This window comes from Methylobacterium sp. AC690 (assembly GCF_979256535.1).
The window spans coordinates 109,832-486,533 of record NZ_CEEDOX010000001.1 but is presented as its reverse complement, the minus strand read 5'-3'; the positions used below and the strand labels follow the sequence as shown (position 1 = coordinate 486,533).

Genomic DNA, 376,702 nt, shown 5'->3' with positions numbered 1-376,702 from the left:
CCCATGCCCGCCGCCACCCGCGCCCACGCCCTCCGCCCCGACGCCACCCGCCGCGCCTGGACCCTGCTCACCGCTCTGGCGCTGCTGACCTTCGGCATCCTGCACGCCCGCGCGGACGAGCGGGTGATCCGGATCGGCTACCAGAAATACGGCACCCTGGTCCTCCTCAAGGGCAAGGGCCTGCTGGAGCAGCGCCTGAAGCCCCTGGGCTACCGCGTCGCCTGGGCCGAGTTCCCCTCGGGGCCGCCCCTGATGGAGGCGCTGAACGCCGGGGCGGTCGATCTCGGCTCGGCCGGCGAGGCCCCCCCGATCTTCGCCCAGGCCGCCAACCCGGACCTGCTCTATGTCGGCCACGAGCCGGCCGCGCCGAAGGGCGAGGCGATCCTGGTGGCCGAGGACGGCCCGATCCGCACGGTCGCGGACCTGCGCGGCAGGAAGATCGCCCTGAACAAGGGCTCGAACGTCCACTACTTCCTGGTCCGGGCCCTGGAGCAGGCGGGCGTGCCCTACGCGGCGGTGACGCCGACCTTCCTGGCGCCGGCCGACGGCGCCGCCGCCTTCGCGCGGGGCGCCGTGGACGCCTGGGCGATCTGGGACCCCTACCTCGCCTCGGGCGAGCGCAGCACCGGCGGCCGCATCCTCGTCGACGGCACCGACCTCGTGCCCAACCGCCAGTTCTACCTCTCGACCCGCGCCTTCGCCGCCGCCAACGGCCCCGCCCTCGACGCGACGCTGGCGGCGATCGGCGCGATCGACGCCTGGGCCAAGGACAACACCGACGCGGTGGCAGCCGAACTCGCCCCCTCCGTCGGCATCCCGGCACAGATCCTCACGGTGGCCCTGCGCCGCCTCACCTACGGGGTCACGCCCCTGAACGCCGAGACCACCGCCGACCAGCAGCGAGTCGCCGACACCTTCCACCGCCTCGGCCTGCTGCCGAAGCCCGTGGACGTGGCCGCGGCGGTGCGCAAGCCCGGCAGCTGAGGCCGAGTCAGCCCGGCAAGGGTCAGCCCGGCAAGGGTCAGCCCGGCAAGGGTCAGCCCAACAAGGGTCAGCCCGGCAGCACCGGCGCCTTGACCCCCGGCAGGCGGTCGAGATCCGCCGCGCTGAGATGGGTGTGCGCGGCCACCAGGGCGTGCGGGGTGAGGGCGAGCCACTGGCGCAGGGAGATGTCGGCGTAGGTCGGGCTGCGGAACATCTCCAGGAAGCTCAGGGGCGTCGTGCCGGTGTTCTCGATGTAGTGGCCCATGGCGAAGGGCACGTAGCCGACGTCGCCGGCCTGGTAGTCGAAGGTGCGGGCCTTCGATTCCGAGCCGAACACCGTCATGCGGCCCTGGCCCGCGATGTAGAACTGCCACTCGTCGCCGTTCGGGTGCCAGTGCAGCTCGCGGATGGCCCCGGGCTGCAGCTCCACCAGGGCGGCCGCGATGGTCTTCGAGGCCTTGAACACCGAGGAATCGGTGATGCGCACGGTGCCGCCCGGCAGGCTCAGGGGGGCCTGGGCCAGCATCCGGTGGCTGAAGGGCTCCGGCACCGGGCCGGCGCCGCCCATCCGGTCCGCGTCCAGGGGGCCGGGCGTCGGCCCCGGGAAGATGTAGAGCTCCTTCTCCGGCACGCCCGCGAAGGCGCTCTCCGGCAGGCCGAAGTTCTTGGCCAGGATCTCCTTGGGCGTATGCGCCAGCCAGTCGGTGAGCAGGAAGGTGGAATCCTCCGAGAATCCGCCGTCGTCGAAGACCAGCAGGAACTCGCAGCCGTCGACGCCGTCGGCGGACAGGCCCTGGATCGCGTGCGGGATGCCCGAGGGGAAGTACCAGAGGTCGCCCTCGCCGACATCGTCCGCGAAGGTCCGCCCCTGCGCATCCACCGCGGTGATCCGGGCCCGGCCCTTCAGCATGTAGGCCCACTCGGCCTCCTTGTGCCAATGCATCTCGCGCACCACCCCGGCGCCGAGCCGCATGTTCACCCCCGCCATCGCCTTCGACACCGGGAGTTCGCGGATCGTCGTCTGCCGGGCCCAGCCGCCCTCCTCGAGGCGCATGTGGCTGTCGGCGAAGGACCATTTCAGGTTCGGCATCGTGCCGTGGTCGGTCCGGGGCGGGCGCAGGGTGAAGGGGTCCTCCGCCTCCCGGGCCGGGTTGCGGGGCCCCAGGATCGAAGCGCCGTCCTTGCCCCGGATCGGGCTCTGCGCCGCGGGCGCCGCGGGCTGGCCCTGCGCGCCCGCCACGGTGAGGAGGGATCCCCCGGCGGCCGTGGCGGCCAGGAGGCTTCGGCGGGACAGGTCGGTCATGAGCGGCGGGTCTCGGGCATTCAGGTCTCGGGTGGCATCCGGGGGCGCCGCTGGGCGCCCCCTTGCCTCCGGTCAATCGGCCCCCGGCGACGGCCGTTCCGTGCCTCACGCCCTCGTGCGCGCGCCGCTCAGGCCGCCGCGGCCCTAACAGCGGGCGCCGGTCGCTCGCCCTGCGCCCGAAGCCGCTCCAGGAAGGCGGCGGCGAGGCGCCCGCGCGTCGCCGGATCCTCGCTGCCCTGGCGCAGGAGCACGCGGTTGTCCTTGCGCACGATGTGGGCATGGACCGGAACCTGCAGCGGCGGCGCGCTCGGCCGCAGGTCGGCGGCCAGCCCCTGCGGTCCGCCGCTGAGGCGGTGGATGCCCAGCCCCAGGCAGCCGACCCGGAGCCGGGCCAGGGCGATCAGGTCCTCGAACGGGGCGGGCGGCGGGCCGAAGCGGTCCACCACCTCGCTGCGCAGGGCCTCCACCTCCTCCGGGTTCGTGAGGCGCAGGAGACGGGTGTAGAGGCTGAGCCGCACCTCGGGCTCGGGCACGTAGTCGGCCGGCACGGCACCCGAGAGGCCGAGGCGGATCTCCGGGTTCCAGTCCTCGGCCGGCTCGCCCTTGGCCGCGCGCAGGGCCAGGTGCAGCAGGTGCTGGTAGAGCCCGAGCCCGATGAGCTTGACGTGGCCGGCCTGGTTCTCGCCGACGAGATCGCCGGCCCCGCGCAGGTCGAGGTCCCGGGCGCTGATCGCGAAGCCCGCGCCGAGGCGGTCGAGGGCTTCCAGCGTCCGCAGGCGCTTCTCGGTGGCGGGCGTCAGCGGCCGGTCGGGGCGGCTGAGGAGGTAGACCACGCCGCGGCGCTGGCCGCGCCCGACCCGGCCGCGCAGCTGGTGCAGCTGCGACAGGCCGAAGCGCTCCGCATCCCAGACCAGCATGGTGTTGGCGCGCGGCACGTCGAGCCCGCTCTCGATGATGCTGGTGGCCAGCAGCACGTCGCCCTCGCCGTCGGCGAAGCGCACCATCACGTCGTCCATCTCGGCGGCGTTGAGCTCGCCATGGGCCACCCGGGTCTGCAGGTCCGGCACCAGCTTGGCGAGGCGCGCGGCCATCGGGGCGATGTCCTCGATGCGCGGGCAGACGACGAAGCTCTGGCCGCCGCGCCGGTGCTCGCGCAGCAGGGCGTCGCGCATCGCCTCGTCCTCGAAGGGCGCGATCACGGTGCGGATGGGCTGGCGCACGGACGGCGGCGTGGCGATGACGCTGAGGCTCTGGAGCCCCACCAGCGCGCTCTGCAGGGTACGGGGGATCGGGGTCGCCGTGAGCGTGAGCACGTGGCCGTCGCCCGCCGCCTCCCGCAGCCCCTGCTTGATCCGGGCGCCGAAGCGCTGCTCCTCGTCGATGACCATCAGGCCGAGATCGGCGAAGCCCACGCCCTTGGCCGCGAGGCAGTGCGTGCCGACCACCAGGCGGATCGTGCCGTCGGCCAGCCCCGCCTTCACCCGCTTGGCCTCGGCGGCCGAGACCAGGCGGGACAGGTGGGCGACCGCGATGCCGAAGCGGGCGAAGCGCCGGGTGAAGGTCTGCACGTGCTGGCGCGCCAGCACCGTGGTCGGGGCGACGATCGCCACCTGCTTGCCGGCGAACACCGCGGCGGCCGCGGCGCGCAGGGCCACCTCGGTCTTGCCGAAGCCGACATCGCCGCAGACGAGGCGGTCCATCGGCCGGCCCGAGGCGAGGTCGGCGGCCACGCCGCTCACCGCCGCCGCCTGGTCGGCGGTCAGGGCGAAGCCGAAGCCGGCGGCGAAGCGCTCCATCTCCCGGTCCGGCGGCACCAGCACCGGCGCCCGGATTTCCCGGCGCTTCTCGGCATCGGCCAGCATCACCCGGGCGGCCCGGGCCATGCAGGCCTCCGCCTCCAGGCGACGGCGTCCCCAAGATCCTTTGGCCCAGCTTCCGCCCTCCAGCTTGTCGAGGGTCACGGCCTCGGCCTCGGAGCCGTAGCGCCAGATCCGGTCGGCCTGCGAGACCGGCACCATCAGGATGCCGTCGCCGGCAAAGCGCAGGCGCAGGGCGTCCTCGCTTCCGCCGTCGCCGGTGCTCACCGCCTCCAGGCCCTCGAACACGCAGAGCCCGTTGTCGCGGTCGACGGCGACGTCGCCGATGCGCAGCTCGACCTCGCCGATGGGCAGGATGGCGCTCGGGCCCCCGGCCGCGACCGTAGCAGCGCGGGCGCCGAACAGGTCGGCGGCGGCCACCACCGCCATCCCCGCGCCGGGCACCCGGAAGCCCGCCTCGATCGGGGCCTCCAGGCTGAGGAGCGCGCCGGGCTTGGCCGCGACGGCCTCGGCCCAGTCCCGCACCGTCCGGGCCTTGCGGCCCAGCGCCCGCTCGGCGATGCGCACCAGCCGCGCCAGGGGCTCGGCCGGCCCCGTGAGGAGGATGCGGTCGCCCGCCTTCAGGCGCTCGCGCAGGGTCTCGGCCAAGGCCGTGTTCGGCCGGGCCTTGCGCACGAAGGCCGGCATGGTGAGATCCTCGGCCTCCTCAGCCTCCTGAGCCTCGGCGACCCGGCGTGCCGCGAGCTGGGCCGCCCAGTCCTCGGGGCCGAGGTAGAGGCCGCTATCATCGGCCCCGCCGCGCCGGGACCGGGCCGCGGCCTCGCGGCCCTCGGCGATCTGCTCGAAGAAGGCCTGCGCCCGCTCCTCAGCCCCGTCCTCGACCACGAGGCGCGCCTCGGGCACCTGGTCGAGGACGGTGACGAGGGACGGGTAGAACCGGGCGAGGCCGTGTTCCTGGCCGGTGAAGGGCGCGAGCCGGCTCTCCGAGCCCTCGGGCAGGACGATCTCGGTGGCGGGGTCGATCACGAGCAGGTCGGCATCGGCCAGCGAGCGCTGCGAGACCGGATCGTAGGAGCGGATCGCGGTGACCCGGCCCGCCTCGTACTCGATGCGGCAGGGGCGGTCGGCGGCGGCCGGAAAGACGTCCACGGTCCGGCCCCAGACCGCGACCTCGCCGGGCTCGTCGACCCGGTCATCCAGGATGTAGCCGAGGCGCTGCAGGAAGGCCGAGACGGCGCACGGATCGAGGGCATCGCCGACCCGGACCTCCAGGCGCGCCTGCGCCCAGGTCTCGGCCGGGGGCACGCGCTGGATCAGGGCGGGGGCGGTGGTGAGGACGATGTCGGGCAGGGCGGCCGTGTCGGTGAGCCAGCGCAGCACGCCGGTGCGCGCGCCCATCACCCCGCGCGAGGGCGACGCCCGGTCGTAGGGCAGGCAGTCCCATTCCGGGTAGATCGCGACGCTGCGCTCGGGCGACAGCGCCCGCAGGATCTTCGCGATGACGTCGAGCCGGTGGCTCTCGCGGGCCATGTGGACCAGGGGCTTGCCCGTCCGGGTCAGGTCCAGGAGGGCGACGGCCAGGGCGCCGGTGGGCACCAGCGGAGCCACGATCTCGGGGCCGGCCGGGGCGGCCTGGGCGGCTGCCGGGCGGTCCGTTCCGGGTTCCTTGCCGGCGGCTTTGCCCGGTGTTCTGTTGGTTTCCGGGCTCGAGTCCGGGCCGGATGCCTCCCGGGACACCGGCTCGGCGGCCGTCCCCGCAGCCTTGCGGGAGGCGGATTTCGGGGCCGCCTTGGCGCGGGGCGCCTTGGTCGCTGCCCTGCTCGGTACCTGGCTCGATTCCCGGCCCGGTTCCTGGGAAGTCACGGTCGAAGCGGGAGACGACGCGGTCCTGCGTTTTGCCATCTGGGGTGTGCGCTGCCCGGCTCGAGGAGAGGTCTCGGGAAACGCGTCCGGGGGGCCTCGGGCTCCGTGCTTTCGCCCGCCGTCCCCAGTTTGTCGCAGGCCTGTGGATTACATCTCCGGGTCGGGGGCCGCCTCCAGGCGGCCCTGCGCGATGGCCGCCTGGAAGGCGGCGAAGTCGGCCTCGTTCTGGTCGCCATAGGCGAAGGCCCAGTCGGCCAGGGCCTCGCGCAGGTCGCAGTGCCGGTCCCGTCCGCAATAGCCCGCGATGGCGGCGGCATCCCCCGTGCGGGCATGCGCCCGCGCCAGCAGGGCGCCGTAGGCCCAGGAGAAGTAGATCAGCGGCTGGCCGGTGAGGCCGGCCACGGGGATGTCGCCCTTCATGTTCTTCATCTGGCGCACGTAGAACGGCCGGCCCTCGATCGTGGTCCAGCCCAGCAGCGGGTCGCCCACGGCCTGGAGCAGGCGCTGGCCGTAGATCACCCGCTCGCCCTCGTGGTCGCCATAGGCGTCCGGCATGCCCGCGAGGTAGGGGGCATGGGCCGGCGTCACCGCCTCCTTGACCTGGAGGAAGAGGACGTCCTGGTCGGAATTGCCGCACAGGAGGGCGACGTAGGCCCGGGTGCCGACGCTGCCGACCCCGACGACCCGGTGGGCCACGTCGACCACGTGGTAGCGGCTCAGCATGAACCGGCGTTCCCGCGGCAGGGTCTCGGCATAGTGCTCCAGCCCGCCGATCACCGCCTCGCGCGTCTCCGCATCGACGCCCGTGAGGATCGGGGGCTCCTCCTTGAAGCGCCAGCCGCCGTCGGTGCGGCGCTCGCCGACCCGGGCGAGCAGGCTCTTGTTGTGCTTCTTGCGCGCCTTCTCCACCGCCTTGGTGATCACCGCCTCGGAATGGGCGTCGATGGTGAGGCCGGCGAAGTCGAGCTGGTCGGCCCGGGCCGCCTGGTGCCAGACGTCGAGGGGCCCCTGCGGCGCCAGCTCGGTCATGGTGTGCTGGTAGCCCGCCACCGCCGCGAGGGCGGCCTCGCGGCGCTCGGCCTTGGCGACCCCGTCGGTGCGCGCCGCCACCTCGATGCTGGCCACGAGGCGCTTCAGGTCCCATTCCCAGGGGCCGATCGTGACCTCGTCGAAGTCGTTGAGATCGAGCACGATGTCGCGCTGGGGCGTGCCGAACAGGCCGAAATTGGCCAGGTGCGCGTCGCCGTTCATCACCACCGTGATGCCGCTGCGCGGGGTGTGGGCGAGGTCCCAGGCCATGACGTGGGCGGCCCCGCGCAGGAACGCGAAGGGCGAGCTCGCCATGCGGGCGACCCGCAGGGGAATCAGGTGCTCCTGGCGTCCGCGATGGGCGGCCTCGATCAGGGCGACGGGGTCGGGCCGGTGGTCCGGCGGGGTCCAGGGCGCGTGGGCGGCGTGGGGCACGACCTCGCGCAGGGCCTTGCCGGCGTGCCGGCGCTTGTCCCACGGCTCGCCGGCCTCGCGCAGGTTGATGCGGGGGATGTCGGCCAGGGGAGCCAGCAGGATGTCCTCGGCCTCCTGCTGGATCGCCTCCTGCTGCAGGCCCTCTTGCTGCAAGCCCTCCCGCTGGAGACCGGTCGCGCTCGACCCGTCAGCGCGGAGGCTGACATCCTGGGGGCATTCCATACACAGTCCTCACACGCGACTTCGTGAAGGACAAATCTTGACCGTTTGCGATCGTTCCCGGGGCAACACGTCTCAGGACCGGGATTCATCCCGGGGCGGAGGCACGGCCGGGACGACCGCCGGGACGATGGGATGCAGGTGAGCGTTGCGCCGGCCTGCGTTCGGCCCGGTCGTCCGCCCGGATCGGGAGGATGAGGATCGACGACGCGCCGTCACGGCGCGGACGTGCAGGCTGGAGGCCGGGGTCCGGATTTGAACCGGACGTACGAATCCTTGCGGGGATCCTGGCTCGACACTCACCCACCTGGCCGAGATCGAAGAAGCATGGATTTCGCGGCGCGACAAGTCGAATGTGCTTTAAGGAGAGCGGCGTTGTTAGCGAAATCTTAAGAGCATCCCGGTCTTCGCCGGTTGCTTCATCTTGCCTGTCCGCCCGCCATGGGCGCGATGCTTGCCTGGACGGCCGGCGCCCCTGCGAGCCCGCGCCGATTGACCCGCAGCGGCAAACCGCGTTCTTGAGCGCGGCGATTCAGGAGTGCTTGAACGATGTCCGTAACGTCCGTCCCGACGACGCCCTATGACGACCAGAAGCCGGGCACGTCCGGCCTGCGCAAGAAGGTGCCGGTCTTCCAGCAGGCGCACTACGTCGAGAACTTCGTCCAGGCAATCATCGACTGCATTCCCGACCGGGCGGGCGCGACCCTGGTGCTCGGCGGCGACGGGCGCTTCCTGAACCGCCAGGTGGTGCAGACCACCCTGAAGATCGCGGCCGCCAACGGCTTTGCCCGCGTGCTGGTGGGCCAGGGCGGCCTGCTCTCGACCCCGGCCGCGTCCTGCGTCATCCGCAAGCACGGCGCCATCGGCGGCATCATCCTGTCGGCGAGCCACAACCCGGGCGGCCCCGACGGCGATTTCGGCATCAAGTTCAACACCGCCAACGGCGGCCCGGCCCCCGAGACCGTCACGGCGGCGATCCACGCCCGCACCCAGGCGCTGACCGAATACCGGATCGTCGAGGGACCCGACCTCGACCTCGACACGGTCGGCGAGACCCGGCTCGGCGACATGACCGTCGCGGTGATCGACCCCGTCGCCGACTACCTCGCGCTGATGCGCGAGCTCATCGACTTCGACGCGATCACGCGCCTGTTCGCCGGCGGCTTCCGCATGCGCTTCGACGCCATGAGCGCGGTCACGGGCCCCTACGCCCACGCCATCCTGGAGGGCGTGTTCGGGGCCGAGCCCGGCACCGTCCTCAACGGCACGCCGCGGGAGGATTTCGGCGGCCACCATCCGGACCCGAACCCCGTCCACGCCCACGACCTCTACGCGCTGATGCTGAGCCCCGCGGCGCCGAACCTCGGCGCGGCCTCGGACGGCGACGGCGACCGCAACATGATCGTGGCCCCGGGCCTGTTCGTGACGCCGAGCGACAGCCTGGCGATCCTGGCCGCCCATGCCCACCTCGCCCCCGGCTACGCGCGAGGCCTGGCGGGCGTCGCCCGCTCCATGCCGACGAGCCGGGCCCTCGACCGGGTCGCGGCGTCGCTGGGCATCCCCGCCTATGAGACCCCCACCGGCTGGAAGTTCTTCGGCAACCTGCTCGATGCCGGCCTGATCACCCTCTGCGGCGAGGAGAGCGCCGGCACCGGCTCGAACCACGTCCGCGAGAAGGACGGGCTCTGGGCCGTGCTGATCTGGCTCAACATCCTGGCGGTGACGGGCAAGCCGGCCCAGGACGTGGTGCGGGGCCACTGGGCCCGGTTCGGGCGCGACTACTACACCCGGCACGATTACGAGGAGATCGATTCCGAGGCCGCCAAGCGCCTGATGGAGGGCCTGCGGGCCAAGCTCGCCACCCTGCCGGGCACGACGTTCGGCACCCTCACGGTCGCGGCGGCGGACGACTTCCGCTACGTCGATCCCGTCGACGGCTCCGTCACCGCGCAGCAGGGCGTGCGCGTCACCTTCGCGGAGGATGCCCGGGTGGTCTACCGCCTCTCCGGCACCGGCACGGCCGGGGCGACCCTGCGGGTCTACATCGAGCGCTACGAATCCGCCCCCGAGCGGCTCGAATTGCCGGTGGCGGAGGTGCTGGCCCCGGTGGTGGCGGTGGCCAACGAGCTCGCCGACATCGCCGCGCTCACCGGCCGCTCCGAGCCGAGCGTCATCACCTGAGGCCCAGGGTCTCCCATCGGGGCCCGTGATCCGGCGTCGCGGGCCGGAACAGGTCCGGGCGCCGGTCCCTTGTCCCCGCATCGATTCGAACGGTGCGAGGAGACGGGCTGACATGACGCTGCAAGGCAAACGCGCGCTGATCACGGGCGCGGATTCGGGCATCGGGCAGGCGACGGCCGAGCTGTTCGCCCGCCAGGGCGCCGACGTGGCGATCACCTACAACACCGACGCGGACGGTGCCCGCGAGACCGCGCGCCGGGTCGAGGCGGCGGGCCGCCGCTGCCTCGTGATCCAGAACGACGTCGGCGACCCGGCCTCGGTGGAGGCGACCTTCGCGCAGGTGGCCCAGGAGCTCGGCGTCCTCGACATCCTGGTGAACAATGCCGGCCAGGCCATGAGCGGCATGCCGGTGGCCGAGATGGACGACGGCAAGCTGGAGCAGATCCTGCGCGTCAACCTGATGGCCCCGGTCTTCTGCGCCCGGGCCTTCATCAAGGTTCGCCGGGCCCAGGGTGGGCGCGGCAAGATCGTCATCGTCTCCTCGGTGGCCCAGCACCTGCCCACCCCGGAGAGCGCCCCCTACGGCATGTCCAAGGCGGGCGTCGGCTCCCTCTGCCGCAGCCTGGCGCGGGAGCTGGCCGAGGACCGGATCAACGTCAACAACGTGGCACCCGGCCTGATCGAGACGCCGATGACCCGCGACCGCTTCGAGAACCCGGACAAGCTCGCCCAGTCCCTGGAGCGCATCCCGTGGCACCGGGCCGGCCAGCCGGACGAGATCGCCAAGGCGATCCTCTACCTCGCCTCGGACGATGCCGACTACGTCACCGGCCACACCCTGGTGGTCGATGGCGGCCTGACCATGCAGTGGGGCGGCGCCTGAGGCGCCCGGCGCGGCGGCCGGGCGCAGGCCACGCGGCGCGTCAGGCGGCCGCGATCGCGGCCGCACGGTCGCGATAGGTCCGGAGGGGGCGGCCCAGGAGCGCGGTGAGGCGCGCGACGTCGCCGGACTCCGGGACCATGCCGTCGGTGAGGAAGCGCTCGGCCATCAGGCGCATGTCGTAGGCCATCCAGCCCGGTATGAACGCCTGCAGGGTCCGCTCGAACCCGACGGTGTCGTCGCCGCCATAGGCGACCGGGCGGCCCAGCACCTCCGACCAGATCCTGGCCACCGCCTCGCCCGTCAGGGTCTCGGGGCCGACGACGTTGATCCGCTCGCACGGAATCGGACCCTCGGCCTGCGCGCGGCGCAGTAGCGCCAGGGCGGCCACCTCGGCGAGGTCGCGCTCGTCGACCATGGCGAGCCCCTTCGCGCCGATCGGCATCGGGTAGATGCCGTGCTGGAGGACGACGTCCTTGATCGTGTGCTCGTTGCTCATGAAGTAGGCGGGCCGCAGGATGGTGGCCTCGAAGCCCATCGCCTCGATCATCCGCTCGACCCCGAACTTGCCCGCGAAGTGCGGGACGTTCACGTAGACGTCGCTGTGGATCACCGACAGGTAGACCACCCGCCGGATCCCGGCCTCCCGGGCGACGTTGAGCGCGATCAGCGCCTGGGTAACTTCGTCCGCCGCCACCGCGTTGAGCAGGAACAGGGTGGAGGCGCCCGCGAAGGCGCGGCGCAGGGACTCCACGTCGAGCAGGTCGCCCGGGACGACGGCGACGCCGGCCGGGAGGGCGGCCTTGGCCGGGTCGCGCACCAGGGCGCGCATGTCGGCGCCCCGTCGAACGAGCTGGTCGACGACCGCGCGACCGATGGTGCCGGTGGCGCCTGTGACGAGGATGGTGCCTGTGGTGAGGATGGTGCCTGTCGTGCGGTTGGGCATGGGGATTCTCCGGGGTTGCCGTGGTGACCGTCCCAGAGATGTGTGATCCACACAGACGCCGAAAGTCGCTCAATCTAGACGGTCCGTCTCGCAGGTGGAACACTGGGTCGGGGAACACGGGGCGGGGGAACACAGGTGGCGGACCGCATGGATCTCCTCGCCCTCGCCGACTTCAATCTCGTCGCCCGCCACGGCGGGTTCGGGCGCGCCGCCCGGGCGGCCGGGCGGCCGGACGTCCGAAGGCGACCCTGTCGCGCCGGGTCTCGGAGCTGGAGGCCGCCCTCGACCTGCGCCTGTTCGAGCGCGGCGGCCGCACGCTGACGCTCACCGAGGAAGGGCGCGCCCTCCACGCGCGGACGGGGGTGTTGCTGGCCGAACTCGACGAGACCGCGGCGGCCATCGCCTCGGGCAGCGCGACGCCGCGCGGCCGCCTGCGGATCAGTGCGCCGCTCCTGTTCTCGCAGGTCGCCATGGGGAAGCTGGCGGCCGCGTTCGCGATGACCCACCCGGAGGTCCGGCTCGAAGTCACCACGGAGGACCGGGCCGTCGACATGGTCGAGGAGGGCTACGACCTCGCCATTCGGGTCGATCCGGAGGCCGATGCGAGCCTGGTCGGGCGCATCGTCCTGCGCGATCACCTGGTCGTCGTGGCGAGCCCGAACCTCGCCCGGCCGACCGGCGACCGGCCCGTGCCGGCCGTGGTGCGCGGCTCGGGCGGCGGCGATGCCTGGTCCGTGCGCACCCCCGGCGGACCGTCGCCCCTCGCCTTCGAGCCCGTGCTGCGCCTGTCGTCGCTCATCATGGTGCGCGATGCGATCCGGTCCGGCATCGGCGCGGGCCGGCTGCCGATCTCGCTGGTCAGCCGAGACTTGGCCGCCGGCACCCTGGTGCGGTGGGGCGACATCGACGGCCCCGACATCGCGCTCTGGGCGCTCTATCCCTCGCGCCGGCTGCTCAGCGCGCGGGTCGCGGCCTTCCTCGATCACCTGAAGCGGGCCTTTCCCCACGGCACGCCGGAGGAGCTGGCCGCCTATGTGGGGCCTGAGTCAGAGGTGTGAGGTCGGGGGCGTGAGGTCGCGGCGCGGCTGCCGCCGTGCCCGTCCGTGTATCGCCCGGCGACCGACCGGCCGCGCAGGGCCCGCCGCTGCGGACCCGGCTAGCGCGGGTTCTGCCAGGTGGTCGCGGCGGGCGCGGTGAGGACCGGGGTCAGGCTGCCGGTGGCGGCCGGGGCAGCGGGGCGGACCGGCGCGGCGCGCTCCTCGGCCACCCGCAGCTTGCGCGGGGCGACCGCGGCCCGCCGGGCGGCGCGCACCCGGCGACGGCGCGGGCGGGGGCTCTCGGAGGTGGCGCCGATATAGCCGCCGACGATGCCGCCCACGACCGCACCCACCGGTCCGCCGACCAGGGCGCCCGCCACCGCGCCGGTGCCCACGCCCACCGTGGTCTTGCTCGCGGCCATCGCGGCCTGCGGCGCCGCGAGGGCGCCGATGAGCAGCAGTGCGGAGGTCAATGCCTTCATGGTCCCCGTAACCCCTTGAATCCGGCTGCGGTCCCTGGCGGGGCACCGTGACCAAATCGGGGCCGCACCGTGCTGGGGCGCGGTTTCGGCCCCTCGACGCCGACGCCCGGCCGGGCCTGTGCTTTCCGCACATCAGTCGTCGCGGCCGGCGCCCGCGGTCCCGGTCGGGAGAAGGACGAGAAGATCGGAGAACGCCGGGCGCGCGCCGAGATCGGGCCCCGTGCAGGCCCGCTCCAGGTCGCGCCAGGGGCCGGATTCGAGGCCCGCAAGGGTGAGGAGTTCGCCCAGGAGCAGTCCCCAGGCCCGGACTTCGATCCGGCGCAGGGCCGCGCCGGCGGGGCCCTCGGGCAGGGTCGAGGCGGCGCCGAAATCGCTGACCACGGCGGCGCCGTCCGTGCCGTCCCACAGGATGTTGTGGCCGTAGAGGTCGCCGTGCAGGATCCGGCGGGCGTGGAGATGGGCGCAGGCCTCCGCCGCGCCCCGGGCGATGCGCAGGGCCACCGCCGGCGTCAGGGCGAGGCCGGGCGCGTAGACGTCGCGGCTGCAGCTCTCCAGGCTCGGGGGCCCGGCGAGCACCCGCCACGCCGCCGGCAGCAGCGGCATCAGCAGCCCCTCCGCCCCCGCCGGGTGATCGACGATGCGCCCCAGGGCGCCGGTGAGGTGCGGGTGCGCGCCGGCCGCGAGGCAGGCCGCCATCTCGCGCTCGGGCAGGCCGTCGCTGGTCATGGTGCCCTTGAACAGCTTCAGCGCGACGGCCTCGGCCGGGGCTCCGTCGCGGCGCCAGAGCGCCCGGTAGACGCGGCCCGAGGCGCCCTCGCCGAGGAGGTCGCCGGGTTCGAGCGCGTGCCAGGGCACGCCCGGCACGTCGCGGCACCCGGGCGCGTCGTCGACGGGATTGCCCGCGAACGAGGTCCAGGCCAGGGCCGGCAGGGCGGTCAGCCAGGGCGGCAGCGCCTCCAGGCGGTTGGCGGCCAGCCGCACCAGTTCGAGGTTCGGCGCTCCCGCCAGGCTCTCGGGCAGCGCCGCCAGGGCATTGCCCGAGAGCATGAGCTTCTGCAGCCGCGGGCGCTGCCCGAGGGCGTCCGGCAGGGTGGCGATCCGGTTGTCCGTGAGGGTGAGCCAGCGCAGGGCGGGGGGCAGGGCTTCGCCCGGCACCTCCACCAGCCCGGTGCCGCGAAAGCCGACCTGGCTCAGGGCCGGGCATTCCCCCAGGACCGGCGGCAGGCGGGTGAAGCGGCTGCCCGAGCAGAACAGCACGCGCAGGTGCCGCAGGCGGCCGAACTCCGCCGGCAGCGCCGCGAGGTGGCTGCCGCTGAGATCCAGCAGCTCGAGGGTGTCGGCGAGCCCGAAGATCTCGGGCGGGAATTCGGCGAGGCCGGGGGGGAAGCGCAGGGCCCGGGCCCCGGCGCAGTCGCCCCGGCGCAGGGCCGTCAGCAGGTCCTGGGTCATGTCGGGGATGCGGGGAGGGGGAGCCGGATCATGCCCCCGGTTCTAGCGCGGGCGCGGGGCCGGGCGCACGGCTTTTCGCGCGCAGGGCCGCGGCCCGGCCGGCACCGGCGCGCGGATGGGCGGCGTCGAAGGCCTCCATCAGGCGGGCGGCGTCGATCTTGGTGTAGAGCTGCGTCGTGGCGAGCGAGGCGTGGCCGAGCAGCTCCTGGATCGCCCGCAGCTCGCCCTGGCGCGCCAGGAGGTGGGTGGCGAAGGAGTGGCGCAGGGCGTGCGGCGTCGCGCTCGGGGGCAGGCCGAGCCCGCCGCGCATCGCCGCCACGGCGTACTGGATGACCCGCGGCGAGAGCGGGCCGCCCTTGGCGCCGACGAAGAGCGGGCCGTCCGGCGCCAGGGCGTAGGGGCAGGCCGCGACATAGGCCGCCACCGCCGCGGCGACCACCGGCAGCACCGGCACCATCCGCATCTTGCCGCCCTTGCCCAGCACCGTGACGGCGTCGACCCCCGGCACCGGTGCGTCCCGGGCGGTCAGCCCGAGGGCTTCCGAGATGCGCAGGCCCGAGCCGTAGAGCAGGGCCAGCACGGCCGCGTCGCGGGCCAGGATCCAGGGCTCGCGGGTCTCGCCGGCCCGCAGCTCCGGCCCGGTCATCGCCCGGGCGGCGTCGATGGGGATCGGGCGCGGCAGGCGCCGCTCCACCTTGGGCGAGCGCACGGCGCCCAGAGCCGCCACGGTGCCGTGGCCCTGGCGCTCGAGGTGGCGGGCGAAGGAGCGCAGGCCCGCCAGCGCCCGCATCAGCGAGCGTCCGCCGACCCCGTCCGCCCGGCGCGCGGCCATGAAGGCGCGCACGTCCCGGGGCTTGAGGGCGACGAGCTGGGCGATGCCGGGGCGGCCGTGCCGCCCGGCGCGATGGGCCAGGAACTGGCGCAGGTCCCTTGCATAGGCCTCGACGGTGTTGGGCGAGAGGCGGCGCTCGCGGGCGAGCTCGTCCTGCCAGGCCCGGGCCTCGGCGAGCAGGCCCGCATCCCCCGGAAACGCCAGGGCGTCGGCGGGCGGGGAGGACGGGTCGGGTGCGGAGGAGGCCATCCCGCCACTGAAGCCCGAGAGGCGTTGACGCTCCGTTGCCGAAGGGCCGCGCGGGCGGGGCGATACGGACCGCCCGGGAGACCGGGCGGGCGATCGCACGGCGCTACGCCGCTCCCCGCAAGGCCTCCGGTGCCGGCTCCGCGATCGCCCCGGATCGCAGGACGGTGGCCAGCAGACTGCCCATCTCGGCGAGGGGGCGAGGCTTGCTGAAAAGGTAGCCCTGCAGCTCGTCGCAGCCCTCGACGCGCAGCATCTCCCTCTGCTCGTTCGTCTCGACACCCTCCGCGAGGACTTTGATGTTGAGCGCTCGACCCAGACCGATGACCGCGCGGATGATCTCGATACTGCCTTCGTCCTTCGCCATGCCCTGGACGAAGGAGCGATCGATCTTGATCTTGTCGAAGGGAAACAGGCGAAGGTAGCTCAGGGACGAGTACCCCGTCCCGAAGTCGTCCATCGAGATCCGGATGCCACGGGCGCGCATCGTGTGCAGGGTGTCGAGCGTGGCCTCACCGTCCTGCATCAGCACGGACTCGGTGATTTCGAGCTCCAGCCGCTGGGCGGCGAGACCGGAGGCATCGAGGGCGCTCCAGACATGGTCGAGAAGGGTGCTTCGGGTGAACTGGACCGGCGAGAGATTCACCGCGACCCTGAGCTCCGGCGCCCAGCCCATGGCATCCGTACACGCCTGCTTCAGCACCCAGGCGCCGATCTCGTGGATGAGGCCGATTTCCTCGGCGATCGGGATGAAGGCGGCCGGTGGCACCATCCCCCGCACGGGATGTTTCCAGCGCAGGAGCGCCTCGAAGCCCACCAGGCCGCCCGCACCCGCCTCGAGGAGGGGCTGATAGAAGACCTCGAATTGCTGCTTGGCGAGCCCCGCGCGAAGATCGCGCTCCAAGGCCAGGCGCGCGAGGCGCTCGCCATCCATCTCCGGGCTGAACAGCTCCCAGGTTCCACGCTGGCGGACTTTGGCGCGGTAGAGCGCGATGTCGGCGTTGTGCAGCAGCGTCTCCGCGCTTTCTTCGGCATCGGTCGTCAGCGCGATGCCGATGCTGGCGCCCACGTGAACGGTCCGGCCCTCCAGCTCGAAGGGGTGCTGCAGGGTGGCGATCAGCTGCTCCGCGAGGGCCGCGGCGTGTTCCGGTCGTTCGCCGCCGCAGGCGACGACGGCAAACTCGTCGCCGCTGAGCCGCGCCGCGAAGATCGACGCGCCGGCGGCGGCCGAGAGCCTTTTTCCGACGCCCTTGAGCAGCGCGTCGCCGCAGGCATGACCGAAGCTGTCGTTCACGGCTTTGAAGCCGTCCAGATCGAGGTACAGCAGCGCGACGGCGCCGGGCCGATGGCTCCGCTCCAGGACCTGTCGGAGATGCTTGCCGAACATCAGCCGGTTCGGAAGTCCGGTGAGCAGATCGCGCTCGGCCAGGAACAAGGCGTGCCGGCGCTCGTCGTCGAGTTCGCGGGTCCGCTCGGTGACGCGCTGCTCCAGGTTCGCGTTCAGCTGCGCCAGGGAGCGGTTCAGCTCATGAAGCGCCAGGCTCTTGCTCTCCAGCAAGGTCTCCGCCTGCTCCCGGGCACTCGTCTGACGCGCGAGGCGTCGTTCCAGGCGTCGGACTTGGTCGAGCAGGACCGCCGTCGGCGCGTCGGTGGCGAGGGACATGTCAGGAGTCCAGGAGGGTGATCGTGATGCGCGTGTAGGCGCCGCGGGCGTTGGTTGCGGGCTCGCACACCATGTGGACCGGCTGCCGGACGTGAGCGGCCGCGCCCTTGATCACGCCGACGGCGAGCGCCGACAGCGGCTTGCAGCTGTAATAGCCCAGGGTGAGCTGACGTTCGGTCCGCTGCTCCGACAGGAAAGAGGGAAGCTCAGCGTCTGGATAGAGCTTCCGCACCTCCGTTTCGTGGAAGTCGTCGATGCCCTCGAGGATGTCGAACAGCCCGCGCTGCTGCGTGAAGAAGTGCGGAGCGTAGTTGACCCAGCGCTCGAAGCAGTGGGTGCCAAAGGCGTCGAGGGTGTCTGGCAGCGATTTGCCCGTGGCGCGCGTCAGCGCCACCAGCAGCGCTACCGCCTCCTGGAAGGGATAGCTTCCGATGCTGGTATAGCCGCCATCATGCGGCAGCTGGGCGGCCTCGATGATGTCGTCCACCATGTTGGCGCCATGCAGGGCCTCGACATGGCGGAACAACTCCGTGAAGACCAAGCCCTTCATATGCCTAACCCGTTTTGACGTTCTCGTTTCCGCTGTGCATAGACGCGAGACTCTTAACGTCGTGTATTGACGGTATTCGTCGCGGCCCTTGGCAATTTCGGCGCCGGCGAAAGCGTCGTTAATAAATTGAGATCGGGTTCAGTCGGGTGACGACGCGGCGCGTATCCCGGGTCAATGCTGCATATCCACCGGCATGCGCCGCCGCGACGTCCCGGAACCCCGTGTCTCGGCGCAGCGCCAAGCCCCGCCAAGCCCCGCCGACCCTCGTCGAGGCCTCAGCGCCAGCGGCACGCCCCGGACGGAAACGAACGGGCCGAAAGCCCCCCTTCCCCGACGGACAGGCCCGGGCCCGGCTCCTCTCCGAAGCGACGCCCCGCAGCGCCTCCGGGCCGCACGGAGGCTGGCGGCGCTGGGTCCGGAGCGCGCGCCGCTCCCGGGCCTTCATCCCCGCCCCATCCGCGCCGCCAGAAATTCCCAGATCCGCGCCTCGGCCCGGCGGGATTCCGGCAAGCCGAGGAGGGGGTAGACGTGCATCAGGCCGGGCTCCTCGTGATAGGCGAGGGGGACCTCCTCCGCCCGGGCGAGGGCGGCGAGGCGGCGGGCATCGGCCACCAGGATGTCGTGGGTGCCGCAGACGAGTGCGATCGGCGGCAGGCCCCGCAGGGTGCCGAAGAGGGGGCTGACCCGCTCGTCCGTGGGGTCCCAGGCACCCGCGTACCAGCGCCCGAGGGTCCGCACGCCCGGGCGCATCAGCATCACGTCCCGGGGTTCGATCCGGGCCTGGGACGGGTCCGAGGTGGTGACGTCGAGCCAGGGCGCGATCAGCACGAGGCCGGCGGGGCCGGGGAGACCGGCGGGGCCGGCCTCACGGACCTGCATCGCCAGGGACAGGGCGAGGCCGCCTCCGGCGGAATCGCCCATCAGGACGATCGGCGCCTCGGGGTCGGCCTCGGCGCAGGCCCGGTAGACCGCCATCACGAAGGCGCTCGCCTGCGCGCAGGCATGCTCCGGCGTCAGCGGGTAGAGCGGCACCGTGACGGTGAGGCCCGTGGCCGAGACCAGCCGGGCGATGAAGCGCCAGTGGATGCGGGTGATCGGGCTCGTATAGGCGCCCCCGTGCAGGTAGATCACCCGGCCCGCGCGGGCTCCCGGGCTGGGGCCCCCCGTGCGCGGCGCCCGTGCCCCCGTGCGCGGCGCCGGTGCCCCCGTGCGCGGCGCGAGGGTGTAGACCTCGAAGCCGTCGCGGGTCTCCCAGGTCACCGCCAGGGTCCGGCGCATGGCCGGCGTCGGCCGGGCCGGGCGCGGGCGCCGGGCCACCGCCGCCTCGGGGTCGCGGTCCGCCTCGGCGAGGTCGCGCCGTCGCCCGGTGAGGCGGATCGCCAGGGCCAGCAGGCGCGCGGCGAGGCTGGTCACAGCCGGGCCGCGATGGTGTCGCCCACCCGCAGGGCGTTGGCGATGATCGTCAGGGTCGGGTTCACGGCCCCGATCGAGGGGAAGAAGCTCGCATCGGTGACGTAGAGGTTGTCGAGGCCGTGGGCCCGGCAGTCGAGGTCGAGCACGGAGGTGGCCGGGTCCGCGCCGAAGCGCAGCGTCCCGGCCTGGTGCGCGGTGCCGCCGATGGGCGTGTCCTTGCCGAGGTAGAGCGAGCGGTCGAACAGGTGCGGGTGCACGTCGAGCTTGCCGCAGAGGTCGCGCAGCTTCGCCTTGAGGCGGAGATGCCCCTCCATGTTGCTCTCGGTGAGGTCGAGGCGGACCCGTCCGCCTTCGTAGAAGATCCGGTTCTCCGGCCGGGGCAGGTCTTCCGAGGTCAGCCAGAAGTCGAGGGAATGCTTCGCGATCCAGTCGAAGGGCTTCTCGGGAAACCATTGCAGGAAGCCCGGCAGGCCCTCGCCGTGGATCTGCGTGCCGTCGGACTTGCCGACCATCTGGATGTGGCCCAGCGGGAAGTCCCAGTCGTCCGAGCCGAAGTAGAAGTCGTTCAGCCCGAGGGTCTTCTGGAACTTCGTCGGGTTCGGGGTGCGCGAGACCGCCAGCACGGTGGCGTTGTTGTGGCGCATGTAGTTGCGCCCGACCTGGCCGGAGGCGTTGGCGAGCCCCTGCGGGTGCGCGTCGTTGGCCGAGCGCAGCATCAGCAGCGCCGAGGAGAGGGCGCCGCAGGCGACCACCACGACGTCGCCCGTCACCGTGCGGCGCTGCCCCGCGCGCACGAGCTCGACCCCGGTGATCGCACGTCCGCTCGGGCTGGTGAGGAGGCGCTCCACGTAGGCGCCGGTCCAGAGGGTCAGGTTCGGGTACTGGGCGAGCGCCGGGTCGACGCAGATGATCTGCGCATCGGCCTTGCCGTTGGTCAGGCAGGGATAGCCGTCGAAGGCGTCGCAGCGGATGCAGGCCGAGTGCGGCAGGGCCTGGCCGTCGCGCTCGTCGAGCAGCACGCCCACCGGCAGGTGGAAGGGCCGGTGGCCCTCGCGCTTCAGCCCGTCGAAGAGTTCCTGGATGCGCGGCTCGTGGGAGACCGGCGGGTAGGCGTAGGGCTTGGCCGCCGGGGGCTCGGTGGGGTCCTCGCCGCGCAGGCCGTGCACGTGGAAGAGCTCCTCCGCGGCCTGGTAGTAGGGCGCGAAGGTATCGTACTTCACCGGCCATTCGGGCGCGTCGCCGTCGGGGTGGTGCACCACGTCGAAGTCTTGGATTCGCAGGCGCAGCAGCACCGAGCCGTAGACCTTGCTGTTGCCGCCCACGTAGTAGTGCAGGCCGGGGTGGAAGCTGCGCCCGTCGGCGCCGTACCAGGTCTCGGGCGCCTGGTAGCGCGCATCCACGAACACGGCCTGGCTGTCCCAGTTCTCGCGCTCGCGCGGCAGGTAGCCGCCGCGCTCCAGCAGCAGCACGCGCTTGCCGGTCTGGGCGAGGCGCCAGGCCATGGTGCCGCCGCCGGGGCCCGAGCCCACGATGACCACGTCGTAATGCTCGTCGCTCATGGGTGTCCTTCGCTCATGGGGAGGCCTTCCGCTCATGGGGTCCTTCGCGGGGCTGAGCCTCGGGCGGATCGGGCCATCGATGCCAGCGCCGTGCCGGCCCGCCGGCGGGGTCGCGCCGACGTGAGGCATCCGACGCTTCGAACGTTTGAACCGGGGCGCGGGTGCCGCGTTCAACCGCCGATGGCATCACGTTCGCTTGGGGACGCCGGCGCTCGGAGCCGGCGTCCGCCCCGGGGCGTCGTCGCCGTCGCCGGGGCCGTCCCGGCATCGCCCGGGGTCCACGCGCGCCCCCGTCACAGGTCTGGACCGCTGCTTGCTCACCCTCAGCCTCGTCGTCGCCTTCGCGGTCCGGCTCCTCCTGGTGCTGCTGTTCCTGCCCTTCAGCGCCCTGGACAAGGTCCTGAACTTCCGGGGCGCGGTGGGCCAGGCCCGCGAGCGGGTTTCCAGCACCGGCCTCGCCCGCGCGCTCATCCTCGCCGGGCTCTTCGTCGAGGTGGTGATGTCGGCGGGCATCCTCACCGGCATCGCCGACCGGGCGGCGGCCTTCGTGCTCGCCGGCTATTGCGGCGTCACCGCCCTCCTGTGGAAGCAGTTCTGGCGCCCGGGCGATTTCTGGGCCGGCAGCGACAGCAAGGGCCGGGGCCTGTTCTGGGATTTCCTGAAGAACTTCGCCCTGGCCGGCGGGTTTCTGCTCATCACCTTCGGCACCGGGGCGGACACCGTGCGGCTCTTCCTCGCCGATCCGCTGGCCTCGTCGCAGCCCTACCGCACCACCCCCGTCTCCGAGCCCGCCCGGGCGATTCCCTGAGAGATCCTGGAGGAAGTCCATGAGCGACGCGACCGCCCCCGAGAAGCCCCGCGTGCCGTACTGGCACCTCTGGACCGACGCGGAGGGCGTCAGCCACCAGACCCGCTGCGCGCTGACCGATTTCGACATGAAGTCGATGCAGCCGCCCGCCGACCCGCAATGGCAGGGCAGCAAGACCCATGACGGCGCCACCGTGATGGTCACGGTGCAGCCGGTGGGCTGGACCGGCGCCTGGCACGAGAACCCGAAGCCGCAATGGATCATCCCGCTCTCCGGCCGCTGGTTCGTGGAATCCATGGACGGCACCCGGGTCGAGATGGGACCCGGCGAGATCTCCTTCGGGGAGGACCAGAACACCAAGGCCGTCGACGGGCGCCAGGGGCATCTCTCCGGCACCGTCGGGCCTGAGCCCGCCGTGCTGATGGTGGTGCAGTTCGATCGCCCCCCGACCGTCGCCACCCCGTGCCGGTTCCGGTAGCCCCGTGGCGTCCAGGCTCCAAAACCCGGGCTTCGAGGTCGTCGATCCGCGCTTTGCGGGGTACATGCTCGGCAATGCCGAACTCGAGGAGCTCGCCACGGGCTTCCGCTGGATCGAGGGGCCGGTCTGGTTCGGGGATGGCGACTGCCTGCTGTTCCAGGACCTGCCCCGCAACCGCACCATGCGCTGGAGCGAGGCCGAGGGCCTGTCGGTCTACCGGTCGCCCTCGCACTTCGCCAACGGCCAAACCCGCGACCGCCAGGGCCGCCTGATCGCCTGCTCGCACCGGAACCGCTGCTTGACCCGGACCGAGTACGACGGCGCCGTCACCACCCTGGTCACCCACCATGCCGGGCGCCGCCTCAACGCCCCCAACGACGTGGTGGTGGCCTCCGACGGCGGGATCTGGTTCACCGACCCGGTCTACGGCATCGCCAACGACTACGAGGGCGGCCGCCAGACCTCCGAGCAGCCGCCGGCACTCTACCGCCTGGATCCGGGCTCGGGCGAGGTCCGCGCCATGGCCACCGATTTCGACGGCCCGAACGGGCTCGCCTTCTCCCCCGACGAGCGCCGGCTCTACGTGGCCGAGACCGGCGACCAGAGCCGGCCGAACCCGCGCCAGGTCATCCGCGTCTTCGACGTCGGGCCGGACTTCGCCCTCTCGGGCGGCAGGGACTTCCACACCATCTCGCCGGGCTACTGCGACGGGATGCGGGTCGACGAGGACGGCAACGTCTGGAGCAGCGCCGCCGACGGCGTCCACTGCATCGACCCGGCCGGCCACCTCTTGGGCAAGATCTTCGTGCCCCACCGGGTCTCGAACCTCACCTTCGGCGGCCGGATGAAGAACCGCCTGTTCATCGGCGGCTCGCACACCCTCTACGCGATCTTCCTCAACCGGCGCGGCGCGCAGACGCCGTGAGCGCCGATCCGCTCCGCCTCAGCCGCATCCGCCTGGTCAGTGCCGATCCCGAGGCCCTGGCGGTGTTCTTCACCACGGCACTCGGGTTTTCCCGCGTGACCTCGACACGACCTCTGGTCGACCAGCGAACCACTTCGGGTGAAACGCGCGTGTCCCTCCGGCTCGGCGCGCAGGCCGTCGACCTCGTGGGATTCGCCCGGGCGGGCCGGCCCTATCCCGACGCTGTGCCGGGCTGGAGCCCCCTGTTCCAGCACATCGCCCTCGTGGTCTCGGACATGGCCGCCGCCTATGCACGCCTCGTCGCCTGCCCGGGCTGGCGCCCGATCTCCACGGCCGGGCCGGAGCGCCTGCCCGCGGCCTCGGGCGGGGTGACCGCCTTCAAGTTCCGCGACCCCGAAGGGCATCCCCTTGAATTCCTTGCGTTTCCTCCCGGTGGTATACCCGAGGCCTGGCGCCGGGCGGGGCCGGATCCCTGCCTCGGCATCGACCACTCGGCGCTGTCGGTGGCGGAGACCGCGGCCAGCCTCGCCTTCTACGCCGGTCTCGGCTTCTCGGTGGCGTCGCGCTCCACCAATGTCGGCCCGGCGCAGGCCCGCCTCGATGGCGTGCCCGACCCGCACGTCACCGTGACGGGCCTGAGCCCGCCGGGAGCCCCGACGCCGCACGTCGAACTCCTTGCTTATGCAGGCGAATTTCCCCGGGGCGGGTACGTCTGCGGTGACCACGACATCGCCGCCACCGTGCTGGTCTTCGCCGGCGCCGAGGGCGCGCCCCGCCGGCTCCGCGACCCCGACGGCCATCGGCTCTGGCTGACCTGAGACCCGCGCCCGGAACAGCCCGCCCCGCGGGTCCGGTTGGCGAACCCGACGCCGTCGCGCGCGCTAGCTGGACCGCTGTCCCGCCTGCGTGGTGATCCAAGCCAGCGCGGCCGTCAGATCGAGGAAAGGCGCAGGCCTCGGATAACCAAGGTTGCCGAAACCCACCTCGAGGAACCAGTGTCCGGCCTCCGCGCCGTGGTCTGCCGAGAGTTGGATCAGGATCGCCACGAGGAGGCCCTCGGCCATGACCAGCTGGCCTTCCTCATCGCTGCTCTCTGTCCGGATCCGGACGGGCTGGAGGCTCAGAGTCATGGGCCGGGTGGCCTCTTCTGATGCAAGTAGGCGGGATCGAATTCCGCACGGTTCGTGAGCGCATCCCAGTCGTGGATGACGAGGCGCTGCCCCTGGAGGGTCAGCAGCCCCTGACCGCGCAACTCCTGCAGCACACGGTTGACGTGAACGTTCGAGACGCCGATCGCGTCGGCGATGTCACCCTGGGTGAGGGGCATCTCGCAGCCGAAGTCCCGCGCCAGTCCCATGGCGTGCAGCTTCAGGTAGATCTCGCAGAACAGGTGGGTGATCCGGCCGAGCGTCGAGCGCCGTCCGATATTGGTCATCCACTCCCGGAAGATCGCCGCATCCACGAGGGTATCCCGCCAAAGGGCGGCCGTGATGCCGGGATGATTGCGGGTGAGGTCGAGCATCGCCTCGTGCGGGATGAAGGCCAGGGTGCAGGCCGTCAGGGTGCTGAGGCTATGGTCCATCACCGGCAGGTGCAGGCTCTGCAGATCGGGGATGTCGCCCGGGATGTGAACCGACAGGATCTGGCGCTTGCCCTCGTCGAGGAGCTTGTAGCGGAAGGCCCACCCTTCGAGCAGGAGGCAGCACTGCTTGGGATGGTCGCCGTCGCGCACGATGTCCTGATGAGCGCTCAATTGACGGCGCGTGACCGGCAGGCGTTCGATCGCCTGACGCTCGACGTCCGAGACGGTAATGATCGTCTCCAGTTTTCGAATGAGCAGGCTAAGATCGGTGCCGGCGGCAAGGCTCATTGCGAAAGTGCCTTTCTCGGGCAGGTTTGGCGTGGGCAGAAATGACGCATCGGAACTCCGTGAATCGGCCGGTCCGCGTAATCCTTACCTCTTAACATGGAAGCAGGACGGGGAGGTGCGCGCCTTGGCTGAGTCTGCCCGCCTGGATCGACCCCCGCGTCCTGCGAGGAGGTCAGTTCCCCAATGGGCCTGCATTAACAATGCGGAAACGTACGCATTAACAAATGGCAGTGACAGAGCCGCCTCTACGGGGCAGTCTAGAATTATCACGCGGATGTGAATTGGTTTTTGGCCAATGGAAGTGATCCCCGATCTTATCGGAGAACGGGGCCGGAGCATGGAAAACCTCCGACAGGACTTGGTACGCAACCATCTCCTGGCGGCAATGAAGCCCGGTGATTTCGCTCGCCTCCAGCCCGATCTCGTCCGGGTTCGGACGCACCTGGATCAGACTCTCATCGTCCCGAACGAACCGGTGCTGCGGGCGTATTTTCCCGAAACTGGCTATGCCTCGGTCGTTGCTGGCACGGATCGGAGCCGGATCGAAGTCGGCGTCATCGGACCCGAGGGGCTGATCGGCGCTACGCCGGTCCTGCTGGGAAGCGACCGCACCCCACACCGAACCTTCGTCCAGGTCCCGGGGGAAATGCTGACGATCGACACCGCCCGTCTCGGGGCCGCAGTGGAGGCGTCGTTCTCGCTCCGCACGTGCCTGCTCCGCTTCGTTCAGACCCATCTTATCCAGATCGGCCAAACCGCCTATGGGCATGCGACGCTGCCCCTTCAAATCCGGCTGGCCCGTTGGATTCTCATGTCGCATGACCGGGTGGGCGGGGATGAGATGCCCGTCACTCACGCGTTTCTGGCCCAGACCCTGGGATCCCAACGTTCCGGCGCGACCCTCAGTGTGCAGGCGCTCGAGGCACGGCGACTGATCACGGCCCGGCGCGGTCGGATCACGGTTCGGGATCGCAAGGCACTCGAGGCGCTCGCCGCCAGCAGCTACGGACTGCCCGAGGACGAATATCATCGGCTCATTCCGCAGGGGCCAGACCCAGAGCGCGGCGCAGGAATCTGACCCACTGTGTCCCCTCGGATGTGCGTGGCCCTTCCGGGTCCCAAAGGTGGGGTTTGGGGGCGGCTGTGGAGGCTCGAGCCGTCCCGCCCCTATCGGAGCGCTGAACTTCCGAAGAAGCTCTTCGATCGGAAGATGTAGAATCTGTTTCCTCACTCACCGGAATCATCCATGATTGCATCGCGCCGGGTAATGTCCACGGGATGAATCCTGAAATTCCGAGCTAACCCAGGCGCCTTCAGTCGCATATTCAGCATCTCGGTCTGATGGGCAGGATTCAAGAGCTTCTAAGTTCCTATGGGAGGACCGGACTCTTCCCGAAATTCAGCTGTTACTGATGGCGAAGTCCAATGCAAATTCTTTGAATTCTGTCAATCCGACGTTTAATGATGATGAATATTATCATAGTATCGATAAAATATAGAAAAATTGCCATATAGTCTGTCGATGGTGAGTTCGAGCAATCTCGGGCTAGGACACGACCCGCATGCGGTTTGTCGTGAGAAATCCCTGTGGACTTGGTCGACCACGCCACCGTACAACTATTCCAAAGACGGAGCCGCCGCCGCGGACATCTGGCGGAGCACGACTCACGACTGGGCAACACGGCAGGAAACGCATGATCCGTTTGAATGTGAACGGCGCCATCCGAGAGGTCGAGGCTGAGCCCGATACGCCGCTCCTATGGGTCATCCGCGAGCAGGCCGGCCTCACCGGCACCAAGTACGGCTGCGGCATTGCGCAGTGCGGCGCCTGCACGGTGCATATCGACGGCACGGCGGTGCGCTCCTGTTCGATGCCGGTCTCCAGCGTCACGCCTGACCAGAAAATCATGACGATCGAGGGCCTGTCCAAGGATCGCTCGCACCCAGTGCAGAAGGCATGGGCCGAACTCGACGTGCCGCAATGCGGCTTCTGTCAGTCCGGAATGATCATGGCGTCGGCGGCGCTGCTGGCGCAGAACCCGCACCCGAGCGAGGCGCAGATCCGATCCGAGATCACAAACATCTGCCGCTGCGGCACCTACAACCGCGTCTTGGCCGGCATCAAGCTCGCCGCCGATGGCGGCCAGGCCGGTTAAGGAGAGAGCCATGAACGCCCTCGCGAACAAGCCTTCTCGACGTGCCTTCGTGGCCGGCGCGGTTGCCGCCGCCGGAGGCCTCAGCCTCGGATTCCATGTGCCCTTCCCCGGGGCCACCGCGCAGGGGGCTCCGCCGACTCTGGCGCCCGAGGTCAATGCCTGGGTGGTGATCAAGCCGGACGAGACCGTGGTGATCCGCATCGCTCGATCCGAGATGGGCCAGGGCACTCTCACGGGCCTCGCCCAGCTCGTCGCCGAGGAACTCGGCTGCGACTGGAGCAAGGTCGTCACCGAGTATCCTACGCCGGGCCAGAACGTCGCCCGCGGCCGGGTCTGGGGTGATTTCGGCACTGGTGGCAGCCGCGGCATTCGCGAGTCCCAGGACTACGTCCGCAAAGGGGGAGCCGCCGCCCGCATCATGCTGGTCGAAGCGGCGGCCCAGGGTTGGGGCGTCGCTCCCTCGGAGTGCCGGGTCGAGAAGGGCGTGATCAGCCATGCCGGCTCCGGCCGCACCACCACCTTCGGTGCGGTGGCGATGGCGGCGGCCAAGGTGACGCCCCCCAAGGACATCATCCTCAAGGATCCTCAGGACTGGACCATCGCCGGTAAGCCAGTGAAGCGCCTGGATACCGTCGAGAAGACCGACGGCAGCCAAGTCTACGGCATCGACCTCAACATGCCCGGCCTGCTGAACGCGGCGATCCGCGACTGCCCCGTCTTCGGCGGTACCGTGAAGAGTTTCGACGCCAAGGCCGTCGAAGGCATGCCCGGGGTCAAGAAGGTCGTCGCGGTGGGCGATTCTGGCGTGGCAGTCATCGCCGACACGTTCTGGCGTGCCAAGACCGCTGTGGAGGCCCTGCCGATCATCTGGGATGAGGGGCCGAACGGGCTGGTTTCCAGCGAGACCATCGCGGCAACCCTGCGCGAGGGCCTCGAGGCCGAGGACGCCTATGTGGGCAACAAGGGCGGCGACGTCGCGGCCGCCCTGAAGGGCGCGGCCCGGGTCGTGGAGGCGACCTACGGCGTGCCGTTCCAGAACCACGCCACCATGGAGCCGATGAACGCTACGGTGCGCTGGACTCCGGAGCGCTGCGAGGCCTGGGCACCGACCCAGAACGGAGAGGCGGCGCTCGCCGCCGTGGCCGAGGCCGCCGGCCTCTCGGCGAAACAGTGCGACGTCTACAAGCTCCTGCTCGGCGGCGGCTTCGGCCGGCGTGGTGCGACCCACGACTGGCTGCGTCAGGCCGTCCTCATCGCAAAGGAGATGCCCGGGACGCCGATCAAGCTGATCTGGACCCGCGAGGAGGACATGACCCACGGGCGCTACCACCCGATCACCCAGTGTCGGATGCGCGCCGGGCTGGACGAAGCCGGCAATGTCACCGGGCTGCACATGCGCATCTCGGGGCAGTCGATCCTGGTCTCGGTGGCGCCAAACCGGATGGTGGACGGCAAGGATCCGGTGGTGTTCCAGGGGCTCAACGCCGGGGGCGCGGAGGCTGCGATCGGCTACGCGATCCCGAACATCCTGGTCGACCACGCCATGCGCAACCCGCACATCCCGCCGGGCTTCTGGCGCGGCGTGAACATGAACCCGAATGCCATCTATCTCGAATGCTTCATGGACGAGCTTGCTCACGCGGCCGGACAGGATCCCTTGGCCTTCCGGCTGAAGCTGATGGAGAAGCACCCGAAGCATCGGGCGGTGCTGCAGGCGGTGGCGGACAAGGCCGGCTGGGGCTCGAAGCCTCCCGCTGGCGTCCACCGGGGCCTCGCCCAGATGATGGGGTTCGGCTCCTACGTGGCAGCGGTGGCCGAGGTCTCCGTCGACGACGACGGGACGGTCAAGGTCCACCGCATCGTCGCGGCCACCGATCCGGGCCATGCCCTCAATCCGCAGCAGATCGACGCCCAGATCGCGGGCTCTTTCGTCTATGGCCTGTCCGCAGCCCTTTACCAGGAATGCACCGTCAAGGATGGTCGCATCGAGCAGACGAATTTCGACACCTACCCGGTGATGCGGCTCCAGGAAATGCCGGTGGTCGAGACGATCGTGATGCCGTCGGGCGGCTTCTGGGGCGGGGTCGGCGAGCCCACCATCGCGGTGGCAGCCCCCGCTGTGTTGAATGCCATCTATGCGGCCACCGGCAAGCGCGTGCGCCAGATGCCGGTGAAGAACACGGACCTGCGCCGGGCGTGATGCGCTTGGCTGTGGTCTCGGCCTGGTTGCTTGCTGGACCGGTCGGGCTTGCCCTGGCGACGGAGCGCCCGCCGCCGGGGGCGTCCTCCTGCGCCGGGTGTCACGTTGAGGGGGCCGCGATGGGGGCGCTCGACGGTCGTCCGGCGGCCGAGATCGCGGCGGCGTTGGCCGAGTATCGTTCGGGTGTGCGCCCCGCGAGCGTGATGAGTCGCATCGCCAAGGGGTTCTCCGAGGAGGAATCCCGGGCGATCGCCGCCTACCTGTCGCAGCAGCGTCCGCCCGGTCCCGAGCCGAGCCAGGAGCGACCATGAGCCCGACCCGCCGCGCGCTCCTCGCCACTGGGGCAGCCTTCGCTTGGGCGCGGCCGGCCCTGGCTCGGGCCGCAGCGAAGGTCGTGGTGATCGGCGGCGGCTTCGGTGGCGCCACCGCCGCGCGCGCGCTCCACTCGGGCGGCCTCGATGTGACCCTGGTCGAGGTGAATTCGATCTACGTCTCCTGTCCGTTCAGCAACGAAGTCATCGCGGGGCTCCAGCCAATGGCGGCCCAGCGGTTCGGCTACGAGGGCCTCGCCCGTGCCGGCATCCGCCTCGTACACGCCGCTGCCATCGGCATCGACGCGGATGCCCGACGGGTGACGCTCTCAGACGGGACTGCTCTCGCCTATGACCGTCTCGTGCTCTCGCCGGGGATCGATCTGCGCTTCGACGCCATTCCTGGCTACGACGCGGCGGCGGCCGAGCGCATGCCCCATGCCTGGAAGGCGGGCGAGCAGACGCTGCTCCTCGCCAGGCAACTCGCCGCGATGCCCGAGGGCGGTACCGTGGTGCTGGCGGTGCCGGGCAATCCCTATCGCTGCCCGCCCGGCCCGTACGAGCGGGCGAGCCTGATCGCCCATGTGCTCAAGACCACCAAGCCCCGCGCGAAGCTGATCCTCCTCGACGCCAAGGACACGTTCTCGAAACAGCGCCTGTTCCAGTCGGCCTGGAAGGCACTCTACCCGACGCAACTCGAATACGTCCCTCTGGCAGAGGGCGGACAGGTCAGTGCCGTCGACCCGGGCGCCATGATCGTCCGTACCGACTTCTCGGACTACAAGGCGGACGTGGCGTGCATCATCCCGCCCCAGCGGGCGGGGCGGATCGCCGCCGTCGCTGGCGTCGCCGATCGCAGCGGCTGGTGCCCGATCGATCCCGTGACCTTCGAATCCCGGCTGGTGCCCGGCATCCATGTCATCGGCGACGCGGCCATCGCCGGGGCGATGCCGAAATCCGCGTTCTCGGCCAACGCCCAGGCCAAGGTCTGCGCCGATGCGGTGATCGACCTCCTGGCCGGGCGCGCGCCCGGGACGCCGAAGCTGATCAACACCTGCTACAGCCTGGTGGCGCCCGGCTACGGCATTTCGATCGCGGGCGTCTACCACCCGGCGGGTGGCGTCCTCGCCGACGTGGAGGGCGCCGGCGGCATCAGCCCCGTCGACGCGCCGATGGCCCTGCGCGAGCAGGAAGCCCTCTACGCTGCCGACTGGTACCGCACGATCACCCGGCAGGTCTTCGGGTGAGGCGGGTGCCCGGATGGGTCTGGATCGGCTGCACGATCCTGGCCGCTCGGGCGGAGGCAGGGGCGGGGGCAGAACCGGGTGCGGAGCCCCTGCGGCCCGTCGCCGTCGTCGACCGCGAAATCCCCGCGAGCCTGACCGGAGTGCCCGGCGATCCCGTGCGGGGCCGGGCCCTCGTGGTCGACCGCGCCAAGGGGCTCTGCCTGCTCTGCCACGCAGGTCCATTTCCCGAAGAACGCTTCCCCGGCAATCTCGGTCCCGACCTCGCGGGCGTCGGTGATCGGCTCCCGCCCGGTGCCCTGCGCCTGCGCCTCGTGGACGGTCGGGTCTTGAACCCGGACACCATCATGCCTTCCTATTACAGCCTTGCAGGCACCAGGCGGGTCGGCGCGGCCTGGCGCGACCGGCCGGTGCTGGCGCCTCAAGAGATCGAGGACGTCGTCGCCTTCCTGGCGACGCTACGCGAAACCCCTTCGGAGAGGCCGGCGCCGTGAGCCCGCAGACCCCCCACCGCCCGAGCCGACGCGGCCTCCTCGCCCTCGGGCCCGGCCTCGCCGCGAGCGTGGCCCTGCGCCCGGTGGCGGCCGGGGCCGCGATCCGCACCGAGAGCACGGCCGAGGCCATCCGGCGCTTCGCGGGCGAGGCCGAGATCCACCCGGGGCGCGTCCGCCTCGACCTGCCGCCGCTGGTCGAGAACGGCAATGCGGTGACGATCACGGTGACGGTGGACAGCCCGATGACGCCGGAGGATCACGTCCGCCGCATCGCGGTGTTCAACGACAAGAATCCGCAGCCGAACGTCATCACCGTATACCTAGGGTCGTGTCGAGGTCGCGCCACGATCGCGACCCGGATCCGCCTCGCCGACACGCAACGCATCACCGCCATCGCGGAGACCAGCGACGGCCGCTACTGGTCGACCACGGCCGACGCCATCGTCACCCTCGCCGCCTGCCTGGAGGGCTGAGCCGCCATGGCCCGCACCCTGATCAACGTGCCCAAGGCCGCCCAGGCCGGCGAGGTCGTCACGATCAAGACCCTGATCTCGCACCCGATGGAGACCGGCTTCCGGCCGGGGGCCGACGGGCGCATCCGCCCCCGGGACATCATCACGGAGTTCACCTGCCTGTACGACGGCGAGACGGTGTTCCGGGCCGAGCTGTTTCCGGCGACGGCCGCCAACCCCTACCTGACCTTCACCCTGCGGGCGACGCAGACGGGCACGCTCACCTTCACCTGGCGCGGCGACAACGGTTTTTCGCAGACCGAGACCGCGACCCTGACGGTGACGTGAGGCGGCTCGCGCTCCTGATGCTCGCAGCCCTGGCGGCGGGGCCGGTGCGGGCGGAGGGGATCCCCGCGGCCGAGCGGCGCTCGGGCTTCGACACCATGAGCCCCGACATCCAGGCGATGCAGCGCGACGGGATGGCCAACCCGGCCCTGCTCTGGCTCGCGGACGGCGCCGAGCTCTGGGGCCGGGCGCCGGCTCCGGGCCGACCCGCCTGCGCCGGCTGCCACGGCGAGGCCGAGACCACGATGCGGGGCGTCGCCGCCCGCTATCCGGCCTGGGATGCCGAGACCGCGGCCCCCATCGATCTCGCGGGCCGGATCCAGGCCTGCCGGCGCCGCCACCAGGGCGCGGAGCCCTATGCCGACGAGAGCCGCGAGCTCCTCGGCCTCGCCACCTACGTCGCCGCCCAGTCCGCGGGCTTGCCGATCACGGTCCCGGACGATCCCCGCCTCGGCCCTGCCCGGGCGGCCGGCAAGGCGCTGTTCACGCAGCGCATGGGCCAGCTCGGCCTGTCCTGCGCCGCCTGCCACGACGACAACCACGGGCGCCGCCTCGGCGCGGCCCTGATCCCGCAGGGCCACCCCACCGGCTATCCGCTCTACCGCCTCGAATGGCAGGGGGTCGGCTCGGTGCAGCGGCGCCTGCGCAACTGCATGACGGGGATGCGGGCCGAGCCCTTCGCCTACGGCGCACCGGAGTTCGTTGCCCTGGAGCGCTACCTCATGGACCGGGCCGCGCCCCTGCCGGTGGAGACCCCGGCGGTACGCCCGTGAAGGTCAGCGGAGCTGGGCCAGCACGAGCCCGCCGGCCGCGGTGAGGAGGACGACGATCCAGGGGGGCGCCCGCCCCGCGGTGAGCAGCACGAAGGCCAGGACTGCGAGGGCGAAGTCGCGGGCATCGCCCACCGCGCTGACCCAGACGGGATCGTAGAGGGCGGCTCCCAGGATGCCGACCACGGCGGCGTTGGTGCCGCGCATCGCCGCCTGGGCGCGGGGGCGGGCGCGCAGGCCGTCCCAGTAGGGCAGGGCGCCGTAGACCAGGAGCAGGCCTGGCAGGAAGATCGCCACCAGGGCGATGGCCGCCCCGGGCAGGCCGTTCGGCAGCGGGCCGACCGCCGCGCCGAGATAGGCGGCCACGGTGAAGAGCGGCCCCGGCACGGCCTGGGCGGCGCCGTAGCCGGCGAGGAACCGGGCCGGATCGATCCAGCCGGGGCCGACCACCTCCGCCTGCAGCAGCGGCAGCACCACGTGGCCGCCGCCGAACACCAGGGCACCCGCGCGGTAGAAGGCATCGAACAGGGCGAGCCCCTGGCCCGCCGGACCCGCGCCGCCGCTCGGTGCGGGCAGGGCCGGTGCCAGGAAGGTCGGCCCCACGAGCAGCCCCGCGAACAGGATCAGCGCCACCGCGCCGGCCCGGCGCGAGACCGGCACCGCGAGGCGGCCGCCGGTGGCGGCGGGCGCATCCCGGCACAGGAGCAGCCCGGCCGCGGCCCCGAAGGCGATCGCCAGCACCTGTCCGACGGCGCCGGGCAGGAAGACGACCCCCATCAGCGCCGCGACGGCGATCCCGGCGCGGGGCCGGTCGGGGGTGAGCGCGCGGGCCATGCCCCAGACGGCCTGGGCCACCACCGCCACGGCCACGAGCTTGAGGCCGTGCAGCACGGCCTCCGCCCAGGGGCCCGTCAGGGCGCCGGCCCCGAGGGCGAAGGCGAGGAGGACCAGCGCGGAGGGCAGCGTGAAGGCCGTCCAGGCGGCGAGCCCGCCGAGGAGTCCGCCGGCGCGCAGCAGCCCGAGGGAGAAGCCGACCTGGCTGGAAGCCGGTCCCGGCAGGAACTGGCACAGGGCGACGAGGTCGGCGTAGCCCGCCTCGTCGATCCAGCGCCGGCGATGCACCAGCTCGTCCCGGAAGTAGCCGAGATGCGCGATCGGACCGCCGAAGGAGGTCAGGCCGAGCTTGAGGAACACCCCGAACACCTCGGCGGTCCGGCCGGCGGTCGGGCCGGGCCGGATGGCCGATGTCGGGGACTGAGCCTGTGGATTCACCCGTCGCTCCTGGTTGGCGGTCCGTCGAGCGGACGCCGTGCTGCGAGCCCTACATGCACCGGATCGGAGGCCGGAGGCCATCGCGGACACGGCTTGCGTGCCGCGGGTCGGCGAGGGCTTGGGCGCAGCGTCTCGGCCGGGATGCGCCGCCGGTGCGCCGATGCGGGCCCGACGTCCCCGGCGGAGGGTCGGAACGCCGGAGCGGAGCCGCGGTTGACGCGGCGCGGGACGTCGCGGGCGCGCCAGCGAAACCGGCGCGCCCCGGTCGGACACCCCACCCGGTGTGTGATGAAGACGGATCGAGGCCGAGCCCGTTCCCGGCAGAACGAAGAAGGGCCTCGGATGACAGCGCCAGGACAGAACTGGATCGAGACGCTCCGGGCGTTCGACGCCCGCATTCTCGCCGCGGAGGCGGCGGTCAGGGAGCAGGCCACGCGCGTCATGGAGGCCCTCGAAGAGCGCCACGACATCGCGGCGGCGAAGGCGCGCTTCACGGTTCTCCGGGAGGCCCTCAGCCAGCTCCGGCGGGAGCGGGATGCCTGGCGCGACGCGCTGGCGCCCCAGGACTGAGCGGCGCTTCGCTCTCGAGACCCGCGCGATTCCAAGACCTGCGCGCTTTCAAGACCTGCGCGCTTTCAAGACCTGCGCGATGCCATGGGGCCCTCGATGCCATGGCCCGCCTCGCTCCGGACGCCCGGGACGCGGCGTGCGGCGCAGTCTCAGGACGATCGTGGACGGATCGGCCGCCGGCGGGCCGGTGCTCCCTTCGGATGAGAGCGAAGACGCACGAAAGCAGAATTTCGAAAAACGGATTCATACATTGTGAATTGCTGGCCCGTATGCCGGTAGCGCGTAAGCTTTCAAAAGCGGACCGTATGCAAAGCCTAGGCTATAGAGTTCGTATCACAGAAAATTGTCCCGATGCGGTTCGATCAGAAAATCTCTCAAAAGATGGTTTTGAATCGTACAGGGCAAGTCCACCAGCCTGAGACGACAAGGAAAGCCCTCGGCCTTCGGACCTCCCGTCCCTTCAGGCTGGTCGATCGATTCCGCTCGGACAGTCGCGGCGCGACGGCGGTCGAATTCGGGCTGGTCGCAATGCCGTTTTTCACGATGCTTGCGGCGATCATACAGATATCGTTCCAGGTCTGGGCAGCGCAGAACCTCGACTATGCCGTTCAGAAGGCAAGCCGATCCATTCTGACCGGATCGTTTCAGGTGGCCAATAGCGGGCAGCGGGACCCGGCCATTCTCCTGGGACGTCTGCGGGACAATCTCTGCAACTCCGGCGCGCTGATGCCGGCCTTCGACTGCCAGTCGATCAAGCTCGACGTCACGCTCAGCGCCTCCTACGGCAACGGCAGCGTCCCGAGCCCGTTCGACTCGAGCGCGGGCGGCTGGTCCCGCACGGCCGGGACGCAGTTCAACTGTCCGCAGCCGGGCTCCATCGTCATCGTTTCCGCGGCGGCCAAGTTTCCGGTGTTCTTCTCCTTCCTGAAGCTGAGCGCGAATACCTTCGCCGATGGATCCCAGCTGATGCAGTCGACGGCCGTGTTCCGGACGGAGCCCTACCAGACGACGTCAACCACCGGCTGCAACACCTGAGATGGGTTCGCCAGGCTCCTTCGCGTCACCCGCCCGGGTCGTCCAAGCCATCCGGATCCGTGTCCGTTCGTTCGGGCGCGCGACCGGCGGCGTCTCGGCGGTGGAGTTCGCGCTGATCTTCCCGATCATGCTCCTGCTGCTGGTCGGCATCATCGAATTGTCGAATGGGGTCGACAACTGGCGCAAGGTGACCCTCCTGTCGCGCGCCGTCGCGGATCTCACGTCGCAGGGTGACAAGCAGAACCCGATGACGGATGCGGCGATGGCCGACATCCTGAGGTCGGCGAAGCTCATTCTCCGCCCCTTCGACACCACGAACGTCAAGATCGTGGTGAGCGCGCTGGGGGTCGACCTGAAGGGCTTCTCCCTGAGGCCCGTCGTCTGTTCGAGCGCCGCCACGGACAACGCCCAGGCGCGCGCCACCGGGCCCGCCTCCGACCTGAGCGTTCCGCAGGGATTCCAGGTCACCGGCACCCGCTACATCCTCGCGGAGGTGACGATGCCCTACGCGCCGATGCTGGGCAGCGCCCTGGTGAACCAGCTCGGCGGGACCAACGGTCGGATCACCCTGACCGTCAACACGCCCTGGCCGACCCGCGGCGGCCAGCCCTACGGGGCGAACCCCTACAGCGAGGTGCTCCTGCCCAAGGGAGCGCCATGCCCCGCCCCGGTGACCTGAATGCGACGGGCTGAGGAGATGATCGTGCGTCGTCCTGGATGGATCCAACGCTTCCTCGTCGATCGTCGCGGGAACGTCGCGGTGATCTTCGCGCTCGCGAGCCTGCCCCTGCTCGCCTTCGCGGGGGCCGCCCTCGATTACGGGACCGCCACGCGGATGCAGGCCAAGCTCCAGGCGGCCACCGATGCGACGGCCCTGAGCCTGTGCCAGACCCCGAGCACGACGACCACGGCGCAGATGCAGACCCAGGCGCAGGTCATGATGGCCGGCTACATGGGAGCCGCCGGCTTGACGGTCGACCCCATCAGCGTGACGACGAACCCGCGCAAGATCGTCCTGGCGACCCATATGAGCTCGCCGGCCCTGTTCGGCCAGCTCACCAAGACGCTGGACCTGAACCCCATCGCCTCCGCGCAATGCGCGACGCCGCTTCCGAAGACGTTCGAGATCGCCCTCGTGCTGGACACCACCGGCTCGATGAGTTCGAGCGGCGGCAGCATGACGAAGATGCAGGCCGCCCAGCAGGCGGCGAACAACTTCATCGACTACGTCCACAACAACCCCGCCTTCACGTCGGATACGCGGATCTCGATCGTTCCCTTCGCGGCGTCCGTCGCGGTCAACCCGGTCACGTACCGGAATGCGACCTGGATCGATAAGCTCGGCAAATCCTCCTACCACTGGACCAACGTGAGCGGCGCCACGGCGGCCGGGTTCACCAGTCGGTTCGGGATCTTCGATTCCCTCAAGACCGTCTCGTCCAGCTGGGGCTGGGGCGGCTGCCTGGAAACCCTGCCCTACCCGCTGAACGTCCAGGACGGGCAACCGGGGGCGAGCGCCGATTCCCTCTACGTCCCGATGTTCGCCCCCGATGAGCCGGGCCAGGGGACGACGTCCTACACGACGTATGCGGGGAACTACACGTTCAACAGCTACCTGAACGACGCGACGGGATCGAATTCCTGCAAAGCGGACAGCAGCCTGAGCTTCGCCGCGACCGAGTCGCGGGCGTGCAAGTACGTCAATCCCCAGGGGGCGGCGCCCACCGACAGCTCCTACCTCGCGTTGCCGAACGGCCCCAATTTCGGCTGCACCAGTCAGCCCCTGCAGCGGCTGACCAACGATGTCACGATCCTCAAGTCCCTGGTCTCGAGCCTGAAGCCGCAGGGCGCGACCAACATCCTCGAAGGCCTGATGTGGGGATGGCGCACGGTGTCGCCCAACAGCGTCTTCGGCGATGGCGGCTCCTACGCCTCGGCGAGCGTCAACAAGATCATCATCCTGATGACGGACGGGGCGAACAGCTGGAGCGACAACCCGTACGCGAACTACAACCAGACGTTCTTCTTCTCGATGGGGTATTTCAAGAACGCGGACGGCTCGACGCCGAACGGGCGCCTGCCGCCCAGCTATCAGAATCTCACGAGCACGACCCAGGCGCGCAACGCCCTGGACGCCCTGACCCAGACGGCCTGCACCAATGCCAAGACGGCCGGCATCCAGCTCTACACGATCGGCTTCAGCACCTCGGGGGATCCGATCGACAGCCAGGGCCTGAGCCTGCTGAACGGCTGCGCGAGTTCGCAGAGCCAGGCCTTCATCGCCAACACCTCGGACGCCCTGATCGCGGCCTTCGACCAGATCGGGAAGAGCATCGGAACGCTGCGCCTGACCCAGTGAGGGCAGGCCGCCCGGGCCTCACGGACGGGGAGCCTTCGTCCCAGCTCTGTACTCTCACAGGCCCGCGCCGTTCGTGCCCCGGCGGCTCAGCAGGTCCTTGCGGAACTTGGCGTCGAGGCGCTGCATGAAGTGCTCGGCGCAGCACATGTGGTCGTGCATCTCGCGCCGGACGGCCTCGGCATCCTCGGCGCGGTAGGCGGCCACGAGGGCGCGGTGGCTGGCGAGGTTGTGGGCGCCGAAGGCCTCGTGCTCGGTGAGGCTGTCGCTGCGGAACTCCACGAGGTCGCGCAGCAGGCTGTTGAGGAACCGGCACATGAAGGCGAGGAGCGGGTTGTCGCTGGCGTCGCACAGGATGTCGTGGAAATCGACCTCGACCACCCGGCCGACCCCGCGCTGGTCGCCGGCATTGGCGGCCTCGCAGGCGGCCATGTTCTCCTCCAGGCGGCGGAACTCCGCCGCGCCGAGGCGGCCGACCACGCTGACGCCGAGCGTCACCTCCAGGCTGCGGCGCAGGGCGTAGACCTGGGCGAAATCGAGCTCCTGGAAGTGCAGGAAGCGGCGCAGCTGCTGGGCGGCGGCGTCCACCGAGATGGGCCGGATCTCGGGGCCGCCGTTGGGGCCGGACTGCATCGTCACCAGACCCTGGACCTCCAGGGCCTTCAGGGCCTCGCGGATCGTGCCCTTGGCGCAGCCGTAATGCTGCATCAGGGCGCGCTCGTTCGGCAGGCGGTCGCCGGGGGCCAGGCGTTCGCGGGCGATCCGGTTGCAGAGATCCTCCGCGATCTGGTCCGACAGCTTGATCCGCCGCAGGGGCGCGGGCGGGCCGTCCGCCTCGGGCGTGGTCATCGCGGGATCCGGCTCATCGCGGGACCCGGCTCATCGGGGCGGCCAGGCCGCGTCGGCGTCGAGGGGGAAGATCGGACGGGCGAGCTTGGCGAACGGGAACAGCCCGTAATCGGAGCTGGTGACGCCCCGGCTCGCGCATTCCACCACCGCCCGGGCGATGGGCTCGAAGACCGGCCGGCAATACATCCGCGACTTCAGGATCAGCACCCGGGCCGCGGCCGGGTCGAGGCCCGAGCCCGTGAACACGCCGAGGTCCCAGGGCTCGTGCGGCTCCTCCGTGACGAGGATGCGGGCCGCACCCGTGTCGAGCACGGCCGCCCGGCCCATGTGGCAGCTCTGGCCCGTATAGGTCGGTCCGGTGATGACGTATTGCCCGTCGCCCAGGGCCGCCACCGTCCCGCTGAGGGGGAGGGGGGCCTGGCGCGGGAAGCCCGGCAGGGGCACGCGGTTGCCGAGGCCGCATGCCACCGGTGCGCCGACGCCCGCGGCGTGCAGGGCCGCCACGGCCTCCGGATCGCAGATCGGGCCGGCGAGGATGCCGTCCATCCCGGCCGCCAGGGCGGCGGCGAGGACGTCCATCACGTCGCAGGTGCCGCCCGACATGCAGTTGTCGCCGTGGTCGAGGAGGAGCACCGGGCCCTCCCCGGGGCCGGCCAGCGCCGCCTGCGCCGCCGCGATGGAGTCCGCCAGCGGCGCCTCCGCGTAGACGAAGTCCTCCCGGGCGTTCCAGAGCCCGGCCGCGAGGTCGCGGGCCGCCGCGTCGGCGGCACCTTGCGTTTCCGCCGTGACCGTGACGGAGACGCCGGCCTCGGACAGGTCGGCCAGGGAGAAGCCGCCGAAGATCGTGGCGGCGAGGACGCCGGGACGGGCCTCCGCCGCCCGGGCGGCGGCGACGGCCGCCTGCATCGGGCCGGGCACGCGGGTGTCCATGCGCAGGGTGTGGGCGAGCATCGGCGGATGCACCCAGGCCCGGCACGGGGCCAGGCCCCCGTCGAGCATCCGCCCGACGATGTCGGCGACGCGGGCGCCCGTCTCGGCCATGTCCACGTGCGGATAGGTCTTGAAGCCGGCGATCGCGTCGCAGTTGTCCACCATGCGGCCGGTGATGTTGCCGTGGAGGTCGAGGGCGACGCCGAGCGGCACGCCGGGCGCCAGGGCGCGGATCCGGGCCAGGAGCTCGCCCTCGCCGTCGTCGTGGCTCTCCGTCACCATCGCCCCGTGCAGGTCGAGCAGGATGGCGTCGCAGCCGGGGCGGACCGCGTCGAGGATCGCCGCGGCGAGCGCCGCGAAGGCCGCGTCCGCCACCGGCCCGCTCGGGTTGGCATGGGCCGAGACCGGCACCACGACGGTGGCGCCCCGCGCCTCCCCGAAGCGGATGAAGGCGCCCAGCGCCGTGGTGCTGTCGCGCCCCGCCGCCAGGGCGGCGTCGCCCCAGAGCGGGTTGAACGCCGCCAGCGGCGTCGCCAGCGGCGAGAAGGTGTTGGTCTCGTGGTTCACCCGGGCGGTGACGATACGCATCAGGGTCGCGCCTTGCTGGACATCGGGAATCAGGCCACGGGGGCGTGACGGGCGTCGTAGTCGAGCACCGCGTCGAGCAGGATCTGCGCGCCGGCGGCACACTCGGACGGAGCGGTGGATTCGGCCGGGTTGTGGCTGAGGCCGCCGGCGCTCGGCACGAACACCATGGTGGTGGGCACCAGCCCGGCGACGTGAGCGGCGTCGTGGCCGGCGCCCGAGACCATGTCGCGGGTGGCGTGGCCGCCCTTCTCCGCCGCGCGCCGGACGCAGGCGATGCAGTCGGGGTCGAAGGCGACGGGGGCCGTCCGGGCGATGACCTGCAGGCGGGTCTCGAGGCCGACCGCGTCGGCGATGCGGGCCACGGCCGCCTCCAGGGCCGCCTCCATGGCGTCGAGCACCGCGTCCTGCGGGTGGCGCAGGTCCACGGTGAGGAAGACGTGGCCCGGAATGACGTTGTTGGAGTTCGGCGTCACCGTGAGGTGGCCGACGGTGCCCACCGCGTCGGGGGCGTGCGCCTGGGCGACGGCGTCCACCGCCTCCACCAGACGGGCGGCGCCCAGGAGGGCGTTGCGCCGCATCGGCATCGGGGTCGAGCCCGTATGGGCGGACCGGCCCTCCAGGGTGACCTCGTACCAGCGCATGCCCTGCACGCCCTGCACCACGCCGATGGTGGCCCCCTGCGCCTCCAGGATCGGGCCCTGCTCGATGTGCAGCTCGAACATCGCGCCGAACGGCACGGAGCCCGCGGGCGCGGCGCCACGGTAGCCGATGGCATCGAGGGCCGCGCCGAAGCGGGTGCCGGCGCTGTCCTGGCGGGCCTCGGCCCAGTCGCCGGCATAGATGCCCGCATAGACGCCGGAGCCCAGCATGGCGGGGGCGAAGCGCGCGCCCTCCTCGTTGGTCCAGTTCACCAGCAGCAGCGGCGCCTCGGTGACGTAGCCGGCCCCGTCCAGGGTGCGCAGCACCTCGAGCCCGGCCAGCACGCCCAGCACCCCGTCGAACTTGCCGCCGGTGGGCTGGGTGTCGAGGTGGCTGCCCAGGGCGATGGGCTTCAGGTCGGGGTTCCGGCCGGGGCGCAGGGCGAACATGTTGCCCACCGCGTCCACCGTCAGGGTGCAGCCCAGGGCCTCGACCTGGGTCCGCAGCCAGTCGCGCACCCGGCGGTCCTCGTCGCTCAGGGTCAGGCGGGCGATGCCGCCGTCGGGGGTGGCGCCGATGGCGGCGGTCTCCGTCAGGGTGTCCCAGAGACGCTCGGCGTTGATGGTGAGGTTCGACATGGGTGTCCCGGAGTCCCTTCTGCTCACGCCGCCTTCACGCCGAGGAAGCGGTCGCGCGCCGCCTCGTCGGCCACGAAGTCGGCATTGCCGGCCGCGTAGGCGACGCGGCCGAGTTCGAGGATGTAGTGGCGGTCGGCCAGGCTCGTGCAGACCGCCAGGTTCTGCTCCACCAGCAGGATCGGGACCCCGGCGTCGCGGATGGCCCGGATCTGGGCGACGATCTCCTCGACGATGACGGGGGCGAGGCCCTCCACCGGCTCGTCGAGCATGAGGAGCTTCGGCCCGGAGAGGAGGGCGCGGGCGATCGAGAGCATCTGCTGCTCGCCGCCCGAGAGCTGCGCGCCCCCGTTGCGGCGGCGCTCCTCCAGGCGCGGGAACATCGCGTAGATGTCCCGCAGGCCCCAGGGCGAACCCTTGCGCACGGCGATGGCCAGGTTCTCCGCGACGCTGAGCAGGCTGAAGATGCCCCGGTCCTCCGGCACGAGGGTGAGGCCGGCCCGGGCGATGCGGTGGGCGGGCCAGCCCGCCACGTCGGTGCCGTGGAAGTGCACCCGGCCGCCGCGGGGGGGCAGGAGGCCGCTGATCGCCTTGAGCGTCGAGGTCTTGCCGGCGCCGTTGCGCCCGAGGAGGCAGACGATCTCGCCGTCGCGCACCTCCAGGCTGACGCCCTGGAGGATGTGGCTCTTGCCGTAGAAGCCCTGGACCCCGTCCAGGCTGAGGGCGACGGGGCCGCTCACGAGACGTGCGCCCGGGCCGGCGTGAGGTCGCCCGTGATCATGTTGCCGAGATAGGCCCGCCGCACCTCCGGGTCGTCGCGGACCCGGGCCGGCGGACCCTCCACCAGCACGCGGCCGGCGCGCATCACCGTCACGGTGTCGGAGATGTTCATGACGATGCCCATGTTGTGCTCGATGAACAGGACGGTGTGGTCGCGGCCGAGATCGCGGATCAGCGCCGTCATGGCGGCGATGTCGTCGATGCCCATGCCGGAGGTCGGCTCGTCGAGGAGGATGACCTTCGGCGCCGCCGCCATCGCCATCCCGACCTCCAGGCGCCGCTGCTGGCCGTGCGAGAGCGCGCCGGCGGCGCGCAGGGCCACCCGGGTGAGGTCGAGGCGCTCCAGCATCGTCTCGGCCATGGCCAGCGCCGGCCGGTTGGCCTCGGCCCGGCGCCAGGGGGCGAGGGCCTGCCAGGGCGTCTTGCCCTGCGCGGCCAGCCGCAGGTTTTCGCGGACGCTGAGCGTCGGGAAGAGGCTGGTGACCTGAAACGAGCGGGCGAGGCCGAGGCGCACGCGCTCGTGGTCGGCCGTGCGGGTGATGTCCCGGCCCGCCAGGGCGATGCGCCCGGCCGAGGGCGCGATCCGGCCGGTCAGCGCGTGGAACAGGGTCGTCTTGCCGGCGCCGTTCGGGCCGATGATCGAGTGGACGCTGTTCTCGGCGATGCGCAGGGTCACGTCCTGGAGGGCGACGAAGCTGCCGTAGCGGACGCCCAGGGCGTCGGTGGCGAGGATCGGCGCGCTCATCGGGCGACCTCCGGTGCCCGGCCGGCGTCGGACGCGGGGAGAGCCTCCGCCACGGGAGCGACCGCGGGATCGGTCACCACGGGCCGGTCCGGCGCCGGGTCGTCGGGGGGCGGCGCCCGCGTCAAGAGGGCGACGGCGTGCTCGATCAGGCCCCAGAGGCCGCGCTGCAGGAACAGCGTGATGACGATGAGGAGGAGCCCCAGGAGAAGGAGCCAGCGCGGCCAGATCGCCGAGAGGGCATCGGCGGCGAGCAGGTAGGCGCCGGCCCCGAGGAGCGAGGCGAACAGGTTCGCGCTGCCGCCGACGATCGTCATGATCAGCAGGGTCTCGCTGGTGTGGTAGTCGATGTTCGAGAGGGGCGCGACGCCGATCAGCATGGCGTGGAGCGCGCCCGCGAAGGCCGTCACCGCCCCGGAAATCGCGAAGGCCGCGACCTTGAAGGCCCGAACCGGATAGCCGATCGCCCCGGCCCGGCCCTCGTTGTCGCGGATGGCGAGCAGGGTGCGCCCGAAGGTCGAGAGCGCGACCCGCTGCAGGGCGGCGAAGAGCCCGAGGAAGAGCACGGCCACGAAGGCGTAGTAGGTCCAGGGATCGGACAGGACCGTGCCGGCGAGGCGCGGGCGCGGGATGTCGAGCAGGCCGTTGTCGCCGCCCGTGAGGCCGCTGAAGGTGTAGGCCAGGAAGTAGAACATCTGCGAGAAGGCCAGGGTCAGCATCACGAAGTAGACGCCCTGGCGCCGGATCGAGACCCAGCCCACGGCGGCCGCCACCAGCGCCCCCAGGGCCAGCGACAGCAGCAGCATGACGGGGGCGGGCAGGCCGGCCCGGACGAGGCCGAGCCCGGCGACGTAGCTGCCGAGGCCGAAGAAGATGCCCTGGCCGAAGGAGAGCAGGCCGGTATAGCCCAGCAGCAGATTGCAGGCGGCGACCGCCAGCCCGTAGATCAGGATCTCGCTGGCCAGCGTGCCGGAGCGCATCACCAGGGGCAGGATCAGCACGGCGGCCAGCGCGAGGCCGAACTGCACCAGGGGCCTGTCGAGCAGGGGAATCATCGCGAGCGCCTCCTCAGGCCCGGCCGAACAGGCCGCGCGGCATCGCCATGATGATGCCGGCCATGCCGAGATAGATGACGAGGCGCGCCCCCTCGGGCCACAGGGTGGCCATCAGGCTCTGGGCGATGCCGACGAGGATGCCGGCGGCGAGCGCCCCGGCGTAGCTGCCCATTCCGCCGATCACCACCACCACGAAGGCGATGCCCAGGGCCTCGACGCCCATGAAGGGCTCGACGCCGCGGATGGGGGCGGCCAGCGCCCCGGCCAGGCCCGCCAGCCCGGCGCCGAGGGCGAAGACGGCGGTGTTGATGCGCAGGGTATCGTAGCCGAGGAGCGCCATGTTGGCGGGCGATTCCGACCCGGCCCGCACGATGGCGCCGAGCCGCGTCCGGTCGAGGAGCCACCACAGGCCGGCCGCCAGGATCGCCGTGAAGCCGATCACGAAGAGCCGGTACTCCGGGTAGACGAAATCCCCGAGGATCATCACGCCGCTCAGCGCCTCCGGCGGAGCGACATTCCCGCCGATGGGCCCCCAGATGATGATGACGAGCTCCTGCACCACCAGGGCGAGGCCGACGGTGACGAGGATGTGGAAGGTGTGGGGCAGCTTGTAGACCCGGCGCAGGAGCAGCCGCTCGGTCAGGGCGGCCAGCCCCGCGACGACGAGGGCGGCCAGCGGCATCGCCACCCAGAAGCTCAGGCCCCGCTCGACGCCCTCGTAGGCGAGGTAGGCCCCCAGCAGGTAGAACGCCCCGTGGGCGAAGTTCACGAACTGCAGCAGCCCGAAGATGATGCTCAGGCCCACCGCCAGCAGGAAGTAGAGCATCCCGAGTCCGAGGCCGTTCAGGATCTGGAACAGGTAGGTCACGGGGTCTCCAGGATCAGGTCAAACCTCGGATCACGTCAAACCTTGGATCACGTGAAACCTTGGCTGGCGGGCCATGCCGATCCGAGCGCGACCCGTGATTCCGGGGCCGCGACGCGGAACCCGGACTCCGGAAAGACAGGGGGCGCCTTGCTCGGCTCTGGATCCCGGGCTCGCCCGCGGCGCCCCAAAACGACGCAGCGCTCGAGCGACGACCGATCCCGCGTGGAACCTCGGCGCCGCTTCGCCCTCACGCCAACCTTCGTCACGCCATCTTCGTCACGTCATCTTGCAGCCGGCGGCCTCGGGCGAGAGGAACGACTTGCCGGACTGGATCACCTCGGCGAAATCGTCCTTGTCCTTCATGGCGGACTTCGCCTTGCCCTTGAGCAGGTAGTAATCCTTGATGACCTGGTGGTCGGCGGCGCGGATCTCCTCCTCGCCGGTCAGGCCGGAATAGCGCATCCCTTCGAGCGCCTTGATCACGGCGGGGCCGTCCGTACTGCCGGCCTTGGCGGCGGCGTCGAGGAGCAGCTTGGTAATCTGGTACGAGCCGGCGAAGGAGTAGTTCGGCGTCATCTTGGCGGTCTCGCGGACCTTGGTCACCAGCGCCTTGTTCAGGGGCGAGTCGATGCCGTGCCAGTACTGCGCGCCGAAGTAGACGCCCTCGCAGAGGTCGGCGCCCAGGGCCTCGAACTGCTCCAGGCCCGAGGCCCAGGCGAGCACGATGGTCATGCGCTTCTTGAGGCCGAAGCTCACCGCCTGGCGCAGCGCATCCGAGGATTGCGAGCCGAAGTTGAGGAGCAGCAGCACGTCGGGCTTGGCCGCGATCGCGTTGGTCAGGTAGCCGCTGAACTCCTTCTCGGCCAGCGAGTGGTAGCTGTTGCCGACATGCTCGACGCCCTTCTCCTGGAAGACCGCCTTGGCGGCACTGAGGAGGCCCTCGCCGAACACGTATTGCGGGGTGATCGTGTACCAGCGCTTGGCGTTGGGCATCTGCGCGATGAGGGGACGGACCGTCTGCGCGATGGCGCCGAAGGTCGGCACCGTCCAGCGGAAGGTGCCGCGGTTGCAGTCCGAGCCGGTGATCTCGTCCGCCCCCGCCGTGGTGATGAAGACGCCGTCGGATTTCGCCGCTTCCTTGCCCATCACCAGGGCCTCGGAGGAGAGGATGCCGCCGGCGAAGAGCCGCGTGCCCTGCGCCATCGCCTCCTGCACCTTGCGGGCGGCCGGTGCCGGCTTGCCCTCGGTGTCGATGTCCGCGACCGTGACGGTGCGGCCGAGGATCTTGCCGGCCTCCTGCGCCGCGAAGGCGGCGCCGAGCGACGCATACTTGCCGTTGGCCGCGAAGGCGCCGGAGATCGGCAGCGGGGCGCCGATGACGAGGGGCCCGTCCGCCGCACGGGCACCGCGCAGGATGCCGGACAGCGGGAGACCGGAGGCCCCCAGGGCGGCCGCCGTCAGCGAGGTCTTCAGAAATGCACGACGATCACGCATGGCACCGCTCCTCGCGCTCGCACCGGGCGAACTATCCAAACTATACGCATAGAATATGCGCGTGTTCGTTCCGTCAAGCGCTCGTCGATGTTGCACTGCACTTGCGCAATTGCCGGCCGTAAGCCGCGAATTCAGGCAGCCGATGCCCGTTATCGCTGCAGGATCGGCAGGGCATTGGCGCGCTTCACTTGGCCGAGGGCGAAGCTCGATTCGATCGAGGCGACGCCGTCGAGGCGGGTGAGCTTGTCCTTGAGGAAGCGCTCGTAGGCTTCGAGGTCCTCGACCACGATCCGGAGCAGGTAGTCCCGCTGCCCCGTCATCAGGTAGCAGTCGACCACCTCGGGCCAGCGGGTGACGGCCACGGCGAAGCGGTCGAGTTCCTCCTCCCGCTGGCGCTCGAGCTTCACCGAGGCGAAGACGCTGACCGGCAGGCCGACCGCGACCTGGTCGACGACGGCGACGTAGCCCTTGATCACCCCCGCCGCCTCCAGCAGGCGCACCCGCCGGGCGCAGGGCGAAGCGGAGAGGCCGACCCGGTCGCCGATCTGCTGCACCGTCAGGCGGGCATCCTCCTGCAGCGCGGCGAGGATCCGGCGATCGATGACGTCGAGAACAGGTTTTGGCACGAAATGATCTCGCGAGGCATCCGACAGCGCATCTGAGCCAAGGACTTGCCGCACCACAAGGTCGTTTGGCCAGTTTTGCTGGTCCGGCGCGGCTAGGATCATGTCATGAGCGATCCGCGACTGCCCTACCTCGCCGCCCTGGCCCGGAAGAGCCTCTGGCTCTCGACCTGGACCATCCACAACGCCAACCACCTGCGCCCGTCGGCCGACGGGCTGAAGGTGGGCGGGCACCAGGCCTCGTCGGCCTCCCTCTGCGCGATCATGACGGCGCTCTACGGCGCGGTGCTGCGCCCCGAGGACCGGGTCGCGGTGAAGCCCCATGCGAGCCCGATCTTCCACGCGCTGCAATACCTGTTCGGTCACCAGACCCGCGAGAAGCTGGCGGCCTTCCGCGCCTTCGGCGGCGCCCAGTCCTATCCCTCGCGGACCAAGGACACCGACGACGTCGATTTCTCCACGGGCTCGGTCGGGCTCGGCGTGGCGCAGACGCTGTTCGCGTCGCTGACCCAGGACTACGTGCGGGCGAAGGGCTGGGGCGGCGACCGGCCCGAGGGCAAGATGGTGGCGCTCATCGGCGACGCCGAGATGGACGAGGGCAACATCTTCGAGGCCCTGCTGGAGGGCTGGAAGCACGGCCTGCGCAACACCTGGTGGATCGTCGACTACAACCGCCAGAGCCTCGACGCGGTGGTGCGCGAGGGGCTGTGGGCGAAGTTCGAGGCGATGTTCCGCAACTTCGGCTGGGACGTGGTCGTGCTGCGGCACGGCACGCTCCAGCGCGCCGCCTTCGCGGAACCGGGCGGGGCGCGCCTCAAGGCCTGGATCGAGGCCTGCCCGAACCAGACCTACTCGGCGCTGGCCTTCCAGGGCGGCGCGGCCTGGCGCCGGCGCCTGACGGAGGAACTCGGCGACCAGGGCGACGTCTCCGCCCTGATCGACCGGCGCTCCGATGCGGAGCTCGCCGCCCTGATGGGCAATCTCGGCGGCCACGACCTGCCGATGCTGCTGGAGGCCTTCGAGGCGGCCCGCGCCCACGACCGCCCGGTCTGCTTCATCGCCTACACGATCAAGGGCCACGGCCTGCCGCTCGCCGGCCACAAGGACAACCATGCGGGCCTGCTGACGCCGACCCAGGTCGAGGCCTTCCGGGCCGAGATGGCGATCCGGCCGGGTCACGAGTGGGAGCCCTTCGAGGGGCTCGAGGTCGCCCCCGACGCGATGCGCCGCTTCCTCGCCGCAGTGCCCTTCGTGCAGCGCGGGCGCCGCCGCTACACGGCGCCGGCGATCCCGGTCCCCGAGCGCTTCACGGCCCCGACCCAGGCCACGCTCTCGACGCAGGCCGGGTTCGGGCTGCTGATGCACGAGATCGCCAAGTCCGATTCGGCCTTCGCCGATCGCATCGTCACCACCTCGCCCGACGTCACCGTCTCCACCAACCTCGGCGCCTGGGTGAACCGGCGCGGCCTCTTCGCCAAGGAGGCGATGGCCGACGTCTTCCGCAAGGAGCGGATTCCCTCGACCTTCAACTGGACCTTCGCGCCCTCCGGCCAGCACCTCGAGCTCGGCATCGCCGAGTCGAACCTCTTCACCGCGCTCGCGGCCCTCGGCCTGTCGCATGCGATCTTCGGCGAGCGCCTGCTGCCGGTGGGCACGCTCTACGATCCCTTCATCGAGCGCGGCCTCGATGCCCTGAACTACGCCTGCTACCAGGATGCGCGCTTCCTCCTGGTGGCGACGCCGGCGGGCGTCACCCTGGCGCCGGAGGGCGGGGCGCACCAGTCGATCAAGACGCCGCTGATCGGCCTGGGCCAGGACGGGCTCGCCGCCTTCGAGCCGGCCTTCGTCGACGAGCTCGCGGTGCTGCTGCGCTTCGCCTTCGCGCACCTGCAGGGCAGCGGCCCGTCCGAACCGGACCCGGTGACCTGCCTGGCCGATGCGGCGGGCGGCTCGGCCTATTTCCGGCTCTCGACCCGCAGCCTGGAGCAGCCGGTGCGGGCGATCGGCCCGGCGCTGGCCGCCGACATGGTCGCGGGCGCCTACTGGCTGCGCCGGCCCGGTCCGAACGCCGAGGTGGTGGTCGCCTACCAGGGGGCCGTCGCCCCCGAGGCGATCGCCGCCATCGGGCTGATGGCCGAGGACCGGCGCGACGTCGGCCTCCTCGCGGTCACCTCGGCGGATCGGCTGCAGGCCGGCTGGACCGCGGCGCAGGGCCTGCGCGAGCAGGGCCGTCCGGAGGCGTCGAGCCATGTCGAGCGCCTGCTCGCCGACGTGCCCGCCCAGTGCGGCCTCGTCACCGTCCTCGACGGCCATCCGGCCACCCTCGGCTGGCTCGGATCGGTGCACGGGCATCGCACCCGCGCGCTGGGTGTCGCGCAGTTCGGTCAGACCGGCACGATCGCCGACCTCTACCGTCACTTCGGCATCGACGCGCGCGGCATCGCCACGGCGGCCCAGGCGATCGCCCCCGGCCGGGGGATCCGCCACCTGCGCCTTGCCTGACTCAGCGCGGCCGCGAGACCGATCCGCGGGACCGCGTCCCGGGATGTGTCGCCCACGGAGCCCGGATCGCCGATCCGACCCGCAGGGGAGGCCGGATCAGACCCGCAGGGGAGGCCGGATCAGACCCCGATCGCGCCGTTGTGCAGGGCGCGCAGCTCGACGTAGCTCATGGTCTCGCTGCTCCAGCTCGGCCCGTCGCAATCGTGCAGCCGCTTGGGGAGCGGCTTGTGCTTGTCGCCCTGGTAGAACCCCATCACGACGGTCTGGCCGTCGGTATCGTCGCGCTCGATCCGGTAGGCCGGCTGAACGCCCGATCCGAGACGGCTGATCCGAACCCGCAGGCTCGGATTGCGGGCCTGGTCGGGGACCATGTTGCGGTAGACGCCCCTCAGGTATTCGAGGCGGTCGGCGTTCCGGCCCGCGAGATCCGCGATGGAGACGTTCTCGGCGAGCATGGCGGTGGAAGTCATAGGAGTCGGCTTTCGGTTGGAGGCAGGGGCGCTTGGCAGCGCCGGTCAGGCGACGGCCGGGGCTTCCTCGGTCGTCACCACGAATCGGGTCAGGGTGTTGGGCCCGAAAGTCAGCGTGAGCGGCACGTCGGCCGCATCCCGGCCGTAGGCGATCAGGATGCGGCCGATCCGCGACGCGTTGTTGCGCGGATCGAAGGTGTGCCAGCGGCCATCGAGGAAAACCTCCATCCAGGCCGCGAAGTCGCCCGGCGCGTGCGGGAGCGGCAGGCCGATGTCGCTGACGTAGCCGTTGCAGTAGCGCGTCGGAATGTTGAGGCAGCGGCAGAAGGCGATGGCGAGGTGCGCGTAGTCGCGACAGACGCCGCGCTGCTCCTCGAACACCTCGAAGGCGGTCCGGGTGGCGCGGGCATGCTCGTAGCCGAAGGTGATCCGGTCGTGGACGTAGTCGCAGATCGCCTGGACGCGGCTCCAGCCGGGCGGCAGGTGGCCGAACAGGTCCCAGGCGATCTGCGAGAGGCGGTCGGTCTCGCAGTAGCGGCTGCCCAGGAGGAACAGGAGGCTGTCGGTCGGGAGCGTTGCGATGGGCGTCTCCGCCGCCGTCGGGTGCGGATGGTCCCCGCGGCCCGCGTCGCGCACGATCGTCTCGGTCTTCAGCGTGAACGTGCCGGCCGGGGCCGTCATCCGCTGGCACCAGTTGCCGAAGCTGTCGCGATAGCCCTCCAGCGGCACCGCGGGGTGCGTGACGAGGTGGTCCGGGCGCTCCAGGTCCGAGACCCGCGAGGCATGGACGTTGAGGGTCGCGATGACCGGGGTGGGCTGGGGGAAGGTGTAGGTCATCTCGCAGCCGACGAGGATGCGCATGGGGCTCTCCGGAATTGTCGTCGCGCGCGGGATGGGGCCGCCGGGCCGAGAGGGGATGTTTTCGAGGGCCGGGGGCGGGGGCCGCCTCAGTGCAGGGTCGGCGGCGGCTCCAGGAACGCGCGCATGCCGCCGCCCGCCTCGACGGCCTCCGTGAACGCGTCGAGGGCGTCCTCGTCGCAGGCGAAGGTGGTGTCCCAGAGGGTCGACCATCCCGCCGGATCGATGACCTCCAGGATCCAGGGATCCTGGGAGCCGGCGAATCGGTAGACGTTCACCGTGACCGTGATGCCGTCCTGGGTCGCCTGTCCGGTCAGGTCCGAGAATTCCATCATCGGTTTCTCGTAGGGCATGCGGTGTCTTTCTCGATGGACGAAGTCACCGCAGGAACCCGGACGGGTCCCCATCACATGAGCCGAATGACAGGTCTTAGCAGAGTTCGGGCCGTCGCGGTTCGAAAATCGCGATCCACCGCAACGACGTGTCGTCCCTCCGATCTTGCGCGCTTGGATTCTGTACTTGTCGAGGCGGGACGGAGCGACCCTTTCGATCCCCGGAAAGTCTGATCCGCCCGCAGGGCTGCATCGGGAAACCGATGCGTCTCCGAGCGCGGGGCGGCGTGGTCCGGGTCTCGGGTTCCCGGCCCGCAAGGCAAGGTTCCGAGGCGCCGACCCGAGACACGGGGCCCGCCCCGGTCCGGGCCGAAAGCGATCCGGGTTTGGCCAAGCCTTCTCCGGTCTCGGCCAGCGATTAGCCGGTCTTGGCCAGCAGAAAGAGTGCGGTGCCGATGGCCAGCAGGGTGCGGGAGACCCAGGAGAAGGCGAGGGCGCCCACGCCGTCCTCCAGGGATCGCAGATGGGCGACCTGGGCGAACAGCGCGGCCCAATAGGCGGCCCAGAGACCCAGGACGGCGATCACCCGGAGCGGCCCGGTGGGCTAGATGTCCACCCGGCGCTCGTGCCGCCACAGCGCGATGGCGTGCCGGCGCGCCTCGTAGGCCCGCCGCATGGGTGTGTCGGCGGCACCTTGCGCCTCGGGGCGGTAGCCGAAGCGGAGAACGCCGTCCGAGCCGTAGAGACGCGTCATCTCGGAGCGCCACACCTGATCCGTGCGGGTGAGAACCGCCTCGGTCTCGGCCAATCGGTTCATGGGCATCGGAGCTCGCTGATGTGACGGGATCTTCACCATAACGCGCGCCGACGCCAGAGGCTCCGGAACGCGTTCGGGGCTTTCGCGCGCCATCCCGCTCCCTGGCTGGCCGTCGAACGCCCCGCCGGCCGCCTGGCGCCGTGCTCCGGGACCCGGTGTCAGGATTCGCCTTCGGAAAGGGGGCGCGCGCCGTGGATGAAGGCCCTGCCACGGACCATGTCGGCCCCGTGCCGACGACGGCCGGGACCTCTCCGGACCCTTCCGCCCGGAGCGGCACCGGCGCGGCCCGAGACCACCCGGAACCGAGCCGGGCGTAGCCATTGTCAGGTATCCGACCTGGCCCCTGGAGGTAATCCCCTTGGCGGAATTACTTTATCCGATCCACAGAGTATGGTTCGTGACATCAGGGTTTCGTTAACAGTCTGACAGTTGTCGCCGTCGTCACGATTGCTGCGGGATGACGTCATCAAATCCTTGAGCCGCTCTGTCCGGAGCGTAAAAGCCTGAGGGATTTACCCTCTCGGCGCCAGACCGACCTTCTACTCTTGCGAGGGGACTCTTTGTCATGCCTACGGTTGATGGCAACCTGAACGATTGGACATCGTCGGCTCGGCTTAATCCCGCAGGCACGACAACGGCCGGATACGGTTTGTATGGCGACCTGTCGGGCGGTGTCCTGACCTTCGCCCTCCAGGCGCCGACGGGGACGTCGATCGGGACGTACACGACGCTCTGGCTGAACACGGACAAGAACGCCACCACCGGCTACAGCATCTGGGGCCTTTACGGCGGCTACGACTACAACATCAATATCGCCGCCGACGGCAAGCCGTACCTCTATCGCGGGGGCGACGGGCAGACGCTCGTCTCGGCGACGCCGCTGACCTTCGCCTACAATGCCGATCACACGGTCCTGGAGGTCAGCGTCTCGGCGGCGCAGATCGGAACCCCGAAGAGCCTCAACGTCCTGGCCGACGTCAACAACAGCGTCTTCCTGCCGGGCGATTACGGGGCCGGCCCCTACACGGTCTCGGATGCGAGCACGCTGCCGGCCCGGACCTATACGGGGCACAAGGTCGGCATCGTCTACTCGGAATCGACGGCGGCGAACTACTTCAGCCCGATGGCGTATTCGCAGCTCTACATGGCGGCGCAGAACCAAGCCGCCGCCGCGGGCGTGCCCTACGACCTCCTGTCGGAATCGGATCTCACCGATCTGGCGAAGCTGTCGAACTACGACACGCTGATCTTTCCCTCGTTCCGCAACGTCGCCGCCGCGAAGGCCGCCGCGATCACCGACACCCTGACGAGCCTCGAGAAGAACTACCACGTCGGCATCATCACCGCCGGCGACTTCATGACGAACGACGAGAAGAACGCTCCGCTCCCCGGCGATTCCTACGCGCGCATGAAGGCGCTCCTGGATGTCAGCCGCGTCGACGGGGTCAACGGCGCGAATGTCGAGGTCAAGGCGGCGGCCACGACCAATCCGGTCATGGCGGGGTACGCGGCCGGCGAGTCGATCCACCAGTACACGAACATCAGCACCTCGTACTTCACCAGTACGGACGGGCTCGGAACGACGCTCGCCAATCAGATCGTCAACGGGCAGTCCAACATCGCCGTGATGGCGACGCAGACCGGGGGCAAGAACGTCCACTTCGCCACGGACGGCATGCTGGCCGACAACAACATGCTGGGCCACGCCCTGGATTGGACCATGGCGCCGGCGACGGGGCCGGATGTCAGCCTCCACATGAGCCGGAACAAGGCGATCGTGGCCGCCCGCGTGGACATGGATCAGGCCATGTACACCGACGACGTCCGACCGGCCTCCGGAGCGGGCATCTACGACAAGCTCCTGCCGATCCTGACGCAGTGGAAGCAGGCCTACAACTTCGTCGGTTCCTACTACATCGACGTCGGCAACAATCCGGCCGCGGGCGAGACTACGGACTGGACCTACTCGAAGACGTATTACAACCCGATGCTGGCGATGGGGAACGAGATCGGCTCGCATTCCCTCACCCATCCCGAGGATACCAACGTCCTCACCGCGGCCCAATTCCAGACCGAGTTCCAGCAATCCCGCGCGATCATCGAGCAGCAGCTCGGACTGACCAATATCGGCGCCGCCGTTCCCGGGGCGGGAGAAAATCTCGCGACCGCGCGGCAGATCGCGCAGTACTATCCCTACATCTCCGGCGGCGCCTCCCTGATCGGGGCCGGGTATCCCGGGGCGATCGGCTATCTCAGCCCGACGGCCACCGATCTGAAATCGGTCTACATCGCGCCCAATACCTCCTTCGACTTCACCCTCGTGGGCTATCAGCACCTCACCGCCGCGCAGGCCTCCGCGGCATGGGCCAAGGAGTGGGCGACGCTGACGGCGCATTCCGACCTGCCGGTCGTGGTCTGGCCCTGGCACGATTACGGTCCGACGGATTGGCTGACCGATACGACGGATGCCGGCTACACCCAGCAGATGTTCACGGACTTCATCGCACGGGCTGCGCAGGCGGGCTCGGAGTTCGTGACCCTGAACGATCTGGCGCAGCGCACCGCGACCCTGGAGAAGTCCGACGTCAGCTACAGCTTCGATGCGGCGTCGAACGTCCTCACCGCGTCGGCGACCACCGCGGCCGGCGATCTCGGCAAGTTCGCCCTCGACGTCGGCGCCGGCCACACGATCAAGAACGTCGCCGGCTGGTACGCCTACGACAGCAACAGCGTCTTCGTGCCGAAGGCCGGCGGGACCTTCAAGATCGCCCTCGACGGGACCCCGGACGACGTCACCCACCTGACCGCCCTCGCGGACCGGTCCGACCTCCTCAGCGTGACCGGCGACGGCAGCAACCTCAGCTACGCGGTCGTCGGTGAGGGCCACGACCTCATCCAGCTGAAATCCCATGCCGGGCAGATGGTGCAGGTCACCGGGGCGGATGGCGCGAGCCTCTCCGGCAACAGCCTGGACCTGACCCTGAACGGGTTGGGCCAGCACACCGTCTCCGTCGTCCTGGCGTCGGCGCCGGTCGGAACGACGGTGAGCGACTGGATCTTCGGAACGGACGGCGCGGATACGATCAATGGCGGGGGCGGAGCGGACACGCTGCAGGGCCTCAGCGGCAACGACACCTACATCGTCGACAACACCGGCGACAGGATCTTCGAGGCCGTGAATGCCGGGATCGACACCGTTCAAAGCGCGGTGACCTACACGCTGGCGGCCAATCTCGAGAAACTCGTCCTGACGGGGACGAATGCCGTCAACGGAACGGGCAATGCCCTGGCGAACGTCCTCACCGGCAACGGCGCGGCGAACACGCTCGCCGGCGGCGACGGCGCCGATCTCCTGGAGGGCAAGGCCGGCAACGATATCCTGACGGGCGGGCTCGGCGCCGACGCCTTCCTCTTCAACAAGGCCGGGCAGGGCATCGACCTCGTGCGCGACTTCTCGCGGGCGCAGGGCGACAAGCTCCAGGTGCACGCCTCCGACTACGGCCTCGCGGTCGGCACGCTCGCGAGCGACTGGTTCGAGACGAGCGCCAGCGGTCTCGCCACCAAGGCGCACGCGGAGTTTGTCTTCAACTCGGGGTCGCACACGCTGAGCTGGGACGCGGACGGCATCGGCAGTGCCGCCGCCATCCAGGTCGCCACCTTCTCCAACAACCCGCTGCTCCAGTACCAGGATTTCGCGATCGTGGTTTGATCGGGCGCGGCCGCCCCGGAGGCTTCGCGAACGGGCTTCGCTCGGCACCGCGGGCGATGCCGCGCGCGGGGGGCGCCGCCGCCGGAGAGCCGCCGCGCCGTTCAACGACCGAAACGGCCGGCCCCGCTCGACACGGTCAGGCCAGGAAGAGCTCGGTCCGGTCGGAGGGGATCGCGCGCCCCGAAGCACCGGGCGGCCCGTCGATCGATGCGCCGGCGCCCGAGGCCCGGTGTTCGATGACCTCACCCGATCGCCACGTGATCGCGTTCCGTCGTTCGATCAAGCCCAGCAGGGCGGCGGCGGTCTGCCGAACGCGAACCTGAGTCTGCGTGATCTCGTTGTCGAGCGTGGCATTCAGCGCCTCGAAGACCAGCTCTTCCTTGAAGGCGTATTCTTCGAGGATCTCCTCGATCTCCTGCCGGACGGGATCCAGAAACTCGACACCGAACCCATCGGCCTCCTGCCGGGCGATCCTGCAGGCGCGCGGCAGATTGCTCCCGCCGATCGTCAGATCGAAATGCGCCGGGACAGCCCGGCCCGTGTTGGGCTTCAGGAAAGCACCGAGCGATGAGATGTCCGTGATGGCGCAACCGATCGCGCTGCTGACTTTTGGAACGAAGATCCGTCCGTCGAGCGAGCAGGACTGCCGATAAACTCTTCGTCTGTCTAGCATCATACAAACCCACTGCCGAATTCGTTGGCACTCTCTCGATTTAAATTCGATAGGTTTCCAAAATTCTAACCGAAAAATATTTCGCTTCCTGTTATCGCCGCGCTAAATCTAACAATCCGTATCAATGTAAATCCAATTGTTGCGCATAGATTGCAGTTCTGGATCCGAATAATTCAGCAATCAGGCGTGATACTGTGGGTTCGGATGATCTTGATAGGGGAGGTGAGCGCCTTCGGCTCGGTCGCATCAATCTCCGCATCATCCAAACCTGCCACATGCGTCGCGAACTCGGATCATTCGGCTGGACAGGTACGAACCGGAGACCGCGTTACGCAGTCACGACGGGTATCGACGACCCACGGAGAAGCCGCGATCGGCCAGACGGATTGCGGCGGCGAAATCCGGCCGCCGGCCAATCGCGGCTCTCCCGGTGTTGCGCTTTTGTTCTAGGCCGCGACGAGCCGGGCGGCCATACTCCGCCCATGTCGATGACCCTGCGCTCCGCCCTCCTGCTGATCAGCCTCGTGCCGCAGGCGGCGACGGCGCAGGTGACGGGCCGGCCCGAGGACGGGCTCGCCGCCCTCGAGCAGGCCTGGCACGCCTGCGTGCGGGATGCGTTCGCCCAGCAGCCGCGGATGCAGAGCCGCGCCGCTTCCCAGCGCAACGCCCTCGATACCTGCCAGGCCCAGGAGGATGCCTTCGTGGCCGCGACGATGACGGCGGTGGAGGCCCGGTCGCGCGAGGCGCGCGCGGGCGAGCCGGCCCGGCGGCCCGCGCTGACCGAGCGGGCGCGCGCCTGGGCCGCCTCCATCGCCAGCGACGTCCTCGATCCGGTCTCGTCCTGGTTCAGCGCCCTGCGCCGGTGAGCGGACGGCCCATCCGGGCCGCCCGAAAGGCCAGGAGAATCCCGGGCACGCCCACGAGGCCGTACAGCACCATCAGGGCCCGGCCGAGATGCTCGGCGCCGAAGACGGTGTCGGCCAGGAGCCCCAGGAGGGGCGGCCCGGTGCCCGAGGCCGTCAGGGTCACGGCGGCGACGAAGAGGGCGCTGACCCGCCCGCGCAGGCTGACCGGCGTCAGGAACTGCACCCCCGCCACCGCGGGCGGCGCGGTGAATCCGATCACGGCCGTGAGGAGGGTGAAGGCGGCGAGCGAGAGGGTCCGGTCGGAGGCCACCGCCATCACGATCGCGGGCGGCAGGGCCGCCATCAGGCCGAAGCCGAGCAGGCGCGAGGCGGCGGCGCGCCGGCGCGCCCGCGCCACGCGGTCCAGCAACAGGCCCGCGGACAGATGGCCGAGCGGACCGCCGATCAGCAGCAGCCCGCCCAGAACCATGCCGCTCTCCGCGGGGCTCATGCCGTGGTTTCGCACGTAGAGGGTCGGCCCCCAGGCGGCCAGGGTCCGACCCATCAGGACGGCGCAGGCCGCGGCCGCGAAATGGGGCAGGTAGATCCGCCGCCGGCGCAGGATCCACGTCCAGGCGGGCTTCAGCCCCGCCCGGGCGGCGGGCGGGGCCCGTGGCAGCCGGACCGCGACCGCGCCGAGGATCAGCGCGAGGTTGGGCAGGCAGGCGAGGAGGAACAGGGCACGCCAGGGCGGCAGCGGGCCGAGGCCGGGACACGCCAGGCCGCCCCGCAGGACGAGCCAGGCCAGGATCGTGCCGCCGGCGAGCAGGGCGAAGCTCTGTCCGAGGCTGCCGCCCGCCGTGAACAGCGACACGTTCCGGGCCATGCGGCCCTGCACGGAGCCGTGGGCGATGAGCGAGAGCGAGGCCGGCACGAGTCCGGCCTGCCCCAGTCCGAGGGCGAGCCGGCTGAGGAACAGCACCGTGAAGGAGCCGGCCAGACCGAACCCGAGGGTCGCCAGGGTCCAGAGGCCGATGCTGGCCAGCAGGATCTGCCGGTGATGCCCCCGATCCGCGAGGCTGCCGAAGAGCGGCATGGTCAGCGCGTACAGGATGACGAAGGCCGAGCCGTGGAGCAGGCCGAGCTGGGCGTCGCTGAGGCCGAGCGCCTGCTTGACCGGAGTCGTCACGAGGGTGATCAGGAAGCGGTCGCTGGCCGCCGAGAGCTGCGCGAGGATGAGCAGGGCCAGGGGGCCGAACCCCAGGACCGTGCGGGCCGGAGCCGTGCGCGGGAGCCTTCCGGAGGTCTCGCTCATACGGTCCGCGACGCGCGAGGGGGCCGCCGCACGCCGGACGCGCGGGGCATCAGTAGAGTTCGCTGTGCCAGGCCGCCAGGGGCCAGGACCGATCGCCCCGGGCATGCACGTCGCTGCGCAGCTGCTGGATGGAGGTCCGGAACTGCCCGGGCGGGCGGCCGAAAGCCGTGCGGAAGGCCCGGTTGAAATGCTGCTCGCTGGCAAAGCCGTAGGCGTAGGCGAGGGTGGCGATCGAGCGCGTTTCGCCCTGGCGCCGGAGGGCGTCGCGCGCCCGTTCCAGGCGGCGCTGCTGCACGAAGCGGGCGACCCCGCCGTCCCGCAGGAAGGCCCGGTAGAGGAGGCTCCGCGAAATCCCGAGTTCCGCCGCGATGGTCTCGGCGCTGAGGGCGCGGTTCGCGAGGTGCCGCTCCACGTGGGCCTCGGCCTCGCGGCGGCGGCGGCCGGTGTCGTCGGGCCCATCGTGGACCGCGGCCCAGACGATGGCTTCGGTGGGGGCGGCATGGCCGCGAAGCGCGGCGGCCAGGACATGCCGAGCACGGCGCTCGACCGCGAGACCACCGCGCTGTCGAGGGTCTCCGAGCGACGGGTCAGGGACACGATGAAATCGGCCACGAGGCCGCCCACGCACTCCGGAAGGATCGCGCCGTGGAATGTGCGCAGGTCGGGGACCAGGGGCTCGATCAGCTCGCGCGCCACCGGCGTCGAGATCTGCCGCACGCGGTGCGCCCGGCTCAGGTGCGGCAGGGTGTTGTCGCAGACCAGGATCTCCCCCGGTCGGACGCGGCGCTCGTGCCCGGGCGGGCCGGCCAGCAGCTCGCCCTCGAGGAGCAGGTGAAGCGTGATATGGTCGAACCCGTCCTGTCGCACCCGCTGCGGGGATCGGCTGTGCTGAAGCCCGTTCAGACGGCGTTTGAACAGGATCATCCGATCCAGCCGGTAGGCCTGCACCTGGGCGTAGAAGTCCGGTCCGATCCGTGCGACATCGGCGCCGCCGGCATAGAGGTCACGATACGCCTCGAACGCGAACTCCGGGCCGACCTCCTGGGTGGAAAAGGCGAACGACGGAAGCGACACGTCTGGCTGAACCCACCCGATCGATCAGAGGGCCCATCGGACAAATCCCAATCGACCAGTTCCAACACCCCGGGATAGGGTGTTCCGAACGCGTGAGACAACTCACGGTTTCGTGACCGACGCAAGCGGTAAGTATGAGGCCGCGACATCCGAATTCAGCGCGGTGCCGACCCGGCACCAGAGGCGTGTTGGCTTTGGCGCCTCAGACCCCTCGACAATAAAGCGTTCCGACTCTGTTTTGATGCGGGCGGATCAAGACAGGCCGTCGTCGATGGCCGTGGACGCAGCCCCGGCGCACAACACACACGCCATCGGACGCGCCTGGATCGGCGACCGGGCCTATACCTTCCCCGGGGCGGTCGCCCGCGCACGGCAACGCCTCGGTAACCGTTACGCCCTAAATCTCACGCACCCCGCCGCTCACCAAACTCCGCGATCCGCACGATGACCAGAGACCAGCTTGCCGCCGAGTTGCTTCGTATTTCCAAGCTGCAACTCAGCGATATTACCCGTGCCGTCAAGAATGGAGAGAAATCGATTGCCTTGAACGAGGTCATTGATCTTGGCCGACGCCTGAACCGCCTCGCGGATGCGGTCGCGGGACGTCCGGCCCCGGTCGCCACGCCCGCGGCCACCGACGACAGCCTCGTCCAGGCGTGAGCGCCGCTTCTGAGTGGCGGACCGAGCGGAACGTCGCCGCCCGCGCGCGCCTCGACCGTGCCCTGCCCGGCATCTTCCCGGCCCCCGTCCTGCGGCACGCCCTGTCGCGCCCGCTGATTCCGCCGACGCCGCGCCTCGCGGTGGAGAGCTACTGGCGCGCCCATCTCCTGCGTGCCGACCGGCTGGCGCGGGCCCTCGCGACGCGCTCGGGCCATCCCGAGGGCTGGACCTGGCGTCTCGGCACCGAGAAGGGATCCGGCCTCGCCGCCAGCTTCCGGATGCCGCCCTCGCCCTTCCGGGAGCCGGCCCATGCGCGCGGCAAGGGCCATTGCTGCATCTGCGGGCAGCCGGTCTACCGCTTCGGCTGGCATCGGGATCTCTGGGGTGCGGGCGTCCCGAACAAGAACGCGCGCTGGCACGCGGCCTGTGTCGCCGCCTGGAAGCTCTGGGTGGCGCCCAGCGACCAGGTGAAGGTTCTGAAAGCGCATCAGCGCCACCGCTGTGCGGCCTCGGGCAAGCGGTTGTTCAAGACCGCCGAGGTCGACCATCGCGTGCCCCTCTACCGCGTCTGGCGGGAACATCGGGACGATCCCTGGCCGACGCTGCTGGGCTTCTGGGGCTCTCCGAACCTCCAGGTCGTCAACCGCGTGGTCCACGTGGAGAAATGTGGCCGCGAGGCCGGCGAGCGGGCGCTGAGCCGGCAGGTCGCGCTCCTGCGCACCGCTTTCCCGGAGGATCGCGCGGAGGAGGCCGCCTGGGAGCCCCTGCCGGTCGACGGGACGGGCTGACGGGCCGGGCGGCCCGCGCGCTCAGAGGATTCCCTCGATCAGGCCGAGTTCCTGCGCCTCGCCCGCCTCGATGTACCAGTTCTCGGGCGCCCGCTGCAGCACCGTGTCCAGGGTCACCTGCGAGCCCCGGATGAGGTTCGCGAAGCCTTCGTTCTGGATCTCGATCGAGCACTCGATCTCGTGCAGCGCCGCCTTCACGCTGGCGATGCAGGTCGTGAGCGGTCCGTTCAGCACCACGTGCTTGTCGAGCTTGCGCTCGTGGATCATCAGCCGCGTGCCCCGGGTGAGATAACGGTTCGACCGGGCGAAGAAGCTCATGAAGGTGGTCCCGGCCGAGTAGATCGCGGCCTTGCCGAGGAAGACGAACCGGCGATCCGTCTGGAGGCCGGTCTTGAAGCGGATGTCCTCGCCCATCATCCGGGCGACCTCGGGATCGCCGCCGAGCGTCGTCAGCTCGACCACCACGAGGTTCCGGTCGCCGACCGCGTCGAGCTGGCGGCGAAAATCCCGATACATGTCCTGGTCGACCGTCCCCGACAGGAGGATGGCGGGGGCGTCGAAGGCAGCGGGGGACAAGGGGCTGGTATCCATGGGGGTCCTCCTGTGGCCGGGACTCGGCCGTCGCAGCGAGAACGCAAGTTCCCGGCCCGGGATCGGTTGCGCCTGCCGTGGACTGAATGGGGGGCGCCTGCGCGGCGCGTGCGGGCGGGGCTCCGGCGCTTCGATCCCCGCCGGGGCATGCCGTGCCGCCCAAGCGGAACCGTCCGATGAGGCTCGCGGATGTGGCGTCGGACTGTGACTGTCGCCCGCCCGGGGAGGCGAGGGCGGGCGCGAGCGATCAGAGCCTCGCAGTCAAAGCGGACGAGTGCCTGCCGACGCGTCTCCGGTTCGGTCGAACCGGGGACGGAGCGGGAGAATCCGGGGACTGCCGCGCCTCATCTGGTCGAAGCGTCCGGACGAGGTTCCTCGGATCCGGGTTGCCCGGAACGAACTTCGTCGGGCGCCCCCCAGGACCGCTGCCTCGGCACCGGTCGACCGGACGTGCGGTCTCAGTACGGAGTGCCGTAATAGGGCTGCCGGCTCGGGCGGTAGCGCTCGCGCACCGCCCGATCGTAGCGGCCCTCGTAGGCGCCCAGATACGGATCGAGGGCGGGATCGCGGTAGTTGCCGTTGTTCACGCCGGCCGAGCGGTCGTTGCCGCTCAGGGCGGCGTAGGGCGACAGGCCATCGCCGCCGCCGCCGCTGCCGCCCCGTGCCAGCGCATGGCCGCCGAGACCCAGGACGAGGGTGCCCGAGACGAGGGCGCCCAGAACGAGGGTGGCGGAGAGCGCGGTGCGTCGGATGGATGTCGATGTCATCGGAGCATTCGCCATGGAGACCTCCTGTCTCGAGGAGAACGGACGCGCGGCACGGAAGTTCGGGATGGGGCCGCCCGTCCGGAGGATCAGCGCTCGGCCCTCAGGCCTTTGAGGAAGCGGCGTGCGACCTCGCGCACGGCTTCGTCGTCCCGGGTGTCGTCGTCGGCCTTGTCCCAGAGGTGGTCGACGCTGGCCTCCAGGCTCTTGAGCAGGCCCGGGTGCTCCTGGGCCAGGAACCGGATCGTTCCGAACAGGAGATGCTCGGTCGCGAGTTCGCGGTGGCGCGCGTCCGCGATCTGGGACTCGGCGGTGGAGGGGTCGGTTGCGTCATGGGTCATGCCGACACAACGAACGGCCCCGCCGACGGTTCAGGCGCTCGGACGGTGTTCGCAAGGTTTCTCGTCGACGTGGCAGGTTCTTTTTCGACTTGGCAGGTTTCTTGTCGACTTGGAACACGCGCGTCCGGTTCAGGGATGATCCCGGGTCGAAGATCTCGGCTTCAGGGTCTCGGACCAAAGATTGCGCACGCCGGATCACGGCCCGGTCATGCACGCCGATGCTTCCGTTTCGCCGCGGGTTCGGCGAGAACCGGGCGGCGCATGGGGGATCGGCCGATTCGACATCCCTCGACCCTGGATCCTCAGCAGACGCACCGGATGGCACCGATCTCTTCTTCCCGCGCGCACGGGTCAGGCCGCCGCCGCATCGACACGGACCTCGCCGCCGGAACCGGTCTCGCGTTCGTGGCCGGCTTCGTCGACGCGGCCGCCTTCATCGCCCTGACCGGCCTGTTCACCGCCCACGTCACCGGCAACTTCGTGCTGCTGGGAGCCGAACTCGTCTCGACCTCGACCGGCGTCGTGGCCAAGCTCCTGGCCCTGCCGGCCTTCGTGGGAGCGGTCGCGGCCACCCGGCTGCTCGCCCTGGCCCTGGAGCGCCGCGGGCTGGCACCCCTGCGCTGGCTGCTGGCCCTCGAGATCGCCCTGCTGGCCACCTTCTGCGTCGCCGGCCTCGCCCTGTCCCCCCTCGGCTCTCCCGACGGCGTCGCGGCGGTGACGGTCGGGATGCTGGGCGTCGCGGCGATGGGGGTCCAGAACGCCATCGGGCGCCTCGGCCTCGCGCATCTCGCCGCCACGACGGTGATGACGGTCAACGTCACCCAGGCGGTGATCGATCTCGTCGACTGGGCGCGGGGCGCGGTGCCGCCGGACGGGGCGGCGCGGGACCGGATGCGCCGGATGCTGCCCGCGGTGCTGGCCTTCGCCGTCGGTGCCCTCGCGGGGGCCTTCGGCATCGCCGCACTCTCGTTCGGATGCCTCGTCATCCCGATCGCGGTGCTCACGGTGCTCGCGTTCCTCCGCGGGGATTGAGGCGCGTCGCGGAACCGGCCCTCAGGGGCCGCAGGTGAGCAGCCCGTAGGCGGTCAGGCGCTGCCAGGTCATGCCCTCGACCGTCGCCATCGGTCTCACGTAGGGGTCTGCGAGCGGAAAGACGCGCGCCCCGTCCGGTGGCGCCTGGCCCTCCCGCAGGGGCACCACGATCCAGGCGGGCCCGTCCGGAGCCGCGCAGAGCGTCGCGACCGCACCGGCGGGCAGGTCGTCGGCCCGCGGGGGGACCGGGGGGGCAAACGGCCTGCGCTGGGCCTCGGTGGCGAGGCCGAGGGCGATCAGCCGGTCGATCCGCTCGGACCACAGCATCGCCAGGGGGCGCGAGAAGACGATGCTGGCCCCCTGCAGGTTGGTGATCCAGCTCGGCCGACCCAGCGCCAGCCAGGTCTCGGCCCGCCCGTCCAGCCAGAGCACCGCGCCCGGACGGCGTGCGATGGCCTCGACGAGGCCGGGCAGCAGGGTGCGGTCCTCGATCCGCCGGAACGCGCGCGAGCGCTCGTCCCACAGACCCAGGAGCGCGAGGATCAGCGCCACGGCCAGGACCGGCCTGGCGATCCGGGACCGCTCGGCGGCGAGCCACGCGAGGCCGGCCCCGAAGGCGAGCGACGGCACGATCGGGAAGCTGCGGATCAGGCTGAGGCCCAGATGGGCGCCCTCGGGCCGGTTCGCGGCGAGCCAGCCGAGGGCGAGCGCCTCGAGGACGAGGCGGCCGGCGACGAGGAGGCCGACCAGGCCCAGCGTCGCGCGCATCAGGCCGCGCGACGGCGCCAGCCGATCCCGGCGGAGCGCCGCGTGGACGCCGACGGCGAGGAGGCCGGCGGCCGCCGCGATGCGGAGGTCCGTGGCGAACACCCAGGCGAGCCCCAGGAGGGCGAGGGTGATCCGGTCGCCCGGCGTCCCGCGCGGGAGGAGGGTGGCGCACAGGCCCAGGGCGGCGGCCCCGAGGACGGAGGTCACCCAGAGGAAGCGCCAGGGCTGGACCTGGATCACCAGGAGCGACGACCATTGCTCCTCGAACACCGCGGTGGCCGCCACCCCGCCGACGCCCGCCAGGAGCCCGGCCAGGAGGAGCCTGCGCGCCGGGATCGGAACGCGGGTCGCGGCGACGAGGATCGTGGCGGCCTGGACGAGGGGCGGGCCCCAGGCCTGGCTCGGCCAGAGCGTGGGGAAGAGGTCGGCGCAGCGCTGGCGCAGGATCTCGAGGAAGGCGGGATCGACGGGCTGCAGCAGGCGCGCGAACAGCGGCACGCCGAGGTGGGCGGCCCCCAGGATCGCGAGGAGGCCGGGAAGCAGGACCAGCAGCCAGCGCCGGTTCTCCGCCACCAGGGCGAGGACGAGCACCGCCAGGCCGGCCAGGCCCATGATCGGGTGGACGAGGCTTCCCACGACCATGAAGGCCAGGGCCCATGCGCGGCGGCCGGACAGGCTCGCCGCGAGGCCGGCGAGGACCGCCGCCTCCGCGAGGGTCCGGGGCGTCGCCAGCGCCTCGCCGATGCGGAAGATGCCCGGATAACCGTAAGAGGCGGGCAGGACCGCCATCGCCGCGAGGACGACCCAGCGCCGCCGGCCGGCGCCCAGGGCCGCCGCGAGGGCCGCCGCGGCGCAGAACCAGGCGATCAGCCCGACGAGGCTGACGGCCAGGGCGGCCGGTCCGGGGCCGAGCGTCCCCACCAGCGCCCGCAGAACGACGGGGAACAGGCTGAAGCGCGACTGCCCGTCATGGGTGAACATGAGGTCGCGTCCGACCCCGTCCGGATCGAGGTCCGCCAGGGCCCGCCCCACGTAGATGCGGGCATCGCCGTCGATCCCCTCGTAGGGATGCAGCAGGAGGGTGAGACCCGCCATCCCGAGCACCGGCCAGGCCGCGCGGCGCAGGACCGACGCCCAGCGCGGAACCGCGCCGGTCACGGCGACGGATTCCGGGACGGCCACCGGGCCGTCGGAGGTCCCGGCCGTCGCGCGCATCGTCAGGCCGCCCGGCGCGGCACCATGCGCTCGCTCGTCAGGGCGTCCTGTGCGCCCGAGACGCCCGCCTCGGTGTATTCCGCATCCTCGTTCACGCACCACGGATCGTAGCGGCGCTCTCCGGCGAGGATGTTCTCCACCGTGAGCATCGCGGTCATCATCGCGTGGTCCTGGTTGTTGTACTTGTGCATGCCGTTGCGCCCGACGAGGTGCAGGCTCGGATAGGCGTGTTCGAGGTCCCGCCGGATGGTGGCGACGTGTGCCTTGTAGTCCTCGTCGTAGACCGGATAGGCCTTGGGCTGGCGCACGACGCAGGCGTCGACCACGTCCTCGGAGCGGATCAGCCCGATCTGTCCGATCTCGCGCTTGGCGAGGGCGATCAGGTCGGCATCGGACTGCGCCCAGAGTCCGTCGCCCTCGAAGCAGAAATACTCCAGGCCGAGGCAGGTATGCGCCGCGTCGGGCACCATCTCGGGCGACCACGAGCGGAAGTTCTGCACGCGCCCGACCTGCACGGAGGGATCGTGGATGTAGATCCAGTTGTCGGGGAAATTCCGGTCCGAGCGCGCGATCAGCGCCACGGTGAGGAAGTCGCGGTACTGCAGGGCGCGGGCCTGGAAGGTGCTGATCGGCGCCGGCGACAGCGATCCGACGAGCTCGCGCAGCGGCGCGGAGGAGATGACGTTGCGCGCCGTGAAGGTCTCGCGCGTGCCGTCGGCGGCCTTGGCCGTCACGGTCCAGAGGCCGGTCCGGGCCTCGTAATGCAGGCCGTCCACGCCCCGGTCGAGGCGCAGCGTTCCGCCCTGGGCCACCACCTTCGCGGCGGCCGCCTCCCACATCATGCCCGGCCCCTTGCGGGGATAGCGGAAGGACTCGATCAGCGTCTTGATCACGGGCTCGCCGGCGCGCGGCGCCTTGCGCAGGCCGAGGGAGCGAACCAGCGCGTCGCGGATCGCGGCCCCGAGATCGAGCCCGTTGATGCGCTGGGCCGCCCAGTCCGCCGAGATGGCGTCGCAGGACATGCCCCAGACCTTCTCCGTGTAGGTCTTGAAGAAGATCGAGAACAGGCGCTCGCCGAAGCGGTTGCGGACCCAGTCGTGGAAGCTCTTGGGCTCCGCGATGGGACGGGCGCGCGCGTAGAGGTAGGAGGCGACGCAGGCCGTACTCTCGAGGATGCCGAGGTTGCGCAGGGCCTCGAAGGCCTTGAGCGGATAGGCGTAGTACTTGCCCTTGTAGAAGATCCGCGACAGGCGCGGCCGCTCGATGAAATCGTCCGGCAGGAGCTCGTCCCAGAGCTCGACCACGGCCTTCGACTTCGAGAAGAAGCGGTGGCCGCCGATGTCGAACAGGTAGCCGTTATGCGCGACCGTGCGGCTGATGCCGCCGACCTGGGCCGGATCCTTCTCCAGGACCGTCACCGAGCGCCCGGCCTTCGACAGCAGATACGCGGCGGTCAGGCCGGCGGGTCCCGCCCCGATCACGAGCGTTTCCGAGTGGTGGCTCATCGGGCAGGACCGTCAAGTTAACCGAAGGACGAAACACCCCCGAGGTAGCGCGGGAGTGGTTAAGGAAGCCCTGTCCGCGCCGGTGGCCGAGGCGTCCCGCCCGCCGGCCCAGGGCCCTCGGGATCCGACGCGCCGTCGCCGTCCCGCAGCGTGCGGCGGCCCTCCCGCCCGTCGACCCGGCGCCCCATATGCGGTGGGTCCTCCCGCCGCTCGGAACCGCCTTGCTCAAGATCGCCGCCCTCGCCTTCGTCCTCCTCTACCTCGCGCCCATCGCGATCTCCGCCGCCCTCTACGCCAGCCAGACCCGCGGGGACTGGCGCTCCGCCGACCGGTCCAGCACCGGCCTCCTGCCGCCGGCCGCGACCCACCCGGGGGCGATCGTCCGGATCTTCTCGGCCCGGACGGTGAGCTGGCGCGGCATCATCGCCACCCATAGCTGGATCGTGGTCAAGGATGCGGGGGCGTCCGCCTACCAGCGCTTCGACTACACGGCCTGGGGCCAGCCCATCTGGATCGACCGCTTCGTGCCCGACGGGCGCTGGTTCGGGAGCGTGCCCGACACCATCGTGGCGGCCGACGGTGCGGCCGCGGAAGCCATGATCCCGCGTATCCGGGAGACGATCCGAACCTACCGCTACGCGCAGCCAGGGGATTACACGGTGTGGCCGGGCCCGAACTCGAACACCTTCGTGGCCGCCGTGATGAGCGCGGTGCCGGAGATGGCGGCGAGCCTGCCGGCCACCGCGATCGGCAAGGACTTTCCCTACGATGGCCGCTGGATCGGCCTGACCCCATCGCGAACCGGCCTGCGGCTTAACCTCGGCGGCTATGTCGGGTTGACGGTGGGTTGGGTCGAAGGCCTCGAGGTGAACCTGCTCGGTGCCGTGGCGGGCCTCGATCTGCGGCGTCCGGCTCTCAAGCTCCCCGCCCTCGGGCGCGTGGGGTGGTGACGGGCTCGGCCCCCACCGTCCTGCATCGAACCATCCGCCCGATCGACCGTTTCCTGGCAGCAGGAGGTGCGCTCATGACCGTCGTGGCTTCGAACAAGATCTGGCTGGAGGGCAGTACCGCGCGGACCGATGGGCTACCGGTCTCCGCCAATCCCTATCCGGCCGGATCGCAGGAGAGCGCAGACTGGCTGGAGGGCTACACCACCGTCGAGGCCGAGCAACTCGTCGCCAGTCCGGATGCCGGGGAGAACCTGTAGGCCGGGCTGGGACGGGTGATCCGCGCTAGTGCATGCGGCTCGCCTTGACCGTTCCGGTCGTCACCGGCTCCGCCAGGGCGGCGGCGAAGGGGTTCAGCCCCCGCTGGTCGACCACGCTGGCCGAGTACAACGATAGCGCCGCCAACAAACCAATCCCCAGCGTGGCCTTCAGAACCGTCCAGAGGCGGCCGGTAGCGGAGTGCATGGTTTCATCCCTGACGTGGCGTTCAGGCTGCTTCGGCCGGGTTCGTGGCACCATGATGGCCGTCTACGGGAAAGCGCCGTCCCTAGGGGGAGATGATGGCCGAGGGCGCGGTCGGTTTCGGGTGTCGCGGATGGCCGTGGTGGCCATGGGACACCGTCCCGATCAGTCCCAGTACGGCGACGGCGGCGAGGATGCGAGGCATCCCGATCAACGTGCGTCGCCGGAACCGGATCCATGGCGGCGCCGCTGGTCGCTCCGGGCTCGGTCGCTCTCGCGAACGACGTTCGCGCCTGGGCAGGCGTGCACCGACGGCGATCCGGTCCCGTCCCTGCGCCATGCGGCCGGTTCGAGCCATACGGGGCAAGGACGGGCCGAGTTCAAGACCCGGGAACGGGCCGAACCCTGCGACTCCTTGCTTGGCATCGGCAAGGAACGCCCGTGGCTGCGAGGCATTCTCTGCTCACATCCAGACAGCCGTGGCATACCAACGGGTTCCCCGAATGCGCAACCATATCACGCCGGACCATTGTGCCCTGCCGGGGCCGTCGATCGAGGCGGGTCCGGGCTCCAGTGCCGCCCTCGGCACCCAGCGGCTCGAGCGACTTCACGACGAGCGGGGCGGGGATGTGACCGGCCCACCGCCCAGGCCGCCCGGTGCCGGCGTTTCGCCGACCTCGGACTTCGAAGGCTTCGGCTCGTTCTCCTGAGCCACCCCACCCCAGACCGCGTTCCCGACGTGATCGCTCTCCCCTGACAGGATTTTTACGATGACCACCCTGACCCATCTCGATGCCACCCCGCTGCAGACCACGAACGATGTCCGCAAGGCCGACGCCAATCGGACCGGGCTGGACAGCACGTCGATGAACCGCGAACACCGTGTCGGAAACACCGTCGACCAGGTGGATCAGGTCAGCAGCGTGACCCTGCTCGGCTTTGCGGTGGCCGGTTCGATCGTGATGCTCGCCGCCCATTGGCTGGTGGGCTGAACCTCCGGGGCGACCGGAGGTCGCCGATCGCTTGTAGCCCCATGGTGAGTACCGATGACATGGACGGACCGATGACCCGCACCTTTCTCACCCGCGCCGCCCTGGCGCTCGCCCTGTCGGCCTCGCCCCTGGCGGGCGCCGCCCGAGCGGAGTCGCTCGCACCCACCGGTGGCGCGGGAAACACCGGGGTGACCACCCCGTCCATGGCGCCGGGCGCCGCGCCGCGGGCCAGCGACGCCGGGGGGCGCCCCGCGCCGAACGTCGTGGGCAATCCGAGCCCGAATTCTATTCCCGGAAGCAGCCCGGGCCTGAACATCGGCGGCACGCCGACCAGCGGACCGCCCGGGACCGGTGGCGCAGCGGGCGGTCCGTCGATCGGCAATCAGTAGCGGGGCAAGCCGCCGGTCCGGGGGCGATGCCCCTGACGCCAACCCCCGGCTGCCGGCGATCGGAGAGGTCGTGAGGAAGGCACCGGGGCAGCCGGTCTACTGGGAGAGCCACCATCCGGCCTGCGGCGTTCGCACAACCGCCGGATGAATCCGGCTCCGCCGTTCGTCTACCTCAGGCCTCCCGAGATCCGGGGGCCGCAGCCTTGACACCCGCGCGGTTCACGCCGTGGCGGGTGTTTTTTGCGACACCGCCACGAATCGTCCCGTGCAACGGGTTTTGGCCGGATCGACCGACCGGACAGGGCGTCCGCGCGGCGCAGGAGTGGCGGGCTGTGCTTCGACAAACGCGACAACGCCGATCGCGATCCAGCGACCGGTCTTATCGGCAGGATTTGCGATGCCCAGCACAGGGCTGTCTTCCGACGGCTCTTCGGGTCTCGTCTCGAAGGGCCGATGTAAACGTGAGAAGATCTTCATGGGCGACCGCGAAGGTCTTTTCTGCGGAGGCCGATCCGAACGGCCAGTCGCCCGAAGGCGCGTCCGCACTGGTCATGCCGCCGGCGCGATGCACGTCCTCTCCTGTGCCGACAGCCGCTGACGCGAGGCGTCGAAGGCCTTCCGCGGCCTTGCGAAAACTCCGAGGCGTTTTTCGCGCTCTGTTGCCGGATTGTTGCTGCGAATCGCCTGCTCTTCGTGTCGTGTTCCTGCGTTGAGGTCGACGCCCGATCAACCGTTGGGCCTCATCGCGCCCGCCCGGCTCCGGCCGCGGCGGGTTTTCCTTTGCGGGTTTTCCTCGCCAGGTTTTCCTGGGCGGGTCTCGATGGGAACGACGGAGCGGGCGGACTGTTGCCCTGGTGACCTCGCAACCAGGACCTCCCATGATCAGAACTGCCGCCCTCGCTCTCGGCGCCTCCCTCTTCAGCTTGTCCGCCCTGGCCCAGCCCGCCACGGCCCCCGGGGCCGCCCCCGGTCAACCGCGCGGCGCCGTGGTTCAGGGCCAGCCGAACACCACCGGCAACGACTCCAGCGTGTCCGTCTCACGGGGTGCGACCGGGGCCGAGACGGCGACCACGGACTCGGCCGCGGGCGGAAATGCCGGCAAGCCCGAGCAGGCCGTTCCCAACAGCAGTGCCGGTGGCCGCTGACACCGGACGGTCTTCAGCGGGAGCCGTCTTCCGCAAGACATGATCTTGGCAAGATCTGCTCTTGGCAGATCTGCTCTTGACAGGTCTGCTCCTGGCAAGACTAGAACGAGCGACCCGCTCGGCTCACGCCGCGGCGGGTTCTTCTTGTCCGCGGGCAAGGCTTTGACGCCAAGCTCCCCCATCGTCGTTGGCCAAGCTCACCCATCGTCGATGGCGATGTCGAACGCCATGCCGCGACTGGGACCCTGGTCGGCGTAGTCGACGAGGACGTAGCCGCGCTCGCGCAGGGCGGCGTCGAGAGCGTCCCGGTGCTTTCGGAACGTCTGACCGATCGCCAGCGGCGTCAGGCGCGGATTGCCCTGACGAAGCTGGTCGACGCCGATGCTCAAGGGCGCGCCCTCGCGATCGGCGATGCGGATGAGGGCGGATGCCAGATCCGCGGCCTTGGTCTCGGCTGCCGATTTCGCCTTGAATGCCATGATGGGATCCTCGTCTCGTCTCGTCCGCGATGGGGCTGGCCCGAGCGGGTCCCGCCGCGTCCCAGCCTCTCCATCACCCGAGTCATCGATCGGGGGCCTGCGCCCTTCGGACCCTCTGGCATGGGAGGCGGTCCACGCCGAGCACCCGTATCGGCACCGGGCCGCATCCCGGCTCAGATCGTGTTCCGCATTCGTTCTAGCAGATGCGCGGTCGGGATGCACGGGCGAACCGGTCTTCCTGGCAGGTTCGGCGCACCGGACAGAGCCGCCTCCGCGGCGGCGGCAGAGCCGAACGAGGATCAGGGAGCGCGAAGATCCTCGGCCCCCTACAACCAGGCTATAGTATCCGGATCACAAGGACGTGTTTCGCGCCAACGAACTTAACGCATGATAAGATCTGGCTCCGATCAGGGTCACGTCAAGCAGAGGTAACGCGGCGTTCACTGAAGCTCTTGACGAAGACCTAAGGCCTTCTGGGCTTAATGCGATGCATGATGCTTACCCTCGTCGCGCTTCTGGAAAGCCAGGCTATCCTCTCCGTCCTGGCCGCAGCGACGATCTGCACCCTGAGCGCTTGGCTGACGCTTCACCTGCTCCGGAACGCCGAAGCCGCGCCGGCGATCCGGCGCGGGCGATGGCTGGCGGGCACGGCCCTCGCGGCCGGTCTCGGAGTCTGGACCACGCATTTCCTCGGCATGCTCGGATACCGGACCGACGTCATCCTGGGTTTCCACTCCGGTACCACCATCGCGTCCGCCCTGATCGCGGTGGCGGCGGTGGGCGTGCCCTTCGCGCTCTCGGCCCTGCCGAAGGGCCGTCTGGCCCGGGGCCTCCTGGGTGCGGTGGCGGGGCTGGGCATCGGCGCGATGCACATCACCGGTATGTCCGCCCTCGAAGGCTGCACACAGAGCCAGTCGGGCACGGCCAACGCCTTGGCGTACCTGCTGGGGGCGGTGGTGATGGCGGGGGTTCGCCTCCTGCCGGGGCGACGGCCCTTCGCTGCGATCGCCTGCGCGCTCATCGTCCTGGCGGTGTGCGGAACACACTTCACCTCCCTGGCCGGGACGGTGCTGGAGGGGCAGTCCACCGCGGCGCTCGGCCCGAACATCCAGGTCGCGCTGAGCATCCTGACCGCTGCCGGCGCGGCGATCCTGATCACCGGTGCCTTCATCGCCCTGGCGGCGACCCGCCGCTTCGAGGCCCAGGAACAGGCCCACCTGAACGTCCTGGCGACGGCGCTCCAGAACATGTCCAACGGCCTCCTGAAGATCTCGTCCGCGGGAACCATCGAGCTCTACAACCAGCGCCTTCTCGCCATGCTCGGCCTCGCTCCGGACGCCGTCCGGGTCGGGATGCCTCTCGCGGACTTTCTCCAGGCCACGGGGAATGCCAACGGATGGGATGCCGAGCGCATCGCCCGTGTGGTGGGCAACCACTGGCTCTGGATGGGCAGCGACGGGGAGACCCGGGTCGAGCACCTCTTCGACGACGGCCGGATCCTGTCGATCGCCTGCCAGCCCGTCGCCGACGGGGCCGTCCTGACCTACGACGACGTGACCCGGGACCGGCGCGCCCAGGCGGAGATCTCGCAACTGGCCTATCACGACCCCCTCACGGGTCTGTGCAACCGGCGCGCGCTCAACGAACGGATGCGCGCCGCGTATCAGGCCGAGGCCCGATCCACCCTGCTCCTGCTCGATCTCGACCGGTTCAAATTCGTCAACGACACCTTCGGCCACGCGATCGGGGACCAGTTGCTCGTCGCGGTGGCGGGCCGGCTGCGCGCGCTGATCGGCGAGGCGGACTTCATCGCCCGGCACGGCGGCGACGAGCTCGCGATCCTCACGCCAGGCGATGCGACCACGGCCAAGGCCCTGGCGGACCGGATCGTGGCGGAGATCGAGAGGCCCTACACCCTCGCGAGCATGACCGTGGTCGTCGGCTGCAGCATCGGCGTGTGCAGCGTCGACGACAGCACCAGCCCCAGCGACCTGATGCAGCGGGCCGACATCGCCCTGTACGAAGCCAAGCGCCGGGGCCGCGGGCTGGCGGTCGGCTACCAGCCCGGGATGATCGAGGCGATCGCCGCCCGCGGGCATCTCGAGAACGACCTGCGCGGCGCGCTCGCCCTGCGGCAGTTCTACCTCGTCTATCAGCCGATCCTGTCGCTCATGAGCGACCGGATCGTCTCCTGCGAAGCCTTGATCCGCTGGAACCATCCGCACCGCGGACTGGTCTCGCCGGATGAGTTCATCCCCCTCGCGGAGGAGAACGGGCTGATCGTCTCGATCGGGCAATGGGTGCTGGACCAGGCCTGCCGGGAGGCCGCGACCTGGCCGGACGAGCGGCATCTGGCCGTCAACGTGTCCGCGGTCCAGCTCCGTTCGCCCCTCCTGCTGGCGCACGTCTCCGAGGCCCTGGCCCGGAGCGGCCTGCCCGCGAGCCGGCTCGAGCTCGAACTGACGGAAACGGCGCTCGTCGAGGACGGGCCGCAGATCGCCCATACCCTGGGCGCCCTGCGCCGGCTCGGCATCAAGATCGCGATGGACGATTTCGGGACGGGCTACTCCTCCCTCGCCCACCTGCGCGACCTTCCCCTCGACCGGATCAAGATCGATCGCAGCTTCGTCGCCGCGGCCCTGAACGACCGCCAATCCCTGGCGGTGATCAAGGCGGTGACGCAGATGGGCCGGGACATGAACATCCCGACCCTGGCGGAGGGCGTGGAGAGCCGCGAGCAACTCGATCTCCTCCGGGCGATCGGCTGCGACGCGGTCCAGGGCTACCTGATCGGCCGGCCCGCCCATCCCCAGGCGCTCGCCTACCCGGAGAGCGGCATCCGGGCGGCGTAGGCGCCGGACCGCCCGGCAGCCCGCCTCGGCCGGCCGCCGGTGAAGGCGGTGCAACCGCCCGGGGGCTGAACCTCCGGGCGTCCGGTGGTGTGAATGTTAACCCAATCTGGGTGATCGATCGGGTGGCGGCGCGCGGTCGGGACCTGTCCGGATCATCACGCGTTCGGGGGCGTCTTCCGCCCGTTCAGGTAGAGCGATGCAGAACGATTCACGGCTGTTCAGCCTGCCCCGCTGGCGCGTGACACGGTGGCTGACCGATGCGGGCCACGACGTCCCCGACGAGATCCGCAAGGCCCTCGTGGCGAGCCTGTTCGGGACGCTGCCGATCTTCGCCGGGGGTGTCCTGAACACCCTCGCGGTCTCGGCGCTCGTGGCGTGGCGGATGCCGCAGAAGCCGTTCCTGCTCTGGTGTGTGCTGGAGTGCGGCATCTGCCTCACCCGCCTCCTGGTGCTCGTCATCGCGCAGCGGGCCGCCGCCGCGCGCCGCAGGACCCCGACCGACCTCTACATCCTGCTCGGCCTCGCCTGGGCCGCGAGCGTCGGCTACGGCACCTTCATCAGCCTGACCAGCGGCGACTGGGTCGTGGCGACTCTGGCCTGCCTCTCCGCGGCGGCCATGGTCGGGGGCATCTCGTTCCGCAACTTCGGTGCGCCGCGGCTGGCGGGGGCGATGATCGTCCTGACGCTCGGCTCCTGCTGCCTCGCCGCGCCCTTCACCGGGGAGCCGCTCCTCCTCATCACATTCCTGCAGATCCCGTTCTACCTCGCCAGCATGAGCGCGGCCGGGTTTCGCCTGAACCGGATGCTGGTGGCCACCATGCAGGCCGAGCGCGACCATGCGTTCCGGGCCCGGCACGACAGCCTGACCGGCCTTCTGAACCGCGCCGGACTGGCGGACGCGATCGCGGCGCGGCGCGATGATCTCGCAGCCCTGCTGTATCTCGACCTCGATGGCTTCAAGGCCATCAACGACACGCATGGCCACGCCGCGGGGGATCAGCTGCTCCAGGCCGTCGCGGAGCGCCTGCGGACCAGCGCGCGGCCGCAGGATGTGGTCGCGCGCATCGGCGGCGACGAGTTCGTCGTCCTCACCGATGTCCTGGCGCCCGCGGCGCTGATCGCGTTCAGCGACCGGATCGTGGCGCAGATCTCCGTTCCCTTCGCCCTGGATCCCGCCCGGACGGTGCAGGTCGGGGTCAGTATCGGGATCGCGCTGGCGCCCGAGCATGGCACCGACCTGGCGGGCCTGCTCTCCGCAGCCGACGCGGCGCTCTATGCCGCCAAGGCCCTGGGCAAGAGCCGCAGCGCCCTCGCACCCCTGCGCGCGGCGGCCTGACCCGACGTCCAAGCAAGCGGTCGGGTCGATCCGACTGCAGGGCCGGGCGACAATCCCTCAGGGCCGCGTGGCAAAGACCCAGTGACAAGCACCGGGTGAGCCCGGCGCCGGAGCGGGCGGGGCGCATCCGTGTCGGTGACCGCGCCCGGCGCGGCGTCGCTGGGCCGGCCGCGGATCGGTTTCCGCCGAGCTTGCGTTACCGTCCATCGCGACGGACCGGGCGGCACTGGCCTGGTTCCCCGATGGCGGCACCTGGGAAAGAGAACGAACCATGGGAACGATCGCGGCAACGCTGGCGACCATCGCGGCGTCCACCTATTCCGACACCCTCGCCGGACTTCCCGCGGGCTTCTCGCCCCTCACGGCCCCAGGGCTCACGAACGGCGCTTACGCCAACCAGAACGCGTACGGGGCGGCGGTGACTGGCACGTTCGGCAATCAAGCCGTCGTCGTCCTGAGCTTCCGGGGGAGCGACGACCGGCAGGATTGGATCAACAACCTGCGCGATATCAACGCCGACTATACCAAGTTCTCCCCGCTGATATCCGCCGTCGACAGCTATGCGTCGCAGCACGACGCCACGGTGATGGTCACGGGACACAGTCTCGGCGGCGCCTTGACCCAGGTCTTCATGGCCAATCATCCGGACACCGGAGACGTGGTCTATCAGGCCGCGACCTTCGGCTCTCCCGGCGCCCTGATCGCATCCGCCGCGGATGACCGCATCGTGAACTACGAGATCGCCGACGACCCGGTGCCTTATCTGGGGATGTACCGGGCCGAGATCGGGCAGACGGCCAGCGCCGACCCGATCTATGCCGGCACCGTGTCCGTGGGACTGTCCACCGCGATCGGGGACGGGGTCACGCCCCAGGACGTGGCGGCCTCCATCCCGAGCCTGACCGCCGACTACGTCAATCGCGGCACCACGGACTACCTCCCGGGGATCAACGGGACCCAGACCACCCTGACATCGTCGCAGTTCCTCGATGCGGGCAAATTCCTGAACACCTTCGTGACCTACGGCGCCGAGCACGACGTCTCCGTGTATGTCGCCCGCAGCGGCACCGCATCCGTGCCGGATCCGGTGATCCGGAGCGCCGCGGCCACGACCGACCAGCCCGATCCGGTGTATCGCTTCTACGACACCAAGACCGGCGATCATTTCTACACCACCAGCGCGGCGGAGAAGGCACAGATCCAGGCCACGCTCCCGGGCTTCACCTTCGAGGGTACGCCGTGGTCCGTCCCGGACGAGAGCGCCGCCACCCACGACGTCTTCCGCTTCTACGATACGAAGACGGGGACCCACTTCTTCACCGACAGCGTGAACGAGCGCGACACCATCCGGGCGAGTCTCCCGAACTACACCTACGAGGGCGTCGCGTTCGAGGCCTACAACGATGCGAACGGCGCGGGGCACATCACCCTGGAGCGCTTCTACAACACGCAGACCGGCCTGCATCACTTTGCGGGCAATGCCGAGGAAGCCGCCGGCATCGTTCAGGGGGCTGCGGGCCCGGGCTGGGTCGACGAGGGCAAGGCTTTCACCGTGCACGTCCCGACGGACGGCCTGCTGCACGCCTGAGCCATCGTCCGTTCCGGCATCCTCGGTCCCGACCGACGCGATGCCGGCGCTCTGGCAGGCCGCAGGGGCGGCGTGACGGTCATCGGGAAGCCCCGGCCTACCTTCATCCGGCGGCTCACGTACGAAGGCCGTGGATCTCGATCGCCTGACGATCGCGGGGCGAGCGGGTGGCTTTGCGCCGCTCGGCTCTGCTGATCTGATGACGACCGCTGGCGCAAGCGCTTGGCGGCCCGATGACGGGGGCGGCCGGAGGCCGTCGGCGTATGTCTGCCCGTGTTCGATCACGACAGGGGCGTGCGCGAGTGTGGAGAATACCACGCCGTTGCGAAACGCGTTTCGCCGCGTCCCGTCGCGGCACCCGCAGGCGCCTTTTGCCGAGGACGACCCGGCGCGGTGGAGCGGGTCTCCGAGCCGACCGCCGCGATCGCGGCGCCGACGGATCCGGTGATCGACGCGGGCCGACAGCCTGTCCGGGACAGGGCTCGACGGGTCCGGGGCGGGGCACGACGCCACGCCGAGCCTAGCCCGGATGGGCGAGCGCAAGAGGATCAGCCCGCCGCCGAATCGGAACGCCGCGGCGGTCGGGTCGGCCATGAGCGTGTCGATCACGCCGACCCTGTCCGCCTCGAGGATGGCGTCCCGACTTCGACGTTCGCCGGTCGTTCGGGTCTCATCCGGAACACTTGCGCGCCGCCGATCGAAGAAGCCCGGGACATTCTCGGGCTCCGGCTGCGCCATCATCCGCTCGACTCACTTGCGTAATCGGACCGCTCGCATGCGGTGTGGGCGCGTGTTGCAATATCCAGTAAGGATAATTCATGTTCCGCGCGGAAGGGGATTGATAATTCTACTGCCTTCGGTAGCTTCGATTTGATCAGAGACTCAAATTCAATCGGCGCCGGCCGGCGAACCATCCCATCCGAGCTTCAGAACATGAACGAGAACGTCAGCGGTCCCAACAGTCCGGCCGTAACTTCCCCCGCGATCGAAGATCTATTTGTCGCAAAAATTATCGTCTGCTTCGAGTCCTTGGCGGGCTTTTTTGCTCTGATGACGTCTTCAGGCGAGTGGAAGGACGTGACGTCTTATTCCCCGAAGCTGTTGATCGACGGCACGACATCTGATGCGGGTGAAGCGCTGATGCGCCGTCGGGATGGGGCGGCTTGGCAGTACAGGCGCCAAACCGAGGACGAGGCTCTGGAGATCATGAGCCGCGATGCTTGGTAGCGGATCGCTCTCAGCTCACGTCAGCGCCCGCATCTGCACTTCCAAGACCGGCGCCATGGCCGTTCTCCGATGATCGCCTTTGGCCATCTGCCTGATGCGTCGCGGACGGAGTCCAGGCTCTCGCTCGCGGATCCGATCGCGGACGCGCGCGCTTCGGGGAGGCTGGCCCGGGCGCCGGCAATCGTTGCGGGCCGGCAATCGATGCGGGCCAGGCGTGGCAGGCAAGCGAGGGGGAGGGCGGCGATGGCTCGAACGGCACTTCTCAGCGCGCCCGTGGACACCTTCGCACGGCGCTTTCGTAAGCCGAGTTGAAACGGGACTTGAGCGTTTCAACCCGGCTCAGAAAAAGTGGTGCCGGTTGCGGGACTTGAACTCGCGACCTACCGCTTACAAGGCGGTTGCTCTACCAGCTGAGCTAAACCGGCGTGCCGTCTTGCGCTACCAGTGCCGTTGGCCCCGCGCAAGCCCGCGTGGCGTTCCGGTGCCGGATCGTCGGGCGTCAGGCGGCGCGATCGTCGAGGCGGCGGGTATCGGCGAAGATGCGGCCGTCCGGGAAGCGGTAGCGGATGGTCTCCGTGAGGCGTCCCTGAGCGCGGACATCGATGGCGGCCGGGCAGGTGAGCTGGTCCTGCACCGCCATGGCTTCGACCGCCGTCATCGGGACGTCGCGATCCCCGCCGAGCTGGCGCCACCACTGGACCGCCTTCTCGCGCGGGTAACCGACCTGCCCGAGGCCGACCACGATCCGGTGCTGCCGGCCGTCGCGGAGATGGAACGTGACCGCGAGGTCTTCCGCGGAACCGGAGCCGGCGCGGCTGGCGAAGGTCCAGCCGGCGACGGCCTGCCAGGCCGATTCGGCGCGGACGGGCATCGGCCGGGAAAGGATCGGATGGGCGTCGTCGGCGGAGGCCTCGTGGCTCGGGTCGCCCATGTCCGCCTCGGGCTCGACCCAGCAGGCCTCGCAGGTGCTGGCATTGAGGGCAATCAGCGCGCCGCAGCCCGGGCAGGGCTTCGCCCGGATCTCGCCCTCGCGGCCACGAATCGCGGCGGCGCTGCGCGCGGTGACGATGTCGACCGGGCCGTGCATGCGGACGAGGCCGGCATAGTCGAGGATCAGGGCATCCGCCTTGTCCGGGGCCCGGCGCAGGGCGCGACCGACCTGCTGCACGTAGAGCCCGGTGCTCTGGGTCGGCCGCAGCAGGGCGACGAGGTCGACCTCCGGCACGTTGAAGCCGGTGGCGAGGACGCCGACGGAGGTCAGGCAGCGGATCCGGCCCTCGCGGAACGCCCGGACGATGCGGTCCCGTGCCCGCTTGGGCGTCTCGCCCGAGAGGGTCTCGCAGGTGTGGCCCTCGGCCCGGATCGCGTCGCGCACCGCCGTGGCGTGGGCGACGCCGGCGCAGAAGACGAGCCAGGCCCGGCGGTCCTGCCCGTAGCCGACCATCTCCTCCACCGCCGCGCGGGTGATCCAGTCCTGGTTGACGGCCGCCTCCAGGGCGCTCGGGATGTAGTCGCCCCCGCGCCGCGGCACGCCCGTGACGTCGAGGGTCGTGGCGGTGGCCTTGGAGATGAGCGGCGCGAGGTAGCCCTGATGGATCAGGTCGCCGACATTGGCCTCGTAGACGATGGCTTCGAAGAGCCGGCCCGGGCCCTCGTCCAGGCGTCCGCTGTCGAGGCGGTAGGGCGTGGCGGTCAGGCCGACCACGCGCAGGTCCGGACGCTCGGCGCGCAGGGCGGCCAGGAAGCGGCCGTAGCGGGTCTCGGCCTCGCGGGGGATGAGATGGGCTTCGTCCACGACCACGAGGTCGAAGGCGTCGAGGTCGCGGGTCCGGTTCCAGATCGACTGGATCCCGCAGAACAGCACCTGCGCGCCGGCATCGCGTCGGCCGAGGCCGGCGGAGTAGATGCCCGCCGGTGCCGCCGGCCAGAGCGCCAGGAGTTCGCGGTGGTTCTGCGCGATGAGTTCGCGGCTGTGGGTGACGACGACGATGCGATGGCGGGGCGCGCGATCGAGGATCTCCCGCACCAGGGCGGCGATCACCAGCGACTTGCCGGCACCGGTGGGCAGAACGATGAGGCCGGGGCCTTCCTGCCGAGCCCAGGACGCGTAGAGGGCGTCGAGGCTGGCGCGCTGATAGGGGCGAAGATCCATCGGCGGCGCTTCTAGCGCCTGTCGCCTCCGGCGTCCGTGGCCAATCTGCCGCGCGCCCGGGCCGTCGCGGCTCCGAGGCCCCCATGGCGCGCCCGGGCCACCATGGTCCCCCACGGCCACGCCCGCCGAGGGGTGTCGTTCGGGTGGGGGGACCGTCCGGGTCCGGACCGGGGACGATTCGACGGTCGGATCGAACCGTGTCGGCGCCGTCGCCCGTCACGCGGGGCAAGTCCGGCGAAGAGGCTCCGCCGGACTCGCCCCTGGGATCGCAGGCCGGACTCAGGCGGCCGCGAGGGCCGCCGCCATCTTCTGCGCGAAGGCGACGGGATCCCGCGGCGTGTCGCCGTCCTGGACCCGGGCGAGATCGAGGAGCGTCCCGGCCGCCTCGGCGATCGCTTCCTGCGCCTCGACCTTGGCGCTGAGCGCGCGGATCAGGGGATGGCGCGGATTGATCTCCAGGACCGGCATGCCGCCACCGCCCCGGCCAGCCCGGCGCAGGAGCCGCTGCATCTGCAGGTCCGGGCCGTGGCCCGAGGCGGAGAGCACCACGGCGCTCTCGACCAGGCGGTCGGTGGCACGCACGTCGGAGACGTCGGGGCCGAGGGCCTCCTTGAGGGCCGCGACCAGGGCCTCGACGGGGGCCGGGGCCTCTTCGCCCTCGGGCGTTTCGCCCACGAACTTCGAGAGGTCGACGGCGCCCTGGGTGACCGAGCGCAGGGGCTTGTCGTCGAAGCGGGCCATGGCCTCGGGCCAGAAGGCGTCGACGTGGTCGGAGAGCAGCAGCACCTCGATGCCGCGGGCGCGGAAGCCCTCGAGCTGGGGCGAGCGCTTCAGGGCGTCGGCATCGTCGGCGACGAGGTAGTAGATCGCCTCCTGCCCGTCCTTCATCCGCGAGACGTACTCGGGCAGGGAGGTCCAGCCCTCGACGGCGGAGGAGTGGAAGCGCAGGAGCGGCGCGATCTCGGCGCGGCGCTCGTGATCCTCGTAGATGCCTTCCTTGAGGACGGGGCCGAAATTCTCCCAGAACGGGCGGTAGCCCTCGGCGTCCTTGGCCCGGGTGGTGAGCTCGGAGAGCACGCGGCCGGTGACGGCGCGGCGGATCTTGGTGAGCACCGGCGTCGCCTGCAGCATCTCGCGGGAGACGTTGAGGGGCAGGTCCTCGGTGTCGACCACGCCCTGGACGAAGCGCAGCCAGGAGGGGAGGAGCTCCGCCTCGTCGGTGATGAACATGCGCCGGACGTGCAGGCGCACCTTGCTGGCGCGCTCGCCCTCCACCGCCTGGAACGGCTTCATGCCGGGCACGAACAGCAGGGCGGAGAATTCCAGCGCGCCTTCCGCGCGCCAGTGCAGCGTCGCCCAGGGCTCGTCGAAGTTCATGCCGACGTGGCGGTAGAACGCGGTGTACTGCTCCGGCGTGACCTCGGATTTGGCCTTGCGCCACAGGGCCGTGCCCTGGTTGGCGTTCTCCTCCTGGCCGTCCTCGCCGCGGATCGCGATCGGCACGGTGATGTGGTCGGCCCATTTGCGCACGACGTGGTCGAGCCGGTAGCTCTCCAGGTACTCGTCGGCATCCGCCTTGAGGTGCAGGACGATGTCGGTGCCGGGCTCCGCACGGGTGGCGGGCTCGAGGGTGTAGCTGCCCTGACCCTCGGAGGCCCAGGTCCAGGCCTCCTCGGAGCCGGCCCGGCGCGAGGTCACGGTGACCCGGTCGGCGACCATGAAGGCGGAGTAGAAGCCGACGCCGAACTGGCCGATCAGGCTCGGCTTGTCCTCGGGCTTGATGTCGGCGGCATTCTTGGCGTCGCCGAGGGCCTGGCTGAAGGCGCGGGTGCCCGAGCGGGCGATGGTGCCGAGGTTCTGGGCCAGCTCCGACTTCGTCATGCCGAGGCCGGCATCGCTGATGGTCAGGGTGCGGGCCGCCTTGTCCGGGACGAGGCGGACCTTGGCATCGGCGGGCAGCGCGGAGGCCTGATCGGTCAGCGCCTCGAAGCGGCGCCGGTCCATGGCGTCGGCGGCGTTGGCCACCAGCTCGCGCAGGAAGATCTCGCGGTCGGAATAGAGGGCATGGACCACGAGGTCCAACAGACGCCCGACCTCGGCACCGAATTCGTGCCGTTCCACGGTGTCGCTCAAGGGAACGCCTCCTGATGTCGAAGAAAGAATGAAGCGTGGGCGATATGCCGTCGCGTTCCGGCGAATTCAATGGCGGCCAAGGTTCGGAAGCGACGGGGCGGGCCGGGCATTCGGGGCGGAGGGGAAGAGGCATGCGCGGCGCGCAAGCCCGATTTCCCGCTGCCGGCGCGCAACCTTCGCGGGTCTCGGGCGTAGCCGTGCCTTCACGACACGAGACGTCCACCCCCAACGATCGCCGGGAGGCCCGAGATGGAACCGATGAAGCCCATGGAACCCATGAAGCCCATGGAGCCGATGAAGGGATCCGATCCCTGGTGGCCACAGGAGCTGGGGCAGCCGTCCACCAGCGGCGGCCAGAACGACATGCGCTACGCGTTCTTCCCCGACAAGCACCGCCTGCTGATCGAGCGGGACGGCAAGCGGACGACCTATGACAGCGGCGATCACCGGATCAGCGGCGTCTCGCAGTCGAACGGACGCGCGCCGACCTTCTCGAGTCAGAACGGCGACGTCGCCGTGGACGACCTCAAGGTCGTCGACTGATCCGGGCTCGCCGCCGGGGCGCGGCCGACGGGCGCGGGACCCGGCGGCCGCGCCGCGCGGGACGCCGGCTTCAGGCCACCGCCCGGGCGGTCTCGCTGTTCCCGCGCGACCAGCGCTCGATCGCCCTGGGGACTTCGGAGGCCGGGCTCGGCTTGGCGAAGAAGTAGCCCTGGCCCTCGTCGCAGCCCTCGCTGCGCAGGCGATCGAACTGCGCCTCCGTCTCGATTCCCTCGGCGGTGGTGCGCATGCCGAGGCTGAGGCCGAGGCCGATCACGGCCCGGACGATGAGCCCGGAATCCGTCTTGTTGGTGATGTCGCGGACGAAGGACTGGTCGATCTTGATCTTGTCGAAGGGGAAGCTGCGCAGGTAGCTCAGGGACGAGTAGCCGGTGCCGAAATCGTCCATGGCGATCCGCACGCCCAGGCGGCGCAGGGCATAGAGCGTCGCCAGGGTCGCGAGGTTGTCCTTGAGGAGCACCGATTCGGTGATCTCGAGTTCGAGCCGTCCCGGCGGCAGGCGGCTCTGCGTCAGGGCTTGGCGGACGGCCTCGACGATGACTTCGTCGCGGAACTGCACCGCCGAGACGTTCACCGCGACCTTCAGGCCGTCGGGCCAGCGCATCGCCTCGGTGCAGGCGGTGGTGAGGCACCAGGCGCCGAGCGGCACGATGAGACCGATCTCCTCGGCGACCGCGATGAATTCGCCCGGCGGAACGAGGCCGCGCACGGGGTGGCGCCAGCGTACCAGGGCCTCGAAGCCGCCGATGCGCCGGGCGCGGAAGTCGTAGATCGGCTGGTAGTGCAGCTCGAATTCCTGGCGCGCCAGGGCTTCGCGCAGGTCGAGTTCGAGGGCGCGACGGGCCTGGAGGCTGACATCCATCTCCGCCTCGAAGAAGCGCCAGGTTCCGCGCCCGTCCGCCTTGGCGCGGTAGAGCGCGACGTCGGCATTCTTGAGGAGCTTGTCGCAGGTGGTGCCGTCGCCGGGCGCGAAGCAGATGCCGATGCTGACGCCGACGCTCGCGCGGTGGCCGTCGAGGTCGTAGGGCGCGCTGACCACCTCGACGATCCGCCGGGCCAGCACGGCGGCTTCCTGGGGCTGCTCGGCCTGTGACAGGATGATCGCGAACTCGTCGCCGCCGAGGCGGGCGACGGTGTCGACCTCGCGGACGCAGGCACGCAGGCGGTCCGCGACCGCGCGCAGCAAGGCGTCGCCGACGGGGTGGCCGAGGGTGTCGTTGACTTCCTTGAAGCGGTCGAGGTCGAGGCAGAGCACCGCGAACGGGCTGCCGCGTCCGAGATGGGCGACCGCTTCCTCGATCCGCTCGCCGAACATCGCCCGGTTCGGCAGGCCCGTGAGCACGTCGTGCCGGGCCATGAAGGCGATGCGGGCATCCGCTTCGCGGCGCTCGGTGACGTCCTCGTAGGTCGCCACGAGGCCGCCGCCCCGCACCGCCTTGTGCGAGACCGCGACCACGCGCCCGTCGCCGAGGTGGAGGAAGTCGGAATCGACCGCGCCGCCGCTGGCGGTCTCGGCCTGGGCCAGCGCGAAGGCATCGGGCTCGGGCTGCGGGTAGTCGCCGCGCGCGGCGCTGAGCCCCGCGACGTCGCGATAGGACAGGCCGAGGGGAAGCTGCCCGGGCGCGAGGCCGAAGATCTCGCAGTAGCGCCGGTTCACGACGGTGAGGCAGCCGTCGGCGTCGAAGAGGCAGAGGCCCTGGGACATGTTGTCGAGGGCGGTGTCGAGGCGCAGGTTGGTGGCCTGCAGGATGGATTCCTGCTCCTTCAGCAGCGTGATGTCGCTGCAGACCGCGATGAAGCCGCCCGTGCGCGTGGCGCTCCGGCTGACCCGAAGCCAGCGGCCGTCGCCGAGGCGCAGCTCGCTGCGCTCGTCGGTCGTGGCGAGGAGCGCCTGGGCCAGGCTGCCCGGACCGGTCTCGCCCGCCGCGAGGGCGGCGATCGTGGCGCCCGCGGGCCGGGCGCCGGCGGCGAATCCGAGGTAGTCTTCGGCCTGGCTGTTGGTGAGGCTGATCCGCCCGGCCTCGTCCACGACCACGATTCCCTCCCGGGAGGTCTCCAGGGCATCGGCGAGGCGGTCCTCGGCGGAGATCCGCTGCGCGACCTCCTTCTCCATCGCGTGGCGGATGTTGTCGCGCATGGTGCCCATGGCCGACAGAAGCGTGCCGACCTCATCGGCCCCGCCGGCCGGCATCGTGCCGCTGAGGTCGCCGCCCGCGATGCGGGTGGCGGCCTGCGAGGCATCGGCGAGCGGCCCCATGATGCGGCGGGCCAGGCAGAAGGCGACGGTGCCGGAGAGCAGCACGGCGATCAGGGTGCCGAGGAGGTTGAGCCGGGTCTCGCGGGCCACGATGGCGCGGGCCTGCTGGCGATAGATGAAGCCGTCGCCGGCCGTATAGTTGATGAACAGATCGAAGTTTTCCTCCGCCACCGCCGCGTGCCGGTCGAGCTCCGCATAGGCGGCCTCGCTCCGGCCGAAATCGGTGATCCTGGCACGGGCCTCCGTCCACGCGGAGACCGCGCGCTCGGCCGCCTGCGCCGCGCGGGTCGCCCGCTCCGACTGGGCGCGCTCCACGGCGATCTCGAGATCCTCGGCGAGGAGGCGCTGCAGGCTGGCGAGGCGCTCGTCGAGGCTGGTGCGGGCCGACGGATCGGTGACCATCCAGCGCCGCGCCTCGGCCGTGCGCATGCCGGCGAAGTCGGTGGCGGCGGCCCGGGCATAATTGATGGACATCAGCGACCGGTCGAAGGTCTGGCTGACGAGTTCGTCGGCGCGGCGGATGCTCGACGCCGCGGAAAGCCCGAGCGCCCCCGTGATGGCGCTCATCACGAGGAACGCGATCACGATCCGCCCCCGGATCGTGCCGAGCATCGCGGCGACGGCGTCCATCAGGCGCCGGCCGGGACGCGCCCGCGATGTCATCGGGTCTTCGGGCGATGTCATTCAGCCTTGTCCCGTCCCACCACCGCAGCAGGATGGCCGAAAGACGTTAAGGCTATCTTGAGATCGGGCCGGCAGGTTATCCGCTTAACCGGACTTTCACCGAGGCATGTTATGGTTGCGCAGGTTGAGAGTCTCCTAAGCATCGAGACTGTTCGTCGTGATTCGGCAGCAGCTCGTTTCGATCCTGATCGTCGTTGGACACACGGAATACGGATGCGGCCCTCGACAATTGCTTGCGTGGCCTTCGGGCTCGTCGGTGCCGTGAGCGGTGGGCTCGCCTGGGCCACCGGCGGGGCGCCCAGCCTGCACGTGTCCCAGAAGGGGCGCGCCTTTCAGCCCAACGCCCTCACGGTTCCGCGCGGCGCCAGCGTGGAGATCGTCAACGACGATGGCGATCTGCTTCACCACGTCTACATCGACGCGCCGAACTTCACCTTCGATTCCGGAGACCTGAAGCCCGGAAGCCGGACCCAGGTCGTCTTCGACGTGCCCGGGACCTACGCCGTCCTGTGCGGAATCCATCCGAAGATGAAGCTCACCGTCCGGGTCGACGGCCGCTGACATCCGGCGTGATCGACCGTCTTCCGATTCGTGGGCCGCACGGGCTCGCGTCGGGGCCGCCTGCTGCGCGTCCCGTCGTCCCCGCGCGGCGCGCCGGCGACCCTCAGAGCAGGGTCGACCCCTGCAGCACGGCGTGGGCGCCGTAGTAGAGGCCGATGAAGGCCGCCAGGGCCGCCCCGTAGCCCACGGGCGTGAGGGCGAGGTTGCGGAGGCGATAGGGCGATGCGGCGTTGTCGGCCGCGAGGGCCACCATCGCGACGATGATCGGCGCGTGGCCGATGGCGTCGACCTTGCCGAACTCGAAGACCGCCGAGATGAAGGTGGCGGCCAGCAGGATCGCGGCGACCCGGCGGACCAGCGGCGTGCAGACCAGTGCGAACGCCAGGGCGAATTCCACCGCGCCGGCCGCCTTCATGAAGTACTCGCCCGTGAAGCCGAGCGTCATCGCCGGATGCTCGATGAAGAGCGGGAACGACCATTGCGGATAGGCCCATTTCTCGACGGAGGCCCACATCAGCGTGATGGCGGCGGTATAGCGCACGATGTCGAGGGGGCGGAGGCCGCCGGGCAGGGAGCGGCCGAGGCCGGTCAGCGCGCAATAGGCCGCGACCCCGAGGAAGACCGGGTAATCCGCGAGGTGGAAGGCGCCGTACTGGACCAGGGCGGTCGTGAACAGGACGACGATGCCGAGGGCCGAGAGCGGCATGGTTCGCCGCCACAGGAAGCCGGCCGCGATGGCGAGCTGGAACCACGGGAGCGCGGTGCTGGTCGTCTTCAGCTCGGGCGTCAGGATGATGCCGCCGAGCGTCCAGAGCGCGACGAAGAATCCGCCCAGAACCGCACGGAACAGGAGTTCGGTGTTCTCGCGTGCCCAGGCCGTGGTCCGGTCGAGGGATCGGATGAGTGCTGCCCCCAGCACCGTTCCCTCGAGAAGACCACCCACCATCAGGGCCAACACGGAGAGGCCGACCAGCTTCTCGAAATCCGAGCACAGGACCTCGCCGAGGTCGCGGGGCGCGCCGACGAGGTCGTAGGCGCAGAACCATTTCACATGCGCCAGCGCGGAACTGGAGCCCGCGACCGTGAGGACAGCCGTCATCACCATGACTGCGGCGCGGGGCAGCCAACGTCTTCCGGGGAGCATGGAGGGAAGCCCTGTTCACGACACCGGCGCGGGGGCTTGCCGGCGCGATGAAAACTACGCGCCTTCGCTGGTTTGCGGAAGGAACTTGTTAACAGTCCTTTCCAAATGGTTAACCTGTTGCTTGCGGGCATCGGCCGTGATCCCGATCTGACCGGTCGAATGCACGACGGCCGTGTAACCGTTCGGTAACGATGCCGTCGGAAAGCCTGCGCACGGACATGGTCCGCTCATCCGCTCGGGGCTAAGCCGGGGAACGCCCCGCTTCGACCCGAAGAGCCCGATGATCGCGACCCTGAGCCTGTCGAGCCTGATGGTGGGGACCGGTCTGTCCTACGCGGCGACGCGCGCGCCGAGCCGGGCGGACGCCCTCGAACGCTGGTCCGGGCGCCTTCTCCTCGGCGGGCTCGGCCTCCTCGGGGCCGGTCTGCCGCTCTTCCGCTGACGCGCGTATCCACCCCGGGAGCGTCCCTGGCGAAGGCCGATCCTTCAGTTGAGACGGGGCGGACCCTTGAGGCTGGCCGTACCGTCGGCGCTCAGGGTCTTCAGGAACGCGATCAGGTCGCGCTTCTCGGCGTCGGTCAGCCCCAGCGGCTTGATCGCGGGCGAGCGGCTCGGCCGGGCGATCCCGCCGCGATCGTAGAGGTCGATCACCTCGCGCAGGGAGGCCAGCGAGCCGTCATGCATGTAGGGTCCGCGCTCCGCGACGTCCCGCAGGGTCGGAGTCTTGAACGCGTAGCGCAGCTGCACCGAATCCGGGAAGAATGCGGCCCGTCCCACATCCGCCCCGGTGCCGACGCCGATGTCGTGGAAGGATCCGTCCGTGAACGTCCAGCCCGAATGGCAGCCGGCGCACTGCGCCTTGCCGTTGAAGAGCGCGAACCCGGCCTTCGCATTCGGGCCGATGGCGCGAGCGTCGCCCGCGACCCAGCGATCGAACGGCGCCTCGCCGGAGACGATGGAGCGCTCGAAGGTCGCCAGCGCCAGCTCGACGGTCCGCCGACTGATCGCCTCCTCCGGGCCGCCCGCCGCGGAGCGTTCGGGGAACGCCGCGACGAAGGCGCGGACGTAGCCGGGATCGGCTCTCAGCCGTGCGAGCAAGGTCGCCTCGGGCAGGTTCATCGCGCTGGCGCTGGTGATCGGCGTGAAGGCGACGTTCTCGAGGTCGTGGAATTTGCCGTCCCAGCCGAGGATCGGGTTCTGGGCCACGTCGAGCAGGGTCGGCGTGCGCACCTTCATCGTCGCGCCGGTCTCGCCGATGCCGCGGGGGCGGCCGTCGCTCCACGACTGGGTCGGAAGGTGGCAGCTGGCGCAGCTCATGGTGCGCTCGCCCGAGAGGAGCGTATCGAAGAACAGGCGCTGGCCGAGGGCGGCCTTGGCCGGGCTGTAGGGATTTTCGGGCGGGTGGACCACCTCGTCGACGCGCCGATAGGCCTCGCGCAGCGCCGACAGCTCGGCCTGCAGCGTGCTGACATCCGCCTGTTCCGGCTCGCCGGCACCCGAGGTGCGTAATCCGAGCCCCGATGCCGCGAGGGCAATCAGGGCAACGCCGGCAAGCGCGGCGCTCACCCGTCTGCGCATCGCGATCTCCTGATCCGCTCAGCGCTAGTGCGGATCCGTTAACGAAGTCTCACGCGAGGCCGCCCCGGCCCATATGCCGCAGGCGCGAACCGGGACTGATTGGCGCGAACGTTGCTTAGGCCGCTCCAGCCAGCAATGGCTGCGAATCCCGTCAGGTGTCCTGGGATGTCGCATCGCTTCAGGACGAGAGGCTCGGAATGACGAAATACAAACTCGAGTATATTTGGCTCGACGGCTACACTCCGGTGCCGAACCTTCGCGGTAAGACCCAGATCAAGGAATTCGAAGCGTTCCCGACCCTTGAGCAGCTTCCGCTTTGGGGCTTCGATGGCAGCTCGACGATGCAGGCCGAAGGCGGCAGCTCCGATTGCATGTTGAAGCCCGTGCGCCACTTCCCCGATTCCACGCGCAAGAACGGCGTGCTGGTGATGTGCGAAGTCATGATGCCGGATGGCGTCACCCCGCACGCCTCCAACAAGCGCGCCACCATCCTGGACGACGATGGCGCCTGGTTCGGCTTCGAGCAGGAGTACTTCTTCTACAAGGACGGCCGTCCCCTCGGCTTCCCCGCCTCCGGCTACCCCGCTCCGCAGGGGCCGTATTACTGCGGTGTCGGCTACAAGGAAGTCGGCAGCATCGCGCGCAAGATCGTCGAGCAGCATCTCGATCTCTGCCTCGATGCCGGCATCAACCACGAGGGCATCAACGCCGAGGTGGCCAAGGGCCAGTGGGAGTTCCAGATCTTCGGCAAGGGCTCCAAGAAGGCCGCCGACGAGATGTGGGTCGCCCGCTACCTGCTGCAGCGCCTGTGCGAGACCTACGAGATCGACGTCGAGTACCATTGCAAGCCGCTCGGCGCGACGGACTGGAACGGCTCGGGCATGCACGCCAACTTCTCGACCGAGCACATGCGCACGGTCGGCGGCAAGGCGTATTTCGAAGCCCTGATGGCGGCCTTCAAGGAGAACCTCGACGACCACATCGCCGTCTACGGCCCCGACAACCACATGCGTCTGACGGGCAAGCACGAGACGGCGGCGATCGACCAGTTCAGCTACGGCGTCGCCGATCGCGGCGCCTCGATCCGCGTGCCGCACAGCTTCGTCAACAATGCGTACAAGGGCTACCTGGAAGATCGCCGTCCCAACAGCCAGGGGGACCCCTACCAGATCGCCTCGCAGATCCTGAAGACCATCTCCTCGGTTCCGACCGAGACCAGCCAGCAGGCGGCCGCCTAAGTTCTAGGCAGTTTTCCGGCTCATTTGCCGAGAGACTAGGCAGGGCCCGCCGCGTTCCGCGCGGCGGGCCCTTCTTTTTGCCTGTTCGGATGGCAGGGCGATCCAGGCCGCGAGGCCCGCGGCCATCAGGCCCCGAAAATCGACCAGCCCAGCCGCTTGGTCAGCATCTCCAGGGCGATCCGTCCGAGATGGGAATTGCCCGAGGCGTCGAGGCCGGGCGACCACACGGCGATCGAGGCCTTGCCCGGCGCGATCGCCAGGATGCCGCCACCGACGCCGCTCTTGCCCGGAAGTCCCACCCGATAGGCGAATTCCCCCGAGCCGTCATAGTGCCCGCAGGTCAGCATCACCGCGTTGATGCGGCGCGCCCGCTCGGGTGACACCACGGACAACCCCGTCAGGGGGTTGCGCCCCGAATGCGCGAGGAAGCGGCCCGCCTGGGCGAGCTGTCGGCAGGACATGCTGATAGCGCAGTGATGGAAGTAGACGCCCAGGGTGAAATCGACCGGATTGTCGAGCACCCCGAAGGATTTCATGTAGTGGGCGAGGGCCATGTTGCGGAAACCCGTCCGCAACTCGGAAGCGGCCACCGCCTCGTCGATGGCGATGCTGGAATCCTGTGCCAGGAACTGCATGAAGCGCAGGATCTCGCCGATGGCCTCACGCGGCTGGTGTCCGGATAGGATCAGGTCCGTGACCGCGATCGCTCCGGCATTGATGAATGGATTGCGCGGGATGCCGCGCTCGCGCTCCAGCTGGACGATGGAGTTGAAGGGGCTGCCCGAGGGTTCGCGCCCGACGCGCCGCCAGAGCCGGTCGCCGGCCATGCCGAGGGCCAGGGTCAGGGTGAAGACCTTGGAGATGCTCTGGATCGAGAAGGGTTCGTCGCTGTCGCCGCCGGCCGCGATCCGCCCCTCGGCATCGATCACCACCAGGCCGAAGGCCCTGGCATCGGCGCCGGCGAGTTCGGGGATGTAGGTCGCCACCTCGCCCCGGTCCGGCCGCGCCCGCATCTCGTCGGCGATCTCGCGAACGACACGGTCGAGATCGGGCACGTCGAGGCTCATGGGCGCTTCCGGCTGGCTGGAACGAGGGTTCGGCGACGCGCGCAAACCCCGGGCCATGCCGGTATCAGGCCTCGGTCGGAAGGGCACGGCGGGGCTGGGTCCCGAGGCTCGACGCTGCCGCTGTATTGTTCAGCTTGGCGACAGGATTGTGCGACTATAGAACCATAACGGCGAAGCTTCGCTGATGTATCGCATTTGTTTCTGACTGTTTCTATTTAATGCTCTTGGTCTTTCGCCTGCATTCGGCAGCTTAAGATCAGATGAATGCTTTTTTCAGAGGTCGTTAAATCGCGCAGCCGTAGCACGGCCGCCGAAATGACGGCGCTCCGGACTCACCGGCCGCGGCCGTCGAGCGATGAGCAGCAATGAGCATTGATTCGAGCGACCCGCATCGCAGCACAGATCCCGGCGATCTCTCCCTCGCCACGCCGTCAGGGGCGTCCCGCGGGGCCGCGGAGACATCGGAAACGATGACGGCTGCGCGCGCCGAGGCAGGCGCATCCGCGGTCGCACGCACGCGCGCTTCGGACGTCGCGCCGGCCCCGTCGTTCCGGGCCCGCGAAAGCGAGGTCCGCATGACGGTGGAGGCCCGCCGGCGCATCGGACGAAACCTGCGCCTCCTCTATGCCGAGGTGCTGGATCAGCCGCTCCCCGACCGCTTCGACGCCCTCCTCGCCGATCTGGCCGCCCGCAGCACCACGCGAGGATCCTCATGACCAACGCGATGTCCCTTCCGGTCGGCACGCCGCAGGGCGCCGATGACGAGATGCGCGAACTCCTGCTCGGTGCGATTCCGGCCCTGCGGGCCTTCGCGTTCTCGCTGACCTACGATCTCGACCGCAGCGACGACCTCGTCCAGGACACCCTGGTGCGGGCCTGGACCAAGGCCGACAGTTTCACCCGGGGCACCAACCTGACGGCCTGGCTGTTCACCATCCTGCGCAACCTGTTCTATTCCGAGCAGCGCAAGCGCAAGCGCGAGGTGGAGGATGCCGACGGGGCGCTGGCCGGGCGCCTGACGAGCCTGCCCGAGCAGGAGATCCGGGTGGAGATGCGCGAGTTCCAGGAGGCCCTGAACGACTTGCCGTTCAGCCAACGCGAGGCCCTGGTGCTCGTGGGGGCGCAGAACTTCACCTACGAGGAGGCGGCGGAGATCTGCGGCGTCGCCGTGGGCACCATGAAGAGCCGTGTCAGCCGCGCACGCGGACGGCTCATCGAGAGCCTCGGGATGAACGGCACCGACGAGATCGGCGCCGATGCGTTCACGCGGGCGGCCCTGGGGCCGCCGCCCGGTTGAGCGGCATCGCCGCTCGGGGGCATCAGCGTGAGCCGGACGCCTCGGGCGCCCGGCTCGGGTTCAAATCAGGGCCGCCCGCACCGCGCGGGCGATCTCGGCGGGCGGGGTATCGTTCCGGTCGCCCAGCAGGCGCCGGCCCGAGGCGATCACCTGCAGGGCTTCGCGGCTGCTGCCGTCGCGCAGGGCCACTGCTTCGAGGTCACGCAGATACTCGATCACGCCCTCTCGGGCCTTGCTGTCGCGGGTCAGCACCGGCTCGACCCGCGACGTGACGTCGTTCGCCACCGAGGCCCAGAATGCGGCCGGTCCGGCGGAATTCTCGTGCATCGTCTCGCTTCCCTGACGTGTGTGGTCGCGCAGGGGTCGACGACCCATCGCCGAGCGGGGCGATCCGCCCCGACACGCACCGGCACCGGTCCGGCCCCGCACTGGGTTAGCAAGAGCGAAGCGGAGCCTTAAATAACGTGGATCAAGACGGCGTCAAAAAGACCATTGGCTGATGATTTTGTAATTTCGAAGTTTTTCACCTGCGATCTATAAGTTGTAATGCAGTCTTCGCCTGATCTCGGTCTCGGGAACACCGGGCGCGGCTGGCGGGTTCTCGGGTCATGCTCGGATGGTCCCGTAGCGGCCGGTGGCGATCGCGAGGTGCACCCCTCGGATCCCGATCGTCCGGCGGAACGCGGCCGGGCTGGGGCCGCCCCCGGAGGCAGACCCCTTCGATTTCGCACGAAACGCCAAGGGAGGCATCCATGGGCCTGTTCACCCGCGATATCAAAACCCTCGACGACCTCTTCGTCCACACGCTCCAGGATATCTATTACGCGGAGAACCAGATCACGAAGGCGCTACCCAAGATGATCGCCAAGGCGACGCATCCGGAACTGAAGCAGGGCTTCGAGACCCACCTGCGTCAGACCGAGAACCAGATCCTGCGCCTGGAGAAGGTTTTCCAGATGCACGGCCACAGCCCCAAGGCGGTGACCTGTCCGGCGATCAACGGCATCATCGAGGAGGCGAACGAGGTGGCCGGCGAGATCGCCGACAAGGATGTGCTGGACGCGGCCCTCGTGGCCTCGGCCCAGGCGGTGGAGCACTACGAGATCACCCGCTACGGCACGCTGATCGCCTGGGCCAAGCGCCTCGGACGGGACGATTGTGCCGGCGTGCTCCAGCAGAACCTCGACGAGGAGAAGGCCACCGACCACCTGCTCACCGCCATGGCGGAGCGTCAGATCAACCAGCGCGCCGCCTGAGTCCGACTGCGCGGCGCACGGAAAGCCTTGCGCTGATCGGAGCCGTTGCTTTTTGGGTCGCGTCCCGCGCACCCTGATGCGGCCCGGTCGTCCGTCCGCGGCGGATCGAGACTCCCCGACGAGAGGCCCATGGCCCGCAAGCGTGCGCGACCGACCAACGAGATTCTGCTGGAGGCGGCGGTCCGCCTCGGCCTGCCGCCCCGGAGCGTCGAGGTGGAGGCCCTGCGCCTTCATCTCGGCCTGCCGGATTACGGCGGTCTCGTCGAGGATTCGGTGGTCGCCAAGGCCCTGCACGAACTGAAGGCGCGGCGCGCCTTCGCGGAGGGCGGAGTCGCGGCTGTCAGGAAGGCGATTCCTAGCCTGCGCGCCGCGGTGATGCGGGACGGCAGCATCGCCTGGACCATCCGGACCGTGATCCCTGTCCTCGATGGCGGGCGCCTCGACCTGCGGATCGACGCGAAGCCCGAGACGGGCGTCGCCGGCATCCTGTCCGGCATGGCCCATCGCAACGATCCGACCTGGCGCCTCGAGGATCTCCGGGCTGCCGTTGCCGAGGCGGGGCTGCAGACGGCCAAGTCCCTGCGGCGCGCCGTGGAGCGCCTGCGTGATCAGGTCGCCGAGGACCTGCGCGCGGTGGGCGCCGATGCCGCCACCTATATCGACCATCTCGACCGTTCGCTGCGCTCGCGCGCCTTCCTCCTCTCGCCCAACCTGAACCAGTCGCTCACCGACACCCTGAAGGGGGTCCGCGCCCGCGCCCGCACCGTGGCGCGGGAGGATTCCCGCCTGCGCCGCCTGCGCGACCAGGTCGGCTTCGGTGCCTACATCGAGAAGTTCACCGCGGCCCGGCGCCTCGGCCGGCGCCTCATCTTCCACATGGGCCCGACCAATTCCGGCAAGACCTACGCGGCCCTGGAGATGCTGCGGGCGGCCGAGACCGGCACCTACCTCGCACCCCTGCGTCTCCTTGCGCTGGAGAACTACGAGGCCCTGGCCGAGCGCGGCCTGCGCGCCGGCATGGTGACGGGCGAGGAGACGCTGGGCGACCTCAACCCGACCCACACCGCCCGCACCATCGAGACCGCCGACCTCACGCGGCCCGTCGACGTCGCGGTGATCGACGAGATCCAGATGATCGCCGATCCCGATCGGGGCTGGGCCTGGACCAACGCCCTGTTCGGCGTCGCCGCCCGCACCGTGGTGGTCTGCGGCTCGGACGATGCGCTGGCCGCGGTGCGCCGCGCCGCGGAGGCGGCCAACGAGTCCCTCGAAGTGATCACCTTCGTGCGCAAGACGCCGCTGGTGCTGCAGGATACGCCCGTTCCCATCGAGAAGGTGATGCCGGGCGATGCGGTGGTGGCCTTCTCGCGCCGGGCCGTCCATGAGAACCGCGAGATCCTGGTGGCGGCCGGTCACCGGGTGGCCACGATCTACGGGGCGCTCTCGCCGGAGGTGCGGCGCGCGGAGGCCGCGCGCTTCCGGGCCGGCGAGGCCGACGTCCTCGTCACCACCGACGCCATCGGCATGGGCCTCAACCTCGGCCCGCTGAAGCGGATCGTCTTCTCGGCGGTGCGCAAGTGGGACGGGGTCGGCGAGCGGGCGCTGACCAATTCGGAGATCCGCCAGATCGCAGGCCGCGCGGGCCGGTTCGGGCACCAGGACGAGGGCTACGTCGCCGCCGTCGACGAGACCGGGTTGGAGCCGATCCGGGCGGCGTTGGCCGGTGCGCCCACGGCGCCGGCCGCCGACACGCGCTTCTACGTGCGCCCCGACCTCATCGCGATCAATTCCGTGGCGGAGGAGATGCGGACCGACAGCCTGCGCGAGGTGCTGGCGCATTTCGCCCGCGCCACCTTCTACGCCGGCTCGCCGTTCCAACCCTCGGCCCTGGAGGAAATCCTGGAGATTGCCCGCGTGGTCGACAAGGCGCGGCTGCCCATCGCCGAGAAGTTCGCGTTCTCGGTCTGCCCGGTGGACCGGCGCGACCCGGTCTCCCTCAGCATGCTGGAGCGCTGGACCCAGGCCCGGGCGGCAGGCACGACGGTTCCGGCCCTGCGGGCGAACCTCGCGGGCGAACTGGATTATCAGGAACGGACGGTGAAGCTCGCCAGCGCCTATCTCTGGCTGTCGCGGCGCTTTCCCGAGACCTTCGACGATGCCGAGGCCATGCGCACGATGCGGGCCCGGGCCAACGGCGAGATCGAGCGTCATCTCCGAGAGACGGCGACCCGCAAGGTCGAGCGCCGGACGCGCCGGGCGGGTGCGCGGGGCTGAGCCCGGTCGCCTTCAGGCGATGAAGGCCGGTCGGCCAGGGGAGGGGACACCCCCTCCCCGACGCCGATCCGGGATGGTGCGTTCAGACCTCTGGGATCAGGCCGACTTGAGGTGCGCGGCCAAGTGCTTGTTCATCTCGAACATGGTGCACTTATCCTTGCCGAAGACCTTCTTCAGCTTGTCGTCGGCCAGGATCTCGCGCTTGTTCTCGGGATTCTGGAGGTTGTGCTTCTTGATGTATTCCCAGACCTTGCTGACCACCTCGCCGCGCGGCAGGGCGGCGTCGCCGACGACGGCGGCGAGCTCGGAGGAGGGCTTCAGCGGCTGCTGCAGGGCGTTCGGCTTGGCGCCATCACCCTTCGGCGCGGCGACCTTCTTGCCCTTGGCGGCAGGCTTCTCGGCGTCCTTTGGGGCAGCCTTGGGGGCGGCCTTCTCGGCGGTCTTGGTGGTGCTCTTTGCCATGGGGTGTTCCTCCGGATGTCGACGGTGAGCGCCGGTACGCCCACGGCCGGTGGCCTCGCAGCGCATAGCTGCAACAACTAAGCGGTGCCGCGAGCGTTCCAAGGGAAAACCGCCCTCGGCGCGCCCGTCATCCACAGGCGCGGCGGCTCAGATCCGGTCGAGGCCGCTCCCTGCCGAGGTGAGATCGCCGCGACTGGGATGAGAACTTCAGCGGCGTCGCCCTGTACTTCGGCCTGAAGTCGAAGCGAGCCCTGGTCACGGCGGTCGGGGGCTATCCGCGGAAAGTCATGGCTCTGCAGTGCTTTAAGGGAATTCCGGCGGCGCCGGGCCGGTGCGCCCTCCGGCACGGACCCCCATCGCGGACACGGCTCGGGCGACGTGCGAGGACGCGATGCCGGCCTGAGCCGGGCCGACTGCCCAGGGGCGCCGGCCCGGGCGCAAGAATTTCCCGCCACGATCAAGAATTTCCCGCCACAATGAAGATTTCACCGGTCGAACGGGAGCGCACGACGGAAACTTCGGTGTCGGGACCCGTTGCGGGGCCACTTCGGCCGATTTCGGGACGGGGCGGCGGCCGGGGGATCACCGAACCTTAAGGGCGATCGACGAAACCGGGAGCATGATCCTCCTGGCCTTCACGCTCTCGCTCGGCGCCGCCGTCGCGCTCATCATCGGCCTCGGCACGCTGGTCTCCATCGAGGCCCAGACGGGTCCCGACGGCCGCGCGGATGCCGGTCTGATCTGACGGACGCCCCCGAACCGCCCGCGTCCTCGAACGTTGCGCCAGGGTTCCGTCCCGGTCGCGATCGCCCCTTCATGTTCGACAGCTCCGTCGCCTCGTCCCTCGACAGCACGGCCCACATCATCCAGATCGCCCTGACGCCCGTCTTCCTGCTGTCGGGCATCGCGACGCTCCTCAACGTCTTCGGCACGCGCCTCGCTCGGGTGGCCGATCAGGCGGAGCGCATCTCGCAAGCGATCGACGGCGCCTCGGGTCTCGAGCAGGTCCGCCTCGCGCGACGCATGAACGCCCTGCGCCGGCGCTCCCTCGCCCTCGATGCCGCCGTGATCCTCGGAGCTCTGGGCGGAGTTGCCACCTGCGGAGCCGTTCTGACGCTGTTCGTCGGAGCCCTCCGGGACGCCACCGTCGCGGACATCCTGTTCGTGCTGTTCGGCCTCGCCATCCTCTGCACCTTGAGCGCCCTGATGGTCTTCGGGTTCGAGATGCTGCTGGCGAGCCGCGGGATGCGCCAGCGGGTGGCCGTGCGCCAGATCGAGGTGGCCGAGGAGACCGGCGTGCCGGTGGACGAGCGGGCCTGAGTCCGGAACCCCCGCGCGGGTGGCGGCTTGTCCGGTCGAGTGCCGCATCCGGCGCCCTCGCCCCGAGACGCCACTCTGCAAGAGGAATGCGCATGCCGACGGACCTCCCGAACGAGCGCAGCATCCGCCCGACCGGCTCGATGGAACTCGATCCCTCGGCCGAGGGTGTCGCGATCGACGAGACCCGGCGCCTGATCGCCTCGAACAAGGTCGAGGGCACCGCCGCCTACAGCCGCGCGGGAGAGCATATCGGGACCGTCTACAACTTCATGGTCGACAAGGTCTCCGGCCAGGTCGCCTACGCCGTCATCTCGTTCGGCGGCTTCCTCGGGCTCGGCGAGAGCTACCATCCCGTGCCCTGGCGGGCGCTGACCTACAGCGTCGATCTCGGCGGCTACATCGTGGACATCGACCAGGACACCCTCGCGGGCGCGCCAAGCCACGGCCCCGGCGAGGATCCCTTCACCGACCCGGCCTTCGGCGAGCGCGTCGATGGTCATTACGGCGGCTCCAAGGTGCCCACGGCCTGAACGGGCCCGCCGCCCGCAGGCTCGCGCCGGACCGGTCAGCCCTCCGGCGACGCCAGGATCCGGTCGAAGTCGAGGAGCGCCGTCTCGATCACGATCTGCGTGCGGCTGATGACGTCGAGCTTGCGCAGGATCTCGGAGACATGCGCCTTCACGGTGGAATCCCCGACCTGGAGTTCGTGCGCGATCTGCTTGTTGAGCTTGCCCTGGCGGATCATCGCCAGCACCCGCACCTGCTGCGGCGTGAGGCTCGCGACCCGCTCGGCGATCGGCGCCTTGCGGGCGGATGACGCGGGCAGCGTCGCGTTCGGCAGATTCGCCGGGACCGAGAGGCCACCGGCCAGGACGTCGGCGATGGCCCGCGTCAGCGTCGCCTTGTCGACCGCCTTGGGCACGAAGCCGGCGGCGCCGTGATCCAGCGCCTCCCGGATGATGCGCGGATCCTCGAGGCCGGAGACGACGAGGATCGGGACCCGCGGCGCCTGCGCCCGGATCGCCAGCAGGCCTTCAAAGCCCGTCACGCCCTGCATCGACAGGTCCAAGAGAATGATTTCGATGGCGGGGTGCGCTGCCAGCACGGCGCAGGCGCTGGCGATGCCGTCGGCCTCGTGCCGCGTCGCATCCGGGTAGGCGAGGCCCACGGCGCTGGCGAGGGCGTCGCGGAAGAGCGGGTGATCGTCGACGATGAGGAGGTGCATGCCCGTTCCACCCGGTGCGTGCGCCCCTGTTCCGGAGCTGTTCGGTGCCGCATTGCGCGGGAACCGGCCGCCCGACATACTCGTGTCACCGCGGAGAACCGGGCGTCAAGTCCGGCACGCGTCGCGCAAGCGGGGGGATGGAACGTGGCAGAGGGGACGCAGGTGCGCACGCATCTGTGCGGCATCACGACGGCGTGGACGGACGCCGCCGCGGCCGACGGGGCCGTCGCCGAGATCGGCGCCGCCATCGGCCCGCATCCCGTCGCCCAGATCGTGGTGTTCTTCTCGGCCGACTACGACGTCGAGACCCTGAATCGCGCGCTCTGCGCGCGCTTTCCGGGGGCGGGCATCGCGGGCTGCACCATGTCGGGCGGCATCTCGCCGGCCGGCGGCCTCGATCGCGGCCTCGTCGCCATCGCCTTCCCGAAGGCGGGCTTTCGCATCGTCTCCACGCTCCTGGACGCCATCGATCACCTCGACGTGGAGCGGACCGCCTCCAGCGTGCGGGCCCTGCGCCGAAGCCTCGACGGCGCCGGCGCGGATCCGGCCTCCGGCGGCTGCTTCGCCCTCTCGCTGATCGACGGGCTCACCAACGCCGAGGAGACTGTGGTCTCGGCCATCGCCTGGGCCCTGGACGGCATCCCCCTCGTGGGTGGCTCGGCGGGCGACGACCTCACCTTCCGCGAGACGGTGCTGCTCCATGACGGCCGCATCCATCGGCGCGCCGCCGTGCTGCTCCTCGTGGAGTCCGATTTCCCGATCCAGATCTTCAAGAGCGACAATTTCGAGCCGACCGGGACCAAGTTCGTGGTCACCGCCTCCGACGACGAGCAGCGTACCGTCCACGAGCTCAATGCCGAGCCGGCGGCGCGCGAATACGCCATGGCGGTGGGGCTCGATCCCGAGCGCTTGTCGCCGATGAGCTTTGCCGCCTATCCGCTCGCCGTGAAGGTCGGGGGCGAGTATTTCTGCCGATCGATCCGGCGCATGAACGCGGACGGCTCGCTCAGCTTCTTCTGCGCCCTCGACGAGGGCGTGGTGCTCACCCTGGCGCGTCCGCGCGACATCGTGGCGGCCACGGCGGCCGAACTCGCCCGCCTCGACGCGGCGCTGGGCGGCATCGATCTCGTCATCGGCTTCGAGTGCGTGCTGCGCCGCCTCGATGCCGAGAGCCGGCAGGTGCGGCACGGTATCGTCGACCTCTACCGGCGCTACGCCATCGTCGGCTTCGACACCTACGGCGAGCAGTACCGGTCGATGCACCTCAACCAGACCTTCACGGGCATCGCCATCGGGCGTGGCGCGCCGGGCGCGGTCGAGCCATGATCCGGCTGCCGCCCGAGACCGCGTGCCCCGCCCCGGGGGAGGACGCGAACCTGCGGCGCATCGCCAAGCTCGAGCGCATCAACGCGGCCCTGATGGCCCATGTCGAGCGCAGCATGGACCAGCAGGGCGGGGCCTACTCCCTGTTCCAGACCGCCACCATGCTGGAGGGGCGCGTCCGCACCCGCACCGAGGAACTGACCGGGCTGATGCACCGCCTGGAGCGCTCCAACGCGGCCCTGGTGGCGGCCAAGGAGGAGGCCGAGAACGCCAACCGCTCGAAGACCCGCTTCCTCGCCGCCGCGAGTCACGACCTGCTGCAGCCGCTGAACGCGGCCCGGCTCTCGGCCTCGGCCCTGGCCGACCTCGGCCTCGGTCCGGAGGCCGCGGCGATCTCGGGGCAGATCGAGCGCGGGCTCCAGATCATCGAGGACCTGATCAAGACCCTCCTCGACATCTCGAAGCTCGATGCCGGCGTGGTGCGCCCGGCGATCAAGCCGGTGGCCCTCGGCGAGCTTCTCGCCGGCATCGCCGCGAGCTTCCGGCCCTTCGCCGAGCGCAAGGGACTGCGCCTCACCGTGCGCGGGCCCCACCTCGCGGTGGCGAGCGATCCGATGCTGCTCCAGCGTATCCTGCAGAATCTCGTCTCGAACGCCATCCGCTACACCCGACGGGGCGGCGTGCTGGTGGCGATCCGCCGCCGCGGGGAGGCCTGCCGCATCGAGGTGCTCGACACCGGCTGCGGCATCGCACCGGCGGAGCAGAGCCTCGTCTTCGAGGAATTCTTCCGGGGCGGCGTCGAGGGGGAGGGGGGCGAGCCGGGCCTCGGCCTCGGCCTCTCGATCGTGCGCCGCATGGCCCAGGCCCTCGATCATCCCCTCGATCTCGCTTCCCGGGTCGGGCACGGCACCCGCATGGCCCTGACCGTCCCCGTGAGCCTGACGCCGCCGGAGCGCGCGGTTCCGGTCAGCCCCGTGACGACCCGGCTCACCGGCGCGCGGGTGCTCGTGGTGGAGAACGATCCGCCCACCGCCGATGCCCTGGAACGCCTCCTGCGCAGCTGGGACGCCGAGGTCCGCGTCCATCGCGACCTGGCCGGGGTGGAGGCGTCGCTGGCGGCGGGGATGCGCCGGCCGGACCTGCTCATCCTCGACTACCATCTCGACAACGGTGCCTGCGGCCTCGACGTGGCGACCCATCTCCAGGCCCGCACCGGATCCCGCTTGCCGGTGATCGTCACCACCGCCAACCACTCCCCCGAGATCGAGGCGCAGGTCGCCGGGCACGGGGCGCAACTCGTGCATAAGCCGGTGCGCCCGGCCGCGTTGCGGGCGCTGCTGACCTACCTGCTGGCGTAAGGGGGCCCACGAAGGAGGCGCACCCCAAGAGTATTTTGAATAATCTTGGCCGTATCGGAGGCATCGTTCCGTCTTGGTGCGGTTGGGCTGCAGGAACGTGAAATCTTTTGCAGCCTCGCTTTCAGTTCAGTTTGATGCTCGATTGAAAAATTTGCATTGCACCAAGATCAAATTGCGCTGCAACGACAGTTGAAGCGCCCTTGCGAAGCTTCCTAGGGATCTTTACGCTCGCGCGCCAGAATAAGACTTCCCCGTGCGCGTCCTGCTGCAGGTCCTGACCTGTCGCCCGTCGCCGGCCTGGGGTGTGGAGGACGGCCCGGTTCATGAAGAAAAACAAGGTCATCACGGCTGGCGAGGCGATCGCGCTGATCCGGCACAACGACGTGGTCACCACGACGGGGTTCGTCCAGAGCTGCATCCCTGAGGCGCTGCATGCCGCCCTGGAGAAGCGCTTCGTCGACACCGGCGCGCCCCGCGACCTCACCCTGATCATGACGGCGGGGGCGGGCGACAGCAAAGGCCTCGGGACCGGGCGCCTGCACCACGAGGGCCTGCTGAAGCGCGTCATCGCCGCCAATTTCGGCCGCATGCCGAAGGTCGCCAAGGCCGCGCAGGCGAACAAGATCCTCGGCTACAACCTGCCCCAGGGCGTAATCTCGCAGCTCTACCGGGCCTGCGCCGCCGGCCAGCCGGGACTGTTCTCCAAGGTGGGCCTGCACACCTACGTCGATCCGCGCCACGGCGGCGCCCGGGTCAACACCGTGACCCAGGACGAGATCGTCAAGCTGGTCGAGGTCGATGGCGAGGAGTGGCTGTTCTACACGGCCACCAAGATCGACGTCGCCTTCATCCGCGGCACCTCGGCCGACCCGTCGGGCAACATCTCCTTCGAGAAGGAGGCGCTGACCCTGGACTGCCTCGCCCAGGCCATGGCCGCGCGCAACAACGGCGGCATCGTCATCGCCCAGGTCGAGCGCATCGTCGATGACGGCTTCCTGCTGCCCAAGGACGTCCGCGTCCCCGGCATCCTGGTGGATTGCGTCGTCCTGGCCGAGCCCGAGATGCACCGCATGAACTACGGCGTGCAGCACGATGCGGCGCTGGCCGGCCAGATCCGCGTGCCCGTGAGCGGCATGAAGAAGATGCCCCTCGACGCCCGCAAGGTCATCGCCCGGCGCGCGGCCTTCGAGCTGCCGCCCAACGGCGTCGTCAATCTCGGCGTCGGCGCCCCCGAGGGCATCTCGGCGGTGGCCAACGAGGAGAAGGTCACCCCCTACATCACCCTGACCACCGAGGCCGGTGCGGTGGGCGGCGTCCTCGCCTCCGGGTCGAGCTTCGGCGCGGCGACGAACGCCGACTGCGTCATCGATCAGAACCAGATGTTCGACTTCTACGATGGCGGCGGCCTCGACATGACCTGCCTCGGCCTCGCCGAGTGCGACCAGCACGGCAACGTCAACACCAGCATGTTCGGTGGCCGCCTCAACGGCTGCGGCGGCTTTATCAACATCAGCCAGAACGCCCGCTCCGTGGTCTTCGCCGGCACCTTCACGGTGGGCGGGCTGGAGACCGTGATCGAGGACGGCAAGCTCCGCATCGTCACGGAAGGCCGCTCGCAGAAATTCCTGCCGCAGGTGGAGCAGATCACCTTCAGCGGGCACTATGCGCAGATGCGTGCCCAGCCGGTGATCTACGTCACCGAGCGTTGCGTCTTCCAGCTCACCGACGAGGGGCTGGAACTCATCGAGGTCGCGCCCGGCATCGAGATCGAGCGGGACATCCTGCCCCATATGGGTTTCCGGCCGATCATCAAGCAGCCGATGCCGATGGATGCCCGCCTGTTCCGCGACGAGCCGATGGAACTGCTGGCCGACCTGCTGAACCTCAACCTCGCCGAGCGGGTGAGCTACGACACCGAGCGCAACATCCTGTTCGTGAACCTGGAGGGCTGGCACGCCCGTGCCAAGAGCGACCTCGATGATCTGCGCATGGTGCTGGTGGGCGCCTGCAAGAAGGCCGGCCAGCGGGTCAACACGGTCGTCAACCATGACGGGTTCCGCATCAACGAGAACCTGTACGACGACTATGCGCACATGATCCAATACCTGCAGGCGAACTACTATCTCACCACCACCCGCTACGCGACCAGCGCCTTCCTGCGCCTCAAGATGGAGGAGGCCCTCAACCGCCGCGGCCTCGCCCCCCACGTCTTCGAGCGCAAGGAGGACGCCCACGCCTTCCTCGAAGGCGCCGGCAAGGTCCGCCGCGCCTCCACGGCGATCGCCTCGGCGGCCTGAGGCCGAGCGCATTGTCGCCCCGGATCCCGGTGCCGCGTGAGAATGAGGCGCGCTCATGGTCCTTGCGTCGGCGTCTGCGCGCCGGCACAACCGTTCCGTGCCGCCCCCTCGTCCCAGTCTGCCGGCCCTCGGGGCCTTCCTGGCGATCGCGAAGCATCGCAGCTTCCGGCGTGCGGGCCTGGAACTCGGCGTCAGCGCCTCGGCCCTGAGCCATGCCCTCAAGGGCCTGGAGACGCAGCTCGGCGTCCGGCTTCTCAACCGGACCAACCGGAGCGTCACCCTCACCGCCGCTGGCGAGGAGTTCTTCGCGTCGCTCGACGGGCCTTTCCTGGCGATCGGGCAGGCCGTCGAGGCGCTGAACCGCCATCGCGGCGCGCCGGCCGGGCATGTGCGCCTCAACGTTCCGGAGCATGCGAGCGAACTCCTTCTCGCACCGGTCCTTCCCGTCTTCCTCGCCCGCTACCCGGACATCGCGATCGATGTGCGCGTGTCGAACAGCCTGCTCGACGTGGTCGACGCGGGCGCCGATGCCGGGATCCGCTACGGCGACACGGTCCCGGAGGACATGGTCGCCCAGCGCCTCTCCGCCGACATCCGCTGGGTCGTGGTGGGCGCGCCCGTTTACCTGGACCGCTTCGGGGTCCCGGCGCATCCCCACGACCTTCTCGCCCATCGCGGCCTGCGCGTCCGGCTCGGCGACGACCGGATCTACCATTGGGAGTTCGAGCGGCAGGGCGAGGCCATCGCCGTCGATGTGCCGGGGGCGCTGACGCTCGACCAGACCGGCCTCGCGGTCGCCCTCGCCCGGGCCGGAGCGGGCCTCGCCTACCTGCCCGAGCCCTGCGTGACGCCGCTGGTCCGGGAGGGCGCGCTCCGGTGTGTCCTCGGCGACTGGTCCCCGGCCGGCGCCGCCTTCCACCTCTATTATCCGGGACGCCGCCAGCTGCCGACCGGCCTGCGCCTGCTCACGGCCCTCATCCGCGAGATGCGCCCCCTCGGCTTCTAGGCCCCGTCGCGTCCGCCCGCCACGATGAGCGGTGTTCATCGCTCTGGTGAGGCGCTGCCGGCTCACGCCTCCGGGTCTCGCCGCCTACATCGAGGCGGACGCTCCGGGTCGCGGGGCCGATGGCGACACCGTCATCGGACCGTCACCCATCCGGGGCGCCGCGCTCTCCGAACTCGCGAGGTCCCGCCATGTCCCGTCCCGATCGATTCACCGGCCGTGTCGCCCTCGTCACCGGAGCCGCCAGCGGCATCGGGCAGGCCACGGCCGTCGCCTTCGCCCGGGAAGGCGCCCGGGTCGCCATCCTCGATCGGGCCGCGGACGCGCTGCAGCCGACCGCGGAGGCGGTTCGGGAGGCCGGCGGCGAGGGACTGGTCCTCGCCTGCGACATCGCGCGGCCCGAGCAGGTGGAGGCGGCGATCGCCGAGACGGTGGCGACCTTCGGCCGGCTCGACATCGCCTTCAACAATGCCGGCGTCGAGAACGTCGCGGCACCGGTGGCGGAGATCGCCCTGGCGGACTGGGACCGCATCCTCGACATCAACCTGCGCGGCACCTTCGTCTGCATGAAGCACGAGATCGCGCAGATGCTGCGCCAGGGCGGTGGCGTGATCGTGAACACCGCGTCGGGTGCCGGCATCCGGGGCGTCGCGGGGGGCGCCAGCTACGCGGCCTCGAAGCACGCTGTCATCGGCCTCACCAAGTCGGCCGCCCTCGACTACGCCAGCGCCAACATCCGGGTGAACGCCGTCCTGCCGGGCAACATCGCGACGCCGATGATGGACCGCTTCACCGGGGGCGACATCCAGAAGGCGATCGACCTGGAGCCGGTCGGCCGCCTGGGCCGGCCCGAGGAGATCGCCGAGGCGGTCCTCTGGATGAGCGCCGACCTCGGCGCCTTCGTCACCGGCGCCGCGGTCTCGGTCGATGGCGGCTGGTCGCTCTGATCCGCCCGTCCGCCACGCGGGCCGTGCCCGGCTGAGATGGCGGCGGTTGCGGGACGCGCCGCGGCCTGAGAAGACGGTGGAATGATCGTCCGTTCGCGCCCGAGCCTCCTCGACATCCTGTTCACCCTGCGCGGCTCGATCCTGCCGCAGGTCGCCCTCAAGGTCGTGGGCATCACCCTCGTGGCGGTGGTCGTGGTGGCGGTGGAGCGGCGCTGGCCCGAGGCGTTCCCGATCACGGCCGGCGTCGGGCCCTTCACCCTGATCGGCATCGCCCTGTCGATCTTCCTGAGCTTCCGCAACAGCGCCTGCTACGACCGCTGGTGGGAAGGCCGCCGCGCCTGGGGCAGCCTCGTGGTCGAGACCCGGGGGGTCGCGCGGCTCGTGACCGCCCTCCTGCCGGGGGAGTCCGTCGAGCCCCTGCGGGCCCGCACCCTGCGACGGCTCTCGGCCTTCGCCCACGCCCTGCATGCGCAGCTTCGCGGCGGCGATCCGCACACGGCGGCCGCGCCCTGGCTTCCGGAGGCGGAGGTCGCGCCGCTGGTCCGGCATCCGACCGCGGCGGATGCGGTGCTGGTCGGGCTCACCGCCGATCTCGCCAACGCCTATCGCCGGGGCGTCCTCACCGACGTGCTGTTGGCCGCCCTGGAGCACAAGATCGCCGCCCTGGCCCAGGTCCAGGTGGTCTGCGAGCGCATCCAGAACACGCCGCTGCCCTTCGCCTACACCCTGCTCCTCTACCGTACCGCATGGATCTACTGCCTCCTGCTGCCCTTCGGCCTCGCGGCCTCCCTCGGCTGGGCGACGCCGGTGGCGACGGCCCTGGTCGCCTACACCTTCTTCGGTCTCGATGCCCTGGGCGACGAGCTCGAGGAGCCCTTCGGTCTCGCGCCGAACGACCTGCCCCTCGACGCGCTGCTGCACACCGTCGACGGCATCGTCCTCGACGCCCTCGGCGAGACCGCGCCGCCGCCCCTGGTGCCGAAGCGCTACCTGCTGACCTGAGGGCGCCGTGCCGTGCGACCGACGGTGCCGGCCCGGTGCCTCGGCCGAGGTCTGGGACGGGTGGATCTCTGCCGGTCGGCGTCGGTGTGTCTCAACCGGTCTCGAAGAAGCGGTTCGACGGGCCCGGGAGGCCGAGACGGGCGCGTCGGGTCGAGCCCGCCGACGCGCGGCGGAACGGGCCCCGCCGCTGAAGCTCCGGCACCGAGGACAACCGTGACACGCGCCCGCAGCGTGGCGGGGTCGACAGCGGACACGTCCCGCAGCGTCCGCCATCGACCCGCGGCGCTCAGTATTCCCAGAAGATCCGCTGCAGCTCCTTGGCGTCCTGCGTCTTCGTCAGGGCGACGGCGGCGAGGATCTTGGCCTTCTGGGGGTTGAGATCGTGGGCGACCACCCAATCGTACTTGTCGTCGGGCTGCTCGGCGTTGCGCAGGACGAAGCCGTCGCCGACGCGGGAGGAGCGGATGATCTGCACGCCCTTGGACCGGATGTCCTTCAGCGTGTCGACGAGGTAGCCCGCCACCGAGCCGTTGCCGGTGCCCGCGTGGATGATCGCCTTGGCGCCGCCCGCCACCGCGCCGGTGTAGGCCTCGGGGTGCATGTTGCCCGAGCCGTACACGATGGCGACCTCGGGCAGGCTGTCGATGCCGTCGATGTTGAACTCGGAGGTGGTGCCGTGACGCTTCACCGGCGCGCGGAACCAGTAGGTCTTGCCCTCCACGACCATGCCGAGCGGTCCCCACTGGCTGAAGAAGGCCGAGGGCTTGATGTTGACCCGTTTGGTGGTGTCGCGCCCGGCCTGAATCTCGTCGTTCATGGTCAGGAGCACGCCCTTCGCACGCGCATCCTTGGCGCCCGCCACGGTGACGGCGTCGAGGAGGTTGAGGGCGCCGTCCGCCGAGATCGCGGTCGAGGGACGCATCGAGGCCACCATCACGATGGGCTTGTCGGTCTTCACCACGAGGTCGAGGAAGAAGGCCGTCTCCTCCACGGTGTCGGTGCCGTGGGTGATGACCACGCCGTCGACGTCGTCGCGCTTGACCAGGGCCGAGACCTTCTTGGCGAGCTCGATGAGCTGGGCGTTGGTGAAGCTCTCCGAGGCGATCTGGAAGGCCTGCTCGCCGCGCACCTCCGCCACCCCGGCGATGGCCGGTACGGCGGCGATGAGCTTGTCCACCGGCACCTTGGCGGCCTGGTAGGTGGCGCTGTTGGCCGCATCTGCGCCGGCTCCCGCGATGGTGCCGCCCGTGGCGACGATGACGACGCGGGGCTTGCCCGAGGCGGCGGGGGCGGGGGCCGTCTCGCCGGGCTTGGCCGGGATCGGCCCCTCCAGCGCGATCGCGGGGAGGGCAGTTCCGACCATCAGGGCCATCAGGGCGATCGGCAGGGTACGGCGCATGGGGATTCTCGGGTCGTTTCGGGAGCGGCATTGTGGCGCCCCGCACGGGCGAGGCCCAGCCGAAAAACGCGCCCGTGACGGATCAATCCCGAGGCATCGGGAAAACTGTCAGGGGGAGGTCGGATCGCGCGCGCCGCCGGGCTGCCTTCGGGGGCATCCCGTCGGGATCAACCCGCGGGGGCCTTGCGCACCCGCCCGTCCAGGGCGAGGAGGCTGAGCGCTGCTGCGGAGATCGAGCGGAACGAACCGATCATGACCATCGATCACATCGATCTGTCCCGGGTCGACCTCAACCTCCTGGTCGCCCTCGACGCGCTCCTGGCCGAGCGCAGCGTCACCCGGGCCGCCGCCCGCATCGGCATCGGCCAGTCGGCGATGAGCAGCAGCCTGGCGCGCCTGCGCACCTTGTTCTCCGACGAGCTCCTGACGCGCGCGCCCGAGGGCATGCGTCCGACGCCCCGCGCCCTGGCGCTGGCCGAGCCGGTGCGGACCCTGCTGCGGCAGGTCCAGGCGCTGGTGCGCCGCGACGCCGAGTTCGATCCGCGTACGGTGACCCGCACCTTCACCATCGGCCTGCCCGACAGCGCGGAGGTGCTGATCGGCCCCCGCCTCCTCGCCCACTTGCGGAGGGAGGCGCCGGGCATCAGCCTGCTGCTGCGCTCCATCGACCGCATCCGCATCCTGCAGGAGCTCGATGCGGACCGGGTCGACCTCGGCATCGGCTTCTTCTCGGAAGGGCAGACCCACCACAAGCAGCGCCTGCTCTACCGCGACAGCTATCTCTGCATGTTCAATGCCGAGCTCGTCGGCCTGGCGCCGCCGATCTCGCTCGACGACTACCTCCGCTTTCCCCACGTGCTCACCAGCCTCAAGGAGACCGCTCACGGGGTGGTCGACGATGCCCTGGCGCGGCTCGGGCGCCGGCGCACGCTCGCGGTGACGACGCCGCGCTTCCTCGCCGTACCCTTCCTGGTGCGCAGTGCACCCGTGCTGACCACGATGCATGCCCGGCTCGCGACCTTCTTCGCGGGTGCGCTGGGCCTCACCGTGAGTCCGGCCCCGGTCGCCCTGGAGGATGTCGCGATCTCGATGCTCTGGCACGCCTCCTACGACGACGATCCCGCCCATCGCTGGCTGCGCCGGACCCTCCTCGCCCTGGTGGACGAGCCCACCGGAACGATCTGACCCTCGGAGGCGGGAGCCAGCCACGGAAGCGGCACAATCCTGCGTAATTTCCGCGGCGCGTGAGGATTCGCACGGATGTGATTCGCTGGGAGGCGGGGTTCGTTACCGTTCATCAACCGTTCGGTGATTCCCTCCCACAGTGACGCTTCTGGATTTGCACAGGCTCTTCGGGATCAAAGGAACGGAGCTATGAAGAACTCGCTGGTCGCGGCCCTCGTGGCCACCACGGTCGCCGTCGCGGCGATCCCGAGCGCCCAGGCGCGCGATGGCATCAGCCCGGGCGGCGCGGCCGCTCTCGGCGTGCTCGGCGGCCTCGCCGTCGGCGGCGCCATCGCCTCGTCGCAGAACGACGGCGGCTACTACCCCGGCCGCCCGGTCTACCGGGCCCCGCGCCCGGTCTACGTCGAGGAAGAGGTCTGCCACATGGAACGCCGCGGCTACGTCGACGCCTACGGCTACGAGCACATCCGCCGCGTCCGCGTCTGCGAATAAGGCAGACCGCGGGGCGGGCGGCCGCCCCGGCGCGGCCCCGCCACGATCCGGTTCGATGACAACCCAGACGGCCCCGCCCCCACGGCGGGGCCGTTCTCGTTCCGGCTGAGCCCTTGGCTGAGCCCTTGGCTGCGCCCCTGCGCCGGAACCGCTCGCCAGCGTTGTCGGCGTCGCCGATCCGTGGGCAGCATCGCGCCAGCGACCCGGCGCCAAGAATGTAATTGTATTAGTTCTAAAATGTTGCCTTGCGATCACGTCGCGTAGTTGATTGGTTTTATCCCCTGACCTGCATGTTGACCGTCTGAAATTTTTGTTTCAATTGGCCACAATACATTTGGTCATAGGTCAAACCGTGCCGCTTTTCTTTGTGATTCCATCAGCACAACCGAAGCGCGTTGGATTCAACTTAAGGATGGCCCTGGCCAGTTCGGCGGCTGCTCTGGTTGCAAGTGCGGTTACTCCGGCGACTGCGCAGCAATCCAGCCCGCCGAGCGCGTCGAGCGTGACCCTCGATACCCTGGAGGTTGTCGGCGACCGTCGCGGGGGGACGGCGATCGCCGCGGCGGAGGATCCGCGCGGACCCGTCGCCGGCTATGTCGCGACCCGTTCCGTCTCCAGCACCAAGACCGACACCGCGATCATCCGGACGCCTCAGGCGATCTCCGTGGTGGGACGTCAGCAGATCGACGACCAGAAGCCGGCCTCGCTCGCCGAGGCGACGCGCTATGCGCCGGGTGTCCGCGGCGAGACCTTCGGCGCCGACCCGCGCAACGACTGGTTCCTGATCCGCGGCTTCACGGCCCAGGAATCCGGCTACTTCCTCGACGGCCTGCAACTGTTCACCTCGGCCTTCGCCACCTGGAAGCTGGAGCCCTTCGGCCTCGAGCGGCTCGAGATCCTGCGCGGGCCGAATTCCGGCCTCTACGGCGGCGCCAGCCCCGGCGGCATCATCAACGCCGTGAGCAAGCGACCCCCGATCGTGCCGATCCGCTACGTGGAGACCGGAGTCGACAATTACGGCAATGCCTATGCGGGCTTCGACATCGGCGGTCCGGTGGACGCGCCGGGCACCGAGGGCAAGCTGTTCTACCGCCTCATCGGCCTCGGCCGGGCCGGCGGCACGCAGGTCGACTACGTCAACAACGACCGGTTCTTCTTCGCGCCCTCGATCACCTGGAAGCCCGACGCCGACACTTCGCTCACCGTCCTCGCCCAGGTGCAGCGCGACCGCGCCGGCACCCAGAACTTCCTGCCCTACGAGGGCACGGTGACGCCGGCGCCCTTCGGCTTCATCAAGACGAGCCGCTTCACCGGCGATCCGGCGACCGACCGACTGACCCGGTCCCAGGACATGATCGGCTACGAGTTCGAGCACCGCTTCGACAACGACATCAAGTTCCGCCAGAACGCGCGCCACGGCACCGTCACCGTCAATCTCTTCAACCGGTACGGCGGCGGCTACGCCACGACGCCGGCGGCGGGCGACCTCAGCCGGTTCGACTTCTTCACCCGCGGCGCCGCGGTGCAGAGCGACATCGACAACCAGCTGGTCATCCCGTTCCGCACGGGAGATTTCGGGCACACGGTGCTCGCCGGCTTCGAGTATCGCCGCTACCAGATCGACGATTACCAATCCTTCGGCTTCGGCCCGTCGCTGAACCTGATTCGGCCGATCTACCCCAACACACCACTCAACCTGGGCGCGCCCTACCAGAACGCACTGATCACCCAGAACCAGTTCGCGGCCTACCTGCAGGACGAGATCACCTTCGGGAACTTCTCCCTGGTGCTCAGCGGCCGGCACGATTGGGTGGCCACCGACAACGACAACCGCATCGGCGCCAGCACCAGCCGCGACACCAGCGCCTTCAGCGGCCGCGTCGCCCTGATCTACAACGACGAATCCGGGCTTGCCCCCTACGTCTCCTATGCGCAGGGCTTCAACCCGACCGTCGGCCTCAACGGCGTGACCGGCCAGCTCCTGCTGCCCGAGCGGAGCGAGCAGACCGAGGTCGGCCTGAAGTACAAGCCCCCGGGCTTCGACGGCTACTTCGCCGCCGCCCTGTTCGACCTGACCCGCTCGAACGTCGTGACCACCAATCCGCTCAACGTCCAGCAGGTGGTGCAGACCGGCGCGGTGAACTCGCGCGGCGCCGAGATCGAGATGGTGGCCAATCTCGCCCCCGGCCTGCGGGCCATCGCTTCCTACACGGCCTACGACCTCTCGGTGACCCGCGACCTCAACAGCGCGCTCCTGGGCCGGACGCCGACCAACACCCCCGAGCAGTACGGCTCGCTGTTCATGGACTACACCTTCCAGAGCGGCGTCCTGCGCGGCTTCGGTTTCGGCGGTGGCGTACGCGGCGTCGGACGCTCCTTCGCGGACCAAGCCAACGAATTCCGCGTGCCGGGCTACGTCGTCGGCGACCTCGTCGCCCACTACGATTGGGAAGGCTGGCGCTTCGCCCTCAACGTCTCGAACGTCTCGGACGAGCGGATCGTCAACAGCTGCAGCACCGTCACGGCCTGCTACTACGGCGAGCGCCGCCGGGTGCTCGGCAGCATCGGCTACCGCTGGTAGCCGGGAGGGCCGGTCCCCGCGGGATCAACCCGCGGCGACCGGCTCACAGCGGCTGATACGTGTGCTCCTCGGCCGGGAAGGTGCCGGAGCGGACCTCGTCCGCGTAGTCCTTGACGGCGGCCTCGATCTGGCCCCGCAGGGTGCCGAAGCGCTTCACGAATTTCGGTACGCGGTCGCTGAGGCCCAGCATGTCCTCGAGAACGAGGATCTGCCCGTCGCAGGCCATGGTGGCGCCGATGCCGATCGTGGGCGTGGTGATGTCGGGGGAGGTGGCGATGGCCCGGGCCACCGGCTCGACGATGCCTTCCATCACGATGGCGAAGGCGCCCGCGTCGTTGATGGCGCGGGCATCGGCCATCAGGCGGCGCTCGCCGTCGGCCTCGCGACCCTGCACCTTGAAGCCCCCCATGGTGTTCACCGACTGGGGGGTCAGGCCGATATGGCCCATCACCGGGACCCCGCGCTCCACCAGGAAGGCCACGGTCTCGGCGAAGCGTGCCCCGCCCTCCATCTTGATCGCCCCTGCGCCCGTCTCCTTGAGCACGCGGGCGGCGTTGAGAAAGGCCTGCTGCGGACTCGCCTCGTAGGAGCCGAACGGCATGTCCACGACCACGAGGGCCCGCGAAGTCCCGCGGATCACCGCCTGCGCCTGGACGATCATCATCTCCAGGGTGACGGGCAGGGTCGATTCCATGCCGTGCATCAGCATGCCGAGGGAATCGCCCACGAGGATGAAGTCGCAGTACGGGTCGAGGATGCCGGCGGTGTGGGCATGGTAGGCGGTCAGCGCGATGATCTTGCGCCCCTCGGCCTTGCGCTTGGCCAGGTCGATCGCGCGGATGCGGCGGGACTGAACGGCTTGCGACATGGGACTCCACCCGGCTGGTGCGGATCGCCGGAACGCGGCGGACCGTCTGCTGGTGGGGTCTCTATACACGGCCTCGCCCGCGCGCGCGCGGGCCGAAGTAACGGTCTCCCGGCATTGTCGCCGGGCATCCGATACGCTTCTTCTGTAAGTGGTATACCAGATATCACGTCGCCGGACACAGGTCATTCCGGCGAAGGTCCGTGCGTCCCAAGTCTTGCCCGGGGGCGTCGATAGCAGCGATGGCGTCGCTGCTCCGTGCTCTCTCCGGGCGTTTCCTCCCTAGACTTGCGGGCGCCTGTGGGTGCCTTTATTCCGCCACAACGGAACCGCTGTCAACTGCGCAGGCGCTGGTATGTCGGCGGAGGCGTGCAGATAATTTAAGCGTTGCCGGAGAACTCGAAAACATCGTGCCCGATCAAGGGGTTCGTTTTGCGCTGCCACCATCCGGCAGATCTTCCGCGCGACAGGCTTTCAGCCGTGGCCGGCCCGTCTGGCCCGGAGGCTCGCGCCCGGGTCCTTGATCTAGCGCTGGGCCTCACCCCCGGCCGGGGCATTCCAGGCGGCATCCTGTGGGACGACCGTGGTCGGATGGCGCTCCTGCCACCCCTCGATGCCCTCGGGGAACCAGTGCACGCGGGTATAGCCCTGGAGCACCAGCCGCTTGGCCGCATTCCAGCTGCCCCAGCACTCCGGATGGCAGAAGGCGACGATGGCCCGGCCCTTGTCGCCGTCGGTCAGCGCCGCGACGCGCCGCAGGAACAGGGCTTCGCGCGCCGGATCGAGGGGCGCGGCGCCGGCACTGGCCATCCAGACCGCACCGGGAATCGAGCGATGGGCGGGCAGCCAGGGCCGGTCGTCCGGGAAACCCGCCGGGCGCCGGTCGGCCAGGGACACGTCGAGCAGGACCGGCTTGTCGCGGGCGATCAGGGCATCGAGGGCGTCGATGTCGATGACCGTGGCGCCCGACAAGGTGGCGGGGGTGTAGCCCCGTTGCGGCCCGGTCCAGATCCCGTCCGGCTCCGGCACGTTCAAAGGAGAATCCGCCGGGCTGGCTGCCGCCAGGACGAGCATGGCGGTTCCCGCGACCGCGAGCCGGACGAGCCGCTGCATCATGGCGGACCCGCTCAGTTCGTGGCGCTCGGCGCCGCGAAGCTGTGCTCCCAGCGGCCGTTCTGATTGTCCGTGGCCACGACCTTGATCGGCCCCCGGCCCTCCGGCTGCAGGCCGAAATTGATCACCGGGTTCGAGGCGATGGAGATGTCGCCGTCGAGGGTCAGGATGGTCTGGTCGCCGCGGGTGATCGCGACTTTGTTGATGTAGCGAGCCGGCGTGTAGTCGCGGGTGATCTGGTTCATCTGCAGGCCGCTGAAGTTCGGGTGACGGATCATCAGCGTCGCCTCCACGGGGCGCCCGGGCTGGGCCTCCGCGAATTTCAGCTTCATGTCGCCCATCCCCTTCATCGCCTCCTCGTCGCTCATCCCCATGGGCGCCGAGCATCCGCCGGAGGCCTTCACGAACTTCGTCGTCTCGAAGAGCTGTCCGTCCTTGGTCTCCACCACCGCGTGGATGTTGGTGTAGTTGTTCACCCGCACCCGGAGCTTGATCTCGCCGGCATCCGCTCCCGGGCCGAAGGCGATGTGGGCGGCGTAGGGCGAGGGGTTGTCGTCGATGACGAGGTGGACCCCGGCGATCCGGTCCTTCTCAGGCATCGTCAGGGTGATGGGCACCAGGGCGGCGTCCATCGCCCGCACCGGGGCGTCGACCTTCACGAGGCTGTCGGTGGCTGCGATCTGACGATCCCCGAAGATCGACTTCTGGATCTCCTTCCAGCGCGCGAGGCGCTCGGCCTCGTCGTCGCTCGCGCCGGCGGCGTGAGCCATGATCGGGCGCAGCACCGAGCCGGCGGTGGCCAGGGGCAGGGCGAGGGTCAGTGCCGCGAGGACGGAGCGGACGAGGACGGGTTTGGCTGAGCGCGTCACGGCGTTTCTCCTGGTCAACGATCGATGTCGGATCTGTGCAGCATCATGTGGCGTGGGCGATGCTCGGCTCAAGTTGCCGGCTCACTCCCACTCCAGTTCCTTGAAGGCCTGGGTGACGTTGCGGCCGTTATAGGTGTCGAACAGGACCCACCGGTCGCGCTCGGACTGACCGACCGTCTGCACCGCCTTCTCGATCGGCACATCCGCCGCGATGGCCTTCCGGGTCTCGTCCCGGAGGGTCGTGAGGTAGCGGGTGAGGTCGTCGAGGGCAGGCGCGAGATCGACCAGTCTCGGGCCGTGCCCCGGAACGGCCTGGGTCGCGCCCATCGCGCGCAGGCGGTCCGCCTCCTTGAGCCAGCCCACGAGGCTGCCGTCGAGGGAGGGGATGCGGGTCACGAACAGGAGGTCTGCGGGAAACAGGACGCCGCTCGCCGAATCGCGCATGGAGAGGTCGCAGGTCGTATGCGCGGCGCCGTGGGCGGTGAAGCGCAGGATGCGCCCGCCGAGATCCACCTCGGCACCGTCCGCCACCTCCAGGGTGGGATAGACCACGCTGCCGGCCCGGTCGGCACCCAGGATCTCCGCGAGGCGCCCGCGATAATAGTCGCCCCGGGCATCCAGGGCGGCGCGCAGGGCATGGTGCCCCACATAGACCGGCTTGTCCTCGGCGAAGGCCGCCGCCCCGAAGCAATGGTCGGGGTGGACGTGGGTCAGCACCACGTGGCTGATCGGCTTGTCCGTACGCTTGCGGATCTCCGCGCGCAGCCAGGCTCCGTCGGCGAGGCTGCCACCGGATTCGGTGACGAGCACGGACCGGTCGCCGACGATGAAGCCGATATTGGCGATGGCATCGTGGTTCTCGGGAGTCGCCTCCGCGTCTGGACCGCGCCGGATGAAGATGCCGGGACTGACTTCCTGCAGGTCGAAGCCCTCGGCCGACCGTCCGAGGGTCGGCAGGCAGCACAGGCACAGGCCGCCGAACAGGGCGCCGCGCCGCGTGGTGCTCCAGCGTGAGCGGCCGGCATTGGCCCGCATGATCGTCCTCCGTTTTGTTGTTCTACCAATTAGTCGGTAGATTTCCCCCGACGTCAACGGCATAACGCGGAAGGCCGGGTGCCAGGCGATCACGGACCCGCGTGCGGGCACCGACGGATGCGGGCGGCCGCCCAGAAGGAGACCATGGGACGATGAGGGATACCCGCGCCGCGCTGTTGCTGCAGGCCGAGACCCTGGTGCGACGCCGGGGCTATGCCGGCTTCAGCTATGCCGACCTGGCCGAGACGGTCGGGATCCGGAAGGCGAGCATCCATCACCACTTCGCCACCAAGTCCGATCTCGCCCATGCCCTGGTGGCCGCCTACGACGCCCGCTACGACGCCGCCCTGGCCGGGATTCGCGCCGACGAGCCGGACGCGATCGGTCGAATCGCCGCCTACGGCGCGCTCTACCTCGGCGGCGTCGAGGCGGGCCTCGGCTGTCTCTGCGCCGTCCTGGCCATCGAGGGGGAGGCCCTGCCGGCCTCCCTGCGCGCCGACATCGTCGGCTTCTTCGAGAAACACATCGCCTGGCTCGAGGGCGTGCTCGCCGAGGGGATCGCAGCCGGCTGTGTCCGCGCGTCCGCCGAGCCTGGACCCACGGCCCGCATGGTGATCGCCGCCCTCGAAGGGGCGCTGCTCATGGAGCGCCTGCTGGCAGGGCCGGCGGGCTTTCGCGGCACGCTCACGGCGCTCTGCGATGGGCTGCGGGCCGCGGGGTCCGTTCCGACCGGGGTTTCATCCCACCGAATTGATACAATATAACAGGCCGCAGCGACGCCTCCCGCGCCATCGACGAAGAGCCTCCATGTCCGACAGCCCGAACACCGCCTCCACGAAGATCCCCGTCACCGTGCTCACCGGCTACCTGGGCGCGGGCAAGACCACGCTCCTCAACCGCATCCTCACCGAGAACCACGGCAAGCGCTACGCCGTGATCGTCAACGAGTTCGGCGAGATCGGTATCGACAACGACCTCATCATCGGCGCCGACGAGGAGGTGTTCGAGATGAACAACGGCTGCGTCTGCTGCACCGTGCGCGGCGACCTCATCCGCATCATGGACGGCCTGGTGAAGCGGCGCGGCAAGTTCGATGCGATCATCGTCGAGACCACCGGCCTCGCGGATCCCGCCCCCGTCGCCCAGACCTTCTTCATCGACGAGGATGTCGGTGCGGCCGCGCGCCTCGACGCGGTGGTGACGGTGGCCGACGCCAAGTGGCTCTCGGACCGGCTGAAGGACGCCCCGGAGGCCAAGAACCAGATCGCCTTCGCGGACGTGATCCTGCTGAACAAGGCCGATTTGGTGGAGGAGGCCGACCTCGCCCGGGTCGAGGGTCAGATCCGGGCGATCAACCCCTACGCCAAGGTCCACCGCACCGAGCGCTGCGCGGTGCCCCTCGAGGCGGTGCTGGAACGCAACGCCTTCGACCTCGGCCGCATCCTCGACATCGAGCCCGACTTCCTGGAGGAGGGGCACCACCATCACCACGACGACGACATGCAGTCGGTTTCGGCGAAGATCGACGGCCCGGTCGATCCCGAGAAGTTCATGCCCTGGATCTCGACCCTGACCCAGGTTCAGGGGCCGGACATCCTGCGCTGCAAGGGCATCGTCGCCTTCCCGAACGAGCCGCAGCGCTTCGTCTTCCAGGGCGTCCACCAGATCCTCGACGGCGACCTTCAGGGGCCGTGGAAGGACGACGAGCCGCGTGTCTCCCGCGTGGTCTTCATCGGCCGCAAGCTCGATCCGGAGGCGATCCGCGCCGGCTTCGAGGATTGCAAGGCCGCCTGACAGCCAGCCGGCTGGCCCGGCACAGGCGCGACAAGGGCTCAGGCGTCCGCCCGGGCCGTTACGCGGCCTTCACGCCGGCCAGGAATTGCGACACCTCCTGGCCGAGGTTTTCGGAGTGGCGCGACAGCGCCCTGGCGGCACTCAGGACCTGGCTGGCGGCGGCCCCCGTCGATCCTGCGCCGGCGCGGACCTGCGCGATGTTGCTGGTCACCTCCTGGGTGCCCTGCGCGGCTTCCTGGACGTTCCGGGCGATTTCCCGGGTGGCGGCGCCCTGCTGTTCCATCGCGGCGGCGATGCCGTTCGCATAGGTGGACATGTCGGCGATGGTCCGGCCGATGCGAGTGATGTCGGACACCACCTCGCCGGTGGCCCCCTGGATCTCGCCGATCTTGGCGCAGATCTCCTCGGTGGCCCGCTCGGTCTGCCCGGCCAGTTCCTTCACTTCGGTCGCCACCACGGCAAAGCCCCGGCCGGCCTCACCGGCCCGGGCCGCCTCGATGGTGGCGTTGAGCGCCAGCAGGTTGGTCTGGCCGGCGATGTTGGTGATCATGGCGACGACGTCGGTGATGCTGGTCGCAACCTCCGTCAGCCGCTGCACGGTCGCCTCGGTGCGGTGCGTGTCGTCCACCGCTTGATTGGCCAGGCTGGAGGATTGGCTGACCTGAGTCACGATCTCCTGGATCGAGGCCGACATCTCCTCGCTGGCGGCCGCGACCGTGTGCACGTTGGCGGAGGTTTCTTCCGCCGCGCTCGCCACCGTCGTTGCCTGCCGGATCGACTGATCCGCCGTGGACGCCATCGATTGGGCGGTGGCTTCCATCTCGGTGGCCGCCCCCGCCAGTCCGTGCGTCAGGTTGGAGACGTTGGCCTCGAAGCGCTTCGTCAGCCCGTCGAGCACTTCGGCCCGGCGGACCTTCGCCTGGTTCTCGACGTCCTGCTCGGCCGCCAATCGACGGCCGTCGATCGCGTTGCGCTTGAACACTTCCAGGGAGCGCGCCAGCAGGCCGATCTCATCCTTGCGGTCGGTGCCGTCGACGGTGACCGTCAGGTCGCCGCTCGCGAGACGGCCCATCGCAGCGCCCATGGCGTTCACCGGACGGGCGATCGCGAAGATCACGATCAGGCCGGCACTGCCCAGGGCGGCCAGCAGCCCGACGGCGGCCGAGGACAACAGCATGGTCGTGGTGCTCCTGACGATCTCGTCGGCGTGAGCGGCGCTCGCCTTCAACTCAGACTTGACCAGGTTAATCCGCTGAGTGGCCTGATCGCGCAGCTTGACCCGCAACGGTGCCGCCTCGGCCTGCGCGATCGTGTTTCCGGCCACCGGATCGTTGTTCAGAGCGGCCTCGGAGGAGCGGTTCAGAACGGCGAAGTAGACCTCCAGCCCACGCCGAAGGTCGGCGTTCGCCGCAACGCGATCGGGCGTATCGGCGAGGGCGGCAAGTTTGGCCTGCGCCTCGTAGGTCGCCTCGATGGCGGCGGCTTGCCGGGCCCTGAAGTCCTTGCTCCTCGGCCCGGTCGAATGGATGAGGATGTTGCGGTTCTGGAGGGCGGCTTCGGTCATGGCGATCTGCAGGTTGAGCGCATGGCCCTGACGTGCCGTCTGCACCTGGACGATCTCCCGCGTCTGATCCGCAAGCTGGGACAGGGCGTGGCGGGCGTAGATCACCAGACCGAGGGCGACCAGGGTCGTCATGACCAGCGGGATGATGATCTTCACCAGAAGACTGAAATTCTTGAGCGTCTTCATCGAAAGTTCCGCCTTGCAGATCGGGGATTGAATTTACGTTCTCCGGAATAGCCTTTTTCGATGAAATAGATGTTAAATTTAGGCCTTCTACTCGGTCAAACGAAGCGTCGATCTGCATATAATATCGGCAGCACAGCTCCATTGGACGTTATGGACCAGTTGATACGGTATAATATTGACTCTATTCGATGAGTATTTATACTGCTCGGTTACGAGATAGAAGAAGAGAAAGAGAGATCTTCCGCGTGCTGCCGCCTGCAGGATCCAGGGAATCGATCGGCGTTCCTCGCTCGGCAAGGGGGCCATTGCTGCAGAAGGTTTTTGCGAATGCGCTTGAGCCCTCGTGAAACCTCTTCGAAACGCGCCCTCTTCGAACGGCCTGATCCTCGGGGCAGGCGAGACTTCGACGCCGGATCGCAACACTTGGTTTACCATTCCGGCACAGGATCGAATCCGTGCCGGCGTGATGCTGCCGGCCGCGATCGGCTGCCCTGTCCGGGCGCCGTGAGGCTCCGGAGAGCGCTGATTCCATGATGTCCCGCGCCGAACGCACGCCCCTGACGGACTGGTGGTGGACCGTCGACCGCGGCCTGCTCGCCGGGCTCGGGGCGCTCATGGTGGCGGGCCTCGTCTTCCTCATGGGCGGCGGGCCGCCCGTGGCCGAGAAGATCGGCCTGCCGACCTTCCACTTCCTCAACCGGCAGGCCCTCTACCTCGCCCCCACGATCCTCATCATCGTCGGCGTCTCGTTCCTGTCCCTGCGCCACATCCGGCGCGTCGCGCTCTTCACCTGGATGATGGGCGTCGCGCTCTGCATCCTGGCGAGCAAGTTCGGCCCGGAGATCAAGGGGGCCCATCGCTGGATCCAGTTCGGCGCCATCGGCATCCAGCCCTCGGAATTCGTGAAGCCCGCCTTCGTGGTGGTGGCGGCCTGGGCCTTCTCGGAAGGCGCCCAGCGGCGCGACATGCCCGGCGGCCTGCTGGCGATCCTGCTCCTGCCGGTCACCATCGTGCCCCTCGTGCTGCAGCCCGATTTCGGCCAGACCATGCTCATCACCATCGTCTGGTGCGCCCTGTTCTTCGTGGCCGGCCTGCACTGGTTCTGGGTGGCGGGTCTCGGCGTCGGCGGCCTGATCGGCGTCGCCACGGCCTACCGCTTCCTGCACCACGTCCGCGAGCGCATCGACCGCTTCCTCGACAGCGATTCCGGCGACAACTTCCAGGGCTACTGGGCCCGGCAATCGTTCAACTCCGGCGGCTGGTTCGGCACCGGCCCGGGGGAGGGCGTCGCCAAGCGCCACCTGCCCGATGCGCACACCGACTTCATCTTCTCGGTGACGGGCGAGGAGTTCGGTACCATCGTGTGTCTCGGCCTCGTCCTGCTGTTCGCCTACATCGTCATGCGGGGCCTGAAGCTGGCGCGCCGCACGGACGACACCTTCTCGCGCCTGGCCATCACGGGCCTGACCACCCTGTTCGGTCTCCAGGCCTGCATCAACATGGCGGTGAACGTCCGGCTGATGCCCGCCAAGGGCATGACGCTGCCCTTCGTCTCCTACGGCGGCTCGTCGTTGATCTCGCTGGCTCTCGGCATGGGCTTCCTCGTGGCCTTGACCCGCAAGCGCCCGCGGACCACCACCCTGAGCCAGAAGCCGCCGGGCACCGCCCCGGCGACGATCGCCGGAGTGATGCGTTGACCGTTGCGACTGCCACGATCCTGCTCTGTGCCGGTGGCACGGGCGGGCACCTGTTCCCCGCCGAGAGCCTGGCGCACGCCCTGCGCGCCCGGGGCGTGCGGGTCGTGCTGGCCACCGATGCCCGCGTGGATTCCATCGCCGCCGGCTTCCCGGCCTCCGAGATCGTCACCATCGCGGCGGCAACGCCCTCCGGCCGCTCCCTGATCAAGCGCGGCGCCGCGCTCCTCACCCTCGGACGGGGCTTCGGCGTCGCCGCCCGGCAGATCAAGCGCATCAACCCGGCCGCCATCGTGGGCTTCGGCGGCTACCCGACGGTGCCGCCGATGCTGGCCGGCCAGATCCTGCGCGTGCCCACCGTCCTGCACGAGCAGAACGCCGTGATGGGACGGGCCAATGCCTTCCTGGCGCGCGGCGCGCGGGCCATCGCCACCGGCTTCCGGGAGGTCCGGGGCGTCCCGGCCAAGGCCCTGGCCCCCCGGACCCACACCGGCAATCCGTTGCGGCCGGCGGTGCTCGAGGCCGCGAAGCTCGCCTATCCGCCCGTCGGCGCCGGCGCCCCCCTCCACCTCCTCGTCTTCGGCGGCAGCCAGGGCGCCCGGGTGATGGGCGAGGTGGTGCCCAGCGCCATCGCCAACCTGCCCGCCGACCTGCGCGCCCGGCTCCATCTCGTGCAGCAGGTCCGGGCCGAGGACCTGACGCAGGTCCAGAATCTCTATCTCGGCCTGGGCCTGGCCGGCTTCGAGGCCGCACCCTTCTTCAAGGACCTGCCCGCCCGCATGGCGGCGGCGCATCTCGTCATCGGCCGCTCGGGCGCCTCGACGGTCTCGGAACTCGCCGCCATCGGCCGGCCCGCCATCCTGGTGCCGCTGCCCGGCGCCCTCGACCAGGACCAGGCGGCCAACGCCGCGACGCTCGCCGCCATCGGCGCCGCGCAGGCGATCCCGCAATCCGCCTTCACGCCGGACCGGCTGACGGCGGAGCTCGTCGACCTCTTCACCAATCCCGAGAAATTGACCGCGGCGGCCTCAGCCGCCAAAAGCGCTGGAATTCACGACGCCGCCGAGCGGCTCGCCGACATCGTCATCGCGACGGCGGCGCGTCCCTGAGCCCTTCCGCCTGGTAGATCCCGTCGGCGCCGATCCGTCCGCGTCCGACGCCCCTGAGACTGGTCCTTCCCATGAAGCTGCCCGACAAGCTCGGTCCCATCCACTTCATCGGCATCGGCGGCATCGGCATGTCCGGCATCGCCGAGGTGATGCACAACCTCGGCTATACCGTGCAGGGGTCGGATGCCAACGACAACGCCAACGTCCGGCGCCTGGCCGAAAAGGGCATGCGCACCTTCATCGGTCACGAGGCCGGCAACGTCGAGGAGGCGGCCCTCGTGGTGGTCTCCACCGCGATCCGCCGCGACAATCCGGAGCTGGTCGCCGCCCGCGAGCGCCGCCTGCCGGTGGTGCGCCGGGCCGAGATGCTGGCCGAGCTGATGCGCTTCAAGTCCTGCGTCGCCATCGCGGGCACCCACGGCAAGACCACGACGACCTCCCTCGTCGCCACCCTGCTGGATGCCGGCAACCTCGACCCCACCGTGATCAACGGCGGCATCATCAACGCCTACGGCACCAATGCCCGCATGGGCGAGGGCGAGTGGATGGTGGTGGAGGCCGACGAATCCGACGGCACCTTCCTGAAGCTGCCGGCGGACGTCGCCATCGTCACCAACATCGACCCCGAGCATCTCGATCATTTCGGTTCGTTCGACGCGGTGAAGGACGCCTTCCGGCGCTTCATCGACAACATCCCGTTCTACGGCTTCGCCGTGATGTGCATCGACCATCCGATCGTGCAGGACCTCGTCGGACACATCGAGGACCGCCGCATCATCACCTACGGCGAGAATCCGCAGGCCGATGTCCGCCTCATCGACGTGGACCTGCGTGGCGGCCAGAGCCGCTTCCGCGTGATGATCCGCGATCGCCGCCCGGGCTTCCGCATGGAGATGGAGGACCTCGTCCTGCCGATGCCGGGCAAGCACAACGCCCTGAATGCCACCGCGGCGCTCGCCGTCGCGCACGAGCTCGGCGTCGAGCCGGAGGCGATCCGCAAGGCGCTCGCCGGCTTCGGCGGCGTCAAGCGCCGCTTCACCCGGACCGGCACCTGGAACGGCGCCCTGATCTTCGACGATTACGGACACCATCCGGTGGAGATCAAGGCGGTGCTGAAGGCGGCCCGTGCCTCCACCGAGGGCAACGTCATCGCCATCGTGCAGCCGCACCGCTACACGCGCCTCGCCTCGCTGTTCGACGATTTCTGCACCTGCTTCAACGATGCCGACACGGTCATCGTCGCCCCCGTCTACGCGGCGGGCGAGGCACCGATCGAGGGCATGGACCGCGACGGGCTCGTCTCGGGCCTGAAATCGCGGGGCCATCGCGACGCGATCGCGCTACAGCGCTCCGAGGACCTCGCCGGCATCGTGGCCGGCCGCGCCAAGCCCGGCGACTACGTCGTGTGCCTCGGCGCCGGCAACATCACGCAATGGGCCTACGCCCTCCCGGGCGAACTCGCGGCCCTGGACGGCGTGACGGCGTGAGCCGCCGATGCGTGCCGCTTCGAGGGCGCGCACGCGCTTCCGCCGGATCTTGCAGGGCAACGAAACGGGGTCCGGGCCTCGCCACCGTTCGCACCTGAGGGACCGGCGCTCCGCCGGCTTCCCGTTCGTCCAGCCGCAGCCGGTCGGCGATTCCATCGCCGACATCGTCTGTCGCGCGCTGCGGTTCATCGTCGGCGCGGACGGCAGCCAGCAGGCCGGGAACAGGCGCGATCACGTCAGGGATGCCTGGCTGGCCGCGGGCGGCGATCGCGGCCTGCGTTTTTGGAACATCGACATCATGCAACAGACCGAGTGCGTCAGCGCGACGATCCTCGCTGCCCTCCCAGCCTCTCCCCGTCTGCGGGGCAAGGCCCTCTCCTCGCAGGCGACGAGAGGGGAGGGGCGCTCATGACCGCATTCCCGGACATCACCCCCGACATCCGTGCGAAGGCGCCGGCCCTGCGCGGGCGGCTCATCGCCAACCAGCCGCTCTCGGACCTGACCTGGTTCCGGGTCGGCGGCCCGGCGCAGGTGCTGTTCACCCCGGCCGACGCGGAAGACCTCGGTCTTCTGCTCTCGGTCCTCCATCCGGACATGCCCGTGACGGTGATCGGCCTCGGCTCGAACCTCATCGTGCGCGACGGTGGCGTACCCGGCGTCGTGGTGCGCCTCGGCGGCCGGGCCTTCGGCACGGTGGAGATCGACGGCGAGACCCTGCGGGTCGGGACCGCGGTGCCGGACATGCGCCTTGCCAAGGCGGCAGCCGAGGCCGGCCTCGACGGGCTCGCGTTCTTTCGCGGCATTCCCGGTTCGGTCGGCGGCGCGCTGCGCATGAATGCCGGCGCCCATGGCGGCGAGACCACCGACGTGCTGGTGGAGGCCCACGGCGTCGACCGCCGGGGCGAGGCGCGTCGCTTCACCCATGCGGAGATGGGCTTCACCTATCGGCACAGCGGAGCCCCCGACGACGTGATCTTCACGCATGCGGTGTTCCGCGGGCGGCCCGGCGAGCGGGCGGCCATCGAGGCCGAGATGGAGCGGGTGACGGCGGCGCGCGAGGCGGCCCAGCCGATCCGCGAGCGCACCGGCGGCTCGACCTTCAAGAACCCGCCCGGAGCCAAGGCCTGGCAACTCGTCGACGCGGCCGGCTGCCGTGGCCTGACGGTCGGCGGCGCGCAGGTCTCCGAGATGCACTGCAATTTCCTGATCAACCGCGACAATGCCACGGCGGCCGACATCGAGGGGCTCGGCGAAGAGGTCCGCCGACGTGTGCGCGAGACCTCGGGCGTTGAACTCCACTGGGAGATCAAGCGCATCGGAATGTCGACACCTGCGGGGTAAGGCGGTAAGACGTAAGGCTGCTGACGGGAGAGGCCGGTGACTGGGCGGGACGTTCTGACGGCCTACTCGAAGGTCTCCGTGAAGAGCCAGACCGTGCTACCCGCCGAAGTTCGGGCGCGCCTCGGCGTCGGCCCGGGTGATCGTCTTCGCTACGTGATCACGCCGGACGGTATCCGCATCGAAAAGGCGCGGCCCGAGGGGGAGGATCCCTTCGTGACCTTCACGGAATGGGCCGGTGCCGCCGACGAAGAAGCCTATGGCAATCTCTAGGGACCCCGACGGACGCATGGTGTCCGCGGGCGCCGTGGTGGTTGTCCCGTTTCCCTATTCCGACCGTCTCGCCGAGAAGCGTCGCCCGGCCGTCGTGGTCTCGGGACAGGCGGTCGCCGAGGCGGGATTCGTCTGGATCGCCATGATCACCAGTGCGAACAACCCCGCCATGGGGGGCGATCAGGCGATCGACGATCTTGTTGCTGCCGGGCTTGATGCGCCGTCCGTCGTCAGGCCCCTCAAGCTGGCCTGCATCGAACCCGCTCTCATCCTCAGGCGGATCGGGACACTGCCGCCGCTGGCGGCCGGCGCGGTTTTCGAGGCGGTCCGCGACAGGATCGGGCCCGGAAGGCCGGCGTGACGACGCAATCCCTGTTCGTGCAAACCCCAGGAGTCCCCATGTCCAAGCACGTCGCCGTCCTGATGGGCGGGTGGTCCTCCGAGCGGCCGGTCTCGCTGAATTCGGGCCATGCCTGCGCCGATGCCCTGGAGGGCCAGGGTTTCCGCGTCACGCGGGTCGACGTCCAGCCGGACATCGCGACGGTGCTCACCGAGCTGCGGCCCGACGTGGCCTTCAACGCGCTGCACGGTCCGGCGGGTGAGGACGGCACCATCCAGGGGCTGCTGGAGCTGCTCCGCATCCCCTACACGCATTCCGGCGTGCTCGCCTCGGCGCTGGCGATGCATAAGGAACGTGCCAAAGTGATCATGCGGGCGGCCGGCGTCAGCGTCCCGGAGGGCCGCGTCGTTAACCGTCATGAGGCCGCAAAGTCACACGTGCTGACGCCGCCCTACGTGCTCAAGCCGGTGGCCGAGGGCTCCTCCATGGGGGTCATCATCGTGCGGGACGGACGCTCCCATCCGCCCCAGGAAGTGGGCCGGGAGGATTGGGGCTATGGCGATGAAATCCTTGCGGAAACCTACGTCGCCGGACGCGAGCTGACCTGCGCCGTGATGGGCGACAGGGCCCTCGGGGTGATCGAGATCAAGCCGGCTTCGGGGGAGTGGTACGACTTCGACGCGAAGTACGCCGAGGGGGGGTCGATCCACGTCCTCCCGGCAGAAATTAAACCAAATCTTTACCAGCGTGTCCAAGAGTTGTCGTTAACGGCGCATCAAGCACTCGGGTGCCGGGGCATCAGCCGTGCGGACCTTCGCTACGACGACACACCGGGGGGAACCGGTGCCCTCGTCGTGTTGGAGGTCAACACGCAACCCGGCATGACGAAGACGAGCTTGGTCCCGGAGATGGCAGCCCATGCGGGCTATAGTTTCGGTGAGCTCGTCCAATGGATGGTGGGGGACGCAACGTTGGGCCGGTAGGGGCCGAAGGCCCGTTCGGCGGCCAGGCTCCGCTCGGGCCCGCCGCCGGCACGGTCGCCTCCGTTCGTGCGTCGCTGGCCGCTCGCCTGCGCCGCATCACGCCTCCCGGTCGCCGCTCGCGCCTCGCCAACCCGATCGAGCGGCGCATCCCGCGCCACCTCGGCACGGCGGGCTTCTCCCTCTCCTTCGCGGCCCTCGCCCTCGCCGGCTTCGTCGGCAGCGGTGCCTATGATCGCTTCGTGGCCGAGCACGGCCGCCCCCTCGACATCGCGGCGCGGCTCGCCGGCTTCGGCGTCGAGCGCGTCACCATCTCGGGGATCGCCCGCCTCTACGAGCGCGAGGTCTTGCAGGCCGCCGGCATCGACGGGCACTCCTCGGTGGTCTTCCTCGATGTGGCGGAGGCCCGCGAGCGCCTCTTGGCGGTCCCGCTGATCGCCAGCGCCTCCGTGCGCAAGGTCTACCCGAACGAGATCGTCATCACCCAGGTCGAGCGCGAGCCCGCCGCCCTGTGGCAGCGCAACGGCGAGATTGCCGTGATCGCCGCCGACGGCACGGTGATCGACCAGATGCGCGACGACCGCTACGCCGCGCTTCCCCTCGTGGTCGGCGACGACGCCAACCTCAAGCTCAAGGACTACCTCGCCCTGATCGAGGCGGCCGGCTCCCTGGCCGAGCGGGTCAAGGCCGGAACCTACGTCTCCGGCCGTCGCTGGACCCTCAAGCTCGACGGCGTCGACATCCGCCTGCCCGAGACGGGCGCCACCGAGGCCCTGGCCCGGTTGGTCAAGCTCGAGCGCGACAACCGCATTCTCGAGAAGGACATCATCGCGGTGGACCTGCGCATGCCCGACCGGGTGGTGGTGCGGCTCACCGAGGAAGCGGCCGCGGCCCGCGCCGAATCCCAGAAGAAGTCCAAGCCCAAGGGGACCAGCACATGAGCCGCACGATCCGTCCGGCGCATCCCGCGTCCCGTCCCCGTTTCACCGCCTCCGCCCGGTAGCCCGATGCACGACCCGCACGGCCTCACCCCACGCCTGAAGCCCCTCTCCGCCCGGCGCAGCACCACCCTCTCGGTGCTCGACATCGGAACGAGCAAGGTCGTCTGCCTCATCGCCGAGCTCCAGCCGGCCGAGGCCCTCACCACCCTGCGCGGGCGCACCCACTTCGCTCGCGTCATCGGCATCGGCCACCAGCGTTCGCAGGGTCTCAAGGGCGGCGTCATCGTCGACCTCGAGGCGGCCGAGAGCGCGATCCGCCAGGCGGTCCACGCCGCCGAGCGGATGGCGAAGGTCGAGGTGCAGTCGGTCATCGTCAACATGTCCGGCGGCCGGATCGGATCGCAGCACTTCGAGGCCCGCGTCGGCACCCGCACCGGCACCGTCACGGGTTCCGACGTGGAGCGCGTGCTGGAAACCGCCTCGGCCCACGGCGTCAGTCCCGGCCGTGCCGTGCTCCATGCCCTGCCCACCGGCTACGCCATCGACGGCCAGGGCACGGTCATCGATCCCTCGGGCATGATGGGCGACGCCCTCGGGGTCGACCTCCACGTCGTCACCGGCGAGGCGGCCGCCGCCCGCAACCTCATGCTCGCCGTCGAGCACTGCCACCTCGGCGTCGAGGCGGTGATCGCCACGCCCTACGCCGCCGGCCTCTCGGCCCTGGTGGACGACGAAGCCGAGATGGGCGTCGCCGTGGTCGACATGGGCGGCGGCACCACCAGCGTCGGCGTCTTCTCCGGCGGCCACCTCGTCCACGTGGACGCGGTCGCGGTCGGCGGGCACCACGTCACCATGGATATCGCGCGCGGCCTCTCCACCCGGGTCGCCGCGGCCGAGCGCCTCAAGACCCTCTACGGCTCGGCCATCGCCACCGCCTCCGACGAGCGCGACATGATCGCGGTCCACGGGGTGGGCGAGGACGAGGGCGATGCCCCCAACCACGTGCCGCGCTCGCAGCTCGTGCGGATCATCCGCCCGCGCGTCGAGGAGGTGGTGGAACTGGTGCGCGACCGTCTGCGCGCCGCCGGCTTCTCGGCCCAGGCCGGGCGCCGGGTGGTGCTGACGGGGGGCGCGAGCCAGCTCGTCGGCCTGCCGGAGGTCGCCCGCCGGGTGATGGAGGGCCAGGTCCGCATCGGCCGGCCCCTCGGCATCCGCGGCCTGCCGGAGGCCGCCAAGGGACCCGCCTTCTCCGCGGCGGTGGGCCTCCTGGTCTACCCGCAGGTGGCGCATGCGGAGCATTTCGAGCCGCGGGGCCACGGGGCCTTCGCCGGTACGGGAACGGACGGCTACCTCTCGCGCGTCGGACGCTGGATCCGCGAGAGCTTCTGAGACGACCGCCGGCACGCCCGAAACCCCGCGGGGTGGGCGTGCATGGCCAGACCCAAATCGGCGCCCTGACTTCAAGGCGGGCGTCAAACGAAACGTGAAAGGCACGAGAGGCTCGACACCATGGCCATCAGTCTGCAGGCGCCGGATATCCGGGAACTCAAGCCCCGCATCACCGTCTTCGGTGTCGGCGGAGCCGGCGGCAACGCCGTCAACAACATGATCGAATCCGGCCTGCTGGGCTGCGAATTCGTGGTCGCCAACACCGACGCCCAGGCGCTGACCTCCTCGAAGGCCGAGCGCGTGATCCAGATGGGCCTCGGCGTGACGCAGGGCCTCGGCGCCGGCTCGCACCCCGAGGTCGGCTCTGCCGCCGCCGACGAGGTCATCGACGAGATCCGTGACCAGCTCTCCGGCGCCCACATGTGCTTCATCACCGCCGGCATGGGCGGCGGCACCGGCACCGGCGCGGCGCCCGTCATCGCCCGCGCCGCCCGCGACATGGGGATCCTCACCGTCGGTGTGGTCACGAAGCCGTTCCAGTTCGAGGGCGTGCGCCGGATGCGCACGGCCGAGGCCGGCATCCAGGAGCTCCAGGCCGCCGTCGACACCCTGATCGTGATCCCGAACCAGAACCTGTTCCGGGTCGCCAACGAGAAGACCACCTTCGCCGACGCCTTCGCGATGGCCGACCAGGTGCTCTACTCGGGCGTCGCCTGCATCACCGACCTGATGGTCAAGGAAGGCCTGATCAACCTCGACTTCGCCGACGTCCGCGCGATCATGCGCGGCATGGGCAAGGCCATGATGGGGACCGGCGAGGCCTCGGGCGAGAACCGCGCCAACCGCGCCGCGGAAGCCGCCATCGCCAACCCGCTCCTCGACGACGTCTCGATGAAGGGCGCCCGCGGCCTGCTGATCTCGATCACCGGCGGCAACGACCTCACCCTCTACGAGCTCGACGAGGCTGCCACCCGCATCCGCGAGGAGGTCGACTCGGACGCCAACATCATCCTGGGCGCCACCTTCGACGAGAGCCTCGACGGCATCATCCGGGTTTCCGTGGTCGCCACCGGCATCGAGCCGGCGCTGATCGCCGCCAACTCCCAGAACAACCCCGACATCGTCCAGACCGAGCAGCGCATCGCCGAGGTCGCCGAGCGTCTCCGTGCGGAAGCGAGGGCGCGGGCCGCACAGCCCGCGTCGACCTTTCGCCCCCTCGGACAGGACGGAGCCGTAGCGACCCCGGCCGCGCAGCCCGCTGCTCCGGCATCGCTGCAGGCCGCCCCGATCCAGGCCGCTCCGGTCCAGGCTCCGGTGCAGCAGATCCTGCGCGCGCCCGAGCCGGTGGCCCTCGCCCCCGAGCCCATGCGGGTCGAGCTGCCCCAGTCCCCGGTGATGCGCGACGAGGTGATGCTGACGCAGACCCAGCCGCGCGCCGCCATGTCCTACGAGCCCGCGCCGATGCCGGCTCCCGAGCCCGCGCCCCAGCATGCCGCCGGCCCCTTCGTGCCGCCCCGGCCGGCCGTGGCCGTGGCCCGCGCCCCCCGCATGCCGCAGATCCAGGACCTGCCGCTTCCCGCCCAGGCCCAGCTCCGGGCCCGCGAGGAGCAGCCGGCCGAGCCGGCCGGCGATTCCAAGCGCATGACGCTGCTGCGCCGTCTCGCGACGGTGGGCTTCGGCGGACGCCGTGAGGACGTCGAGGCTGCGTCGCCTGCGCCGATGCGGGCGCCCGCCGCACCGATCCCGCAGGCCGCCGCGCCCGCGGACTACGCCAAGCGCGCTCCCGTGCAGGCTCCCCCGGCCTACCGTCCGGCCCAGGGCAACCTCGATCCCCAGGGTCGCGTCGCCCCCCAGGCCCGCATGATGGACGACGACCAGCTCGAGATCCCGGCCTTCCTGCGCCGCCAGGCGAACTGAACCCGGGGTCCGGCGGACCCTCAACGCCCAGGCTGAGATATTTCAGCCACAGGCCCGGAGCCTCGCGGCTCCGGGCTATGCCTATTGTTAAACCGTTGTTCCAAAACGAGATTCAGATTCGCTGGTGGAAACCGCGGCTGTAACACAGCGTAAGAATCCGTGATTTGGCCTGCCTTTGAGGCGCGGCTATACGAATTTTGGAACGACAAGGCGCGGTGGTTTCGACCATCAGACGCCGGCAGGGGCTTCAAGCAGCGGACGGATCGCAAGGGGCGCAGGGCCCATCCCGACGGGATGGGCGCGCCCGATCACGGCCGAGGGCTATGGAATGCGAACGAACCAACAGACGACACTCAAAGCCCCCGCCACCCTGAGCGGCATCGGCGTCCACTCCGGGAACCCGGTCGCGATCACGCTGCATCCGGCGCCCGCCAATCACGGCATCGCCTTCCTCCGCACCGGAATGCCCACCGGCAACGACCGGCTCATCAAGGCCCATCACGCCTGCGTCTCCGCCACCGAGCTCTGCACCGTCATCGGTGACGTCGAGAGCGGCGCGGTCGCCACCATCGAGCACCTGATGTCGGCGCTCTACGGTCTCGGGATCGACAACGTCCTCGTCGAGATCGACGGCCCCGAGATGCCCATCCTCGACGGCAGCGCGCTCCCCTACGTACAGGCCATCGACGCGGTCGGCACCGCGAGCTGCGGCGCCGCCAAGCGCTGGATCAAGGTCCTTCGCTCCGTCCGCATCGAGGTCGGCCGGGCCTTCGCCGAACTCCGCCCCATCGACCGGGGCTTCCGCCTCGACGTCGAGATCGATTTCGAAAACCCGGTGATCGGCCGCAGCCGCAAGGCGATGGACCTCACCCCCTCCGCCTACCGCCGCGAGATCGCCGGAGCCCGCACGTTCGGCATGATGCGGGACGTGGAGCGCTACTGGAAGGCGGGCTTCGCCCTGGGCGCCTCCCTCGAGAACACCGTCGCGGTCGGCGAGACCGCCGTCGTGAACCCCGAAGGCCTGCGCTACGCCGACGAGTTCGTCCGGCACAAGTTTCTCGACGCCGTGGGCGACCTTGCCCTCGCGGGTCTCCCGATCCAGGGCGGCTACCGCTCCTACTGCGGCGGACACCGCATGAATGTCGGCGTCCTCACCGCCCTGTTCTCCGATCGCGCCAACTACGCCATCGTCGAGGGGCCCAGCGCTCGCCGCGAGACCAGCCTGACCGAGTTCGGCGCCAGCCTCGGCATCGCCGCCTTCGTGGGCGATCTGTAGCGCCACCGACACACAGCCTTCGTTTCTGTCCAGGGCGTGGCCCGCCCGCCGCTTTCGCGCCCAAATCGCGCTCCACGGTGAATCGAGCGTGAAACGGGACGTCCGTCCGGTGTGCAGCGCACCCGGATCGTGGCATGAGGCCGTCAGCCACGCGACCGACCTTTGTGATGGCTTGACGACGCGAGTCCGGGAACGGACCCGTCTGTTGGGGGAACACCGGAATGCGCCTTACTCATCCCAACCGCGGTGCGATGGCGGCCGTGCTGGTGTCCGTCATCGGCTTCGGCCTCGGCGGATGCGACGCCCTCGACTCGATCAATCCGTTCGCCGAGAAGTACAAGCCGGAAGTCGTTCCGGATGTTCCCGCTGACAAGCTCTACAGCGAGGGCTTGGCGCGCATGGAGGACAAGGACTACGAGGGCGCCTCGAAGAAGTTCGGCGAGCTCGACAAGGCCTACAGCTATTCCGACTGGTCGCGCAAAGCGCTGCTGATGACGGCCTACGCGAATTACGAGGGTGCGAAGTACGACGACGCGATCAACGCCTCGAAGCGCTACCTGCAGCGCCATCCGGCGAGCAAGGATGCGGCCTACGCCCAGTACCTGATGGCGATGTCGCACTATAAGCAGATCCCGGACGTGACCCGCGACCAGGACCGCTCCGAGAAGGCGCTCGCCGGTCTGCAGGAGCTTGTCCAGAAGTATCCGACCTCCGAATACGCGGCCGACGCCAAGGCCAAGATCCAGATCACCCGCGACCAGCTCGCCGGTAAGGAGATGGAGGTCGGGCGCTTCTACCTCGAGCGCCGGAACTTCCCGGCCGCAATCAACCGGTTCCGTGACGTGGTCAGCAAGTACCAGACGACCCGTCACGCCGAGGAGGCCCTGGAGCGCCTGACCGAGGCCTACATGGCTCTCGGCCTGACCCAGGAAGCCCAGACCTCCGCCGCCGTGCTCGGCCACAACTTCCCCGACAGCCCCTGGTACAAGGATGCGCACGCGCTCCTGCAGAACGGGGGCCTCGAGCCGCGCGAGGAGAAGACCTCGTGGCTCAGCAAGGTCTATCGCGGCGTCATCGGACGCACCGCCGAGGCCCAGTAGGCCCCGGGCCCGCCCCCGCGTCGAGGGCCGCTTTGCCGCTCCCCCAGGGGGGCGGCATCTTTTTGCGTGAAGCCGGCGGCACTTCGCCGTAAACACGGCGCCAGCATCCACAACGGGACCCCAGACGCGGCATGCTGAGCCAGCTCGCGATCCGCGACATCGTTCTCATCGATAAGCTCGTCCTGACCTTTCGCGAGGGCCTCAGCGTCCTCACCGGCGAGACGGGCGCGGGCAAGTCGATCCTGCTCGATGCCTTTGCTCTGGCGCTCGGCGGCCGCGGCGACGGCCGGCTCGTGCGCCATGGGGAAGGGCAGGGCGCCGTCACGGCCGTCTTCGACGTGCCCCTCGATCATCCGGCCCGGGCGCTCGCCGCCGAGGCGGAGATCGACACTGAGGGCGATCTCATCCTCCGTCGCGTGCAGATGGCGGACGGACGCACGCGCGCCTTCGTCAACGACCAGGCCGTGGGCGTCCAGGTCCTGCGTGCCATCGGCGCGGCGCTTGTGGAGATCCATGGGCAGCACGACGACCGGGCGCTGGCCGATCCCACTACCCACCGCGCCATCCTGGACGCCTTCGGGGGCCTGCAGGGCCCGCTGGCCCAGGTCGCCGAGGCCGCCAAGCGCGTGAAGGGCGCCCGCTCCGCCTTGTCCGAGCACCGGGCCCGGGTGGAGGCCGCCGCCAAGGAATCCGACTTCCTGCGCCATGCCGTGGCGGAGCTCGAAACCCTCGCGCCGGAACCGGGCGAGGAGACCACCCTGGCCGAGCGCCGCACGGTGATGCAGCAGAGCGAGAAGGTCGCGCGCGAGCTGAACGAGGCGATCGAGGCCTCGGGCGGCCCCATCGTGTCCCACCTCTCCTCCGCCCTGCGCAAACTGGAGCGCCGGGCGGCGCAGCTGCCGGCCCTGGTCGAACCCTGCGTCGCCGCCCTCGACACGGCCCTGACCGCTCTCGACGAGGCCCACAGCATCCTCGACGTGGCCCTGCGCGAGGCGGAGTTCGATCCGCGCGAGCTGGAGCGGGTGGAGGAGCGACTGTTCGCTCTGCGGGCCGCCGCGCGGAAATACCAGGTGCCGGTCGACGATCTTGCCGCCCTGCGCGTACGCTACGCCGCGGACGTCGCTGCGATCGACGCCGGCGAGGAAGCCCTCGGCGGTCTGGAGGCAACGCTGGCTGCGGCGGAGGCCGCCTACGCGAAGGCCGCCGCCAAGCTCACCGACGGGCGCAAGCGAGCGGCCAAGGCCCTCGACGCGGCGGTGAAGGCCGAGCTGCCGCCACTCAAGCTGGAGCGCGCCCGCTTCATCACCGAGATCGCCACCGATCCGGACTCCCGCGATCCGTCCGGCTACGACCGCGTGGAGTTCTGGGCCCAGACCAATCCGGGTACGCGCCCGGGGCCGATGATGAAGGTGGCCTCGGGCGGCGAGCTCTCGCGCTTCATGCTGGCCCTGAAGGTGGTGCTCGCCGACAAGGGCTCCGCGCCGACCCTGATCTTCGACGAGATCGACACCGGCGTCGGCGGGGCGGTGGCCGATGCCATCGGCGCCAGGCTCGGGCGCCTGGCCACGCAGGTCCAGGTGGTGGCCGTGACCCACGCGCCCCAGGTGGCGGCGCGGGCGGAAACGCATTTCCTGATCGCCAAGGACCCCGTGAAGGGCAGCGACCGGGTCGCCACGCGGGTCGCCTCCCTGGAAGCACCGGCGCGCCGGGAGGAAATCGCCCGGATGCTGGCCGGTGCCACGGTGACCGACGAGGCCCGGGCCGCGGCGGCACGCCTGCTTCAGGCGGCCGACGCCTGAGCGTTGTGGGACGGCTCGGGCTTTAACGCTTTCTTAACCATGTTGGACGACACTCGTTAAACGGCGAGTGCGCTCCATTTCGGCGCCGGCGTTGGATCGCTCGAACGAGGGACTGAGACGTTGGACCAGAGAGTTTGCGACGGCGAGATGCGGGAGGACGCGACGCATGCGTGTCAGCCCAACCTGCCCGACGACACGCGGTACCGTCTCGGAACCGCGCTGCGTTCGATCTACGAAGAGACCTGCGACACCCTGCCGATCCCGGACAGCCAGATCGATCTCCTGCTGCGCCTGCGGCACAAGGAGCGGGATCTGCGGCGGCTCGACTAGGACCCGCTACCAGCGCCGCGCATTCGGCTGTCGCTTGTACTCGGCGGCGCGGATCTGGGTCATGACCCGGTCGAGGCTGAGAAGCAGCGCCTTCTCGTCGTCGGCGGCCTGGTCCACGGCCTCCTGGCCGGGGCCGAACTGCCGGCGCAACTGCACCAGCGACAATTGACGTTCCAGATCCTCGCGCTGCGCATGCAGGTCGAGGAACGCGGCCTCGTCGCCGTCGATCGTGGTCGTTCGCTCCGTCACGGCTCGTCACCTTTTCTCGCCGGTCCGAAACCGGCGACGGTGATCAACGCGCGAAGTCTCCAAACCGTGCCGCGCCCGTGCGCGGCGGATCAGCGAAAGCCGCCGACGCGTCGGTCCCGCTTGCGCTCGGCCGCCGGCTGGTAGGCAATCTGCGCGTGGGCGGTGCAGTAGGGCAGGCCCGTGATCGACCGGTCGCCGCAATAGTGGAAGTCGGGCGAAGTCGGATCGCCGATGGGCCAGCGGCACATCGATTCCCGGAGGTCCATGATCGTCACGCGGCGCGAGAGCGTCAGAGCGACCGGGGCCACCACGACCGGTGCGGCTGCGGGAGCCTCGAAGGCAACCGCGGCGTCGTCGAGGTCAGGGGCCACGATCGCGGGCGCCACGACCTCGAGTTCCGGCTCGCGCACGACCTTGCGCGGCGACACGCCGGGCGTCTCGGCCGACTTGACGCGGCCCGAGAGGCCGAGCCGATGGACCTTGCCGATGACTGCGTTGCGCGTCACGCCGCCGAGCTGCGTCGCGATCTGGCTGGCGCTCAGGCCATCCTCCCACAGCCGGCGCAGGAGATCGACCCGCTCGTCCGACCAACCCGGGACCGTTTCCGCCATAGCCCCCTCCGAAATCGCCCGCTTCCGTCCGTTCGACTCACGTGACGCCCCTGCACCGGGCCTGCGGCGCCGAGATCAAGACCGTCATCGGGTGAAGGACAGCGGCCCCCCGGCCGTCGATGTGCGAACCGTACAGGACGCCGAGACGCCGAGGCAAGTGCGGCCGGGATGATGCCGCGGCACCCCTGTCACCTGTCCACCGGCAAAGGCCGGGCGGCCCCGTGCCCAACGATCTCGCCCGTGCGGCCCGGATGGGCTAGAGCGGCGGCTCCGTGCCCTCCCGTCCGCCCCCTGATCCTGCGAGTGTCCATGACCGCCCTGCCGCCCATCGCCGTCTTCGATCTCGACGGGACCCTGGCCGAGACCGCCGGCGACCTGATCGGCACCCTGAACGTGATCCTGCGTCGCGAGGGCCTCCAGGCCCTGCCCCTCGAGCAGGCCCGCGACATGATCGGCGCGGGGGCCAAGGCGCTGATCCAGCGCGGCTTCACGACGGCCGGCGAACCGTTGTCGACCGAACGGCTGGAGGCGCTGTTCTCTGACTTCATCGCCCATTACGGCGACCATCTCTGCGAGCAGTCGCACCTGTTCCCCGGCGTCGTCGAGGCCCTGGACGCCCTGCGGGGCCGCGGCTTCCTCCTCGCCGTCTGCACCAACAAGTACGAGGGCCAGGCCGTGCGTCTGCTCGAACTCCTGGGCGTGGCCGACCGCTTCGCGACGATCTGCGGCCGCGAGACCTTCCCGTACTTCAAGCCGGATCCGCGCCACATCACCCTGACCATCGAGCGCGCCGGTGGCGACCCGACCCGCGCCGTGATGGTGGGGGATTCCCGCGCCGACATCGATGCCGCCAAGGCCGCCGGCATTCCAGTCGTGGCGGTGCCCTTCGGCTACACCGACCTGCCCGTGACCGCGCTCGGACCGGACCGGGTCATCGCCCATTTTGACGAGCTTGGCGCTGCCGTGGCGGCGCTCGTCCCGAACGCGTGAAGCGGGCGACGGGACTGGGCCACGAAAAAAGGGTCGCCCCACGGGGCGACCCTTTCTCACTTCGATCGAGGACGACCGCTCAGTTGATACGGTCGGCGAGGTTGGCCGAGTGGGCGTGCTCGCCGGCGATGTAGGGCAGCGCCTGGTTGGCGAACTCACGACCCTGCACGCTGTCGCCGTTGCGGGCGTAGGAGGCGTAGAGGCCGAGAGTGCGGGCGTCCGAGTTGGCCTGCTGGTCGACGTAGGTGCGATCGAAATCACGGCCCGCGCGAGCGGACTTCAGGCGATCGAGCCGGCCCTGGCCCTCGGCCCCGATGGCTACACGGCGGCCCGGCTCTGCGGGGCTGTTGTCCACGAGGCCGACACCGCCGAGGACGCCACCGACGACGCGCTGGGCGATGGTGGCCGAGATCGTCACCGGGGCGAGGACGACGCCGACCGGGTTGTCGAGGCGGGTCTCGAAGGGCTGAGTGTCGGAAATCACGGTGCCGCCGGCGGTCAGCGAGGTGCCCTCGGGCAGCAGAGCCTGGGTGGTGGCCTTACGCTCGACCAGGACGTTGTGGGCGTACTGACGGACGCGCGGGTTGCGCGAGCGCTCCAGGGCGATGCGGCTCGACTCGATGCTGACGGCGTCCGAGCGAAGGGCGGCGGCGCGGAAGTCGGAGGTGTCGGTCACGGTCGGCTGGTTGCCGTCGAACTGCGGGGCGACGCGGAAGGACAGCGGCTCCTGGGCCAGGGCCGGGGTGGCCAGGGCAGCGACCGACAGGCCGAGGGCGGCGAGGAGGGACTTGGTCATGGCGAGTTCTCTTTCCAGGACGCCTGAACGGCGCCGTTCTTGATGATCGTTTGCGGTGCGGCAACACGTGGCCCGACCGGGCGTTCCACCCTGCGTCGCATTGGAGCATTGCGTTCGGGGGGGTGTTATTCGGCGCCTTCGACTCCAGAGCGGGTCGGTTCCCGGGAGGGAATTCCGGCGTCAGGATCGGATGTCGGATCAGCAAGCGCGCGGGTCCCTGCGCGAAGTGCGGCCTCTCCTCGACAGCCTGACCCGCTTGCCCGCGCACGCCCGAAGTCGGACGCCGTGGCTCCTCCCTCGGGGCCGGTGAGGGTGGCGCGGTACAACGCGTCGCCCTCCGCAATCGTGAGCGGCAACCCGGCCGCACGGCTTCGCCACCGGTGCGGGGAGTCGACCGTTGCACCGCTGTTCCGGCGGGACGGGTGGGCCGGCCCGGCGCGCGAGGCGCCTCTCAGTGCGCCTCTTCCCAGTTCAGGGCGGCGCGGGCCTCGACCACCAGCGGGACCTTCAAGGTCAGTGCGGGGGCGGGGGCGTCGACCATGATGCGGGTGATCACCGGCAGGGCCTTCTCGACCTCGTCCTCGGGTGCCTCGAACACGAGTTCGTCGTGCACCTGCAGGAGCATGCGCACGTTCAGGCGCTCGGCCCGCAGCGCTTCCTCCATGCGGATCATCGCCCGGCGGATGATGTCGGCGGCCGAGCCTTGGATCGGTGCGTTGATGGCCTGACGCTCGACGGAGGCGCGCTCGTTGGGATTGTTCGAGCGGATCTGCGGATAATGGCAGACCCGGCCGAACAGGGTGGTGACGTAGCCGAGATCCCGGCAGCGCCGCTTGGTGTCGTCGATATAGGCGCGGATGCCGGGAAAGCGCTCGAAATACTGCTTGATGAAGGCGCCCGCCTCCTCGCGGCCGATGCCGAGGCGGTCGGCGAGGCCGAAAGCCGAGATGCCGTAGATGATGCCGAAGTTGATGGTCTTGGCCCGCCGGCGCAGGTCCGGCGTCATCTCGGCGAGCGGCACGCCGAACATCGCGCTGGCGGTGGCCGCGTGGATGTCGATGCCGTCCGCGAAAGCCTGGCGCAGCTGCGGGATGTCGGCGATGTGGGCGAGAAGGCGCAGTTCGATCTGGCTGTAATCGGCCGAGATCAGGCGGTTGCCCTCCGCCGCCACGAAGGCCCGGCGGATGCGGCGGCCTTCCTCGGTGCGGATCGGGATGTTCTGCAGGTTCGGCTCGGAGGAGGAGAGCCGGCCGGTGGTGGTGGCGGCCAGCGAGAACGAGGTGTGGACCCGGTCGGTCTCCCGGTCCGCATGCTGCTGCAGCGAATCCGTGTAGGTGGATTTCAGCTTGGCGAGCTGGCGCCATTCGAGGATCTTCTTCGGCAGCGGATGCCCGGCCTGGGCGAGCTCCTCCAGCAGGGTCGCGGGCGTCGCCCACTGGCCCGAGGGCGTCTTCTTGGCGCCGGGCAGGCCCATCTTGCCGAACAGGATGTCGCCGATCTGCTTCGGCGAGGAGACCTGGAATTTCTCGCCCGCATCCTCCTGGATCTCCTCTTCCAGACGCACCAGGATCTGCGAGAAGTCGCCGGACAGCCGGCTGAGCATGTTGCGGTCGACGCGGATGCCCTCCGCCTCCATCCGGGCGATCACCGGCACCAGCGGACGCTCCAGGGTCTCGTAGACGGCGACGCGCTTCTCGGCCACGAGCCGAGGCTTCATCATCCGCCACAGGCGCAGGGTGACGTCGGCATCCTCGGCCGCGTAGGCGGTGGCCTTGTCCAGCGCGACCCGGTCGAAGGTGACCTTGGCCCGGCCCGTGCCGGCCACGTCCGAGAAGGTGATGGGCTGGTGCCCGAGATGGCGGCGCGCGAGCTCGTCCATGCCGTGCCCGCCCTTGCCGGCGTCGAGCACGTAGGAGATCAGCATGGTGTCGTCGAAGGGCGCCACCCGGATGCCGTAGCGCGACAGGACGGCAAAATCGTATTTCAGGTTCTGGCCGACCTTCAGGACGCCCGGGTTCTCGAGAAGCGGCTTCAGCCGCGCGATCGCCGCCTTGAGAGGGATCTGGCCGGGCAGCAGGCCATCGCCGAACAGGTCGTCGCCCCCGCTATGCGCGAGGGGGATGTAGGCCGCCCGGCCCGGCGCCACGCAGAGGGAGACGCCCACGAGATTGGCGTGGTTGGAATCCAGCGAATCCGTCTCGGTGTCGACGGCGATGACACCGGCCTCCTCGGCCTCGGCGATCCAGGCGTCGAGCTGCTCGACGGACCCGATCGTCTCGTAGGCGGCCGTGTCGAAGGGCTTCACCGACTCCGCCGCCCGCGCCGCCACGAGGCCGGCGGGCGTCGGCTCGGAGGGGCCGCGGGGCTTGGGCGCGACATCGGGCAGGCCGAGGTCGGCGAAGGGATCGACCTCGCCGCTCGGGGCGCCGGACGCGGTCTCGGGATCGACGGGCACCGGGTCGCCGTGGGCGTCCGGGAAGAACGGGGCGTCGGGCGCGGGTTCGCGGTTCGGCAGCAATGCCGGGTCGGGCTGCACCGCCTCCGGGTCGACGTGGAGCATCTGGGCGATGCGCCGGGTCAGGGTGTTGAACTCCATCGCCTTGAGGAAGCCGACGAGTTTCTGCGGATCGGGCTTGGGCAGGCGCAGGTCGTCCAGCGGCACCGGGAGGGGCACGTTCTCCTCAAGCGCCACCAGCCTTCGCGAGAGGCGGGCCTGGTCGATGCTGGCGAGCAGGGTCTCGCGGCGCTTGGGCTGCTTGATCTCGGCGGCGCGCTCCAGAAGCGCGTCGAGGCTGCCGTATTCCTTGATTAGGGCCGCGGCGGTCTTCAGGCCGATGCCGGGCACGCCCGGCACGTTGTCCGAGGTGTCGCCGATCAGCGCCAGGGCGTCTCCGATCTGCTCAGGCTGCAGGCCCTCCCACTTGGCGATGATCGCTTCGCGGTCGAGGTTGCGCTCGGGCCGGTAGCCGGGCTTGCCCTTGGCGCCGGACTCGAAGTCGTAGAACCGCACCAGGGGGCCGACGAGCTGCATCAGGTCCTTGTCGGACGAGACGATGATGACGCCGGCCCCGCGCGCCTCGGCCTGGCGCGAATAGGTGGCGATGAGGTCGTCGGCCTCGTAGCGGATCAACTCGATCGGCTGCAGGCCGAAGGCCCGCACGGCGTCGCGCATCAGCGGCATCTGCCGCTTGAGGTCGTCCGGCGCGTCCGGACGGTGGCCCTTGTAGTCGGGGAAGAGCTCCTTGCGGAACGAGCCCTCCGACTTGTCGAACACGATGGCGAGGTGCGTCGGCATCACCCCGGCCGCACCCTCCTGCACGAACTGGGCGATCTTGGTGCAGAACAGCCGCACCGCGCCGGTCGGCAGGCCATCCGACGGCCGCGTGTTGTACTTCTGGTCCTGGTTGATCGACTGGAAATACGCGCGAAAGATGAACGACGACCCGTCGACCAGGATGATCTGATCGCCGGGGCCGACGGGAGCGGAAGCGGGAGACGTCATCGGGCGCGGGATCTCGTGAAGGGGATCGGGACGGCCGCGCTCAGGGAGCCGGCGGTCGGCTCAGTTCAGCATGGCAGACCGCGATGATCGAAGTCAGAGGGTCGTGGACGGTCTTCCAAACGATGTCCAGCGCCACCCGCTGATCGGCGTGACGGTCGAAATTTGCGGCATCCGCGATGTCGCGCCAGGGAATCTCGGGATGGCGCGCCTGCCTGTCGGGCCCGAGTTGCCGGCTCGCTTCCGGGATGATCTCGAGGCCGCGCATGACGGCACCATCGGTGCGCTGGTCAGCCTCGAAGGTCGCGGAGGTCATGCCGGCGACGATTTGCAGGGCCGCCTCAGCGGTGACGATGATGTCTTCGCAGGCATCGGGCTCGCGTTCAGACGGCAGGAACGGCATCACGCTCGATCCGTGTCCTGATCCGCTCCTTCAAGCTCTGCCGATCGGCCACGTCGACCGCCACCGGGAACAGATCCCCGATGACGTGGCAGGGACCGACGGAGCCGTCGACGTCGCGCTTCAGGTCCTTGCCCAGGTCGATCACGGTATCGACGTCACGTCGGGCCTGCACTTCCCCGAGCGCCGTCGAGTCGAACCGCGTGGCACGCCGGATGCTACGCTGCTGCAAGGCGCGCTCATGCGTTCGCAGGATCTCGATGGCGGCGTCGCGTTCCATGGAGGGAGCCTACCGCAACGCGGGCGGTGGCCGGAAGACCCCTCACGTCGCAGCCCCCACCGTATCGGCCATCCGGGCGTCGCGGGTTCCGAGCGGCTGCTCCGGGCCGCGCGTGGTGTCGGCCTCGGTCTGATGCTCCATCTCGGCGTTGACCTCGGCACCGATGAGCACGATCGTGGTGGAGATCCAGATCCAGGTCATGAAGCCGATCACGGCGCCCAGCGAGCCGTAAGTCTCGTTGTACTTGCCGAAATTGGAGACGTACCAGGAGAAGCCCAGCGAGGTGACGAGCCAGGCCACGGCGGCCAGGGCGCTGCCCCAGGTCACCCAGCGCCAGCGCGGGGCGTCGCGGCTCGGGCCGTAGCGGTAGAGCAGGGCAAGGCCGCCGAGCACGGCGGCGAGAAGCACCGGCCAGCGCAGCAGGGCGATGTACCAGGCCTCCGAACTCAGCCCGACGATGTTGATCGCCGCCGGAACCACCACGATCCCGACCAGTGCCAGGATGATGAACAGCAGCGCGCCGGCGGTGAACGCCAGCGAGCGCAGGTTGAGCCAGATGAAGCTCCGCGTCTCGCGCTCCTCGTAGACGATGTTCAAGGCGGAAAAGACCGCCTTCATGCCGCCGTTCGCGCTCCACAGCGACAGGACGATGCCGGTGAAGAAGGTCAGGCCGAGGGTGGTGTCCCCCTTGGCGGCGATGCGCTTGACCTGCTCGCCGATGATGTCGAGGGCCCCGGAGGGGATGACGCCCTGCAAGCTCTGCAGGTGCTCGTTGATGGTGGCCACGTCCGCCACGAGCCCGTAGCACGAGACCAGGGCGGCGATGGCGGGGAAGATCGCCAGGAGCACGTAGAAGGTCACGCCGGCGGCGACCGAGACGATGTTGTTCTCCGAGACGTCGTGGAACACCCGCATCCCGATATCCTTCCAGCCCTTCGCCGGGATCTCGGAGGGCGTGCGCGCCCCGCGGCCGCGCTCGGGCTCGGCGCTGGCCACCCGACGGGCGTCGGTGCCGGCATGCGAGGGGGAGGGCCGGCGGGTCGGATCCTTCGGCATCGCCCGGGCTGGTGCCGTCCCGCCGGTCCTACGCGGAAGGGCGACGAAGCCGAGAAGCGCGGTGGCGAGGGCGACGGTCCAGAGGGTCGAGTTTCGGGTTTCGACTGCATTGGGCGCAGTCGAATGCTCGTTCGGTGAGGTCATCGATCGTCCGTTCCGCCGAAGGGATCGTCATTGCAAGGTGATGCTGGCGTTGCTCGACGCAACAAACGTTGCTTCGACAACGGGATGCGACGGCCAAGAGTTTCCTTGCGGCTCACGGAAAAGCGAGCAGGGGCGATGCGGCGGCCCGTCCGGATTTATTCCGCGAAACACCGGTCCGAGGGCCGACATTGTGCGTCGGGGCACGTGAAGGGACGCGGCGCGCGGAATTTCGGGCGCAGCCTGCACGTGGGGGCCGTTCGCGGCTTGCTCTCGCGGGCGCCACGCGGCACGGCCCCAGGAGCCCCAGACCTCGACCCGGAGACGTCCGCCCCGTGCCGCACGCGACAGAGCTGATCGCCATCATCGCCCTCGGCCTCGTCCTGGCCTTCGTGTGCGGAATGCTGGCGCAGCGCCTGCGCCTGCCGCCCCTCGTGGGCTACCTCCTCGCGGGCGTCCTCGTGGGCCCCTATACGCCGGGCTTCGTGGGCAACAGCCAGCTCGCCGGGCAGCTCGCCGAGATCGGCGTGATCCTGCTGATGTTCGGCGTCGGCCTGCACTTCTCGATCAAGGACCTGATGGCGGTGCGTGCCATCGCGCTGCCGGGCGCCATCGTGCAGATCCTGGCGGCCACCGCCATGGGCGGCGCCCTGGCGCTGGCCTGGGGCTGGGGCCTCGGCGCGGGTCTCGTCTTCGGCCTCGCCCTGTCGGTGGCGAGTACGGTGGTGCTGCTGCGGGCGCTGGAGGAGCGCCGGCTGCTCGACAGCGACAAGGGCCGCATCGCGGTGGGCTGGCTCATCGTCGAGGACCTGGCGATGGTGCTGGCCCTCGTGCTGCTTCCGGCGCTGGCCCCTTCCCTCGGGGGCGACGGAGCGGGCGCCGCGCACCATGCCGGGGACGGCAACCTCTGGCTGACCCTGGGACTGACGCTGGCCAAGGTCGCGGTCTTCGCCGCCGTGATGCTGGTCGGCGGCCGGCGCTTCGTGCCCTGGCTCCTCGACCAGGCGGCCCGCACGGGCTCGCGCGAACTCTTCACCCTGGCGGTGCTGGCCCTGGCGCTCGGCATCGCCTTCGGCTCCGCGGAGCTCTTCGGCGTCTCGTTCGCCCTGGGGGCGTTCTTCGCCGGCATGGTGCTCGCCGAATCCGACCTCAGCCATCAGGCCGCGGCCGATTCCCTGCCGCTGCAGGACGCCTTCGCGGTGCTGTTCTTCGTCTCGGTCGGCATGCTGTTCGACCCCGGCATCCTGGTCCGCGAGCCCCTCTCGGTGCTGGCGGTGCTCGGCGTCATCCTCATCGGCAAGTCCCTGGCGGCGGTGGCGATCGTGCTGGCCTTCCGGCATCCCCTCGGCACCGCCCTCACCATCGCGGCGAGTCTGGCCCAGATCGGCGAGTTCTCGTTCATCCTCGTCAGCCTCGGCCTGTCCCTGAAGCTCCTGCCGGAGGAGGGGCGCGACCTCATCCTCGGGGGCGCCATCCTGTCCATCACCCTGAACCCGCTGTTCTTCGCGCTCACCGACTGGATCGGACGCAAGGTCGCCGAGCGCCCGACCCTCGCCGCCCGCTTCGAGCGCAAGGGCGCCGCAGCCCTGGCGGTCACCGGCGAGAGCCCGCCGCATCGGGGCCACGCGATCATCATCGGCTATGGTCGGGTCGGCAGCACCATCGGCAAGGCGCTGAAGGCCTGGGACCTGCCCTACATCGTCCTCGACCGCGACCGCCGCCGGGTGCTGGAGCTGCGGCAGGAGGGCATCGAGGCGGTCTTCGGCGACGCCACGGCCCCGGGCATCCTGCAGGCCGCCGACATCGCCCAGGCCCGCTTGATCGTGGTCGCGACACCGGAGGCCCACACGACGCGGCGCATCGTCGAGCTCGCCCGCGAGATCCATCCGGGCATCGACACCCTGGTGCGCACCCACAACGACGGCGAGCGCCGCCACTTCGAGGAGCAGGGCGTCGGCCTCGTGCTGATGGCCGAGCGCGAACTGGCCTTCGGCATGACCCTCTATGCCCTGCGCAGCCTCGGCCTCAAGGAGGGCGAGGCCCGGATCTTCGTCGACAGCACCCGGGTCGAGAGCCGCTCGGCGCCCATCGAGACCGCTGTCGACCAGGTCACGCCGGAGCTGCGTCCCCACAAGGAGGAGGGGACATAGCCCTCAGGCCGCCAGCGACTGTCCGAGCGCGTGGACCCGGCGCAGGTCGGCGACGAAAGCCGCGTAGGCTTCCGCCTTCGCCTCGTCCGGCAGGCGCAGCAGGTAGGACGGGTGCACGGTGATGAAGCCCGCATAGGGTTTCTCGAACTGCGCCGGCCCCCGGGCCCGGGTGATCGGGATGGCCTTGCCCGTCAGGGCCAGGACGGCGGTGGCGCCGAGCGCCACCACGAGCTTCGGCGCGACGAAATCGAGCTCCCGGTCGAGCCACCAACGGTAGTGGCTGACCTCGCCGGCGGTGGGTTTCTGGTGGATGCGGCGCTTGCCCCGCTCCTCGAACTTGAAGTGCTTGACCGCATTGGTGAGGTAGGCCTCGCCCCGGTCGATTCCGGCCTCGGCCATCGCCCGCGAGAGCAGTTGCCCGGCGGGGCCGATGAAGGGGCGCCCCTGGCGGTCCTCCTGGTCACCCGGCTGCTCGCCCACGAAGGCGATGGCGGCGCCCACCGGCCCCTCGCCGAGGACCGCCTGGGTCGCGCCGGGGACCAGCGGCTCCGAGCGCCGGATGATGGCGTTGAGCGCCTCCAGCGAATCCGGGGCCTGATCCGCCATGGCCGCGACGGCCCGGGCGGGATTGCGCTTGACCGGCATCTGCGGCTCCCTCTCGATCATGGCGCCGGTCCGCGCCGCCGCCTGCCGGACGAGGCCCGGAATGGCGGCGGTTTCGGGCATGTTGCGCCAGTACTTCTTCGGCATCTCCGCCCGCATCGCGGCGAGGTTCGTCCGAGCGGGGTTGAACGTGCTCTCGTAGTAATCGCGCCAGCCCGACTCGAAGCCATCCTGGGCCGGTGCGTCCTCGCGTCGCCCCGGCGGCCCGAACGCCAGGGTCTCGCGGTCCCAGCGGGCGGAGCCCTCCGGCGTCAGGATCGTCCAGTCGAGCCCGCGGAAGCGGTCGACGAAGAACGGGGCGGCCGCCCCGAGGATGTGGTGGTCCGGCTCGAACCAGGCGACGAAGCGCTCGGGCCCATCTCCCGCGACGCGGCGGAAACGCAGGAAGGCGTGCATCTTGTGCAGGTCGCGGGCGATGGCCTTGCGCATCCGCTCCAGGCGGTGGACCAGCGGGTCGCTCGAGATCTCCAGCAAGCGGCGCTCGCCCTGCAGGATGCGCCAGATCAGGTCGTAGAGCAGGGCGTAGCGCTCGGGATCGCGGTGGGGCACCACCCGGGCGACCATCTCACCCACCCCCCGCGGCAGGCTCAAGGGAGCCTCGCCGGAGGGTGCAGGGGCCGGCGCCCCGAACAGCCCGGACGCCTCGCCGATGGACCACAGCACCCGCTCCGGGGGGATGCCCCGGCCGGCGAGACGACGGGCCGCAGCCCGGAAGCCGTCGAGGTCCGCGCCGGGCGAGAGGGCGACGGCTTCGAGCGCGCCGCGCCCGAACCCTTCCCCCTCCGCCGGGGAGGGCGGGGCGGATCGGTGCGCGCCCGCCATCCTAGAACAGGCTCAGTTGCTTGGGCGGATCGGCGAGGCGCGCCCGCAGGTCGAGGCGGTCGGTGAGGCCGCCCGCCGGGTGGTAATCGGCGGCGATGAGGAAGGGCCGGGCCCGCTTCAGGGCCGAGGTTAGCCGCGCGACGTCGTCGAGACGCAGGCGGGTGTGCCGGCGGGCCCGGATGATCTTGTCCACCGCCCGGGCGCCGAGGCCCGGCACCCGCAGCAGCATCTCGCGGTCGGCGGCGTTCACGTCGACCGGGAAGCGCGCCCGATGCTTCAGGGCCCAGGCCAGCTTCGGGTCGATGTCGAGGGAGAGCATCCCGTCCTCGGTGGCGTCGGCCACGTCGTCGGGCGTGAACGCGTAGTACCGCAGGAGCCAGTCGCCCTGGTACAGGCGGTGCTCGCGCTGGAGCGGCGGCGCTGTCAGCGGCAGGATGGTCGAGCCGTCGGGAATGGGGCTGAAGGCCGAGTAGTAGACCCGCTTGAGGTTGTACGAGCCGTACAGGAGCGCGCTCTTCCGGATCAGCGCCTCGTCCGTGGTGGCGTCGGCCCCGACGATGACCTGTGTCGACTGGCCGGCCGGGGAGAACCGGCGCTTCTCGGCCTTGGCCTCGGCGATGCGCTCGCCGATCTGCGCGATGGCGTGCTGGATGACCGCGCCGTCCTTCTCGGGAGCCAGGCGCTCCAGGCTCGCCTCGGTGGGCAACTCGACGTTGATCGACAGTCGGTCGGCGTAGAGGCCCGCCTCCTCGATCAGCCAGGGGCTCGCTTCCGGGATCGACTTCAGGTGGATGTAGCCCCGAAAGCCGTGGTCGCGTCGGAGCGACTTGGCCACCCGGGTCAGCAACTCCATGGTGTGGTCCGGCGACTTGATGATGCCGGAAGAGAGGAACAGCCCCTCGATGTAGTTGCGCTTGTAGAATTCCACCGTCAGGGTGACGACCTCCTCGACGGAGAACTTTGCGCGCTGCACGTTGGAGGAACGCCGGTTCACGCAGTAGGCGCAGTCGAAGAGGCAGTAGTTCGTCAGCAGGATCTTCAGCAGCGAGATGCAGCGCCCGTCCGGCGTATAGGCATGGCAGATGCCGGCGCCGGTGGTCGAGCCCAGCTCGCCCTTGCCGGCCGTGCGCTTGGGCGCCCCGGAGGACGAGCACGAGGCGTCGTACTTGGCGGCATCGGCGAGGATGCGCAGCTTCTTCGCGAGCGTTTCGTCCATCGAAGAGAGATGCGCCTCGTTCGTGGTTCGTTCAAGTTTTCGCGGGGGAATTCGCGCTTTCTCCGCCGCCGCGATGTCGCAGCGCGCTTCGTGGAACTCAAGCGTGGACGCGGGTTCCGCCGTTAAGCTTCGTGGTCGGAGATTTCGGCATCGAGATCCGCCTCGATCACTTGTCGGCCGAGGCCGTACGGGAAGCCGGCACGCGCCATGGCGGCGAGGTCCCGGTCGCGGTGGGCCTCGCGGGTCCCGGGACGGCGCCAGGGTCCGAGGCGCCGCCGCTTGGCATAGGCCCGGGCCGCTTCCGCCTCGAGATCGACATCCGCGTCCGCCGTCTCCCGCTCCGCCTCCATCGCGCTGGCCACCTGCTCGCGCGACACGCCCTTGGCGGCGAGCTTGGCGGACAAGGCCCGGGCGGAAGCGCCGCGCCGGCGCAGGGCCGCCAAGCGCCCGGCGGTGAAGCGGGCGTCGTCGACGAGGCCGGCGCTGACGGCCCGGGCCACCGTGGCCTCGATCGCCTCCGCGAAGGCGCCCGCCTCCTCGCCGCGCAGGCGGCAGCGCTTGTCCACCCGCCGCTTCAGCGTCTGCCGCAGCATTGCCACGGAGGCGCTGTAGCGTTCGAGGTAATGCAGGGCCGCCCGCTCGAGATAGGCGGGGGTGACGGGCGGGGGCGGTTTGACCTCGGCCCGGCCATCCGGTGCGGCTCCGGTGGGGCGGCGGGACGCAACGTTTCGCGGTGTCATCGGTTCTTCACGATCCGGACGGGTTTCGGGTGTCGGTCTCGCAGATATGGTGATCACGCTGGACAAAGGCTCGTTCCTGCCATGCCGGCATTTCTCGTGAGACGCGAGTGGCTTCTCGTCCTCCTGGCGCTCGGCTTCGCCGTGGTGGCGGGGATGCTGGTCTACCTGTCGCGCCCCACCACCCTGACCGTGGCGGTCGGCCCCCGGGACGGCGCCGAGGCGACCCTGCTGCAGACCTACGCCCAGGCCCTGGCCCGTGGCCGCGAGGATGTCCGCCTCAAGCTGAACTTCTACGATGACGTGCGCGACAGCGCCGAGGCGCTCCAGAACAACAAGGCCGACCTCGCCGTGGTCCGGCCGGACGTACTCCTGCCCGAGAACGGCCTCACCCTGGCGATCCTGCACGACGAGGCGCTGCTGATCGCCGCCCCCGAGGCGGCCGGCATCGAGAATTTCCCCGACCTCGCGCGCAAGCGCCTCGGCGTGGTCGAGCGGCACGCCGCCGACATGCCGTTCGTGACGAACCTCCTCGCCTTCTACGACTTCTCGGCCCAGCCGGCCTCCGAGCCGGTTCCCGAGGGGGGCCTCGGCCCGACCCGGGTCGCCCTCGTGCCGCTCACGCCCCAGGAAGTCACCAGCGCCATCGCGGAGGGGCGCGTCGACGCGGTGGCGGTCATCGCCGCCCCGGCCTCGAAGGCGGCGATCTCGACGGTGCGCGCCGTCGAGGCGGCCTCGGCCGAGAAGAAGATCAACTTCGTATCCGTCCCGGACGGCGGGGCGATCATCCAGCGGATGCCCGAGCTGCAATCCGTGACGATCCCGGCCGGTACCTTCGGCGGCCGTCCCAAGCGCCCGGACGAGGACGTGAAGACGGTGGGCGCCTCCTACCGGCTGATGGCCCGCGGCGGCGTCAGCCGTTTCACGGTCGCCTCGGTGACCCAGCACCTGTTCGAGTGGCGCTCCAAGCTGGCGCCCCTGGCACCCATCGCCAACCTGATGAAGGCGCCGGACTTCGATTCCACCGTCGCGGCCACGAGCGCGCGCCTGCCGAACCATCCCGGCGCGGTGGATTACTTCGAGCGCGAACAGCAGACGGTGTTTGAGCGCTACGAGGACTACATCTACCTGCTGGCGTTCTTCGGCGGCACCGTCGGATCGGGCGTCGCCTGGATCGCCCAGCGCCTCGCCCGCAAGCGCCGCGAGCGCATCGACATCGTCCTTGACCGGCTCCTCGACATCCTGCGCGAGGTGCGCGCCGCCACCTGCAAGGCCGACCTCGACGGCCTCGTGCGCGAGACCGACGACCTCGTGGCCGACGTCGTCCAGCATGCCCGCGAGCGCAACATCGACAACCGCACCGTGAGCGCCCTGATCCTGGCCATCGATGCCGTCCACGCGGCGATCAACGACGAGCGGCGCAATCTCGGCGCAGGCGGTATCGAGAGCGGGCGCGCGGTGGACCATGCCCGCACGGCCCGTCTGCTCTCGCTCCACGCGCCGGCGGCAGAGTAGCCGGCGGGACGCGATCGCGCCTTGCCGGCAGCCCGGGGGGCGGGATCACCCGGCCGTGTCGAGTTCCGGTCCGCGGGTGACGTCGAGTCCGCTCGGTGCGCCCTGCGGCGGGCCGACCGTGACGGGCCGGCCGGTGCGCGCCGCCTCGTAGATCGCCTCCATCAGAACCTGGTCCTGCAGGCCCTCCTCGCCGGGGGTGCGCGGGCGCCGATCCTCCTGGATGCAGCGGGCCATGTGGTCGATCTCCAGGGCGAACTGGTTCTTCTGCGTCAGGCTGCGGGTGTCCTGCGATTCCGCCTGCCCGTCCGGCCGCGCGATGACGAGGCGCTGTCCGCGATACGCGAAGGCGTTCTGCAGATCGATGGCGGCTCGGTCGGTGTGAACCTGGAGCCGGCGCGACTCGTGCACTCCGTAGCTCGTCATGCACTGCGCGATGACCTGCGAGGGAAAGCGCAGGGTGAAGGAGACCGATTCCTCGACCTCGGCGAATTTCGGATCCCCCTCGGGCGCGTGGATCTGCGCCTCGACGGAGACCGGCTCCTCGCCGGTGAGGGCGCGCACGCCGTTCAGGCAATAGAGCCCGATATCCGGCAGGGCGCCGCCGCCGGCCAGAGCCTTCTTCAGGCGCCATTGCTGGGGCAGACCGGTGGTCTGGCCGTTGAAGGCCTGGATCAATCGGGTCCGGCCGACTTCGCCGGACCGGGCGAGGCGCACCACCTCGCGGTTGTAGGGCTCGTACTGGCAGCGATAGGCGATCATCAGCTTGACCTTGGCCGCCGCGCAGGCCGCGATCATGTCCCGGGCCTCGGCCGAGGAGGCCGCCATCGGCTTTTCGCAGAGCACGTGCTTGCCGGCCTTGGCCGCGGCCAGCACGTCGCCGCGATGCACGGCGTTCGGCGTCACCACGTAGACTGCCTGGATCGCGGGGTTCTGCGCCAGGCGATCCCACTCGTCGTAGCCGTAGACCGCTTCCGGTGCGATCCCGTACTGCTCGGCCACGAGCTTCGCCTTGGCGGGGGTGCCCGACATCAGTGCGACAACGCGCGAGCGCTTCGTCTCGCCGAAGGCCGGCAGGATCTCCTCCAGGCTGAGGCGTCCGAGGCCCACGATGGCGAAGCCCACGCGCTTGCCCGGCGGCATCGGTGCGGGCGGCGGCGGGGGCGCCCGGTCTCCGGGGCCGCGCCAGTTCGGGAACATCACCTTGCCGCCCTGCACCGCGCCGGTATCGGCCGGGACCGAGGGTCCCGGCGGGCCCGATTGCGCGCTGGCGCCCGTCGCCCCGAGGGCGAGACCGGTCAGCGTCGCACTGCCCGCGCGGAGGACGTTGCGGCGGGAGAGGGGGATTTCATCCGTCATGAAGCTCGCTGTCGGTTCCGGCGGGACAGGGGCCGCGGCGGGGGAACCGGCGGCCTACTCCCTCGGGAACGTCACGGCGAGAAACGCGGTTCCGGCGATCCGCAGGCCTGCGCCACCGGAGCGCTGCCGCTCTCAGGCCTCGTCGCCCCGCGCGGCCAGGCGGGCCTGCAGGGACGCGATCTCGGCGCGCGCGGCCCGAAGGTCGCGCATCAGGCCGATGGGGATCGGCACCGCGGCGGGCGGGTCCGGGACGAACTGGACGCCGACGCAATCGTCGCCGCGCCAGATCAGGCGCACCGGCCGCGTCTGCCGGGTCTTGCGAATGTGGAGGTCGAAGATCTCCGGCAGGGGCACGCCGTCGCTGAGCGCGAGGCGCAGGCCGTCCGGACCGCAGTCGCGGACCAGGCAGGCCGTGTCGGAGGCATGCGGGGCGATGCGGATATCGGCGCCGAGGAGGCTCCGCAGTCGGTTTCCGTGTCGACGCTCGCCGGTGATCGGACCCATGTGACCCTCTCCAGAAGTGGCATCCGGGATAACGGGATTGTGAGGTCTTCGTGCCGGTAAACACAAGCGCCGGGGTGGTTTATCATCCGGTAGGGTTAAGGCGTGCGCTCGGGCTCCCCGTGCTGGGTCGGGGCCTCGACCTCGCCGCGCTGTTGCAGAACCAGGGCGACGAACCAGCAGAGGGCCGCCCAGGCCGCCCCGACGCACCAGCCGGCGACCACGTCGCTCGGCCAGTGCACCCCGAGATAGATCCGGCTGAGGCCCACCAGCAGCGTCATCGACACCCCGACGATCAGCACCAGGATCTTTACCCCACGCTGCCGGTCCACCCGGGCGATCAGACTCGCCAGGGTCAGGTAGGCGATGGCCGACATCATCGCGTGGCCGCTGGGAAAGCTCGTGGTGAACACCTCCATCCCGTGGGGCACGAGGTCCGGACGGGGGCGGTGGTAGAACAGCTTGAGCACCGTCGAGGCGATCTCGCCGCCGCCGATCGCCGCGATCACGAAGACGGCGATGCGCCGGCGCCCGGTCATCGCCAGGTAGGCGCAGGCCGCTGCCGTCACGAACACGATGGTGAAGACGCTGCCGAGCCCGGTGATGTCGCGCATGGTCTCTTCGAGCCAGCGCGGCCCGATCGGGTCGGAGAGATCGGCCGGATTGCGCAGGGCAAGGAGGACCTTGCGGTCGAGGGCGGCGGTCGAGCCCTCGCCGACCTCGTTGGCCAGGGCGAAGAAGCCGTAGCCGAGCAGGCTCACCGCCAGCAGTGCCAGGACCGGGCCGACCTCGTTCAGGCGCAGGGCCAGGCGCAGGGCGTTCGCCCGGGTGAGGAGCGGATTGTTGCGGTAGCCGGAGGGCAAGGCTTTCATGCGGGCGTCTTCGCGAACTCGTCGATGAGGGGCTGGAGTCTCCCGGCATAGCGGATCGGCGGCCTGACCTCCATCCGGGCGGATGCGGCGCTATCCGAACGTGAAGGTGCCGCGACGCTCCCAGGGACCGCCGAGGTAGCGCCAGAGCAGAAGGCCCGGCGCGGTGAAGTGGAACGGCTTGAACTCCGCCTCCAGTTCCGCGTGCAGCGCCCGGGCGGTGCCGGGATCGACCTTGTTCTGGACCGTGACGTGCGGGCGCCAGCCCTGCCGATCCTGCGCGGTCAGACCCTCGCTCAAGCTCTCGAACTGATCGGCGAGCCGCGCCCGGAAGGCCGACAGGGCGTCCGAGGCCAGCACGTAGGCGACGCCGCGCCCGGTGAAGCGCAGGCCGGTCACCGACACCTCGGGCGGCGCCTGGGTTCGGGTCATCGCCGCCAGAGTCTCGACGATGCCTGGCTCGCTCGGACCTGGCAGGTGGTGGAACAGGGTCGCGTGGGCGGGGATGTGGTTGAGCGCCTGCGGGAAGTGCCGGCGGCGCAGGCCGTCGAACCGCGCGAAGGTGTCGGGATCCATCCCCAGGGAGAGAATCAGCGGGTCGGGCGTGGGCGTGTGGTCTGTCATGGTCCGATCCGGCGTGAGGCAGGGAGATGGCGCGGGCAGGGGTCGCGTCCAGGGGCAGGGGCCGCGTCCAGGGGAATGGTCACGGGGCGGCCCGAGGCCGCCACCGCCGCGCGGCCTGTTCAGGGCGGTCCGGGCCGGCTAGAGAGCCCGGATGCGGCGCAAACACCGGGAAATCGTCCATGTGGGGCGCGAGGGCTGGCTCTTCCTGATCGGAGGCACGAACGGTGTCCTCGAGCAGTATCGCGCCACCCTGTCCCGGTGGTGGCGCCTGCGCGGCTGGGTCAAGCTCATCGAGGCGCGGGCTGCCCGGGCCCGGGCGCTGGGCATCCGCTACGTGCACGTGGTCGTGCCCGAGAAGCTGTCGGTCTACGACGACCGGACCCAGGATCTGCGCTTCGATCCACGCCAGGCGCCCACCCGCCTGCTGGCCCGGCGCCTGATCAACAATCCCCACTACGTCGACCTCCTGGCGCCGATGCGAGCGGCGCGGGACGGCGCGGTGCCCCTCTACTACCGCACCGACACGCACTGGAACTACGAGGGCTGCCGGCTGGCCTACGGGGTGCTGATGCGGGCCTGCGGCGCCGTGCCCCCGGCCGATCTCGACGCCCGCGAGCGCTACGAGACCACCCGGGTGCGCGATCTGGGCGAGAAGATCCCGGAGCAGCCGATCGAGACCGCGAGCCATGCGGTGCTCGACCGGGACGCCCACCGGACCTACGCGAGCCCGCTCGTGGCCGCCTACGAGGCCGCCGGTCGCGCCCCGGACCTCCACGTCGGCGCCCATGTCTGCTTCCGGAACGACCGGCCGGACGTCGATCCGCGCACCCTGGTGCTGTTCGGCGATTCCTACGCGCATTTCGCGCCGATCATGCTCACCGGCATCCTGGCCGAGAGCTTTCGCGAGGTGCACTTCGTCTGGTCGTCGAGCATCGACTGGGGCTACGTGGCACGGGTGCGGCCCGATCTCCTGGTGTTCGAGATGGCCGAGCGCTTCGTCACCCGCCTGCCCGACGACACCTTCGACATCGCGACCTACCAGAAAGGCGAGCACCTCGCGGCCGCCACGCCCGCCGTCGCGCCGCCCCCAGCCGCGGCCTCCGCGTCGGAGGGGCTGTCCGCCGAGGCCTGAGCGCCCATCTTTCCGCGAACACGCAAGCGCGGGAAGGACGGATCATGGGGCTGCTCGTCGACGGCGTCTGGCAGGATACCTGGTACGACACCAAGGAGACCGGCGGCCGCTTCAAGCGCACCGACGCCAAGTTCCGGAACTGGATCACCGCCGACGGATCCCCCGGTCCCAGCGGGGAGGGCGGGTTCCCGGCGGAGGCGGGGCGCTACCACCTCTACGTCTCCCTCGCCTGCCCCTGGGCCCACCGCACCCTGATCGTGCGGGCGTTGAAGGGTCTGGAGGCGGCGATCTCGGTCTCGGTGGTCGACCCGCATATGGGCCGGGAGGGCTGGGTCTTCGGCGACTCGCCCGGCGCCACGCCCGACACCGTCATCGGCGCCACCCGCCTCTACGAGGTCTACCTGAGGAACGATCCCGGCTTCACCGGCCGCGTCACCGTGCCGGTGCTGTGGGACAAGCAGCGTGCCGCCATCGTGTCGAACGAATCGGCCGAGATCATCCGGATGCTGAACGGCGCCTTCGCGGGCACCGGGCCGGACCTCTACCCGGCCGACCTCGCGGAGGCGATCGACGCGGTCAACGCCCGGGTCTACGACGCCGTGAACAACGGGGTCTACAAGGCGGGCTTCGCCACCGAACACTCCGCCTACGCGGAGGCCTTCACCGCGCTGTTTGCCGAACTCGACGCCCTGGAGGCCCGCCTCGATACGGCGCGCTACCTCTGCGGCGACCGGCTGACCGAGGCGGATATCCGCCTGTTCACCACCCTGGTGCGGTTCGACGCGGTCTATGTCGGGCACTTCAAGTGCAACCGGCAGCGCATCGCCGATTATCCCAACCTGTCGAACTACCTGCGCGATCTCTACGCCCTGCCGGGGGTCGCCGGCACGGTGAACCTCACCCATATCAAGCGGCACTATTACGAGAGCCATCCGACCATCAATCCGACCCGGATCGTGCCCCTCGGACCGGCCCTCCACTTCGACGCCCCGAACGACCGCGCCGCCCGCTTTCCCACCTGAGCCCGGAGCCCTGCGCGCCCGCAGCCCCTCGACGAACCGACCCGCAGCCTTACATCGGACCCATGATGCGCCTCTCGACCACCTGCCTCGTCCTTCTCGCTGCGCCGCTGCTCACGGCCGCACCCGCGTTCGCCCAGGCGGCCGTCAAGCTCGAGGGCCGCTGCGAGAAGCTCGTGATCGCCGGACAGGACGTCTCGGCCACCTGCAAGAACACCCTCATGAACACGGTCTCGCGCAACCGCACGAGCTTCGACTTCGCTGCCGAAGGGCGGTCCCTGAGCTTCAGCGGCAACGGCGCCCAGCAGGAGCGGACGGAGGAGACCGATCCGCTCCAGCCGATCAACCTCGTGATCCCGAGCGAGACGACCAAGGACGGCGTGGTCCAGGGGCCCCTGGTCGCCGTCGGCTCCTGCACCTTCAGCACCCCGGAGCCGGGCAAGACCGCGATCACCTGCGAGGCGAACGCTGCCAAGGGCACCTACCAGGGCATCTTCGTGACCGATGCCAAGGCACCGGAGGCGGGCAAGACCGGCGGGAGCGCCCCCCGCTAGGCGGGCGGGTCTTCATCCGGAGGGATATCTTGCCGAGGGTGGATTGTGCCGAGGGCGGATCGTGGCGAGACGGGATCCGGGGACATTGCGTGTGGACGTCCGCTCTGGTCCGAGCGCGCGGAGTTCCCATCTCTTGACGCAGGGCGGACCGGGCGGACAGACCCGGACCCTCTGACGGATCCAAACGAAGGCCTCGAGGACGTTATGCTGAACGATGCGCCGGTGCCGGGCGGCCCCACCCCTACCAAGGATGTGACCACGGCGAGCTTCCGCCAGGATGTCATCGCCGAGTCGATGCAGCAGCCCGTGCTCGTCGACTTCTGGGCCCCGTGGTGCGGCCCGTGCAAGCAACTCGCCCCCGTGCTGGAGAAGGTGGTCGCGGGCTCCGCTGGCGCGGTGAAGCTCGTCAAGATGAACATCGACGAGCATCCCTCCATCGCGGGCCAGCTCGGCATCCAGTCGATCCCCGCCGTGATCGCCTTCGACAAGGGGCAGCCGGTGGACGGGTTCATGGGCGCTGTGCCCGAGGCCCAGATCAAGGACTTCATCGCACGCCTCGCCGGCCCCGCCGGCCCGACGCCGATCGAGGAGGCCATGTCGGAGGCCGAGGCCCTCCTCGGGGTCGGCGACGTGGCGCAGGCCGCGCAGCTCTACGCCGCCGTGCTCGCCGAAGAGCCCGAGAACGTCGACGCGATCGCGGCCCTGGCCAAGATCCAGCTCGACCTCGGCGATCTCGAGAACGCCAAGCAGCTCGTCGCGATGGCGCCGCCCGAGAAGGCGTTCCATGCGGGCCTCGCCAGCGTACGCGCGGCGATCGAGCTCGCCGAGCAGGCGGCGGCCCTGGGAGACCTCGGCACCTTCCAGGCCCGCATCGAGGCCGACCCGAGCGATTTCCAGGCTCGCTTCGACCTCGCGCTCGGCCTCAACGGCCGCAACATGCGCGACGAGGCCGTGGACCAGCTGATCGAGATCGAGCGGCGGGACCGGACCTGGAACGAGGGCGCGGCGCGCAAGCAGCTCCTCACCTTCTTCGAGGCCTGGGGCCTTATGGACAAGGCCTCGATCCGCGGGCGGCGACGCCTGTCGACGCTGGTCTTCGCGTGAGGCCGCGAACGAACCGCAGGGGAACACGATGAGCACGCATGCGGGCTACAAGGGACCGGCCGACTGCCCCGGAGTGATTCCGGTCTTCCCGCTGCCCGGTGCGCTGCTGTTGCCGCGCGGACAGATGCCGCTGAACATCTTCGAGCCGCGCTACCTCGCCATGATCGACGATGCCCTGCGCACGGACCGGATCATCGGCATGATCCAGCCCGACGTGGAAGCGGGGTCGTCGCCGATGACGCCGAAGCTCTTCCGCGTCGGATGCGCCGGGCGGATCACCCAGTTCGCCGAGACCGGTGACGGGCGCTACCTCATCTCGCTCACTGGCATCGCCCGGTTCCGGGTGGAGAGCGAACTCGCCACCACCACCCGCTACCGCCGCTGCCAGGTCTCCTACGACGACTTCGCCTCGGATTTCGAGGCGCGCGCGGGCGAGGAGGCGGTGGACCGCGAGGGCGTGCTCAAGGCCCTGCGCGACTTCGTCGAGGTCAACGACCTGAAGGTCGATTGGGCCGGCATCGAAGAGGCGCCCAACGAAGCGCTGGTCAACGCCCTCTGCATGATGAGTCCCTTCGGCGCCCGCGAGAAGCAGGCCATGCTGGAGGCGCCGGACCTCAAGACGCGGGCAGAGGTCTTGATTGCGGTGACCGAAATGGAGTTGGTGCGCGGGTCGGGCTCCGAGCCCACGCTGCAGTAGTTTTCTCCCGCGAAGGATACGCCCCAGATGGCCGATGACACCCCGAGCCCCGTCGAGGCCACCCGCGTCGACCCCAAGCTCCTCGAGCTCCTCGTCTGCCCGCTGACGAAGAACACCCTCGAGTACGATGCCGGCCGCCAGGAGCTGGTGAGCCGGTCCGCCCGACTCGCCTACCCGATCCGCGACGGCATCCCGATCATGCTGCCCGAAGAGGCGCGCGCGCTCACCGACTGATCGGCCCCGCCGGCATGACCGACCGCCCGACCGTCGCCATCGTCGCCACCGGCGGCACCATCGCGATGACGCACGATCCCGTCACGGGGGCCCCGGTCCCCGCCCTGACGGGGGCCGACCTCGCCGCCGCGGTGCCGCGGCTGTCGGACCTCGCGCGGATCGAGGTCGTGGAATTCGCCAACCTGCCGAGCGCCTATATGGGCCCCGACCTCTGGCCCGGCCTCAGCCGCACGGTCGCGGACCTGCTGGCGCGCTCGGACATTGCGGGCGCCATCGTCCTGCACGGCACCGACACCCTCGATCAGACCGCCTATTTCCTCGACCTGACGCTGGCGAGCGACAAGCCTGTGGTGATGGTGGGCGCCCAGCGCAACGCCTCCGAGGCGGATGCCGACGGTGCGCGCAACCTCCTGAACGCGGTCCGGCAGATCCTGGCCCAGGGCGCGCGCGAAGATCTGCGGGGGCTGGGCGTGACGGTGACGCTCAACCATAACATCAACGCCGCCCGCGAGGTGCGGAAGTCCCACACCAACAACGTCGAGACCTTCAAGTCCGGCGAGGCCGGCTTCCTCGGCCAGGTGGACGAGGACCGGGTCGTGTTCGCCCGCAAGTCCCTGCGGCGCCAGACCCTGCCGCTCCCCGCGCGGCTCGCCCGGGTCGAGCTCGTGGCGATGGCGGCCGGCACCGACGGGCGCCAGCTCCGTCACGCGGTGGCGGACGGGGCCGAGGGCGTGGTGATCGCCGCCTACGGCTTCGGCAACGTCAATGAGGCCCTCTACGACGCGGTGGTCGAGGCGATCGCGGCCGGCGTCACCATCGTGGTGGCGAGCCAGGTCCCGCATGGCCGGGCGCTGCCCGTCTACGGCTTCAAGGGCGGCGGCAGCACGCTGCGGGCGGCCGGGGCGGTCTTCGCCGACGACCTCTCGCCGGACAAGGCCCGGGTCCTGGCGCTGCTCGCCTTGCCGATCACGCGGGACCGCCAAGCATTGCAGGCGTATTACGACCGGTAACGCCAAGCTCCGGCATGGTCGTTCCCCATGGTCAGGGCCTGTTCAGACACGCTCGGCAATAAGTCTCATCAGTCGATTGCGGCGCTTGTCACAATCCTGCCGCTTCGGTGGGTATGCTCAGCGCACTCTCACCTGATCGTCTGCTTGAAAAGTCGGTGCGCCATCCTCTGGCCGCGGCGTGGGCGGACGCGATTTTATCGAAGGATGATGCATGTCCAAACTTGCGGTGGTTCTGGCGCTCGGAGCCGGCCTGTCCTCGCCCGCGATGATCCCGGCCGCCGCCCGTGACGGCGGAAACTTTAACGGGACTTGGTCGGTGGAACTCGTGACCGAGAGCGGCATGGTCTGCGACAGCCGCTACACCTACGGGGTCTCGGTGCAGGAGGGGCAGGTGCGCCTCACCTCCGCGGCGGCCGGCGCCACCCTGAACGGCCGCGTCGGGCCGGATGGCACGGTCGGCCTCAACGTCTCGAACGGCACGGCCTCGGGTGCGGTCTCGGGTCGCCTCCAGGCCCAGAGCGGCGGCGGCACCTGGAAGGTGTCCTCGCTGTGCTCGGGCCGCTGGACGGCCCGGCGTCACACCACCCGGACCGCCCAGGCGGACTAGCTTTCACAGGGCTGCACGGCCCCCGGGCTCGGAAACCCCAGGGGTACGCAACCACGCTACCACGTCTCACCCCTCCCCGCAGGGGGAGAGGGACGGGCCGGCCGGATACGTGTTCCGGCCGCCGGTTCAGGGCCTCAGGCGGCCGCGAGCCACTGGCGCGCTTCCTCGATATGGGCCCGGTCGAAGGTCTTGATCTGGGCCGGCGAGACCTTGCCGAAGGTGTCGGCGATCATCCGCAGCCAAGAGGCGTCGGTCACCAGGGCGACGTGGCTGACGCCCTTCATCATGGCGAGGCCGAAGCGCGGGTCCTTGAAGAACGCGGCCGGCTCCATGCCCTTGAAGTCGCGTACGTCTTCCAGGAGCTTGATCTTGCCGCCCTTGTCGAGGTCGGCCTGCATGGCGGAGATCACGGTGTTCATGTCGGCATCGGTGATCTGGCCGTCGACCACGATCTCGGCGACGCTCGAATCCGGCTTCTTGGTGTAGGTCAGCACGTGTGGCACTCCTCAGGGGGTCGAACGCTACCCAAGCGAACGTCGAGCCAGCGTTATAGGAAACTCTGCGGGTCCACGTCGATGGCGACCTTCACGTTGCCGCGAACCTTCGGGCCGCGCGCCAGCCACGCGCGCAGGTAGGTCTGCAGGTCGACGGTGCGCTCGGTCTTCACCAGCAGCCGGAAGCGGTAGCGACCGCGGATCAGCGCGAGCGGCGCCTCGGCCGGGCCGAGCACCATCACGCCCTCCGGCGGCTCGGCGGCCCGGGCCAGCGCCTGCCCGTGGGCCTCGGCCACCTCGCGTTCGTTCGCCGAGACGATGAGGGCGGCCAGACGCCCGAACGGCGGCAGGCCGGCGGCCTCGCGGGCGCCGATCTCCTCCTCGTAGAAGCGCTCGGAATCCCCCGAGAGCAGGGCCGCGATCACCGGGTGCTCCGGCTGGTAGGTCTGCAGCAGGGCGCGGCCCGGCTTCTCGCCGCGGCCGGCACGGCCGGTGACCTGCTGCAGCAGCTGGAAGGTGCGCTCGGCCGCCCGCGGGTCGCCGGACGTCAGGCCGATATCGGCGTCCAGGACGCCCACCAGGGTGAGGTGCGGGAAGTTGTGCCCCTTGGCCACGAGCTGCGTGCCGATGACGATGTCGCAGCCGCCCTCCGCCACGGTCTGGAGTTCGGCCCGCAGCCGCTCGGCCCCGCCGGGGAAGTCGCTCGACAGGACGATGACGCGCTTCTCCGGGAAGAGCTCGGCCACCTCCTCGGCGATGCGCTCCACCCCGGGGCCGCAGGGGGTGAGGTTGTCGAAGGTGCCGCATTCCGAGCAGGAATCCGGGCGCCGCTCGGCATAGCCGCACTGGTGGCAGACCAGCGCCCGGCGGAAGCGGTGCTCCACCAGCCAGGTCGAGCAGTTGCGGCACTGGTAGCGGTGGCCGCAGGCCCGGCACAGGGTCAGGGGCGCGTAGCCCCGCCGGTTGAGGAAGAGCAGGGCCTGGTCGCCCGAATCCACGGTCTCCCGCACGGCTGCGACCAGGGCCGGGGCGATGAAGCGCCCGCGCTCGGGCTTGTCGGCGCGCATGTCGATGGCGGCGATGTCGGGCAGGCGCCGGCCGCCGAAGCGCTCGGGCAGGGCGATGCGGCGGTAGCGGCCGCGCTCGGCATTGACCCGGGTCTCGATGGAGGGCGTCGCGGAGGCCAGCACCACCGGGCAGTTCTCGATCCGCCCGCGCACCACCGCCATGTCGCGGGCGTGGTAGTGCACCCCGTCCTCCTGCTTATAGGCGGCCTCGTGCTCCTCATCGACGACGATGAGGCCGAGATCGGCGAACGGCAGGAACAGGGCCGAGCGCGCGCCCACCACCACGGCGATCGCGCCGGCCGTGACCCCGGCCCGGATGCGCTCGCGGCGCTTGCCGCCCACCCCCGAGTGCCAGGCCGCCGGGCGGGCGCCGAAGCGGTCGGCGAAGCGATCGAGGAACTGCGCCGTGAGCGCGATTTCCGGCATCAGGATCAGGGCCTGGTGGCCGCGGCGGACGCAATCGGCCACCGCCTCGAAATACACCTCCGTCTTGCCCGAGCCGGTGACGCCCTCCAGCAACACGGTGGGGGCCTTCGCCTCGGCGCCCGGCGGCGCCACCTTGCCGTCCGCGCCGGCGGGCGTCGGCAGGGGATCGCCGATGGCGTCCGTGGCCGGTGGCGCGTCGGGCGCGGGGTTCATCAGGGCGACGAGTTCCCGCACTGCCGCCTCCTGCGCCTCCGAGAGGGGCACGCGGGCGTGGTCCGGGTCCGGCGGTACGGCGACGGGCTCGGGGGCCAGGGCCATCGCCTCGAGGGCACCGTCGTCGATGAGGCCGTCGACGACGCTCAGGGAAACGCCGGCCTCCTTGGCCAGCGCGCTCTTGCCCCGCATCGCCCCGTCGGCCGCCACCGCCAGCACTTTGGTGCGCGCCGCGGTCGGCCGGGAGGGGGCCTTGCCGGAGGCCCGGACACCGACCCGCACCGTCTCGGTCAGGGCTGCCTCGTCGGGCAGCCGCAGGGCCATGGCCAGCGCCGAGCCCTTCGGCGCCAGGGTGTAGCGGGCGAGCCAGTCGACGAGTTCGCGCAGCGCATCCGGCAGGGCCGGCACGTCGATCCGGCCGGTGACCGGGCGCAGGTTCGAGCCGCCGGGGCTCTGGCGCACGCCCCAGACCACCCCCACGGTCTCGCGCGGCCCGAGGGGGATCTGCACGACCTCGCCGACCGCGAGGTCGAGCCCGGCCGGCACGGCGTAGCTGTAGGCGCTGTCCAGCGCCAGCGGGATCAGGATCTCGGCGACGCAGGGCATCGGGCGGGGCTTTGACGGAACATAACCGGAATATAAGCATGCCGGAGGCAATCCGCGACCGCCGCGCAGTCGATCGTCGCCCGGAGGCGCTCCAGCATGGACCGACCCGAACCCCAGGCCTCCGGCATGGCCGGCGATCCGGCCCCCGAGGGCGTCCTGCTCCTGCACGGCCTCGCCCGGCGGGCCGCCTCCCTGGCCCGGATGGAGCATGCCCTCCGGGCCGGCGGGTTCGCGACGCTCAACCTCGATGATCCCTCCCGCAAGGCGGGACTCGGCGAACTGGCGGGCATCATCGGACCGCCCGCCGCCGCCTTCGCCGCCCGGACGCGGACCCTCCACGTGGTCACCCACTCGATGGGCGGGCTCCTCGCCCGGGCCTGGCTCAACGGAGGCCGGCCGGCCAATCTCGGACGGGTGGTGATGTTGGGGCCGCCGAACGGGGGCAGCGAGGTCGCCGACCGGCTCCACGCCCTGCGCGCCTACCGGCGCATCTTCGGCCCGGCCGGCGCCCAGTTGACCACCCGGCCGGACGAAAGCCTGCGCGGCCTCCTCGGCCCCGTCGACTATCCCCTCGGGATCATCGCGGGCGACCGCACGCTCTATCCCCTGGAATCCTGGCTGATGCTGCCGGGACCCGATGACGGCCGGGTCACCGTCGCACGCACGCGGGTCGCCGGGATGGCCGACCACATCACCTTGCACACCAGCCACGGCCTGATGATGCGCAACCCCGCCGTCATCGGCGAGACCCTGCGCTTCCTGCGCACCGGAGGGTTTTCGCCGTCCGCCCGCGGTGACACAAGGCGCGCATGAGCCTCGACGCGCCCCAGCCCGATTCCGTGCCGCCGCGCCTCGACCTGCGCGGGATCGGGCTGCGCTTCGGCGCGGTGCGGGCGCTCGCCGACGTCACGCTCCAGGTCCGGCCCGGCGAGATCCTGGCCCTGCTCGGCGATTCCGGCTGTGGCAAGAGCACGCTCCTGCGGGCCATCGCCGGGCTGGAGCAGCCGGAGACCGGCACGATCCGGCTCGATGGCGCCCTGGTGAGCGCGGACGGCCGCGGCGTCGCCCCCGAGGCGCGCGGCGTCGGGCTGATGTTCCAGGACTACGCGCTGTTCCCCCATCTCACGGTGGCCGAGAACGTCCGCTTCGGTCTCCATGCGAAATCCGCCGCCGAAGCCCGAACCCTGGCGCAGGCCCGGCTGGAGCAGGTCGGCCTCGCTGACCGGGCCGAGAGCTATCCCGGCACCCTCTCGGGCGGCGAGAGCCAGCGCGTCGCCCTGGCCCGTGCCCTGGCCCCGGGGCCGCGCGTCCTCCTCCTCGACGAGCCGTTCTCGAACCTCGACCGCCGCACCCGCGACCGGGTCCGCGACGACACCCTCGCGGTCCTGCGCGCCAGCGGCGCCACCGCGCTCCTCGTCACCCACGACCCCGAGGAGGCCTTGGGCTTCGCCGACCGCATCGCCCTGATGCGGCGGGGACGCATCGTGCAGGTCGGCACCGGGCCGGACCTGTATGACCGCCCCGCGACGCGCTTTGCCGCCCGCTTCTTCGGCGACCTCGTCGAGATCGGCGGGACCTGCCGCGGCGGCAGCGTGACGACGCCGTTCGGCCCGGTCCCCGCACCGGGCCACGCCGAGGGCGCCGCCGTCACCCTGTGCCTGCGCCCCGAGGTCATCCGCCTCGGGGCGCCGGAAGCGTCCCTCCGGGCCGTCGTGCGTGAGCGCCGCTTCCTCGGAGCGAGCGCCCTCCTGACCCTGTTGGCGGAGGGGTTGCCCGAGCCCCTGCGCCTGCCCGTACCGGCGGACGACCCGCACGGACCGGGGGATTCGGTCGGTTTGAGCCTGGACCGGGATCGCGGCTTTATTTTTGCCGACGAGACGGATTAAAACACAGGACCGGGTCGAACCTGAGTTCGGCTCAGGGCAATAGTTTCGAATTGTTTTAAGTCCAAAACATCGTGCTTGTCTTTTTCGCGCCGATGCTTCTGAACACCCGCCACGTTTCGACGGAAGGGTTTCGACTATGGCGGGTGGGATCAAGGCAATCGGATTCGCGGGCTTCGCGCTGGCGGCCCTGATCGGCACGGCGTCAGCGGCTGAGGTCAACCTCTACACCACCCGCGAGCCCGGCCTGATCCGGCCCCTGCTCGACGCCTTCACGGCCAAGAGCGGCGTCACCGTCAACACGGTGTTCGTCGAGAAGGGGCTCGCCGAGCGCGTGGCGGCCGAGGGCGCCCGCGCCAAGGCCGACGTGCTGATGACCGTGGATGTCGGCAACCTCATCGACCTCGTCGACCGCGACCTCGCCCAGCCGGTGCGCTCGGGCGTGCTGGAGGCGGCGGTGCCCGCCACCCTGCGCGACGCCGAGGGGCGCTGGTTCGCCCTCTCCATGCGGGCCCGGGTGCTCTACGCCGACAAGGACCTCGCCGACCTCAAGGCCATCACCTACGAGGGGCTGGCCGACCCGACCTGGAAGGGCGGTCTCTGCCTGCGCTCGGGCCAGCATCCCTACAACACGGCCCTCGTCGCCCATTATCTCGTCAAGCACGGCCCGGAAAAGACCGAGGCCTGGCTGCGGGCGCTGAAGGCCAACCTCGCCCGCAAGCCCGCCGGCGGCGACCGGGACGTCGCCCGCGACATCCTGGCCGAGACCTGCAAGATCGGCCTCGGCAATTCCTACTATGTCGGCCTGATGCGCTCCGGCCGCGGCGGCCCCGAGCAGCAGAAGTGGGGCGAGGGCATCAAGGTGGTGATGCCGACCTTCGCGGGCGGCGGCACCCACGTGAACATCTCCGGCGCGGTGGTGGCCAGGAACGCCCCCAACCGCGACGCGGCGGTCAAGCTCCTCGAGTACCTCGTCTCCGACGAGGCCCAGGCACTCTACGCCAAGGCCGATTACGAGTACCCGGTGAAGGCCGGCGCGCCGATCGACCCGCTCCTCACCGCCCTCGGGCCCCTGACCCTCGATTCCGTGCCGCTCGTCGAGATTGCCCGCAACCGCAAGGCGGCGAGCCTGCTCCTCGACACCGTCGGCTTCGACAACTGAGGGGAAGGCTCTCTTCTCCGCAGCCCGTGCGCCACCGCCTGGCCTCCTTGCAGAGGTCAGGATGGCGTCGGGGGTTCGCCGGGAGATCCGCCGCACTCCCATCGAGCCGGACGAAGCCCGAGGCCACAGGATCCGCATGACCGGGGCCGTCCCCGCCCTCCCGCTCACCGGCCGACCCCGCGGTCTCGCCTGGGGCGCCGCCGCCCTGGTGCTCTGCGCCGTGGTGCTGAGCCCGGTCTTCGCCCTCGTGATCGCGGCGGGCGAAGGGACCGGAGCGGGGGCGGGCGGGACCGCCTTCTGGCCGCACCTCGTCGCCCACGTGCTGCCCCAGGCCCTGCGCGACACCGTCCTGCTGCTCGCCGGGGTCGGCGTCCTGGTGGTGGTGCTCGGGGTGGGCTCCGCCTGGCTCGTGGCCGCCTACGACTTTCCCGGCCGGCGCCTGCTGGAGGCCGGGCTGCTCCTGCCGATGGCGGTGCCGACCTACATCGTCGCCTTCGCGTATCTCGACCTGATGCACCCGATCGGCCCGGTACAGACGACCCTGCGTGGCCTCCTCGGCTATGCCCGCCCGCGCGATTTCGTGCTGCCGGAGATCCGCTCGCTGCCCGGCTGCATCCTGCTCCTCGGCTTCGTGCTCTATCCCTACGTCTACCTGCCGACCCGGGCGCTGTTCCTGATGCAGGCCGCCAACCTGATCGAGGCGGCGCGGATGCTCGGGCGCCGGCCCTCCGCCGCCTTCCTGCGGGTCGCCCTGCCGATGGCGCGCCCGGCCATCGCCCTGGGCGCGAGCCTCGCCCTGATGGAAGCCCTGAACGACATCGGCGCGGCGGAATTCCTCGGGGTGCGCACCCTCACGGTCCAGGTCTACGCCACCTGGGTGAACCGCTCGGATCTCGCCGGCGCGGCCCAGATCGCCCTCGTCATGCTGGTGGCGGTCGTCGCCCTGGTGGCCCTGGAGCGCTGGGCCCGGGCCGGGCGCGGGTTCTCGAGCGGCGCTCAGCGCCCGCGCCACCTCGCCCGGCAGCGGCTGCGGGGCCTGCGTGCCGCGGCTGCCCTGGCCCTCGGCCTCGTGCCCGTAGCCGTCGGCTTCGCGATTCCCGCGACCTACCTCGTGCAAGCCGCCCTGCGTCGGGTCTGGCGCAGCGACCTGCCGGAGACGATCCTGCCGGAGATCGGCCATACCCTGCTGTATGCCGGCGCCGCGACCGTGATCGCCGCCGCCCTCGGCTTCGTGGTGGCAGCGGGGCCGCGCCTCATCGCCCGCCGCTGGGGCGAGGCGCTGATCCGGGTGGCGAGCCTCGGCTACGCGCTCCCCGGCGCGATCCTGGCCATCGGCCTCCTCGGCCCCCTGGCCTGGGCCGACGCCACCCTGTCGGCGGGGACGATGCAGCTCTTCGGGGTCGCCCCGGCCCTGATCGGCCTCGGCACCGGCGGCGCGCTCGTCACCGCCTACCTCGTGCGTTTCCTGGCGGTCAGCATCGGCACCTGCGAGGCCGGGCTCGGCCGGGTGCCCCGCAGCCTTCCGGATGTCGGGCGAATGCTGGGGCGGGGACCGGGCGCGATCCTGTGGCGGATCCAACTGCCCCTGGCCTGGCCGGCGGTGCTCAGCGGCGCGCTGCTGGTCTTCGTGGACTGCGTCAAGGAACTGCCCGCGACCCTGCTGCTGCGTCCCCTCAACGTCGAGACCCTGGCGACCCACCTCTACGGCGAGGCCGCGCGCGGCACCTACGAGGACGGGACGGTGGCGGCCCTCCTCATCGTCGCCGTCGGGCTCGTGCCGGTGGTGATCCTGCTCCGGCTCGGAACCCCGCGCAGCGAAGCCGGCGCAGAACCTGCCGATCAGCGCTTGACGGGGCCGCGCCCCTCGCCCTAGAAGGCCCTCGGTCCGGGTGCGTAGCTCAGCGGGAGAGCATTCGCTTCACACGCGAAGGGTCACAGGTTCGATCCCTGTCGCGCCCACCATTTCCCTCGAAGCCTCCCCGCCGCTTCGACGACCTTCCTCGAGACAGCACGACGAGCACGAGGCCGCCGACCATCGGGAGGCCGCCGACGATGCGCCCGAGTCCCGCCCTGTGCCGGGCGAAGCCGAGCCATCCCTGATGGTCGCGCAGCGTCGAGGTCACGATGGCCCCGGCAGGTCGAGTGCCGGGTTGGCGCCCGTCACGGCGCAAGCTGCGACTGTCGTGGCGCGACAGGCCCGGATCGGCCCTGGTCCGGGGACGACAACCGGGGCGGGGAACGACGCTTTCAGCGCCCGCGACGTTCCTGCGCAGGCACGCGGTCCGGGTCTGCTCGGGCCTCTCAGGCGATCGCGGCGGCCTCGGCCTTCGGAGCCCCCACCGGGCGGCGGGGCGCGACCAGCAGGACGAGGGCGCCGGCCGCCATGCAGACGATCGATCCGGCCAGCACGCCGACCTTGGTCTCGGCCTCGAGTTCGGGGCTGCCGGCAAAGGCCAGGAGGCCGATGAACAGGCTCATGGTGAAGCCGATGCCGCAGAGCAGCGAGACGCCGTAGACCTGCATCCAGCCGGCCCCTGCCGGCCGTTGGGCGAGCCCGAGCTTCACCGCCGCCAGGACGAAGCCGAACACGCCGAGTTGCTTGCCGACGACCAGACCGAGGGCGACCCCGAGGGTCACGGGGTCGAGCAGCATCGTGGGCGTGAAGCCCGCCAGCGACACGCCCGCATTGGCGAAACCGAAGATCGGCAGGATCAGGTAGGCCGACCAGGGATGGAGCGCGTGTTCCAGCCGGTGCAGGGGCGAGGTCGGATCGTCCGGCCGGCCGATGCTGAGCCGCAGGGGAATCGTCAGCGCCAGGAGTACGCCCGCCACCGTGGCGTGCACCCCGGATTTCAGGACGAAGACCCACAGCACCGCGCCGAGGACGAGGTAGGGGGCGAGGCGGCTGATGCCGGCACGGTTCAGGCCGTAGAGCACCGCCAGGGTCGCGGCCGCTCCGCCCAGCATCGGCAGGGACAGGTCCGCGGTGTAGAACAACGCGATGATGAGCACGGCGCCGAGGTCGTCGATGATCGCCAGGGCGGTGAGGAACACCTTGAGGGAGACCGGCACCCGGGAGCCCAGCAGGGCCAGGATGCCGAGGGCGAAGGCAATGTCGGTGGCGGCGGGAATCGCCCAGCCACGGACGGTCTCCGGCGAGTGCCGGTTCACCGCCACGTAGACCAGGGCCGGCGCCGCCATGCCGCCGAGGGCCGCGAGGCCGGGCAGGATCCGGTCCGGCCAGGTCCGCAGGCGCCCATCCAGCATCTCGCGCTTGATCTCGAGACCGACGAGCAGGAAGAACAGCGCCATCAGGGCGTCGTTGATCCAGTGCAGTACGCTCAAGCCCCCAACCTTGGTCTGCAGAACCGCGAAGTAGCGCTCCGCCAGGGGAGAATTCGCCACCACGAGGGCGAGCACCGCGCTCGCCATCAGGACGAGGCCGCCGCCGGCCTCGGAGGTGAGCATCGACCGGAAGGCCGAGAGCGGCCGGCGGAGCGGGGCAGGGGCTTGCATGGGCCTTCCCTTACAAGACCTGCGCGGGGACACAACTTTTGGGTGGGAACCCAGCGCGGGGCGTGTCACGCCTCCCCAGCGGGGACGCATCGGCGCCCCGGTCCCCATGCGTCGGGGTTTCATGCCGCGCGGACACGCCGGATTCCCGAAGAGTTGCTCGTGCCACGTTCCTCCGCGCCAGGCGTCCCGGGCCACGTCTCCGGGGAACGGGTATCGACGTGTCGATCCCCGGCGCTTGTCCTGGTCCCGGTGCCCGAAGACAGGTCCGCTCGGAACGCGCGTCGCTGGTCCGCAATCCTTCGGGATGTGGAACCCTGCCAAGTCGCGCCACGGCGTTTACCACGGGGCGCGAAGAACCTTGTCGAACCGGGTGTCACCTGCAATCCCTGCAGGGCCCTCGATGGTCGGGGCGCAACACCGACTGTCGCCATGCGCCGCCTGCACAGCATCGACTCGATCCGTGGTCTGGCCGCCCTGGCGGTCATCTACGCCCATACGGTCGAGTTCGGCCTGAAGACGCAGCTCGGTCCGTTTCCCCTCGAGCGCGCCGTCCTGTCGGGGCTGACCGAGTACGTCGATGTCGGGAAGATCGCCGTGACGTTGTTCTTCGCGGTGTCGGGCTTCGTGGTGCCCTTCTCGCTGTTCAAGGCGGGAGACCGGCCGATCCTGGCCTTCGCCGTGTCGCGGCTCTTCCGCCTGTATCCCGCCTACTGGCTCTCGATCCCCTGCGGGCTGCTGGTCCTGTTCGTCTGGGCGGGCCGTGACATTCCCGCCGTCCTCGTGCCCGCCAACATCACGATGCTGCAGCAGTTCCTCGGCGTGGAGAACATCATCGCCCTGTACTGGACCCTGCAGATCGAGCTGATCTTCTACGGCCTCTGCGTCGGGCTCTTCGTCCTCGGGCGTCTCGACGATGCCGTCGGCGTGGTGCTGTCGGCCCTGGCCCTGATCGCGGCCGCCCTCGGCCTCGCCGCCCTGCGCTTCGGTCTCGAGCGGAAATTCCCGGTGGCCGTTCCCCTGTCCCTGGCGGTGATGTTCTGGGGACTGTGCCTGCGCTACCACGTCCTCGAGCGCCGGCCGGGCTGGGGCGTCGCGCTCACCGTCGTCACCGGGGCGCTCGTCTGTGCGATCCCGCTGGTGTCCGTGCTCGCCTATGGGCGCGACATGGGCTTTCACGAGAACTGGCTGAAATACCTCGTCACCTATTGGGCCGCGATGGCGCTGTTCGCCCTGCTGTCCCAGCGGCTGCGCATCGAGGGGCGGCTGTTCACCTACCTGGGCGCCATCAGTTACTCGATCTACCTGTTCGGGCCGGTGGTCCAGGGGGTGCTCGAGCACGCGCTGGCCGGGTACGCGTCGGTCGTTCCGATCCACCTGTTCGCGGCCGCCACGGCGCTCGCGACCGTCGCGGTCGCGGCGCTAGTCTATCGCTGGATCGAGGCGCCGGCCATCGCGCTGGGCCGCCACGTCATCCGTCGCCACCTCCTGCCGGTCTCCGGCGCGGGGCGGGACGCGCACGCCCCGGCCGCCCCGATGGTCGGCCGCTCCGAGATCTGAGCCGGCCGCCGGGGCGACGCGGCAAGGCCCTCGGCCCTGTCCGCTAGGGGGCCGATCCCTCAGCCTCCGGGGAAACGTTCGCATCGGGGAACCATGCCCTTCGTGATGGCGTCCGGCCGGTCCGACGCCTCATCTCAGGCATGCGAATAAGACAGGTCGTAGATATCCGCGACCTCCGCGTTCCACGCGACCTGGGCAGGGCCCGTTCGCCGGACGATGCATCCGCTGAGGAGGTAAGTCGGCCCGAGGCTCATCTGCTGGAAGTTCGAATCGTTGATGTAGTCCGGTACGATGGAGGCAGGATAGCGATACTGTGCATCCACGACCTCGAACCCGGTATGGGCGTTGAAGATGCCCCGCCAACTCTCCTTCGAGAATCGGAAGAAGTCCCAGGGCTCCTCGTGCAGGGGCCACGCGGCGTGCGAGATGACGAGCCCCAGGGCACCCTGACGAAGCACCTTGTTCATCTCCAACGCCACTTTCCACGGCATGAGGAGATGTTCGAACACCGCCATCGAGAACGCGAAATCGAAGGTTCGATCGACGCGCCGACTGAGATGATGCGCATCGCAGACGGCGTCGACATTCGGCCCGTCCGTGATGTCGATTCCGAGGTGCTCGATGTCGGCCGGGAACCAGGAACGATAGCTGACGCCGCTGCGCGCTCGACTGCCGATTTCCAGCATGCTTCCCCGACGCTCGGCAACTTCCCCGCGGAAGCGATCAACCATCACTTGGAAAAGCCTGTCCCCAGGATTGGAGAACCCTCCCGATGGGTCTTTCAAGATGAAGCCTTCGCTGAACCGCAGCGTGAACTTCGACCGGTCGACGTGCAGGTGGGGAACGATCGCAACGAGGACGAAGCCCCAATTGACTGCGTCGGGTCCGAATACCGTTGTAAGGTCTGGCCGCGGGACGGTCTGATGCTCTGTCCTCAGTCGCTCGCCGTCGTAATACAGTTCCGGTTCAAAGCTATTGGCCCAGCCCTCGGCATAGAGGCATCGTCCGACGACCGCGAATTTGTCCAGGTAGCCGTGATAGTCCATGGTGCTTCAGTCCACTTGGCAGAATCACGATACCGCCACGGCGGCTTGATCCCGGGCGACCATGAACCCGTCCGCGAGCTTGTACAACCAGTGCCTGGTAATCGATCATCGTGCGATCCCAAAGGTTGCGTGAGCGATGGTGCCTTGGCTCGAAAACCGGGTCCCCTCATGCGTCCGGTCGAGGACGTGCGGAGCATCAGGGGCCCGTCACCGTCGATCGATGCTGTTTTGCCCGATCGGCGTGGGCCGCAGAGAGAGGCTTCCGGATCTTGTCCGTCCGCTCCGGTCCTGTCATGGACCCCGCGACCGCATGACGGGCGGTCTCCCGTCCATCCCGCCGCCGTCAGGACCGAATCGCCATGCCGCACGTGACCGTGAAGATGTACCCGGGCAAGACCGACGCGCAGAAGGCGGAGATGGCCGAGGCCATCGCGGCGGCCCTGATGGCCAGTGCCGGCACCGCCGAGCGGGCGATCTCAGTGTCGATCGAGGACGTGGCCCAGGCGGACTGGGAGGCGCAGGTCTACCGGCCCGAGATCGTCGGCCGGCCCGAGACCCTGTTCAAGAAGCCGGGCTATACCCTGCCCTGAGCCCCGGTCCTCAGCCCTTCAATCCCTGGAAGGGGCGCAGCAGCCAGGCGAGGCGGCCGGCATCGTCGTCCTGGACGTCCCGCGCAGGCCGGTCGTCCGACGGCTCGGGCGCCTTCGGTGCACTGGCATCCTGCATGATCTGATCGAGGGGGGAGGGCAACTCGGCGCCGTACTCGTTCAGGAGCAGGGCCGCGTCGAGCAGGAAGCGGATCTGGTCGTCCGGGACGGGACGGCCCTGGATCTGGGCGTCGAGCACGGTCCGCGCGAAGAGGGCGGCCAGCCGTGACAGCTCGGGCAGCCGGTCGGTGGGCGCCGCGGCCCGGATCGATGACGCTGAAGCGGCACTCACCCGCAATCTCCCTGTCTGGATCGCGCGACCTCGGCGCGCCTCGCGTATGTCGGACCCTGTATACCGCGCGTTTCTCACCAGTTCGTTGAGTTCCGACGGCGGCATTGCCGCGGGTTCCAGCGACGACGCTCCGAGCGCGGACCGGTGCCGAGGCCGAGACCCAGTTGAAACGGGGGCGGGCCGTGTCAGGTCTCGCCGATCATCTCGCGCAAAGTTGCACCGAGACTGGCCGGCACGTTCGGCTTGAGCACGAATGCCGCGCCCTCCGGCAGCGGGCCGGAGCTGGGATCCGAATGGCCCGACATCAGGATCACCGCGAGGCCGGGTCTCCGCGCGCGGGCGCGCTGCGCCAGTTCCCAGCCGTCGATCCCGCCGGGCACGTGCGCGTCGGTGACGAGTCCGGCCGCGTCCGGGGTCGCCTCCAGCAGGCGGAGGGCCTCGTCGGTCGTCTCAGTCGCCCTGACGGCAAAGCCCGCCGCGTCGAGGAGCCCCGCGATGACCCGGCGCTGGTCCTGCTCCTCCTCCACCAGGATGATGATGGCGCGATGATCGCCGGTGTGCATCGTCGAGTCTCCAGGCCGCGGGTCCTGGCTCAACGCCGGGGGCGCGGGCCTTGTTCAGGGCCGTGCAGCGCCCGGCCGGGCCCGCGATCGGAGACGCGTTCTAGCCGCCGCCGGGATCGGTCTCGCCGTCCGGCTGGGCACCGCCCTTCGGCCCCTGGCCGGGCTTGCCGTCGGTCTTCTCATTGGGATCCATCACCGCGTCGGGCGCCGTGTTGGCTGGCTTGTCCTTGGGCGGATCCTTGTCGTCGGAGCCTGTCATCGCGTCATTCCTTGGGATTGGCCTTGGAGCTGGCCTCGGGGTTGGCTTGGGGCGAACGGGGCCGGTCGGACTGTCCGTCGGAGGAGCCGCCGGCCGGGGTGGGATTGCGTCCCTTCGGCGCGCCGTCCCAGGCGGCGTTGCGGGCCGTATCCGTCTCGCCGCCGGGACCTTGCCGGGTGATCGCGGCCTGATCGGCCGACTGACCCCCGCCGGCGACGGCCGGGTCGCCCGGCTTGCCGACATCGGAATCGGGCTTGCGCGTGCCCACGATGGGAATGTGATCGTTCGGCATGTCTACTCCCCCGCATCCTGGCCGTTGGGCGCGGTGGCGCGGTCGAGGGCTTCGAGGGTCGCACTCGAAGCTTCCGACTTCCGCGCGGCCGCGCCGATCGCCTCCAGGCTCGCGGGCTGCGTTTCCCCGCCCTGCACCGCCTGTCCGGATCCGGAGGCCGCGCCCTGCGCGGGCGTCCCGCCGTTGCTGTCGGCGTCGCTGTCCTTCGGCGCACTGGCGGCGCGCGGCTCGTCGGTCATGATGTCCTCCTGATGTTGGAGGCTCAACCCGGCGCCGGCCCCGAGGTTGCTTCGCTCCAGGTGGCCCGCGCCTCGCGAAGGCGAGCCCGATCGGTGGCGAGGGGCAGCGCCGCCTCGGCGCGCAGGAGCGCCAAGTCGGCCTGAGCGTCGGCGGCCGCCCGGACGGCCGGACTTCCGAGATCCGCGAGGGCGGCGAGGGCCTTCTGCAGCCGCAGGCCGATCGTCACGTCCGACGCGCCGTCGCGGGCAATGGGATCGAAGGCATCCGCCAGAAGGTCGTCGGCGCTGAGGCCGGGCACGCGCAGGTGCGGATAGATCCGCGCCTCGGGCGCAGCGGCGCAGCGCGCGTCCCAGAGGCCGAGCACGCGGACCAGGGTGCCGATGACGTCGACGGCGGTTCCGGGATCGTTCACCGCCGGAGACAGCGCGCGCTGGGCCACCTCGGCGAGGACGATGAGGCCGAAGCGCGGATCGTCGTCGAAGCTGCGCCGGTCGCCGACGACGAAGGCCGCGGCGATCCGGTCCCGCAGGGCGGCGTCGACGGTTCCGTCGACCTCCGCCAGGAGTCGCTTGGGGTGGACGAACGTGCCCGGCAGGGCCGCAAGGTGGAGGGTGAGGCCGTGCGCCTCGGCCAGGGCGTCGAGGCGGGCGGCATCGACGTGCTGGACGTAGCCCGTTTCCGCGGCGGCGATCCGGGCCGCGCCGGGCGGCGCCGGCTGCCAGGGCAGGCCGCCGAGATAGGGGGCCTCGGTGCGCCGCCGCACGGCCTCGCCGGCCGCCGCCGCGATGGCGTCGATGGTCTCGCCGACCCGGCCGAGATGCGACAGAGTGTCGATCCAGCGAACCAGCGTCGCCACCACGCTGACGAGAACCAGCAGGGTCAGCCCGAACAGGATCACCCGTCCCTGGCTGCCGTAGAAATGGGTCTTGAGGGCGATCAGGCCGACGACGCTGTAGACGAAGGCGCCGATGAAGCTGGCGACGGCCGTCTGCGCACGGGTGTCGCGCATCAGCAGGGTCACGGCGCGGGGCGTCACGGTGTTGGTGGCCCCGCCATAGGCCTGCACGATGGTGGAGAGCGAGAACGTCGCCACCGGCAGCATGCTGGTCGCCAGGACGGAGAGGATCTGGTCGACGGCGTCGGCCCCGATCGAGGCGCCGAGGTCCGCCGGCACCATCGGGGCCAGGACGGCCGAAACCAGGGCGGCCGCGACGCCGCCGACGCTGAAGGCGCCGACGCGGATGACGGGGCGCCGCCCCCAGCGGCGGAGGGCGTAGAGGGCGGTGGACATGATGGCGGCTCTCGGGCCGAGCCTCGCGGGTCAAGGCTCGCGAGCCGGATACGCGACGTTCGGGCGATCCGGGAGCGAGGCCCGGACCGCCCGCGCGGGTCTCAGAGGCCGTCGAAGAGGGCCGAGGAGATGTAGCGCTCGGCGAAGGAGCAGGCGACGGTGACGATGCGCTTGCCGCGGAAATCGGGGCGTGCGGCGAGCTTCAGGGCCGCGGCCACGTTGCCGCCGGTGGAGATGCCGCCCGGAATGCCCTCGAGGCGCGAGAGCTGACGCGAGGTGTCGAAGGCCTCCTGGTTCGAGACCGTGATGACCTCGTCGATGATCGCCTTGTCGAGGTTGTCGGGGATGAAGCCGGCACCGATGCCCTGGATCTTGTGGGGGCCGGGCTGGCCGCCGGAGATGACCGGCGAATCGGTCGGCTCCACGGCGACGATCTTCAGGCCGGGCAGGCGCGGCTTCAGCACCGAGCCGACACCCGTGATGGTGCCGCCCGTGCCGACGCCGGCCACGAAGGCGTCGAGGTGGCCCTGGGTGTCGTTCCAGATCTCCTCGGCCGTCGTCCTGCGGTGGATCTCGGGGTTGGCGGGGTTCGAGAACTGCTGGGGCATGATCGCGCCCGGGATCTCGTTGAGGAGTTCCTCGGCCTTGGCGATCGCGCCCTTCATGCCCTGCGGGCCGGGGGTCAGGGCGAGCTCGGCGCCGAGGAAGGCCAGCATCTTGCGGCGCTCCAGGGACATGGTCTCGGGCATCACCAGGATGAGGCGGTAGCCGCGCGCGGCCGCCACGAAGGCGAGGGCGATGCCGGTGTTGCCGGAGGTCGGCTCCACCAGCGTGCCGCCGGGCTTCAGCTTGCCGGAGGCCTCGAGGGCGTCGATCATGTTGACGCCGATGCGGTCCTTCACGCTCGCGATCGGGTTGAAGAACTCGAGCTTGAGCAGGATCTCGGCGTCGACGCCGTGTTCCTTGGTGATCCGGTTGAGACGGACCAGGGGCGTGTTGCCGATGGTCTCGGTGATCGAGCCGAAGATGTGGCCGTGGCCCGGCGTGCGGGTCGAGGCGGGGCTCTGGGACTCGGCCATAGGTCTCTCCTGAACAGCGTGAGGATTGCGTCCCGGAGGCCGGCGCAACGGCGCGCCGAAGTTTGCCTGGAACGAACTCAGGGCCGGGAGATATCGTGTCGTTTCTGTCGAGGCAATCGACAAAGACCCGAGGTCAAAGACAATCCTTCTCCGTCGGCAACGAAGCTGCCGACTTGGAGTAGTCTTCACCTGCGGCGGTGCGGAAATGGAGAAGTTATTTCTTCCGCCGACGGTCCAGCGGCCTCTGCCGGGATCAGTGCGTCAACAGGGCGGCGCAGAGCATCACCATGGTGGCGACGACCGGGCTGGCGGTGGCGATCATCGCGGCGCCCGCATGGAGCCCCTGGGGCCACGTGTAGCGGGTCTCCTCGCGCAGGCCGGGCCGGAGGCCGTTGCTGCCGGTGGTCCATTCCACCCTGGTACCCATCGCGTTCTCCCCACCCGCCGAACCACTCGGCGGCCGGGATCAGGAGGCACGGTGCGGCTTGAAGGGCGGGTAAATCCGCGGTCGCGACCGCGGATCGTCGTCAATGGAAGCTTAAAACCGACGGAGGGGTCACCGTGGCAAGGCTCAGAGCGCGCGGTCGAAGCGCAGCTCGCCCTTCTGGCTCTTGATCACCAGCTGGGACCCGACCAGGTCCCACTGCCCGGCGGTGCGCAGGGCGATGAAGAAGTCCTGCTCGCTGGCGCCGAGGCCCTTGTCGCAGGGCTTCTTCGTCAGGGCGAGCGGGCCGACCGCGAGGTGCTGCTCCTTGAGCGGGAAGGCGGTGGCCGCGAAGGTGTTGCAGCCGCCGTAGCCGCGGGCCCGGTACTGCTTGTCGATGGTGAAGCTCGGCCGGTCGTTGCCGCCGAAGGGCTTGCCGTTCAGGCTCACCGCCGTCCAGGTGGCGTCGAGGGGAAAGATCTTTTCCTGGGGCTTGGCCGCCGGAACGTACTGTTTCTTCTCGGGCTTCTCGCGGCCCTCGCGGCCGAAGCCCGTGACGTTGTTCCCCATCTGGGCGGTCGCCGCCGTGGTCATGGCTCCCGTCACGGTCCCGGCCGCGATGGCGCCGGCCACCATGGCGATTCGGATCGCTCTCATCGTCTGGCCCCCTTTCAAGCGCGCTTCGCGTCGCGTCGAACGTTGCAACCCCGCCGGCCCGTCTCGGCGCTCGGCGCGGGTGATGCGCACGGAACCGCTCGGAACAGGACGGGCCCTGCGGCCAATCGGATAAGATTCCAGCACAAATATGGTCAAGACCGCCCGCACGGGATTCGACGGGATGCCGCCGCGATCCCCCGCTAACCGTCTCCGGACCGGTTTCCATTGAACGAACCGCCCGTGGTCCCGTTGTCCGGCAGAACGTAGAGCAGGGAGTTGATGCGGTGACGGGATCGGACGAAGGAACCCCAAGCGGCCTGCAGCCCGAGGCCTCGGGCCCGAACACCATCACCCCGGCGCAGTCGCGGGCGGCCCGCGCCCTCCTGAACTGGTCGGAGGCCGATCTCGCGGGCCGGCTCGGGCTCGGGGCGGATTTCGTGCGCGACTTCGAATCGGGCGGCCGGGAGCAGCCGTCCGGACAGATCGAGGCCCTGCGCAGCGCGCTGATGACCCACGGCGTGGTGTTCAGCCGGGACGGTGGGTCGGACGGGGTCCGCCTGAGCGGGCAGGGGCGCGACGAGGGCACGCGGCTGGGCGCCCTCAACACCGAGAACGACCGCTAGGCCTGAGCCCGCTGCGGTCGCCGGGCCGGAGACTAGGCACCCTTGGCGAGCGCCTTCAGGTCCCGGGCCGGATCGGCGGCGGCCTCCGGCGTCAGCGGCAGCCCGAGGCTCAGGATGCGCCGGGCCGCCATGTGGTCGGCCGGCCGGTCCACCGTCTCGACGCCGCTCAGGCGGCCGTCGCGGAAGCGGAACACGGACAGGCCGCCCGCGGTGGGACGGACGACGCTGGCATCGTCGGGCCGGGTCAGGCCGGCGATCTGCAGCTTGTGCGGGCCCTGGTCGCTCCAGAACCAGGGCACGGCCGCGTAGGCGGTCGGGCGCCCGGTGAGCCGGGCGGCGAGGCACCGGCCCTGATCCACGGCGTTCTGCACCGATTCGATGCGTAGCGCCTGCCCGTCCGCGAAGCGGCTCGGCACGCGGGCGCAGTCGCCCAGGGCCGAGATCGCCGGATCGGAGGTCGCCAGGAAGGGGTCGGCGTGGATGCCGTCGCCGACGGCGAGGCCCGCCGCCTCGGCGAGGTCCTGGTTCGGAACGACGCCGATGCCGACGAGGACGAGATCGGCGTCGATCGCCGATCCGTCGGCGAGCCGGACCCGCGCCACGCGGCCCGCCTCGCCCTCCAGCGCCTGCACCCCGGCCCCGAACGCGAAGCGGACACCGGCGCCTCGGTGCGCCTGCGTGAAGAAGGCGGCGGTCTCGGCCGAGACCGCCCGCGCCATGGGCCGGTCCGCGGCCTCGATCACCGTCACGGGGAGGCCGGACCCGGCGCAGATGCCGGCAAATTCCAGCCCGATGAAGCCGGCGCCCACGATGGCGATGGCGCGCGCCGCCCCGCGGGCCGCCTTCAGCGCGTCGGCGTCGGCCAGCGAGCGCAGCTGGTACACCCCTGCGAGGTCGTGGCCCGGCACCGGCAGCGTCCGGTTGCGCGCGCCGGTGGCCAGGACGAGATGGTCGTAGGCGAGGCTGCCGCCGTCGCTGAGGCGCACCTGCCGGGCCGCCCGGTCGATCGCCGTGGCGGCGACGCCGGATCGCCGCGCGATGCGATGTTCGTCGAAGTAGGAAGCGGGCCGCAGGCAGAGGCCGACCGCATCGGTCTTGCCGGCGAGGTAGGCCTTCGACAGGGGCGGCCGCTGATAGGGCAGGCCCTCGTCGCCCAGGAGCGTGACGGGATCGGCGAAGCCCGCCTCGCGCAGGGAGGCCGCGACCTGGAAGCCGGCCTGGCCGGCGCCGACGATGACGACACCGGCCGCGCTCATGCCTCGAACTCCGCGGTGACGGGGGAGGGGTTCGGCGACAGCCGGAGCTGGGGCAGCCAGCGCCCGCCATCCTTGGCGATGTAGTCCCAGAACGCCGCGGCCGCCGGCCCCAGCACCTTGTCGGCCCGGCGCACCGCGTACCAGTCGCGCCGGATCGGCAGGCCCTGGACGTCGAGGACCGCGAGGCGCCCGCTCTCGAGCTCGGCCGCCACCGTGTGGGCGGAGATCAGGGCGATGCCGAGCCCGGCCATCACCGCCTGCTTGATGGTCTCGTTCGAGCCGGAATCGATGCCGAGCCGCGCGCGCTTGATCATCACTCCCGCCATGAATTCCTCGAACACCGTGCGCGTGCCCGAGCCCTCCTCGCGGACCAGGAAGGATTCCTGGGCGAGCTCGGCCCGGGTCAGGCCGGTGCGGCCCACGAGGGGGTGATGCGGGCCGGCGATGATCACGATGGGGTGCGGACCGAAGATTTCGGCCTCGATGGCGAAATCGCGGGGCGGACGTCCCATGATGGCGAAATCGATCTCGTAGTTGCGCAGCGCCTCGACCATGTTGCCCCGGTTTCCCACCGTGAGGTTGATCTCCACCGCCGGGTGCAGCCCGACGAACCCGGCGATCACGCCCGGGGCGAAGTACTTGGCCGTGGAGACCACGCCCATCGCCACGCGACCGCTGCTGCCGCCCTTCAGGGTTTCCAGGCGGTCGGCACAGGTCTCCAGCACCGTGTTGATGCTGTTGATCGCCCAGAGCATTTCGCGGCCCGCATCCGTGGGTTTCAACCCGGTGGGCGTCCGGTCGAACAGCATGAGGCCCGCCTCCTCCTCCAATTGGCGGATCCGGGCGTAGAGCGCGGCCGAGGTGACGTTGAGCTCCTGCGCGGCGCGCGTCATGGTGCCGAGGCGGGCGACGGCGGCGACCGCCTGGAGCTGCTTGAGAGAGAGGTTGCGCATCAGGCTTTTCTAGTTTTTTTGGAATCGCTCGCAAGTTTTTTCAGAATTCTTTCGGTGATACCATGGGGACCTGCGCGGCATGGATGCGCCGGGGGCACTGGTGCCCGCGGGGGCACTCGTGCCAAGGGCAGGAAGCGATGGCGCGCCGATCCTGCACGGCGCCCCGACCCGAGCCGTCGAGGTCGGGCAGGGCGAACCGTCGGGACGGCAAGGCAGCCGGGGCGGCCGGCGGCCGAGACAACCGAGCCGGCCGGGCAACCAAGTTGGCCGGGCAACCGAGTCGGCCGGATTCCCGGCCAGGAATGGAAGAAGGACGGACATTCATGTCGACGGTGTCTCTGGAGTTCGGGTCCACCCTCGCGGACTGCCTCGCGAAGACGGTCGCGGCCGATGGGCGGCTCGCCGACGCGGCGGCCGTGATCGCGGCCTGCGCCGAGGCGGCGGTCGATGTCAGCGAGGTGATCGGCCGGGGCATGCTCGGCGGTGCCGACCTCGCCGCCACCGGCGACCACAACAGCGACGGCGACGTCCAGAAGGCCCTCGACGTTCTCGCGCACGAGCGCTTCACGGAAGCCCTGCGCGGCGCGCCCGTGGCGGTGGTGGCCTCCGAGGAGGCCGAGGGCATGATGCAGCTCAATCCGGGCGCGCCCCTGGCCGTGGCGATCGATCCCCTCGACGGCTCGTCGAACATCGGCGTGAACATGGCGGTGGGCTCGATCTTCGGCATCCGTCCCGTCGTGGCCGGCGCGGCGGACTCGATCGCCTCCTTCACCAGCCCGGGCTCCGAGCAGATCGCCGCCGGCTTCGTCACCTACGGACCCGCCACCTCCCTGGTGGTCACCCTCGGCCACGGCACCCAGATCTACACCCTGGACCGGGCCGAGCGGACCTTCCGCCTCACGCATCCGCGCATCGAGGTGGTGGCCACGGCCAAGGAATACGCGATCAACGCCTCGAATGCCCGGAACTGGGACGGCCCGGTGAAGGCCTATATCGAGGATTGCCTGCGCGGCTCGGAGGGGCCCCTCGACAAGGACTTCAACATGCGCTGGCTCGGCTCGCTGGTGGCGGACGCCCAGCGCGTGCTCCTGCGCGGCGGCGTGTTCCTCTATCCCGGCGACAACCGGAAGGGCTACGCGCAGGGTCGCCTGCGCCTGCTCTACGAGGCCGCGCCCATCGCCATGCTGATGGAGCAGGCGGGGGCCGGGGCCATCGACGGCGAGCGTCGGATCCTCGACATCGGCGCCACCGGCATCCACGAGCGCGTACCGCTGATCTTCGGCTCGCTCGACGAGGTCGCCTGCGTGGCCAAGTACTACGATGGCCGCAACGCCGCCGCCGGCCGCTCGCCCCTGTTCGGGCAGCGCGGCCTGATGCGCAGCTAGCGCGCCCGCACGGGACAGCACGCACACAGATGTCGGCGCGTCACCCCATCATCTCGGTCACCGGCTCCTCGGGGGCCGGGACCACCTCGGTCCGCAACACCTTCGAGCAGATCTTCCGCCGCGAGGATGTCAGCGCGGTCTACATCGAGGGCGATGCGTTTCACGCCTACGATCGCGACACCATGCGTCGCATGATGGTCGAGGAGCCGAATCTCAGCCACTTCGCGCCGCGTGCCAATCTCCTGCCGGAGCTGGAGGAGGTCTTCCGCACCTACGGCGAGTCCGGGGGCGGGCGCACCCGGCACTACGCCCACGATGCGGCGGACGCGGCGCTCTACGGCACCGAGCCGGGCACCTTCACGCCCTGGGAGGCGTTCCCGCCGGGATCCGACCTGCTGTTCTACGAGGGCCTGCACGGCTGCGTCGTCGACGACAACGTCGACATGGCCCGCTACGCCGACCTGAAGATCGGCGTGGTGCCGGTGATCAACCTCGAGTGGATCCAGAAGCTGCACCGGGACCGCTCGTTCCGGGGCTACTCCACCGAGGCCGTGACCGACGTGATCCTGCGGCGGATGCCCGACTACGTGCAGACCATCTGCCCGCAATTCACCTGGACCGACATCAACTTCCAGCGCGTGCCGACGGTGGACACCTCGAATCCCTTCATCGCCCGCTGGATCCCGACGGCTGACGAATCGATGGTGGTGATCCGGTTCAAGGACCCCAAGGGCATCGACTTCTCCTACCTGATCTCGATGATCCAGGGCTCCTTCATGAGCCGCGCCAATTCCATCGTCATCCCGGGGGGCAAGCTCGACCTTGCCATGCAGCTCATCCTGACCCCGATCATCATGCAGCTCGTCGAGCGCAAGCGCCGCATGGCCTGAGCGCGGCCACGAGGCTCCAGAGGAACTCCCTATGAACGGCCCGATCATCTCGCCCTCGATCCTCTCGGCGGATTTCGCCAAGCTCGGCGAGGAGGTGCGCGCGGTGTCCGAGGCCGGGGCCGACTGGATCCACCTCGACGTGATGGACGGACACTTCGTGCCGAACCTCACCTTCGGCCCGGCGGTGATCAAGGCCCTGCGGCCGCACTCGACCAAGCCCTTCGACGTGCACCTGATGATCGCCCCGGCCGACCCCTACCTCGCGGCCTTCGCGGAGGCCGGCGCCGATGCGATCTCGGTCCATGTCGAGGCCGGCCCGCACATCCACCGCTCGCTCCAGGCGATCCGCGACCTCGGCAAGCGCGCCGGCATCGCCCTCAATCCGGGGACGCCGGCCTCGGCGATCGAGCCGCTCCTCGACCTCGTCGACCTCGTCCTGGTGATGACGGTCAATCCGGGCTTCGGCGGCCAGAGCTTCATCCCCTCGACCCTGGAAACCATCCGGCGGATCCGGGCGATGACCGCCGGCCGCGACATCGACATCGAGGTCGACGGCGGCATCGGCCCCGAGACCGTGGCGCTGGCCGCCCGCGCGGGCGCCAACGCCTTCGTGGCCGGCAATGCCGTGTTCAAGGGCGGGCCGTCCGGCTACGGGGACCGGATCGCGGCGATCCGCGCGGGTGCCGCGGAGGTCGGAGGCGGTCCCCTCTCATGCTGAGGGCGCTGATCTTCGACGTCGACGGGACGCTCGCCGAGACGGAGGACCTCCACCGGCAGGCCTTCAACGGCGCCTTCGCGGATCTCGGCCTGCCCTGGTCCTGGTCTCCGGCGCGCTACGCCGATCTGCTGACGGTGATGGGCGGCAAGGAACGCCTGCGCCACTACGTCGAGACCGAGCACGCCGACGCGGTCGAGACCCTGCGCCCGCGCATGGGCGAGATCCACGACCGCAAGACCCGCCGCTACGGCGACCTCGTGGAGGGCGGCAGCCTCGGCCTGCGCCCCGGGGTGGGCCGCCTGATCGCGGAGGCGCGGGCGGCCGGGCTCAAGCTCGCGGTGGCCAGCACGACGAGCCGACCCAACGTCGACACCCTGCTGCGGATCAACTTCCCCGCGGGCGACATCCCGTTCGACGTCATCGCCTGCGGCGACGAGGCGCCGCGCAAGAAGCCGGCCCCGGACGTCTTCGAGCTCGCGCTCGCGCGCCTCGACGTCCCAGCCGCGGAGGCCGTCGCCTTCGAGGATTCCGCCGCCGGCATCCGTTCGGCCCTGGATGCCGGGTTGCCGGTGATCGCCACGCGCAGCCGCTACACCGAGAGCCACCGCCTCGACGGGGCGTTCTCGGCCGTCTCCGATCTCGGCGAGCCCGGCGCCCCCCATCGGCACCTGTCCGGATATGCCTGGCCGGACGGCGTCGTCACGGTCGGCGCCCTGCGCGACTGGCACGCGCAGGTCACCGGCTGAGGGTCACCGGCTGAGGGTCGGCGTCAGGGCCTCGGACGCCGCGGCCCGCCGCGTCCGCGCGGGGCGCCCTCGGCGCGGGTCGGACGCGGTGCGCCCTCGGCGCGGGTCGGGAACAGCATCGCCCCGGCGACGATCCCGAGCGCACCCGTCAGCGCGAGCCTGAGCCATCGCGGCGACCCCGCGTCGGTGCGGGGCCGGGTCCGGAGATCCCTGCCGCTGCTTTCGGGCCGTGCCCGATCGATCGCCTGCTGTGTCATCGCCCCAGGATAGTCCCTGTCCGCCGGATAGCCATGGGGGATCGCGCCCGAGGCCGCGCACGCTGCGGCGCAGCGTTGTCAGGGGCGCGGCCCGCGGCCTATAAGCCGGCCAACCCCGTTCCGTCCGGCATCGCGGACCCGCCGCCCCGGCACAGGCTCCTGGCATATGGCTTCAGCCCATGGCCCAGGTAGATGGCCTCGGCAGGTGGCCCCCGCGATCCGGTCTCGTTCCTACCAGTCTAGGGTCACGTCATGGCCGGCCATTCCCAGTTCAAGAACATCATGCACCGGAAGGGCCGCGTCGACGCGGTCCGGTCGAAGCTGTTCGGCAAGCTCGCCCGCGAGATCACGGTCGCGGCCAAGCTCGGGCTGCCGGACCCGGCGATGAATGCCCGTCTGCGCGCCGCCATCATCGCCGCCCGCGCCGAGAACGTCCCCAAGGACAACATCGAGCGCGCGATCAAGAAGGCGCAGGGGGCCGATGCGGAGAGCTACGACGAGATCCGCTACGAGGGCTACGGCCCCGGGGGCGCCGCCCTGATCGTCGAGGCGCAGACCGACAACCGCAACCGCACGGCCAGCGACGTGCGCTCGGCCTTCACGAAGTCCGGCGGCAGCCTGGCGGAGACGGGCGCCGTCTCCTTCATGTTCGACCATGTCGGCGTGGTGGAGTTCGAGGCCAAGGTCGCGGATGCCGACACCATGCTGGAGGCCGCCATCGAGGCCGGTGCCGACGACGTGCGCTCGGACGAGTCCGGCCACGAGATCACCTGCGCGCAGGAGGCCTACGGCGAGGTCTCGAAGGCCCTGGAAGCCCGCTTCGGCGAGCCGCGCCGCACGGCCCTGGTCTGGAAGGCGCAGAACACCATCGAGGTCGACGACGAGACCGGCGAGAAGCTGATCCGCCTCGTGGAGGTGATCGAGGACCAGGACGACGTCCAGAACGTCTTCGTCAACTTCGCCCTGTCGGACGCCCTGATGGAGAAGCTCCAGGGCTGAGCGAAGGCCTCCGCCTCAGGCGGCCTTCACGGTCTCGAGGAAGCGGTTCACCTCGCTGCCGAGCTGGTCGGCCTCCTGCGCCAGCGCGGAGGCCGAGACCAGCACCTGGGCGGCCGCGGCGCCCGTCGCCTCGGCCGACTGGGCGACGCCCCCGATGGTGCCGGTGATCGCCCCCGTGCCGGTCGCCGCCTCGGCCACGTTGCGGATGATCTCCCGGGTCGCGGATCCCTGCTGGTCCACCGCCGCCGCGATGGCGTCCGCGGTCTGGCTCATGGTGCGGATCTGCGCGGCGATCGCCTCGATGGCCGTCACCGCCTCGCCGGTCGTGCCCTGGATCGCGTTGATCTGCTGGGTGATCTCGTCCGTGGCCCGGGCGGTCTGGTTGGCGAGTTCCTTGACCTCCGCCGCGACCACGGCGAAGCCCCGGCCCGCCTCGCCGGCGCGCGCCGCCTCGATCGTCGCGTTGAGGGCCAGCAGGTTGGTCTGGCCGGCGATGCCGGAGATCATGCCGACGACGTCCCCGATCCGGGCCGCGCCCGTGCTGAGGGCATGAACCAGGCGGCCGGTGGCGTCGGCCTGCCCCACCGCGCCCTGGGCCATCCGGGCCGAATCCGCGACCTGCCGGCCGATCTCCGCGACGGAGGCGCCGAGTTCCTCGGCGGCACCGGCGACGCGACCGACATTCTGCGCGGCCATCTCGGCGGCGCCGACCACGGATCCGGCGCGTCCCGCCGTACCCTCTGCGGTTCCGGTCATGGCCTGGGCCGTGCCCTGCATCGCCGCTGCCGCCCGCGTGACCCGGCCCAGGATGTCGCTCACCGTCGTCTCGAAGTAGTGGGCGGTCTGCTGCATGGCGGCCTTGCGCTGCGCATCGGCGCCCGCCCGCGCCAGCGCGCTCTCCGATTCCAGGACCCGCATGCGGTCCATCTGCGCCTGCATCGCTCCCTCGGAGGCCGCCTGCGCCGCGACGGTCGTCGCGATGGTGCGGGCGACCCAGGCCAGCACGCCGGTTTCGAGGAGCAGGATGACCGCGTGCAGCATCACGCGGGCGAGGTCCGAACTCTTGGCGCCGCCGGGGAAGATCAGGGCCGGCATCACGAGGTTCAGGGTAAGGTGGTGGCCGGCGATGGCGGCGGCGCAGGCCACCAGGATGGTCCAGTCGCACCAGGCGACGATCACCGCCATGCAGGCGAAGAAGTACATGTGCAGGTCGACCTGCCACGGATGTCCGGCCAGGGCCGAGAGCAGGATCGCCGCCATGCCGATCAGGGACAGGCTGCTCACCAGCCGGGTTGCCAGGCCGATGGCGGAGCGCCGCCACATCAGCGTGCTGAGGCCCGCCAGGGCGCCGGCGACCGACAACGGCACCAGGGTCGGATTGCCGGCGAGCCAGGCCGCGAGCGCGACGATCGGCAGGTGCAGCCAGAGGATGCCGATGAGGAAGCGGCCAAAATGCTGCCGAAGGGTGTCGAGGTTGGTCATCGGCGGGGCGGATCCGGAGGGGAGCGTCGGGGTCGTCGGGTCTGGTTGGAGCGATCAGGTCGGTGCGGTGGGCATGCAGCCCGTCGCGAACCGGGCGTCGAGCCGCGCGACGAGGTCGGCGGATCCGGCCCGCACCACCAGGACGTGGGTCCCGCCGCCCGGGCGCAGGATGGTGCCGCCCGCGCGGGCGACGATGGCGGCGACGTCCTGGCCGGGGGAACCGATCACCGCCACGGTCCCGGAGGTGGTCAGCGCCACCAGCCCGGCCGGCAGGACCAGGGTCGCGCGGATCGCCAGGGCCCCGAGGAGCCGGTTCGGGCGATGGGCCGGGGAGTCGTTCACGAGGAAACCCGTCCGCCTGGAAGGTGTCCTGTGTTAATACAAGGCCATAGTCTAAGAAGCAGTTACAGAGCCGTATTGGAGCATGGTCAGCCCGGGGCTGATCTGACTTTCGCGGCCTCCGGGATGGGTCCGCAGGGCGCGCCGGTGCGCTCCGGCGCGCCACCGATCGCGTCACCGCGCGGGCGCGGATTGGCATAACGTTCCGTTCACGGTATGTCCCTAACGCTCGCACGGCGCGATGTTCGCGCCCGGAGCCGCGCCAGCCATGACCCTGTCCGCATGACCGTTCCCGTTCGCATCCTCGGCATCGATCCGGGCCTGCGGCGCACCGGCTGGGGCGTCGTCACCGCCACGGGGACCAAGCTTGCCTACGTCGATTGCGGCGTCGTCACCTCGGACGGGGACCTGCCCCTCGCCCTGCGCCTGCGCGAGCTCTACGAGGGCATCACCCGCATCGTCGGGGCCTTCCAGCCGGACGAGGTGTCGGTGGAGGAGACCTTCGTCAACAAGGACGCGCAGGCGACGCTGAAGCTTGGCCATGCCCGCGCGGTGGCGCTGCTGGTCCCGGCGCTGGCCGGCATGCCGGTGTTCGAGTACTCCGCCAACCTGATCAAGAAGACGGTCTCGGGCTCGGGACACGCCGACAAGGTCCAGATCCAGGCCATGGTGAAGTTCCTGCTGCCGAAGGCCGAGTTCAAGGTGGCCGACGCCGCCGATGCGCTCGCCATCGCCATCACCCACAACAGCCATCGGGGCGCCCACGCCCTCAAGCGCCAGCACGTCCCGGTGGCCGGGACGAGCAGCCTGGCGGCGGCCCGCATCGCGGCGGCCCTGGCCCGCAACTGAGCGCGGCCGCGCCCTGGACTCTGCCCGGGCGCTTGTGCAGTGCCTCTGGGCGCAACGCGCGCTGGGCGGAGATCGAACGGCATGGCCGACCACGGAACGATGCGGCCGGCGCTGCCGGTCGGCGAGACGCTGCGGGACGGCGTGACGTCCGCGCTCCCGGCGATCCGCGCCCTCGGCTCGGCCACCACCGTGGCGTTCCTCATCGTCCTGGCCAAGGAGGCGGCCCACACGCTGATGGGCGACCCGACCCGGCCCGCGCGCTTCCAGGACGACCTCTTCCTCGTCGACGGCCTCTGCACGATCCTGCTCGCCCCCTACTGGATGGCGATGTTCCGGCTCATCCTGGGCGCCGACGGCTCCGTGCGCGCCGTCGTCGAGGGCCGGGCGGGCCCGTTCCAGGACTTCCTCGCCCTCGAACTGTTCTGGCTCCTGGTCAGCGGGGTGCTGGACCGAAGCCTCTCGCCGGAGAGGCTCGGTCCGGTCGCGCTGATCGTCGGCCTGCTCGCCTGGATCGCCCTCCTGCTCCTGCAGATCCGGACCAGCATGCTCGCGCCGGCCCTGGCGGTCGGCGCCCCCGACGCGACCCTGCGCGGCACGCTCGCGATGACCCGCGGATCGACCGCCCGGATCGGCGTGATCCTGGTGGCCACGATCCTGCCCCTGGGTCTCGTGGACCGGATGCTGCACGCGCCCGAGCGCGCCGGCGTCGACCTGCCCCCCGTCGTCCTGGCCGTCCGGATCCTCGCCTCCAGCCTCATCGACATGGCCCTGCTCGTCCTGGTGACGGCCCTCCTGGCGGGGATCTACCGACGCCTGCGGCCGTCGGCGCGCGGCCTCACTCCACGGCCTTGAACTCGCCCTCGAGCCGCAGCGACACCTCGTCGCCGAGGAGCGGCAGGAAGGCGTTGATGCCGAAATCCGAGCGCTTGATCACCGCCCGTCCGTCGAATCCGACCGTGTAGGCCTTGTTCACCGGGTTGATCCCGGCCTGGTTGAAGGTGGCGTCGAAGGCGACCGGCCTCGTCACCCCCTTGAGGGTCAGGTCGCCGTTGACCCGCGCGGTGGTGGGGCTCGTCGGCTCGATGCCGGTCGCCGTGAACGTGGCCTTGGGGAACTTCGCGGTGTCGAAGAAGTCCGGCGCCTTGAGGTGCTGGTTGAGCCGGTCGTCGAGGCCGTTGACGCTGTCGGTGCCGATGGTGACCGTGAGGGTCGATTTCGCCGGCTCCTTCGGGTCGAGCACCGCCTGCGCGGTCACGTCGGTGATCTGACCGTAATAGGTCGAGAAGCCGAGGTGGCTCACCGACCAGGTGATCTTGCCATGGGCGGAATCGAGCACGTAGGCGCCCGGACGGACCTGGGTCGGATCGCTGGACGGCGCGGCCGGCGTCACCGCGGCCGGCGTCTCGGCCGCCCGGGTCGCGCCGGCGGTGAACAGGAGCCCGAAGGCGAGGAGCAGCGCGGTCTGGCGCATCGAGGCGGTCATCCGTGTGTGGCGGGCAGGGCGCCTTTGATTTCACGAACGCCGCGCCGCCTCAAGGCAGGCCGGCCGCCGTCGCGCGGGAGCACAGGGTTCCGGACCCCAAGGCGTTCCGGACCCCATGGCGTTTGAGACCCCATGGCGTTCCGGACCACATGACGGTCCGGACCGCATGGCGCTCGGGCGTTCCGGCCTGTAGGCAATCCGCCGGCGGATGGGCATCCGGCGGCGCGAGGGATGGGCGAGGCGATGATCGGCAAGCTGAAGGGCGTGGTGGATTCCTATGGCGAGGATTTCGTGATCCTCGACGTGCAGGGCGTCGGCTACGTGGTCCACTGCTCGGCCCGGACGCTCCAGCGCCTGCCCGGCATCGGCGAGGCTACGGACCTCGCCATCGAGACCCATGTCCGGGAGGACATGATCCGGCTCTACGGCTTCCGCTCGGATGCCGAGCGCGAGTGGTTCCGCCTGCTCCAGACCGTGCAGGGTGTCGGCAGCAAGGTCGCCCTCGGACTGCTCTCGGTGCTCGAACCCTCGGCCCTCGCCTCGGCCATCGCCATGGGGGACAAGGGCGCGGTGGCGCGGGCTCCCGGCGTCGGTCCGCGCCTCGCCGCCCGCCTCGTGGCGGAGCTGAAGGACAAGGCACCGGCCTTCGCGCCCATCGATCCCGCGGTGATCGCCCTGTCCGGTGCGGTGGAAGCCCGCACGGCGCCGCAGCCGGTCGCCGACGCCATCTCGGCCCTCGTCAATCTCGGCTACGCGCCGGTCCAGGCCTCCGCGGCGATCGCCGAGGCCCTCAAGAACGCGGGCGAGGGGGCCGAGGCCAAGACCCTGATCCGGCTCGGATTGCGCGAGCTCGCCCGCTGAGGGCGCCGGGATCGTTGGGGCGCGACGGAATTGTGCCCTTGACGATCGCCGTTTCGGTTGCCAGTTTGGGCGCAGGCAGCTAACCTGCTGAAAGTAAAGCAGTTTTCAATTATTCTAATCTACGCGCCAATCCGATGCGGGGGCTCAGCTTCTGCGCTCTGGCGTCAGCACCGCCTCAGATTCGACGAAGTGGCCGGGTGAAAACCTCACCCGGTGGCCTCACCCGACACGCGAGCCACGCACGAGTTACGGTCCCGCATGATCGTCTGTTCCTGCAACGTCCTGTCCGATCGCGCCGTGCGCGCCTGCCTGCATCGCGGCCCGGATTGTCCGCGCACGCCGGCCCAGGTCCAGGCCTGCCTCGGGTGCAGCCCGAAATGCGGGCGCTGCGCCCGGACCATCCGCAACATCCTACAAAACGCCCTCGATGAGGCCGGGCATGCATGCACGGCGACTTGCGCGAGCTCCTGTAGTTTGGTCAAGGTCCAGCCTGCGGAGGAGGGGATCGCCGCCTGAGCGCCCATTCCGGGTGCTGAAGCTCCCCTCCGGCGACACGTGCCTCAAGGGAGATTGGGCGGATGAAGGGTGATGCGAAGGTCGTCGAGTACCTCAATCGGGGACTGCGCAGCGAGCTCACGGCGGTCAGCCAGTACTGGCTCCATTTCCGCATGCTCAACGACTGGGGTTACATCGATCTCGCCAAGTTCTGGCGCAAGGAATCCATCGAGGAGATGAACCACGCGGATCGGTTCGTCGACCGGATCCTGTTCCTCGACGGCTTCCCCAACCTGCAGGAACTCGATCCGCTGCGGATCGGTCAGAACGTCCAGGAAATCATCGAGTGCGATCTCGCCGCCGAGAACGAGGCGCGGGCCCTCTATCTCGAGGCGGCCAAGTACTGTGATTCGATCAACGACCGGGTGTCCAAGCGCCTGTTCGAGGATCTGGCCGAGGACGAGGAGGGCCATATCGACTTCCTCGAGACGCAGCTGGAGCTGATCGGCCAGATCGGCCTGCCGCTCTATGCCCAGAAGCATATCGGCGGCCTGGAGCCGATCGCTCCGGAAGCCGAGTAAGAGCCGGACCGCGCCGGGCTCGCGAGCCCGGCGCTCAGTCTGCCACCGCGCCGGGCTTGCGAGCCTGGCGCTCAGTCTGGCAGGACTCGCTGATAGATCTCGCGCAGGGACAGGGTGACGCCGATCGCCGGCAGATCGAGCGTGCCGTCGAGACCCTCGATCACCTGGAAGCCCCGCCAGACGCCGTCCACCCGATCGTAGACTTCCAGATGCGGTCGGTCCCGGGCGACCAGCACGTAATGCTGAAGTGCGGGCAGCCGCTGATAGACCTGCCACTTTTCGAAGCGGTCGCGGGCCTCCGTGCCCGGGGAAAGGACCTCGAACAGCACACGGGGGTTGTCGACCGAGGTCGCCCCCGGCGCGATGTCGCCGCAGACCACGATCACGTCGGGCAGCATGGCCGCCTCCAGGGCGCGGCTCTTCATGAAGAAGGTTTCCGTGAAGACCTGGCAGCTGCCGCCCGCCGCGTCGAACTGGTTTCCCAGGCGCCGCGCGATGTTCTGGACGATCCGCGCATGCTCCCAGCGCGCGCCGACCATCATCCGGACCACGCGCCCGCCGATCAGTTCCCAGCGCTCGTTCCGGGGCTTGTCCGCGAGAAGTTCCTCGAAGTCGTCGAGGGCCATCCATTCGAATTCCTGCGACGCACCGTCCACGACGAATCCCCCGCCTCGCGGCGGCCCTTGGCCGCGCGGAGAATGTAGCGCGAACGGCGCCTTTATGCGACATCCAGCCAGAGAACAGATGATGGACACAGGGCGCCGCCGCCCCCACCGAGAGTCCGTGTGAGCAAACCTGCGAGACCCACCGCGAAGGCGTCGGCGCCCAAATCGCCGACCCTCCAGCCGCTTCCCGAATCGCTCCTCACGCCCGAGCGGCGCGAGGACGACCTGGAGCAGTCGATCCGGCCCCTGAGCCTGTCCGAATTCATCGGGCAGCGGGCCGCGCGCGCCAACATGAGCATCTTCATCGAGTCGGCCAAGAAGACCGGTTCGGCCCTGGACCACGTGCTGTTCGTCGGGCCGCCGGGCCTCGGCAAGACGACGCTGGCGCAGATCGTGGCCCGCGAACTCGGGGTGAACTTCCGCTCCACCTCCGGCCCGGTCATCGCCAAGGCGGGCGACCTCGCCGCCCAGCTGACCAACCTGGAAGAGCGCGACGTGCTCTTCATCGACGAGATCCACCGCCTCAATCCGGCGGTGGAGGAGATCCTCTATCCGGCGATGGAGGATTACCAGCTCGACCTCATCATCGGCGAGGGGCCGGCCGCCCGCTCGGTGAAGATCGAGCTGCCCAAGTTCACCCTGGTCGGGGCCACCACCCGCGCCGGCCTGCTGACCACGCCCCTGCGCGACCGGTTCGGCATCCCGATCCGACTGGAGTTCTACGACGTCGACGAGCTCGAGCTCATCGTTAGCCGGGGCGCCCGGGTACTCGGCCTGGGCATGTCGCCGGAGGGCGCCAACGAGATCGCCAAGCGCGCCCGGGGGACGCCCCGCATCGCCGGGCGTCTGCTGCGCCGGGTGCGCGACTTCGCCATCGTGGCCGATGCGCCGACGGTCACCCGCGCCATCGCCGACCGGGCGCTGCAACTCCTCGACGTCGATCCGGCCGGCCTCGACGTGATGGACCGCAAGTACCTGACGATGATCGCGAGCTCCTTCAACGGCGGGCCGGTCGGGATCGAGACCATCGCGGCCGCGCTGTCGGAGCCCCGCGACGCGATCGAGGACATCATCGAGCCGTTCCTGATCCAGAAGGGCTTCGTCCAGCGCACGCCGCGCGGGCGCATGCTCACGCCCCACGCCTTCCGCCACATGGGCTTTCCCGAGCCCCGGCGCGAACCGAGCGGGCAGTTCGGCCTGTTCAACGCCGACGACCCCGACGCCTGAGCGGCGCGCGGCCGGGGATCAGGCCGCGTCGCGATGCTGCGTCCGGTCGGAACGCGGGTCCGTGCGATCCGGCAGGGCGAAGGTCCGGCGGGTCAGGATGTCCGTGAGGTCGGGCGCCGGCAGGGCACGGCTGAAGAGGAAGCCCTGCAACTCGTCGCAGCCCTCCGCCTCGAGGATGGCGGCCTGCTCGGCCGTCTCGACGCCCTCGGCGACGACGCCCATGTTGCAGGCCTTGCCGAGGCCCACCAGGGCCCGGACGATGGCGATGCTTCCCCCGTCCTGCCCGAGGGTGCGGACGAAGGATTGGTCGATCTTGAGCTTGTCGAAGGGAAAGCGGCGCAGGTAGCTGACGCTCGAGTAGCCCGTGCCGAAATCGTCCATGGCGATCCGGAGGCCGAGGGCCTGCAGCCGATGCAGGATCCGGAAGGTGTCGGCATGGTCGCGCAGCAGGACCGATTCGGTGATTTCCAGTTCCAGCCGGCTCGCCATGAGGCCGGCGCCGATCAGCGCCCGCGTCACGTCCTCGACGAGGTCGCCGCGGACGAACTGCACGGAGGAGAGGTTGACGGCGATCTTGAGCGTGTCCGGCCAGGTCGCCGCTTCGCGGCAGGCCTGGGCGAGGACCCAGGCGCCGATCGACCGGATCAGGCCCATCTCCTCGGCCAGCGGAATGAAGGTCGCCGGACCGATCAGGCCCTCCCGGGGGTGACGCCAGCGCAGCAGCGCCTCGAAGCCGTTGAGGGTCCGGGTCCCGGCCGCGACGAGGGGTTGGTAGTGCAGCTCGAACTGCCCGCCCGCCAGGGCGCGCCGCAGCTCGGTCCCGAGCTGATGCCGGCGCTGGAGGTCCACATCCATGTCGGTCTCGAAGAAGCGCCAGGTGCCCCGGCCCGCCGCCTTGGCCTGGTACAGGGCCACGTCGGCCCGGCGCAGGACGGCGTCGCTCTCGGTGTCCGTCGGCTCCACCAGGGCGATGCCGATGCTGGTGCCGATGACGATCTCCTGGTCCTGGACCGCGAAGGGCGTCTGGAGCATCGCGACGAGGCGCGCGGCGAGATCGGCGGCGTCCCCGGGCGCGACGATCCCGGACTGGACGATGGCGAATTCGTCGCCGCCCAGGCGCGCGACGAATTCGGACGCCCGCAGGCACTCCCGCAGGCGCTGCCCCGTCAGGCACAGGAGGGCGTCGCCGGCCGGGTGACCCAGCGTGTCGTTGACGCCCTTGAAGCCGTCGAGGTCGAGATAGAGCACCGCCGTCCGCCCGGCGCCGCCGCGGCCGGCGAGCACGCCCGCCATGTGCTCGCGCAGGAAGGCCCGGTTGGGCAATCCGGTCAGCGCATCGTGGCGCGCCATCCGGACGATCTGCGCCTCGCTCTGGCGGCGCTCGGTGACGTCCTCGTGCGTGCATTGCCAGCCGCCCCGGATCGGAACGTGCTTGATGGCGATGGCCCGCCCGTCGGCGAGATCCCAGGTGAAGGAGGCCGGCGACCGCGAGGCCTCCTCCGGGGCGGGCCAGGGCGGAGCCCGGTCGCCGTTGCTCGCCGTGAGATAGGACCGGATCGCCGCCAGCGTCGTGCCGGGCTGGCGCAGGTCCGGCGGAACGCCGTGCAGCGCGACGTAGCGCGCGTTCATCACGATCAGCCGGTTGTCCTGGTCGAACAGGCAGAGGCCCTGGGCCATGGTGTCGAGGGCGACCCCGAAGCGGGCATATTGCGTGCGGAGCGCGTGCTCGCTGCGGGCCCTCTCCTCGGCGCGCAGGAGCCGTTCCTGGCCGCTGGCCTGGCGCCAGCCGAGCACAAAGAGCCCGACGAGCCCGAGGTCGAGGAGCCCGGCGGCCGCGCCCAGCACCGTGGCCTGGCGGCGCCAGGGCGCCAGGGCCTCGGCGGTGGTTCGGCTGACGCTCAGGATCGCCGGATAGTTCGAGAGGGTCCGGGTCGCGACGAACCGGTCCTGCCGGTCGATCGGACTGACGGTCCGGGTGACGCCGCCGGCCTTGTTCTGCAGGGCGATCAGGGCGGCGCCGGTCGTGGCATAGCCGCGCCCGATCGTATCCTCCCGGTGGGGATGACGCACCAGCAGCACGCCGTCGGTGCGGAACAGCGAGATGACGTAGTCCGGCTGCGGTGCGATCTGGCCGTAGAGGCCGGCGAAGTACTGCAGTTCCACCGCGCCGAGCACGAGCCCGAGGAAGCTCCCGTCCGGGGCGGAGATCTTGCGGGCGATGTAGAGGGTCCAGCTTCCGTTGCCGCGGTTCTGCACCGGCTCGCTGATGAAGCGCTGCAGCAGCGGGTCCGAGGCCAGGGCCTTGAAGTAGTCCCGGTCGGCGATGTTCACGTCCGGGATGGGCCAGAACCGGGTGAAGTTGCGCAGGGTCCCGGTGTGATCGACCACCGTGACGGCGTTGACCTGGGGCAGGGCCGCCGTGCGGGCCCTGAGGGAGTCGTGCATGGCCCGCGAGGAGACCTGGACCGCGAAGGCCGCGGGCGTGGTGACCTCGGCGGCCCGGATCTCGTCGATGAGGGAGTCCTGCACGAGCTCGATCGCCTGCAGGGCCCGGTCGGCCTGGTCCGCCAGGACGGTGGTGAGGCTGACGAGGTTCTGCTCGGTATCGGCGACGGCCCGGCCGTGCAGGTCCGCGATGAACAGCGCCGCACCCGCGGCGATCGCCAGGCCGAGAACACCACCCGCGGTCGCAAGCAAGATGAAGGAGCCGGCGTAAAGGTTTCTCGCCACGGCCATCAGGTGAGCCGATCGTCTCCGAACGCTGGCCGTAAGCATGATCCTATCCTTGTACCGCCACGGCGGCACAGACATCGACCCTGAGCGTCTCGACGTTGCTTTCCAGGAGCGCCAAGGGCTCGGCGCACGAGCGCCTTATGGGTGATCAACGTGGGAACGCCTTAATTTTTCGTCCGAGCTTTCGGGCGGAATGTTCGCACTGTCGGCGCGGAAACCTGCGCCGGCGACCCGCACCGGTGGGCACCGACGCGCCGCGTCCCGTGACCCCGCGTTGCTCGCCCCCCGGAATCTGCTAGAGCGGCCAACCGCTCAGGGGTGATGGCCACCCCGGCGCGAGGGCCTTCGCGCGGCCAGGGGGCGGCGTGGCGCCCCAGGCCCGGGCCGCGGGGGTCGTCATCACAAATCCGGGAGACGCGACGTTGACCCAGCCCGAACCCGGCGTTCACGCCCTCGCGGTGCGCGTCTATTACGAGGACACCGACTTCTCGGGCTTCGTCTATCACGCGAGCTACCTGCGCTTCATGGAGCGGGGACGCACCGAGCTCCTGCGCGGTCTCGCGGGCGACCAGTCCGACCTGCACCGGGACGCGGCCGGCCTGCACTTCGTCGTGCGCCGCATGGTGATCGACTATGCCAAGCCGGCGCGGATGGACGACCTTCTCGACGTCCGGACCTGGACGGCCACGATGAAGGGCGCCTCGATGCACCTCGCGCAGGAGGTTCGGCGGGGCGGCGAGGTGCTGGTGAAGGCCGAGGTCGTCGTCGCCTGCGTCCGCGACGGCCGCGCGATCCGCCTTCCCGACAGCCTGCGGCGGGTGCTCGCGCCGGAGCGCGGCGACCGCGAACCGGGCTCCGGGACGTGACCTGCGAAGGTCGGTCTGCGGGTTTCGATCCGGTTTCGACGGAGAACTTCCTCGAAGCACAGTCAATCGGTTCGTGTGCCGTCGCCGAGCCCAAGTCGTGCAGGGGCGGCCGCGCCGCCGAGGCGTGGTGCAGAACGCGATTCGTCGGACGCATCCGGGGCTGCGCCCGCGCGGGCCGCAAGGGAATGTTAACCCTGCCGGGTGCTTAACTGCCGTCAGGCCGGGCGGGTGCGATGCACAAGGCCGGCCCATACTTTCGACAGATTCGCGGGCCATTGAGCCTTGAAATCGCTCAAGGTTCCGGTTGAAGCGCGCAGGACGGACCGCCGGTTCCGTGACGGCTCCGCGCGGGGTTTTTCGAGGATCATGTCATGAACCCAGCCGATGCCATGCAGGCGATGCCGGCCCCCGACATGACGCTGCTCGGCCTGTTCCTGCAGGCGCATTTCGTCGTCAAGATCGTGATGCTCGGGCTGATCGGCGCCTCGATCTGGTGCTGGTCGATCATCGTCGACAAGACCCTGCTGTTCCGCCGCACCAAGGCCGAGATGGACGCCTTCGAGGAGGCGTTCTGGTCCGGCCGCTCCCTGGAGGAGCTGTATCGCTCGTTCAACGACCGGCAGCCGGTGGGGCAGGGCGCCCTGTTCGTGGCCGCGATGCGCGAGTGGAAGCGCTCCTTCGAGGGCTCCGGCCGCCAGATCCAGAGCCTGTCCCAGCGCATCGACAAGGTGCTGGACGTGACGATCCAGCGCGAGGTCGAGCGCCTCGAGTCGCGCCTGCTCTTCCTCGCCTCCATCGGGTCGGCCGGTCCCTATATCGGTCTGTTCGGCACGGTCTGGGGCATCATGACCGCCTTCACGTCGATCGCGGCTTCCAAGAACACCTCGCTGGCCGTGGTGGCGCCGGGCATCGCCGAGGCGCTGTTCGCCACCGCCATCGGCCTCTTCGCCGCCATCCCGGCGGTGCTCGCCTACAACAAGCTGCAGGCCACGGTGGCCAAGAACCAGTCGCGGCTCGAGGGCTTCGCCGACGAGTTCTCCGCCATTCTGTCCCGGCAGATCGACGAGCGCCTCTCGCTCGTCGCCTGACCCCACCCCCACACCCGAGGAACGATCATGGGCATGGCCCACGGAGCAGCGCAGGGTGGCGGCGGACGGCGTCGGCGGGGACGCCGGCACGCGGCCATCAACGAGATCAACATGACGCCGTTCATCGACGTCGTGCTCGTGCTTCTGATCGTCTTCATGGTCGCGGCGCCGATGATGACGGTGGGCGTGCCGCTCGACCTGCCGCAATCGAAGGCGAGCCCGCTCAACTCCGACACCAAGCCCGTGACCCTGTCGATCCGGCAGTCGGGCCAGGTCTTCCTCGGTGAGAGCGAACTTTCCGACGACACCATCGTCCCGAAGCTCACCGAGACGGCCAAGTCCGGGTTCGAGGAGCGCGTCTTCGTGCGCGGCGACAAGCGGGTCGATTACGGCCGCGTCGCCCAGGTGATGGCGATCGTGACCGCCGGCGGCTTCAAGAAGGTCGCCCTGGTCACCGAGCCGGACCAGAAGTAGCGGGCCCGGCGGTGCGGATTCCCTTCAAGCGCAGTGAACCGGGCGTCTGGGTCTCGGCGGTGACGCATGTCGGCCTGCTGACGGTCGCCCTGCTGTCGGTGGCCGCCCCCGCCCTGCCGGATGCGCAGGAGGGCGTGCCCGTCGAGGTGATGACCGAACAGCAATATTCGGAGCTGACGAAGGGCGAGCGCAACGCCGATGCGCCCCAGCCCAACGCCAAGCCGCGCGCCGACCGCGTCGCCGAGAAGTTCGAGGAGCGCGAGCCCGAGAACGCCAAGGTCGATGCCCCGGCGCCCCCGAAGCGCCCTGCCGACATGAAGGTGGCGAGCGCCGAGGAGATGCCCCTGCGCTCCAGCGAGCCCGACCCGCAGGAAGCCAAGGCCGAAGCGGCCAAGGAAGCCGCCAAGGAAGCGGCCAAGGACGCCGCGAAGGCGGCCAAGGCCGAGGCTGCCAAGGCGGCCGCCGCCGCCGAGGCCAAAGCCGCTGCCGCCGCGGAAGCCAAGGCCGCCGCCGCGGCCGAGGCCAAGGCGGCCGCGGCGGAAGCCAAGGCTGTGGCCGCCGCCAAGGCGAAGGCCGAGGCGGTCAAGCGCGAGCAGCTCGCCGAGTTGATCGAGAAGCAGGAAGCGGAGGCTGAGGCCAAGGCCGAGGCGGCCGCCAAGGCCGAAGCTGCGAAGGCCGAAGCTGCGAAGGCCGCCGCCAAGGCGAGAGCCGAGGCCAAGGCCAAGGCCGACGCGCAAGCCAAGGCCGAGAAGGACGCGGAGGCCAAGGCCGAGAAAGAGGCGGAAGCCAAGGCGAAGGCCGTGGCGGAGGCGAAGGCCAAGGCGGACGCGGAGCGCCAGAAGGAGCTCGCCGAGGCGAAGGCCGAGGCAGAGGCCGAAGCGAAGGCCGAAGCGGCGGCGAAAGCCAAGGCCGATGCCGCCGCCAAGGCGAAGGCCAAGGCGATGGCCGATGCCAAGGCGAAGGCCGACGGGGAGGCCAAGGCCAAGAAGCAGGCCGAGCTCGCCGACAAGTTCAGCGCCGGCGACATACGCTCCCTGCTCGCCTCGAAGGCGCCGTCGCAATCCACCGGCGCCACCGGGCGCGAGGTGCAGCGCACCGCCTCCCTGGGCGCGGCCTCCGGCACTGCCCAGCGCCTGTCGCCGTCCCTGCGCGATGCCCTGGTGGGCATGCTGCAGCAGCAGATCGAGCGCTGCTACGTGGCACCGCCCGGCGCCACCCAGGGCGTGGTGCTGCCGATGCTGGACATCCGGCTGAACCCGGACGGCACGCTCACCTCCGAGCCCCGCATCATGCGCGGCGGGGCGAACGCCGTGGATCGCTCCATCGCCGAGGCGGCGCAGCGCGCGGTGCGCCGCTGTGCGCCCTACAAGATTCCGACCCAGTACGCGCCCTACTACAACGACTGGAAAGCCATCAACGCGGAGTTCGAGTTCTCGCGGGTGTGAGGCGGCAGCCCCGTCCGGGCCGCGCCTGCACGCGCCGCGCACCCGCGCGGTCGGTGACGGCGTTCTGGACGGCGGTCTTGGACGAAGCCTTGGGCGACGTCTTGGACGACGTCCGCGTCGGCGTCCCGGCTTCCCCGCGCGGCGGGGCCGACCGTTCACCTGCACCGTCCGGACCCATCCCCGATCCTCGCATGCCCACGACCACGGAATCGATCATGCATCGCAGTCTTCTCGAGAGCCCGGTGTCCAAGGGCCTGACGTCGCTCCTCGCGCTCCTGGCCCTGGTCCTGTTCGGCCTGACCCCGGCGGCGGCCCAGCTCAACCTGCGCATCGGCGGAGGCTCGTTCCAGCCGATGCCGATCGCGGTCACGGATTTCACCGGCGACCCGAGCCTGGGGCTCCTCGTCTCCAGCGTGGTGACGAACAACCTGCGGCGCTCGGGCTACTTCACCCCGGTGGAGAAGGCGAAATTCCCCGAGGCGCCGGCCTTCGATGCGGTGCCCGGCTTCGAGAAGTGGCGGGCGGCCGGAGTCCAGGCCCTGATCACGGGCCGCGTCGCCCGCGACGCCGCCGGCAAGCTCAAGGTCGAGTTCCGCCTCTGGGACGTCACCTCGGGCCAGCAGATGACGGGCCAGCAATACGGCACCGATCCGGCCAATGCCCGCCGCACCGGCCACCTGATCTCGGACGCGGTCTACACCAAGATCACCGGCCTCGGGCCGTGGTTCGACAGCCGCATCGCCTTCGTGGACGAGTCGGGTTCGAAGGAGCATCGGCGCAAGCGCCTGATGGTGATGGACCAGGACGGCGCCAACGTGCGGGCGCTGACGAACGGCGAGAACGCGGTGGTCGCCCCCCGCTACTCCCCGGCGACCCAGGACATCGCCTTCATGACCCAGACCACCGGCCAGCAGCCGCGCATCCAGGTCATCAACCTGGAGACCGGCAGCCGGCAGGCGCTCGGCAAGGCCGACTCGATGAGCACCAGCCCGCGCTTCTCGCCCGACGGCCGCCGCCTGGTGATGAGCGTGCAGCAGGGCGGCAACGCCGACATCGTGGTCATGGATCTGGCCTCGAAGGCCCAGACGCCGATCACCAACGGCAACGCCATCGACACCTCGCCGACCTTCTCGCCGGACGGCAGCCAGATCGTGTTCGAGTCTGACCGCGGCGGCTCGCAGCAGATCTACGTCATGAGCGCCTCGGGCGGCACGCCCACCCGCCTCTCCTTCGGCGAGGGCTCGGCCTCCCAGCCGGCCTGGTCGCCGCGCGGCGACCTCATCGCCTTCACCCGCCAGCGCAAGGGCGGCTTCGCCATCTGCGTGATGAAGCCGGACGGCTCGGGCGAGCGCGTGCTCACGGAAGGCTTCCACAACGAGGGCCCGACCTTCGCGCCGAACGGCCAGTACGTGCTGTTCTTCCGCGATCCGGGCGGCCAGGGCGGCGGCAAGCTCTACATGGTCGACATCACCGGCAAGGTGGAACAGCCGGTCCCGACCCCGTCCTACGCGTCGGACCCGACCTGGTCGCCGCTGCTGTCGGGGAAGTAGGGCACGCCGCGCGCGGCGGCCGGATCAGCCGCGCTCGGAGCCGACGGTCCGGCGCATGAAGCCCAAGGCCGAGCTCAGCGACGCGCCGGCGGCGCCGGTCACGGCCTGGACCGCGCCGACGGCCGCCTGGGCCGCCTCGCTCGCCGTCGTCGCCAGGGACGCATCCGCGTGTCCCGGCCCATCGACCGACGGGGCCACCTGCTGCGCGGCCCGCGCGAACCCCCGTCGCAGCACCTCCCGATCGTTGCCGATCAGCGCCGGAAGCCGCCGGTCGGCCAGGGCGATCAGCAGGCCTCCGTCCTCAAACGTGATTTCCAGCAGCGTCTGAGGCTGGGATTCGTCGGCCGACACCGCGGTCAGGGCGGTCGCGGCGAGCAGCGCCGTGCCGCTCAGGTCGATGTTCGAGGCGAGGGCGAGGCTTCCCTTGAGGCCGTCGAGAACCTGCCCGCCCCAGTTCCGGGCGCCCGCGATCGCGCCGTGCGCCTCGACGGTGCGAAGGCTCTCGACGGAGCGCTCGACCCCGTCCGGGCCGGTCAGGACACCCGCCTCGTAGGTGCCTCTGCCCTTCCCGCAAGTTCCGGCAACCACCTTGATGTCGGCCATCGCACCCTCCCGCAGGATTTCTACCCCTGCGTGTGGGCCGCTGTCATGTCGAAAAGCTCTGCCGTGCCGGCGCGACGGATCGGCGGAGGGATCATCCCACCCCTCACTCCGCCGGCACGAGCCGGTCCCGGGCCCGCAGGGCCGGGAACACCCGGCCCCACAGGGCCGCGACCAGGAGGGTGGCGAGGCCGCCCGCCGCCACGGCCGGGACGGCGCCGATCAGGGCCGCCAGGGTGCCGGATTCGAACTCGCCGAGTTCGTTCGAGGCGCCGATGAAGACCGAGTTCACCGCCGAGACCCGGCCCCGCATGGCGTCGGGTGTCTCGCCCTGGACGAAGGTTTGGCGCACGAACACGCTGATCATGTCGGCCGCCCCCGTCACGAACAGGCAGGCCATGGAGAGGGGCAGGGAGGTCGAGAGGCCGAAGCCCACCGTGGCGAGGCCGAAGATCGCCACGGCCTGGAGCATGCGCAGCCCGGCTTGGCGCTGCAGCGGCCGGTAGGCGAGGGCGATTGCCGTGAGCACGGCGCCGGCCGCCGGCATGCTGCGCAGGACGCCGAGGCCGAGGGGGCCGACATGCAGCACCTCGGCGGCGAAGATCGGCAGGAGGGCGGTGGCGCCGCCGAGGAGTACCGCCACGAGGTCGAGGCTGATGGCGCCGAGCACCACCGGATGGGTGCGGATGTAGGTCAGGCCGGCCGAGAGGGTCTCCCAGGTTACGGGCGGGCGCTCGGCGAGGGCGGCGGGCCGGAACCGGATCGCCAGGATGAGGGCGCTGGCCAGGGCGAAGCTCGCGGCCGCGGCGCCGAACACCACCGCCGGCCCGAGGGCGTAGAGGAAGCCGCCGGTGGCCGGGCCGAGGATCGAGGCGCTCTGCCAGAGCGAGGCGTTCCAGGCGATGGCCGAGCCGAACAGGGGGCGGGGCACCAGGGTCGGCAGCAGGGCCTGGAGCGCCGGGTTGGCGAAGGCGCGACAGGTGCCGATCACGACGACGAGCCCGTAGATCGGCCACAGGGTCGTGGTGCCGAGCCAGGCGGCCAGGAGCAGGCCGAGATCCGCCAGCGCCAGGGTCGCGTAGGCCAGGGCCGCCACCAGGCGCCGGTCGTAGGTGTCGGCGACGTGGCCCGTCACCAGGGCCGACAGCATGGCAGGCAGGAAGCTCGCCAGGCCCACGAGACCGAGGGCCAGGGCCGAGCGGGTGATGTCGTAGACGAACCACCCCACCGCCACCGCCTGCATCTGGAAGGCGAGGCCGGTGAGGAAGCGGGCCGCTCCGAAGAGGCGGAAATCGCCGTTGCGGAAGACGGTCCAGCGCGGCGCGGCATCGGTGCTCATCCGGCCGTGCTGGGGCAGGGCGGTTTCTGCGTCAAGCGCCAGGATTAGGCGGCGGACTCAACCGTGCCGCCGCAGGCCGCGACCGTCCGGACCGGGACCGGCCTGCCGGCGGCGAAGTCTTTCAGGGCCGCCCGTCCGTCAGGGCGGCACTTCGGTCCGCGGCCGCGAGGGGCACCGCCTGCAGCGCCTCCAGCACCAGGCCGGGCGTGAGGATCTGCGGCAGCACTGCGGGCTCGCCCGCACCGGCATAGAGCAGGTAGAGCGGGACGCCGCTGCGGCCGTGGCGCTCCAGCAGGCGGGTGATCTCGGGGTTCTGGTTGGTCCAGTCGCCCTTGAGATAGGTGATGCCCCGCGCCTTCAGGCCGGCCTGGACCGCCTCGGCGCGCAGGGCCACGCGCTCGTTGACCTGGCAGGTGATGCACCAGGCCGCCGTCAGGTTGACGAAGACCGGCTTGCCCTGGGCCAGGAGCCCGTCGAGGCGCGCCTGGGTGAAAGCGCCCGCAGCGGCCTGCGCGGTCTCGGGCCCGGCCCGGTCCCGGTCGAGGCCGACGGTGAGGATCGCGAGGGCGGCGAGCGCCGCCACGGCGGTGCCGCGCGCGATCCAGCTGCCGGCCGGGCCGGCCCCGTGCCCGCGCTCCCAGGCCCAGGCGGCGAGGCCCACCAGGACGAGGCCGACCAGGGCGGCCAGGAGCCCGGCCGAGCCGACCTGCTGCGACAGCACCCAGACCAGCCAGGCGACGGTGGCGTAGATCGGGAAGGCCAGCGCCCCCTTCAGGGTGTCCATCCAGGCTCCGGGGCGGGGCAGCCGCCGCAGGGCCGCGGGCCAGAGCGTGAGGACGAGGAAGGGCAGGGCGAGGCCGAGGCCGAGGCTCGCGAAGACCGCGAGGCTCACGGCGGCCTCCTGCGTCAGTGCGAAGCCCACCGCCGAGCCCATGAAGGGGGCGGTGCAGGGGGTCGCCACCACCGTGGCGAGGACGCCGGTGAAGAACGAGCCTTCCAGGCCGGCCCGCCGGGTCAGGCCGTCCCCGAGGCCCGCGATGCCGGCGCCGAGATGCACGACGCCGGACAGGCTGAGCCCCATGGCGAACAGCAGATAGGCGAGGCCCGCCACCACCAGGGGCGATTGCAGCTGGAAGCCCCAGCCGATGCCGGCGCCCGCCCCCTTCAGGGCGACGAGCAGGCCTGCCAGCGCCAGGAACGACGCCAGCACGCCCGCCGTATAGGCCAGCCCGTGCAGCCGGACCCGGCCGGCCGGCTCGCCGGAATGCGACACCAGGCTCAGGACCTTGATCGACAGGACCGGGAAGACGCAGGGCATCAGGTTGAGGAGGAGGCCGCCCAGGAAGGCGAGGCCGGCCGCGCTCCAGAGGGTCAGGCTCTCGTCCGGCGCCGGCACCGGGGTGGCAGCGCCCGACGCGTTCGTGGCCGCGGCCGTCGCCGTCGCATCGACAGTCGCGCTCGGGGCCTCCCCGATGGCGTAGGCGCGGTGCACCGGCCCGTCCGGCGTCGCCTCCTCGAAGGTGAGCACCCCCGGCAGGGTCGTGGGAGCCGCCACGGTGCTGTCGCCGCGGGCCAGGTCGATGTGCAGCCCGTCCGCGTCGCTGCGCGCCTCCTGGGGCGCGGCGTTCTCGATGGCGATCTCCGCATAGGGGAAGTAGGCGACGGAGGACGCCGCCAGCCTGGGGGGCGCGGCGAGGTGCACCTGCAGGCGCCCGTTCTCGGCGCCGTAGCGCACCGGCCAGGGCGCGGGCGCGGGCAGGGCCGCACGGGCGGCCTCGAACAGCATCATCGAACCGGGCGCGACGCCCGTGCTGGTGCCGCCCGGCGCCACCGGCAGGGTCAGGCGCAGCTCGGCCGAGCCCGGCACGCATTCGCGCTCGCAGACGAGATAGGTCAGCCTGGCCTGGAGCGTCACCGGCTTGCCGGGCGCCAGCGTGGCCGGCGGGGTGAGCTCGGCGAGGAGGACGGCCTCGTCCTCGTAGCCGAAGTTCATGAGGTGGGCGACCGGGATGCGGCTCGGGCTCGGCCACTGGATCGGCCCCGCCGAGAACCCGGCCGGCAGCGTCCAGGCGACCTCCGGAGCCAGGCCGGAATCGCCGGGATTGCGCCAGTAGACGTGCCAGTGCGGCCGCATCACCATGCGGATGCCCACCGTGAAGGGCACGCCGGGCCGGATCGCCGAGGGCTCCCCGACGAGGCTCGCCTTCACCAGGTCGGCCGGCACCTTGAAGCCCTGCGCGGACGCGGCGGGCAGAGCGAGGCCGAACAGCGCGAGCGCCAGGGCGAGAAGCCGGATCATAGAGTCCTGTTCGGAGAGGGAAGCGTGCAGGTTACGTCCGTTCGCCACGGGCGCAAAATCCCGAAGCCGCGAGAACCCTTGTTCCCGCCTTTTCGCTCCGCCGGAAGGCGTGGGATGGTCGCAAGCGCCGTCCGGCGCCGCGGCCGAGCCGAGTCAGGCCGCCGCCGCCATCGGGCGGGTCGCCGCTTCCAGCCAGGCCCGCGTCGCCGCGTCGAGGTCCGGCCCCAGCGCCTCCCGCACCCGGGCGTGATAGGCGTCGATCCAGGCCGTCTCCTCCGGGCTCAGGAGGTCCGGGCGGATCAGGCGGCGGTCGAAGGGGGCGAGCGTCAGGGTCTCGAAGCCGAGCATCGGGCGCTCCCCGCCGGGCACGTCGCGGGCTTCGACCAGGACGAGGTTCTCCAGGCGGATGCCGTAGGCGCCGGGCTTGTAGTAGCCGGGCTCGTTCGAGAGGATCATGCCCGGCTCGAGGGCGACCGTCCCGGTCTTGGCGATGCGCTGCGGCCCCTCGTGCACCGACAGGAAGGCCCCGACGCCGTGGCCGGTGCCGTGGTCGAAGTCGAGGCCGGCCTCCCAGAGCGGCAGGCGCGCGAAGGCATCGATCTGCGCGCCCGTCGTGCCCTTGGGAAACACCGCCCGGGCGATGCCGATATGACCCCGGAGCACGCGGGTGAAGTGTGCGCGCATCGCCTCGGACGGCGTGCCGATCGCCACCGTGCGGGTGATGTCGGTGGTGCCGTCCCGGTATTGCGCCCCGGAATCCACCAGGAACAGCTCCCCGGGTTGAATGCGCCGGTCGGTCTCGTGGCTGACCCGGTAGTGGACGATGGCGCCGTTCGGGCCGCTGCCCGAGATCGTCGGGAACGAGACGTCGCGGAGCAGTCCGCCCGCGGCGCGGAAATCCTCCAGGGCCTCCACCGCGGCGATCTCCGTCAGCGTCTCGCCCTGCGCATCGAGCCAAGCCAGGAACCGGGTCACCGCAAGGCCATCGCGCAGATGGGCCGCGCGGGTGCCGGCGATCTCCGCCGGGTTCTTCACCGCCTTCATGGCCGTGATCGGGTCGGGGCCGAGATCGGCGACGCCGCCGGCCGCCTCGACCCGCTGCTTGAGGGCGTCGGCGGCGGTGGCGGCATCGAGGCGGATGCGCGCGGCGTTCGCCGCCTGCGCCGCCAGGGCGTCCGCGAAGGCGGCGCGCGGGTGGAGGTCGGCCAGGGGCGCGAGGGCGGCGCGCAACTCCGGGCTCACGCGCGGCGAGGTTAGGTAGAGGGCGGCCCGGCCCGTGCGCGGCACCAGGGCGTAGCCCAGCGCCAGGGGGGTGTGGGCCACGTCGCCGCCGCGCAAGTTGAAGGCCCAGGCGAGGTTGTGCGGATCGGAGATCACCAGGGCGGCATCGTCCGCCTCGGCCAGGGCCGTCCGGATCCGGGCGAGCTTGTCCTCGGCGGACGCGCCGGCCAGTTCCGGCGGATGGGCGACGACGGCGCCCGCCGGCGGCCCCGGCCGGTCGGTCCAGACCGCGTCGACGGGGTTCTGGTCCACCGCCTGCAGGCGCGCGCCGGCCTTGGCCACGGCGCGCTCCAGGCGTGCCACGCTGTCGGGGGTGTGCAGCCAGGGATCGTAGGCCAGCACCTGGCCTGCCTTGATGTGGGCGCCGATCCAGGCCGCGACGCTGGTCTCGGCCAGGGGCACCGGGGTGATGTGGGTGGTGTCGACCTGGGCCGGCGCCTGCAGGGTGTAGCGCCCGTCGACCACGAGGGCCGCCGCCTCGGACAGGATCACGGCGGTGCCGGCCGAGCCGGTGAAGCCCGTGAGCCAGGCCAGGCGCTCGGCCTGGGGCGGCACGTACTCGGACTGGTGCTCGTCGGCGCGGGGCACCACGAAACCGTCGAGCCCGGCGCTTCGCAGGGCCTCGCGCAGGGCCTGGATACGGGCGGCCCCGTGGCGGTGGCTCGGATCGTCGAAGGTCTGGAAGCGGAGGCGCGTCATGGCGCCCAGGGTTACGCCGGGCTCAGAAGGGCCGCAACCGCGCCCGGCGCGGGCGCGCCGCCGCGCCGCCGCGCGTCAGCACCAGCGTCGCCCAGCCCTCGATCAGCCCGTGCCGGGCGAGGTGGAAGCCGCGGTGCCGATAGGTCGAGAGGACGCCCGGCACGTCGCGCTCGATCAGGCCGGAGAGGATCAGCACGCCGTGGTCGGCCACGACCGCCGTCAGGGAGGGCGCCAGCCCCTTCAGCGGACGCGCCAGGATGTTGGCGAAGACCACGTCGAAGCGGCGCGGCCGGTCGGCGAGGGGGTGGCGCACGCCCGGGCCCTGGAAGAGCCGGAGGACCGGCCCGAGGCCGTTGAGGCGGGCATTGCCGATGGCGGTGGTCACCGCCTCCGGGTCGAGGTCGCCGGCGATCACCGGCGTGTGCAGGGCCTTGGCCGCCGCGAAGGCGAGGATGCCGGTGCCGGTGCCGACGTCGAGCACGTGGGCCGGGCGCCCGCGCTTGAGGATGTCGGCGAAGGCCCGGAGGCAGCCCAGGGTCGTGCCGTGATGGCCGGTGCCGAAGGCGAGCGCCGCCTCGATCTCGATGGCGAGGTCGTTGACCCGGACCGTGTCGCGGTCGTGGCTGCCATGGACGAGGAAGCGGCCGGCCCGAACGGGCTTCAGGCCCTCCAGGGAGGCGCGCACCCAATCCTTCTGATCGATGGTCTCGAAGCTGGCGACGTCCGCCTGCGCCCCGACCACGGGGCGGATCAGGTCGCGAATCATCGCCTCGTCCGGCGCGTCGGCGAAGTAGGCCTCGAGCCGCCAGGTCCGGCCGTCCTCGGCCTCGAAGGCGGCGACCGCCGTCTGCGTCGGGTCGAACATCTCACCGAGGAGATCGGTCATCGCACGCGCCGACCCCTCGTCGGTGAGGAGGCGCAGCACGTGGGTCGGACGGTGGGGAGGCAGGCCTTCGAGCATGAGCGGGGCTCTACCACCCGCGACGTCCCGCCGCCACCTCGCGCGCAAGCTTGGCCGGAACGGAACCGCCGGATCCGCGTTTGTTGTGGCTTCTCCAGGCTCGCGTTGATGTCGGAGCGTGCGTTGTGCGTATGAAAATCAGAAGAGCCGGCGGGCGAACGCCGGTCGTTCTCGCCGAAAAGTCCAAGGCCCGCCGTCGCCTCGTGCGCGAGCGCGGGGGGTTCACCGATGCGGAGACCCTGACGGGACCGCTGCCCGGACCGATGCTGGTCCTCCTGAGCCGCCTGCACCGCTCGGAGCGCTCGCCCGCCGAGGACGAGGAGCGGGGCGCCTGACGCGCCAAGCCCGGGTCCCCGCCCCGGATTCATGCTATGGCGCCTTGGCTATTGCGGGTTGGCTATGGCGGCTTGGCTATGACGGCTTGGCTATGACGGCTTGGCTATGACGGCTTGCGCCCCGACGGCCTCCCCGGGGTCGTGCCGGCCGAAGACGAAGGGCTGATCGATGATGCAGACGCGGCGGACGTGGCTCGGGGCGGCGCTGGGCCTGGCGATCTGGGCCTGCGCGACGCCTGTCCGGGCCGAAACGCCCGTGGTGGTCTTTGCCGCCGCCAGTCTGAAGAACGCCCTCGACGAGGCCGCCGCCGCCTGGACGCGGGAAACGGGCAAGACCACCCGGATCTCCTACGCGGCTTCCAGCGCGCTGGCCAAGCAGATCGAGGCCGGGGCTCCGGCCGACCTGTTCCTCTCGGCCGATCTCGCCTGGATGGACGACGTGGCCGGCAAGGACGGGCTCAAGCCGGGCACCCGGTCGAACCTCCTGCGCAACGCCCTCGTGCTGATCGCCCCCAAGGATTCCCCGGTGGCCCTGGAGCTCACGCCGGGCCCCGGCCTCGCCGCCAGCTTCGCCCGGGCGCTGGGCGACGGCCGCCTCGCCATGGGCAACGTCGCGGCGGTGCCGGCCGGCAAGTACGGCAGGGCGGCGCTGGAGAGCCTCGGCGCCTGGGAGGGCGTGAAGGGCCGGGTCGCCCAGGCCGAGAACGTGCGGGCGGCCCTCCTCCTCGTGGCCCGCGGCGAGGCGCCGCTCGGCATCGTCTACGCCACCGACGCGGTCTCCGACCCCAGCGTCCGGGTGGTCGCCACCTTCCCGGCCGCGAGCCACCCGCCGGTGATCTATCCCGTCGCCCTGACGAAGGAGTCGACCAACCCGGATGCGGCCGCGTTCCTCGCCCACCTCCGCAGCCCCGCCGCCCGGGTGTTCTTCGAGCGCCAGGGCTTCTCGGTGATCGGCGCCGAGAACCGGACCTGATCGTCCGGCCTTGAGTCCCGCGATCCTGGACCGGCTCGGCCTGTCGCCGGAGGAATGGTCCGCCATCACCCTGAGCCTGCGCGTGGCCGGCGTCGCCACCCTGGCGAGCCTCGGCCCCGGCCTGGCCGTCGCCTGGCTCCTGGCGCGCCGGCGGTTTCCGGGGCGGGCGCTCCTCGACGGGCTGGTCCATCTGCCGCTGATCCTGCCGCCGGTGGTGACCGGCTACCTCCTGCTCCTGGCCTTCGGTCGGCGCGGGACCTTCGGGGCCCTCCTGGCCGATCTCGGCATCGTCCTCTCGTTCCGCTGGACCGGGGCGGCGCTCGCCTGCGCGGTGATGGGCTTTCCCCTGATGGTGCGGGCGATGCGCCTGTCCCTGGAGGCGGTCGATGCCCGCGTCGAGCAGGCCGCCGCCACCCTCGGTGCCGGACCCCTCGCGGTCTTCCTCACCGTGACGCTGCCCCTCGCGCTGCCGGGGGTCCTCGCCGGCGCGGTGCTGGCCTTTGCCAAGGCGATGGGCGAGTTCGGTGCCACCATCACGTTCGTGTCGAACATCCCCGGCGAGACCCAGACCCTGCCCTCGGCGATTTACACCCTGACCCAGGTACCCGGCGGCGAGGCGGGGGCCCTGCGCCTGACCCTGGTCTCCGTGGCGATCTCGATGGCGGCCCTGCTGATCTCCGAAGTCCTGGCCCGCCGGGTCGGCCGCCGGATCGGGGCGGGGTGAGCCGATGACGCTCGCGGTCGAACTCGCCCTGGCGCGCGGCGCCTTCCACCTCGACGTGGCCTTCACCGCCCCGCCGGGCCTCACCGCCCTGTTCGGCCGCTCGGGCTCGGGCAAGAGCACGGTGATCGCCTGCCTCGCCGGCCTGGCCCGGCCCGACCGGGGCCGGATCACCCTCGACGGCGAGACCCTGCTCGACACGCATCGCGGCCGCGCGGTGCCCGCCCATCGCCGCCGCATCGGCACCGTCTTCCAGGAGGCGCGGCTGATGCCCCACCTCTCGGTCCGGCAGAACCTCGCCTATGGGCGCTGGTTCGCCCGCGGACGCCGGGACACCGCCGGCCTGGAGCCGGAGGCGGTCATCGCGCTCCTGGGCATCGGGCACCTCCTCGACCGGCGACCGGCCGGACTCTCCGGCGGCGAGGGACAGCGCGTGTCGATCGGCCGGGCGCTGCTGTCGCGGCCCCGCCTCCTGCTCTTGGACGAGCCGCTCGCCGCCCTCGATGCCGAGCGCAAGTCCGAGATCCTGCCGCTGATCGAGCGCCTGCGTGACGTGTCCGCGATCCCCCTGGTATACGTCAGCCACGCGGTGTCCGAGGTGGCGCGCCTCGCCGACACCATCGTGGTGCTCGAAGGCGGCCGCGTCGCCGCCGCCGGACCCGCCGAGGGCATCCTGCGCCGGGGCGATCTCGGCGCCTTCCACGCGGCCGAGGCCGGCGCCCTCCTCGACATGGTGGTGGAGGCCGACGCCCCGAATTCCGGACTGACGCTCCTCTCGGGGCGGGCCGGGCGCCTCCTCGTCCCGCGCCTTGCGCAGGCCGTCGGCACCGGCCTCCGCGTCCACGTGCCCGCCCGCGACGTCCTGCTCTCCCTCGACGAGCCCATCGGCCTGAGCGCCCGAAATCGCTTGAGCGGGCAAGTACTTGCCCTGCATCCCCAGGCGGACGGCACGGTGCTGGTGGAGGTGGATTGCGGGGGCGCCGTGCTCTCGGCCCGCCTGACCCGCGCCTCCGTGCACGAACTCGGCCTCGGACCCGGCCGCGCCGTCTTCGCCATCGTCAAGAGCGTCGCCTTCGATCCCCACGGGATGGGACGGGCCGCCGGCGCCGTCGAGATCTGAGAACTCGTTAAAATTCGATGCGCCGTCTTGGCATCGGCTTGAGCATGCGACCCAAGAAAGGCCCTGCAGAACCAATTCCTTAAGATCCCATTCACGCCGCCGGTCTTGTCTGGAGGGACAGCGCATAAGCCGCAAGCAGGAGCGTGCCATGTCGATTACAAGCCTCGGCGCCGTGCTGCCGGCCCGCCTCACCGGCGCCACGCCGGCGCCCATTGCCCCGGTCCAGCCCGTGCAGGCGCCGGCTCCCCTGGCGCCAGCGGTGCGGGTCGACATCCGCAGCCAGGACCAGGGTACGGATCCCCAGGCCGGTCGGACCCGGACACCAGCGCCCGACGAGGACGCGAAGGCGGCGCCGATTGCGATGGAGCCGCGTATCCGCATCGACCAGGACACCAAGGCGGTGGTCTACCAGGAGGTGGATCCGAATTCCGGCGACATCGTCGTGCAACTGCCGGACCCGGTCGTGCTCAAGGCCCGCGCCTATGCCGAGGCCGCCGAGGCCCGCGCCAAGCCCACTGCCCGCCCCCTCGACCGTACCGCCTGAAGCCTCACGCTCATCGAAACGAAGAAAAGGCCGGGGCGCTGAGCCCCGGCCTTCTTTTTTTGCCGTCCGGTAGAATCAAGAAACCGCCGGCCCGAGGGCCGGCGGCGGGCTCGCCCTTAGCGGAGGAGCTGCAGGATGCCCTGCTGCGCCGTGTTGGCGAGCGAGAGGGCCGAGATGCCGATCGACTGACGGGTCGACAGGGCCTGCGAGTTGGCGGCTTCCTCATTGAGGTCCGCGTTCGTCAGGTTGGCCGCACCGGTGTCGAGGATGTTGATCAGGTTCTTCGAGAAGTCCTGACGGTTCTGCACGATCGACAGGTTCGATCCGAAGGTCGAGGACTGGGCGCGAAGCTGGCTGGTGGCGGTCGTGATCGCCGTCAGCGTCTTGTTGATCTCGTCATCGGTCTGGAAGCCGCCGGTAACAGCCGTGAGGCCGAGACCGTCGGAGTCGAGCTTGGCGCCCGAGATGCTCAGGCTGGACGTACCCGTCTCGTTAAAGGTCACCTTCAGAGAGTTCTCGCTCGGGTCATCACCGCTCCGGTAGAGCAGGTTGATGCCGTTGTAGCTGGAGTCCTTGGCCTGCTGAGTGATCTGGTTCAAGATCTCGTTGAACTGCTTGGACAAGGTGGTGCGGGTCGAGTTGGTCGAACCGGAGCTGTCCTTGCCGGTCGAGGTGATCGGCGTCGCGGTGTTGGTCGCCGTGCCGTTCACCGTGGAGGTCTGCGTTCCGAGGCCGATATTGATATTGTTGGCGACCGTCGTGCCCTGAGCTGCCGTTACGGTGATCTTCTGTGTCGATCCGGCATTAGTGGAGCTCAGAACCAACTTGTTGTTGGCATCGAAGCTCGCAGAGACGTTGCCAGCCAAACCGGTATCAGCAGCGATCTGCGTGTTGATCGCCGCAGCGATGCTGTCTCTGCTAGCGAAAGCAGCTGTACCGCCGGCCGCCACGATCTTGGCTGCATCGACCGTGATCGTCTTCGCCTGGCCGGAACCGAGCTGGATCGAGAACGAACCGTTCTTGGTACCGGAAAGATCGATGCCGCCGGCGGTTGCGGGCGGTCCACCCGTCGCATCGGCAATCGCAACCGATCCGTTGATGACAGCCTTAGCCGAACCGTCCGTGGCATCGGAGCCCGTGGAAGACAGACCGGTGGCGGCTGTGCCGGTGCCGGCCGTGAAGGTACCGGAGCTGGCACCCGTTGTCGTGCCGAAACCAGCCGTGACTTGCGTGCTGCCCGAGGGCGGAGCCGCGACGCTCACGGTCACAACGCCGGTCGGACCCACGTCTTGAGCGCGGAACTCGATGGTGCCGGCGTTGTTGAAGGCCGAGACCGTCGAACCGCCGGCCTTGAGCTGCACATTATAGGCGTCGACGACGTCATCCGCGCTCGGGGCGGCACCGACAGCAGTACCGTCCGCCTTGAGGGTGGTCGAATTGACCGCGAGCGAAGTCGTGACGTTGCCGTCACCGACACTGAGGAACGAACCCGCAGTTGCACTGAAAGTCGGCGTGCCGAAGGCCGCGCTAGCCGCGACTTTCGCGTTAGTCGTGGAGCTCGCCTTTCCGAACCCGATGTCGAGAGTGGAGCTCGTCGCACCGCTCACGGAAAGCTGCTGGGTCGCGCCGGAGCTGGTCGTAGCAAAGTTGATACGGCCGTCGCCGCCAACCGAAGCGGAGACCTTGCCCTTCAATGCAGAGCTGTTGGAGATCTGGCTGTTAATCGCTGTTACCAGCTGGCCAGCTGAGACTTTGGTCAGGTCCGAGCTGTTGTTGGCGAGGGTCGAAGAATCGAGCCGGATCGTGGTCTTGGTCTTGCCGCCATCGAGCGAGATGTCCAGCGAGCCATCCTTGGCAACGCTGGAGAAGTCCTGTGTGCCGTCGGCGGTGCCGGCGAGACCCTGGAAGCTCTTGCTGCCGCTCACGGTGGCGGCGGTGGCAGCCAGACCGCTGGTGACGGCGCTCTTGTCAGCCAGGGCTTGGTTGGCGGTGGACTTGGCCGAGTCGACCAGCTTCTGGATCGAGGTGATGCCCTGGTTGGCGGCCTGGATGGTCTGGACGCCGTTGGAAATGCCGTTGAGGAGCGAGCCGAGATCACCCGAGCGGCCGGTCAGCGACTGCGAGGTGAAGAAGCTCGTCGGGTCGTCGAGGGCCGAGTTGACCTTCTTGCCGGTGGAGAGGCGGTTTTGAGTCTGCGTGAGAAGGTCGGCCGTACCCTGCAGTGAGAGCAGGTTCTGACGTGTGGCGGCGGTAAGAGTGATGCCTGAGGACATGGTGTTCGATCCATTCTGATCGGTGCGCCTCCGTTTTTGGAGGCCAGTGCACATGACCACCCATGCATTGCGATCGACTTAATAGGCACGTCGAACGAAAACTTACGGAGATCGGTCAATTGCAGCAGTTCTAGAAAAACCTCTTTCCGATCAGTATGTTGGCGATTCGAAGCGGGACCGTTGTTGAGGTCTTGTTAACCAAGATCGGGGAATGTGCTGGTGAGTCCAGAACGAGTGTCGTCATGCCCCTGAAGATCGAACTCAAGCCGTTCGAGCGCCTGCTGATCGGTGGCACGGCGATCCGCAACGGGTCCCGCCGCTCTAGCTTCGTCATCGAGACCGTGACGAAGTTCCTGCGCGAGAGTGACATCATCCTGGAGAGCGAGGCCGATACCGCCTGCAAGCGCCTCTATGTAACGCTGACGGTGATGTACCTCGCCGAAGTTACGCCGGAGGCGGAAGACCTGTTCATCACCCAGGCCAACGCGCTCATCGCGGCAGCGCCGAGCATGGCGCCCTACCTGCGCGACATCCACGACTTCATCGCGGAGCGTGAGCTCTACCGCGCGCTGAAGCGCTGCAAGGAGTTGATCCAGTACGAGCAATCGCTGGCGGAGCGGCTGGCGCCCCCCGCCGCATCCGAAGGGTGATGCGTCCGGAGGGTGAGGAATCAAGAGAGCCCGCCGCTGGGAAGCGACGGGCTCTCTTGATTTCGGCCCTGCTGTTTCGCGCCTTACATGCGCAGGCCGGCGGCAATGTTCTGATTGATGCTGATGAGGGCGGAGAGCTTCTCGGCGCTCGGCTCGATCAGCGTATCGATCATCCGCTTGAAGACGAAGGTCGAGAGCTCGGCGATGTTATTCTTGATCTCGATCGGCAGCGGGCTCTCGGGCGCGGTGGCGGCCCCGGCGATGATGGTCCAGACTTTCTGATTGAAGTTCAGGGCCTCGTTCAGAGCGGGCGCTTGATTGGTCCAGTCGGTCTGGATCGCCTGGAGGCGGGTCGCAGCCTTGATCAAGACGGCAGCTTCTGCTTCGCGCGGCGACAGCGCAGTTTGTGCAACTCGGGCATAGGCGCTGGCCCCGTACGACATCGCTCGATCCTCCCTCAAGGTACGCCAGCCCGATTCGGGGCGCGAGCCGACCTTAGACACCCGATTGTTAAGGGACCGTAATATCACTCTGTGCCGTAATCATGCCCGGATATGCGACGACGGAGAGCGCGCGCCCGCGCGGATCACGCGTAGGGTGTTGGATTCCGCCACCATGATGAATTTCATTCTGGGCACTGTCGCGGGCGGACTGTTGGTCGGGCTCGTCACGATTTCCGCCGTGCGCCAGCCCGTCGTGCAGGCCAAGCTCGGACTCTTTCCCGTGTCCAACGCGCTGTTGATGCCAGCCGCGAAGACGCCGGAGGCGCCTCGCTCAGATCCGCCATGCCGTCAGGCCGCGTCGGTGGGACAACCGGACATGCTGTTCTCGAAGCGTCGATTCTGGTTCGTCGCTCCTTGAGCGAACGATCCGTGCGGCTCAGAGGCTGCTGATCAGGAACATCACCATCGTGGTCGCCACGGTGGTGCTGACGAACCCGCAAAGGGCAGCCGCGAAGGACGGACCAGTGGAGAAGCTGCGATCCATGGTCTTCAGGTCGAGAGCGGCGGTGGTGTTCATGATGGCTGACCTTAGCGGCGAATCATCGGCCGCGTGTGAGTTGACTGTGAAACGAAGTGTGTCGGGCGGGCGTGCGGGCCCGCACTCGATCAATCGCAACGATTGACGCGCTTGGCTGCTCGAAGCTCCCGCGACTCACTGCGCAGATCGATGGCCACGACGCCGGCACCGCAATCCTCGAAGGCGTCGCGCGCATCGGCATAACGATCGCCAATTTCATCCAGTGTGTCGCAGGCGCGGTCGTGATTGCCGATCCGAGCCTCCTGACGGAACTGGTAGCGGAGCGCATTGGCCTCATCGACCTTGCGCTGCGCATCGAGACAGACGGGTGCGGCAAGCGCCGGCGCGGCGAGAGCCAGCATGAGACCAGCGATGAAAGGCAGTCTGAGGGATTGACGCATAGGAACACCTAAGGTGGGGACACCTGGACGTACGGCCGGTGAACAGAATTCATCGAGCGTTTGAAAGCGTCCGCAAGATCAGTTCTGGCTTCTCCAATATTGCATCAGAGCAGCGACACTCATCTCGCGTTCAGGCTCCAGAAACGGCAAACCTGTCGCTAAGGTTCCACGCTTACCCACGGCGTCGTTCGCCGGCGCCGGGAAACCAGGATGTCGACCAGGGAGATCGGGGCAGGGCCCTGCGCATCGACACCGACATCATACTGCCGAGGAATCGGTTTCAACTTGTTGTGCGAGTGACCGTGCAAGTTGACGGCACCGCGGCCAATCCCGTTCCAAGTGCGGAACGCGTAATGACACAGCACCAGGCGCCGTGCATCGACGGTTATCTCTGCATAATGGGTGATCGAAGCCCATCCGTGCGCTTGCAGCGTTCCGGCCCCGTCATTGTTGCCGATGATGAGGTGCTTGGTGCCTGACAGGCTCCCCAGAATTTCGGCAATGCGTTCGGCGGAGGGACCGAGGGCGAAATCACCGAGGTGCCAGACGTTGTCCTCGGGCCTGACGACGGCATTCCAGGCGGCGATGAGCGCGGCGTCGTGCGTCGCGAGATCAGGGTAGGGGCGCTTGTCGATCCGCAGGATGCGCGGATCGCCGAAATGCGTGTCGCTGGTGAACCACACGGCCACGGCCGTCTCTCCCTGCCGCGATCAGCGCCCAGGGCTGAAGCGCAGCGGCACGGTAACGGCCAGGCTGCTCAGGCTGATCCCGGCGGGTGCTGCCGGGAGTGAGCCACGAACGGTCGCCAAGGCGGCGCTATCGATGGTGCCGATACCGCTGCTGCTGGCGAGCCCCGAACTCAGTACCTGACCTGAGCGGGACACTGTGAACCGGACGACGGCCACGCCGCCGCTGGTCCCGGCGGCCGCATTCGCATTCATCCGCCCCCGAATCGCCGAACTCAGCATACCTTGCCACGCCCTCAGCGCGTTCGGATCATTCCCGCCGGCGGCTGAGCCTGCACTGCTCTGCCGCGACGCGGAAGCTGAGTTCTGCTGGGCGCGTCCATCGCTTGCCGCAGCCGCGGCCCGGCGCGCGGCTTCCTTGGCAGCCTTCGCCTTGGCTTCCTTGGCAGCTTCGCGACGGGCTTCAGCGATGGCCTCGCGGCGCTCCTCCTGCTCGGCTTTCAGTCGTGCTTCGCGATCCGCCTTACGCTTCGCCTCACGCTTGGCTTCGAGGATCTTGGCCATGTCCGGCTTCGGCTTCTCCACCTCCACGGGCTTCGGAACCTCCGCGATCGTGGGTGGGGGTGGCGCAAGGGCGGGGGCGTCCTCCCCCGTGGAGGTGATGACCTGATCCTCGGGCGGCGGCTCGACGACGGCTTCGGTCGGAGGAGTGACCGGTGCCTCTGGCGGCTCGGCCATGGTCGTGGCTTCGGGTGCGACCGGTGTCGCGTCCGGGGGCGGCGGGACGGTGGCTTCGGGCGGTGCCACCTCGGTCGTCTCGAGAGGCTTCGTGACCGGGACCGCCTCGGGCGTTTCCACCGGGTTCGCTTCAGGCGGAGCGGGGGCCTGGGCTGCCTGCTCGGCTGGGGCCTGGGTGTTCGCCTCCGTCATCTGCGGGGCGAGATCGACGGTTACGATATTCTCGCCGGGAGGCGCAGTGGGCGTCGTGCCGAACAGTACCATACCGACGAGCGCTGCGACGTGCAGCGCTAGCGCCACAAGGAACGCTGCGGTGAGCCCAGACGGGCCGCGCTGCTCCGGTTCGGCCGTGGTCGCGAAGGCGCTGTTGGGATGCAGGGCGTTCATGAATTACTGCGACGTTCCGCTGACAGGGGCCGGGGCGGCGGTCGGCGATGCGGGCAGCGCACCGCCGGGCGACTGGGCGATCAACGAGACTTTCGTGAAGCCGGCTTGGCCGACGAGGCCCATCACCTCCATGATCTTGCCGTAGGGCACGTCGCGGTCGCCGCGCACCAGCATCACCTGGGTCGGGTCCTGGGCCGCCAATGCGCGCAGGCGCGGCAGGATCGAATCTGGCGTGAGTTCTTCCTTGGCCAGATAAGGCCTTCCGTCCTTGTCGATAGAAATCTCGAGCGGCTTCTTGGCCTGGGCGACCTTCTGGGCGGTGGTCTTGGGCAACTGCACGGGCACGCCCGTGGTCATGAGGGGAGCGGCGACCATGAAGATGATCAGCAGCACGAGCATGACGTCGACCATTGGGGTGACGTTGATCTCGGACATCGGCGCTGCGTCGAGACCATCGTCGTCATCGCCGCCGCCGGCGCGGATCGAACCCATTGCCATCGTGAAGCGGCCCTCCGGGGCCAGGGCGAAGGGCGGTTAACCCGGTCCGCCGCACAGGTTGCTGTCAAGGATTGGCGCTCGCACGACGCAGGAGCGTATCTCGGTCAGGTGGCAGTGATCACTCGGCAGCGGCACGGCCATGCACGGCCCGGTCTCGGGCGAGGCGATTGCCGAGAATGCCGATGCTGGAGATGAAGCTGGACTGGATCCGACTGACATCGTTGATGAGCTTGTTGTACGCCATCACGGCCGGGATCGCGACGATGAGACCGATGGCCGTGGCGAACAGGGCTTCGGCAATGCCTGGAGCGACGACCGCCAGCGAAGTGTCTTGGCTCTTCGCGATGGACGAGAAGGAATTCATGATTCCCCAGACCGTCCCGAACAGCCCGATAAAGGGCGCCGTCGAGCCGGCGGTAGCCAGGAGCGGCAAGCCGGTTTGCAGGCGCTTGATCCGGCTGGTCAGGGCTGCGCGCATTGCGCGTTCGATGCGGTCGCGCCGCTCTGCCCGGGTCTCGCTGGAATCTTGATCTCGCCAAGCCTCCGCTGCTGCTCCCATGATCTGAGCGTCCATGCCGCCGCCGGATGATTCAAGCGCTCCGCCGGACCGCACGAGTACGTCGAACGCCTTGGCTTGGCGCTTGGCGGCGGCAATCCGGATGATCTTCTCGAATACGACGGTCCAGCACGCGATCGAGGCGATCACGAGAAGGATCATCACGCCCTTCACGATCGGATCCGCCTGCAGGAACAGTCCGATGAAGGAAAAGTCGTGCGTGACTTCGGCCTGCGCTGCAGTCGGGTCCATGATGGTTTCTCTCAATGCGTGCGGTGTGCGGGCTTCGCTATTGGATCGCGAATGCGCTGATCAGCGCACGAAGGTCGCGGAGGTCTTACTGTCCGTCTCAATGCGATCGAGACAGGTCTCACGACTGGCCCCGCCGCCCTCGCAGGCCAGGACGTCGTTGAGGAGAAGGCGGCCGATCTTCGCGCAGGCGATCCCCGGGAAGTCGAAGAGGCGGACCATCGTCTTGCGGTCCTGCACTGGCCCGAGTTCCACGGACAGGCGCTTCTGGGCGATGCCCTCGGTATCGAAGGCGAACAGGTCAACCTTGAGGGATTTCAGCGCTGGGCCGCGGCTGTTGTCCACGAGAAGATAGGTGCGGCAGGCATCGCCCGCCAGCTCCAGGCGATTGAGTTCCAGCCTGATCGGCGCAGCCTTACCGTCCTGCGCGGTACCCGGTGCTACCAAGCTCGAGAGCACCGCCAGGGACGCGAGGCCGGAAACGACACACTTCGCCACGATGGTCTTATTACTCCTCCAGGACCAGTCTTTGCTCACGCCGCACACTCCCGCTCAAGTACCGTCGCTCGGTGCGACGCGACCGGATACTCATGCGATTCCCATCTCGACACGATGTCTCGACGGTCCTGCTTGGTCCGGGTTCGATTCAGTGAACGCCCAGAGGCGCGAGCTACAAGCCGCGATCTAGGACACCATCCTACGCGTGGTGGGCATATCCGAGGACCCAACCTCAGATCAAGCGCAGGGCAGAATATCAGAGGAATTCCAAACTGTTACTCGAAACGCAGGTGCGGCTCGGCTTTCAATCGGCCAAGCCTTCCCGCAGCCAGTTACCTAAAACGCCTGGGTCGTCAGGGGTTAACAGGCATTCAGCGGGTCATGGGGCAATGTGTCGGGGCGGCCGCGCCCTTGATGCGTTCCGAACGCGCCTCCATATCGCGATGACCGGCGAGCAATCACCGGAAGGGGTGCTGCAAAAGTGGGCCCCGATCACCGAAGTGCCTCGTGAGACGTTGTTTCGGGCTTCGCTGGAAGGATATGCGTTCGTGACGACTCGGCCCTCACCGTTCGGACACCCATTTCTGCTCGGATTTGATGAAATCGAACAGGCTCTCGACCGGGTGTCGAAGGCCGCCAACGATGGGTATCCGCCCTATAACATCGAACGCTTGGCCCGGACCGAGCATCAACCGGAGCGCCTTCGCATCACCCTGGCTGTCGCAGGTTTTACCCGCGATCAGCTCGATGTGATGTTAGAAGAGAGCCAACTGGTCGTGCGTGGCCGGCAGGTAGACGACAAGACTCGGCAGTTCCTGCATCGCGGTATCGCTGCGCGTCAGTTCCAGCGTGCATTCCTGCTTGCGGACGGCATGGAAGTAATGGGCGCCGATCTCTCGAACGGTCTGTTGTCGATCGATCTCACGCGGCCGGAGCCCGACAGGATCGTCCGCAAGATCGCCATCGCGTCCCGAGACGAGGACTAAAGTAGGGGCTTCGGCTCACATCGACCGCCGGGTCCTTTTCCGGTGTACCGCTCTGCCAAGAAGGAGGGCAGTCCATGACCGAGTTCAATACCAACCCGATCACCCAGGCCGATCTCGACCCGGCCGAGTTCAACGTGGCCGATCTCGCCGCGCTCGGCGAAGGACATATCGCCTATGTGCGCGCGATTCGCTCTGACGAGGTGAAGCGCATTTTTCCGCAGGCGCCAGACCTGACGCCGGGCCTCGACCTGTTCGCGCTCCTTTCGGCCAGTGGTGCACCCATCCTGCTCGCCGACTCTCGGGATGCCGTGGTGGCCAATGCAGCCGCCAATGACCTCTACACGGTCAGTCTGCACTGATCGGGAATTCGGCGACCGTCGTCAGAAGCCGTTGCAAATCCTGTGGCCGTGACAGGCGATGGTCGCCGTCGGCGATGAGGGTGAGGAGAGTGCCGGTTTTCGGCAGCCTCTCCACCACGCGCAGGGCGTGCGTATAGGGGACGTCTGAGTCGTCCATGCCTTGCAGGATATGAACCGGGCAGCCCGGATCAAAGTTTGCTCCAAGAAGGCAATGACGTTGACCATCTTGGATGAGCGCGTGAGTGATGGGTACTGGTATCGGATCATAGGCGCTCGGCCGGAACCAGGCGCCGTCCCGTTCGATCTGCGATCGGATCTCCGGCGGGAAGCGATCCCAAAGGAGACTTTGGGTGAAATCCAAGGCCGGGGCGATGAGGACGAGGCCTGATGGGGCTTTGTGATCCTTGAAGGTCCGCGCAAGAGCCACCAGGCACGCAATCCAGCCGCCCATTGAGGAGCCCACCAAGATTGGGTTCTCTGGCGCGTAGGTTTCGACGACTGCCTGTGCGTCCGCAAGCCAAGTCGAAATCGTAGCTTCGGCAAAAACGCCTGTCGATTCGCCGTGGCCTGTGTAGTCGAAGCGAACTAACGGGCGCCCCTGCCGCTCAGCCCAGGCATCAAGCGTCATCGCCTTCGTGGCGCCCATATCCGAGCGGAAGCCTCCAAGCCAGACCAGTGCTGGGCCTTCGCCTGCCCTCCGCCGCACCGCGATCCGCCGTGCTGCCGATCCACTTCCGACTTCGAGGAATTCTGGCGCCTCATCCTGTGCAGACGTCATTCGTTAACCCTCGCCCTGGGATGCATCGAACTGAACGCATCGCCTTCGCATTTCATTTACCGGACCGTAAAGCGCGGCGTTCAAGCTCATGGCCATGATCGACACGCAAGACGGCCTCTGTTTGCCTAGGGAACCCGACTCGAGCCTCTATCTTGGGCCGTGGTCCATTCCCGCTTGCCCGTCATGAACAGCGACGTGCGTGGCAGTTTCCCGAGCGAGCGTGCGCCGCTTGCCGGGGCGACCATCCTGCAGATTATTCCCGAACTCGATGCCGGTGGCGCAGAGCGGACCACTGTCGATGTCGCCGCCGCCTTGGCTGCGGCCGGCGCCCGGGCGCTGGTTGCTACAGAGGGAGGGCGCCTGATCGGCGAACTGCAGGCCAAGGGCGGGATATGGCTCCCGTTTCCGGCGGCTTCAAAGAATCCGCTCGTCATGGCCGTGAACGTGGGACGCCTCGCGCGCCTGTGCCGGCGTGAGGGTGTTCAGATCGTCCACGCACGCTCGCGGGCTCCAGCCTGGGTCGCCCTGGGGGCCGCGCGCCGCGTGAAGCTGCCGTTCGTGACAACGTATCACGGCAGCTATTCGGGTCGCACGGGCGTGAAGGTTCTTTACAACTCCGTGATGGCTCGCGGTGACATCGTCATCGCCAATTCTCACTACACCGCCGATTTGATTCACACCTTGCACCTGGACCAGGCGGGTGACCGAGTCCGGGTGATTCATCGCGGCACCGATCTGACTCAGTTCACTCCCGCGGCCGTGCTCCCATCGCGGGTCGAGGCCCTTCGTCGTGCCTGGGGCGTTGCTCCGCATGAGCGTGTGGTGCTGCTGGCCGCACGCCTCACGGGCTGGAAGGGACAGCGTGTTCTGATCGAGGCGGCTTCTTTGATGCGCGATCGTGGGGTCACGGACATCGCAATCGTGCTCGCTGGTGATCCGCAGGGGCGCATTGCCTATGAGCGCGAACTTGACGCTCTGATCGCGGCGCGCGGTCTGCAGGCGATCGTGCATCGAGTCGGACACTGCGCCGATATGCCAGCGGCTTTCCGGGCTGCCTCCGTCGTGGCGGTACCCTCCGTGGAACCCGAGGCTTTCGGCCGGTCCGCCGTGGAGGCGCAAGCCTTAGGGACTCCGGTGGTCGTGTCGGATCTCGGCGCCGTACCGGAAACGGTCTTGGCGCCGCCCGAGGTTCCGCCGTCCCAACGAACTGGTTGGCGGGTACCGCCTGGTGACGCTGTAGCCCTGGCCGATGCCCTCACGGAAGCTCTTTCGCTTGGCGCGAGCGCCCGGGATGCAATGACTCGTCGTGGCCGGGCGCACGTAGAGGCTCATTTCTCACTGGAAGGTATGGTTGGCGACACGCTCGCGGTCTACGCAGACCTCATAGCCCGGCAACTCGCTAGCGGCGAAGGGGTGACCTAGTTTCCGCCGATGAACCAAACTGCGGCGACCGTGTTGACTTGCACGAGAGTTCAGCCAAGGTATCGCACCGAATTTCGCGAGCGATGGGTGGCCAGGATCGACCCCAAACGGGGATTGAATTCGTGGGCTGCCGTTCCGTCGTTTCACTAGGAGATTAAAGCCATTCGTAGACCTATGAGAGCTATGCCGGCCCCGCAGAAGGACGGGCCGCGCGCCAACCGGGACATCCGTGGCGTCCGCGAAGTGCAGCTCATCGACGACACCGGACAGAACCGTGGCGTCGTCGCCTTCTTCGACGCCATCGCCATGGCCGAGGAAGCAGGTCTCGACCTTGTCGAGATCGCGCCGAACTCCGTTCCTCCCGTCTGTAAACTTCTTGATTATGGCCGCTTCCGCTTCAACGAGCAGAAGAAGCAGAATGAAGCGCGCAAGAAGCAGAAGACGGTGGAGGTCAAGGAGATCAAGCTCCGCCCCGGCATCGATAAGCACGACTACGACACCAAGATGAAGGCTGTGATCCGGTTCTTCGAGGAAGGCGATAAGGTCAAGGTGACCCTGCGCTTTCGTGGTCGTGAGATGGCGCACCAGGATATTGGCCTGCGTCTGCTCGAGCGCGTGAAGAACGAAACTCAAGAGATTGCCAAGGTCGAGAGCGAGCCGATGCTTGAAGGTCGGCAGATGATTATGATCTTGGCGCCGCGCTGATTCGCTTTCTCGATCGCGCTCGGTTTTGAAAAATACCGCCTCCTTAAGAGGCGGTATTTTTCGTGGCGGAGACAGCGTTTGGCAGGGATGCTTAGTAGACGAGGATCCAAGGAACGCCTCTCGGAAGAGAGGTGGACGAATGTCTTGAAGGAACACAAACTGTGGGGGACGCCCGTAACGGAGCGTCACCCCGTTCTTGGTCCTACTTCAGCAGGGAGATCTGCGCGTCGCCCGTTCGTCTCAGGACATTAACCGTGACGTCCTCCCCGTAGCGCTGGAGTCGAAGGTCTACCCTTGAGGTGCCAATCTTCAGATTGAAGATTGAGACACCATCGAGGAAGGGCGGCAGTGTCGGATTGCGGAACCGAACGCGATTGCGATCGTGGTCGATCTCAAGCCCGAGGCAGGCTGCCAAGAAGGCGAAGGGCGCCGCTGCGGCCCAGGCTTGCGGTGAGCAGGCCACGGGATACGAGACGGGACCGCGCTGATGACGCCGCATGAAACCGCAGAACAGCTCGGGCAAGCGCTTCTGATCCTGGTAGAGGGCTGTGTCGAACATACCCTCGAAGATCCGCGAGGCTTCCGGCTTCAAGTCATAACGCGCTAGTCCGAGGGCGATAAGGGCATTGTCGTGAGGCCAGATCGAACCGTTGTGGTACGACATCGGATTGTAGCGCGCTTCGCCGCGCGCGATCGTGCGCACGCCCCAACCGTTGAAACCGTCCTTTGACAGGAGGTTTGCGGCGACGCTCGCTGCTCGCTCCGGCCGTGCGATGCCGGTGAAGAGCGCGTGGCCGGCGTTGGACGAGCGCACGGCGCATTGTCGCTTTTCGCCGTCCAGGGCAAGGGCGTAGGTCCCGATCGCCTCGCACCAGAATGCCTTGTCAAAATTCTCCCGTAGGACGTGTGCCTCCTCGCCGAGACGCTGTGCGAGGTCATCGTGGCCCAGCAGCGAGGCGAGTTTGGCAGCCCCGTTTTTGGCAGCATAAACGTACCCCTGGACCTCGCAGAGGGCGATCGGCCCCTTCGCAAGATTGCCATCGGTGTGGAAGATGGAGTCGTGGCTGTCCTTCCAGCCCTGGTTCTCGAGGCCTTTGTCGGTGTCGCGGGCATATTCCACGAACCCATCACCGTCCCGGTCCCCATACTCGTCCATCCAGGTCAGGGCGAGCTCAAGGGCGGGCCAGATCGCCGAGATGGTCTCTAGGTCGCCTGTGACGGCGTAGTACTCCCAGGCCAGCATCACGAAGAGTGGCGTGCCGTCGATGGTGCCGTAGTAGTGGCGGAACGGTACCTCGCCGAGCATGGCCATCTCACCACGCCGGGTCTCGTGCAGGACTTTGCCGGGCTGCGCATCGGCGGCCGGGTCGACAGCCTTGGCTTGAGTGGAGGCGAGGTAGCGCAGGACGCCCTTGCCGAAGTTCGGATCGATCCAGAGCGCCATCATCGCGGTGATGATACCGTCGCGCCCGAAGACCGTGGAGTACCAGGGGATACCGGCGAAGGGATAGATTCCCTCCGGTGTCCGGCTCGCCAGCATGTAGAGGTCGGCAGTGGCGCGGCAGGCCGCTTCGTTGAATTGATCGTTCGATGAGATAATCGTGGTGATGCCGGCTGTAAGCTGGCGCAGATCGCGCCGGGAGTCACGATAAGCTCGGGCGAAGATGACACCCTCGGCCAGCCCCTTCGGGTGGCGCGGAGCGGCGGAGCTGCCTGCGGCGCGCGACAAGCCGGCTGCCGCATCCTCACCGACCCGCTCGGCTGCGGGAGCGCTCGTGAAGGCGCGGTGCGATTCAAAGACCGCTCTCAGAAACAGCGAGGCGCGTCCGCCCGGAGGCAGGGAGACAATGAACTCGGCTCGACCCGGCTCGATATGCTCCGGCTTCGGCCCGAAATGCAGGCTCGTAGTGCGCACGACCTCATCGAGGCCGGCATAGCGGAATTGAACCTCGGCTTCGCTCGCCACCTGGACGCTGCGCTTGCCGCGCACCGGGCGGTCCATACCACGCACCTCGAAGAGATCGCGGAAATCTGCGTCGAAGGTGACGGCGACCTTCAGGTGCCAATGCCGGGAATCGTAGTTGCGCAGGCCGATCCGGTCGTAGCAGGCGCCCTTGAACAGGAACTTGGTGCGCTCAATCGCGATCAACTCGCGGGGAATCGTGGTTTCGTCGTGGGCGTCGATGCGGATATCGGGCGTCGTCATGTCGACGCTGAGGGCACCGTTGTCGTCCTGCATCACGGAGGACAGCAGCAGGGGACGCTGATCCTCAATGGTGACATGCAGACGCGAGAGGTAGCGCGTATCCTGAAAGTAGAGTCCCTCGGGACCGGGCAGGACGCCGATGTCACCGTAGCTGTCGAGGACCGCGAAAGCCTCGCCGTACTTCAAAGAGCGCAGCGGACGCTCGACCAGGGAAGTCTGGGCCTCGATATGGTATTGCGGCAGGACCTCGTCGGCATCCTGGAAGCCCCGGGGAATCCGTGTCTCAGTTGCGGGCTCGGAGGTCGCCTTCAGTGTATCCGCTGCCATGCCTGAGCGTCTCCGAATTGGGGTCGAATCAAAAGGGCCACCGGTCGCATGATGCGGCGCGGCGGCCCTCAGTGGCAGAGGTAGTGCGGCAATCTTGCGGCGCCAGCCTATCCGGCGACGGGCAAATTCGATGCCGGGCCTAGCCCCGCTCGGGCATGATTAAGCGGGCATAGCAGCAACAGAGATCTGGGGCAGAGCGGAGCCGTTCATTTCGCCATAATGCGACGAGAAGGCGCCGGCGTGCGGCAGCTTGATCACCGGGTTCGCGCCGGCGAGCAGCCGTTCGTAGGCCGACACGTACTTGCGCACCATACACTCAGCGGTGAAGTTGCCTTCGAAGTGCTTGCGCACACCGGTACGACTCATTGATTTCACCGTGTGGACCGCTGCCACCGCGTCATCCATCGAGTCGCACAGAACGCCCGAGATGCCGTCGGCAATGACCTCTGGTACGGAACCATTGCGGAAAGCGATCACCGGTGTGCCGGCCGACATTGCCTCGATCATTACGAGGCCGAAGGGCTCTGGCCAATCGATCGGGAAAGCGAGAGCGAGAGCGTTTCCGAGGAAATCCTTCTTCTGTTCCTCGTTGATCTCCCCGATGAACTCGACGAGGGGATGGTGGATCATGGGCTCGATGACTTCATCCCAGTAATCCTGGTCAGCCTTGTCGACCTTCGCGGCAATCTTCAACGGAACGCCGGAGCGGATCGCCATCTCGATCGCACGGTCAGGGCGCTTCTCCGGGGAGATACGGCCGAGGAAGGCGAGGTATCCACCCTTCGCCTCTGGATAAAACGGGCAGTTCTGAGCCGGCAGTCCGTGGTGGATGGTCGAAAGCCAGTTGACGTTCTCGGGCATGGGATCCCGCTGATTGTCCGAGATCGACACCAGGGGCATGCCCGTAAACGTACGGTAGACTGGCATGAAGTCTGGCACGTCGAGGCGCCCGTGCATCGTTGTGAGGCACTTGTGATTGAGATCCTCGAACATCGGGTACTGCAGCAGGTCGATATGAAAGTGCAGAATATCGAACTCGTGCGCTCGCTTGTGCACGTGATGCAGCATGGCGAGGTGGCTCGCGGTATGATCACGATAACCGAGAAGGCGGAGACCTTCCGGCGTGCAGGCTGCCAGCTTGGCCGAAGTCTCCGAATCGCCGCTGGCGAACAGGGTCACCTCGTGGCCCTGACGGACCAACTCCTCGGTGATCCACGACACCACGCGCTCGGTACCACCATAGAACTTCGGGGGTACGGCCTCCGACAGCGGAGCAATCTGAGCAATGCGCACGAAGCGTCTCCTATGAGGTCGAATGTTGCGCAGACCTAACGCGATCCGGCCTGAGTGGGACATGAACGAAACGGACGGCCAAGGTTATGGTTCCCGCTGTGTGACCATCGCCAGCGCCGTCTGACAGGAGGTCGAGGATGTCCCCGATATCCCCGTGCTGCCGGCCATCCGACATGCCGCACAAGCCGATGACAGGGCCTGCAAGAACGCGGCCGTAAACCTCCCTGCGCGCATCCGTCGTGTTGTGAGGAACGGGAGAAGAACTACCTCAGGCTCATGGCCGATTTTGTGCGACGCACGATGCCCTTGTTTCACCCCAGGGGGTCGTCTAAGCCTCGCGCCTGCGCAGTCTGGCATTGGAGCAGTTCCACGTGGCCGGCGGCGCCGAAGGCGTCGCAATCGTCTGCGAACACGAGAGGTCCCGCATGTCCGGCCTGATGGCAGACTATCTGCCCCTCATCGTTTTTATCGGGGTCTCGGTGTTCATTGCCGCGGCCTTGCTGGTTGCGCCTTTCCTGGTCGCTTACAACAGCCCCGACCCCGAAAAGCTGTCAGCCTACGAGTGCGGCTTCAATGCCTTTGACGATGCGCGCATGAAGTTCGATGTGCGCTTCTACCTCGTCGCGATCCTGTTCATCATCTTCGATCTTGAAGTCGCGTTCCTGTTCCCGTGGGCAATCTCCTTCGGCGAACTCGGATGGTTCGGCATGTGGTCGATGATGGCTTTCCTTGGCGTTCTGACCGTCGGCTTCGTCTACGAGTGGCGCAAGGGCGCCCTTGAATGGGACTAGTCCTCCCGAATCGCGTCGCCCCAGATGTCCTTCCGTCCGAAGCCTGATCCCGAGAAACCGATGGCCTTCAGCCCCGACCTCTCCCGCGCCCCGGCGATCGCACCGGCCCCAAAAGGGATCATCGATCCCAACACGGGCCTTCCGATTGGGGCCAATGATCCGACTTTCCTGTCGATCAATGACGAACTTGCGGATCGCGGCTTCCTCGTCACGTCGACGGATGACCTCATCAACTGGGCCCGCACCGGATCACTGATGTGGATGACCTTCGGCCTCGCGTGCTGCGCCGTCGAGATGATGCAGATGTCGATGCCGCGGTATGATTGCGAGCGCTTTGGATTCGCGCCGCGTGGCAGCCCGCGGCAGTCCGATGTGATGATCGTCGCCGGCACGCTGACCAACAAGATGGCCCCGGCTTTGCGCAAGGTCTACGACCAGATGCCGGAGCCTCGCTACGTCATTTCGATGGGGTCCTGCGCCAACGGTGGCGGGTACTATCACTACTCCTACTCGGTGGTCCGCGGCTGCGACCGGGTGGTGCCGGTGGACATTTACGTTCCGGGCTGCCCGCCCACCGCCGAGGCGCTGCTGTACGGCGTACTCCTGCTCCAGAAGAAGATCCGCCGCACCGGTACGATCGAGCGCTGAAAAAGGACGCCCGGCATGACCAATGGCATCAGCATCCTCGCCCACACCGCGCCGGAATCCGGCGTCGACGCCTTGCGGCAGATCAGCGACCATGTCGCCGGAGCGCTCGGGCCCGCGGTCGTCTCTCGCACCATCGCGTTCGGCGAGCTGACCCTCGTGGTGCAGGCCAGCGACATTGTCTATGTGCTGACCTATCTGCGCGATGACCCCACCTGCGCTTTTCGCTGCTTCATCGACATCTGCGGAGCCGATTATCCGTCCCGTGAGAAGCGCTTCGACGTGGTCTACCACCTGCTGTCGCTGCGCCATAACTCCCGCATCCGCGTGAAGGTGCAGACCGACGATCAGACACCGGTGCCCTCCGTCATCGAGGTCTTTCCAGCTGCGAACTGGTTCGAGCGCGAGACCTACGACCTCTACGGGATCCTGTTTTCAGGCCATCCGGACCTGCGACGGCTCCTCACCGATTATGGCTTCGAGGGACACCCCCTGCGGAAGGACTTTCCGCTCACCGGCTTCGTTGAGGTTCGCTACGATCAGGACGAGGCCCGCGTGGTCTACGAGCCGGTGAAGCTCACCCAGGAATTCCGCAACTTCGACTTTCTCTCGCCGTGGGAGGGCACCGAATACGTGCTTCCGGGCGATGAGAAGACGTCGGCTTGAGCGGCGGAGCAGGGCCATGACCGAGCACAACATCCGCAACTTCGCGATCAATTTTGGACCTCAGCACCCGGCGGCGCACGGTGTGCTGCGCCTCGTGCTGGAACTCGACGGCGAGATCGTCGAGCGCGTCGATCCGCATATTGGTCTCCTGCATCGCGGCACCGAGAAACTCATCGAGCATAAGACCTATCTACAGGCAACGCCCTACTTCGACCGCCTCGACTACGTCTCGCCGATGAATCAGGAGCACGCTTTCTGCCTCGGCATCGAGAAGCTTCTCGGGCTTGAAGTTCCGAGGCGGGCGCAACTCATCCGCACGCTGTTCTGCGAGATCGGTCGCATTCTCTCCCACCTCCTCAACGTCACCACGCAGGCCATGGATGTCGGCGCTCTGACACCGCCGCTCTGGGGCTTCGAAGAGCGTGAGAAACTCATGATTTTCTACGAGCGCGCATCGGGCGCTCGCCTACACGCCAACTACTTCCGACCCGGTGGCGTCCACCAGGATCTGCCACCGGCGCTGATCGACGACATCGAAGCCTTCATCGACCCGTTCCTGCAGGTGGTCGATGACCTCGATAACCTCGTGATGGGCAATCGCATCTTCAAGCAACGCAACGTCGACATCGGCATCGTCACCGTGGACGAGGCAATGGCCTGGGGATTCTCTGGCGTGATGGTTCGCGGCTCCGGCATCCCTTGGGACCTGCGTAAGTCGCAGCCCTACGAAGCCTACGAAGAGATGAATTTCGACATCCCGGTGGGAAAGAACGGCGACACCTACGATCGCCAGGTCATCCGCATGGAAGAGATGCGCGAATCGGCCAAGATCATGAAGCAGTGCTGCCTCAAGCTGCGGGAGCCGGCCGGACAAGGCCCGATCTCGGCCACTGACGGCAAGATCGCGCCTCCGCCGCGGCGCGAGATGAAGCGCTCGATGGAAGCGTTGATCCACCACTTCAAGCTCTACACCGAAGGTTTCCATGTGCCGGCCGGCGAAGTTTACGCCGCCGTCGAGGCGCCGAAGGGCGAGTTCGGTGTCTATCTCGTCGCCGACGGCACCAACAAGCCCTACCGCTGTAAGATCCGCGCTCCGGGTTTCGCCCACCTTCAGGCGATGGACTGGATGTGCCGCGGCCACATGCTGGCGGACGTCTCGTGCGTGCTCGGTACGCTGGACATCGTGTTCGGCGAAGTGGACCGGTGAGGATCAAGGTTCGAAACTGATGGCCAACCGCAGACTCGCCCCCGCCGCCGAGCAGCCCACGTCCTTCGCGTTCTCGTCCGAGAACGCCGAATGGGCGAAGGGTCAGATCGAGAAGTATCCTGAGGGCCGCCAGGCCTCGGCGGTGATCCCACTGCTGTGGAAGGCGCAGGAGCAGAACGGCGGCTGGCTGCCGCAGAAGGCGATCGAGGCAGTGGCCGACGAGCTTGGCATGCCGCATATCCGCGTGCTGGAGGTCGCAACGTTCTACACGATGTTCGCTCTAGAGCCGGTGGGCAAGTTCTGGATCCAGCTCTGTGGGACTGTGCCGTGCGATTCCTGCGGCGCGCGCGAGCTGAAGGACTACCTGCACCACCGCCTCGGCGCGCCGGGCCACGTCAGCGCCGACGGCAACTTCTCCTGGCTCGAGGTCGAGTGCTTGGGCGCCTGCTGCAACGCGCCGATGGCCCAGATCAACCAGGACTATTACGAGGACCTGACGCCGGACCTCCTCGGCAAGCTCATGGACGACCTCGCGGCCGGACGGCCCGTCAAGATCGGCTCGCAGGTCGGACGGACCTCCTCGGAGCCCCTCGGCGGGGCCGAGACCCTCAGCGACGCGACGCTGTTCGACGGCTCGCGGGTCGGCGCCTGGCGCAAGCGGTTCGAGGAGAAGCAGGCTGAAGAGGGCAGCGAGCAGGGCCGGGCCGAGGCGGCCTCGTCCGAGCGGCGCGCAGCCGCCGAGCCGAAGCCGGCCCGTCCCGATGCCGGCCGGGCCGTGGAGACGCCGGCGACCGATGCGCCCGCCCAGCGGACCGCCGCCGGCGAGCCGCCACTGAAGGCCAGCGACAAGGCGGAGGCTGCCGGCGGGGCCGACGCGACGGCGCAGCCGACGGCACCGACCGCGCCCGCGCCGGAGACGATCGCGAAGGTCGAGGCGGCCGGCGCCGAGGCTGGCACGCAATCCGACCTGCCGCGCACCGCGCCGCCGCCGCAGCCGGCCGCCTCCGGGGCGGAGGCCGTCCCGGCTCCGTCCGACGCGAAGGCTCCGGCCGCGAAGAAGCCGTCGGCCCCCAAGTCTCCCGCCCCCGAGTCTCCCGCCCCCAAGAAGGGGAACTGACATGCTCGCCGATCAGGATCGCATCTTCACGAACCTCTACGGCCTGCACTCCCCGGGGCTGGAAGCCGCGAGGCAGCGCGGTGCCTGGGACGGCACCAAGTTTCTCTTGGAAATGGGCCGCGACTGGATCATCGACGAGATGAAGCAGTCTGGCCTGCGCGGCCGTGGCGGCGCTGGCTTTCCCACCGGACTCAAGTGGTCGTTTATGCCCAAGAAGTCCGACGGGCGCCCCCACTACCTCGTCGTCAACGCTGATGAGTCAGAGCCGGGCACCTGCAAGGACCGGGAGATCATGCGGCACGATCCGCACCTCCTGATCGAAGGTTGCATGCTGGCATCCTTCGCGATGGCGGCGCATGCCTGCTACATCTACATTCGCGGTGAGTACGTCGCGGAGAAGCACGCCCTTCAGCGGGCGGTGGACGAAGCCTACGAGGCCCGCCTCGTCGGCAAGGACAATGTCCATGGCTACCCCTTCGATATCTACGTCCACCACGGGGCGGGCGCGTATATCTGCGGCGAGGAGACTGCGCTGCTGGAGAGCCTCGAAGGCAAGAAGGGCATGCCGCGCCTGAAGCCTCCGTTCCCTGCCAATATGGGCCTCTACGGTTGCCCAACGACCGTCAACAACGTCGAATCAATTGCGGTGGCTGGTACCATCCTGCGCCGCGGCGGCGCTTGGTTTGCCGGCCTTGGCGGCAAGAACAACACCGGTACCAAGCTGTTCTGTGTCTCGGGCCACGTCAACAAGCCCTGCAACGTCGAGGAGGAGCTCGGGATCACCTTCCGCGAACTCATCGACAAACATTGCGGCGGCATGCGCGGTGGCTGGGACAACCTGCTCTGCTCCATCCCAGGCGGTTCCTCGGTTCCTCTGGTGCCGGCCGAGCAGATCATCGATGCCAAGATGGACTTCGACACCCTGAAGAACCTCGGCTCCGGCCTCGGCACGGCGGCGGTGATCGTGCTCGACAAGTCCACCGATATCGTCTCGGCGATCGCCCGCATCGCCTACTTCTACAAGCACGAGTCCTGCGGCCAGTGCACCCCGTGTCGCGAGGGTACGGGCTGGATGTGGCGCGTGATGCTGCGCATGGCGGAAGGCCGGGCCCAACGCCGCGAGATCGACATGCTTCTCGACGTCACGAAGCAGATCGAGGGCCACACCATCTGCGCGCTCGGCGACGCGGCGGCCTGGCCGATCCAGGGCCTGATCCGGCACTTCCGTCCCGAAATCGAGAAGCGCATCGACCGCTACAGCGCCAATCCGCATTCCGATCCGGTGCCGATGGCGGCGGAGTGATCCGCCCCTCGCGCCGCCCTTAAGTTTCGAGACCGAGACCCACGCATGACCAAGATCGTCGTCGACGGCACCGAGGTCGATGTTCCGGCTGAGTACACGCTGCTCCAGGCCTGCGAGGCTGCAGGCGCGGAAATCCCGCGCTTCTGCTTCCACGAGCGGCTGTCCATCGCGGGCAATTGCCGGATGTGCCTCGTGGAACTCAAGGGTGCGCCGAAGCCGGTGGCCTCCTGTGCCTATGCGGTGAAGGACTGCCGACCCGGACCCAACGGCGAGCCGCCAGAGGTGCTGACACGCTCGGGCCAGACGAAGAAGGCCCGCGAGGGGGTGATGGAGTTCCTCCTCATCAATCACCCGCTCGATTGCCCCATCTGCGACCAGGGCGGCCATTGCGACCTGCAGGACCAGGCGATGGCCTATGGCGTCGACTCCACGCGCTACGGGGAGAACAAGCGCGCCGTCGAGGAGAAGTATATCGGCCCGCTGGTGCGGACCGCTATGAACCGCTGCATCCATTGCACCCGCTGCGTCCGCTTCCTGGCGGAGGTCGCCGGCGTGCCGGATCTCGGCGCCATCGGGCGCGGCGAGGACATGGAGATCACGAGCTACCTCGAATCCGCCATGGGCTCGGAGCTTCAGGGCAACGTCGCCGACCTCTGCCCCGTGGGCGCCCTCGTCCACAAGCCGCAGAGCTACGAGGTGCGGCCCTGGGAGCTGTCGAAGACCGAATCCGTCGACGTGATGGACGCCGTCGGTTGCGCCATCCGGGTCGATGCCCGCGGTCGCGAGGTCATGCAGATCGAGCCGCGCGTGCACGAGGGCATCAACGAGGAGTGGATCTCCGACAAGACCCGCCACGCGGTGGACGGCCTGCGCACCCAGCGCCTCGACCGGCCCTACCTGCGGGAGAACGGTCGCCTGCGCCCTGCCTCCTGGGGTGAAGCGTTCGCCGCCATCGCCGCGCGGGTGAAGGGGGCCGATCCGACGCGCATCGGCGCGGTGGTGGGCGATCTCGCGGGTGTCGAAGAGATCTATGCGCTCAAGGCCTTGATGACCTCCCTCGGGGTGACCAGCCTCGACTGCCGCCAGGCCGGCGAGGCGATCGACCCGGCCTGGGGCCGGGCCGCCTACACGCTCGGGACCGGCATTGCCGGGATTGAGGAGGCGGACGCGATCCTCCTCATCGGCACCAATCCACGCCTCGAGGCGTCCCTCCTCAACGTGCGCATTCGCAAGCGCTGGCGCATGCGTCCCCTGGCGGTCGGCCTCATCGGCGAGCCGGTCGACCTCACCTATCCGCACACCTATCTGGGCGCCGGACCGGAGACCCTGGCCGACCTCGCCTCCGGCCAGCACAGCTTCGCCGAGGCGCTGAAGGCGGCGAGCCGGCCCCTCATCATCGTCGGCACCGGCGCGCTCGCGCGGCCCGACGGCGCCGCGATCCTCGCCGCCGCGGCGACGCTCGCGCGGGATCTCGGCGCGGTCACCCCGGATTGGAGCGGCTTCGGCGTGCTCCAGACCGCGGCGGCACGGGTCGGCGCCCTGGATCTCGGCTTCGTGCCGGGGGCGGGCGGGCTCGACTTCGCCGGGATCGCGAACGGCGCAAATCTCGACGTGGTATACAACCTCGGTGCCGACGAGGTCGCGGTGGGACCGGGTGCGTTCGTGATCTACCAGGGCACCCACGGCGACCAGGGCGCCACGCGGGCCGACGTCGTCCTGCCGGGGGCCGCCTATACCGAGAAGAGCGCGACCTACGTCAACCTCGAGGGCCGGGTCCAGACCACGAATCGGGCCGGCTTCCCGCCGGGGGATGCCCGCGAGGATTGGGCGATCCTGCGCGCCCTGTCCGACGTCCTGGGCAAGCGCCTGCCGTTCGATTCGCTGGCGGCCCTGCGCCGGTCGCTCTACGCCGAGCATCCGCACTTCGCGGCCCTCGACGCCATCGCCCCGGGCGATGCGGTGGCCACGGTGGAGACGCTGTCGGGTCTCGGCGGCGAGCCGACCCGAACGGCCTTCGTCTCGGCGGTGCCGGACTTCTACCTCAGCAACGCGATCGCCCGCGCCTCGCGCGTGCTCGCCGAGTGTTCGAGCCTCGCCCGGGTGCGCGGCCTCGAAGCGGCCGAATAAGGATCTCCTGCGATGACCTTCTGGGAAGTCCTCGGCACCGTCCTGCTGCTGGCGTTCAAGAGCTTCGTGCTCCTGGCGCTGCTGCTGGTCTTCATCGCCTACGCGCTGCTGGCCGATCGCAAGATCTGGGCGGCGGTGCAGCTCCGGCGCGGCCCCAACGTGGTCGGGCCCTGGGGCCTGTTCCAGTCCTTCGCCGATCTTCTGAAGTTCGTCCTGAAGGAGCCGGTGATTCCGGCCGGCGCGAACAAGGCGCTGTTCCTGCTGGCCCCCCTGGTCTTCGCCACCCTGGCCCTGGCCGCCTGGGCGGTGATTCCCCTGGCCGAGGGCTGGGCCATCGCCGACCTCAACGTCGGCATCACCTACATCTTCGCGATCTCGTCGCTGGGCGTGTACGGCGTCCTGATGGGCGGCTGGGCCTCGAACTCGAAATACGCCTTCCTGGGCGCCCTGCGCTCGGCCGCACAGATGATCTCCTACGAAGTCTCCCTCGGCTTCGTCATCATCTGCGTCCTGCTCTGCGCCGGCTCCCTGAACCTGTCGCGCATCGTCATGGCGCAGGACACCGCGCTCGGCATCCTGGGCTGGTACTGGCTCTGGCTGTTCCCGATGTTCGTGGTGTTCTTCGTCTCGGCGCTGGCCGAGACGAACCGCCCGCCCTTCGACCTGCCGGAGGCCGAGTCCGAGCTCGTGGCCGGCTACATGGTCGAGTATTCCTCGACCCCGTACCTGCTCTTCATGCTGGGCGAGTACGTGGCCATCATGACCATGTGCGCCCTCGGGACGGTGCTGTTCCTCGGCGGCTGGCTCTCGCCGATCCCGTTCGCGCCTTTCACCTGGGTGCCGGGCCTGATCTGGTTCGCCCTCAAGGCGAGCTTCCTCTTCTTCATGATCGCCATGGTGAAGGCCATGGTGCCGCGCTACCGCTATGACCAGCTCATGCGCCTCGGCTGGAAGGTGTTCCTGCCGCTCTCGCTCGTCTCGGTCATCGTCGTCGCCTTTGTCCTCAAGCTCACCGGCCTCGCGCCGGGCGCCTGACAACCCCTCACGGAGATCCGGGCCATGAAGCTCGATCAGGTCGCTAAGGGTCTGCTGCTCAAGGAGTTCGCGTCCGGGTTCGTCCTGGCGATGAAGTACTTCTTCAAGCCGAAGGCCACGATCAACTACCCCTTCGAGATGGGCCATCGCGGCCCGCGCTTCCGGGGCGAGCACGCCCTGCGCCGCTATCCCAACGGCGAGGAACGCTGCATCGCCTGCAAGCTGTGCGAGGCGATCTGCCCCGCCCAGGCCATCACCATCGAGGCGGGCCCGCGCCGCAACGACGGCACCCGCCGCACGACCCGCTACGACCTCGACATGGTCAAGTGCATCTATTGCGGCATGTGCCAGGAGGCCTGCCCGGTGGACGCGATCGTGGAAGGGCCGAACTTCGAGTTCTCGGTCGAGACCCGCGAGGAGCTGCTCTACGACAAGGAGAAGCTGCTCCTGAACGGCGACCGCTGGGAGCGCGAGATCGCCCGCAACCTCGCGGTGGACGCGCCCTACCGCTGAGCACGACCGGGCACCGGACGCGCGTTTGCCCATCCGCAGACAGCGCGTCCGAGCGCCGGACGCGCCCCGGCGCAGCCGCGGGATGAGACAGAGGGGCGATTCCGTGCCCACGGAGTCGACCGGAACCCGCCGAGGCGGTTGTGCACCGCAGGGGCGGGTTCTATAGACGGGCGGCCGGTGGGCCGTGGCACAATTTCGGCAGAAGGGGCCGTCCTCGGGACGGCTGATCTCTAGAATCGCATGAGTGCAGCCGCTGCCTTCTTCTACCTGTTCGCAGGTGTGACCATCGCCTCGGGCTTCATGGTGATCGCCTCGCGCAATCCCGTGGCCTCCGTGCTCTTCCTCATCCTGGCCTTCGTGAACGCCGCCGGCCTGTTCGTGATGATGGGCGCCGAGTTCCTCGCGATGATCCTCGTGGTCGTCTATGTCGGCGCGGTGGCGGTGCTGTTCCTGTTCGTCGTGATGATGCTCGACGTGGATTTCGCGCAGCTGCGCCAGGGCTTCCAGCAATACCTGCCCATCGGCGCGCTGATCGGCGCGGTCTTCCTGATCGAGCTGCTGCTCGTGGTCGGCTCCTGGACCATCGATCCGGGCCTCGTGCAGGCGCCCCTCGGTCCCGTCGCCAGCGCCGAGGCCGTCACCAACACCCAGGCCCTCGGCCGGGTGCTGTACACGGACTACGTCTTCTTCTTCCAGCTCGCCGGCCTGATCCTGCTGGTGGCGATGATCGGCGCCATCGTGCTGACCCTGCGCGACCGTCCGGGCGTCAAGCGCCAGAACATCTCCGTGCAGAACGCGCGCACCCAGACCCTGGCGGTGGAAACCCGCAAGGTGCCGTCGCGCCAGGGCGTGGAAGTCTGATGGCCGGCGGACCTCGAACGGCAGAGACCGGGAGCCACATCCGATGATCGGCCTGAGCCATTACCTGACGGTCGCCGCGATCCTGTTCACGCTGGGCGTGCTCGGCATCTTCGTGAACCGCAAGAACGTCATCGTCATCCTGATGTCCGTCGAGCTGATCCTGCTCGCGGTGAACATCAACCTCGTCGCCTTCTCCACCCACCTCAACGACATCACCGGTCAGGTCTTCGCCCTGTTCGTGCTGACGGTCGCGGCGGCGGAGGCGGCCATCGGCCTCGCCATCCTCGTCGTGTTCTTCCGAAACCGCGGTTCGATCGCGGTCGAGGACGTCAACATGATGAAGGGCTGAGCGGAACCGAGGCGACACTCGATTTGACGCCCGGCAGCGCGGTGACCGCGCCGCCGGGGCGGTGACACGAACCCCACAGGGCGCCGCTCGGGCTCCTCGCGCATCGCGCGGGGACCGGGCGCACCCAGGAGGCCGGACAAGCCAGCGATGTATCACGCGATCGTCTTCCTCCCGCTCGTCGGCGCGCTGCTCGCCGGCCTGTTCGGCCGCCAGCTCGGCGCGAAGCTCAGCGAGGGCATCACCACCGGCCTCCTCGCCTTCTCGGCGCTGCTGTCCTGGGGCGCCTTCCTCGAGGTTCCGGGCACCGAGCACGCCACCCGCGTGCAGGTCGCGACCTGGTTCACCGCCGGCGACCTGGTGGTCGACTGGGCCTTCCGCATCGACACCCTGACGGTGATCATGCTGGTGGTCGTGACCTCGGTCTCGACCCTCGTGCACCTCTACTCCATCGGCTACATGGAGGAGGATCCGCACCGGCCGCGCTTCTTCGCCTACCTGTCGCTCTTCACCTTCGCCATGCTGATGCTGGTGACGGCCGACAACCTCGTGCAGATGTTCTTCGGCTGGGAGGGCGTCGGCCTCGCCTCCTACCTGCTGATCGGGTTCTGGTACGAGAAGCCCTCGGCCAACGCCGCGGCCATGAAGGCCTTCATCGTCAACCGCGTCGGCGATTTCGGCTTCTCGCTGGGCATCTTCCTCGTCTTCGTGCTCACCGGCTCGATCGCCTTCGACGGCATCTTCGCCCGTGCGCCCGAGATCAAGGACGCCACCTTCCACTTCCTCGGCTACGACTGGAGCGCCCTGACGCTCGCCTGCCTGCTGCTGTTCATGGGCGCCATGGGCAAGTCGGCCCAGTTCCTGCTGCACACCTGGTTGCCGGACGCGATGGAGGGGCCGACCCCCGTCTCGGCGTTGATCCACGCCGCCACCATGGTGACGGCCGGCGTGTTCATGGTGGCGCGCCTGTCGCCGCTGTTCGAGCTCGCCCCCAACGCCCTCATCGTGGTCACGGTCATCGGCGGCATCACGGCGTTCTTCGCGGCCACGATCGGCCTCGTCCAGAACGACATCAAGCGCGTGATCGCCTACTCGACCTGCTCGCAGCTCGGCTACATGTTCGTGGCCCTCGGCGTCGGCGCCTACTCGGCCGCCGTCTTCCACCTCTTCACCCACGCCTTCTTCAAGGCGCTGCTGTTCCTCGGGGCCGGCTCGGTCATCCACGCGATGCACCACGAGCAGGACATGCGGAACATGGGGAATCTCCGCCGCTACATCCCCTTCACCTCGGCGATGATGACCATCGGCACCCTGGCGCTGATCGGCTTCCCCTTCACCGCCGGCTACTACTCCAAGGACGCGATCATCGAGGCGGCCTACGCCTCGACCCGGCCCGGGCACACGCTCGCCTTCCTGTGCACCGTCGTCGCCGCGCTGATGACCTCGTTCTACTCCTGGCGCCTGTTCTTCATGACCTTCGAGGGACCGGCCCGCTGGGCCGGCCACGGGGCGCACCACGACGACGACCACGCGGTGGCGCAGGCCGCTCATGCGCCGACTTCGGCCGCGACTCCGGCCCATGCGGCGACATCGGTCCATGCGGCCACCTCCGCGGAGGCCGACGGCGCGCCGGGCCATCACGAGGGCGTCGCCCACGACGACAAGGGCCACGACCTGGAGCCGGCCTCGCACAGCGCCATCGAGCACCACGACCATGCGCAGACCCCGCATGAGAGCCCGCTGGTGATGACGATCCCCCTCGCGCTCCTGGCCTTCGGCGCGCTCTTCGCTGGGCTGATCTTCAAGAACCGCTTCATCGGCGAGGGCATGGACGCGTTCTGGGGCCATGCCCTGGGCCACGGTCCCGACAACCACATCATGCACGACATCCACGCGGTGCCGGCCCTGGTCTCCTACGCGCCCTTCATCATGATGCTGATCGGCTTCGTGCTGGCCTACTGGATGTATATCCGCCGGCCCGAGCTGCCGGGCCAGCTCGCCGCCCAGCAGCCGAGCCTGTACCGGTTCCTGCTCAACAAGTGGTACTTCGACGAGCTCTACGACCGGATCTTCGTCCGTCCCGCCAAGGACTTCGGCAAGTTCCTCTGGAAGGAGGCCGACGGCCGCGTCATCGACGGCATGGGCCCCGACGGGATCGCCACGCGCGTGCTGGACGTGACCCGCGGCGTGGTCCGCTTCCAGACCGGCTACGTCTACCACTACGCCTTCGTCATGCTCGTCGGCGTCGCCGCCCTCATCAGCTGGTACATGCTGACCGGCTTGCCCAAGGTCGCCCATTGATGGCCGCTGTCACGTATCGGAGCGCCCGCTAATGTTCGGCCTCGGAATCCTCTCCGGCCTCCTGATCGTGCCGCTCTGCGGCGCGGCCTTCATCCTCACCCTCGGCGAGGAGACGGAGGCCTCGAAGCGCAACGCCCGCTGGGCCGCGCTCATCACCACGCTGGCCACCTTCCTGCTCTCGCTGGTGGCCTGGGGCCGCTACGACGCGACCACGGCGAATTTCCAGCTGGTCGAGACCCATGCCTGGCTGAGCGAGGCCACCCGCTTCAAGCTCGGCGTCGACGGCTTCTCGATGCCGCTGATCCTGCTGACCACCTTCCTGATGCCGTTCTGCATCGGCGCCTCGTGGCTCTCGGTGAACACCCGGGTGAAGGAGTATTTCGTCGCCTTCCTCGTCCTCGAGACGACGATGATCGGCGTGTTCTGCGCCCTCGACCTGGTGCTGTTCTACCTGTTCTTCGAGGCCGGCCTGATCCCGATGTTCCTCATCATCGGCATCTGGGGCGGCAAGCGGCGCATCTACGCCAGCTTCAAGTTCTTCCTCTACACCCTGCTCGGCTCGGTGCTGATGCTGCTCGCCATCATGGCGATGTACTGGCACGCCGGCACCACCGACATCCCGACCCTGCTGCACACCCGCTTCCCGGTGGAACTCCAGACCTGGCTCTGGCTGGCCTTCTTCGCCTCCTTCGCAGTGAAGATGCCGATGTGGCCGGTCCATACCTGGCTGCCGGACGCGCACGTGGAGGCGCCCACCGCCGGCTCGGTGATCCTGGCGGGCATCCTCCTGAAGATGGGCGGCTACGGCTTCATCCGGATCTCGCTGCCGATGTTCCCGGATGCGAGCCACGCCTTCGCCCCGATGGTGTTCGCGCTCTCGGTGATCGCGATCATCTTCACCTCGCTGATCGCGCTGATGCAGACCGACATCAAGAAGCTCATCGCCTATTCCTCGGTGGCGCATATGGGCTTCGTGACGCTGGGCCTCTTCACCATGAACGAGCAGGGCATCCAGGGCGCCCTGTTCCTGATGATCTCGCACGGCATCGTCTCCGGCGCGCTCTTCGTCTGCGTCGGCGTGGTCTACGACCGGATGCACACCCGCGAGATCGCCGCCTATGGCGGCCTCGTGAAGCGGATGCCGCTCTACGCGGCGGCCATGATGGTCTTCACCATGGCCAATGTCGGCCTGCCCGGCACCTCCGGCTTCGTCGGCGAGTTCCTGGCCATGATGGGGGCCTTCCGGGCCAACCCGACGGTGGCGTTCTTCTCGGTCTTCGGCATCATCCTGTCGGCCGGCTACGCCCTCTGGCTCTACGCCCGGGTGATCTACGGCAAGCTCGAGAAGCCCAACCTGCAGGGCATCCTCGACCTGGACCTGCGCGAGAAGATGATCATCGCGCCGCTCGTCGCCCTGACGATCTACTACGGCGTCCACCCGGCCCCCGTGCTCGACACCTTCGCGCCCTCGACGGAAGCGTTGATGCAGAGCATGCGGACCGCGCTCTCGAACACGCAGACCGCCGCGGCCACCCTGCCGCCCGCGTCGCGCTGAAGGCTTTGACCCGATGAACGCCGCTCAGATCGTCCTGCCCGCGCTCGGGCCCGCCCTGCCGGAGCTGATCCTCAGCATCGGCGTGCTGGTGCTGATCCTCTACGGTGCGTTCCGGGGCGAACGCTCCGCCGAGGGCGTCAATGTCGGGGCGCTCATCCTGCTGGTGGTCGCGCTGTTCGCGGTCATGTCCCAGTCGGGCGCCAAGATCACGACCCTGAACGGCTCCTTCATCGTCGACAACTTCTCGAAGGTGATGAAGGCCCTGATCCTGCTGGGCTCGGCGGCCACGATCCTGCTCTCGCGCGACTACTTCCAGCGCGAGCGCATCGACCGGTTCGAGTTTCCGATCCTGCTGATCCTCTGCACCATCGGCATGATGGTGATGGCCTCGGCCAACGACCTGATCTCGCTCTATCTCGGCCTGGAGCTGCAATCGCTCGCCGCCTACGTCATCGCGGCCTTCCATCGCGACAACCTGAAGTCGACGGAAGCCGGGCTGAAGTACTTCGTCCTCGGCGCGCTCTCCTCGGGCATGCTCCTGTACGGCGCCTCCCTGGTCTACGGCTTCACCGGCACGGTCTCGTTCCCCGGCATCGTCGCGGCCCTGGACGGCACCGCCGGCTTCGGCATCGTGCTCGGCATCGTCTTCGTCTCGGCCGGCGTCGCCTTCAAGCTCGCGGCCGTGCCGTTCCACATGTGGACGCCCGACGTCTACGAGGGCTCGCCGACGCCCGTCACCGCCTTCTTCGCCTCGGCGCCCAAAATGGCCGCCATGGCGATGACCGTGCGGCTGTTCATCGGCGCCTTCCCGGACGTGACCGCGGTCTGGCAGCAGATCATCGTCTTCGTGGCGATCGCCTCGATGGCGCTCGGCTCCTTCGCCGCCATCGGCCAGCGCTCGCTGAAGCGCCTGATGGCCTATTCCTCCATCGGCAATGTCGGCTACGCGCTGGTGGGCCTCGCCGCCGGCTCGCAGGAGGGCGTCAGCGGCGTCGTCGTCTACATGATGATCTACCTGGCGATGACCCTGGGGGCCTTCGCGGTTCTGCTGTCGCTGCGGCGCGGCGGCCAGATGTTCGAGACCGTCGACGACCTCGCGGGCCTGTCGCGTACCCATCCGGTCATGGCCTTCTGCCTCGCCGCGATGATGTTCTCGCTGGCCGGCATCCCGCCGCTGGCCGGCTTCTTCGCGAAGTACTACGTCTTCCTCGCCGCCATCAAATCCGGCCTCGTGGCCCTGGCGATCATCGGCGTGGTCACCAGCGTGGTCGGCGCGTTCTACTACCTGCGCCTCGTCAAGGTGATGTACTTCGACGAGCCGGTGGCCGCCTACGAGCCGATGCCGCCGGGCGCCCGCATCGTGCTCGGCCTCGCCAGCGTGGTCGTGGTCCTGCTCGGGATCGTGCCGGGTCCCATCGTCGGGGCCGCGAGCGCCGCCGCCAAGTCGCTGTTCTAGGTCCTTGAGCGGATACGCCCTCGGTGCCCTGGCGCGGGGGGAGGGGCACCGCCTCCACGTCCACGACCGCCTCGGCTCCACCAACACCGAGGCGCTGGACCGGTTTCGCGCGGGCGAGGCGGGGCCGCTCTGGGTGGTGGCCCACCGGCAGGAGGCCGGACGGGGCCGGCGCGGCAACGCCTGGGTCTCCGAGCCCGGGAACCTGACCGCGAGCCTGCTCTGGCCGGTGGACGACGTCGACCCCCATCAGGTCCCGACCCTCGGCTTCGTCGCCGGCACCGCCCTGGCCTCCGCCCTCGCGGCGGCCGGCATCACCGGGTGCCGCCTGAAATGGCCGAACGACGTCCTGGCCAACGGCGCCAAGCTGGCGGGGCTGCTGCTGGAGGCGGAGAGCCGGCCCGGCGGGCGCCGCGCGGTGGTGATGGGCTTCGGTGTCAATGTCGCTGCGACGCCGCAGGGCTTGCCTTATCGCGCGACGTGCCTCAGGCAGATGCAGTACGACACGCGCGCCGAGGATCTGTTCGTCCACCTGACGGACGGACTCGTCGACGCCGCGCGACGTTGGGAGTGTGGCCGCGGATTCTCGAGGATCCGCGAGCGCTGGATCGCTGACGCGGCCGGGATCGGCGCGCCGGTTTCGGTGCGCACGGGCGACACCCTCGTACACGGAATTTTCGAGACGATCGACGAGGCGGGGCGGCTCGTGGTCCGATCGGAGGATGGGACGCGACGGACCGTGACGGCGGGCGAGGTGCATCTGGGAACGGCCGCGACGGCGGCTTGAGGTTTGGACGGACAATGACGACAGGGCAAGACGAACTCGTCTTCGTGCCGCTCGGCGGCGTGGGCGAGATCGGCATGAACGCGGCGCTCTACGGCTTCGGCCCCCCGAAGCGGCGCAAATGGATCATGGTCGATTGCGGCATGGGCTTCGCCGGCGAGGAGGGATTCCCCGGCATCGACCTGATGTTCCCGGATCTCAGCTTCATCGAGGAGCGCAAGGACGACCTCCTGGGCATCTTCATCACCCACGCGCACGAGGACCATATCGGCGCGATCGGTGAGCTCTGGCCCAAGCTCAAGGCGCCCGTCTACGCGACGCGCTTCGCCAAGAACCTGCTGGAGGCCCGCCGCCTGAGCGAGCCGGGCGCGCCCAAGGTCATCCTGAAGGAGATCCAGGCCGGCCGCCGGGTCCAGATCGGCCCCTTCGAGATCGAGTACGTGCCCGTCTCGCACTCGATCCCCGAGTCGAACGCGGTGGCCATCCGGACGCCGCACGGCCTGCTGCTGCACACCGGCGACTGGAAGCTCGACCCGACCCCGATCCTCGGCGACGTGACCTCGGAGGCCGCCTTCCGGGCCCTCGGCGACGAGGGCATCCTGGCGATGATCAGCGATTCCACCAACGTCGTGCGCGAGGGGCGCTCCCCCAGCGAGGCCGAGGTCGCCGCCACCCTGCGCGAGCTCATCGCCGACGCCCCCCACCGGGTCGCGGTGACGACCTTCGCCTCCAACGTCGCCCGCATGCGCGCGGTGGCGGAAGCGGCCCAGGCCTGCGGCCGCGAGGTGATCGCGGTCGGTCGGGCCATGGACCGGGTCATCGGGGTCGCCCGTGAATGCGGCTTCCTCGACGGCCTGCCGGACTTCCGCTCGTCGGACAGCTACGGCTACCTGCCCCGCGACAAGGTCGTGGCCCTGCTCACGGGCTCGCAGGGCGAGGAGCGCGCCGCGCTCGCCCGCGTCTCGCGCGACGACCATCCCGACATCACCCTGGCGGCGGGCGACCGCGTCATCTTCTCGTCGCGGGCCATTCCCGGCAACGAGCGGGCGGTGGGCGCGATCATCAACGACCTCGTCAATGCGGGCATCGAGGTGGTCACCGACCGCACCAAGCTCGTCCATGTCTCGGGCCATCCCCGGCGCGACGAGATGGCGGAGATGTATGCCTGGACCCGGCCGCAGACGGCGATCCCCGTCCACGGCGAGGCTCTGCATCTCGACGAGCACGCGCGCTTCGCCCGGGCCCAGGGCGTGCCGAACATCGTCAAGGCCCGCAACGGCAGCGTCGTGCGCCTGGCGCCCGGCACGCCGGAGATCGTCGACCACGTCAAGGCCGGGCGCCTGTTCAAGGACGGCAACGTCCTGATCGACGCCAAGGACCGGGCCATCCCCGAGCGCCGCAAGCTCTCGCAGGCCGGTCTGGTCTCGGTGGCCATCGCCATCGACGAGCAGGGCGAGATCCTGGGCGAGCCCGCGATCGACATCATCGGCCTGCCCAATCGCGGCCGGAACGGCCAGGCGATGCTCGACGTCGTGGTGGAGTGCGTGTCGCGCACGCTCTCGGGCCTGTCGAAGCAGAAGCGCCGGGATGCCGAGGGCGTCGAGAAGGCCGTCGACCGCGCGATCCGCTCCGCGGTGAACGAGGTCTGGGGCAAGAAGCCCGCCTGCCACGTGCAGGTGGTCGAGGTCTGATGCGCGAACCCTCCCCCTCCGCGGGGGAGGGGCGTCGCCGATGGGGCGTGTTGCGCGGGACGCCCGCGCAACCCATCGTCATCCCGGGGCCGCCCGAGGCGACCCGCGATGACACCGCGGTGCCATCGCGAATCGCCCCGCTCGACGGGGAGGGGTGGCGGCACCGTTTCGGAGGGAAGGGGAGCAAACCATGATCGGACGCCTGAACCATATCGCCATCGCGGTCCGCGATCTCGACGCCGCCTGCGCCATCTACCGGGACACCCTCGGGGCCACCGTGACGGAGCCGCTGCCGCAGCCCGAGCACGGCGTGACCGTGGTGTTCGTCAACCTGCCCAACAGCAAGGTCGAGCTGATGTCGCCCCTGGGCGAGGGCTCGCCCATCGCGAGCTTCGTCGAACGCAACCCCCAGGGCGGCGTCCATCACGTCTGCTACGAGGTCGACGACATCATCGCCGCCCGCGACACGCTCAAGGCCCAGGGCGCCCGCGTCCTTGGCACCGGCGAGCCGAAGATCGGGGCCCACGGCAAGCCCGTTCTCTTCCTCCATCCGAAGGACTTCCTCGGCACCCTCGTCGAGCTGGAGCAGGTCTGAGCCGGATGAACGGCATCCTGCAGACCCTGGCGGCCTCCACCCTGCGCACCCTGGCGGTGATGGGCGTGGTGCTGGTCGCGGTGGTCCTCCTCGCGGTGGGCCTGTTCAAGCTCACCGTGTTCGGCGCCCTGGCCCTCTACTTCGTGGTCTGGTGGACCCTGCTCTTCGTCATCCTGCCCCTGCGCAACCAGGTCGAGACCGACCCGGAGCGGATCGTGCCCGGCCAGGACCCGGGGGCGCCCGCCGCTCCGCGCCTGCGCGAGAAGGCGATCCTCACCTCCGTCCTGGCGAGCGTCGTCTTCCTGGCGGCGATCCAGGTCTTCGAGCTGGCCGGCCTGTAAGGACGCCGGGGACGTCCGGTCGAACCGGATGGGATCCCGCCCGCGGACGACGCTCACGCGGCCGTCACGGTCCAGACTGGTCGCGTCGCTGCCCCCGCAAAGAACGGACATAGCGTACGCGGGACATGAGCCGCGGCCGCAGAGACAGCACCGCGTCGTTCCGGGGCGCCGCAGGCGAGCCCGGAATCCAGAGCCGACGACGGTGCAAAGTCTTGCGCACCCTGGGTTTCGGGAGCCCGGGTTCCGCGGCGCGGCCCCGGGACGACGGCGCCTCGACGCGGGATGGCGCGGGAGCGGCCACAGCCTCGCGCAAGCCTTCAGGCATAAAAGCAAGCCTTCAGGCATAAAAAAAGCAAGGCCTAAGCCTTGCTTTTGTAAAGATGGTCGTTTGCTCAGCCTCGATTGTCTCACGCATTGCTGACGGCGTGGCGGCTGAAATTCCTCCCAAGACTCGGACCGTGTGGCGCCACTGCTTGGCGGCGCGATCATCACGGAGGCGCTTATAGGAACAACAATTCTCATTGTCACCTGTCTCGTGAGACATTCCTGCGCTTTTCTACCGGAATGGCGGGCAAGGCATGCCCGGCGACCGGTAACGCTTGCCCAACGGCCGGCCAAGCTTGCCCGACGGCCCGCGAGGCTTGCGGTTTGGCGGACCGGCCTTGACGGGAAGGGACCTCGGCCGCGGGGGCGAAACGCCACGCTGCGGACCAGTGTCACCCCTCCGCGCTTGTGTTTTCCCAATGCAATGTGTTGTGTGCCGGGGCGTGCCGCCGACCCGCTGGCACGCTGTTTCCAGGGCCTTTCATGCGTCTCTCCCGCTACTTCCTGCCGACCTTGCGCGAGACGCCCAAGGAGGCCGAGATCGTCTCTCACCGCCTCATGCTGCGCGCCGGGCTCGTGCGCCAGGAGGCCGCCGGCATCTATGCGTGGCTGCCGCTGGGCCTGCGCGTCCTGAACAAGGTCTGCGCGGTGATCCGCGAGGAGCAGGACCGGGCGGGGGCCATCGAGATCCTGATGCCGACGATCCAGTCGGCCGAGCTCTGGCGGGAATCCGGCCGCTACGAGGCCTACGGCAAGGAGATGCTCCGCATCTCGGACCGTCACGACCGCGAGATGCTGTTCGGCCCCACCGCCGAGGAGGTCGTCACCGAGATCTTCCGCGGCAGCGTGCGCTCCTACAAGGACCTGCCGAAGAACCTCTACCAGATCTCCTGGAAGTTCCGCGACGAGGTCCGGCCGCGCTTCGGCACCATGCGCTCGCGCGAGTTCCTGATGAAGGACGCCTATTCCTTCGACATCGACCAGGCCGCCGCCCGCCACGCCTACAACCGGATGTTCGTGGCCTACCTGCGCACCTTCGCGGGCCTCGGCCTGAAGGCGATCCCGATGCGGGCCGATACGGGTCCGATCGGCGGCGACCTCAGCCACGAGTTCATCATCCTGGCCCAGACCGGCGAGAGCGAGGTCTACTGCGACAGCCAGTACCTCGACTTCGAGGTCCCGCCGATCACCACCGATTTCGAGGACGTCGCGGCGCTGCAGGGCACCGTCGACCGCTGGACCTCGCTCTACGCCGCCACCTCCGAGATGCACGAGCCGGCGGCCTTCGCCGAGGTGCCGGGCGACAAGCAGATGGCCGCGCGCGGCATCGAGGTCGGGCACATCTTCTACTTCGGCACCAAGTATTCAGAACCGATGGGCGCCAAGGTCACCGGCCCCGACGGCGTCGAGCGCCCGGTCCATATGGGCTCCTACGGCATCGGACCGAGCCGCCTCGTGGCGGCGATCATCGAGGCGAGCCACGACGAGGCCGGCATCATCTGGCCGGACGCGGTGGCGCCCTTCGACGTGGCGCTGATCAACCTCAAGACCGGCGATGCCGCCACCGACGCCGCCTGCGGCGAGATCCAGGCCACCCTGGAGGCGGCCGGCCTCAGCGTGCTCTACGACGACCGCGACGAGCGCCCGGGCGCCAAGTTCGCCACGGCCGATCTCATCGGCCTGCCCTGGCAGGTCATCGTCGGCCCCCGCGGCCTCGCCGAGGGCAAGGTCGAGCTGAAGCGCCGGGCCGGCGGCGAGCGCGAGAGCATCGCCCCGATCGATCTGCTCGCCCGCCTGAAGCGGCTCTGAGGCATCCCATGGCGGCGACCCTGACGGACAGGCTTGCGGGCCTACGCGCCCGGTTCCGGCGCGGGAGCACGCCACCCTTCGCCGGGTTCGAGTGGATCATCGCCGGGCGCTACCTGCGGGCCCGGCGCCGGGGCGGCGGCGTCTCCGTGGTGGCGTTCTTCTCGCTCCTCGGCATCGCCCTCGGCGTCGCCACGCTGATCATCGTGCTGTCGGTGATGAACGGCTTCCGGACCGAGCTGCTGTCGAAGATCGTGGGCATCAACGGCCACGTCTTCGTGGCGCCGATCGACAAGCTCTTCACCGACTATGCCGACCTGTCCGAGCGCCTGTCGAAGGTCGCCGGGGTCCGGGCGGCGATTCCCCTGGTGGAGGGGCAGGCCTTCGCCTCGTCGCCCTATGGCGGCGCCGGCAGCGGCGTGCTGGTCCGCGGCATCCGGGGCGAGGACCTCGACAAGATCGGCGCCATCGCGAGCAACATCAAGGGCGGCAGCCTGGAGGGCTTCGACGACGGCTCGGGCGTCGCCATCGGCCGGCGCCTGGCCGAATCCCTCGGCGTCCAGGCCGGCGACCAGATCAACCTGCTGACCCCCAAGGGGGCCTCGACGCCGTTCGGCACGGCGCCGCGCACCAAGGGCTACACCATCAAGGCGATCTTCGAGATCGGCATGACCGAGTTCGACTCGACCTTCGTGTTCATGCCGCTCACCGAGTCCCAGGCCTTCTTCAACCGGGACGCCGATGTCAGCCTGATCGAGATCTACCTCGACAATGCCGAGGCGGTGGGCGCGATGCGGCCCGACCTCGAGATGGCGGCCGAGCGCCCGGTGCTCCTCACCGACTGGCGCCAGCGCAACCGAACCTTCTTCGGGGCGCTGGAGGTGGAGCGGAACGTCATGTTCCTGATCCTCAGCCTGATCGTCGTGGTGGCGACCCTGAACATCATCTCGGGGCTGATCCTGCTGGTGCGCGACAAGTCGAGCGACATCGCCATCCTGCGCACCATGGGGGCGACCCCCGGCACCATCATGCGGGTGTTCCTCATCAACGGGGCGCTGATCGGCGTGGTCGGGACCCTGAGCGGCCTGGGGCTGGGCATCCTGATCACGATGAACATCAAGGGGATCCAGCGGGTGCTGTTCCCCTCCGCCTGGGACCCCACGGTGCGCTTCCTGGCCGAGATCCCGGCCGAGATGAACGCCAACGAGATCACCGTGGTGGTCGTCACCTCCATCGCCCTGTCGCTGATCGCGACGCTGTATCCCTCGTGGCGCGCCGCCCGGCTCGATCCGGTGCAGGCCCTGCGCTACGGCTGAGGCCCGAACATCCATGACCACGAAAGCCGAGGCGCCCGGCGCGCAGCCGGTCCCGGCCCTGTTCTTCGCCAAGGTGGAGCGGCGCTACACCCAAGGGGCCGGCGACGGGGCCGGCGCCCTCGAAATCCTGCGCCAGGCGGATTTCGCGATCTGGCCGGGCGAGCTCGTCGCCCTGGTGGCCCCCTCGGGGGCCGGCAAGAGCACCCTGCTGCACCTCGCCGGCCTGCTGGAGCGCCCCGACGGCGGCGAGATCTATATCGGCGGCAGTCCGACGGCCGCGATGGGGGATGCCGAGCGCACCCGCCTGCGGCGCGAGGAGATGGGCTTCGTCTACCAGTTCCACCACCTCCTGCCGGAATTCTCGGCCCTGGAGAACGTGGTGATGCCGCAGCTCATCCGCGGGCTGTCCCAGCGCGAGGCCCGCGAACGGGCGAGCGAGCTGCTGAGCTTCCTCGGCCTGAAGGAGCGCCTCCTGCACCGGCCGGCCGAGCTCTCGGGCGGCGAGCAGCAGCGCGTCGCCATTGCGCGCGCGGTGGCCAACGGCCCGCGCCTGCTGCTCGCCGACGAGCCCACCGGCAACCTCGATCCGCACACCGCCGCCCACGTCTTCGGCATCCTGGTCTCGCTGGTCCGCGCCTCCGGCCTCGCCGCCCTGGTGGCCACCCACAACATGGATCTCGCCGCCCGCATGGACCGGCGCGTGACGATCCGGGACGGGCTGATCGAGCAGCTGCCCTGAGGGCGGGTGGGGGGGCTCCGCGCGGGCCATCCCTGCACTGGAGGGGCCGACGCCTCGCTTGAGCCCTCCCGGCCGATCCGCGACCCCGGGCCGGGGCGATGGAATTTACGCGACGTTAACGACGATCCGCCAGCGCGGAGACTTTCGCTTTACATAGAACAAAACAAGAACAAAACTCGGGGCGTCAACGAAAGGCGAGGCCCATGTTCAAGCGGATGATCCTGACGGGTGCGGTCGAGTTCATGGCCTTCGGGCTCCTGGCGATGTCCTTCGCCGCCTGGGCTGTCGCATTGGCGCCCTTGCGATAGCGTTGCGGCGGAGTCACAGGGGGCGCGCGGTCCACAGGGAAACGCGTCCGGGCGCCGGTTTCTCATGGATTGGAAACCACGACTCGGGCTGTTGGTCTCATGGCGCGCATCCTCCAGAATCCCCTGCTCAAAGACCCGGCTTACGTCCACCTTCACGTTCACTCGTCGTTCTCCCTGCTGGAAGGGGCCCTGAAGGTCGGCGACATCGTGAAGGCCGCCCTGGCCGACCGGCAGCCGGCCCTCGCGCTCACCGACACCAACAACCTGTTCGGGGCGCTGGAATTCTCCGAGAAGGCCGCCGGCGCCGGCATCCAGCCGATCGCCGGCCTCCAGCTCACCGTGGCCTTCGAGGCGCCCGATCCGATGGCGCGCGTCGGGCAGGGCCAGGCCGGCTGCGCCAACATCGTCGTGCTGGCGCAGGACGAGACCGGCTACGGCAACCTGCTGCGGCTGGCCAGCCGCGCCTATTTCGACGTCGCCCTGGGCGATGCCCCCCGCGTCAGCGTCGAGGCCCTGGCCGAGTCGAGCGCCGGCCTGATCGCCCTGACGGGCGGCTCCACCGGCCCCCTCGACAGCGCCCTGCGGCAGGGCCGGGCCGAGCTCGCCGCCGGTCGCCTGGCGCAGCTGCGCGGGGCCTTCGGCGAGGACAGGCTCTACGTCGAGATCCTGCGCCACGGCCTCGCCGACGAGCGCATGGTCGAGCGGGAATTGCTGCGCCTGGCGGACACGAACGGCCTCTCGGTGGTGGCCGCCAACGAGCCGTTCTTCGCCCGCGAGAGCGACTACGACGCCCACGACGCGCTCCTGGCGATCGCGGATGGCCGCCTCGTCTCGGACGACCGCCGCCGCAAGCTGACCCCCCGGCACGGCTTCAAGACCCGCGCCGAGATGGCCGCGCTCTTCACCGACCTGCCGGACGCCCTGAGCGCCACCGTCGAGATCGCCATGCGCTGCGCCTATCGCGTGCGCACCCGCAAGCCGATCCTGCCGAATTTCGGCGTCGTTGCCGCCCGCGACGCCACCGCCCCCGCGGCCACCCCCGACGTGGCGGCCGCGCCGCCCCTCGACGAGCCGGCGGAGCTGCGCCGGCAGGCGGAGGCCGGCCTCGAACTGCGCCTCGCCCAGCACGGCACCGCGCCCGGGATGTCCGAGCAGGTCTACCGCGACCGCCTCGCCTTCGAGCTCGACGTCATCGTGGGCATGAAGTTTCCCGGCTACTTCCTGATCGTGTCGGACTTCATCAAGTGGGCCAAGGACCACGACATCCCGGTGGGTCCGGGCCGCGGCTCCGGCGCCGGCTCCCTGGTGGCCTGGTCGCTCCTCATCACCGATCTCGACCCGCTCCGCTTCGGCCTGCTGTTCGAGCGCTTCCTGAATCCCGAGCGCGTCTCGATGCCGGATTTCGACATCGACTTCTGCGTCGAGGGCCGCGAGCGCGTGATCCAGTACGTGCAGCAGCGCTACGGCGAGCGTCAGGTGGCGCAGATCATCACCTTCGGCACGCTGCTCGCCCGCGGCGTGCTGCGCGACGTCGGCCGCGTGCTGGAGATGCCCTACGGGCAGGTCGACAAGCTGACCAAGCTCGTGCCGCAGAACCCGGCCAACCCCGTCACCCTGGTCCAGGCCATCGAGGGCGAGCCGAAGCTCCAGCAGGCGATCGAGGAGGAGCCGATCGTCGCCCGCCTCATGGAGATCTCGAAGAAGCTCGAGGGCCTGCACCGGCACGCCTCGACCCACGCCGCCGGCGTCGTCATCGGCGACCGTCCCCTCGAACAGCTGGTGCCGCTCTACCGCGATCCGAAGACCGGGATGCGGGTGACCCAGTTCAACATGAAGTGGGTCGAGGCCGCGGGCCTGGTGAAGTTCGACTTCCTCGGCCTGAAGACACTGACGCTGCTGCGCTGCTGCACGGATCTCTTGAAGAAGCGTGGCATCGAGGTCGACCTCGCGCAGATTCCACTCGACGACAAGAGAACTTACGAACCCCTCAGCCGGGGTGAAACCGTGGCGGTCTTCCAGGTGGAGTCCGCCGGCATGCGCAAGACCTTGTGCGAGATGCAGGCCGACCGGTTCGAGGACATCATCGCCCTGCTGGCGCTCTATCGCCCCGGCCCGATGGGTGAGATCCCGGTCTACTGCGCCCGTAAGCTCGGGCGCGACGCCGGTAACGAGGCCAACTGGTACCTGCACCAGAAGCTGGAGCCGATCCTGAAGGAGACCTTCGGGATCATCCTCTACCAGGAGCAGGTGATGGAGGTCGCCAAGGTTCTCGCGGGCTACACGTTGGGCGAGGCCGACATGCTCCGCCGGGCCATGGGTAAGAAGATCAAGGCGGAGATGGACGCCCAGCGCGAGCGTTTCGTGAAGGGTTGCACCGACGGGGGGCTGACGGCGGCCAAGTCCAACGAGATCTTCGACTTGCTCGCCAAGTTTGCGGATTACGGGTTCAATAAGTCTCACGCAGCGGCTTACGCGCTGATCACCTTCCAGACGGCTTATCTGAAGGCTTACCACCCTGCCGAGTTTCTGGCGGCTGCCATGACACTCGACCTCGACAATACGGATAAGATTTCCGAATTCCGCCAGGACGCGCAGCGTCTGCAGATCACTGTCGAGCCCCCGTCCGTGAACACCTCCGGCGTCGTCTTCGACGTTCAGGAAGGCCGTATTCTCTATGCCCTCGCGGCGATCAAGGGTGTCGGCCGGTCGGCCGTGGAATCCATCGTCGCCGCACGGGGCGACAAGCCGTTCAAGGATCTCGCCTGCTTTGCTCGGCGCCTCAATCCCCGTCACGTCAACAAGCGGGCCCTGGAGAACTTGATCGCCGCCGGTGCCTTCGACTGCATCGAGCCGGACCGCGCTCGTGCGCGCGCCGCCATCGAGCCGATGATCCGGATGGCGCAAGGGGCGGCCGAGGCCGAGAGCACCGGCATCGTCGACATGTTCGGCGGGGTCACCGCCGCCGACGTCACCCTGCGGATCCCGCCCTACGATCCGTGGCCGATGGCCGACAAGCTCAGGAAGGAATGCGACGCGATCGGCTTCTTCCTGTCGGGCCATCCCCTGGACGAGTACGGCGACCTCCTCGGCAAGCTCCGGGTCCAGACCTGGGCCGAGTTCTGCCGGGCGGTCCGGGCCGGCACCACCAGCGTGGGCCGCGTGGCGGCCTCGGTCCTCGATCGTTCCGAGCGCCGGACCAAGACCGGCAACAAGCTCGGCATCGTCATCCTCTCGGACCAGACCGGGCATTTCGAGGCGATCATCTTCTCCGAAGGTCTCGGCCAGTACCGCGAGATCCTCGAGCCGGGCCGGCCGCTGGTGCTCCAGCTCCAGGCCAACCTCGAGGGCGAGGACGTGCGCGCCCGCATCATGACCGCCGAGCCCCTCGACGTGGCGGTGGCCCGCCACCAGAAGGGCATGCGCGTCTATCTGCAGGACGAGCGCCCGATCCAGAGCGTGCAGCAGCGCCTGCAGGTGCGCGGGGAGGGCGAGGTCTCCCTGATCCTCCTCCTCGACGGCGCCCGCGAGGTCGAGGTCAAGCTGCCGGGCCGCTACCAGGCGACGCCGCAGATCGCCGGGGCGCTCCGGGCGGTCCCGGGGGTGGTGCAGGTCGAGGTGAACTGAGCGGAGGCCCGACGCGGGCCGACCGCCTGGGGGGAGCGACGTCGGCCGGGCCTTAAGCCCGACCGACGCTGCGTCTCACGCCGCGCGGATGGCGGCGAGGAAGCCCTCGACCTCCTGGCGCACGTTCACCGACTGGACCGAGAGTTCGCCCGCCGCCATCAGCACCTGCTGGGCCGCGGAGCCGGTGTCGCCGGAGGAGGTGAGAACCTGGGCGACGTTCCGCGAGACGTCCTGGGTTCCGCGTGCCGCTTCGGCCGCGTTGCGGGAGATCTCGCCGGTGGCCGCGGTCTGTTCCACCACCGTCGCGGCGATGCTCTCGGTGATCGCGTTCACCGACACGATGGTCTGGCCGATCTGGCGGATGGCCGCCACGGCCTGGGCGGTCGCCTGCTGGATCGCCGTGATCTGACCGCCGATCTGGTCGGTGGCCCGGGCGGTCTGGCCGGCGAGCTCCTTGACCTCGGCGGCCACCACCGCGAAGCCGCGTCCCGCTTCGCCGGCGCGGGCGGCCTCGATGGTGGCGTTGAGCGCCAGCAGGTTGGTCTGGCTGGCGATGCCGGAGATCATCGTCACGGCCTCGCCGATCCGGTCGGCGGCCTGGATCAGGCTGCCCATGGTGACGTCCGTCGCTTCCGCCTCGCGGGCCGCGGCACCCGCGGCGGCGTTCGATTGCTGAACCTGGCGTTCGATCTCCTGCAGGGACGCGACCATCTCCTCGGCGGCCGCCGCCACGGTCTGCACGTTCGCGGCAGTTTCCTGCGCGGCCGCGTTCGAGGCCAGCGCCTGCCCGCTGGTGCTCTCCGCCACATGGGTCATCGAGCGGGCCGTGGCGTCGAGTTCGGTCGCCGCGGAGGTGACGATGCCGATGGCGCCCGAGATGGTCTGTTCGAAGCTCTGGACCAAGCCGTCGACCCGGTCCGCCCGGCGCTGGCGGGCCGACTGCGCGGCGACCTGCTGCGCCTCCAACTCGCCGCGCGCGATGGCGTTCTGGCGAAACACGTCGACGGCCTTGGCCATCTCGCCCATCTCGTCCCGGGCCTCCTGCGAGGGCACCGTGATGGCCGTCTCGCCGGCGGCCAGGCGGCTCATGGCTTCGGTCATGCCGGAGATCGGCCTGATGATGCTGCGCGCGATCAGGAAGGCGAGGGCGCCACCGAGCGCCAGCGCCAGAGCGATGAGGCTGAGCTGCAGGACCCGCGCCCGGTCGACGCTCGCCTCGGTGGCGGCGGAGATCTCGTTGACCGCCGCCTCAATCTTCATCCGGACTTCGTGGCCCGCCTGCATCAGCGCCGCCATGTGCGGCTTGAGCGCGTCGTCATGGGCGGCCCGTGTCGCCTCGATCGCGGCGGCGGCGGCGTTGAATGCGCCGATATAGGCGTCGATCGTGTCCTGCAGCTGCTTGATCGGGCGCGTGAACGTGCCGTCCGTGTCGAGGTCGCGCAGCGCCTTCAGCGCGGCGCCCGCCTTCAGGCTGTTCGCCGCGAAGGTCGCGGGACCCTTCGGATCGCGGGTGGCCAGGAACCGCCAGTTCGCGACCCGCATCAGCAGCACCGCGCTGTCGATCTGCGCCGCCTGGCTGACCTCGGCGGCGGAGCCGTTCTGGCGGATCTCCGTGGCGAGGAGGCCGCTCACGCGGGTCAAGGCATCGCCGGTCTTGAACAGCGCCGCCTTGCTGTCCGTGAGCGTGATTCCGGCTTGGCCGAGGCGCTGGAGATCGTCCTTCAGGGTCGCGGACTGATCCTGCATGCGGGTGTAGAGCGCGCGCCGCTCGTCGGAGAGGGCGATGTCGATCTGGCGCTGGAGCACGGTGGAGATGGCCTGGCGCGTCTGCTCGACTTGGTTGATCTGATCGGGAGTCTGGCTCGCCTGCAGTTCCAGGGCCTGGCCGGAGAGGCGCTCCGCAAGGCCGTTCAGCGAGAAGACGTTGCGTGCTCCCTCCTCGAGGCGAGCGACCCGCGCGTATTCAGCCACGATGGAGCCGAGCTGATACTGCGCGGTCAGGCCAATCCCGCCGGTGATCAGGATCAGGCTCCCAAATCCGGCGTAGAGGCGGGCGCGGATACCGTATGTCATCGATAGGCCTGATCAGTCGTGTAGCGTCTCCGCTTGTCTTAGGGAGCGGCCAATAAAAATGTATTAAATTACATCCTCTGTCGGCTTCGTCAGATCTAAGTGGACTAATTCGGATCATCTATACGGTCGCGCCGGGCCTGTTCCGGCCCAGAACGCCGCGCGCGTCACCGATCGGGGTTCTGTCGGGGCCGCGGGGGGTGCAGGATCCGACCGCCCGACACCGCATCCCGTGCCGGCCGACCGATCCCGCCGCGGCTCCGGACTGGCGCGTCAGGCGCCGGCCGCCGAGGGACCGTCGCGCCCGGCCCGAAGCCGCGCCTGCAGGCGTTCCGCCACCATCGCCTGCAGGGTCAGCAGGTGCGGGCAGCGGATGCCCGCCCCGAGGCAGGCGGCCACCGTGCGGAACAGGTACTCCGCACTCGGCCCAAGGTGCCCGGCCCCGGCGGCGATCCGGTCCGCGATCGCTTCGTCCGAGATCGGCCCGGTGTAGCGGTCGCTCTCGGGGTTCACCAGGAAGGTCAGCGCCTGGATCGTGCCGGCGGCCGTCTCCACCGGGACCCAGCGCCCGAGATAGCCGTTGCCGCGCATCTCCCGGCGCCAGACCGGCAGCAGGGTCTCGGCGGCCTCCGCGCCGGTCAGCCGGAAGGCGACCCCCTCGCAGGCGCCTCCCGTATCCAGGGCGAGGACGAGGCCGGGATTGTCGACGCTGCCGCGGAACCGGCGCTGGAGCAGGCAGAAGCGCCGATGATAGCCGTGCACCGTGCCGACCCGGCGCTCGGAATAGGCGAATTCCGGCTGCCAGATCAGGGAGCCGTAGCCGAACACCCAGAGGCCGTCCGCCGGGGCGGGGCGCGCCGCCAGGGCGGCGGCGAGGCCCGGCGCCAGCTCGGCGTCGGTCATCAGCGCCAGGGCGGTGGCATCGTCGGCCACCGGCACCGGGTGGGCACGGGCGATGAGGTCGAGGCTCAGGGCGATGGAGGGGTCCGGCATGGCGCCACCGAATCATCCGGCGCGCCGCGGCGCAAGCGTCGCGGTCCCGGGACGACGCCTCGGCGCAGGCTCCTCCGGGTCAGCGCTCTGCTCTCAGGGCATGGCTTTCAGGGCTTGGCCCTCAACGTTTGGCCCTCAGGGTTTGGCGACGGCCATCGTCTCGAGTTCGGGCAGGGGCTCGGTCCGGTGGAAGTCGCAGGTCTCCTTGTCCTCGTCGATGACGCGCAGGACCCCGGCCTTCTCCTCGATGACGACCTTGGCCCGCTCGGCCCGGCCGAAGGTGCGCCCCCGCATCCGGCTCGACACGCAGTAGAGCGTGCGTCCCTCGTCGAGGAAGGGCCCGGAGGCCCGGCTCTCCGCGAACCGGACCGGAATCAGCGAGAGCGATCCGAACTCCGGGCGGCTCAAGGCCAGGGCGGCGAGGCGCTCGTGCAGCGGCGCGGTGGCGGACGGAATCGGGATCGACGGGCGGGCGCTGCAGCCGGCGAGGGCCGAGCCCGCGACGCTCGCGAGGAGGACGCCGAGGCGCGGCAGGGGGCAGGCGCGTGACATGGCGGGGCAGCCTCGATTCGGATCCCGCCGAGCCTATCAGGGTTCGCGTTTTGCGCGAGTTGAATGATTGATGCAACCTGCGCCGTTCCGAGGCATTTGCAAGGGCGGGACATCGCCGTAAGACGGCCCATGCAATGGACCGACGAGGCCCTGGTGCTCGGCCTGCGCCGCCAGGGCGAGACCAGCGTCATCCTCGAACTCATGACCCGGAACCACGGCCGCCACCTCGGGCTCGTGCATGGCGGCCGCTCGCGCCGGATGCAACCGGTGCTGCAGGCCGGCAACCGGGTGCAGGCCACCTGGCGGGCGCGCCTCGACGAGAGCCTGGGCGCCTTCGTGGTGGAGCCCATCGAATCCGTCGCCGCCCGGCTGATGGGGTCGGGGCTCGCCCTCTACGGCATGAGCCATCTCGCGGGCCTGCTCCGGCTGTTGCCCGAGCGCGACCCCCATCCCGAGTTGTTCGCGGCGGCCGGACTGCTGGTCGCGCACCTGGACGACCCGGACATCGCCCCGCCGCTGATGGTGCGCTTCGAGCTCGCCCTCCTGGCCGAGCTCGGCTTCGGGCTCGACCTGGCGGCCTGCGCCGCGACGGGCGGCAACGACGCCCTGATCTACGTCTCGCCCCGTAGCGGGCGGGCGGTGAGCGCCTCGGCCGGCGAGCCCTATCGCGACAAGCTGCTGGCGCTGCCGGACTTCCTGCGCGAGCGCGCCCCCGGCGCGGGGCTGCCGATGACGCCGGACGCCCGGGACGTTACCGAGGGGTTTACCTTGACGGGGTACTTCCTCGACCAGCACATCTGGGGACCGCGTGCGATCCCCGTGCCCGAGGAGCGGACGCGCTTCGTTGCATTGGGCACGGGAAACGCCTAAATTCCGTTCGTGCTTTGTTCTGATTTGGGTCGTGTGCGGCCCGGGAGTTCGTGATGGGCCAGCCCTTCGAGCCGCCATCGGATCCCGATGGCATCGAGAGCGTCGAGCTGAAGACCGCGCTGGAGGATCGCTACCTCGCCTACGCGCTCTCGACGATCATGCACCGGGCGCTGCCCGATGCCCGCGACGGGCTGAAGCCGGTCCATCGCCGCATCCTGTTCGCCATGCGGCTTCTGAAGCTCGACCCCAGCTCGGCCTTCAAGAAATGCGCCCGCATCGTCGGCGACGTCATCGGCAAGTACCATCCGCACGGCGACACGGCGGCCTACGACGCGCTGGTGCGCATGGCGCAGGACTTCGCGCAGCGCTACCCGCTGGTCGACGGCCAGGGCAACTTCGGCAACATCGACGGCGATAACGCCGCCGCCCAGCGCTACACCGAGGCCCGGATGACGGAGGTGGCGCGCCTCCTCCTCGAGGGCCTCGACGACGATTCGGTGGATTTCCGCCCGAACTACGACGGGCAGGAGGAGGAGCCGGTGGTGCTCCCCGCCGCCTTCCCGAACCTGCTCGCCAACGGCAGCCAGGGCATCGCGGTGGGCATGGCGACCTCGATCCCGCCCCACAACGCGGCCGAGCTCTGCGACGCGGCGCTGTATCTCATCACCCATCCGGAGGCGACCTCCGCCCAGCTCCTGACCTTCGTGAAGGGGCCGGACTTCCCCACCGGCGGCATCCTGATCGACAGCGCCGAATCGATCACCGAGGCCTACCGCACCGGGCGCGGCGGCTTCCGCGTGCGCGCCCGCTGGGCCAAGGAGGATCTGGGCCGCGGCACCTGGACCATCGTGGTCACGGAGATCCCCTACGGCGTGCAGAAGGCGCGCCTGATCGAGAAGCTCGCGGAGCTGCTGCAGGAGCGCAAGCTGCCGCTGCTGGCCGACGTGCGCGACGAATCGGCCGAGGACGTGCGCATCGTGCTGGAGCCGCGGGCCCGCAACGTCGATCCCGTCATCCTGATGGAATCGCTGTTCCGGCTCACCGAGCTCGAATCGCGCATCTCGCTCAACATGAACGTGCTGGTGGGCGGCCTCGTGCCCCGCGTCATCGGTCTCGCCGAAGCCCTGCGCGAGTGGCTCGACCACCGCCGCGTCGTGCTCCAGCGCCGCTCGCGCCACCGCCTCGGCCAGATCGACCGCCGCCTGGAGATCCTGGGCGGCCTGCTCATCGTCTATCTCGACCTCGACGAGGTCATCCGGATCATCCGCGAGGAGGACGAGCCGAAGCCCGCCCTGATGAAGCGGTTCGAGCTCACCGAGATCCAGGCCAACGCCATCCTCGACACGCGCCTGCGCTCCCTGCGCAAGCTCGAGGAGATGGAGATGAAGCGCGAGCTCGACGCGCTGACGCAGGAGAAGGAGGGGATCGAGGGCCTGCTCGGCTCCGACAAGCTGCAATGGGCCGACATCACCAAGCAGATCCGCGCGGTGAAGAAGACCTTCGGCCCCGAGACCAAGATCGGCGCCCGCCGCACCACCCTGGAAAACCCGCCCGACACCGCCGGCATCGACTTCGCGGCCGCCATGGTGGAGCGCGAGCCGATCACCGTGATCGTCTCCAACAAGGGCTGGATCCGGGCGCTCAAGGGCCACGTCGCCGACCTGTCCGGCGTCGCCTTCAAGGGCGATGACGGCCTCAAGCTCGCCTTCCCGAGCGAGACCACGGCCAAGATCCTGGTGCTGGCCTCGAACGGCAAGGTCTTCACCCTGGAGGCGGCCAAGCTGCCGGGCGGGCGCGGCTTCGGCGACCCGATCCGCCTGATGGTGGATTTCGACGACGGCACGGAGATCGTCGCGGCCATCCCCTATCAGCCGGGCGCCAAGGTCCTGGTCGCGGCCACGGACGGGCGCGGCTTCCTGGCGCCGGCCGATGCGCTCGTCGCCAACACCCGCAAGGGCAAGGGTATCATGGGCCTCGACGCACCGGCGACGGCCGCCGTGCTGGTGCCGGCGACCGGCGACCACGTGGTGGTGTGCAGTGCCGACCGGCTGATGCTGGTCTTCCCCTTGAGCGAATTGCCCGAGATGGTGCGCGGCAAGGGCGTGCGCCTGCAGCGCTGCCGCCAGACCACCCTCACGGACGCCCATGTCTTCACCCTGGCCGAGGGCCTGCCCTGGCGCGAGGCGGGCGGCGAGGCGCGCCTCGCCCATGCGGGGATCCTGGAGAAGTGGCTGGGCCACCGCTCGGACGCCGGTGCCCTGATGACCCGGAGCTTCCCGAAATTCGAGCGGTTCGGGAAGTAGGGCCCGGACCGGCAGGGACCGGGTCCTGCGCATTGCGCCGATGCGGCGCGTCGGTCGGCAGGGGCCGAAAAGGCCGCCTCTGCGTGGGGGCGAGGTTGGGAACGAGGGATGTGCCCCTGCGGTTCGGTCGCCAGCTCCGTCCTGTTCCCGCTCCTTTCCGGAGAGGGGACGCGCGCCCGAGAGACGCCGGACGGGTGGAACGAAGTCGGTCCAACACCTTCGCCCGGTTCGCTGAACCACGCGCCGGAGGGTCCAAAACAGCGATGCCTCCCAGGGGGAGGCATCGGCGGGACGCTCGGGCGATCAGCGGCGGCGGAACTGGCCGCGCATCGGCGGGCGCGGACCGGCGGAGCGCTCGTCCTTGTGTCGGAACACGAGGCGGCCCTTCTCCAGGTCGTAGGGGGACATCTCGACGGTGACGCGGTCGCCAGCCAGAGTCTTGATGCGGTTCTTCTTCATCTTGCCGGCCGTGTAGGCCACGATCTCATGCCCCTGATCGAGCTGCACGCGGTAGCGCGCGTCCGGCAGGATCTCGATCACGAGACCGTCGAACTGCATCAACTCTTCTTTTGCCATCCACACTCTCCAGCCGGACGGCCTGAATGGGGCGACCCGGGACACAAAACGAAGCCGTTCGGCAAAACGCGGCGGGCGGCGGGTCCGATCCCATCGGATGCGCAACACCGGCGAGCGTTGCCCCGACATAATGTCCGCACCGGCTGGAAGCAAGCTTTTCCCGATGCAGCCCGGTGGTGAACCCGGAACAATCCTCACGAGGATTCGGCGAGGATTCCAGAAAATCAAGATTCGACGCGGGATTTCATACTTTGCGGCCGGTGTTGTCGAGGCGTCGCGCGCTCGGCCGGACCGCGTGCTCCGCCCGTGGCGGCCGGTCCTGCGTCAGGGCGTGACGTCGTTGCCGGAAAAGTCGATCCGCCCGTCCGGCATCCGCTTCCAGGCCTGCAGGATGGTGGAGGGGCGACGGGGATCGGGCTTGAGGTCGCCCCTGGCATCGTAGGCGAGGTCGCCGAGGATCGTCCGCAGGGTCCGGCCCTGATGCAGGTAGGCCGCCACCGCCCGGCCGTCCGCCGATCCGGCGCCGAGGACTCCCTGGCGCAGGACCTCGACGGCCGCGTAGGCCTGGGCGGCCACGGCGTTCGCCTCCGGGCTGCGCGGCCCCTTCGCCGTCTTCATGTCGGAGGCCTTGGTGTCGGGCCCCTTGGTGTCGGGCGCCTTCGCATCGGGCGCCTTCGCGTCGGGCACCTTGGGCTCGGGCAGCCGGGGCGGGTCGGCCGGGAGGGTCATCACCGTGCCCTCGGCAGCCGGCCCGGCGGCCTGGGGAAAGGCCGGATCGAGGAGGCCGTCGCTGCCCACCAGGGGCGCGGTCACGCCCGCGTCGCGCAGGCCGCGCAGGAGCACGGCCGCGTCCGGCGCGAGCCCCCCGAAATACACCACCTCGACGCGCGCCCGCTTCAGGCGCGCCACCAGTGCGGAGACGTCGCGTTCGCCGCGGCTCAGGGTCTCGAAGGCCGCCTCCGGCTGGTCGGCCGCCTTGAGGACGCGGCTCACGCCCTCCGCGAGGCTGCGTCCGAACGGGCTCTTGTCGTGCACGAGGGCGATGCGCTGGCCGCCGTGATGGCCGAGGAGGTAGGCGCCGGCGAGCCGCGCCTGCTCGGCCTCGTTCGGCACGGTGCGGAAAACGTTCCAGAGGCCCTTGGCCGTCAGGGCGGCGGAGCCGGTGCCCGGCGTCACCGCGACGATGCCGGCCTCCTCGTAGACCGGCATCGCCAGGCCCGCGACACCGGCATTGAAGGGGCCGACCACGAGGCCGACCCGCTCGGCGGCGAACCGCCGGGCGACGGCGAGGCCCTGCTTGCCCTCGCCCGCATCGTCGGCCACCACCAGGACGAGGCGCTGCCCGTTGACGCCGCCGGCCCGGTTGAGGTCGGCCACCGCCTGTTCGGCCCCGAGCCGCAGGCCCTGTCCGAAGGCGGCGTCCGGGCCGGTCAGCGGCGCCGACAGGCCGATCCGGACCTGCGCCTCGGCGGAGCCGGACGCCGCACCCATCAGAAGGCCGGCGACGGCGAGGGCGCAGGCGGTGGCGCGGAGGCTGGGCATCGGGGCACGGGTCCATCTAGGCGGGTGGGCGTGGCCGCACGATAGGGCTGCCCGGTCGGTGCGGGAAGTCACGCCCCGATGCCCGCGCCGCAGGGCTCGCATTGCCACGGCGGCGCGGGACCTTACCTGCTTTTCCCGGGTTTCCCTCCATGTTCCCGGGTTTCCCTCCATGTTTCACGTGGCGGGTGCGATCCCGCGCCGGAGTTCGTCAGGACCATGCTTTCCACCGACAACGACATCCTCGGTGCGGCCGAAGCCTGGCGGCGCGAGGGTCGCGCGGTGGCGCTCGCCACCGTCATCGAGACCTGGGGCTCGGCGCCCCGTCCGGTGGGAAGCCACCTCGTCGTCGACGGCGAGGGCAACTTCCTCGGCTCGGTCTCGGGTGGCTGCGTCGAGGGCGCGGTGATCACCGAAGGCCTGGAGGCGATCGCCGACGGGCGAGCGCGGGTCATCGCGTTCGGGGTGGCCGACGAGACCGCCTGGCAGGTCGGCCTGTCCTGCGGTGGGCGCATCCGCGTCTTCGTCGAGCCCGTGGCCTGAGGCGCCGGCATGCAGCTCAAGACCCTCGCGATCCTCAACGCCGAGCGCGCCGCGCGCCGCGCCGCCATCCTGGTGACCGACCTCGACGGTGGGGCCCAGCGGGTGGTGCGCGAGGCCGAGATCGCCGGCGATCCCCTGGCCGACCTCCTCGCCCGCCACCTTGCCTCCGGCAAGAGCGGCCTCGCCGAGGCGGACGGCCGCTCCGTCTTCCTCACCGTGCAGGCGCCCCCGGTGCGCCTGGTGGTGATCGGCGCCGTGCATATCAGCCAGGCCCTCTGCCCGATGGCCCGCGCCCTCGACCTCGCCGTCACCGTCATCGATCCGCGCACCGCCTTCGCCACGCCGGAGCGCTTCCCCGGCATCGACCTCGTGGCCGAATGGCCGGACGACGCCCTGGCCGGGCCGGTCCCGCCCCTCGACCGCTACTGCGCCGTGGCGGCCCTGACCCACGACCCGAAGATCGATGACCCGGCCCTGGCCGCCGCGCTCCGGGCGGGGTGCTTCTATGTCGGGGCCCTCGGCTCCCGCAAAACCCATGCGGCCCGCGTCGCCCGGCTGGCCCAGGCCGGGTTCTCGGAGACCGAGATCGGCCGGATCGCGGCGCCGATCGGCCTTTCCATCCAGGCGGTCAGCCCGGCCGAGATCGCGGTCTCGATCCTGGCGCAGATCATCGCGGCGCAGCGCACCCCCCGCAGCGGAGCCGCCGCGTGAAGTTCGGATCCGTCCCGACGCGCGAGGCCGCCGGGCTGATCGCCGCCCATACGGTGCGGTCCCACGACGTGACCCTGCGCAAGGGCCGGGTGATCCCGGCCGAGGACGCCGCGCGCCTCGCCGCCGCCGGGCTGTCCGAGCTCGTGGCCGTCACCCTGGAGCCGGGCGACGTGGCCGAGGATCTGGCGGCCGAACGCCTCGCCGCCCATCTCGCCGGTCCGCACCTGGACCGCGAACGGCCCTTCACCGGACGCTGCAACCTGCACGCGGCGACCGCCGGGCTCCTGCATATCGACCGGGCCGCCATCGACGCCGTCAACGGTGTCGACGAGGCGATCACGGTGGCGACGCTCGCGCCCTACAAGCCGGTGGTGGCCGGCGAGATGGTCGCCACGGTGAAGATCATTCCCTACGCGGTCCCGGGCGCGGCCCTCGACCGGGCCTGTGGCGCCGCGCCCGCCGGGGCGCTCGCGGTGGCGCCCTACCGGTTGACCCGGGTCGCCGTGGTCTCGACCCTGCTGCCCGGCCTGAAGCCGGCGACCATCGACAAGACGCTGGCCAGCCTGCGCCACCGCCTCGCCCCGACGGGGGCCGACCTCGTCACCGACGCCCGGGTGCCCCATCGGCGCGAGGCCGTGTCCGAGGCGATCCGGGCGGCCGTCACCGAGGATCGCGCCGAGCTGGTCGTGGTGTTCGGCGCCTCGGCCATCGCCGACCGGCGCGACGTGATTCCCGCCGGGATCGAGGCGGCGGGCGGGCACGTCGAGCATCTCGGGATGCCGGTGGACCCGGGCAACCTCCTCCTGGTCGGACGGGTCGCCGACGTGCCGGTCATCGGCGCGCCGGGCTGCGCGCGATCGCCCAAGGAGAACGGCTTCGACTGGGTGTTGCACCGGCTGCTCGCCGGCCTCGCCGTGACCCGGGCCGACATCGTCACCCTCGGCGTCGGCGGGCTCCTCATGGAGATCGTGTCGCGGCCCCAGCCGCGTTCCGGCGGCGACCCGGCCGATGACGATGCGTGAGGACGATGCCTGAACTCGATGCCTGAATTGGGACTCATCCTGCTGGCGGCCGGGCGCGGGACGCGCTTCGGCGCCGAGCCGAAGCTGCTGCAGCCGCTCGCCGGGCGGCCGCTCGTGCGCCACGCCGCGGAGGCCGCGCTCGCCTCCGGGCTCGGCCCGGTGGTGGCGGTGCTCGGCGCCCATGCCGACCGGGTCGGCGACGCCCTCGGCGGGCTCGCTCTCGCCCGGGTCGTGAACCCGGCCTATGCGGACGGCCTCGCCACCTCGCTCCAGGCCGGCCTCGCGGCCCTGCCGGCGGGGCTCGGCGGCGCGATCGTGCTCCTCGGCGACATGCCGCGCGTGACCGCCCGCCACCTCACCGACCTGGCCGACGCCTTCCGCCGGGCGGACCCGGCCCCATCGGCCGTCGTGCCGGTCCATGCCGGCCGGCGCGGAAACCCGGTGCTCCTGAACCTGGATCGCCTGGCCCCCGCCCTCGCCGTCCTCTTGGGCGACCAGGGCGCCGGGCGCCTGCTCGCCGGACGCGCCGACGTGCTCGAATGCCCGATGGATGCGGGCGTCGGCCTCGACGTCGATACGCCGGACGGTCTCGCGGCCCTCGGGTGAGGTCTCAGTCCTGCGCCGCCCGCGCCGGCGCACGCTTGGCCTCGGCCCGGCAGCGGTCCGAGCAGTAGCGGACCTCGTCCCAGACCCGCTCCCACTTCTTGCGCCACGCGAACGGCTTGCCGCACTGGACGCAGGTTTTGGTGGGCAGGTCGGCCTTCTTGCGCATCCGCGCCATGGGATCTGCTCGATCGCTCTCGTGGGGGTGTCGCTTCGAGGGAGGGCGGCCTACCGCCCCAGCTGTCCGGCCTCGCTGGCCGGGACGGGGCTCCAGCGGTTGAGCTGGATATAGCCGTCGCGGGCGGCGATGACGACGTGGCGGCGGTAGCGCTGCACCACCGTCCCGGGCGCATGGCGATGCGCCTCGCGCCAGCCCTCGGCCGCCGCCACGTAGACCCGGGATTCGCCGACCCGGGCGATCGTCTCGATGGTGCCGAAGGCCCGGACCCGGCGCAGGATCGCCTCGACCTCGGAGCGGAAATCCAGGGTGCGGTCCGCATCCGTCACCCGCGGCCAGTACGAGCCGGCGCCCTGGGGGGCGGGCGTGCGCCAGAGGGCGGGCAGGTCGCGGGCGATGGGGCCGGCGGCGATGCGGCGCGCCGCCATCTGGCACTTGGCGAGCAGGGTCTCGTGCGACTCCAGGGCTGCGAGCGGGAAGCGCTCCTGGGCCAGGATGTCGCCGGTGTCGAAGCCGTCCTCGGCGAGGACGTGGGCGGTGACGCCCCAGTCCGGCTGCCCGTCGCTGATTGCCTTGAACAGCGGGTAGGGCCCGCGGCCCAGGGGAAGCGGGGAGGGGTGGAAGTTGAGCGCGTAGGCGGCTTGGCCCCGCCAGCCCCGGATCAGCCAGGGATAGCCGGCCACCACCAGGGCCCAGTCCCGGCCCTGCGTCTCCGCGAGCCCGGCGAGGTCCTCCGGCCGCATCCGCGAGATCTGGATCGGCACGCGGTGGCGGCGGGCCTGGGCCACCACAGCCTCGTTGTGGTCGTAGATCCCGTCGCAGGGCCGGGTGAACAGCTTGATCGGCGTCCAGCCCGCCCCGATCAGGGTCTCGAACACGCCGCCGAGGAAATCGATTCCGGCAAAGGCGAACTTCATGCGGCTCCCGACGGTCCTGCGACGTCACGGATCGGTCGATCCCGCGCAAGGACGGCTCCCCGTCCCCGGCACCCGCCATACCTAACCGATCGGGAGCGAATTGGGAGCGGGCATGGCGGCGGAGCGGACATGAGGCGGGACTTCGTCACCGACGACGCGAGGCTGCCCGTGCCCGGCCGGTGCGCGCCGCGGGACGCCCGGCCGCGCCGTCCGCAGGCCGAGGGCTGATCCCCATCCGCACGCTCCGCTTCCTCCTCGGCGACCAGCTCACCCGCCGCATCGCCACCCTCACCGATCTCGATCCGGATCACGACGTGGTCCTGATGGTCGAGGTGCGCGCCGAGGCTACCTACGTGCGCCACCACAAGCAGAAGATCGCCTTCCTGTTCTCGGCGATGCGGCACTTCGCGGCGGAGTTGGAGGCGGAGGGCATCGCCGTCGACTATGTCCGCCTCGACGCGCCGGGCAACACCGGCAGCTTCACCGGCGAGCTGGCACGCGCGGTCGCGCGCCACGCCGTCGACCGCGTCGTCGTCACCGAGCCCGGCGAGTGGCGGGTCTGGGAGATGATGCAGAGCTGGCGCGCCGATCTCGGCCTGCCCGTGGAGATCCGCGACGACAACCGCTTCCTCTGCCCCCGCGCCGACTTCGCCGCCTGGGCCGGCGACCGGCGGAGCCTGCGCATGGAGACGTTCTACCGTGGCATGCGCCGCCGCACCGGCCTGCTGATGGAGGGAGGCGAGCCGACCGGCGGCCGCTGGAACTTCGACCCCGAGAATCGCAAGGGTCTGCCGAAGGGCCACGTCGTGCCCGAGCGCGTCGGCTTCCCGCCCGATGCCGTGACCGCGGAGGTCATCGCCCTGGTCGAGCACGCGTTCGCGGACCATTTCGGCGAGACCGACGCCTTCGCTTGGCCGGTCACCCGGGCCGAGGCCATCACCGCCTTCAAGCACTTCCTCGTCGTCGGCCTGCCGACCTTCGGCGACTATCAGGACGCGATGCGCGCGGACGCGCCGTTCCTGTACCACGCGCTGATCGCGCCGGCGCTGAATGCCGGGCTTCTCACGCCCGAGGAGGTCTGCCGGGCGGCGGAGCGGGCCTACCGCGCGGGCGCGGCGCCGCTTCACTGCGTCGAGGGCTTCATCCGCCAGATCCTCGGCTGGCGCGAATACGTGCGCGGCCTGTACTGGGCCCGGATGCCGGACTACGCGGCGTCGAACGCCCTCGCGGCCACCCGCGACCTGCCGTGGTTCTACTGGTCGGGCGAGACCGCGATGAACTGCCTGGCGCAGTGCATCGGCGCCACCCGCACCCATGCCTACGCCCACCACATCCAGCGCCTGATGGTGACGGGCAACTTCGCGCTCCTTGCCGGGATCGCGCCGGCGCAGGTCGAGGAATGGTACCTCGTCGTCTATGCCGATGCCTACGAGTGGGTCGAACTGCCCAACGTCCACGGCATGGTGCTCTGGGCCGATGGCGGCGTGATGGGCTCGAAGCCCTATGCGGCCTCGGGCGCCTATATCAACCGCATGTCGGATTACTGCCGGGGCTGCGCCTACGACGTGGCCAAGAAGTCCGGTCCCTCGGCCTGCCCGTTCAACTATCTCTACTGGAACTTCCTCATCCGGCACGCGGAACGCCTGGCGGACAATCCGCGCCTCGCCATGCCCTACCGCACCCTGGCGCGCATGGATCCGACGAAGCGGGCCGCGATCCTCGACGATGCGGCGCGCTTCCTCGACGGGCTCGACGCCGCGCCCTCGGCCGCCCCGGCCGACCAGGGCAGCCTCGCCCTGGCCGCGCCCCGGTCCGACCCCGCCCGCCGGCCGGCCCGGGATACGGCTACCACGGCGTCCAGACGGAAAGGGTGAGGTAGGGGCCGGGGTCCTGATCGCTGGCGATTTGCAGACCCGCGGAGAGGCGCACATGGAAGCGACCGAGGGCGAAATCCGTCGCGTGCAGACCGACCGTCCATTTCCGGTAGCCGGTCTCGTCCCCGTAGAAGGCGAATTCCGGTCCGAGATAAGCGTCCCAGTGCCGATAGCCCCAGGCGAGGCGGCCCCAGGCGCTCATGCGGGTGGTGCCGGTGACCAGCGTGGCGGTGAAGAGGGTCGCGTCGGTGGGATGGGCCCAGACCTCGCCGTGGAGGCGCAGGCCGAAGCGGGGTGGCAGGGCCCGGGCGCAGCCGCAGCCCGACACCGCCTCCATCGACCCTTCCGGGCCCGCGTAGGCGGCCACGACGCCCCAACCGGGAAACCACTGATAGCCGAGCACGACCGCACCGACCGCGGTGTCGCGCGTGAGGGCGCCCTCGCGGCGGCGCTGGCCGCCGAGGCTCCCCAGGGCCACGAAGCCTTCCCGGTCGACCCGGTCCAGCGCCAGCTTCGCCCCGGTGGTCACGAAGACGGCGGGGCTCGCCTCCAGGCTGCCGAACAGGAGGATCGAGGCTGGCGAAGATTCCGAGGCCTGTGAGGATTCCGAGGCTGGTGACGATGCCAAGGTCTGCGAGGATGCCAAGATCTGCGAGGATGCCGAGACCGGCGTGCCGAGAAGGAAGGCGGCGCAGGCGGCCGGTCCGACGAACCGCCCGCGCTTCCGCTTGCTCTCGAACCGGGGTGTGGCCGTCGCTCGCACAGGCGTCCCACGTTCGAATCCGATGACGGTCTGATTGTCATGGCGTCGAACAGAGAGATCAATTGAAAATTTAAGTCCTCCAATATTGATCTAACAACAGTTGCATTTATCACAGGTCTTCGAGAACAAAACCCGATCAAAATACCTTAGAGAAAGCAATCTGCAATTTAACAACCTGAAATTGATTGGTGGCGCGTGGGCCGTCGTCTCCGGTACGGCGAACCGTGCAACGGCCGCATTTCACTGCCCTCCCGGCGCGCGGAAGCGCCGCTTGGCCTTGGCGCCCATCTCGGCTACAGCCCGGCTCAGGACCGTCGCCAATGGCCGAGCTTTCTTGTCACCAGCTGCCAGAACTTCCGAGGTTCTCACCGTGCTCGCCGAGCAGGAAGGGGAACGGCTGACCGTCGGCGAGATCGTCGCCGTCCTGAAGGATCGCGCCTTCGCGCTCCTCATCGTGATCCTCGGCTTGCCCAATTGCCTGCCGATGCCGCCGCCGATCCCCCTGGTCTGCGGCCTGCTGCTGCTGCTGGTGGCGATCCAGATCACGGCCGGCATGGCCTCCCCCTGGCTGCCCCGCGCGCTGCTGCGCCGGTCCGTCGCCCGCAGCGACGTCGAGCGGGCCGCCAACCGGGCCGTGCCGCTGCTGCGCCGACTCGAGCACTGGTCGCGTCCACGCATGAGCCTGTTCGAGACCGCCCTCGGCATGCGCGGCGTCGGCCTCATCCTGCTGACCCTGTCGCTGGCCCTGATCGTGGCCGCGCCGATCGTGGGGCAGATCCCCCTCGGCCTCGCCATCTGCCTCGTCGGCCTCGGCCTCGTCGAGCGGGACGGCGTCGTGGTCCTGGGCGGCCTCGCCATCGGGGCGGTGGGCGTCCTGCTCAATGCCGGCTTCGTCTACGCCATCATCTCCGGCCTCATGAGCCTGTTCAACCTCTGACGGCGTGCCGCGCTGCGGGCCGACGCGCCCCGAGCGACCCTTCGCCGGTCAGGCCTCGAGATGGCGCGCCCGCACCAGCCGGCGGACCAGGCCGCCCCGGCGCCCGATCAGCATCGACACCAGGTAGAAGCCGCCCGCCGCGAGCACGATCGCGGGCCCGGTCGGGAGATCGGCCTGGTAGGACACGCTGAGACCGACCACGCTCGACAACATCGCGATCAGGATCGAGACCGGGATCATGCCCGAGAGGTCCGCCGCCCAGAACCGTGCCGTGATGGCCGGCAGCAGCATCAACCCCACCGCCAGCAGCGTGCCGAGGGCCTGGAAGCCGCCGACGAGGTTCATCACCACGAGGCCGAGGAAGGCGTAGTGCACCGGGCCGCCGGCCCGGCTGACCGTGCGCAGGAACAGCGGGTCGACGCATTCCATCACCAGGGGCCGGTAGATCGCCGCCAGCCCGAACAGCGTCACGGTGGCGATGCCGCCCAGGAGCCAGAGGGCCGGATCGTCGAGGGCGAGGACGCTGCCGAACAGGATGTGCAGCAGGTCGATCTGCGAGCCGCGCAGGGAGACCAGCAGGACGCCGCCGGCCAGCGAGATCAGGTAGAAGGCCGCGAGGCTCGCATCCTCCTTGATCACGGTGGAGCGGGTGACGAGACCCGCCATCAGCGCCACCGCGAGGCCGGCCACGAGGCCGCCCAGGGTCATGGCCGGCAGGGACAGCCCCGCCACCAGGAAGCCCACCGCCGCCCCGGGCAGGATCGCGTGGCTCATGGCGTCGCTCATCAGGCTCATGCGCCGCAGCATCAGGAACACGCCGACGGGCGGGGCCGAGAGTGACAGGGCGAGGCAGCCGACCAGGGCCCGGCGCATGAAGCCGAATTCGAGGAAAGGACCGAACAGGAGGTCGATCACGCGGCATGCCCCCGGTCGCGCGCCACCCCGTGGCCGTGGTCGCGCGGATGCGCCTGGCGCCGGTCGGCGCCGTGGTCATGACCCTGATCATGACCCTGATCGTGATCATGGCTGTGGTCATGGTCGTGGTCATGGCCATGCCCGTGGGACGGGCCCGGCGCTTCGTGCCGGCCGCAGACCGCGGCATCCTCGTCCCAGGCCTCCGACAGGCTCTGGGCACGGGCGAGGTTCTGGGGCGTGAGCACCCGCTCGGTCGGTCCCCAGGCCACGCCCTCCCGCGCGAGCAGGAGCGTGTGCGGGAAGTGGCTCCGCACCTGTCCGAGATCGTGAAGGGCGGCCACGATGGTGCGTCCCTGCCCGTGCCAGGCGCGGACCAGGGCCAGGAGGTCGGCCGTGGTGCGTCCGTCGACTCCCGTGAAGGGCTCGTCGAGGAGGAGGACGCGGGCCTCCTGCACGATCAGGCGCGCGAACAGGGCGCGCTGGAACTGGCCGCCCGACAGGGTGCCGATCAGGCGCGTCTCGAATCCGGCGAGGCCGACGGCGGCGAGGGCGTCCAGCAGCGTCGCCCGATGCCGACGCGCGCTCCGCCAGGGACCGAGGCGCCGCCACAGGCCCATGGCCACGAGATCCAGGACGCTGAGGGGAAAGCTGCGGTCGATCTCCGCCGCCTGCGGCAGGTAGGCGATGGCCTCATCCAGGCCCGGACGGGCGATCCGGCCCTCGAGGCAGGGGATTTCGCCGACGATGCCCTTCAGGAGGGTCGACTTGCCGGCCCCGTTCGGCCCGACCAACGCGAGGAGGGCCCCGGGTGGGATGACTCCGTCGAGGTGATGCACCGCCGGGTGGCGGTCGTAGCCCAGGGTCAGCCCATGGAGCGTGATGGCGCCGGGCAGATCACAACTCATGATCAGGACTCATCGGGAAGCCCACAGGATGGCGGCCCAGAGCAAGAGGGTCAGGACCAGCGCCACCGCGAAGCGCAGGGACGCGCCGGCCTGGAACAGCGAGCGGCGGAGGGAGGCGGGGGGGCGCGGGTCTCGAGTCACGGAGGGATCATTTGCCCGAACGGGAGCGCCGGCTTATGTTGGCGGTGATACACTGTAACACTCGGGCAGTTCAACGGGCCGGGTTCACGGGGCAGATCATGCACGACCATGCGGCGACGCATGACCACGGCTGCGGCGGGGCGGAGGAAGCGATCGCCCGGGCGGAGCGCTTGTGTCGCGAGCGCGACCTGCAATTCACCCGCCTGCGTCGCGACGTGCTGGCGGCCGTGGCGGGGCAGACGCGGCCGATGGGCGCCTACGACATCGCCGAGGCCCTGAGCGAGCCGGGACGGCGCGTGGCCGCGGTCTCGGTCTACCGCGCCCTGGATTTCCTCACCGAGCACGGGCTGGTGCACCGGATCGCCAGCCGCAACGCCTTCGTGTCCTGCGGGCATTCCCACACCGACGGCGCGGGCCTCGTCTTCCTGATCTGCCGGAACTGCGGCACCATCGACGAGACCACCTCGCCGGAAGTGGAGGATCAGCTCGGCCGCACCCTGGCCAAGGCCGGCTTCAAGCCGACGAGCCGCATCCTCGAGGTCGAGGGCGAGTGCGGCGCCTGCCTCGGCCGGTCCAGCACCGACTGAGCGGACGCCTCCGCTGCCCCGGCCCGCGCCGCCCCCCGGCTCGGCCCGCGGTGCTCAGCACGCGTTCTTGTAGGCGCGCGGTGAGACCACGGTCATGAACATGATCCGCAGGTCGAACCAGATCGACCAGTTGTCGATGTAGTGCAGGTCGTGCTGGACCCGCCGCTCCATGTCGAGATCGGTGAGGGTTTCGCCCCGGAGGCCGTTCACCTGCGCCCAGCCGGTGATGCCCGGCATCACGTTGTGACGTCGCGCGTAGAGGGCGATGCGGTTCTCGAAGCTGCGATCATGCGCCAGGGCATGGGGGCGCGGCCCCACCAGGGACATCTCGCCGAGCACCACGTTGATGAGCTGAGGCAACTCGTCGATGTTCGAGCGCCGCAGCACGCGGCCGATCGGCGTGATGCGGCTGTCGTTGCGGGTCGCCTGCCTGAAGACCGCTTCCTGCTCGGCCTTCATGCTGCGGAACTTGAAGACGCCGAAGGGCTGCTGGTTGAAGCCGTAGCGCCTCTGCCGGAAGAACACCGGACCCGGGCTGTCGAGCTTGATCAGCGCCGCCACCACGAGGAAGAGCGGGCTGAGCAGCACCAGGGCGACCAGGGCCAGGGTGAGGTCCAGGCTGCGCTTCAGGAACAGCTCGCCGGCCTGCAGCGGGCGACGCCCGATATTGATGCCCGACAAGCGGCCGACCCGGGCGAGGGTGAGGTCCGGGAAGCGGTCCATCACCGCGCCGGGACGCAGGTGGAGCGCCGCCGGCACCCTCAGGAAGGCGTCGATGCAGCGCTCGATATCCGAGGCGTCCGACCAGGGCAGGAGGATGAAGACGTCGTCCGGGCGCAGGAAGCGCACCACCGAGACCGCGAGATCGAGATCCTCCGACATCTGGGCCTGCCGGGCGGCCGCGTCGCCGGTCGGGTCGAGCCGGCGCAGATAGCTCGTGCCGATCACCCGCAGGCCGAGGGCCTCGGGATCGTTATGGGCCTCGAACCGCGCGATATCCTCCTCGTAGCCGACGAGATGGATCCGGTTGGTGTTGCCCGATGTCGGTGTCGCCGCGCTGCGGACGAGGCGCAGCATCGTCGCGCGGGCCAGCAGCATCGCCGGGAGTCCGCCGGCGAACATCCCCAGGGACACGAGGCGCGAATACTCATGGGTGGTCTTCGTCGCGAAGCCGATCAGCAGCACGATGGCCCAGGCCCCGATCCAGACCGTCGTCGCCCGCCGCAGGTGCGGCCTGCGGGAGAGCAGCGTCTCGATGTTGTAGTCCTCGCGGACGAGGTTCGTCAGCAGCACGAACAGGGCGACCAGGGCGGCAAGCTCGAAGCTGCCACTGTGGCCCGCGAACGGCTCGCTGCCCGCGAAGGCCGTCCGGTAGGCGAGATCGATGCCCGCGGCAACGCTGAAGATGACGAGGATGTCGGCGATGGCGGTCGCGGCCGAGAGCCCGACCCGAAAGGCGGTGCGGCTGCGTCGTGGGAGAAGCGCTGCCCAGACGCCGTGACGCGTACGAAACACCGGAAGCTTCTCGAGAGCGGCTGGGATTCGGTCATGAAACATCTGGAGCGCTCTGTCCCGTCCTGATGCAAAGACTGTCCGACACTGAACCAAATCACGAATCGGCCATGGATGCCGAGAGTATCGGTGCAAGACGCGGGCCTGAAGACACCGGGCTGACGACGCGGGCCTGACGTCCGTTGCTCGGTTCCGACGGCGCGGCACGGGTCCGCAACCGCGACGGGGCCGTGCCGTCGACGACGTGTTTCGAAAGGGAGCGCGTCTTGCTGGCCCTTGAGATGCCGTCCCGCGATCGTTCCGATCCGTTCGGTCGCGCACACCGCCCCACAACGTCGGTTCGGCCGATAGGGTTGCGTCCGGAGTTCCGTTCGACCGGGAGCGGTCGAGCGCACGGGGTCGCTCGTCTCGATCCCGGCTCCGGACTGGCCCGGTTCCGGACTGGCCCGGCTCCGGACGGGTCCCGACGGAACGATGGCTGCCGCGACGGCCGCGGCATCCCGCACGTCGCGGCGTTCCAGCCGCGCCTCGGCAGGGTCTGTGACGTCTCGGCCCGGGCCACATCACACCGGGTCGGCGCGAATCAAGCGGCGGCGTTCGAATCGGGCCGTGCGACGGTCTGGATCGTCTCGAAACCCTCGAATTGCGGATGGCCCAGGTAGAGGGGCTTGGTCGACGGCACGCGGCCATGCGCTTTCCGGAACTGCTCCGACCGGGTCCAGGCCTCGAAATCCGCCTTCGACGACCAGATGGTGTGGGAGGCATACAGGACGTGGTCCTCGGCTTCAGGACCGCGCAGGAGATGGAACTCGACGAAGCCCGGCATCTCTCCGAGATGACTGTCGCGGCCGAGCCAAACCTGTTCGAAGTCTTCCGTCGCGTCCTTGACGACTTTGAAGCGATTCATTGCGATATACATGATCCACCTGGGTTTTTCGGCGTCTCGGACGATCCCGTGCGACACCTTAAACCTGGGACGTCGGGACACGAAAGCCATCCGGTGCGGCGGATGCGCCGCGCCCCGCCTTGCACGCAGCGCCCGAGGAAAGCCGGGCTGCCTCATGGTTCGTCCGGCATTCGGACCCGTCGGCGCGTTCGCAGTGCAGCGAAACTCGTGAGGGACGGTTACAACGTCACGCTTGCAATCCGTGCCAGCTTTGTGGTCAAGCTGTCAGAACGGTCACCTCCGATGCTCATGCGGAGTAAACATCTAGTGGCGTTTGACTGCAGACAAGGATAGTCTCTATCGCCACGTTCAATCCTTGATCGACTGCCTTGGTTTCCTGGCGAATGAACTTAAGGAATCCTGCACGCCTTCGTACGAAAGCGCTCCAACCTCATCGTCCCCGGGTCTGGTCCGGGCGGGGGCCGAAAATTTCTATAGGGACTGAATCGAGAGATGATGCCTAAGCAGACTACCGACGTCGATCGCCTCGTCGGATTGAGGATCACCGCTTTGCGCAAGGCGCGCGGCCTGAGCCAGACCGCGCTCGGAACCGCCGTGGGCGTGACCTTCCAGCAGGTTCAGAAGTACGAGAAGGGGCAGAACCGCGTCGGGGCCGGGCGCCTGCGCGAGATCGCCCGTCTCCTCGAGGTCCCGGTCTCGGCCTTCTTCGAGGAAGACGAGGTCGGCGGGACCCAGTCCGACGTCTTCGGCTTCCTCAGCGCGCAGGGCGCCATCGAGCTGCTGCGGGCCTACGCGCTGATCGAGGACGATCAGTTGCGCCGCGACGTGCTCGCCATCGTGCGCACGGCCGCCAAGATGGGCAAGCAGGCACCCGCCGAGCCCGCCGCCGCCAGCTAGGGGCTCGCCGGGCCCCTAACCGATCCAGTGGAAGAAGCTGCCGGTCACCGGGCCGCGCCGGTGTCCGGCGAGGCCGAGGGGCACCCCTTCCGCATCGGTCACCGCCGCGAGCCCCGTCTCGGGCGTCGGCGGCGCACTCGTCTCGCTGGCATAGTGGAACTCGTGCCCGACGAGCCGTGCGCCCGTGCCCCCGAGGGGGCCCTCGGCCAGCAACGTCGCGACGCGGTAGCCCAGGTGCAGGCGGCGGGTCCTGTAGGAGGTCGCCACCGGCAGCAGGCCGGCCATGGCATGGGTGACGCCCTCCGCATCCTCCAGGCTCTCGCCCAGGACCATGTAGCCGCCGCACTCCCCGTGCACCGGCTTCGCCCGCGCGAAATCCCGTAATCCGTCGAGGAAGCGCCGCGCCTGCGACAGGGCGCCGGCATGGAGCTCGGGGTAGCCGCCGGGCAGCCAGCCGGCATCGCAATCGGCCGGGGGCGACTCGTCGGCCAGGGGCGAGAACGGCACGAGTTCGGCCCCTGCCGCCCGCCAGCCCGCCGCCATGTGCGGGTACAGGAACGAGAAGGCCGCATCCGACGCGATGGCGATGCGCTGGCCCGGCGGCCGGGGCAGGATGCCGGCGCCCGGGGCGGGCGCCGCGCCCGCCGCGACGGCCAGGATCGCGTCGAGGTCGAGGCCGGCCTCGGCGAGGTCGGCGAGCCGGTCGAGGCGGGCCTCGAGGTCGTTGGTCTCGCGGGCCTGGACGAGGCCGAGATGGCGCTCCGGCAGGACGAGGGTCGCATCCCGCATCAGCGCCCCGAGCACCGGCATGCCGATGCGGCTCAGGCCCGTCTCCACGAGGCGGCGGTGGCGGGCACTCGCGACCTTGTTGAGGATCACCCCGGCGATGCGGATGCGCGGATCGTAGGCCCGGCACCCGAGGGCGAGGGCGGCGGCCGATTGCGCGGCGCCGGAAACGTCGAGGACGAGGATCACCGGCCAGCCGTAGCGCGCGGCGATGTCGGCATTGGCGCCCGTGCGCCCCTCCGGCGCCACGATGCCGTCGAACAGCCCCATCGAGCCCTCCGCGACCACCAGGTCGGCGCCCGTGGCCGAGAGGGCCGCCACGGCGTCGAGCATCGGCTCCGGCATGGCGAAACTGTCGAGGTTGAAGCTCGGATGGCCGGTGGCCGCCTGATGGAAGGCCGGGTCGATGTAGTCCGGCCCGCACTTGGCGCCGCGCACGGCCAGGCCCCGCCGGGCGAGCGCCCGCATCAGCGCCAGGGTCACGGTGGTCTTGCCCGAGCTGGAGCGCGGCGCGGCGACGAGGAGACCGGGCACGCTCACGATCGGTCTCCGTTCGCCCGCGCGGTCCGCACGGTCTCGCCCGTCGGCCGGAAGCGTCGGTCGTAATCGGTGGAGTAGAGGGCGCTCTCCCGGAACTCGGCGGGATCGAGGGCGGGGCCGACCAGGATCAGCGCCGTGCGTTCCAGGCCGGCCTCGGCCACCTGGCCCGCGATCGTCGCCAGGGTTCCGCTGAGCACCCGCTCGTCGGGCCAGGTGGCGCGGAACACCACCGCGACGGGGCAGTCCGCGCCGTAGAACGGCGTCAGCTCCGTGACCACCGCGTCGATGACGTGGATCGACAGGTGGAGGGCGAGGGTGGCGCCGGTGCCCGCGAAGGCCGCCAGGGTCTCGCGCTCCGGCATGGCGCTGGCGCGCCCGGAGGTCCGGGTCAGGACCACGGACTGGGCGAGGCCCGGCACGGTGAGTTCGCGCTGCAGGAGCGCGGCGGCGGCGGCGAAGGACGGCACGCCCGGCGTCACCGTGAAGGGGATGCCCGCCTGCGTGAGGCGGCGGGTCTGCTCGGCCAGCGCGCTCCAGATCGAGAGGTCGCCCGAGTGCAGGCGCGCCACGTCCTGGCCCGCCGCGTGGGCGGCCGCGCATTCGGCCACGATGGCGTCGAGGTCGAGGGGCGCCGTGTCGACGATGCGGGCGCCCGGCGGGCACCAGCCCAGGATCTCGGGCGCGACGAGGGACCCGGCATGCAGGCAGACGGGGCAGCGCGCGATGAGGTCGCGGCCGCGGACGGTGATGAGGTCGGCGGCGCCCGGACCGGCGCCGATGAAGTGGACTGTCATGGATCCTGCGTGACGGATTGTGCGCGAAGCGCAAGGGCGCAGGTCGCCCCGGCGCTGGCGATTCGCCGCAGCAGCAGCGTCGCACCCGGGCCGGCGGCGGCCAGGGCCGCGGCCTCCGCCACCGAGCCGATCCGGCGCGAGGCCTCGATCCGGTGCGAGCGGGTCGGCACGTCGGCGTCCACGGCGATCAGCGCCTCGGGCGGGACCGCGTCCAGGGGACATCCGAGCGTCTCGGCGACGGCGCGGATCGCCGGCTCGCCGGCGCGGTCGCCGGCGGTGGCGAGGCGGGCGAGGCGGGCGCGCGGCAGGCCGGCCGCGTCGCAGGCCTGCGCGACCAGGGCGAGGATCTCGGCCGGCGGTGTCGCGTGGCGAAACCCGATTCCGGCGACGATGTCGGCGCCGCCGGGCCCGGCCGGAACCGGCCCATCCGGCCTCATGCCTTCACCCAGGCCCACTGCGTCACCGGCATCGCCCCGCGCCAGCCGTGCAGGTGCCCGACCGGATCCGCATGGGCGACCGTCAGGCGCTTGAGGCTCCCGCCCCGCTGCGCGAAGGCGGCGAGCAGCACGGCCTCGCCCTCCAGGGTCACCACGTTGGCGACGAGGCGCCCGCCCGGGGACAGGGCCGCGACGGCCGCGTCGAGGAGGCCCGGCGCGGTGACGCCGCCGCCGATGAAGACGGTGTCGGGGGCCGGCAGGCCGGCCAGCGCCGCGGGGGCCGGGCCCTCCACCACGCGCAGGTCCGGTACGCCGAGGCGGGCCGCGTTGCGGGCGATGCGGGCGGCCCGGGCCGGGTTGCCCTCGACGGCGATGGCCCGGAGGCTCGGGTGGCGCAGCATCCACTCGATGGAGATCGAGCCGGCCCCGGCGCCGATGTCCCACAGGGTCTGGCCGGCGCGGGGGCGCAGGGCCGCCAGCGTCACCGCCCGGATGTCGGCCTTGGTCAGCTGGCCGTCATGGTCGAACCAGGCATCGTCGAGGCCGGGGCTCAAGCTGACGACCTGCGCCGCGGCCGTCCCGACGACCGCGATTCCGAGGGTGTTGAGCGGGTCGATCCCGGCGAGGTCGAAGCTCTCGGCCGTCGCGCTGCGCCGGCGCTCGCGCGGGCCCCCCATGGCTTCCAGCACGGTGAGGCGGGACGCGCCGAGGCCGCGCTCGACCAGGAGCGCGGCGACCGCGGCCGGCGTGGTCTCGTCCCAGGTCAGGACCAGGAGGCGGGCACCGGGCTGCAGATGCGGGATCAGGCGGGGCAGCGCCCGGCCGTGCAGGGTGAGGCAGCCTGTCTCCGCCAGGGGCCAGCCGAGGCGGGCGCAGGCGAGGCTGAAGGCGGAGGGCTGGGCGAAGACCCGCAGCTCCGCGGCCGGGACGAGGCGGGCGATCTCGGCGCCGATGCCGTAGTGGAAGGGATCGCCGGTCGCCAGGATGCAGGTGGGGGTCCCGCGCCGGGCGAGGAGGCCCGGATAGGCGTCCGCGATCGGGCTCGGCCAGATCCGCGTCTCGGCCGCCAGCGGCCCGGCCAGCGCCAGGTGACGGCGTCCGCCATAGACGAGGCGCGCGCCGTCCAGGGCGGCGGCGGCGGCGGGGCTCAGGCCGGCGCGTCCGTCCTCGCCGATGCCCACGATGGTGAGCCAGGGGGCGGGGGCCGCCGCGGTGGACACGGTGTCACCGGTCATGGAGAACGGCCCCGAGGGTGGGGGGAGCATGCGGATACTGATCCTGGGCGGCACCGGCGAGGCGAGCGCCCTGGTGCGCGGGCTCCTGGCCATGGGCCGGCGCGACGCCGTCACCCTGTCGCTCGCCGGCCGCACCCGCCAGCCGAAGGCGGAGCCCGTGCCGACGCGGATCGGCGGCTTCGGCGGCGCCGAGGGCCTCGCCGCGTGGCTGGGCCAGGACCGCACCGATCTCGTGATCGACGCGACGCATCCCTTCGCGGCCCGGATGAGCGCCAACGCCGCCGAGGCCTGCGCCCGGACGGGGACGCGGCTGCTGGCGATCCGCCGTCCGGCCTGGACGCCGGTGCCCGGCGACCGCTGGACGGAGGTGCCCGACATGGAAGCCGCCGTCCGGGCCCTCGGCCGCGCGCCGCGCCGGGTCTTCCTCACCATCGGCCGGCAGGAGGTCGCGGCCTTCGCCGGCGCGCCGCAGCACGACTACGTCGTGCGGGCCATCGAGGACATCGCCCTGGCGGTGCCGCGCCTCACCGCGATCCAGGCCCGGGGCCCCTTCGACGCGGCGGCCGAGGCGGCGTTCCTGGCCGAGGGGGCGATCGAGATCCTGGTCAGCAAGAATTCCGGAGGCGGCGCCACCTACGGCAAGATCGCCGCCGCGCGGGCCCTGGGCCTGCCGGTCGTGATGGTCGCCCGTCCGGAGAAGCCGGACGTGCCGAGCGTGCCGGACGTCGCGGCCGCCCTCGCGGGGATCGCCGCCCTCTGATCGTCGATCCGGCGGATCGCGGGGGTTGATGGGGCCGGAACGGCCCCCCTTCCCCGCGTGGGAGAGGGCCGGGGTCAGGGGCGTGCCCCATCCGGACACGTCCCAGACCTCACCCTGTCCCTCTCCTGCGAGGAAAGAGGACCCGCGCGCGTCCGAATCCGAAGGGATCGAGCGGCGACGATCCAAGGCCTGCGCCGACCCGCGCATCACGCCGCCGGGACGCTGCGCGGCGTGTAGACGAAGGGTGTCGCGTCGCCGCGCGGAATCAGGCGGGTGGCCGAGGCGCCGATGATCACCATCGTGGCCATGTCGGCCGTCGTCGTGCGCGCCTCGTCGAGGGTGAGGACGCGGATCGCCTCGTCCGGCCGCGAGACGGCGCGGGCGAAGATCACCGGCGTGTCGCCGCGCCGGATCTCGGCGGCCAGGTCGAGAGCCTTGCCGAGCTGCCAGGGCCGGGCGGAGGAGATCGGATTGTAGAGGGAGATCACGAAATCCGCCCGCAGCACCGCCTCCAGCCGGGCGGTGATGACCTCCCAGGGCTTGAGGTTGTCCGAGAGGGACATCGCGCAGAAATCGCCGCCCAGCGGTGCGCCGAGGCGGGCCGCGGCCGCCAGCATCGCGGTGATGCCGGGCTCCACCGTGATGGGGAGCCGGGCCCAGGCCGGATCGCCGGCCTCCACCGCCTCGAACACCGCCGCCGCCATGGCGAACACGCCGGGATCGCCGCCGGAGACCACCGCGACGCGCCGGCCGGAGGCGGCGAGTTCGAGGGCGTGGCGCGCGCGGTCGACCTCGACCCGGTTGTCGCTGGCGTGGCGGACGAGCCCCGGCCGCTCGGGGACGCGGGCGACGTAGGGAATGTAGCCGATGAGGTCCTGCGCCTGGGCCAGGGCTTCCTGGGCGGCCGCCGTCAGCAGGCGCGGATCGCCGGGGCCGAGACCGATGATCGCGACGGACCCGGAATCCGGGGTGGGGCCGCTCACGGCCGGCGTCCCTCGCCGGGCAGCAGCACCATCGAGAAGTAGGGCGCGTCGTCGTCGGGCTTGTCCTTGAGGGCGATCACCCGCTCGCCCGCCATGGTGCCGCGCTCCACATAGACCGCGCGCTCCAGCACGCCGGCCTCGGCCAGCGCCGCCCGCACCTTCGGCAGGTGGCGGCCGAGCTTCATCAGCACGGCGGCGTCGGTGGCACGCAGGCGCTCCACCAGGGCGGCATGCGACAGGGTGGCGGGCAGCACGGTCAGCACGTCGTCGCCCCAGGTGATGGGGGTGCCGGCCCGGGTCCAGCAGCCGGACATCCCGGTGACGCCGGGCACGACCTCCACGGGGAAGCGGTCCTTCAGGCGCCGCCACAGGTGCATGAACGAGCCGTAGAAGAACGGATCGCCCTCCGACAGGATGGCGACGTCCCGGCCCGCGCCCAGATGGTCGGCGAGGCGCCCGGCCGCGTCGTCGTAGAAGGCGGCGAGCGCCGCGACGTAGTCCGGGTGCTCGGGGTGGAGCTCGGTGGTGTAGGGGTAGACCAGGGGGCATTCGCGCCCCGGCTCGGCCGCCAGAACCGCATCCGCGATGGTGCGGGCGTTGCCCCGTCGGCCCTTCTTGCAGAAATGCACCAGCACCGGAGCCCGCTCCAGCACCCGCATGGCGCGGACGGTGAGGTAGTCCGGCTCGCCCGGGCCCATGCCGACGCCGTACAGGGTGCCGGTGGTCACCGCCCGCGGAGTCTCGGTCCGCTCCGCCGCATCGGGGGGAAGGCGCTCGCCCGAATCCATCACTCGATCACTCACTCGATCTCTTGCGCGAGCGCGTTGATGGCCGCAGCCGTCATGGCGCTGCCGCCGCGCCGACCATGAACCACGATGAAGGGCACGCGGCCGTCGCGGGCGAGCGCTTCCTTCGACTCGGCGGCGCCGACGAAGCCGACCGGAATGCCGATGACGGCGGCGGGGGGCGGCACGCCCTCGTCGAGGAGTTCGAGGAGGCGGAACAGCGAGGTCGGGGCGTTGCCCACCGCCACGACGCTGCCGGGCAGGTGCTCGCGCCAGAGCTCCATCGCGGCAGCCGACCGGGTGGTGTTCATGGCAGCAGCGAGGTCCGGCACGCGCGGATCGCTCAGGGTGCAGATCACCCGGTTGTCGGCGGGCAGCCGAGCCCGCGTGACGCCGTCGGCGACCATGCGGACGTCGCACAGGATCGGCGCGCCGGCCTTCAGGGCCGCCTCGCCGGCTTGTGCGAAGTCGGGCGAGGCCTCCACGTCGCGCGGCAGGTCGGTCATGCCGCAAGCGTGGATCATCCGCACCACGACCCGCTCGGCGGTGCCCTGGAAGCGCGCGAGGTCGGCCTCGGCCCGGATCATCGCGAAGGAGCGGGCATAGATCGCCCCACCGTCACGCAGGTAGTCGAGGCGGGAACTCATGACGGTCGTGGTCCTGGCGGGTGTTCTGGGAAGATCTGGGCGAGGGAATGGGCCGAATCCGCCCTCCTTACGCGCTCCAGCGCGGCCTCGAAAGGGAGGCGCATCGCCGGCAACGCATCGGGCCGCCCGGACAGCACCACGTCGTACTGCCCCTCCCGCCCGACGAGGGTGAGGTCGGCCGCACCCGGATGGGCACAGCCCTTGAGGCAACCCGAGACATGGGCGCGCAGGCCCTGCGCCGCGAAGGGCCGGAAGGCTTCGGCCAACCGAGCGGCGTCGAGCAAGGTCGGCGTCGAGCCGGACGCGCAGGCCGGCGCCCCGGGGCAGGCCGCCACCGCGCCGCGCGGATCGTCGGCCCGCGTCAGGAATCCGGCCCCGGCCAGGGTGTCGCGCGCGATTTCGGCGGCTGCGGCATCGGGGCAGACGAGGAGGAAGCCGCGGGTCGGCGAGAGGCGCAGGTCGGCTGCACCGACGGCGTCCGCCGTCTCAGCGAGACTGTCGAGGGCGTCGGCCGTGCAGCGCCCGAAGGGGGCGTCGACCAGGAGGGCGACGGGGCCATCCGCCCTCGGCGGTGAGGATCGCGGGGCCTCCCGCTCCTGGAAGGAGAGGGGTGGGGTGCGGTGTGCGATCGCTCCGGACAACCCACATACCTCACCCTGTCTCTCTCCCTCTGGGAGAGGGAACCCGCGTTCGGGTCCGATGGGAGTCGGCAGGGCGAACACGCCCGGGCTCAGGACGGACGCCGCCGCCGGGGCCGGGATGCGCGACAGGGCGAAGCGAGCCGGGATCTCCGCGCGCGCCACGTCGGGGACATCGCGCATGCGGCGTTGTCCGCTCGCTGCCAGCAGGTGCAGGGCCGCCGCCAGGACGGTCTCCGAGTCATCGTCGGGCAGGCGCCACCAGGCCGCATCGCCCGCGAGATGCAGGGCCAGGCCGCCCCGGGTTACGACGCCGTGAAGGTCCGCTTCCGCGGTGCCGAGGGTGATGCCCTGGGCGGCTGCCTCGACGGCGACCAGCGCCTTCGGCGGCAGGCCGGGGATTGCCAGCCCGAGCGCCTCGATCCGGCGCGCCAGGGCCGGGACATCGACCGGCCCCGCGGGTTCGAGCCCGGCCAGCGGCGTGGTCAGGGTCAGGCGCTGCGGGCCTCCGTCGTGGCGGACATCCCCGAGTCCCACGGCCGCCAGGGCTTCGGCCAGACCGCAGCGGGTCGCCTCGGTGACGCCGCGGATCTGCAGGTTGGCCCGGGCGGTGACGTCGACATGGCCGTTGCCGAAGCCGCGCGCGCCCGACGCCAGCGCCCGGGCCTGGGCCGGGGTGAGGCGCCCGAGGGGCGGGTGGACGCGGGCGAGCAGGCCGTCGCCGGTGGGCATCGGCCGGGCGAGGCTCGGGCACCAGCCGCGCCGGCTCGGCGCCTCGGGGGCGACGCGGCGGGGCGCGTTCATTCCGCCGCCTCGCGCAGCAACGCGTCCGCAGCCCTCTCGTCGGCAGCCATCTCGTCCGCCGCCATGGCGTTGCGCCGGGTGGTCCAGAGGCCGCGCCGGCGGGCTTCGTCGAACCGTTCGAGGATGGCGCGGGCCGCCTCGGGATTGGCTGCCCGCAGGGTTTCGAAGGTCTCGAGATCGGCGATCATCGCGCCGTAGAGCCGATCGAGGTCGGCGTCGGAGACCGCATCCGTCGTGGCGGCGAGGACGAACACCGCGTCGATTCCCTGGGCCAGCTCCTGGGCGCCGCGATAGCCGTGCCGGAGCTGCGCCGCGATCCAGCGCGGATGGGCGAGGCGGCCCCGGATCAGGCGGGCGGCATCCTCGCGGGCGGTGCGGGCCTTCGGGGTCTCGGGCGTGGCGACGTCGAGGCTGTAGAGGGCGGGGCGGGCCCCCGTCAGGGCGGCGGCGGCCGAGAAGCCGCCCATCGCCTCCACGGCGGCGTCGCCGTCGAGGAGATCGCGCTCGGCGACGTCGAAGGCGTGCACGTAGGCATCGGCGCCGGCCACCCGGGCGGCGAAGCCCGCATCCGCCGCCTCGGCCGCGCCGCCATAGGCATGGGAGGTGGCGTCGAGATAGGCCCGGCCGAGGTCGTCGCGGCTGTCCCAGGCGCCGTCGAGGGCGAGCCCGCCCGCCCCGGCACCGTAGCGCCCCGGCGCGGCGCCGTAGACGCGGGCCGGCGCCTCGCCCCGGCGGCGTGCGGCGGCGAGGGGATTCTCGTCGTCCTCCTCCTCGCGGGCGGCCACCGCCTCGGCGGCCCGGGCGAGGAGCGACAGGGTCTCCGGGAAGGTGTCGCGAAAGGCACCCGAGACCCGCACCGTCACGTCGATGCGCGGCCGGTCGAGGAGGGCCAGCGGCAGCACCTCGAAGCCGGTGACCCGGGTCGAGGCATGGTCCCAGACCGGGCGCACGCCCATCAGCGCCAAGGCATGGGCGATGTCCTCGCCGCCGGTGCGCAGGGTCGGCGAGGCCCAGAGGTCCATGACGATCCGGGCCGGGTACTCGCCCTCGTCCTGCAGGTAGCGCAGGACCACGGCGTCGGCGGCCTTGGCCCCGAGGGTGGTGGCGGCCCGGGTCGGCAGGCTGCGCGGATCGAGGGTGGCGAGGTTGCGCCCCGTCGGCATCACGTCGGTGCGGCCGCGCGACGGCGAGCCGGCGGGACCGGGCGACACGAAGCGCCCGTCGAGGGCGCGCAGCAGGCCGAGACGCTCGCCCTCGGCACAGGCCGCTACGGCGGCGGGCGCCTCGGGGGCGGCGCGGCCGAAGACGTGCAGCCCGTCGCGCGCGGTCACCTCCCCGAGGTCGCAGAGATGCGCGTCGAGGGCCGCGAGCGCGTCCGGCATCGGCGTCCCGGCGTCGATCCCGGCGCCGGCGAGCAGCCCGGCCGACAGCGCCTCGTCCAGGATGGTGCGCGCCAGGATCGCGGCGCGGCGCGGGTCGAGGACGCTGGCGGCGGAGTACTCCTCCACGAGTTCGCGCAGGCGTGCCGCGTCGGGGTCGAGCCCCGTCACGCCGGTCTGCGGCGTCAGGTGCCCGAGGGCGACGCCCCCGAGGCGGCGCTTCAGGGGCGCGGCCTCGCCCGGATCGTCGACGATGAAGGGATAGACCACCGGGAGCGCCCCGACGGCGCGGGCCGGCCAGCAATCCGGCGACAGGGCGACGGCCTTGCCCGGCAGCCACTCGGTGGTGCCGTGGGTGCCGAGGTGGATGAGCGCGTCGAACCGGCTGCGCAGGCCGAGATGGAAGGCCAGATAGGCGTGGGTCGGCACCGCGTCGGGGTCGTGATAGGCGGCCTTCCGGTCCTTCGACCGCCCGCGATCCGGCTGCAGGAAGACCGCGAGGCGGCTGCCCTGCGGGGCCACGCTCGCGAAGCGGAAGGCGCCGTTCCGGCAGGCCGGGTCGGCCTCGGGCGGACCCCACTCGGCGTCGAGGGCCGCGCGGGCTGTCTCCGGCAGCGTGCCGAGCCACGCCCGGTAGGCGTCGAGGGCGACCGCGAAGTCCCGGGGACCGCGCGTCAGCGCCCGCATCAGCGCCTCGGGCTCGGGCAGCGCGCCGACGCCGTAGCCGGCCTGCCGCAGGTCCGCGACGATCGCGCGCGCGCTTTCGGGCGTATCGAGCCCGACGGCGAATCCCGCGCGGCCGCCGCGGGCGGGGTAATCCGAGAGCACCAGGGCCAGGCGGCGCTCGGCCCGGGGCAGCCGGGCGAGGCGGATCCAGGCGGCGGCCCGCTCGGCCAGGGCCGCGATGCCCTCCGCGTGCGGCACGGCGCGTCGCTCGGCGAAGCCCTCGGTTTCCGGACCCTCCTCCTTGAACGAGATCGGAAAGCCCGAGAGCCGGCCGTCGAATTCCGGCAGGGCGACCTGCATGGCGAGGTCGGCTGCACCCATGCCGCGGGTGGAGGCGGTCCAGGCGTCCCGCGCCGCACCGATGCTGAAGGCCTGGAGGACCGGGCAATCGGCGGTATCGAGGACGAAACCTGCATCCTCCCGGGCCGAGAAGGCGGTGGCGGCGATGACGATGGCGGGCCGGTGCGCGGCGATAACGGCCCGCAAGGGCGCGGTCGCGGCGGGGTCCTTCAGGCTCGACACCGCCACGGCCAGCACCGCGAGGCCGCGCGCCTGGAGCGCGGCGCCCAACGCGGCGATCGGCGCGGTATCACCGGAGAGCACGCTGGACCGGTAGACCACCAGCAGCGCCAGGGGCGCCTCCGCCGGGGCGGTCCGGAACGGCCGTCCGGCGGCGAGCGCCTGGTCGTCCGCGACGGGGCCGCAGCCCGGGCAGCAGACGAATCCGCGGGGCAGGGGCAGCGGCGGTTCGACCGGCCCGGCATAGCCGATCGCGGCAGCCAGGCGTCCGATCAGGCGGCGCAGGTTTGCCGCGCCCCCGGCGCGGAAGTAGGCGTCGAAGTCGGAGGCGAGCTCCGGCTTCGTGGAATAGGCGTCGAGGCGTGGGTCGGGCCGGTCGTCGCCCGGCAGCACCACGAGGGCGACCCCGGCGGCGCGGGCGGCCGCGCTGGCGCGCTCGATCCCGTAGCGCCAGTAATCGAGCCCGCCGAGGCAGCGGATCACCACGATCCGCGCCCGGGCGATCACCGACTCGACGTAGAGGTCGACCGACATCGGGTGGCGGAGCTTGGCGAGCTTGGCGAGTCGCAGGGTCGGGGCCGCGTCCGAGGCTGCCGGAAACACCGCCGCGTAGGCGCCGGCCATGCCGAACAGGTCGGAATCCGTGAAGGAGAGGAAGACGATGTCGCCCGGCGCCTGACCGAGATCGATCGCGGCTTCGCCCTCGTCGAGGGAGACCGTATCGATGCGGATCAGGTGCATGGCGGGCGCTTATCCCGCCAGGGCGGCGGCGACGGCGCCCTGGTCGAAGCCCTTGAGGCCGATCACCACGAGGCGGCCGTCGCGGGGCTCGCTGGACTTCCAGGGGCGGTCGTAATGGTGGGCGATGCGGGCGCCGACGCCCTGGACCACGAGGCGCATCGGCTTGCCGGTGACCTCGGCGAAGCCCTTGATGCGCAGCACGCCCTCGGTCTCGGCGGCGCGGGCGACGCGAAGCGCCAGGTCCTCGGCGGAGGCCGTGGCCGCCACGGGCAGCGCCACCGAATCGAAGTCGTCGTGGTCGTGGTCCTCGCCGTCGCCGTGGTGGGAGGGACGCGCGTCGAGGTCGTCCTCGGCCGCCGCCTGGATTCCCAGGATCACGCGCGGGTCGAGGCGGCCGTGCTCGGCCTCCACCATCTTCACCGCGCGGGGCAGGTGTTCGGTGACCTCGGCGCGCACCTTGGCGCGCCCGGCCTCGTCGAGGAGGTCGGCCTTGTTCATCACCACGAGGTCGGCGCAGAGGAGCTGGTCCTCGAACACTTCTTCCAGCGGATTGTCGTGGTCGACGCTGGCGTCGTCGGCGCGCTGGGCGGCCAGCGCCGCCGGGTCGTCGGCGAAGAAGCCCGCGGCCACGGCGGGGCCGTCGATGACCGCGACCACGCCGTCCACCGTCACCCGCGAGCGGATCGCCGGCCACTGGAAGGCCTGGACCAGGGGCTTCGGCAGGGCGAGGCCCGAGGTCTCGATCAGGATGTGCTCGGGCGGATCGGCCCGGTCGAGGAGCTTGTTCAGGGCCGGCACGAAGTCGTCGGCCACGGTGCAGCAGATGCAGCCGTTGGCGAGCTCGACGATGTCCTCGTCGCCGCAGCCCTCGATGCCGCAGGCGGCCAGGAACGAGCCGTCGAAGCCGATGTCGCCGAACTCGTTGACGATGATGGCGAGGCGCTGGCCGCCGGCGTTCTCCACGAGGTGGCGCACCAGGGTGGTCTTGCCGGCCCCGAGGAAGCCCGTGACGATGGTGCAGGGGATCTTGGCGACGAGGGTCATTCGGCGGCGTCCGTGATGCGGGGCGCCGCGAGCGGCGGCAGAGGAGCGGGGAACGGCGGGATGCGGGCGACGACGCCCTTGCGGAATTCCTGGGGCCGCGCCTTCCAGGGCACGATGCCGTCCGCTGTCTCGGCGTAGAGCGCGACGCCGTCCAGGATGGTGCCGGCGGAGGCAACCGGGTCGAGGTCGCCGTAGACGTAGGTCCAGCGGCCTTGCGAGGCGACCGCCACGGTGCAGGGGCGCTTGCAGACCGAGAGGCATTCGACGCTCTCGACCGTGATGCCGGGGTGGGCCCCGGTGCTCACGGCCTCCTGGAGCGCCGCCAGCAGGCGGGCGCCGGCGCGGGGCTCCGCCGTATCGCCGGCCGCCCGGCAGGTGGCGCAGACGTAGAGGGTGACGGGCGCGGCCTCAGGCATGGGTCGGCCGGGTTCGGCCGAAGAGGCCCCAGGCCCAGCCATAGGCCAACCCGATCACCGCCCAGAACACGAAGGCGATGCCGAGCGAGCGCGCGGCGAACTGGGCGGCGTAGGAGGCCGGCAGGTTCGAGGCGGCGTGGCTCGCCTCCGGCGCCCCGGCAAGATGGGGCGCCACGAGGAGCACGAGGCCGCCCGCGATGGTGATCGGCGCCCGCCGGATCGCGATGAGGTAGAGGCCCATGGCGGTGGCCGCGGCGGTCATCACCCACCAGAACTGGCGGTCGGCCAGCGGCGCGGCCTCCATGCCGGGGAGTTCCGGGGCCAGGCCGAGGGCCGGGGCCAGCGCCACGGCGAGGAAGCCCCCGATGGCGAAGCGCAGGCCGGCCTCGGGGCTGGGCTCGCGGTGGCAGGCGAGGAGCACGGCACCGAGCAGGAGCGCGTAGCCGACGCCGCCCACCAGGGTGGCCAGCGCCGTGAAGGCCATGCGCGGCAGGCCGGGGCCCGGCTGCCAGTCGGGCGCGACTTCGCCGCCCGCCACCGAGGGGGCCTTGGTGCCGTGATCGTGACCGCCGTGGACGCGGACGATCAGGGAAGCGGGGGTCGGCCGGCCGGGCGCGGCGGAGGCCTGCGTCTCGTAGCGCTCGGCCGCGATGATGAGCGGCGAGGTGAGCGCGAGCTGCAGGCCCGTCGCGACGACAGCCGCGAGGAAGCCGGCGACCAGGGCCGCCGACACGAGCCGGATGATCATGGGCGGTTCTGCCTTAAGCGGAGGCGCTCAGTGGCAGGGGAAGTTCTGGCTGTGCCGGAAGTCGTGCGCCGCGTTGTGCAGCGCCATCGCCGGGGCGAAGCCGGCCATGAACACGAGGCCGAGGCCGAGGAAGGCGGCCACGAACACGGCGCCGAGGCGCTCGTTGGTGCGGCTGCCGGTCAGGACGAGGGTGTTGGTCGACATCGGGTACATCTCCTGGCCACCCCGCCGGCGGCCGTCAAGGATGGGGCGTGGACGGCAGGTCCACTTTCGACGGCAGGTCTCCTGGCTCGCGGGTCGCTGGTCCTGCCGCCTTCCCGGATCGCTCCAGTGGCTGATGGCAGTCCCGTCTCCGCTCACAGTTGCGGGGGCAGCCGCGGTTTCAGGGTCGCCCCCTCACCGCATTCCCTTTTCACCCCGTCGCCGGGGCACCGTCCGATCCTCGCTTCTACGCGGTTGCCGATCCGCTGACAACGCGGCCCGGGCGGGTTTCCCGCCTTTGACCTCGGACCTCGATATCGGGCACAGCATGCCCCATGCCGCATCCTCCACCCCGAATGATCCTCGTGCTCGGCGGCGCGCGCTCGGGCAAGAGCGCCCATGCCGAGGCGCTGATCGAGGCCCAGCCTCGACCCTGGCTCTACCTCGCCACCGCCCAGGCCTGGGACGACGAGATGCGGGAGCGCATCGCGCTCCACCGCGCCCGCCGCCCGGAGGGCTGGATCACGCAGGACGTGCCGATCGCCCTGGCCGAGGCGGTCGCCGCCGCGACCGGGCCGGTGCTGGTCGATTGCCTCACCCTCTGGCTCACCAACCTCATCCTGGCCGAGGCCGACCTCGAGGCTGCCACCGCCGCGCTGCTCGCGGCCTGTGCGGCGGCCCCCGGCCCGGTGGTCCTGGTCGGCAACGAGGTCGGCCTCGGGATCGTGCCGGACAACGCCCTCGCGCGCCGCTTCCGCGATGCCGCCGGGCGCCTGCACCAGCGCCTCGCGGCCCAGGCGGACCGCGTCGTCCTCACGGTGGCGGGCCTGCCGATGATCGTGAAACCCCAACCCGGAGCCACCCCATGACGGACGCCGAGACCGAGGCCGCGCGGCACCGCGAGAAGATGGAGAAGCGCAAGGCCGTCCAGGACGCCGAGGTGGCGGAGAAGACGATCGAGAAGGGGCTCCTCATCGTCAATACCGGTCCCGGAAAGGGCAAGACCACGGCGGCCCTCGGGCTGATGCTGCGGGCCCTCGGCCATGGCTGGCGCGTCGGCGTGGTGCAGTTCATCAAGGGCGCCTGGGACACCGGCGAGAAGCACGCCCTCAAGGCTTTCGGCGATCAGATCGATTGGCACACGCTCGGCGAAGGCTTCACCTGGGAGACCCAGGACAAGGCCCGCGACATCGCCGCCGCCGAGCACGCCTGGGCCAAGGCCCTCGAGCTCATGGCCGATCCGACGATCCGCCTCGTTGTGCTGGACGAGCTCAACATCGCGCTGCGCTACGACTACCTCGATCTCGACGCCGTGGTGGCGGCCTTCCGGGGGCGCCGACCGGACCTCCACGTCATCGTCACCGGCCGCAACGCCAAGCCGGCCCTGATCGAGGCCGCCGACCTCGTCACCGAGATGGGCAGCGTGAAGCACCACTTCGCCGCCGGGGTGAAGGCGCAGGCGGGGATCGAGTTCTGATGCGGGCGGCCATCGTGGCGGTCGCGCTGTCCACCGTGCTGGGAGCGCACGGAGTCCGGGCCGACCCGGCCGGGCCGTGGCCCGCCACCTATCTGGGCCGCGTCGAGGCCCTGGCCGTGGTGGAGGGGCTGAACGCCCGGCTGCTCGCCAGCCGCTCCGCCACCGCGACCCTCGAAGGCTGGTGCGCCGAGCACGGCATGGCCGCGACCCCCCGGCTCGCCGCGAACCTGCAGCGCGGCGCGGACAAGCCGGCCTCGGAGGAGACGCGCCGGCGCCTGAATGCCGGGCCCGACACGCTCCTGCGCTACCGTCAGGTGAAGCTCGCCTGCGGCGACCACGTCCTGTCCGAGGCGGACAACTGGTACGTGCCCGAGCGCCTGACCCCGGAGATGAACCGCCTTCTCGAGACCACCGACACACCGTTCGGCCGGGTGGTCCAGGCCCTCGGCACGACGCGGCAGACCATCGGTGCCGAGCTCCTGTGGCAGCCCCTGCCGCACGGGTGGGACCAGGCGCCGCCCCCGGCGGCGACCTGCGGCGACCTCGCGATCCCGGACCATCTGTTCCGGCATCGGGCCGTGCTGTTCACGGCGGAGCGCGTACCGTTCGCGGAGGTGGTCGAGACCTACGGGGCCGCCATCCTGGCCTTTCATCGCGCCGGGCGCCCCGTCGATCCGGCCTGCGCGACGTCCCCGTCGGGGCGGCCACAGCCATGACCCGCGCCCTCATGATCCAGGGCACCGGCTCGGATGTCGGCAAGTCGCTGATCGTCGCCGGGCTGTGCCGGGTCTTCGCCCGGCGCGGGCTCGCCGTGCGGCCGTTCAAGCCGCAGAACATGTCGAACAACGCCGCCGTCACGGCCGATGGCGGCGAGATCGGGCGGGCCCAGGCCTTGCAGGCGCGGGCGGCCGGCGTGGCGCTCTCGGTGCACATGAACCCGGTGCTGCTGAAGCCCCAGAGCGAGACCGGCAGCCAGGTCGTGGTCCAGGGCCGCATGGTCGGCACCGCCAAGGCGCGGGACTACCAGGCCTGGAAACCGCGCCTCCTCGCCTCGGTGCTGGAAAGCTTCGCGTATCTGAAGGCCGAGGCCGACCTCGTGGTGGTCGAGGGGGCGGGCTCGGCCTCCGAGGTCAACCTGCGGGCCGGCGACATCGCCAATATGGGTTTTGCCCGCGCCACCGGCACGCCGGTGATCCTGCTCGGCGACATCGACCGGGGCGGCGTCATCGCCAGCCTCGTCGGCACCAAGGCGGTGATCGATCCGGCCGATGCCGCGATGATCCGGGGCTTTCTCGTCAACCGCTTCCGCGGCGATCCCAGCCTGTTCGCCGACGGCATGGCCACCATCGCGCAGGCGACCGGCTGGCCGAGCTTCGGGCTGATCCCGCACTTTCCCGACGCGGCTCGCCTGCCGGCGGAGGATGCCCTCGGGCTCGCGGGCTCGGGCGCCGGATCGACCGGGCGCAAGGTCGTGGCCGTGCCGGTGCTGCCGCGCATCGCCAACTTCGACGACCTCGACCCGCTCCGGGCCGAGCCCGACGTGGCGGTGGTGCTGGTGCGCCCGGGCGAGCCGATCCCGGTGGCCGACCTCGTGCTGCTGCCCGGCTCGAAGACCACCATCGACGACCTCGAAGCCTTTCGCGCGGAGGGCTGGGACATCGACCTGCACGCCCATGTCCGGCGCGGCGGGCGGGTGCTCGGGCTCTGCGGCGGCTACCAGATGCTCGGCCGGCGCATCGACGACCCGCACGGCATCGAGGGCGCGCCCCGCTCGGTGCCGGGCCTCGGGCTCCTCGACATCGCGACCGTGATGACGCCGGAGAAGCACCTGGCCGCCGTCACCGGCACCAGCCAGCCGGACGGCGTACCGTTCTCGGGCTACGAGATGCATGTGGGCGACACCACCGGGCCCGACACCGCGCGCCCGGCGATCCAACTGGCGGACGGGCGCTTCGACGGCGCAGTCTCGGCCGACGGCCGCGTGACCGGCACCTACGTGCACGGCCTGTTCGCCGACGACCGCCAGCGCGGCGCCTGGCTCGCCCGCCTCGGCGCGGCCCCGGGCGGGCTGGCCTACGAGGCCGGCATCGAGGCGGTGCTCGACCGGCTCGCCGATCATTGCGAGGCGCATGTCGCCTGCGACGCGCTCCTCGCCCTGGCGTCGTAGCGGCCGGACGGATTAGGCTCCGAGCCGGAACGCCCGAGTCGAAGCGGGCGCGGCGAGGAAGCTCCCGATGACCCCGTCCCCGCCCCAAGTCGACGCCCGGGTCGCCGAGGCGACGATCCGCACCGTGACGCTGCGGCTGATGCCGCTCCTCGGGCTGATGTACCTGATCGCCTATATCGACCGGCAGAACATCTCCTACGCCAAGCTGCAGATGGTGGGCGATCTCGGCCTCAGCGAGAGCGTCTACGGGCTCGGGGCATCGCTGTTCTTCCTCGGCTACTTCCTGTTCGAGGTGCCCAGCAACGTCATCCTGGAGCGGGTCGGCGCCCGGCGCTGGTTCGCCCGGATCATGCTCACCTGGGGACTGATTACCCTGCTGCTCGGCTTCACCCAGAACACGACGATGTTCTACGTTCTCCGCTTCCTCCTGGGCGTCGCGGAGGCGGGCTTCTTCCCCGGCGTCCTGTTCGCCCTGACCCTGTGGTTTCCGCAATCGCACCGGGCGCGGATGATCGGCTGGTTCATGATCGCGAGCGCGCTGGCCAACGCCGTCGGCGCGGCCATCGGCGGCGCGCTCCTCGACCTCGACGGCACCCTCGGCCTCAAGGGCTGGCAATGGGTGTTCGTGGCCACCGGAATCCCCGCCCTGGCCCTGGCCGTCATCGTCCTGCGCATCCTGCCCGACGGGCCGGAACAGGCGCCCTGGCTCAGCCGGGACGGACGCGACTGGCTGAGCCGCACCCTCGCGGCCGAGCGCGAATCCGGCGGGAAGGTCGAGCACGGCAATCCGTTCGCGGCCCTCCTCGACCGTCGGGTCTGGATGCTCGCCTCCGTCTACATCGCTTTCCCGCTGGCCGCCTACGGCCTGAGCTACTGGCTTCCGACGGTGGTACGCAGCTTCGACGTCTCGAACACCGTCAACGGTTTCATCAACATCATCCCGTGGCTGATCACGGCGCTGGCCCTGTGGTGGGTGCCGCGGCGGGCGGCGCGCACGGGCGACCAGGTCTGGCACGTGGTGGTGCCGGGCCTCGTGGCGGCCCTGGCCCTGGTGCTCAGCGTCCTACTCCCCGGATCGGTGGTGAAGTTCGCCTGCCTCTGCGTGGCCGCGGCCGGCGTGTTCTCGGCGCAGCCCGTGTTCTGGTCCCTGCCGGCGACCTTCCTCAAGGGCGCGAGCGCCGCCGCCGGCATCGCCGCCATCAATTCGGTGGGCAACCTCGGCGGCCTCATCGCGCAGAACGCCGTGCCGTTCATCCGCGACCAGACCGGCAGCAACCTCGCGCCGATGTACTTCCTGGCGGCCTGCCTCGGGCTCGGTGCGAGCCTGATGTTCGTCGTCCTCTCGGCGCTCCGCCGTGACGCCGCCCGCCGGGTCGCGGCGGATGCCGGCCCCGGGCCTCAGGGGGGCGTCGGCGCGTCGATCTCGGGGATCGGCACCGCGTAGGCGTGCGGCGCCCCGTTCCGGAGGCTGTCGAACAGGACGAGCACCTGGCCCGGCCCGAGCGGGACCACGGCCTCGGCCTTGCCGTCGATGACCTTGCCCTTCTCGTTCTCGCCCCGGACCGGCGCCAGGGTGGCGACGGCGGTGAGGGTGCCGGAGGGCAACGCGGCGAGGGACAGTCGAGAGGGCACGGGCAGGCCGTTGCGGGACGAGCCGGTGAGCACCAGCATCCGTCCGTCGGGCAGGATCGTGAGGTCGCGGATGCCGGCATCGGGTCCGGCCTCCAGGGCGATCGTGGTGACCTCGGCCGACAGGGCGGCGTTTCCGTCCGCGAACAGTGCCTCGACCGGGACGGAGACGAGGAAGGCCTTGCCGTCGAGGCTCGGTGCCCGCAGGCCCGCGTAGAGCCGGTCGCCCACGACGGCGAGCCCCTCGACGTTCAGGCCGTTCGGCTGGGGCGTGCCCTCCGGCGGCACGGCGTTCCAGTCGAATTCCAGGTCGCGCAGCACGTAGTCGCGGACGGGCGCAGCGGCCATCAGGGCGTCGAACAGCCGGTATGTGCTCACCGTCTCCGCGGCGGCGGTGCCGTCGGCGTTCGGTCGCAGGCGCGTCAGGATCATCGACGACAGCTTGTACTTGCGCTTGCCCCGGGTGCAGCCGTGCGAGCCGGTGACGTAGAAGAAGGGCGCGGCATAGGCCACGGCCTCGCCGTCGAGCTGATCGAACTTTCCGTTGCCGCCGCTGCACCGGGACTGCGCGGGGCGCGTGCCGCGGATGTCCCGCGCGGGCGCCGTGCCGAGGTCGTAGGCAACGGCGCCGGGCGTCAGCGTGGTCCCGCCGAGGCGGGCGAACTGCGCGCCGCGGTTCTCGTCGTTGACCACGACGCAGAGGCGGCTGCCGTCCGCGTCCGCCGGGCGGCAGGCCATGCCGCTGAGGTCGTAGGCCCTGTCGTCCGTCGTCTCGCCGTCGAAGTCGCCGATCACGGTGTAGGGCGTCGGCACGGCCTCGCCGGTGCGGCCGGGCGTCGGAGCGACGAGGGCGGCCAGCGCCAGGGCCCCGCATCGCCCGAGGCGCGTCGTCTTCGACCGGATCATGCGAGGGCAACCTTGAGGAGGACGAGGGCGAGGAGGGCGAGCCCGAACAGGAATCCGCACGCCGTGCGGTAGAGTGCAAGCGCCCGCTCCACGTCGGCCGGGGTCGCCGCGGCGCGCCCGTCGCCCATCCAGCCATCCTCGACGCGGGTGGCGCCGTAGGTGCGGGGGCCTGCGAGGCGAAGGCCGAGGGCGCCGGCCATGGCGGCCTCCGGCCAGCCGGCATTGGGCGAGCGGTGGCGGCCCGCATCCCGCCGCACCGCCCGCCAGGCATGGCCGGGCGACGCGCCGGCATGGACGGCCGCGGCCGCGATGAGGAGCAGGGCGGTCAGCCGCGAAGCCGGAAGGTTCACGAGATCGTCGAGGCGGGCGGCGGCCCAGCCATAGGCCGCGTGGCGCGGGGTGCGGTGGCCGATCATGCTGTCGGCCGTGTTGATCGCCTTGTAGAGCGCGCCGCCGGGCAGGCCGCCGACCCCGATCCAGAAGGTCGGCGCCACGATGCCGTCGGAGAAGTTCTCGGAGAGGCTCTCGATGGCGGCCCGGCAGATGCCGGCCTCGTCCAGGGTCTCGGGATCGCGCCCGACGATCATCGACACGGCGAGACGCCCGCCCGCGAGGCCGTCGCGCCGCAGATCGGCCGCCACGCGGGCGACGTGGCTGTGGAGGCTGCGCTGGGCCGGCAGGCTCGCCGCCAGCAGGGCGAGGGCGACGAGCGCGGGCAGGAGGCCGGCGGCCCCGGCCAGCGCGGTGAGGACCAGGGCGAGGCCGCCGACGACTCCCAGCAGCACGAGGAGCCCGGCCACACCCGCGAGACGGCGACGGATGGGCGCCCCCCGGTTCCAATGGTGGTCGAGGGCCGCGATCAGCGCGCCGATCCAGGTGACAGGATGGCCGAGCGCCCTGTAGAGCCGGTCCGGATAGCCGACCGCCGCCTCGACGGCGAGGGCGAGCACCAGGACGATGAGCGTATCGGGCGGATGGGTGAGGGCGGTCCAGGACATGCGGTCTCGGTGATGGCGCGCGGCCCGGGGACCGGGGAGGGAATCGCCCATGGCGGCGACCTCGATGCCGCCCGGCGCCTCTTCCCGCAAGCGCCCGAGCCCTGGCTCGATCTCTCCACGGGGATCAATCCGGTGCCCTATCCGTGTCCGGCCCTCGACGCCAGCGCCTTCCAGCGCCTGCCCTCGGCCGCCGACCTCGCTGCCCTGCGCGCGGCCGCCGCCGAGGCTTACGGAGTGGCCGATCTCGAGCGCATCGTCGCCGCGCCCGGAACCCAGATCCTGATCGAGACCCTGCCGCGCCTGCAGCCCCGTGGCCGGGTCGCCGTGCTGGGACCGACCTATGCCGAGCACGCCGCCGCCTGGACCCGGGCCGGCCACGCCGTCGCGACCGTGCCGGGACTCGCGGCGGCCCGGGACGCGGACGTGGTCGTCGTCGTGAACCCCAACAACCCGGACGGACGGACCTGGGAGGCCGCAACGCTGCGGGCGCTCGCCAGCGACCTCGCGGGCCGTGGCGGCCTGCTCGTCGTCGATGAGGCCTTCGCCGACCTGGAGCCGCTCGAGACCCTGGGGGCCTCCCTCGGCCCGGGCCTCGTGGTCCTGCGCTCCTTCGGAAAGACCTACGGTCTCGCCGGCATCCGGCTCGGCTTCGCCCTCGGCGAACCGGGTCGCGCCGCCGCCCTCGCGGAGGCGCTCGGGCCCTGGGCGGTCTCCGGCCCCGCCCTCGCCATCGGGCGCACCGCCCTATCCGACGCGTCCTGGCGGCGGGAAGCTGCGATCGCCCGGGCCGCGGATGCCGCGCGCCTCGACCGGATGATCCGGCGGGCCGGCGGAACACCCATCGGCGGCACCTGCCTGTTCCGCACCGCCGACTTTCCCGACGCGCCCGGCCTCTACGACCGCCTCGGTGCGGCCGGGATCTATGTCCGGCGCTTCGCCGAGGCCCCCGCGCGCCTGCGCTTCGGCCTGCCGCCGGACAAGGCGGCCTGGTGCCGGCTGTCCCGGATCCTCCGGTAAGGGGGAATCAGGCGCGTCTCGGCTCCAGCAGGTTCACGAGGAAGCCCGCGCCCGCCAGGAGGATGCCGACGGCGCAGACGCCGGACCACCCGGCCATGAGGAAGGCCTGGGAGCCGGCGAAGGCCCCGAGCGCCCCGAACACGAACATCACCGTGAACAGCACGGTGTTGATTCGCCCGCGCGCGGTGGGAACGAGGGCGTAGACCCGGGTCTGGGTGGCGATGAGGGCGGCGTTCAGCCCGATGTCGATCAGGAGGACGCCGAGGCCCACCGCGATCAGGGACCCGGCGCCGCCCGCCCACAGCACCGCGAAGGCCGCGACCACGAAGAGGGCGCCGGCCACCACCATTGGGCGCGGGCCGCGCCGGTCGGTGAAGCGGCCCGAGAGCGGGGCCACGAAGGCGCCCGCGACGCCGATGACGCCGAACATCCCGGCGCCGGCCGCGGTCAGGTTGAAGGGCGGCGCCTCCACCAGCAGGGCCAGGGTCGCCCAGAAGGCGTTGAAGCTGGCGAACAGCAGTCCCTGCGACAGGCTCGACCGGCGCAGCACCGGCTGGCTGCGCACCAGGTGGAGGATCGACAGCATCAGGGCGCGGTAGCGCAGGGGGCGGGTCTGGGGAATCTTCGGCAGCGTGGCGGCGGCGATGCCGGCCATCCCCAGCGCCACGACCGCGGCGGCGAAGAACACCGCCCGCCAGCCGTACTGGGCGCCGACGAGGCCGCTGGCCGTACGCGCCAGCAGGATGCCGGTGAGGAGGCCGGTCATGACCTGGCCCACCACGCTGCCGCGGGTGGCGTCCGGCGCCAGCTCGGCGGCGAAGGGGACCGCCTGCTGCGCCGCCGAGGCGAGGATGCCGATGACGAGGCTGGACAGCGCGAGGCAGGCGAGGTTCGGGCTCAGCGCCGCGGCCAGGAGCGCCACGGCGAGGCCGAGGGTCTGGCCGATGATCAGGCTGCGGCGGGACAGGCTGTCCCCCAGCGGGACCAGGCCGAGGATGCCGAGACCGTAGCCGACGAGGGAGGCGGTCGGGACCCAGAGGGCGGCACGCTCGCCGAACTCCCCGACGAGGAGCCCGAGCAGGGGCTGGTTGTAGTAGATGTTGGCGACGGCCCCGCCCGCGATCAGGGTCAGTCCGATCCGGGCCCGCAGCGTGAACCCGTGGCGTCCGGCCGTCTCGCTCTGTGCTCCACCGCTCATGCCGGGCGGCCCCCGGCGACTCCGCGCGCGTGCAGACAGGGCGACGAACAGGCTTCGATGGTCATGCGTGGAATCTCGGGGAGCGGCGGAGCCGGAGCCGCGATGGGACCAGGGCCCCGGGCGGGGCAGCCGCTGTCCGGTTAGGCCCGCGCATCGACTTCGGCAACCCGGAACGGTCCGGCGAGGGGGACCGGTCGTGCGCCGCCGTCCTGCTCCCCCGGCCGATCGGGGCTCGACTCGTCCGCAGACGGGGGTTTCCCCCGCACACGAGGGCTTTGCCCTGGTGCCGCCCGCTCGGCCAAGCTGCCGGGGTCAAGCCGTCTCGGCCAAGCCGCCTGGCCAAGCCGTCGCGGCCAAGCTGTCTGGCCACGTCGTCGCGGGGCGTTCTCGCAGGATTTCAGTCTTCCCATATACCGGTTGTTATGGGCGACCTGTGTTGCGAGGAGCCGCCGTGCAGCCTGCACTTGGAATTCCGCGCAACTTGCGCTCTGATTGAAATCGGAAACGGTGAGTCGCGGCGTTCGCGGAGGTCAAGTCGGCGTTCCGGCGAGGCAGCACTCATCGTCCGGGGAGTTTCGAATGGCGACGTACCGCGTCAACTTTGCCAAGCAGATCCTGGGAGTGCCGTTCACGGTCGGCTCGGTAGACATTGCCCGCGCCCGTGACCCGATGCGCGCCCTGCGGGCCGCCGAGCTGCGCTTCGCGCGCCAGCACGGAGTGGTGGACTGGCGCGAGCGGGCGGATCAGGCGGAGATCGCCCCCGCTTCCGGCGAAGACTAGGGCCGGACCCGCGCCCTGCGCGTCTTTACGGCCACGGTCTCTGGTCCTGCGCGCTGAGCCGCCTTAAGGTAGCGGCCAAGCCGGGACCCCACGACGCGCGGGGCCACCGGTGCGCCCAGGTCGGGCGCCAGTAAGGGGCAGGCGGCGTGCCATGGCGGCGATCTCTTTCTTCGGCGATCTGCTTCAGACGATCAGCGACCGGGGCCGGGATCTCATCGGCATCGGGCGCGGCGACCTCGCGGCCCGCGCCAACGCGCAGGAACTGGTCAAGCTCTGCGAGGACCTGATCTCCCGCCGGGGCGAGGCCTCCGGCGTTGCCCTGGCCCGGCTGATCCTCGAGCGCTACACCACCCTGGCGCGGCCCGAGCGCGCCAGTTTCCTGCGCCTGGTCGCCACCGAGTTCACCGCCGACCATGCTGCCGTGGACGAGGCGATCGCGGCCTACCGGGCCGATCCGACCCGTGCGGCCCTGGGCGCCCTCCACGACGCGGCCGAGCCGCGGAGCCAGGAGCTCATCCGCCGCCTGAACCTCGCCAAGGACGGGACCCGCGCCCTGGTCCGGATGCGTGAGGACCTGTTCGGGCTGCGCCGCGAACTCCGTCAGGAGGAAGCCGATCCCGATCTCATCGATGCCGCCGACAGCCTCGACAGCGATTTCGAGCACCTGTTCGCCTCGTGGTTCAACCGCGGCTTCCTGGTCCTGCGCCACATCGACTGGACGACCCCGGCCCACATCCTCGAGAAGATCATCCGCTACGAGGCGGTGCACGAGATCACCGGCTGGGACGACCTGCGCCGGCGGATCGAGCCGACGGATCGGCGCTGCTTCGCGTTCTTCCATCCCGCCCTGGTCGACGAGCCGCTGATCTTCGTCGAGGTCGCGCTCACCGCCAGCATCGCCCCCGCCATCGCGCCGATCCTGGCGCATGAGCGCGAGCCCCTGCCGCTGAAGGCCGCGACCACGGCGATCTTCTACTCGATCTCGAACTGCCAGAAGGGCCTCGCCGGCGTCACCTTCGGCAACTTCCTGATCAAGCAGGTGGTCGAGGATCTCGCCCGGGAGATCCCGAGCCTGAAGACCTTCGTCACCCTCTCGCCGGTTCCGGGCTTCTCGGCCTGGCTCGACCGCGAGCGCCGCTCCGATGCCCCGCAGGGGCTGACCCGCGAGGACGTCGAGGCCCTGCGCATCATCGACGAGCCGGATTGGCAGGCCGACAAGGCCAAGTGCGAGGCCGTGCGCAAGGCGATGATTCCGGCGGCCGCCGCCTACTTCCTGCGCGCCAAGAACGAGCGGGGACGGCCCCTCGATCCCGTCGCCCGGTTCCATCTCGGCAACGGTGCCCGGCTCGAGCGCCTCAACTTCCTCGGCGACGTCTCGGCCAAGGGCCTCGCCCAATCCCGCGGGTTGATGGTCAACTACCTCTACGACCTCTCGGCCATCGAGAAGAACCACGAGACCTACGCCAATCTCGGCACCGTCGCCGCCTCCAGTGCGGTGAGCCGCGAACTCCGGACCAACCTGCCGCCGATGCGGGCCGTGGCCCTGGCCGAGGCCTGAGCCGTCCGACCACGCCGCCCTTGAGCGACGTCGCATTTCCCGCCACCGCGATGGAACGAACCGACGATCGTAGGAAATCGACGATCGACAGCGTATCCGTCCCTGCCATGTTCGCCCCGTCATGTCCGAAACGCCGATGACCAATCACCTCTTCGACCTCGTTCGCCACAGCCTGCCGGCCGATCCCGCCGCCAAGCTGTTCCTGGAGACCGGCGAGGGTGCCCGCTACTCCTACGCGGACCTCATCGTGCGCTCGGGCGCCTACGCGGCGGCCCTGGCGGCCGCGGGGGTGAAGCCCGGGGACCGGGTGGCGGTTCAGGCCGAGAAGAGCCCGGAATTCCTGTTCCTGTATCTCGGTGCGGTTCGCGCCGGGGCGGTGTTCCTGCCCCTGAATACCGCCTACACCCCCACCGAGATCGCCTACTTCCTGGGCGATGCCGAGCCGGCGCTGTTCGTCTGCGATCCGGCCAAGCACGAGGCCCTCGCGCCCGTGGCGCGGGAGGCCGGCGTGCCGGTGGTGCACACCCTCGACGCGCGAGGCCACGGCACCCTGGCCGAGGCCGCCGACGCCGAGACCGAGGCGTTCACCGACGTGGCGCGCGGCCCGGACGACCTCGCGGCCATCCTCTACACCTCGGGCACCACCGGGCGCTCTAAGGGCGCGATGCTGAGCCACGAGAACCTCGCCTCGAACGCCCGCACCCTGGTGCAGGCCTGGCGCTTCACGGCGGAGGACGTGCTGCTGCACGCGCTGCCGGTGTTCCACACCCACGGCCTGTTCGTGGCCACCAACACGGTGCTGGCCAGCGGCGGCACGCTGCTGTTCCTCGGCCGGTTCGATCCCGCCCAGGTCCTGGCGCTGCTCCCGCGCGCCAGCGCCATGATGGGCGTCCCGACCTTCTACACCCGCCTGCTGAAGGAGGCCGGCCTGACGCCGGCGGCCACGGCCGGGATCCGCCTGTTCGTGTCGGGCTCGGCGCCGCTGCTGGCCGAGACGCACCGCGACTGGCAGGCCCGCACGGGCCACGCCATCCTCGAACGCTACGGCATGACCGAGACCAACATGAACACCTCGAACCCCTATGCGGGTGCGCGGGTGGCGGGCACCGTCGGCCCGGCCCTGCCGGGCGTGGCCGTGCGGGTGGTCGACCCGGAGACCGGGGCGGCCTTGGCGGCCGATGCCGTCGGCATGATCGAGGTGAAGGGCCCGAACGTCTTCCAGGGCTACTGGCGGATGCCGGAAAAGACGGCGGCCGAGTTCAAGGCCGACGGCTTCTTCATCACCGGCGACCTCGGCAAGATCGACCCGGACGGCTACGTCCACATCGTCGGGCGCGGCAAGGACCTGATCATCACGGGGGGCTACAACGTCTACCCGAAGGAGATCGAGAACGAGATCGATGCCCTGCCGGGCGTGGTCGAATCCGCGGTGATCGGCCTGCCCCATGCCGATTTCGGCGAGGGTGTCACGGCGGTGGTGGTGGGCCGGGCCGACGTGCCGGACGAGGCCGCGATCCTGCGGACCCTCGAAGGGCGGCTCGCCCGCTACAAGTGCCCCAAGCGCGTCCTCTTCGTCGAGGAGTTGCCGCGCAACACCATGGGTAAGGTCCAGAAGAACCTGCTGCGGGAAACCCATGCGGGCCTCTACGGGGCCGGGCGCCCCTGAACGCCGGGGCAAGAGGGCGGACCCGCCGGACATCGTGTCCGATGGTCCCGCGGCGCCCGGATGGGGCCGCACGGTCCGGACGGGCCGCGCGGCGTCCGGAGGCTAAGCGGCGCGAACGGTGCCGAGGAAGCGCTGCACCTCGGCACTGAGATGCTCCGACTGGCGGGACAGTTCGCCCGCGGCGCCCAGCACCTGGCTTGCGGCGGCACCGGTCTCCTCGGCCGCTTGGGCGACGCCCGAGATGGTGCTTGTGACGTCCGCGGTCCCTACCGAGGCCTGGGCCACGTTGCGGACGATTTCCTGCGTCGCGGCGCTCTGCTGCTCCACCGCTGCCGCGATCGCCGTCGCCACCGCGTTGATGTCGCGGATACGCGTCGTGATCGAGCCGATCGCCGAGACCGCCTGGCCCGTGGCCCCTTGGATATGGCCGATCTGGCTTCCGATCTCCTCGGTGGCCCGGGCGGTCTGGTTGGCGAGTTCCTTCACTTCCGCCGCCACCACGGCGAAGCCGCGTCCCGCCTCGCCGGCGCGGGCCGCCTCGATGGTGGCGTTGAGGGCGAGCAGATTGGTCTGGCCCGCGATGGTCGAGATCAGGCTCACCACGTCGCCGATCCGCGATACGGCGCCGCTGAGTTCCTGGACCAGGACCGAGGTGGTGTCCGCCTCGGTCACGGCGGACTGCGCCATCTGGGAGGAGTTCGAGACCTGCCGGCCGATTTCCTGCACCGAGTTGCCGAGTTCCTCGGCCGCTGCCGCCACGGTGCCCACGTTGACGGAGGCCTCCTCGGCCGCCGCCGCCACGGTGATGGATTGCGAGGCGGTTTCGCTGGCGGTGGTGGTCAGGGTCCCCGCCGTCGCCTGCAGTTCGGTGGAGGACGCGGAGACCATGCCGATGATGCCGCCCACGGCACCCTCGAAGCTGTCCGCAAGTTCGATCATCGTTGCGCGGCGTGCGGCGACCGCGGCCTGATCGGCGATGCGGCGGATCTCGGCTTCCTCCGCGCCCTTCCGGGCGACCATCGCCTTGATGCCCTCCACTGCCTTGCCCACGGCGCCGATCTCATCGCCGCGACGCGCCTCCGGAATATCGGCATCGATCTCACCCTGGGCCATGCGCGTCAGGATCGCGACCAGGCGGCTCAGAGGCCGGGTGATTCCGAACATCACGATGGCGCCGCACAGGAGGGCGGCGAGAACCAGACCGATGGCGGTGGCGATGACCAGCCGTTCGACCGCGGTGGCGATGCCCGCATCGAGCGCCTGCTTTCCGGAGTTCATCTCCTCGGTGACACGCTGCAGGCGCTGATCCATGAACGTGTTCAGATGGGACCGGGCAGGTTGCGCTTCGCGCTGGACGGTCTGCATCGCGATCCTATTCTCGTTCCGGAGCCCATACTCCATGGCTCGGGCCGCGGCCGCGAAATAGGCCTCCGCCAAGCTTCGCAGCGTCTCACCGATCTTGCGACGTTCCGGCGTTTCGGTCGCCGCAATCAGACGATCGATGATTTCAAGCGCCGCTGATTGCGACGACATATACTCTGCCTTGTATCGCGCCATCGGGGCTTCCTCGGTTTCCTGGATGATGTTCCGGACCGACACGGCCGCTTCCGCGATGTTCAGCTGAATCTTGAGGTACGATTCCCGCCGCATGCCGAGGATTTCGATCACCTGCTTCGACTGCTCCGCCATGTGGTTCATCGACGTGCGGGCGTAGAGGACGAGCCCGATGGCGAGGGTGCCCAGGGCGAACAGGGGGAGGGCGATCTTCGCCAGGACGCTGACCCGATTGACGAAATGCACGTGCTTGGCTCCTCAGGTTGAAAAGCTTTCGCTCATGAAAGCTTTCGTGATGTGGGAGACTGATATGTTTTGTTTAAAACACCCTTTATGTCTCTCGAAATTTACGTCTATAGTATACATTTTCGCCTATATGAAGTCGTCGTCCTGAGACTGTCGTCTTCCGAGCTTTGCTTCGATTGATCGTGCGGTGCCTGAGGCGTGGCTGCATCCGGTCGAGGTGCCTGGAAGGTTCAAGGTGATGCGCTGACGCCGTCGGAGACGGGAACAGCTCGCCCCGGGCATGTCCGCCGGCATTTCGTCTGTGCCGAGATCAGCCAAGGAGACGATGAGCTTGCGACATCGGGCGCGATGCGGAAGCCCGGGGACGAGGGGTTGGAGCCGGAACGGTCAAGCCTGCGTCACGTTGATCTGGGGCGCCGAGACGACGAGGCGCCGAAGCGCCGTCCATCCCGTTCCGGTCCTGACATGCCATCTCCCCTCCGCCGCAGTCCCGCACCCGATGGCGAGGCGGCGAATCCCGTTCTGTGGACGCTGCTGCTCGGGACCGCGCTGATCACGCTCGCCGCCGCATCCGGGCGTGCGACCCGGCCGCGTCCCGCAGTCGCGCCCGCCCCTCCCTCGACGGAGCAGGGCGCCCGCTCGCACGAGGGGGCGGCGGCGGCATACGTCGCGGCGACGCAGGTCGCGCGCGGGCGTGCCGCGGGCTCGCCCACCGAGATCACCGCCGCGGGCTGGAAGGACATCCTCTACCGGGTCTATCTCGAGTTCAACCAGGACCGGGTCCTGTCGGTGGCGGCGGGCGTGACCTTCTACTCGCTGCTCTCGCTGTTCCCGGCCATCGCCGCGCTCGTCTCCTGCTACGGCCTCGTGGCGGATGTCGGCTCGATCAACGAGCACCTCGCGAGCATGCGGGGTGTGCTGCCCTCCGGGGCCATCGAGATCATCGGCGACCAGGTCAAGCGAATCGCCGCCAAGGGCAACGGCACCCTCGGCCTGACCTTCTTCACCAGCCTTCTGCTCTCCCTCTGGAGCGCCAATGCCGCCATGAAGGCGATGTTCGACGCCCTGAACGTGGTCTACGAGGAGGAGGAGAAGCGCTCCTTCGTGATGCTGAACCTGCGCTCGCTCACCTTCACCATCGGGGCGCTGGTCTTCACCATCCTGGCCCTCACGGGCATCGTCGTTCTGCCGGTGGTGTTCAAGTTCGTCGGCCTGAGCGACACCGCCTGGCTCGTCGCCCTGCTGCGCTGGCCGGCGCTCCTGGTCGTCCTCCTCGGCGGCCTGTCCCTGCTCTACCGCTACGGTCCGAGCCGCCAGCGGCCGCGCTGGCGCTGGGTCGGCGTCGGCGGTGCGATCGCGGGCCTGCTGTGGCTCCTCGCCTCGATCCTGTTCTCCTGGTACGTCTCCAGCTTCGGCAACTACAACGAGACCTACGGTTCCCTCGGCGCCGCCATCGGTTTCATGACGTGGATCTGGATCTCCACGACGATCGTCCTCCTCGGCGGCGAGATCAACGCCGAGATGGAGCACCAGACCGCGCGCGACACCACCACCGGCCCCGAGCTGCCGATGGGGGCCCGCCGGGCGCGCATGGCCGACACCCTCGGCGCCGTCGCCTGAGGCCGGCCTCCCCGCGGAGGCATCGAGCGCCTATCTAGGAGACGTCTTCCCCACGTCTCAGGAGCACCGGCCCGATGTCTTCACCTCCCACATCTTCTTCGTCTCCCACATCTTCTTCGCTGACGTCTTCGGCTGCCGCGGACGCGGTCCAGACCCGCAGCGACGCCGAATGGCGCGAGATCCTCACCCCGGACCAGTATCGGGTGCTGCGCGAGCACGGCACCGAGCGGGCCGGGACCAGCTGCCTCAACGCTGAGAAGCGCCCGGGCGTGTTCCACTGCGCCGGATGCGACGCGCCGCTCTTCGTGACCGGCACCAAGTTCGAGAGCGGGACCGGCTGGCCGAGCTTCTTCGACCCCCTCGACGACGCCGTGGAGACGACGGTCGACCGCAGCCACTGGATGACCCGCACCGAGGTGCATTGTGCCCACTGCAAGGGCCATCTCGGCCACGTCTTCGATGACGGGCCGCCGCCCACCGGACTGCGCTACTGCATGAACGGCCTCTCCCTGCGCTTCGAGCCGGAGGCCTGAGAGGCGTCGGGCCTGGGGAGCCGGGCGGGTTTCGATGGGGACGGATCGGCGGATGACGGGGAGCGACGGCGGGGATGGTCTTGATTTCGCCGTCGTTTTGCTTAGTCCGGAACGAGAATTATTTACCGATCTGTCCCGGCTACGCGGGGCGTGAACACAGATCATATCCTATGTCATCGTTCCACGTGGAGGGCCGACGGGCTCGGCGCGGGGAGCCACCTGAAAGCCGGTCTGTCCACCTCGCGTCACGGGAGGTCGGCGGCCCTGACGTCAGCGTCCGCCCGGACCTCTACCGCCGGGTCGACCGACCTCGCGGAGAATGTCGATGAGCCTCGTACGCCGGTTTCTCGTGGCCCCCTCCCTGGTCCGCCTCATCCGCAAGGAACGCGGGGGCTCCCGGATCACCGAGGGCTACTTCGCCCCCCAGGCCGGCCGTGTCTCCTACGTCCGGGTCGACGGGCAGGCCTGCCACCTCGTCCTGGTGACCGCGGCCCCGGACGGGACCTCCAGCGAAGAGCGCACCGACGTGCCGCGGGCGCACGGCGATGCCCTGATGGATGTCTGCTCGGGCAAGGCCGCCTACGACCGCACCGCGCTCGCCCTCGGTGGCGGCCGCGAGGCACTGATCGACCGCTACGTCGCGCCGGGCGAGTTCGACCTCGTTAGCGTGACCTTCGACGGCGGCGACGAGGCCCAGGGTTTCCCGGTGCCGGCCTGGTTCGGTCCCGAAGTCACCGGCGATCCGAGCTACGACCGGCACGCGGTGGCCCTGCAGGGTGTCCCGCATCCCGGTGAGATCGGCCTGTCCAATGGCGCCCTCGACGCGGTTCTCGACCTGATCGAGCCGCGCTTCGGCTTCGGTCGCTACGGCGCTCCGAAGACCAATGGCGGCGACGGCGACGGGATGATGAAGGCGTTGCGCCGGGTCGCGGGCGGCAGCGCAGCGGCGGCACCGGCCGCCGCCGAGGCCGCACCCGTGCCCGCTCCTCCGGTCGAGGAGCCTGCTCCGGTCGAGGCGCAGGCGGCCGCAGGCCCCGAAGTCGGGGAGGCGCACGCTCAGCCGGACGCCGCGAGCGAGCCTGCCGCCGAGAGCACACCCGCCATCGACTCCCGCATCGACGACGTGATCGAGAGCCTGTCGCAGGCGCTCGGCAACCCGCAGCCGCAGCCGAAGGGAGCCGCGCGCGGCGAGGACGACATCGCGGCCGAGTTCGAGCGCTGGACCGTTCGGCCCCGTCGTACGCAGCAGACCTGAGCGAACGCCGCCGGCCGGAGAAGTTCGCTCGGTGCTCCGGGTGATCCGGGCCGGCACGGAGGCCGGCGCGGCCTGACCGGATCGAGCGGCCGGTGACACCGGGGACTGGGTCTGCCCACCGCCACGCGCTGGCAGGCACCTGTCCCGCGGATCCGCATCCCCGCCGAGCGCCGAAGCAGGCGACCATTCGGCGCCATTCTACGTGCTCGCTGCGGGGACCTTTTCCGGCGAAGGGCATGTAGGCGTTCGTGGTTTGTCATTGCAGCCCACCGCCTGCGATTGAGCGACGCGAATAAACTGGCTAGCGTCGGGATTAACAATCGGCGGGTTGCGCAGAGCGCAGCGGGAGGAATCATGGCCCAAGCGACGACGTATGGAACGGCACCGGCTGCGGTCCCACGTCCGGCCAAGGAGCCCTGGTACAAGGTGCTCTACATCCAGGTGCTGATCGCGATCGTGCTCGGCGTGCTTCTCGGCTGGCTGCAGCCCGAATGGGGCAAGTCGGTCAAATGGCTGGGTGACGCCTTCATCGCCCTGATCAAGATGATGATCGCGCCCATCATCTTCTGCACCATCGTGCACGGCATCGCCTCGATCGGAGACCTGAAGAAGGTCGGTCGCGTCGGGCTGAAAGCGCTCGTCTACTTCGAGGTGGTCTCCACCATCGCGCTGCTCATCGGCGTCCTCGTGGGCGAGGTGGTCAGGCCGGGCGCCGGCTTCAATGCCGATGTCACGAAGCTCGATGCCAAGGCGGTGGAGAAATACGCCAAGTTGGCCGCCGACGATTCGGTGACCGGACACATCATGGCGCTGATCCCGAAGAGCTTCTTCGACGCCTTCGCCACCGGCGACCTGCTGCAGGTGCTGCTGATCTCGATCCTCACCGGCGTCGTCGTGACCGGCATGGGCCAGCGCGGCGAGGCCATCACCCACGCCATCGACACGGCCGGGCAGATCTTCTTCCGCATCATCGGCCTCGTGGTGAAGCTCGCTCCCATCGGCGCCTTCGGCGCCATGGCCTTCACCATCGGTCAGTACGGCATCGGCAAGGTGATCGACCTCGCCTGGCTCGTCGGCACCTTCTACGTCACCGCGTTCCTGTTCGTGATCCTGGTGCTTGGCGGCATCGCCCGGGTCGCCGGATTCTCGATCTTCAAGTTCCTCGCCTACATCAAGGACGAACTCCTGATCGTCCTCGGTACGTCGTCCTCCGAGACCGTGCTGCCGCACATGATGACGAAGATGCGCCGCCTCGGGGCGTCGGATTCGGTGGTGGGCCTCGTGATCCCGACGGGCTACTCGTTCAACCTCGACGGCACCAACATCTACATGACCCTGGCCTCGCTGTTCCTGGCTCAGGCGGTGGGGGCGGACCTGTCCTTCGGCCAGTACGCCACCATCATCCTGGTGGCGATGCTGACCTCGAAGGGCGCCTCGGGCGTCACCGGCGCGGGCTTCATCACCCTGGCGGCCACGCTCAGCGCCATTCCCAACAACCCCGTGCCGGTGGCGGCCATGACCCTGATCCTCGGCGTCGACAAGTTCATGTCGGAGTGCCGGGCCATCACCAACCTCATCGGCAACGGCGTCGCCACCGTGGTGGTCAGCCGCTGGGAGGGCGAACTCGACACGGAGAAGCTGCGTCAGGTCATGGCGCACCCGGTTTCCATCGGCACCGACATCTCCGACCACGCCCCGGAGATGGAGCCGAGCGCCACCGTCGCTGCGGCGTCCCCGATCCCCGCCGCGGCGCGCTGACGGGACCCGGACCTGTTCGAAACCCTGCGCATCGGCATCGATCTCGGCGGCACCAAGATCGCCGGGATCGCCCTCGCGTCCGATGGTGCGACGCGGGCTGAGCAGCGGATCGCCACGCCGCGGGACGATTACGCCGCGACGGTGACGGCCATCGCGGGCCTGGTCGGCGACCTGGAGGCGCGAGCGGGTGTTCCCGGCACGGTGGGCATCGGCATGCCCGGTGCGATCTCGCCGCGAACCGGCCTCGTCAAGAACGCGAATTCGGTCTGGCTGAACGGCCGGCCCTTCGCGCAGGATCTCGAGCGCATCCTCGCCCGCCCGGTCCGTCTCGAGAACGATGCCAACTGCCTCGCGGTGTCCGAGGCGGTCGACGGCGCCGGCGCCGGCCTGCCCGTCGTCTGGGCCATCATCCTGGGGACGGGTGTCGGCTCGGGGATCGCGCTCCACGGCCGCGCGCTCTCGGGACGTGACCGGATCGCGGGCGAGTGGGGCCACAACCCCTTGCCATCGCCCCGCGACGACGAGCGCCCCGGTCCCGCCTGCTATTGCGGCCGGCACGGATGCCTCGAAACCTGGGTCTCCGGTCCGGCGCTGGCCGCCGACCACGCGCGCTGCACCGGCACGGCGATCCGCGGCGAGGGCGTGATCGCGGCCCTGCGGGCCGGCGACGCGGCGGCCCGGGCGACCCTCGATCGCTACCTCGATCGCCTCGGGCGCGGCATCGCCCAGGGGGTCAACCTGATCGATCCGGACGTCATCGTCATTGGCGGCGGCCTCTCGCGGGTGCCGGAGATCCTGGCGGGCCTCCCCGAACGCGTGGCGCCGCACGTCTTCTCGGATGCGTTCGACACCCCGATCCGCCCGAGCCGGCACGGCGATGCCTCCGGTGTCCGCGGTGCGGCCTGGCTCTGGAACGAGTCCTGAGACGCCCGCGCGATCCATGCCGAAGGTGACCTCCGAGGCGCTTGTCAGGGCTTTCGTTTTCACATAAAGATATCTTTATGTCTAACGCGGGACCTTCCCCAGCCACGACTCTACCGTTCCCGGACGCCCTCGCCATCCTGCGGGCAGCGGCCGAGGAGACGCGTCTGCGCATCCTCGCACTCCTGGCCGCCGGCGAGCTCTCGGTTTCCGATCTGACCGATATCCTGGGCCAGTCGCAGCCGCGCATCTCGCGCCATCTCAAGCTGCTGGTGGAGGCTGGGCTGGTGGAGCGGCACCGCGAGGGCGCCTGGGCGTTCTTCCGCCTCGTGGAGGATCGCGCCGCCCTGGTCGAGCCGCTGGTGGCCGGGCTCGATGCCGCCCGCGCGCCACTCTCGGAAGATTTCGCCCGCTTGGAGGCCGTGCGCGCTCAGCGGGCCGAGGCCGCCCAGGCCTTCTTCGCCCGTCTCGCGCCCAAGTGGGACCACCTGCGTTCGCTGCACGTGCCCGAGGCCACCGTCGAGGCCGCGGTGCTCGACGTGCTCGGCGACCGGCCGATCCAGAGCCTCGTCGATCTCGGCACCGGCACCGGGCGCATGCTCGGGCTTCTGGCGGGACGCGCCGCCCGGGCGGTCGGGCTCGATTCCAACCACGCCATGCTCTCGGTGGCGCGGGCGAACCTGGAGCGCCTCGGCCTGTCGCGGGTCGATCTGCGCCAGGGCGACATTCACGCGCCGCCCTTCGGGCGCGGCGGGTTCGACCTCGTCGTCGTCCACCAGGTGCTGCACTACCTCGACGACCCGGCCCGGGCTCTGCGCGAGGCCGCGCGTCTCGTCGCCCCCGGCGGTCGCCTGCTGGTCGTGGATTTCGCCCCCCACGACCTCGAATTCCTGCGCGAGGCCCAGGCGCATCGCCGCCTCGGCTTCGCACCCGAGCAGGTGACGGGCTGGCTCAACGATGCGGGCCTGCCCAGCGTCACCACCCGGGACCTCGCCCCCACCGGCGAGGTCGAGGACCAGTTGACCGTGACGCTCTGGCTCGCCACCGATGCGGCCGAGAGGGTGGTGCCCGCGGCCGAACTGATCCCGGAGCGGGCCGTCGCCTGAGGGCGGCAGTCCGCTTCGACTCGAACCCTGCATCCGAACCCGGATCGACGCGAACCCAGATCGACGACCGTCTGAACCGACCGACATAGAGGACGACCCCGATGCCAACCGCTTCCCAACATCGCGCCAGCCGCGACAGCTATCGTCCGATCCGGGTCTCCATCGAGTTTTTCCCGCCGAAGACCGACGAGATGGAGAAGATCCTCTGGTCGTCGATCGAGCGCCTCGCGCCGCTGCAGCCGAAATTCGTCTCCGTGACTTATGGCGCCGGCGGCTCCACCCGGGAGCGGACGCACAACACCGTCGCGCGGATGATCAAGGAGACCAGCCTGCAGCCGGCTGCGCACCTCACCTGCGTCGACGCCACCCGCGAGGAGATCGACGCGGTCGTCCAATCCTACTGGGATGCGGGCGTCCGCCACATCGTAGCCCTGCGCGGCGACCCGCAGGACGGCGTCGGCACCGCCTATCGGCCCCATCCCGGCGGCTACGCCCAGACCTCCGATCTCGTGGCCGGCATCAAGCGAATCGGCGACTTCAAGGTCTCGGTCTCGGCCTATCCCGAGAAGCACCCGGAGGCTCCCACCCTCGACGCCGACATCGATGCCCTGAAGGCCAAGGTCGATGCCGGCGCCGATCAGGCGATCACGCAGTTCTTCTTCGAGAACGACATCTACCTGCGCTACGTCGACAAGGTGCGGGCCGCCGGCATCGACATCCCCATCATCCCCGGCATCCTGCCGGTGCAGAATTTCAAGCAGGCGGCGAATTTCGCCCGCCGCACCGGCGCCTCGGTACCCTACTGGCTCGCCGCCCGGTTCGAGGGTCTCGACAACGATGTCGACACCCGGCGCCTCGTTGCGGCGGCGGTGGCGGCCGAGCAGGTGCTCGACCTCGTCGACCACGGCGTCAACGACTTCCACTTCTACTCGATGAACCGCTCCGACCTCGTCTACGCCATCTGCCACGTGCTCGGCCTGCGGGCCCAGGCCCCGAAGGTCGCCGCCAAAGCGGCCTGACCGCATCACATCCCGGGGCGCGAAGGCGGCCCCGGGAGCCGACACGCCTATCCTGTCGAACTTCACTGTCCGGGCCCGTCGCGGTTCCGGGTTCCGGGTGCCGCGCCGCGGTCCCGGAACGACGCGTGAGAACCCCATGACCGACCTGCGCCCCGTCGACGGAAAAGAGATCGAAGCCGCCCTGCGCCAGCGCGCGGGCGAGAAAATCCTCGTCCTCGACGGGGCGATGGGGACCGTAATCCAGCGCCTGGGCTACGGCGAGGCGGACTTTCGCGGCAACCGCTTCGGCGAGCATGCGCACGACCAGAAGGGCAACAACGACCTCCTGATCCTGACGCAACCCGACGCGATCCGGCAGATCCACCTCGACTACTTCCTGGCCGGGGCCGACGTCTGCGAGACCAACACCTTCTCGGGCACGACGATCGCCCAGGCCGATTACGGCATGGAAACGATCATCCACGAGTTGAACGCGGAGGGCGCGCGCCTCGCCCGCGAGGCGGCCCAGCTCGCCGAGGCGCAGGACGGCCGCCGCCGCTTCGTGGCCGGCGCCATCGGTCCGACGAACCGCACCCTGTCGATCTCGCCGGACGTCAACAACCCCGGCTACCGGGCCGTGACCTTCGATCAGGTCAAGCAGGCCTACGAGGAGCAGGTGCGTGGCCTGATGGATGGCGGCGCCGAGCTCATCCTGATCGAGACCATCTTCGACACGCTGAACGCCAAGGCCGCGGTCGCCGCCGCCTGGGCGGTGTTCGAGGAGCGGGGCATGGCCCTGCCGATCATGATCTCGGGGACGATCACCGACCTATCCGGCCGCACCCTCTCGGGCCAGACCCCGGAGGCGTTCTGGAATGCGCTCCGCCACGCCAGCCCGCTCACGATCGGGTTGAACTGCGCCCTGGGCGCCAAGGAGATGCGCGGCCACATCTCGGAGCTGTCGCGCATCGCCGACACCCTGGTCTGCGCCTACCCGAATGCCGGCCTGCCCAATGAGTTCGGCCTCTACGACGAGAGCCCCGAGGCCATGGGCAAGCTGGTGGGCGAGTTCGCCACTGCCGGCCTCGTCAACATGGTCGGCGGCTGCTGCGGCACGACGCCGGACCACATCCGTGCCATCGCGCAGGCCGTCGCGGGTGTGAAGCCGCGCGCGATCCCGCAAGTGCCGCGCCTGATGCGCCTGTCGGGCCTGGAACCCTTCACGCTGACGAAGGAGATCCCCTTCGTGAACGTGGGCGAGCGCACCAACGTCACCGGCTCGGCCAAGTTCAGGAAGCTCATCACCGCTGGCGACTACGCCGCCGCCCTCGATGTCGCCCGCGACCAGGTCGCGGCGGGGGCCAGCATTATCGACGTCAACATGGACGAGGGCCTGCTCGATTCCGAGAAGGCGATGGTCGAGTTCCTCAACCTCGTCGCCGCCGAGCCCGACATCGCCCGCGTACCGGTGATGATCGATTCCTCGAAGTTCCACGTCATCGAAGCCGGGCTCAAGTGCGTCCAGGGCAAGGCGATCGTGAACTCCATCTCCATGAAGGAGGGCGTCGAGAAGTTCATCGCCGACGCCCGGGTGTGCCGTTCCTACGGCGCGGCCGTGGTGGTGATGGCCTTCGACGAGCAGGGCCAGGCCGATACGCTGGAGCGCAAGGTCGAGATCTGCACCAAGGCCTACCGCGTCCTGACCGAGGAGATCGGCTTCCCGCCGGAAGACATCATCTTCGATCCGAACGTCTTCGCCGTCGCCACCGGCATCGAGGAGCACAACGGCTACGGCGTCGCCTTCATCGATGCGACCAAGACCATCCGCGAGACCCTGCCGCACGCCCACATCTCGGGCGGCATCTCGAATCTCAGCTTCGCCTTCCGGGGCAACGAGCCGGTGCGCGAGGCCATGCACGCGGTGTTCCTGTACCACGCGATCCAGGTCGGCATGGACATGGGCATCGTGAATGCCGGCCAGCTGGCGATCTACGCCGAACTTCCGGCCGAGCTGCGCGAGCTCTGCGAGGACGTCGTCCTCAACCGCCGCGAGGATTCCACCGACCGCCTGCTGGAGGCGGCCGAGCGCTTCAAGTCCGGCGGCGGCGTCCAGGCCAAGACCGCCGACCTGTCCTGGCGCGAGGCGCCCGTGGAGAAGCGCCTGGAGCACGCGCTGGTCAACGGCATCACCGAGTTCGTGGTGGCCGACACCGAGGAGGCGCGCCTGAAATCCGCGCGCCCGCTCCACGTCATCGAGGGGCCGCTGATGGCCGGCATGAACGTGGTCGGGGACCTGTTCGGCTCGGGCAAGATGTTCCTGCCGCAGGTGGTGAAGTCCGCCCGCGTGATGAAGCAGGCGGTCGCCTATCTCGAGCCCTTCATGGAGGCGGAGAAGCTCGCCAATGGCGGTGACGGCAAGCGGCAGGCCGCCGGGAAGATCCTGATGGCGACCGTGAAAGGCGACGTCCACGACATCGGTAAGAACATCGTCGGCGTCGTGCTGGCCTGCAACAACTACGAGATCATCGATCTCGGCGTGATGGTGCCGGCGGCCAAGATCCTCGATGTCGCCAAGCGCGAGAACGTCGACATCGTCGGCCTGTCCGGCCTGATCACCCCGTCGCTGGACGAGATGGTACACGTCGCGGCCGAGATGGAGCGCGAGGGCTTCGACGTGCCGCTGCTCATCGGGGGGGCCACCACGAGCCGCGTCCACACGGCGGTGAAGATCCACCCGTCCTACAACCGCGGCCAGACCGTCTACGTCACCGATGCGAGCCGCGCCGTCGGCGTGGTCTCCAGCCTGCTCTCGAAGGAGACGCGGGAGTCGACCATTGCCAACATCCGCGCCGAGTACCGCAAGGTCTCGGACGCCCACGCCCGCTCCGAGCTCGACAAGCAGCGTCTGCCGCTGGCGAAGGCCCGCGCCAACCCGTTCCGGATCGACTGGTCGGGCTACCAGCCGAAGAAGCCGAGCTTCACCGGCGTGCGGGTCTACAGCTCCTACGAGGTCGCCGACCTGGTGCCCTACATCGACTGGACGCCGTTCCTGCAGACCTACGAGTTCAAGGGCCGCTATCCGGCGATCTTCGAGGACCCGGCGCAGGGGCCGGCGGCGAAAGCCCTCTTCGACGACGCGCAGGAGATGCTGAAGCAGATCGTCGCCGAGCGCTGGTTCAACCCGAAGGCCATCATCGGTTTCTGGCCGGCCAACAGCGTGGGCGACGACATCACGCTGTTCACCGGTGAGAGCCGGTCGGAAAAACTCGCGACCTTCTACGGCCTGCGCCAGCAGCTGACGAAGCGCGACGGGCGCGCCAACACCTGCCTGTCCGACTTCGTCGCGCCGGCCGAGACCGGCATCGCCGATTACGTCGGCGGCTTCGTGGTCACGGCGGGCCTGGAGGAGGTGCGGATCGCCGAGCGCTTCGAGCGGGCCAACGACGATTACCGCTCGATCCTGGTCAAGGCGCTGGCCGACCGCATCGCCGAGGCCCTGGCCGAGCGCATGCACGAGCGGGTTCGCCGCGAGTTCTGGGGCTACGCCGCCGACGAGACCTTCGCGCCGGAAGACCTCGTGCGCGAGGAATATGCCGGCATCCGTCCCGCCCCCGGCTATCCCTCGCAGCCCGACCACACCGAGAAAGTCACGCTGTTCGACCTGCTCAAGGCCGAGCCGCGCATCGGCGTGAAGCTCACCGAGTCCTACGCCATGTGGCCGGGCTCGTCGGTCTCGGGCCTCTACATCGCCCACCCGGAATCGCATTACTTCGGCGTCGCCAAGGTGGAGCGCGACCAGGTCGAGGATTACGCCCTTCGCAAGGGCATGGATCTGCGGGAGGTCGAGCGCTGGCTCGGCCCGATCCTGAACTACGATCCGGCCCGCTACCTCGCGGCCGCCGCCGAGTAGGACTTCAGCGTCGCCGCGTCCCCCGGCGGGGTGGCGGCGACGCGACCGAAACCGCTGGAGTGTGGCCGGGGAAGGCTTGACCGTGGGCGTGCCTGCGCTTCAATGCCTGCCCGGCTCAACCATGGCCCGAGACCAGCTGAAGGGCGCCCCGATCGTGTACCGGCTCACCGGCTCCCTCGTCGCCACCGTTGCGCTCGGGCTCGTCGCCTCGGGCTGCACGGGCTTCGCGTACATCTCCAAGACCTATGTCAGCCTGCCGCCCCAGGTGGTCACGATCGGCTGCAAGGATCCCTACGAGGTCTACGACCAGCGCCGGGTCCGCAAGATGCTGATCGTCTCCAACGCCCTGCGGGAGACCACGGGCTGCGGCCTCGACGATGCGCTCGCCGGCGGCGATCCGGCCCTGACCCGGGTCAAGCGCTTCCGCGAGGCGGCGCGCACCTACCTGAACGAGACGGGGCGCGAGGATTGCCGGGTCCGCGGCGAGACCGTGTTCACCGATCTGCAGACCGAATTCACCTACACCTGCGCGGCGCCGATCGAGCCCCGCGACGCCAAGGTGCAGACCCTGCCGGGCCGCAGCAACCGCGTCGGCCTCTAACGCTCGCCCGAGCCGGAGGCACGCGGAAACGTGCGCTCCATCGCGTCCCCGGAGGCCGCCAGCAGCGCCCGCGCCAGGGTACGGGCCTCCTCCCGGTCGAGGGCAAGGATCGCCGTGACGGGTGCGCCGTTCAGGCCGGGCAGGCCGATCTCGATCCGAACCCCGTCCGGTGCGGCCGCCACCGCGATGCTCCAGTCCCGTTCTCCGCTCATGGGCTTTCCGCCTCTCCGTACCCTCGACCCTCCCGGCCGCCGGCATTCCTGCACTATCACTTCTGCGCAATGGATCCTGCGCAAGTGCCTCTGCATGACCGATCCGATGGCGTGAGGCCAGGGGCCGGAAGATCCGGCCGGCGATTGACGCCGTGCCACCCCCTGGTGTTTGTGCGCCCCGACCCATCCCGGCCCCCGGGGCCCGGCGATCATTCAGGGAAGGAAGACCCCATGTCCGAGATCTGGTTCCGTACCGGCGAGGCGACCGTGCTCGCCGCCGAGGGGCAGTACACCGACGCGATGCCGGAGGTGCTGATCGGCTCCACCCGCGGCCCGGCCGGCCAGGCCTTCGCCGGCATGATGGGGCAGGTTCAGGGCCACACCCGGATGTTCGTGGTGCGCGACCTCAACCAGCTCGTGCGCCCGGCCACGATCATGACGACGAAGGTCACGATCCATACGGCCGAGTATGCCGAATTGCTCGGCGGTGTCGTCCAGGCCGCCACGGGGGACGCCATCATCGACTGCGTGATCGAGGGCGTCCTGCCCAAGGACGGGCTCGACGAGCTCTGCATGATCATCATGATCTGGCTGGACGAGCGCTGCGGATCCGATCCGAACCTCGACCGCAAGGATCTCTACCGCACCAACTACGAGGCGACGAAGCTCGCGATCGGCCGCGCCATGAAGGGCGAGCCCACCATCGACGAGCTCATCGCCAACCGGAAGACGGTGAAGCACTACGCCCTGGAAGACGTGATCGAGTACTGATTCGCCCCAGGGTGCGACGAGGCGCGGATCCGGAGGGATCCGCGCCTTCGAAAATGGAGCCTGCTAGCCCGGTGGGATCCGCCCCACCGAGCACAGGGTGCGGATCGAGCCGCTGGCGTCGGTGTAGCAGCTCGCCGACCAGCCGTTCTGCTGGATGAAGGATTTGCGCCGCTCCCTGAGGGCGGTGGCGTGCGCCGTGGCGATGGCGGCCTGGACCGCGCCGGCGCTCTCGCCGACCACGATCTCGGCCGCCAGGGCGAGGTCGGCGAAGTAGGCGTCCGAGGGTGTGGGGTCGGAGGAGGCCGCTTGCACGATGGGCTCGGCCCGGCAGGTCAGGTCGAGCTTCAGGCCGCCGGGAACCCGCAGGTCGATGCTGGGGCCGGTGCGCCGGCCGACCTTTCCGCCCATGGCACTCGCGATCCGGGCGGCGAGGCCGTCGCACTCGTCGGCCCGTGCGAGGCCGGGTCCGAGCAGGCTCGCGCCGAGGAGGACGGGGAGGAGGGCGCTGCGCAGTCGCATGATCGGGCTGTCCGGGGAGGTGAGCCCCCTCAGGGCGTGAAGGCGAGGCGGACCACCGTGCCGCCCTCGTTGCTGTAGCTGAGCTGTCCGCCGAGCTGTCCCGCGAGGCCCTGCGCGATGCGGAAGCCGAGGCTGCGCGTCGCGTCCGGGTCGAAATCCGCGGGCATGCCGCGCCCGTCATCCGAGATGACGAGCTGCAGGCGCTCCGCATCGAGCCGCTCGAGCTGGATCGTGATGGTGCCCCGCCGCCCGTCCGGGAAGGCATGCTTGAGGGCGTTGGTCACCACCTCGACCACGAGGAGCGACAGGGTGGTGAGCTGGGTGAGGTCGAACCGCAGGGGCGGCGTGTCGACGAGGCAGACGATGTTCTGCGCGCCCGTGGCATCGAGGAGGTCGGTGCAGAGTTCCCTGAGGTACTGCCCCACCGGGCGCTCGATGCTGCTTGGGTCGTACAGGCGCCGATGGATGCGCGAGATCGTCTCCAACCGCACCCGTGCCTCGTCGAGAGCGGTGAGCGCCGCGTTCGGATCGTTGCCGACCTTGCGCTTCTGCAGGGTCAGGAGGGCGGCCACGAACTGCATGTTGTTGGCGACCCGGTGCTGCAGCTCCTGGAACATCGTGCGCTGCTGCTCGTAGAGCCCCGCCGAGACCTGGCGCTCGGTACGCAGCCGCTCGCCCGCCCGATGCATGACGTGGATCAGCGCGATATCGACCGCAACGATGAAGACGTAGAAGCCCAGGGCCAGGGCGGTCGGCCCGTCGATGATGAAGCTGCTGACGGGCGGGATGAAGAAGTACCAGGCGGCGAACCCGCTCAGGGTCGCGCAGGTGATGCCCGGCCGCAGGCCGAAGAAGAAGGTCGTGAGGATCACGGCCGGGAAGAACGTCAGGTAGGGAAAGCCCGGCGGCAGGATGTCGTCCAGGGCGAAGCGCAGGCCGAGGGCGAGGGCCGACGCCGTCAGGGCGGCTCCCTCGCCCAGCCAAGGGCGCGCGCGCAGGCGCTCGGTCGCATGCACGACCTGCCAGCCTCTCCACCAGGGGGCGTGTGTCGATGAGTGGGACAGCGTCGTGGGTCTCGTCGAGGTTTGGAACAGCTCTAGTCTTGGGCGGGCCGTGTGGCCAGCGGGTCGGGCCCGCAGCCGCGATTCAGCCTCAATGAAAATCGCGGCTGCGGTAAATGCGTCGATCCTCCGGGGCGCCGAAATCGGTGGTCTCGGGCGGTAGCCGCAGGCCTCCGGCGCGCAGATCGCGCAAGGCGGACGAGAGATCGCGGAACTGCTCGGCCAGGAGGTGCACCACGAGGCCCTGGCGCTGGACCCGGCCGCGCACCGCCAGGAAGCGGGCGCCCATGGCGGTCGCCCGATGAGCCTCGAACACGTCGCGCCAGACGATGACGTTGGCGATCCCGGTCTCGTCCTCCAGGGTCAGGAACACGGTGCCGCGCGCCGTGCCGGGCCGCTGCCGGGTGAGGACGAGGCCCGCCACGGTGACGCGGGCATTGTTCGCCACGCGGGCCGCGTCGTGGTGGTCGCGGGCGGGGATCGCGCCGATCCGGGCGAGCCGGGTCCGGAAGAACGCCACCGGATGGCCCTTCAGGGAGAGGCCCGTGGCGGCGTAGTCCTCCGCCACGTGCTCCGAGGCCGCCATGGCGGGCAGGGCCACGGCGGGTTCGGCCCGGAACAGACCGTCGTCGGCATGGAAGGCGAAGAGCGGCATCGGCGTGTCGAGGAGATGCGTCCGCCGATCGCCGTCGCTCCGCAGGGCCGCCTTGCGGGCCGAGGTGCCTTCCAGGGTCCGCACTGCCCAGAGGGCGGCCCGGCGGTCGAGGTCGAGGGAGCGGAACGCGTCCGCCTCGGCCAGCCGTTCCAGGGCGTTGCGAGGCAGGGCGAGGGCCGCCTGCAGACCCTCGATGCTGGCATAGCCGTTGCCCCGCAGAGCGACGAGGCGGTGCATGGCGGCCTGCGGCACGCCGCTCACCTGGCGCAGGCCGAGGCGCACGGCGAAGCGCCGCGGGACGCCGGGCGGCGGGGGCTCCAGGGCCGGCTCGAGGGTGCAGTCCCAGGCGCTGGCATTCACGTCGACGCCGCGGACCTCGACCCCGTGGGCGCGGGCGTCGCGCACGAGCTGCGCCGGCTGGTAGAAGCCCATCGGCTGGGAGTTGAGGATGGCGGCGAGGAAGACGTCCGGGTGGCGGCACTTCATCCAGGCGGAGGCGTAGACCAGCAGGGCGAAGCTCGCCGCATGGCTTTCCGGGAAGCCGTAGGTGGAGAAGCCCTCGATCTGCTTGAAGCAGCGCTCGGTGAAGTCGCGCGGGTAGCCGCGTGTGACCATGCCCTCGACGAACTTGGTGCGGAAGTTCACGATCTGGCCGTTGTGCCGGAAGGTGGCCATGGCCCGGCGCAGGCCGTCGGCCTCGTGCGGCTGGAAACCGGCGGCGGTGATCGCGATCTGCATCGCGTGCTCCTGGAACAGGGGCACGCCGTAGGTCCGCCTGAGCACGCTCTCGAGCTCGTCCTGGGGGCCGTGATCGGGATGGGGGGAGGGGTAGCTGACGGGCTCCAGCCCCTGGCGACGGCGCAGATAGGGGTGGACCATGTCGCCCTGGATCGGTCCGGGCCGGACGATCGCCACCTGCACCACGAGATCGTAGAACTCCCGCGGCTTCAGGCGCGGCAGCATCGACATCTGTGCCCGGCTCTCGACCTGGAACACGCCGACGGAATCGGCCTTGGCCAGCATCGCGTAGGTGGCCTCGTCCTCCCGCGGCAGGTCGGCGAGCGTCGGATAATCGTGCCCGTAATCCTGCCGCAGGAAGTCCACGCCCCGGCGCAGGCAGCTCAGCATGCCGAGTGCGAGCACGTCGACCTTCATCAGGCCGAGCACGTCGATGTCGTCCTTGTCCCACTCGATGAAGGTGCGGTCCGCCATGGCGGCGTTGCCCACCGGCACGGTCTCGTCGAGGCGCCCGCGGGTCAGCACGAAGCCGCCCACGTGCTGGGACAGGTGGCGCGGGAAGCCGATCAGTGCGTGGGCGAGTTCCAGCGCCTGCCGGATCGACGCGTTGTCCGGGTCGAGGCCCGCCTGCCGGATATGGGCGTCGGGCAGGTCCTTGCCCCAGGAGCCCCAGACCGTGTCGGCCATCACGCCGGTGATGTCGGGGGGCAACCCCAGGACCTTGCCGACTTCCCGGATGGCGCTGCGCGGACGGTAGTGGATCACCGTGGCGCAGATCGCGGCGCGGTCGCGGCCGTAGCGATCGTAGAGGTATTGGATCACCTCCTCGCGGCGCTCGTGCTCGAAATCCACGTCGATGTCGGGGGGCTCCGCCCGGTTCTCCGAGATGAAGCGGGCGAAGAGCAGGCGGATCTCGGTGGGGTCGACCGCCGTGATGCCGAGGCAGTAGCAAACCACGGAATTGGCCGCCGAGCCGCGCCCCTGGCACAGGATGCCCCGCTTGCGGGCGAACTCGACGATGTCGAACAGGGTGAGGAAGTAGCGCGCGTAGTCCATCTTCTCGATGAGACGCAGCTCCTCCTGGATTGTGTTCACGATTTGTTCGGGAATGCCGTCCGGATAGCGCCATCGGGCCCGCTTCAACACCTGGTCGGTGAGATAGGCCTGTGCGGTGAAGCCCGGCGGCACCGGCTCGTCAGGGTATTCGTAGGTCAGTTCGTCGAGGGAGAAGCTGCAGGTCTCGGCGATCTCGATGGTGCGGGCCAGGGCTTCGGGATGGTCGGCGAAGAGGCGCGCCATCTCGGCCGCGGGCCGCAGGTGGCGCTCCGCATTGGCTTCCAGGCGGTAGCCCGCGGCCGCCAGGGTACAGCCCTCGCGGATGCAGGCGACGATGTCCTGCAGGGACCGCCTGTCCGGGTGGTGGTAGAGCGCGTCCGAGACTGCCACCAGGGGGGCACCCAGGCGCTCGCCCCAGGCGGCCAGGCGACCGAGGCGGCGGCGCTCGTCGCCGCGCCGCCGGTGGCTCCCCGCCAGGGTGACCCGGCCGGGAGCCTGCGCGACCAGGGCCGCGAGCCGGCTCAGGAACGGGTGCATCCCCGCGAGATCCCTTCCCGCGAGATCCCTTCCCGCAAAGTCCTCTCCAGCAAAGTCCTCTCCAGTAAGCTCTTCCCCAGCGAGCTCTTCCGGGGGAATCGCGATCAGCATCTGTCCCGCGCTGGCCGCCAGGAATTCGTCGAAGCCGAAGCGGCACCGGCCCTTCTCGGAACGGCGGTTGCCGAGGGTCAGGAGCCGGCACAGGCGGCCGTAGGCAGCCCGATCCATCGGGTAGGCCACGGCCTCGAAGCCTTCCTCCGTCACGAGGCGTACGCCGGGCAGGAAGCGGATACCGGGTTCGCCGGCGGCGGCTCGCCGCTTCGCCTCCGCATGGCCCCGCACCACGCCCGCCAGGGTGTTGCGGTCGGCGATGCCGATGGCGTGGAGCCCGAGCTCGGCGGCCTGACCCACCATCTCGCCGGGATGCGAGGCTCCGTGCAGGAACGAGAAGTTCGTGGTGACGGCGAGCTCGGCATAGGCGGGCGGTTCGGATGTCGACCCCATCTGGCTCCCGGCTCCGCTGCACCCGTCTGCAGTCGAGAACGAATCGTGATCGTTTCAGATCCCGGGGTGCCGGTTTCGCGGCGGTGAGTCAAAGTCCCGAAGGCCTCTGGCCAAGCTGTTCGGCCTGCGCTAGCCCGGTCCTCCCCAGACAGGATGTCCCATGCTCACCTGCGCGATCCTCGACGATTACCAGGGTGTCGGCCCGACGATGGCGGATTGGTCGGGTTTGGCGGACCGGATCACCCTGCGCGACCTGCGCACCACCTTCGCAACGCGGGACGCGCTCGTCGACGCGATCCAGGATTGCGAGATCGTCGTGATGATGCGCGAGCGCACGCCGTTCCCGGCCGAGCTGTTCGCACGCCTGCCGCGGCTGCAGCTCCTTCTCACCAGCGGGATGCGCAACCTGTCGATCGACCTGGCCGCCGCGCAGGCGCACGGTGTCACGGTCTGCGGCACCGCCAGCCACCCCGAGCCGCCAGTGGAACTGACCTGGGCGCTGATCCTCGGGCTCGCCCGCCACCTCGTGCCGGAGGTTCAGGCCCTGCGGACGGGCGGCCCCTGGCAGGTCAGCGTCGGCAGCGATCTGGCCGGTCGCCATCTCGGCCTCCTCGGTCTCGGCAAGACGGGCGCCCGCGTCGCCCGGATCGGCCAGGCCTTCGGCATGGAGGTCAGCGCCTGGAGCCCCAATCTCACGCGCGAGCGGGCTGCGGCCGAGGGGGTCGCCCTCGCGCCCTCCCTGGAGGCGCTGTTGGCGGCGAGCCACGTCGTCTCGATCCACCTCGTTCTCGGAGAACGCACCCGCGGCCTCGTCGACGACGCGGCGCTGCGCCGGATGCGGCCCGACGCCTTCCTGATCAACACCTCGCGTGCGGCGATCGTGGACGAGGCCGCGCTCCTGGCGGCCCTCGCCGAGAACCGGATCGCCGGTGCCGGCCTCGACGTGTTCGAGACGGAGCCGCTGCCGCCGGACTCCCCTTGGCGCGCCTTGTCCAACGTGCTGGCGACGCCCCATCTCGGCTACGTCACGGAGCGGAACTACCGCACCTACTTCCCCGAGATCGTGGAGGACATCCGGGCCTTCCTCGAAGGAGCGCCGATCCGGGTCCTGGGGTAAGCCGGCCGGGGAGGGACTTCAGGCCCGCCCCTCGACGAAGGCCCGCATCAGCAGGTTGGCGATCGCCAGGGGCGGCGGCGTGGTCAGGCCGTCGGGATGGCGGCCCTCGAGCATCGCCGCGACGGTGTCGCGCGAGAACCATTGCGCGTCGGCGAGTTCCTCCGGATCGAGGGTGATGGCCGCGTCGAGGCTCTCGGCCACGCAGCCGATCATCAGCGAGGACGGGAACGGCCAGGGCTGCGAAGCATGGTAGCGCACCGCGCCGATGGTCAGGCCGACCTCCTCGAAGGTCTCGCGCCGCACGGCGTCCTCGACGGTCTCGCCGGGCTCCAGGAAGCCGGCGAGGCAGGAATACATGCCCTCGTTGAAGCGCGGCGAGCGGCCGAGCAGGCAGGAATCCCCCCGGGTGATCAGCATGATCACCACGGGGTCGGTGCGGGGGAAATGGTGCGTCCCGCAGGCCGTGCATTCGCGGCGATAGCCGCCGGCCGCGAGGGTGGTCGGGTTCCCGCAATGGGCGCAGAAGCCGTGGCGCGCATGCCAGCCGAGCAGGGACTTCGCCGTGGCGAGGAGCCCGAGTTCATGCGGCGCGATCCGCCCCTCGCCCGCGAGGCTGCGCAGATCGTTGGTCCGGAATCCCGGATCGGCATCAAGGCCCTCTGCCAGCTCCGCCGGCACGGCGGCAGCGAAGACCGGGTCGCCGTCGAGGCGCCCGAGATAGAGTGTCAGGCTGCGCGTGCCCGTGCGGGCGGCCGCATCCGGCGCCAGGAGCGCCGTATCACCCACGAGCACGACGCGGTCGCCCGCCAGGACGACGATGCGGGCGCCGGGCGCATCGAGCGCGGGGATCGCGGACGCGCTCTCGGCGGAGTGGCGCACGAGGCGGCTTTGGACGTAGCCGAGCTGGCCCAAGGGATCGGCCATCGCCTCAAGCCGCCGCGAACAGGGCGCCGATGCGCTCGATCATCTGGGCGCGGGCGTGGTGCGGGTAGGGGGTGGCGGTGCCGAGGCCCCAGACCGGCTTCGGCCAGGCCGGATCGGAGCGGAAGCGCCCGATCACGTGCACGTGGAGTTGGGAGACGACGTTGCCGAGCGCCGCGACATTGACCTTGTCGGGCTTGGCCAGGGTCAGCATCACGCCGGTGGCGATCCGCAGCTCGTCCATCAGCGCCTGCGCATCCGCCGGGGCGAGATCTGTGATCTCGCTGGCGCCGGTCCGGCGCGGGACGAGGATCAGCCAGGGAAAGCGGGCATCGTCCATGAGGAGGACGCTGCACAGGGCGAGGTCGCCCACATGCACGGTGTCGGCGGCCAGCTGCGGGTCGAGGGCGAAGTCTGTGCTCATCGCCAGGCGATGTAGAACGGAACCGTGGCCGATGCGAGGGGCGGGGCGCTCAGATCCCGCTGAACCAGTTGTAGCCCTGGTCCTCCCAGTAGCCGCCCGGATAGTCGTTGGTCACGAAGATCGCCGCGATGTGCTTCGGGCTCTTGAAGCCGAGCTTCGTCGGCACCCGGACCCGCAGGGGATAGCCGTACTCGGGCGCGAGGGGCTGGCCGGCGAAGTCGAGGGCCAGGATCGTCTGCGGGTGCAGGGCGCTCGGCATGTCGAGGCTGCCGTAGTAGCGGTCGGCGCACTTGAAGCCGACATACTTGGCGGTGAGGTCGGCGCCGCTCCGCTCCAGGAAGGTCCGCAGCGGCACGCCGCTCCACTGCCCGATCTGGCTCCAGCCCTCGATGCAGATGTGGCGGGTGATCTGGCTCTCCTGCGGCAGGGCCCGCAGCTTTGCCAGGGTCCAGGGCGCCTTGTCGGCGACGAGGCCGGAGACCTCGAGCTTCCAGGTCGCCTCGTCGATCTCCGGAATGTTGTCCGGCGGGTAGAAGGCGTTGAAGCGGAACGGGCTGTCGATCATCGAGGCCGGGTAGGTCGGGGCCAGGGTCGTGGGATCGAACAGCCATTGCTGGACCCGGTCATTGGCCCGCGACATCGCCCAGAGGACGCGGTCCGCCAGGGTGCCGTTGCTGCCGGTGGAGAGGTCGCAGCCGGAGAGCAGGGTCAGGGCACCCAGGGAGAGGCCGCCGCGCAGCACCATCCGGCGCTCCAGGCGCGCGAGGTCGGGGGCGAGGTCGCGGCGCAGGGCCTTGAGGCGGGCGGCGTCGTCGGGATCGCGGGGCATCAGCGAACGGTCTCCTCGGTGACGCGGGCGCGGCCGGTGATCATCGCCAGCAGCGTACTGGGCACGATGGCCACCAGGGCGAGGTGGAGCAGGATGAAGCCTCCCAGGCCCGCCATGGCGGCGAAATGCACACGCCGCGCCCATTCGTAGCCGCCGAACAGGTTCGCCAGGGCCTGCCACTGCACCGGCTTCCACAGGGCACATCCGGAGGCGACCAGGAGGAGGCCGAGCGCGATCGCGACCCCGTAGGCGAGGCGCTGGACCGCGTTGTAACGGCCGATCCGGTGAACGAGGCGGAACCTCAGGGCGGCCCGGGCATCGCGCCAGATCGCGCCCGGGCTCAGGGGCAGGAAGGTGGTGGCGAAGTGGCGGGCGAGGAGGCCGTAGATCAGGTAGGCGAGGCCGTTGAGGGCGAAGAGCCACATGGCGGCGAAGTGCCAGGCCAGGGCGCCGCCGAGCCAGCCGCCGAGAGTCGCCCATTTCGGGAACGCGAAGGGAAAGAGCGGCGAGGCGTTGTAGATCGCCCAGCCGCTGAACAGCATGCAGAACACCGCGACGGCGTTGATCCAGTGAGTGATCCGCACCACGAGCGGGTGAATCACCACGAGGCGCGACGGTGTTTCGGGGACGATCGTCAACGGGACCTCGGGTTCTCGGGACGGGAAACCCGGCCCCGTCCGCTGCGGCGGAGGGGGCCGGGGAGGGGATCACATCGACGGGACGGTGCCGTTGCGGCCGACGATCAGCACGGCGGCGTTGAGTTTGCCGTCGGGGCCCGCCTTGGTGAAGGCCACGACCTTGGCGCCCGGCACCACGATGCTCTTCTCGCCCGGGTCGACGAGGGTCACCGGCACGTCCTCCGGCACCATCACCTTCTTCTCGCCGCCCTGATACTTGACCAGCATCGTCCGGCCCTCGGTGCCGGAGAGGCTGCCGATGGCGCCGTTGGTCATGGTGGAGTTGGAGCCGAGATCCCACGGATAGTGGCCGTCGGCGGTGCCGCGCAGGGAGGAGGCGAACACCGTCACCTGCAGGGCCTTCTGGGTGCCGTCGGGCTGCGGGATCGCGGCGGTGCCGATGTAGCTCTCGGACTTGATGTCGGAGAGCTTGCCGGTGCTGGCGGCCAAGAGCTTGGTGTCGTCCCCGAAGGTGACGGTCTTGGTCTCGCCCATGCGGGGCTTGATCGTGACGGTCGAACCATCGACCGACTCGATGGTGCCGCGGTAGCGCACCACGTCGGCGGCGCGCGCCGGTGCGGTGGCGAGCGCGAGGCCGACGGTGAGGCCGGTGAGCAGCGTCTTCATCATGGCGTTCTCCCTGGGGTGTTGGTGGACGGGCGCGGGGCGCCCGCCCGGCCCGGTTTCCCGGGCGTCTTCCGGCGTTGGGGCCGAGCCCGCCGCCGCTCACATCGGCGGGACGGTGCCGTTCTCGCCCACGATCATCCGGTCGGCCACGGCGACGCCGCCGGCATCCGCCTTGGTGAAGGCCACGATTCGGGCACCCGGCTTGATCTTGCTGGCATCCCCGGGGGCCAGGGCCACGACCGGCACGCCCTCCGGCACGGTGATGGTCTTCTCGCCGCCCTTGTAGGTCACCCGGATCGTCCGGTCGGTGGTCCCCGAGAGGGCGCCCACCGCGCCGTTGGTCATGGTGTTCTCCTTCTCGAGATCCCACGGGTAGTGGCCGTCGCCGGTTCCGCGCATGCTCGGCGCGAACACCGCGACCTCGAGGGCCTTCAGGGTTCCGTCCGGCTGCGGCGTGGCGGCGGTGCCGATGTAGCTGTCGGGCTGAATGTCGCTGATCTTGGCGGCATTGGCGGTGGCGACCCGAACGCCGTCGCCGAGCTTGACCTGCACCGGCGCGCCCATGCGCGGCTTGATGGTGACGCTGGTGCCGTCCACCGCCTCGATCGTGCCTCGGATGCGGACGACGGGGGAGTCGGCCATGGCCGGAAGGCTAAGGGCGAGGCCGGACAGGACGAGGACGAGAGTCAGCGACTTCATGCAGAGGATTCCTGGCAACCGGTTCGAACCGGCCGCCGGGACGGTGCTCCCAATCTTCCGCGCGCGCAAGTCAATTGCGCGCGATGCGGATAGGTCAGTGGGCCATCAGCGTCGGGATCGCCGCATGGGCCAGGAGGTGGCTCGTCGGGCCACCGAAGATCATCTGTCGCAGGCGGCTCTGGGTGTAGGCGCCCTTGATGAGGAGGTCGCACCCGAAGGCTTCAGCCTCGGCGAGGTAGACCTCTCCGGGTGTCCGCCGACCGGCCGAATGAGCGCGGAAATCGGCGCTGATGCCCTCGCAGGCCAGGGCACGCGCCAGTTCCTCGGCCGTCGGGCCCGGGACCGTCCCACCCTCGACGCTGATGACGCGGATCCGCTTGGCCTGCCGCAGGAACGGCATTGCGAAGGCCACCGCGCGGGCCGTCTCGGTCGATCCGTTCCAGGCGATCAGGATCGCCTCGCCGAGGGTGGCGGGGGCGATCGGCGGCGCCAGCAGGATCGGCCGTCCGCTCTCGAACAGGGCGGTCTCGAAGGTGGTCATGCGCGGGGCGCCGTCCTCGGTTCCGGGCCGGCCCACCACGGTGGCGGTGAACAGGCGCGCGTACTGGCCCAGGAAGCCGTCGCCGGCCGGTACGTCGGCCCGCCAGCGGTAGCGCGGGCCGGCGGCCAGGGCCTCCGGGTTGCACGGACCCTCGGCCGCGAGCGGCAGGCTGGCCTGGGTCATGAAGTTGATGAACTGCCGCCCGGCGCGCTCGGCTTCGACCTTGTCGGCCTCCTCGTCACGGAGCCAGGTCATGCCCCCGACCATGTCGACGGGAACGTACTCGGCCAGGGCCGGCCGCAGGGAGACGCCCTCGATGAGGCTGCCGAACCGGCGGGCGGTGAGGATCGCGGTCTCGAAGACCGAGGGCAGAGCGTCATGGGACGCGACGGGAACGAGCAGGGTCTTCATCGGGAGCCTTCCTCGCAACGGCACGATGGGACCAAGCTAGTGCGAAACGCGGTCTTGGAAAACAGGATGGCCGGGCCCGCCCGACGTTTTCCCGAGGTGCTTGGACGAGGTGCTTGGACGAGGTGCTCGGATCGGCACGCCAAGAGGTGCGCCGAAAGCAAATCGAGCAGAAAGCTTGGCCATTTAGAAGATCAGTTTCGTTTGGGTAAAGCTGAGAAAAGAACCCGTGTAAGTTGGGAACCCAATCGCAACCGCGTCGTTGGCCCACCAACCATGACAGGCTCGCCCTCCGTCAGGAATGAATAGCCTTTGGGCATTCAGGCTGCACTGTCGCGTTGGATTAGAGGAACACATGATCAAGAAGACTCTCGCTCTCACCGCCGTGATGACCGTTCTGTCCGCTCCTGCCATCGCGCAGAGCATGGGCGACTTCCGCATGGACGCCATGCAGGCCAACGCCTTCGAGATTCAGTCGAGCCAGATCGCGATCAACAAGAGCCGCAACCCGCAGGTGCTGCGCTTCGCGCGCGAGGCGATCCGTGACCACCGCGCCGCCAACGTGGCCCTGGCCGGTGGCGAGAACAACTACGCCGCGGTCCGCGGCAACGAGGGCCTCGGCGGCCTGATCACCGCCCCGCTCGCGGTGGCGGGTGGTGCGGTCGGTGCGGCCACGGGCGCTGCCGCCGGCGCGGTGGGCGGCACCCTGAGTGGCGGTCCCATCGGGGGCGTCGAGGGCATCGGTTCGGGCGCAGCTCGCGGTGCGGCGACCGGTAGCCAGGCCCTGCGCGGCGATGTCGACACCACCGCCGGTACCACGATCATCCAGCCGAACCCGCAGCAGCAGGCGATGCTGGCCGAGTTGTCCCAGACGCCGGCCGGCCCGCGCTTCGACCGTCTCTACGGTCGCATGCAGGTCCAGTCACACGAGATGACCATCGGCATGTTCCGCTCCTACGCCGCCTCCGGCCCGAACCCGGCCCTGCGCGCACATGCGGAGCAGGCCCTGCCGGTGCTGCAGTCCCATTACCAGATGGCTCAGAGCCTTCCGGGCGCTCGCTGAGCCGGGAAACGGATGCCGGGCCCGAGGGCCCGGCACACCAGCACAACGTAAGAGGACGTCGCGCCCCTGGGGCACGGCGTCCTTTTTCGATGAGGGGCCTTGTCCGCCGCGGGGATGCCGTCGGCCCCTGGACTCAGCTCTGGAAGCAGCCGATCGACGAGGTCGGGCCGAGCCTGCGGCCCTCGCCGTCGATGGCCGGGTTGAACGCGCCGGTCTCGGGGTCGCGCAGGAGCAACTCCCCGCGGGCAATGCCGAAATGGGCGCCGTGCAGGGCCAGCTGCCCGCTCTCCACCCGCTTGCGCACGAACGGGAAGGTCATCAGGTTCGTGAGGCTCTGGCCGACCATCGCGTATTCGAGGCGGGTCAGGTAGTCGGGGCCGTTCTGGGCACCGACCTTCTCGGCGGCGGGGCCCACGAGGGAGACCCACTTACCGATGAAGTCGCCTTGCGACAGCGGCTTCGACGAGTTGGCGTAGGCCTTGATGCCGCCGCAGGTGGCGTGACCCAGCACCACGATGTGCTTCACTTCCAGACCTTCCACAGCGAACTCGATCGCCGCCGAGGTGCCGTGATAATCGCCGCCGGTCTCGTGCGGGGGGACGATGTTCGCGACGTTGCGGATCACGAAGAGTTCACCTGGTCCGGTGTCGAAGATCACCTCCGGGGAGACGCGGCTGTCGCAGCAGCTGATCATCAGAACCTCGGGGCTCTGACCCTCGGCGAGCTTGGCGTAGCGCTTGGCCTCGTCGGTCAGGCGTCCGTCGATGAAGGAGCGATAGCCGGCCTTCAGCGTCTCTGGAAACATGGGTTGGTCCTCGCTCATGGGTTTCGTGGGAGGCTCGCCAACACGTGGCGTGCCGGAGGGCTACGGTTGCTCCCGCCAGTTTAGGACGACCGGCGCCGCCGGTATCGTCCCGGCAACGATGTCGCGGGCGACCTCGACCAACCCCCTCGGCTCGATGCGCTCGGACGTGGACGCGAGTTCGGCCAGCGTCCACCAGCGGGTGCCGAGGACCGGGTTGTCCTCGGTTTCCGCCAGACGGCTCGTATCCACGGTCGCGTCGGGCAGGCGGACGACGAAGTAGCGCTCGCGGGCATAGCGAGAGGTCCGGAACAGGTGGAAGGGGCCGTCGCACGACGCGACCTGTGGTCCGATCTCGGCATCCGGCACGCCGATTTCCTCGGACAGTTCGCGCCGGCAGGCCTCCACATGCGTCTCGCCGGCCTCGAGACCGCCCCCGGGCATGAACCAGAAGGTGCGGTCCTCCGGTCTCGCCGGATCGATCGGGCGCACGGACTCGTAGGCGATGAGCAGAAGGCGCTGATCGGGATCGAACACCAGCGCCCGGGCGATGTCGCGAACGGTCAGATCCTGCGTCATGTCCATGTCCCACCGTCCCGCTTCAGCTCCCCGATCTAGCAGGGATTTCTCCTGCGGCCAGGGGGTGGCTCGACGGATCGGCCGGCATCCAGATCACGACGGGAAGTCCCTCGGCGTCCCGGTCGGGTGGATCGGGCAGGGGGCGGGCGCGGCCCTCGGCGAGATCGCGGGCGACGACGAGGGCGGCCAGCGCATCGAGGTGGTCGTCCGCACCGATCCCGGACGGTCGTCCTGCGATCAGGCCTTCGGGCAGGCCGGCCCGTTCGAGCAGGGCGCGGCGTTCGGCAAGTCCCGCCTGGCGGCCCAAACCCTTCTTGCCCGCCGCCAGGGGCTGTCCGCCGTTGAGGCAGCGGAACACGATCTCGGGATGGACTTCGTGAAGGCGCGCCATGAGATCCGGTCGCGCCCGTAGCAGCCCGTCGACCGCCCGGACGGCGGGCAGGATGTTCCAGCACTGGATCGAGGGCGCGAAGGGCGGCGTGCTGTGTGCCCGTGACAACGCCTTCGCCTCTTCGTAAGTCCCGGCATAGACCGCTGCGCGGGCCGGCACCGGAAACACGCTCGCTCGTCCGGCGCCCAGGACAGCGCGCGCGGCCCGGTCGGCACTTCGTCCGCCGCCGGTCACGTGCGCCTCCAGGCCGATGGGACAGTCGATCCCCACGCGGATCGGTGCCTCGACGCCGTCGAGGAGGTCGGCCGGCCGGGTGACCCGCACGGCGCGGTAGCGAGCGGGGTCGTCGAGGTCCAGCAGGACCCCGGCCCAGGCCCCACGGCACCCGTCGAGGCCACCGATCCAACGCGTCATCGGCGCGGACCGGTTCGGATCGACGCGAACCGGATCCGGCTTGGCCCGTTGTCGCTGCTCAGGGCCGCCGCTGCCGGCGGCCGCCGAAACGGGAATGCGTTCATGGACATCGCCGTCGACAAGGTCACCGAAATCATCCTGCGCGTGCGCGCCGTCGATGTGAAGGAAGGGCCGACCGACCCCGATTCCGGCTCCAACCCCACCGATGACGGGGCCACCGACGTGCTCATCTCGGGCACGGACGACGCCACCGAGGAAGAATTGCGGTCGATGATCGGCGCCCTCAACGACGACGAGCGCGCCGACCTCCTGGCCCTTCTCTATATCGGGCGCGGCGACATGGAACCCGAGGAATGGTCCGAGGCGGTGCGCTTCGCCCGCGAGCGCGAGGCTGCCGGCGAGGGGGCTGCCCGCGAGATCCTCGGTATTCCCAATGCGGGCGACCTCCTCGACGAGGGCCTCGCCAACCTCGGGATTACGCCGGACCTGCCCCAGGCCTGAGGCCGAGAGGAACCCGGGGCACGGCCAGCGGCGCGCCCCGGGTCTGGCCAGCGGCGCTTCTTGGGGCTGGCCAGCAGCGCTTCTTGGGGTTGGCCAGCGGCGCTTGTCGGAACGCAGCGTCAGCGGCAGGGCAGGGCGAGGGCAGTGTCGGCAACGAAGCCGGCCGTGTCGCGCAGGCTCTGCGGCTGCGTCTGGTCCTCCGAGACCGCTTCGGCCTCCGCGTGCAGGCGGTCGTTGCAGGCACAGGTGGGGATCTGCCCCCTGGGCGGCGAGCAGATGTCGTGATGCATGCAGGCGAGGTCCAGGGCATCGATGGGCGGGCGCGGGCTGCGATTGCCCGGGCCACAGTAATTGCCATGGATCAGGAACGTCCCGCGCTCCGGGTTGACGTAGGGCGTCTCCTGCGCACGAGCGGTGGGGATCATCACGGCCGACAGGGCAAGGGCGAGCGCCATGCGTGCCGTCAGCGGCCGAGCGATCCGGAAGGGTCGATCTGCGTCAATCATCTAGGCCTCGTTTTCTCGGTCTGATTGCGCCCTCGCGGGTAAAAATGGGGCTGCCTCGCCCGGGGACAAGCGTCTCACCTCTAGCCGTGAGAGGCTTAGGACGGGCAAGACCTGTTCAGCCTCTGTCGCAATCCGATCGATGCAGGCTTGTTCGTTGTTTGGCAAAGCAACGCCTGGCCGCCACAACGTCCCTGGACAGCATTGACTCCGGCGATGCTTCTCGGCTGTCCGCGGACGGTGTCTGTCCCGCCGCCGCCGATCCCGGGCCTGTCGCGTCAGAACGTTGCGTCGGCCGGACGCGGTGACGAAGAACCGAAGCGCCGTCATCCACACCGTTAACCTTTTCTTAACCCGCCGATTGTGGTGCAACGTCTGCCGTGGGACATTCGTTAACAGAAGCTTAACGGGGCCAAGGGCGGTCATGCGGTACGGGTTTTCCCAGCGTTTCTCGGCTCTGAAGACCCGTCTCGCCACCTTCGGTGCCGCGACGCTGGCCCTGGGCCTCGTCGCCGTGTCGGGCGCCGAAGCGCAGACCCTGGCGGCCCTGCCCACGGTCCCGAGCGCCATCAGTGCCGGTGTCCAGACCCGCCCGATCGCCGCCTGGGTCGATTTCTGCGCCGCCTACGCGACGGAATGTGCGGTGAACACCGCCGAGCCAGCCCAGATCGCCCTGACGCCGACGATCTGGAACACCATCGTCTCGGTTAACCGCCGGGTGAACAAGTCCCTGGTCGCCGTCACCGACATGGACCACCTGCACGTCGCGGACCGCTGGGACCTCGCCGAGGACGGCGCGGGGGATTGCGAGGACTTCCAGCTCCTCAAGCGCAAGCTCCTGGCCGAGGCCGGGCTGCCGCGCCGGGCGATGCGGATGACCGTCGTGATCGACGAGAAGGGCGAAGGCCATGCCGTCCTGACCCTGATCACCGATCGCGGCGACCTCATCCTCGACAACAAGACCAGCACGATCCTGCCCTGGCGTCAGACCGGCTACACCTTCATCAAGCGCGAGAGCCAGGATGCCGTCGCCTGGGTGTCCCTCGGCCGGGCCGCCTCGCCCGTCACCACGGCCAACCGCTGACGCTGTCCCAATGCGGGATCGTGGACAACCCGATCCTTTAAGGCGCGGTTAAGCGTGGCGGCGCGAGGGTGATCCCGCTCCGGGATACCCCGTCCATGACGTTCCGCGATCTCCGCCGTACCGCTGCAGCGCCTGCTCTGCTGATGCTGCTCGCCGCCTCCGCGGCGGCGCAGGAGGCCCCGAGCGTGGCCGAGCGCCACGCCTCCTGGCGCGCCTGCCTCAACCGCAACTTCGCCCTCGAGGTCGCCCTTTCCAGCCGGGTCATCGCCGCCGACGCGGCCCTGCGCACCTGCCGGCCCAGCGAACACGCCTATCTCACCGCCCTCGCAGGCTCCCCCCTCGTCGATGGCGACGACGTTGCCCGGGTCCGGCCGGCCCTTCTCCTGCGTGCCAGGGGCTGGCTGCTCGACGGCGGCCGCCAGCGCCCCCTCTGAGGGACTGATCGGACGACAGCCCGAGGCTCCGCGCTGCCGCAAAGACCGGCTCTCAGGCGAAGGATTTGCGCGGGTCGAAGGCGTCGCGCACGGCCTCGCCGGCGAAGACCAGCAGGCTCAGCATCACCGCCACCACGAAGAAGCCGGTCAGTCCGAGCCAGGGCGCCTGGATGTTGTCCTTGCCCTGGGCCAGCAACTCGCCCAGCGAGGCCGAGCCGGGGGGCAGGCCGAAGCCGAGGAAGTCGAGGGAGGTCAGCGTCCCGATCGATCCGTTGAGGATGAAGGGCAGGAAGGTCAGCGTCGCCACCATCGCGTTGGGCAGGAGGTGGCGGCTCATGATGCGGATGTTCGAGAGGCCCAGCGCCCGGGCGGCCCGCACGTACTCGAAGTTGCGGGCCCGCAGGAACTCCGCCCGCACGACCCCGACGAGAGACACCCATGAGAACAGCAGCAGGATGCCCAGCAGTACGAAGAAGCCCGGCTCGATGAAGGCCGAGATGATGATGATGAGATAGAGGGTCGGGATGCCGCTCCAGACCTCGATGAAGCGCTGCAGGGCAAGGTCGACCCAGCCGCCGAAATAGCCCTGTACCGCTCCGGCGATCACGCCGATCACCGAGGAGATCAGGGCGAGGATCAGCCCGAACAGCACCGAGATGCGGAAGCCGTAGATGATGCGCGCCAGCACGTCGCGCGTGGTGTTGTCGGTTCCGAGCCAGTGCTTCTCCAGCTCGGCGCAGGGCTTACCCACGGTTTGGCACTGGGCCTCGGTGAGCATCCAAGTCGGGGGCGAGGGGGAGGGGGTCGGCAGCCCGTCGATGATCGTGTCGTAGGAATAGGGGATCGGGGGCCAGATCGCCCAGCCGTTATCGGCGATCTCCTTGCGGGTCTCCGCCGAGCGATAGTTGGGTCGGGCGTAGAAGCCGCCAAACTTCTCGTCCGGATAGTCGATGATCACCGGGAACAGGATCTCGCCCTTGTACGAGACGACCAGCGGCCGATCGTTGGCGATGAACTCGGCGAACAGGCTCGTGACGAACAGGCCCGTGAAGATCAGGAACGACCAGTATCCGAGGCGATTGCGCCGGAAATTGGCGAGCCGCCGCCGGTTCAACGGCGACAGGCCGCGACTCGGCGCGGGCAGGGCGACCGCCTGGGCGGTGTCGGGACGCGCGACCTCGTTCATCGGGCGTCCCCCCGTGCGCCGGATCTCAGCCGTCGATGTGCGTCGCCGTGCCCTCGATCTCGTTCGGGCGCAAGCCGCCATGCCGCTCCAGGTGACGCCGCAGCAGGCGCACGTTGCGGCGGTTGGCCTTGAACGCCGCATCGAACAGGTCGCCCGCCAGGGGAACGGCGCCGAGCGCCCCGTCGGCCGCGATGTTCAGGGCCATCCGGGCGATGAGCCAGCGCGGCGCCCCGAGCCGGCGCGCCTCCACCACGATGTAGGAGGCCAGCAGCATGCCGGCGACGTCGCCCACGACCGGGACGAGGCCCACCAGGGCGTCGAGGCCCACCCGCCGGTTGATGCCGGGGATCACGAAGGCCGAGTCCATGAGATGCGCGAACGCCTCCAGGCGCAGCAGCGTCGCCTCGCGGTCGTCCGCCTTGGGCCGGAAGCGGGTCGTGGCACCGGCGGTCCGGGTGAAGTCCATGGTCGGGCTCCGGGGCAAGTCCAGCCTGTGAGAAGGGTGCTGCGTGGTCATGCGTCGGGATGTGGCCCCGGTCGCGCGCGCCCGCAAGCGTCGCCCTTGCGAACCGGCCCATCAGGCCGCCTGCCGCGCGACGGCGGTGAGCCGGTCGAGCGCCCGGTCGAGGACGTCGTCGGCCTTGGCGAAACACAGCCGCACGAGGTGGCGCACGGAGGCATCGGGATAGAAGGCGCTGATCGGAATCGCGGCCACGCCGTGCCGGCGCACGAGGTCGTCGCAGAACGCGACGTCGTCGTCGCAGCCGAGGGGCGCAAGGTCGACGTTCAGGAAGTAGGTGCCGTGGGAGGGCAGCACCCGGAAGCCTCGCTCGGTGAGGCCTGCCGACAGGCGGTCACGGGAGGCGGCGAAGCGTGCGCGCATCCCGGTGAAGTAAGCGTCGTCCTTGGCGAGCCCGTAGGCCACCGCCTCCTGCAGGGCAGGCGGCGTCGTGAAGGTGAGGAACTGGTGGGCGTTCGCGACCACCCGCATCAGGGGGGGCGCCGCCATCACGAAACCGACCTTCCAGCCGGTCAGGCCGAAGATCTTGCCGGCCGAGCCGATCTTCACGGTCCGATCGCGCATGCCCGGCAGCGCCATCAGCGGGCTATGCCGTGCGCCGTCGAAGACGATATGCTCCCAGACCTCGTCGCAGACCGCCACCACATCGTGCCGCGTGCAGAAGGCGGCGAGCAGCGCCAGGTCCTCGCGTCCGAAGATCGTGGCGCTGGGATTGAGCGGATTGTTCAGGATGACGAGCTTCGTCCGATCCGAGAAAGCCTCCGCGAGGGCGTCCGCGTCGAGGCGGAACTGCGGGGGCCGGAGCGCCACGATGCGCGCGACGCCGCCGGCGCGGCGCACCAGCGGCAGGTAGGCGTCGTAGAGGGGGGCGAACAGCACGACCTCGTCACCCGGTGCGATCAGGGCGAAAAGGGCGGCGGCGATGGCCTCGGTGGCCCCCGACGTCACCATCACCTCCGCCGTCGGGTCGAGATCCAGCCCCTGATGATGCGCGTAATGCGCCGCGATCGCCCGGCGCAAGTCAGGCAAGCCCATCATCGGCGGGTATTGGTTGTCGCCGTGCAGCACGGCCTCGGCGGCCTTGCGCCGGACATCCTCCGGTCCCGGATCGTCCGGGAAGCCCTGACCCAGGTTGATCGCGCCGAGTTCGCGGGCGAGGCCCGACATCACCGTGAAAATGGTCGTCGGCAGGTCGGCGAGCACGGGATTCATGGAGTGCGGGGGTTCGGGGAGCAAGGAACGGAGCGTCGAGCCGTGGCGTAGCACGCCCCTTCGTCCCGGTGAAATGTGCGTCCTCGCACGCCGCCCGAAGCCTCGCCAAGCCGCCGGCCTGACGATTGTTGACTTTCATCAGCCATCACGTAACTCTCGACTCACGGCTGGAGCGGTGATTGCCAGCGCGGGACTTCGCCCCCTCGTTCCGTACACGTGTCGTCGCCGCTCCGGTCCTTCCCAAGAAGAGGTCGTCGCTTCCCCCAGCGGCGGCCTTTTCTGTTTACCGGTTGCTGATCGTCGGAGGACCGGCCGCGTTCAGCGGAGCGTCTCGACACGGATTTGCAAGCGCGGGCGCAGCAGCAATACGGTGGAAACGCGAAGGCCGCACTGGAGTCGCATTGGTTCCCTAGAGCGTCTCTCATGCCGTGCCGCGACCGCCTTGAAGACCTGGGACCGGCCGGGGTCGAGCTTCGATGGGATGAAATCGGTGATCGGCCGAGACCTGCCGATGCGAGGCGCAGGGTGCGACGTCGCTCGATCCTGTCCCGGGGCGCCCACGGACCTTATTTCATCGGCAGCGCCTGCCGATCCGGGCGAGCGCCAACCGGGCATGCGCGAACCGGGCCCGCGGCACGGGATTGCGGTGCGCCGGAGGCCGTTGGTCTCGTGGGGGCTTGCCGGTTCTTCCGCTCGCAACGCCGTCCGCAACACGCCATGATCGTCAGGCCATGAACGAAACTTCACCCATCCGCACCGAGACAGCGCGCGAATACCCCGGGACGGTCCGTGGCGACGCGCGGCCGGGCGACGTGCTGCCGCGCGAGACGCGCGCCGCGCCACCGGCCCGTCGCAGCCGGGCGGGGCTCTGGTTCATCCTGCTGCTGATCCTGGCAGGGGCCGGATACGCCGGATACCGTTTCTACCTCGCGCCCAAATCCGAGACCCAGGTCGCCGCCACCTCCGGCCGGGGCAAGGGAGGGGGCGGGCGCGGCGGCCATGGCGAGCCGGCCCAGGCGGTGGGCATCGCCACGATCGCGCCCGGCGACGTGCCGATCGTCCTCGCGGGCCTCGGCACCGTGACTCCGCTCGCCACCGTGACGGTGCGCTCGCAGATCAGCGGCTATCTGACCGAGATCGGGTTCCGCGAGGGCCAGACCGTAAAGAAGGGCGACTTCCTCGCCCAGATCGATTCGCGCCCCTACGAGGCCCAGCTCGCTCAGTACCAGGGCCAGCTGATGCGCGATCAGGCGCTTCTGCAGAACTCGAAGCTGGATCTCGCCCGCTTCCAGCGGCTCAGCCAGCAAGACTCGATCTCGAAGCAGAACGTCGACACCCAAGGCGCCCTCGTGAAGCAGAACGAGGGTACGGTGGCGGCCGACCAGGCCCTCGTCGACCAGCAGAAGCTCAACATCACCTACACCCGCATCATCTCGCCTGTGGAGGGCCGCGTCGGCCTGCGCCAGATCGATCAGGGCAACTACGTCACCGCGGCCTCGACCAGCATCGTGGTGGTGACCCAACTGCACCCGATCTCGGTGGTCTTCACCCTGCCGGAGGACGACGTCGCGCGGGTGATGCGCCGGGTGCGCTCCGGCGCCAAGCTCGCGGTCACGGCCTACGACCGGGGCGACACCAACGTCATCGCCACCGGCGTGCTCGATACGGTGGACAACCAGATCGACACCACCACCGGCACCGTGAAGCTGCGCGCGATCTTCGAGAACCAGGACGACGCGCTCTTTCCCAACCAGTTCGTCAACGCCAAGCTCACCGTCGATACCGTGCGCGACGCACCCATCGTCCCGACCGCGGCCATCCTGCGGGGGACCCCGGGCACCTACGTCTATCTCCTCCAGGGCGACGACAAGGTCGTGGTCCGGCCGGTCAAGCTCGGCGAGGCGGACGGCGTGCGGACGGTGGTGACCGAAGGGCTGAACGTCGGCGACCGCGTGGTCGTGGACGGCACCGACCGGCTCCGCGACGGTGCCCCGGTGCGCATCACCGAGGAAGGCGGCAAGCCCCGGAACGCCTCGCCGCGGGACCATGCGGCCGACGCCCAGGGCAAGGCGGCGCGGAGTCCGGGCGCTCCGGCAGAAGCTCAGAGCACGCCGGCCGCCGCGCCGGTGACCGAGGGTGCCAAGCCCGACGCCGCCAAGGCCGATGCCGTCGCTCCCGAGGGCCAGAAGCGCGAGCGCCGGCGGCAGCGTCCGGCCGAGGCGCAATGACCCGATGAATCCGTCCCGCCTCTTCATCCTGCGGCCGGTCGCCACCACGCTGTTCATGCTGGCGATCCTCCTGGTCGGCATGGTGTCGTACCTGAACCTGCCGGTCTCGGCCCTGCCGTCGGTGGACTACCCGACGATCCAGATCCAGACCTTCTATCCGGGGGCCAGCCCCGAGGTGATGACCTCGGCGGTGACGGCGCCCCTGGAGCGGCAGTTCGGGCAACTCGCCAACCTGAACCAGATGACCTCGCAGAGTTCGGCGGGGGCCTCCGTCATCACCCTGCAGTTCAGCCTGGACCTTCCCCTCGACATCGCCGAGCAGCAGGTGCAGGCGGCGATCAACGCGGCCGGAAACCTCCTGCCGTCCGACCTGCCGGCGCCGCCGATCTACGCCAAGGTCAACCCGGCCGATGCGCCGATCCTGACCCTGGCGCTGACTTCGAAGACCCTGCCCCTGACCGAAGTGCGCGATCTCGCCGAGACGCGCCTGGCCCAGAAGATCTCCCAGGTGGCCGGCGTCGGCCTCGTCAGCACCGGTGGCGGACAGCGCCCGGCCGTGCGCATCCGCTTTAATGCCCGCGCCCTGGCGGCCTACGGGCTCAACATCGACGACCTGCGCACCACGGTCACCAACCTCAACGTCAATACGCCCAAGGGCACCATCGACGGCCCGACCCAGTCCTACGCGATCAACGCCAACGACCAGATCCGCGACCCCAAGGCCTATGACGACGCGATCATCGCCTACAAGAACGGCGCGCCGGTCCGGCTGTCCGACGTGGCCGACGTGGTCAACGGCCCCGAGAACACCAAGCTCGGCGCCTGGATGGACGAGACGCCCGCCGTCATCCTGAACATCCAGCGCCAGCCCGGCGCCAACGTCATCGCCACCGTCGACAAGATCAAGGCGCTGCTGCCCCAGCTCCAGGCGACCCTGCCAGCCGCCATCGGCGTCACCGTGCTCACCGACCGCACCACCACGATCCGCGCCTCGGTGCACGACGTGCAGGTCGAGCTGGCGCTGGCCATCGGCCTCGTGGTGCTAGTGATCTTCCTGTTCCTCCGCAGCGTCTCCGCGACCCTGATCCCGAGCCTGTCGGTACCCCTCTCCCTGATCGGCTCCCTGGCGATCATGGACCTCTACGGCTTTTCCCTCGACAACCTGTCGCTGATGGCGCTGACCATCGCGACCGGCTTCGTGGTCGACGACGCCATCGTGGTGATCGAGAACATCGCCCGCCACGTGGAGGAGGGCGACTCGCCCCTGGAAGCGGCGCTCAAGGGCAGCCGCGAGATCGGCTTCACCATCATCTCGCTCACCGTCTCGCTGATCGCGGTGCTGATTCCGCTCCTCTTCATGGGCGACGTGGTCGGGCGCCTGTTCCACGAATTCGCGATCACCCTGGCGGCCACCATCATCATCTCGGCGGTGGTCTCGCTCACCCTCGTGCCGATGCTGTGCGCGCGCCTGCTGAAAGCCCACGTGCCTGGCAAGGCCGAGCGCCGCGAAGGCGTCATCGCCCGCACCGCGCGCCGGGGCATGGACGGCATCATCGCGGGTTACGGCCGCATGCTGCGGGTGGTGCTGCGTCACCAGACGCTGACCCTCATCGTCACCCTCGGCACGATCGCGCTCACCGCCTACCTGTTCGTGGTGATCCCCAAGGGGTTCTTCCCCGTTCAGGATACGGGCGTCATCCAGGGCGTGACCCAGGCGGACCAGACCGTCTCCTACGCCGCCATGGCCGAGCGCCAGCAGAAGCTCGCCGCCATCGTGCTGAAGGACCCGGACGTCCAGAGCCTGTCCTCCTTCATCGGGGTCGACGGCCAGAACGTCACGCTGAATTCCGGCCGCTTCCTCATCAACCTGAAGCCGCAGGAGCAGCGCACCGCCCGCGCACCCGAGATCATCGAACGGCTGAAGGCGGCCACCACCGAGGTCGCGGGCATCCGCCTCTACCTGCAATCGGTGCAGGACCTGACCATCGACACGGCGGTGGGCGCGACCCAGTACCAGGTCATCCTCGAGAACCCGAACCTCACCGAGTTCGAGACCTGGGTGCCGCGCTTCGTGCGGGCGCTGCAGGCCTCGCCGCTGCTCATGGACGTGGCGAGCGACCTGCAGGCGAGCGGGCTGGCCGCCTACATCACGATCGACCGGCCCACCGCCGGGCGCTACGGCATCACGCCGGCCACGGTCGACAACGCTCTCTACGATGCCTTCGGCCAGCGCATCATCTCGACGATCTTCACCCAGTCGAACCAGTACCGGGTCATCCTCGAGGCCGATCCCGACCTGCACAAGACCATCGAGAGCCTGGACCACATCTACCTGCCATCCTCGACGGTCGCCTCCGGCCAGGTTCCGCTCTCCGCCGTGGCCCAGGTCAGCGAGCGGCGGGCGCCGCTGCTGATCAGCCATCTCGGGCAGTTCCCCGCCACCACCGTGTCGTTCAACCTCGCCCCCGGCGCGGCCCTGGGCGACGCCGTCACGGCGGTGGAGGCGGCGCGTCAGTCCATCGACCTCCCGCCGAGCTTCCGCGTGGTGCCGCAGGGGTCGGTCTTCGCCTTCCAGTCGGCGCTCTCGAACCAACTCTTCCTGGTGCTGGCCGCCATCGTCACCGTCTACATCGTCCTCGGCGTCCTCTACGAGAGCTTCATCCACCCGATCACCATCCTGTCGACCCTGCCCTCTGCCGGCATCGGGGCGCTGATCGGGCTGATGCTGTTCGGGCTCTCCCTCGACATCATCGCGATCATCGGCATCGTGCTTCTCATCGGCATCGTGAAGAAGAACGCCATCATGATGATCGACTTCGCGCTCCAGGCCGAGCGCGAGGAGGGGATGAGCCCCCGCGATGCGATCTACGAAGCCTGCATCCTGCGCTTCCGGCCGATCCTGATGACGACGCTGGCGGCGCTGTTCGCCGCCGTGCCCCTCATCGTCGGCACCGGCGTCGGCTCCGAACTGCGCCAGCCCCTGGGCATCGTCATCGCGGGCGGCCTCATCGTCAGCCAGGTGCTGACCCTGTTCACCACCCCGGTGATCTACCTCGCCTTCGACCGCCTGGAGCGCCGCCTCTCCGGCCGCCGCGCCGGCGGGGCCGACAGCGTCGAGGCGCTGCCGTGAACGTCTCCGAGCCGTTCATCCGGCGGCCCGTCGCCACCACGCTCCTGACCATCGGCGTGCTGCTCGCCGGCATCTTCGCTTTCATGAAGCTGCCGGTGGCGCCGCTGCCGCAGGTGGATTTCCCCGTCATTCTGGTCCAGGCGCAGATGGCGGGCGCCTCGCCGGAGACCATGGCCACCACGGTGGCGGCACCCCTGGAGCGCCGCCTCGGCTCCATCGCCGACGTCACCGAGATGACCTCGACGAGTTCGCTCGGCTCGGTACGCCTCGTGCTGATGTTCGGGCTCAACCGCGACATCGACGGCGCAGCCCGCGATGTCCAGGCAGCAATCAACGCCGCGCGGGCCGACCTGCCCACGGCGCTCCGCTCGAACCCGACCTACCGGAAGTTCAACCCGGCCGATGCTCCGATCCTCATCCTGGGCCTGACCTCCGACACCCTGACGCCGGGACAACTGTACGATTCCGCCGCCACGGTGGTGCAGCAGAAGATGTCCCAGCTCCCCGGGGTCGGAAACGTCGATATCGGCGGCTCGTCGCTTCCCGCCGTGCGGGTGGAACTCGATCCGACGGCCCTGTTCAACTACGGCATCGGCCTCGAGGGCATCCGCGCAGCCCTGGCCTCGGCCAACGCCAATTCGCCCAAGGGCGCGATCGAGACCGACACCCGCCACTACCAGCTCTACGCCAACGACCAGGGCCGGGTGGCCGCCGATTATCGCGACCTCGTGGTGGCCTATCGCAACGGTGCCGCCGTGCGCCTCACGGATGTCGGCAAGATCGAGGATTCCGTCGAGGACCGGCGCAATCTCGGCCTCGTCAACGGCAAGCCGGGCGTGATCCTGTTCATCTACAAGCAGCCCGGCTCCAACGTCGTCGAGACGATCAAGGGCCTGAAGGCCGCGATCCCGCAGGTCAAGGCGGCGCTGCCCGGCGACATCGACCTCACCGTCACGGGCGACCGCAGCGCCACCATCCGCGCGTCCTTGGCCGAGACCGAGGAGACGCTGGTCATCGCGGTCGCCCTGGTCATCTTCGTGGTGTTCCTGTTCCTGCGCTCGGGCCGTGCCACCCTGATCCCGGCCGTCGCCGTGCCGATCTCCATCGTCGGCACCTTCTCGGCGATGTACCTGCTCGATTACAGCCTCGACATCCTGTCCCTGATGGCGCTGATCATCGCCACCGGCTTCGTGGTCGACGACGCCATCGTGGTCTTGGAGAACATTCAGCGCCACATCGAGCAGGGCAAGCCGCGGGTCGAGGCGGCGCTTCTCGGCTCGCGCGAGGTCGGCTTTACCGTCATCTCCATGAGCCTCTCCCTGGTGGCGGTGTTCCTGCCGATCCTGCTGATGGGCGGCATCGTCGGCCGCCTGTTCCAGGAGTTCGCCGTCACTCTCTCGCTCGCGATCCTGATCTCCCTGGTGCTGTCCCTCACCACCACGCCGATGATGTGCGCCCTCCTGCTCCGGCGCGAGGCGTCGCACGGGACGGCGCGGCCGAACTGGCTGGTGCGGGGCCTGGAGGCCGGGTTCGACGGCATGCTCGCGGGCTACGAGCGCACCCTCCGAATCGCCATGCGGCACCGGCGGCTCGTCGTCCTGACCCTGTTGGCGACGGTGGGGCTCAACGTCTACCTCTACATCATCGTCCCGAAGGGCTTCTTCCCCGAGCAGGATACGGGGCAGATGATGGGCGGCATCCAGGCCGACCAGCGCATCTCGTTCCAATCGATGAAGCAGAAGCTGGAACAGGCCACCGCCATCGTGCAGGCCGATCCGGCCGTGGACAGCGTCGTCGGCTTCACCGGCGGGCGCGGCACGAATTCGGCCAACGTCTTCGTCGGCCTCAAGCCCCGGGGCGAGCGCGAATCGATCACCGCCGTGATGGCGCGCCTGCGCCCGAAGCTGTCCCGCGTCGCCGGCGCCCGGCTCTACCTCTTCCCGCGCCAGGACCTGCGCATGGGCGGGCGCCAGAGTTTCGCCCAGTACCAGTACACCCTGCAGGGCGATACTGCGGAGGAGCTGTATCAGGCCGCGCCGAAGCTGGTTCAGGCCCTGCAGAAGAACCCGATCTTCGCCGACGTCACCTCCGACCAGCAGGAGGGCGGCCTGGAGAGTCGCCTCGTGATCGACCGGGCCAGCGCCTTCCGCTACGGCCTCACCCCGGACAAGATCGACAACACGCTCTACGACGCCTTCGGCCAGCGCCAGGTCTCGACCATCTACAACCCGCTAAACCAGTACCACGTCGTGATGGAGATCGCCCCGCGCTACCTCCAGAGCCCCGACACCCTGAAGATGCTCTACGTCTCGACCTCGGGCGGCAAGGCACGGGGCTCGGCCACCACCAACGCGGTGGCGGGCACCGTGGCGGGCGCCCCGGCCGCTGCCGCGAACGGCGCCGTGGGCGCAACGGCAACCGCCGACGCCAGCGCCGCCTCCATCGCCACCGATTCGGCCCGCAACGCGGCCGCCAACGCCATCGCGGGCGGCAAGGGCGGCGCCTCGTCCAGCGCGCCGGTGTCGAGCTCCAAGGAGACGATGATTCCGCTCTCGGCCTTCGCCCGGCTGGAGACCGGTAATGCGCCGGTTCAGGTGAGCCATCAGGGCCTGTTCGTCGCCACCACGATCTCGTTCAACCTCGTGCCGGGCAAGAGCCTGTCGGACGCCACCGCCGCCATCGACGCGGCGATCACCGACCTGCGCCTGCCCGCCACGATCCACGGCGAATTCGCCGGCTCGGCGAAGAGCTTCCAGGAATCGTCCTCGCGCCAGCCGCTGCTGATCCTGGCCGCCCTCGTCGCCGTCTACACGATCCTCGGAATCCTCTACGAGAGCTTCGTCCACCCCGTGACGATCCTGTCGACGCTGCCCTCGGCCGGCATCGGCGCCCTCCTGGCGCTCCTCGTCTCGGGGACCGAGTTCACCGTCATCGCGCTGATCGCGGTGTTCCTGCTCATCGGCATCGTGAAGAAGAACGCGATCATGATGATCGACTTCGCGCTCGATGCCGAACGCACCCGGGGGGCCTCGCCACAAGACGCGATCTTCGAGGCCTGCCTCTTGCGCTTCCGCCCGATCATGATGACAACGCTGGCCGCGATGCTCGGTGCCTTGCCCCTCATCCTCGCCGGCGGAGAGGGCTCCGAGCTGCGGCGGCCCCTCGGCATCGCCATCGTCGGCGGCCTGATCGTGAGCCAGATCCTGACCCTCTACACCACCCCTGTCGTCTACCTGTACCTCGACCGGCTGCGCCGCCGCGGCGCGCCGGCGGCCGGCGTAGCGCTGAGCCCTGCCGAATGAGCGACTTCCATCGGCCAATAGGGCCCGCTCGCGATTCCCGCTCTCCCGCACAGGGCGGTGCGCGCGCGGGCGCCCTCCGCGCCACCGCCATCCTCCTGGCCACCACCGTCTCGGGCTGCATGGTCGGGCCGGACTATGCGCGTCCCTCGGTGGAGACGCCCCTGGCGTTCAAGGAGGGGGGCACCCGCGAGGACAGCGCCGCCTACGTGGCGAGCCGCAAGGGCTGGCGTCCGGCCGCGCCCAATGACGGGGCCGAGCGCGGCGACTGGTGGCGGGTGTTCCGCGATCCCACCCTCGACCGGCTGATCCGCCTCGTGGATGTCGACAACCAGAGCCTGCGGGCCCAGGTGGCCGCCTACGAGCAGGCGCGCGCCTTCGTCGCCCAGGCCCGTGCCGCCCTGTTCCCCACGGTCACGGGCGCCCCCAATGTCTCGCGGTCCCGCTCTCTCGGGATCGAGCGCACCAACGTCTCGCTCCAGGGTCAGGCAAGCTGGGAGCTCGACCTGTTCGGCCGCATCCGCCGCAACATCGAGAGCGAGGTCGCCACGGCCCAGGCCAGCGCCGCCGAACTCGCCCTGGTGCGCCTGACGCTCCAATCCGAGGTCGCGATCAACTACCTGACTCTGCGCTACCAGGATTCGCTCCAGCGCGTGCTCAACGAGAACATCGAGGGCTACAAGAAGAGCCTCGCGATCACCGAGAACCAGTACAATGCCGGCGTCGCCGCGCGCTCGGACGTGATCACGGCCCAGACGCAGCTCCAGACCACACAGGCCCAGGCGATCGCCATCGGCCTGCAGCGCGCCACCTTCGAGCACGCCATCGCGCTCCTCGTGGGCCGCCCGCCCTCCGAATTGAGCCTGCCGGTGGCGCCGCTCGCCGCGCGGCCGCCCGCAGTGCCGGTCGGCATTCCTTCGACGCTCCTCGAGCGACGTCCCGACGTCGCGCAGGCCGAACGCACCGTCCAGGCCCAGAGCGAGCAGATCGGCGTCGCCGTGGCGGCGTTCTACCCCACGGTGACGCTCTCGGCCTCCGGGGGCATCTCGGGCAGCCCGGCCAACGGCCTGTTCTCCGCCGTCAATCAGGTCTGGTCGGTGGCAGCCGCCGGCATGGAGGTGTTCTATGACGGGGGTGCCCGCGCGGCGGCCCTGCGCATCACCCGCGCGGCCTATGATGCCAGCGTGGCCAGTTACCGCCAGACCGTGCTCACCGCCTTCTCGGAGGTCGAGAACGGCCTTGCGGGCGTGCGCATCCTGGCCCGGCAGCAGGTGGCCCAGGACGAGGCCGTCGCCTCGGCCCGCCGCGCCGTGGAGATCACCCTGAACGAGTATCGGGCCGGAACGCAGAACTTCACCACCGTGGTCACGGCGCAGGCGCTCGCCCTGAACAACGAGGTCGTCGCCCTGCAGATTCGCCTCAACCGGTTCACCACGGCCGTCTCGCTCATCCGTGCGCTGGGCGGCGGCTGGGACGTCCGCAGCCTGCCGAGCGGCGACGAGCTGAAGAACGCGCGCCTGCCGGTGGATTCCGGCCAGGCGGTCCGCACCGACGAATAGGGGCCTGCCCCGCGTCCCGGTCGGGTCAGCCCATGCGTTCGGACACGACCTTGGCCGGAACGTCGCCGGACGCTGCAGGTTGACGAGCGGATTTGGCCGGCGCGTCGCGCGGCAATCGCGAGTGGAGGCCGTGGGCCATGGATCAGACACCCCCCGCCAAGGCACCCGCCGGGACACCCGAGCACCAGCCCGTCCCGGCGGCACCCCCCTGCACGCTGGTGATTTTCGGGGCCTCCGGCGACCTGACGAAGCGGCTGCTGATGCCGGCGCTCTACAACCTCGCGGCCGGTGGCCTGCTCGACCCGCAGTTCCGCATCATCGGCGTCGATCACAACGCCAACACCGACGCGGGCTGGCGCCAGGACCTGACGGAGACGATGCAGTCCTTCACCACGGACCGCACCTCGGAATTCCACCCCGACCACATCGACCCCAAGGCCTGGGGCTTCGTCGGCGAGCGCCTCAGCTTCCGCCAAGGCGACTTCACCGCCGCCGACACCTTCACAAGCCTCGCTCAGGCGCTGTCCGGCAACGTCATCTTCTACCTCGCGGTCTCGGCCCGCTTCTTCGGGCCGATCGTCGACGCTCTGGGTCAGGCGGGGCTCCTGAAGGAGGACAAGGGCGCGTTCCGCCGGGTCGTCATCGAGAAGCCGTTCGGGAGCGACCTTGATTCCGCCCGAGCCCTGAATGCGCGAATCCTCGAGCAGGGGGCCGAGAGTCAGTTCTTCCGGATCGATCACTTCCTCGGAAAGGAGACGGTTCAGAGCATCCTGGCAATCCGGTTCGGTAATGGACTGCTCGGGCCGGTCTGGCATCGCGACCACGTCGACCACGTGGAGATCACCGCGGCGGAGACGATCGGCGTCGAGGCGCGCGGCGCCTTCTACGAACCCACCGGCGCGCTGCGCGACATGGTGCCGAACCACCTGATCCAGTTGCTCTGCATGGTGGCGATGGAGCCGCCCAAGACGCTCGATGCCGAGGACGTCCGGGACGAGAAGGCCCGGCTGATTCAGGCGGTGCAGCCGGTTCAGCCTGAGCAGGCGGTTCGCGGCCAATACGGGGCGGGCCAGGAGCACGGGCACGCGGTGCCGGCCTATCGCGACGAGCCCAACGTCGCGCGGGATTCCCGCACCGAGACCTACGTCGCCCTGAAGCTCGCCATCGACAACCCGCGCTGGAAGGACGTTCCGTTCTACCTGCGCACGGGGAAGCGCATGACCGACCGCGTCACCGAGATCGCCCTTCATTTCCGGCCCCCGGCGCACTCGCCCTTCGCCACTCCGGGCGCGCCCGTCACCCCCGACGTCCTGCGCTTTCGCATCGACCCAGAGCAGGGGATGGACATCGTGATGAACGCCAAGCGCCCCGGACCGCGCCTGGAGCTCGGCCGTGTCACCGCGGCGTTCGATTACGGGGATTTCTTCCAGGAGACGCCGAGCGTCGGATACGAGACGCTGCTCTACGATTGCCTGATCGGCGACGCGACCCTGTTCCAGCGTGCCGACAGTATCGAGGCCGCCTGGGCGGTGGTCGATCCCCTGCTGAAGGCCTGGGCCGATGCACCGGTGGAGCCCTACGCCGCCGGGAGCGACGGCCCGGAGAGAGCGACTGCGCTCCTGGCCGCGCAGGGCCATCGCTGGCTACCGCTCGGCAAGGGATGAGGGCGAAGGCCGAATGCCGCGCCGCTTGGCACCGGCCGGCGGGGCAAGCGGCGGCGCCGGCTGCATCTCGGCAAGGGCGTCGTGGTGCAGCAGCAGGACACCGGTGGCGGCGGCGAGCTTGCGCGCCGCCGGGGTGAACCCGGCATTCGAGACGACCGCCGCCCTGTCGGCGGACCAGTACCGCATCGCCGCCGCGATCTCCTGCACGGCGCCGTTGCCCACCGGCCGCCCATAGCGCTTGCACTGGACGACGAGACGGATTCCGGCCTGCTCCGCGACGATGTCGGCGCCCTGGTCGCCGCTGGCCTGGGTGGCGCGCGCGTTCCAGCCGGCCTCGCGCAGGCGTCCCGCACAGTAACGCTCGTAGGCGATGCCCTCCTCGGGGGCTTCGCTCTCGTCCGGCAATTGCACCCCATCCGCCACCCGATCGATGATGGCGAGAATGTCTTCCCAGGCTCCATCGATCTCGCCGCCACGGCCCCGGGCCTCCAACTGCGGCACCACCGTGCGCTCGGCGAAGTAGGTTCGCTCGCGCTCCCAGCCGTCGCTGATCAGGTTGCCGTAGGCATCGATGAAGCATTCCTGCCGCCGCCGCAGGGCCAGGGTCGGCGCATGCGGGCGGGCGATCCTCCGGATCAGTCGGCGCAGGCGCCGCGGCCGGTCGAGATGGTGGAGGACGACACCGGCGAACGCCAGTCCGGCTCCGATGGCGCCGGGCTGCCCGAACCACAGGGCGCAGCCCCCTCCAAGTACGGACGTCCAGAACAGGCGCGCCACGAGGCGCGATCGACCCGACATGTGGTGGTCCCAACCGGAGGTGGGCCGAGATCGTTCGACCCTCGGCCGCGTCGGACCCGACCGTGGCAGCGGAGGGTTGCGCGTTCTCTAACGCCGCCCGGGCTGGGGAGGGCAGGGACGAATCCGGATGCCCGAAGATCTTGCGGACCAGCGCATCGGTTCTGCGATCACGCGGCGGCAAGCCGATTCGAATACCAATCTGATCTACGAAAGGCACGCTTCCACCGTATCTGCCAAGGTCAGGGCAGACGCGGTCGACAAGCTGTGGACAAGACGAACAAGGCCGAGGCAGAGCGCCCCGGCCTTGTTCGTCGCCGGTCCGGCATCCATTTCTTCCGGGCGTCAGGCCTGAGCCGCCACCTTGGGACGACGTCCGCGCGGCGTCGACCCTGCCTTGGCCTCGATCTCGGCCGGCTGGCTCTCCTGCTTCCGACGCTGCTGACCGAGACCCATGTTCTTGGCCAGTTCCGAACGGGCGGCCGCGTAGTTCGGGGCGACCATGGGATAATCGCTCGGGAGGTTCCACTTGGTGCGATACTGCTCGGGCGTCATCTCGTAACGCGTCCGCAGGTGACGCTTGAGCGACTTGAACTTCTTTCCATCCTCCAGGCAGACGACGTAGTCGGGCGTGATCGAGCGCTTGATGGAAACCGCCGGGGTCAGAGGCTCCGCCTTCTCTTCGGTCCCGACCTGGTTGAGCTTGCCCAGGGTGGCGTGCACCGAGCCGATCAGGGCCGGCAGGTCCGCGATCGGAACCGAGTTGTTGCTCACGAATGCCGATACGATGTCGGCCGCGAGTTCGATGTAGTCCGGCAGGATTCCGTTCTCGGCGCTCATTCTGAATCTCTCGTTGCGTTTTGAATACCGCCCAGCCCGACGGCGTGCTGCCGTTTGGGAGGTTTGGATGCCGCGGTCTGGTTGTGACTTGCTGGTTGCTATGATGCAGCAAAGCAAAAGGCAAGAGGCTCAGCAGGTCTCGTATAGGTCGCATCGGGCCGATTTCTGGTGAACTCGAATAGACCAGCAACCAGTGCCATTCCGAGAAACCGGACTAAATTTGCGCGATTTTCTCTGATCCTGCACGGACTGAGGGATCAACGGCTCTAAAGCCTCAAGGCTCGTATCGACGAACCGAAAAAATAATTTTCTATGGGAGGGATTATGATCTCATACAGACCAAGTCTGGCGAGAGATTTGAGCCGAAGCGGACCTCAAGGCCCTATTGCGGGCAAAACAGGCCCAAGGACTAATTTGGTTCTTGAATACAAAATCTATACGCACGCATGGCCGTGCAGGCTGTGGAGACCGCGCGTTTTTTTTCTGCAGCCACGCGCGGATCTGCGTAAAAATTTACGTAGGTCGGACCGAAAAGGTCCCGAACGGACGTTTTCAACGCCCGCTTCAGGCAATGCGAGACCTGATCACCCTTCCGTTCGGCTACGCGGACCGTAGGATTTGAACCGTTCTACCGTTCTCCAGATCTCGTCATCTGGCAGCACGACGGGATTTCCGACCTGAAGCGCGACCGCATATTGGCGGCAGAGCGCTTCCACTTCGACCGCGAGCCAGAGGGCCTTCCGGAGATCGGAGCCGATGGCGATCATGCCGTGATTGGCGAGGAGGCAGGCCATCCGTCCCTCCAGGGCCGTCAGGGCCGCCGCCGACAGGGCTTCGGTGCCGTAGGGCGCGTAGGGGGCACAGCGCACGGTCGGTCCGCCTGCCGCCGCAATCATGTAGTGCACGGCCGGAATGTCCCGCCCGCAGATCGCGAAGGCGGTGCAGTGGGTCGGGTGCGCGTGGACCACCGCGTTCACGTCCGGACGTGCCGCGAGGATGTCGCGGTGGAAGTGCCACTCGGAGGAGGGGGCGAGCGGGTGGGTGAACCCGCCGTCGAACTGCATCGCCACGATATCTTCCGGCCGTAGGGTGTCGGCCGGAATCCCGGAAGGCGTGACCAGGAAGCCGTCGCCCGCCCGCACCGATACGTTGCCGGAGGTGCCCTGGCTCAGACCGAGCGTGAGAAGATCACGCATGGCGGCGACGATGTCGGTACGGATCGTTCCGTCCGCTGTTTCAGGGGCGGGCGAGGAGGGCTGGGACGGCATGCAGGTCTCCGGACGCGAACGCCCTACCGGTCGGGCGCAGGCGGTCTATAACACCGCCTGCCGGACGCGCTCGCCGTCCGACCCGGTTACCAAGCCGGTGACGCTCCTGACGCCGTGACGGTTCAGGGGCGGCCGCCCCGTCACCCGAGCAGAGGCAGTTCGGCCGATGAGTACGTACCGCTTCGAGGCGCTGGTCGCCCCGCGCGCGATCGCCCTGGTCGGCCTCGAGGCAGGTCCGGAGGGGCTGGCCGAGGCGGCCCTGACCAATCTGCGGCGCGGCGGCTTTCCGGGGCCGATCCATTGCCTCGGCTCCGATGCGGCCGCCGGTCAGATCCCACGCTTCGCCGACCTTCCCGAGGCACCGGACCTCGTCATCCTGGCGACCCCGGCCGAAGCAATTCCCGGTCAGATCGCGGAGGCCGGGCTGCGCGGAGCGGCCAGTGCCGTCATCCTCACGCCGGACGTCAGCGACGCGATCTGCGAGGCGGCACGGGCGGAGGCTCGCCACCACGGCCTGCGCCTCCTCGGGCCCGGCAGCATCGGCCTCTCGGTTCCCGGCGCCCACCTCGATGCGAGTCTCCTGGCCCGCGCCCCCAAGGCCGGCGACCTGGCGCTGGTGTCGCAGTCGGGCACCGTCGCCGCCGGCATCGTCGAATGGGCGGCACGCCGGGACGTGGGCTTCTCGGCCGTGCTGTCCCTCGGCATCGCCTGCGATATCGACGTTGCGGACTGCCTCGACCACTTCGCCGCCGACATCCGGACCCGGGCGATCCTGCTCTCCCTCGATGCGGTCGTGGATGCGCACAAGTTCATGTCGGCCGCGCGGGCGGCCGCGCGCGCCAAGCCGGTCGTGGTGCTGCGGGCGGGGCGCCACCGGGCCCCGGCCCGGCACGCCGCGACCCATACGGGCGCGCTCGCCCGGCCCGACACCGTCTACGAGGCAGCCTTCCGCCGCGCCGGGCTGCTCGCGGTCGAGAGTCTGGATGCGATGTTCTCCGCGGTGGAAACCCTCGGGCGGCAGCGCCCCTTTCCGGGGCATCGTCTCGCGATCCTGGGCAATGGACGCGGCATCGGCGCCCTGGCGGCCGATCGCCTCGCCGATCGCGGCGGCACCCTCGCGGCGGCCGGGACGCTCGGCAATCCCGTCGATCTCGGCGTCGCCGCCGGACCGGAGGCTTACGCCGACGCCCTCGCGCCCCTGCTGGCGGATCCGGGCAACGACGCGGTGCTCGCGGTCCACGTGCCGACGGCGCGCTCGGACGGCACGGAGGTCGCAGGAGCGATCGCCGACACCGTGACCCGGATCCGTCGAAACGGCGCCCGCAAGAAGCCGGTCTTCGCCGTGACGATCGGTGAGGAAGCCGAGGCGGTCGGACGCCTCGCCGCCGCGGGCATTCCGCGCTTCTCAACCGAGGACGCGGCCGTCGAGGGATTCCTGCACCTCGTGCGCTATCGCGAGGCGCAGGACGACCTGATGCGCACGCCGGATTCGCTGCCGCGCGACTTCTCCCCGGACATCGAGGCGGCCCGCGCCGTCGTCGCGCGCGCCGTGGCCCAGGGGCAGACCTGGCTCGACCCCGTCGCGGTGGCCGACCTTCTCGCCGCCTACCGCATCGACAGCGTACCCCTGACGCTGGCGCCCGACATCGATGCCGCCGCGACGGCCGCATGGCCCATCATCGCGCAGGGCGGCGCGGTGGCCCTCAAGGTCGTCTCGCCTGACATCGTGCACAAGTCCGACATCGGCGGCGTGCGTCTCGATCTCACCAGCGAGGCCGACGTACGGCTGGCCGCCGCCGACATCCTCTCCCGGGCCCGGCGGCTGGCGCCGGAGGCGCGGATCACCGGATTCGCGGTCCAGCCGATGATCCGGCGCGGCAAGCAGCGCGAGTTGATTGCGGGGCTCGCGGAGGACCCGACCTTCGGGCCGGTGGTGGTGTTCGGGCGCGGCGGCACGGCGGTGGAGGTCATCGACGACCGGGCCCTCGGCCTGCCGCCCCTCGACCTGCGCCTCGCCTCGGAGCTGATCGACCGGACCCGCGTCGCCCGGCGTCTCGCGGCCTATCGCGACGTGCCGGCCGTGAACCGACACGCGGTGGCGCTGGTCCTGGTGAAGCTGGCGCAACTGGCGGCCGACTGCCCCGAGGTGCGCGAGCTCGACATCAATCCGCTCCTCGCCGACGAGACCGGTGCTCTCGCGCTCGACGCCCGCGTGATGGTAGGGGCCGAGACCGCGGCCGGCCGGCGCGCCCGGGGCGCCTACCATCCGCGCTTCGCGATCCGGCCCTATCCGGTGGAATGGGAGCGCACCCTTCACCTTCGGGGCGAGACCATCACGGTACGGCCAGTGCGGCCGGAGGACGAGGCGCTGTTCCTGACCTTCTTCCAGTCGGTCAGCGCCGAGGACCTGCGCTTGCGCTTCTTCGCCCCGGTGCGGGACTTCAACCACGCCTTCCTCGCCAAGCTCACGCAGCTCGACTACGCCCGCGCCATCGCCTTCGTGGCGATCGACGCGGCCACCGGGGTGATGCTCGGCGCCGTGCGTCTGCACGCTGATGCCAATCATGAGAGCGGCGAATACGCCATCCTGATCCACGGCGACCGGAAGGGGACAGGCCTCGGCCATGCCCTGATGAGCCTGATGATCGACTGGGCCCGAGTCGAAGGGCTCTCCCGGGTCGAGGGGACGGTCCTGCGCGAGAACCGCGCCATGCTGGCGGTTTGTCGCCAACTCGGCTTCGCGGTCCGCCCGGACAAGGAGGATGGCGCCGTGGTCAAGGTTTCCCTGGCCCTGTAGCGGTTCGTCCGCCCCGCTTCACGCCCGCTCGGTGATCCGGCGGACGCCGCCGGGATCGGCGCTGGCGCTGAACTGCGACGGCGTCATCCCGTAATGCTGTCGGAACAGGCGGCTCAACTGAGCCGGGCTGCGGAACCCGACTGCCTCGGCCAGCACCGCGATGGGGTGCGGTTGCGCCGGCGCGCTGAGTGCCGCCTTGATCCGCTGCAGCCGGGCGGCGCGGATGAAGCACTCGACCCCACCGACCGGCTGGAACATCGCGAAGAGCTTGGAACGCGAGGCGCCGATGCTGCGTGCGACCTCCGCGGCGCTCAAGTCGGGATTGCCGAGATTCGCCTCGATATACAGGCGGGCTTTCTGGTGCAGCCGCGCCGGATCGCTGAGGGAGGTGCCGTGACCGAGGGCGGTGGTGATGGCCTGGGCCATCAGGGTTGCGGTGTGGGCGAGGGTCTCGGCATCGAGCGCGGCCAGATGCGGCAGGCGGTCGCGCAAGCGCAGGAGGTGGGTGGTGTAGGGCGCAGCGATGTCCGGCGGAATGACGAGGCCGTGGAGCGCATCCAGGGGGCCGAACCAGCGGCGGGCGAAGGCGCGCGGCATGCTGACAAAGTTGCGCCGCTGCTGCGGGATGTCCTGGGCGTCGCGGATGATCGCCGGTCGGGAGAAGTCGATGGCGTAGACGGAGCCGGCTCCGGTCCGCACGTCGCGGCCATCGAAGTTGCCGATGATGCTGCCGGTCTCGACATGTTGCAGGATGATCGCGTCGAGGCCGTCGAAGCCGAGTTTCTGCGCGGGCCGGTGAAAGATGAACGGGACGCCGTTCATGAAATGAAATCGCAGGTGTTCCGACCAGAAGCTGGTGATGTCCACGTGGAAGGGCGTCACCAGGGGCGTCACCAGCGCCGCGCTGGCGAACATCAGCTGATAGACCTGCGCGGCGTCGTCCTGTGGGTAATCGCAGCTTGAGAACTGCACGCGTCGGAGCGGGAAAGTCCCGTCTGCAGGGGGTTGGTCCGATGGCGAAGCGTGCAAGGCCGGGTCACGACTGTTGGGCGCGGGATCGACGTCATTACGAGGATCGACGTCATCTGGTTCCGCTCCGTTGACCGTATCGCCTGGAAAGGCTGCGACCCCGACGGGCGCGGTGCGGTCGGCGCGCCCCGCGCCCGCCGATCCAGACCGCACGGAGCTGATGCCACCGCGGGACTGCGAACAGAATTTCAAGCCGGATTTCAGCAAAGAACGCGGGAGATACACCCTGCGGGCACAGATATCTCGGCCGCGGGATTTGCGCCGTATGTCGGCTGATTTGAAATTCGATTTGCTAATCGGCTGCGAAGCGCGTAGACCTTCAATATCAATTCAACGGCAGAACCTCGGTGGCGCGGTTTCGTTATGAAATCGTGTGCCAGAGATCTATGTCTTGAATTGGTAACGGAGACGGCCGCGCATGATCGCGTGGACCTCCGGTAGATGAAGCCCGCAAGGGCGAAGGAATACGATGGCTGTCGGTACTGTTAAGTGGTTCAACGAGACAAAGGGTTTCGGTTTCATCCAGCCGGATAACGGCGGGAGCGACGTGTTCGTGCACATCTCGGCCGTCGAGCGCGCCGGCATGCGCGGCCTCGCGGAAGGCCAGAAGGTCTCCTACGAGATGGAAACCGACAAGCGCAGCGGCAAGCAGTCCGCCGGCAGCCTCCAGACCGTCTGATCACGGCGGGCTCCCGCGTGGAGCCCGACCTGTTTCGAGAGCCGCTTCCCGAATGGGAGGCGGCTTGCTTGTGTTCTGAGACCCGATTCCAGGGGAGCGCGCCCGAGGCGGCCTCCCGCATGACAGGATCCTGTGTGAGCCAATTCAACCCGAACTCGATGACCGACCGCCTCAAGGCCGCGACCGAAGCCCGCGCCGCGGCGCTGGCCCGCTTCCGGGACCGCCCGGCTGCCGATGATCCGGCCGTGCTCGCCCGCAAGGCGGAGCGGGCTCAGATCGCCCGGGAGCGCGAGGTCCGCGTGGCGGCCCGCGAGCAGGCCCGGCTCGAGGCCGAGGCTCAGCGCGCTGCGGAAGCCGAGGCCGAGCGCGAGCGCCAGGCCGCCGAGGAGGTTCGTGCTGCCGAGGAGAAGGTGGCGCAGGCCGCCGCCGCACGCCTGGAGCAGAAGGCTCAGCGCGACGCGCGCTACGCCGCCCGCAAGGCCAAGGCGCGCCGCTGAGGGTTTTCGTCGCCGGGATCGTTCGATCCCGCGACCACACGGCGGATCCGGGGCGGGTCCGCCCGACGGTGCGTCCCTCGGGACGGGCCCGCATCACCGGGACCGCCGCAGCGAGCGGGTCCATCCCGGGCGCGACGTCAGTCCGCCCAACCTCCACCGAGGAGACAAGCGCCATGTCCCACAAGTTCAAGATCGGCCAGCGCGTCCGCCGCGCTCAGATCGGCTACACCGCCCCGAAGAGCGATATCTCCGACGTCTTCGAGATTGTCCGCCTCGTCCCCGAAGATCAGACCGGCGAGCCGTTCTACCGGATCAAGTCCGGGAGCAGCGAGCGCGCGGTGCGCGAAGGCGAGATCACCGAGGCCTGAGCGGCGTTCCTTCGCGCCCGGCGCGGAGGCACGGACCAGCAGAACGAAGGTAGGCCGCGGCCTCCCCCTCATGACGCGAGGGGGAGGCCGTTTTTCGTCAGCTCATCACCACCACGCGGGAGCCGATCTCGACGCGGCCGTAGAGATCGATGACGTCCTGGTTGATCATCCGGATGCAGCCCGACGACACGCTCTTGCCGATCGACTCCGGCTCCAGGGTCCCGTGGATGCGGTAGAGCGTGTCCTTGTTGCCCTGCCAGAGGTAATGGGCTCGCGCCCCGAGGGGATTGTGGGCGCCGCCGGGCACGCCGAGCCCGCTCTGGAGCTGGGAGACGGAGCGCGCCAGCTTCGGCGTCCGCGCGATCATCTCCTTGGGCGGATACCAGTCCGGCCACATCTGCTTGGAGTTCACCGTCGAGGCGCCGGACCATGAGAAGCCCTGCTTGCCCACGCCAACGCCGTAGCGCCGCGCCCGGCCATTGGGCTGGACGAGGAAGAGGTGATGCGCCCGCGGGTCGACCACGATCGTGCCCGGGGTCTCGGACCCCGTATAGGCGACCTCCTGGCGGAGGAAGGACGGGTTCGCTTTGCGCCAGTTGAAGGCATAGACCGGAAAGGGCTCATCGGTGATCGCCGCGTAGGCGCGGTTGAAGTCGATGGGGCCATCGTCGATGGGCTTGGCCGGAGCGGCCTGCTGGGCCGAGGCCGGCGGCACCTGCCGCGGGGCGTAGAGATCCGCATCCGGATCATCCGCCGCGGCGCGGCCGCGCTGGCTTCGCACCGGATCGAGCCCGCGATCCGCGCCGCGCTCGGAATAGGGCACGTACTGGCCGCCCCGACGACGATAGAGTCGTCCCTCCTCGTCGCGATACAGGCGCTCGTCGTCGTAGGGGCCATCCCCCGCGAGGGCACCGCCGAAGAGGCCACGCCCCTGCGCCAGGGCGGACCCGACAGGCGTGAGGAGCGCGAGGCTCGTCGTCGCCCCGGTGAGAAGCGTGCGGCGGGTCGTCTGGGACATGGACGTTGCTCGGAAGATAGTCAGAGAAGGGTCGTTCGAGCCTGGGCCTAGCAAGTCGACGCAGAGACGTCACGTCATCTGAACGATGGGCAGCCCTGCATCGGCACCAAAGTTCGGAGGCGATGCAGTGCGGGCACAATCATAGGGTTTGGAAACCATCCAGAAAACCTTTCGAAGACCCGCGTGAATACGCCGGCATCGCGCTTTCACCATGTCTGCGAAAAAGCGGTGATCGACCCCCGGCCGGAATGGTCGATCGATTGCAAAACGAAGCGGCGTGCCGACATAGGTGGTCGTCCGCAAGGCCCTCTCCCTAGATCATGGAACGCGACCCGTGCCGGTCCCCCCGCGTCCCCGTCACCGCGCGCGCCCTGCGGCGCTCGCGTTCCTCCTGCTCGTCTGCCTCATGCCCTCGGAAGGGCAGGCGGGCCGCAGCCGAACCGCGCGCGTCGCGGAGCCCGCTGCTCCGGTGACGAGCTGGACCTCCAGCGAGCCGGAGAACCCAACCTGCCAACGCACCCGGCGCAAGCTCTGGCAGGCCGGCGAGGGCTGGGTGGTCCGCAGCATCACGGTCTGCCGGTAGAGCTCCGGGCGCATTGCTCGCTCGCACGCGTGCAAAATTGATTTGCGCGAAATTGATGATCTGCCTGCGGTTGAACGTAGGACAATCGCGCGCGCTTCGCTAAAGCTGGCGGGGCCCGCGTCGGGTCGACCGTCCACGGTCGCGTGCGAGGATCAAGGGCGCAGGATTGTCCGAGGCGCAGTGCATCGGGGGGAGCGTGGCCGGAGGGACGATTGAGTAGGACCGGCGACGCGCCCGAGACGGGCCCCGAGGCCCTGGCGCGCTACGACATCCTGGATACCGGGCCCGAGGACGGGTTCGAGGATATCGTGACGCTCGCATCCCGTCTGCTGGAGATGCCGGTCTCCCTGGTCTCGCTGGTCGATACCGATCGCCAGTGGTTCAAGGCCCGCGTCGGCTTTGCGCGGTCCGAGACCTCGCTCACGGAGTCGATCTGCGCCCACGCCGTGCGGCAGGACGGGCTCTTCGTCATTCCCGACACCACGCGGGATTCGCGCACCGCGGACAATCCCCTCGTCACCGGCGAACCGCATGTCCGCTTCTACGCCGGGATGCCCCTGCGCACGCCGGAGGGGACAGCCCTGGGGACCCTCTGCGTCCTCGACACCCAGCCGCGCCAGCTCTCCGAGGCGCAGGGCTTCATCCTGCGCACCCTCGCGGGCCGGGTGATGACCGAGCTCAACCTGCGGCGCGCCCTGAAGGAGCGTCGCGCGAGCGACCGGCACAATGCGGCGATCATCGGGAGCGCCATCGATTACGGCATCGTCACCCTGGACCTCGCCGGCCGGGTCACGAGCTGGAATACGGGCGCCGAATGCGTCCTCGGCTGGAGCGAGGTTGAGATGCTGGGCCAGCCGGCAGACCTCTTCTTCACGCCGGAGGACCGCGCACGCGGAATGCCCGATCACGAGATGCGCCTCGCCCGCGATCTCGGACGGGCCAACGACGAGCGCTGGCACATGCGCAAGGATGGCTCGCGCTTCTGGGGCATGGGCGAGATGATGCCCCTCAAGGACGAGGCGGACCGGCAGGTCGGCTATCTCAAGATCCTGCGCGACCGCACGGCCCAGCGCCAGGCTGACGAGGCGCTGCGCAGGCAGACGGCTCTCCTGCAGACCGTGACCGACCATCTCAGCGAGGCGGTGGTCCGCCTGAGCGAGGACGACGTCGTCATCTTCGCCAACCCCGCCGCCGAGGCGATGCTCGGCTGGCCCCTCGGCAGCCTGATCGGCCGCAATCTCCACGACACGGCGCATCATCATCATCCCGACGGGCGTCCGTTCCCGCGCGAGGAGTGCGAGGTCGTCCGCTCCCTGCGTAGCGGCGTCTCCCTGCGCGACCGCGAGGCGACGTTCTTCCGCCAGGATGGATCGCCCATCGACGTCATCACCAACAATGCCCCCATCATCGAGGACGGGGTGGTGCAGGGGGCCGTCCTGACCCTGACCGACATCACCGAACGGAAGGCGGCCAATGCCCGCCTGCGCCGGAGCGAGGAGCGTCTGAGCCTCGCCCTCAATGCGTCCGGCATGATCGGCACCTGGGACTGGGACCTGCGCGAGGACGTGATCTATGCCGATCCGAACTTCGCGCGGATCTACACCGTCGATCCGGAGCGCGCGGCCCTGGGCGCGCCCCTGGCGGAGTACATCCGCAACTTCCACCCCGACGACATGCCGCGCTTCCAGGCGGAGCTCGACCGCCTGTTCGCGGGTTCCAAGGAGTTCGCCTGCGAGTACCGGATCCTCCAGCCGGACGGCTCCCATCGCTGGGTGATCGCCCGCGGGAGCCTGGTGCGCGCCGCCGACGGGACGCCCCTGCGGTTTCCGGGCGCGTCGGTCGACATCACCGAGCGCAAGCGCGCCGAGGAGCGACAGGCCGCCCTGGTCGAGCTCGGCGAGCGCCTGCGGGAATTGCAGGATCCCGGCGAGATCGCCTTCGTGGCCGCCGAGATCGCAGGCCGGACCTTGGGTCTGACCCGCGCCGCCTACGGCGTCCTGGACGATTCGGGAGCCTATCTCGACGTCGTCCGGGACTGGACCGTGCCGGGGGCGAGTACCCTCGTCGGGCGCCATCGCTACGACGATTACGGCTCCTACCTGCAGGAGCTGCGCCAGGGGCGCGCCGTCGTCATCGCGGACGTGGAGAGCGACCCGCGCACCGCTGACCGATCCGGCGCCTTCCGCGCCCTCGACGTGCGCACCGTGATCAACCTGCCCTTGATGGAGCGCGGGCAGCTCGTGGCGGTGTTCTGCCTGCACGATTCGAAGCGGCGCGACTGGACGCCGGACATCCTCGATTTCGTGCGCAACGTCGTCGACCGCACCCGCGCCGCCGTGGCCCGCCTCCGCGCCGAGGAGCAGCAGGAGCTGGTCAACCGCGAACTCAGCCACCGCATGAAGAACCTGCTGGCGATGGTGCAGTCGATCGCGACCCAGACCATGCGCAGCGCCATCGATGTCGACACGGCCAAGGAGGTGCTCGCCGGCCGCCTCATCGCCCTCGGCCAAGCCCATGACCTGCTGATGGGCGGCGCCCTCGGCAGCACCCTGATCGGCCCGGTGGTGCGGGGGGCCCTGAAGCTGCACGAGGATCGCGAGGGGCGTTTCCGCCTCGATGGGCCGGATCTCGAGATCGGTGCCAAGCCGGCCCTGTCGCTGGCGCTGATGCTGCACGAGCTCGCCACCAACGCGGCCAAGTACGGGGCGCTCTCGGATGAGGTTGGGCACGTGGCGATCCGCTGGGAGGTCCGTGACGAGGCCGGCGAGCCGACCCTGGCCTTCTCCTGGGCCGAGATCGGTGGCCCCCCGGTGACGCGGCCGACACGCAAGGGGTTCGGATCGCGCTTCATCGAGCGCGGGCTCGCCGGCCAGGTAGGCGGCACCATTGCCCTCGATTTTCCTGCCGATGGCGTCACCTGCGCCATCGCCGCACCGCTGGCGGCCTTCCAGGCCGACGGCTGACTCCGCGCACGCCTGCACTGCGACCCTGGACACTTCCTGGGCAATGCCGTCTCGCGCGGCACTCGGGCGCCGCTGGTAGCGGCAGGTGACGGTCCGCGCATCGGCCCGGCCTGACGACGAAGGGCATCCCTGAAACTGGCACGTTCGGTGCTTGGTTCGATCCGTCGCCGCTCGGCGACGCGCGGAGCAAAGGCGCTCCGCATGCGGACGGCGTGAGTCCGGATCCCTTGGCATGCACGGCCGCACTGCGGCCGCGAACCTCGAGACGCACTCCATGGCCAGCTTCAAGACCGTGATGAAATCCGGTCATCCCCCGACCCTGTTCGCCGCCTTCCTCTACTTCGATTTCTGTTTCGCGATCTGGGTGCTCAACGGCGCCATGGGCCCGTTCATCACCGAGACCTACAAGCTGACCCCCGCCCAGACCGGGTTCATGATCTCGCTGCCGATCCTGGCCGGCGCGATCATGCGCTTCCCGCTCGGCGTGCTGGCGCAGTATATCGGTCGCAAGAACGCCGCCGTCACCGAGATGACGGTGATCATGATCGCGATGGCGTTCGGCTTCTTCTACGTGAACACTTACGACGAGGTGCTCGCCATGGGCGTGCTCCTCGGCATCGCCGGGGCCTCCTTCGGCGTCGCCCTGTCCCTCGGCTCGGGCTGGTTCCCGAAGGAGCACAAGGGCCTGGCCATGGGCATCGCCGGCGCCGGCAATTCCGGCACCGTGCTCGCCGTGCTGTTCGCGCCGCCCCTGGCCCAGGCCTATGGCTGGCAGACCGTCTACGGCTTTGCCGGCTGCGTCATGGCGATCCCGCTCATCGTCATGGTCGTCTTTGCCAAGGAGCCGCCGGACGCCGAGCACCAGTCCTTCAAGGAGCACGTCTCCTGCCTGTTCCAGAAGGACGGCTGGGCCTTCAACCTGATCTACATCATCACCTTCGGCGGTTTCATCGGCCTGTCGAACTTCCTGCCGACCTTCTTCTACGAGCAGTTTGCCGTCACCAAGATCGAAGCGGGCCGGTTGACCATGTTGGCGGCCCTGATGGGCTCGGGCATCCGCGTCGTCGGCGGCTACTTCGCCGACCGGATCGGCGGCATCCTGGTGCTGTCCGTCGTCCTGATCGCGGCGGTCGGCTCGTTCCTGCTCCTCACGGCCTCGCCCTCCCTGGCGCTGACCACGGCCCTGTTCATGCTGTGCTTCGCCGCCCTCGGGGCCGGCAACGGCGCCCTGTTCCAGCTCGTGCCCCTGCGCTGGCCCGCCAACACGGCGGTGGCCGGCTCGATGATCGGCGAGGTCGGGGCCCTCGGCGGCGCGATCCTGCCCAACGTGATGGGCCTGTCGAAGCAGTATACCGGCTCCTTCGCCCTCGGCTTCGTCGGCTACGCCATCTTCGCCGCCCTGGTGCTGGTCTGCCTGCTGGTGTGGCAGCGCAAATGGGTCGGCACCTGGGTCGGCCCGCGCGGCAAGGTGCTGACGCCGGGCACGCCGGCCGCTGCCGAGGCCGGCCGCCTCGATCCACTGACGGCCTGAACCGCGTCGCTCAGCCGATTTCCTCCGCCACCAGCGCGAAGGTCAGGACATCCACCGCTGCCGCACCGCCGCGCAGGAGTACCCGCGCGGCGGCGTTGGCCGTGGCACCGGTGGTCATGACGTCGTCGATCAGGAGAATGCGCCGGTCCTGCAGCTGGGGGCGCATCGCCTCCGGCACCCGGAAGGCGCCCTGGAGGTTCGTCGCCCGGGCCACCCGGCTCAGCCCCACCTGCGGCCGGGTCGCCTTCACGCGCGCAAGGTAGCCCGGCTCGGAAGGCCGCCCGGCGATCCGGCCGATCCGGCGCGCCAGGAGCGCGGCCTGATTGAAGCGGCGGCGCCACAGGCGCCATCGGTGGAGCGGGACCGGCACGAGGCAATCCGCGCGGGCGAGGAGCTCCGCGCCGGCACCCGCCATCATCCCGGCGAGGACGGGGCCGAGATCCAGACGGTCCTCGTATTTCAGCCTTTGCACGAGGTCGCGGGCGCCGCCCTCGTACAGGGCCACCGCCCGCGCCTGGGCGAAGACTGGCGGATCGGCGATCGCGCGGGGCGAGAGCAGCACACCGGTGCCGTGATCGACGGCGAAGGGCGTCCCGAAGCGGTCGCAGCAGGGCGGCGCGATCAGATGCAGCCCCGACCAGCAGCGGGCGCAGAGGGCATGCGGATCGGCGATGGCACCGCTGCAGCCCGGGCAGGTCGGCGGATAGATGAGTGCGAGGCCACCGCGCAGGGCGGCCTGCAATCCTGTGGTGACGGCGCGGGCAGCAGGAGCCATGACGGCGACCCTACCACCCGCGTGAGAAATCTGCGACCTCTGGTTGTTCTCAGCGCGCCGGCTGCTGCGGCTGCGCCTGGTTCTGCTCGCGGTCGCGCTTGTTGGCCTGGTGGCGTCCGACGGCGCAGCCCGCGGCGGCACCCATCACACCATGGCCCGCCATGTGGCCGGCAACGCCGCCCACGAGCGCGCCCTTGATGCAGCCCTTGGCCTCGGCCCCGGTGGTGGCAAGGCTGATCCCCGCGAGGGTGAGGGCCGCGCCGAACAGGATGGACTTCATGGCGTCTGATCTCCTCGATTCGTCGTCGAATCGCTGGGCCTTAACAGCGAGGGACGGATTCACGTTCCGTCCCGGTTGCCGCTGGCGCCCGCGGTGTCGACGCGCCATCTAGATCGTGATGACCGCGCCTCCGTTGTTCGATACGGGCCTCGCCCGCCGCCGCCTCGCCCGGGCCCACCGGGCCGGCTATGCCGACTTCCTGCTGCGCCGGGTCGTCGACGATCTCGACGACCGCCTCGGCGCCGTGCTGCGGACCTTCACCCAGGCCGTCGATCTCGGCAGCCCGTCCGCCCTCGCCGCTGAGCGCCTGCGCGCCTCCGGCCGGGTCGGGGGCGTCACCCGCCTGGCACCCCGGGCGGAGGCCGGTGCGGTGCTGGCCGACCTCGAGGCCCTGCCGCTGGCGCCGGCCCAATTCGACCTCGCCGTCTCGCTCCTCGCCCTGCAGCACGTCAACGACCTGCCCGGCACCCTGGCGCAGTTGCGCCGGTCCCTGCGTCCCGACGGGCTGTTCATCGGCTGCCTTCTCGGCGGCCGGACCCTGACCGAGCTGCGCCAGGTCTTCGGGCAGGCGGAGAGCGAGGTGGAGGGAGGCGTCAGCCCGCGCGTGGCCCCCTTTGCCGAGGTCCGCGAGATGGGCAGCCTGCTGCAGCGGGCCGGGTTCGCCCTGCCGGTCACCGATGTCGAGACCGTCACGGTCCGCTACCGCGACCCCTTCGCCTTGATGCACGACCTGCGCGCCATGGGGCTGACCAATGTCCTGCTCGACCGGCGTCGCACCCCCCTGCGCCGCGACACGCTCCTGCGCGCCGCCGCCCTCTATGCCGAGCGCTTCGCCGATCCCGATGGGCGCCTGCGCGCCAGCTTCGAGATTCTCTGGCTCTCCGGCTGGGCCCCGCACGAGAGCCAGCAGAAGCCCCTGAAGCCCGGAACCGCCCAGACGCGCCTCGCCGAGGCCCTGGGCACCACCGAACGCAAGCCCGAAGGACAAGACCCATGAGAGAGCCCGGACCCGACCACCCGATCACCATCGCGCCTCATCCGGGCCGGTTGCGTCTCCGGCTCGCCGGGACGCTCCTCGCCGAGACCGAGTCCGCCCTGGTGCTCACCGAGGCCAACTACTCGCCGGTGTTCTACATTCCGCGGGCCGACGCCCGCTGGGCGCATTTCACCCCGAGCACCCGCCGCAGCCAATGCCCGTACAAGGGCGATGCCAGCTACTTCACGCTGACGACGCCGGACGCGACCCGGCCGGACGCGGTCTGGAGCTACGAGGCGCCCTATCCGGCGGTCGCGGCCATCGCCGGGCATCTCGCGTTCTACCCGGACAAGATCGACCCGATCGAGCAGGATTGAGCAGGCTCGGCCTTCAATCCCGAACCTGCGACCAGAACGCGGCCTTGCGCCCGTGCAGCCGGCGCAGCGTGCCGCGGTAGGCCTCCGGATCTTCCGTCAGGCCGTCGAGGGCTTCGAGGTAGCGGGCGGCGTGGCCGTAGGCGGCGCTGCGCCCGTGTTCCAGGATGGCATCGATGAGCAGGCGGTAGAGCTCGGCTGCCGCCTCCGGCTGCGTCCGCTCCAGGGCCTCGGCGGCGGGCGCCAGGATCTCGTAGCGGCTCCCGTCCCAGCGGCCGCGATGGGCCATGACCAGGCGCGCGGCATGAGTGGGATTCGGCCAGTGGGTGAAGAAGGCGAGCGCCCGGTAGCGATCGGGGTGGGCCTGCGCCTGGTCGAAGGCGCGCGCCAGTGCCTCGTCGTCCTCGAAGTCGGGCAGCTTGGCGAGGTAGGCCCGCAGCATCGCGGGATCGAGGTGACGCGCGAAGGCCTCCCAACGCAGGATCTGTGCGGCCTCCGTCTGGCCGAGGCTGTCGAGGATGCAGATCTCCACGGCCTGTCGGGCCCGCTCGGGGGCGTCGTGGTCGAAATGCCCCGTGAGCAGCGCCTCCCGGGTGACCACCACCGGTCCGCGCTTCTGCGGGCGGCGGATCCAGTCCAGCGCCTCGGGGGCCCGGTTCGCCCCCAGCAGTCGCTCGGCGATCCGCACGCGGTCCGGCTGCTCGGGCGACACCGCCTGCTCGAAGGCGATGAAGGCATCGACATCGCCGGCCCGGTCGGCGAGGGCCTGGCGCATGCGGACGAGGCGGCTGCGGGCGAGCTGAGAGGCCCAGGCCTTCTGGCCGCCGGCCCGGCCTTCGGAGGCCGGGGGTGTGGCATCCGCCAGGGCCGCATCGAGGGGCGCCAGGGCCGCCTCGGGCAGCCGCGGGATCAGGTCGTGCATCAGGGCTTCGACGAAGCCGTGACCGTCGGCGCCGAGGCGGGTCACCAGCCCGGTGGCGACCCCTGCCGCCTCCTCCGCGGGGAGATCGACGATCAGGGCGGCGGCCGCATCGGCCGCGCGTTCATAGACTCCGTGGAGACGTCCGCTCGAATCCTCCGCACGTCCAAGGACGTCGCCGGCTCCGCCGAGGAAGCGGATCAGCCGGTCGAGGGCTGCCCGCGGGTCCAGGGCGGCAAGCTCGGTCACCACCGTGGTGAGCATGGCGTCGAGGTCGGCCGCGAAGGCCCGTTGCTTCTGCCAGTCGATGTAACCCTGGCCCCGCTCCAGGGCGGTGAGGCGCCGGTCGATCAGCGCCGCGATGGCGTCCGGTCCCTGCAGGCTCGCCACCGCCGCCGTCACCAGCTTCTTGAAGGTCGGATTCCGCGCCGTCTCGGACAGGACGAGGCCGATCAGGCGCTCCAGCCCGAGCGCCGTCAGGGTCTCGGGGCTCGGCGTGGTCTTGCGCGAGGCGCGTTTGGGTTTGCTGGCGGCCGACTTGTCCCCAACGGGCGGCTGAACGGAAGCCGCCTTCGCCGCCGGTTTCGCCGCTGCCCTGCGTGCCATGCACTGCGCTCCCTCTCCCGACGGGCAACTCCGTTCCCGGCCGAGCAACTCCGTTCCCGGCCGAGCAACTCCGTTCCCGGCCGAGCAACTCCGTTCCCGGCCGAGCAGGTCCTCTCCCGACAGGACAGGTCGCGCCGGACGGGATCGACGCTTCAGAAGTGGATCAGGGGCCGAGCAGATCCAGCAGAAAGGGGATCAGCGGGGCATCGGCCGGCGGCATCGGCTGATCCTTGAGATCGCGCGGACGCACCCATTTCAGCGCCTGACCCTCCATGGAGCGCGGCAGCCCTTCCCAGCGCCGGCAGATGTAGAGCGGCATCAGCAGGTGAAAGTCCGGATAGGCGTGGCTCGCGAAGGTGAGGGGGGCGAGACAGGCCTCCTGCACGGTGATGCCCAGCTCCTCGGCAAGTTCGCGGATCAGGGTCTCCTCCGGCCGCTCGCCCGGGTCGACCTTGCCGCCGGGAAATTCCCAGAGTCCGGCGAGCTGCTTGCCGGGCGGGCGTTGGGCGAGGAGCACGCGTCCATCGGTGTCGACCAGCGCCACGGCGACGACGAGGAGGATGCGCAGGGGCGCCGGCGTCGTCATGGTCATGGTCGTGGGGCGATCGCGAAGGTCGCGGCGACGTCGGCGGCCGCCTCGATGGTGCCGGCGACCAGGGGCACCGGAGCACCGCCGCGCTTGGCGCGCATCGGCGCGGGCGCCGCGAAGGCGATCGGCGGACTTGAGGCCGTCGCCGGCGACTGGATCGACACCACCCGCCCGAGGGTGACGCCGGCGGCCTCGGCCAGCCGCTCGGCCTGGAGCCGGGCATCCTTCATCGCCGCGCTGCGCACGGCGCTCTCGGCCGCGTCGGGATCGCGCAGGCCGAAGCCGACGCCGTCGATGCGGTTCGCGCCGCCGTCGAGGGCCCGACGCATCAGGTCACCGAGGCGGCCCATGTCGGCGAGGCGCACCCGCACCGTATTGGCGGCCCGGTAGCCGTCCGGTTTCTCGGTGAAGGATCCATCCGCCTGGCGAACCGAGCGCGTGACCGGCTGCAGGGTGACGGCGGAGGTGCCGAGATCCGCATCCGGCACTTTGAACTCGGCGGCCAGGGCCAGGAGCGCCTTGGCAGCGGTGCTGGCACCGTCGAGGGCCGCGGCCGGGGTTGCGCCCCTGACCTCGACGCCGATCTCCACCGAGGCGAAGTCCGGCGCCACCTCGGAGCGTGCGCGCCCGACGACGCTGATACGGCCCTCGGCCGTCCCCGCTCCGTCCTCGGCCCGGGCCTCGCCACCGAGGCCCAGCAGCGACAGGGCGAGGAGGACGGCGGCGCCAGCGCGCCTCACGAGCGGTAATCCCCGTTGATCTCGATGTAGAGCTTGGTCAGGTCGCAGGTCCAGACGCGCGCGCTGCCCTCGCCGAGGCCGAGATCGACCCGCACGGTGACGTCGGATTCGCGCATCACGGCGCTCGCGGCCGCTTCGCTGTAATCGGGATCGCGGGCGCCCTCGCGGGCGACGCGCACGTCGCCGAACCAGATCGCGAGGCGGTCGCGGTCGGCCGGCTCTCCGGCCTTGCCCACCGCCATCACCACCCGGCCCCAGTTGGCATCCTCGCCCGCGATGGCGGTCTTCACCAGGGGCGAGTTCGCGATCGATAGGGCGATGCGATGGGCCGAGGCGTCGCTGGTCGCGCCCGTGACGCGCACGGTGACGAATTTGCGGGCGCCCTCGCCATCCCGGGCGACGAGCTGGGCCAGCTCGACCAGGAGGTCGTCGAGGGCGGCGCGGAACGCGGACAGGCGCGGATCGCCGGCATCGGTCACCGCGGCGTTGCCGGCGGCGCCCGTCGCGAACAGCATCAGGGTGTCGGAGGTGGAGGTGTCGCCGTCGACGGTCACGCAGTTGAAGCTGGTGGCCGTGCCGGCGGAGAGGAGCGCCTGGAGCACCCCCTGGGGCAGGGCGGCATCGGTGAACACGAAGCTCAGCATCGTCGCCATGTCGGGGGCGATCATGCCCGCGCCCTTGGCGATGCCGTTGAGGGTGACGGTGACGCCGTCGATGGCAGCTTGACGCGTGGCGAGCTTCGGGAAGGTGTCGGTGGTCATGATCGCCTGGGCGGCCGCCGCCCAGGCCTCGGCGCCGTCCTGGGTCCGCCCGGCGCAGTCGGCCAGCACGCCCTCGAACTTGGTGGCATCGAGGGGCTCGCCGATCACGCCGGTCGAGGCGATGAAGATCTCTTCCGGCCGGCACTGTGCCGCCTCGGCGGCGATCCGGGCCGTCAGCGCCACGGCCTCGCGCCCGCGCAGGCCCGTGAAGGCATTGGCGTTGCCGGAATTCACCACGAGGGCTCGGGCGCCCGCACTGCCCAGCGCCTCGCGGCACCAGTCCACCGGGGCGGAGGGGCATTTCGAGCGGGTGAAGACGCCGGCGGCCTGCGTGCCCGCGGCGAGCGCGACGTAGAGCACGTCCGTCCGCCCGGAATAGCGGATGCCCGCCTGCGCGGTCGCGAGTCCGACGCCGCGAATCGCCGGTAGCTGCGGTTGCGTCTGGGGCGCCAGCGGCGAGACAGGGGGGCTCTTGGCAGACGACATGGACGAGGGCTCCGGATCTCTGCGGCCGTCTCCGGCGCGCGGCGGAGCCGGTGTTGCCCCGCGCGCGCCATCCCCGTCAACCACGACCACCGTCATCCGTCTGTCGCATCGGACGCGCCGCCCGTGAGCGTTCCCAGATCAGGGACTTGTCTCAGGGATCGGCGTGACGACGGGCCCGAATGCTGCGGTGCAGCATCGCGCCGCGACGGCGCTGCCCCGGGGTCGAGCATTCGAGGCCTTGGACGGAGTGGGGTCCCGGACCCATCGACTTGGACGGAATGGGGGGCTTGTCTGTACGAGCGAACGTGACATAGCATGCTGCGACGCACAGTTTCCGAGGTGGTCGGCACGGATGTCCAGGCGCGAGGGGGGAGTCTCGACTATGGAACGACCGACTTCGCCGGGTGGCGCCTACGGCGTTCAGGTCCTGATCGCGGGTCGCCAGAAGCATTGGCG

358 protein-coding genes, 3 tRNA genes, 1 pseudogene and 1 riboswitch (1 of these 363 only partly in view) are annotated in these 376,702 nt (G+C 70.0%); of the genes and pseudogenes, 195 read left to right on the top strand and 167 right to left on the bottom strand.

The genetic code is table 11. The features are described 5' to 3' along the window. Positions 1 to 3: 3 nt before the first annotated feature. Positions 4 to 984, top strand: coding sequence for a sulfonate ABC transporter substrate-binding protein (locus AC0IY1_RS02355; RefSeq protein ID WP_471767427.1), 981 nt, complete (start codon positions 4 to 6; stop codon positions 982 to 984). A 67-nt stretch (positions 985 to 1,051) separates the two neighbouring features. Here AC0IY1_RS02355 and AC0IY1_RS02350 read toward each other — a convergent pair whose 3' ends face one another. The 4 genes from AC0IY1_RS02350 to AC0IY1_RS02335 form a co-directional block, all read right to left on the bottom strand. Next, positions 1,052 to 2,287: an oxalate decarboxylase family bicupin gene (locus AC0IY1_RS02350; RefSeq protein ID WP_055946980.1), complete on the bottom strand. Its 1,236-nt coding sequence runs from the start codon at positions 2,285 to 2,287 to the stop codon at positions 1,052 to 1,054. A gap of 128 nt (positions 2,288 to 2,415) precedes the next feature. After that, entirely contained in the window at positions 2,416 to 5,634 is a 3,219-nt protein-coding gene (locus AC0IY1_RS02345; RefSeq protein WP_471767424.1) for a helicase-related protein, read from the bottom strand. A 480-nt stretch (positions 5,635 to 6,114) separates the two neighbouring features. Beyond that, a complete protein-coding gene (locus AC0IY1_RS02340) occupies positions 6,115 to 7,653 on the bottom strand; it encodes a DUF2252 domain-containing protein (RefSeq protein WP_471767374.1) in 1,539 nt (512 codons plus the stop codon). Positions 7,654 to 7,886: 233 nt separating this feature from the next. Next, positions 7,887 to 7,963, bottom strand: a tRNA-OTHER gene (locus AC0IY1_RS02335). Between the two features lie 236 nt (positions 7,964 to 8,199). Between AC0IY1_RS02335 and AC0IY1_RS02330 the strand changes: the two genes are divergently transcribed. Together AC0IY1_RS02330 and AC0IY1_RS02325 are read left to right on the top strand one after the other, a co-directional pair. Continuing rightward, positions 8,200 to 9,831 (top strand): alpha-D-glucose phosphate-specific phosphoglucomutase, encoded by a 1,632-nt coding sequence (locus AC0IY1_RS02330; RefSeq protein ID WP_471767371.1) that lies wholly within the window; start codon positions 8,200 to 8,202, stop codon positions 9,829 to 9,831. 112 nt (positions 9,832 to 9,943) lie between these two features. Then, positions 9,944 to 10,714 (top strand): SDR family NAD(P)-dependent oxidoreductase, encoded by a 771-nt coding sequence (locus tag AC0IY1_RS02325; protein WP_055946983.1) that lies wholly within the window; start codon positions 9,944 to 9,946, stop codon positions 10,712 to 10,714. 40 nt (positions 10,715 to 10,754) lie between these two features. Here AC0IY1_RS02325 and AC0IY1_RS02320 read toward each other — a convergent pair whose 3' ends face one another. Then, entirely contained in the window at positions 10,755 to 11,657 is a 903-nt protein-coding gene (locus tag AC0IY1_RS02320; RefSeq protein ID WP_471767368.1) for an NmrA family NAD(P)-binding protein, read from the bottom strand. Between the two features lie 147 nt (positions 11,658 to 11,804). On the opposite strand from AC0IY1_RS02320, the pseudogene AC0IY1_RS02315 reads away from it, so the two are divergent. Then, positions 11,805 to 12,715: pseudogene (locus AC0IY1_RS02315) on the top strand (LysR family transcriptional regulator). Positions 12,716 to 12,813: 98 nt separating this feature from the next. Here AC0IY1_RS02315 and AC0IY1_RS02310 read toward each other — a convergent pair. The 7 genes from AC0IY1_RS02310 to AC0IY1_RS02280 form a co-directional block, all read right to left on the bottom strand. Continuing rightward, entirely contained in the window at positions 12,814 to 13,176 is a 363-nt protein-coding gene (locus tag AC0IY1_RS02310; protein WP_181017218.1) for a hypothetical protein, read from the bottom strand. Between the two features lie 132 nt (positions 13,177 to 13,308). Next, positions 13,309 to 14,625 (bottom strand): leucine-rich repeat-containing protein kinase family protein, encoded by a 1,317-nt coding sequence (locus AC0IY1_RS02305; RefSeq protein WP_471767366.1) that lies wholly within the window; start codon positions 14,623 to 14,625, stop codon positions 13,309 to 13,311. A 28-nt stretch (positions 14,626 to 14,653) separates the two neighbouring features. Then, positions 14,654 to 15,706 (bottom strand): tyrosine recombinase XerC, encoded by a 1,053-nt coding sequence (locus tag AC0IY1_RS02300; protein ID WP_471767365.1) that lies wholly within the window; start codon positions 15,704 to 15,706, stop codon positions 14,654 to 14,656. A 103-nt stretch (positions 15,707 to 15,809) separates the two neighbouring features. Beyond that, a complete protein-coding gene (locus AC0IY1_RS02295; protein ID WP_471767364.1) occupies positions 15,810 to 17,366 on the bottom strand; it encodes a putative bifunctional diguanylate cyclase/phosphodiesterase in 1,557 nt (518 codons plus the stop codon). 1 nt (position 17,367) lies between these two features. Beyond that, positions 17,368 to 17,916, bottom strand: coding sequence for a heme NO-binding domain-containing protein (locus tag AC0IY1_RS02290; RefSeq protein ID WP_471767362.1), 549 nt, complete (start codon positions 17,914 to 17,916; stop codon positions 17,368 to 17,370). 441 nt (positions 17,917 to 18,357) lie between these two features. Further along, entirely contained in the window at positions 18,358 to 19,329 is a 972-nt protein-coding gene (locus AC0IY1_RS02285) for an alpha/beta hydrolase fold domain-containing protein (RefSeq protein WP_471767361.1), read from the bottom strand. Continuing rightward, the gene (locus AC0IY1_RS02280) at positions 19,326 to 20,888 is read right to left on the bottom strand and encodes a GMC family oxidoreductase (protein ID WP_471767359.1); all 1,563 of its coding nucleotides are present in this window, start codon (positions 20,886 to 20,888) and stop codon (positions 19,326 to 19,328) included. Before AC0IY1_RS02280 ends, AC0IY1_RS02285 begins: the two co-directional genes overlap by 4 nt. Positions 20,889 to 21,201: 313 nt before the next feature. Between AC0IY1_RS02280 and AC0IY1_RS02275 the strand changes: the two genes are divergently transcribed. The 4 genes from AC0IY1_RS02275 (at position 21,202) to AC0IY1_RS02260 (ending at position 23,917) form a co-directional block, all read left to right on the top strand. Next, positions 21,202 to 21,696, top strand: coding sequence for a DoxX family membrane protein (locus tag AC0IY1_RS02275; protein WP_055947001.1), 495 nt, complete (start codon positions 21,202 to 21,204; stop codon positions 21,694 to 21,696). A 19-nt stretch (positions 21,697 to 21,715) separates the two neighbouring features. Next, a complete protein-coding gene (locus AC0IY1_RS02270; RefSeq protein WP_055947003.1) occupies positions 21,716 to 22,174 on the top strand; it encodes a cupin domain-containing protein in 459 nt (152 codons plus the stop codon). 64 nt (positions 22,175 to 22,238) lie between these two features. Continuing rightward, positions 22,239 to 23,099 (top strand): SMP-30/gluconolactonase/LRE family protein, encoded by an 861-nt coding sequence (locus AC0IY1_RS02265; RefSeq protein WP_471767421.1) that lies wholly within the window; start codon positions 22,239 to 22,241, stop codon positions 23,097 to 23,099. After that, a complete protein-coding gene (locus tag AC0IY1_RS02260; protein ID WP_471767357.1) occupies positions 23,096 to 23,917 on the top strand; it encodes a VOC family protein in 822 nt (273 codons plus the stop codon). Before AC0IY1_RS02265 ends, AC0IY1_RS02260 begins: the two co-directional genes overlap by 4 nt. A gap of 63 nt (positions 23,918 to 23,980) precedes the next feature. On the opposite strand, the gene AC0IY1_RS02255 is transcribed toward AC0IY1_RS02260, so the two are convergent. Both AC0IY1_RS02255 and AC0IY1_RS02250 read right to left on the bottom strand, forming a co-directional pair. Beyond that, a complete protein-coding gene (locus AC0IY1_RS02255) occupies positions 23,981 to 24,229 on the bottom strand; it encodes a hypothetical protein (protein ID WP_471767356.1) in 249 nt (82 codons plus the stop codon). After that, a complete protein-coding gene (locus AC0IY1_RS02250) occupies positions 24,226 to 24,969 on the bottom strand; it encodes a Crp/Fnr family transcriptional regulator (RefSeq protein ID WP_055947008.1) in 744 nt (247 codons plus the stop codon). The genes AC0IY1_RS02255 and AC0IY1_RS02250 overlap by 4 nt, the downstream gene beginning before the upstream one ends. Positions 24,970 to 25,264: 295 nt before the next feature. Here AC0IY1_RS02250 and AC0IY1_RS02245 point away from each other — a divergent pair, with 295 nt between their 5' ends. The 9 genes from AC0IY1_RS02245 (at position 25,265) to soxA (ending at position 32,944) form a co-directional block, all read left to right on the top strand. Continuing rightward, the gene (locus tag AC0IY1_RS02245) at positions 25,265 to 26,047 is read left to right on the top strand and encodes a Crp/Fnr family transcriptional regulator (protein WP_471767355.1); all 783 of its coding nucleotides are present in this window, start codon (positions 25,265 to 25,267) and stop codon (positions 26,045 to 26,047) included. 616 nt (positions 26,048 to 26,663) lie between these two features. After that, positions 26,664 to 27,125, top strand: a complete 462-nt coding sequence (locus AC0IY1_RS02240) for a (2Fe-2S)-binding protein (protein ID WP_471767352.1) — start codon at positions 26,664 to 26,666, stop codon at positions 27,123 to 27,125. Positions 27,126 to 27,135: 10 nt separating this feature from the next. Then, a complete protein-coding gene (locus AC0IY1_RS02235; RefSeq protein ID WP_471767350.1) occupies positions 27,136 to 29,325 on the top strand; it encodes a xanthine dehydrogenase family protein molybdopterin-binding subunit in 2,190 nt (729 codons plus the stop codon). Then, the gene (locus AC0IY1_RS02230; protein ID WP_471767418.1) at positions 29,325 to 29,636 is read left to right on the top strand and encodes a c-type cytochrome; all 312 of its coding nucleotides are present in this window, start codon (positions 29,325 to 29,327) and stop codon (positions 29,634 to 29,636) included. The genes AC0IY1_RS02235 and AC0IY1_RS02230 overlap by 1 nt, the downstream gene beginning before the upstream one ends. Continuing rightward, positions 29,633 to 30,883: an FCSD flavin-binding domain-containing protein gene (locus AC0IY1_RS02225; RefSeq protein ID WP_471767349.1), complete on the top strand. Its 1,251-nt coding sequence runs from the start codon at positions 29,633 to 29,635 to the stop codon at positions 30,881 to 30,883. The genes AC0IY1_RS02230 and AC0IY1_RS02225 overlap by 4 nt, the downstream gene beginning before the upstream one ends. Positions 30,884 to 30,888: 5 nt before the next feature. Beyond that, positions 30,889 to 31,374, top strand: a complete 486-nt coding sequence (gene soxX / locus AC0IY1_RS02220) for a sulfur oxidation c-type cytochrome SoxX (protein ID WP_471767347.1) — start codon at positions 30,889 to 30,891, stop codon at positions 31,372 to 31,374. Next, entirely contained in the window at positions 31,371 to 31,847 is a 477-nt protein-coding gene (locus AC0IY1_RS02215; protein WP_055947020.1) for a SoxY-related AACIE arm protein, read from the top strand. Before soxX ends, AC0IY1_RS02215 begins: the two co-directional genes overlap by 4 nt. 6 nt (positions 31,848 to 31,853) lie before the next feature. After that, positions 31,854 to 32,174 (top strand): thiosulfate oxidation carrier complex protein SoxZ, encoded by a 321-nt coding sequence (soxZ, locus tag AC0IY1_RS02210; protein ID WP_471767345.1) that lies wholly within the window; start codon positions 31,854 to 31,856, stop codon positions 32,172 to 32,174. A gap of 17 nt (positions 32,175 to 32,191) precedes the next feature. Continuing rightward, positions 32,192 to 32,944: a sulfur oxidation c-type cytochrome SoxA gene (gene soxA, locus AC0IY1_RS02205; protein WP_471767416.1), complete on the top strand. Its 753-nt coding sequence runs from the start codon at positions 32,192 to 32,194 to the stop codon at positions 32,942 to 32,944. Positions 32,945 to 32,947: 3 nt separating this feature from the next. Here the strand turns inward: soxA and chrA are convergent, their stop codons facing one another. Further along, entirely contained in the window at positions 32,948 to 34,213 is a 1,266-nt protein-coding gene (gene chrA, locus AC0IY1_RS02200; RefSeq protein WP_471767344.1) for a chromate efflux transporter, read from the bottom strand. A gap of 342 nt (positions 34,214 to 34,555) precedes the next feature. Between chrA and AC0IY1_RS02195 the strand changes: the two genes are divergently transcribed. The 4 genes from AC0IY1_RS02195 to AC0IY1_RS02180 all read left to right on the top strand — a co-directional run bounded on the left by AC0IY1_RS02195 (position 34,556) and on the right by AC0IY1_RS02180 (position 38,177). Further along, entirely contained in the window at positions 34,556 to 34,783 is a 228-nt protein-coding gene (locus AC0IY1_RS02195) for a hypothetical protein (protein ID WP_471767342.1), read from the top strand. Positions 34,784 to 35,134: 351 nt separating this feature from the next. Continuing rightward, positions 35,135 to 35,818: a TadE/TadG family type IV pilus assembly protein gene (locus AC0IY1_RS02190; RefSeq protein ID WP_471767340.1), complete on the top strand. Its 684-nt coding sequence runs from the start codon at positions 35,135 to 35,137 to the stop codon at positions 35,816 to 35,818. 1 nt (position 35,819) lies between these two features. Continuing rightward, on the top strand, positions 35,820 to 36,497 hold the full coding sequence (locus AC0IY1_RS02185; RefSeq protein WP_471767339.1) for a TadE/TadG family type IV pilus assembly protein: 678 nt from the start codon (positions 35,820 to 35,822) through the stop codon (positions 36,495 to 36,497). Positions 36,498 to 36,521: 24 nt separating this feature from the next. Further along, the gene (locus AC0IY1_RS02180) at positions 36,522 to 38,177 is read left to right on the top strand and encodes a TadE/TadG family type IV pilus assembly protein (RefSeq protein WP_244477164.1); all 1,656 of its coding nucleotides are present in this window, start codon (positions 36,522 to 36,524) and stop codon (positions 38,175 to 38,177) included. Positions 38,178 to 38,231: 54 nt separating this feature from the next. Here the strand turns inward: AC0IY1_RS02180 and AC0IY1_RS02175 are convergent, their stop codons facing one another. The 9 genes from AC0IY1_RS02175 to AC0IY1_RS02135 form a co-directional block, all read right to left on the bottom strand. Continuing rightward, positions 38,232 to 39,023: a FadR/GntR family transcriptional regulator gene (locus tag AC0IY1_RS02175; protein ID WP_471767337.1), complete on the bottom strand. Its 792-nt coding sequence runs from the start codon at positions 39,021 to 39,023 to the stop codon at positions 38,232 to 38,234. A gap of 30 nt (positions 39,024 to 39,053) precedes the next feature. Further along, positions 39,054 to 40,541 (bottom strand): M81 family metallopeptidase, encoded by a 1,488-nt coding sequence (locus tag AC0IY1_RS02170; protein ID WP_471767334.1) that lies wholly within the window; start codon positions 40,539 to 40,541, stop codon positions 39,054 to 39,056. A 29-nt stretch (positions 40,542 to 40,570) separates the two neighbouring features. Beyond that, complete coding sequence (locus tag AC0IY1_RS02165; protein WP_471767332.1) at positions 40,571 to 41,818, bottom strand: M20 family metallo-hydrolase; 1,248 nt, start codon at positions 41,816 to 41,818, stop codon at positions 40,571 to 40,573. A gap of 23 nt (positions 41,819 to 41,841) precedes the next feature. Further along, complete coding sequence (locus tag AC0IY1_RS02160) at positions 41,842 to 42,555, bottom strand: ABC transporter ATP-binding protein (RefSeq protein ID WP_055947036.1); 714 nt, start codon at positions 42,553 to 42,555, stop codon at positions 41,842 to 41,844. Next, a complete protein-coding gene (locus AC0IY1_RS02155; protein WP_055947038.1) occupies positions 42,552 to 43,340 on the bottom strand; it encodes an ABC transporter ATP-binding protein in 789 nt (262 codons plus the stop codon). The genes AC0IY1_RS02160 and AC0IY1_RS02155 overlap by 4 nt, the downstream gene beginning before the upstream one ends. Continuing rightward, positions 43,337 to 44,392 carry a branched-chain amino acid ABC transporter permease gene (locus AC0IY1_RS02150; protein ID WP_471767330.1) on the bottom strand — a complete coding sequence of 352 codons (1,056 nt, stop codon included), beginning with the start codon at positions 44,390 to 44,392 and terminating at the stop codon, positions 43,337 to 43,339. The genes AC0IY1_RS02155 and AC0IY1_RS02150 overlap by 4 nt, the downstream gene beginning before the upstream one ends. A 13-nt stretch (positions 44,393 to 44,405) precedes the next feature. After that, on the bottom strand, positions 44,406 to 45,260 hold the full coding sequence (locus tag AC0IY1_RS02145) for a branched-chain amino acid ABC transporter permease (protein ID WP_082512791.1): 855 nt from the start codon (positions 45,258 to 45,260) through the stop codon (positions 44,406 to 44,408). Positions 45,261 to 45,536: 276 nt separating this feature from the next. After that, positions 45,537 to 46,754: an ABC transporter substrate-binding protein gene (locus AC0IY1_RS02140; protein WP_471767327.1), complete on the bottom strand. Its 1,218-nt coding sequence runs from the start codon at positions 46,752 to 46,754 to the stop codon at positions 45,537 to 45,539. Between the two features lie 149 nt (positions 46,755 to 46,903). Then, a complete protein-coding gene (locus AC0IY1_RS02135; protein WP_471767326.1) occupies positions 46,904 to 47,380 on the bottom strand; it encodes an Lrp/AsnC family transcriptional regulator in 477 nt (158 codons plus the stop codon). 105 nt (positions 47,381 to 47,485) lie between these two features. Here AC0IY1_RS02135 and AC0IY1_RS02130 point away from each other — a divergent pair, with 105 nt between their 5' ends. Further along, entirely contained in the window at positions 47,486 to 49,879 is a 2,394-nt protein-coding gene (locus AC0IY1_RS02130; protein ID WP_471767324.1) for a transketolase, read from the top strand. Positions 49,880 to 49,998: 119 nt separating this feature from the next. Here the strand turns inward: AC0IY1_RS02130 and AC0IY1_RS02125 are convergent, their stop codons facing one another. From AC0IY1_RS02125 to AC0IY1_RS02105, 5 genes are all read right to left on the bottom strand, one after another. After that, positions 49,999 to 50,349, bottom strand: coding sequence for a hypothetical protein (locus AC0IY1_RS02125; protein WP_055947043.1), 351 nt, complete (start codon positions 50,347 to 50,349; stop codon positions 49,999 to 50,001). 45 nt (positions 50,350 to 50,394) lie between these two features. Next, the gene (locus AC0IY1_RS02120) at positions 50,395 to 51,210 is read right to left on the bottom strand and encodes a transglutaminase-like domain-containing protein (RefSeq protein ID WP_055947045.1); all 816 of its coding nucleotides are present in this window, start codon (positions 51,208 to 51,210) and stop codon (positions 50,395 to 50,397) included. 86 nt (positions 51,211 to 51,296) lie between these two features. Continuing rightward, on the bottom strand, positions 51,297 to 51,560 hold the full coding sequence (locus tag AC0IY1_RS02115) for a hypothetical protein (protein ID WP_244477165.1): 264 nt from the start codon (positions 51,558 to 51,560) through the stop codon (positions 51,297 to 51,299). Positions 51,561 to 51,957: 397 nt separating this feature from the next. Continuing rightward, positions 51,958 to 52,125, bottom strand: a complete 168-nt coding sequence (locus AC0IY1_RS02110; protein WP_181017219.1) for a hypothetical protein — start codon at positions 52,123 to 52,125, stop codon at positions 51,958 to 51,960. 18 nt (positions 52,126 to 52,143) lie between these two features. Further along, on the bottom strand, positions 52,144 to 52,356 hold the full coding sequence (locus tag AC0IY1_RS02105; protein WP_244477166.1) for a hypothetical protein: 213 nt from the start codon (positions 52,354 to 52,356) through the stop codon (positions 52,144 to 52,146). Between the two features lie 649 nt (positions 52,357 to 53,005). Here AC0IY1_RS02105 and AC0IY1_RS02100 point away from each other — a divergent pair. Further along, positions 53,006 to 56,065, top strand: coding sequence for a polysaccharide deacetylase family protein (locus AC0IY1_RS02100; RefSeq protein ID WP_471767320.1), 3,060 nt, complete (start codon positions 53,006 to 53,008; stop codon positions 56,063 to 56,065). A 136-nt stretch (positions 56,066 to 56,201) separates the two neighbouring features. Here AC0IY1_RS02100 and AC0IY1_RS02095 read toward each other — a convergent pair whose 3' ends face one another. Further along, entirely contained in the window at positions 56,202 to 56,741 is a 540-nt protein-coding gene (locus AC0IY1_RS02095; RefSeq protein ID WP_055947049.1) for a PilZ domain-containing protein, read from the bottom strand. Positions 56,742 to 57,220: 479 nt separating this feature from the next. On the opposite strand from AC0IY1_RS02095, the gene AC0IY1_RS02090 reads away from it, so the two are divergent. After that, on the top strand, positions 57,221 to 57,604 hold the full coding sequence (locus tag AC0IY1_RS02090; RefSeq protein ID WP_103708232.1) for a hypothetical protein: 384 nt from the start codon (positions 57,221 to 57,223) through the stop codon (positions 57,602 to 57,604). On the opposite strand, the gene AC0IY1_RS02085 is transcribed toward AC0IY1_RS02090, so the two are convergent. Both AC0IY1_RS02085 and AC0IY1_RS02080 read right to left on the bottom strand, forming a co-directional pair. Further along, on the bottom strand, positions 57,585 to 58,898 hold the full coding sequence (locus AC0IY1_RS02085) for an MFS transporter (RefSeq protein ID WP_471767317.1): 1,314 nt from the start codon (positions 58,896 to 58,898) through the stop codon (positions 57,585 to 57,587). The two genes, AC0IY1_RS02090 and AC0IY1_RS02085, sit on opposite strands and share 20 nt — an antisense overlap. Before the next feature lie 49 nt (positions 58,899 to 58,947). Beyond that, positions 58,948 to 59,526 (bottom strand): helix-turn-helix domain-containing protein, encoded by a 579-nt coding sequence (locus AC0IY1_RS02080; RefSeq protein WP_471767314.1) that lies wholly within the window; start codon positions 59,524 to 59,526, stop codon positions 58,948 to 58,950. Between the two features lie 17 nt (positions 59,527 to 59,543). On the opposite strand from AC0IY1_RS02080, the gene AC0IY1_RS02075 reads away from it, so the two are divergent. From AC0IY1_RS02075 to AC0IY1_RS02065, 3 genes are all read left to right on the top strand, one after another. Further along, on the top strand, positions 59,544 to 60,050 hold the full coding sequence (locus tag AC0IY1_RS02075; protein WP_471767312.1) for a hypothetical protein: 507 nt from the start codon (positions 59,544 to 59,546) through the stop codon (positions 60,048 to 60,050). 366 nt (positions 60,051 to 60,416) lie between these two features. Further along, positions 60,417 to 60,632, top strand: a complete 216-nt coding sequence (locus AC0IY1_RS02070) for a hypothetical protein (RefSeq protein WP_082512793.1) — start codon at positions 60,417 to 60,419, stop codon at positions 60,630 to 60,632. Beyond that, complete coding sequence (locus AC0IY1_RS02065) at positions 60,629 to 61,420, top strand: hypothetical protein (RefSeq protein WP_103708236.1); 792 nt, start codon at positions 60,629 to 60,631, stop codon at positions 61,418 to 61,420. The genes AC0IY1_RS02070 and AC0IY1_RS02065 overlap by 4 nt, the downstream gene beginning before the upstream one ends. A gap of 21 nt (positions 61,421 to 61,441) precedes the next feature. On the opposite strand, the gene AC0IY1_RS02060 is transcribed toward AC0IY1_RS02065, so the two are convergent. From AC0IY1_RS02060 to AC0IY1_RS02050, 3 genes are all read right to left on the bottom strand, one after another. Next, positions 61,442 to 62,011, bottom strand: coding sequence for a hypothetical protein (locus AC0IY1_RS02060; RefSeq protein ID WP_055947059.1), 570 nt, complete (start codon positions 62,009 to 62,011; stop codon positions 61,442 to 61,444). A 458-nt stretch (positions 62,012 to 62,469) separates the two neighbouring features. Next, positions 62,470 to 62,778, bottom strand: a complete 309-nt coding sequence (locus AC0IY1_RS02055; RefSeq protein WP_471767310.1) for a hypothetical protein — start codon at positions 62,776 to 62,778, stop codon at positions 62,470 to 62,472. Between the two features lie 86 nt (positions 62,779 to 62,864). Continuing rightward, positions 62,865 to 63,116, bottom strand: a complete 252-nt coding sequence (locus AC0IY1_RS02050) for a hypothetical protein (protein WP_471767308.1) — start codon at positions 63,114 to 63,116, stop codon at positions 62,865 to 62,867. Between the two features lie 318 nt (positions 63,117 to 63,434). On the opposite strand from AC0IY1_RS02050, the gene AC0IY1_RS02045 reads away from it, so the two are divergent. Beyond that, entirely contained in the window at positions 63,435 to 64,148 is a 714-nt protein-coding gene (locus tag AC0IY1_RS02045) for a YoaK family protein (protein WP_471767305.1), read from the top strand. 21 nt (positions 64,149 to 64,169) lie between these two features. On the opposite strand, the gene AC0IY1_RS02040 is transcribed toward AC0IY1_RS02045, so the two are convergent. Both AC0IY1_RS02040 and AC0IY1_RS02035 read right to left on the bottom strand, forming a co-directional pair. After that, entirely contained in the window at positions 64,170 to 66,131 is a 1,962-nt protein-coding gene (locus tag AC0IY1_RS02040; RefSeq protein ID WP_471767303.1) for a hypothetical protein, read from the bottom strand. A gap of 2 nt (positions 66,132 to 66,133) precedes the next feature. Further along, positions 66,134 to 67,636, bottom strand: coding sequence for an NAD(P)/FAD-dependent oxidoreductase (locus AC0IY1_RS02035; RefSeq protein WP_055947064.1), 1,503 nt, complete (start codon positions 67,634 to 67,636; stop codon positions 66,134 to 66,136). Positions 67,637 to 67,824: 188 nt separating this feature from the next. On the opposite strand from AC0IY1_RS02035, the gene AC0IY1_RS02030 reads away from it, so the two are divergent. Both AC0IY1_RS02030 and AC0IY1_RS02025 read left to right on the top strand, forming a co-directional pair. Beyond that, the gene (locus tag AC0IY1_RS02030) at positions 67,825 to 68,586 is read left to right on the top strand and encodes a DUF3750 domain-containing protein (protein WP_471767300.1); all 762 of its coding nucleotides are present in this window, start codon (positions 67,825 to 67,827) and stop codon (positions 68,584 to 68,586) included. Positions 68,587 to 68,660: 74 nt separating this feature from the next. After that, a complete protein-coding gene (locus AC0IY1_RS02025; protein ID WP_055947067.1) occupies positions 68,661 to 68,843 on the top strand; it encodes a hypothetical protein in 183 nt (60 codons plus the stop codon). A 25-nt stretch (positions 68,844 to 68,868) separates the two neighbouring features. Here the strand turns inward: AC0IY1_RS02025 and AC0IY1_RS02020 are convergent, their stop codons facing one another. Then, complete coding sequence (locus AC0IY1_RS02020) at positions 68,869 to 69,048, bottom strand: hypothetical protein (protein WP_055947068.1); 180 nt, start codon at positions 69,046 to 69,048, stop codon at positions 68,869 to 68,871. Positions 69,049 to 69,548: 500 nt separating this feature from the next. Here AC0IY1_RS02020 and AC0IY1_RS02015 point away from each other — a divergent pair, with 500 nt between their 5' ends. From AC0IY1_RS02015 to AC0IY1_RS02005, 3 genes are all read left to right on the top strand, one after another. Continuing rightward, positions 69,549 to 69,755: a hypothetical protein gene (locus AC0IY1_RS02015; RefSeq protein ID WP_103708240.1), complete on the top strand. Its 207-nt coding sequence runs from the start codon at positions 69,549 to 69,551 to the stop codon at positions 69,753 to 69,755. Between the two features lie 60 nt (positions 69,756 to 69,815). Continuing rightward, a complete protein-coding gene (locus AC0IY1_RS02010; RefSeq protein ID WP_055947070.1) occupies positions 69,816 to 70,037 on the top strand; it encodes a hypothetical protein in 222 nt (73 codons plus the stop codon). Between the two features lie 71 nt (positions 70,038 to 70,108). After that, positions 70,109 to 70,426, top strand: a complete 318-nt coding sequence (locus AC0IY1_RS02005) for a hypothetical protein (protein ID WP_055948705.1) — start codon at positions 70,109 to 70,111, stop codon at positions 70,424 to 70,426. A gap of 219 nt (positions 70,427 to 70,645) precedes the next feature. Here AC0IY1_RS02005 and AC0IY1_RS02000 read toward each other — a convergent pair whose 3' ends face one another. Further along, entirely contained in the window at positions 70,646 to 70,903 is a 258-nt protein-coding gene (locus AC0IY1_RS02000) for a hypothetical protein (protein WP_471767296.1), read from the bottom strand. A gap of 401 nt (positions 70,904 to 71,304) precedes the next feature. On the opposite strand from AC0IY1_RS02000, the gene AC0IY1_RS01995 reads away from it, so the two are divergent. Continuing rightward, positions 71,305 to 71,571, top strand: coding sequence for a hypothetical protein (locus AC0IY1_RS01995; RefSeq protein ID WP_471767294.1), 267 nt, complete (start codon positions 71,305 to 71,307; stop codon positions 71,569 to 71,571). Between the two features lie 197 nt (positions 71,572 to 71,768). Here AC0IY1_RS01995 and AC0IY1_RS01990 read toward each other — a convergent pair whose 3' ends face one another. After that, positions 71,769 to 72,050, bottom strand: coding sequence for an adenylosuccinate synthase (locus AC0IY1_RS01990; RefSeq protein ID WP_471767292.1), 282 nt, complete (start codon positions 72,048 to 72,050; stop codon positions 71,769 to 71,771). 491 nt (positions 72,051 to 72,541) lie between these two features. Between AC0IY1_RS01990 and AC0IY1_RS01985 the strand changes: the two genes are divergently transcribed. The 4 genes from AC0IY1_RS01985 to AC0IY1_RS01970 all read left to right on the top strand — a co-directional run bounded on the left by AC0IY1_RS01985 (position 72,542) and on the right by AC0IY1_RS01970 (position 79,053). Continuing rightward, positions 72,542 to 74,902: an EAL domain-containing protein gene (locus AC0IY1_RS01985; protein ID WP_471767289.1), complete on the top strand. Its 2,361-nt coding sequence runs from the start codon at positions 72,542 to 72,544 to the stop codon at positions 74,900 to 74,902. A gap of 196 nt (positions 74,903 to 75,098) precedes the next feature. Next, a complete protein-coding gene (locus AC0IY1_RS01980) occupies positions 75,099 to 76,238 on the top strand; it encodes a GGDEF domain-containing protein (protein ID WP_103708244.1) in 1,140 nt (379 codons plus the stop codon). A 271-nt stretch (positions 76,239 to 76,509) separates the two neighbouring features. Next, complete coding sequence (locus tag AC0IY1_RS01975; RefSeq protein ID WP_471767286.1) at positions 76,510 to 77,826, top strand: Tle-like phospholipase domain-containing protein; 1,317 nt, start codon at positions 76,510 to 76,512, stop codon at positions 77,824 to 77,826. Positions 77,827 to 78,759: 933 nt separating this feature from the next. Continuing rightward, complete coding sequence (locus tag AC0IY1_RS01970) at positions 78,760 to 79,053, top strand: hypothetical protein (protein WP_471767284.1); 294 nt, start codon at positions 78,760 to 78,762, stop codon at positions 79,051 to 79,053. 349 nt (positions 79,054 to 79,402) lie between these two features. On the opposite strand, the gene AC0IY1_RS01965 is transcribed toward AC0IY1_RS01970, so the two are convergent. The 3 genes from AC0IY1_RS01965 to htpG form a co-directional block, all read right to left on the bottom strand. Then, a tRNA-Thr gene (locus AC0IY1_RS01965) sits at positions 79,403 to 79,478 on the bottom strand. Positions 79,479 to 79,552: 74 nt separating this feature from the next. Then, positions 79,553 to 81,205, bottom strand: a complete 1,653-nt coding sequence (locus tag AC0IY1_RS01960) for a DEAD/DEAH box helicase (RefSeq protein ID WP_471767282.1) — start codon at positions 81,203 to 81,205, stop codon at positions 79,553 to 79,555. A 279-nt stretch (positions 81,206 to 81,484) separates the two neighbouring features. Further along, positions 81,485 to 83,338, bottom strand: a complete 1,854-nt coding sequence (gene htpG / locus AC0IY1_RS01955) for a molecular chaperone HtpG (RefSeq protein WP_471767279.1) — start codon at positions 83,336 to 83,338, stop codon at positions 81,485 to 81,487. A 258-nt stretch (positions 83,339 to 83,596) separates the two neighbouring features. Between htpG and AC0IY1_RS01950 the strand changes: the two genes are divergently transcribed. Next, entirely contained in the window at positions 83,597 to 83,881 is a 285-nt protein-coding gene (locus AC0IY1_RS01950) for a hypothetical protein (RefSeq protein WP_471767276.1), read from the top strand. A 70-nt stretch (positions 83,882 to 83,951) separates the two neighbouring features. Here the strand turns inward: AC0IY1_RS01950 and AC0IY1_RS01945 are convergent, their stop codons facing one another. Next, the gene (locus AC0IY1_RS01945; protein WP_245435891.1) at positions 83,952 to 86,840 is read right to left on the bottom strand and encodes an EAL domain-containing protein; all 2,889 of its coding nucleotides are present in this window, start codon (positions 86,838 to 86,840) and stop codon (positions 83,952 to 83,954) included. A 237-nt stretch (positions 86,841 to 87,077) separates the two neighbouring features. Between AC0IY1_RS01945 and AC0IY1_RS01940 the strand changes: the two genes are divergently transcribed. Then, entirely contained in the window at positions 87,078 to 87,401 is a 324-nt protein-coding gene (locus AC0IY1_RS01940; protein ID WP_471767274.1) for a cupredoxin domain-containing protein, read from the top strand. A 103-nt stretch (positions 87,402 to 87,504) separates the two neighbouring features. Here AC0IY1_RS01940 and AC0IY1_RS01935 read toward each other — a convergent pair whose 3' ends face one another. Further along, positions 87,505 to 88,500 (bottom strand): hypothetical protein, encoded by a 996-nt coding sequence (locus tag AC0IY1_RS01935; RefSeq protein WP_055948715.1) that lies wholly within the window; start codon positions 88,498 to 88,500, stop codon positions 87,505 to 87,507. Positions 88,501 to 88,825: 325 nt separating this feature from the next. Here AC0IY1_RS01935 and AC0IY1_RS01930 point away from each other — a divergent pair, with 325 nt between their 5' ends. Then, a complete protein-coding gene (locus tag AC0IY1_RS01930; RefSeq protein ID WP_181017223.1) occupies positions 88,826 to 88,987 on the top strand; it encodes a hypothetical protein in 162 nt (53 codons plus the stop codon). A 44-nt stretch (positions 88,988 to 89,031) separates the two neighbouring features. On the opposite strand, the gene AC0IY1_RS01925 is transcribed toward AC0IY1_RS01930, so the two are convergent. Further along, on the bottom strand, positions 89,032 to 90,123 hold the full coding sequence (locus tag AC0IY1_RS01925; RefSeq protein ID WP_471767272.1) for a cytochrome-c peroxidase: 1,092 nt from the start codon (positions 90,121 to 90,123) through the stop codon (positions 89,032 to 89,034). Positions 90,124 to 90,320: 197 nt separating this feature from the next. Between AC0IY1_RS01925 and AC0IY1_RS01920 the strand changes: the two genes are divergently transcribed. Continuing rightward, positions 90,321 to 91,361: a glutamine synthetase beta-grasp domain-containing protein gene (locus tag AC0IY1_RS01920; RefSeq protein WP_471767271.1), complete on the top strand. Its 1,041-nt coding sequence runs from the start codon at positions 90,321 to 90,323 to the stop codon at positions 91,359 to 91,361. Positions 91,362 to 91,486: 125 nt separating this feature from the next. Here the strand turns inward: AC0IY1_RS01920 and AC0IY1_RS01915 are convergent, their stop codons facing one another. Then, complete coding sequence (locus AC0IY1_RS01915) at positions 91,487 to 92,416, bottom strand: glutaminase (protein WP_055948718.1); 930 nt, start codon at positions 92,414 to 92,416, stop codon at positions 91,487 to 91,489. Between the two features lie 482 nt (positions 92,417 to 92,898). Here AC0IY1_RS01915 and AC0IY1_RS01910 point away from each other — a divergent pair, with 482 nt between their 5' ends. Next, positions 92,899 to 93,144 (top strand): NepR family anti-sigma factor, encoded by a 246-nt coding sequence (locus AC0IY1_RS01910; RefSeq protein ID WP_471767270.1) that lies wholly within the window; start codon positions 92,899 to 92,901, stop codon positions 93,142 to 93,144. After that, positions 93,141 to 93,725, top strand: coding sequence for a sigma-70 family RNA polymerase sigma factor (locus AC0IY1_RS01905; RefSeq protein ID WP_082512794.1), 585 nt, complete (start codon positions 93,141 to 93,143; stop codon positions 93,723 to 93,725). The genes AC0IY1_RS01910 and AC0IY1_RS01905 overlap by 4 nt, the downstream gene beginning before the upstream one ends. Positions 93,726 to 93,785: 60 nt before the next feature. Here AC0IY1_RS01905 and AC0IY1_RS01900 read toward each other — a convergent pair whose 3' ends face one another. After that, positions 93,786 to 94,052 (bottom strand): hypothetical protein, encoded by a 267-nt coding sequence (locus AC0IY1_RS01900; RefSeq protein ID WP_055947093.1) that lies wholly within the window; start codon positions 94,050 to 94,052, stop codon positions 93,786 to 93,788. Between the two features lie 425 nt (positions 94,053 to 94,477). Here AC0IY1_RS01900 and AC0IY1_RS01895 point away from each other — a divergent pair, with 425 nt between their 5' ends. Further along, positions 94,478 to 94,981 (top strand): YciE/YciF ferroxidase family protein, encoded by a 504-nt coding sequence (locus tag AC0IY1_RS01895; protein ID WP_055947094.1) that lies wholly within the window; start codon positions 94,478 to 94,480, stop codon positions 94,979 to 94,981. A gap of 129 nt (positions 94,982 to 95,110) precedes the next feature. Then, complete coding sequence (locus AC0IY1_RS01890; RefSeq protein WP_471767268.1) at positions 95,111 to 97,255, top strand: helicase-related protein; 2,145 nt, start codon at positions 95,111 to 95,113, stop codon at positions 97,253 to 97,255. 96 nt (positions 97,256 to 97,351) lie between these two features. On the opposite strand, the gene AC0IY1_RS01885 is transcribed toward AC0IY1_RS01890, so the two are convergent. Then, the gene (locus AC0IY1_RS01885) at positions 97,352 to 97,717 is read right to left on the bottom strand and encodes an SWIB/MDM2 domain-containing protein (protein WP_055947098.1); all 366 of its coding nucleotides are present in this window, start codon (positions 97,715 to 97,717) and stop codon (positions 97,352 to 97,354) included. Positions 97,718 to 98,336: 619 nt separating this feature from the next. Here AC0IY1_RS01885 and AC0IY1_RS01880 point away from each other — a divergent pair. From AC0IY1_RS01880 to AC0IY1_RS01870, 3 genes are all read left to right on the top strand, one after another. Then, a complete protein-coding gene (locus AC0IY1_RS01880) occupies positions 98,337 to 98,462 on the top strand; it encodes a hypothetical protein (RefSeq protein ID WP_277996211.1) in 126 nt (41 codons plus the stop codon). Between the two features lie 71 nt (positions 98,463 to 98,533). Beyond that, a complete protein-coding gene (locus AC0IY1_RS01875; RefSeq protein ID WP_103708253.1) occupies positions 98,534 to 99,037 on the top strand; it encodes a DUF2721 domain-containing protein in 504 nt (167 codons plus the stop codon). 92 nt (positions 99,038 to 99,129) lie between these two features. Next, complete coding sequence (locus AC0IY1_RS01870; protein ID WP_055948728.1) at positions 99,130 to 99,567, top strand: PRC-barrel domain-containing protein; 438 nt, start codon at positions 99,130 to 99,132, stop codon at positions 99,565 to 99,567. 35 nt (positions 99,568 to 99,602) lie between these two features. Here AC0IY1_RS01870 and AC0IY1_RS01865 read toward each other — a convergent pair whose 3' ends face one another. Beyond that, positions 99,603 to 100,262 carry a response regulator transcription factor gene (locus AC0IY1_RS01865; protein ID WP_082512796.1) on the bottom strand — a complete coding sequence of 220 codons (660 nt, stop codon included), beginning with the start codon at positions 100,260 to 100,262 and terminating at the stop codon, positions 99,603 to 99,605. Positions 100,263 to 100,406: 144 nt separating this feature from the next. Between AC0IY1_RS01865 and AC0IY1_RS01860 the strand changes: the two genes are divergently transcribed. From AC0IY1_RS01860 to AC0IY1_RS01835, 6 genes are all read left to right on the top strand, one after another. Further along, positions 100,407 to 101,588, top strand: coding sequence for an FIST N-terminal domain-containing protein (locus AC0IY1_RS01860; protein ID WP_055947104.1), 1,182 nt, complete (start codon positions 100,407 to 100,409; stop codon positions 101,586 to 101,588). Beyond that, complete coding sequence (locus tag AC0IY1_RS01855; protein WP_471767264.1) at positions 101,585 to 102,943, top strand: ATP-binding response regulator; 1,359 nt, start codon at positions 101,585 to 101,587, stop codon at positions 102,941 to 102,943. The genes AC0IY1_RS01860 and AC0IY1_RS01855 overlap by 4 nt, the downstream gene beginning before the upstream one ends. A gap of 323 nt (positions 102,944 to 103,266) precedes the next feature. Then, positions 103,267 to 105,240: an acyl CoA:acetate/3-ketoacid CoA transferase gene (locus tag AC0IY1_RS01850; RefSeq protein ID WP_055947109.1), complete on the top strand. Its 1,974-nt coding sequence runs from the start codon at positions 103,267 to 103,269 to the stop codon at positions 105,238 to 105,240. A 55-nt stretch (positions 105,241 to 105,295) separates the two neighbouring features. Continuing rightward, on the top strand, positions 105,296 to 106,246 hold the full coding sequence (locus tag AC0IY1_RS01845) for a LysR family transcriptional regulator (RefSeq protein ID WP_471767261.1): 951 nt from the start codon (positions 105,296 to 105,298) through the stop codon (positions 106,244 to 106,246). Between the two features lie 188 nt (positions 106,247 to 106,434). Beyond that, positions 106,435 to 107,190: a glucose 1-dehydrogenase gene (locus AC0IY1_RS01840; protein WP_471767259.1), complete on the top strand. Its 756-nt coding sequence runs from the start codon at positions 106,435 to 106,437 to the stop codon at positions 107,188 to 107,190. Between the two features lie 81 nt (positions 107,191 to 107,271). Continuing rightward, positions 107,272 to 108,192, top strand: a complete 921-nt coding sequence (locus AC0IY1_RS01835; protein ID WP_471767257.1) for a bestrophin family protein — start codon at positions 107,272 to 107,274, stop codon at positions 108,190 to 108,192. 286 nt (positions 108,193 to 108,478) lie between these two features. Here AC0IY1_RS01835 and AC0IY1_RS01830 read toward each other — a convergent pair whose 3' ends face one another. Continuing rightward, positions 108,479 to 109,591, bottom strand: coding sequence for an asparaginase (locus tag AC0IY1_RS01830; protein ID WP_471767256.1), 1,113 nt, complete (start codon positions 109,589 to 109,591; stop codon positions 108,479 to 108,481). 252 nt (positions 109,592 to 109,843) lie between these two features. Here AC0IY1_RS01830 and AC0IY1_RS01825 point away from each other — a divergent pair, with 252 nt between their 5' ends. The 3 genes from AC0IY1_RS01825 (at position 109,844) to AC0IY1_RS01815 (ending at position 113,849) form a co-directional block, all read left to right on the top strand. Then, positions 109,844 to 110,776, top strand: coding sequence for a LysR family transcriptional regulator (locus AC0IY1_RS01825; protein ID WP_055947115.1), 933 nt, complete (start codon positions 109,844 to 109,846; stop codon positions 110,774 to 110,776). 189 nt (positions 110,777 to 110,965) lie between these two features. Continuing rightward, positions 110,966 to 111,268, top strand: coding sequence for a hypothetical protein (locus AC0IY1_RS01820; RefSeq protein WP_055947116.1), 303 nt, complete (start codon positions 110,966 to 110,968; stop codon positions 111,266 to 111,268). A 502-nt stretch (positions 111,269 to 111,770) separates the two neighbouring features. Next, positions 111,771 to 113,849 carry a TonB-dependent siderophore receptor gene (locus AC0IY1_RS01815; RefSeq protein ID WP_471767253.1) on the top strand — a complete coding sequence of 693 codons (2,079 nt, stop codon included), beginning with the start codon at positions 111,771 to 111,773 and terminating at the stop codon, positions 113,847 to 113,849. A 43-nt stretch (positions 113,850 to 113,892) separates the two neighbouring features. Here AC0IY1_RS01815 and panB read toward each other — a convergent pair whose 3' ends face one another. The 4 genes from panB to AC0IY1_RS01795 all read right to left on the bottom strand — a co-directional run bounded on the left by panB (position 113,893) and on the right by AC0IY1_RS01795 (position 117,731). Beyond that, positions 113,893 to 114,717: a 3-methyl-2-oxobutanoate hydroxymethyltransferase gene (gene panB / locus AC0IY1_RS01810; RefSeq protein WP_055947120.1), complete on the bottom strand. Its 825-nt coding sequence runs from the start codon at positions 114,715 to 114,717 to the stop codon at positions 113,893 to 113,895. 522 nt (positions 114,718 to 115,239) lie between these two features. Next, positions 115,240 to 115,827, bottom strand: coding sequence for a rhodanese-like domain-containing protein (locus AC0IY1_RS01805; RefSeq protein WP_471767413.1), 588 nt, complete (start codon positions 115,825 to 115,827; stop codon positions 115,240 to 115,242). A 14-nt stretch (positions 115,828 to 115,841) separates the two neighbouring features. Then, the gene (locus tag AC0IY1_RS01800) at positions 115,842 to 116,696 is read right to left on the bottom strand and encodes a quinoprotein dehydrogenase-associated SoxYZ-like carrier (RefSeq protein WP_471767252.1); all 855 of its coding nucleotides are present in this window, start codon (positions 116,694 to 116,696) and stop codon (positions 115,842 to 115,844) included. Between the two features lie 81 nt (positions 116,697 to 116,777). Beyond that, positions 116,778 to 117,731 (bottom strand): quinoprotein relay system zinc metallohydrolase 2, encoded by a 954-nt coding sequence (locus tag AC0IY1_RS01795; RefSeq protein WP_103708263.1) that lies wholly within the window; start codon positions 117,729 to 117,731, stop codon positions 116,778 to 116,780. Positions 117,732 to 117,883: 152 nt separating this feature from the next. On the opposite strand from AC0IY1_RS01795, the gene AC0IY1_RS01790 reads away from it, so the two are divergent. Together AC0IY1_RS01790 and AC0IY1_RS01785 are read left to right on the top strand one after the other, a co-directional pair. Further along, the gene (locus tag AC0IY1_RS01790) at positions 117,884 to 118,495 is read left to right on the top strand and encodes a TetR/AcrR family transcriptional regulator (protein ID WP_471767249.1); all 612 of its coding nucleotides are present in this window, start codon (positions 117,884 to 117,886) and stop codon (positions 118,493 to 118,495) included. A gap of 43 nt (positions 118,496 to 118,538) precedes the next feature. Then, the gene (locus tag AC0IY1_RS01785) at positions 118,539 to 119,525 is read left to right on the top strand and encodes a CobW family GTP-binding protein (RefSeq protein WP_055947126.1); all 987 of its coding nucleotides are present in this window, start codon (positions 118,539 to 118,541) and stop codon (positions 119,523 to 119,525) included. 58 nt (positions 119,526 to 119,583) lie between these two features. Here the strand turns inward: AC0IY1_RS01785 and AC0IY1_RS01780 are convergent, their stop codons facing one another. Continuing rightward, the gene (locus tag AC0IY1_RS01780) at positions 119,584 to 121,275 is read right to left on the bottom strand and encodes a methyl-accepting chemotaxis protein (RefSeq protein ID WP_471767248.1); all 1,692 of its coding nucleotides are present in this window, start codon (positions 121,273 to 121,275) and stop codon (positions 119,584 to 119,586) included. A 530-nt stretch (positions 121,276 to 121,805) separates the two neighbouring features. On the opposite strand from AC0IY1_RS01780, the gene AC0IY1_RS01775 reads away from it, so the two are divergent. From AC0IY1_RS01775 to AC0IY1_RS01705, 15 genes are all read left to right on the top strand, one after another. Then, entirely contained in the window at positions 121,806 to 122,972 is a 1,167-nt protein-coding gene (locus AC0IY1_RS01775; protein WP_055947130.1) for an FtsW/RodA/SpoVE family cell cycle protein, read from the top strand. Further along, entirely contained in the window at positions 122,969 to 124,078 is a 1,110-nt protein-coding gene (gene murG, locus AC0IY1_RS01770; protein ID WP_055947131.1) for an undecaprenyldiphospho-muramoylpentapeptide beta-N-acetylglucosaminyltransferase, read from the top strand. The genes AC0IY1_RS01775 and murG overlap by 4 nt, the downstream gene beginning before the upstream one ends. Before the next feature lie 71 nt (positions 124,079 to 124,149). Then, positions 124,150 to 125,565 carry a UDP-N-acetylmuramate--L-alanine ligase gene (gene murC / locus AC0IY1_RS01765; RefSeq protein WP_055947133.1) on the top strand — a complete coding sequence of 472 codons (1,416 nt, stop codon included), beginning with the start codon at positions 124,150 to 124,152 and terminating at the stop codon, positions 125,563 to 125,565. A gap of 7 nt (positions 125,566 to 125,572) precedes the next feature. Beyond that, complete coding sequence (locus tag AC0IY1_RS01760; RefSeq protein ID WP_471767247.1) at positions 125,573 to 125,977, top strand: DUF559 domain-containing protein; 405 nt, start codon at positions 125,573 to 125,575, stop codon at positions 125,975 to 125,977. Then, positions 125,974 to 126,906 carry a UDP-N-acetylmuramate dehydrogenase gene (murB, locus tag AC0IY1_RS01755; RefSeq protein WP_471767245.1) on the top strand — a complete coding sequence of 311 codons (933 nt, stop codon included), beginning with the start codon at positions 125,974 to 125,976 and terminating at the stop codon, positions 126,904 to 126,906. Before AC0IY1_RS01760 ends, murB begins: the two co-directional genes overlap by 4 nt. Before the next feature lie 36 nt (positions 126,907 to 126,942). Further along, positions 126,943 to 127,176, top strand: coding sequence for an AbrB/MazE/SpoVT family DNA-binding domain-containing protein (locus tag AC0IY1_RS01750; protein WP_055947140.1), 234 nt, complete (start codon positions 126,943 to 126,945; stop codon positions 127,174 to 127,176). Next, positions 127,142 to 127,537 (top strand): type II toxin-antitoxin system PemK/MazF family toxin, encoded by a 396-nt coding sequence (locus tag AC0IY1_RS01745; protein ID WP_471767242.1) that lies wholly within the window; start codon positions 127,142 to 127,144, stop codon positions 127,535 to 127,537. Before AC0IY1_RS01750 ends, AC0IY1_RS01745 begins: the two co-directional genes overlap by 35 nt. 38 nt (positions 127,538 to 127,575) lie before the next feature. Further along, the gene (locus AC0IY1_RS01740; protein ID WP_055947143.1) at positions 127,576 to 128,499 is read left to right on the top strand and encodes a D-alanine--D-alanine ligase; all 924 of its coding nucleotides are present in this window, start codon (positions 127,576 to 127,578) and stop codon (positions 128,497 to 128,499) included. Beyond that, positions 128,466 to 129,437 carry a cell division protein FtsQ/DivIB gene (locus AC0IY1_RS01735; RefSeq protein WP_471767241.1) on the top strand — a complete coding sequence of 324 codons (972 nt, stop codon included), beginning with the start codon at positions 128,466 to 128,468 and terminating at the stop codon, positions 129,435 to 129,437. Before AC0IY1_RS01740 ends, AC0IY1_RS01735 begins: the two co-directional genes overlap by 34 nt. 66 nt (positions 129,438 to 129,503) lie before the next feature. Continuing rightward, positions 129,504 to 130,826 carry a cell division protein FtsA gene (ftsA, locus tag AC0IY1_RS01730; protein WP_055947147.1) on the top strand — a complete coding sequence of 441 codons (1,323 nt, stop codon included), beginning with the start codon at positions 129,504 to 129,506 and terminating at the stop codon, positions 130,824 to 130,826. Between the two features lie 120 nt (positions 130,827 to 130,946). Continuing rightward, positions 130,947 to 132,743, top strand: a complete 1,797-nt coding sequence (gene ftsZ / locus AC0IY1_RS01725; RefSeq protein WP_471767238.1) for a cell division protein FtsZ — start codon at positions 130,947 to 130,949, stop codon at positions 132,741 to 132,743. Positions 132,744 to 133,071: 328 nt separating this feature from the next. Beyond that, positions 133,072 to 134,019 (top strand): UDP-3-O-acyl-N-acetylglucosamine deacetylase, encoded by a 948-nt coding sequence (gene lpxC, locus AC0IY1_RS01720; protein WP_103708271.1) that lies wholly within the window; start codon positions 133,072 to 133,074, stop codon positions 134,017 to 134,019. A gap of 221 nt (positions 134,020 to 134,240) precedes the next feature. Further along, on the top strand, positions 134,241 to 135,119 hold the full coding sequence (locus AC0IY1_RS01715; RefSeq protein WP_055947152.1) for an outer membrane protein assembly factor BamD: 879 nt from the start codon (positions 134,241 to 134,243) through the stop codon (positions 135,117 to 135,119). A gap of 131 nt (positions 135,120 to 135,250) precedes the next feature. Beyond that, positions 135,251 to 136,918 (top strand): DNA repair protein RecN, encoded by a 1,668-nt coding sequence (gene recN / locus AC0IY1_RS01710; RefSeq protein ID WP_471767236.1) that lies wholly within the window; start codon positions 135,251 to 135,253, stop codon positions 136,916 to 136,918. A gap of 120 nt (positions 136,919 to 137,038) precedes the next feature. Beyond that, positions 137,039 to 137,248, top strand: coding sequence for a hypothetical protein (locus tag AC0IY1_RS01705; RefSeq protein ID WP_146056308.1), 210 nt, complete (start codon positions 137,039 to 137,041; stop codon positions 137,246 to 137,248). 6 nt (positions 137,249 to 137,254) lie between these two features. Here the strand turns inward: AC0IY1_RS01705 and AC0IY1_RS01700 are convergent, their stop codons facing one another. Then, positions 137,255 to 137,497, bottom strand: a complete 243-nt coding sequence (locus AC0IY1_RS01700; protein ID WP_103708273.1) for a hypothetical protein — start codon at positions 137,495 to 137,497, stop codon at positions 137,255 to 137,257. Between the two features lie 89 nt (positions 137,498 to 137,586). Next, a complete protein-coding gene (locus AC0IY1_RS01695) occupies positions 137,587 to 138,108 on the bottom strand; it encodes a GcrA family cell cycle regulator (RefSeq protein WP_055947159.1) in 522 nt (173 codons plus the stop codon). Between the two features lie 309 nt (positions 138,109 to 138,417). Between AC0IY1_RS01695 and gph the strand changes: the two genes are divergently transcribed. Continuing rightward, positions 138,418 to 139,098 carry a phosphoglycolate phosphatase gene (gene gph / locus AC0IY1_RS01690; protein ID WP_471767234.1) on the top strand — a complete coding sequence of 227 codons (681 nt, stop codon included), beginning with the start codon at positions 138,418 to 138,420 and terminating at the stop codon, positions 139,096 to 139,098. 79 nt (positions 139,099 to 139,177) lie between these two features. On the opposite strand, the gene AC0IY1_RS01685 is transcribed toward gph, so the two are convergent. The 5 genes from AC0IY1_RS01685 to AC0IY1_RS01665 form a co-directional block, all read right to left on the bottom strand. Then, positions 139,178 to 139,894, bottom strand: coding sequence for a DUF4142 domain-containing protein (locus tag AC0IY1_RS01685; RefSeq protein ID WP_471767232.1), 717 nt, complete (start codon positions 139,892 to 139,894; stop codon positions 139,178 to 139,180). Between the two features lie 451 nt (positions 139,895 to 140,345). Then, positions 140,346 to 143,396, bottom strand: coding sequence for a DNA polymerase I (gene polA, locus AC0IY1_RS01680; RefSeq protein WP_055947164.1), 3,051 nt, complete (start codon positions 143,394 to 143,396; stop codon positions 140,346 to 140,348). 40 nt (positions 143,397 to 143,436) lie between these two features. After that, a complete protein-coding gene (locus AC0IY1_RS01675; RefSeq protein WP_471767229.1) occupies positions 143,437 to 143,796 on the bottom strand; it encodes a HepT-like ribonuclease domain-containing protein in 360 nt (119 codons plus the stop codon). Continuing rightward, positions 143,777 to 144,073 (bottom strand): nucleotidyltransferase family protein, encoded by a 297-nt coding sequence (locus AC0IY1_RS01670; protein ID WP_471767227.1) that lies wholly within the window; start codon positions 144,071 to 144,073, stop codon positions 143,777 to 143,779. Before AC0IY1_RS01670 ends, AC0IY1_RS01675 begins: the two co-directional genes overlap by 20 nt. A 42-nt stretch (positions 144,074 to 144,115) precedes the next feature. Next, complete coding sequence (locus AC0IY1_RS01665) at positions 144,116 to 145,273, bottom strand: YihY/virulence factor BrkB family protein (protein ID WP_471767225.1); 1,158 nt, start codon at positions 145,271 to 145,273, stop codon at positions 144,116 to 144,118. A 332-nt stretch (positions 145,274 to 145,605) separates the two neighbouring features. Between AC0IY1_RS01665 and AC0IY1_RS01660 the strand changes: the two genes are divergently transcribed. Continuing rightward, positions 145,606 to 147,420: a monovalent cation:proton antiporter-2 (CPA2) family protein gene (locus AC0IY1_RS01660; RefSeq protein WP_471767222.1), complete on the top strand. Its 1,815-nt coding sequence runs from the start codon at positions 145,606 to 145,608 to the stop codon at positions 147,418 to 147,420. Between the two features lie 3 nt (positions 147,421 to 147,423). Here the strand turns inward: AC0IY1_RS01660 and AC0IY1_RS01655 are convergent, their stop codons facing one another. The 3 genes from AC0IY1_RS01655 to AC0IY1_RS01645 all read right to left on the bottom strand — a co-directional run bounded on the left by AC0IY1_RS01655 (position 147,424) and on the right by AC0IY1_RS01645 (position 150,861). Next, positions 147,424 to 148,905, bottom strand: coding sequence for a UdgX family uracil-DNA binding protein (locus tag AC0IY1_RS01655; protein WP_471767219.1), 1,482 nt, complete (start codon positions 148,903 to 148,905; stop codon positions 147,424 to 147,426). Between the two features lies 1 nt (position 148,906). Further along, positions 148,907 to 150,121 carry a putative DNA modification/repair radical SAM protein gene (locus AC0IY1_RS01650; protein WP_471767218.1) on the bottom strand — a complete coding sequence of 405 codons (1,215 nt, stop codon included), beginning with the start codon at positions 150,119 to 150,121 and terminating at the stop codon, positions 148,907 to 148,909. A 122-nt stretch (positions 150,122 to 150,243) separates the two neighbouring features. Next, entirely contained in the window at positions 150,244 to 150,861 is a 618-nt protein-coding gene (locus tag AC0IY1_RS01645) for a regulatory protein RecX (RefSeq protein ID WP_471767216.1), read from the bottom strand. Positions 150,862 to 150,942: 81 nt separating this feature from the next. Here AC0IY1_RS01645 and AC0IY1_RS01640 point away from each other — a divergent pair, with 81 nt between their 5' ends. Continuing rightward, positions 150,943 to 152,373: a TAXI family TRAP transporter solute-binding subunit gene (locus tag AC0IY1_RS01640; RefSeq protein WP_055947180.1), complete on the top strand. Its 1,431-nt coding sequence runs from the start codon at positions 150,943 to 150,945 to the stop codon at positions 152,371 to 152,373. Between the two features lie 45 nt (positions 152,374 to 152,418). Here AC0IY1_RS01640 and AC0IY1_RS01635 read toward each other — a convergent pair whose 3' ends face one another. The 4 genes from AC0IY1_RS01635 to AC0IY1_RS01620 form a co-directional block, all read right to left on the bottom strand. Further along, positions 152,419 to 153,729: a Gfo/Idh/MocA family protein gene (locus AC0IY1_RS01635; protein ID WP_471767214.1), complete on the bottom strand. Its 1,311-nt coding sequence runs from the start codon at positions 153,727 to 153,729 to the stop codon at positions 152,419 to 152,421. Positions 153,730 to 153,861: 132 nt separating this feature from the next. Next, positions 153,862 to 154,233, bottom strand: coding sequence for a hypothetical protein (locus AC0IY1_RS01630; protein ID WP_103708285.1), 372 nt, complete (start codon positions 154,231 to 154,233; stop codon positions 153,862 to 153,864). A gap of 95 nt (positions 154,234 to 154,328) precedes the next feature. Further along, the gene (locus tag AC0IY1_RS01625; RefSeq protein ID WP_471767213.1) at positions 154,329 to 155,102 is read right to left on the bottom strand and encodes a phosphatase PAP2 family protein; all 774 of its coding nucleotides are present in this window, start codon (positions 155,100 to 155,102) and stop codon (positions 154,329 to 154,331) included. Between the two features lie 90 nt (positions 155,103 to 155,192). After that, the gene (locus AC0IY1_RS01620; RefSeq protein WP_055947187.1) at positions 155,193 to 155,723 is read right to left on the bottom strand and encodes a 2'-5' RNA ligase family protein; all 531 of its coding nucleotides are present in this window, start codon (positions 155,721 to 155,723) and stop codon (positions 155,193 to 155,195) included. A 151-nt stretch (positions 155,724 to 155,874) separates the two neighbouring features. Here AC0IY1_RS01620 and AC0IY1_RS01615 point away from each other — a divergent pair, with 151 nt between their 5' ends. From AC0IY1_RS01615 to AC0IY1_RS01580, 8 genes are all read left to right on the top strand, one after another. Next, positions 155,875 to 156,855, top strand: a complete 981-nt coding sequence (locus AC0IY1_RS01615; RefSeq protein WP_471767211.1) for an alginate O-acetyltransferase AlgX-related protein — start codon at positions 155,875 to 155,877, stop codon at positions 156,853 to 156,855. Positions 156,856 to 156,899: 44 nt separating this feature from the next. Beyond that, positions 156,900 to 157,877, top strand: coding sequence for a glutathione S-transferase family protein (locus AC0IY1_RS01610; RefSeq protein ID WP_471767210.1), 978 nt, complete (start codon positions 156,900 to 156,902; stop codon positions 157,875 to 157,877). A 65-nt stretch (positions 157,878 to 157,942) separates the two neighbouring features. Further along, positions 157,943 to 158,428, top strand: a complete 486-nt coding sequence (locus AC0IY1_RS01605) for a hypothetical protein (protein ID WP_471767410.1) — start codon at positions 157,943 to 157,945, stop codon at positions 158,426 to 158,428. Positions 158,429 to 158,632: 204 nt separating this feature from the next. Beyond that, on the top strand, positions 158,633 to 159,532 hold the full coding sequence (gene trxA / locus AC0IY1_RS01600; protein ID WP_471767208.1) for a thioredoxin: 900 nt from the start codon (positions 158,633 to 158,635) through the stop codon (positions 159,530 to 159,532). Between the two features lie 28 nt (positions 159,533 to 159,560). After that, positions 159,561 to 160,229, top strand: coding sequence for an LON peptidase substrate-binding domain-containing protein (locus tag AC0IY1_RS01595; protein WP_055947193.1), 669 nt, complete (start codon positions 159,561 to 159,563; stop codon positions 160,227 to 160,229). A 27-nt stretch (positions 160,230 to 160,256) separates the two neighbouring features. After that, positions 160,257 to 160,463 (top strand): Trm112 family protein, encoded by a 207-nt coding sequence (locus tag AC0IY1_RS01590; RefSeq protein ID WP_055947195.1) that lies wholly within the window; start codon positions 160,257 to 160,259, stop codon positions 160,461 to 160,463. A gap of 14 nt (positions 160,464 to 160,477) precedes the next feature. Continuing rightward, entirely contained in the window at positions 160,478 to 161,473 is a 996-nt protein-coding gene (locus tag AC0IY1_RS01585) for an asparaginase (RefSeq protein ID WP_471767206.1), read from the top strand. 211 nt (positions 161,474 to 161,684) lie between these two features. Then, the gene (locus tag AC0IY1_RS01580; protein ID WP_103708292.1) at positions 161,685 to 162,080 is read left to right on the top strand and encodes a hypothetical protein; all 396 of its coding nucleotides are present in this window, start codon (positions 161,685 to 161,687) and stop codon (positions 162,078 to 162,080) included. Between the two features lie 134 nt (positions 162,081 to 162,214). Here AC0IY1_RS01580 and AC0IY1_RS01575 read toward each other — a convergent pair whose 3' ends face one another. Next, positions 162,215 to 162,574: a SpoIIAA family protein gene (locus AC0IY1_RS01575; RefSeq protein ID WP_055947200.1), complete on the bottom strand. Its 360-nt coding sequence runs from the start codon at positions 162,572 to 162,574 to the stop codon at positions 162,215 to 162,217. A 53-nt stretch (positions 162,575 to 162,627) separates the two neighbouring features. After that, positions 162,628 to 164,886, bottom strand: coding sequence for a primosomal protein N' (locus AC0IY1_RS01570; RefSeq protein WP_471767204.1), 2,259 nt, complete (start codon positions 164,884 to 164,886; stop codon positions 162,628 to 162,630). A gap of 96 nt (positions 164,887 to 164,982) precedes the next feature. Here AC0IY1_RS01570 and AC0IY1_RS01565 point away from each other — a divergent pair, with 96 nt between their 5' ends. The 5 genes from AC0IY1_RS01565 to AC0IY1_RS01545 all read left to right on the top strand — a co-directional run bounded on the left by AC0IY1_RS01565 (position 164,983) and on the right by AC0IY1_RS01545 (position 169,893). Beyond that, the gene (locus tag AC0IY1_RS01565; RefSeq protein WP_471767201.1) at positions 164,983 to 165,699 is read left to right on the top strand and encodes an alpha/beta hydrolase; all 717 of its coding nucleotides are present in this window, start codon (positions 164,983 to 164,985) and stop codon (positions 165,697 to 165,699) included. After that, on the top strand, positions 165,696 to 166,772 hold the full coding sequence (locus tag AC0IY1_RS01560) for an ABC transporter ATP-binding protein (protein WP_471767199.1): 1,077 nt from the start codon (positions 165,696 to 165,698) through the stop codon (positions 166,770 to 166,772). The genes AC0IY1_RS01565 and AC0IY1_RS01560 overlap by 4 nt, the downstream gene beginning before the upstream one ends. A gap of 136 nt (positions 166,773 to 166,908) precedes the next feature. Beyond that, on the top strand, positions 166,909 to 167,931 hold the full coding sequence (locus AC0IY1_RS01555) for an extracellular solute-binding protein (protein ID WP_471767196.1): 1,023 nt from the start codon (positions 166,909 to 166,911) through the stop codon (positions 167,929 to 167,931). Positions 167,932 to 168,067: 136 nt separating this feature from the next. Continuing rightward, positions 168,068 to 169,804, top strand: a complete 1,737-nt coding sequence (locus AC0IY1_RS01550; RefSeq protein ID WP_471767193.1) for an ABC transporter permease — start codon at positions 168,068 to 168,070, stop codon at positions 169,802 to 169,804. A 14-nt stretch (positions 169,805 to 169,818) separates the two neighbouring features. Further along, positions 169,819 to 169,893: transfer RNA gene (locus AC0IY1_RS01545), tRNA-Val, on the top strand. A 339-nt stretch (positions 169,894 to 170,232) separates the two neighbouring features. Here AC0IY1_RS01545 and nhaA read toward each other — a convergent pair. Beyond that, the gene (nhaA, locus tag AC0IY1_RS01540; protein WP_471767190.1) at positions 170,233 to 171,447 is read right to left on the bottom strand and encodes a Na+/H+ antiporter NhaA; all 1,215 of its coding nucleotides are present in this window, start codon (positions 171,445 to 171,447) and stop codon (positions 170,233 to 170,235) included. A gap of 429 nt (positions 171,448 to 171,876) precedes the next feature. Here nhaA and AC0IY1_RS01535 point away from each other — a divergent pair, with 429 nt between their 5' ends. Further along, a complete protein-coding gene (locus AC0IY1_RS01535) occupies positions 171,877 to 173,004 on the top strand; it encodes an acyltransferase family protein (RefSeq protein WP_471767188.1) in 1,128 nt (375 codons plus the stop codon). A 134-nt stretch (positions 173,005 to 173,138) separates the two neighbouring features. On the opposite strand, the gene AC0IY1_RS01530 is transcribed toward AC0IY1_RS01535, so the two are convergent. After that, positions 173,139 to 174,050 (bottom strand): methyltransferase domain-containing protein, encoded by a 912-nt coding sequence (locus tag AC0IY1_RS01530; RefSeq protein ID WP_471767187.1) that lies wholly within the window; start codon positions 174,048 to 174,050, stop codon positions 173,139 to 173,141. A gap of 359 nt (positions 174,051 to 174,409) precedes the next feature. Here AC0IY1_RS01530 and AC0IY1_RS01525 point away from each other — a divergent pair, with 359 nt between their 5' ends. Then, complete coding sequence (locus AC0IY1_RS01525; protein WP_055947216.1) at positions 174,410 to 174,640, top strand: tautomerase family protein; 231 nt, start codon at positions 174,410 to 174,412, stop codon at positions 174,638 to 174,640. A gap of 10 nt (positions 174,641 to 174,650) precedes the next feature. Here AC0IY1_RS01525 and AC0IY1_RS01520 read toward each other — a convergent pair whose 3' ends face one another. The 9 genes from AC0IY1_RS01520 to AC0IY1_RS01480 all read right to left on the bottom strand — a co-directional run bounded on the left by AC0IY1_RS01520 (position 174,651) and on the right by AC0IY1_RS01480 (position 179,794). After that, positions 174,651 to 174,989, bottom strand: coding sequence for a hypothetical protein (locus tag AC0IY1_RS01520; protein WP_471767185.1), 339 nt, complete (start codon positions 174,987 to 174,989; stop codon positions 174,651 to 174,653). Positions 174,990 to 175,174: 185 nt separating this feature from the next. Beyond that, entirely contained in the window at positions 175,175 to 175,552 is a 378-nt protein-coding gene (locus tag AC0IY1_RS01515; protein WP_103708300.1) for a response regulator, read from the bottom strand. Positions 175,553 to 175,652: 100 nt separating this feature from the next. Continuing rightward, positions 175,653 to 175,811 (bottom strand): hypothetical protein, encoded by a 159-nt coding sequence (locus AC0IY1_RS01510; protein ID WP_181017225.1) that lies wholly within the window; start codon positions 175,809 to 175,811, stop codon positions 175,653 to 175,655. Positions 175,812 to 175,815: 4 nt separating this feature from the next. Continuing rightward, positions 175,816 to 176,103, bottom strand: coding sequence for a hypothetical protein (locus tag AC0IY1_RS01505; protein ID WP_471767182.1), 288 nt, complete (start codon positions 176,101 to 176,103; stop codon positions 175,816 to 175,818). Positions 176,104 to 176,105: 2 nt separating this feature from the next. Beyond that, a complete protein-coding gene (locus AC0IY1_RS01500; RefSeq protein WP_471767180.1) occupies positions 176,106 to 176,342 on the bottom strand; it encodes a hypothetical protein in 237 nt (78 codons plus the stop codon). Positions 176,343 to 176,365: 23 nt separating this feature from the next. Further along, a complete protein-coding gene (locus AC0IY1_RS01495; RefSeq protein ID WP_471767178.1) occupies positions 176,366 to 177,634 on the bottom strand; it encodes a DUF2254 domain-containing protein in 1,269 nt (422 codons plus the stop codon). A gap of 101 nt (positions 177,635 to 177,735) precedes the next feature. Then, positions 177,736 to 178,713 carry a cysteine synthase A gene (cysK, locus tag AC0IY1_RS01490; protein WP_055947225.1) on the bottom strand — a complete coding sequence of 326 codons (978 nt, stop codon included), beginning with the start codon at positions 178,711 to 178,713 and terminating at the stop codon, positions 177,736 to 177,738. Between the two features lie 253 nt (positions 178,714 to 178,966). Continuing rightward, a complete protein-coding gene (locus AC0IY1_RS01485) occupies positions 178,967 to 179,140 on the bottom strand; it encodes a hypothetical protein (RefSeq protein ID WP_156375514.1) in 174 nt (57 codons plus the stop codon). Between the two features lie 144 nt (positions 179,141 to 179,284). After that, positions 179,285 to 179,794: an META domain-containing protein gene (locus AC0IY1_RS01480; protein ID WP_055947227.1), complete on the bottom strand. Its 510-nt coding sequence runs from the start codon at positions 179,792 to 179,794 to the stop codon at positions 179,285 to 179,287. A gap of 284 nt (positions 179,795 to 180,078) precedes the next feature. On the opposite strand from AC0IY1_RS01480, the gene AC0IY1_RS01475 reads away from it, so the two are divergent. Next, on the top strand, positions 180,079 to 180,417 hold the full coding sequence (locus AC0IY1_RS01475; RefSeq protein WP_055947229.1) for a helix-turn-helix domain-containing protein: 339 nt from the start codon (positions 180,079 to 180,081) through the stop codon (positions 180,415 to 180,417). A gap of 32 nt (positions 180,418 to 180,449) precedes the next feature. Here the strand turns inward: AC0IY1_RS01475 and AC0IY1_RS01470 are convergent, their stop codons facing one another. Both AC0IY1_RS01470 and AC0IY1_RS01465 read right to left on the bottom strand, forming a co-directional pair. Then, positions 180,450 to 181,673, bottom strand: coding sequence for an NAD(P)/FAD-dependent oxidoreductase (locus tag AC0IY1_RS01470; protein ID WP_471767174.1), 1,224 nt, complete (start codon positions 181,671 to 181,673; stop codon positions 180,450 to 180,452). Then, positions 181,670 to 182,626 (bottom strand): LysR family transcriptional regulator, encoded by a 957-nt coding sequence (locus AC0IY1_RS01465; RefSeq protein WP_055947232.1) that lies wholly within the window; start codon positions 182,624 to 182,626, stop codon positions 181,670 to 181,672. The genes AC0IY1_RS01470 and AC0IY1_RS01465 overlap by 4 nt, the downstream gene beginning before the upstream one ends. A 323-nt stretch (positions 182,627 to 182,949) precedes the next feature. On the opposite strand from AC0IY1_RS01465, the gene AC0IY1_RS01460 reads away from it, so the two are divergent. From AC0IY1_RS01460 to AC0IY1_RS01440, 5 genes are all read left to right on the top strand, one after another. Next, a complete protein-coding gene (locus tag AC0IY1_RS01460; RefSeq protein WP_181017226.1) occupies positions 182,950 to 184,011 on the top strand; it encodes a class 1 fructose-bisphosphatase in 1,062 nt (353 codons plus the stop codon). A 29-nt stretch (positions 184,012 to 184,040) separates the two neighbouring features. Next, positions 184,041 to 184,901 carry a phosphoribulokinase gene (locus tag AC0IY1_RS01455; protein WP_055947234.1) on the top strand — a complete coding sequence of 287 codons (861 nt, stop codon included), beginning with the start codon at positions 184,041 to 184,043 and terminating at the stop codon, positions 184,899 to 184,901. Positions 184,902 to 184,932: 31 nt separating this feature from the next. Next, positions 184,933 to 185,619: a ribulose-phosphate 3-epimerase gene (gene rpe / locus AC0IY1_RS01450; RefSeq protein WP_055947237.1), complete on the top strand. Its 687-nt coding sequence runs from the start codon at positions 184,933 to 184,935 to the stop codon at positions 185,617 to 185,619. Next, entirely contained in the window at positions 185,613 to 186,365 is a 753-nt protein-coding gene (locus AC0IY1_RS01445; RefSeq protein WP_055947241.1) for an HAD-IA family hydrolase, read from the top strand. The genes rpe and AC0IY1_RS01445 overlap by 7 nt, the downstream gene beginning before the upstream one ends. A gap of 509 nt (positions 186,366 to 186,874) precedes the next feature. Then, complete coding sequence (locus AC0IY1_RS01440) at positions 186,875 to 187,621, top strand: YebC/PmpR family DNA-binding transcriptional regulator (RefSeq protein WP_055947248.1); 747 nt, start codon at positions 186,875 to 186,877, stop codon at positions 187,619 to 187,621. 15 nt (positions 187,622 to 187,636) lie between these two features. On the opposite strand, the gene AC0IY1_RS01435 is transcribed toward AC0IY1_RS01440, so the two are convergent. After that, positions 187,637 to 189,103, bottom strand: coding sequence for a methyl-accepting chemotaxis protein (locus tag AC0IY1_RS01435; RefSeq protein WP_471767172.1), 1,467 nt, complete (start codon positions 189,101 to 189,103; stop codon positions 187,637 to 187,639). 54 nt (positions 189,104 to 189,157) lie between these two features. Further along, complete coding sequence (locus tag AC0IY1_RS01430; RefSeq protein WP_471767171.1) at positions 189,158 to 189,445, bottom strand: hypothetical protein; 288 nt, start codon at positions 189,443 to 189,445, stop codon at positions 189,158 to 189,160. A 279-nt stretch (positions 189,446 to 189,724) separates the two neighbouring features. On the opposite strand from AC0IY1_RS01430, the gene ruvC reads away from it, so the two are divergent. After that, positions 189,725 to 190,291, top strand: a complete 567-nt coding sequence (gene ruvC, locus AC0IY1_RS01425; protein WP_055947256.1) for a crossover junction endodeoxyribonuclease RuvC — start codon at positions 189,725 to 189,727, stop codon at positions 190,289 to 190,291. 81 nt (positions 190,292 to 190,372) lie between these two features. Then, positions 190,373 to 191,143, top strand: a complete 771-nt coding sequence (locus AC0IY1_RS01420) for a hypothetical protein (RefSeq protein ID WP_471767170.1) — start codon at positions 190,373 to 190,375, stop codon at positions 191,141 to 191,143. On the opposite strand, the gene AC0IY1_RS01415 is transcribed toward AC0IY1_RS01420, so the two are convergent. Beyond that, entirely contained in the window at positions 191,127 to 191,762 is a 636-nt protein-coding gene (locus AC0IY1_RS01415; protein WP_103708547.1) for a YceI family protein, read from the bottom strand. The two genes, AC0IY1_RS01420 and AC0IY1_RS01415, sit on opposite strands and share 17 nt — an antisense overlap. Before the next feature lie 255 nt (positions 191,763 to 192,017). Between AC0IY1_RS01415 and ruvA the strand changes: the two genes are divergently transcribed. The 3 genes from ruvA to bfr all read left to right on the top strand — a co-directional run bounded on the left by ruvA (position 192,018) and on the right by bfr (position 193,711). After that, complete coding sequence (ruvA, locus tag AC0IY1_RS01410) at positions 192,018 to 192,635, top strand: Holliday junction branch migration protein RuvA (protein WP_055948754.1); 618 nt, start codon at positions 192,018 to 192,020, stop codon at positions 192,633 to 192,635. A gap of 258 nt (positions 192,636 to 192,893) precedes the next feature. Continuing rightward, positions 192,894 to 193,151, top strand: coding sequence for a (2Fe-2S)-binding protein (locus tag AC0IY1_RS01405; protein ID WP_082512803.1), 258 nt, complete (start codon positions 192,894 to 192,896; stop codon positions 193,149 to 193,151). 62 nt (positions 193,152 to 193,213) lie between these two features. Beyond that, the gene (gene bfr / locus AC0IY1_RS01400; RefSeq protein WP_055947262.1) at positions 193,214 to 193,711 is read left to right on the top strand and encodes a bacterioferritin; all 498 of its coding nucleotides are present in this window, start codon (positions 193,214 to 193,216) and stop codon (positions 193,709 to 193,711) included. Positions 193,712 to 193,782: 71 nt separating this feature from the next. Here the strand turns inward: bfr and AC0IY1_RS01395 are convergent, their stop codons facing one another. Continuing rightward, positions 193,783 to 194,337: a Uma2 family endonuclease gene (locus AC0IY1_RS01395; protein ID WP_471767169.1), complete on the bottom strand. Its 555-nt coding sequence runs from the start codon at positions 194,335 to 194,337 to the stop codon at positions 193,783 to 193,785. A 264-nt stretch (positions 194,338 to 194,601) separates the two neighbouring features. Between AC0IY1_RS01395 and ruvB the strand changes: the two genes are divergently transcribed. Beyond that, positions 194,602 to 195,603: a Holliday junction branch migration DNA helicase RuvB gene (gene ruvB, locus AC0IY1_RS01390; RefSeq protein ID WP_162242028.1), complete on the top strand. Its 1,002-nt coding sequence runs from the start codon at positions 194,602 to 194,604 to the stop codon at positions 195,601 to 195,603. Positions 195,604 to 195,621: 18 nt separating this feature from the next. Here the strand turns inward: ruvB and AC0IY1_RS01385 are convergent, their stop codons facing one another. After that, positions 195,622 to 198,339, bottom strand: a complete 2,718-nt coding sequence (locus AC0IY1_RS01385; protein ID WP_471767168.1) for a bifunctional diguanylate cyclase/phosphodiesterase — start codon at positions 198,337 to 198,339, stop codon at positions 195,622 to 195,624. A gap of 419 nt (positions 198,340 to 198,758) precedes the next feature. Between AC0IY1_RS01385 and ybgC the strand changes: the two genes are divergently transcribed. From ybgC to tolB, 5 genes are all read left to right on the top strand, one after another. Further along, positions 198,759 to 199,202: a tol-pal system-associated acyl-CoA thioesterase gene (ybgC, locus tag AC0IY1_RS01380; protein WP_055947268.1), complete on the top strand. Its 444-nt coding sequence runs from the start codon at positions 198,759 to 198,761 to the stop codon at positions 199,200 to 199,202. Positions 199,203 to 199,573: 371 nt separating this feature from the next. Next, positions 199,574 to 200,290: a protein TolQ gene (gene tolQ, locus AC0IY1_RS01375; protein WP_055947271.1), complete on the top strand. Its 717-nt coding sequence runs from the start codon at positions 199,574 to 199,576 to the stop codon at positions 200,288 to 200,290. A gap of 27 nt (positions 200,291 to 200,317) precedes the next feature. Next, positions 200,318 to 200,764: an ExbD/TolR family protein gene (locus tag AC0IY1_RS01370; protein WP_055947274.1), complete on the top strand. Its 447-nt coding sequence runs from the start codon at positions 200,318 to 200,320 to the stop codon at positions 200,762 to 200,764. 11 nt (positions 200,765 to 200,775) lie between these two features. Beyond that, positions 200,776 to 202,209, top strand: a complete 1,434-nt coding sequence (gene tolA, locus AC0IY1_RS01365) for a cell envelope integrity protein TolA (RefSeq protein ID WP_471767165.1) — start codon at positions 200,776 to 200,778, stop codon at positions 202,207 to 202,209. 191 nt (positions 202,210 to 202,400) lie between these two features. After that, positions 202,401 to 203,759, top strand: coding sequence for a Tol-Pal system beta propeller repeat protein TolB (gene tolB / locus AC0IY1_RS01360; RefSeq protein ID WP_055947280.1), 1,359 nt, complete (start codon positions 202,401 to 202,403; stop codon positions 203,757 to 203,759). A 24-nt stretch (positions 203,760 to 203,783) separates the two neighbouring features. Here tolB and AC0IY1_RS01355 read toward each other — a convergent pair whose 3' ends face one another. From AC0IY1_RS01355 to AC0IY1_RS01335, 5 genes are all read right to left on the bottom strand, one after another. Then, positions 203,784 to 204,362 carry a hypothetical protein gene (locus AC0IY1_RS01355; RefSeq protein ID WP_471767163.1) on the bottom strand — a complete coding sequence of 193 codons (579 nt, stop codon included), beginning with the start codon at positions 204,360 to 204,362 and terminating at the stop codon, positions 203,784 to 203,786. 103 nt (positions 204,363 to 204,465) lie between these two features. Further along, positions 204,466 to 205,698, bottom strand: a complete 1,233-nt coding sequence (locus AC0IY1_RS01350) for an MFS transporter (RefSeq protein ID WP_471767161.1) — start codon at positions 205,696 to 205,698, stop codon at positions 204,466 to 204,468. Between the two features lie 121 nt (positions 205,699 to 205,819). Continuing rightward, positions 205,820 to 207,997, bottom strand: coding sequence for a protein-disulfide reductase DsbD family protein (locus tag AC0IY1_RS01345; protein WP_471767407.1), 2,178 nt, complete (start codon positions 207,995 to 207,997; stop codon positions 205,820 to 205,822). A gap of 153 nt (positions 207,998 to 208,150) precedes the next feature. After that, a complete protein-coding gene (locus tag AC0IY1_RS01340; RefSeq protein ID WP_471767159.1) occupies positions 208,151 to 209,977 on the bottom strand; it encodes an aminopeptidase P family protein in 1,827 nt (608 codons plus the stop codon). A gap of 22 nt (positions 209,978 to 209,999) precedes the next feature. Beyond that, entirely contained in the window at positions 210,000 to 210,938 is a 939-nt protein-coding gene (locus tag AC0IY1_RS01335) for a 50S ribosomal protein L11 methyltransferase (protein WP_471767157.1), read from the bottom strand. A 131-nt stretch (positions 210,939 to 211,069) separates the two neighbouring features. Here AC0IY1_RS01335 and AC0IY1_RS01330 point away from each other — a divergent pair, with 131 nt between their 5' ends. The 5 genes from AC0IY1_RS01330 to AC0IY1_RS01310 all read left to right on the top strand — a co-directional run bounded on the left by AC0IY1_RS01330 (position 211,070) and on the right by AC0IY1_RS01310 (position 214,631). Continuing rightward, a complete protein-coding gene (locus AC0IY1_RS01330) occupies positions 211,070 to 211,273 on the top strand; it encodes a hypothetical protein (protein ID WP_103708317.1) in 204 nt (67 codons plus the stop codon). 169 nt (positions 211,274 to 211,442) lie between these two features. After that, positions 211,443 to 212,246, top strand: a complete 804-nt coding sequence (gene modA, locus AC0IY1_RS01325) for a molybdate ABC transporter substrate-binding protein (RefSeq protein WP_471767155.1) — start codon at positions 211,443 to 211,445, stop codon at positions 212,244 to 212,246. Positions 212,247 to 212,256: 10 nt separating this feature from the next. Continuing rightward, the gene (gene modB, locus AC0IY1_RS01320; protein WP_471767153.1) at positions 212,257 to 212,970 is read left to right on the top strand and encodes a molybdate ABC transporter permease subunit; all 714 of its coding nucleotides are present in this window, start codon (positions 212,257 to 212,259) and stop codon (positions 212,968 to 212,970) included. A gap of 4 nt (positions 212,971 to 212,974) precedes the next feature. After that, entirely contained in the window at positions 212,975 to 214,087 is a 1,113-nt protein-coding gene (modC, locus tag AC0IY1_RS01315) for a molybdenum ABC transporter ATP-binding protein (protein ID WP_471767151.1), read from the top strand. Between the two features lie 148 nt (positions 214,088 to 214,235). Beyond that, entirely contained in the window at positions 214,236 to 214,631 is a 396-nt protein-coding gene (locus AC0IY1_RS01310) for a hypothetical protein (RefSeq protein ID WP_471767149.1), read from the top strand. Between the two features lie 116 nt (positions 214,632 to 214,747). Here AC0IY1_RS01310 and AC0IY1_RS01305 read toward each other — a convergent pair whose 3' ends face one another. Next, positions 214,748 to 216,904, bottom strand: a complete 2,157-nt coding sequence (locus tag AC0IY1_RS01305) for a flagellin N-terminal helical domain-containing protein (protein WP_471767147.1) — start codon at positions 216,902 to 216,904, stop codon at positions 214,748 to 214,750. Positions 216,905 to 217,146: 242 nt separating this feature from the next. On the opposite strand from AC0IY1_RS01305, the gene AC0IY1_RS01300 reads away from it, so the two are divergent. After that, a complete protein-coding gene (locus tag AC0IY1_RS01300) occupies positions 217,147 to 217,554 on the top strand; it encodes a flagellar biosynthesis repressor FlbT (protein ID WP_055947307.1) in 408 nt (135 codons plus the stop codon). An 83-nt stretch (positions 217,555 to 217,637) separates the two neighbouring features. Here AC0IY1_RS01300 and flaF read toward each other — a convergent pair whose 3' ends face one another. After that, entirely contained in the window at positions 217,638 to 217,997 is a 360-nt protein-coding gene (gene flaF / locus AC0IY1_RS01295) for a flagellar biosynthesis regulator FlaF (protein WP_055947312.1), read from the bottom strand. Between the two features lie 172 nt (positions 217,998 to 218,169). Here flaF and AC0IY1_RS01290 point away from each other — a divergent pair, with 172 nt between their 5' ends. Continuing rightward, the gene (locus AC0IY1_RS01290; protein WP_055948763.1) at positions 218,170 to 218,415 is read left to right on the top strand and encodes a hypothetical protein; all 246 of its coding nucleotides are present in this window, start codon (positions 218,170 to 218,172) and stop codon (positions 218,413 to 218,415) included. 18 nt (positions 218,416 to 218,433) lie between these two features. Here AC0IY1_RS01290 and AC0IY1_RS01285 read toward each other — a convergent pair whose 3' ends face one another. The 7 genes from AC0IY1_RS01285 to AC0IY1_RS01255 all read right to left on the bottom strand — a co-directional run bounded on the left by AC0IY1_RS01285 (position 218,434) and on the right by AC0IY1_RS01255 (position 222,548). Continuing rightward, the gene (locus AC0IY1_RS01285; RefSeq protein WP_181017244.1) at positions 218,434 to 218,574 is read right to left on the bottom strand and encodes a hypothetical protein; all 141 of its coding nucleotides are present in this window, start codon (positions 218,572 to 218,574) and stop codon (positions 218,434 to 218,436) included. Between the two features lie 89 nt (positions 218,575 to 218,663). Then, positions 218,664 to 218,975 carry a hypothetical protein gene (locus AC0IY1_RS01280; protein ID WP_471767145.1) on the bottom strand — a complete coding sequence of 104 codons (312 nt, stop codon included), beginning with the start codon at positions 218,973 to 218,975 and terminating at the stop codon, positions 218,664 to 218,666. Positions 218,976 to 219,133: 158 nt separating this feature from the next. Beyond that, the gene (locus tag AC0IY1_RS01275; protein ID WP_471767143.1) at positions 219,134 to 219,664 is read right to left on the bottom strand and encodes a metallophosphoesterase family protein; all 531 of its coding nucleotides are present in this window, start codon (positions 219,662 to 219,664) and stop codon (positions 219,134 to 219,136) included. 21 nt (positions 219,665 to 219,685) lie between these two features. Next, entirely contained in the window at positions 219,686 to 220,786 is a 1,101-nt protein-coding gene (locus AC0IY1_RS01270; protein ID WP_471767141.1) for a TonB family protein, read from the bottom strand. 3 nt (positions 220,787 to 220,789) lie between these two features. Continuing rightward, positions 220,790 to 221,284: a protein TolR gene (gene tolR / locus AC0IY1_RS01265; RefSeq protein WP_471767139.1), complete on the bottom strand. Its 495-nt coding sequence runs from the start codon at positions 221,282 to 221,284 to the stop codon at positions 220,790 to 220,792. Between the two features lie 118 nt (positions 221,285 to 221,402). Continuing rightward, entirely contained in the window at positions 221,403 to 222,092 is a 690-nt protein-coding gene (locus AC0IY1_RS01260; RefSeq protein WP_471767137.1) for a MotA/TolQ/ExbB proton channel family protein, read from the bottom strand. Between the two features lie 60 nt (positions 222,093 to 222,152). Then, positions 222,153 to 222,548 (bottom strand): Tat pathway signal protein, encoded by a 396-nt coding sequence (locus tag AC0IY1_RS01255; RefSeq protein ID WP_471767405.1) that lies wholly within the window; start codon positions 222,546 to 222,548, stop codon positions 222,153 to 222,155. A gap of 587 nt (positions 222,549 to 223,135) precedes the next feature. On the opposite strand from AC0IY1_RS01255, the gene AC0IY1_RS01250 reads away from it, so the two are divergent. Together AC0IY1_RS01250 and AC0IY1_RS01245 are read left to right on the top strand one after the other, a co-directional pair. Beyond that, on the top strand, positions 223,136 to 223,573 hold the full coding sequence (locus tag AC0IY1_RS01250; RefSeq protein ID WP_103708552.1) for an Hsp20 family protein: 438 nt from the start codon (positions 223,136 to 223,138) through the stop codon (positions 223,571 to 223,573). 74 nt (positions 223,574 to 223,647) lie between these two features. Next, complete coding sequence (locus AC0IY1_RS01245) at positions 223,648 to 223,932, top strand: BQ00720 family protein (RefSeq protein ID WP_471767135.1); 285 nt, start codon at positions 223,648 to 223,650, stop codon at positions 223,930 to 223,932. On the opposite strand, the gene AC0IY1_RS01240 is transcribed toward AC0IY1_RS01245, so the two are convergent. Continuing rightward, a complete protein-coding gene (locus AC0IY1_RS01240; RefSeq protein ID WP_055947331.1) occupies positions 223,919 to 224,710 on the bottom strand; it encodes an alpha/beta hydrolase in 792 nt (263 codons plus the stop codon). The genes AC0IY1_RS01245 and AC0IY1_RS01240 overlap by 14 nt on opposite strands. Positions 224,711 to 224,893: 183 nt before the next feature. On the opposite strand from AC0IY1_RS01240, the gene AC0IY1_RS01235 reads away from it, so the two are divergent. Beyond that, positions 224,894 to 226,132: a glycosyltransferase family 4 protein gene (locus AC0IY1_RS01235; protein ID WP_055948768.1), complete on the top strand. Its 1,239-nt coding sequence runs from the start codon at positions 224,894 to 224,896 to the stop codon at positions 226,130 to 226,132. A 183-nt stretch (positions 226,133 to 226,315) separates the two neighbouring features. After that, positions 226,316 to 226,837, top strand: a complete 522-nt coding sequence (gene infC / locus AC0IY1_RS01230) for a translation initiation factor IF-3 (RefSeq protein ID WP_238280755.1) — start codon at positions 226,316 to 226,318, stop codon at positions 226,835 to 226,837. A gap of 202 nt (positions 226,838 to 227,039) precedes the next feature. On the opposite strand, the gene AC0IY1_RS01225 is transcribed toward infC, so the two are convergent. After that, entirely contained in the window at positions 227,040 to 229,370 is a 2,331-nt protein-coding gene (locus AC0IY1_RS01225) for an amylo-alpha-1,6-glucosidase (protein WP_055947337.1), read from the bottom strand. Between the two features lie 159 nt (positions 229,371 to 229,529). Further along, the gene (locus AC0IY1_RS01220) at positions 229,530 to 230,663 is read right to left on the bottom strand and encodes a glycosyltransferase family 4 protein (RefSeq protein WP_471767133.1); all 1,134 of its coding nucleotides are present in this window, start codon (positions 230,661 to 230,663) and stop codon (positions 229,530 to 229,532) included. Positions 230,664 to 231,088: 425 nt separating this feature from the next. On the opposite strand from AC0IY1_RS01220, the gene AC0IY1_RS01215 reads away from it, so the two are divergent. From AC0IY1_RS01215 to dnaE, 22 genes are all read left to right on the top strand, one after another. Then, positions 231,089 to 231,454: an NADH-quinone oxidoreductase subunit A gene (locus tag AC0IY1_RS01215; protein ID WP_055948771.1), complete on the top strand. Its 366-nt coding sequence runs from the start codon at positions 231,089 to 231,091 to the stop codon at positions 231,452 to 231,454. A gap of 60 nt (positions 231,455 to 231,514) precedes the next feature. After that, positions 231,515 to 232,102, top strand: a complete 588-nt coding sequence (locus AC0IY1_RS01210; RefSeq protein WP_103708330.1) for a NuoB/complex I 20 kDa subunit family protein — start codon at positions 231,515 to 231,517, stop codon at positions 232,100 to 232,102. 15 nt (positions 232,103 to 232,117) lie between these two features. Then, positions 232,118 to 232,765, top strand: a complete 648-nt coding sequence (locus tag AC0IY1_RS01205) for an NADH-quinone oxidoreductase subunit C (protein ID WP_055947344.1) — start codon at positions 232,118 to 232,120, stop codon at positions 232,763 to 232,765. A gap of 16 nt (positions 232,766 to 232,781) precedes the next feature. Continuing rightward, positions 232,782 to 233,972, top strand: a complete 1,191-nt coding sequence (locus tag AC0IY1_RS01200) for an NADH-quinone oxidoreductase subunit D (RefSeq protein ID WP_471767132.1) — start codon at positions 232,782 to 232,784, stop codon at positions 233,970 to 233,972. A 19-nt stretch (positions 233,973 to 233,991) separates the two neighbouring features. Further along, positions 233,992 to 235,089: an NADH-quinone oxidoreductase subunit NuoE gene (gene nuoE / locus AC0IY1_RS01195; protein WP_471767131.1), complete on the top strand. Its 1,098-nt coding sequence runs from the start codon at positions 233,992 to 233,994 to the stop codon at positions 235,087 to 235,089. A gap of 1 nt (position 235,090) precedes the next feature. Then, entirely contained in the window at positions 235,091 to 236,392 is a 1,302-nt protein-coding gene (gene nuoF / locus AC0IY1_RS01190; protein WP_055947352.1) for an NADH-quinone oxidoreductase subunit NuoF, read from the top strand. Between the two features lie 45 nt (positions 236,393 to 236,437). After that, a complete protein-coding gene (gene nuoG / locus AC0IY1_RS01185; protein WP_471767129.1) occupies positions 236,438 to 238,519 on the top strand; it encodes an NADH-quinone oxidoreductase subunit NuoG in 2,082 nt (693 codons plus the stop codon). Positions 238,520 to 238,531: 12 nt separating this feature from the next. Next, positions 238,532 to 239,554 carry an NADH-quinone oxidoreductase subunit NuoH gene (gene nuoH, locus AC0IY1_RS01180; RefSeq protein WP_055947358.1) on the top strand — a complete coding sequence of 341 codons (1,023 nt, stop codon included), beginning with the start codon at positions 238,532 to 238,534 and terminating at the stop codon, positions 239,552 to 239,554. Positions 239,555 to 239,578: 24 nt separating this feature from the next. Next, positions 239,579 to 240,067, top strand: a complete 489-nt coding sequence (gene nuoI, locus AC0IY1_RS01175) for an NADH-quinone oxidoreductase subunit NuoI (protein ID WP_055947361.1) — start codon at positions 239,579 to 239,581, stop codon at positions 240,065 to 240,067. A gap of 240 nt (positions 240,068 to 240,307) precedes the next feature. Then, positions 240,308 to 240,928, top strand: coding sequence for an NADH-quinone oxidoreductase subunit J (locus tag AC0IY1_RS01170; protein WP_471767128.1), 621 nt, complete (start codon positions 240,308 to 240,310; stop codon positions 240,926 to 240,928). Positions 240,929 to 240,971: 43 nt separating this feature from the next. Continuing rightward, positions 240,972 to 241,277 carry an NADH-quinone oxidoreductase subunit NuoK gene (gene nuoK, locus AC0IY1_RS01165; protein WP_055947368.1) on the top strand — a complete coding sequence of 102 codons (306 nt, stop codon included), beginning with the start codon at positions 240,972 to 240,974 and terminating at the stop codon, positions 241,275 to 241,277. A gap of 147 nt (positions 241,278 to 241,424) precedes the next feature. Beyond that, positions 241,425 to 243,575, top strand: a complete 2,151-nt coding sequence (gene nuoL / locus AC0IY1_RS01160; RefSeq protein WP_471767126.1) for an NADH-quinone oxidoreductase subunit L — start codon at positions 241,425 to 241,427, stop codon at positions 243,573 to 243,575. A gap of 31 nt (positions 243,576 to 243,606) precedes the next feature. After that, complete coding sequence (locus AC0IY1_RS01155; RefSeq protein ID WP_055947375.1) at positions 243,607 to 245,130, top strand: NADH-quinone oxidoreductase subunit M; 1,524 nt, start codon at positions 243,607 to 243,609, stop codon at positions 245,128 to 245,130. 13 nt (positions 245,131 to 245,143) lie between these two features. Beyond that, positions 245,144 to 246,586 (top strand): NADH-quinone oxidoreductase subunit NuoN, encoded by a 1,443-nt coding sequence (gene nuoN / locus AC0IY1_RS01150; RefSeq protein ID WP_055947378.1) that lies wholly within the window; start codon positions 245,144 to 245,146, stop codon positions 246,584 to 246,586. A gap of 4 nt (positions 246,587 to 246,590) precedes the next feature. Continuing rightward, entirely contained in the window at positions 246,591 to 247,370 is a 780-nt protein-coding gene (locus AC0IY1_RS01145; RefSeq protein WP_471767124.1) for a biotin--[acetyl-CoA-carboxylase] ligase, read from the top strand. Between the two features lie 14 nt (positions 247,371 to 247,384). Continuing rightward, complete coding sequence (locus AC0IY1_RS01140; protein ID WP_055947383.1) at positions 247,385 to 249,058, top strand: ribonuclease J; 1,674 nt, start codon at positions 247,385 to 247,387, stop codon at positions 249,056 to 249,058. 190 nt (positions 249,059 to 249,248) lie between these two features. After that, positions 249,249 to 249,653: a methylmalonyl-CoA epimerase gene (gene mce / locus AC0IY1_RS01135; protein WP_055947386.1), complete on the top strand. Its 405-nt coding sequence runs from the start codon at positions 249,249 to 249,251 to the stop codon at positions 249,651 to 249,653. Between the two features lie 5 nt (positions 249,654 to 249,658). Further along, a complete protein-coding gene (locus tag AC0IY1_RS01130) occupies positions 249,659 to 249,994 on the top strand; it encodes a DUF1467 family protein (RefSeq protein ID WP_181017228.1) in 336 nt (111 codons plus the stop codon). Positions 249,995 to 250,801: 807 nt separating this feature from the next. Next, complete coding sequence (gene proS / locus AC0IY1_RS01125; RefSeq protein WP_103708336.1) at positions 250,802 to 252,127, top strand: proline--tRNA ligase; 1,326 nt, start codon at positions 250,802 to 250,804, stop codon at positions 252,125 to 252,127. 8 nt (positions 252,128 to 252,135) lie between these two features. Then, a complete protein-coding gene (locus tag AC0IY1_RS01120; protein WP_055947392.1) occupies positions 252,136 to 253,440 on the top strand; it encodes a lipoprotein-releasing ABC transporter permease subunit in 1,305 nt (434 codons plus the stop codon). A 13-nt stretch (positions 253,441 to 253,453) separates the two neighbouring features. Then, a complete protein-coding gene (locus tag AC0IY1_RS01115) occupies positions 253,454 to 254,179 on the top strand; it encodes an ABC transporter ATP-binding protein (RefSeq protein WP_055947395.1) in 726 nt (241 codons plus the stop codon). 407 nt (positions 254,180 to 254,586) lie between these two features. Continuing rightward, entirely contained in the window at positions 254,587 to 258,111 is a 3,525-nt protein-coding gene (dnaE, locus tag AC0IY1_RS01110; RefSeq protein ID WP_471767122.1) for a DNA polymerase III subunit alpha, read from the top strand. A 75-nt stretch (positions 258,112 to 258,186) separates the two neighbouring features. On the opposite strand, the gene AC0IY1_RS01105 is transcribed toward dnaE, so the two are convergent. From AC0IY1_RS01105 to AC0IY1_RS01095, 3 genes are all read right to left on the bottom strand, one after another. Beyond that, positions 258,187 to 260,184, bottom strand: a complete 1,998-nt coding sequence (locus AC0IY1_RS01105; protein WP_471767120.1) for a methyl-accepting chemotaxis protein — start codon at positions 260,182 to 260,184, stop codon at positions 258,187 to 258,189. Positions 260,185 to 260,454: 270 nt separating this feature from the next. After that, positions 260,455 to 261,174 carry a gamma-glutamylcyclotransferase gene (locus AC0IY1_RS01100; RefSeq protein ID WP_471767118.1) on the bottom strand — a complete coding sequence of 240 codons (720 nt, stop codon included), beginning with the start codon at positions 261,172 to 261,174 and terminating at the stop codon, positions 260,455 to 260,457. Positions 261,175 to 261,309: 135 nt separating this feature from the next. Then, complete coding sequence (locus AC0IY1_RS01095; protein ID WP_471767116.1) at positions 261,310 to 261,726, bottom strand: hypothetical protein; 417 nt, start codon at positions 261,724 to 261,726, stop codon at positions 261,310 to 261,312. Between the two features lie 129 nt (positions 261,727 to 261,855). Between AC0IY1_RS01095 and recO the strand changes: the two genes are divergently transcribed. Continuing rightward, the gene (recO, locus tag AC0IY1_RS01090; protein ID WP_471767114.1) at positions 261,856 to 262,596 is read left to right on the top strand and encodes a DNA repair protein RecO; all 741 of its coding nucleotides are present in this window, start codon (positions 261,856 to 261,858) and stop codon (positions 262,594 to 262,596) included. Between the two features lie 53 nt (positions 262,597 to 262,649). Next, positions 262,650 to 264,899, top strand: a complete 2,250-nt coding sequence (gene parC / locus AC0IY1_RS01085; protein ID WP_471767112.1) for a DNA topoisomerase IV subunit A — start codon at positions 262,650 to 262,652, stop codon at positions 264,897 to 264,899. A 303-nt stretch (positions 264,900 to 265,202) separates the two neighbouring features. Here the strand turns inward: parC and infA are convergent, their stop codons facing one another. Together infA and AC0IY1_RS01075 are read right to left on the bottom strand one after the other, a co-directional pair. Continuing rightward, a complete protein-coding gene (gene infA, locus AC0IY1_RS01080) occupies positions 265,203 to 265,475 on the bottom strand; it encodes a translation initiation factor IF-1 (RefSeq protein ID WP_055947419.1) in 273 nt (90 codons plus the stop codon). A 324-nt stretch (positions 265,476 to 265,799) separates the two neighbouring features. After that, positions 265,800 to 267,017: a branched-chain amino acid ABC transporter substrate-binding protein gene (locus AC0IY1_RS01075; RefSeq protein ID WP_471767110.1), complete on the bottom strand. Its 1,218-nt coding sequence runs from the start codon at positions 267,015 to 267,017 to the stop codon at positions 265,800 to 265,802. A gap of 216 nt (positions 267,018 to 267,233) precedes the next feature. On the opposite strand from AC0IY1_RS01075, the gene AC0IY1_RS01070 reads away from it, so the two are divergent. The 4 genes from AC0IY1_RS01070 to AC0IY1_RS01055 are packed head-to-tail and all read left to right on the top strand — an operon-like array spanning position 267,234 to position 269,896. After that, the gene (locus AC0IY1_RS01070; protein ID WP_471767108.1) at positions 267,234 to 267,557 is read left to right on the top strand and encodes an XdhC family protein; all 324 of its coding nucleotides are present in this window, start codon (positions 267,234 to 267,236) and stop codon (positions 267,555 to 267,557) included. Between the two features lie 9 nt (positions 267,558 to 267,566). Beyond that, positions 267,567 to 268,268 carry an XdhC family protein gene (locus AC0IY1_RS01065; protein ID WP_471767106.1) on the top strand — a complete coding sequence of 234 codons (702 nt, stop codon included), beginning with the start codon at positions 267,567 to 267,569 and terminating at the stop codon, positions 268,266 to 268,268. Continuing rightward, complete coding sequence (locus AC0IY1_RS01060; protein ID WP_471767104.1) at positions 268,265 to 269,290, top strand: molybdopterin-binding protein; 1,026 nt, start codon at positions 268,265 to 268,267, stop codon at positions 269,288 to 269,290. The genes AC0IY1_RS01065 and AC0IY1_RS01060 overlap by 4 nt, the downstream gene beginning before the upstream one ends. Before the next feature lie 18 nt (positions 269,291 to 269,308). Then, complete coding sequence (locus AC0IY1_RS01055; RefSeq protein ID WP_471767102.1) at positions 269,309 to 269,896, top strand: nucleotidyltransferase family protein; 588 nt, start codon at positions 269,309 to 269,311, stop codon at positions 269,894 to 269,896. A 4-nt stretch (positions 269,897 to 269,900) separates the two neighbouring features. Here AC0IY1_RS01055 and AC0IY1_RS01050 read toward each other — a convergent pair whose 3' ends face one another. Both AC0IY1_RS01050 and AC0IY1_RS01045 read right to left on the bottom strand, forming a co-directional pair. Next, positions 269,901 to 270,071, bottom strand: coding sequence for a DUF2256 domain-containing protein (locus AC0IY1_RS01050; protein WP_471767100.1), 171 nt, complete (start codon positions 270,069 to 270,071; stop codon positions 269,901 to 269,903). A 50-nt stretch (positions 270,072 to 270,121) separates the two neighbouring features. Further along, a complete protein-coding gene (locus AC0IY1_RS01045) occupies positions 270,122 to 270,988 on the bottom strand; it encodes a formyltransferase family protein (protein WP_471767099.1) in 867 nt (288 codons plus the stop codon). 233 nt (positions 270,989 to 271,221) lie between these two features. Here AC0IY1_RS01045 and AC0IY1_RS01040 point away from each other — a divergent pair, with 233 nt between their 5' ends. Beyond that, on the top strand, positions 271,222 to 272,862 hold the full coding sequence (locus tag AC0IY1_RS01040) for a cryptochrome/photolyase family protein (protein ID WP_471767401.1): 1,641 nt from the start codon (positions 271,222 to 271,224) through the stop codon (positions 272,860 to 272,862). On the opposite strand, the gene bcsS is transcribed toward AC0IY1_RS01040, so the two are convergent. Next, on the bottom strand, positions 272,834 to 273,625 hold the full coding sequence (gene bcsS, locus AC0IY1_RS01035) for a cellulose biosynthesis protein BcsS (RefSeq protein WP_471767097.1): 792 nt from the start codon (positions 273,623 to 273,625) through the stop codon (positions 272,834 to 272,836). The two genes, AC0IY1_RS01040 and bcsS, sit on opposite strands and share 29 nt — an antisense overlap. Before the next feature lie 334 nt (positions 273,626 to 273,959). Between bcsS and AC0IY1_RS01030 the strand changes: the two genes are divergently transcribed. Then, positions 273,960 to 274,562, top strand: coding sequence for an exopolysaccharide biosynthesis protein (locus tag AC0IY1_RS01030; protein ID WP_280137521.1), 603 nt, complete (start codon positions 273,960 to 273,962; stop codon positions 274,560 to 274,562). A gap of 48 nt (positions 274,563 to 274,610) precedes the next feature. Here the strand turns inward: AC0IY1_RS01030 and AC0IY1_RS01025 are convergent, their stop codons facing one another. From AC0IY1_RS01025 to AC0IY1_RS01015, 3 genes are read right to left on the bottom strand one after another with little or no spacing between them, the layout of a single operon-like run. After that, on the bottom strand, positions 274,611 to 275,435 hold the full coding sequence (locus AC0IY1_RS01025) for a metal ABC transporter permease (RefSeq protein WP_103708557.1): 825 nt from the start codon (positions 275,433 to 275,435) through the stop codon (positions 274,611 to 274,613). Between the two features lie 38 nt (positions 275,436 to 275,473). After that, a complete protein-coding gene (locus tag AC0IY1_RS01020) occupies positions 275,474 to 276,382 on the bottom strand; it encodes a metal ABC transporter ATP-binding protein (RefSeq protein ID WP_471767095.1) in 909 nt (302 codons plus the stop codon). 9 nt (positions 276,383 to 276,391) lie between these two features. Then, positions 276,392 to 276,523: a hypothetical protein gene (locus AC0IY1_RS01015; protein WP_280137522.1), complete on the bottom strand. Its 132-nt coding sequence runs from the start codon at positions 276,521 to 276,523 to the stop codon at positions 276,392 to 276,394. 98 nt (positions 276,524 to 276,621) lie between these two features. Here AC0IY1_RS01015 and AC0IY1_RS01010 point away from each other — a divergent pair, with 98 nt between their 5' ends. Then, positions 276,622 to 277,110, top strand: a complete 489-nt coding sequence (locus AC0IY1_RS01010; protein ID WP_055947448.1) for a Fur family transcriptional regulator — start codon at positions 276,622 to 276,624, stop codon at positions 277,108 to 277,110. A 54-nt stretch (positions 277,111 to 277,164) separates the two neighbouring features. Here the strand turns inward: AC0IY1_RS01010 and AC0IY1_RS01005 are convergent, their stop codons facing one another. Both AC0IY1_RS01005 and hmuQ read right to left on the bottom strand, forming a co-directional pair. Further along, entirely contained in the window at positions 277,165 to 278,667 is a 1,503-nt protein-coding gene (locus AC0IY1_RS01005) for an exopolysaccharide biosynthesis polyprenyl glycosylphosphotransferase (RefSeq protein ID WP_471767093.1), read from the bottom strand. A 538-nt stretch (positions 278,668 to 279,205) separates the two neighbouring features. Beyond that, on the bottom strand, positions 279,206 to 279,541 hold the full coding sequence (gene hmuQ, locus AC0IY1_RS01000; RefSeq protein ID WP_055947455.1) for a heme-degrading protein HmuQ: 336 nt from the start codon (positions 279,539 to 279,541) through the stop codon (positions 279,206 to 279,208). 480 nt (positions 279,542 to 280,021) lie between these two features. On the opposite strand from hmuQ, the gene AC0IY1_RS00995 reads away from it, so the two are divergent. Continuing rightward, positions 280,022 to 280,426, top strand: a complete 405-nt coding sequence (locus tag AC0IY1_RS00995; RefSeq protein WP_055947458.1) for a helix-turn-helix domain-containing protein — start codon at positions 280,022 to 280,024, stop codon at positions 280,424 to 280,426. 15 nt (positions 280,427 to 280,441) lie between these two features. Here AC0IY1_RS00995 and AC0IY1_RS00990 read toward each other — a convergent pair whose 3' ends face one another. Genes AC0IY1_RS00990 through AC0IY1_RS00975 form a run of 4 tightly spaced genes read right to left on the bottom strand, consistent with a single transcriptional unit; the run spans position 280,442 to position 284,218 of the window. After that, the gene (locus tag AC0IY1_RS00990; protein WP_471767397.1) at positions 280,442 to 281,755 is read right to left on the bottom strand and encodes a cobyrinate a,c-diamide synthase; all 1,314 of its coding nucleotides are present in this window, start codon (positions 281,753 to 281,755) and stop codon (positions 280,442 to 280,444) included. After that, positions 281,749 to 282,546 (bottom strand): precorrin-4 C(11)-methyltransferase, encoded by a 798-nt coding sequence (gene cobM / locus AC0IY1_RS00985; protein WP_471767091.1) that lies wholly within the window; start codon positions 282,544 to 282,546, stop codon positions 281,749 to 281,751. Before cobM ends, AC0IY1_RS00990 begins: the two co-directional genes overlap by 7 nt. After that, the gene (locus tag AC0IY1_RS00980) at positions 282,543 to 282,983 is read right to left on the bottom strand and encodes a cobalamin biosynthesis protein (protein ID WP_471767089.1); all 441 of its coding nucleotides are present in this window, start codon (positions 282,981 to 282,983) and stop codon (positions 282,543 to 282,545) included. Before AC0IY1_RS00980 ends, cobM begins: the two co-directional genes overlap by 4 nt. Next, positions 282,980 to 284,218 carry a bifunctional cobalt-precorrin-7 (C(5))-methyltransferase/cobalt-precorrin-6B (C(15))-methyltransferase gene (locus tag AC0IY1_RS00975; protein WP_055948784.1) on the bottom strand — a complete coding sequence of 413 codons (1,239 nt, stop codon included), beginning with the start codon at positions 284,216 to 284,218 and terminating at the stop codon, positions 282,980 to 282,982. Before AC0IY1_RS00975 ends, AC0IY1_RS00980 begins: the two co-directional genes overlap by 4 nt. A 28-nt stretch (positions 284,219 to 284,246) precedes the next feature. On the opposite strand from AC0IY1_RS00975, the gene AC0IY1_RS00970 reads away from it, so the two are divergent. Beyond that, positions 284,247 to 284,978 carry a cobalt-precorrin-6A reductase gene (locus AC0IY1_RS00970; RefSeq protein ID WP_156375516.1) on the top strand — a complete coding sequence of 244 codons (732 nt, stop codon included), beginning with the start codon at positions 284,247 to 284,249 and terminating at the stop codon, positions 284,976 to 284,978. Positions 284,979 to 285,184: 206 nt separating this feature from the next. Here AC0IY1_RS00970 and cobJ read toward each other — a convergent pair whose 3' ends face one another. Genes cobJ through AC0IY1_RS00925 form a run of 9 tightly spaced genes read right to left on the bottom strand, consistent with a single transcriptional unit; the run spans position 285,185 to position 294,612 of the window. Then, complete coding sequence (gene cobJ, locus AC0IY1_RS00965; RefSeq protein WP_471767087.1) at positions 285,185 to 285,961, bottom strand: precorrin-3B C(17)-methyltransferase; 777 nt, start codon at positions 285,959 to 285,961, stop codon at positions 285,185 to 285,187. Next, the gene (locus tag AC0IY1_RS00960) at positions 285,958 to 286,749 is read right to left on the bottom strand and encodes a precorrin-2 C(20)-methyltransferase (RefSeq protein ID WP_055947473.1); all 792 of its coding nucleotides are present in this window, start codon (positions 286,747 to 286,749) and stop codon (positions 285,958 to 285,960) included. Before AC0IY1_RS00960 ends, cobJ begins: the two co-directional genes overlap by 4 nt. 11 nt (positions 286,750 to 286,760) lie before the next feature. Beyond that, positions 286,761 to 287,393 (bottom strand): precorrin-8X methylmutase, encoded by a 633-nt coding sequence (locus tag AC0IY1_RS00955; protein WP_055947476.1) that lies wholly within the window; start codon positions 287,391 to 287,393, stop codon positions 286,761 to 286,763. After that, positions 287,390 to 288,835 (bottom strand): hypothetical protein, encoded by a 1,446-nt coding sequence (locus tag AC0IY1_RS00950; protein ID WP_471767085.1) that lies wholly within the window; start codon positions 288,833 to 288,835, stop codon positions 287,390 to 287,392. Before AC0IY1_RS00950 ends, AC0IY1_RS00955 begins: the two co-directional genes overlap by 4 nt. Further along, a complete protein-coding gene (gene cobN, locus AC0IY1_RS00945; RefSeq protein WP_471767083.1) occupies positions 288,832 to 292,200 on the bottom strand; it encodes a cobaltochelatase subunit CobN in 3,369 nt (1,122 codons plus the stop codon). The genes AC0IY1_RS00950 and cobN overlap by 4 nt, the downstream gene beginning before the upstream one ends. A 9-nt stretch (positions 292,201 to 292,209) precedes the next feature. Next, positions 292,210 to 293,244, bottom strand: coding sequence for a cobalamin biosynthesis protein CobW (gene cobW / locus AC0IY1_RS00940; protein ID WP_471767081.1), 1,035 nt, complete (start codon positions 293,242 to 293,244; stop codon positions 292,210 to 292,212). Further along, on the bottom strand, positions 293,241 to 293,660 hold the full coding sequence (locus AC0IY1_RS00935; protein ID WP_055947486.1) for a DUF1636 family protein: 420 nt from the start codon (positions 293,658 to 293,660) through the stop codon (positions 293,241 to 293,243). Before AC0IY1_RS00935 ends, cobW begins: the two co-directional genes overlap by 4 nt. Beyond that, positions 293,653 to 294,408 (bottom strand): CbtA family protein, encoded by a 756-nt coding sequence (locus tag AC0IY1_RS00930; RefSeq protein WP_471767080.1) that lies wholly within the window; start codon positions 294,406 to 294,408, stop codon positions 293,653 to 293,655. The genes AC0IY1_RS00935 and AC0IY1_RS00930 overlap by 8 nt, the downstream gene beginning before the upstream one ends. Positions 294,409 to 294,435: 27 nt before the next feature. Then, a complete protein-coding gene (locus AC0IY1_RS00925) occupies positions 294,436 to 294,612 on the bottom strand; it encodes a CbtB domain-containing protein (protein WP_471767078.1) in 177 nt (58 codons plus the stop codon). Positions 294,613 to 294,666: 54 nt separating this feature from the next. Further along, a riboswitch (cobalamin riboswitch) is annotated at positions 294,667 to 294,859 on the bottom strand. Between the two features lie 106 nt (positions 294,860 to 294,965). Between AC0IY1_RS00925 and cobU the strand changes: the two genes are divergently transcribed. The 5 genes from cobU to AC0IY1_RS00900 all read left to right on the top strand — a co-directional run bounded on the left by cobU (position 294,966) and on the right by AC0IY1_RS00900 (position 299,697). Next, on the top strand, positions 294,966 to 295,478 hold the full coding sequence (gene cobU, locus AC0IY1_RS00920) for a bifunctional adenosylcobinamide kinase/adenosylcobinamide-phosphate guanylyltransferase (protein ID WP_055947497.1): 513 nt from the start codon (positions 294,966 to 294,968) through the stop codon (positions 295,476 to 295,478). Further along, positions 295,475 to 296,086 (top strand): cob(I)yrinic acid a,c-diamide adenosyltransferase, encoded by a 612-nt coding sequence (gene cobO / locus AC0IY1_RS00915; RefSeq protein ID WP_471767076.1) that lies wholly within the window; start codon positions 295,475 to 295,477, stop codon positions 296,084 to 296,086. The genes cobU and cobO overlap by 4 nt, the downstream gene beginning before the upstream one ends. Further along, positions 296,086 to 296,802, top strand: a complete 717-nt coding sequence (locus AC0IY1_RS00910) for a hypothetical protein (RefSeq protein ID WP_471767075.1) — start codon at positions 296,086 to 296,088, stop codon at positions 296,800 to 296,802. The genes cobO and AC0IY1_RS00910 overlap by 1 nt, the downstream gene beginning before the upstream one ends. Then, complete coding sequence (locus AC0IY1_RS00905; RefSeq protein WP_471767073.1) at positions 296,799 to 298,253, top strand: cobyric acid synthase; 1,455 nt, start codon at positions 296,799 to 296,801, stop codon at positions 298,251 to 298,253. The genes AC0IY1_RS00910 and AC0IY1_RS00905 overlap by 4 nt, the downstream gene beginning before the upstream one ends. Before the next feature lie 67 nt (positions 298,254 to 298,320). After that, positions 298,321 to 299,697, top strand: coding sequence for an MFS transporter (locus tag AC0IY1_RS00900; protein ID WP_103708364.1), 1,377 nt, complete (start codon positions 298,321 to 298,323; stop codon positions 299,695 to 299,697). Here AC0IY1_RS00900 and AC0IY1_RS00895 read toward each other — a convergent pair. Beyond that, the gene (locus tag AC0IY1_RS00895) at positions 299,652 to 300,788 is read right to left on the bottom strand and encodes a DUF3616 domain-containing protein (RefSeq protein ID WP_471767071.1); all 1,137 of its coding nucleotides are present in this window, start codon (positions 300,786 to 300,788) and stop codon (positions 299,652 to 299,654) included. The genes AC0IY1_RS00900 and AC0IY1_RS00895 overlap by 46 nt on opposite strands. After that, a complete protein-coding gene (gene cbiB / locus AC0IY1_RS00890; RefSeq protein ID WP_471767069.1) occupies positions 300,785 to 301,786 on the bottom strand; it encodes an adenosylcobinamide-phosphate synthase CbiB in 1,002 nt (333 codons plus the stop codon). The genes AC0IY1_RS00895 and cbiB overlap by 4 nt, the downstream gene beginning before the upstream one ends. A gap of 12 nt (positions 301,787 to 301,798) precedes the next feature. On the opposite strand from cbiB, the gene cobD reads away from it, so the two are divergent. Then, on the top strand, positions 301,799 to 302,803 hold the full coding sequence (gene cobD / locus AC0IY1_RS00885; protein WP_471767068.1) for a threonine-phosphate decarboxylase CobD: 1,005 nt from the start codon (positions 301,799 to 301,801) through the stop codon (positions 302,801 to 302,803). Positions 302,804 to 302,810: 7 nt separating this feature from the next. Here the strand turns inward: cobD and AC0IY1_RS00880 are convergent, their stop codons facing one another. Then, entirely contained in the window at positions 302,811 to 304,001 is a 1,191-nt protein-coding gene (locus AC0IY1_RS00880) for an MFS transporter (RefSeq protein WP_055947511.1), read from the bottom strand. Between the two features lie 579 nt (positions 304,002 to 304,580). On the opposite strand from AC0IY1_RS00880, the gene AC0IY1_RS00875 reads away from it, so the two are divergent. From AC0IY1_RS00875 to AC0IY1_RS00865, 3 genes are all read left to right on the top strand, one after another. Continuing rightward, the gene (locus AC0IY1_RS00875; RefSeq protein WP_055947514.1) at positions 304,581 to 304,781 is read left to right on the top strand and encodes a hypothetical protein; all 201 of its coding nucleotides are present in this window, start codon (positions 304,581 to 304,583) and stop codon (positions 304,779 to 304,781) included. A 151-nt stretch (positions 304,782 to 304,932) separates the two neighbouring features. After that, entirely contained in the window at positions 304,933 to 306,339 is a 1,407-nt protein-coding gene (locus AC0IY1_RS00870) for a malonyl-CoA decarboxylase (RefSeq protein WP_055947515.1), read from the top strand. A gap of 136 nt (positions 306,340 to 306,475) precedes the next feature. After that, a complete protein-coding gene (locus AC0IY1_RS00865) occupies positions 306,476 to 308,005 on the top strand; it encodes a malonate--CoA ligase (RefSeq protein ID WP_244477176.1) in 1,530 nt (509 codons plus the stop codon). Between the two features lie 102 nt (positions 308,006 to 308,107). Here the strand turns inward: AC0IY1_RS00865 and AC0IY1_RS00860 are convergent, their stop codons facing one another. After that, positions 308,108 to 309,805, bottom strand: a complete 1,698-nt coding sequence (locus tag AC0IY1_RS00860; RefSeq protein WP_471767066.1) for a methyl-accepting chemotaxis protein — start codon at positions 309,803 to 309,805, stop codon at positions 308,108 to 308,110. A gap of 465 nt (positions 309,806 to 310,270) precedes the next feature. Here AC0IY1_RS00860 and AC0IY1_RS00855 point away from each other — a divergent pair, with 465 nt between their 5' ends. From AC0IY1_RS00855 to AC0IY1_RS00815, 9 genes are all read left to right on the top strand, one after another. After that, positions 310,271 to 311,425 (top strand): YihY/virulence factor BrkB family protein, encoded by a 1,155-nt coding sequence (locus AC0IY1_RS00855; RefSeq protein ID WP_471767064.1) that lies wholly within the window; start codon positions 310,271 to 310,273, stop codon positions 311,423 to 311,425. A 74-nt stretch (positions 311,426 to 311,499) separates the two neighbouring features. Next, complete coding sequence (gene msrB / locus AC0IY1_RS00850) at positions 311,500 to 311,958, top strand: peptide-methionine (R)-S-oxide reductase MsrB (RefSeq protein WP_471767063.1); 459 nt, start codon at positions 311,500 to 311,502, stop codon at positions 311,956 to 311,958. 325 nt (positions 311,959 to 312,283) lie between these two features. Further along, the gene (locus AC0IY1_RS00845) at positions 312,284 to 313,213 is read left to right on the top strand and encodes a hypothetical protein (RefSeq protein ID WP_471767061.1); all 930 of its coding nucleotides are present in this window, start codon (positions 312,284 to 312,286) and stop codon (positions 313,211 to 313,213) included. Positions 313,214 to 313,567: 354 nt separating this feature from the next. Further along, positions 313,568 to 314,971 (top strand): dicarboxylate/amino acid:cation symporter, encoded by a 1,404-nt coding sequence (locus AC0IY1_RS00840; protein ID WP_103708372.1) that lies wholly within the window; start codon positions 313,568 to 313,570, stop codon positions 314,969 to 314,971. 24 nt (positions 314,972 to 314,995) lie between these two features. Further along, positions 314,996 to 315,895 carry an ROK family protein gene (locus AC0IY1_RS00835; protein WP_471767393.1) on the top strand — a complete coding sequence of 300 codons (900 nt, stop codon included), beginning with the start codon at positions 314,996 to 314,998 and terminating at the stop codon, positions 315,893 to 315,895. A gap of 77 nt (positions 315,896 to 315,972) precedes the next feature. After that, a complete protein-coding gene (locus AC0IY1_RS00830) occupies positions 315,973 to 316,998 on the top strand; it encodes an ArsR/SmtB family transcription factor (protein ID WP_471767060.1) in 1,026 nt (341 codons plus the stop codon). Between the two features lie 101 nt (positions 316,999 to 317,099). Further along, positions 317,100 to 318,017 (top strand): methylenetetrahydrofolate reductase [NAD(P)H], encoded by a 918-nt coding sequence (gene metF, locus AC0IY1_RS00825; RefSeq protein WP_055947538.1) that lies wholly within the window; start codon positions 317,100 to 317,102, stop codon positions 318,015 to 318,017. Between the two features lie 136 nt (positions 318,018 to 318,153). After that, positions 318,154 to 321,906, top strand: a complete 3,753-nt coding sequence (metH, locus tag AC0IY1_RS00820) for a methionine synthase (RefSeq protein ID WP_471767058.1) — start codon at positions 318,154 to 318,156, stop codon at positions 321,904 to 321,906. Positions 321,907 to 322,027: 121 nt separating this feature from the next. Beyond that, complete coding sequence (locus AC0IY1_RS00815) at positions 322,028 to 322,507, top strand: hypothetical protein (protein WP_244477177.1); 480 nt, start codon at positions 322,028 to 322,030, stop codon at positions 322,505 to 322,507. On the opposite strand, the gene AC0IY1_RS00810 is transcribed toward AC0IY1_RS00815, so the two are convergent. Further along, on the bottom strand, positions 322,504 to 322,719 hold the full coding sequence (locus AC0IY1_RS00810) for a hypothetical protein (protein ID WP_055947543.1): 216 nt from the start codon (positions 322,717 to 322,719) through the stop codon (positions 322,504 to 322,506). The genes AC0IY1_RS00815 and AC0IY1_RS00810 overlap by 4 nt on opposite strands. A gap of 231 nt (positions 322,720 to 322,950) precedes the next feature. On the opposite strand from AC0IY1_RS00810, the gene AC0IY1_RS00805 reads away from it, so the two are divergent. Further along, positions 322,951 to 323,490, top strand: a complete 540-nt coding sequence (locus AC0IY1_RS00805; RefSeq protein ID WP_103708376.1) for a formaldehyde-activating enzyme — start codon at positions 322,951 to 322,953, stop codon at positions 323,488 to 323,490. Positions 323,491 to 323,553: 63 nt separating this feature from the next. Here the strand turns inward: AC0IY1_RS00805 and AC0IY1_RS00800 are convergent, their stop codons facing one another. The 3 genes from AC0IY1_RS00800 to AC0IY1_RS00790 form a co-directional block, all read right to left on the bottom strand. Then, positions 323,554 to 324,009 carry a hypothetical protein gene (locus AC0IY1_RS00800; protein WP_471767056.1) on the bottom strand — a complete coding sequence of 152 codons (456 nt, stop codon included), beginning with the start codon at positions 324,007 to 324,009 and terminating at the stop codon, positions 323,554 to 323,556. Between the two features lie 29 nt (positions 324,010 to 324,038). Continuing rightward, positions 324,039 to 325,025, bottom strand: a complete 987-nt coding sequence (locus AC0IY1_RS00795) for a sensor histidine kinase (RefSeq protein WP_055947549.1) — start codon at positions 325,023 to 325,025, stop codon at positions 324,039 to 324,041. Positions 325,026 to 325,161: 136 nt separating this feature from the next. After that, complete coding sequence (locus AC0IY1_RS00790) at positions 325,162 to 328,560, bottom strand: error-prone DNA polymerase (RefSeq protein WP_471767055.1); 3,399 nt, start codon at positions 328,558 to 328,560, stop codon at positions 325,162 to 325,164. 160 nt (positions 328,561 to 328,720) lie between these two features. Between AC0IY1_RS00790 and AC0IY1_RS00785 the strand changes: the two genes are divergently transcribed. Continuing rightward, on the top strand, positions 328,721 to 329,677 hold the full coding sequence (locus AC0IY1_RS00785) for a D-2-hydroxyacid dehydrogenase family protein (RefSeq protein WP_471767054.1): 957 nt from the start codon (positions 328,721 to 328,723) through the stop codon (positions 329,675 to 329,677). Positions 329,678 to 329,695: 18 nt separating this feature from the next. Here the strand turns inward: AC0IY1_RS00785 and nudC are convergent, their stop codons facing one another. From nudC to AC0IY1_RS00750, 7 genes are all read right to left on the bottom strand, one after another. After that, on the bottom strand, positions 329,696 to 330,601 hold the full coding sequence (gene nudC, locus AC0IY1_RS00780) for an NAD(+) diphosphatase (RefSeq protein ID WP_471767053.1): 906 nt from the start codon (positions 330,599 to 330,601) through the stop codon (positions 329,696 to 329,698). A gap of 4 nt (positions 330,602 to 330,605) precedes the next feature. Continuing rightward, a complete protein-coding gene (locus tag AC0IY1_RS00775) occupies positions 330,606 to 331,022 on the bottom strand; it encodes an HIT domain-containing protein (protein ID WP_471767051.1) in 417 nt (138 codons plus the stop codon). A 49-nt stretch (positions 331,023 to 331,071) separates the two neighbouring features. After that, the gene (locus tag AC0IY1_RS00770; RefSeq protein ID WP_471767050.1) at positions 331,072 to 331,851 is read right to left on the bottom strand and encodes a molybdopterin-dependent oxidoreductase; all 780 of its coding nucleotides are present in this window, start codon (positions 331,849 to 331,851) and stop codon (positions 331,072 to 331,074) included. Further along, complete coding sequence (locus tag AC0IY1_RS00765) at positions 331,851 to 332,483, bottom strand: cytochrome b/b6 domain-containing protein (RefSeq protein WP_471767390.1); 633 nt, start codon at positions 332,481 to 332,483, stop codon at positions 331,851 to 331,853. The genes AC0IY1_RS00770 and AC0IY1_RS00765 overlap by 1 nt, the downstream gene beginning before the upstream one ends. Before the next feature lie 75 nt (positions 332,484 to 332,558). Further along, positions 332,559 to 333,158 (bottom strand): hypothetical protein, encoded by a 600-nt coding sequence (locus AC0IY1_RS00760; protein ID WP_055947567.1) that lies wholly within the window; start codon positions 333,156 to 333,158, stop codon positions 332,559 to 332,561. Between the two features lie 96 nt (positions 333,159 to 333,254). Further along, positions 333,255 to 333,854, bottom strand: coding sequence for a hypothetical protein (locus AC0IY1_RS00755; protein WP_471767049.1), 600 nt, complete (start codon positions 333,852 to 333,854; stop codon positions 333,255 to 333,257). A gap of 94 nt (positions 333,855 to 333,948) precedes the next feature. After that, positions 333,949 to 334,806 carry a universal stress protein gene (locus AC0IY1_RS00750; RefSeq protein ID WP_471767048.1) on the bottom strand — a complete coding sequence of 286 codons (858 nt, stop codon included), beginning with the start codon at positions 334,804 to 334,806 and terminating at the stop codon, positions 333,949 to 333,951. A gap of 352 nt (positions 334,807 to 335,158) precedes the next feature. On the opposite strand from AC0IY1_RS00750, the gene AC0IY1_RS00745 reads away from it, so the two are divergent. Beyond that, positions 335,159 to 335,866, top strand: a complete 708-nt coding sequence (locus AC0IY1_RS00745) for a DUF4142 domain-containing protein (protein WP_471767047.1) — start codon at positions 335,159 to 335,161, stop codon at positions 335,864 to 335,866. A 133-nt stretch (positions 335,867 to 335,999) separates the two neighbouring features. Here AC0IY1_RS00745 and AC0IY1_RS00740 read toward each other — a convergent pair whose 3' ends face one another. From AC0IY1_RS00740 to AC0IY1_RS00730, 3 genes are read right to left on the bottom strand one after another with little or no spacing between them, the layout of a single operon-like run. Continuing rightward, on the bottom strand, positions 336,000 to 336,671 hold the full coding sequence (locus AC0IY1_RS00740; protein WP_055948808.1) for a carbonic anhydrase: 672 nt from the start codon (positions 336,669 to 336,671) through the stop codon (positions 336,000 to 336,002). A gap of 60 nt (positions 336,672 to 336,731) precedes the next feature. Then, a complete protein-coding gene (locus AC0IY1_RS00735; RefSeq protein ID WP_055948811.1) occupies positions 336,732 to 337,247 on the bottom strand; it encodes an NUDIX hydrolase in 516 nt (171 codons plus the stop codon). A gap of 22 nt (positions 337,248 to 337,269) precedes the next feature. Next, complete coding sequence (locus tag AC0IY1_RS00730; protein WP_055947578.1) at positions 337,270 to 338,052, bottom strand: DUF429 domain-containing protein; 783 nt, start codon at positions 338,050 to 338,052, stop codon at positions 337,270 to 337,272. A 102-nt stretch (positions 338,053 to 338,154) separates the two neighbouring features. Between AC0IY1_RS00730 and AC0IY1_RS00725 the strand changes: the two genes are divergently transcribed. After that, entirely contained in the window at positions 338,155 to 338,553 is a 399-nt protein-coding gene (locus AC0IY1_RS00725; protein ID WP_055947582.1) for a DUF3775 domain-containing protein, read from the top strand. A gap of 119 nt (positions 338,554 to 338,672) precedes the next feature. Here AC0IY1_RS00725 and AC0IY1_RS00720 read toward each other — a convergent pair whose 3' ends face one another. Beyond that, complete coding sequence (locus AC0IY1_RS00720; protein ID WP_471767046.1) at positions 338,673 to 339,059, bottom strand: hypothetical protein; 387 nt, start codon at positions 339,057 to 339,059, stop codon at positions 338,673 to 338,675. A 421-nt stretch (positions 339,060 to 339,480) separates the two neighbouring features. On the opposite strand from AC0IY1_RS00720, the gene AC0IY1_RS00715 reads away from it, so the two are divergent. Continuing rightward, positions 339,481 to 340,140, top strand: coding sequence for a transglutaminase-like cysteine peptidase (locus tag AC0IY1_RS00715; RefSeq protein ID WP_055947585.1), 660 nt, complete (start codon positions 339,481 to 339,483; stop codon positions 340,138 to 340,140). A gap of 95 nt (positions 340,141 to 340,235) precedes the next feature. Further along, entirely contained in the window at positions 340,236 to 340,574 is a 339-nt protein-coding gene (locus AC0IY1_RS00710) for a hypothetical protein (protein ID WP_471767045.1), read from the top strand. Between the two features lie 52 nt (positions 340,575 to 340,626). Here AC0IY1_RS00710 and AC0IY1_RS00705 read toward each other — a convergent pair whose 3' ends face one another. The 3 genes from AC0IY1_RS00705 to AC0IY1_RS00695 all read right to left on the bottom strand — a co-directional run bounded on the left by AC0IY1_RS00705 (position 340,627) and on the right by AC0IY1_RS00695 (position 343,492). Beyond that, the gene (locus AC0IY1_RS00705) at positions 340,627 to 341,760 is read right to left on the bottom strand and encodes an ABC transporter permease (protein WP_471767044.1); all 1,134 of its coding nucleotides are present in this window, start codon (positions 341,758 to 341,760) and stop codon (positions 340,627 to 340,629) included. Positions 341,761 to 341,785: 25 nt separating this feature from the next. Then, positions 341,786 to 342,226: a DUF4112 domain-containing protein gene (locus AC0IY1_RS00700; RefSeq protein ID WP_055947593.1), complete on the bottom strand. Its 441-nt coding sequence runs from the start codon at positions 342,224 to 342,226 to the stop codon at positions 341,786 to 341,788. 111 nt (positions 342,227 to 342,337) lie between these two features. After that, entirely contained in the window at positions 342,338 to 343,492 is a 1,155-nt protein-coding gene (locus AC0IY1_RS00695; protein ID WP_471767043.1) for an aminotransferase, read from the bottom strand. A gap of 731 nt (positions 343,493 to 344,223) precedes the next feature. Between AC0IY1_RS00695 and AC0IY1_RS00690 the strand changes: the two genes are divergently transcribed. The 5 genes from AC0IY1_RS00690 to zwf all read left to right on the top strand — a co-directional run bounded on the left by AC0IY1_RS00690 (position 344,224) and on the right by zwf (position 355,372). After that, positions 344,224 to 345,720 (top strand): MdtA/MuxA family multidrug efflux RND transporter periplasmic adaptor subunit, encoded by a 1,497-nt coding sequence (locus tag AC0IY1_RS00690; RefSeq protein WP_471767042.1) that lies wholly within the window; start codon positions 344,224 to 344,226, stop codon positions 345,718 to 345,720. A 4-nt stretch (positions 345,721 to 345,724) separates the two neighbouring features. Then, the gene (locus AC0IY1_RS00685; RefSeq protein WP_055947601.1) at positions 345,725 to 348,850 is read left to right on the top strand and encodes an MdtB/MuxB family multidrug efflux RND transporter permease subunit; all 3,126 of its coding nucleotides are present in this window, start codon (positions 345,725 to 345,727) and stop codon (positions 348,848 to 348,850) included. Then, positions 348,847 to 352,152 carry an efflux RND transporter permease subunit gene (locus tag AC0IY1_RS00680; protein WP_471767041.1) on the top strand — a complete coding sequence of 1,102 codons (3,306 nt, stop codon included), beginning with the start codon at positions 348,847 to 348,849 and terminating at the stop codon, positions 352,150 to 352,152. The genes AC0IY1_RS00685 and AC0IY1_RS00680 overlap by 4 nt, the downstream gene beginning before the upstream one ends. Beyond that, positions 352,149 to 353,708 (top strand): efflux transporter outer membrane subunit, encoded by a 1,560-nt coding sequence (locus AC0IY1_RS00675; RefSeq protein WP_471767040.1) that lies wholly within the window; start codon positions 352,149 to 352,151, stop codon positions 353,706 to 353,708. The genes AC0IY1_RS00680 and AC0IY1_RS00675 overlap by 4 nt, the downstream gene beginning before the upstream one ends. Before the next feature lie 137 nt (positions 353,709 to 353,845). After that, positions 353,846 to 355,372, top strand: coding sequence for a glucose-6-phosphate dehydrogenase (gene zwf, locus AC0IY1_RS00670; protein WP_471767038.1), 1,527 nt, complete (start codon positions 353,846 to 353,848; stop codon positions 355,370 to 355,372). On the opposite strand, the gene AC0IY1_RS00665 is transcribed toward zwf, so the two are convergent. Further along, the gene (locus tag AC0IY1_RS00665) at positions 355,352 to 356,170 is read right to left on the bottom strand and encodes a restriction endonuclease (protein ID WP_471767037.1); all 819 of its coding nucleotides are present in this window, start codon (positions 356,168 to 356,170) and stop codon (positions 355,352 to 355,354) included. The genes zwf and AC0IY1_RS00665 overlap by 21 nt on opposite strands. A 127-nt stretch (positions 356,171 to 356,297) precedes the next feature. On the opposite strand from AC0IY1_RS00665, the gene AC0IY1_RS00660 reads away from it, so the two are divergent. Further along, positions 356,298 to 356,522: a hypothetical protein gene (locus AC0IY1_RS00660; protein WP_471767036.1), complete on the top strand. Its 225-nt coding sequence runs from the start codon at positions 356,298 to 356,300 to the stop codon at positions 356,520 to 356,522. Here AC0IY1_RS00660 and AC0IY1_RS00655 read toward each other — a convergent pair. Both AC0IY1_RS00655 and AC0IY1_RS00650 read right to left on the bottom strand, forming a co-directional pair. Then, the gene (locus AC0IY1_RS00655; RefSeq protein ID WP_471767034.1) at positions 356,513 to 357,007 is read right to left on the bottom strand and encodes a Ros/MucR family transcriptional regulator; all 495 of its coding nucleotides are present in this window, start codon (positions 357,005 to 357,007) and stop codon (positions 356,513 to 356,515) included. The genes AC0IY1_RS00660 and AC0IY1_RS00655 overlap by 10 nt on opposite strands. A 584-nt stretch (positions 357,008 to 357,591) precedes the next feature. Next, positions 357,592 to 358,203 (bottom strand): class II aldolase/adducin family protein, encoded by a 612-nt coding sequence (locus AC0IY1_RS00650; protein ID WP_244477179.1) that lies wholly within the window; start codon positions 358,201 to 358,203, stop codon positions 357,592 to 357,594. Between AC0IY1_RS00650 and AC0IY1_RS00645 the strand changes: the two genes are divergently transcribed. Both AC0IY1_RS00645 and AC0IY1_RS00640 read left to right on the top strand, forming a co-directional pair. After that, positions 358,202 to 358,393, top strand: coding sequence for a hypothetical protein (locus AC0IY1_RS00645; RefSeq protein WP_471767033.1), 192 nt, complete (start codon positions 358,202 to 358,204; stop codon positions 358,391 to 358,393). The two genes, AC0IY1_RS00650 and AC0IY1_RS00645, sit on opposite strands and share 2 nt — an antisense overlap. A 48-nt stretch (positions 358,394 to 358,441) precedes the next feature. Then, positions 358,442 to 361,072, top strand: a complete 2,631-nt coding sequence (locus tag AC0IY1_RS00640; protein ID WP_055947618.1) for a bifunctional acetate--CoA ligase family protein/GNAT family N-acetyltransferase — start codon at positions 358,442 to 358,444, stop codon at positions 361,070 to 361,072. Between the two features lie 18 nt (positions 361,073 to 361,090). Here the strand turns inward: AC0IY1_RS00640 and AC0IY1_RS00635 are convergent, their stop codons facing one another. Beyond that, on the bottom strand, positions 361,091 to 362,044 hold the full coding sequence (locus tag AC0IY1_RS00635; RefSeq protein WP_471767032.1) for a helix-turn-helix domain-containing protein: 954 nt from the start codon (positions 362,042 to 362,044) through the stop codon (positions 361,091 to 361,093). A gap of 526 nt (positions 362,045 to 362,570) precedes the next feature. Between AC0IY1_RS00635 and AC0IY1_RS00630 the strand changes: the two genes are divergently transcribed. The 3 genes from AC0IY1_RS00630 to AC0IY1_RS00620 all read left to right on the top strand — a co-directional run bounded on the left by AC0IY1_RS00630 (position 362,571) and on the right by AC0IY1_RS00620 (position 363,645). After that, a complete protein-coding gene (locus AC0IY1_RS00630; RefSeq protein ID WP_055947623.1) occupies positions 362,571 to 362,780 on the top strand; it encodes a cold-shock protein in 210 nt (69 codons plus the stop codon). 134 nt (positions 362,781 to 362,914) lie between these two features. Continuing rightward, the gene (locus AC0IY1_RS00625; RefSeq protein ID WP_280137523.1) at positions 362,915 to 363,277 is read left to right on the top strand and encodes a DUF6481 family protein; all 363 of its coding nucleotides are present in this window, start codon (positions 362,915 to 362,917) and stop codon (positions 363,275 to 363,277) included. Between the two features lie 173 nt (positions 363,278 to 363,450). Further along, positions 363,451 to 363,645 carry a hypothetical protein gene (locus AC0IY1_RS00620; protein ID WP_055947626.1) on the top strand — a complete coding sequence of 65 codons (195 nt, stop codon included), beginning with the start codon at positions 363,451 to 363,453 and terminating at the stop codon, positions 363,643 to 363,645. Positions 363,646 to 363,742: 97 nt separating this feature from the next. On the opposite strand, the gene AC0IY1_RS00615 is transcribed toward AC0IY1_RS00620, so the two are convergent. Next, positions 363,743 to 364,663: a L,D-transpeptidase gene (locus AC0IY1_RS00615; protein ID WP_471767031.1), complete on the bottom strand. Its 921-nt coding sequence runs from the start codon at positions 364,661 to 364,663 to the stop codon at positions 363,743 to 363,745. Between the two features lie 69 nt (positions 364,664 to 364,732). Then, complete coding sequence (locus AC0IY1_RS00610) at positions 364,733 to 364,966, bottom strand: hypothetical protein (protein ID WP_471767030.1); 234 nt, start codon at positions 364,964 to 364,966, stop codon at positions 364,733 to 364,735. A gap of 31 nt (positions 364,967 to 364,997) precedes the next feature. Here AC0IY1_RS00610 and AC0IY1_RS00605 point away from each other — a divergent pair, with 31 nt between their 5' ends. The 3 genes from AC0IY1_RS00605 to AC0IY1_RS00595 all read left to right on the top strand — a co-directional run bounded on the left by AC0IY1_RS00605 (position 364,998) and on the right by AC0IY1_RS00595 (position 369,740). Beyond that, positions 364,998 to 365,246 (top strand): hypothetical protein, encoded by a 249-nt coding sequence (locus AC0IY1_RS00605; RefSeq protein WP_103708398.1) that lies wholly within the window; start codon positions 364,998 to 365,000, stop codon positions 365,244 to 365,246. A 212-nt stretch (positions 365,247 to 365,458) separates the two neighbouring features. After that, positions 365,459 to 368,209, top strand: coding sequence for a PAS domain S-box protein (locus tag AC0IY1_RS00600; RefSeq protein WP_471767028.1), 2,751 nt, complete (start codon positions 365,459 to 365,461; stop codon positions 368,207 to 368,209). Between the two features lie 274 nt (positions 368,210 to 368,483). Next, the gene (locus tag AC0IY1_RS00595) at positions 368,484 to 369,740 is read left to right on the top strand and encodes a nitrate/nitrite transporter (RefSeq protein WP_471767388.1); all 1,257 of its coding nucleotides are present in this window, start codon (positions 368,484 to 368,486) and stop codon (positions 369,738 to 369,740) included. A 10-nt stretch (positions 369,741 to 369,750) separates the two neighbouring features. On the opposite strand, the gene AC0IY1_RS00590 is transcribed toward AC0IY1_RS00595, so the two are convergent. Together AC0IY1_RS00590 and AC0IY1_RS00585 are read right to left on the bottom strand one after the other, a co-directional pair. Further along, positions 369,751 to 370,515, bottom strand: coding sequence for a ComF family protein (locus AC0IY1_RS00590; protein WP_471767027.1), 765 nt, complete (start codon positions 370,513 to 370,515; stop codon positions 369,751 to 369,753). Positions 370,516 to 370,564: 49 nt separating this feature from the next. Further along, on the bottom strand, positions 370,565 to 370,795 hold the full coding sequence (locus AC0IY1_RS00585; RefSeq protein WP_103708401.1) for a hypothetical protein: 231 nt from the start codon (positions 370,793 to 370,795) through the stop codon (positions 370,565 to 370,567). A gap of 118 nt (positions 370,796 to 370,913) precedes the next feature. Here AC0IY1_RS00585 and AC0IY1_RS00580 point away from each other — a divergent pair, with 118 nt between their 5' ends. Both AC0IY1_RS00580 and AC0IY1_RS00575 read left to right on the top strand, forming a co-directional pair. After that, positions 370,914 to 371,792, top strand: a complete 879-nt coding sequence (locus AC0IY1_RS00580) for a methyltransferase domain-containing protein (protein ID WP_471767025.1) — start codon at positions 370,914 to 370,916, stop codon at positions 371,790 to 371,792. Next, entirely contained in the window at positions 371,789 to 372,148 is a 360-nt protein-coding gene (locus tag AC0IY1_RS00575; protein WP_471767024.1) for a DUF427 domain-containing protein, read from the top strand. The genes AC0IY1_RS00580 and AC0IY1_RS00575 overlap by 4 nt, the downstream gene beginning before the upstream one ends. A 13-nt stretch (positions 372,149 to 372,161) precedes the next feature. On the opposite strand, the gene AC0IY1_RS00570 is transcribed toward AC0IY1_RS00575, so the two are convergent. From AC0IY1_RS00570 to argJ, 4 genes are all read right to left on the bottom strand, one after another. Continuing rightward, positions 372,162 to 373,670 carry a DUF6880 family protein gene (locus AC0IY1_RS00570; RefSeq protein ID WP_471767022.1) on the bottom strand — a complete coding sequence of 503 codons (1,509 nt, stop codon included), beginning with the start codon at positions 373,668 to 373,670 and terminating at the stop codon, positions 372,162 to 372,164. Positions 373,671 to 373,833: 163 nt separating this feature from the next. Continuing rightward, on the bottom strand, positions 373,834 to 374,262 hold the full coding sequence (gene mutT / locus AC0IY1_RS00565) for an 8-oxo-dGTP diphosphatase MutT (RefSeq protein ID WP_471767021.1): 429 nt from the start codon (positions 374,260 to 374,262) through the stop codon (positions 373,834 to 373,836). After that, a complete protein-coding gene (locus tag AC0IY1_RS00560; protein WP_471767019.1) occupies positions 374,259 to 374,999 on the bottom strand; it encodes an SIMPL domain-containing protein in 741 nt (246 codons plus the stop codon). The genes mutT and AC0IY1_RS00560 overlap by 4 nt, the downstream gene beginning before the upstream one ends. Then, a complete protein-coding gene (gene argJ, locus AC0IY1_RS00555) occupies positions 374,996 to 376,246 on the bottom strand; it encodes a bifunctional glutamate N-acetyltransferase/amino-acid acetyltransferase ArgJ (protein ID WP_471767017.1) in 1,251 nt (416 codons plus the stop codon). The genes AC0IY1_RS00560 and argJ overlap by 4 nt, the downstream gene beginning before the upstream one ends. A 382-nt stretch (positions 376,247 to 376,628) precedes the next feature. On the opposite strand from argJ, the gene AC0IY1_RS00550 reads away from it, so the two are divergent. Then, positions 376,629 to 376,702: the beginning of a response regulator gene (locus tag AC0IY1_RS00550; RefSeq protein ID WP_471767015.1), read on the top strand. 361 nt of this gene lie beyond the right edge of the window; the window shows 74 of its 435 coding nt (coding positions 1-74); its start codon is at positions 376,629 to 376,631; its stop codon lies beyond the right edge, outside the window.

What these genes read in the sequence shown, in the direction of transcription:
- AC0IY1_RS02355 (WP_471767427.1), top strand. Translation starts at nt 4, where the DNA reads ATGCCCGCCGCCACCCGCGCCCACGCCCTCCGCCCCGACGCCACCCGC.
- AC0IY1_RS02350 (WP_055946980.1), bottom strand. Translation starts at nt 2,287, where the DNA reads ATGACCGACCTGTCCCGCCGAAGCCTCCTGGCCGCCACGGCCGCCGGG.
- AC0IY1_RS02345 (WP_471767424.1), bottom strand. Translation starts at nt 5,634, where the DNA reads ATGGCCCGCGAGAGCCACCGGCTCGACGTCATCGCGAAGATCCTGCGG.
- AC0IY1_RS02340 (WP_471767374.1), bottom strand. Translation starts at nt 7,653, where the DNA reads ATGGAATGCCCCCAGGATGTCAGCCTCCGCGCTGACGGGTCGAGCGCG.
- AC0IY1_RS02330 (WP_471767371.1), top strand. Translation starts at nt 8,200, where the DNA reads ATGTCCGTAACGTCCGTCCCGACGACGCCCTATGACGACCAGAAGCCG.
- AC0IY1_RS02325 (WP_055946983.1), top strand. Translation starts at nt 9,944, where the DNA reads ATGACGCTGCAAGGCAAACGCGCGCTGATCACGGGCGCGGATTCGGGC.
- AC0IY1_RS02320 (WP_471767368.1), bottom strand. Translation starts at nt 11,657, where the DNA reads ATGCCCAACCGCACGACAGGCACCATCCTCACCACAGGCACCATCCTC.
- AC0IY1_RS02310 (WP_181017218.1), bottom strand. Translation starts at nt 13,176, where the DNA reads ATGAAGGCATTGACCTCCGCACTGCTGCTCATCGGCGCCCTCGCGGCG.
- AC0IY1_RS02305 (WP_471767366.1), bottom strand. Translation starts at nt 14,625, where the DNA reads ATGACCCAGGACCTGCTGACGGCCCTGCGCCGGGGCGACTGCGCCGGG.
- AC0IY1_RS02300 (WP_471767365.1), bottom strand. Translation starts at nt 15,706, where the DNA reads ATGGCCTCCTCCGCACCCGACCCGTCCTCCCCGCCCGCCGACGCCCTG.
- AC0IY1_RS02295 (WP_471767364.1), bottom strand. Translation starts at nt 17,366, where the DNA reads ATGTCCCTCGCCACCGACGCGCCGACGGCGGTCCTGCTCGACCAAGTC.
- AC0IY1_RS02290 (WP_471767362.1), bottom strand. Translation starts at nt 17,916, where the DNA reads ATGAAGGGCTTGGTCTTCACGGAGTTGTTCCGCCATGTCGAGGCCCTG.
- AC0IY1_RS02280 (WP_471767359.1), bottom strand. Translation starts at nt 20,888, where the DNA reads ATGAGCGACGAGCATTACGACGTGGTCATCGTGGGCTCGGGCCCCGGC.
- AC0IY1_RS02270 (WP_055947003.1), top strand. Translation starts at nt 21,716, where the DNA reads ATGAGCGACGCGACCGCCCCCGAGAAGCCCCGCGTGCCGTACTGGCAC.
- AC0IY1_RS02265 (WP_471767421.1), top strand. Translation starts at nt 22,239, where the DNA reads ATGCTCGGCAATGCCGAACTCGAGGAGCTCGCCACGGGCTTCCGCTGG.
- AC0IY1_RS02255 (WP_471767356.1), bottom strand. Translation starts at nt 24,229, where the DNA reads ATGACTCTGAGCCTCCAGCCCGTCCGGATCCGGACAGAGAGCAGCGAT.
- AC0IY1_RS02250 (WP_055947008.1), bottom strand. Translation starts at nt 24,969, where the DNA reads ATGAGCCTTGCCGCCGGCACCGATCTTAGCCTGCTCATTCGAAAACTG.
- AC0IY1_RS02245 (WP_471767355.1), top strand. Translation starts at nt 25,265, where the DNA reads ATGGAAGTGATCCCCGATCTTATCGGAGAACGGGGCCGGAGCATGGAA.
- AC0IY1_RS02240 (WP_471767352.1), top strand. Translation starts at nt 26,664, where the DNA reads ATGATCCGTTTGAATGTGAACGGCGCCATCCGAGAGGTCGAGGCTGAG.
- AC0IY1_RS02235 (WP_471767350.1), top strand. Translation starts at nt 27,136, where the DNA reads ATGAACGCCCTCGCGAACAAGCCTTCTCGACGTGCCTTCGTGGCCGGC.
- AC0IY1_RS02230 (WP_471767418.1), top strand. Translation starts at nt 29,325, where the DNA reads ATGCGCTTGGCTGTGGTCTCGGCCTGGTTGCTTGCTGGACCGGTCGGG.
- AC0IY1_RS02225 (WP_471767349.1), top strand. Translation starts at nt 29,633, where the DNA reads ATGAGCCCGACCCGCCGCGCGCTCCTCGCCACTGGGGCAGCCTTCGCT.
- soxZ (WP_471767345.1), top strand. Translation starts at nt 31,854, where the DNA reads ATGGCCCGCACCCTGATCAACGTGCCCAAGGCCGCCCAGGCCGGCGAG.
- soxA (WP_471767416.1), top strand. Translation starts at nt 32,192, where the DNA reads ATGCTCGCAGCCCTGGCGGCGGGGCCGGTGCGGGCGGAGGGGATCCCC.
- AC0IY1_RS02195 (WP_471767342.1), top strand. Translation starts at nt 34,556, where the DNA reads ATGACAGCGCCAGGACAGAACTGGATCGAGACGCTCCGGGCGTTCGAC.
- AC0IY1_RS02190 (WP_471767340.1), top strand. Translation starts at nt 35,135, where the DNA reads ATGCGGTTCGATCAGAAAATCTCTCAAAAGATGGTTTTGAATCGTACA.
- AC0IY1_RS02185 (WP_471767339.1), top strand. Translation starts at nt 35,820, where the DNA reads ATGGGTTCGCCAGGCTCCTTCGCGTCACCCGCCCGGGTCGTCCAAGCC.
- AC0IY1_RS02175 (WP_471767337.1), bottom strand. Translation starts at nt 39,023, where the DNA reads ATGACCACGCCCGAGGCGGACGGCCCGCCCGCGCCCCTGCGGCGGATC.
- AC0IY1_RS02170 (WP_471767334.1), bottom strand. Translation starts at nt 40,541, where the DNA reads ATGCGTATCGTCACCGCCCGGGTGAACCACGAGACCAACACCTTCTCG.
- AC0IY1_RS02165 (WP_471767332.1), bottom strand. Translation starts at nt 41,818, where the DNA reads ATGTCGAACCTCACCATCAACGCCGAGCGTCTCTGGGACACCCTGACG.
- AC0IY1_RS02155 (WP_055947038.1), bottom strand. Translation starts at nt 43,340, where the DNA reads ATGAGCGCGCCGATCCTCGCCACCGACGCCCTGGGCGTCCGCTACGGC.
- AC0IY1_RS02150 (WP_471767330.1), bottom strand. Translation starts at nt 44,392, where the DNA reads ATGATTCCCCTGCTCGACAGGCCCCTGGTGCAGTTCGGCCTCGCGCTG.
- AC0IY1_RS02140 (WP_471767327.1), bottom strand. Translation starts at nt 46,754, where the DNA reads ATGCGTGATCGTCGTGCATTTCTGAAGACCTCGCTGACGGCGGCCGCC.
- AC0IY1_RS02130 (WP_471767324.1), top strand. Translation starts at nt 47,486, where the DNA reads ATGAGCGATCCGCGACTGCCCTACCTCGCCGCCCTGGCCCGGAAGAGC.
- AC0IY1_RS02125 (WP_055947043.1), bottom strand. Translation starts at nt 50,349, where the DNA reads ATGACTTCCACCGCCATGCTCGCCGAGAACGTCTCCATCGCGGATCTC.
- AC0IY1_RS02120 (WP_055947045.1), bottom strand. Translation starts at nt 51,210, where the DNA reads ATGCGCATCCTCGTCGGCTGCGAGATGACCTACACCTTCCCCCAGCCC.
- AC0IY1_RS02115 (WP_244477165.1), bottom strand. Translation starts at nt 51,560, where the DNA reads ATGCCCTACGAGAAACCGATGATGGAATTCTCGGACCTGACCGGACAG.
- AC0IY1_RS02105 (WP_244477166.1), bottom strand. Translation starts at nt 52,356, where the DNA reads ATGAACCGATTGGCCGAGACCGAGGCGGTTCTCACCCGCACGGATCAG.
- AC0IY1_RS02095 (WP_055947049.1), bottom strand. Translation starts at nt 56,741, where the DNA reads ATGATGCTAGACAGACGAAGAGTTTATCGGCAGTCCTGCTCGCTCGAC.
- AC0IY1_RS02090 (WP_103708232.1), top strand. Translation starts at nt 57,221, where the DNA reads ATGTCGATGACCCTGCGCTCCGCCCTCCTGCTGATCAGCCTCGTGCCG.
- AC0IY1_RS02085 (WP_471767317.1), bottom strand. Translation starts at nt 58,898, where the DNA reads ATGAGCGAGACCTCCGGAAGGCTCCCGCGCACGGCTCCGGCCCGCACG.
- AC0IY1_RS02070 (WP_082512793.1), top strand. Translation starts at nt 60,417, where the DNA reads ATGACCAGAGACCAGCTTGCCGCCGAGTTGCTTCGTATTTCCAAGCTG.
- AC0IY1_RS02060 (WP_055947059.1), bottom strand. Translation starts at nt 62,011, where the DNA reads ATGGATACCAGCCCCTTGTCCCCCGCTGCCTTCGACGCCCCCGCCATC.
- AC0IY1_RS02055 (WP_471767310.1), bottom strand. Translation starts at nt 62,778, where the DNA reads ATGACATCGACATCCATCCGACGCACCGCGCTCTCCGCCACCCTCGTT.
- AC0IY1_RS02050 (WP_471767308.1), bottom strand. Translation starts at nt 63,116, where the DNA reads ATGACCCATGACGCAACCGACCCCTCCACCGCCGAGTCCCAGATCGCG.
- AC0IY1_RS02045 (WP_471767305.1), top strand. Translation starts at nt 63,435, where the DNA reads ATGGCACCGATCTCTTCTTCCCGCGCGCACGGGTCAGGCCGCCGCCGC.
- AC0IY1_RS02040 (WP_471767303.1), bottom strand. Translation starts at nt 66,131, where the DNA reads ATGCGCGCGACGGCCGGGACCTCCGACGGCCCGGTGGCCGTCCCGGAA.
- AC0IY1_RS02035 (WP_055947064.1), bottom strand. Translation starts at nt 67,636, where the DNA reads ATGAGCCACCACTCGGAAACGCTCGTGATCGGGGCGGGACCCGCCGGC.
- AC0IY1_RS02030 (WP_471767300.1), top strand. Translation starts at nt 67,825, where the DNA reads ATGCGGTGGGTCCTCCCGCCGCTCGGAACCGCCTTGCTCAAGATCGCC.
- AC0IY1_RS02025 (WP_055947067.1), top strand. Translation starts at nt 68,661, where the DNA reads ATGACCGTCGTGGCTTCGAACAAGATCTGGCTGGAGGGCAGTACCGCG.
- AC0IY1_RS02020 (WP_055947068.1), bottom strand. Translation starts at nt 69,048, where the DNA reads ATGCACTCCGCTACCGGCCGCCTCTGGACGGTTCTGAAGGCCACGCTG.
- AC0IY1_RS02015 (WP_103708240.1), top strand. Translation starts at nt 69,549, where the DNA reads ATGCGCAACCATATCACGCCGGACCATTGTGCCCTGCCGGGGCCGTCG.
- AC0IY1_RS02010 (WP_055947070.1), top strand. Translation starts at nt 69,816, where the DNA reads ATGACCACCCTGACCCATCTCGATGCCACCCCGCTGCAGACCACGAAC.
- AC0IY1_RS02005 (WP_055948705.1), top strand. Translation starts at nt 70,109, where the DNA reads ATGACCCGCACCTTTCTCACCCGCGCCGCCCTGGCGCTCGCCCTGTCG.
- AC0IY1_RS02000 (WP_471767296.1), bottom strand. Translation starts at nt 70,903, where the DNA reads ATGAAGATCTTCTCACGTTTACATCGGCCCTTCGAGACGAGACCCGAA.
- AC0IY1_RS01995 (WP_471767294.1), top strand. Translation starts at nt 71,305, where the DNA reads ATGATCAGAACTGCCGCCCTCGCTCTCGGCGCCTCCCTCTTCAGCTTG.
- AC0IY1_RS01990 (WP_471767292.1), bottom strand. Translation starts at nt 72,050, where the DNA reads ATGGCATTCAAGGCGAAATCGGCAGCCGAGACCAAGGCCGCGGATCTG.
- AC0IY1_RS01985 (WP_471767289.1), top strand. Translation starts at nt 72,542, where the DNA reads ATGATGCTTACCCTCGTCGCGCTTCTGGAAAGCCAGGCTATCCTCTCC.
- AC0IY1_RS01980 (WP_103708244.1), top strand. Translation starts at nt 75,099, where the DNA reads ATGCAGAACGATTCACGGCTGTTCAGCCTGCCCCGCTGGCGCGTGACA.
- AC0IY1_RS01975 (WP_471767286.1), top strand. Translation starts at nt 76,510, where the DNA reads ATGGGAACGATCGCGGCAACGCTGGCGACCATCGCGGCGTCCACCTAT.
- AC0IY1_RS01970 (WP_471767284.1), top strand. Translation starts at nt 78,760, where the DNA reads ATGAACGAGAACGTCAGCGGTCCCAACAGTCCGGCCGTAACTTCCCCC.
- AC0IY1_RS01960 (WP_471767282.1), bottom strand. Translation starts at nt 81,205, where the DNA reads ATGGATCTTCGCCCCTATCAGCGCGCCAGCCTCGACGCCCTCTACGCG.
- AC0IY1_RS01950 (WP_471767276.1), top strand. Translation starts at nt 83,597, where the DNA reads ATGAAGCCCATGGAACCCATGAAGCCCATGGAGCCGATGAAGGGATCC.
- AC0IY1_RS01945 (WP_245435891.1), bottom strand. Translation starts at nt 86,840, where the DNA reads ATGACATCGCCCGAAGACCCGATGACATCGCGGGCGCGTCCCGGCCGG.
- AC0IY1_RS01935 (WP_055948715.1), bottom strand. Translation starts at nt 88,500, where the DNA reads ATGACGGCTGTCCTCACGGTCGCGGGCTCCAGTTCCGCGCTGGCGCAT.
- AC0IY1_RS01930 (WP_181017223.1), top strand. Translation starts at nt 88,826, where the DNA reads ATGATCGCGACCCTGAGCCTGTCGAGCCTGATGGTGGGGACCGGTCTG.
- AC0IY1_RS01925 (WP_471767272.1), bottom strand. Translation starts at nt 90,123, where the DNA reads ATGCGCAGACGGGTGAGCGCCGCGCTTGCCGGCGTTGCCCTGATTGCC.
- AC0IY1_RS01920 (WP_471767271.1), top strand. Translation starts at nt 90,321, where the DNA reads ATGACGAAATACAAACTCGAGTATATTTGGCTCGACGGCTACACTCCG.
- AC0IY1_RS01910 (WP_471767270.1), top strand. Translation starts at nt 92,899, where the DNA reads ATGACGGCTGCGCGCGCCGAGGCAGGCGCATCCGCGGTCGCACGCACG.
- AC0IY1_RS01905 (WP_082512794.1), top strand. Translation starts at nt 93,141, where the DNA reads ATGACCAACGCGATGTCCCTTCCGGTCGGCACGCCGCAGGGCGCCGAT.
- AC0IY1_RS01900 (WP_055947093.1), bottom strand. Translation starts at nt 94,052, where the DNA reads ATGCACGAGAATTCCGCCGGACCGGCCGCATTCTGGGCCTCGGTGGCG.
- AC0IY1_RS01895 (WP_055947094.1), top strand. Translation starts at nt 94,478, where the DNA reads ATGGGCCTGTTCACCCGCGATATCAAAACCCTCGACGACCTCTTCGTC.
- AC0IY1_RS01890 (WP_471767268.1), top strand. Translation starts at nt 95,111, where the DNA reads ATGGCCCGCAAGCGTGCGCGACCGACCAACGAGATTCTGCTGGAGGCG.
- AC0IY1_RS01885 (WP_055947098.1), bottom strand. Translation starts at nt 97,717, where the DNA reads ATGGCAAAGAGCACCACCAAGACCGCCGAGAAGGCCGCCCCCAAGGCT.
- AC0IY1_RS01880 (WP_277996211.1), top strand. Translation starts at nt 98,337, where the DNA reads ATGATCCTCCTGGCCTTCACGCTCTCGCTCGGCGCCGCCGTCGCGCTC.
- AC0IY1_RS01875 (WP_103708253.1), top strand. Translation starts at nt 98,534, where the DNA reads ATGTTCGACAGCTCCGTCGCCTCGTCCCTCGACAGCACGGCCCACATC.
- AC0IY1_RS01870 (WP_055948728.1), top strand. Translation starts at nt 99,130, where the DNA reads ATGCCGACGGACCTCCCGAACGAGCGCAGCATCCGCCCGACCGGCTCG.
- AC0IY1_RS01865 (WP_082512796.1), bottom strand. Translation starts at nt 100,262, where the DNA reads ATGCACCTCCTCATCGTCGACGATCACCCGCTCTTCCGCGACGCCCTC.
- AC0IY1_RS01855 (WP_471767264.1), top strand. Translation starts at nt 101,585, where the DNA reads ATGATCCGGCTGCCGCCCGAGACCGCGTGCCCCGCCCCGGGGGAGGAC.
- AC0IY1_RS01850 (WP_055947109.1), top strand. Translation starts at nt 103,267, where the DNA reads ATGAAGAAAAACAAGGTCATCACGGCTGGCGAGGCGATCGCGCTGATC.
- AC0IY1_RS01845 (WP_471767261.1), top strand. Translation starts at nt 105,296, where the DNA reads ATGGTCCTTGCGTCGGCGTCTGCGCGCCGGCACAACCGTTCCGTGCCG.
- AC0IY1_RS01840 (WP_471767259.1), top strand. Translation starts at nt 106,435, where the DNA reads ATGTCCCGTCCCGATCGATTCACCGGCCGTGTCGCCCTCGTCACCGGA.
- AC0IY1_RS01835 (WP_471767257.1), top strand. Translation starts at nt 107,272, where the DNA reads ATGATCGTCCGTTCGCGCCCGAGCCTCCTCGACATCCTGTTCACCCTG.
- AC0IY1_RS01830 (WP_471767256.1), bottom strand. Translation starts at nt 109,591, where the DNA reads ATGCGCCGTACCCTGCCGATCGCCCTGATGGCCCTGATGGTCGGAACT.
- AC0IY1_RS01825 (WP_055947115.1), top strand. Translation starts at nt 109,844, where the DNA reads ATGACCATCGATCACATCGATCTGTCCCGGGTCGACCTCAACCTCCTG.
- AC0IY1_RS01820 (WP_055947116.1), top strand. Translation starts at nt 110,966, where the DNA reads ATGAAGAACTCGCTGGTCGCGGCCCTCGTGGCCACCACGGTCGCCGTC.
- panB (WP_055947120.1), bottom strand. Translation starts at nt 114,717, where the DNA reads ATGTCGCAAGCCGTTCAGTCCCGCCGCATCCGCGCGATCGACCTGGCC.
- AC0IY1_RS01805 (WP_471767413.1), bottom strand. Translation starts at nt 115,827, where the DNA reads ATGCAGCGGCTCGTCCGGCTCGCGGTCGCGGGAACCGCCATGCTCGTC.
- AC0IY1_RS01795 (WP_103708263.1), bottom strand. Translation starts at nt 117,731, where the DNA reads ATGCGGGCCAATGCCGGCCGCTCACGCTGGAGCACCACGCGGCGCGGC.
- AC0IY1_RS01790 (WP_471767249.1), top strand. Translation starts at nt 117,884, where the DNA reads ATGAGGGATACCCGCGCCGCGCTGTTGCTGCAGGCCGAGACCCTGGTG.
- AC0IY1_RS01785 (WP_055947126.1), top strand. Translation starts at nt 118,539, where the DNA reads ATGTCCGACAGCCCGAACACCGCCTCCACGAAGATCCCCGTCACCGTG.
- AC0IY1_RS01780 (WP_471767248.1), bottom strand. Translation starts at nt 121,275, where the DNA reads ATGAAGACGCTCAAGAATTTCAGTCTTCTGGTGAAGATCATCATCCCG.
- AC0IY1_RS01775 (WP_055947130.1), top strand. Translation starts at nt 121,806, where the DNA reads ATGATGTCCCGCGCCGAACGCACGCCCCTGACGGACTGGTGGTGGACC.
- murC (WP_055947133.1), top strand. Translation starts at nt 124,150, where the DNA reads ATGAAGCTGCCCGACAAGCTCGGTCCCATCCACTTCATCGGCATCGGC.
- AC0IY1_RS01760 (WP_471767247.1), top strand. Translation starts at nt 125,573, where the DNA reads ATGCGTGCCGCTTCGAGGGCGCGCACGCGCTTCCGCCGGATCTTGCAG.
- murB (WP_471767245.1), top strand. Translation starts at nt 125,974, where the DNA reads ATGACCGCATTCCCGGACATCACCCCCGACATCCGTGCGAAGGCGCCG.
- AC0IY1_RS01740 (WP_055947143.1), top strand. Translation starts at nt 127,576, where the DNA reads ATGTCCAAGCACGTCGCCGTCCTGATGGGCGGGTGGTCCTCCGAGCGG.
- AC0IY1_RS01735 (WP_471767241.1), top strand. Translation starts at nt 128,466, where the DNA reads ATGGATGGTGGGGGACGCAACGTTGGGCCGGTAGGGGCCGAAGGCCCG.
- ftsA (WP_055947147.1), top strand. Translation starts at nt 129,504, where the DNA reads ATGCACGACCCGCACGGCCTCACCCCACGCCTGAAGCCCCTCTCCGCC.
- ftsZ (WP_471767238.1), top strand. Translation starts at nt 130,947, where the DNA reads ATGGCCATCAGTCTGCAGGCGCCGGATATCCGGGAACTCAAGCCCCGC.
- lpxC (WP_103708271.1), top strand. Translation starts at nt 133,072, where the DNA reads ATGCGAACGAACCAACAGACGACACTCAAAGCCCCCGCCACCCTGAGC.
- AC0IY1_RS01715 (WP_055947152.1), top strand. Translation starts at nt 134,241, where the DNA reads ATGCGCCTTACTCATCCCAACCGCGGTGCGATGGCGGCCGTGCTGGTG.
- recN (WP_471767236.1), top strand. Translation starts at nt 135,251, where the DNA reads ATGCTGAGCCAGCTCGCGATCCGCGACATCGTTCTCATCGATAAGCTC.
- AC0IY1_RS01695 (WP_055947159.1), bottom strand. Translation starts at nt 138,108, where the DNA reads ATGGCGGAAACGGTCCCGGGTTGGTCGGACGAGCGGGTCGATCTCCTG.
- gph (WP_471767234.1), top strand. Translation starts at nt 138,418, where the DNA reads ATGACCGCCCTGCCGCCCATCGCCGTCTTCGATCTCGACGGGACCCTG.
- AC0IY1_RS01685 (WP_471767232.1), bottom strand. Translation starts at nt 139,894, where the DNA reads ATGACCAAGTCCCTCCTCGCCGCCCTCGGCCTGTCGGTCGCTGCCCTG.
- polA (WP_055947164.1), bottom strand. Translation starts at nt 143,396, where the DNA reads ATGACGTCTCCCGCTTCCGCTCCCGTCGGCCCCGGCGATCAGATCATC.
- AC0IY1_RS01675 (WP_471767229.1), bottom strand. Translation starts at nt 143,796, where the DNA reads ATGCCGTTCCTGCCGTCTGAACGCGAGCCCGATGCCTGCGAAGACATC.
- AC0IY1_RS01670 (WP_471767227.1), bottom strand. Translation starts at nt 144,073, where the DNA reads ATGGAACGCGACGCCGCCATCGAGATCCTGCGAACGCATGAGCGCGCC.
- AC0IY1_RS01665 (WP_471767225.1), bottom strand. Translation starts at nt 145,273, where the DNA reads ATGACCTCACCGAACGAGCATTCGACTGCGCCCAATGCAGTCGAAACC.
- AC0IY1_RS01655 (WP_471767219.1), bottom strand. Translation starts at nt 148,905, where the DNA reads ATGGCGGGCGCGCACCGATCCGCCCCGCCCTCCCCGGCGGAGGGGGAA.
- AC0IY1_RS01650 (WP_471767218.1), bottom strand. Translation starts at nt 150,121, where the DNA reads ATGGACGAAACGCTCGCGAAGAAGCTGCGCATCCTCGCCGATGCCGCC.
- AC0IY1_RS01645 (WP_471767216.1), bottom strand. Translation starts at nt 150,861, where the DNA reads ATGACACCGCGAAACGTTGCGTCCCGCCGCCCCACCGGAGCCGCACCG.
- AC0IY1_RS01640 (WP_055947180.1), top strand. Translation starts at nt 150,943, where the DNA reads ATGCCGGCATTTCTCGTGAGACGCGAGTGGCTTCTCGTCCTCCTGGCG.
- AC0IY1_RS01635 (WP_471767214.1), bottom strand. Translation starts at nt 153,729, where the DNA reads ATGACGGATGAAATCCCCCTCTCCCGCCGCAACGTCCTCCGCGCGGGC.
- AC0IY1_RS01630 (WP_103708285.1), bottom strand. Translation starts at nt 154,233, where the DNA reads ATGGGTCCGATCACCGGCGAGCGTCGACACGGAAACCGACTGCGGAGC.
- AC0IY1_RS01625 (WP_471767213.1), bottom strand. Translation starts at nt 155,102, where the DNA reads ATGAAAGCCTTGCCCTCCGGCTACCGCAACAATCCGCTCCTCACCCGG.
- AC0IY1_RS01620 (WP_055947187.1), bottom strand. Translation starts at nt 155,723, where the DNA reads ATGACAGACCACACGCCCACGCCCGACCCGCTGATTCTCTCCCTGGGG.
- AC0IY1_RS01615 (WP_471767211.1), top strand. Translation starts at nt 155,875, where the DNA reads ATGCGGCGCAAACACCGGGAAATCGTCCATGTGGGGCGCGAGGGCTGG.
- AC0IY1_RS01610 (WP_471767210.1), top strand. Translation starts at nt 156,900, where the DNA reads ATGGGGCTGCTCGTCGACGGCGTCTGGCAGGATACCTGGTACGACACC.
- AC0IY1_RS01605 (WP_471767410.1), top strand. Translation starts at nt 157,943, where the DNA reads ATGCGCCTCTCGACCACCTGCCTCGTCCTTCTCGCTGCGCCGCTGCTC.
- trxA (WP_471767208.1), top strand. Translation starts at nt 158,633, where the DNA reads ATGCTGAACGATGCGCCGGTGCCGGGCGGCCCCACCCCTACCAAGGAT.
- AC0IY1_RS01595 (WP_055947193.1), top strand. Translation starts at nt 159,561, where the DNA reads ATGAGCACGCATGCGGGCTACAAGGGACCGGCCGACTGCCCCGGAGTG.
- AC0IY1_RS01590 (WP_055947195.1), top strand. Translation starts at nt 160,257, where the DNA reads ATGGCCGATGACACCCCGAGCCCCGTCGAGGCCACCCGCGTCGACCCC.
- AC0IY1_RS01585 (WP_471767206.1), top strand. Translation starts at nt 160,478, where the DNA reads ATGACCGACCGCCCGACCGTCGCCATCGTCGCCACCGGCGGCACCATC.
- AC0IY1_RS01580 (WP_103708292.1), top strand. Translation starts at nt 161,685, where the DNA reads ATGTCCAAACTTGCGGTGGTTCTGGCGCTCGGAGCCGGCCTGTCCTCG.
- AC0IY1_RS01570 (WP_471767204.1), bottom strand. Translation starts at nt 164,886, where the DNA reads ATGCCCTGCGTCGCCGAGATCCTGATCCCGCTGGCGCTGGACAGCGCC.
- AC0IY1_RS01565 (WP_471767201.1), top strand. Translation starts at nt 164,983, where the DNA reads ATGGACCGACCCGAACCCCAGGCCTCCGGCATGGCCGGCGATCCGGCC.
- AC0IY1_RS01560 (WP_471767199.1), top strand. Translation starts at nt 165,696, where the DNA reads ATGAGCCTCGACGCGCCCCAGCCCGATTCCGTGCCGCCGCGCCTCGAC.
- AC0IY1_RS01555 (WP_471767196.1), top strand. Translation starts at nt 166,909, where the DNA reads ATGGCGGGTGGGATCAAGGCAATCGGATTCGCGGGCTTCGCGCTGGCG.
- AC0IY1_RS01550 (WP_471767193.1), top strand. Translation starts at nt 168,068, where the DNA reads ATGACCGGGGCCGTCCCCGCCCTCCCGCTCACCGGCCGACCCCGCGGT.
- nhaA (WP_471767190.1), bottom strand. Translation starts at nt 171,447, where the DNA reads ATGCAAGCCCCTGCCCCGCTCCGCCGGCCGCTCTCGGCCTTCCGGTCG.
- AC0IY1_RS01535 (WP_471767188.1), top strand. Translation starts at nt 171,877, where the DNA reads ATGCGCCGCCTGCACAGCATCGACTCGATCCGTGGTCTGGCCGCCCTG.
- AC0IY1_RS01530 (WP_471767187.1), bottom strand. Translation starts at nt 174,050, where the DNA reads ATGGACTATCACGGCTACCTGGACAAATTCGCGGTCGTCGGACGATGC.
- AC0IY1_RS01525 (WP_055947216.1), top strand. Translation starts at nt 174,410, where the DNA reads ATGCCGCACGTGACCGTGAAGATGTACCCGGGCAAGACCGACGCGCAG.
- AC0IY1_RS01515 (WP_103708300.1), bottom strand. Translation starts at nt 175,552, where the DNA reads ATGCACACCGGCGATCATCGCGCCATCATCATCCTGGTGGAGGAGGAG.
- AC0IY1_RS01510 (WP_181017225.1), bottom strand. Translation starts at nt 175,811, where the DNA reads ATGACAGGCTCCGACGACAAGGATCCGCCCAAGGACAAGCCAGCCAAC.
- AC0IY1_RS01505 (WP_471767182.1), bottom strand. Translation starts at nt 176,103, where the DNA reads ATGCCGAACGATCACATTCCCATCGTGGGCACGCGCAAGCCCGATTCC.
- AC0IY1_RS01500 (WP_471767180.1), bottom strand. Translation starts at nt 176,342, where the DNA reads ATGACCGACGAGCCGCGCGCCGCCAGTGCGCCGAAGGACAGCGACGCC.
- AC0IY1_RS01495 (WP_471767178.1), bottom strand. Translation starts at nt 177,634, where the DNA reads ATGTCCACCGCCCTCTACGCCCTCCGCCGCTGGGGGCGGCGCCCCGTC.
- cysK (WP_055947225.1), bottom strand. Translation starts at nt 178,713, where the DNA reads ATGGCCGAGTCCCAGAGCCCCGCCTCGACCCGCACGCCGGGCCACGGC.
- AC0IY1_RS01485 (WP_156375514.1), bottom strand. Translation starts at nt 179,140, where the DNA reads ATGGGTACCAGGGTGGAATGGACCACCGGCAGCAACGGCCTCCGGCCC.
- AC0IY1_RS01480 (WP_055947227.1), bottom strand. Translation starts at nt 179,794, where the DNA reads ATGAGAGCGATCCGAATCGCCATGGTGGCCGGCGCCATCGCGGCCGGG.
- AC0IY1_RS01470 (WP_471767174.1), bottom strand. Translation starts at nt 181,673, where the DNA reads ATGAGCGCGGCCGGTGTCGTCATCGTCGGCGCCGGCCAGGCCGGCTTC.
- AC0IY1_RS01465 (WP_055947232.1), bottom strand. Translation starts at nt 182,626, where the DNA reads ATGCGCAACCTCTCTCTCAAGCAGCTCCAGGCGGTCGCCGCCGTCGCC.
- AC0IY1_RS01460 (WP_181017226.1), top strand. Translation starts at nt 182,950, where the DNA reads ATGTCGACGGTGTCTCTGGAGTTCGGGTCCACCCTCGCGGACTGCCTC.
- AC0IY1_RS01455 (WP_055947234.1), top strand. Translation starts at nt 184,041, where the DNA reads ATGTCGGCGCGTCACCCCATCATCTCGGTCACCGGCTCCTCGGGGGCC.
- rpe (WP_055947237.1), top strand. Translation starts at nt 184,933, where the DNA reads ATGAACGGCCCGATCATCTCGCCCTCGATCCTCTCGGCGGATTTCGCC.
- AC0IY1_RS01445 (WP_055947241.1), top strand. Translation starts at nt 185,613, where the DNA reads ATGCTGAGGGCGCTGATCTTCGACGTCGACGGGACGCTCGCCGAGACG.
- AC0IY1_RS01440 (WP_055947248.1), top strand. Translation starts at nt 186,875, where the DNA reads ATGGCCGGCCATTCCCAGTTCAAGAACATCATGCACCGGAAGGGCCGC.
- AC0IY1_RS01435 (WP_471767172.1), bottom strand. Translation starts at nt 189,103, where the DNA reads ATGACCAACCTCGACACCCTTCGGCAGCATTTTGGCCGCTTCCTCATC.
- ruvC (WP_055947256.1), top strand. Translation starts at nt 189,725, where the DNA reads ATGACCGTTCCCGTTCGCATCCTCGGCATCGATCCGGGCCTGCGGCGC.
- AC0IY1_RS01420 (WP_471767170.1), top strand. Translation starts at nt 190,373, where the DNA reads ATGGCCGACCACGGAACGATGCGGCCGGCGCTGCCGGTCGGCGAGACG.
- AC0IY1_RS01415 (WP_103708547.1), bottom strand. Translation starts at nt 191,762, where the DNA reads ATGCGCCAGACCGCGCTGCTCCTCGCCTTCGGGCTCCTGTTCACCGCC.
- ruvA (WP_055948754.1), top strand. Translation starts at nt 192,018, where the DNA reads ATGATCGGCAAGCTGAAGGGCGTGGTGGATTCCTATGGCGAGGATTTC.
- AC0IY1_RS01405 (WP_082512803.1), top strand. Translation starts at nt 192,894, where the DNA reads ATGATCGTCTGTTCCTGCAACGTCCTGTCCGATCGCGCCGTGCGCGCC.
- bfr (WP_055947262.1), top strand. Translation starts at nt 193,214, where the DNA reads ATGAAGGGTGATGCGAAGGTCGTCGAGTACCTCAATCGGGGACTGCGC.
- AC0IY1_RS01395 (WP_471767169.1), bottom strand. Translation starts at nt 194,337, where the DNA reads ATGGCCCTCGACGACTTCGAGGAACTTCTCGCGGACAAGCCCCGGAAC.
- AC0IY1_RS01385 (WP_471767168.1), bottom strand. Translation starts at nt 198,339, where the DNA reads ATGGCCGTGGCGAGAAACCTTTACGCCGGCTCCTTCATCTTGCTTGCG.
- tolQ (WP_055947271.1), top strand. Translation starts at nt 199,574, where the DNA reads ATGAACCCAGCCGATGCCATGCAGGCGATGCCGGCCCCCGACATGACG.
- AC0IY1_RS01370 (WP_055947274.1), top strand. Translation starts at nt 200,318, where the DNA reads ATGGGCATGGCCCACGGAGCAGCGCAGGGTGGCGGCGGACGGCGTCGG.
- tolB (WP_055947280.1), top strand. Translation starts at nt 202,401, where the DNA reads ATGCCCACGACCACGGAATCGATCATGCATCGCAGTCTTCTCGAGAGC.
- AC0IY1_RS01355 (WP_471767163.1), bottom strand. Translation starts at nt 204,362, where the DNA reads ATGGCCGACATCAAGGTGGTTGCCGGAACTTGCGGGAAGGGCAGAGGC.
- AC0IY1_RS01350 (WP_471767161.1), bottom strand. Translation starts at nt 205,698, where the DNA reads ATGAGCACCGATGCCGCGCCGCGCTGGACCGTCTTCCGCAACGGCGAT.
- AC0IY1_RS01345 (WP_471767407.1), bottom strand. Translation starts at nt 207,997, where the DNA reads ATGATCCGGCTTCTCGCCCTGGCGCTCGCGCTGTTCGGCCTCGCTCTG.
- AC0IY1_RS01340 (WP_471767159.1), bottom strand. Translation starts at nt 209,977, where the DNA reads ATGACGCGCCTCCGCTTCCAGACCTTCGACGATCCGAGCCACCGCCAC.
- AC0IY1_RS01335 (WP_471767157.1), bottom strand. Translation starts at nt 210,938, where the DNA reads ATGCTCGAAGGCCTGCCTCCCCACCGTCCGACCCACGTGCTGCGCCTC.
- AC0IY1_RS01330 (WP_103708317.1), top strand. Translation starts at nt 211,070, where the DNA reads ATGAAAATCAGAAGAGCCGGCGGGCGAACGCCGGTCGTTCTCGCCGAA.
- modA (WP_471767155.1), top strand. Translation starts at nt 211,443, where the DNA reads ATGATGCAGACGCGGCGGACGTGGCTCGGGGCGGCGCTGGGCCTGGCG.
- modC (WP_471767151.1), top strand. Translation starts at nt 212,975, where the DNA reads ATGACGCTCGCGGTCGAACTCGCCCTGGCGCGCGGCGCCTTCCACCTC.
- AC0IY1_RS01310 (WP_471767149.1), top strand. Translation starts at nt 214,236, where the DNA reads ATGTCGATTACAAGCCTCGGCGCCGTGCTGCCGGCCCGCCTCACCGGC.
- AC0IY1_RS01305 (WP_471767147.1), bottom strand. Translation starts at nt 216,904, where the DNA reads ATGTCCTCAGGCATCACTCTTACCGCCGCCACACGTCAGAACCTGCTC.
- AC0IY1_RS01300 (WP_055947307.1), top strand. Translation starts at nt 217,147, where the DNA reads ATGCCCCTGAAGATCGAACTCAAGCCGTTCGAGCGCCTGCTGATCGGT.
- flaF (WP_055947312.1), bottom strand. Translation starts at nt 217,997, where the DNA reads ATGTCGTACGGGGCCAGCGCCTATGCCCGAGTTGCACAAACTGCGCTG.
- AC0IY1_RS01290 (WP_055948763.1), top strand. Translation starts at nt 218,170, where the DNA reads ATGATGAATTTCATTCTGGGCACTGTCGCGGGCGGACTGTTGGTCGGG.
- AC0IY1_RS01285 (WP_181017244.1), bottom strand. Translation starts at nt 218,574, where the DNA reads ATGAACACCACCGCCGCTCTCGACCTGAAGACCATGGATCGCAGCTTC.
- AC0IY1_RS01280 (WP_471767145.1), bottom strand. Translation starts at nt 218,975, where the DNA reads ATGCGTCAATCCCTCAGACTGCCTTTCATCGCTGGTCTCATGCTGGCT.
- AC0IY1_RS01270 (WP_471767141.1), bottom strand. Translation starts at nt 220,786, where the DNA reads ATGAACGCCCTGCATCCCAACAGCGCCTTCGCGACCACGGCCGAACCG.
- tolR (WP_471767139.1), bottom strand. Translation starts at nt 221,284, where the DNA reads ATGGCAATGGGTTCGATCCGCGCCGGCGGCGGCGATGACGACGATGGT.
- AC0IY1_RS01260 (WP_471767137.1), bottom strand. Translation starts at nt 222,092, where the DNA reads ATGGACCCGACTGCAGCGCAGGCCGAAGTCACGCACGACTTTTCCTTC.
- AC0IY1_RS01245 (WP_471767135.1), top strand. Translation starts at nt 223,648, where the DNA reads ATGACCGAGTTCAATACCAACCCGATCACCCAGGCCGATCTCGACCCG.
- AC0IY1_RS01240 (WP_055947331.1), bottom strand. Translation starts at nt 224,710, where the DNA reads ATGACGTCTGCACAGGATGAGGCGCCAGAATTCCTCGAAGTCGGAAGT.
- AC0IY1_RS01235 (WP_055948768.1), top strand. Translation starts at nt 224,894, where the DNA reads ATGAACAGCGACGTGCGTGGCAGTTTCCCGAGCGAGCGTGCGCCGCTT.
- infC (WP_238280755.1), top strand. Translation starts at nt 226,316, where the DNA reads ATGCCGGCCCCGCAGAAGGACGGGCCGCGCGCCAACCGGGACATCCGT.
- AC0IY1_RS01225 (WP_055947337.1), bottom strand. Translation starts at nt 229,370, where the DNA reads ATGGCAGCGGATACACTGAAGGCGACCTCCGAGCCCGCAACTGAGACA.
- AC0IY1_RS01215 (WP_055948771.1), top strand. Translation starts at nt 231,089, where the DNA reads ATGTCCGGCCTGATGGCAGACTATCTGCCCCTCATCGTTTTTATCGGG.
- AC0IY1_RS01210 (WP_103708330.1), top strand. Translation starts at nt 231,515, where the DNA reads ATGGCCTTCAGCCCCGACCTCTCCCGCGCCCCGGCGATCGCACCGGCC.
- AC0IY1_RS01205 (WP_055947344.1), top strand. Translation starts at nt 232,118, where the DNA reads ATGACCAATGGCATCAGCATCCTCGCCCACACCGCGCCGGAATCCGGC.
- AC0IY1_RS01200 (WP_471767132.1), top strand. Translation starts at nt 232,782, where the DNA reads ATGACCGAGCACAACATCCGCAACTTCGCGATCAATTTTGGACCTCAG.
- nuoE (WP_471767131.1), top strand. Translation starts at nt 233,992, where the DNA reads ATGGCCAACCGCAGACTCGCCCCCGCCGCCGAGCAGCCCACGTCCTTC.
- nuoF (WP_055947352.1), top strand. Translation starts at nt 235,091, where the DNA reads ATGCTCGCCGATCAGGATCGCATCTTCACGAACCTCTACGGCCTGCAC.
- nuoG (WP_471767129.1), top strand. Translation starts at nt 236,438, where the DNA reads ATGACCAAGATCGTCGTCGACGGCACCGAGGTCGATGTTCCGGCTGAG.
- nuoH (WP_055947358.1), top strand. Translation starts at nt 238,532, where the DNA reads ATGACCTTCTGGGAAGTCCTCGGCACCGTCCTGCTGCTGGCGTTCAAG.
- nuoI (WP_055947361.1), top strand. Translation starts at nt 239,579, where the DNA reads ATGAAGCTCGATCAGGTCGCTAAGGGTCTGCTGCTCAAGGAGTTCGCG.
- AC0IY1_RS01170 (WP_471767128.1), top strand. Translation starts at nt 240,308, where the DNA reads ATGAGTGCAGCCGCTGCCTTCTTCTACCTGTTCGCAGGTGTGACCATC.
- nuoK (WP_055947368.1), top strand. Translation starts at nt 240,972, where the DNA reads ATGATCGGCCTGAGCCATTACCTGACGGTCGCCGCGATCCTGTTCACG.
- nuoL (WP_471767126.1), top strand. Translation starts at nt 241,425, where the DNA reads ATGTATCACGCGATCGTCTTCCTCCCGCTCGTCGGCGCGCTGCTCGCC.
- AC0IY1_RS01155 (WP_055947375.1), top strand. Translation starts at nt 243,607, where the DNA reads ATGTTCGGCCTCGGAATCCTCTCCGGCCTCCTGATCGTGCCGCTCTGC.
- nuoN (WP_055947378.1), top strand. Translation starts at nt 245,144, where the DNA reads ATGAACGCCGCTCAGATCGTCCTGCCCGCGCTCGGGCCCGCCCTGCCG.
- AC0IY1_RS01140 (WP_055947383.1), top strand. Translation starts at nt 247,385, where the DNA reads ATGACGACAGGGCAAGACGAACTCGTCTTCGTGCCGCTCGGCGGCGTG.
- mce (WP_055947386.1), top strand. Translation starts at nt 249,249, where the DNA reads ATGATCGGACGCCTGAACCATATCGCCATCGCGGTCCGCGATCTCGAC.
- AC0IY1_RS01130 (WP_181017228.1), top strand. Translation starts at nt 249,659, where the DNA reads ATGAACGGCATCCTGCAGACCCTGGCGGCCTCCACCCTGCGCACCCTG.
- proS (WP_103708336.1), top strand. Translation starts at nt 250,802, where the DNA reads ATGCGTCTCTCCCGCTACTTCCTGCCGACCTTGCGCGAGACGCCCAAG.
- AC0IY1_RS01120 (WP_055947392.1), top strand. Translation starts at nt 252,136, where the DNA reads ATGGCGGCGACCCTGACGGACAGGCTTGCGGGCCTACGCGCCCGGTTC.
- AC0IY1_RS01115 (WP_055947395.1), top strand. Translation starts at nt 253,454, where the DNA reads ATGACCACGAAAGCCGAGGCGCCCGGCGCGCAGCCGGTCCCGGCCCTG.
- dnaE (WP_471767122.1), top strand. Translation starts at nt 254,587, where the DNA reads ATGGCGCGCATCCTCCAGAATCCCCTGCTCAAAGACCCGGCTTACGTC.
- AC0IY1_RS01105 (WP_471767120.1), bottom strand. Translation starts at nt 260,184, where the DNA reads ATGACATACGGTATCCGCGCCCGCCTCTACGCCGGATTTGGGAGCCTG.
- AC0IY1_RS01100 (WP_471767118.1), bottom strand. Translation starts at nt 261,174, where the DNA reads ATGCCGGACCCCTCCATCGCCCTGAGCCTCGACCTCATCGCCCGTGCC.
- AC0IY1_RS01095 (WP_471767116.1), bottom strand. Translation starts at nt 261,726, where the DNA reads ATGTCACGCGCCTGCCCCCTGCCGCGCCTCGGCGTCCTCCTCGCGAGC.
- recO (WP_471767114.1), top strand. Translation starts at nt 261,856, where the DNA reads ATGCAATGGACCGACGAGGCCCTGGTGCTCGGCCTGCGCCGCCAGGGC.
- parC (WP_471767112.1), top strand. Translation starts at nt 262,650, where the DNA reads ATGGGCCAGCCCTTCGAGCCGCCATCGGATCCCGATGGCATCGAGAGC.
- infA (WP_055947419.1), bottom strand. Translation starts at nt 265,475, where the DNA reads ATGGCAAAAGAAGAGTTGATGCAGTTCGACGGTCTCGTGATCGAGATC.
- AC0IY1_RS01075 (WP_471767110.1), bottom strand. Translation starts at nt 267,017, where the DNA reads ATGCCCAGCCTCCGCGCCACCGCCTGCGCCCTCGCCGTCGCCGGCCTT.
- AC0IY1_RS01070 (WP_471767108.1), top strand. Translation starts at nt 267,234, where the DNA reads ATGCTTTCCACCGACAACGACATCCTCGGTGCGGCCGAAGCCTGGCGG.
- AC0IY1_RS01065 (WP_471767106.1), top strand. Translation starts at nt 267,567, where the DNA reads ATGCAGCTCAAGACCCTCGCGATCCTCAACGCCGAGCGCGCCGCGCGC.
- AC0IY1_RS01055 (WP_471767102.1), top strand. Translation starts at nt 269,309, where the DNA reads ATGCCTGAATTGGGACTCATCCTGCTGGCGGCCGGGCGCGGGACGCGC.
- AC0IY1_RS01050 (WP_471767100.1), bottom strand. Translation starts at nt 270,071, where the DNA reads ATGGCGCGGATGCGCAAGAAGGCCGACCTGCCCACCAAAACCTGCGTC.
- AC0IY1_RS01045 (WP_471767099.1), bottom strand. Translation starts at nt 270,988, where the DNA reads ATGAAGTTCGCCTTTGCCGGAATCGATTTCCTCGGCGGCGTGTTCGAG.
- AC0IY1_RS01025 (WP_103708557.1), bottom strand. Translation starts at nt 275,435, where the DNA reads ATGCGCCGGGCCCTGGTCGGCTGCCTCGCCCTGTCACTCTCGGCCCCG.
- AC0IY1_RS01020 (WP_471767095.1), bottom strand. Translation starts at nt 276,382, where the DNA reads ATGAGTTGTGATCTGCCCGGCGCCATCACGCTCCATGGGCTGACCCTG.
- AC0IY1_RS01010 (WP_055947448.1), top strand. Translation starts at nt 276,622, where the DNA reads ATGCACGACCATGCGGCGACGCATGACCACGGCTGCGGCGGGGCGGAG.
- AC0IY1_RS01005 (WP_471767093.1), bottom strand. Translation starts at nt 278,667, where the DNA reads ATGTTTCATGACCGAATCCCAGCCGCTCTCGAGAAGCTTCCGGTGTTT.
- hmuQ (WP_055947455.1), bottom strand. Translation starts at nt 279,541, where the DNA reads ATGTATATCGCAATGAATCGCTTCAAAGTCGTCAAGGACGCGACGGAA.
- AC0IY1_RS00995 (WP_055947458.1), top strand. Translation starts at nt 280,022, where the DNA reads ATGATGCCTAAGCAGACTACCGACGTCGATCGCCTCGTCGGATTGAGG.
- cobM (WP_471767091.1), bottom strand. Translation starts at nt 282,546, where the DNA reads ATGACAGTCCACTTCATCGGCGCCGGTCCGGGCGCCGCCGACCTCATC.
- AC0IY1_RS00980 (WP_471767089.1), bottom strand. Translation starts at nt 282,983, where the DNA reads ATGAGGCCGGATGGGCCGGTTCCGGCCGGGCCCGGCGGCGCCGACATC.
- AC0IY1_RS00975 (WP_055948784.1), bottom strand. Translation starts at nt 284,218, where the DNA reads ATGACCGGTGACACCGTGTCCACCGCGGCGGCCCCCGCCCCCTGGCTC.
- AC0IY1_RS00970 (WP_156375516.1), top strand. Translation starts at nt 284,247, where the DNA reads ATGCGGATACTGATCCTGGGCGGCACCGGCGAGGCGAGCGCCCTGGTG.
- AC0IY1_RS00960 (WP_055947473.1), bottom strand. Translation starts at nt 286,749, where the DNA reads ATGGATTCGGGCGAGCGCCTTCCCCCCGATGCGGCGGAGCGGACCGAG.
- AC0IY1_RS00955 (WP_055947476.1), bottom strand. Translation starts at nt 287,393, where the DNA reads ATGAGTTCCCGCCTCGACTACCTGCGTGACGGTGGGGCGATCTATGCC.
- AC0IY1_RS00950 (WP_471767085.1), bottom strand. Translation starts at nt 288,835, where the DNA reads ATGAACGCGCCCCGCCGCGTCGCCCCCGAGGCGCCGAGCCGGCGCGGC.
- cobN (WP_471767083.1), bottom strand. Translation starts at nt 292,200, where the DNA reads ATGCACCTGATCCGCATCGATACGGTCTCCCTCGACGAGGGCGAAGCC.
- cobW (WP_471767081.1), bottom strand. Translation starts at nt 293,244, where the DNA reads ATGACCCTCGTCGCCAAGATCCCCTGCACCATCGTCACGGGCTTCCTC.
- AC0IY1_RS00935 (WP_055947486.1), bottom strand. Translation starts at nt 293,660, where the DNA reads ATGCCTGAGGCCGCGCCCGTCACCCTCTACGTCTGCGCCACCTGCCGG.
- AC0IY1_RS00930 (WP_471767080.1), bottom strand. Translation starts at nt 294,408, where the DNA reads ATGATCATCCGGCTCGTGTCGGCGGCCCTGGTCGCCGGCTTCCTCGCG.
- AC0IY1_RS00925 (WP_471767078.1), bottom strand. Translation starts at nt 294,612, where the DNA reads ATGTCGACCAACACCCTCGTCCTGACCGGCAGCCGCACCAACGAGCGC.
- cobU (WP_055947497.1), top strand. Translation starts at nt 294,966, where the DNA reads ATGATCCTCGTGCTCGGCGGCGCGCGCTCGGGCAAGAGCGCCCATGCC.
- cobO (WP_471767076.1), top strand. Translation starts at nt 295,475, where the DNA reads ATGACGGACGCCGAGACCGAGGCCGCGCGGCACCGCGAGAAGATGGAG.
- AC0IY1_RS00910 (WP_471767075.1), top strand. Translation starts at nt 296,086, where the DNA reads ATGCGGGCGGCCATCGTGGCGGTCGCGCTGTCCACCGTGCTGGGAGCG.
- AC0IY1_RS00905 (WP_471767073.1), top strand. Translation starts at nt 296,799, where the DNA reads ATGACCCGCGCCCTCATGATCCAGGGCACCGGCTCGGATGTCGGCAAG.
- AC0IY1_RS00900 (WP_103708364.1), top strand. Translation starts at nt 298,321, where the DNA reads ATGACCCCGTCCCCGCCCCAAGTCGACGCCCGGGTCGCCGAGGCGACG.
- AC0IY1_RS00895 (WP_471767071.1), bottom strand. Translation starts at nt 300,788, where the DNA reads ATGATCCGGTCGAAGACGACGCGCCTCGGGCGATGCGGGGCCCTGGCG.
- cbiB (WP_471767069.1), bottom strand. Translation starts at nt 301,786, where the DNA reads ATGTCCTGGACCGCCCTCACCCATCCGCCCGATACGCTCATCGTCCTG.
- cobD (WP_471767068.1), top strand. Translation starts at nt 301,799, where the DNA reads ATGGCGCGCGGCCCGGGGACCGGGGAGGGAATCGCCCATGGCGGCGAC.
- AC0IY1_RS00880 (WP_055947511.1), bottom strand. Translation starts at nt 304,001, where the DNA reads ATGAGCGGTGGAGCACAGAGCGAGACGGCCGGACGCCACGGGTTCACG.
- AC0IY1_RS00875 (WP_055947514.1), top strand. Translation starts at nt 304,581, where the DNA reads ATGGCGACGTACCGCGTCAACTTTGCCAAGCAGATCCTGGGAGTGCCG.
- AC0IY1_RS00870 (WP_055947515.1), top strand. Translation starts at nt 304,933, where the DNA reads ATGGCGGCGATCTCTTTCTTCGGCGATCTGCTTCAGACGATCAGCGAC.
- AC0IY1_RS00865 (WP_244477176.1), top strand. Translation starts at nt 306,476, where the DNA reads ATGACCAATCACCTCTTCGACCTCGTTCGCCACAGCCTGCCGGCCGAT.
- AC0IY1_RS00855 (WP_471767064.1), top strand. Translation starts at nt 310,271, where the DNA reads ATGCCATCTCCCCTCCGCCGCAGTCCCGCACCCGATGGCGAGGCGGCG.
- msrB (WP_471767063.1), top strand. Translation starts at nt 311,500, where the DNA reads ATGTCTTCACCTCCCACATCTTCTTCGTCTCCCACATCTTCTTCGCTG.
- AC0IY1_RS00845 (WP_471767061.1), top strand. Translation starts at nt 312,284, where the DNA reads ATGAGCCTCGTACGCCGGTTTCTCGTGGCCCCCTCCCTGGTCCGCCTC.
- AC0IY1_RS00840 (WP_103708372.1), top strand. Translation starts at nt 313,568, where the DNA reads ATGGCCCAAGCGACGACGTATGGAACGGCACCGGCTGCGGTCCCACGT.
- AC0IY1_RS00830 (WP_471767060.1), top strand. Translation starts at nt 315,973, where the DNA reads ATGTCTAACGCGGGACCTTCCCCAGCCACGACTCTACCGTTCCCGGAC.
- metF (WP_055947538.1), top strand. Translation starts at nt 317,100, where the DNA reads ATGCCAACCGCTTCCCAACATCGCGCCAGCCGCGACAGCTATCGTCCG.
- metH (WP_471767058.1), top strand. Translation starts at nt 318,154, where the DNA reads ATGACCGACCTGCGCCCCGTCGACGGAAAAGAGATCGAAGCCGCCCTG.
- AC0IY1_RS00815 (WP_244477177.1), top strand. Translation starts at nt 322,028, where the DNA reads ATGGCCCGAGACCAGCTGAAGGGCGCCCCGATCGTGTACCGGCTCACC.
- AC0IY1_RS00810 (WP_055947543.1), bottom strand. Translation starts at nt 322,719, where the DNA reads ATGAGCGGAGAACGGGACTGGAGCATCGCGGTGGCGGCCGCACCGGAC.
- AC0IY1_RS00805 (WP_103708376.1), top strand. Translation starts at nt 322,951, where the DNA reads ATGTCCGAGATCTGGTTCCGTACCGGCGAGGCGACCGTGCTCGCCGCC.
- AC0IY1_RS00800 (WP_471767056.1), bottom strand. Translation starts at nt 324,009, where the DNA reads ATGCGACTGCGCAGCGCCCTCCTCCCCGTCCTCCTCGGCGCGAGCCTG.
- AC0IY1_RS00790 (WP_471767055.1), bottom strand. Translation starts at nt 328,560, where the DNA reads ATGGGGTCGACATCCGAACCGCCCGCCTATGCCGAGCTCGCCGTCACC.
- AC0IY1_RS00785 (WP_471767054.1), top strand. Translation starts at nt 328,721, where the DNA reads ATGCTCACCTGCGCGATCCTCGACGATTACCAGGGTGTCGGCCCGACG.
- nudC (WP_471767053.1), bottom strand. Translation starts at nt 330,601, where the DNA reads ATGGCCGATCCCTTGGGCCAGCTCGGCTACGTCCAAAGCCGCCTCGTG.
- AC0IY1_RS00775 (WP_471767051.1), bottom strand. Translation starts at nt 331,022, where the DNA reads ATGAGCACAGACTTCGCCCTCGACCCGCAGCTGGCCGCCGACACCGTG.
- AC0IY1_RS00770 (WP_471767050.1), bottom strand. Translation starts at nt 331,851, where the DNA reads ATGCCCCGCGATCCCGACGACGCCGCCCGCCTCAAGGCCCTGCGCCGC.
- AC0IY1_RS00760 (WP_055947567.1), bottom strand. Translation starts at nt 333,158, where the DNA reads ATGATGAAGACGCTGCTCACCGGCCTCACCGTCGGCCTCGCGCTCGCC.
- AC0IY1_RS00755 (WP_471767049.1), bottom strand. Translation starts at nt 333,854, where the DNA reads ATGAAGTCGCTGACTCTCGTCCTCGTCCTGTCCGGCCTCGCCCTTAGC.
- AC0IY1_RS00750 (WP_471767048.1), bottom strand. Translation starts at nt 334,806, where the DNA reads ATGAAGACCCTGCTCGTTCCCGTCGCGTCCCATGACGCTCTGCCCTCG.
- AC0IY1_RS00745 (WP_471767047.1), top strand. Translation starts at nt 335,159, where the DNA reads ATGATCAAGAAGACTCTCGCTCTCACCGCCGTGATGACCGTTCTGTCC.
- AC0IY1_RS00740 (WP_055948808.1), bottom strand. Translation starts at nt 336,671, where the DNA reads ATGTTTCCAGAGACGCTGAAGGCCGGCTATCGCTCCTTCATCGACGGA.
- AC0IY1_RS00735 (WP_055948811.1), bottom strand. Translation starts at nt 337,247, where the DNA reads ATGACGCAGGATCTGACCGTTCGCGACATCGCCCGGGCGCTGGTGTTC.
- AC0IY1_RS00730 (WP_055947578.1), bottom strand. Translation starts at nt 338,052, where the DNA reads ATGACGCGTTGGATCGGTGGCCTCGACGGGTGCCGTGGGGCCTGGGCC.
- AC0IY1_RS00725 (WP_055947582.1), top strand. Translation starts at nt 338,155, where the DNA reads ATGGACATCGCCGTCGACAAGGTCACCGAAATCATCCTGCGCGTGCGC.
- AC0IY1_RS00720 (WP_471767046.1), bottom strand. Translation starts at nt 339,059, where the DNA reads ATGATTGACGCAGATCGACCCTTCCGGATCGCTCGGCCGCTGACGGCA.
- AC0IY1_RS00715 (WP_055947585.1), top strand. Translation starts at nt 339,481, where the DNA reads ATGCGGTACGGGTTTTCCCAGCGTTTCTCGGCTCTGAAGACCCGTCTC.
- AC0IY1_RS00710 (WP_471767045.1), top strand. Translation starts at nt 340,236, where the DNA reads ATGACGTTCCGCGATCTCCGCCGTACCGCTGCAGCGCCTGCTCTGCTG.
- AC0IY1_RS00705 (WP_471767044.1), bottom strand. Translation starts at nt 341,760, where the DNA reads ATGAACGAGGTCGCGCGTCCCGACACCGCCCAGGCGGTCGCCCTGCCC.
- AC0IY1_RS00700 (WP_055947593.1), bottom strand. Translation starts at nt 342,226, where the DNA reads ATGGACTTCACCCGGACCGCCGGTGCCACGACCCGCTTCCGGCCCAAG.
- AC0IY1_RS00695 (WP_471767043.1), bottom strand. Translation starts at nt 343,492, where the DNA reads ATGAATCCCGTGCTCGCCGACCTGCCGACGACCATTTTCACGGTGATG.
- AC0IY1_RS00690 (WP_471767042.1), top strand. Translation starts at nt 344,224, where the DNA reads ATGAACGAAACTTCACCCATCCGCACCGAGACAGCGCGCGAATACCCC.
- AC0IY1_RS00685 (WP_055947601.1), top strand. Translation starts at nt 345,725, where the DNA reads ATGAATCCGTCCCGCCTCTTCATCCTGCGGCCGGTCGCCACCACGCTG.
- AC0IY1_RS00675 (WP_471767040.1), top strand. Translation starts at nt 352,149, where the DNA reads ATGAGCGACTTCCATCGGCCAATAGGGCCCGCTCGCGATTCCCGCTCT.
- zwf (WP_471767038.1), top strand. Translation starts at nt 353,846, where the DNA reads ATGGATCAGACACCCCCCGCCAAGGCACCCGCCGGGACACCCGAGCAC.
- AC0IY1_RS00665 (WP_471767037.1), bottom strand. Translation starts at nt 356,170, where the DNA reads ATGTCGGGTCGATCGCGCCTCGTGGCGCGCCTGTTCTGGACGTCCGTA.
- AC0IY1_RS00660 (WP_471767036.1), top strand. Translation starts at nt 356,298, where the DNA reads ATGCCCGAAGATCTTGCGGACCAGCGCATCGGTTCTGCGATCACGCGG.
- AC0IY1_RS00655 (WP_471767034.1), bottom strand. Translation starts at nt 357,007, where the DNA reads ATGAGCGCCGAGAACGGAATCCTGCCGGACTACATCGAACTCGCGGCC.
- AC0IY1_RS00645 (WP_471767033.1), top strand. Translation starts at nt 358,202, where the DNA reads ATGGCGGCGACGATGTCGGTACGGATCGTTCCGTCCGCTGTTTCAGGG.
- AC0IY1_RS00650 (WP_244477179.1), bottom strand. Translation starts at nt 358,203, where the DNA reads ATGCGTGATCTTCTCACGCTCGGTCTGAGCCAGGGCACCTCCGGCAAC.
- AC0IY1_RS00640 (WP_055947618.1), top strand. Translation starts at nt 358,442, where the DNA reads ATGAGTACGTACCGCTTCGAGGCGCTGGTCGCCCCGCGCGCGATCGCC.
- AC0IY1_RS00630 (WP_055947623.1), top strand. Translation starts at nt 362,571, where the DNA reads ATGGCTGTCGGTACTGTTAAGTGGTTCAACGAGACAAAGGGTTTCGGT.
- AC0IY1_RS00620 (WP_055947626.1), top strand. Translation starts at nt 363,451, where the DNA reads ATGTCCCACAAGTTCAAGATCGGCCAGCGCGTCCGCCGCGCTCAGATC.
- AC0IY1_RS00615 (WP_471767031.1), bottom strand. Translation starts at nt 364,663, where the DNA reads ATGTCCCAGACGACCCGCCGCACGCTTCTCACCGGGGCGACGACGAGC.
- AC0IY1_RS00595 (WP_471767388.1), top strand. Translation starts at nt 368,484, where the DNA reads ATGGCCAGCTTCAAGACCGTGATGAAATCCGGTCATCCCCCGACCCTG.
- AC0IY1_RS00590 (WP_471767027.1), bottom strand. Translation starts at nt 370,515, where the DNA reads ATGGCTCCTGCTGCCCGCGCCGTCACCACAGGATTGCAGGCCGCCCTG.
- AC0IY1_RS00585 (WP_103708401.1), bottom strand. Translation starts at nt 370,795, where the DNA reads ATGAAGTCCATCCTGTTCGGCGCGGCCCTCACCCTCGCGGGGATCAGC.
- AC0IY1_RS00580 (WP_471767025.1), top strand. Translation starts at nt 370,914, where the DNA reads ATGACCGCGCCTCCGTTGTTCGATACGGGCCTCGCCCGCCGCCGCCTC.
- AC0IY1_RS00575 (WP_471767024.1), top strand. Translation starts at nt 371,789, where the DNA reads ATGAGAGAGCCCGGACCCGACCACCCGATCACCATCGCGCCTCATCCG.
- AC0IY1_RS00570 (WP_471767022.1), bottom strand. Translation starts at nt 373,670, where the DNA reads ATGGCACGCAGGGCAGCGGCGAAACCGGCGGCGAAGGCGGCTTCCGTT.
- mutT (WP_471767021.1), bottom strand. Translation starts at nt 374,262, where the DNA reads ATGACCATGACGACGCCGGCGCCCCTGCGCATCCTCCTCGTCGTCGCC.
- argJ (WP_471767017.1), bottom strand. Translation starts at nt 376,246, where the DNA reads ATGTCGTCTGCCAAGAGCCCCCCTGTCTCGCCGCTGGCGCCCCAGACG.